This is a genomic window from Streptomyces sp. NBC_00076 (genome assembly GCF_045041235.1).
GTDB lineage: Bacteria > Actinomycetota > Actinomycetes > Streptomycetales > Streptomycetaceae > Streptomyces.
In genome coordinates, this window is sequence record NZ_CP108242.1 from 5141326 (window position 1) to 5595086 (window position 453761).

The 453761-nt window shown below is 69.8% G+C and carries 411 protein-coding genes, 8 tRNA genes and 10 pseudogenes (2 of these 429 only partly in view); 215 read left to right on the top strand and 214 right to left on the bottom strand.

Features of this window, described 5'->3' with window-relative positions; all coding sequences use genetic code 11:
* Positions 1–293: the 3' portion of an STAS domain-containing protein gene (locus OHA64_RS23345; protein ID WP_405616108.1), read on the top strand. The gene continues 82 nt to the left of window position 1, outside the view; the window shows 293 of its 375 coding nt (coding positions 83–375); its start codon lies beyond the left edge, outside the window; its stop codon occupies positions 291–293.
* 140 nt (positions 294–433) lie between these two features.
* Positions 434–910, top strand: coding sequence for a PPOX class F420-dependent oxidoreductase (locus OHA64_RS23350; protein WP_405616110.1), 477 nt, complete (start codon positions 434–436; stop codon positions 908–910).
* Positions 911–1050: 140 nt separating this feature from the next.
* Here the strand turns inward: OHA64_RS23350 and OHA64_RS23355 are convergent, their stop codons facing one another.
* The 8 genes from OHA64_RS23355 to OHA64_RS23390 form a co-directional block, all read right to left on the bottom strand.
* A complete protein-coding gene (locus OHA64_RS23355) occupies positions 1051–1809 on the bottom strand; it encodes a TetR/AcrR family transcriptional regulator (protein WP_405616112.1) in 759 nt (252 codons plus the stop codon).
* Positions 1810–1952: 143 nt separating this feature from the next.
* Positions 1953–3449, bottom strand: a complete 1497-nt coding sequence (locus tag OHA64_RS23360; RefSeq protein ID WP_405616114.1) for an MFS transporter — start codon at positions 3447–3449, stop codon at positions 1953–1955.
* A gap of 149 nt (positions 3450–3598) precedes the next feature.
* Positions 3599–5890 (bottom strand): glycosyltransferase family 39 protein, encoded by a 2292-nt coding sequence (locus OHA64_RS23365; RefSeq protein ID WP_405616117.1) that lies wholly within the window; start codon positions 5888–5890, stop codon positions 3599–3601.
* Positions 5890–7512 carry a glycosyltransferase gene (locus OHA64_RS23370; protein ID WP_405616119.1) on the bottom strand — a complete coding sequence of 541 codons (1623 nt, stop codon included), beginning with the start codon at positions 7510–7512 and terminating at the stop codon, positions 5890–5892. The genes OHA64_RS23365 and OHA64_RS23370 overlap by 1 nt, the downstream gene beginning before the upstream one ends.
* 14 nt (positions 7513–7526) lie before the next feature.
* Positions 7527–9164 (bottom strand): ATP-binding protein, encoded by a 1638-nt coding sequence (locus tag OHA64_RS23375; protein WP_405616121.1) that lies wholly within the window; start codon positions 9162–9164, stop codon positions 7527–7529.
* Positions 9161–9901 (bottom strand): response regulator transcription factor, encoded by a 741-nt coding sequence (locus tag OHA64_RS23380; RefSeq protein ID WP_405616123.1) that lies wholly within the window; start codon positions 9899–9901, stop codon positions 9161–9163. The genes OHA64_RS23375 and OHA64_RS23380 overlap by 4 nt, the downstream gene beginning before the upstream one ends.
* Positions 9902–10104: 203 nt before the next feature.
* Entirely contained in the window at positions 10105–10980 is an 876-nt protein-coding gene (locus OHA64_RS23385) for a DUF2797 domain-containing protein (protein WP_405616125.1), read from the bottom strand.
* A gap of 48 nt (positions 10981–11028) precedes the next feature.
* A complete protein-coding gene (locus tag OHA64_RS23390; RefSeq protein WP_405616127.1) occupies positions 11029–11448 on the bottom strand; it encodes an HGxxPAAW family protein in 420 nt (139 codons plus the stop codon).
* A gap of 89 nt (positions 11449–11537) precedes the next feature.
* Between OHA64_RS23390 and OHA64_RS23395 the strand changes: the two genes are divergently transcribed.
* The 3 genes from OHA64_RS23395 (at position 11538) to OHA64_RS23405 (ending at position 12969) form a co-directional block, all read left to right on the top strand.
* Entirely contained in the window at positions 11538–12026 is a 489-nt protein-coding gene (locus tag OHA64_RS23395; RefSeq protein WP_405616129.1) for a MarR family winged helix-turn-helix transcriptional regulator, read from the top strand.
* A 267-nt stretch (positions 12027–12293) separates the two neighbouring features.
* Positions 12294–12842, top strand: coding sequence for a GtrA family protein (locus OHA64_RS23400; RefSeq protein ID WP_405616131.1), 549 nt, complete (start codon positions 12294–12296; stop codon positions 12840–12842).
* Positions 12832–12969 carry a hypothetical protein gene (locus OHA64_RS23405; RefSeq protein WP_405616133.1) on the top strand — a complete coding sequence of 46 codons (138 nt, stop codon included), beginning with the start codon at positions 12832–12834 and terminating at the stop codon, positions 12967–12969. Before OHA64_RS23400 ends, OHA64_RS23405 begins: the two co-directional genes overlap by 11 nt.
* 203 nt (positions 12970–13172) lie before the next feature.
* On the opposite strand, the gene OHA64_RS23410 is transcribed toward OHA64_RS23405, so the two are convergent.
* Positions 13173–13775, bottom strand: a complete 603-nt coding sequence (locus OHA64_RS23410; protein WP_405616135.1) for a TetR family transcriptional regulator — start codon at positions 13773–13775, stop codon at positions 13173–13175.
* Positions 13776–13886: 111 nt separating this feature from the next.
* Here OHA64_RS23410 and OHA64_RS23415 point away from each other — a divergent pair, with 111 nt between their 5' ends.
* Positions 13887–14972: an NAD(P)-dependent alcohol dehydrogenase gene (locus OHA64_RS23415; RefSeq protein WP_405616137.1), complete on the top strand. Its 1086-nt coding sequence runs from the start codon at positions 13887–13889 to the stop codon at positions 14970–14972.
* A 353-nt stretch (positions 14973–15325) separates the two neighbouring features.
* Here OHA64_RS23415 and OHA64_RS23420 read toward each other — a convergent pair whose 3' ends face one another.
* From OHA64_RS23420 to OHA64_RS23430, 3 genes are all read right to left on the bottom strand, one after another.
* The gene (locus OHA64_RS23420) at positions 15326–15691 is read right to left on the bottom strand and encodes a DUF4440 domain-containing protein (protein WP_405616140.1); all 366 of its coding nucleotides are present in this window, start codon (positions 15689–15691) and stop codon (positions 15326–15328) included.
* Between the two features lie 192 nt (positions 15692–15883).
* Positions 15884–15956 (bottom strand) — tRNA-Arg (locus tag OHA64_RS23425).
* Between the two features lie 187 nt (positions 15957–16143).
* Positions 16144–16234, bottom strand: a tRNA-Ser gene (locus OHA64_RS23430).
* 166 nt (positions 16235–16400) lie between these two features.
* On the opposite strand from OHA64_RS23430, the gene OHA64_RS23435 reads away from it, so the two are divergent.
* Positions 16401–16985 carry an SSI family serine proteinase inhibitor gene (locus OHA64_RS23435; protein ID WP_405616142.1) on the top strand — a complete coding sequence of 195 codons (585 nt, stop codon included), beginning with the start codon at positions 16401–16403 and terminating at the stop codon, positions 16983–16985.
* 512 nt (positions 16986–17497) lie between these two features.
* A pseudogene (locus OHA64_RS23440) lies at positions 17498–18154 on the top strand (PAS domain-containing protein); the annotation flags it as partial.
* A 2451-nt stretch (positions 18155–20605) separates the two neighbouring features.
* Here the strand turns inward: OHA64_RS23440 and OHA64_RS23445 are convergent.
* Both OHA64_RS23445 and OHA64_RS23450 read right to left on the bottom strand, forming a co-directional pair.
* Positions 20606–21391: pseudogene (locus OHA64_RS23445) on the bottom strand (hypothetical protein); the annotation flags it as partial.
* A gap of 1065 nt (positions 21392–22456) precedes the next feature.
* Positions 22457–23035, bottom strand: coding sequence for a TetR family transcriptional regulator (locus tag OHA64_RS23450; protein WP_405616144.1), 579 nt, complete (start codon positions 23033–23035; stop codon positions 22457–22459).
* 136 nt (positions 23036–23171) lie between these two features.
* On the opposite strand from OHA64_RS23450, the gene OHA64_RS23455 reads away from it, so the two are divergent.
* On the top strand, positions 23172–24461 hold the full coding sequence (locus OHA64_RS23455; protein ID WP_405616146.1) for an MFS transporter: 1290 nt from the start codon (positions 23172–23174) through the stop codon (positions 24459–24461).
* A gap of 270 nt (positions 24462–24731) precedes the next feature.
* Here the strand turns inward: OHA64_RS23455 and OHA64_RS23460 are convergent, their stop codons facing one another.
* The 5 genes and pseudogenes from OHA64_RS23460 to OHA64_RS23480 form a co-directional block, all read right to left on the bottom strand.
* On the bottom strand, positions 24732–26375 hold the full coding sequence (locus OHA64_RS23460) for a long-chain fatty acid--CoA ligase (RefSeq protein ID WP_405624065.1): 1644 nt from the start codon (positions 26373–26375) through the stop codon (positions 24732–24734).
* A 432-nt stretch (positions 26376–26807) separates the two neighbouring features.
* On the bottom strand, positions 26808–27377 hold the full coding sequence (locus OHA64_RS23465; protein ID WP_405616148.1) for a SigE family RNA polymerase sigma factor: 570 nt from the start codon (positions 27375–27377) through the stop codon (positions 26808–26810).
* A 170-nt stretch (positions 27378–27547) separates the two neighbouring features.
* Positions 27548–28714 carry a lipid-transfer protein gene (locus OHA64_RS23470; protein ID WP_405616150.1) on the bottom strand — a complete coding sequence of 389 codons (1167 nt, stop codon included), beginning with the start codon at positions 28712–28714 and terminating at the stop codon, positions 27548–27550.
* Positions 28715–28935: 221 nt separating this feature from the next.
* Positions 28936–29325, bottom strand: a pseudogene (locus OHA64_RS23475) (acyl dehydratase); the annotation flags it as partial.
* Positions 29326–29342: 17 nt separating this feature from the next.
* Entirely contained in the window at positions 29343–30248 is a 906-nt protein-coding gene (locus OHA64_RS23480) for a bifunctional MaoC family dehydratase N-terminal/OB-fold nucleic acid binding domain-containing protein (protein ID WP_405624066.1), read from the bottom strand.
* A gap of 493 nt (positions 30249–30741) precedes the next feature.
* Between OHA64_RS23480 and OHA64_RS23485 the strand changes: the two genes are divergently transcribed.
* The 4 genes from OHA64_RS23485 (at position 30742) to OHA64_RS23500 (ending at position 33090) form a co-directional block, all read left to right on the top strand.
* Entirely contained in the window at positions 30742–31608 is an 867-nt protein-coding gene (locus OHA64_RS23485) for a bifunctional DNA primase/polymerase (RefSeq protein WP_405616152.1), read from the top strand.
* Between the two features lie 124 nt (positions 31609–31732).
* Positions 31733–32164: a hypothetical protein gene (locus OHA64_RS23490; protein WP_405616154.1), complete on the top strand. Its 432-nt coding sequence runs from the start codon at positions 31733–31735 to the stop codon at positions 32162–32164.
* Positions 32165–32233: 69 nt separating this feature from the next.
* Complete coding sequence (locus OHA64_RS23495; RefSeq protein WP_405616156.1) at positions 32234–32773, top strand: DinB family protein; 540 nt, start codon at positions 32234–32236, stop codon at positions 32771–32773.
* A 140-nt stretch (positions 32774–32913) separates the two neighbouring features.
* Positions 32914–33090 carry a hypothetical protein gene (locus OHA64_RS23500; protein WP_405624068.1) on the top strand — a complete coding sequence of 59 codons (177 nt, stop codon included), beginning with the start codon at positions 32914–32916 and terminating at the stop codon, positions 33088–33090.
* Positions 33091–33095: 5 nt separating this feature from the next.
* Here OHA64_RS23500 and OHA64_RS23505 read toward each other — a convergent pair.
* Positions 33096–33182 (bottom strand) — tRNA-Ser (locus OHA64_RS23505).
* 64 nt (positions 33183–33246) lie between these two features.
* Positions 33247–34800, bottom strand: a complete 1554-nt coding sequence (locus OHA64_RS23510) for a S1C family serine protease (protein ID WP_405616159.1) — start codon at positions 34798–34800, stop codon at positions 33247–33249.
* Between the two features lie 256 nt (positions 34801–35056).
* On the opposite strand from OHA64_RS23510, the gene OHA64_RS23515 reads away from it, so the two are divergent.
* From OHA64_RS23515 to OHA64_RS23525, 3 genes are all read left to right on the top strand, one after another.
* Positions 35057–35884, top strand: a complete 828-nt coding sequence (locus OHA64_RS23515) for a glycerophosphodiester phosphodiesterase (protein WP_405616161.1) — start codon at positions 35057–35059, stop codon at positions 35882–35884.
* Between the two features lie 140 nt (positions 35885–36024).
* A complete protein-coding gene (locus tag OHA64_RS23520) occupies positions 36025–36699 on the top strand; it encodes an ATP-binding protein (protein WP_405616163.1) in 675 nt (224 codons plus the stop codon).
* 355 nt (positions 36700–37054) lie between these two features.
* Positions 37055–38044, top strand: coding sequence for a DUF5926 family protein (locus OHA64_RS23525; RefSeq protein WP_405616165.1), 990 nt, complete (start codon positions 37055–37057; stop codon positions 38042–38044).
* A gap of 245 nt (positions 38045–38289) precedes the next feature.
* On the opposite strand, the gene OHA64_RS23530 is transcribed toward OHA64_RS23525, so the two are convergent.
* Both OHA64_RS23530 and OHA64_RS23535 read right to left on the bottom strand, forming a co-directional pair.
* Positions 38290–38913, bottom strand: a complete 624-nt coding sequence (locus OHA64_RS23530) for a hypothetical protein (RefSeq protein ID WP_405616167.1) — start codon at positions 38911–38913, stop codon at positions 38290–38292.
* A gap of 56 nt (positions 38914–38969) precedes the next feature.
* The gene (locus OHA64_RS23535; protein WP_405616169.1) at positions 38970–39635 is read right to left on the bottom strand and encodes a bifunctional DNA primase/polymerase; all 666 of its coding nucleotides are present in this window, start codon (positions 39633–39635) and stop codon (positions 38970–38972) included.
* A 492-nt stretch (positions 39636–40127) separates the two neighbouring features.
* Here OHA64_RS23535 and OHA64_RS23540 point away from each other — a divergent pair, with 492 nt between their 5' ends.
* From OHA64_RS23540 to OHA64_RS23555, 4 genes and pseudogenes are all read left to right on the top strand, one after another.
* On the top strand, positions 40128–41750 hold the full coding sequence (locus OHA64_RS23540) for a PP2C family protein-serine/threonine phosphatase (RefSeq protein ID WP_405616171.1): 1623 nt from the start codon (positions 40128–40130) through the stop codon (positions 41748–41750).
* A 119-nt stretch (positions 41751–41869) separates the two neighbouring features.
* Positions 41870–43375 carry an aminopeptidase P family protein gene (locus OHA64_RS23545; protein ID WP_405616173.1) on the top strand — a complete coding sequence of 502 codons (1506 nt, stop codon included), beginning with the start codon at positions 41870–41872 and terminating at the stop codon, positions 43373–43375.
* A 26-nt stretch (positions 43376–43401) separates the two neighbouring features.
* A pseudogene (locus tag OHA64_RS23550) lies at positions 43402–44783 on the top strand (PLP-dependent aminotransferase family protein).
* A 55-nt stretch (positions 44784–44838) separates the two neighbouring features.
* On the top strand, positions 44839–46272 hold the full coding sequence (locus OHA64_RS23555; RefSeq protein WP_405616175.1) for an MFS transporter: 1434 nt from the start codon (positions 44839–44841) through the stop codon (positions 46270–46272).
* A 78-nt stretch (positions 46273–46350) separates the two neighbouring features.
* Here OHA64_RS23555 and OHA64_RS23560 read toward each other — a convergent pair whose 3' ends face one another.
* The 3 genes from OHA64_RS23560 to OHA64_RS23570 form a co-directional block, all read right to left on the bottom strand.
* On the bottom strand, positions 46351–47199 hold the full coding sequence (locus OHA64_RS23560; protein WP_405616177.1) for a triphosphoribosyl-dephospho-CoA synthase: 849 nt from the start codon (positions 47197–47199) through the stop codon (positions 46351–46353).
* A gap of 3 nt (positions 47200–47202) precedes the next feature.
* Positions 47203–48147, bottom strand: coding sequence for an intradiol ring-cleavage dioxygenase (locus OHA64_RS23565; protein WP_405616179.1), 945 nt, complete (start codon positions 48145–48147; stop codon positions 47203–47205).
* A gap of 145 nt (positions 48148–48292) precedes the next feature.
* Positions 48293–48739: an ATP-binding protein gene (locus OHA64_RS23570; RefSeq protein ID WP_405616181.1), complete on the bottom strand. Its 447-nt coding sequence runs from the start codon at positions 48737–48739 to the stop codon at positions 48293–48295.
* Between the two features lie 231 nt (positions 48740–48970).
* Between OHA64_RS23570 and OHA64_RS23575 the strand changes: the two genes are divergently transcribed.
* From OHA64_RS23575 to OHA64_RS23615, 9 genes are all read left to right on the top strand, one after another.
* Entirely contained in the window at positions 48971–49858 is an 888-nt protein-coding gene (locus tag OHA64_RS23575) for a hypothetical protein (RefSeq protein WP_405616183.1), read from the top strand.
* A 153-nt stretch (positions 49859–50011) separates the two neighbouring features.
* Entirely contained in the window at positions 50012–50749 is a 738-nt protein-coding gene (locus OHA64_RS23580; RefSeq protein WP_405616185.1) for a YcnI family protein, read from the top strand.
* A gap of 128 nt (positions 50750–50877) precedes the next feature.
* The gene (locus OHA64_RS23585) at positions 50878–51531 is read left to right on the top strand and encodes an SCO family protein (RefSeq protein WP_405616187.1); all 654 of its coding nucleotides are present in this window, start codon (positions 50878–50880) and stop codon (positions 51529–51531) included.
* Positions 51528–51989 carry a copper chaperone PCu(A)C gene (locus tag OHA64_RS23590; RefSeq protein WP_405616190.1) on the top strand — a complete coding sequence of 154 codons (462 nt, stop codon included), beginning with the start codon at positions 51528–51530 and terminating at the stop codon, positions 51987–51989. The genes OHA64_RS23585 and OHA64_RS23590 overlap by 4 nt, the downstream gene beginning before the upstream one ends.
* Before the next feature lie 14 nt (positions 51990–52003).
* The gene (locus OHA64_RS23595; RefSeq protein WP_405616192.1) at positions 52004–53965 is read left to right on the top strand and encodes a copper resistance CopC/CopD family protein; all 1962 of its coding nucleotides are present in this window, start codon (positions 52004–52006) and stop codon (positions 53963–53965) included.
* 8 nt (positions 53966–53973) lie between these two features.
* Positions 53974–55323, top strand: a complete 1350-nt coding sequence (efeB, locus tag OHA64_RS23600) for an iron uptake transporter deferrochelatase/peroxidase subunit (protein WP_405616194.1) — start codon at positions 53974–53976, stop codon at positions 55321–55323.
* A gap of 69 nt (positions 55324–55392) precedes the next feature.
* A complete protein-coding gene (pheA, locus tag OHA64_RS23605) occupies positions 55393–56325 on the top strand; it encodes a prephenate dehydratase (protein ID WP_405616196.1) in 933 nt (310 codons plus the stop codon).
* 540 nt (positions 56326–56865) lie between these two features.
* Positions 56866–58143, top strand: a complete 1278-nt coding sequence (gene serS, locus OHA64_RS23610; protein ID WP_405616198.1) for a serine--tRNA ligase — start codon at positions 56866–56868, stop codon at positions 58141–58143.
* Complete coding sequence (locus OHA64_RS23615; protein WP_405616200.1) at positions 58140–58958, top strand: HAD family hydrolase; 819 nt, start codon at positions 58140–58142, stop codon at positions 58956–58958. Before serS ends, OHA64_RS23615 begins: the two co-directional genes overlap by 4 nt.
* 68 nt (positions 58959–59026) lie before the next feature.
* Here the strand turns inward: OHA64_RS23615 and OHA64_RS23620 are convergent.
* From OHA64_RS23620 to OHA64_RS23645, 6 genes are all read right to left on the bottom strand, one after another.
* Positions 59027–59132: transfer RNA gene (locus OHA64_RS23620), tRNA-OTHER, on the bottom strand.
* 269 nt (positions 59133–59401) lie between these two features.
* Positions 59402–59641 carry a hypothetical protein gene (locus OHA64_RS23625; RefSeq protein WP_405616202.1) on the bottom strand — a complete coding sequence of 80 codons (240 nt, stop codon included), beginning with the start codon at positions 59639–59641 and terminating at the stop codon, positions 59402–59404.
* 108 nt (positions 59642–59749) lie between these two features.
* A complete protein-coding gene (locus OHA64_RS23630) occupies positions 59750–60469 on the bottom strand; it encodes an ABC transporter permease subunit (protein ID WP_405616204.1) in 720 nt (239 codons plus the stop codon).
* 11 nt (positions 60470–60480) lie between these two features.
* Positions 60481–61392, bottom strand: coding sequence for an ABC transporter ATP-binding protein (locus OHA64_RS23635; RefSeq protein WP_405616206.1), 912 nt, complete (start codon positions 61390–61392; stop codon positions 60481–60483).
* Positions 61389–62297: an ABC transporter permease gene (locus OHA64_RS23640; protein WP_405616208.1), complete on the bottom strand. Its 909-nt coding sequence runs from the start codon at positions 62295–62297 to the stop codon at positions 61389–61391. Before OHA64_RS23640 ends, OHA64_RS23635 begins: the two co-directional genes overlap by 4 nt.
* Complete coding sequence (locus OHA64_RS23645; protein WP_405624069.1) at positions 62287–63264, bottom strand: ABC transporter ATP-binding protein; 978 nt, start codon at positions 63262–63264, stop codon at positions 62287–62289. Before OHA64_RS23645 ends, OHA64_RS23640 begins: the two co-directional genes overlap by 11 nt.
* Before the next feature lie 283 nt (positions 63265–63547).
* On the opposite strand from OHA64_RS23645, the gene OHA64_RS23650 reads away from it, so the two are divergent.
* The 7 genes from OHA64_RS23650 to OHA64_RS23680 all read left to right on the top strand — a co-directional run bounded on the left by OHA64_RS23650 (position 63548) and on the right by OHA64_RS23680 (position 69801).
* Positions 63548–65332, top strand: a complete 1785-nt coding sequence (locus tag OHA64_RS23650) for an SDR family oxidoreductase (protein ID WP_405616210.1) — start codon at positions 63548–63550, stop codon at positions 65330–65332.
* The gene (locus OHA64_RS23655) at positions 65329–65625 is read left to right on the top strand and encodes a hypothetical protein (protein WP_405616212.1); all 297 of its coding nucleotides are present in this window, start codon (positions 65329–65331) and stop codon (positions 65623–65625) included. The genes OHA64_RS23650 and OHA64_RS23655 overlap by 4 nt, the downstream gene beginning before the upstream one ends.
* A gap of 71 nt (positions 65626–65696) precedes the next feature.
* Positions 65697–66674, top strand: coding sequence for a MerR family transcriptional regulator (locus tag OHA64_RS23660; RefSeq protein WP_405624070.1), 978 nt, complete (start codon positions 65697–65699; stop codon positions 66672–66674).
* Between the two features lie 122 nt (positions 66675–66796).
* Positions 66797–67366 carry an RNA 2'-phosphotransferase gene (locus OHA64_RS23665; protein WP_405616214.1) on the top strand — a complete coding sequence of 190 codons (570 nt, stop codon included), beginning with the start codon at positions 66797–66799 and terminating at the stop codon, positions 67364–67366.
* Positions 67367–67444: 78 nt separating this feature from the next.
* On the top strand, positions 67445–67891 hold the full coding sequence (locus OHA64_RS23670) for a hypothetical protein (protein WP_405616216.1): 447 nt from the start codon (positions 67445–67447) through the stop codon (positions 67889–67891).
* A 50-nt stretch (positions 67892–67941) separates the two neighbouring features.
* Entirely contained in the window at positions 67942–68850 is a 909-nt protein-coding gene (locus OHA64_RS23675; protein WP_405616218.1) for an LLM class flavin-dependent oxidoreductase, read from the top strand.
* An 81-nt stretch (positions 68851–68931) separates the two neighbouring features.
* The gene (locus OHA64_RS23680) at positions 68932–69801 is read left to right on the top strand and encodes a Cof-type HAD-IIB family hydrolase (protein WP_405616221.1); all 870 of its coding nucleotides are present in this window, start codon (positions 68932–68934) and stop codon (positions 69799–69801) included.
* Between the two features lie 73 nt (positions 69802–69874).
* Here the strand turns inward: OHA64_RS23680 and OHA64_RS23685 are convergent, their stop codons facing one another.
* The 5 genes from OHA64_RS23685 to hisC all read right to left on the bottom strand — a co-directional run bounded on the left by OHA64_RS23685 (position 69875) and on the right by hisC (position 78498).
* Positions 69875–70945 carry a M23 family metallopeptidase gene (locus tag OHA64_RS23685; RefSeq protein ID WP_405616223.1) on the bottom strand — a complete coding sequence of 357 codons (1071 nt, stop codon included), beginning with the start codon at positions 70943–70945 and terminating at the stop codon, positions 69875–69877.
* Positions 70946–71119: 174 nt separating this feature from the next.
* Complete coding sequence (gene cydD, locus OHA64_RS23690) at positions 71120–74620, bottom strand: thiol reductant ABC exporter subunit CydD (protein WP_405616225.1); 3501 nt, start codon at positions 74618–74620, stop codon at positions 71120–71122.
* A gap of 78 nt (positions 74621–74698) precedes the next feature.
* Positions 74699–75706, bottom strand: a complete 1008-nt coding sequence (gene cydB, locus OHA64_RS23695) for a cytochrome d ubiquinol oxidase subunit II (protein ID WP_405616227.1) — start codon at positions 75704–75706, stop codon at positions 74699–74701.
* Positions 75707–75726: 20 nt separating this feature from the next.
* Positions 75727–77235 (bottom strand): cytochrome ubiquinol oxidase subunit I, encoded by a 1509-nt coding sequence (locus OHA64_RS23700; protein WP_405616229.1) that lies wholly within the window; start codon positions 77233–77235, stop codon positions 75727–75729.
* Positions 77236–77418: 183 nt separating this feature from the next.
* A complete protein-coding gene (gene hisC / locus OHA64_RS23705) occupies positions 77419–78498 on the bottom strand; it encodes a histidinol-phosphate transaminase (protein WP_405616231.1) in 1080 nt (359 codons plus the stop codon).
* Between the two features lie 452 nt (positions 78499–78950).
* Between hisC and OHA64_RS23710 the strand changes: the two genes are divergently transcribed.
* The 3 genes from OHA64_RS23710 to OHA64_RS23720 all read left to right on the top strand — a co-directional run bounded on the left by OHA64_RS23710 (position 78951) and on the right by OHA64_RS23720 (position 82469).
* Positions 78951–80063 (top strand): LacI family DNA-binding transcriptional regulator, encoded by a 1113-nt coding sequence (locus tag OHA64_RS23710; protein WP_405616233.1) that lies wholly within the window; start codon positions 78951–78953, stop codon positions 80061–80063.
* A gap of 266 nt (positions 80064–80329) precedes the next feature.
* A complete protein-coding gene (locus OHA64_RS23715) occupies positions 80330–81412 on the top strand; it encodes a metallophosphoesterase (RefSeq protein WP_405616235.1) in 1083 nt (360 codons plus the stop codon).
* Between the two features lie 193 nt (positions 81413–81605).
* The gene (locus OHA64_RS23720) at positions 81606–82469 is read left to right on the top strand and encodes a hypothetical protein (protein WP_405616237.1); all 864 of its coding nucleotides are present in this window, start codon (positions 81606–81608) and stop codon (positions 82467–82469) included.
* A gap of 380 nt (positions 82470–82849) precedes the next feature.
* Here OHA64_RS23720 and thiC read toward each other — a convergent pair whose 3' ends face one another.
* Positions 82850–84634, bottom strand: coding sequence for a phosphomethylpyrimidine synthase ThiC (gene thiC, locus OHA64_RS23725; protein ID WP_405616239.1), 1785 nt, complete (start codon positions 84632–84634; stop codon positions 82850–82852).
* Between the two features lie 253 nt (positions 84635–84887).
* On the opposite strand from thiC, the gene OHA64_RS23730 reads away from it, so the two are divergent.
* Positions 84888–86564, top strand: coding sequence for a YibE/F family protein (locus OHA64_RS23730; protein ID WP_405616241.1), 1677 nt, complete (start codon positions 84888–84890; stop codon positions 86562–86564).
* Positions 86565–86654: 90 nt separating this feature from the next.
* Here the strand turns inward: OHA64_RS23730 and OHA64_RS23735 are convergent, their stop codons facing one another.
* The 4 genes from OHA64_RS23735 to OHA64_RS23750 all read right to left on the bottom strand — a co-directional run bounded on the left by OHA64_RS23735 (position 86655) and on the right by OHA64_RS23750 (position 89122).
* Entirely contained in the window at positions 86655–87092 is a 438-nt protein-coding gene (locus tag OHA64_RS23735; RefSeq protein ID WP_405616243.1) for an SsgA family sporulation/cell division regulator, read from the bottom strand.
* A gap of 99 nt (positions 87093–87191) precedes the next feature.
* Positions 87192–88010, bottom strand: coding sequence for an IclR family transcriptional regulator (locus tag OHA64_RS23740; RefSeq protein ID WP_405616245.1), 819 nt, complete (start codon positions 88008–88010; stop codon positions 87192–87194).
* Positions 88011–88434: 424 nt separating this feature from the next.
* Positions 88435–88647 carry a DUF5326 family protein gene (locus tag OHA64_RS23745; protein ID WP_003991465.1) on the bottom strand — a complete coding sequence of 71 codons (213 nt, stop codon included), beginning with the start codon at positions 88645–88647 and terminating at the stop codon, positions 88435–88437.
* 157 nt (positions 88648–88804) lie between these two features.
* On the bottom strand, positions 88805–89122 hold the full coding sequence (locus tag OHA64_RS23750; protein WP_405624072.1) for a cupin domain-containing protein: 318 nt from the start codon (positions 89120–89122) through the stop codon (positions 88805–88807).
* 58 nt (positions 89123–89180) lie between these two features.
* On the opposite strand from OHA64_RS23750, the gene OHA64_RS23755 reads away from it, so the two are divergent.
* From OHA64_RS23755 to OHA64_RS23775, 5 genes are all read left to right on the top strand, one after another.
* Positions 89181–89558: a phage holin family protein gene (locus OHA64_RS23755; RefSeq protein WP_405616248.1), complete on the top strand. Its 378-nt coding sequence runs from the start codon at positions 89181–89183 to the stop codon at positions 89556–89558.
* Between the two features lie 7 nt (positions 89559–89565).
* Positions 89566–90057: a low molecular weight protein-tyrosine-phosphatase gene (locus tag OHA64_RS23760; RefSeq protein WP_405616250.1), complete on the top strand. Its 492-nt coding sequence runs from the start codon at positions 89566–89568 to the stop codon at positions 90055–90057.
* Positions 90054–91223: a cystathionine gamma-lyase gene (locus tag OHA64_RS23765; RefSeq protein ID WP_405616252.1), complete on the top strand. Its 1170-nt coding sequence runs from the start codon at positions 90054–90056 to the stop codon at positions 91221–91223. Before OHA64_RS23760 ends, OHA64_RS23765 begins: the two co-directional genes overlap by 4 nt.
* Before the next feature lie 226 nt (positions 91224–91449).
* Complete coding sequence (locus OHA64_RS23770; protein WP_405616254.1) at positions 91450–92391, top strand: LysR family transcriptional regulator; 942 nt, start codon at positions 91450–91452, stop codon at positions 92389–92391.
* Between the two features lie 87 nt (positions 92392–92478).
* Positions 92479–92961, top strand: a complete 483-nt coding sequence (locus OHA64_RS23775) for an NUDIX domain-containing protein (RefSeq protein ID WP_405616256.1) — start codon at positions 92479–92481, stop codon at positions 92959–92961.
* A 48-nt stretch (positions 92962–93009) separates the two neighbouring features.
* On the opposite strand, the gene OHA64_RS23780 is transcribed toward OHA64_RS23775, so the two are convergent.
* Both OHA64_RS23780 and OHA64_RS23785 read right to left on the bottom strand, forming a co-directional pair.
* Positions 93010–94647 (bottom strand): globin domain-containing protein, encoded by a 1638-nt coding sequence (locus OHA64_RS23780; RefSeq protein WP_405616258.1) that lies wholly within the window; start codon positions 94645–94647, stop codon positions 93010–93012.
* A gap of 399 nt (positions 94648–95046) precedes the next feature.
* Positions 95047–95679, bottom strand: coding sequence for an HAD family hydrolase (locus OHA64_RS23785; protein ID WP_405616260.1), 633 nt, complete (start codon positions 95677–95679; stop codon positions 95047–95049).
* A gap of 193 nt (positions 95680–95872) precedes the next feature.
* Here OHA64_RS23785 and OHA64_RS23790 point away from each other — a divergent pair, with 193 nt between their 5' ends.
* Both OHA64_RS23790 and OHA64_RS23795 read left to right on the top strand, forming a co-directional pair.
* Complete coding sequence (locus tag OHA64_RS23790; RefSeq protein ID WP_405616262.1) at positions 95873–96739, top strand: GNAT family N-acetyltransferase; 867 nt, start codon at positions 95873–95875, stop codon at positions 96737–96739.
* A gap of 174 nt (positions 96740–96913) precedes the next feature.
* Entirely contained in the window at positions 96914–97366 is a 453-nt protein-coding gene (locus OHA64_RS23795) for a GNAT family N-acetyltransferase (RefSeq protein ID WP_405616264.1), read from the top strand.
* A 67-nt stretch (positions 97367–97433) separates the two neighbouring features.
* Here OHA64_RS23795 and OHA64_RS23800 read toward each other — a convergent pair whose 3' ends face one another.
* The 3 genes from OHA64_RS23800 to OHA64_RS23810 all read right to left on the bottom strand — a co-directional run bounded on the left by OHA64_RS23800 (position 97434) and on the right by OHA64_RS23810 (position 100352).
* Positions 97434–98819 (bottom strand): serine hydrolase domain-containing protein, encoded by a 1386-nt coding sequence (locus OHA64_RS23800; protein WP_405616266.1) that lies wholly within the window; start codon positions 98817–98819, stop codon positions 97434–97436.
* A gap of 467 nt (positions 98820–99286) precedes the next feature.
* Positions 99287–99472 carry a hypothetical protein gene (locus tag OHA64_RS23805; RefSeq protein ID WP_405616268.1) on the bottom strand — a complete coding sequence of 62 codons (186 nt, stop codon included), beginning with the start codon at positions 99470–99472 and terminating at the stop codon, positions 99287–99289.
* Positions 99473–99770: 298 nt separating this feature from the next.
* Positions 99771–100352: a helix-turn-helix domain-containing protein gene (locus tag OHA64_RS23810; RefSeq protein ID WP_391161597.1), complete on the bottom strand. Its 582-nt coding sequence runs from the start codon at positions 100350–100352 to the stop codon at positions 99771–99773.
* A gap of 111 nt (positions 100353–100463) precedes the next feature.
* On the opposite strand from OHA64_RS23810, the gene def reads away from it, so the two are divergent.
* Entirely contained in the window at positions 100464–101126 is a 663-nt protein-coding gene (def, locus tag OHA64_RS23815) for a peptide deformylase (RefSeq protein WP_405616270.1), read from the top strand.
* Between the two features lie 20 nt (positions 101127–101146).
* On the opposite strand, the gene OHA64_RS23820 is transcribed toward def, so the two are convergent.
* From OHA64_RS23820 to dnaB, 5 genes are all read right to left on the bottom strand, one after another.
* Positions 101147–103804 (bottom strand): TniQ family protein, encoded by a 2658-nt coding sequence (locus OHA64_RS23820; protein ID WP_405616272.1) that lies wholly within the window; start codon positions 103802–103804, stop codon positions 101147–101149.
* On the bottom strand, positions 103801–104940 hold the full coding sequence (locus OHA64_RS23825) for an AAA family ATPase (RefSeq protein WP_405616274.1): 1140 nt from the start codon (positions 104938–104940) through the stop codon (positions 103801–103803). The genes OHA64_RS23820 and OHA64_RS23825 overlap by 4 nt, the downstream gene beginning before the upstream one ends.
* Positions 104933–107068, bottom strand: coding sequence for a helix-turn-helix domain-containing protein (locus tag OHA64_RS23830; RefSeq protein ID WP_405616276.1), 2136 nt, complete (start codon positions 107066–107068; stop codon positions 104933–104935). Before OHA64_RS23830 ends, OHA64_RS23825 begins: the two co-directional genes overlap by 8 nt.
* Positions 107065–107784 (bottom strand): TnsA-like heteromeric transposase endonuclease subunit, encoded by a 720-nt coding sequence (locus tag OHA64_RS23835; RefSeq protein ID WP_405616278.1) that lies wholly within the window; start codon positions 107782–107784, stop codon positions 107065–107067. Before OHA64_RS23835 ends, OHA64_RS23830 begins: the two co-directional genes overlap by 4 nt.
* A 200-nt stretch (positions 107785–107984) precedes the next feature.
* Positions 107985–109463, bottom strand: a complete 1479-nt coding sequence (gene dnaB / locus OHA64_RS23840; RefSeq protein ID WP_405616280.1) for a replicative DNA helicase — start codon at positions 109461–109463, stop codon at positions 107985–107987.
* Between the two features lie 452 nt (positions 109464–109915).
* Here dnaB and OHA64_RS23845 point away from each other — a divergent pair, with 452 nt between their 5' ends.
* On the top strand, positions 109916–111262 hold the full coding sequence (locus OHA64_RS23845; protein ID WP_405616282.1) for an MATE family efflux transporter: 1347 nt from the start codon (positions 109916–109918) through the stop codon (positions 111260–111262).
* A gap of 131 nt (positions 111263–111393) precedes the next feature.
* Here OHA64_RS23845 and rplI read toward each other — a convergent pair whose 3' ends face one another.
* The 4 genes from rplI to rpsF all read right to left on the bottom strand — a co-directional run bounded on the left by rplI (position 111394) and on the right by rpsF (position 113130).
* The gene (gene rplI, locus OHA64_RS23850) at positions 111394–111840 is read right to left on the bottom strand and encodes a 50S ribosomal protein L9 (protein WP_385010421.1); all 447 of its coding nucleotides are present in this window, start codon (positions 111838–111840) and stop codon (positions 111394–111396) included.
* Positions 111841–111858: 18 nt separating this feature from the next.
* Entirely contained in the window at positions 111859–112095 is a 237-nt protein-coding gene (gene rpsR, locus OHA64_RS23855) for a 30S ribosomal protein S18 (RefSeq protein ID WP_003949403.1), read from the bottom strand.
* A gap of 57 nt (positions 112096–112152) precedes the next feature.
* A complete protein-coding gene (locus OHA64_RS23860; protein WP_405616285.1) occupies positions 112153–112761 on the bottom strand; it encodes a single-stranded DNA-binding protein in 609 nt (202 codons plus the stop codon).
* 78 nt (positions 112762–112839) lie between these two features.
* On the bottom strand, positions 112840–113130 hold the full coding sequence (gene rpsF / locus OHA64_RS23865; RefSeq protein ID WP_005482942.1) for a 30S ribosomal protein S6: 291 nt from the start codon (positions 113128–113130) through the stop codon (positions 112840–112842).
* Between the two features lie 265 nt (positions 113131–113395).
* Here rpsF and OHA64_RS23870 point away from each other — a divergent pair, with 265 nt between their 5' ends.
* From OHA64_RS23870 to OHA64_RS23880, 3 genes are all read left to right on the top strand, one after another.
* On the top strand, positions 113396–113710 hold the full coding sequence (locus OHA64_RS23870) for a hypothetical protein (RefSeq protein ID WP_405616287.1): 315 nt from the start codon (positions 113396–113398) through the stop codon (positions 113708–113710).
* Positions 113711–113888: 178 nt separating this feature from the next.
* A complete protein-coding gene (femX, locus tag OHA64_RS23875) occupies positions 113889–115010 on the top strand; it encodes a peptidoglycan bridge formation glycyltransferase FemX (RefSeq protein ID WP_405616289.1) in 1122 nt (373 codons plus the stop codon).
* Between the two features lie 74 nt (positions 115011–115084).
* On the top strand, positions 115085–116116 hold the full coding sequence (locus OHA64_RS23880) for an alanine racemase (protein ID WP_405616291.1): 1032 nt from the start codon (positions 115085–115087) through the stop codon (positions 116114–116116).
* A gap of 88 nt (positions 116117–116204) precedes the next feature.
* Here the strand turns inward: OHA64_RS23880 and OHA64_RS23885 are convergent, their stop codons facing one another.
* Positions 116205–117725, bottom strand: a complete 1521-nt coding sequence (locus tag OHA64_RS23885) for a glycosyltransferase family 87 protein (RefSeq protein WP_405616293.1) — start codon at positions 117723–117725, stop codon at positions 116205–116207.
* Between the two features lie 361 nt (positions 117726–118086).
* A complete protein-coding gene (locus OHA64_RS23890) occupies positions 118087–120777 on the bottom strand; it encodes a transglycosylase domain-containing protein (protein ID WP_405616295.1) in 2691 nt (896 codons plus the stop codon).
* A gap of 375 nt (positions 120778–121152) precedes the next feature.
* Here OHA64_RS23890 and OHA64_RS23895 point away from each other — a divergent pair, with 375 nt between their 5' ends.
* The 3 genes from OHA64_RS23895 to OHA64_RS23905 all read left to right on the top strand — a co-directional run bounded on the left by OHA64_RS23895 (position 121153) and on the right by OHA64_RS23905 (position 124392).
* Positions 121153–121833 (top strand): PadR family transcriptional regulator, encoded by a 681-nt coding sequence (locus OHA64_RS23895; RefSeq protein WP_405616297.1) that lies wholly within the window; start codon positions 121153–121155, stop codon positions 121831–121833.
* A gap of 44 nt (positions 121834–121877) precedes the next feature.
* The gene (locus OHA64_RS23900) at positions 121878–122960 is read left to right on the top strand and encodes an inositol-3-phosphate synthase (RefSeq protein WP_405616299.1); all 1083 of its coding nucleotides are present in this window, start codon (positions 121878–121880) and stop codon (positions 122958–122960) included.
* Positions 122961–123108: 148 nt separating this feature from the next.
* Positions 123109–124392 (top strand): MFS transporter, encoded by a 1284-nt coding sequence (locus OHA64_RS23905; RefSeq protein ID WP_405616301.1) that lies wholly within the window; start codon positions 123109–123111, stop codon positions 124390–124392.
* Between the two features lie 65 nt (positions 124393–124457).
* Here OHA64_RS23905 and OHA64_RS23910 read toward each other — a convergent pair whose 3' ends face one another.
* On the bottom strand, positions 124458–125900 hold the full coding sequence (locus OHA64_RS23910) for a CCA tRNA nucleotidyltransferase (protein ID WP_405616303.1): 1443 nt from the start codon (positions 125898–125900) through the stop codon (positions 124458–124460).
* Between the two features lie 257 nt (positions 125901–126157).
* Between OHA64_RS23910 and OHA64_RS23915 the strand changes: the two genes are divergently transcribed.
* From OHA64_RS23915 to trxA, 7 genes are all read left to right on the top strand, one after another.
* On the top strand, positions 126158–128518 hold the full coding sequence (locus tag OHA64_RS23915) for a DUF6049 family protein (protein ID WP_405616305.1): 2361 nt from the start codon (positions 126158–126160) through the stop codon (positions 128516–128518).
* A 44-nt stretch (positions 128519–128562) separates the two neighbouring features.
* Complete coding sequence (gene murJ, locus OHA64_RS23920) at positions 128563–130830, top strand: murein biosynthesis integral membrane protein MurJ (RefSeq protein ID WP_405616307.1); 2268 nt, start codon at positions 128563–128565, stop codon at positions 130828–130830.
* Between the two features lie 118 nt (positions 130831–130948).
* A complete protein-coding gene (locus tag OHA64_RS23925) occupies positions 130949–132670 on the top strand; it encodes a protein kinase family protein (protein ID WP_405616309.1) in 1722 nt (573 codons plus the stop codon).
* A gap of 26 nt (positions 132671–132696) precedes the next feature.
* Positions 132697–133422, top strand: a complete 726-nt coding sequence (gene sigM / locus OHA64_RS23930) for an RNA polymerase sigma factor SigM (protein WP_405616312.1) — start codon at positions 132697–132699, stop codon at positions 133420–133422.
* Positions 133419–134351 (top strand): anti-sigma factor family protein, encoded by a 933-nt coding sequence (locus OHA64_RS23935; RefSeq protein ID WP_405616314.1) that lies wholly within the window; start codon positions 133419–133421, stop codon positions 134349–134351. Before sigM ends, OHA64_RS23935 begins: the two co-directional genes overlap by 4 nt.
* A gap of 191 nt (positions 134352–134542) precedes the next feature.
* Positions 134543–135511 (top strand): thioredoxin-disulfide reductase, encoded by a 969-nt coding sequence (gene trxB, locus OHA64_RS23940; protein ID WP_405616316.1) that lies wholly within the window; start codon positions 134543–134545, stop codon positions 135509–135511.
* 40 nt (positions 135512–135551) lie between these two features.
* Entirely contained in the window at positions 135552–135884 is a 333-nt protein-coding gene (gene trxA / locus OHA64_RS23945; RefSeq protein WP_119101956.1) for a thioredoxin, read from the top strand.
* A 52-nt stretch (positions 135885–135936) separates the two neighbouring features.
* Here the strand turns inward: trxA and OHA64_RS23950 are convergent, their stop codons facing one another.
* The 9 genes from OHA64_RS23950 to rpmH all read right to left on the bottom strand — a co-directional run bounded on the left by OHA64_RS23950 (position 135937) and on the right by rpmH (position 142856).
* On the bottom strand, positions 135937–136554 hold the full coding sequence (locus OHA64_RS23950; RefSeq protein WP_405616319.1) for a GNAT family N-acetyltransferase: 618 nt from the start codon (positions 136552–136554) through the stop codon (positions 135937–135939).
* Between the two features lie 322 nt (positions 136555–136876).
* A complete protein-coding gene (locus tag OHA64_RS23955; protein WP_405616321.1) occupies positions 136877–137977 on the bottom strand; it encodes a ParB/RepB/Spo0J family partition protein in 1101 nt (366 codons plus the stop codon).
* Positions 137974–139047: an AAA family ATPase gene (locus OHA64_RS23960; RefSeq protein ID WP_405624073.1), complete on the bottom strand. Its 1074-nt coding sequence runs from the start codon at positions 139045–139047 to the stop codon at positions 137974–137976. The genes OHA64_RS23955 and OHA64_RS23960 overlap by 4 nt, the downstream gene beginning before the upstream one ends.
* 287 nt (positions 139048–139334) lie before the next feature.
* Positions 139335–140054: a 16S rRNA (guanine(527)-N(7))-methyltransferase RsmG gene (gene rsmG, locus OHA64_RS23965; protein WP_405616323.1), complete on the bottom strand. Its 720-nt coding sequence runs from the start codon at positions 140052–140054 to the stop codon at positions 139335–139337.
* 124 nt (positions 140055–140178) lie between these two features.
* Positions 140179–140691: a protein jag gene (locus OHA64_RS23970; RefSeq protein WP_405616325.1), complete on the bottom strand. Its 513-nt coding sequence runs from the start codon at positions 140689–140691 to the stop codon at positions 140179–140181.
* A 15-nt stretch (positions 140692–140706) separates the two neighbouring features.
* Positions 140707–141972, bottom strand: a complete 1266-nt coding sequence (yidC, locus tag OHA64_RS23975; RefSeq protein WP_405616327.1) for a membrane protein insertase YidC — start codon at positions 141970–141972, stop codon at positions 140707–140709.
* Between the two features lie 3 nt (positions 141973–141975).
* A complete protein-coding gene (gene yidD, locus OHA64_RS23980) occupies positions 141976–142329 on the bottom strand; it encodes a membrane protein insertion efficiency factor YidD (RefSeq protein WP_362432689.1) in 354 nt (117 codons plus the stop codon).
* Positions 142326–142697, bottom strand: coding sequence for a ribonuclease P protein component (gene rnpA / locus OHA64_RS23985; RefSeq protein WP_362432691.1), 372 nt, complete (start codon positions 142695–142697; stop codon positions 142326–142328). The genes yidD and rnpA overlap by 4 nt, the downstream gene beginning before the upstream one ends.
* A 21-nt stretch (positions 142698–142718) precedes the next feature.
* Positions 142719–142856, bottom strand: coding sequence for a 50S ribosomal protein L34 (gene rpmH, locus OHA64_RS23990; RefSeq protein WP_005482975.1), 138 nt, complete (start codon positions 142854–142856; stop codon positions 142719–142721).
* 372 nt (positions 142857–143228) lie between these two features.
* Here rpmH and dnaA point away from each other — a divergent pair, with 372 nt between their 5' ends.
* The 9 genes from dnaA (at position 143229) to OHA64_RS24035 (ending at position 156158) form a co-directional block, all read left to right on the top strand.
* Positions 143229–145235 (top strand): chromosomal replication initiator protein DnaA, encoded by a 2007-nt coding sequence (gene dnaA / locus OHA64_RS23995; RefSeq protein ID WP_405616330.1) that lies wholly within the window; start codon positions 143229–143231, stop codon positions 145233–145235.
* A gap of 869 nt (positions 145236–146104) precedes the next feature.
* Positions 146105–147235: a DNA polymerase III subunit beta gene (gene dnaN, locus OHA64_RS24000; protein ID WP_356764796.1), complete on the top strand. Its 1131-nt coding sequence runs from the start codon at positions 146105–146107 to the stop codon at positions 147233–147235.
* 157 nt (positions 147236–147392) lie between these two features.
* Positions 147393–148268: a phosphogluconate dehydrogenase (NAD(+)-dependent, decarboxylating) gene (gene gnd / locus OHA64_RS24005; protein WP_405616332.1), complete on the top strand. Its 876-nt coding sequence runs from the start codon at positions 147393–147395 to the stop codon at positions 148266–148268.
* Positions 148269–148320: 52 nt separating this feature from the next.
* Positions 148321–149442: a DNA replication/repair protein RecF gene (gene recF / locus OHA64_RS24010; protein WP_405616334.1), complete on the top strand. Its 1122-nt coding sequence runs from the start codon at positions 148321–148323 to the stop codon at positions 149440–149442.
* Positions 149439–150017, top strand: coding sequence for a DUF721 domain-containing protein (locus OHA64_RS24015; protein WP_405616336.1), 579 nt, complete (start codon positions 149439–149441; stop codon positions 150015–150017). Before recF ends, OHA64_RS24015 begins: the two co-directional genes overlap by 4 nt.
* A 362-nt stretch (positions 150018–150379) precedes the next feature.
* Complete coding sequence (gyrB, locus tag OHA64_RS24020; protein WP_405616338.1) at positions 150380–152464, top strand: DNA topoisomerase (ATP-hydrolyzing) subunit B; 2085 nt, start codon at positions 150380–150382, stop codon at positions 152462–152464.
* Between the two features lie 42 nt (positions 152465–152506).
* On the top strand, positions 152507–155101 hold the full coding sequence (gyrA, locus tag OHA64_RS24025; protein ID WP_405616340.1) for a DNA gyrase subunit A: 2595 nt from the start codon (positions 152507–152509) through the stop codon (positions 155099–155101).
* Between the two features lie 18 nt (positions 155102–155119).
* Positions 155120–155971: a DUF3566 domain-containing protein gene (locus tag OHA64_RS24030; RefSeq protein WP_405616342.1), complete on the top strand. Its 852-nt coding sequence runs from the start codon at positions 155120–155122 to the stop codon at positions 155969–155971.
* 110 nt (positions 155972–156081) lie between these two features.
* Positions 156082–156158, top strand: a tRNA-Ile gene (locus OHA64_RS24035).
* A 65-nt stretch (positions 156159–156223) separates the two neighbouring features.
* Here the strand turns inward: OHA64_RS24035 and OHA64_RS24040 are convergent.
* Positions 156224–156556, bottom strand: a complete 333-nt coding sequence (locus tag OHA64_RS24040; protein ID WP_405616344.1) for a carboxymuconolactone decarboxylase family protein — start codon at positions 156554–156556, stop codon at positions 156224–156226.
* Between the two features lie 454 nt (positions 156557–157010).
* The gene (locus OHA64_RS24045; RefSeq protein WP_405616346.1) at positions 157011–157403 is read right to left on the bottom strand and encodes a DUF6344 domain-containing protein; all 393 of its coding nucleotides are present in this window, start codon (positions 157401–157403) and stop codon (positions 157011–157013) included.
* 338 nt (positions 157404–157741) lie between these two features.
* Between OHA64_RS24045 and OHA64_RS24050 the strand changes: the two genes are divergently transcribed.
* Both OHA64_RS24050 and OHA64_RS24055 read left to right on the top strand, forming a co-directional pair.
* Positions 157742–157870: a DLW-39 family protein gene (locus tag OHA64_RS24050; RefSeq protein ID WP_003999697.1), complete on the top strand. Its 129-nt coding sequence runs from the start codon at positions 157742–157744 to the stop codon at positions 157868–157870.
* Positions 157871–158141: 271 nt separating this feature from the next.
* A complete protein-coding gene (locus OHA64_RS24055) occupies positions 158142–159464 on the top strand; it encodes a hypothetical protein (protein WP_405616348.1) in 1323 nt (440 codons plus the stop codon).
* A gap of 139 nt (positions 159465–159603) precedes the next feature.
* Here the strand turns inward: OHA64_RS24055 and OHA64_RS24060 are convergent, their stop codons facing one another.
* Together OHA64_RS24060 and OHA64_RS24065 are read right to left on the bottom strand one after the other, a co-directional pair.
* On the bottom strand, positions 159604–161184 hold the full coding sequence (locus OHA64_RS24060) for a protein kinase domain-containing protein (RefSeq protein WP_405616350.1): 1581 nt from the start codon (positions 161182–161184) through the stop codon (positions 159604–159606).
* A gap of 195 nt (positions 161185–161379) precedes the next feature.
* Positions 161380–161928 carry a helix-turn-helix domain-containing protein gene (locus tag OHA64_RS24065; protein WP_405616352.1) on the bottom strand — a complete coding sequence of 183 codons (549 nt, stop codon included), beginning with the start codon at positions 161926–161928 and terminating at the stop codon, positions 161380–161382.
* Positions 161929–162107: 179 nt separating this feature from the next.
* Here OHA64_RS24065 and OHA64_RS24070 point away from each other — a divergent pair.
* Positions 162108–162180: transfer RNA gene (locus tag OHA64_RS24070), tRNA-Ala, on the top strand.
* Between the two features lie 187 nt (positions 162181–162367).
* On the opposite strand, the gene OHA64_RS24075 is transcribed toward OHA64_RS24070, so the two are convergent.
* Positions 162368–163081, bottom strand: coding sequence for a DUF5324 family protein (locus tag OHA64_RS24075; protein WP_405616354.1), 714 nt, complete (start codon positions 163079–163081; stop codon positions 162368–162370).
* 362 nt (positions 163082–163443) lie between these two features.
* On the opposite strand from OHA64_RS24075, the gene OHA64_RS24080 reads away from it, so the two are divergent.
* Together OHA64_RS24080 and OHA64_RS24085 are read left to right on the top strand one after the other, a co-directional pair.
* A complete protein-coding gene (locus tag OHA64_RS24080) occupies positions 163444–163977 on the top strand; it encodes a peptidylprolyl isomerase (protein ID WP_405616356.1) in 534 nt (177 codons plus the stop codon).
* Positions 163978–164101: 124 nt separating this feature from the next.
* A complete protein-coding gene (locus OHA64_RS24085; RefSeq protein WP_405616358.1) occupies positions 164102–164989 on the top strand; it encodes a rhomboid family intramembrane serine protease in 888 nt (295 codons plus the stop codon).
* A 279-nt stretch (positions 164990–165268) separates the two neighbouring features.
* Here the strand turns inward: OHA64_RS24085 and crgA are convergent, their stop codons facing one another.
* Positions 165269–165523 (bottom strand): cell division protein CrgA, encoded by a 255-nt coding sequence (crgA, locus tag OHA64_RS24090; RefSeq protein WP_405616360.1) that lies wholly within the window; start codon positions 165521–165523, stop codon positions 165269–165271.
* A gap of 141 nt (positions 165524–165664) precedes the next feature.
* Here crgA and OHA64_RS24095 point away from each other — a divergent pair, with 141 nt between their 5' ends.
* Genes OHA64_RS24095 through OHA64_RS24120 form a run of 6 tightly spaced genes read left to right on the top strand, consistent with a single transcriptional unit; the run spans position 165665 to position 169965 of the window.
* Positions 165665–166444, top strand: a complete 780-nt coding sequence (locus OHA64_RS24095) for a DUF881 domain-containing protein (protein ID WP_405616362.1) — start codon at positions 165665–165667, stop codon at positions 166442–166444.
* A gap of 21 nt (positions 166445–166465) precedes the next feature.
* The gene (locus OHA64_RS24100; protein ID WP_405616364.1) at positions 166466–167212 is read left to right on the top strand and encodes a class E sortase; all 747 of its coding nucleotides are present in this window, start codon (positions 166466–166468) and stop codon (positions 167210–167212) included.
* Between the two features lie 16 nt (positions 167213–167228).
* Entirely contained in the window at positions 167229–167426 is a 198-nt protein-coding gene (locus OHA64_RS24105) for a hypothetical protein (RefSeq protein ID WP_405624447.1), read from the top strand.
* Entirely contained in the window at positions 167423–168061 is a 639-nt protein-coding gene (locus OHA64_RS24110; RefSeq protein WP_405616366.1) for an aminodeoxychorismate/anthranilate synthase component II, read from the top strand. Before OHA64_RS24105 ends, OHA64_RS24110 begins: the two co-directional genes overlap by 4 nt.
* Positions 168058–169200, top strand: coding sequence for a class E sortase (locus tag OHA64_RS24115; RefSeq protein ID WP_405616368.1), 1143 nt, complete (start codon positions 168058–168060; stop codon positions 169198–169200). The genes OHA64_RS24110 and OHA64_RS24115 overlap by 4 nt, the downstream gene beginning before the upstream one ends.
* Positions 169201–169206: 6 nt before the next feature.
* Entirely contained in the window at positions 169207–169965 is a 759-nt protein-coding gene (locus OHA64_RS24120) for a class E sortase (protein ID WP_405616370.1), read from the top strand.
* A gap of 95 nt (positions 169966–170060) precedes the next feature.
* Here OHA64_RS24120 and OHA64_RS24125 read toward each other — a convergent pair whose 3' ends face one another.
* From OHA64_RS24125 to OHA64_RS24155, 7 genes are all read right to left on the bottom strand, one after another.
* The gene (locus OHA64_RS24125; RefSeq protein ID WP_405616372.1) at positions 170061–171083 is read right to left on the bottom strand and encodes a restriction endonuclease; all 1023 of its coding nucleotides are present in this window, start codon (positions 171081–171083) and stop codon (positions 170061–170063) included.
* A gap of 239 nt (positions 171084–171322) precedes the next feature.
* The gene (gene pknB / locus OHA64_RS24130; RefSeq protein ID WP_405616374.1) at positions 171323–173320 is read right to left on the bottom strand and encodes a Stk1 family PASTA domain-containing Ser/Thr kinase; all 1998 of its coding nucleotides are present in this window, start codon (positions 173318–173320) and stop codon (positions 171323–171325) included.
* 171 nt (positions 173321–173491) lie between these two features.
* Complete coding sequence (locus OHA64_RS24135) at positions 173492–174967, bottom strand: peptidoglycan D,D-transpeptidase FtsI family protein (protein WP_405616376.1); 1476 nt, start codon at positions 174965–174967, stop codon at positions 173492–173494.
* On the bottom strand, positions 174964–176415 hold the full coding sequence (locus OHA64_RS24140) for an FtsW/RodA/SpoVE family cell cycle protein (RefSeq protein WP_405616378.1): 1452 nt from the start codon (positions 176413–176415) through the stop codon (positions 174964–174966). Before OHA64_RS24140 ends, OHA64_RS24135 begins: the two co-directional genes overlap by 4 nt.
* 27 nt (positions 176416–176442) lie before the next feature.
* Complete coding sequence (locus tag OHA64_RS24145; protein WP_405624075.1) at positions 176443–178014, bottom strand: Stp1/IreP family PP2C-type Ser/Thr phosphatase; 1572 nt, start codon at positions 178012–178014, stop codon at positions 176443–176445.
* A 98-nt stretch (positions 178015–178112) separates the two neighbouring features.
* Positions 178113–178625: an FHA domain-containing protein gene (locus tag OHA64_RS24150; RefSeq protein ID WP_405616380.1), complete on the bottom strand. Its 513-nt coding sequence runs from the start codon at positions 178623–178625 to the stop codon at positions 178113–178115.
* 10 nt (positions 178626–178635) lie between these two features.
* Positions 178636–179508: an FhaA domain-containing protein gene (locus OHA64_RS24155; protein ID WP_405616382.1), complete on the bottom strand. Its 873-nt coding sequence runs from the start codon at positions 179506–179508 to the stop codon at positions 178636–178638.
* Between the two features lie 551 nt (positions 179509–180059).
* Here OHA64_RS24155 and OHA64_RS24160 point away from each other — a divergent pair.
* Positions 180060–180143: transfer RNA gene (locus tag OHA64_RS24160), tRNA-Leu, on the top strand.
* Between the two features lie 46 nt (positions 180144–180189).
* Here OHA64_RS24160 and OHA64_RS24165 read toward each other — a convergent pair.
* Positions 180190–180405, bottom strand: coding sequence for a hypothetical protein (locus OHA64_RS24165; protein ID WP_405616384.1), 216 nt, complete (start codon positions 180403–180405; stop codon positions 180190–180192).
* A 365-nt stretch (positions 180406–180770) separates the two neighbouring features.
* Between OHA64_RS24165 and OHA64_RS24170 the strand changes: the two genes are divergently transcribed.
* The 3 genes from OHA64_RS24170 to OHA64_RS24180 all read left to right on the top strand — a co-directional run bounded on the left by OHA64_RS24170 (position 180771) and on the right by OHA64_RS24180 (position 183644).
* Entirely contained in the window at positions 180771–182249 is a 1479-nt protein-coding gene (locus OHA64_RS24170; RefSeq protein WP_405616386.1) for a DUF2252 domain-containing protein, read from the top strand.
* Positions 182250–182382: 133 nt separating this feature from the next.
* Positions 182383–183240 carry a J domain-containing protein gene (locus OHA64_RS24175; protein ID WP_405616388.1) on the top strand — a complete coding sequence of 286 codons (858 nt, stop codon included), beginning with the start codon at positions 182383–182385 and terminating at the stop codon, positions 183238–183240.
* 74 nt (positions 183241–183314) lie between these two features.
* A complete protein-coding gene (locus OHA64_RS24180; protein ID WP_405624076.1) occupies positions 183315–183644 on the top strand; it encodes a rhodanese-like domain-containing protein in 330 nt (109 codons plus the stop codon).
* A gap of 44 nt (positions 183645–183688) precedes the next feature.
* On the opposite strand, the gene OHA64_RS24185 is transcribed toward OHA64_RS24180, so the two are convergent.
* The 6 genes from OHA64_RS24185 to paaA form a co-directional block, all read right to left on the bottom strand.
* On the bottom strand, positions 183689–184822 hold the full coding sequence (locus OHA64_RS24185; protein ID WP_405616390.1) for an acyl-CoA dehydrogenase family protein: 1134 nt from the start codon (positions 184820–184822) through the stop codon (positions 183689–183691).
* Between the two features lie 120 nt (positions 184823–184942).
* Complete coding sequence (locus OHA64_RS24190; protein WP_405616392.1) at positions 184943–186004, bottom strand: 2Fe-2S iron-sulfur cluster-binding protein; 1062 nt, start codon at positions 186002–186004, stop codon at positions 184943–184945.
* On the bottom strand, positions 186004–186603 hold the full coding sequence (paaD, locus tag OHA64_RS24195; protein WP_405616394.1) for a 1,2-phenylacetyl-CoA epoxidase subunit PaaD: 600 nt from the start codon (positions 186601–186603) through the stop codon (positions 186004–186006). The genes OHA64_RS24190 and paaD overlap by 1 nt, the downstream gene beginning before the upstream one ends.
* Positions 186597–187331 (bottom strand): 1,2-phenylacetyl-CoA epoxidase subunit PaaC, encoded by a 735-nt coding sequence (gene paaC, locus OHA64_RS24200; RefSeq protein WP_405616396.1) that lies wholly within the window; start codon positions 187329–187331, stop codon positions 186597–186599. The genes paaD and paaC overlap by 7 nt, the downstream gene beginning before the upstream one ends.
* A complete protein-coding gene (gene paaB / locus OHA64_RS24205) occupies positions 187328–187615 on the bottom strand; it encodes a 1,2-phenylacetyl-CoA epoxidase subunit PaaB (protein ID WP_362432773.1) in 288 nt (95 codons plus the stop codon). The genes paaC and paaB overlap by 4 nt, the downstream gene beginning before the upstream one ends.
* Positions 187612–188646: a 1,2-phenylacetyl-CoA epoxidase subunit PaaA gene (paaA, locus tag OHA64_RS24210; protein WP_405616399.1), complete on the bottom strand. Its 1035-nt coding sequence runs from the start codon at positions 188644–188646 to the stop codon at positions 187612–187614. Before paaA ends, paaB begins: the two co-directional genes overlap by 4 nt.
* Before the next feature lie 335 nt (positions 188647–188981).
* Between paaA and OHA64_RS24215 the strand changes: the two genes are divergently transcribed.
* From OHA64_RS24215 to OHA64_RS24225, 3 genes are all read left to right on the top strand, one after another.
* On the top strand, positions 188982–189755 hold the full coding sequence (locus OHA64_RS24215) for a DUF5819 family protein (RefSeq protein WP_405616401.1): 774 nt from the start codon (positions 188982–188984) through the stop codon (positions 189753–189755).
* Complete coding sequence (locus OHA64_RS24220) at positions 189752–191074, top strand: HTTM domain-containing protein (protein ID WP_405616403.1); 1323 nt, start codon at positions 189752–189754, stop codon at positions 191072–191074. The genes OHA64_RS24215 and OHA64_RS24220 overlap by 4 nt, the downstream gene beginning before the upstream one ends.
* A gap of 143 nt (positions 191075–191217) precedes the next feature.
* Positions 191218–191979, top strand: coding sequence for a TrmH family RNA methyltransferase (locus OHA64_RS24225; protein ID WP_405616405.1), 762 nt, complete (start codon positions 191218–191220; stop codon positions 191977–191979).
* Between the two features lie 44 nt (positions 191980–192023).
* Here the strand turns inward: OHA64_RS24225 and paaN are convergent, their stop codons facing one another.
* Positions 192024–193730, bottom strand: coding sequence for a phenylacetic acid degradation protein PaaN (paaN, locus tag OHA64_RS24230; protein ID WP_405616407.1), 1707 nt, complete (start codon positions 193728–193730; stop codon positions 192024–192026).
* A gap of 160 nt (positions 193731–193890) precedes the next feature.
* On the opposite strand from paaN, the gene OHA64_RS24235 reads away from it, so the two are divergent.
* Both OHA64_RS24235 and OHA64_RS24240 read left to right on the top strand, forming a co-directional pair.
* Positions 193891–195417: a 3-hydroxyacyl-CoA dehydrogenase gene (locus OHA64_RS24235; RefSeq protein ID WP_405616409.1), complete on the top strand. Its 1527-nt coding sequence runs from the start codon at positions 193891–193893 to the stop codon at positions 195415–195417.
* A complete protein-coding gene (locus OHA64_RS24240) occupies positions 195414–196004 on the top strand; it encodes a TetR/AcrR family transcriptional regulator (RefSeq protein ID WP_405616411.1) in 591 nt (196 codons plus the stop codon). The genes OHA64_RS24235 and OHA64_RS24240 overlap by 4 nt, the downstream gene beginning before the upstream one ends.
* A gap of 14 nt (positions 196005–196018) precedes the next feature.
* On the opposite strand, the gene OHA64_RS24245 is transcribed toward OHA64_RS24240, so the two are convergent.
* Positions 196019–196504, bottom strand: coding sequence for an Lrp/AsnC family transcriptional regulator (locus OHA64_RS24245; RefSeq protein ID WP_405624077.1), 486 nt, complete (start codon positions 196502–196504; stop codon positions 196019–196021).
* A 189-nt stretch (positions 196505–196693) separates the two neighbouring features.
* Here OHA64_RS24245 and pdhA (OHA64_RS24250) point away from each other — a divergent pair, with 189 nt between their 5' ends.
* From pdhA (OHA64_RS24250) to OHA64_RS24275, 6 genes are all read left to right on the top strand, one after another.
* The gene (pdhA, locus tag OHA64_RS24250; protein ID WP_405616413.1) at positions 196694–197830 is read left to right on the top strand and encodes a pyruvate dehydrogenase (acetyl-transferring) E1 component subunit alpha; all 1137 of its coding nucleotides are present in this window, start codon (positions 196694–196696) and stop codon (positions 197828–197830) included.
* Positions 197827–198831, top strand: coding sequence for an alpha-ketoacid dehydrogenase subunit beta (locus OHA64_RS24255; protein WP_405616415.1), 1005 nt, complete (start codon positions 197827–197829; stop codon positions 198829–198831). The genes pdhA (OHA64_RS24250) and OHA64_RS24255 overlap by 4 nt, the downstream gene beginning before the upstream one ends.
* Complete coding sequence (locus OHA64_RS24260) at positions 198831–200237, top strand: dihydrolipoamide acetyltransferase family protein (RefSeq protein ID WP_405616417.1); 1407 nt, start codon at positions 198831–198833, stop codon at positions 200235–200237. The genes OHA64_RS24255 and OHA64_RS24260 overlap by 1 nt, the downstream gene beginning before the upstream one ends.
* A 150-nt stretch (positions 200238–200387) precedes the next feature.
* A complete protein-coding gene (locus tag OHA64_RS24265) occupies positions 200388–201278 on the top strand; it encodes an NTP transferase domain-containing protein (RefSeq protein WP_405616419.1) in 891 nt (296 codons plus the stop codon).
* A complete protein-coding gene (locus OHA64_RS24270) occupies positions 201275–202672 on the top strand; it encodes a molybdopterin molybdotransferase MoeA (protein WP_405616421.1) in 1398 nt (465 codons plus the stop codon). The genes OHA64_RS24265 and OHA64_RS24270 overlap by 4 nt, the downstream gene beginning before the upstream one ends.
* The gene (locus tag OHA64_RS24275) at positions 202669–203766 is read left to right on the top strand and encodes a potassium channel family protein (protein WP_405616423.1); all 1098 of its coding nucleotides are present in this window, start codon (positions 202669–202671) and stop codon (positions 203764–203766) included. Before OHA64_RS24270 ends, OHA64_RS24275 begins: the two co-directional genes overlap by 4 nt.
* Positions 203767–203848: 82 nt before the next feature.
* On the opposite strand, the gene OHA64_RS24280 is transcribed toward OHA64_RS24275, so the two are convergent.
* Entirely contained in the window at positions 203849–204697 is an 849-nt protein-coding gene (locus OHA64_RS24280; protein ID WP_405616425.1) for an ABC transporter permease, read from the bottom strand.
* On the bottom strand, positions 204694–205749 hold the full coding sequence (locus OHA64_RS24285) for an ATP-binding cassette domain-containing protein (RefSeq protein WP_405616428.1): 1056 nt from the start codon (positions 205747–205749) through the stop codon (positions 204694–204696). The genes OHA64_RS24280 and OHA64_RS24285 overlap by 4 nt, the downstream gene beginning before the upstream one ends.
* A 308-nt stretch (positions 205750–206057) precedes the next feature.
* Here OHA64_RS24285 and OHA64_RS24290 point away from each other — a divergent pair, with 308 nt between their 5' ends.
* Positions 206058–207038, top strand: coding sequence for an NAD(P)H-quinone oxidoreductase (locus OHA64_RS24290; RefSeq protein WP_405616430.1), 981 nt, complete (start codon positions 206058–206060; stop codon positions 207036–207038).
* 59 nt (positions 207039–207097) lie between these two features.
* Here the strand turns inward: OHA64_RS24290 and OHA64_RS24295 are convergent, their stop codons facing one another.
* Positions 207098–207448 (bottom strand): hypothetical protein, encoded by a 351-nt coding sequence (locus OHA64_RS24295; RefSeq protein WP_405616432.1) that lies wholly within the window; start codon positions 207446–207448, stop codon positions 207098–207100.
* Between the two features lie 532 nt (positions 207449–207980).
* On the opposite strand from OHA64_RS24295, the gene OHA64_RS24300 reads away from it, so the two are divergent.
* Positions 207981–208523: a bacterial proteasome activator family protein gene (locus OHA64_RS24300; protein WP_405616434.1), complete on the top strand. Its 543-nt coding sequence runs from the start codon at positions 207981–207983 to the stop codon at positions 208521–208523.
* A 106-nt stretch (positions 208524–208629) separates the two neighbouring features.
* On the opposite strand, the gene OHA64_RS24305 is transcribed toward OHA64_RS24300, so the two are convergent.
* Positions 208630–210264 carry a protein kinase domain-containing protein gene (locus tag OHA64_RS24305; RefSeq protein ID WP_405616436.1) on the bottom strand — a complete coding sequence of 545 codons (1635 nt, stop codon included), beginning with the start codon at positions 210262–210264 and terminating at the stop codon, positions 208630–208632.
* A 335-nt stretch (positions 210265–210599) separates the two neighbouring features.
* Between OHA64_RS24305 and OHA64_RS24310 the strand changes: the two genes are divergently transcribed.
* Positions 210600–212198, top strand: a complete 1599-nt coding sequence (locus OHA64_RS24310) for a protein kinase domain-containing protein (RefSeq protein WP_405616438.1) — start codon at positions 210600–210602, stop codon at positions 212196–212198.
* Positions 212199–212322: 124 nt separating this feature from the next.
* On the opposite strand, the gene OHA64_RS24315 is transcribed toward OHA64_RS24310, so the two are convergent.
* On the bottom strand, positions 212323–213606 hold the full coding sequence (locus tag OHA64_RS24315; RefSeq protein ID WP_405616440.1) for a phosphotransferase: 1284 nt from the start codon (positions 213604–213606) through the stop codon (positions 212323–212325).
* Positions 213607–214399: 793 nt separating this feature from the next.
* Between OHA64_RS24315 and pdhA (OHA64_RS24320) the strand changes: the two genes are divergently transcribed.
* From pdhA (OHA64_RS24320) to OHA64_RS24330, 3 genes are read left to right on the top strand one after another with little or no spacing between them, the layout of a single operon-like run.
* Positions 214400–215629: a pyruvate dehydrogenase (acetyl-transferring) E1 component subunit alpha gene (gene pdhA / locus OHA64_RS24320; protein ID WP_405616442.1), complete on the top strand. Its 1230-nt coding sequence runs from the start codon at positions 214400–214402 to the stop codon at positions 215627–215629.
* A 43-nt stretch (positions 215630–215672) separates the two neighbouring features.
* Positions 215673–216638 carry an alpha-ketoacid dehydrogenase subunit beta gene (locus OHA64_RS24325; RefSeq protein ID WP_405616444.1) on the top strand — a complete coding sequence of 322 codons (966 nt, stop codon included), beginning with the start codon at positions 215673–215675 and terminating at the stop codon, positions 216636–216638.
* Positions 216639–216648: 10 nt separating this feature from the next.
* Entirely contained in the window at positions 216649–218139 is a 1491-nt protein-coding gene (locus OHA64_RS24330; RefSeq protein WP_405616447.1) for a dihydrolipoamide acetyltransferase family protein, read from the top strand.
* 103 nt (positions 218140–218242) lie between these two features.
* Here the strand turns inward: OHA64_RS24330 and OHA64_RS24335 are convergent, their stop codons facing one another.
* The 4 genes from OHA64_RS24335 to OHA64_RS24350 all read right to left on the bottom strand — a co-directional run bounded on the left by OHA64_RS24335 (position 218243) and on the right by OHA64_RS24350 (position 222643).
* Positions 218243–219202: a Bro-N domain-containing protein gene (locus OHA64_RS24335; protein WP_405616449.1), complete on the bottom strand. Its 960-nt coding sequence runs from the start codon at positions 219200–219202 to the stop codon at positions 218243–218245.
* A gap of 141 nt (positions 219203–219343) precedes the next feature.
* A complete protein-coding gene (locus tag OHA64_RS24340) occupies positions 219344–220906 on the bottom strand; it encodes a PQQ-binding-like beta-propeller repeat protein (RefSeq protein WP_405616451.1) in 1563 nt (520 codons plus the stop codon).
* 41 nt (positions 220907–220947) lie between these two features.
* Entirely contained in the window at positions 220948–221601 is a 654-nt protein-coding gene (locus OHA64_RS24345) for a class I SAM-dependent methyltransferase (protein WP_405616453.1), read from the bottom strand.
* Positions 221602–221731: 130 nt separating this feature from the next.
* Positions 221732–222643: a D-alanyl-D-alanine carboxypeptidase family protein gene (locus tag OHA64_RS24350; protein WP_405624078.1), complete on the bottom strand. Its 912-nt coding sequence runs from the start codon at positions 222641–222643 to the stop codon at positions 221732–221734.
* 236 nt (positions 222644–222879) lie between these two features.
* Between OHA64_RS24350 and OHA64_RS24355 the strand changes: the two genes are divergently transcribed.
* Both OHA64_RS24355 and OHA64_RS24360 read left to right on the top strand, forming a co-directional pair.
* Positions 222880–223530, top strand: coding sequence for a GntR family transcriptional regulator (locus OHA64_RS24355; RefSeq protein WP_405616455.1), 651 nt, complete (start codon positions 222880–222882; stop codon positions 223528–223530).
* Positions 223527–224837, top strand: a complete 1311-nt coding sequence (locus OHA64_RS24360) for a nitrate/nitrite transporter (RefSeq protein WP_405616457.1) — start codon at positions 223527–223529, stop codon at positions 224835–224837. The genes OHA64_RS24355 and OHA64_RS24360 overlap by 4 nt, the downstream gene beginning before the upstream one ends.
* Before the next feature lie 224 nt (positions 224838–225061).
* Here the strand turns inward: OHA64_RS24360 and OHA64_RS24365 are convergent, their stop codons facing one another.
* Complete coding sequence (locus tag OHA64_RS24365; RefSeq protein WP_405616459.1) at positions 225062–225886, bottom strand: maleylpyruvate isomerase family mycothiol-dependent enzyme; 825 nt, start codon at positions 225884–225886, stop codon at positions 225062–225064.
* A 181-nt stretch (positions 225887–226067) separates the two neighbouring features.
* Here OHA64_RS24365 and OHA64_RS24370 point away from each other — a divergent pair, with 181 nt between their 5' ends.
* On the top strand, positions 226068–226841 hold the full coding sequence (locus OHA64_RS24370; protein ID WP_405616461.1) for a carbon-nitrogen family hydrolase: 774 nt from the start codon (positions 226068–226070) through the stop codon (positions 226839–226841).
* Between the two features lie 138 nt (positions 226842–226979).
* Here OHA64_RS24370 and OHA64_RS24375 read toward each other — a convergent pair whose 3' ends face one another.
* Both OHA64_RS24375 and OHA64_RS24380 read right to left on the bottom strand, forming a co-directional pair.
* On the bottom strand, positions 226980–227477 hold the full coding sequence (locus tag OHA64_RS24375) for an LURP-one-related/scramblase family protein (RefSeq protein ID WP_405616463.1): 498 nt from the start codon (positions 227475–227477) through the stop codon (positions 226980–226982).
* Positions 227474–228478, bottom strand: a complete 1005-nt coding sequence (locus tag OHA64_RS24380) for a GlxA family transcriptional regulator (RefSeq protein ID WP_405616465.1) — start codon at positions 228476–228478, stop codon at positions 227474–227476. Before OHA64_RS24380 ends, OHA64_RS24375 begins: the two co-directional genes overlap by 4 nt.
* Before the next feature lie 51 nt (positions 228479–228529).
* Between OHA64_RS24380 and OHA64_RS24385 the strand changes: the two genes are divergently transcribed.
* Positions 228530–228916 carry a cupin domain-containing protein gene (locus OHA64_RS24385; protein ID WP_405616467.1) on the top strand — a complete coding sequence of 129 codons (387 nt, stop codon included), beginning with the start codon at positions 228530–228532 and terminating at the stop codon, positions 228914–228916.
* 104 nt (positions 228917–229020) lie between these two features.
* Here the strand turns inward: OHA64_RS24385 and OHA64_RS24390 are convergent, their stop codons facing one another.
* From OHA64_RS24390 to OHA64_RS24410, 5 genes are all read right to left on the bottom strand, one after another.
* Positions 229021–229185: a hypothetical protein gene (locus tag OHA64_RS24390; protein WP_362432862.1), complete on the bottom strand. Its 165-nt coding sequence runs from the start codon at positions 229183–229185 to the stop codon at positions 229021–229023.
* A gap of 102 nt (positions 229186–229287) precedes the next feature.
* A complete protein-coding gene (locus OHA64_RS24395) occupies positions 229288–230001 on the bottom strand; it encodes a glycosyltransferase (RefSeq protein WP_405624079.1) in 714 nt (237 codons plus the stop codon).
* Between the two features lie 414 nt (positions 230002–230415).
* Positions 230416–230661 carry a DUF6458 family protein gene (locus OHA64_RS24400; protein ID WP_405616469.1) on the bottom strand — a complete coding sequence of 82 codons (246 nt, stop codon included), beginning with the start codon at positions 230659–230661 and terminating at the stop codon, positions 230416–230418.
* A 99-nt stretch (positions 230662–230760) separates the two neighbouring features.
* Entirely contained in the window at positions 230761–232086 is a 1326-nt protein-coding gene (locus OHA64_RS24405) for a M18 family aminopeptidase (RefSeq protein WP_405616471.1), read from the bottom strand.
* A 139-nt stretch (positions 232087–232225) separates the two neighbouring features.
* Complete coding sequence (locus tag OHA64_RS24410; RefSeq protein WP_405616473.1) at positions 232226–234067, bottom strand: acyl-CoA dehydrogenase; 1842 nt, start codon at positions 234065–234067, stop codon at positions 232226–232228.
* Positions 234068–234221: 154 nt separating this feature from the next.
* Here OHA64_RS24410 and OHA64_RS24415 point away from each other — a divergent pair, with 154 nt between their 5' ends.
* A complete protein-coding gene (locus OHA64_RS24415; protein ID WP_362432871.1) occupies positions 234222–234692 on the top strand; it encodes an SseB family protein in 471 nt (156 codons plus the stop codon).
* Positions 234693–234738: 46 nt separating this feature from the next.
* Here the strand turns inward: OHA64_RS24415 and OHA64_RS24420 are convergent, their stop codons facing one another.
* Positions 234739–235491, bottom strand: coding sequence for a TetR/AcrR family transcriptional regulator (locus OHA64_RS24420; protein WP_405616476.1), 753 nt, complete (start codon positions 235489–235491; stop codon positions 234739–234741).
* 129 nt (positions 235492–235620) lie between these two features.
* On the opposite strand from OHA64_RS24420, the gene OHA64_RS24425 reads away from it, so the two are divergent.
* The gene (locus OHA64_RS24425; protein WP_405616478.1) at positions 235621–237195 is read left to right on the top strand and encodes an MFS transporter; all 1575 of its coding nucleotides are present in this window, start codon (positions 235621–235623) and stop codon (positions 237193–237195) included.
* Positions 237196–237373: 178 nt separating this feature from the next.
* Complete coding sequence (locus tag OHA64_RS24430) at positions 237374–238345, top strand: pirin family protein (RefSeq protein WP_405616480.1); 972 nt, start codon at positions 237374–237376, stop codon at positions 238343–238345.
* A gap of 92 nt (positions 238346–238437) precedes the next feature.
* Here OHA64_RS24430 and OHA64_RS24435 read toward each other — a convergent pair whose 3' ends face one another.
* Positions 238438–239373 carry a Bro-N domain-containing protein gene (locus OHA64_RS24435; protein ID WP_405616482.1) on the bottom strand — a complete coding sequence of 312 codons (936 nt, stop codon included), beginning with the start codon at positions 239371–239373 and terminating at the stop codon, positions 238438–238440.
* Between the two features lie 164 nt (positions 239374–239537).
* On the opposite strand from OHA64_RS24435, the gene OHA64_RS24440 reads away from it, so the two are divergent.
* A complete protein-coding gene (locus tag OHA64_RS24440; protein WP_405616484.1) occupies positions 239538–240623 on the top strand; it encodes an AI-2E family transporter in 1086 nt (361 codons plus the stop codon).
* Here OHA64_RS24440 and OHA64_RS24445 read toward each other — a convergent pair.
* A complete protein-coding gene (locus tag OHA64_RS24445) occupies positions 240566–242878 on the bottom strand; it encodes a SpoIIE family protein phosphatase (RefSeq protein WP_405616486.1) in 2313 nt (770 codons plus the stop codon). The genes OHA64_RS24440 and OHA64_RS24445 overlap by 58 nt on opposite strands.
* A gap of 170 nt (positions 242879–243048) precedes the next feature.
* On the opposite strand from OHA64_RS24445, the gene aspS reads away from it, so the two are divergent.
* The 5 genes from aspS (at position 243049) to OHA64_RS24470 (ending at position 249163) form a co-directional block, all read left to right on the top strand.
* Entirely contained in the window at positions 243049–244812 is a 1764-nt protein-coding gene (gene aspS / locus OHA64_RS24450; RefSeq protein WP_405616488.1) for an aspartate--tRNA ligase, read from the top strand.
* A gap of 134 nt (positions 244813–244946) precedes the next feature.
* Positions 244947–245876 (top strand): intradiol ring-cleavage dioxygenase, encoded by a 930-nt coding sequence (locus OHA64_RS24455; RefSeq protein ID WP_405616490.1) that lies wholly within the window; start codon positions 244947–244949, stop codon positions 245874–245876.
* A 157-nt stretch (positions 245877–246033) separates the two neighbouring features.
* Positions 246034–246969 (top strand): dioxygenase, encoded by a 936-nt coding sequence (locus OHA64_RS24460; protein WP_405616492.1) that lies wholly within the window; start codon positions 246034–246036, stop codon positions 246967–246969.
* Positions 246970–247134: 165 nt separating this feature from the next.
* Complete coding sequence (locus OHA64_RS24465; RefSeq protein WP_405616494.1) at positions 247135–248478, top strand: MFS transporter; 1344 nt, start codon at positions 247135–247137, stop codon at positions 248476–248478.
* A gap of 250 nt (positions 248479–248728) precedes the next feature.
* Positions 248729–249163 carry a hypothetical protein gene (locus tag OHA64_RS24470; protein ID WP_405616497.1) on the top strand — a complete coding sequence of 145 codons (435 nt, stop codon included), beginning with the start codon at positions 248729–248731 and terminating at the stop codon, positions 249161–249163.
* Positions 249164–249199: 36 nt separating this feature from the next.
* On the opposite strand, the gene OHA64_RS24475 is transcribed toward OHA64_RS24470, so the two are convergent.
* On the bottom strand, positions 249200–250651 hold the full coding sequence (locus OHA64_RS24475) for an ATP-binding protein (RefSeq protein WP_405616499.1): 1452 nt from the start codon (positions 250649–250651) through the stop codon (positions 249200–249202).
* A gap of 64 nt (positions 250652–250715) precedes the next feature.
* Positions 250716–251153: an ATP-binding protein gene (locus OHA64_RS24480; protein WP_405616501.1), complete on the bottom strand. Its 438-nt coding sequence runs from the start codon at positions 251151–251153 to the stop codon at positions 250716–250718.
* 241 nt (positions 251154–251394) lie between these two features.
* On the opposite strand from OHA64_RS24480, the gene OHA64_RS24485 reads away from it, so the two are divergent.
* From OHA64_RS24485 to OHA64_RS24495, 3 genes are read left to right on the top strand one after another with little or no spacing between them, the layout of a single operon-like run.
* A complete protein-coding gene (locus OHA64_RS24485; protein WP_405616503.1) occupies positions 251395–252246 on the top strand; it encodes a helix-turn-helix domain-containing protein in 852 nt (283 codons plus the stop codon).
* Between the two features lie 2 nt (positions 252247–252248).
* Positions 252249–252425, top strand: a complete 177-nt coding sequence (locus tag OHA64_RS24490) for a DUF397 domain-containing protein (RefSeq protein WP_405616505.1) — start codon at positions 252249–252251, stop codon at positions 252423–252425.
* Between the two features lie 25 nt (positions 252426–252450).
* The gene (locus tag OHA64_RS24495) at positions 252451–252633 is read left to right on the top strand and encodes a DUF397 domain-containing protein (RefSeq protein ID WP_405616507.1); all 183 of its coding nucleotides are present in this window, start codon (positions 252451–252453) and stop codon (positions 252631–252633) included.
* 46 nt (positions 252634–252679) lie between these two features.
* On the opposite strand, the gene OHA64_RS24500 is transcribed toward OHA64_RS24495, so the two are convergent.
* Positions 252680–253045: a PH domain-containing protein gene (locus OHA64_RS24500; protein ID WP_405624081.1), complete on the bottom strand. Its 366-nt coding sequence runs from the start codon at positions 253043–253045 to the stop codon at positions 252680–252682.
* 204 nt (positions 253046–253249) lie between these two features.
* Here OHA64_RS24500 and OHA64_RS24505 point away from each other — a divergent pair, with 204 nt between their 5' ends.
* Positions 253250–254593, top strand: coding sequence for a polysaccharide lyase family 1 protein (locus OHA64_RS24505; protein WP_405616509.1), 1344 nt, complete (start codon positions 253250–253252; stop codon positions 254591–254593).
* A gap of 105 nt (positions 254594–254698) precedes the next feature.
* Here the strand turns inward: OHA64_RS24505 and OHA64_RS24510 are convergent, their stop codons facing one another.
* From OHA64_RS24510 to OHA64_RS24525, 4 genes are all read right to left on the bottom strand, one after another.
* Entirely contained in the window at positions 254699–255310 is a 612-nt protein-coding gene (locus OHA64_RS24510) for a hypothetical protein (protein ID WP_405616511.1), read from the bottom strand.
* Positions 255311–255397: 87 nt separating this feature from the next.
* Positions 255398–255874, bottom strand: coding sequence for a hypothetical protein (locus tag OHA64_RS24515; RefSeq protein WP_405624082.1), 477 nt, complete (start codon positions 255872–255874; stop codon positions 255398–255400).
* Between the two features lie 113 nt (positions 255875–255987).
* On the bottom strand, positions 255988–257712 hold the full coding sequence (metG, locus tag OHA64_RS24520) for a methionine--tRNA ligase (RefSeq protein WP_405616513.1): 1725 nt from the start codon (positions 257710–257712) through the stop codon (positions 255988–255990).
* Positions 257713–257841: 129 nt separating this feature from the next.
* Complete coding sequence (locus OHA64_RS24525; RefSeq protein WP_405616515.1) at positions 257842–259557, bottom strand: VWA domain-containing protein; 1716 nt, start codon at positions 259555–259557, stop codon at positions 257842–257844.
* Positions 259558–259814: 257 nt separating this feature from the next.
* Between OHA64_RS24525 and OHA64_RS24530 the strand changes: the two genes are divergently transcribed.
* Entirely contained in the window at positions 259815–261911 is a 2097-nt protein-coding gene (locus tag OHA64_RS24530) for a PhoX family protein (protein WP_405616518.1), read from the top strand.
* Positions 261912–261958: 47 nt separating this feature from the next.
* Here OHA64_RS24530 and OHA64_RS24535 read toward each other — a convergent pair whose 3' ends face one another.
* Positions 261959–262915: an endonuclease/exonuclease/phosphatase family protein gene (locus tag OHA64_RS24535; protein WP_405616520.1), complete on the bottom strand. Its 957-nt coding sequence runs from the start codon at positions 262913–262915 to the stop codon at positions 261959–261961.
* 10 nt (positions 262916–262925) lie between these two features.
* On the bottom strand, positions 262926–263720 hold the full coding sequence (locus OHA64_RS24540; RefSeq protein ID WP_405616522.1) for an alpha/beta fold hydrolase: 795 nt from the start codon (positions 263718–263720) through the stop codon (positions 262926–262928).
* Positions 263721–263874: 154 nt separating this feature from the next.
* Here OHA64_RS24540 and OHA64_RS24545 point away from each other — a divergent pair, with 154 nt between their 5' ends.
* Positions 263875–265215, top strand: a complete 1341-nt coding sequence (locus OHA64_RS24545; protein WP_405616524.1) for a PLP-dependent aminotransferase family protein — start codon at positions 263875–263877, stop codon at positions 265213–265215.
* On the opposite strand, the gene OHA64_RS24550 is transcribed toward OHA64_RS24545, so the two are convergent.
* Complete coding sequence (locus OHA64_RS24550) at positions 265121–266014, bottom strand: hypothetical protein (protein WP_405616526.1); 894 nt, start codon at positions 266012–266014, stop codon at positions 265121–265123. The two genes, OHA64_RS24545 and OHA64_RS24550, sit on opposite strands and share 95 nt — an antisense overlap.
* Positions 266015–266366: 352 nt before the next feature.
* Entirely contained in the window at positions 266367–266852 is a 486-nt protein-coding gene (locus tag OHA64_RS24555) for a hypothetical protein (RefSeq protein ID WP_405616528.1), read from the bottom strand.
* Positions 266853–267082: 230 nt separating this feature from the next.
* Between OHA64_RS24555 and OHA64_RS24560 the strand changes: the two are divergent.
* Both OHA64_RS24560 and OHA64_RS24565 read left to right on the top strand, forming a co-directional pair.
* Positions 267083–267701, top strand: a pseudogene (locus OHA64_RS24560) (hypothetical protein); the annotation flags it as partial.
* A 1211-nt stretch (positions 267702–268912) separates the two neighbouring features.
* Positions 268913–269461: a tellurite resistance TerB family protein gene (locus OHA64_RS24565; protein ID WP_405616530.1), complete on the top strand. Its 549-nt coding sequence runs from the start codon at positions 268913–268915 to the stop codon at positions 269459–269461.
* Between the two features lie 37 nt (positions 269462–269498).
* Here the strand turns inward: OHA64_RS24565 and OHA64_RS24570 are convergent, their stop codons facing one another.
* Positions 269499–269729, bottom strand: a complete 231-nt coding sequence (locus tag OHA64_RS24570) for a hypothetical protein (protein ID WP_405616532.1) — start codon at positions 269727–269729, stop codon at positions 269499–269501.
* A gap of 150 nt (positions 269730–269879) precedes the next feature.
* On the opposite strand from OHA64_RS24570, the gene OHA64_RS24575 reads away from it, so the two are divergent.
* From OHA64_RS24575 to OHA64_RS24590, 4 genes are all read left to right on the top strand, one after another.
* On the top strand, positions 269880–271223 hold the full coding sequence (locus OHA64_RS24575; protein ID WP_405616534.1) for a tetratricopeptide repeat protein: 1344 nt from the start codon (positions 269880–269882) through the stop codon (positions 271221–271223).
* A 77-nt stretch (positions 271224–271300) separates the two neighbouring features.
* A complete protein-coding gene (locus tag OHA64_RS24580) occupies positions 271301–272311 on the top strand; it encodes a permease (protein ID WP_405616536.1) in 1011 nt (336 codons plus the stop codon).
* A complete protein-coding gene (locus tag OHA64_RS24585; RefSeq protein WP_405624083.1) occupies positions 272308–273069 on the top strand; it encodes a TIGR03943 family putative permease subunit in 762 nt (253 codons plus the stop codon). The genes OHA64_RS24580 and OHA64_RS24585 overlap by 4 nt, the downstream gene beginning before the upstream one ends.
* Before the next feature lie 489 nt (positions 273070–273558).
* Complete coding sequence (locus tag OHA64_RS24590) at positions 273559–274260, top strand: GAF and ANTAR domain-containing protein (RefSeq protein ID WP_405616538.1); 702 nt, start codon at positions 273559–273561, stop codon at positions 274258–274260.
* 75 nt (positions 274261–274335) lie between these two features.
* Here OHA64_RS24590 and OHA64_RS24595 read toward each other — a convergent pair whose 3' ends face one another.
* A complete protein-coding gene (locus OHA64_RS24595; protein ID WP_405616540.1) occupies positions 274336–275109 on the bottom strand; it encodes a hypothetical protein in 774 nt (257 codons plus the stop codon).
* A gap of 425 nt (positions 275110–275534) precedes the next feature.
* Between OHA64_RS24595 and thrS the strand changes: the two genes are divergently transcribed.
* Complete coding sequence (thrS, locus tag OHA64_RS24600) at positions 275535–276755, top strand: threonine--tRNA ligase (RefSeq protein ID WP_405616543.1); 1221 nt, start codon at positions 275535–275537, stop codon at positions 276753–276755.
* Between the two features lie 211 nt (positions 276756–276966).
* Positions 276967–277929, top strand: a complete 963-nt coding sequence (locus OHA64_RS24605; RefSeq protein ID WP_405616545.1) for a nucleoside hydrolase — start codon at positions 276967–276969, stop codon at positions 277927–277929.
* 16 nt (positions 277930–277945) lie between these two features.
* On the opposite strand, the gene OHA64_RS24610 is transcribed toward OHA64_RS24605, so the two are convergent.
* Positions 277946–278536, bottom strand: coding sequence for a TetR/AcrR family transcriptional regulator (locus tag OHA64_RS24610; RefSeq protein ID WP_405616547.1), 591 nt, complete (start codon positions 278534–278536; stop codon positions 277946–277948).
* Positions 278537–278606: 70 nt separating this feature from the next.
* On the opposite strand from OHA64_RS24610, the gene OHA64_RS24615 reads away from it, so the two are divergent.
* The gene (locus OHA64_RS24615; RefSeq protein ID WP_405616549.1) at positions 278607–279206 is read left to right on the top strand and encodes a dihydrofolate reductase family protein; all 600 of its coding nucleotides are present in this window, start codon (positions 278607–278609) and stop codon (positions 279204–279206) included.
* Between the two features lie 141 nt (positions 279207–279347).
* Here OHA64_RS24615 and OHA64_RS24620 read toward each other — a convergent pair whose 3' ends face one another.
* The 3 genes from OHA64_RS24620 to OHA64_RS24630 all read right to left on the bottom strand — a co-directional run bounded on the left by OHA64_RS24620 (position 279348) and on the right by OHA64_RS24630 (position 281660).
* Complete coding sequence (locus OHA64_RS24620; protein ID WP_405616551.1) at positions 279348–279920, bottom strand: hypothetical protein; 573 nt, start codon at positions 279918–279920, stop codon at positions 279348–279350.
* A gap of 396 nt (positions 279921–280316) precedes the next feature.
* Positions 280317–281072 (bottom strand): ATP-binding protein, encoded by a 756-nt coding sequence (locus OHA64_RS24625; RefSeq protein ID WP_405616553.1) that lies wholly within the window; start codon positions 281070–281072, stop codon positions 280317–280319.
* A 363-nt stretch (positions 281073–281435) separates the two neighbouring features.
* Positions 281436–281660, bottom strand: coding sequence for a hypothetical protein (locus OHA64_RS24630; RefSeq protein ID WP_405616555.1), 225 nt, complete (start codon positions 281658–281660; stop codon positions 281436–281438).
* A gap of 199 nt (positions 281661–281859) precedes the next feature.
* Between OHA64_RS24630 and OHA64_RS24635 the strand changes: the two genes are divergently transcribed.
* Positions 281860–282618, top strand: coding sequence for a GntR family transcriptional regulator (locus OHA64_RS24635; RefSeq protein WP_405616557.1), 759 nt, complete (start codon positions 281860–281862; stop codon positions 282616–282618).
* Positions 282619–282806: 188 nt separating this feature from the next.
* Here the strand turns inward: OHA64_RS24635 and OHA64_RS24640 are convergent, their stop codons facing one another.
* The 3 genes from OHA64_RS24640 to OHA64_RS24650 form a co-directional block, all read right to left on the bottom strand.
* Positions 282807–283268: a hypothetical protein gene (locus OHA64_RS24640; protein WP_405616559.1), complete on the bottom strand. Its 462-nt coding sequence runs from the start codon at positions 283266–283268 to the stop codon at positions 282807–282809.
* A gap of 379 nt (positions 283269–283647) precedes the next feature.
* A complete protein-coding gene (locus OHA64_RS24645; protein WP_405616561.1) occupies positions 283648–284304 on the bottom strand; it encodes a hypothetical protein in 657 nt (218 codons plus the stop codon).
* Positions 284297–285595, bottom strand: coding sequence for a hypothetical protein (locus tag OHA64_RS24650; protein ID WP_405616563.1), 1299 nt, complete (start codon positions 285593–285595; stop codon positions 284297–284299). Before OHA64_RS24650 ends, OHA64_RS24645 begins: the two co-directional genes overlap by 8 nt.
* A gap of 53 nt (positions 285596–285648) precedes the next feature.
* Between OHA64_RS24650 and OHA64_RS24655 the strand changes: the two genes are divergently transcribed.
* The gene (locus OHA64_RS24655) at positions 285649–287025 is read left to right on the top strand and encodes an IS1380 family transposase (protein WP_405609030.1); all 1377 of its coding nucleotides are present in this window, start codon (positions 285649–285651) and stop codon (positions 287023–287025) included.
* 99 nt (positions 287026–287124) lie between these two features.
* On the opposite strand, the gene OHA64_RS24660 is transcribed toward OHA64_RS24655, so the two are convergent.
* The 6 genes from OHA64_RS24660 to OHA64_RS24685 form a co-directional block, all read right to left on the bottom strand.
* On the bottom strand, positions 287125–288132 hold the full coding sequence (locus OHA64_RS24660) for a hypothetical protein (protein WP_405616565.1): 1008 nt from the start codon (positions 288130–288132) through the stop codon (positions 287125–287127).
* Between the two features lie 5 nt (positions 288133–288137).
* Positions 288138–288584 (bottom strand): hypothetical protein, encoded by a 447-nt coding sequence (locus tag OHA64_RS24665; protein ID WP_405616567.1) that lies wholly within the window; start codon positions 288582–288584, stop codon positions 288138–288140.
* 147 nt (positions 288585–288731) lie between these two features.
* Complete coding sequence (mycP, locus tag OHA64_RS24670; protein ID WP_405616569.1) at positions 288732–290081, bottom strand: type VII secretion-associated serine protease mycosin; 1350 nt, start codon at positions 290079–290081, stop codon at positions 288732–288734.
* A 29-nt stretch (positions 290082–290110) separates the two neighbouring features.
* Positions 290111–291679, bottom strand: a complete 1569-nt coding sequence (locus tag OHA64_RS24675; protein WP_405616571.1) for a WXG100 family type VII secretion target — start codon at positions 291677–291679, stop codon at positions 290111–290113.
* On the bottom strand, positions 291679–292197 hold the full coding sequence (locus tag OHA64_RS24680; protein ID WP_405616573.1) for a hypothetical protein: 519 nt from the start codon (positions 292195–292197) through the stop codon (positions 291679–291681). Before OHA64_RS24680 ends, OHA64_RS24675 begins: the two co-directional genes overlap by 1 nt.
* 243 nt (positions 292198–292440) lie before the next feature.
* Positions 292441–293376: an LAETG motif-containing sortase-dependent surface protein gene (locus OHA64_RS24685; RefSeq protein ID WP_405616576.1), complete on the bottom strand. Its 936-nt coding sequence runs from the start codon at positions 293374–293376 to the stop codon at positions 292441–292443.
* Positions 293377–293600: 224 nt separating this feature from the next.
* On the opposite strand from OHA64_RS24685, the gene OHA64_RS24690 reads away from it, so the two are divergent.
* Complete coding sequence (locus OHA64_RS24690; RefSeq protein WP_405616578.1) at positions 293601–295346, top strand: glycoside hydrolase family 13 protein; 1746 nt, start codon at positions 293601–293603, stop codon at positions 295344–295346.
* 18 nt (positions 295347–295364) lie between these two features.
* Here the strand turns inward: OHA64_RS24690 and OHA64_RS24695 are convergent, their stop codons facing one another.
* Positions 295365–296072 (bottom strand): DUF4142 domain-containing protein, encoded by a 708-nt coding sequence (locus OHA64_RS24695; protein WP_405616580.1) that lies wholly within the window; start codon positions 296070–296072, stop codon positions 295365–295367.
* Between the two features lie 375 nt (positions 296073–296447).
* Here OHA64_RS24695 and OHA64_RS24700 point away from each other — a divergent pair, with 375 nt between their 5' ends.
* The gene (locus tag OHA64_RS24700; protein ID WP_405616582.1) at positions 296448–297407 is read left to right on the top strand and encodes an alpha/beta hydrolase family protein; all 960 of its coding nucleotides are present in this window, start codon (positions 296448–296450) and stop codon (positions 297405–297407) included.
* 132 nt (positions 297408–297539) lie between these two features.
* Positions 297540–298235, top strand: coding sequence for a DUF6445 family protein (locus OHA64_RS24705; RefSeq protein WP_405616584.1), 696 nt, complete (start codon positions 297540–297542; stop codon positions 298233–298235).
* 69 nt (positions 298236–298304) lie between these two features.
* Here OHA64_RS24705 and OHA64_RS24710 read toward each other — a convergent pair whose 3' ends face one another.
* Complete coding sequence (locus tag OHA64_RS24710; protein ID WP_405624085.1) at positions 298305–299381, bottom strand: aminopeptidase P family protein; 1077 nt, start codon at positions 299379–299381, stop codon at positions 298305–298307.
* 267 nt (positions 299382–299648) lie between these two features.
* The gene (locus tag OHA64_RS24715; RefSeq protein ID WP_405616586.1) at positions 299649–300224 is read right to left on the bottom strand and encodes an FxLYD domain-containing protein; all 576 of its coding nucleotides are present in this window, start codon (positions 300222–300224) and stop codon (positions 299649–299651) included.
* Positions 300225–300421: 197 nt separating this feature from the next.
* Here OHA64_RS24715 and OHA64_RS24720 point away from each other — a divergent pair, with 197 nt between their 5' ends.
* Positions 300422–300958: a hypothetical protein gene (locus OHA64_RS24720; protein WP_405616588.1), complete on the top strand. Its 537-nt coding sequence runs from the start codon at positions 300422–300424 to the stop codon at positions 300956–300958.
* Between the two features lie 59 nt (positions 300959–301017).
* Here OHA64_RS24720 and OHA64_RS24725 read toward each other — a convergent pair whose 3' ends face one another.
* Positions 301018–301389, bottom strand: coding sequence for a DUF6479 family protein (locus tag OHA64_RS24725; RefSeq protein WP_405616590.1), 372 nt, complete (start codon positions 301387–301389; stop codon positions 301018–301020).
* A gap of 129 nt (positions 301390–301518) precedes the next feature.
* Positions 301519–302121, bottom strand: coding sequence for a TetR family transcriptional regulator (locus OHA64_RS24730; protein WP_405616592.1), 603 nt, complete (start codon positions 302119–302121; stop codon positions 301519–301521).
* Positions 302122–302241: 120 nt separating this feature from the next.
* Here OHA64_RS24730 and OHA64_RS24735 point away from each other — a divergent pair, with 120 nt between their 5' ends.
* Positions 302242–302997 (top strand): dienelactone hydrolase family protein, encoded by a 756-nt coding sequence (locus OHA64_RS24735; RefSeq protein WP_405616594.1) that lies wholly within the window; start codon positions 302242–302244, stop codon positions 302995–302997.
* A gap of 129 nt (positions 302998–303126) precedes the next feature.
* Positions 303127–303792, top strand: a complete 666-nt coding sequence (locus tag OHA64_RS24740; RefSeq protein ID WP_405616596.1) for a DUF4328 domain-containing protein — start codon at positions 303127–303129, stop codon at positions 303790–303792.
* A gap of 65 nt (positions 303793–303857) precedes the next feature.
* On the opposite strand, the gene OHA64_RS24745 is transcribed toward OHA64_RS24740, so the two are convergent.
* On the bottom strand, positions 303858–304229 hold the full coding sequence (locus OHA64_RS24745) for a hypothetical protein (protein WP_405616598.1): 372 nt from the start codon (positions 304227–304229) through the stop codon (positions 303858–303860).
* Positions 304230–304446: 217 nt separating this feature from the next.
* Here OHA64_RS24745 and OHA64_RS24750 point away from each other — a divergent pair, with 217 nt between their 5' ends.
* The 4 genes from OHA64_RS24750 to OHA64_RS24765 all read left to right on the top strand — a co-directional run bounded on the left by OHA64_RS24750 (position 304447) and on the right by OHA64_RS24765 (position 306727).
* Positions 304447–305094 (top strand): hypothetical protein, encoded by a 648-nt coding sequence (locus OHA64_RS24750; RefSeq protein WP_405616600.1) that lies wholly within the window; start codon positions 304447–304449, stop codon positions 305092–305094.
* A 141-nt stretch (positions 305095–305235) separates the two neighbouring features.
* Complete coding sequence (locus OHA64_RS24755) at positions 305236–305586, top strand: MerR family transcriptional regulator (RefSeq protein WP_405616602.1); 351 nt, start codon at positions 305236–305238, stop codon at positions 305584–305586.
* A 265-nt stretch (positions 305587–305851) separates the two neighbouring features.
* Entirely contained in the window at positions 305852–306055 is a 204-nt protein-coding gene (locus tag OHA64_RS24760) for a cold-shock protein (protein ID WP_010986199.1), read from the top strand.
* Between the two features lie 390 nt (positions 306056–306445).
* Positions 306446–306727 carry an SCO5918 family protein gene (locus OHA64_RS24765; protein ID WP_405616605.1) on the top strand — a complete coding sequence of 94 codons (282 nt, stop codon included), beginning with the start codon at positions 306446–306448 and terminating at the stop codon, positions 306725–306727.
* Positions 306728–306946: 219 nt separating this feature from the next.
* Here the strand turns inward: OHA64_RS24765 and OHA64_RS24770 are convergent, their stop codons facing one another.
* Positions 306947–307537, bottom strand: coding sequence for a CGNR zinc finger domain-containing protein (locus OHA64_RS24770; RefSeq protein WP_405616607.1), 591 nt, complete (start codon positions 307535–307537; stop codon positions 306947–306949).
* Between the two features lie 390 nt (positions 307538–307927).
* Here OHA64_RS24770 and OHA64_RS24775 point away from each other — a divergent pair, with 390 nt between their 5' ends.
* Positions 307928–308725, top strand: coding sequence for an MBL fold metallo-hydrolase (locus tag OHA64_RS24775; protein WP_405616610.1), 798 nt, complete (start codon positions 307928–307930; stop codon positions 308723–308725).
* A 97-nt stretch (positions 308726–308822) separates the two neighbouring features.
* Here OHA64_RS24775 and OHA64_RS24780 read toward each other — a convergent pair whose 3' ends face one another.
* From OHA64_RS24780 to OHA64_RS24815, 8 genes are all read right to left on the bottom strand, one after another.
* Positions 308823–310397: an NADase-type glycan-binding domain-containing protein gene (locus tag OHA64_RS24780; protein WP_405616612.1), complete on the bottom strand. Its 1575-nt coding sequence runs from the start codon at positions 310395–310397 to the stop codon at positions 308823–308825.
* The gene (locus OHA64_RS24785; RefSeq protein WP_405616614.1) at positions 310394–310951 is read right to left on the bottom strand and encodes a phage tail protein; all 558 of its coding nucleotides are present in this window, start codon (positions 310949–310951) and stop codon (positions 310394–310396) included. Before OHA64_RS24785 ends, OHA64_RS24780 begins: the two co-directional genes overlap by 4 nt.
* 58 nt (positions 310952–311009) lie before the next feature.
* Positions 311010–312968: a putative baseplate assembly protein gene (locus tag OHA64_RS24790; protein WP_405616617.1), complete on the bottom strand. Its 1959-nt coding sequence runs from the start codon at positions 312966–312968 to the stop codon at positions 311010–311012.
* On the bottom strand, positions 312968–313411 hold the full coding sequence (locus tag OHA64_RS24795) for a GPW/gp25 family protein (protein ID WP_405616619.1): 444 nt from the start codon (positions 313409–313411) through the stop codon (positions 312968–312970). The genes OHA64_RS24790 and OHA64_RS24795 overlap by 1 nt, the downstream gene beginning before the upstream one ends.
* Positions 313412–313502: 91 nt before the next feature.
* Positions 313503–315407: a VgrG-related protein gene (locus OHA64_RS24800; protein ID WP_405616621.1), complete on the bottom strand. Its 1905-nt coding sequence runs from the start codon at positions 315405–315407 to the stop codon at positions 313503–313505.
* Positions 315407–316132, bottom strand: a complete 726-nt coding sequence (locus tag OHA64_RS24805) for a peptidase M23 (RefSeq protein ID WP_405616624.1) — start codon at positions 316130–316132, stop codon at positions 315407–315409. The genes OHA64_RS24800 and OHA64_RS24805 overlap by 1 nt, the downstream gene beginning before the upstream one ends.
* 14 nt (positions 316133–316146) lie before the next feature.
* Positions 316147–316572, bottom strand: coding sequence for a phage tail protein (locus OHA64_RS24810; protein WP_389151892.1), 426 nt, complete (start codon positions 316570–316572; stop codon positions 316147–316149).
* 105 nt (positions 316573–316677) lie between these two features.
* The gene (locus tag OHA64_RS24815; RefSeq protein WP_405616626.1) at positions 316678–317694 is read right to left on the bottom strand and encodes a hypothetical protein; all 1017 of its coding nucleotides are present in this window, start codon (positions 317692–317694) and stop codon (positions 316678–316680) included.
* Between the two features lie 361 nt (positions 317695–318055).
* Here OHA64_RS24815 and OHA64_RS24820 point away from each other — a divergent pair, with 361 nt between their 5' ends.
* Entirely contained in the window at positions 318056–318262 is a 207-nt protein-coding gene (locus OHA64_RS24820) for a hypothetical protein (protein WP_405616628.1), read from the top strand.
* Positions 318263–320943: 2681 nt separating this feature from the next.
* On the opposite strand, the gene OHA64_RS24825 is transcribed toward OHA64_RS24820, so the two are convergent.
* The 4 genes from OHA64_RS24825 to OHA64_RS24840 are packed head-to-tail and all read right to left on the bottom strand — an operon-like array spanning position 320944 to position 323682.
* Positions 320944–321102, bottom strand: coding sequence for a DUF6760 family protein (locus tag OHA64_RS24825; protein WP_356773893.1), 159 nt, complete (start codon positions 321100–321102; stop codon positions 320944–320946).
* Positions 321099–321596, bottom strand: a complete 498-nt coding sequence (locus OHA64_RS24830; protein WP_405616630.1) for a hypothetical protein — start codon at positions 321594–321596, stop codon at positions 321099–321101. The genes OHA64_RS24825 and OHA64_RS24830 overlap by 4 nt, the downstream gene beginning before the upstream one ends.
* Positions 321596–322039 carry a phage tail protein gene (locus OHA64_RS24835; RefSeq protein WP_073499531.1) on the bottom strand — a complete coding sequence of 148 codons (444 nt, stop codon included), beginning with the start codon at positions 322037–322039 and terminating at the stop codon, positions 321596–321598. The genes OHA64_RS24830 and OHA64_RS24835 overlap by 1 nt, the downstream gene beginning before the upstream one ends.
* Before the next feature lie 53 nt (positions 322040–322092).
* Positions 322093–323682, bottom strand: a complete 1590-nt coding sequence (locus OHA64_RS24840; protein ID WP_405616633.1) for a phage tail sheath subtilisin-like domain-containing protein — start codon at positions 323680–323682, stop codon at positions 322093–322095.
* 242 nt (positions 323683–323924) lie between these two features.
* On the opposite strand from OHA64_RS24840, the gene OHA64_RS24845 reads away from it, so the two are divergent.
* The gene (locus tag OHA64_RS24845; protein ID WP_405616635.1) at positions 323925–325316 is read left to right on the top strand and encodes a DUF4157 domain-containing protein; all 1392 of its coding nucleotides are present in this window, start codon (positions 323925–323927) and stop codon (positions 325314–325316) included.
* Positions 325317–325467: 151 nt separating this feature from the next.
* Positions 325468–326889: a hydrolase gene (locus OHA64_RS24850; protein ID WP_405616637.1), complete on the top strand. Its 1422-nt coding sequence runs from the start codon at positions 325468–325470 to the stop codon at positions 326887–326889.
* 63 nt (positions 326890–326952) lie between these two features.
* On the opposite strand, the gene OHA64_RS24855 is transcribed toward OHA64_RS24850, so the two are convergent.
* The 3 genes from OHA64_RS24855 to OHA64_RS24865 form a co-directional block, all read right to left on the bottom strand.
* On the bottom strand, positions 326953–328995 hold the full coding sequence (locus OHA64_RS24855; protein ID WP_405616639.1) for an ATP-binding protein: 2043 nt from the start codon (positions 328993–328995) through the stop codon (positions 326953–326955).
* Positions 328992–329669, bottom strand: coding sequence for a DUF4255 domain-containing protein (locus OHA64_RS24860; protein ID WP_405616641.1), 678 nt, complete (start codon positions 329667–329669; stop codon positions 328992–328994). The genes OHA64_RS24855 and OHA64_RS24860 overlap by 4 nt, the downstream gene beginning before the upstream one ends.
* 150 nt (positions 329670–329819) lie before the next feature.
* Entirely contained in the window at positions 329820–330497 is a 678-nt protein-coding gene (locus tag OHA64_RS24865; RefSeq protein WP_405616643.1) for a LuxR C-terminal-related transcriptional regulator, read from the bottom strand.
* 411 nt (positions 330498–330908) lie between these two features.
* Between OHA64_RS24865 and OHA64_RS24870 the strand changes: the two genes are divergently transcribed.
* The 3 genes from OHA64_RS24870 to OHA64_RS24880 all read left to right on the top strand — a co-directional run bounded on the left by OHA64_RS24870 (position 330909) and on the right by OHA64_RS24880 (position 335923).
* Positions 330909–333782, top strand: a complete 2874-nt coding sequence (locus OHA64_RS24870; RefSeq protein ID WP_405624087.1) for an AAA family ATPase — start codon at positions 330909–330911, stop codon at positions 333780–333782.
* A 272-nt stretch (positions 333783–334054) separates the two neighbouring features.
* Complete coding sequence (locus tag OHA64_RS24875; RefSeq protein ID WP_405616645.1) at positions 334055–335191, top strand: sugar ABC transporter substrate-binding protein; 1137 nt, start codon at positions 334055–334057, stop codon at positions 335189–335191.
* A 120-nt stretch (positions 335192–335311) separates the two neighbouring features.
* A complete protein-coding gene (locus tag OHA64_RS24880) occupies positions 335312–335923 on the top strand; it encodes a phosphoribosylanthranilate isomerase (protein ID WP_405616647.1) in 612 nt (203 codons plus the stop codon).
* Between the two features lie 35 nt (positions 335924–335958).
* Here the strand turns inward: OHA64_RS24880 and OHA64_RS24885 are convergent, their stop codons facing one another.
* Positions 335959–336300 (bottom strand): MerR family transcriptional regulator, encoded by a 342-nt coding sequence (locus OHA64_RS24885; RefSeq protein WP_405616649.1) that lies wholly within the window; start codon positions 336298–336300, stop codon positions 335959–335961.
* A gap of 206 nt (positions 336301–336506) precedes the next feature.
* Between OHA64_RS24885 and OHA64_RS24890 the strand changes: the two genes are divergently transcribed.
* Complete coding sequence (locus OHA64_RS24890; RefSeq protein WP_405616651.1) at positions 336507–336881, top strand: hypothetical protein; 375 nt, start codon at positions 336507–336509, stop codon at positions 336879–336881.
* A gap of 126 nt (positions 336882–337007) precedes the next feature.
* Here the strand turns inward: OHA64_RS24890 and OHA64_RS24895 are convergent, their stop codons facing one another.
* The 6 genes from OHA64_RS24895 to OHA64_RS24920 all read right to left on the bottom strand — a co-directional run bounded on the left by OHA64_RS24895 (position 337008) and on the right by OHA64_RS24920 (position 343638).
* Positions 337008–337343, bottom strand: a complete 336-nt coding sequence (locus OHA64_RS24895; protein ID WP_405616653.1) for an SCO5918 family protein — start codon at positions 337341–337343, stop codon at positions 337008–337010.
* 63 nt (positions 337344–337406) lie between these two features.
* A complete protein-coding gene (locus OHA64_RS24900; RefSeq protein WP_405616655.1) occupies positions 337407–339047 on the bottom strand; it encodes a DEAD/DEAH box helicase in 1641 nt (546 codons plus the stop codon).
* Positions 339048–339303: 256 nt separating this feature from the next.
* Positions 339304–339507 carry a cold-shock protein gene (locus OHA64_RS24905; RefSeq protein WP_030680625.1) on the bottom strand — a complete coding sequence of 68 codons (204 nt, stop codon included), beginning with the start codon at positions 339505–339507 and terminating at the stop codon, positions 339304–339306.
* 345 nt (positions 339508–339852) lie between these two features.
* Positions 339853–340026 carry a hypothetical protein gene (locus OHA64_RS24910; protein ID WP_405624449.1) on the bottom strand — a complete coding sequence of 58 codons (174 nt, stop codon included), beginning with the start codon at positions 340024–340026 and terminating at the stop codon, positions 339853–339855.
* Between the two features lie 116 nt (positions 340027–340142).
* The gene (locus OHA64_RS24915; protein WP_405616658.1) at positions 340143–340499 is read right to left on the bottom strand and encodes a PRC-barrel domain-containing protein; all 357 of its coding nucleotides are present in this window, start codon (positions 340497–340499) and stop codon (positions 340143–340145) included.
* A 172-nt stretch (positions 340500–340671) separates the two neighbouring features.
* The gene (locus OHA64_RS24920) at positions 340672–343638 is read right to left on the bottom strand and encodes a hypothetical protein (protein ID WP_405616660.1); all 2967 of its coding nucleotides are present in this window, start codon (positions 343636–343638) and stop codon (positions 340672–340674) included.
* Positions 343639–343954: 316 nt separating this feature from the next.
* Between OHA64_RS24920 and OHA64_RS24925 the strand changes: the two genes are divergently transcribed.
* Complete coding sequence (locus tag OHA64_RS24925) at positions 343955–344467, top strand: signal peptide protein (protein WP_405616662.1); 513 nt, start codon at positions 343955–343957, stop codon at positions 344465–344467.
* A gap of 53 nt (positions 344468–344520) precedes the next feature.
* Here the strand turns inward: OHA64_RS24925 and OHA64_RS24930 are convergent, their stop codons facing one another.
* The 5 genes from OHA64_RS24930 to OHA64_RS24950 form a co-directional block, all read right to left on the bottom strand.
* On the bottom strand, positions 344521–345339 hold the full coding sequence (locus OHA64_RS24930; protein WP_405616665.1) for a cupin-like domain-containing protein: 819 nt from the start codon (positions 345337–345339) through the stop codon (positions 344521–344523).
* A gap of 13 nt (positions 345340–345352) precedes the next feature.
* Positions 345353–346012: a hypothetical protein gene (locus OHA64_RS24935; RefSeq protein WP_405616668.1), complete on the bottom strand. Its 660-nt coding sequence runs from the start codon at positions 346010–346012 to the stop codon at positions 345353–345355.
* Between the two features lie 270 nt (positions 346013–346282).
* A complete protein-coding gene (locus OHA64_RS24940; RefSeq protein ID WP_405616670.1) occupies positions 346283–346852 on the bottom strand; it encodes a hypothetical protein in 570 nt (189 codons plus the stop codon).
* Positions 346853–347025: 173 nt separating this feature from the next.
* A complete protein-coding gene (locus OHA64_RS24945) occupies positions 347026–348570 on the bottom strand; it encodes an alpha/beta hydrolase (RefSeq protein ID WP_405624089.1) in 1545 nt (514 codons plus the stop codon).
* 395 nt (positions 348571–348965) lie between these two features.
* Positions 348966–349346, bottom strand: coding sequence for an ArsR/SmtB family transcription factor (locus OHA64_RS24950; protein ID WP_405616672.1), 381 nt, complete (start codon positions 349344–349346; stop codon positions 348966–348968).
* Between the two features lie 154 nt (positions 349347–349500).
* On the opposite strand from OHA64_RS24950, the gene OHA64_RS24955 reads away from it, so the two are divergent.
* Positions 349501–350712 (top strand): MFS transporter, encoded by a 1212-nt coding sequence (locus tag OHA64_RS24955; protein WP_405616674.1) that lies wholly within the window; start codon positions 349501–349503, stop codon positions 350710–350712.
* A gap of 38 nt (positions 350713–350750) precedes the next feature.
* On the opposite strand, the gene OHA64_RS24960 is transcribed toward OHA64_RS24955, so the two are convergent.
* The 4 genes from OHA64_RS24960 to OHA64_RS24975 form a co-directional block, all read right to left on the bottom strand.
* Positions 350751–351224, bottom strand: coding sequence for a DUF5990 family protein (locus tag OHA64_RS24960; RefSeq protein WP_405616676.1), 474 nt, complete (start codon positions 351222–351224; stop codon positions 350751–350753).
* A 94-nt stretch (positions 351225–351318) separates the two neighbouring features.
* Positions 351319–352005 (bottom strand): polysaccharide deacetylase family protein, encoded by a 687-nt coding sequence (locus tag OHA64_RS24965; RefSeq protein WP_405616678.1) that lies wholly within the window; start codon positions 352003–352005, stop codon positions 351319–351321.
* 2 nt (positions 352006–352007) lie between these two features.
* Positions 352008–352694 (bottom strand): glycoside hydrolase family 11 protein, encoded by a 687-nt coding sequence (locus tag OHA64_RS24970; protein ID WP_405616680.1) that lies wholly within the window; start codon positions 352692–352694, stop codon positions 352008–352010.
* Between the two features lie 243 nt (positions 352695–352937).
* Complete coding sequence (locus OHA64_RS24975; RefSeq protein ID WP_405616682.1) at positions 352938–354293, bottom strand: helix-turn-helix domain-containing protein; 1356 nt, start codon at positions 354291–354293, stop codon at positions 352938–352940.
* A 214-nt stretch (positions 354294–354507) separates the two neighbouring features.
* Here OHA64_RS24975 and OHA64_RS24980 point away from each other — a divergent pair, with 214 nt between their 5' ends.
* Both OHA64_RS24980 and OHA64_RS24985 read left to right on the top strand, forming a co-directional pair.
* Entirely contained in the window at positions 354508–355224 is a 717-nt protein-coding gene (locus OHA64_RS24980) for a DUF4232 domain-containing protein (RefSeq protein ID WP_405616684.1), read from the top strand.
* A gap of 129 nt (positions 355225–355353) precedes the next feature.
* The gene (locus tag OHA64_RS24985) at positions 355354–355893 is read left to right on the top strand and encodes a hypothetical protein (RefSeq protein ID WP_405616686.1); all 540 of its coding nucleotides are present in this window, start codon (positions 355354–355356) and stop codon (positions 355891–355893) included.
* A gap of 47 nt (positions 355894–355940) precedes the next feature.
* On the opposite strand, the gene OHA64_RS24990 is transcribed toward OHA64_RS24985, so the two are convergent.
* Both OHA64_RS24990 and OHA64_RS24995 read right to left on the bottom strand, forming a co-directional pair.
* Positions 355941–356600 carry a response regulator transcription factor gene (locus OHA64_RS24990; RefSeq protein WP_405624091.1) on the bottom strand — a complete coding sequence of 220 codons (660 nt, stop codon included), beginning with the start codon at positions 356598–356600 and terminating at the stop codon, positions 355941–355943.
* A 10-nt stretch (positions 356601–356610) separates the two neighbouring features.
* Positions 356611–357894, bottom strand: a complete 1284-nt coding sequence (locus OHA64_RS24995) for a sensor histidine kinase (RefSeq protein WP_405616688.1) — start codon at positions 357892–357894, stop codon at positions 356611–356613.
* Positions 357895–358138: 244 nt separating this feature from the next.
* Between OHA64_RS24995 and OHA64_RS25000 the strand changes: the two genes are divergently transcribed.
* The 3 genes from OHA64_RS25000 to OHA64_RS25010 are packed head-to-tail and all read left to right on the top strand — an operon-like array spanning position 358139 to position 361622.
* Complete coding sequence (locus OHA64_RS25000; RefSeq protein ID WP_405616690.1) at positions 358139–358345, top strand: hypothetical protein; 207 nt, start codon at positions 358139–358141, stop codon at positions 358343–358345.
* The gene (locus OHA64_RS25005) at positions 358342–359058 is read left to right on the top strand and encodes an ABC transporter ATP-binding protein (protein WP_405616692.1); all 717 of its coding nucleotides are present in this window, start codon (positions 358342–358344) and stop codon (positions 359056–359058) included. The genes OHA64_RS25000 and OHA64_RS25005 overlap by 4 nt, the downstream gene beginning before the upstream one ends.
* Before the next feature lie 5 nt (positions 359059–359063).
* Entirely contained in the window at positions 359064–361622 is a 2559-nt protein-coding gene (locus tag OHA64_RS25010) for an FtsX-like permease family protein (protein WP_405616694.1), read from the top strand.
* Between the two features lie 131 nt (positions 361623–361753).
* On the opposite strand, the gene OHA64_RS25015 is transcribed toward OHA64_RS25010, so the two are convergent.
* Genes OHA64_RS25015 through OHA64_RS25025 form a run of 3 tightly spaced genes read right to left on the bottom strand, consistent with a single transcriptional unit; the run spans position 361754 to position 365091 of the window.
* Complete coding sequence (locus tag OHA64_RS25015) at positions 361754–363094, bottom strand: sugar ABC transporter permease (RefSeq protein ID WP_405616696.1); 1341 nt, start codon at positions 363092–363094, stop codon at positions 361754–361756.
* 26 nt (positions 363095–363120) lie between these two features.
* Positions 363121–363897 carry an ATP-binding cassette domain-containing protein gene (locus OHA64_RS25020; protein WP_405616698.1) on the bottom strand — a complete coding sequence of 259 codons (777 nt, stop codon included), beginning with the start codon at positions 363895–363897 and terminating at the stop codon, positions 363121–363123.
* A 30-nt stretch (positions 363898–363927) separates the two neighbouring features.
* Positions 363928–365091: a sugar ABC transporter substrate-binding protein gene (locus OHA64_RS25025; RefSeq protein ID WP_405616700.1), complete on the bottom strand. Its 1164-nt coding sequence runs from the start codon at positions 365089–365091 to the stop codon at positions 363928–363930.
* 200 nt (positions 365092–365291) lie between these two features.
* On the opposite strand from OHA64_RS25025, the gene OHA64_RS25030 reads away from it, so the two are divergent.
* The 3 genes from OHA64_RS25030 to OHA64_RS25040 all read left to right on the top strand — a co-directional run bounded on the left by OHA64_RS25030 (position 365292) and on the right by OHA64_RS25040 (position 367873).
* Positions 365292–365696, top strand: a complete 405-nt coding sequence (locus tag OHA64_RS25030) for a hypothetical protein (protein WP_405616702.1) — start codon at positions 365292–365294, stop codon at positions 365694–365696.
* 152 nt (positions 365697–365848) lie between these two features.
* A complete protein-coding gene (locus tag OHA64_RS25035) occupies positions 365849–366637 on the top strand; it encodes an Fpg/Nei family DNA glycosylase (protein WP_405616704.1) in 789 nt (262 codons plus the stop codon).
* Positions 366638–367105: 468 nt separating this feature from the next.
* Positions 367106–367873 (top strand): DUF2637 domain-containing protein, encoded by a 768-nt coding sequence (locus OHA64_RS25040; RefSeq protein ID WP_405616706.1) that lies wholly within the window; start codon positions 367106–367108, stop codon positions 367871–367873.
* Between the two features lie 257 nt (positions 367874–368130).
* On the opposite strand, the gene OHA64_RS25045 is transcribed toward OHA64_RS25040, so the two are convergent.
* Positions 368131–368622, bottom strand: a complete 492-nt coding sequence (locus OHA64_RS25045) for an Asp23/Gls24 family envelope stress response protein (protein ID WP_405616708.1) — start codon at positions 368620–368622, stop codon at positions 368131–368133.
* Positions 368623–368869: 247 nt separating this feature from the next.
* Complete coding sequence (locus tag OHA64_RS25050; RefSeq protein ID WP_405616710.1) at positions 368870–370111, bottom strand: PP2C family protein-serine/threonine phosphatase; 1242 nt, start codon at positions 370109–370111, stop codon at positions 368870–368872.
* Positions 370112–370838: 727 nt separating this feature from the next.
* Here OHA64_RS25050 and OHA64_RS25055 point away from each other — a divergent pair.
* From OHA64_RS25055 to OHA64_RS25075, 5 genes are all read left to right on the top strand, one after another.
* Positions 370839–371474, top strand: a complete 636-nt coding sequence (locus OHA64_RS25055) for a DUF5994 family protein (RefSeq protein WP_405616712.1) — start codon at positions 370839–370841, stop codon at positions 371472–371474.
* A gap of 5 nt (positions 371475–371479) precedes the next feature.
* Positions 371480–371644: a hypothetical protein gene (locus OHA64_RS25060; RefSeq protein WP_405616714.1), complete on the top strand. Its 165-nt coding sequence runs from the start codon at positions 371480–371482 to the stop codon at positions 371642–371644.
* Positions 371645–371650: 6 nt separating this feature from the next.
* Complete coding sequence (locus tag OHA64_RS25065) at positions 371651–372142, top strand: DUF5994 family protein (protein WP_405616716.1); 492 nt, start codon at positions 371651–371653, stop codon at positions 372140–372142.
* A 184-nt stretch (positions 372143–372326) separates the two neighbouring features.
* Complete coding sequence (locus OHA64_RS25070) at positions 372327–372698, top strand: STAS domain-containing protein (protein WP_405616718.1); 372 nt, start codon at positions 372327–372329, stop codon at positions 372696–372698.
* 56 nt (positions 372699–372754) lie between these two features.
* Positions 372755–373384 (top strand): hypothetical protein, encoded by a 630-nt coding sequence (locus OHA64_RS25075; protein WP_405616720.1) that lies wholly within the window; start codon positions 372755–372757, stop codon positions 373382–373384.
* 166 nt (positions 373385–373550) lie between these two features.
* On the opposite strand, the gene OHA64_RS25080 is transcribed toward OHA64_RS25075, so the two are convergent.
* Complete coding sequence (locus OHA64_RS25080) at positions 373551–374891, bottom strand: ice-binding family protein (protein ID WP_405616722.1); 1341 nt, start codon at positions 374889–374891, stop codon at positions 373551–373553.
* Positions 374892–375664: 773 nt separating this feature from the next.
* Here OHA64_RS25080 and OHA64_RS25085 point away from each other — a divergent pair.
* A complete protein-coding gene (locus OHA64_RS25085; RefSeq protein ID WP_405616725.1) occupies positions 375665–377368 on the top strand; it encodes an NAD-dependent malic enzyme in 1704 nt (567 codons plus the stop codon).
* A 227-nt stretch (positions 377369–377595) separates the two neighbouring features.
* Here OHA64_RS25085 and OHA64_RS25090 read toward each other — a convergent pair whose 3' ends face one another.
* Complete coding sequence (locus OHA64_RS25090) at positions 377596–378696, bottom strand: CPBP family intramembrane glutamic endopeptidase (RefSeq protein WP_405616727.1); 1101 nt, start codon at positions 378694–378696, stop codon at positions 377596–377598.
* Between the two features lie 137 nt (positions 378697–378833).
* Between OHA64_RS25090 and OHA64_RS25095 the strand changes: the two genes are divergently transcribed.
* Complete coding sequence (locus OHA64_RS25095; protein WP_405616729.1) at positions 378834–381206, top strand: histidine kinase; 2373 nt, start codon at positions 378834–378836, stop codon at positions 381204–381206.
* Positions 381206–381856: a response regulator gene (locus OHA64_RS25100; protein WP_405624093.1), complete on the top strand. Its 651-nt coding sequence runs from the start codon at positions 381206–381208 to the stop codon at positions 381854–381856. Before OHA64_RS25095 ends, OHA64_RS25100 begins: the two co-directional genes overlap by 1 nt.
* A gap of 414 nt (positions 381857–382270) precedes the next feature.
* Here OHA64_RS25100 and OHA64_RS25105 read toward each other — a convergent pair whose 3' ends face one another.
* Positions 382271–383089 (bottom strand): hypothetical protein, encoded by an 819-nt coding sequence (locus OHA64_RS25105; RefSeq protein ID WP_405616731.1) that lies wholly within the window; start codon positions 383087–383089, stop codon positions 382271–382273.
* A gap of 300 nt (positions 383090–383389) precedes the next feature.
* Positions 383390–384007: a TetR/AcrR family transcriptional regulator gene (locus OHA64_RS25110; protein ID WP_405616733.1), complete on the bottom strand. Its 618-nt coding sequence runs from the start codon at positions 384005–384007 to the stop codon at positions 383390–383392.
* A 114-nt stretch (positions 384008–384121) separates the two neighbouring features.
* Here OHA64_RS25110 and OHA64_RS25115 point away from each other — a divergent pair, with 114 nt between their 5' ends.
* The 5 genes and pseudogenes from OHA64_RS25115 to OHA64_RS25135 all read left to right on the top strand — a co-directional run.
* Positions 384122–385033 (top strand): alpha/beta fold hydrolase, encoded by a 912-nt coding sequence (locus tag OHA64_RS25115; RefSeq protein ID WP_405616735.1) that lies wholly within the window; start codon positions 384122–384124, stop codon positions 385031–385033.
* Between the two features lie 486 nt (positions 385034–385519).
* The gene (locus OHA64_RS25120) at positions 385520–385879 is read left to right on the top strand and encodes an FAD-dependent oxidoreductase (RefSeq protein ID WP_405616737.1); all 360 of its coding nucleotides are present in this window, start codon (positions 385520–385522) and stop codon (positions 385877–385879) included.
* A gap of 1152 nt (positions 385880–387031) precedes the next feature.
* Positions 387032–387364 (top strand): MerR family transcriptional regulator, encoded by a 333-nt coding sequence (locus OHA64_RS25125; RefSeq protein WP_405616739.1) that lies wholly within the window; start codon positions 387032–387034, stop codon positions 387362–387364.
* Positions 387365–387424: 60 nt separating this feature from the next.
* Positions 387425–388219: a hemolysin III family protein gene (locus OHA64_RS25130; protein WP_405616741.1), complete on the top strand. Its 795-nt coding sequence runs from the start codon at positions 387425–387427 to the stop codon at positions 388217–388219.
* 109 nt (positions 388220–388328) lie between these two features.
* Positions 388329–388598, top strand: a pseudogene (locus tag OHA64_RS25135) (site-specific integrase); the annotation flags it as partial.
* 580 nt (positions 388599–389178) lie between these two features.
* Here the strand turns inward: OHA64_RS25135 and OHA64_RS25140 are convergent.
* A pseudogene (locus tag OHA64_RS25140) lies at positions 389179–389388 on the bottom strand (FMN reductase); the annotation flags it as partial.
* Positions 389389–389451: 63 nt separating this feature from the next.
* A complete protein-coding gene (locus tag OHA64_RS25145; RefSeq protein ID WP_405616743.1) occupies positions 389452–390105 on the bottom strand; it encodes a TetR/AcrR family transcriptional regulator in 654 nt (217 codons plus the stop codon).
* 166 nt (positions 390106–390271) lie between these two features.
* Here OHA64_RS25145 and OHA64_RS25150 point away from each other — a divergent pair, with 166 nt between their 5' ends.
* Genes OHA64_RS25150 through OHA64_RS25165 form a run of 4 tightly spaced genes read left to right on the top strand, consistent with a single transcriptional unit; the run spans position 390272 to position 393670 of the window.
* The gene (locus OHA64_RS25150) at positions 390272–391477 is read left to right on the top strand and encodes a cytochrome P450 (protein ID WP_405616745.1); all 1206 of its coding nucleotides are present in this window, start codon (positions 390272–390274) and stop codon (positions 391475–391477) included.
* A gap of 44 nt (positions 391478–391521) precedes the next feature.
* Positions 391522–391719, top strand: a complete 198-nt coding sequence (locus tag OHA64_RS25155; RefSeq protein WP_405616747.1) for a ferredoxin — start codon at positions 391522–391524, stop codon at positions 391717–391719.
* A complete protein-coding gene (locus OHA64_RS25160) occupies positions 391716–392906 on the top strand; it encodes an NAD(P)/FAD-dependent oxidoreductase (protein WP_405616749.1) in 1191 nt (396 codons plus the stop codon). The genes OHA64_RS25155 and OHA64_RS25160 overlap by 4 nt, the downstream gene beginning before the upstream one ends.
* Entirely contained in the window at positions 392903–393670 is a 768-nt protein-coding gene (locus tag OHA64_RS25165) for an SDR family NAD(P)-dependent oxidoreductase (protein ID WP_405616752.1), read from the top strand. Before OHA64_RS25160 ends, OHA64_RS25165 begins: the two co-directional genes overlap by 4 nt.
* A gap of 289 nt (positions 393671–393959) precedes the next feature.
* Here OHA64_RS25165 and OHA64_RS25170 read toward each other — a convergent pair.
* Together OHA64_RS25170 and OHA64_RS25175 are read right to left on the bottom strand one after the other, a co-directional pair.
* Positions 393960–394178, bottom strand: a pseudogene (locus tag OHA64_RS25170) (TetR family transcriptional regulator); the annotation flags it as partial.
* A 163-nt stretch (positions 394179–394341) separates the two neighbouring features.
* On the bottom strand, positions 394342–394671 hold the full coding sequence (locus OHA64_RS25175) for a transposase family protein (RefSeq protein ID WP_405616754.1): 330 nt from the start codon (positions 394669–394671) through the stop codon (positions 394342–394344).
* Positions 394672–394757: 86 nt separating this feature from the next.
* On the opposite strand from OHA64_RS25175, the gene OHA64_RS25180 reads away from it, so the two are divergent.
* Complete coding sequence (locus OHA64_RS25180) at positions 394758–395207, top strand: hypothetical protein (RefSeq protein ID WP_405616756.1); 450 nt, start codon at positions 394758–394760, stop codon at positions 395205–395207.
* A 268-nt stretch (positions 395208–395475) separates the two neighbouring features.
* On the opposite strand, the gene OHA64_RS25185 is transcribed toward OHA64_RS25180, so the two are convergent.
* Positions 395476–396915 carry a non-reducing end alpha-L-arabinofuranosidase family hydrolase gene (locus OHA64_RS25185; protein ID WP_405616758.1) on the bottom strand — a complete coding sequence of 480 codons (1440 nt, stop codon included), beginning with the start codon at positions 396913–396915 and terminating at the stop codon, positions 395476–395478.
* A 449-nt stretch (positions 396916–397364) separates the two neighbouring features.
* On the opposite strand from OHA64_RS25185, the gene OHA64_RS25190 reads away from it, so the two are divergent.
* The 3 genes and pseudogenes from OHA64_RS25190 to OHA64_RS25200 form a co-directional block, all read left to right on the top strand.
* Complete coding sequence (locus tag OHA64_RS25190; protein WP_405616760.1) at positions 397365–397631, top strand: hypothetical protein; 267 nt, start codon at positions 397365–397367, stop codon at positions 397629–397631.
* A 57-nt stretch (positions 397632–397688) separates the two neighbouring features.
* A pseudogene (locus OHA64_RS25195) lies at positions 397689–398527 on the top strand (transposase family protein).
* A 115-nt stretch (positions 398528–398642) separates the two neighbouring features.
* A pseudogene (locus tag OHA64_RS25200) lies at positions 398643–398852 on the top strand (FMN reductase); the annotation flags it as partial.
* A gap of 96 nt (positions 398853–398948) precedes the next feature.
* Here OHA64_RS25200 and OHA64_RS25205 read toward each other — a convergent pair.
* The 3 genes from OHA64_RS25205 to OHA64_RS25215 form a co-directional block, all read right to left on the bottom strand.
* A complete protein-coding gene (locus tag OHA64_RS25205) occupies positions 398949–399119 on the bottom strand; it encodes a hypothetical protein (RefSeq protein ID WP_005483531.1) in 171 nt (56 codons plus the stop codon).
* Positions 399120–399563: 444 nt separating this feature from the next.
* Positions 399564–400055: a flavin reductase family protein gene (locus OHA64_RS25210; protein ID WP_405616762.1), complete on the bottom strand. Its 492-nt coding sequence runs from the start codon at positions 400053–400055 to the stop codon at positions 399564–399566.
* A gap of 55 nt (positions 400056–400110) precedes the next feature.
* Positions 400111–401292, bottom strand: a complete 1182-nt coding sequence (locus tag OHA64_RS25215; protein WP_405616764.1) for an acyl-CoA dehydrogenase family protein — start codon at positions 401290–401292, stop codon at positions 400111–400113.
* Positions 401293–401461: 169 nt separating this feature from the next.
* Between OHA64_RS25215 and OHA64_RS25220 the strand changes: the two genes are divergently transcribed.
* Entirely contained in the window at positions 401462–402382 is a 921-nt protein-coding gene (locus OHA64_RS25220; RefSeq protein WP_405616766.1) for a LysR family transcriptional regulator, read from the top strand.
* Between the two features lie 363 nt (positions 402383–402745).
* Here OHA64_RS25220 and OHA64_RS25225 read toward each other — a convergent pair whose 3' ends face one another.
* Positions 402746–403438 carry a TetR/AcrR family transcriptional regulator gene (locus OHA64_RS25225; RefSeq protein WP_405616768.1) on the bottom strand — a complete coding sequence of 231 codons (693 nt, stop codon included), beginning with the start codon at positions 403436–403438 and terminating at the stop codon, positions 402746–402748.
* Positions 403439–403587: 149 nt separating this feature from the next.
* On the opposite strand from OHA64_RS25225, the gene OHA64_RS25230 reads away from it, so the two are divergent.
* Together OHA64_RS25230 and OHA64_RS25235 are read left to right on the top strand one after the other, a co-directional pair.
* A complete protein-coding gene (locus OHA64_RS25230; protein ID WP_405616770.1) occupies positions 403588–404259 on the top strand; it encodes an SDR family NAD(P)-dependent oxidoreductase in 672 nt (223 codons plus the stop codon).
* A gap of 44 nt (positions 404260–404303) precedes the next feature.
* On the top strand, positions 404304–404759 hold the full coding sequence (locus tag OHA64_RS25235) for a hypothetical protein (protein WP_405616772.1): 456 nt from the start codon (positions 404304–404306) through the stop codon (positions 404757–404759).
* Positions 404760–404870: 111 nt separating this feature from the next.
* On the opposite strand, the gene OHA64_RS25240 is transcribed toward OHA64_RS25235, so the two are convergent.
* Positions 404871–405278, bottom strand: coding sequence for a hypothetical protein (locus tag OHA64_RS25240; RefSeq protein ID WP_005483543.1), 408 nt, complete (start codon positions 405276–405278; stop codon positions 404871–404873).
* A complete protein-coding gene (locus tag OHA64_RS25245; protein WP_266658412.1) occupies positions 405268–405597 on the bottom strand; it encodes a hypothetical protein in 330 nt (109 codons plus the stop codon). Before OHA64_RS25245 ends, OHA64_RS25240 begins: the two co-directional genes overlap by 11 nt.
* Before the next feature lie 232 nt (positions 405598–405829).
* Here OHA64_RS25245 and OHA64_RS25250 point away from each other — a divergent pair, with 232 nt between their 5' ends.
* From OHA64_RS25250 to OHA64_RS25290, 9 genes are all read left to right on the top strand, one after another.
* Entirely contained in the window at positions 405830–406417 is a 588-nt protein-coding gene (locus OHA64_RS25250) for a hypothetical protein (protein ID WP_405616776.1), read from the top strand.
* On the top strand, positions 406408–406659 hold the full coding sequence (locus OHA64_RS25255) for a hypothetical protein (protein WP_020665475.1): 252 nt from the start codon (positions 406408–406410) through the stop codon (positions 406657–406659). Before OHA64_RS25250 ends, OHA64_RS25255 begins: the two co-directional genes overlap by 10 nt.
* Before the next feature lie 321 nt (positions 406660–406980).
* Positions 406981–407958, top strand: coding sequence for an ABC transporter substrate-binding protein (locus tag OHA64_RS25260; RefSeq protein WP_405616778.1), 978 nt, complete (start codon positions 406981–406983; stop codon positions 407956–407958).
* Between the two features lie 140 nt (positions 407959–408098).
* Entirely contained in the window at positions 408099–408827 is a 729-nt protein-coding gene (locus OHA64_RS25265; RefSeq protein WP_405624094.1) for an ABC transporter permease, read from the top strand.
* Between the two features lie 4 nt (positions 408828–408831).
* Positions 408832–409623 (top strand): ABC transporter permease, encoded by a 792-nt coding sequence (locus OHA64_RS25270; RefSeq protein WP_405616780.1) that lies wholly within the window; start codon positions 408832–408834, stop codon positions 409621–409623.
* A gap of 13 nt (positions 409624–409636) precedes the next feature.
* On the top strand, positions 409637–410470 hold the full coding sequence (locus OHA64_RS25275) for an ABC transporter ATP-binding protein (protein WP_405616782.1): 834 nt from the start codon (positions 409637–409639) through the stop codon (positions 410468–410470).
* A gap of 145 nt (positions 410471–410615) precedes the next feature.
* Complete coding sequence (locus tag OHA64_RS25280) at positions 410616–411509, top strand: alpha/beta hydrolase (protein ID WP_405616784.1); 894 nt, start codon at positions 410616–410618, stop codon at positions 411507–411509.
* Positions 411510–411778: 269 nt separating this feature from the next.
* Positions 411779–413407 (top strand): IclR family transcriptional regulator C-terminal domain-containing protein, encoded by a 1629-nt coding sequence (locus OHA64_RS25285; RefSeq protein ID WP_405616786.1) that lies wholly within the window; start codon positions 411779–411781, stop codon positions 413405–413407.
* A gap of 437 nt (positions 413408–413844) precedes the next feature.
* Positions 413845–414825 (top strand): alpha/beta hydrolase, encoded by a 981-nt coding sequence (locus OHA64_RS25290; protein WP_234360665.1) that lies wholly within the window; start codon positions 413845–413847, stop codon positions 414823–414825.
* Positions 414826–414859: 34 nt separating this feature from the next.
* On the opposite strand, the gene OHA64_RS25295 is transcribed toward OHA64_RS25290, so the two are convergent.
* Entirely contained in the window at positions 414860–415066 is a 207-nt protein-coding gene (locus OHA64_RS25295; protein ID WP_405616788.1) for a hypothetical protein, read from the bottom strand.
* 368 nt (positions 415067–415434) lie between these two features.
* Between OHA64_RS25295 and OHA64_RS25300 the strand changes: the two genes are divergently transcribed.
* The 3 genes from OHA64_RS25300 (at position 415435) to OHA64_RS25310 (ending at position 416396) form a co-directional block, all read left to right on the top strand.
* Positions 415435–415725 (top strand): hypothetical protein, encoded by a 291-nt coding sequence (locus OHA64_RS25300; RefSeq protein WP_405616790.1) that lies wholly within the window; start codon positions 415435–415437, stop codon positions 415723–415725.
* 156 nt (positions 415726–415881) lie between these two features.
* On the top strand, positions 415882–416145 hold the full coding sequence (locus OHA64_RS25305; RefSeq protein ID WP_405616792.1) for a hypothetical protein: 264 nt from the start codon (positions 415882–415884) through the stop codon (positions 416143–416145).
* Positions 416133–416396 carry an acyltransferase gene (locus OHA64_RS25310; protein ID WP_405616794.1) on the top strand — a complete coding sequence of 88 codons (264 nt, stop codon included), beginning with the start codon at positions 416133–416135 and terminating at the stop codon, positions 416394–416396. Before OHA64_RS25305 ends, OHA64_RS25310 begins: the two co-directional genes overlap by 13 nt.
* 26 nt (positions 416397–416422) lie before the next feature.
* Here the strand turns inward: OHA64_RS25310 and OHA64_RS25315 are convergent, their stop codons facing one another.
* From OHA64_RS25315 to OHA64_RS25325, 3 genes are all read right to left on the bottom strand, one after another.
* Positions 416423–417157 (bottom strand): hypothetical protein, encoded by a 735-nt coding sequence (locus OHA64_RS25315; RefSeq protein WP_405616796.1) that lies wholly within the window; start codon positions 417155–417157, stop codon positions 416423–416425.
* Positions 417158–418012: 855 nt separating this feature from the next.
* A complete protein-coding gene (locus tag OHA64_RS25320) occupies positions 418013–418702 on the bottom strand; it encodes a hypothetical protein (protein WP_405616798.1) in 690 nt (229 codons plus the stop codon).
* Positions 418703–418709: 7 nt separating this feature from the next.
* Positions 418710–419555: a helix-turn-helix domain-containing protein gene (locus OHA64_RS25325; RefSeq protein WP_405616803.1), complete on the bottom strand. Its 846-nt coding sequence runs from the start codon at positions 419553–419555 to the stop codon at positions 418710–418712.
* A 479-nt stretch (positions 419556–420034) separates the two neighbouring features.
* Here OHA64_RS25325 and OHA64_RS25330 point away from each other — a divergent pair, with 479 nt between their 5' ends.
* The 6 genes from OHA64_RS25330 to OHA64_RS25355 all read left to right on the top strand — a co-directional run bounded on the left by OHA64_RS25330 (position 420035) and on the right by OHA64_RS25355 (position 424148).
* Entirely contained in the window at positions 420035–420292 is a 258-nt protein-coding gene (locus OHA64_RS25330) for a helix-turn-helix domain-containing protein (protein ID WP_005483584.1), read from the top strand.
* 150 nt (positions 420293–420442) lie between these two features.
* Complete coding sequence (locus OHA64_RS25335) at positions 420443–420655, top strand: helix-turn-helix domain-containing protein (protein WP_405616805.1); 213 nt, start codon at positions 420443–420445, stop codon at positions 420653–420655.
* A complete protein-coding gene (locus OHA64_RS25340; RefSeq protein ID WP_405616807.1) occupies positions 420655–421806 on the top strand; it encodes a tyrosine-type recombinase/integrase in 1152 nt (383 codons plus the stop codon). Before OHA64_RS25335 ends, OHA64_RS25340 begins: the two co-directional genes overlap by 1 nt.
* 148 nt (positions 421807–421954) lie before the next feature.
* A complete protein-coding gene (locus OHA64_RS25345) occupies positions 421955–422734 on the top strand; it encodes a heavy metal-responsive transcriptional regulator (protein ID WP_005483587.1) in 780 nt (259 codons plus the stop codon).
* A gap of 28 nt (positions 422735–422762) precedes the next feature.
* Positions 422763–423038, top strand: a complete 276-nt coding sequence (locus OHA64_RS25350) for a hypothetical protein (RefSeq protein ID WP_405616809.1) — start codon at positions 422763–422765, stop codon at positions 423036–423038.
* A 138-nt stretch (positions 423039–423176) separates the two neighbouring features.
* Positions 423177–424148 carry a bile acid:sodium symporter gene (locus tag OHA64_RS25355; RefSeq protein ID WP_405624096.1) on the top strand — a complete coding sequence of 324 codons (972 nt, stop codon included), beginning with the start codon at positions 423177–423179 and terminating at the stop codon, positions 424146–424148.
* A 279-nt stretch (positions 424149–424427) separates the two neighbouring features.
* Here the strand turns inward: OHA64_RS25355 and OHA64_RS25360 are convergent.
* Positions 424428–424501, bottom strand: a tRNA-Gly gene (locus OHA64_RS25360).
* Positions 424502–425131: 630 nt separating this feature from the next.
* Between OHA64_RS25360 and dcd the strand changes: the two genes are divergently transcribed.
* On the top strand, positions 425132–425707 hold the full coding sequence (dcd, locus tag OHA64_RS25365) for a dCTP deaminase (protein WP_405616811.1): 576 nt from the start codon (positions 425132–425134) through the stop codon (positions 425705–425707).
* An 85-nt stretch (positions 425708–425792) separates the two neighbouring features.
* A complete protein-coding gene (locus OHA64_RS25370; RefSeq protein ID WP_405624099.1) occupies positions 425793–426314 on the top strand; it encodes a phosphoribosyltransferase in 522 nt (173 codons plus the stop codon).
* A 286-nt stretch (positions 426315–426600) separates the two neighbouring features.
* On the opposite strand, the gene OHA64_RS25375 is transcribed toward OHA64_RS25370, so the two are convergent.
* Positions 426601–427143, bottom strand: coding sequence for a hypothetical protein (locus tag OHA64_RS25375; protein WP_405616813.1), 543 nt, complete (start codon positions 427141–427143; stop codon positions 426601–426603).
* A 187-nt stretch (positions 427144–427330) separates the two neighbouring features.
* Between OHA64_RS25375 and OHA64_RS25380 the strand changes: the two genes are divergently transcribed.
* Positions 427331–429736: a hypothetical protein gene (locus OHA64_RS25380; RefSeq protein ID WP_405616815.1), complete on the top strand. Its 2406-nt coding sequence runs from the start codon at positions 427331–427333 to the stop codon at positions 429734–429736.
* Between the two features lie 84 nt (positions 429737–429820).
* Here the strand turns inward: OHA64_RS25380 and OHA64_RS25385 are convergent, their stop codons facing one another.
* The 4 genes from OHA64_RS25385 to OHA64_RS25400 all read right to left on the bottom strand — a co-directional run bounded on the left by OHA64_RS25385 (position 429821) and on the right by OHA64_RS25400 (position 436609).
* A complete protein-coding gene (locus OHA64_RS25385; RefSeq protein WP_405616817.1) occupies positions 429821–430840 on the bottom strand; it encodes a Yip1 family protein in 1020 nt (339 codons plus the stop codon).
* A 102-nt stretch (positions 430841–430942) separates the two neighbouring features.
* The gene (locus OHA64_RS25390; protein ID WP_405616819.1) at positions 430943–432403 is read right to left on the bottom strand and encodes a hypothetical protein; all 1461 of its coding nucleotides are present in this window, start codon (positions 432401–432403) and stop codon (positions 430943–430945) included.
* Positions 432400–433851, bottom strand: a complete 1452-nt coding sequence (locus OHA64_RS25395) for an FG-GAP-like repeat-containing protein (protein ID WP_405616821.1) — start codon at positions 433849–433851, stop codon at positions 432400–432402. The genes OHA64_RS25390 and OHA64_RS25395 overlap by 4 nt, the downstream gene beginning before the upstream one ends.
* 460 nt (positions 433852–434311) lie before the next feature.
* Positions 434312–436609, bottom strand: coding sequence for a heterodisulfide reductase-related iron-sulfur binding cluster (locus tag OHA64_RS25400; RefSeq protein WP_405616823.1), 2298 nt, complete (start codon positions 436607–436609; stop codon positions 434312–434314).
* Between the two features lie 242 nt (positions 436610–436851).
* Here OHA64_RS25400 and OHA64_RS25405 point away from each other — a divergent pair, with 242 nt between their 5' ends.
* The 5 genes from OHA64_RS25405 to OHA64_RS25425 all read left to right on the top strand — a co-directional run bounded on the left by OHA64_RS25405 (position 436852) and on the right by OHA64_RS25425 (position 442167).
* On the top strand, positions 436852–437871 hold the full coding sequence (locus OHA64_RS25405) for an MraY family glycosyltransferase (protein WP_405616826.1): 1020 nt from the start codon (positions 436852–436854) through the stop codon (positions 437869–437871).
* Between the two features lie 95 nt (positions 437872–437966).
* A complete protein-coding gene (dnaK, locus tag OHA64_RS25410) occupies positions 437967–439832 on the top strand; it encodes a molecular chaperone DnaK (RefSeq protein WP_405616828.1) in 1866 nt (621 codons plus the stop codon).
* A complete protein-coding gene (gene grpE / locus OHA64_RS25415; RefSeq protein ID WP_405616830.1) occupies positions 439829–440488 on the top strand; it encodes a nucleotide exchange factor GrpE in 660 nt (219 codons plus the stop codon). The genes dnaK and grpE overlap by 4 nt, the downstream gene beginning before the upstream one ends.
* 42 nt (positions 440489–440530) lie before the next feature.
* Positions 440531–441709 (top strand): molecular chaperone DnaJ, encoded by a 1179-nt coding sequence (gene dnaJ / locus OHA64_RS25420; protein ID WP_405616832.1) that lies wholly within the window; start codon positions 440531–440533, stop codon positions 441707–441709.
* A gap of 5 nt (positions 441710–441714) precedes the next feature.
* On the top strand, positions 441715–442167 hold the full coding sequence (locus tag OHA64_RS25425) for a heat shock protein transcriptional repressor HspR (RefSeq protein WP_405616834.1): 453 nt from the start codon (positions 441715–441717) through the stop codon (positions 442165–442167).
* 54 nt (positions 442168–442221) lie between these two features.
* Here OHA64_RS25425 and OHA64_RS25430 read toward each other — a convergent pair whose 3' ends face one another.
* Positions 442222–442404 (bottom strand): DUF397 domain-containing protein, encoded by a 183-nt coding sequence (locus OHA64_RS25430; RefSeq protein ID WP_405616837.1) that lies wholly within the window; start codon positions 442402–442404, stop codon positions 442222–442224.
* Between the two features lie 10 nt (positions 442405–442414).
* Positions 442415–443296 carry a helix-turn-helix domain-containing protein gene (locus OHA64_RS25435; RefSeq protein ID WP_405616839.1) on the bottom strand — a complete coding sequence of 294 codons (882 nt, stop codon included), beginning with the start codon at positions 443294–443296 and terminating at the stop codon, positions 442415–442417.
* Between the two features lie 230 nt (positions 443297–443526).
* Between OHA64_RS25435 and OHA64_RS25440 the strand changes: the two genes are divergently transcribed.
* The 3 genes from OHA64_RS25440 to OHA64_RS25450 all read left to right on the top strand — a co-directional run bounded on the left by OHA64_RS25440 (position 443527) and on the right by OHA64_RS25450 (position 446196).
* Positions 443527–443985, top strand: coding sequence for an ATP-binding protein (locus OHA64_RS25440; RefSeq protein WP_405616841.1), 459 nt, complete (start codon positions 443527–443529; stop codon positions 443983–443985).
* Between the two features lie 282 nt (positions 443986–444267).
* Positions 444268–445488, top strand: a complete 1221-nt coding sequence (locus OHA64_RS25445) for an RNA-guided endonuclease InsQ/TnpB family protein (protein WP_405616843.1) — start codon at positions 444268–444270, stop codon at positions 445486–445488.
* A 117-nt stretch (positions 445489–445605) separates the two neighbouring features.
* On the top strand, positions 445606–446196 hold the full coding sequence (locus tag OHA64_RS25450; protein WP_405616845.1) for a Uma2 family endonuclease: 591 nt from the start codon (positions 445606–445608) through the stop codon (positions 446194–446196).
* Positions 446197–446226: 30 nt separating this feature from the next.
* On the opposite strand, the gene OHA64_RS25455 is transcribed toward OHA64_RS25450, so the two are convergent.
* Positions 446227–447924 (bottom strand): fibronectin type III domain-containing protein, encoded by a 1698-nt coding sequence (locus OHA64_RS25455; protein ID WP_405616846.1) that lies wholly within the window; start codon positions 447922–447924, stop codon positions 446227–446229.
* A gap of 294 nt (positions 447925–448218) precedes the next feature.
* Here OHA64_RS25455 and OHA64_RS25460 point away from each other — a divergent pair, with 294 nt between their 5' ends.
* Positions 448219–449337 (top strand): sugar ABC transporter substrate-binding protein, encoded by a 1119-nt coding sequence (locus tag OHA64_RS25460; protein ID WP_405616848.1) that lies wholly within the window; start codon positions 448219–448221, stop codon positions 449335–449337.
* Here the strand turns inward: OHA64_RS25460 and OHA64_RS25465 are convergent, their stop codons facing one another.
* The 5 genes from OHA64_RS25465 to OHA64_RS25485 all read right to left on the bottom strand — a co-directional run.
* Positions 449338–450522, bottom strand: coding sequence for a GDSL-type esterase/lipase family protein (locus OHA64_RS25465; protein ID WP_405616850.1), 1185 nt, complete (start codon positions 450520–450522; stop codon positions 449338–449340).
* Positions 450519–451088, bottom strand: coding sequence for a TetR/AcrR family transcriptional regulator (locus OHA64_RS25470; RefSeq protein WP_405616852.1), 570 nt, complete (start codon positions 451086–451088; stop codon positions 450519–450521). Before OHA64_RS25470 ends, OHA64_RS25465 begins: the two co-directional genes overlap by 4 nt.
* Positions 451089–451177: 89 nt before the next feature.
* The gene (locus OHA64_RS25475) at positions 451178–452020 is read right to left on the bottom strand and encodes a transglutaminase domain-containing protein (protein WP_405616854.1); all 843 of its coding nucleotides are present in this window, start codon (positions 452018–452020) and stop codon (positions 451178–451180) included.
* Between the two features lies 1 nt (position 452021).
* The gene (locus OHA64_RS25480; RefSeq protein ID WP_405616856.1) at positions 452022–452954 is read right to left on the bottom strand and encodes an alpha-E domain-containing protein; all 933 of its coding nucleotides are present in this window, start codon (positions 452952–452954) and stop codon (positions 452022–452024) included.
* Positions 452951–453761 carry the 3' portion of a circularly permuted type 2 ATP-grasp protein gene (locus OHA64_RS25485; protein WP_405616858.1) on the bottom strand. It continues 734 nt past the right edge of the window, so only the last 811 of its 1545 coding nucleotides appear in the window; its start codon lies off the right edge, out of view; its stop codon occupies positions 452951–452953. The genes OHA64_RS25480 and OHA64_RS25485 overlap by 4 nt, the downstream gene beginning before the upstream one ends.

A 453761-nucleotide genomic window follows, 5' to 3' on the forward strand; every position in this document is an offset into this window, starting at 1 on the left:
TCCCGCCCGAGATAGACCTCGGCAACGCCGCGGGCCTGCTGCGCAGGGTCATGTCCGCCGTGGACGCCCGTGCCGGCCGGCTGCGGGTCCTGGTGCTGGACCTCACCTCCACCCACTTCATGGACTCCCAGGGCGTCCGCCTCGTCGACGAGGTCCGCCTGCGGCTCCACCCCCGGGTGCGGGTGCGGGTGGTGGCGCTGCCCGACAGCGCCGCCAGCCGGGTCCTGGAGGTGACGGGGGCGCGGCGGGATGTCCCGGTGTACGACAACCTGCACGAGGCGCTGACGGAGTAGGGCGCGTCGGCCGGGGCGGGTGGACGGGGCCGGTGGACGGGGGTGTACCGGGCGGCGACGCCCCGGACGGGTGTACGGGACGGGTGTCGCGCCCGGGTGTCCCGAGCGGCTGTTTCCGGCCAGGGTCCTAGGCTGACGCCATGGCACCGAACATCGCGACCAACACCTCCGTATCGCTGGACGAGTTGCTGGACTTCGTACGGCCCCGGCACCACGCGATCCTGCTGACCCGCCGGTCCGACGGTGGCCCCCAGGGGTCACCGCTGACCTGCGGGGTCGACGACTCCGGGCGGATCGTCGTGTCCACCTACCCCGAGCGCGCCAAGACCCGCAACGCCCAGCGGGATCCGCGGGTCAGCCTGATCGTGCTGAGCGACGACTGGAACGGGCCGTGGGTGCAGGTCGACGGCACCGCCGAGGTCGTCGACTCGCCGGACTCCGTCGAGCCGCTCGTGGAGTACTACCGCAACATCGCCGGCGAGCACCCCGACTGGGACGAGTACCGGGCGGCCATGCTCAAGCAGGGCAAGTCGATCATCCGGATCACGCCGGAACGCTGGGGTCCGGTGGCCACCGGTGGTTTCCCGGCCCGGCTGGTCTCCGGCGACCAGGGGTGAACGACGCCCGGGGCACCGAGTCCGGCCGCATGCCCCACGAGGCGGGCAGCCGGACCGCGCCCGAGAGCTGATCCTCTGGGAGCGCACCCAGGGGGTGTCGTTCGGATCACCCGGGTCCGCGGTGGTCCGAACGACCCGCCCTAACCGCGCTCCACCATCGCCTCGATCCCGGCCAGCAGCAGTTCCAGCGCGAACTCGAAGTCCCGCTCCAGCATCTCCTCGACCGTGTCGCCGCCACGGGCCGCCATGAGCACCGTGGACTCCTGGATGACCTCGGCGGCGTCCGGGGCCCGCGTCACCGTGCTCATGGAGTGCTGGAAGTACTCGTCCGGCGACATGTCGGCGTCGGCGACACGGGAGAAGAAGTGACCCTCGATCGTGCCGTAGCCGTACACGAACTGGAAGACCGCCGAGATGGCCCCGGTGACGCCGTGCACGGGCAGGGCGGTCCTGCGGATGACGCGCTGCACGACCCGGGAGAAGGCCAGGTTGTTGGGGCCGATGTTGAGGTACCGGCCGACCAGCGGCGACAGCCAGGGATGCCGGACCAGCAGGGCCCGATACACCCTGGCCAGGGCGCGCAGCTGGTCGCGCCAGTCCTCGTCGGCGTCCGGGTCGGGCAGGTCCAGCTCGCCGAAGGCCGCGTCCAGGGCGAGTTCGAGAAGGTCGTCCTTGGTGTCGACGTACCAGTAGACGGACATCGCGGTGACGTTCAGCTCGGCGGCGAGCCGGCGCATGGAGAACCGGGCCAGCCCCTCGGCGTCCAGCAGCCGCACGGTGACCTCGGTGATCCGCTCCCGGTCCAGCCCGGACGGCTGCCCGCCACCCCGCCCGCCGCGACGCGCCTTGCCCTCCAGCCACACACTGGTCCGCGCCGCCCGCTCGGCCGCTTTCACCATGGCGCACCTTCCTCGATTTTCAACGCCGGCCAGCTTAGGCGCCGCGGCAGGGGCCCGGGCCGCACCCGCACGCGACACCGCCGCGTGGGCGGGATCGGACCCACCGGACCCGCAGCCGCCGGCCGGACCGGCCACCCGAACCACTATGCGGAGTCTGCCCGCTCAGCCCGACGCAACAACGCGGCGGCCACCAACCCCCCGAACAGCACAGCCACCGCCCCCACCAGCTGACTCGTCTCCAGCCCGGAGGCGAACGCGTCCGTGATCTGGCGCCGCTCCTCGGCCGAGCCCGCTTCGGCCAACGCCGCCGGCAGCGAAGCCGCCGCCACCGAGACCGCCGCCGCGAACCGCGAGTTCAGCACCGCGCCGAGCACCGCGACCCCCAGCCCCTGCCCGAACTCCGCCAGCGTCCCGTTGACGCCCGCGCCCACGCCCGCCTTCTCGGGCGGTATCGCGCTCATCACCGCGTTGGCCATGGCCGGCATCGCGAAGGCGACACCGACGCCCATGATGATCAGTCCGAGCAGCATTCCGCCGTAACCGTCCCCGCCGAACAGCGCGATCGACGCGAGCCCGGCCGCCAGGCACGTCATCCCGGACGCGATGGTCAGCGGCGTGCCCAGCCTCGGCAGCAGCAGCGCGCTCACCCCGGTGAGGTTGAGCGCGACGATGGTGAGCGCGAACGGCGCCGTGTGCAGACCGGCCTCCAACGGGCCGTATCCGAGCACGAACTGGAGGTGCTGGGTGAGCAGGAAGAGCGAGCCGGCCATCCCGAAGGCGACCAGGATCGCGCCCGCGACGGCGCCGGTGAACCTCTGGTTGCGGAAGAAGTGCATGTCCAGCATCGGGTACGGGATACGCAGCTCCCAGGCCACGAACCCGGCCATCACGACAACGCCGATCGCGGCGGAGGTGAGGGTGGGCGCCGAGGTCCAGCCGTCGTCGGGCCCGGAGATGATCGCGTAGACGATGCTCGTCATACCGATCGTGGACAGCAGCGCGCCGAGCAGGTCGGGCCGGTCGCCCCGCGGGTTCCTGGACTCGGGGACGAGGGCGAGCACGGCGATCAGGCCGATGGCCGCGACCGGGATGTTGATGAGGAAGATCGCGCCCCACCAGAAGTGGTCGAGCATCACCCCGCCGAGCAGCGGGCCGACGGCGAACCCGAGCGAGTTGACCGTGGACCACAGTCCGATCGCCTTCACCCGCTCGGTGTCGTCGAAGATCTGGACCACGACGGCGAGCGTGGTGGTCATCAGGAGCGCCCCGCCGACGCCCATCCCGGCGCGTGCGGCGATCAGTTGACCGCTGGTGGTCGCGAGACCCGCCACCAGCGAGCCGAGGCCGAACAGGGCCAGGCCCGCCACCAGCAGCTTCTTGCGGCCGTAGCGGTCCGCGGAGCTGCCCGCGGTGAGCAGCAGGCCCGACTGCACCAGCGAGTACGCGTTGATCATCCACTGGATGTCCGAGGTGGACGCGTCCAGCTCGCGGGTGAGCGAGGGGATCGCCACGTTCAGGACGGTGTTGTCGAGCAACACGGTGAGCTGTGCGAGACAGATGACACCGAGGATCAGCCAGCGCTGGGGGTGGCCGCCGACCAGTGGGGGAGCCGGGGCGTGTTCCTGGGAGGATGTCGACATGGCGTACACCGTAGAACAGTTCCCATACGGCGTACAACACACTTTCCCGCCGTGCCCCGTGCCGTACGGGAAAGGCGGTGGCCCGGGGTTCGTGCGAACCCCGGGCCACCGCCTGTGGTGCCACCGTCCTTGTTGTCCCGGCCGGATGCCTACGCCTTCTGCGTCAGGTCGTAGAAGGTGGCCGAACCGACCGTCACCTTCTTGAAGTTGGCCTCGACCCAGGTGGTGATCTGCGAGGACGTGCCGTCGCTGCCGCCGCCCATGCCGCCGCCGGTGCCGGAGGAGATGAAGTAGTGGATCCTGCCGTCCTCCACGTACTTCTTGAACTGGGCCAATGTCGGGGACGGGTCGGTGCCGTTGAAGCCGCCGATCGCCATCACCGCGTCACCCGTGGCGAGTTGGTAGCTCGCGGCGTTCTGGGCGCCGATGGCCGCGGCCGCCCAGGTGTAGGTGTCGGAGTCGGCCTCCAGCAGCTTCTTGGCCTCGGAGGTGACGGAGGCGCCGTTGAGCAGACCGCCGACCCCGCCACCACCGCCGCCCATGCGGCCGCCGTCGCCCATCGCCGGGCCGCCCTGCTGGTTCTGACCCTGGCTCTGGCCCTGGGTGGTGCCGTTGCCCTGGGGGGTGCCGTTCCCTTGGCTGTTCCCGCTGCCGTTCTGCTGGTTCTGGCTGTTTCCGTTCTGGCCCGGCATACCACCGCCGAAGCCACCGGCACCGCCACCCGGGAAGCCGTTGCCCTGCTGGTTCTGACCCGGCGTGGTGCCGTTGCCGTTCTGCCGGCCCGGCATACCGCCGCCCCCGAAGCCAGCCCGGCCGCCGCCGCCCGGACCGCCCATCATGCTCGCGCCCGCCGGACCGGCCGTGACGATGGAGCCGGTGTGGCCTTCCTCCAGGGTGCTGAGGGTGTACGCCGTCGGTCCGGCCAGCGAGGCCACGATGCCCAGGCCCACCGCGGCGAGCGCGAGCTGCCGGCCCAGCCTGGCCACGAAGATCAGGCCGAGTGCGGCGACCAACCCCCCGACGAGGACCAGCCACTTGAGCCAGGGCAGGTAGTCGGGAGTGCGGTCAAGGAGGACGTAGCCCCAGGCGGCGCTCGCCACCACCGCCGATGCCAGGGTGAGCGACGCCCAGATCTCGGAGCGCTTCTCCCACAGGATCCCCGCGCCCATGCCGACCACGGCGGCGACATAGGGGGCGAGGGCGATCGTGTAGTACTGGTGGAAGATCCCCGCCATGTAGCTGAAGACGACCATGGTGATCAGCAGCGAGCCGCCCCACACCAGGAACGCGCCCCGGGTCGCGGACGTCCGCTTGAGCTTCCAGGTCGCCACCAGGCCCGCGACCAGCAGGATCAGCGCGGTCGGCAGCAGCCAGGAGATCTGGCCGCCGATCTCGGAGTTGAACATCCGGTTCCAGCCGGTCTCGCCCCACATGCCGGTACCGCCACCACCGCCACCGCCACCACCGCCACCGACGCTGCCGGTCTCGTCGCCGCTCAGCCGGCCGAAGCCGTTGTAGCCGAAGGTCAGCTCCAGGAAGGAGTTGTTCTGCGAACCGCCGATGTAGGGGCGGGAGGAGGCGGGCCACAGCTCGACGATCGCGACCCACCAGCCGCCCGAGACGACCAGCGCGACCGTCGCGAGGGCCAGCTGTCCGAGCCGCTTCCTCAGCTGGACCGGCGCGCAGACCGCGTACACGATGGCCAGCGGCGGCAGGATCAGGAAGGCCTGGAGGGTCTTCGCGAGGAACGCGAAACCGATCGCGACACCGGCCCACACCAGCCACTTCGCCCGGCCGTCCTCCACGGACCGGGCGACGAAGTAGCAGGCCAGAGCCATCAGCAGGGCCAGCATGGCGTCCGGGTTGTTGAACCGGAACATCAGCGCCGCGACGGGGGTGAACGCGAGCACCGCGCCCGCGATCAGACCGGCCGCGGGGCTGAACCGGCGGCGCACGGAGGCGTACACGACGGCGACCGTGCCGACGCCCATCAGGGCCTCGGGGGCCAGGATCGCCCACGAGTTCAGACCGAAGATCCTGACCGACAGCTCCATCGGCCACAGCGAGGCCGGGGGCTTGTCGACGGTGATGGCGTTGCCCGCGTCCAGCGAGCCGAAGAACATCGCCTTCCAGCTCTGACTGCCTGCCTGGACGGCCGCGGAGTAGAAGGAGTTGGCGTATCCGGAGGCGCTCAGGTTGTACAGGTAGAGCACGGTGGTCACGAGGAGCAGGCCGAGGAACGCTGGACGCGCCCAGCGCGGGTCCTCGGGTCGGCCCCGCCACAGTCTCCGTACGAACGGCTGCCTGGGTTCACCGGATTCGGGACCGGTCGGCGGGGCCTCGGGAACCACCGGTTCCCGCACGGCCGTACTCGTCGTGGCTGTCGGCGGCCCCCAGGAACTGGGACCCGGTGGCGTCGTCCGGTCGGTGTGCGTGGTCATCAGGAGTTCCTCGGGTCGGTGTCGGTGGGGCGCACCGGCCGCAGGTGCGCGGTCGCGTCCCCCCGGGTGCGGTCCGCGGCTTCACCGGCGCGGAACTCGGTCGTGCGGTACGAGCTCTGGGGCCCGGTGGCGTAGGTCGGGGCCGTCGGCCGCTGTGGCAGCGGGGGCTGCTGGCCGTGCTGGTGCCGGCCGTGGGGCTGTTGGCCGTACTGCTGCTGGTCGGGCTGCTGCTGTCCGTAGGGCTGCCGCCCGTAGGCCTGTTGTACGTAGGGCTGTTGTGCGTACGGCTGCTGGACGGGCGGCTGCTGGACGGGCGGCATCGTGGCGTAGGTGGGCGCGGCCGGGTCGGGCGAGACGACGACGCCGGACGGGCTGTCGTCCTCACGCCGGTCCGAGAACACCCAGGCCCGGAAGAGCAGGAAGCGCAGCACGGTCGCGGCCAGGTTGGCGGCGATGAGGACCGCCAGCTCGGTGGAGTGCGCCGGCTCGGAGGTCGCCGCGTTCAGGGCGGCGAGGGAGCCGCTGGTCAGCGCGAGGCCGATACCGAAGACGACCAGACCCTGCGCCTGGTGTCGGACGGCGCCGCCCCGCCCGCGCACCCCGAAGGTCAGTCGTCGGTTGGCGGCCGTGTTCGCGACCGCCGAGACCAGCAGCGCGAGCGCGTTGGCCACCTGGGAGCCGCCGAACTGCCGGAAGAGGCTGTAGAGCAGCAGGTAGAAGAGAGTGGACAGCCCGCCGACCACACAGAACCCGACGAGCTGGCGGGCCAGCCCCTTCGGTACGTCCTGGATCTCGCGGTCGCGCGGGTCGTCGCCGAAGGGCCGGGTGATCCGGTCCAGCGACAGCGACCCGGTGGCCAGGGCCTTGCCGACCCGCCACACGCCCTTGAGGTCGTCGGTCGCCGTCTTCACGATGTGCACCGTGGAGTTCGGGTCGTCGACCCAGTCGACGGGGACCTCGTGGATGCGCAGTCCCGCGCGCTCGGCGATCACCAGCATCTCGGTGTCGAAGAACCAGCCGGTGTCCTCCACCAGCGGCAGCAGCACCTGCGCGACATCGCGGCGGATCGCCTTGAAGCCGCACTGGGCGTCCGAGAAGCGGGCCTGGAGCGAGCCCCGCAGGATCAGGTTGTAGGCGCGGCTGATGAACTCGCGCTTGGGCCCGCGCACCACCCGGGAGCTACGGGCTAGCCGGGAGCCGATCGCCAGGTCGGAGTGGCCCGAGATCAGCGGTGCCACCAGCGGCAGCAGGGCATTGAGGTCGGTGGACAGATCCACGTCCATGTAGGCGAGGACGGGGGCGTCCGAGGCGGACCAGACGGTCCGCAGCGCCCGGCCGCGGCCCTTCTGCTCCAGCCGGAACGCCCGCACCTCCGGGAGCTCCGCCGCCAGCCGCGCGGACACCTCGGGGGTGGTGTCCGTCGACGCGTTGTCCGCGATCGTGATGCGGAACGCGTACGGGAACGTGCGCTTGAGGTGCTCGTGCAGTCTCAGCACACACGGCTGGAGGTCCTTCTCCTCGTTGTAGACGGGGATCACTACGTCCAGGACAGGCGTTCCGGCGTCTGTGGCCGGGAGGTGCTCCCGCGCCGGCAGGGTGCCGGGAGAAGAGTCGGTTCGCATGCCAACGACTCTGGTCAGGCCCCCTGTTGCACCCATATGGCGGCGCTGTGCTGGGCCTGTGAGTGCGATTGCCAGTTCGTTTCGGGCGAAGGATGCGGGATCGCGGGGCCCAGCGCGGGCAGGTGCATGGTGAACACAGTGCGTCCGGGAGCGCTGTCCACGGTCACCGCACCGCCGTGCGCGGTCGCCACGGCCTGCACGATCGCCAGCCCCAGACCGGTCGAGCCGGTGGCCCGGGAACGCGCCGAGTCACCGCGCGCGAACCGTTCGAAGACGTGCGGGAGCAGGTCGGACGGGATGCCCTGACCGTTGTCCTCGACATCCACGCACATCCAGGGGCCGCGCCGCTGCACACGTGCGGTGACGGTCGTACCGGGCGGCGTGTGCTTGCGGGCGTTGCCCAACAGGTTGACCAGCACCTGCTGGATCCGCGCCGCGTCCGCGGAGACGAGGGCCGGTTCGTCGGGCAGGTCGAGCCGCCAGTTGTGGTCCATGCCGGCCGCGCGGGAGTCGCTGATGGTGTCCACGACGAGCGGTACGAGGTCCGTCTGCTCGAACTGGAGCGGCCGCCCGGCGTCGAGACGCGCGAGCAGCAGCAGGTCCTCGACGAGGAGGGTCATACGGCCGGCCTCGGACTCGATGCGCCCGAGGGCGTGCCGGGTGTCCGGACCGACCTCCTCTCTGCCGCGTCTGGTGAGCTCGGCGTACCCGCGGATGGAGGCGAGCGGGGTGCGCAGCTCGTGGCTGGCGTCCGCGACGAACTGCCGTACCCGCGTCTCGCTCTGCTGCCGGGAGTGCAGGGCCCCGTGGACGTGGTTCAGCATCCGGTTCAGCGCGGCGCCCACCTGCCCGACCTCGGTGTGCGGGTCGGTCTCGGACTCGGGCACCCGCTCGCTGAGGTTGACCTCGCCGGTGTGCAGGGGCAGTTCGGAAACCCGGGTGGCGGTGGCGGCGACCCTCCGGAGGGGGCGCGTGGCGACTCCGACGAGGACGTAGCCGGCGATGACGGCGGCGCCGAGACCGGCGGCGGTGACGCTGAGCTCTACGAGGATCAGGGTGTTGATGGTGCTGTTGACGTCGTCGGTGGGGAGGGCGACGTAGTAGCCGCCGTTGCCGTCCTTCGCCTGGACGTACGTCACCCGGTATTCGCCGAGGCCGGGGATGGTCACGGTGTGCCGACCGGTCGTGGAGACGTCGGCGAGCACGGAGCGCTGGGCCTCGGAGAGGTCGGTGGCGTTCATCTGCTGGCTGGTGTTGTCGGCCTGCTGATCGGCGACGACCGCTTTGGTGATGGCGCCCTTGACGCTGACCGCTGCTGCCACGGTCTTCTCCTGCGTCGGGCCGTGGCTGGCGAAGCCCTCCAGTTGCTCCTGCGCGGTGAGTTTTTTGAGCGGAGCCTTGCCGTTCAGCCGGGACTGGTTGTTCAGGTCGTCCGGCTTGCCGAACGGCGGTCCCGAAAGGCGCTTGCCGGCGTCGAGGACCTGGTCGTCCAGCTGCTCGTACAGATGCGACCGCAGCGCCAGAGTCGTCACCGTGCCGATCACCGCGCAGACCACCGCGATCAGCACCACGGACGCGACGACGAGCCGGCTCCGCAGTGTGCGCGGCTTGGGTGCTCGCTTCTGCGCACGCGGCCGTCGTCGTCCGCTCATGACACGGCGGGCTTGATCAGGTAGCCGGCGCCGCGCCGGGTATGGATCATCGGCTCACGACCGGCGTCGATCTTGCGGCGCAGGTAGGAGATGTAGAGCTCGACCACGTTGGCCTGGCCGCCGAAGTCGTACGACCACACACGGTCAAGGATCTGCGCCTTGCTGAGCACGCGCCGCGGATTGCGCATCAGGAAGCGCAGCAGCTCGAACTCGGTCGCGGTGAGGTGGATGCCCTCCCCGGCCCGCGACACCTCGTGGCTGTCCTCGTCCAGGGTGAGGTCCCCGACGACGAGGACGGAGTCGGAGCGCCGGTCGGCCGCGCCGGAGCGCCGGATGAGACCGCGCAGCCGGGCCACGACCTCTTCGAGGCTGAACGGCTTGGTGACGTAGTCGTCGCCGCCGGCGGTTAGCCCGGCTATCCGGTCCTCGACGGCGTCCTTCGCCGTCAGGAACAGCACCGGCACGTCCGGCAGCTCACGCCGCAGCCTGCCCAGCACGGCCAGCCCGTCCATGTCGGGCAGCATCATGTCCAGGACAACGGCGTCGGGACGGAACTCACGGGCGGTCTGAAGGGCGCCCGTGCCGTCACCGGCACTCCGGATCTGCCAGCCCTCGTAGCGGAGGGCCATGGACAGGAGTTCGGTGATCGACAGCTCGTCGTCCACCACAAGCACTCGGACGGGGCTCCCGTCCGGCCTCAGCAGTTCGGTGCGCCCCTGGGGCGAGGTCGTGGTCATGATGAAACCATGTCGGGGCCCCCTGAGAGCACCCTTTCGGCTGTCTGTGATTTTCCTGAGAAACGCACAGGTGACTCTCAGGGAAGCCCTGGGAGCCCTTCATCGACGCCTCATGGTTTTCGGCCGGACGTGCTCCAGCGTCGTACCGAACCTGCCGTCGCCGTCATCGTCGTGCGAGAGCGCGAAGCCCGGAGCTCGCTTGGTCAGAACAGGCCCGACTGCACACTCGGCGGTGCCTTGAACTGCCGTACCGGCACGGTGACTTCCTCACCTTCGACGGGTACGAGTTCCCACCCGGTGATCAGCCGCGTGTCGAGGACGACCACCACTGCGGGGCCCGTCGCCAGATGCAGGTCCGGCCCGGCGGCCGCCACCAGCCGACCGCTCACAACGCCCCCGGCCGCAAGCTCGGCCACCTCGCCCACGGCGGCCGGAAGGTCTCTGAGCCCGAACGCGCCGACATGATCAACGGGCTGGCAGGGCGCGGGCGCGAGCGACTCCGGCCAGCCGCCGAGGTCAAGCGCACGGCCGTGCAACTCAGTGACCTCAGCGGCCCGTTCGGCTGCCGACCTCGGCAACCGGGCCCGCACCGCCCGCTTCTCGGCGTACGGAATCCGGTCCGGCACCCCGAGCGCGGCGCGCAGCAGTTCCTCGGTACGCCGGGCGGCCATCAGCGGGCCCGTGCCCAGCCAGCTGAAGCAGACGGCGCCCTGCTCCAACAGCCGGGCCGAACCGCGCTCTTCGGCGGTGATCCCGACCTTGACCATCCCGGGCCCGAACCACGCCAGATACACCCGGTACGGCCGCGGGTCGTCGGCAAGAGTGTCCGCGGCGACGGAGTGGGCCCGGTCCAGCCGCGCGCACTCCTCGCACCGCGCCCCCGTACTCCGCCCCGAGACGGCCGCCCGCACCGGACAGGGGTGCCGTCGCGCACCCACACAGGTCCGACCGCCCCCTTCCGCGACCCCGAAGGCCACCCTCTTCCCCCAGGTCAGCGCACTGCGCCGCCCGCCGTCCCACACCAGCACGGGGCCATCCGCCGCCCACCGCAGCCCCGAGCACTTCCATGCCTGTGCCATCGCTTCCGAGAGTAGGGGGCACCACTGACAATGGCGGCTGCGCGGGGATCACCCACCGGAGGGGGCGGTGGCAGGCTCCGCCTCACCTGCGGAAACAGGCACGACACCGGACGCCGTCCCTGCCGCTGCCGTACTCGTGCTTGTAGCCGCAGCCGCAGCCGTACGACGCACCCCCCGCCCCGCCAGCCGGCACCCGACACACCCGGGATGCCCGGCCCGCGCTCCCGTGTCCCGCACCCGCATCCCCCACTGCTCCCTCGGCCGTTTCCCTGGCGCCTTGCCCCAGCCGGTGAGATGCAGGGCCCAGGCGACGAGGAGGCCCACGAGGTCGATGGCGGTTCCGGCCACCAGGAGCGGAGCGGACACCACGCAGACACCCAGCCCCAGTACCGCCGTCCCGACGGTCGCGATACCGAAACCGGTCCAGCCTGCGACCGTATGTCCCTCGTCATACTGATGTGCGCTCACGTGCCCGCCTTCCTCTCGTACGGGTATCTCACAGCGTAAGTAATTTACTGCATGAACCTCTCACGAGCTAAGGGAAACAGGAACCCGCAATGCCAGCCAAGTCGCGCCCCCCTGCCACTCCGGCCGAGGCGCTGTCGGCGATGGACTCCCTCGTCGCGGCCCATCTGCTCGGCCAACAGGAGATGGCCCAGCGACTGGGCCTGAACGTCTCCGATCTCCTGTGTTTCGCCTACGTCCTGCAAGCGGGCGAGGATCTCCTCACGGCCGGCGACATCGCCGAACGCGCGCACGTCACCACCGGCGGCGTGACCGGCATCCTCAACCGCCTCGAACGCGCCGGCTACGTCACCCGCGTACCCGACCCCGCGGACCGCCGCCGTGTCCGCGTGGCCGCCGTCCCGGACGCGGTCACCCGCGTGGTCGCCCTCTACGAGCCCCACTACGCCCGTCTGAACGGCCTCTTCGCCGACTACTCCGCCGACGAACTGGCCTCCATCACCGACTGGTTCACCCGCGCGACGGCCATGGCCCACAGCCACATCGAGGAACTCCGGGACCAGGACGCCGAGGGGAAGTGACGCAAGGGGCAGTCGGCGCGCCCCCCACACGTGGTGCAGCTGGCCATACCTCCAGTCCGGGTGGCCGCTCCATCGTTCCCGCTAGCGGACGACGGCATCGTTGAACCCAGCCGATCCCAGCGGATCCCGACCGCTCCCGGTCGATCCCAACTGGCCCCGGCTGAAGCCCGATCGAAACTCGACTGAAGGCGGACTGAAGGTCGCCTGAAGTCGGGCCGGTGTCAGGTGACGAAGCAACGAAGGCCGCCCCGTCCGGAAGGAAACGTCATGGAGTCGACGCTCCCGCCGAAGCCGCATCCGACGCGCGGCGAGCCGCGGTCCGCCCGCGACGCCTCCGCGACTCCGGGCCCCCTCGCCTCCTTCGTACGGTTCGTGATCTGCGGTGGCGGTGTCGGCCTCCTCGCCGGCCTCGCCGTACCGCTGCTCGCCGTGACGATGCCCTGGGCTGCCGCGAACGCGGTGATCACCGTCGCGTCCACCCTCCTGTGCACCGAGCTGCACGCCCTTTTCACCTTCGGCACGGGCCGCCGCCCCGGCTGGCGCCGCCACCTGCAGTCCGCGGGCTCGGCGACGGCGGCGTACGTGGTGACCTGCGCCGCGATGTTCGTCCTCCAGTCGGTGCAGTCGTCGCCGAGCCTGTTGTGTGAGCAGGCGGTCTACCTCTCCGCGTCCGGCCTCGCCGGAATCGGACGCTTCCTGGTCCTGCGCCTGTTCGTCTTCGTGGGCCCCGACCGGAAGCAGGCCGCGGCACCGAAGCCCCGCACGGCGGACGACTGGAACGTTCCGTTTGTAAGGACCGAGGCTTTTGCCGGATGACCGGCTGACCATCGCCCTGCTCGCCGCCACCGGCCTCGCCCTGCCCGGCCCCGGCGCCGCCCAGGCCACCACCACGGCCGACATCCCGGCACCCACCGCCGACGGCGTCTCGGCAACGGTTCCATGAACTTCCCGGCCGTCACCGTGAACTGCCCCACGGGCATGACCCCGGCCCCAGTACGGCCTCAAGGTCAGCAACGTCAAGGTCACCATCGCCGACGACAACGTCTTCGGCCACTCGACATGGAGCACCCCGGGCCCGTTCTACGGCTGAACCGTTTCGCAGACGGCCACTGGCCGCCCAAGGTCCTGGCCCGCCCAGGACCTGCCCTAGGACTGGTGGTCCTGGTCGACCGCCATCGCCCGGAGGACGCTCTCGTGGAGCAGGGCACGGCGCCGCTCGTGCAGTTCCGCGGGCTCCTGGGCGGTCGCCGCGTAGACGTTGCTGACCGGTGACCAGGCCATGGACATGGCGATCACCATGGCCATCACGTCGAACGGGTCCCCCCGGCGCACCAGGCCGGCGGCCTGCGCCTCGGCGATGGCGCGCAGTTTGTTGTCGTCGAGGCGGTCGGGGTCGTCGACCAGGTGCCCTGCCGGGCGTCGCTCCAGACGCGCCCAGGTGGCCAGGCGGATGAGATCGGGGCGGCGCAGGTACTCGTCGTAGAGGCGCACGGCCCAGTCCGCGAGGTCGGTGGCGTCGATCGGGACGACGTTCACGATCCGCTCCAGGGAGCTGAAGAAGATCGCGTCGAAGAGCCCTTCCTTGCTGCCGAAGTAGGCATAGAGCTGGGCCTTGTTGGTGCGTGCGGCGGCCACGATCCGGTCGACGCGAGCTCCGGCGATCCCGTGCTCGGCGAACTCCTGGGTCGCCACCTCGATGATGCGCCGGTGCGTCGCCGCGCCACGCGAGGTCAGGGGCTGGTCAACCATGCCCGTCACGCTACCAAACAGAACAGTTGGTTTGCCTGATGCCCCGTACCTCTGTAGCTTGAAGAGCCAAATAGACCGAACAGTCTGTCTATCTAGCTGGAGCGGAGTGCCATGAGGACCACAGTCGGCTGGCAGGCGACGAGCACGGGCACGACATCGGAGCGGCCGTCACTGGAGATGCTGCGCCGGACAACACTTGAACGGCGTGACCTACGCCCCGACGACCTCGCGATCCGCGTGGACTACTGCGGTGTCTGCCACACCGACCTGCACGCCGTCCGCGCCCATGCCGACCTGGACGTCCATGACGGCACGGGCGGCACGCCCCTGGTGCCAGGGCACGAGTTCACAGGCGTGGTGACCGAGACCGGGCCCGAGGTCACCGGCTTCGCCGTCGGCGACCAGGTGGCGGTGGGCAACATCGTCGACTCGTGCGGGACTTGTCCCATGTGCCGGGCCGGCCAGGAGAACTTCTGCCACGCCTTCCCGACCCTGACCTACGGCGGCCGCGACCGGCACGACGAGTCGACCACCCTGGGCGGCTACTCCCGCGAGTACGTCGTCCGCGACCGTTTCGCCTACGCCCTCCCCGCAGCCCTGGATCCGGCCGCGGCGGCTCCGCTGCTCTGCGCCGGAGTCACCGTCTGGGAGCCACTGCACGCCCTGGGCGTGGGTCCGGGTACGCGCGTCGCCGTGGCAGGACTGGGCGGTCTCGGCCATCTCGCGGTCAGGATCGCCGTGGCGCTCGGCGCCGACACCTCGGTCATCAGCCGCTCACCGGACAAGCTCGACGACGCCCGTCGTCTCGGCGCCGGCGACCTCATCGTCTCCACCGCCCCGGAGCAGATGGCCGACGCCCGTGCACGGTTCGACGTCGTCATCGACACCATCTCCGCCCCGCACGACCTCGCCCCCTACCTACGCCTGGTCGCCATGGACGGGACGCTCAGCCACCTCGGGCACCTCGGCCCCGTCACCGTGGAGACCACCGACCTGCTCGTGGGGCGCAAGAAGCTCAGCTCCGCAGGCAGCGGCGGCAGGCCGGCCACCGCCGCCATGCTGGAATTCTGCGCCGAGCACGGTGTCACCGCGGACATCGAACTGCTCCCCTCGGCACAGGTGAACGAGGCCCTCGACCGCCTCCGCCGCAACGACGTCCGCTACCGCTTCGTACTCGACATGTCCGATCTGGACTGAAGAAGCCGCCGCCGCGGGCAGGTCTGCTGGATCCGTACAAGCCGGTGATCGACGAAATCCTGCTGGCGGATCTCGACGCGCCGCGCAAGCAGCGGCACAGGGTCATCCGTTCCTTTCACCGGCCGGTCAAGGACACGGTGCGGACGTCGTCTCCTACGGCGTGGTGCGCTACTACGTCCCCAGCCGCAAGCCCGAGATCCTGGCCGAGTCGGGCAAGGCGCCGCCGGAGGCATTCGCCCCCAGACCCACCTGCCCGGCCATGAGGCCGACCGGCAGCGACTCGCACCGCCTGACCTCTGCCGCTACCTCCCTCGATGGTCCGCGGCCCTCACGGCCGGCGGACCATCCTTCGGTCAGCTCGCCAGAGTTGCCTGGTGAAAGTACATACGCCAGCCCGTTTCCGTCAGACGCCACAAGGAGCTTCGCCATGCTCGGCGCCCGCTGTCGTCGGTGAAGTACGTCAGGTGAACGATGCCCGGAGCGAGTACGACCCCGGACATCTCGCTGACCTCGACCGGAGACTCCGGGTCCACTGAACCGGCACTCGTCACGGTGAGAATCGACGTCGCGTCCCAACGCCTGCCAGACGCTCCGAACTCGGTGAACTCCGGGTCCAGAAGCTCCGAGACCAGGCCCGGGACAGCACGCACCGCAGGGTCGAGAAGCCGCATCTCCGCCGCGATGGCCGCCTGAACGGCCCGTTCACTCTCGTCTGCCATGCATGAACCCTACGGACGGACCCCATCCCGCCAAAGCGAATAGTTGACGGGCCGCTGACTGGCCAGCAGCCGCCCCTTCTGCTGGCGTTCTGACATTGCGACCGCGGCGGCCCATCACTGCCTCGAACGGCGGATGAGAGCACGGACGCAAACGCAAGAGGCCCCGGATCTCTCCGGGGCCTCTCACCTGTGTGCACTCGGCAGGATTCGAACCTGCAACCTTCTGATCCGTAGTCAGATGCTCTATCCGTTAAGCTACGAGTGCTTGCTTTTTGTGTGCCGTTCCTGGTCCTTCTGGCCCGCTCGCGGCGACAGGAAGAACATTACATGACTGCCGCCGCCATGTGAAATCCGTTAGCCATACCCCTTGCGGCCTGCGGAAATGCTCCAGAAGGGGGATGCTGGAAGACGACGAAGCCCCGGTCTGTGGACCGGGGCTTCGTGATCTGGTGCGGAGGCGGAGGGATTTGAACCCTCGATGGGATTGAAGTCCCAAACCGCATTAGCAGTGCGGCGCCATAGACCGGACTAGGCGACGCCTCCAGCACAACCTCCCGCGCGAGCGCGAGTGGTGCGTGCAGATGATGACACAGTCGAGCGCGGTGTCACCAATCGCCTCCCACGGTACTAGGCGGGCGGGCCGCAGGGCAAAGTCCTTACCGGTGGCGGGGCGGCGCAACGTCCCGCGGCCCACCGCGTTAGTCAGGTCATGACACACGTCGCCCGGTGCAGCCGGTTCGCAGGGTTCACCCGTCTCCTCGTCGCCGTCGGCTCCGCCTGCGGCGTCGCATCCGTACCTCTGGCCACCGCCCTGCCCGCGGCAGCCGCCACTCCCGCCGTGCCCTTCGCCCCTGCCACTCCTCCCGCTCCTTTCACTCCTTTCACTCCCGACACCCCCGCCGGCGCCTCGGGCCCCCTCGCGCCCCCGCCCGTCCGTGACGAGGGCCGGGTGGAGCCAGTCGGTGATCACCTCACTGTCACCGTGCGGATGGCGGGTGACCGTGCCGACGGGACGTACGAGGTGAACTGTCATCCCGGTCGGGGGAGTCATCCCGACGTCAGCGGCGCGTGTGCCGTCGTCGACCGGAACACCCGGTGGGGGCAGGACGTCTTCGGGCCGGTGCCCGGGAACAGCGTCTGCACCATGCAGTACGGCGGGCCCGCGACCGCTCATGTCACCGGGACCTGGGCCGGGCGTCCCGTCGACGCGACGTTCGACCGCAGCAACGGCTGTGAGATCGGGCGGTGGGACCGGTTCGTGCCGCTGTTGCCCAAATTGAGTGCCGGCTCCTGAGCAGCCGTCCACCCGCCAGGAAGACAGATGGACCGATGGGCAGATGGATGGATGGGCAGATGGATGGATGGGCAGATAGTTAGACAGGCACGCCCGCGGGCACGCGGGCCCTTGGGCGTCCGAGCCGTCCACACCTGCCGCACCTGCCGGGCCAGCGGGGCCGGACCGGCCACCCGCCCCTCGGCGTTTCATGGCGGACGCCCCGGCTCCGTAAAGGTCCCGAAAAGGTTCCGCCCTGGTCACATCGAGGCGAAACGGGAGCCCAGGCGTACGGGCGGGTATGCGGTCACATGTTCTACGTCACTTCGTCGTGCGACCTCCCTCTCATCCGGCGTCGCGAGCGCAACCGCTGCCCGTAGACTCCCTCGCGTGACACGTCGCGGGCCGGTTGGCAAGATGGCCCGAGCGGTCGGCAAGGTGCGGTAACAGGGAGGAAGCGTCTCGTGAGCAGCAGGCCATCCCGAGGCGCTGCTCGCCTCGCAGCCATACTGGATGCGCTTCCCGATGCGTTGGTGCTGGTCAACGCCAATGGGACCGTCGTCAACGCCAATACGATCGCGCTCGAGGCCTTCGAGACGCCGGGCACCGCTCTCGTCGGGCGCGGGCTGCTCGATCTGCTGCCGCAGTTCGACTCCAAGCTCATCCCCGGGTCCATGCGGCGGCCGGATCACATGGACCCGCGCGGGCGGACCAAGCCCGCCCGGATGATCGCCCGGCGGACCGACGGGACCGAGTTCCCCGTCGAGGTCACCAGCGCGAACCTCGAGAACGGCCAACAGGCCTACGACGGCTACGGCTACAGCGCCGACGAGCTGCTGATGCTCGTCGTTCGGGACCTGACCGGCACCGTGGACACCGAGGCCGAACTCGCCCGCTCGCAACGCCAGACCGAGATGATCCTGCGGGCCGCGTCCGAGGGCGTCGTGGGGACGGACACGGACGGGCGGATCGTCCTCGTCAATCCGGCCGCCGCTCAGATACTGGGCTATCGGGCCAGCGACCTCGGCGGCCGTGAGCTGCACGATCTCGTGCTGCACTCCCGTACCGACGGCACGCCCTTCCCGTACGAGGAGTCGGCGCTCGCCGACACGCTGCGCTCGGGGCGCAAGCATCGGGTGCGCGGGCAGGTGCTGTGGTCGAAGAAGGGCGACAGGGTTCCCGTCGACCTGACGACCGCGCCCGTCCGTGACGGCGACCAACTCGTCGGTGCCGTGATGACCTTCACCGACCGGCGTCCGTACGACGCGCTCGCCGACGAGAAGTCGACCGTCGAGAAGCGCCACGAGGACGAGCTGGAACGGCTCTCCGAGGATCACGCCTCCGAGCTCACCGCGCTGCGCCAGAAGCACGTGGCCGAGCTGGAGGAGATCCGGGAGCAGCACGAGGAGGAGCTCGCGGCGGGCGAGGAGCGGTACGCGGCGCTCGGCGAGCGGGAGAAGGACCGCTACGAGGCGCTCTCCGGGCGACACGAACAGCTGCTGACGCTGCTCGCGCAGTCGCTGCGCGGCCCCCTCGACGAACTTCGCCGTGATCTGTCGGCCCTGGCCGCCGACGACGCCGGGCAGCTGTGGCCCGAGGCGAACCAGGTGCTCCATCACCTGTCGGCGGGCTACTCGCGGATCACGACCCTCATCGACAACGTCCTCGGGTACCAGCGCCTCGACACCGGGGCGGCCGTCATCACCCGTACGAAGGCGATGCTCGACGCCGTGGTGGCGGCGGGCGTCGACGGGGCCGTGGAGCTGATCGGGCCCGGGCGGGTGCAGTTCGCAGTGCACGCGCCGCCCATCGAGGCCGAGGTCGACTCCCGGCTGCTCGCCACCGCGCTCGCCCACCTCGTCGCGGACGTCGCCGGCGTCGACGCGACCGGCAACGCGCCCGTCTCGACGGGCGGTTACATGGACAACACCGTCGTCGTGGCGGCGGCGCAGCGCGGCGAGGTCGTACGGATCGAGGTGCGCGGGCCGTACGCCGGGGGAGACCCGGTGCACGAGCCGATCGTGCGCGGGATCGTGCGGGCCCACGGTGGCGTGCTGCAGACGCACGAAGTACCGGGCATGAGCGGTAACGCCTACGTCCTCGAAGTGCCTCTCGGTGGTGGGGCCGGTGCCGTCACGGCTTCGGGTCCGGCCGCGCTGGAGGCCGGACCCGGCGAGGTCCCGCTGCCCGAACATGCCACCTCCGGCGGCGGACGGCGGCGGGCCCGGCGGGCCACCACGGACGCCTTCCTGGAGATCGAGGCGCCGGGCGCCGACGGCGAGGGAGCCGATCCGGAGGCCGTGGCGCCGACCGGGCGGCGCAGGCGGCGGGCCGCCGCCGCGCAGGAACCCGCGCCCGTCCCGGCTCAGGCCCCGGGCGAGACCGGTGAGGCGTCCGGCGGTACCGGGCGGCGCCGGGGACGGCCCGCCGAGATCGCCGGTGGTGACGGTGGTAACGCTGGGAGCGGTACGGGCGGTGCTGACGCCGGTGAAGCGGGCGGGGCCGATATCGCTGGTGGTGCTGGTGTTTCGGAAGGGGCGGTCGTCACCGCCGCCGAGTACGCGGCCGGGACCGCGGCAGCCGGGACCGGTCTGGGCGGGACGGTACCGCCGCAGGGCGTGCCCACGCCCGACGGACGTCGTGCTCGCCCCGACGCCGGCGAACAGCACGCGCTGCCGCCGGCGCTGCCGGCCGTGGCCTCCGCCGATCCGGGTCAGGGTGCCGGTCCGACGGCCGACTCCGCCGAGGGTCCGCAGCAGCCGACAGGACGCCGACGGCGGGCGCTTGCCGCCGCCACGGAGCGCGCCGCAGCCGCGCAGGAGGCGGGCCCCCGCACGGTGTTCGCCCTGCCGCCCGCCGCGGCGGACCGCACACCGGAGGGGACGGCGGAGGGTACGAACGGGCAGGCTGTGCCGCCTGCTCCGGCCGCCCCAGACGCCGCCACCGCCGCCACCGCCGCGGCGCCCGCGCCCGCTGCGGGCCCGGTTCCAGTCCCGGCCCCGGAGCAGGTGGAGGTTCCCGGCCAGAGGGTTCCCGGCCAGGGGGTTCCCGCTGGCTCCGGTGTGGACGACGGTCGGCACGACGCCGTGCCGCACAGCCAGGCCGAGGACCACACTCCGCCGCAGCCGCACCCCGCGAACGCGCCCACGGGGCGTCGTCGGCGGGCGTCCGGCCAGCGGGCGGAGTCGGAAACCGCCGGGGCGCCCGTTCAGGAGGTCCCGGCCCAGGGCGTCGCGGCGCAGGTGGCTCCGGTCCAAGCAGGTGCGCCCCAGCAGGGTGCGCCCCAGCAGGGTGTGCCTCAGCAGGGTGTGCCTCAGGCCCACGTGGGCCAGGAGGCTCCGGCCGCCGGTCAAGGTGGCGTGGTCGGCCAGGGCGGTACGGCGGGACACAGCGGTACGGCAGGACAGCCGGCTCTGCCCGGTCAGCCGGTGCCGGCCGGGCATGCGGGTCAGCCGAGTGCTCCGGCACCCGCGCCGAGCACGACCGTTCACGGGGTTCAGATGGCACCGGGCCACCCGATCGGGGTGCAGGCCGCGGTCGGCCCGGTCGCTCCGGCACCGTCGGGGCAGGGCCAGAATGTCGCTGCCCCCGCGCCCACAGCCGTTCCCGCGCAGAACGGCAGCGGTCAAAACGGCACTGGTCAGGTCGGCACCGGTCAGGTCGGCACCGGTCAGGTCGGCCTGCCCCCGAACCAAGCCGCACCGGACCAGCAGGTGCCCGGCCAGCCAGTGCCCGGACAACCAGTGCCTGGCGGTCCCATGCCTGGCGCCCCCGTACCTGGGCAGCCCGCGCCCGGACAGATCACGCCCGGTCAGACCGGCGTGCCCAACCCTGCCCTGCCCGCCCAGAACGTCCCGGCTCAGGGCGTCCCGGCTCAGGGCGTCCCGGCTCAGGCCGCCCCGGCTGCCAACGGCATGCCCAACGCCAACGGCCAGCCGCTCCCGGCCGAGGCCCCGCCCGGTCAGGCCGCACCCGCTCAGGCCGCCCCTGGCCAGGCCGTACCCGGCCAAGGCGTCCCTGGCGTCCCGCAGAACCCACAGTCCGTACCGCCTACGCAGCCCGCGCCGCCGACACCACCCACACCTACGGCCACCCCCGCCCCCGGCACCCCCCTCCCCCCGGCGGCCGCGACGCACCCCCACGTCGCCCAGCCCCTCCCCGCCGAGGCAACGGGCACGACGGGCGCTACGGGTACGGGTGCAGCAGGCGCGACGGCCGCGACCGGCACCGCCGGCACGCCCGCCGCCCCTCCCGTATCGGCACCCACCGCACCCCCCGATCCGGCGCTCGACCCGAACTCCACGCAGGGCAGGGCCATCAGCGTCCGGACGCTCGGGCAGGGTGTGCCGTTCACGCGGCAGACCCAGGCGCCCCATCCGGTGACCGCCCCCGCCTCCGCCCTGCCGACGGCCACGCCGCCCCCGCATCAGGCAAGCGGCTCGGGTCGGCGTCGCAAGCTCGGTACGCGCACCGATCCCGCCGCCGGGCACCCGGAGCAGACGGCCCGCCCGCACCCGCAGGCCGACCAGTCCCTCGTACCCTCGCAGGCTCAGCAACCGCAACCGCAGCAGCCGTCGCTCGCCGGGCAGTCCCGGCTCGCGCAGGCGACCGAGGGCTCGGGGCGGTCGTACGCCATAGGGGCACCGGACGAGAACGCGGCCGAGGGCCCCGAGCCGTTGGACGGTCCGGGCGGTGCCATCGAGGTGGCGGATCCGCCGCGGCAGCAGCCGATGGACGACGAGCTGCCACCGGAGCCGCTCGACAATCCGCGACGGCTGTTGGTGTGGCCGGCGCCGGACGTCACCACCCAGCAGGAGCTCAGCGACCGCGGCTACCGGCCGGTCATCGTGCACTCGCGCGAGGAGGTCGACGCGCAGATCGCGGCCTTCCCCGCCGCGCTGTTCGTGGACCCGCTGACCGGTCCGATCACCCGGACCGCGCTGCAGTCGCTGCGGCAGGCGGCGGTCGCGGCCGAGGTGCCGGTGCTGGTGACGGCCGGGCTCGGGCAGGCCTCACGGGAGGCGGCGTACGGCGCCGATCCCGCCGTACTGCTGAAGGCACTGGCGCCGCGTGACACCGAGCAGCACCCGCCACGCGTGCTGTTGATCGAGGAGCACGCGGAGATCGCGCTCGCGCTGACCGCGACGCTGGAGCGGCGCGGGATGCAGGTGGCGCGGGCCGCGAGTGACGCGGACGCGGTGACGCTTGCCGGGCAGTTCCGGCCGAATCTCGTCGTGATGGACCTGATGCAGGTGCATCGCCGAAGGGCCGGGATCCTCGACTGGCTGCGCGCGAACGGCCAGCTCAATCGCACCCCGCTGGTCGTCTACACCGCCGCGGTCGACCAGGCGGACCTGCCGCGGCTGGCGTCCGGCGAGACGGTGCTGTTCCTGGCGGAGCGGTCCACGAGCACCGAGGTGCAGTCGCGGATCGTCGACCTGCTGGCCCGCATCGGCACCAACTGACGTACGACGCGGCCCCGCCGCCCGACGTCAGGGCGCGATCAGTCTGCGCGCCGCCGCCTTGATCGACGCACGCAGACGCTCGTGGTCGGCGTCCTCGGGGCCCGTGAGGATGCGGCGCATCTGCGGGACCGCGGCGGCCCAGTTGGCGAGTGCCGTCAGCAGGAACAGCAGGTCGCGGGGCGGGAACGCGTCCGTGATGACGCCCCGGGCCTGGCCGTCCTCGATGGCGGCGACCTTGCGGGTGTAGTGGTCCTGGCGCTCCGTCTCGTCGGGCAGCTCGGTGCTGCCGTACTCGATGCCCTCCCAGAACAGCAGGCGCAGTAGTTCGGGGTGGGCGGCGTGGTAGTCGAGCAGTCGGTCGATCCAGCCCTCGATGTCGTCCTGGTCGACCGGGACGGCTGCGGCGAGGTCCACCATGCGCGCGCCGAGGACCTGGGTGAACAGCTCCGCCTTGTTGCCGAAGTAGGCATAGATCAGCTGTTTGTTCGCCTTGGCCGCGGCGGCGATGCGGTCGATGCGGGCGCCCGCGATGCCGTGCCGGGCGAACTCGGCGACCGCCGCCTCGAAGATCCGGGCCTTGGTGGCCTCGGGGTCTCTGACTGCCATGAGGGCAGGGTACCGGGGCTTGCAACCAACTATTTGGTTGCAAGGGAATGACGCAGGGGAGCAGACTGTTCCAACCAACCAGTTAGTTATCACCAGTCGGTCATCGCGATTCCGTTGCGAAGGAGCCTCACCCGTCATGCCGTCAGCCACGCACCAGGGACGGACAACCGCCCAGGAGACGGTCACCCCCGCCACCGCCACCGCCACGGCTTCCGCCCCCGCCTCCGCTCTCCTCCTCCCCCTCATCGCCCTCTGCACCGCCGTCACGGCCGCCAACATCTACCTCGCGGCCCCGCTGCTCCCGCTCATCGCCCAGGACTTCGGCTCGACCCCCTCGGCCGTGGCCTGGGTCGCCTCGGTCGCGCAGTTCGGCTACGCGGCCGGACTGCTCGTCTTCGCCCCGCTCGGCGACAGCGTCAACCGGCGCCGGCTGGTCGCCGTCCTGTCGCTCGTCACGGCGGCGGCATTGGTGGCCGGAGCGGCGTCCGCGGGCACCACCGCACTCGCCGCGGCCGTCCTCGTCGCCTCCGCCGCGACCGTCGTCCCGCAGCTGCTCGTCCCGCTGGTCGCCCAACGCGCCCCCGCCGACCGCCGGGCCCGCCATGTCGCGGCCGTCATCGCGGGCCTGTTCACCGGCATCGTGGCGGCCCGGGTACTCGGTGGCCTGATCGGCCAGGCCTTCGGCTGGCGGGTGGTGTTCGTGGGCGCGGCCGTCCTGACCGCCGTCCTCGGACTCGTGACCGCCCACGCCCTGCCCACCGAGCACCGTCCCCGCACCGGCTCCCTCCTCTCCGGCCTCACCGCCCTGCCGTCCGTCGTCCGCCGCTCACCGGATCTGTGGCGCGCGTGCGTACGCCAGGCCGGTATGTACGGTGCCTGGAGCGCCCTGTGGACCTCGCTCGCGCTGCTGCTGACGCAGGACGGCCCGATCGGCTACGGCCTGTCCACCGCGACCGCCGGCCTGTTCGGCCTCTTCGGACTGGCCGCGAGCGTCGTGGCCCCCTTGGCGGGCGGCCTCGTGGACCGCTTCGGCGCCGCGAAGGTCGTACGGTCCGCGTATCTCCTCGCGGCCGTGTCCGTACCGCTGTTCTGGCTTGGCGGGCACATCCTGTGGGCCCTGTTCGTAGCCGCGATCGCCATCCACGCGGCCCTGGTGGCGTCCCACGTGGCCAACCAGACCCTGGCCCTGACCACCACCTCCACCCCGGCCACCGCCAACACGGCGTACGTGGTGGCCGGCTTCGCGGGCGGCGCCCTCGCCTCCGCCCTGGCCGGCACGGCCTTCAGCCACTTCGGCTGGGGCGGGGTGTCCGCGGTGGCGGGCGCGTGGCTGACGCTGGGGTGGGTGAGCACGTCGGCACGGCGGTCGGTACGGCGGTCGGGCCACGCTCGTACGAGGGGGGCCGATTCCTCCGTACGGCAGTGACGTGCGTACGGCGATGGCGTAGGCCACGGCAGTGACGTGCGTACGGCAGTGACGTGTATGCCCGCTCGGCCTTCCTCCGTACGGCAGTGACGTGCGCGCCCGTGCCGAGCAGGGACCGTGAGGACCCGCTCGGCACGGGCGTTGACGCGTGGGGGTCGGCGCGGGCGTTGACGCGCGGGTCGTCCCTGCTCCGGATCGGGTCGACCGGTGAGGCGATGGGTTGGTCGACCCGGGGGGGGCTGCGCGTGGGTTCGTCAGAGCTTCACAGCTTCAGAGCTTCGTGATGTCCAGCTGCCCGTCGGCGTACTGCCTGCGCAGCACCTTCTTGTCGAACTTGCCGACGCTCGTCTTCGGTACCGCCTCCACGATCGTCCAGCGCTCCGGGAGCTGCCACTTGGCGATGTGACCCTCGTCGGCGAGGAAGGCACGCAGGGACTCGAAGTCGGCGGTGGCGCCCTCTTTGAGGACGACCGTGGCCAGCGGGCGCTCGCCCCACTTGTCGTCGGGAACGGCGACGACGGCCGCCTCGGCGACGGCCGGATGGGACATCAGCGCGTTCTCCAGCTCCACCGAGGAGATCCACTCGCCGCCGGACTTGATGACGTCCTTGGCGCGGTCGGTGAGGGTGAGAAAGCCGTCCGGGGAGATCGACCCCACGTCCCCCGTCTTCAGCCAACCGTCCTCGCTGAACTTGTCGGCTGGGCGGAGGGGTTCAGCGTCGGGGCCGTTGTAGTAGGAACCGGCGATCCAGGGGCCCCGGACCTCCAGCTCGCCCGCCGACTCCCCGTCCCAGGGGAGGCGTTCGCCGCCGGGGCCGGTGAGGCGGGCCTCGACACTCGTCGGGAACCGGCCCTGGGTGAGCCGGTACGCGAACTCCTCATCCGTACCCACCGCGTGGGCCGGGGGACGCGCCACCGTGCCGAGTGGCGAGGTCTCCGTCATGCCCCAGGCGTGACAGACCCGCATTCCCAGCTTGTCGAACGCCTCCATGAGCGAGGGCGGGCAGGCCGAGCCGCCGATGGTGACCTGGGTGAGGGAGGAGACGTCGCGCGGTTTGGCCGTGAGCTCGGCCAGCAGGCCCTGCCAGATGGTGGGGACCGCGGCCGCGTGCGTCGGCTTCTCGCGCTCGATCATCTCGGCGAGCGGGGCGGCCTGGAGGAAGCGGTCCGGCATCAGCATGTTCACGCCGGTCATGAAGGTCGCGTCCGGCAGGCCCCAGGCGTTCACGTGGAACTGGGGGACCACGACGAGCGTGGTGTCCTGGTCGGTCAGGCCCATCGACTGGGTCATGTTGACCTGCATGGAGTGCAGGTAGACCGAACGGTGGGAGTAGACCACCCCCTTGGGGTCGCCCGTCGTCCCGGACGTGTAGCACATGGCCGCCGCCCGCCGTTCGTCCAGCTCCGGCCAGTCGTACGTCGTCGGCTTCCCTGCGATCAGGTCCTCGTACTCGTGCACCTGGACGGCGGCGTCCGTGAGGAGACCGCGGTCCCCCGGGCCGGTCACCACCACGTGCTCGACCGTCTTGAGGTGCGGGAGCAGCGGGGCCAGCAGCGGGAGCAGCGAACCGTTGGCGATCACCACCTTGTCGGCCGCATGGTTGACGATCCACGCCAACTGCTCCGGCGGGAGGCGAAGGTTGAGAGTGTGCAGCACCGCGCCCATCGAGGGGATCGCGAAGTAACACTCGACGTGCTCGGCGTTGTTCCAGGCGAGCGTCGCCACCCGATCGTCGTCGGCGACTCCGAGATCCTCCCGCAGAGCATGTGCCAACTGGGCGGCACGGGCACCGATCTCGGCGAAGGAACGGCGGTGCGGTTCGTCGTCACCGGTCCATGTGATCACCTGCGATGTCCCGTGGATCGTAGACCCATGGGTCAGGATCCTGGAGATCAGCAGCGGTACGTCCTGCATGGTGCTCAGCACGGCGTCCTCCCGGGGGCGACATTGCCTACGCGGTAGTAAGGGATGCGCAGATTCTGCGCGCATACCGCTCGGTATGTCACTAGGGCAGGATGATCGATCACATCACGTTGCGCTCATCGAGTGATGACAGTACCGGGCCAGAGGGGCGGAGGGGCGGAGGGGCGTCCGCCCCTGGGTCGTCGGGACGGGCGCCGAGGGGCGGGCGTCGGGGGGCGGGCATCGGGGGGCGGGCATCGGGCCTGGATTGGGGTTGTCGGGCCGGAGTGGTCGTCGGGCGGGTTCGGTTCGTCGGGCGGGCTCGGCGTCGGGGTCGGCACAGGGTCTGCGGGGGCGCTGCCGGGCATGGGGGCACGGGAGCGCCTGGCGTGGGGCACCGGAGGCGTGTGGCGCGGAGGCCCGGAAGGGCTGTCGGGACCCGCGTTAACGGGCCAGCACCAGCTCGGGGTCCTCGCGGAGCTTGCCCAGCGCCCGGGACACCGCTGACTTCACCGTGCCGACGGACACCCCGAGCACCTCGGCCGTCTGCACCTCACTGAGGTCCTCGTAGTACCTGAGGACGACCATCGCCCGCTGCCGGGCGGGCAGCTTCATGATCGCCCGCCACATCGCGTCGTGCAGTGCCTGCTGCTCAGCCGGGTCGTCACCGGCGGGCACCGGCTCCGGCTCGGGCAACTCGTCGCACGCGAATTCGTCGACCTTGCGCTTGCGCCACTGTGAGGTGCGCGTATTGAGCAGCGCGCGGCGTACATAGCCGTCGAGCGCACGGTGGTCCTCGATACGCTCCCAGGCCACGTACGTCTTGGTGAGCGCGGTCTGCAGCAGGTCTTCCGCGTCGCTCGGGTTCGCGGTCAGCGACCGGGCGGTACGCAAGAGCACCGGCTGGCGGGCCTTCACGTACGACGCGAACGTGGGGTACGAAGTGGAGTACGAACGGGTCTGCGTCGCCGGTGCGGCGGCCTTCGAAGCGCTGGTGCAGACGGGTGTGGTCATGGCTCCACGCTATGAGCGAGGGCGGCTCCGGCTCATCGGCCGTAGGTCCCGAAGACGAGTCCCCCTCAGGTTGTAGGGGTGTAGCTGGCTGCACCTCCTGAAGGTGGACGAGCGGACCGGGGGTACTGCGGGATTACCCCTGGGGGTCATCCCTCCGTCATCCCGGCGGTTCACTCGTCCGAGCTCAGGACCAGGCCCGATGTCGGAACCCCCGTCCCCGCGGTCACCAGGACCCGGCTCGCCCCAGGTATGTGGTTCACAGCCGTGCCCCGAATCTGTCGTACACCTTCCGCGATGCCGTTCATGCCGTGCAGATACGCCTCCCCGAGCTGTCCCCCGTGGGTGTTCAACGGCAACTCGCCGCGTCGTACAAAGTCCGCCGCCTCCCCTTTTTCACAGAAGCCGAACTCCTCCAGCTGCATCAGCACGAACGGCGTGAAGTGGTCGTACAGGATCCCCACGTCGATGTCGGCGGGGGCGAGGCCCGAGGTCCGCCACAGTTGCCGGGCCACCACGCCCATCTCCGGCAGGCCGGTCAGGTCGTCACGGTAGAAGCTCGTCATCTGCTCCTGTCCCCGGCCCGCGCCCTGGGCGGCCGCCGAGACGACGGTGGGCGGGTGAGGCAGGTCGCGAGCCCGCTCCACAGAGGTGACGACGAGTGCCTGCCCCCCGTCGGTCTCCTGACAGCAGTCCAGCAGCCGCAGCGGCTCCACTATCCAGCGGGAGGCCGCGTGGTCGGCGAGGGTGATCGGGCGGCCGTGGAAGTAGGCCGCCGGATTGGTCGCCGCGTATCGGCGGTCCGTCACCGCCACCTGCCCGAAGGCCTCCGGGGTCAGGCCGTACGCGTGCAGATACCGCTGGGCCGCCATCGCCACCCAGGACGCCGGAGTGAGCAGCCCGAAGGGCAGGGACCATCCCAGCGCGACCCCTTCGGCCGACGGCTCCCGGTGCTGCACGCCCGAGCCGAACCTCCGCCCCGAGCGCTCGTTGAAGGCGCGATAGCAGACGACCACCTCGGCCACGCCCGTGGCCACGGCGAGCGCGGCCTGCTGGACCGTGGCACAGGCCGCCCCGCCGCCGTAGTGGACACGGGAGAAGAAGGACAGCTCCCCCATCCCGCAGGCCTGGGCGACGGTGATCTCCGGGCTGGTGTCCATCGTGAAGGTCACCATGCCGTCCACGTCGGCCGGCCGTAGTCCGGCGTCGTCCAGCGCGGCCCGCACCGCCTCCGCCGCCAGCCGCAGCTCGCTGCGCCCCGAGTCCTTGGAGAACTCCGTGGCCCCGATCCCGACGATCGCCGCCCGTCCACCGAGGGCGTCCCGCGCGCGGGCGCTCACAGCGGTCTCCTGGGTTCCCCTGGCTGGAACCTGGGTTCGCCCGGCGGTTGCCCGTCTTCCCGTAGTTCCTTGGCTTCCTCCGATAGTTCCTTGGCTTCCTCCGGTTCCCTCGGCCGCTGCCTGGCTCCCCCCGACACCTCGCCTTCCACCGGCTCCCCCGGCTTTCCCGGCCCTCCCCGCACCGCCGCGTTCGCCCCCTCGGGGTCCAGTGGCTCCTTTCCCGGCAGGGTGATCGTCACGGTGCCGGTCACGTGTCTGCCTATCGCGTTGGCTCCGACCACGCGGACGGTCACGGTGTATCCGTGCACTTCATCGATCACGTCCTCGATCGTGCCCGTCAACACCATCGAGTCGCCCGGGTAGTTGGGCGCGCCCAGCCTGATGGCCACCTTGCGCAGTACCGCCCGAGGGCCGAAGTGGTCGGTGATGTACCGGCCGACCAGGCCGTTCGTCGTCAGGATGTTCATGAAGACATCGGGGGAGCCCTTCTGCCGGGCCAGCTCGGCGTCGTGGTGCACGTCCTGGTAGTCGCGGGAGGCGATGGCTCCGGCGACGACGAGAGTGCGCGTGATCGGGATCTCCAGCGGCAGGAGTTGGTCACCGGCCTTCATGCGATGTCCGACGGCCCTCATCCGGCCTCCCCTCCGGTGCGGAAGACCGGCAGCACCAACTCGTCCTCGTACGTCTGGAACTCGAGTCGCACGGACTGTCCGATCCGCACCTTGTCGTACGGCACACCGACCACGTTGCTGATCATCCGGACGCCCTCCGCGAGTTCGATCAGGGCCACCGCGTAGGGCGGTTCGAAAGCCGGGAAGGGTGGATGGTGCAGGACGACGTACGAGAAGACCGCGCCCTCGCCGCACGCCTCGACCGTGTCCCAGTTCGGGGAGCCACACGCGTTGCAGCCCGGCAGCCAGGGGAGGCGGAGAGTCGCGCAGGCCGTACACCGCTGTATGAGCAGTCGATGCTGTCGTACGCCGTCCCAGAAGCCGGCGTTGTCGCGGTTGACGACAGGACGGGGACGTGCGGCGGCGCGGGGAGGTGGGGGCTTCTCCTTCTCCGCCGGTCTACGTGCCGGGGCGTACTTGAGAATGCGGAAGCGGTGGGTGCCCACCAGGTCATCGCCCGCCCGGACGTCCATGCGGGTCGTGACGAAGTACCCGGTGCCGAGCTTGGTCGTCTTTCGCTCTGACACCGACTCGATGACCGAATCGAAGGTGACCTCGTCGCCGGGACGCAGGGCTCTGCCGTACTCCTGCTCGCAGTCGGTGGCGACCACCGAGGTGCAGCCCGCCTCGTCGAGGAGGGTGAGCAGTTCGTCGTACGCCGTTGTCCGCCCGGTGTGACCGGAGAGGCCGCCCATGGTCCACACCTGGAGCATGGTGGGTGGGGCGATGGCCTCCGAGCCGGTGTACGCCGGATTGGAGTCGCCCATCGCCTCGCACCAGTGCCGGATCATGGGCGCGTTGACGGGGTCCTTGCCGATGCCTGCCACGGCTGCTTGCTGCCCCTCGAAGGCCTTCAACCGCATGTCCAAGGTGAGCGGGGAGTCACCTGCTGCCTGCTCGCCACCGACGCCCGGCTCATCACTTGCGCCCAGATCGTTGCTGACGCCCGGATCGTTGCTCGCGCCCGGATCGTCCGTGACACACGCTTCACCGCCGCCCGTCGGCTCATCGCTGCCTTCGGGCCGTCCGCGCACCTCCGACTTCTCGCCCATCTTCGCCCCCTCGCTGCCCTCGCCGACCTCCGCCGTTCCTTGCCGTCCCACGCGGTGCCTCCTGGACTCCTGGCACCTGCCGCATCGCGTAGACACTTCTGGTACACCGCAGCCGCCGGACCGGTTCCCACCATCCTCACGAAGATTTCTGACTGTCCGTCAGATAGCGGAAGCTGTCAAGGCGTCGGTCCGCAGGCCGGGTCACCCTGCCCCACTCGCCCGACCCGCACCCGAAAATGCCCGGCCCGGCGAGTCATGGTCGGCACCTCTTCCCTTTTTCGAACGCGTGTACGAAAATGGATTCATGGCCACCACCGACCGGCAGGCCACGACGCTGGCCCTCGCACACGCCCTGTCAGCCGCCGAACGCGGACTGGCCGTCATCCCCCTGTCCCGGACGAAGCTCCCGGCCCTGCGCTCCCCCCACCGCGGCGACCCTGCGGCCACGCCCTGCCACGGCGAGTGCGGGCGTTTCGGCCACGGGATCTACGACGCCGCCACCGACCCGACGCACATCCGCGAACTGTTCGCCGCCGCGCCCCGGGCCACGGGGTACGGCATCGCGTGCGGCCTCCCGCCACACCACCTGGTCGGCGTCGACCTCGACACGAAGTCCGGTACGAACTCCTCGGCCGCCCTGCGTGAACTCGCCCTGCGTCACCTGTTCACGATCCCCGACACAGTCGTCGTACTGACCCCGAGCGGCGGACGTCACCTCTGGCTGAGCGGTCCTCCGGACGTCGTCGTCCCCAACTCGGCCGGCCGGCTCGCCCCCGGCATCGACATCCGGGGAGCGGGTGGCTACCTCGTCGGCCCCGGCTCGCGCACGGACCACGGCGAGTACGCCACCGCCCCCGGCACCGCCCACCTCGCCCCCGCGGCCTGCCCACCCGCGCTTCTCCGGCTCCTGCTGCCCCCGCCCCGCGCCCACCACCCCACGCCCCAGTCGACCGGCGGCCACGGCCAAGGCCTGGTCCAGTTCGTCCTGGGCGCGCACGAGGGCCAGCGCAACACCCGCCTGTTCTGGGCCGCCTGCCGCGCCTACGAGGACGGCGTCGGTCCCGCCCTCGTCGCCCCGCTCGTCGACGCAGCCGTGAACACGGGGCTCAGCGAACGTGAGGCACGGGCGACGATCGCGTCGGCGGCACGGATGTCGGGGCACCGGGCGTGAGGGCCCATAAAGCGTTACGGGGCTGATGAACGCTCGGAATGTCTGAAGGCCGGTTGATCGTGGGGGACTTGAGCGTGAAGAACACAGGAGCACCATGCACCGCCGTCGCCCCAGAGCGCCGACCATGTCCCTCAGTCGTGTCGTCCTCACGTCCGGCCGTTCGCTCGATCTTGCCGAACTGCGGCTCTCCTCGACGTACGGCGTGATGCTGGAGAGCTACCCCTGCAAACCGGTGAACGACCTGAGGATCAAGGAGCTCGTGCGGTCGGCCGAGCGGGAGTTCCCCGCCGCGCCGACGCATCTGGTGCCGCCGCCGCGAGAGCATCCCGACCAGTACACCGGCGCGTTCGGCCCCGTGGAGGTGCTGCCGTCGGTGGCGTGCGTCGGAGTGTTCCACTCGACGGCGCTGGCCCCGGACCGCGACCCGATCCTGTTCCGCTCGGCCCTCACCGTCATCTGGTTCCAGCCCACCCCCCGGGTGCCGTACGACTGCGACGCCGAACCCACGCTGCTGGACCTCGCATGGGAGGAGCTGGCCGGGGACTACGAGGCCTAGCCCCCTCCCGGATCGCCGCCCTCAGAAATCCCTTTCCCGGGAAACGGACCGGTGTGCCAAGGTCGGTCGGTGACCGTTTCCCGATCCGATCTGCTGCGCCGACAGTTCGACCTCACATGGTCCCTGTTCGAATACCATCTGGACCGGCTGGAGCCCGAGGACTTCCTGTGGGAACCGGTGCCCTACTGCTGGACGGTCCACCGAACCGCCGAGGGCACTTGGGTACCGGACTGGGCGGAGACAGAGCCCGACCCCGTGCCCGTACCCACCGTCGGCTGGCTGAGCTGGCACATCGGCTGGTGGTGGAGCGTGACCCTCGACCACCTGGAGGGCCGGCCGCCCCGGGACCGCACCGACGTCACCTGGCCAGGACCCGGAAAGCCGACCGTGGACTGGCTGCGCGACCTGCGCACGGCCTGGCTGACATCCCTGGCCGGTCTCACCGACCCCGACCTGGACACCACAGCCCCCTTCCCCTGGCCGGACGACCCGGAACACAAACTCGCCGACATGCTCGCCTGGGCCAACGCCGAGCTGATGAAGAACGCGGCGGAGATCGGCCAACTGCGGCTGCTGCGGTCGGCGGCGTCGGCACCAACTACCGCGTGACCAGCCGTCGAGTGCCGGCCGCCGATGCGCCGCCCTCCGGGGGTGTCCGCGACTTCGCCGGCGCTCGGCGCTGCCACTGACGCCGTCGCTCTCCTGCCCTCGGGTTCTTCCTGTGGCTGGCCGAGAACGTCGCGACCTACCTGGGTGCCTGGAGATACCCGCACCAGCTCCACGGCTGGGAGCCGGTCGCCGGGTCCGGGCGGGCCTCCTGGGCCCTGCCGACCAGCTTCACCTTCGTCATCGGCCGTGGACGCCCAGTACACCCGGAAGGGGTGCCCCGTGACAGGAGCACCCCTTCTGACCTGCAAAGCGTCTGACTGCGCGGTGGGTGTGGGATTTGAACCCACGGTGACATCGCTGCCACGACGGTTTTCAAGACCGTTCCCTTAGGCCGCTCGGGCAACCCACCCCGCGTCGCCGACTGATCGGCGGCGCGGGGACAAGAGTAACGGGTTGGTGCGGCGCCGTGGGTGTCAGCTGTCGCCCTGGCGGGAGCCCAGGGTGAGTTCCACCCGGTGGTTCTTGCCGCCGCGCTCGTAGGTGACCGTGACCTTGTCGCCGGGCTTGTGGGTCCAGATCTCGCCGATCAGGGTGGGGCCGGAGTCGATCACGTGGTCGTCGAGCTTGGTGATGACGTCGCCGGGCTTGAGGCCGGCCTTGGCAGCGGGGCCGCCCGCCTCGACCGCGGCGGCACCGCCTGCGCCCTTCTCGGTGATCTGGGCGCCGCCCGTGCCGTCCTCCAGGGAGACCGAAGCGCCGATCTTCGCGTAGACCGGCTTGCCGGTCTGGATCAGCTGCTGGGCGACGTACTTGGCCTGGTTGATCGGGATGGCGAAGCCGAGGCCGATCGAGCCGGACTGGCTGGTGCCGCCGAGGCCGCCGCCGCTGCTGGACTGGATCGCGGAGTTGATGCCGATGACATTGCCCTGCGCATCGAGCAGCGGGCCGCCCGAGTTGCCCGGGTTGATCGAGGCGTCCGTCTGGAGGGCGCTCATGTAGGAGGCGTTGGAGCCGCTTCCGTCGCTCGAGGCCACGGGGCGGTTCTTGGCGCTGATGATGCCCGTCGTGACCGTGTTGGACAGTCCGAAGGGAGCGCCGATCGCGATCGTCGAGTCGCCGACCGCGACCCTGTCGGAGTTGCCGAGCGTCAGGGGCTTGAGGTCCGACGGGGCGTTCTTGAGCTTGATGACCGCCACGTCGTAGCCCTGGGCGTGGCCGACGACCTCCGCGTCGAACTTCTTGCCGGTCGGGAAGGTCGCCGTGACCTTCCCGCCGTCCACGGCGTCCGCCACCACGTGGTTGTTGGTGACGATGTGGCCCTCGGTGTCGAAGACGAAGCCGGTGCCGGTGCCCCCCTCGCCGCTGCTGCTCTCGGCCTCGATGGTGACGGTGCTGGGCAGTGCCCTGGCGGCCACGCCGGCGACCGTGCCGGGGTCTCGCTTGACGGAGCCGCCGCTGTCGGAGGCGGAGACGGTCGTCGAGGAACTGGTGTCGTTGTCCTTGGCCAGGGTGTAGCCGAGGCCGCCGCCCAGGCCGCCCGCGACCAGCGCGGCCACCAGGATCCCGGCGATCAGTCCGCCCCGGCCGCTGCGGGGCTTCGGGGCGGGCTGCTGGTAGGCGGCGCCCCAGCCGGATCCCGCGCCACCGGAGCCGCCGTCGGCGTACGACGGGACAGCCGGCGGCGCCGGCGGCGGCCAGTCACCCTCCGGGGCGGAACCTTGGGGATGCTGCCCCTGGGGCTGGCCGTACTGCGGTCCCTGCCCCTGATGCGGTCCTTGGGGAGCGCCGCCGGCACTCGCCGCGGCGTACGCGGGGGCGGGCGCGGGGGCGGGTGTCTGGCCGGTGTGCACCGGTTGCTGCTCCTGGCCGCCGGGGTTTCCCGAGGGCACGGGTGGGATCGGAGTCGTCGGGGCGCCTCCGGTAGGAGCGGGGTGCTCCTGGGGCGCCGACGCAGCGGGAGCAGCCACCGGCACGGGGGGTGCGGACGGGGCCTGGGGTACCGCGGTGCCCTCGTTCTCGGTGCTCACAGCTTGTCTCCTAGGTCCACGGCTGTTGTTGTCGGTCGCACTCGCTCACGCTCGTCACGTGGCTCAACGGTCCGGCGCGATGCAGCTGTGCATGTGTGTTTGTATGCCGTCAGCTTTTCCCACAGGCCGTCAGAGCACCATAAGCGGTGCCTGTGCGTCCGCGACCACTCTTTATATAGGCCATCTCGGACATATAGGACGCAATTCCGAGGCCTCCGTTCGCACGCGTACCCGCGCGCGGTGACACCATGACGCGGTGACCCACGTACGACAGCACCGCACTCAGGTGGTCGCCCACCGCGGAGCCTCCGAAGAGGCCCCTGAACACACCCTGGCCGCATACAGGAAGGCGATCGAGGACGGTGCCGACGCCCTCGAATGCGATGTACGCCTGACGGCGGACGGCCACCTCGTCTGCGTCCACGACCGTCGCGTCAACCGTACGTCCAACGGCCGCGGAGCGGTCTCCGCACTGGAGCTCGCCGACCTGGCCGCCCTGGACTTCGGCTCGCGCAGGACGCGGGACTTCTGGCGCACGCGCGACGAGGAGCCCGACTGGGAGTTCCGTCCCGAGGACCGCGAGGACACGTCCGTGCTGACCCTGGAACGGCTTCTGGAGCTGGTCGCGGACTCCGGGCGGCGGGTGGAGCTGGCCATCGAGACCAAACACCCCACACGGTGGGCGGGGCAGGTCGAGGACCGGCTGATGCTTCTGCTGAAGCGCTTCGGGCTCGACGCCCCGGACTCCGCAGGGGAATCGCCAGTCCGGGTCATGAGCTTCTCGGCACGCTCCCTGCACCGGGTGCGGGCCGCCTCGTCGACGCTGCCGACGGTCTATCTGATGCAGTTCGTCTCACCCCGGCTGCGCGACGGGCGGCTGCCCGCCGGTGTCCGGATCGCGGGCCCGTCGATCCGGATCGCGCGCAACCATCCCGCGTACATCGAGCGCCTGAAGCGGGTCGGCCACCAGGTGCACGTGTGGACCGTGAACGAGCCGGAGGACATCGACCTCTGCCTCGACCTGGGCGTCGACGCCATCATCACCAACCGTCCGGCAGCGGTCCTGCACCGCCTCGGTCGCTGACTGGTGAAGACCTGTGGAAGAACCTCTTGACCCGCCCGACCCCCTGACGCCATCCTCCAGCCTCGGCCATACCGATGAAAACCGGCCACACCACTACAGGGAGTGCTCCGGCGCGTTCGGTCCGTGTTCGATCGTTGCGAATGCGTCATCGGACCTGGATTGGCCGGTTTCCGGTTCAGGCCAATGGGGCATCCACACCGTGGCGTGGGGCAAAGGAGGTCTCGGGGGTGGCGTTGGTGGTGGCACATGAGGTGCCCACGTCGTCGAGCATGGCCGTACCCCATGGCCCTGCGGGCGTGGGCGAGGCAAGGCACCGCATGCGGGCTCAGCTACGCAGGGGCGGGGTGTCGGAATCGGTCATCGACGACGCCGTACTGATCCTCTCCGAACTGTTGAGCAACGCGTGCAGGCACGGCCGACCGCTCGGTGACGCACTTGCCGGGGACGGCGATGTCCGCGCCGCCTGGCAGGTGGACCCGGTCGGCAGACTCACGGTCGAGGTCACGGACGGTGGCGGCCCCACGCGCCCCGCTCCGGCCACGCCCTCGGTCACCGCGCACGGCGGCCGCGGGCTGAACATCATCACGGCGCTGGCCGACGACTGGGGCGTACGCGACGACACCCGGGGCGAGGTCACGGTGTGGGTCGTGGTCCACGTCGACGTTCACGATCCGGACGCCGGGCATCGCCGCGACGACTTCGCCACGCGCTCCCAGGCTCGCGACTTCGCCCGAGCGGGCGGCGCCTCCATGGGGTCCTCGGTGTCTTCCGTTTCCGGTCTGGACTTCGCGGACGCGTTCGACGACTTGGGCTGACCACGAGCCAGGACGACCTGGGCAGGCCTCCGAAATCCGGAACATCGACCACCTGGACCGACCCGGGCACCGGTACGACCCGGCACGTTGTCCACAGACCGGAACGGCAAAGGCTCGACTGGCCCCCGCCCTGGGATCGAGACGGTGGGGCCTCCACCGATCGGAACGGCGAAGGCTCGACCGATCGAGACGGTGGAGCCTCCACCGATCGAGACGGCCAAGGCTTGCCCCATCAACACGGCGGACCCGCGACGGAGGCACGTCGGTCCCGTTGTCCACAGGCTCCCGTCGGTCACGTCGTGAACGGCTAGGCTCGCGCCAGTACGAGACGAGCCGTAACCGGGAGACACCCACCATGGCCAAGAAGCGCCCCCCCACGAAGGCCAAGCGGCCACAACTCACGGACGGGGCCCGCGCCGCAGGCGCTGACGGGCCCGTTCCGGTCGTCGGTGCCCGCGAGCCCTGCCCCTGCGGCAGTGGCCGCCGCTACAAGGCCTGCCACGGCCGGGCGGCCGCGCATGCCGCGACCGAGTTGGTGCACCGGCCCTTCGAAGGACTGCCGGGCGAGTGCGACTGGGTGGCGCTGCGCGAGCTGGTGCCGGCCTCGACGGTCGGGCTGACGCTGAAGGACGGCCTCCCCGAGGGCGTCCCGTCGGTCACGCTGGCGACGGTCCTGCCGATGGCCTGGCCCGCCCTGCGCCGCGACGACGGCTCGGTGCTGCTCGGCCTGCAGAACGACACGGCGTCGGGCGACATCAGCCGCGACCTCGCCGACACCCTGCAGCGCGCCCTAACGGCGGACCCGGGCACTCCGGTGGAGGGCCGCCGCGCCCCGGCCGACGGCCCGCGGCTGCAGGATCTGCTCGACCCCGAAGGTGTGTTCGAGCCAGTTGTGCACCCGGGCTTCGAGTTCTGGGTCCCGGACGCGGAGAACGCCACGCCGGAGGTGACCGCCTCCCTGGAGCGGGCCAACGCCGCGGCCGTCCCGACCGTGCGGCTGACGGGCGTGGACGCTGCGTACTGGTGCGAGACCCCGGAGAAGAACCACCTGCGCTGGGTCATGCCGCACCCCGAGGAACAGCTTCTGGACGCTCTCGCACGGCTGCACGCCGCGGGCCGGTCGAGCCTCGGCGAGGGCACCCGTCTCGTGGGTTCCTTCCGTGCTCACGGGCTCATCGTGCCGGTCTGGGACCTTCCGAGCGACGTCACGGCGGAGGACATCGAGAAGCCGACCGCCGAGTTCGCCGAGCGCCTCTCCGGTGCCCTGGCCACGGACTCGCCGCTGACCCCCGACGAACGCCGCGCGCGCGGCGGGCTGACCAACCGGCAGGTCACGCTGAGTTGACGAAGTCCGTGCGGCTGACTGACCGGTCAGCCGCACGCGATCGCGCCCGATTCGGTGACTCGGCTCACAACTCCCGCTCAGGACAAGCCAGTCGGTGTCCGAATAGCCGAGGAAAAGACGAGATCGAATTTGCGAACTGCCGATCTCTTGTTACCGTTCGAGGAGTCCGGTTGCTGGTGCATCCCCCGTCGCCAGCAACCGGACCTTTCTTTGCGCGGACGTCCTTTACGGAATGGAATCGCCCGTCAACTGCCCGTAGACGTACCGGAGTTGCTCCCGGAACGCAGCAGTAGGGGTCCGTCCCCACCCTTGGCCGCGAACTCCGCGACAGCCGTGTAGCCGTCCAGGTCTCCCCGGGTGCGCGCTCGAGGCGTCTCGCACATTCCGGGGTCGTCCTCGGCGGCCACGGCGCAGCGCATCTGGACGGTCCGGCCGCCGGGCCCCATGACACTCAGCACGGCGTGCAGCGCCTCGCCGGTCACGTTGCGGTAGTAGGTGCGCGCCCAGTTCTCCTCACCCTGCGTCAGCACACAGGTCTGTGCCTCGACGCCGTCGGGAGAGGTGAGTTCGGGACCGCAGCGGGCCGCGGTGACCAGTCCCAGGCCGAGCAGCCGCGGGGAACCGGTGGGCTCGGCGGAGGGAATCGTGGCACCGGCGCGCCCGGAAGGGCGTGCGGGGCGTACGGGGCTCAGGGCATCGCGCGCATCAGCGGGTGCGGAAGGGTGTACGTCGGCGGGCACGGAAGGACGTACTGCACCGCGAGCGGGCCGGCGCCCCTCGTCGCCCACCTGTCCCGCGGACGCCACGGCCAACGGCAGCGCGACCGCGCACACCGCGACGCCCGCGAGGGCGAGCAGACGACTGTTCATGTACCGGACGATAACGAGCGGCGGCGGTCGGTCGGTTCCGTCCGCGCCCGACACCCTTACAAGTCGGGTGCGCTCACACCCGTACGAGTGAGGGCCTCGACCACGGCGTCGACCACGGCCTCCACGTCGGGCAACCAGGGGGAGGACGAGCCGGGCAGCGGGGCGCGTTCCCAGCGGATCTCGCCCTGGCCGGTCTCGGACGGGGGCAGGGCGAGGTAGCCGCCCTCACCGTGGAAGCGGAGGGAGCCGGGAACGTGGTCCTGGGCGTACAGCAGTTCGCCCAACTGCTCCAAGGAGTAAGGCTTCACGAGGATCGCCCAGCGGGTGGGCGCGGCGACGACCGGGCCCAGACGTATGCCCTTGCGGTCGAGCACGCCGAGCGCGAGGGCGGCCGGGAGCGCGGGCAGGCTGACCGCGCAGGGCGCCTTGTCGCCGGTGGCCATGACGATGGGGGCGGCGGGCCTGTTGGCCCACCACCAGCGCACCATGCGCTCGTCGGTGGTGGCCGCGAGGAGGCCGGGGTCGAAGGGGTGGGCACCGGGCACCGTGCACTCGGGGTCGGGGCAGCCGCAGCGGGCCCGACCCTGCGGGTCCGGCGCCACACCGGGGAGTACGGGCCACTGCCATTCCGTGGCGAAGGTCAGGGCCGCGCTGATCAACTCAGGCTTCCCGTCGCTCCGCTGGGACAGGAGCCTGCGTCGCTTTCCGAGGATCTCGCGCATGAGCGCTCGTTCCTTTCCGTTGCACCGCTGGCAACACTGTGGACCACATCACACCATGTGTCGATCACTTCACTGTGCGTACCTGTTGGCGCATCACACCCCTGTCGGAAACCAGGGGAACCCCTATGGGCCGAACGTCGGCTGCGTCCGCGGCAGCCTCGCCCATACTGCGGTCTACCAAAAGCATGGGCTGGCGTGGGGGTGGCGAAGTCTGGCGTTTGCCGTCACGCGTGTATCTCTTCGCCTCCGCCACGGGAGGATGGGGCTCGATCGTCGATGACTAAGACGCCCGGGTCCGTCGCCAGGTTCCGGGTGAATCCCAACCACCCCTGGCCTTCTCCGAGTACGTACCCAACACGACCGGTGTGACGCTCTGTGGAGCAAGCCCAGTCGACCGCAATAAGCCCTTACCTGGGTAAGTTTTAGGCCAACTTTGCCTTTTGGCAAGTGGTGCACTGGTGGCCCACGGACACCAGTAATCCCGGCAGGACAATGCTGGACATCCCCTCACGAGTGCGTGTACATGTGGAGAGACTGCTAGCGGCGCAGAATGACATGGGGGTTTGCGATGCTTTTGAGCAATACGCACCGGTCGAAAGGCCGGACGCCATGAACGCTCCGCACCCTTCGAAAGTGGCTGGAATCGATTCAACGGTTCCCTCGCCCGCACACACTGTCGCGCCCGCGCCTGCCGCCTCGGCCGCCTCGGGCGTCTCGGGCGTCTCTGCGGTGCTCTCGCCCCACGCGCTGGGCGCCCTGCTCCAGGACCGTCTCGCCGGCTGGGTCTCGGACCTCACCACGCTGCACGAACTCACCGAACGTCTGGCGCGCACGGACGTGCTCGCCGACGCGCTTGAGGAACTCCTGCGCGCCGGAGCCGCCTTGGTGGGCGCCCGCCGCGGACTGGTCGTCCTGGAGCCGGGCGACGGACTCGGCCCCGACACCACCATCGGCCTGGGCCTCGGTCGCGCCGACCTCGGTCACATCGAGACCGTGCCGCGCAGCTCCCTGTCGTACGGCCGCATCCTCGACGGACTGCCGGGCGGCGACGGCGAGATCGCCGAGCCGGACCTGCTCGCCGGGGACGGGCTCGACCCCCGGCACCGCGAAGTGGCCGCCCGCCTCGGATACGCGGCCAGCTACGCGCTTCCCCTGACCACCGAAGGCCCCATCGAAAGCACCGACCGCACCACCGAAGGCATCAACTTCGGCACCCTGGGCGGCAGCACCCGAGGCGCGCCCGGACACTCCACCCACGGTCCCGGACGTCTCGGCGCCGCCGTGTGGCTCTACGACGAGCCCGCGGAACCGACAGGGCGCCAGCGTCACCTCGTCGGGCTGTACGCCCGTTACGCGGGCGAACACCTGGCCCGGCTGGTCGAGGTCGAGCGCACCCGAGCGTGCCTGGCGACGATCGCCGAGGAACTGCTGCCGTCCCGGCTCCCCCGCGTCGCCGGGGTGCGGCTCGCCGTCCGGCACCGCAGCGGCCCGCGGGGCGGCGGCGACTGGTACGACGCGCTGCCGCTGCCGGACGCCGCGCTCGGGCTCGCCGTCGGGTCGGTGACGGGTTCCGGGCCCAGCGCGATCGCCGCGATGGGCAGGCTGCGGGCGTCCCTGCGGGCGTACGCCGTGATGGAGGGCGAGGACCCGGTCGCGGTGCTGTCCGATCTGGAGCTGCTGCTGCGGCTCACGGAGCCCGCCCGCTCCGCCACCGCCCTGTTCGCCTACTGCGAACCCGCGCTGCGCAAGATCACCCTTGCCGGTGCCGGGCACAGCCCGCCGCTGTTGATCGGCGAGCGGCGCACGGAGTTCGCGGAGACGTCGGTGTCGGCGCCTCTGGGCATGCTCGCCTGCTGGGAGGCGCCGAGCGTGGAGATCCAGGCGGAGGCTGGAGAGACGGTTCTGCTGTACACCGACGGCCTGCTGCACCGCACCGGCGACCCCACCGACCGCGCCTTCGCGCGGCTGCACGCGGCGGCGGCCGGAGTTCCCAAGGCGCTGCGGCACGACCCGGACAGCGTCGTCGACCACGTCCTGCGGGCCGTGCTGCCGGACGGGCTGGACGAGGCGGACAGCGAGGAGGACGTGGTTCTGCTCGCCGCTCACTTCGAGTAGTCGCCCGCCGCACAACCGGTGACGTGACCGAAGGCCGGTAACAGGCCCTTCGGCCCTGGGCCCCCTTCCGTACGACCGTACGATGGAGGGGGTCCAGTGCCGTATCTAGGAGGATGACCGTGGCCGACGAGCTCACCCCGGCAGCATCAGATGTCGCTGCTACCGCAGCGGGCCCGGAAGAGTCGGAAGAGGCGCAGGAGTCGGAAAAGCCGATCAAGCAGCGGAAGAACGGACTGTACCCGGGCGTGTCCGACGAGCTGGCCGAGAACATGCAGTCCGGCTGGGCCGACACGGAGCTGCGTGACCTGAAGCCGATCGCCCAGGCCGCGGAGACCGCCGCCCGCCGGGCCGCGCTCTCCGCGCGCTTCCCCGGCGAGCGCCTGGTCATCCCCGCGGGCAACCTGAAGACCCGCTCGAACGACACGGAGTACCCGTTCCGGGCCTCGGTCGAGTACGCGTACCTCACCGGCAATCAGACCGAGGACGGCGTCCTCGTCCTGGAGCCCACCGCCGACGGCCACAAGGCGACGATCTACCTCCTGCCGCGCTCCGACCGCGAGAACGGCGAGTTCTGGCTGTCGGGCCAGGGCGAGCTGTGGGTCGGCCGCCGCCACTCCCTCACCGAGGCCGGGAAGCTGTACGGCATCCCCGCCTCCGACGTCCGCGAACTGGCGGACCGGCTGCGCGAGGCGACCGGCCCGGTCCGGGTCGTGCGCGGCCCCGACGCCGGGATCGAGGCCGCGCTGACCGACAAAGTCACCGCCGAGCGCGACGAGGAACTGCGGGTCTTCCTGTCCGAGGCGCGGCTGGTCAAGGACGACTTCGAGATCCGTGAGCTGCAGAAGGCGGTCGACTCGACGGTCCGCGGCTTCGAGGACGTGGTGAAGGTCCTCGACAAGGCCGAGGCCACCTCCGAGCGGTACATCGAGGGCACGTTCTTCCTCCGCGCGCGCGTGGAGGGCAACGACGTCGGCTACGGCTCCATCTGCGCCGCCGGTCCGCACGCCTGCACACTGCACTGGGTGCGCAACGACGGGCCCGTGCGCTCCGGTGACCTGCTGCTGCTGGACGCGGGCGTCGAGACGCACACGTACTACACCGCGGACGTCACGCGGACGCTGCCGGTCAACGGCCGGTACAGCGAGATCCAGAAGAAGATCTACGACGCCGTGTACGAGGCCCAGGAGGCCGGAATCGCGGCCGTGCAGCCTGGTGGGAAGTACCGGGACTTCCATGACGCGGCCCAGCGGGTGCTGACCGAGCGGCTCGTGGAGTGGGGGCTCGTCGAAGGGCCGGTCGAGCGGGTGCTGGAGCTGGGGTTGCAGCGCCGGTGGACCCTGCACGGCACCGGGCACATGCTCGGCATGGACGTCCACGACTGCGCCGCCGCGCGCGTGGAGTCGTACGTGGACGGAACCCTGGAGCCCGGGATGGTGCTGACGGTCGAGCCCGGCCTGTACTTCCAGGCCGACGATCTGACCGTGCCCGAGGAGTACCGGGGGATCGGTGTGCGGATCGAGGACGACATTCTGGTGACGGAGGACGGGAACCGGAATCTGTCGGCCGGGTTGCCTCGCCGGTCCGACGAGGTCGAGGCGTGGATGGCGGCCCTGAAGAAGAGCTGACACAGCCCGCCTCCCGGGGTGCTGGTGTGGACCTGCATGTAGAGGCCGACCCCGGCGAAGGGCGTCGTGCCGGGCTTGAGCGTGTCCTGCGCGACGCCATTCGCGACGGGCGGCTGGCACCCGGGGCGCGCCTGCCGGCCACCCGGCGGCTCGCGGAGGAGCTGGGGGTCTCGCGGGGGACCGTCAAGCGGCCTACGACCAGCTCGTCGCCGAGGGGTATCTGACCGCTCGGCAGGGGGCCGGTACGGAGGTCGCGCCACTGCCCTCCGTAGGCGCCGAGCCCCTGGAGGCAGCCGCACACGCGCGTGTGCCCCGGTTCGATCTGCGGCCCGGTAGTCCGGATGTGGGGGCGTTCCCGGCGGCCGCCTGGTCACGGGCCCTGCGACGGGCCATCGCGACCGTGCCCTCGTCGGCGTACGACTACGGGGACCCGCGGGGCCGGATCGAGCTGCGGACGGCGTTGTCGGAGTACCTGGGGCGGGCACGCGGGGTGGTCGCGTCACCGGAGCGGATCGTGGTCACCTCCGGCGCTGTGCAGGGGCTCTCGCTGCTCACACGCCTGCTGGAGGGGGGCCGGATCGCCATGGAGGACCCGGGCCTGCCCTTCCACCGGGAGGTGGTGCGGCGGGGCGGGGGGCGCGTGGTGCCGGTCCGGGTGGACGAACGGGGCTGCGTGGTGGAGGACTTGGGGCGGGTGGCGGCCGTGGTCGTCACGCCCGCGCACCAGTACCCGACCGGCGTGACGCTGCACCCGGAACGCCGGCGGGCGCTCACCGACTGGGCACGCGCGCGGGAAGCGTTGATCGTCGAGGACGACTACGACGGGGAGTTCCGTTACGACCGGCAGCCCGTCGGCGCACTCCAGGGAATGGCGCCGGGGCACGTGGCCTACCTGGGTACCGCTTCCAAGACGCTGGGGCCCGCGCTGCGGCTCGGCTGGATGGTGCTGCCGCCGCACCTGGTGGACGCGGTGGCCGACGCCAAGCTGCACAGCGACCACCACACAGAGTCCATCGGCCAGTTGGCGCTGGCCGAGCTGATCGACAGCCATGCCTACGACCGGCATGTGCGAGCCTGCCGACTGCGGTACCGGCGGCGCCGGGACCAACTCATCGACCGACTTGGCGAGTTGGATCAGCCGGACCGACTGGCCTCCCCGGGGGCGCTTCGGCGCGTACGCGGGATCGCGGCCGGGCTGCACGCGCTTGTGGACGTCGACGACGAGGCGGCGGTGCTGGAGCGTGCGGAGGCGGCGGGGCTCCAGGTGGGGCACCTCGGGGAGCACTGGCACACGCCGGGCACCGAAGGACGGCCGCAGGGGCTGGTCGTGGGCTACGGGACGCCCCGGGAGCGGGTGTACCCGGAGGCACTGGAGGCGCTCGGGAAGGTCCTGGAATTGGACCAGTGAAAGGTGCTCAGATTGGGCCTGCCTAGGAGTCCACCGGGATCCTAGGGTCGCCGGTATGACGAACTCACTCGTCCCGCCTTCAGGCCCGCAACGCGTTCTGGCCCTCGCCCAGTTGACCAACTCCGTCGGTGACGGCGCCTTCTACGTGACGTCGGCGCTCTACTTCACCCACGTGGTCGGGCTCGCCCCCGCGCGCGTGGGGCTCGGTCTGACCCTCGCGTGGGCGGTCGGCTCGCTGGTGGGGGTGCCGCTGGGACGGCTCGCGGACCGGCGCGGGTCACGCGGTACGGCGGTGCTGCTGGCGCTGGCCACCGCACTCGCGGTGGCGTGCTTCCTCGTCGTACGCGGGTTCGTGCCCTTCGTCGCGGCCGCGTGCGGGTACGCCGCCGCCCAGTCGGGGCTGGCCGCCGCCCGGCAGGCGCTGCTGGCGGGACTGGTGTCCGCAGGGGAGCGGACCGGGCTGCTCGCCCACCTCCAGTCGACGCTCAACGCCGGGCTGGCGGTGGGCGCGGGACTGGGCGGGCTCGCGCTGCACGCCGGGACGAGGACGGCGTATCTCGGGGTGTTCGCGCTGGACGCGGTGAGTTTCGCGGTGTGCGCGGGGTTGCTGGCACGGCTGCCGGCGGTGGCGCCCACGGCGAGGCCTGCCGTGGCAACTGGCGCCGAGTCGGGCAGGGCACTTGCCTCGGAATCCGGCACGGCACCTCCCGCCGAGTCTGGCATGGCGCCTCCCACCGAATCCGGCATGGCACCTCCCGCCGAATCCAGCGCGGCACCTGCGGCAGAGTCCGGCACGGCTCCAGCTTCGACGCCTGTCGGGGCGGCCGCGTCCCGCGTCGGGCGCCGTGTCCCACACCTCAGGCGCCGTGACCTCGGTGTGCTGCGGGATCGCCCCTACGTTCTCGTCACGCTGCTGAACGCCGTGCTGCTGCTGCGCATGCCGCTGCTCAGCCTCGGGCTGCCGCTGTGGATCGCGGAGCGCACGGCCGCGCCCACCTGGCTGGTCTCCGCGCTGTTCGTGCTCAACACCGGGGCGGTGATGGCGTTCCAGGTGCGGATGGCGCGCGGGGTCGTCGGACTCGCGTCGGCCACCCGTGCGGTGCGCCGGTCAGGGTGGGTCATGCTGGCGGCGTGCGCGGTGTTCGCGCTGTCCGCGGGCGCCTCGCCGTGGGTGGCCGTCGGTGCGCTGGTCGCCGGTGCGGCGCTGCAGGTGGTCGCGGAGATGGGCCAGTCGGCGGGTTCCTGGCAGCTGTCCTTCGATCTGGCCCCGGCCGACCGGGTGGGCGAGTACCAGGGCTTCTTCGGCACCGGCGTGACCGTCGCCCGCACCCTCGGCCCGCTGGTCCTCACCTCGCTGCTGGTGGGTTGGGGGACGCCGGGGTGGCTGCTGCTGGGCGGGGCGACGCTGGCGGCGTCGTACGCGATGGGCCCGGCGACCCGCCGGGCCCACCACCGGGCGGAGCTCGGACGGCCCGTCCTGGCGAGCTGACGGCCGTCGGTCCTCGCGAGTCAACGGCCGACGGTCCTGGCGAACAGGACCGTGAGGACCGCTCGTTGGCGATCCCCCTCACGAACCCACGGCCACCCGCCCCCGCACACTGACCGCCACCGCAAGCGCGTCCACGAACAGCGCCCCCGCCAGCAGTCCCGCGCTGCCACGGGGGCTCCACGCGCGCGCGTGGAGGTCCGCGTCGAGGCCGTGCAGGGCGACGCGGCCCGGTTCGGTCGCCGTACCGCCCGCCTCCAGGACCGCACGGGCGCCCGCCTGGACGTGACGCAGGCCGAGGGGGCCCGTGGTGTGGAGGAGTTCGGTGTCCTGAAGTGTGGACATCACGGTCAGGAGGGCGTCCAGGCGGGCTTGGTCCTCGGTGGCGCCGGCGGTGCGCGCGGCCTCGAGGGCGTCCAACGCCCGCCGTACGTGCGGGAATCCGGCCCGTGCCTCACCACGCGCGCCGGCCGCCCCGTACTTCGCCGAGATCGACGAGCCGCGCGAGGGCCGCCGCGGTGCCCGTCGGTCGGGGTGCGCGGCGATCCGCTTGGCGGCCGCGGTCACCTCCCGCGCCCCGGCACCGGGGTCGAGGGCGGCCGCGGCGACCAGCAGCCCGAGCGTCCACAGGGCGCCCCGGTGGCCGCCGCCGGCGAGGCCCACCGTGTGCTCGGTGCACCTGCCGATCGCGCCCAGTTCGGTACGGAGCTGCGGCGTGGGTTCGCCGGTGCGGCGGGCGGCGGCGGCCATCGCCGCGAGGCCGGGCGCGAGCGCCTTGGCCGACCAGCGAAGGGAGTTGTGGTCCCGGTGTCCGGCCCGGGCGGCGAGGTCACGGGGATCGGGCAGGCCCGGCTTGGGAGCCAGGGCCAGCTGCACGGTCAGCGCGTCCACGGCGGCCTGGGCCAACGCGTCGTCCTCGCGGCTGCGCATGCGCTACGAGGACGCCGAGGCCGACGGGGAGGCGTCGCCGCTGGGCGGGGCGCCCGTGGGAGCGTCGCTCGGGGCCCCGCTCGGGGGAGTGCCGCCACCGCCGCCGCCCGCGCCGGTGTTCTCCGCGTCCGGGTCCACGCCCAGGGTCAAGGAACCCTTGTAGCCCTTGGAGGGGTCGCTCTTGTGCACGGCCTTGAGGGTCAGCAGACCGCTGGAGGCGCCGCCGCCGTCGTACACCATGTCGTTGTCGAGGGTGGTGTAGCTGCCGGAGTGCTTCGAGTACGGCTCCAACGTGAAGATCTCCTCGGCGATGTCGTCGGCGAAGAACAGCTGGCCCGTGTAGTTGACCTTGCCGCCCTCGTAGGTGCCGTCCTCCTTCTGCCCGCCGGTGTGCACCTTGAGGTGGATGTGGCAGGTACGGGGCGTGTACCAGCCGGGGAAGATCGTCTCGAACTTGACGACTCCGTTGGCGTTGGCGACCTGGTAACCACGCAGGTAGGTGGTGTCGTTCGCGGTGGAGCCGTCCTCGCTCTCCGCGGGCGCCGAGCCGCCGGGGTTGGCGGTGGTGTAGCCGGAGTAGTAGCCCCAGGCGTCGCAGTGCCAGATCTCGACGGCCGCGCCGGGGACCGGGGTGCAGCCGTCGGTGGCGTCCACGACGGTGAGGCGCAGGGTCAGCGGAACACCGCTCTTGCCCTCGGTGATGTTCTTGCGCACCAGGGCGCCGTCCAGGTAGTACGGCCCCTCGGTGACACTCGACATCAGCGTCATGCACTCACTGCCGGCGGAGGCCGCCGAGGCGGTGGCAGCCGACGCGGCGGTGGTCGTCACATCGTCGGCGAAGGCCGACTGGTAACCGGCCGCGGCAAGGCCACCGGCCGCGACCGTGCCGCCGGTCACCACGAGAGCGCGGCGCCTGGTGATCGAGGTGTCTTTGTGGTTTCCCGTCATGTCCATGAACGTAGGGACAGCGTCCGTCAAGAACCTGAGCCGTCCCTGTGCGCGGGCTGAGAATGGCACCGCGAACTTCAAGGAGCCGGCAGGGACGGCACGTTGGCGCTGAACGGCGCGGTTGTCGCCGGACGGCGCGTTGTCGCTAGACGGCCATCAGCGGCGCGTCCTTCCTCCACTTGAGGATCTTGTCGAAGCTGACGACCGTACCGCGCCGGCCGGGCTTGTTGCCGATGTGGACGTGGTCGGCGAGTTCCTGGATGAGGCACAGACCGCGGCCGTTCTCGGCCCCGCTGGGGGCGAGGCGGACGGGCTGGGTGCGGGTGAAGCCGGGGCCCGAGTCGGCGACCTCGATACGACACTTCTCGCCGTCGATGTAGGCGGTGACCCGGAACGCCTCCGAGGGGTCGCCGCAACCGGTGTTCCCGCCGTGCTCGACGGCGTTGGCACAGGCCTCGCTGAGGGCGACGGACAGGTCGTACGAGACGTCGGGATCGACGCCCGCGGTCTCCATGGTGCCGAGCAGCAGGCGACGGGCGAGCGGAACGCTCGCAGCCTCGCGCCGCAAATGGAGTGACCACCAGATGCTCATGCTCCAGCCTCCTGGCTGCGGCTCGACATACCGTTACGTATTGCCGCGAGTGCCCGGGTGTAAGCACATCGTTGACGTGATGCCGCCCATATGGGGGGTGTACCGGGAGTGGTAGGCGGTGTTATGTGGGGCAGCCTGCGACACAGGAGACCTTCCGGTCGTACCGCCCGTACGTCATCTTGTGGACCTGCCGTATGGCGTCCGTAAGGCCAGTGCGATGATGAGCCCGCCATGACTGCCCCCCACCCGCGCACGTCGCGCTCTGGAGGAGACCTCCGGGTCCTGCGGGCCGCGGTGTTCGCCGCGGTCTGCGTCCTGCTGGCCGCCGCGGGTCATGCTCTCGTGTCCTGCGCCACGGTTCCGCTGTGGACACTGGGCGCGGGATTCCTGGGGGTCTCCCTGGTCGTGGTGCCGCTCGCCGGACGTGAGCGGTCGCTGCCCGGGATCGCGACGCTGCTCGCCGTCGGACAGGCCGTGCTGCACGTGCTGTTCGGACTGGGCCAGCACGGCGCGGCCGCCGCTGCGTCGGCGGCGTCGCCGTCCGCCTCCTCCATGCGTTCGATGACGTCCATGGGATCGATGGCGTCGATGTCCGACGCCTCGCTGCTCGAGCGGGCCACTCGGCTTGTGTGCGGGAGCGCCGCCGCGGCGCTCAGCCCGGCCCAGGCCCATCGGATCCTCGCCGACGCGCGGATGCACCCGGGCACGGCGGCCGCCACCGGCACGGGCGCCGCGAGCCACCCCACGGACGCCATGCCCACGGGCGCAGGCTCCTCGATGTCGCTGCTGCCGTCCCTGCCGATGCTGCTGGGCCACGTCCTCACCGCGCTCGCCGCCGGGTGGCTGCTGCGGCGCGGGGACCTGGCGCTGCTGCGGCTCGCCGAACTGTCGACGGTGTCGGCGCACTCGGTCGCCGACGGGGCGCTCGTACGGTCCCTGCGCGGGGCGCTCGCGCTGGTGCGCGCCCTTCGTGCCGGACTGCCGGGCACCCCCGACGCCGGCCCGCGACCGCCGCACACCGCCCCGCACTCGCCGCCGGGGCCACGGACCGCCGCGCTACAGCACACGGTGATCAGACGGGGCCCGCCGGCCGCCGCAGCACTCTCCCTCGCCGCCTGACGCGACGCGACCCGCACGCCCCACACCGGTACTTCCGTACATCCGTGGGGAGGGTCGCCGTCGTGCGGCACGCGCGTGTGCCCGCGCTCTCCAGTGATCGCTCACGCACGCGCACCCCTCCTCATCACCGGAACCTCACCGAAGTGGAGTGCCATGAAGGCCTCTCGTCTCGCCGCCGCCGGCGCCCTCGCCGCCACCGCCGTCGTCGTCCTGTCCTCGCCCGCGTTCGCGCACGTCAGCGTGCAGCCCGAGGGGGTCGCCGCCAAGGGCGGTTACGCGGTCATCGACTTCAAGGTCCCCAACGAGCGCGACAACGCCTCCACCACCAAGCTGGAGGTCACCTTCCCGTCCGACCACCCGCTGGCCTCCGTCATGCCCGAGCCGATGCCGGGCTGGGACATCAAGGTCACCAAGTCGAAGCTCGACAAGCCCGTCGACGTACACGGCAAGCAGATCACCGAGGCCGTCAGCAAGGTCACCTGGACCGCCACCGGCGCGGGGGTCAAGGCCGGCTACTTCGAGAAGTTCCCCCTCTCCGTCGGCGCGCTGCCCGAGGACGCGGACGAACTGGTCTTCAAGGCCGTCCAGACGTACTCCAACAAGGAGGTCGTGCGCTGGATCGAGGAGCAGAAGGAGGGCGACGAGGAGCCCGAGACGCCGGCTCCCGTACTCACGCTTTCCGCCGCGTCTGAAGACGGCCACCACGGCTCGGCGGCGGCCGAGGATGCCTCCGACGACACCAAGTCCACCGACAACACCGCCGCCGAGACTGCCGCCCCGGCCGACAGCAGTGACACCACCGCCCGCGTCCTCGGCGTCGTCGGCATCGTCGTCGGCGCGCTGGGCGTGGCCTACGGCGTGCTCGCCGGACGTCGGCGCACCAACGCCTGAGGATCGCTCGCCGGCCGGCACACCGGGGTCGTACGCATGCCCGTAGGACCTAACTCGTGGAACTGCACGTAGAACCGCGTGTACGACCCCGGTGGACGTCGGCACCATCACATCTGGGACATTTTTCTATGCGCAAGAAGACGCTCGCCGTGGCCTCGCTGCTCGCCGCGGCCACCCTGACCCTCTCCGCCTGCGGCAGCGGTGACGACAGCGGCTCGCCCGTTTCCGTGGTCTCCGAGGAGGCCGGCTCGGACAAGGCGGTCACCGTTCTCGACCAGCCGTTCAAGAAGCCGGACCTGGTGCTCACCGACGCCCAGGGAAAGAAGTACGACCTCCGCAAGGAGACCGCGGGCAAGCCGACCCTGGTCTACTTCGGCTACACCCACTGCCCCGACGTCTGCCCGCTGACGATGAACAACATCGCCGTCGCCAAGAAGCAGCTGCCCAAGTCCGAACAGGACGAGCTGCGCGTGGTGTTCGTGACCACCGACCCCGCTCGTGACACCCCGGCCGAGCTCGGCAAGTGGCTCAAGGGCGTCGACTCCGAGTTCGTCGGCCTGACCGGCGACTTCGCCACCATCCAGGCGAGCGCCCGCACCCTCGGCATCTCCATCGAGCCGACGCACAAGGACAAGAACGGCAAGCTCGTCTCCGTGCACGGCACCCAGGTCGTCGCGTTCTCCCCGAAGACCGACGCGGGTTATCTGCTGTACGGCGAGGACGCCACCGTCGACGACTACACCAAGGACCTCCCCAAGATCGTCAAGGGTGAGAAGCCATGAGGCGTCCCTCCCTGAACGCCGCCGCGGGCGGGACCCTGGCCCTGTCGCTCGTCCTCGCCGGGTGCGGCACGGACTCCGACAGCGGGGCCGGCCTGTCCGTCTCCGACGCCTACATCCCGCAGCCGGTCTCCGACGACATGGCGGCCGGCTTCCTGACGATAGTCAACGACAGCGGTACGAAGGACGAGCTCACCTCGGTCACCAGCGACGAGGCCGGCGAAGTCACCGTGCACGAGACGGTCGGCGGCTCGATGCGGGAGGTCCAGGACCTCCCCGTCCCCGCACATGGTCAACTCGTGTTCAAAAGCGGTGGCAACCATCTGATGTTCGAGAAGCTGAAGCGCAAGCCGAAGCAGGGCCAGACCCTCTCGGTCGAACTGCACTTCACCAAGTCCGCCCCGGTCGTCGTCAAGATGCCGGTGAAGTCGGCGACCTACACCCCGACTACCGGACACTGAGGGAGGGACCCCCCTTGACGCTGACCATCGCCCCCCGCGTCCGGACCCTGGTGCTGCTGCTCCTGGCCGCCGCCGGACTGCTCCTCACCACGGCCGCTCCGGCCTCCGCGCACGCCGCGCTGACCGGCAGCGACCCCCAGCAGGGGGTGGTGGTCGACAAGGCACCCACCCAGGTCTCGCTGACCTTCTCCGAGCAGGTCTCGGTGTCCGCCGACTCGTTGCGCGTGCTGGACCCCAAGGGCAAGCCCGTGCAGAACGGCAAGCCGTCCAACGTGAGCGGCACGACCTACGCCGTGCAACTGCACGGCGGACTGCCCGACGGCACGTACACCGTCACCTACCAGGTCGTGTCCGCGGACAGCCATCCCGTCTCCGGCGCCTACACCTTCTCGGTCGGCGCGCCCTCCTCCACGTCGGTCGCGGTGTCCGGCGGCGCGGCGGGCGGCGGAGTGGTCGGCTGGCTGTACGGGTTCGGCCGGTACATGTCGTACGCCGGTTTCATCGTGCTGGCCGGCGGCGCCGCCTTCGTGCTCGGCTGCTGGCAGCGCGGCTCCGGCGTACGGGCCATGCAGCGGCTCGTCGTCTCCGGATGGCTCGCGCTCACCTCCGCCACCCTCTTCCTGCTGCTCCTGCGCGGCTCCTACACCGGCTCGGGGAAGATCGGCGACATCTTCGACCTCGACCTGCTCGGACAGGTGCTGCAGACCAAGACGGGCGCCGCGCTGGTGTCCCGGCTGCTGCTGCTCGCCGCGGCGGCACTGTTCATCGCGGTGCTCTTCGGGGCGTACGAGAAGCGGGAGAACGAGGAGAAGCGGGATCTGACCTTCGGGCTGGCGATCGGCGGGACCGTCGTGGCCGCCGGAATCGCCGCGAGCTGGGCGATGTCCGAGCACGCCTCCGTCGGGCTCCAGGCGGGCATCGCGATGCCCGTCGACATCGTCCACCTGCTGGCCGTGGCGTCCTGGCTCGGCGGGCTCACCGCGCTGCTCGTCGGGCTGTACTGGGCGCCCTCGGACCGGCCCGTGGACACGGTCGCCGTACGCCGGTTCTCGCAGGTCGCCTTCGGCAGCGTGGTCGCGCTCATCGTGACCGGCGTCTATCAGTCGTGGCGCCAGCTCGGCTCCTGGTCGGCGTTCACCGGCACCCGGTACGGGCAGCTGCTGCTCGTCAAGATCGGGCTCGTGGCGCTCCTCGTCGGCATCGCCTACCTCTCACGACGGTGGACGGCACAGCTGGCGGACACGGTGGTCCAGCGGACCAAGCCGCAGAAGCAGCGGGTCACGGCCAACGCCGCTGCCGGTGACACCAAGGCCGCCGGTGCCGGGGGTGCCTCCAAGGGGGACGGTTCGAAGGGCGGCGGTGCCTCGAAGGGCGGCGGTTCCAACGGCGGTGGCTCCAAGCGGGCCGCGCAGCTCGCCCGGCAGCGTGCCGCGGTGGACACGGCGCGGCAGAAGCGGGCGCGGGACGCCGACCCGAACCGGTTCGGGCTGCGCCGCTCGGTGCTCGCCGAGGCCGGGGTCGCCGTGATCCTGCTCGCCGTCACCACCGTGCTGACGCAGACCGAGCCCGGGCGCACGGAGGAGGATGCCAAGGCGTCCGCCACGTCCTCGTCCTCCTCCTCGGACTCGGCGTCCGGCGCGCTGACCCTCGACATGTCGTTCGACACCGGAGGCGAGGACGGCAAGGGCGTCGTGACGGTCGACCTCGACCCCGCGCGCGTGGGCGGCAACGAGATGCACGTCTATGTCCAGCGACCCAACGGACGGGCCTTCGACATCCCCGAGGTCAAGGTCGCCTTCACCCTGGAGTCCAAGGACATCGGGCCGCTGCCCGTCGTCCCCGACCACATCACCACCGGTCACTGGTCGGCGAACGGAGTGCAGATCCCCGTGGCCGGCGAGTGGAAGATCGCGGTGACCGTGCGGACCTCCGACATCGACCAGACGACCGTCTCCAAGAACGCGCAGATCGGCTGACCCGCGACATGCCTGACCAGTCCATTCCGGAGGCCCGCGACCGGGCCCGTATCAAGGCCGGTACTGAGGCCGGTGCCGAGGCCCGTACTCAGGCCGGTACGCCGGCGCCGGAGGAGGTGGCCTCCGACCAGGCCGGCCCGGCGGCGCAGGGCCTCACGCGGCGGAAGCTGCTCGGGACCGCCGGTGCCACCGGGCTCGTCCTCGGTGCGGCCGGCGGGGCCGTCGGGTACACCGCCAAGCCCGCCGGGACCACGCCGCTGACCTCCCTGGGCAGCGGTCAGGCGATGTTTCACGGGAAACATCAGCCCGGAATCACGCAGGGCCTGCAGGCCTGTGGTCACCTCGTCTCCTTCGACCTGGCGGCGGGTGCGGGCCGCAAGGAGGCCGCCGCGCTGCTGCGCCGCTGGTCACGGACGGCCGAGCGCCTGATGGAGGGCGAGCCGGCACTCCAGGACGACACGGACGTGGCCCGGGACGCCGGTCCGTCCTCCCTGACGATCACCTTCGGCTTCGGCCACAGTTTCTTCGGCCGGACGGGGCTGGAGAAGCAGCGCCCGGTCTCCCTGGACCCGCTGCCCGACTTCTCCTCGGACCACCTCGACAAGAAGCGCAGCGACGGCGACCTGTGGGTGCAGATCGGCGCCGACGACTCCCTGGTCGCGTTCCACGCCTTGCGCGCCCTCCAGAAGGACGCCGGCAGCGCTGCCCGGATCCGCTGGCAGATGAACGGCTTCAACCGCTCGCCCGGCGCCACCTCGCATCCCATGACGGCCCGCAACCTGATGGGTCAGATGGACGGCACCCGCAATCCGAAGCCGGCCGAGCCCGACTTCGACCAGCGGATCTTCGTACCCGAGTCCGGCACGCCCGCATGGATGGCGAACGGCTCCTACGCCGTCGTACGCCGGATCCGCATGCTCCTGGACGACTGGGAGAAGCTCTCGGTCAAGGCCCAGGAGCACGTGATCGGGCGCCGCAAGTCAGACGGGTCGGCGCTCTCCGGAGGCACCGAGACGACCGCGATGGACCTGGAGAAGACCGACGCCCAGGGCAACCTGGTCGTCCCGATCAACGCCCACGCACGCATCACGCGCCCCGACCAGAACGGGGGCGCGGCGATGCTGCGCCGCCCGTTCTCGTACCACGACGGCTTCGACGCGGACGGGGTCCCCGACGCGGGCCTCCTCTTCGTCTGCTGGCAGGCCGACCCGGTGCGCGGCTTCGTCCCGGTCCAACGCAAGCTCGACCGCGGCGACGCCCTGTCGCAGTACATCCGCCACGAGGCCAGCGGCCTGTTCGCGGTGCCGGGCGGGGCGGCGCGGGGCGAGTACGTGGGGCAGCGGCTGCTGGAGGGGTGAGGTCACCCCTGAGAGGGGCGGGGCCAGGAAGGTTACGCCGGGTTTCACAAGGCCCATTAGGGTGAGGTCATGCCAGCGAGTTATGCGTATCTCGGTCCCGAGGGCACCTTCACCGAAGTCGCCCTGCGCACCCTTCCGGAAGCGGCGACCCGGGAGCTGATTCCGTACGTGTCCGTGCAGTCGGCGCTCGACGCGGTCCGCGGCGGCGAGGCCGAGGCCGCCTTCGTGCCGATCGAGAACTCCGTCGAGGGCGGAATCACCACGACCCTCGACGAACTGGTCGCGGGCGCGCCGCTGATGATCTACCGCGAGGTACTGCTGTCGATCACCTTCGCGCTCCTGGTCCGGCCCGGCACCGAGCTGACGGACATCAAGACGGTCTCCGCCCACCCGGCCGCCCAGCCCCAGGTACGCAACTGGCTCAAGAAGAACCTCCCGGACGCCCACTGGGAGTCGGCCGCGTCGAACGCGGACGCCGCCCGCCTCGTCCAGGAGGGCCAGTACGACGCCGCCTTCGCGGGCGAGTTCGCGGCCGCCCGGTACGGCCTGACGGCCCTGGAGACCGGGATCCACGACGCGGAGAACGCCCAGACACGGTTCGTGCTGGTCGGCCGCCCGGCCCGGCCCGCCGCGCCGACCGGCGCCGACAAGACGTCCGTCGTCCTGTGGCAGCGCGACGACCACCCCGGCGGCCTGCGCGACCTGCTGGGCGAGTTCGCGACGCGAGGCATAAACCTGATGCTGCTGCAGTCCCGGCCCACCGGCGCCGGCATCGGCAACTACTGCTTCTGCGTCGACGCCGAGGGCCACATCTCCGACCGCCGGGTGGCCGAGGCCCTGACAGGACTCAAGCGGATCTGTCTCCAGGTGCGCTTCCTCGGTTCGTACCCGCGTGCGGACGCCGACGTGGCGGACGTACGGCAGCCGTACATCGGCACCTCCGACGAGGAGTTCGTCGCGGCGGCGGACTGGGTGGCACGCTGTCAGGACGGACGTTTCTAGGACGTTTCCAATCGCTCCTACCTGCATATTTTAGTTATCCACAGGAGTTATCCACAGGCTGGCTTCTCGACCTGGGGACAAGTCGACAACGAAGCGCCACCTAGTCGACAAATCGCCCTACAGCGCTCAAGTTCATCCACAGTCCCGTAGGTCACCCTTCGTCCACCCGTTTCCTTTACTCCATCCCTTGGAGCGACTCATTTCCACTCGAAAGTGGGCGGGAGGGTGGTTTGACTCGGGCCCCGTTCGCCCTGAGAGTCCGTTCCGGAATGATCACTTCCGACATCCACAGATCTTTCGCACACCCTGTGGATAACTTTTCGGGGCTGTGGATCCCTGTGGATGAACGAGCCTCCAAGTCCCGCTCCCCGCAAGGGAATCGAGTCAACCCCACACCTCTCACCTCCCCCGTCCCAGGGAGTGAGACGCCTTATATTGACACGTTCGGCAATTCGCTCATAACGGAACGTAAGCTGCGATTCGGTACGCCTCGGAATAGTGAGTCGTGAGCCGTCACCCCGCACCGGTAGCCTTGAGCGCGTGATTGACCTTCGCCTGCTCCGTGAGGACCCCGACCGTGTGCGCGCGTCCCAGCGCGCCCGTGGAGAGGACGTCGCGCTCGTCGACTCCCTTCTCTCCGCCGACGAACGGCGCAGGTCGTCCGGCGTCCGCTTCGACGAGCTGCGTGCCGAGCAGAAGGCCCTCGGCAAGCTCGTTCCCAAGGCCTCCGGAGACGAGAAGGCCGAGCTGTTGAAGAAGGCGAGCCAGCTCGCCGCCGACGTCAAGGCCGCCGACGCCGAGCGCGACACGGCCGACGCCGAGACCCAGGAGCTCCTCCTCCGGCTCAGCAACCTCGTGCACCCCGACGTGCCCGTGGGCGGCGAGGAGGACTTCGTCACGCTGGAGACGCACGGCACCATCCGCGACTTCGGCGCCGAGGGCTTCGAGCCCAAGGACCACCTGGAGCTCGGCACGACCCTCGGCGCGATCGACGTCGAGCGCGGCGCCAAGGTCTCCGGCTCGCGCTTCTACTTCCTCACCGGTGTCGGCGCGCTGCTGGAGCTCGCCCTCGTGAACGCGGCGATCGCCCAGGCCACGGCGGCCGGCTTCACGCCGATGCTGACGCCCGCGCTGGTCCGTCCGCAGTCCATGGCCGGCACCGGTTTCCTCGGCCAGGCGGCCCAGGACGTCTACCACCTCGACAAGGACGACCTCTACCTCGTCGGCACCTCCGAGGTCGCGCTCGCGGCGTACCACATGGACGAGATCATCGACGCCGACCGTCTCCCGCTGCGCTACGCGGGCTTCTCGCCCTGCTTCCGCCGCGAGGCCGGCTCGCACGGCAAGGACACCCGCGGCATCTTCCGCGTCCACCAGTTCGACAAGGTCGAGATGTTCTCGTACGTCGACCCGGCGGACTCGCAGGCCGAGCACCAGCGCCTGCTGGAGTGGGAGAAGCAGTGGCTGACGTCCCTGGAGCTGCCGTTCCGGGTCATCGACGTCGCCTCCGCCGACCTCGGTTCCTCGGCCGCCCGCAAGTTCGACTGCGAGGCGTGGATCCCGACGCAGGGCAAGTACCGCGAGCTGACCTCGACCTCGGACTGCACCGAGTACCAGTCCCGTCGGCTGTCGATCCGCGTCCGCGACGGCAAGCGGGTCAAGCCGCTGGCGACGCTGAACGGCACGCTGTGCGCCGTACCGCGCACGATCGTGGCGATCCTGGAGAACCACCAGCAGGCCGACGGCTCCGTCCGGGTCCCCGAGGTGCTCCGCCCGTACCTGGGCGGCCGGGAGATCCTGGAGCCGGTCGCCAAGTGAGCACGTCCGCCGTACCGGGTTTTCCCTACCGCCTGATCGCGACCGACCTCGACGGAACGCTCCTGCGTTCCGACGAGTCGGTCTCGCAGCGCACGCGTGAGGCGCTAGCCGCGGCTACCGCGGCGGGTGCCGCCCACATCGTCGTGACGGGCCGCTCGGCCCCGTGGACGCGGCACGTCCTCGACGACCTCGGCTACGACGGCCTCGCCGTCTGCGCCCAGGGTGCGCAGGTGTACCACGCCGGTGAGCACCGCCTGCTGACGTCGGTGACCCTCGACCGGCAGCTGGCCGGAGTGGCGCTGGCCAAGATCGAGGCGGAGGTCGGCCCGCTTCATCTCGCGGCGAGCCGGGACGGCCTGGAGGGCGAGGTGCTGGTCGGCCCCGGTTACGCGGTCACCGGCAAGCTCCCCGCGACCCCCTTCACGGACGCTTCCGACCTGTGGACCGCCCCGCTGAACAAGATCTACATACAGCATCCGTCGCTCACGGACGACCAGCTCGTGGAGGCCTCACGCCAGGCGGCGGGCGGCTTCGTCACGGTCGCGATGGCCGGTGAGGGCATCGTCGAGCTTCTCCCCCTCGGCCTCTCAAAGGCGACGGGACTGTCCCTGGCTGCCCGCCGCCTGGGCATGAAGGCGGCGGACACGATCGCCTTCGGCGACATGCCCAACGACCTCCCGATGTTCGCCTGGTCCTCGTACGGCGTGGCCATGGCCAATGCCCACGAGGAACTCAAGGCGGTCGCGAACGAGGTGACGTCGTCCAACGAGGAGGACGGGATCGCGGTGGTGCTGGAGCGGTTGCTGGGTCTGTGACCCGCAGGACTTCTCCGGGCACTGAACCGGGGGCTCCTTGCAGTCCCAGTCTCAGTGACAACGTCTCGCGGAGGATGCACGAATCGAACGTGCGCGGGCTTTTCAGGCCCGACCTTGACTCGCCACTGATGGAACACAGCGCAAGCCAGTGCCTTACCACTCGGCCAATCCTCCGGGTGGGCGGCCTCACGCGGAGTGGGATCCGCGTGCTCGAAGCGGCCGCCCCGGGCAGCTCCCCGTACGGGGCGGACTCGACGGAGGAGTAACTACTCCGGAGTCCGCCACGGGCTGCCCTGGTGGGAGCTGGACGTACTGTCGTGCGTGGACACCATCCAGCTCCTCCCCAGTGTGTGGCGCCGGCTCGATCCCGGCGACGTGGACATCACCACTGTGCCGGTACGTCGAGTTCGGCGCCACTGATTAACGGGTGGCCCCCAACTCCCTCACCGGCGGCGCCACCTGCGCCGACGTTTGCTGAAGAACCACCCCGCGGGCGGCTCGTCGGAACGCCAGGGCTGGGGCTCGGGCTTCTCGGTGCGCCAGCGCGCGGCGAGCATCCGCGCCCGCGCGGACGGTTCGGCCGTCTCGGCGGACCGTATGAAGTCCTCGTCCAGGACGAGGTCGTCCCAGACCTCGTCCTCGGCCCGCCCGCGGCCGTCGTGCTCCGGCGTCTCGCCTGCCATGCCCGACCTCCTAGCCGTACGCCGCGTTCCCCTGTTCGCCCCGCGTCGGGCCCCATTCGCCCAGTGTGCCCGGGCAGAGGTGAAGCCGATGTCAACGCATCGGGACGCCTACTCCTCGCCCGCGAGCGTCAGCGACCGGAGCTTCTGCCCCGCGTACCAGGTGGCGAGCGCGGTGACGGCGACCAGCAGGACCGTCGCCGTCGTCAGTCCCACGTCCGAGGTCACCAGGTCTCCGCCGGCGACCTTCTGGGCCACCGCGAGCGACCACTGCTGGACACTGAGCGTGCGCGCCCCGGGCACCAGGGACCCGAACAGGGCCTCCCAGACCAGCGCGTAGACGAGTCCGAACACCACCGCGTGCCGCGACACCGTGCCGAGCAGCAGGAAGAGCGCCGCGTAGGCGATGGAGGCGACCAGGGCGGCCACCGTGTAGGCCACGGCGACCTGTTGGCCGTTGCCGTTGAGGATGAAGCCCGCGATCAGGGTCGGCACCGCCGAGAACACCATCGTCACGGCGATGGCGACGGTGAGTTTGGTGAGGATGATCGTCGGCCGTTTGATCGGCTTCGACAGCAGGTAGACCACGGAGCCGTCGTCGATCTCGGGTCCGATCGCTCCGGTGCCCGCGATCACTCCGATGATCGGCACCATGGTGGCGAGCGCGAGCCCGCCGAGCAGGTCGGACGCCGTCTGGTCGTCGGCGCCGGCCAGGCCGCGCACCACGATCGCAAGGACGATGAGCAACAGCGGCAGGGCGCCCAGGATGAGGGCCCGGCGCCGGCCGAGCAGGGCCCGATAGGTGAGTCGGGCGACTGTGGGGTCGTACATCTTGGGGCCTCCTACGCCGCGACGAGATACGAGAAGACGGACTCGAGGGACTCGTCGGACGGCGAGACCGTGAGCAGCCTGATGCCGTGGTCCCTCGCGACCCTCGGCAGCAGGGCCGTGAAACGGCCGAAGTCGACGGCCTGGATACGCAAGGCGCCCTCGGCGAGGTCGACCTCGATGCCGGACGTGGACGGGTCCGAGATCAACGCGGCCGCGAGGGCGCGGTCGTCGCTGGAGCGGACCAGGTAGCGGTGCGGGCGGTCGGTCATCAGGCGGCGGATCTTGCGGAAGTCACCGCTGGCCGCGTGCCGGCCGGCGACCACGACCTCGATGTGCCAGGCGAGTTGCTCGACCTCTTCGAGGATGTGGGACGAGAACAGCACGGTGCGGCCCTCGTCGCCCATGCGCCGCAGCAGGTCCATGAGCTGCATGCGCTGGCGCGGGTCCATGCCGTTGAAGGGCTCGTCCAGCAGGAGCAGCGACGGGTCGTGGACGAGGGCGCTCGCCATCTTCACGCGCTGCCGCATGCCCTTGGAGTACGTCGAGATCTTGCGGTCCTGCGCGTACTCCATCTCGACCGTGGCCAGCGCCTTCTGGGCGGCCTTGGCGCCCAGGCCGTGCAACTCGGCGTTGGCGACGACGAACTCGCGCCCGGTGAGGAAGTCGTACATGGCCTCGCGCTCGGGGACGATGCCGATGTGCTTGTAGATCGCCTCGTTGCGCCACACCTGCTGTCCGTCGAGGGTGACGGTGCCGGTGGAAGGGGCCAGGAAGCCGCCCATCATGTTGATGAGGGTGGACTTTCCGGCGCCGTTGGGGCCGAGGAGGCCGGTGACGCCGGGGCCGACAGTCATGGTGATGTCGTTGACGGCGACCACGTTGCCGAACCAGCGCGAGACGTGGTCGATGGTGAGCGTGGTCACAGTCCGACCTTTCGGTAGCGGCGCATCAGGAGGCCGTAGCAGGCGGCGATCAGTCCGAGGGTGGCGAGGACGTAGACCACGCCCTCCCCGTTCGTCGGGCCGACTCCTCCGGGGAACGCCGAACTGGCGCCCAGGAACGCGGACTGCATTCCGTCGATGAGCGTGATGGGCGAGAAGAGGCCCATCCAGGCGATGGACCCGGAGCTGTTCTGTGCCTGGGCGATGGCCTGGAGGGTGGAGACGGCGCCGTAGGAGATGGTCAGGACGGCGATCACGGCAGCGATACCGAAGCCGCGGCGCGGGGTGACCGACGCGATGACCAGGCCGAGGCCGGCGAAGAGGAGCGAGAGCAGTGCCACGGAGACCAGTCCCTGCGCGAACCCCACGGTCTGGTCCGCGAAGTCGAGTTTGGCCAGCAGGGCGCCCACATAGAGCACCAGCAGCGGGGCGGCGGTGAGGACGAACAGCGCCGAGGCCAGCGCCGCGAACTTCGCACGCACGTAGTCGGCGGTCTCGATGGGCCGTGAGAAGTACAACGGCACGGTCTTGAAGCGCAGGTCCCGCGAGACGGACTGGGGTGCCTGCGAGGCGACGTACAGGCTGATGACGGCCTGCATGACGATCGCGTAGCGGGTGTAGTCGACGGGCAGGTCCTTGGCCTTCGTGGCGACCGCGACGGCCACCATGATGGCCGCGGGCACGCACATCACCACGAACATCAGCATCGGCAGCACCTTGGACTTGACCGAGCGGCCGAGGCCGTAGGCGCCGCGCAGGGACTGCGAGTAGAGGGAGCGGCGGGCGTAGGCGCGGCCGAGGCGCGGGCCGTCGTATGCGCGGTAGCCGATGTTGTGGATGCGGGTCTGGTCACCTGAGGGTGTTGCCACGGGGTGCTCAGTTGCCATGGCCGACCGCCTCCTTGCGCTCTGCGTCACGCTGTTCGTCGCTGTCCGTGAAGACTTCGGAGATGTGGTGCCGACGCTGTTCCATGCGCACCAGGCCGAGGCCGAGGTCGGCGACCACGTCGCGGACCAGGTCGTAGGTCTCCTCGCCCTGTGCGGTCAGCAGCAGCACATGGCCGGCGCCCGGCAGGCCGCCGCCGCTGTCGATCACGTCCACCCCTCGCGTGTGAAGCGCGTCGCGCACCGCGAGGGTGCCGTCCGGGTGCTCGTCGGTGTCGGTGACCTCGATCGCGAGGGTCGTGGTGGTCTGGGTGAAGTCGGTGGTGGAGCTGGATCGCAGAAGCTTGCCGCCGTCGACGACCACCACGTGGTCGCAGGTGCGCTCCAGCTCGCCCAGCAGGTGCGAGGTGACCAGGACCGAGATGCCGAAGTCGGTGTGGATGCGGCGGATCAGGCCGAGCATCTCGTCCCGGCCGACCGGGTCGAGGCCGTTGGTCGGCTCGTCGAGGAAGACCAGCTGCGGGTCGTGCACGAGGGCCTGCGCGAGTTTCACGCGCTGTTTCATGCCGGTGGAGTAGCCGCCGATGGGGCGGTAGCGCTCCTCGTACAGGCCGACGTGGCGCAGGGTGTCCGCGGTGCGCTCGCGGGCGGCGGTCGGCGGCAGGCCGGACATGCGCGCCATGTGGACGACGAACTCGGTGGCCGAGACGTCGGGTGGCAGGCAGTCGTGTTCCGGCATGTAGCCGACCCGCTCGCGGATGTCGGCGCCCTTGGTGGCGACATCGAGGCCGAGTACTTCGGCACGGCCCTCGGTGGCGGGGGACAGACCCAGCAGGATCTTGATCAGTGTGGACTTGCCGGCTCCGTTGGCTCCGACGAGTCCGGTCACACCGGGTCCGACGTCCACGGAGAGCCGGTCAAGCGCGGTCACCCGGGGGAACCGCTTGCTCAGGCTTTCGGTCGCGATCACAGTCACGTCTAAGACCGTAGTGACGCGGGCCACGCCGGTCGTCACTCCGCAGAGCTGTCTTCGTATCAACCTGGAGTCGTACGGGGCCCTAGGGGTCCCCCTGAGGTCGAACAACGCCGGGCTGGTTGTCCACATTCGCCCTGTTGTCCACAGCCCGAGGCGGGCCTATTGACGCAGCCTCCAACGACTGTCACATTCGCCGGAGTCAGGTTACGGGCACGTACCGCGACCGGTGTGCGGCGGGGTTCGAGCGTGCGGGACCACGGCGCTGGACGGAGGACAAGTGACGGGCCTTTCGCGGACGGGATCGACCGGGGCGCACGGCGCGCGGGAGCGCCGGGTGCGGACGGGCGGGGTCGAGTTGTGCGTCGCCGAGCTGGGGGACCGCTCGGCACCGACGGTCGTCCTGGTGCACGGCTACCCGGACAGCAAGGAGGTGTGGTCCGAGGTCGCGCCCCGGCTGGCCGAGCGCTTCCACGTCGTGCTCTACGACGTCCGCGGGCACGGCCGGTCCACGGCACCGAAGCCGCTGCGCGGCGGGTTCACGCTGGAGAAGCTGACGGACGACTTCCTGGCCGTCGCGGCCGCGGTCAGCCCGGACCGGCCGGTGCACCTGGTGGGGCACGACTGGGGCTCGGTGCAGTCCTGGGAGTTCGTCACGGTCAAACGCACCGAGGGCCGGATCGCCTCCTTCACCTCGATGTCCGGCCCGTCCCTCGACCACCTCGGCCACTGGATCAACGAGCGCCTCAAGCGCCCCACTCCGCGCCGGGTCGGCCAGCTGCTCGGCCAGGGCGCCAAGTCCTGGTACGTGTACCTGCTGCACACGCCCGTGCTGCCGGAGCTGGCGTGGCGCGGCCAGCTCGGCAAGCGCTGGCCCCGCATCCTGGAGCGCGTCGAGAAGGTTCCCGGCGGCGACTACCCGACCTCGTCGCTGGCCGTGGACGCGGCGCACGGGGCGTGGCTGTACCGCGACAACGTCCGCGCCCGGTTGCGCCGACCGCGCCCGGACGCCTACGCGCACGCACCCGTGCAGCTCATCACGCCCCTGGGGGACACGTTTCTCTCGGAGCGGCTCTGCGACGAACTGGAGCGGTGGGCTCCGCAGTTGACCCGGCGGGTGCTGCCGGCGAAGCACTGGATCCCGCGCACCCGGCCCGACCAACTGACGGCGTGGATCACGGAGTTCGTGATGTCCGTGGAAGGTGGGACGCGCGCTGCCGGGGCGGCGACCGGCAAGTACGCCGAGCGGTTCGGCGGGCAGCTCGTGCTGGTCACCGGCGCGGGCAGCGGCATCGGGCGGGCCACCGCGTTCGCGTTCGCCGAGGCAGGCGCGCGTGTGCTGGCCGTCGACCGGGACGCGGAGGCGGCGCTTCACACCGCCGAGTTGTCCGGGCTGCTCGGCGCGTCCGAGGCCTGGGCGGAGACGGCCGACGTCTCCGACGAGCGGGCCATGGAAAAACTCGCCGCGAAGGTCGCCGCCGAGTACGGCGTGGTGGACGTCCTGGTGAACAACGCCGGCATCGGCCTGTCCGGCTCCTTCCTCGACACCACCCCCGAAGACTGGAGGAAGGTCCTCGACGTCAACCTGTGGGGCGTGATCCACGGCTGCCGGCTCTTCGGCAGGCAGATGGCCGAGCGCGGGCAGGGCGGGCACATCGTCAACACCGCGTCGGCGGCGGCGTACCTGCCCTCCAAGTCTCTGCCCGCCTACAGCACCTCCAAGGCGGCCGTGCTGATGCTCAGCGAGTGCCTGCGCGCGGAGTTGGCCGGTCAGGGGATCGGGGTGACCGCGATATGCCCCGGCATCGTCAACACCAACATCACCTCCACCGCGCGGTTCGCGGGCGTGGACGCCGCCGAGGAGAAGCGGCGTCAGAAGCGCGCCGCCCGCCTGTACGGGCTGCGCAACTACCCCCCGGAGAAGGTCGCCGACGCGATCCTGCGGGCGGTGGTGCGCAATGAGGCCGTGGTCCCGGTGACGCCCGAGGCCCGGGGTGCCCGCCTTCTGTCCCGCCTCATGCCGGGGGCGTTGCGGGCCGTCGCACGGCTGGAGCCGCCGCTGTGAGCCACCGCATTGCTCCGCGCCGGGTCGCTTTCGACTTCTCGCGCGGTCCGCTGCACCGGATCCCCGGCGGACCGAACGCGCCCCATGTCATCAACTCCGCATTGCAGACCCAGGTCAAGCACCTCGCCGTGCACGACACGGCCGTGCAGAAGATCGTGTTGCCGTCCTGGCGGGAGTTGGGCGCCGCAGCGGCGCGGCATCTCTGGTGGTCGTACCACCCGTCGAGACAGGGGCCGTTGGGCCGGACGGTGGCGTATCCGGGGCAGTCCCCGGCGGCGAGGGCGGGCACGTGACCGGCCCGGCAGGCGACTCCGCCCATCGAGCCGGCGGCCCCGCGCACCGGACCGGCGGGCCTTCCCCTCGGATCGCGGACCCAGCACACCGGACCGGCGGGCCCTCCCGTCCGACCGAGGACCCCGTCCACCGGATCGAGGACCTCGCGCACCTCAGTGGGGCCACGGTCCGGACCATCCGCGCCTACCAGGACCGCGGCCTGCTCCCCCGTCCGGAGCGCCGCGGCCGGGCCAATGTCTACGCGGACGCCCATCTGGCGCGCCTGCGTCAGATCGCCGACCTCCTCGACCGCGGCTACACCCTGGCCGCCATCAAGGAGTTGCTGGAGGCGTGGGACGCGGGCCGGGGCCTGGACGGGGTGCTCGGGCTGGTCGCCGAGGCCGACGGTCCGTGGACCGACGAGAAGGCCGTACGGATCTCACGCGCCGAGTTGGACGAGCGGTTCGGCGGCACCTGGAACGACGAGTCGGTCGCCGAGGCCGTGGGGCTGGGTGTGCTGGAGCCGGTCCCCGGTGACGACGACGTCTACCTCGTACCGAGCCCTCAAGAGCTGGCCGTGGCCGTCGAGTTGCAGGCAGCGGGCGTTCCGCTGTCCGCGATCTCGGTCCACCTCCGGGAGTTGAGGGTCCAGGTCGAGCACATCGCCTCCCGTTTCCTGGAGTTCACCACCGAGCAGGTCTTCGCCCACTGTCTTGACGGACCACATCGTCCGACTGCCGCGGACACGGCCGTGGCGGCCTCACTCATACGTAAGGTGCGACCCCTCGCGCAGCAGACAGTGGATGCCGAACTCACCCGGGCCATGAGCCTGTTCGCGCTACGGCATCTGCGTTTGCACCTCGGAGCGGAAGAAGCCCCGCCGCCTGAGGACCGGACGCGGTGCGTGGCGATGCCTGCGGAGACAATGAGGGCTGTCGAGGGGCTGGTTGGCTCTGAGCGGGCGTCTGAGTTCATCGCGCTGGCCGCCGAACGAGAGGTGCGGGCCCGGGCCTTGGACCGACTCGCCCCAAGTCACGGCACGTCAGTTGATCTTGATGAAGCGCCTTGATTCAAAGGGTAGTTGTCCACAGAATCGCCAATTCCCCTGTGGATAACCACACTTGGCTGTGGATCAAACATCCGGAGCAAAATCATTCGCGTGATTCACATCTCTCCCGGCACGCTGGTGGGATGAACGAGAACGAGAAGGAGAGGACCGAGAGACGGACCGTGAAGGTGTCCAAATACCTCTCGAAGCACCTTCGGCACCAGCCGGAACGGATCGGGCTCATCCTCGACGAGGGCGGATGGGTCGAGATCGACGTACTGATCGCCGCGGCCGCGGCCCACGGTTTCCGGTTCAGCCGGGACGAGCTGGACCATGTGGTCGCCGCCAACGACAAGCAGCGCTTCGCGATCGACGGCACCCGGATCCGCGCCAGCCAGGGCCACACCATCGACATCGACCTCGGGCTGGCACCGGCGCCCCCTCCGCCGCATCTGTACCACGGGACCACGGACCGCTGCCTGGAGGCGATCCGCGTCGAGGGACTGCGGCCCATGAACCGGCACGACGTGCATCTCTCGCCCGACCGGGAGACGGCGACCCGCGTCGGCGCCCGCCGCGGCCGGCCCGTCGTGCTGTCGGTGGACTCGGGCGCAATGCACCGGGACGGCCTTGTCTTCCAGGTCAGCGCCAACGGAGTGTGGCTGACGAAGGCCGTACCCCCGCAGTACCTGCGATTTCCCGAGCCGCGCTGACGGCCGCCAGGTTTACCGACCCGGGCTGGACGGCCGCCAGGGTTTTCCGGTCCTCCCCACCTCGGCATGATCAGTGGTATGAACCACCTCCCGAGCACCGAAGCCGCCGTCACCGCCCTTCGCGCCCTTGCCGACGAATACGGGCGCGAGATCGAGGTGACACACGACATCGGCGCCGACCAGACCTCTCGCCGCAGCGCCGCAGGCATCGGCGTCACCACCGATCCGGACGGCTCCCTGCCTCACGAGGCCCATGTCGAGTTCGGTGGCATCCCCCGGGTGAGCGTGCGGCTCTACCTCGACGACGACGCGCTGATCGACATCGAAGGTGTCGAGTGCCCCGACATCCCACGCGACGACGTGTCCGCCTTTCTTCGCTCAGTCTTCGGCGACCTCACCCATGTCAGAGCACGCCGCTTCCCGCCCGGCTACTTCCTGATCGTGCCGCTGCCCGGCGACCGGACGCACAAGGAGTACGTGCCGTTGATCACGCTCACCCCATGGCTCAGCGGACGTTTGCGATGACGGTGCGTGACAGTTTCACGTGAAACCATTCATCCACATACGCTCGTTCCATGAGTTTGCGTCTGAGTACCGTGATCCTTCCGTACCGCCGTTGGCACGAGGGCGGCCGTTCGGCATGGCAGCGCGCTGAGCAACTCGGTTTCCACTCCGCCTACACCTACGACCACCTGTCCTGGCGCAGTTTCCGGGACGGTCCCTGGTTCGGTGCTCTCCCGACGCTGACCGCCGCCGCGGGTGTCACCGACACCCTGCGCCTGGGAACACTCGTGACCTCGCCGAACTTCCGGCACCCGGTGACCCTCGCCAAGGAGCTGATCTCCCTCGACGACATCTCCGGCGGGCGGGTCACGCTCGGTATCGGTGCGGGGGGCAACGGCTTCGACGCCACGGTGCTCGGACAGGAACCGTGGCCCCCGCGCGAGCGCGCCGACCGCTTTGCCGAGTTCGTGTCGCTCCTCGACAGGTTGCTGACCGAGGACGGCACCAAGGGAGTGTCGTACGAGGGCGACCACTACTCGGCGCACGACGCACGCAACATCCCCGGCTGCCTCCAGCGTCCCCGGCTGCCGTTCGCGGTGGCCGCGACCGGGCCGCGCGGGCTCGAGCTCGCCGCCCGGCACGGGCAGGCCTGGGTGACCACCGGCGACCCCAAGCTGTACGAGAACGGCACTCCCGAGCAGTCGGTTCACGCCATTCGCAGGCAGACGGAGAAGCTGGCCGACGCGTGTGCCACGCTCGGGCGGGACGTGCGCGAGCTGGACAAGATCCTGCTGACCGGCTTCACCCCGGACCGCGGCAGTCCGCTCCAGTCCCTCGACGCGTTCGTGGACTTCGCAGGCCGGCACCGCGATCTGGGCTTCACCGAGATCGTGGTCCACTGGCCCATCTCCGGATCGGACTTCGCCGCGGACGAGAAGATCTTCGAGCAGATCGCCATGGAGGCACCCGCCCAGCTGTGACGGTGCAGGTGAGAGGCGGTCACTCCACACCTGTGCGTACTCCCGCACGGACGTGCGGGTGATCTGCTGGAGAATGGCCGGGTGACCTCAGCGACTCGACAGCCCGAGACCCCGGCCGCCACCGTTCCGCCGCGACTGATCGCCACCGATCTGGACGGCACCCTGTTGCGCGACGACAAGTCGGTCTCGCCGCGCACCGTCGCGGCCCTCGCCGCCGCCGAGGAGGCGGGCATCGAGGTCTTCTTCGTCACCGGTCGCCCGGCCCGCTGGATGGATGTCGTCAGCGACCATGTCCACGGCCACGGCCTGGCAATCTGCGGCAACGGCGCGGCCGTGGTCGATCTGCACGGCGGTCCGGGGGCCCACCGGTTCGTGAAGGTGCGGGAACTGGCCCGGAAGAACGCGCTGGACGCCGTACGGATGCTGCGGGAGGCGGCGCCCGGCACGGTGTACGCGGTAGAGCAGACGTACGGCTTCTACCAGGAGCCCGACTATCCGAAGCTGCACATGGAGATTCCCGACTTTCTCGCACCGGCCGAGGAGCTGCTGGCGCCGGATGCCCCCGGTGCCGACGAGCCGGTCCTGAAGATCCTCGCGTATCACCCCACGGTCGACCCGGACGCCTTTCTCACCCTTGCCCGCCTCGCCATCGGTGAACGCGCGAACGTGACCCGCTCCAGCCCGAGCGCCCTGCTGGAGATCAGCGGCCCCGAGGTCTCCAAGGCCAGCACGCTCGCCCTGTGCTGTGCCGAGCGCGGCATCTCGCACGAGGAGGTCGTCGCCTTCGGGGACATGCCGAACGACGTCGAGATGCTCACGTGGGCGGGCCGGTCGTACGCGATGGGCAATGCGCACCCGGATGTGCTCGCCGCGGCCTCCGGCCGGACGGTCGCCAACAACGACGACGGGGTGGCGGTCGTGATCGAGCGGCTGCTGGCGGAGAGAAGGTAGAGCCGGAGGGAGCCGAGCGCTCCACCAGGCCCACCAGGCGTGTCCCGACTGGCTCCGGCGCCCCTTGCGGTCCTCATCCCACCGGCACCCCTCGCGCCGACAACCACGGCACCGGATCCACCGCCGACCCCATCTCCGGCGTGACCCGCACCTCGAAGTGCAGGTGGGGACCGCTGGAGTTGCCGGTCGTGCCCGACTGCCCGATCCACTGGCCGGGTCTCAACTGTTCGCCCTGGTCGACGGTGACGGCGGCGAGATGGGCGTACTGGGAGTAGTAGCCGCCCGCGTGCTCCACGACGACCTCGATGCCGAAGGCTCCCCCGCACGACACCTTCACCACCTGCCCCGCGCCGACCGCCCGGACCGGCGTACCGATGGGCACCGCGAAGTCCTGCCCGGTGTGCCGGTTGGCCCACCGGGTACCACCGCTGCCGAAACCGGCGGACAGCTGGTAGGACTCCACCGGGGCCACCCACGCGCTCGTGAAGGACGCCTTCGGCTGGTCCAGCCGGACAGCACCGCGGCAGGAACCTGCCGCGACGGAGGCATCCGCCTGTCCCTGCAACTGCCAACGAGCCTGCTCCAGCTTCTGCTCGATGTCCTCCTTCAGGTCGGCAAGCTCGGAGCTCCGCCGCTCGAGGGCCTGCCAGGCGGCCGCCGCCCTCGCCTCGTCCGCGGCCAGTCGGCTCTCCGCCCGCCGGCTCTTGTCGATCGCGTTGTTGACTGCGAGTTGCGACTGGGAGAAGACGTGCTGACCGCGCATCAACTCCTCGGTCGTGCTGGCCAGAAGGATCTGTGCGGTCAGCGGTGTCCCACCGCCACTGCGGTACTGGGCCCGTGCGATCCGCCCCAGCTCCTCGTGCAGCACGGCGGTCTCCCGCCGCTCACGGTCGAGAAGCGCCTCGGCCCGCAGCGCCTGCGCCCGCCGCTTCTCGGCCTCACGGCGCCCCGCCTCGTAGCTCTGGGTCGCCACGGCCGCGTCCTCGTAGAGCCGGGCCACCTGCGCGCTGAACCCCGACTCCGCCGCACCCTGCCCACCCGCGCTCCCCCCGCCGTCGGCGGCGTAGATGGGACGGGCCGCCAGCACCGCCAACGCACACAGCAGCGCCGGAACGAGCAGCGGGTGACGGCGAGGTGATCGCATATCAACGATCGTGACCCGGCGACAGGGGTGCGGTCCTGTTCAAGTCGTGCGGCTGGGGGACCGGTTGCGGCAGATGGGTCAGTACGGGGCCTGCCACACCACCGTCGTGCCCTCGCCGTCTGCCCCGGCGCCGGGCCCGTTCCGGCTGACACCGCCGAGGAACAGATCCGCTCCCTATCGCGTGCCCACCAACAGGTCCGCCGCCTCCTCCCGCTCCGCCATCCCCCGCAACGGACCCGTCGCCGCCACCAGCTCCGCGTACGCCCCCCGCTGCACCACGCGACCCTCGTCCAGCACGATCACCTCGTCGACGGCCGTCAGTCCGGCCAGGCGGTGGGTGATGAGCAGGGTCGTACGGCCCTCGGTGGCGGCCAGCAGGTCTGCGGTGAGCGCGTCGGCCGTCGGCAGGTCGAGATGCTCGGAAGGCTCGTCGAGCACCAGGACGGGGAAGTCGGCCAGCAGCGCCCGGGCCAGCGCCAGCCGCTGCCGCTGCCCACCGGACAGCCGCGCTCCGTGCTCGCCGACCAGCGTGTCCAGGCCGTCGGGCAGAGCCTCGGCCCAGTCGAGCAGCCGGGCCCGCCGCAGCGCGTCCCGCAGTTCGTCCTCGGTCGCGTCCTTCCGGGCAAGGAGGAGGTTCTCACGCACCGAGCTGTCGAAGAGGTGCGCGTCCTGCGCACACAGGCCGACGAGCCGCCGTACGTCGTCGCCGTCCAGCGCGTACGCGTCCACGCCGCCCAGCGTGTACGAGCCCGCCTCCGCGTCCAGGAATCGCAGCAGCACCTGTGCGAGCGTCGTCTTACCGGACCCGGACGGCCCGACCACGGCGATCCGGCGCCCCTCCTCCAGAGCCAGGTCGACTCCGGCAAGCGCGTCCCGGTCCTGCCCCGCGTGACGGGCCGTCAGTCCCTTCACCACGACGGGGAAGGGAGACGCGGGCGCCTGCCGGGGCCGCTCCGGCTCCCGTACCGGCTCCGGCGCGTCCAGCACCTCGTACACGCGCTCAGCGCTCTTGCGCACCCGCTGGCGGTACTGCACGGCGAGCGGCAGGCCGAGGACGGCCTCGAAGGCGGCCAGCGGAGTCAGGACGACGACCGCCATGGCCACGCCGCCCAGCCGCCCGTCGGAGACCGCCTGGGCGCCCACGAGAGCGCTCGCGACGACGGACAGGCCGGAGATCAGCGCGGTGAGTCCGTCACCGAGCGCGGTCGCGGTGGCGGTGCGCGAAGCGATCCGGGTGAGCGTCCCGTCGGCCCGTCGCGCCTCGGCGGTACGTCCGGGCAGCGCGCCGGCGACGGTCAGCTCGGCGGTCCCGGTGAGCAGGTCGGTCACCCGGGTCGCCAGTGTTCCCCTCGCGGGGGACAGCCTGCGCTCGGCCCGTCGGGCGACGGCACCGGTGATCAGCGGGACACCCACGCCGGCGGCCAGCAGTCCGACGGCGAGCGTGGCTCCGGCCTCCGGCAGAAGCCAGGCGGTGAAGCCGACGGACGCGGCGGAGACGACCACGGCGGCACCGGCGGGCAGCAGCCAGCGCAACCAGTAGTCCTGCAAGGCGTCCACGTCGGCGACGAGCCGGGACAGCAGGTCCCCTCGGCGGGTGCGCCGCAGTCCGGCGGGCGCCAGCCGCTCCAGACGGCGGTACACGGCGACCCGGGTGTCGGCCAGCATGCGCAGCACCGCGTCGTGCGACACGAGCCGCTCGGCGTACCGGAAGACGGCCCGCCCGATCCCGAAGGCCCGCGTCCCCGTCACGGCCACCATCAGATAGAGCACCGGGGGCTGTTGCGAGGCCCGCGAGATGAGCCACCCGGAGGTGGCCATGAGGCCGACGGCACTGCCGAGCGCGAGACTGCCCAGCAGCAGGGCGAGAGCGAGCTGTCCGCGCCGGGCACCGGACAGGGCGCGCACGCGGGCGAGGACGCCACGGGCCTGTGGCTCCGGCACGACCGTCTCGGGCGCTTCCGGAGCAGCACTGGCTCCCACCTCGCTGGGAAACGCCTCGGGCGTCCGGGCCACGCCTTCCACCTGAGCAGAGGAAAGGGGCTCCACCAGCCGTACCACCCGGTCCGCCACCCCGAGCAGCGCCGGCCGGTGCACCACCAGCAGGACCGTCCGTCCCTCGGACAGTCGCCGTACCGCCTCCACGACCTCGGCCTCCGTCGCCCCGTCGAGGGCCGCCGTCGGTTCGTCGAGCAGCAGCACCGGCCGGTCGGCGAGAAACGCCCGGGCGAGTGCGAGGCGTTGCCGCTGGCCGGCGGACAGCCCGGCCCCGTCCTCGCCCAGCACCGTGTCGGCGCCCAGGGGCAACGCGTCCACGAACGCCAGCGCATCGGCGTCGCCCAGAGCACGTCGTACGGCGGAGTCGTCGGCGTCCGGACGGGCGAGGCGTACGTTCTCGCCGATCGTCCCGGCGAACAGGTGCGGTCGCTGCGGCACCCACGCGATACGCGAGCGCCATTGCTCCAGATCGGCCTCGGCGAGATCCACTCCCCCGACCAGGACCCGGCCCTCGCTGGGCCGCACAAATCCCAGCAGCACGTTGAGCAGCGTCGACTTGCCCGCACCGCTCGGCCCGACGAGCGCGACCGTCTCCCCGGGCTCGACGGCGAAAGACACATCAGTCACCGCGTCCGCCGATCGTCCGGCATACCGGACGGTGACCCCTTCGAAGGCCAGGGTCCCGGACTGCACGGCACCGGAGCCCGAGGCCGGAACCGGCGTCTCGAGCACCGAGAAGATCTCCTCCGCGGCGGCCAGTCCCTCAGCCGCCGCGTGATACTGCGCTCCCACCTGCCGCAGCGGAAGATAGGCCTCGGGCGCGAGCACCAGGATGACCAGACCGATGTACAGGTCCATGTCCCCGTGCACGAGCCGCATTCCGATCGTCACGGCGACCAGCGCCACCGACAGCGTCGACAGCAACTCCAGAGCGAAGGACGAGATGAACGCGATCCGCAGCGTCCGCATGGTCGCCTGCCGGTACTCCCCGGTGATGCGCCGGATGGAATCCGCCTGCGCCTTGGCCCGCCCGAACACTTTCAGGGTCGGCAGGCCGGCCACCACGTCCAGGAAGTGCCCGGACAGCCGGGACAGGAGCCGCCACTGACGGTCCATCCGGGACTGAGTGGCCCAGCCGATCAGCACCATGAAGACCGGAATGAGCGGCAGGGTCCCGACGATGATGGCCGCGGAGACCCAGTCCTCGGTGACGATCCGCACCAGCACCGCCACCGGCACGACCACCGCGAGGCCCAACTGCGGCAGATAGCGGGAGAAGTAGCCGTCGAGAGCGTCGACCCCCCGGGTGGCGAGCGCGACCATCGATCCGGTCCGTTGTCCGCTCAGCCACTCGGGCCCCAGTGCGACGGCGCGCCCTAGCAACCGCCCTCGCAGCTCCGACTTCACTGCCGCGCTCGCACGGTGCGCGGCGAGTTCGGTGAGCCAGGAGACCAGCGCGCGGCCACCTGCGACGGCCAGCAACAGCAGCAGGGGAGTGCGAAGGTCGGCGACGGACATGCCGTGCTGGAAAGCTCCCACCACCACTTCGGCGATGAGCATCGCCTGCGCGATGACCAGGAGGGCCCCGACGGCGCCCAGGCCGACGACCGCCACCAGGAAGAGCCGCGTGGTGCGGGCGTACCGGATCAGACGCGGATCGATCGGTTTCACGTGAAACATGCCCTTCGGTCCAGGAGGCCTTTCACCGTGCTTCACGCGACCATCGCGAAAGCCCGGTGACCGAACTCCCTGTCGGACTCAGTGAGCGGTGTCGGCGGCGATGTGCTGTGTGCCGATCCGCTTGCGGAACACCCAGTAGGTCCAGCCCTGGTAGAGCATGACGACGGGCGTGGCGATCGCCGCGCACCACGTCATGATCTTCAGGGTGTACGGGCTGGATGAGGCGTTGGTGACGGTGAGGCTCCAGTCCTCATTGAGCGAGGACGGCATGACGTTCGGGAAGAGCGTCAGGAAGAGCATCGCCACGGCGGCCACGATGGTGACCCCGGACAGGGCGAACGACCAGCCCTCGCGTCCGGCCTGGTTGGCGACGAGGGCAGCGACCAGGGCGCCGACCGCCACGACGAGCGCGACCAGACTCTTGCCGTCACCGCCGTCGACCTGTGTCCACAGCAGGAAGACCAGCGCCAGTACCGCGGCGGCCAGACCGACGACCGACGCCAGCTTCCGTGCCCGCACCCGGATGTCCCCGACGGTCTTGAGTGCCGTGAACACCGTGCCGTGGAAGGTGAACAGCGTCAGGGTCACCAGACCGCCGAGGAGCGCGTACGGGTTGAGGAGGTCCCAGACGGTGCCGACGTAGTCGAAGTTCTGGTCGATCTTGACGCCCCGCACGATGTTGCCGAAGGCCACACCCCACAGGAACGCCGGGATCAGTGAGGTCCAGAAGATCGCGGTCTCCCAGTTGCGCTGCCAGTTCTCCTCGGGCCGCTTCACCCGGTACTCGAAGGCCACACCCCGGACGATCAGACAGACCAGGATGAGCAACAGGGGCAGGTAGAAGCCGGAGAAGAGCGTGGCGTACCACTCGGGGAAGGCGGCGAAGGTCGCACCGCCGGCCGTCAGGAGCCATACCTCGTTGCCGTCCCAGACAGGGCCGATGGTGTTGATCAGCACCCGCTTCTCGGTCCGGTCGCGGGCGAGCAGCTTGGTGAGGACGCCGACCCCGAAGTCGAAGCCCTCCAGGAAGAAGTAGCCGGTCCACAGGACGGCGATGAGTACGAACCAGACGTCGTGAAGTTCCATGACTGTGCAGCTCCCTCGGCCTAGTACGAGAAGGCCATCGGCTTGTCGGCGTCACGGGAGTCGCCGCCGATCTTCGTGGGCGGGTTGAGGTCGGCCTCGGTGAGCTCGGGCGGGCCGGCCTTCACGTACTTCGCGAGCAGCTTGACCTCGACGACGGCGAGGATGGCGTACAGGCTGGTGAAGACGATCATCGAGGTGAGGACCTCGCCCTGGGAGACACCGGGGGAGACCGCGTCCCTGGTCTGCAGGACGCCGTAGACGACCCACGGCTGGCGGCCCATCTCGGTGAAGATCCAGCCCCAGGAGTTGGCGATCAGCGGGAAGGCCAGGGTCAGGATCGCGATGCGCCAGTACCAGGTGGTGAGCGTCGGACCGAGGGCCTTCTTCCTGAAGAGGACGAGATGCGGCACCTCGTCGTCGCCGACCCTGAGGTGCTGTGGCAGCAGGAACTTCTTGCGGGTGAGCCAGAGCCCGGCCAGTCCGATGGCGAAGGACGTCATGCCGAAACCGATCATCCAGCGGAAGCCCCAGTAGGCGACCGGGATGTTGGGCCGGTAGTCACCGGGACCGAACTTCTCCTGCTCGGACTTGTTGACGTCGTTGATGCCCGGAACGTACGAGCTGAAGTCGTCGTTCGCGAGGAAGGACAGCAGGCCCGGGACCTCGATGGCGACCTTGTTGTGGCCGGCGTCGACGTCGCCGTAGGCGAAGACGGAGAAGGGCGCGGGCGCCTCGCCGTCCCACAGCGCCTCGGCGGCGGCCATCTTCATCGGCTGCTGCTCGAACATGATCTTGCCGAGGGTGTCGCCGCTCACCGCGGTGAGCAGGCCGCCGACGACGACGGTCACCAGGCCGAGGCGCAGCGAGGTCTTCATCTCACGGATGTGCTTCTTGCGCAGCAGATGGAAGGCGGAGATGCCGACCATGAAGGCACCGCCGGTGAGGAAGGCCGCGGAGAGGGTGTGGAAGGCCTGGGCGAGCGCGGTGTTCTGGGTCAGTACCAGCCAGAAGTCGGTGAGCTCGGCCCGTCCCTTCGCCTCGTTGATCCGGTAGCCGACCGGGTGCTGCATCCAGGAGTTGGCCGCCAGGATGAAGTACGCCGACAGGATCGTGCCGATCGAGACCATCCAGATGCACGCCAGGTGGATCCTCTTGGGCAGCTTGTCCCAGCCGAAGATCCACAGGCCGATGAAGGTGGACTCGAAGAAGAAGGCGATCAGTGCCTCGAAGGCGAGCGGGGCGCCGAAGACGTCCCCGACGAAGCGTGAGTAGTCGGACCAGTTCATGCCGAACTGGAACTCCTGCACGATGCCGGTGACCACACCCATCGCGATGTTGATCAGGAAGAGCTTGCCCCAGAACTTGGTGGCCCTGAGGTACTTCTCCTTCTCCGTGCGCACCCACGCGGTCTGCAGTCCGGCCGTGAGAGCGGCCAGCGAGATCGTCAGCGGGACGAACAGGAAGTGGTAGACGGTGGTGATTCCGAACTGCCAGCGCGCCAGGGTCTCCGGCGCCAGAGCCAGTTCCACGTCGTCACTCTCCTTACATCGCCGAGATACAGCGGCTCTTTGCCCCTTTTGTCACACACATCACTGGAGTAACCGGGACACGCTTGTGAACGCGTTCACATTCACAAGCAATTATGACGTACGGATTTTCGACATGGGAAGGGGGGTCCCCTTCTGCGGGACCCCCCTTGTCGTCAGGCCTGGCTAGAGCTCCTTGCGGAACCCCTCCGCCGCCTTGAGGAAGATGTCGTTCGCCTCGGTCTCTCCGACCGTGACCCGCACACCCTCGCCCGCGAACGGCCGGATCATCACCCCCGCCTGCTCGCACACCCGTGCGAACTCGACCGTGCGCTCCCCCAGCCGCAGCCACACGAAGTTGGCCTGGGTCTCCGGCACCGTCCAGCCCTGGGCGCGCAGCGCGTCGACCACGCGGGAGCGCTCGCACACCAGAGAGCCGACCCGGCCGAGCAGTTCGTCCTCGGCCCGCAGTGAGGCGACCGCCGCGTCCTGCGCGAGCCGGCTCACCCCGAAGGGCACCGCGGTCTTGCGCAGCGCCGCCGCCACCGGCTCATGGGCGATCGCGAAGCCGACGCGCAGCCCGGCGAGGCCGTACGCCTTGGAGAACGTGCGCAGAACGCAGACGTTCGGCCGCCGACGGTACAACTCCACGCCGTCCGGCACCTCGGCGTCGCGGATGAACTCGCGGTACGCCTCGTCCAGCACGACCAGCACATCTCCGGGCACCCGGTCGAGGAACCGTTCCAGCTCGGCCCGCCGTACGACCGTGCCCGTGGGGTTGTTGGGGTTGCAGACGAAGATCAGCCGGGTCCGCTCGGTGATCTCGTCCGCCATGGCGTCCAGGTCGTGCACATCACCCGACGTCAGCGGCACCTGCACCGGTGTGGCCCCACTGATCCGCGTGATGATCGGGTACGCCTCGAAGGACCGCCAGGCGTAGATCACCTCGTCGCCGGGTCCGGACGTCGCCTGGATCAGCTGCTGGGCGACCCCGACCGAGCCGGTGCCGGTGGCCAGGTCGGACAGGGGCACGGCGAAGCGTTCGGACAGTTCGTTCATCAGGTCCGTGCAGGCCATGTCCGGATAGCGGTTGAACGACGAGACGGCGGCCGTCACGGTCTCCAGCACGCCGGGCAGCGGCGGATACGGGTTCTCGTTGGAGGACAGCTTGTAGGCCACCGGGCCGTCGGCCGCGGCGGGCTTGCCGGGCACATAGGTGGGGATACCCTCCAGCTCGGCACGCAGCTTGGGGCTCGTCTCGCTCACCGCAGTCCTCCTCGTGACCACCGGCGGACGTCAGCACCACCGGCTTCCATTGGTCCTCACCTTATGAGGATTCGGCCCGGCTGCGTACAGGTGCGCGACGACCTCGTCCCACGACGCGGCCCGCACCTCGGACGTCGCGGCCGACGCCCCAACCGCATCAGGGGCATCACCGTACGAAGGCATACGAATCCAGGGGCGCGGCCACATATATCTACGCGCCGGTAGCTCGCGCCGTAGCGCGCATCCCTCGTAAAGGTGAGTTGAGACCGCTTCGAAACATCGGCGACTTGGCAGGCCGGTGCACGCCGACAAGTCACGTCCTATCCATGGATCACTCAACTACCTTAGTTTCCAAGGCAATTGACCCATGGCACCCTTGCAGAAACGTGCCTGTCAACGCGTGCATATGCGTCCGCCCTACCCCACCGCATGAGCCCTACTATCGGCTCGCCATGACAGCAGCAGGGAAGCACCAGGTGAGCCGCGCGGAAACCTCACGGCGAGGCAGCCGGCCGGGACGGGCGGGCATCAGAGACGTTGCCGCCGCCGCCGGAGTGTCCATCACGACCGTCTCCGACGCCCTCAACGGGAAGGGCAGGCTCCCGGACGCCACCCGACGCCATGTCCGCGAGGTCGCCGACCGGCTGGGATACCGGCCGTCGGCCGCCGCCCGCACACTCCGTACCGGCAAGTCCGGACTGATCGGTCTGACGGTGACGACGTACGGGGATGAACCTTTCACCTTCACCGAATTCGCGTACTTCGCGGAGATGGCGCGGGCCGCCACTTCGGCGGCGCTGGCCCGCGGCTACGCCCTGGTCATCCTCCCCGCGACCTCCCGCCACGACGTGTGGTCGAACGTCGCTCTCGACGGCACGGTCGTCATCGACCCCTCCGACCAGGACCCGGTCGTCAGCGAACTGGTCCGCCAAGGTCTGCCGGTCGTCTCCGACGGCCGCCCGGCCGGCGCGCTCCCGGTCACCGCCTGGGTCGACAACGACCACGAGGCCGCCGTACTCGGCATCCTCGACCACCTGGCCGACGCCGGCGCCCGGCGGATCGGCCTGCTGACCGGGACCACCACGGACACGTACACCCATCTGTCGACCACCGCCTACCTGCGCTGGTGCGAGCGTGTGGGCCAGGATCCGGTGTACGAGGCCTATCCCGCGCACGATCCGTGCGCGGGAGCTGTAGCCGCCGACCGGCTGCTGGCCCGCCCCGACCGTCCCGACGCCGTCTACGGACTCTTCGACCCGAACGGCACCGACCTGCTCGCCGCGGCCCGTCGCTACGGACTGCGCGTACCGGACGACCTGCTTCTGGTGTGTTGCAGTGAATCCGCCGTTTACTCCAATACCGAGCCGCCCGTCACCACGCTCTCCCTGAAACCGCGCCATATCGGCACGGCCGTCGTCCAGCTCCTCATCGACGCCATCGAGGGGGTCGAGTCGGACCAGCCGGTCGAGCAGGTGATACCGACGGAACTGATCGTGCGTACCTCGTCCCAGCGACGTCCGCCGCGGACGACGGTCAGCCCGCCGCGGTCGCCCGAGGAGAAGTAGCGCCGCAGCGGTCGGGGGATGGCAAGCGCGTTCCACGGGGCGGGGCAAGGGTCGTCGCGATGCGCAGCGACGTTGGTCACGCCGCGGTCGAAGACCTGCCCAATCGGGGCGAATGCCGCGGTGAACTGGACTCTTGCTCGGATTCACCACCCCTGGGTCATCACACGGCGCGATCCGCATTCCTATGATGGGCCCACGACACCGCGGGCCGCTGCGACCAGGCAGTCCGATGCGGTGCAGGTGCGGCGCGATGGTGGAGGGGTCTGATGACTCAGGGGGCCGGTCAGGGACCCGAGGTGGAGCGGACGGCGACGTTGCGCGACTTCCGGGTGCCCGCGTACGTCCACGAGACCGGTCCGTACCCGCAGGGCGTGCACACCGGTGACACGGTCAGCCCGGTCGAGGAACCGGTGGAGCACCCGGAGGGCTACACCCCGACGGAGCGCGATCTGCCGGTCATCAATCGGGGGGACACGCTTCAGACGGCCGTCGACCCCGAACCCCTACCGGCCCCGCAGCCGACGGCCGGTCCCGGTCCGCTGTTCGTCGTCGGAGACGTGCACGGCTATATCGACGAGCTGGTGGGCGCCCTCCAGGAGAAGGGGCTCCTGGACGCCGCGGGCAACTGGTGCGCGGGCACCGCACGGCTGTGGTTCCTCGGCGACTTCACCGACCGAGGTCCGGACGGCATCGGCGTCATCGACCTCGTGATGCGGCTGTCCGCCGAGGCCGCCGCGGCCGGCGGCTACTGCAAGGCGCTCATGGGCAACCACGAGCTGCTGCTGCTCGGCGCCAAGCGGTTCGGCGACACTCCCGTCAACTCCGGCGCGGGCACCGCCACCTTCCAGGCGGCCTGGCTGCTCAACGGCGGTCAGAAGACCGACATGGACCGCCTCCAGGACCACCATCTGCAGTGGATGGCCCGCCTCGACGCCATGGAGGAGGTCGACGGCCATCTGCTCGTCCACTCCGACACCACTGCCTACCTCGACTACGGCGACTCGATCGAAGCGGTCAACGACACCGTTCGCGAGACGATCACGCGCAATGACGCGGACGAGGTGTGGGACCTGTTCCGCAAGTTCACCAGGCGGTTCTCCTTCCGCGACGAGGGCGGACCCGACCATGTGCGTTCCTTGCTCGACATGTACGGCGGCACCCGGATCGTGCACGGCCACAGCCCCATCCCGTATCTCCTGGGCCAGGTCGGCTCCGAGGACGGCGAGGACACCTCCGGTCCCGTGGTCGAGGGAGCGCATCTCTACGCCGACGGGCTCGCCATCGCGATGGACGGCGGCGTGACCATGGCCGGAAAGCTGCTGGTCCAGCAACTGCCGTTGGATATCTGAACGTTCACAGGGCAGGCGCTCCCCCACGGAGGACCGACCGGCGACGGCACTGGCCACAGGGCATTTTCGGTAAACCCCCTGTCACGCCGTGCCGTCATCGCTCTACCATCGGCTTATCCGTAGCAGGCTCCCCTCCGTTTCTGCCCGACGGCTCGTCAGCGTGCGAGCCCCAAGCCCTACGGAGCATCGGGGGATGCACATGAACAGCGTTCCGCAGCACCTGCTGAACGAGGACCGCCAGGAATACGAGCGGATCCTCGATGAGGTGCTGCGCTCCGCACCACACCGTCCGGAATTGGCCGATGTCGGACAACGGCTCAATCCGGAACAGCTGCGCACCATGGCGCTCAACGCCACCGCACTCATCACGGCGGCCGCGGCGACCGAGTACCAGCACTACGTGAAGGTTCGCGAGGAACTGCGCCACCCGGCGCCGTCCACCCCGTCGTCCAACCGCGCAACCGGCTCCGCGGATCCGGGCACCGGCGCGATGGGGCTCGCCACCACCATGGGAGAGGTCGCCGAGACCACCGGCGCGGGCGCCGTCGCCGTCGTCGCTGTCCTGGCACCCGTCCTGTCCGGAACCGCCGCGGCGATCTTCCTGCTCGTGGGCTACATCCTGAAGATGCTCGACCCCGAGCCGGCGTTCGCCCAGACCATGCTCACCACCGGATGGGTGTTCGGCGCCATGACCGCGGCCGCGATCCTCGTCGCCGCTGTCGGGCTGCTCCTCACCGCCCTGCGCAACAGGCCCGCGCTCGCCGCCGGAACGTACGGCGAGATGAGCGCGGAGGTGACCCGGGCCAGGGAAGCCTGGCGCGAGGCACTCCTGGAGCGCGGCATCCTGCCGTTTCTGCGAGAGGCGCTCGCGGACCCCGGCACCGCCGCACTGCGCCGTACGGCACCACCGGCGCCGACCAGCCGCATGCCGCACCTCGGCTACGGCCGTCCCGGCTTCAGCAGCCCGGACGAAGGCGCCGGCGGCTCGCGCCCGAGCTTCACGAGCCCGGACTACACCAGCCCGGACTTCGGGGGGCCGGATCACAAGCCGGAGTAGCAACCGGCACAGCCTCTCGGCTTGCGCCCCCACCCAGGGGAGCGCAAGCCGACGACCCGGCGTCGGGCCCTCCGCCCGCCGAGCCGATGTCCGCCATCCGCCAAGGCAATCCACCGCGGCCACCCGCTGCGCCGTCCTCTACCGCTGCCGCCGGCGGGCGGCGGAGGCCGGCTCATGCGCCGCTGGAGATCTGTGCTCCTGAGGTCCTTCGGCCGGGCGTGGAAGTGGGTGCTCCACCCCCGCGTGCGCCGATGCGAGGGCACAGAGCCGGCCGTGGTCCGCTTCTCTCCGTCGGCTTCCCAGCCCCCGTCCGGCCCGCGTCCATGGCAGACGCGGGCCGGTCAGGAACGGGCCGCTGTGCCGGGCGGAAGGACTGCGGGTCAGTCCGCGATCGGCAGATACACGCGATTGCCCGCCGCCGCGAACTCCTTCGACTTCTGGACCATGCCCTCCTCGATCTCCTCCGGGCTTCCGCCGTGGCGGCGACGAATGTCCTGGGAGATCTTCATGGAGCAGAACTTGGGCCCGCACATGGAGCAGAAGTGAGCCGTCTTGGCAGGCTCCGCCGGCAGTGTCTCGTCGTGGAACTCCCGTGCCGTGTCCGGGTCCAGGGCGAGGTTGAACTGGTCCTCCCACCGGAACTCGAAGCGGGCGTCGGACAGGGCGTCGTCCCACTCCTGAGCACCTGGGTGCCCCTTGGCGAGGTCGGCTGCGTGGGCGGCGATCTTGTAGGTGATGACGCCGGTCTTCACGTCGTCACGGTTGGGCAGGCCCAAGTGCTCCTTGGGCGTGACATAGCAGAGCATGGCCGTGCCCCACCAGGCGATCATCGCGGCACCGATGCCGGAGGTGATGTGGTCGTACGCCGGCGCGACGTCCGTCGTCAGCGGGCCGAGCGTATAGAACGGAGCTTCATCACAGATCTCCTGCTGAAGGTCGATGTTCTCCTTGATCTTGTGCATCGGGACATGTCCCGGGCCTTCGATCATGGTCTGTACGTTGAAACGCTTGGCGATCCGGTTGAGTTCCCCGAGCGTGCGCAACTCCGCGAACTGTGCCTCGTCGTTGGCGTCCGCGATGGAACCGGGGCGCAGGCCGTCGCCGAGCGAGTACGTGACGTCGTAGGCCGCGAGGATCTCGCAGAGTTCCTCGAAGTGCTCGTACAGGAAACTCTCCTTGTGGTGCGCGAGGCACCACGCGGCCATGATCGACCCCCCGCGGGAGACGATGCCGGTCTTGCGGTTCGCCGTCAGTGGTACGTACGGCAGGCGCACGCCCGCGTGGACGGTCATGTAGTCCACGCCCTGCTCGGCCTGTTCGACGACCGTGTCCTTGTAGATCTCCCAGGTCAGCTCCTCGGCCCTGCCGTCGACCTTCTCCAGAGCCTGGTAGAGCGGCACCGTGCCGATGGGAACGGGGGAGTTGCGCAGCACCCACTCGCGGGTGGTGTGGATGTTGCGGCCGGTGGACAGGTCCATGACCGTATCGGCGCCCCAGCGGGTCGCCCAGGTCATCTTCTCGACCTCCTCCTCGATGGAGGACGTCACCGCCGAGTTGCCGATGTTGGCGTTGACCTTCACCAGGAACCGCTTGCCGATGATCATCGGCTCGATCTCCGGGTGGTTGACGTTGGCAGGGAGCACGGCCCTGCCCGCCGCGATCTCCTCCCGGACCACCTCGGGGGAAACGTTCTCTCGGACGCCCACGTACTCCATCTCGGGCGTGATCTCGCCCCGGCGGGCGTACGCGAGTTGAGTGACCGCGTTCCCGTCGCGACTACGGCGCGGCAGGCGGGGCCGTCCTGGGAAGACCGCGTCGAGGTTACGCAGGCCTCCTCGGGGCGAGGTGTGCTTGATCCCGTCGTCCTCGGGGCGGGCCGGGCGGCCCGCGTACTCCTCGGTGTCGCCACGGCCGACGATCCAGTTCTCCCGAACTGGCGACAGGCCCCTGCGGACATCGGTCTCGACGAGCGGATCGGTGTACGGGCCGGACGTGTCGTACAGCGTGACCGACTGGCCGTTGGTGAGGTGCACCTGACGGACCGGCACCCGCAGGTCGGGGCGCGAGCCCTCGACGTACGCCTTGTGCCAGCCGATGGACTTCCCGGCCTCCTGGGACTCTTCGTCCTGAATGGAGGCAGGCGTGCGTGCGTCCTTGTTGGTCATGTGACCTACTCCCTACGCCGGCATTACCCGGTAACAGGTTCGGCGGTCGACGCAGCGGCTTCCGTCTGCCGACGTTTCGTGTGCAACATCACTCACAAGTGGCGATGTTTCATGTGAAACATGGCTGGGACGGAGGTCAGCGCCCTCTCAGCCCGGTGCTCCGAGCTCCCGCGTGTTCAAAGGTGCCTCCACGCTAGCGTCAATTCGGGCGCGCTGAACAGAGGGCCCCTGTCGTTCTTGGGATGATCGGTCGGTGACCACGACAGATCAGCCTGCGTACCCACCGCCCGAGCCGCGCCGTGGGTCCGGTCGCGGAGACGGCGACCACGGCTCTGGTGGTGGGCAGAGGCCGGGTGGCGGGTACGGGCCCGGTGGCGCATACGGGCCAGGTGGCAGGCCGGAGCCCGGTGGCGGGCCGGCGTACGGGCACGGTCCCGGTGGCGGGCCGGGACACGGGCACGGCCACGGTTCCGATGGCGGTTTTGGGCCCCGGCCAGGCGAGGGCGATGGTGGCGGCGGCGGGCATGGCCAGGGGCCCGGTGACGGTGGCAGGCCAGGGCCGGATTCCGAGGGCGGCGGACACGGCCACTCACACGGTCACAGCCACAGTCATGGTCCGGCTGCCCCCGTCTCCCAGCACCTGCGCAAGGTCATCGCCGCCATCCTGATCCCGTTCGGGGCCGCGGTGCTGGTCGGGCTCGCGGTGCTGTGGCCCGGCGGCGCGCCGGCCCACGAGCGAACCGGCGTCGGCTTCGACCGGCAGACGCAGCAGGCGACGGTCACAAAGATCGAGAGCGTCAGCTGCAAGTCGGTGAACGCCTCCGGGGACGTCCCGACCGGCGACACTTCCACCGCCGAGGGCTCGTCCGCCCAGCAGCAGGCGAACGGCACCTGCAAGCGGGCCACGATCCGGGTCGACACCGGCAAGGACAAGAACCGTACGTTCACGGAGATCGTTCAGCCGGACCAGTCCCGGCAGTTGCACGCGGGCGAGAAGGTCGTGGTCGCGTACGAGCCCTCCGCGCCGAAGGACCTGCAGTACTCGGTCACCGACGTGAACCGCAGGCTGCCGATGGCGCTGCTCGCCGGGATCTTCGCCATTGCCGTCGTGGTGGTGGGCCGACTGCGTGGTGTCATGGCACTGGTCGCGCTGGCCATCAGCTTCATGATCCTGAACTTCTTCATCCTGCCCGCGATTTTGCAGGGATCGAACCCGCTGCTCGTGGCGGTGATCGGGGCGAGCGCCATCATGCTGATCGCCCTGTACCTGTGCCACGGGCTGTCGGCCAGAACCTCCGTGGCAGTGCTCGGCACACTGATCTCACTGTTCCTCATCGGCGTCCTGGGCTCGCAGTTCATCGGCTGGGCCGCACTCACCGGCAACACGGACGACAACACCGGACTGATCCACGGCCTGTACCCGTCGATCGACATGAGCGGGCTGCTGCTCGCCGGCGTCATCATCGGTTCGCTCGGTGTCCTGGACGACGTGACGGTCACACAGACGTCGGCGGTCTGGGAACTGCACGAGGCCAACCCGTCGATGGGCTGGCGCGGGCTGTACCGGGCGGGCATCCGCATCGGACGCGACCACATCGCGTCCGTCGTCAACACGCTCGTCCTCGCCTACGCGGGCGCCGCGCTGCCGCTGCTGCTGCTCTTCTCGATCGCCCAGAGCAGCGTGGGCGCGGTCGCCAACAGCGAGTTGGTCGCTGAGGAGATCGTGCGCACGCTGGTGGGCTCGATCGGCCTGGTCGCCTCGGTACCGGTCACCACGGCCCTCGCGGCCCTGGTGGTCTCGGCCGACCGGCCCGAAACGCGGACGTCCGCCGCTGCGGCAGGGGCAGGAGACACAGGGACGGGACCGGTGCCGGTGGTTGACCGCCCGGCTCCGGCACGCGGTGGGAAGGGACGTCGACGCAAGCACTGACGTGGAAGGTTCGGCCGGCCTCGGTCGCACCTTCTCCGCCCCACTCCCTGAGATCACCCGAACAGAAGCGTTACTGCGCGCCGTGGCGCTTCAGCCCGCGCTCTGCTCCTCCGCCAGGATGCGGTCCAGCGCCTCGTCGAGGTGGGCGTCGAAGTCAGCGAGCGCACCCTCCTGGCCCAGCGGCACCAGCTTGTCGGTGCGGTCGAGGAACGCGACCAGCGGTGCCGTGGACGAGCGGAACAGGGCCTGGTCGCTGCCGACCTGAAGCCGGATCAGTACGTCACCCAGCGTGTCGGTGTCGGCGGGAGCGACCCGTACGTCGCCCTCCCCGCACGGGCGCCCCACTCCGTCGATCAGCAGCTCACGACCGAAGGCCCAGGTCACCGGGGCATCGCCGGGCAAATGGAAGGTCAGCCGGACGGCATACGGATCGCAGGTCTCGTAGCGCAGTTCCACCGGGATGCGGAAGGACAACTCCTCGGACACGAGAAAGCTCATCATGACCTCTGCCTGTACGGACTCTCGCATCGCCTACCCCGTCGTGTGACGTCGTCTGGCCGGGAATGATCCCTCTGACACTGCTGGCATCTTGCTGAACGTGCGCGCTAGATCACAAGGAGTGAGTTTTCAGATACTGATAGAGAGCGCGAGCGACCCGAGGTGCCGCCCCACGGCGTTCTGTAACTGCCGCGTCGCCGCAGGCAGACGATCAGCCTGGTGCGCGGGGAGAGAGATGGCCATGGTCGCGGCTGTCGTGCCCACCGTGATCGGAATGGCCGCGCACACGGTGCCCAGCGCGTACTCCTGGCGCTCCGTCACCGCATCCATGCGCCGTATGCGTTCGAGCCGCCGTAGCAGCGTGTGGCTGTCACGCACGGTGTACGGGGTGATGGACTGCACGGGGTGCCGGTCGAGGTGGTCGCGGCGGGCGTCCTCGTCCAGTTGGGCCAGCAGGCACTGGCCGATGGCGTGCGCGTGCCCGGTCTCGCGGAAGTCGGCCCATTCCTCGACCGCCGGATTTCCCGGGGCGTCGGAGACGCACACGACCTCGATCTCCCCGTCGCGGTACATGGCGTAGTACACCGGGACACCGATGGCGTCGCGCCAGTCGGCGAGCGTGTCGACGACGGTGCTGCGACGTTTCTGCCGCGCGCCGCTGCTGCCCAGTCGCTCGGCTGCCTCGCCGAGGAAGAACAATCCCTTGTCCCGGGAGAGATAGCCCTCGTACACGAGAGTGCGCAGCAGGTGGTACGCCGTGGGGAGGGCCAGACCCGTCTCACGGGCCAGTTGCTTGGCGGGTGCTCCGTGTTCGTGCTCGGCGACGGCCTCCAGCAGGCGCATGGCGCGCTGCACCGACCCGATCAGGGTCGCGGAGTGCGGTGCCGTGGAGGATTCCGCCGCGTGCCGTTGCGTGGGAGGCGTCTGCCGCCGCGCGGGAGGGGGCATCGTCGAGCGTGGCTGCGTCGGCAGCGCGGGCCGCTCGACGGATGACGTCGTCGAGCGCGGCCGTCCTGTGGCCGGTGCGGGTTGTTCAGGCGGCCGGATCCGGGGCCCCGGAGCCGGGACGGCGGCCCGGACGTCGGCGGGGGGCCCGGGGGGTTCGGTGTGGGCGGTGTCAACCGTGACCAAGGGGCACTCCCGAAGCGCGAGGGGGCGGCCCGTGCTGGGGAACACGGGAGGGCTGGTACGCCGCTCACGGGGGTTCGTCCCCGCGACGACCCCGGACTCTAATGGCCCGTCGTCGCTCGCAGACGCCCTGCCCGGGAAACTTCCCTCGCGCGAGGGAACCGGTGATTCCTGTTACCGATCGCCGGTTGCCCTGCGTGAACCTCTCATTCGTCGTCCGGGACGGCCCCGTCGCACCTGGCGCTCACCAGTCGCTGCGCGACGAGGAGCTGGATGTGAACTTCCGTACGACGTAGATCAGTCCGCCGACGAGCGCGACGAAGACCAGCACCTTGAACAGCAGTCCGATGACGAAGCCGACGACGCTGGCGATCAGCCCGCCGAACACGACCAGGGCGATGACCGGCACCGCCACCCACTTAACCCACCACGGCAGTCCCGCGAAGATCTCTCGCATCGCCCTTACCTCTCCGATACCTGTCCACGCCCGGCGCCCTTGGTGCCGGATCTTCCTATGTCCTGCACTCGATGCTAGGGCGAGGAGGGGGCCGACGGGGGCCTCGCATCCCTTGTCCGCCCCTGACTGATCCCCTAGGGAACCCCGAGGTCGCGCGTCACCTCTCGGGTGGAGAGAACACCACCAGCACCCGGAGGTCCTCGCTGATGTGGTGGAACTTGTGCGCGACACCAGCCGGTACGTACACCACGCTGCCGCGCGCCACCTGGGTGGTCTCCATGCCGACGGTGATTGCCGCCCGGCCGCTGACGACGAAGTACACCTCGTCCTGGTTGTGCGGCTGTTGGGGGTCAGGCTCGCCCGCGTCGAGCGCGTACAGGCCGACCGACATGTTCCGCTCCCGCAGGAACTGCAGGTAGGCGCCGTCGTTGGCGGCGCGTTCCGCCTCCAGTTCATCCAACCGGAATGCCTTCATCGACTTAGTCCGCCCCTGCCCGTACTCGTAACCGATCTCGTCTGCCACGATCAGACACATGAAGAATTTCGTAGTCAAGACGATCGCCAACGCGGGCGCCCTGGCGGTCGCCGTCTGGCTGCTGGACAAGATCACCCTGACAGGTGACAGCACCGGCAAGAAGATCTGGACACTGATACTCGTCGCCCTGGTCTTCGGCCTGGTGAACTTCCTGGTCAAGCCCATCGTGAAGGTACTCACCTTCCCGCTGTTCATCCTGACCCTCGGCCTGATCACCCTGGTGGTCAACGCACTGATGCTGCTGCTCACCTCGTGGCTGGCCGACAAGATCGACCTGAGTTTCCACGTGGAGGGCTTCTGGACGGCCGTTCTGGGCGGTCTGATCATCTCGATCGTGTCGTGGGCGCTCCATGTCGTCCTGCCCGACGAGGACTGAGCACGCCATGACCTACCGCGTCTGCTTCGTCTGCACGGGCAACATCTGCCGTTCCCCGATGGCCGAGTCGGTCTTCCGCGCCCGCGTGCGGGAGGCCGGGCTGGACGGCCTGGTGGAGATCGACAGCGCCGGCACGGGCGGCTGGCACGAGGGCGACGGGGCCGACCCGCGCACAGTCACCGTCCTGGTGGACAACGGCTACGACAGCACGCACACCGCCCGGCAGTTCCAGCCCTCCTGGTTCGCCCGCCTCGACCTCGTCATCGCCCTCGACGGCGGCCACCTCAAAGCACTGCGCCGCCTCGCACCCACCGCGAAGGACGCGGACAAGGTACGGCTGCTGCGCGCCTATGATCCCGCCGCGGGCGCCGCCCTCGACGTGCCGGACCCCTATTACGGGGACATGGACGGCTTCGAGGAGTGCCTTGAGATGGTGGAGGCGGCGAGCGAGGGTCTACTCACCGCGGTACGAAATGACGTGGAGGGGCGGGCGGCATGAGCGACGCCGGCAAGGGCGACGAGATCGGCAGGGCGGGTTCTCCGGGCACCGGGGACGGCACGCGCGCGGTGCGGGCCGGGCTGCCGGAGCCGGTCAAGCACGAACCGGCCCTGCCCGGCCCGGTCTTCGCCGCGCACTTCCATCTGCCGGGCGAGGTGACGGGTCCGTACGGCTACGGCCGCGACGACAACCCCACCTGGACCCTGCTTGAGCGCGCGATCGGCGATCTGGAGGCGCCCGGGCAGGACGACGTCGAGACGCTCGTCTTCGCCTCGGGGATGGCCGCCGTCTCGTCGGTGCTCTTCTCACAGCTGCGCGCCGGGGAAACGGTCGTCCTGCCCGAGGACGGCTATCAGGCGCTGCCCCTGGTGCGTGCCCAGCTGGAGGCGTACGGCATCGAGGTGCGGACCGCGCCGACCGGCAACGACGCTCAGCTCGACGTCCTCGACGGCGCGAAACTGCTGTGGATCGAGAGCCCGTCGAATCCCGGGCTCGACGTGTGCGACATCCGACGGCTCGTCGAGGCGGCACACGCGCGTGGCGCCCTGGTGGCGGTCGACAACACGCTGGCGACACCGCTCGGTCAGCGCCCCCTGGAACTGGGCGCCGACTTCTCTGTGGCCAGCGGCACCAAACAGCTCACCGGCCACGGCGACGTCCTCCTGGGATACGTCGCCGGTCGCCGTGCCGAGGCCATGGCCGCCGTACGCCGCTGGCGGAAGATCGTCGGGGCGATCGCGGGCCCCATGGAGGCTTGGCTCGCGCACCGTTCGATCGCCACGCTGCACCTGCGGGCGGACCGGCAGAACGCGAACGCCCTGGTGCTCGCCGAGACGCTGCGCGAGCGGCCCGAGGTGACCGGGCTGCGCTATCCCGGGCTGCCCGACGATCCCTCGCACAAGGTCGCCTCGCGACAGATGCGCCGCTACGGCTGCGTGGTCTCCTTCACGCTGGCCACGCGGGCGCGTGCCGACCGTTTCCTCGACGCGCTCCGGCTGGTGGACGACGCGACCAGCTTCGGCGGGGTGCGGTCCACGGCCGAGCGGCGCGGGCGGTGGGGCGGCGACGCCGTGGCGGAGGGCTTCATCCGTTTCTCGGTCGGCGCCGAGGATCCCGAGGACCTGGTGGCGGATGTGCTGCGAGCCTTGGACGCGTCGGCACCCTGACCACGGCGCACCAACGCCGTTTGCGGCCTCCTCCACGTACAACGGACGGTCCGAGCCTCCCCCCTCGTGGCTCGGACCGTCCTCGGTTCCGCGCGCGAAGAACCGCGCGACCAAGGCTAGTTGACTCTGTGTCAGTGTCCAATCACAGTAGCGACAGAGGCCTATCGACATATTTATAGTTGGGCCCTGCCTCGGGCAGGGAGAAGGGAAGGGGGAGGGCGTCGCCATGGATCTGGCCTTGCTGCGCACCTTTGTGACGGTGCACCGGGCCGGTTCCTTCACCCGCGCCGCCGCTCTGCTCGGACTGTCCCAGCCGGCTGTCACCTCGCAGATCCGTACGCTGGAGCGACAGCTGGGGCGCCCGCTGTTCCTACGGCAGGCCCGTGGAGTGACCCCGACGACCATCGGGGACGAACTGGCCCACAAGGCGGCCCCGCACCTCGACGCCCTGGTGGAGATCACCGAGACCGGTCTCGACGACGAGTCATCTCTGCGCACCCTGCATCTGGTCGGCCCTCCCGAGTTCACCGCTGAGCGGGCGTTACCGGCGCTCACCGCGCTGACCGGCGAGGACGGCCAGGGCTTCGCGCTGCGCACCTCTTTCGGAAATGCCGAGGAAGCCTTGGAGGGGCTGGCCGCCGGACATCATGATCTGGCCATCAGTACGGCCCGTCCGCGCGGCGGCCTGCTCACGGCGACTCCGCTCTGCGACGAGGAACACGTCCTGGTCGCCGCTCCGCGGTGGGTCGAACTGCTCGGCTCCGGGAAACCCGGCCGCAGAGGAGCACGAGCGCTGGAGAACGTTCTGGCGGTCAAGGGAGCGCACGCGCTGGAGAGCGTCCCCGTGGTCGAGGTGCACGAGTCGTTGCCTTTCGTCTCCCGCTACTGGGCCTCCGTCTTCGACTCCCGCCCCGCTGCCCCGGGCAGCGTGATCGTCCCGGACCTGCGTGCGGCTCTGGCGTGCGCGGCCGCGGGCGCCGGGCTCGCCGTGCTTCCTCGTTATCTGTGCGCGGCCGCTCTGCGACGCGGTGACGTCGTCGCGCTGCACGATCCCCCGGTGCCACCTCTGCGCACGTATTTCCTGTCGGTGCGGACGGGAACGCTCGCCATGCCGCATATCGCACGGGCACACGAGTGGCTTCTGCGCGCGGCCGGCGACTGGTGCTGAGCCCCGATTTCCGCTGGTGACAGGCTGGGTTCACCCGGTGACGTCTCGCGATGTTTCACGTGGAACCAACGGGGCCACATTCCTCCCATGACCGTCCGACCCGTGGTCAAGCGCACCGCACGCGCCATCCTGCTGGATGGTGACGACCTGATCCTGATCAAGCGCACCAAGCCTGGCACGGATCCCTACTGGCTCACTCCCGGCGGCGGGGTCGAGCCGGACGACCCGACCGTGGTCGACGCCCTCCACCGCGAGGTGTATGAGGAACTCGGCGCCAAGGTCACCGACGTGGTGCCCTGCTTCGTCGACACCGTCGAGCACATCGGTGAGGATGGCGGCGCCACCGGCGTGAAGGTGCAGCATTTCTTCGTCTGCCACCTGGAATCGATGGATCCGGCTCTGCGCCACGGCCCCGAGGTGGACGAGCCCATCGGCGAGTACGAGATCGTGCGAGTGCCCTTCACCCGGATCGGCATCGCCTCCGTCCATCTCGTGCCGTTGTCCCTTCGGCACTATCTGGACGGCAACATCGAGGGTGTACGCGCCATGCATGCACCGGACCTGGGGTGACAGTCGCCAGATCTGACCGGACGGTTCGGACCCGACGGACGTCGGAACTCACTGAGCGGCTACGAGCTCTTCCAACGAGTCGTGGCGTATGCGCTCGAACGGGATACCGATGTCCTTGAGCGCGCTCACCCCATTGCGGATCATGCCGGGGGGGCCGGACAGGTAGACGTCGTACTCGTTCCACGGGCCGTATTCGCGTATGGCGTCGGGGAGCTGCAGGTGCGCCTGCTGGTCGACGACCGCACGGACCGAGAGCCAGTGGTGGGACTGCTGAAGTCTGAGCATCGTGTCGATGTCGTAGAGGTCGTGATTGGTACGAGCGCCGTAGAACACCTCGACCGGTCGCCGCTCCCCGTGCTCGGCGAGGTCCTCCACGAGTGCCTTGATGGGCGCTATGCCGGTGCCTCCGCCCAGGCAGAGCAGCCCGCTGTCGGAGGTGTGGTCCACGGTCATCGAACCTGCCGGCGGTCCGAGCCGGATGATGTCACCGGGACGGGCGCGGTGCACCAGGGCGTTGGAGACCCAGCCCGCCGGGACGGCCTTCACATGGAACGACAGCAGGCCGTCTGAGCGGGGTGCGGAGGCGAAGGAGTAGTGCCGCCAGATCCGGGGCCACCACGGTGTCTCCAGGCTCGTGTACTGCCCGGCGAGGAAGGGGTAGGGCTGGTCGGGACGGACGGTGACGACCGCGACGTCCGGTGTTCTGAGGTCGTGAGAGACGACCTCCGCGTGCCACCAAGGCGGGGATCGCAGTTCATCCGCGGCCGCAGCGTCGATCATGACCTGCGAGATCGTCGTGTACGCGCGGACCCAGGCGGCTTCCGTCTCCGTGTCCCACCCCGAGGCGTATTTGCTCAGCGCTCCGATCAGGCATTCGCCGACCGCCGGATAATGCTCGGCCTGAGTGCCGTACTTGCGGTGGCCGCGGCCGAGATTCTGCAGGTATTCGACGAGGACTTCGGTGTTGTCGATGTGCTCGGCCGCGGTGAGCAGGGCCTTCAGCAGGCGGTCCCGCTGGGTGTCCATCGCCGCCGGGAACAGCGGCCGCAGGTCGGGGTGGCGCACGAAGAGAAGCGCGTAGAAGTACGACGTGACCTTGTCGGCGACTGGGCCGATCTCGGCCATGGTCCCGCGGATGAGGACAGCGTCCGGAGAGGCGTTCCGGGTGGGGACGGGCCGCTGCTCGGGGACACGCTGTCCGGTGGACGGGGCTTCGGTGGGCGAGGCCACACCGAGCTCGGCTCTGGCGGAGGGCGCCGCGCTCGGGGCGGGGGCCGTGGCGGGGGCGAAAGCGGGGGACGATATCGAAGGGGCCTCGGGCGCGGCTTCCTGTAGCCGGACGGCCCCTGTCAAGGCCGGTTCGCCGACTGTCAGGGGCGGCGGTATGTCGTCCGCCGGCGAGGAAGGGGGTCCGTCCTCGGCGGCCGACGAGTCCGGCCACTGCGTGTCGTCGGCCGTGGTGGGCGGGGTGGATCCCTCCGGTGGAGGGGTCGTGCCGGTTCCTGCCGTGGTCCTGCCCACCGGGCGCATCGCCGCCAGGCGGCTGCCCTCGGCTGCCTCCCGTTCGCCGCCAGGAGGCGCCGTCGGCTGCTTGTGCGGCGTGAACCAGCCGCCTCCGCCGCCGGACGTGCCGTTGTCGGCCGACGTGGTGGTCGGAGCGTCCATGGTGTGCCTCGCCTCGAACATCTTTCGGTCGGTCTGCGCACTTCCTCGGTCGGAAGGTGCCTGCTTTCCCCCCGCAGACGGCTTGCTTTTCCCCGTTCGCTGTCGCAGCCGATGCGGCCACATTCAACCTGCGTTCCGGCTCCGTACGGACAAGTAAGGCGAGAGTGTGACATTGCCCGCAGGACTCTCACCGCTGCGTCCCACCGGTGGGGATACCCCGGCCGAACGACCGGAAATACGGATCCTCGATCTCTCCGTCCCGTTAGGCTGCAATGCCTTGCTCCGGGTCGGCACAGAGTGCACAGGATGCACACCTCGCTCCGACCCGAACCGGAGTCGACCATACCGGCCGACGCTCTGCACACAAGTCCCGCCTCGTCCACCATGAATTGAGTGCGGGCAAACCATCGATTACATCAATTACCGGGCGAGCCGTACCAATTCGTAGGCTTCCCACAGATCCCTCCCTACGTAGGAATGGGTCGCGCGACCGGACAGATGGCGGTCCGCATTGACCGCGACGGAGACGGGCACCACATCGAACAGGTCCCTGTCGGAGAGCGAGTCGCCGTACGCGACGCAGTCTGCCCGTGTGACTGCGAATTCCTCACACAGCCGGTCGGCGATCCGCACCTTGGCCGCTGCGCTGAGGACTCCTGCAGGGTCCACCGGCTCGGTGAAGGGCACTGCGGGAAAAAGCGAACCGTGCGCCGCGTGCGCACCCCAGTGAATGAGCCGCTCCACGAAGAAGGACGGGGAGAGCGAGACGACGGCACAGTAATCGCCCGCCTCTCTGATCTCCGCCCAGACCTCGCGGATCCGAGCCAGCCACGGTGCGCCGTCGAAGGCCGCCACCACATGTGCCTCAGTGAGCTCGGCCCAGAGCGCGTACACCTCTGCCGCGTACTCGGGCGGCCCTATCAGGCCCGCCCCGATGGCTTGGTCGAGCGCCACTGCCTCGGCTTCCAGACCGAGTTGCCGGGAGATCTCCACAGGCGCCGTGGTTCCGTGCAACAACGTGCCGTCGAGGTCGAAGAGATGAAGTCTCGCCATGCTCTGAGGCTAGCGGGCTGCATTGCCGCCCCTTGATCGACCGTCCGCGGACAGAATCCGTTCGTCGATGTTTCACGTGAAACACCTAGCGCCTGTTCGGACCCTCTGGAGTTGGCTATGCGATGGCCAAAAGCGCCTACGTCCCGCGGAAACAGGTAGACGTCGAGGTCACACGTCGGACAGCCTGACCTGCGTGCCGACTCCTTCCCTCAGCGCTCTGCCCATCCGCCGTCTGACGCTTCGCGATCACAGCGCCTGCGCCGACTTGTCCGAGGACCGGGGGTGGCCACGCGAAGAACACAAGTGGGGCTTCCTCCTCACCGCCGGGACGGGCTACGGCATCGACGACCCCGAAGGCGGGCTCGTCGCCGCATGTGTCGTCACCGAGTACGGCCTGCGGGACCGTCCCGACCTCGGGGCCATCGGAATGGTCCTGGTCGCCGAACGGCATGCCCGCCAAGGCGTCGGGCGCCGACTCATGCGACACATCGTCTCGGTCATGGGCACCACACCGCTGACCCTGCACGCGACACCGAACGGCCGCCCGCTCTACGAAGAAATCGGGTTCAAGATCACCGGCCGGGCCGAAATGCTGTGCGGACACTTCACACCGGGTGGGACGGATCCCGGTATCGCCACCCGTCCCGCCACCGCCGAGGACCTCACCGGCATCCTCCGACTCGACGAAGAGGTGTTCGGCGCCGATCGCACCCACATCATCACCAGGCTGCCCGCCTTTGCCCACCAGTTGCGCGTTGCCGAGGAGGACGGCCGGGTCATCGGGTACGCGGGCGCCTGGCCCAACATGGACACCCAGGTCGTCGGTCCGCTGATCGCCCGCGACACCCGGACTGCGAAGGCCTTGCTCGCCTCTCTCGCCGCCCACTCCGACCGCCCGCTACGCACCGACATCGACGTGCGGCACGAAGAACTGTTGGCATGGGCGAAGGAGCGGGGACTGATGTCCATGGCCTTCAACGTGGTCATGGCGTACGGCATCGCGGAACTGCCCGGTGACTGGAGCCGGAGGTTCGCCCCACTGACGGTGGCAGCAGGCTGAAGGCGCCGCCAGAACTGTGCCGACCCCGGAGGTTCTGGGGACCGGCACGTTGTGGCCGGCACAGATCAGTGGCGGACGTCGGTCGGCTGGTCCGTCGGCGCACCCTGTCTGCAAACGACCGACACCCTGGTGACGGACTGCCCCCTGGCGACACCCCCCAAATAGGGTGCCCTCATGGGAGATCTTGAGATACGGGCCGCCACGAGAGTGGACATCCCAGCGATCGTCGCGATGCTCGCTGACGACCCTCTGGGGGCCCAACGGGAGTCACCGGATGACCTGACCCCCTACCTGACAGCGCTGGATCGTCTGTCGTCCGACCCGCACCAGCACCTCGTCGTCGCCGTACGCGAGGGCCGCGTCGTCGGCACGCTTCAGCTCACGGTCATCCCCGGACTGTCCCGGCGCGGCTCCACCAGGTCGATCATCGAAGGCGTACGCATCCACGCCGATGAGCGTGGCAGTGGTCTGGGCACACTGCTCATCGAGTGGGCCATCGACGAATCCCGCCGCCAGGACTGCCAGCTGGTCCAACTGACCTCGGACAACACCCGCACGGACGCCCACCGCTTCTACGAACGGCTCGGCTTCACGGCCTCACACGTGGGATTCAAGCTCCAACTGTGACACACCAGCGCGCGACATCCCCATGGCGGCCTGTTTCACGTGAAACAGGCCGCCAGCGCGAGGACGCCTAGCCGATACCCCGCCACCCCTCGGGATCCACCCCGCCCGGCACAGAGGGCCCCTCCTCGTACGGCTGACGCGTGAACACGAACGACCCGAGGTCGAGGTGGCTCACGGATCCGTCCGGCCGCCGTACGGCCCTCAGGAGCTCTCCGGCGTAGTAGCCCTCCAGACCGGTCCAGGTGCCGTCGCCATTGGCCCGGAGCCGCGAACGGCGGCCGTTGCCCGACAGCGGCTCCAGCGAGACGAGTCCGTCGGCCGTCAGTCGCAGACCGAAGGCATGGGTCCCCCAGTACCACTGGCCGACCAACTCCATTACTGAGGCGTCCACTTCGGCCAGGGGTTGCCACGGCTCGGGAATCCGCGGCTCTGCCTCGGCGACGATCCGCACGAGATCGGCGCCCACAGTAGCCAGCAGCGGCCCAGAGGTGCAGTTGGCCAGGACCACCGCTGCGACGTCGTCCGCCACGCTGATGGTGAGGTTGGCCAGAAAGCCCGGCAATGAACCCGAGTGCCCCACGAGCAGTCGGCCGTCTCTGTGCTGGATCTGCAGGCCGAGCCCGTAGGTGGACCCGTCCCCGACATCCGCGGCCTCCGCCGGCGCTGCGGGAGTACGCATCTCCTGGACGCTCCGCGCACCGAGCACCCGGTCGTCCCCCTTGGTGAGGAAGACAGCGAAGCGCGCCAAATCACCGCTTGTGGACCAGAGTTGACCAGCCGGTGCCATCCGGCCCAGGTCCTCGGCCGGCTCCGGGAGCATCGCATCCGCCCAGGGATGCACCGCCCAGCCGCCGGCATGGGGCGCCCGTGGCTGCGCACTCGTGCGACGGAGGCCCAGAGGTTCGAGCACTTCGCGCCGCATCACTTCCTCCCACGGCGCCCCACGCAGCCTTTCGACGAGCGCTCCCAACAACGTGTAACCCGGATTGGAGTAGTGGAAGCGGCGCCCGACCGGATGCCGGAAGGGCTGCTCTCCCACTACGTCGGCGAGCTCGGGCCGCAGGGACCCAGGTGTGCGTTCCCACCACGGCGCTGGCGACTCGGCCGCCAACCCGCCCGTATGGGCCAGAAGATCGGCGATGGTGGCCTCCCCTGCCCCGGTGCCGGGCAGATGCTTCTCCAACCGATCATTGAGGTCAAGCGCGCGCTCGTCCCGCAGCCGCAGCACGAGAACGGCAGTGAAGGTCTTCGTGATCGAACCGATCCGGTACTGCACGTTCTCGTCGGAGCCGTGTCCGTCCACCGATGTCCGCGAGCCGTGCCACACGGCTCGCCCGTCCCGTACCACCGCGGCGACCAGTGAGGGAGCTCGCCCTTCGGCCTGAGCCACGGCAATCCGGTGCAGCAACGCACGGCGCGTGCCGGGCAGCAGCTCTTCCTGAGGTGTCGTCATGCCGCCAGTCCACCCCGCGGGGCCTGTGGGCGTCGACTTCATTTGGCCGGGGCCGGACCTGTAGGTCAGCGCCGACCTGGCGCTATGGGCGGGATCGGACCGGTCCGGTCCTTCGGCCGCGCGTCACCTTGAGGCTTCGATGCCGTCGAGCAGGAAGTCGGGACCGATGGGGAAGGTGGTCGGCGTCCCGGTGGGCGGCATCGCGCACCACCGTGGCCAGCGCGGGGAATCGGCCGGTGGCGAAGGTCCGCTCCAGACAGGGCCCGAGTGAGGCCTGCCAACGCTTCTCGTCCAGCCCGGTGGCCCGCTCGGCATTCCCGACATCGACCGCACGCACCCCGACCTCGCGGCGATGTTCAGGCGCGGCACCTACTGGGTGCTCGGCAACAGACTGTCCCTGGCGGCGCAGCGCAACGGCGACGGCCGCACTCGCATCGGCCTCAGCTTCTACAAAACACCGCCGAGGACTAGTTCGCTACGAGCGGGATCCCGTTCGACGACCCGGCCGCCGCCCGGGCGCGGGTGATCGACCTGCTCGCAGGTTGGGACTCACGGTTCACCACGCTGATCGTGGCCTGCGACGACACGGTCGTGCCGCGGTCGATCACCACTCTCCGGGTAGGCCTGACCTGGCCGTCGACGTCCGACGTCACGCTGCTCGACGCTTCTTGACCGGCGTGACGGGATGAATGCCGAGGGCCGGGGCACCGTCTTCAGTGTGGCGTAGGGCAGTGCGGCGACGAAGTACTGCAACCGCTCCAGGCATGAGGGATGGCCAGGGCGTCTTCCAGGAACCCTGGGACACGGGTGCCCCATGTAGGTTCTCAGCCGCTGTGTCATGCGGCGACGCGGTGACCTGGACGTTTTCAGGCTGTCTCACGTCGTGTCATCTGCCTGCTGTCTCAGCGTCGTGTCATTTCCTCAAGTGAGTGCAGAACGGCCGACCACTCCTCAGTCCTGGTCCGCGCCGTCTGCTGTGTGGGGAAGCAGGGGGAACAGTCGGGTGATGAGGGCCACCGGTCGAGCGCCGTCAGGCCGGGCCAGGGGGCGTTGTTCGCGGTCCTGGTAGGGCGCGAGGGCCCGTCGGATCACGTCCGCGACCCGGCTCATCTCTTCGGGTGTCAGGTAGGCAACTGCGCTGAAGGCTTCGTCATGGCGCCATTCGGACGGCGCTTCATCTCGCTGGGTCAGCCATCGCTGCCAGCTTTCGTCCTCCAGCCCACGAGCCAAGTCGCCGAACTGCTCCTCCGCCATGGGACCGTCGGCAGCGGGGGGGTGCTGCCTCAGACGCCATGGACGTGCGCGGCCCCCGCGGTGGGGGGCTTCTTCAATGTATCCGTGGCGTGCGAGCTGGCGTAGGTGGAATGAGCAGAGGCCAGAGCTGTAACCCAGCCGGGAGGCGGCTTCGGTCGCCGTGACGGTGCCGACTTCGGCGAGCAGGTCCAGCAGGGCTGTGCGGACTTCGTGCTCACGCAATTCTTCGCCGCTGCCGGCTGCCTGGTCGTCCGGGGTGTTGACGTCATCTTCAGTCACTTTGCAAAGTCTGCTACTTTGCAAAGAGCTTGGCAAGCAGTAGTCCTGCTGAAGGTGATCAGCTGCGGTGACCTCCGCGGCATCTGTGGCGTGCGCAAAAGGGAGACAGCCATGTCTGTTCGTCACGAGCGGTCCCGTTCCGTCGACCGACGAGTCCGTGTTCAAGGCCGCCCGGTGGACACCTATCCGGCTCTGCCGCCAGAAGCGGGACGGGGTTCGGTTCGCAGGGTCACGGTCGTGGGCGAGGAGGTGCTGAGCCGTCCGTGCCGGGAGGTGACCGAGTTCGGGACTCCGGAGTTGTCGGCATTAATCGACGACATGTTCCTGACCATGTATGTCGCCGACGGTGCCGGCCTGGCCGCCAACCAGGTTGGCGTTGACCTGTGCCTATTCGTGTACGACTGCCCGGACGACTATGGAATCCGGCATGTCGGTCACATCATCAACCCGGTTCTGGACCTGCCCGATCCAGGGAGTCGGCGACTCGTTGACGAATTCGAGGGCTGTCTGTCCGTGCCCGGTGCCGCCATGGCGGTTCCCCGCACCGATCGTGCTGTCGCTCGTGGGTTCGACAAGGACGGCAGCCCTCTCGTCATTGAGGGGTTGGGATACTTCGCCCGGTGCCTGCAGCATGAGACCGATCACCTCGTCGGCCACACGTATCTTGATCGGCTCTCCAGGCGGGACCGCAAGGACGCGTTGCGGCAGATGGAAGACCGCAGGGAGGACGTCTTCGCGCAACGCGCGATCAAGGCCGCCAGTTTGGGTCGGTGAGACGCCGCATTAGCGTGCGGTCAGCAGGGGTGCGGACCCTCTGGTCCCGTCGCTGAGTGGATCGCTGCGACAACAGCTTCGCCGAGTGGGGTCAGTCTCATTGGTGATGCCGTGGTTGCGCGGATGAAGAGCGGGTGCCCGATCTCCCGTTTCAGCCTTCCGATCCTGGTGATCAGTGCGGTGTGATGGGTCCCGAGCGCTTCGGCGGCTTCCTTGAGCGTTCGATAGTGCGACACTGCGGCGAACTCGCGAAGGCGGTCCCATGCGCCGGGTCCCGTGAAGGCAGGACGGAGGATTGCCGGTGCCTCTCTGGCCTGAGCTGCCAGCTGCGCGAGTTCGGGGCGGGTGTGCCCGTTCACCTTGGTCACGGGGATTCCATGCAGCTTGGCCCATCGGGTCATGGTCGTGGGGCTGAGGCCCTTCTCTCTGCCGAGCTCTGCCAGGGTCCGGCCGTGGACCAAGTACTGCTCGCGGAGCCATGCTCCGTCGACGTAGCCCTTGCGCGGGCCCGTTGCGTTGGGCTCGCGGATCTCGATGCCGTACTGCTCGGCGAGACGCCTCGTAACGTTGCGGCTGACGCCAGCGAGATCCGCGATCTGGCGGAGGCCGAGACGTTCTGCGTAGTAGAGCCGCCGGAACTCGTCCGGCGGGAAGGCATGCTTCGCGATCCGCATGGCTTCGCCGTCGTTCCGACGACGACTGCGTGGCCTCGGCTGGGCCGGTGCGGGAGACCTGTGCAGCAGAACTCGGACAGCTTCATGTGACGTCCCGAGTTCGCGGGCGGCTTGCTCCGTCGTCATGGACGGTGAACGGATCATTTGATGAAGAATGCGGATGTCGATCTTCTCCAGGTCATGACCCATCGTTTTCAGGCCGCTGGCAATCACCGTCGGGGGTTCCCAGACCAAAGACTCGCCCTCGACGCCGTTCTCTGCGAGGAAATCGGCTCCAGCGCGGTGCAGGCCGTCCCTGACTTCAGGTGTCAGGAACGCGGCGAAGTAGTTCACGTGCGGCCGGTCCATCGGCCGAGTGATCGCGAAGTGGCTGGGAGCGAGATGTGCCGGAAGCCCGCTCAGCTGCTCGAAGAGTGTGCTTCGCGCAACGATGAGACGACGTCCCTGGCCGGGTTGGACTCCGGCGTCCTCGCAGATCTGACGCCATCGAGCCTCGGAGAGTAGATCGGTGTAGTCCAACATGCGGCGGCGCTGGTAGTCGATGGGCACTTCGTGTGCGTCGAGGTAGTCCGCCAGCCGCACCAGTGCCGTGCTGACCACCGCCCAGTGTCCCTGCGCATGCAGGAGTTGCAGGACTTTCGAGGTCATCTGCCGGGTGGTCACGCTGCCGAGACGACGTGTGATCACTCTGAGGTCGTCGCGTGTACCCACCAATCCCAGGGAAGCGGACAGGCAAGGACGGAACGTTCGGCTGTATGCGCCTTGCGGCGGTGACAGCAGGACAGACCAGCCGGGCCAGAAGCACGAGGGAATCTTGTGAACGCGCTGGTCCGCCAGACCTCCGCGAGGGGACGGTCTGGAGGGGAGGAAGGCCGGAAGCCGGTAACGGAGCTGATCACTCGGTCGCAGCATCGGTTCCTGCGCTGTCAGCTGGACGGCGCTCAGCAGCGGACTGATGCCGTGCATCCTGTGGAAGCCCGTCAGACGCTTGAGTGTCTCTGACGGGTCTGCGGCGGCGACGAGGTGCCGAAGCTCGCGGCCGGCGGCATGGACGTGGGGCTGCCCGAGGACTTGAAGGGCGGCGGCGATTCCAATGGCTTGGACGGGTGCAGTCAGGCTGCGCCTGGCAGGAACGGCGCCCGTGATTTCGGGAAGAGCCCCTTTCACACCCTCATAGATCTCTCGCGTGTCGTGCGGCAAGACATTGGCCAGACCGCTGTCCGCGGCATCGGCCAGGAGCCGGGAGGAGAGGGCACGAAGATCAGCCAGTGCCTCCAATGCGGAGAAGCCCTGGTTGGCGCTGGCGTAGATGCCGAACCTTGCTGAATCATGCTCCGCGGTCTCCGTCAGCAGCTTCTGTGCTGCCAGAAGTGTGTGACAGGGCTCAAGTTCGCGGCTTGCCGTCTCGGACAGCGGGTGGCCGCAGCGTTGATGCCTTCTGCCGTGTTCTTCGCGTTGGTCGGGGACGGCACATTTTCCCGGCTCTGGGACATAGCGCTGTTGGTGCAGCCGTCTCCAGGGCACTTGACCGCACTGAGGGCATGCGTCGACGAGTAGGCGGTTGTGATCGAGGCAGGCGAACATCCAGCCCAGCCTCCAGCTCAGCTTCCACCGGCCCTTCGTCTCGGCCAGGCAGTCCGGGCAGAAGCGCGATCCGGCCTGGCGCCCCCAGTGGTGCCATCGACTGACCTGCCTCGTATCCCGTTTGATCTTGAGTGCTCGGCCGTCGAAGTGCGCGAGCGTCATCGCATGCAGGACCTCGACGTTCACGCCGGTGGCGTGAGAAATGCCGACGGCTTCGTGGTCACGAAGCAGAATCGCCCAGCGGGCTGGGATATCACGGCGGCAGTCGCCTGCTTCGACCCGTCGGGCCAGGCCAAGAGCTGGGAGCAGGTCAGCCATGGGTGTCCGCAAGCGATAGGCGATCGTCTCGAACCACGAGTCCAGGGCCTCCCCATCCAGCGGAGCGACACGGATTGGCAACGTCCGCAGGCCCTGGTTCATGCGGCCTTGCGCTTTTGCTTGGGTCGGCTGGTCAGCTTGCCAGTCTCGAAGGCCAGTTGAAGCTCCCTGCGGGCCTCCTCGGAAGCGGCGTCGTTCTTGACGGTGCTCAGCAGGTCCTCGTCCAGCCGCTCGGCGCCGGTGCGTACGGCTTTCTGGCAGCCGCGGTTGATCAGTGTCATCAGGGAGCCGATGTGGCCGGTGCTGCGGGCGAAGAGGTAGTCGGACAGATCATCCGCGATCATGCCTGGATGCTTGTCGGCAAGGACGACGCGCTGTTCGATGGCCAGCAGCATGTCCCGCCAGTGGCGGCGTCCTTTCTCCGTTTTGATGGTGAAGGGTTCCATGCCCAGCCGGGTCGTGCGGCGTCCGGTCTGGGCCAGGACGGCGTCCTCAAAGTCCTCGCCCTCGTTGAACAGGCCGCGCGTCTTCAACCCGACGCCGATCATCAGCAAGGTGACGGGGAACTCGTTCGCGATGTACTTGAAGTGGTTGCTGACCTCGATGCCGGACCGGTTCCTCCAGCGAAGGAAGTGGAGGTCATCGACGATCAGCAGTTTCGTCTCGCAGGACAGCACGCAGTCAAGGGCCCGGTAGCCGAAGTCGGATGCGGTGCCACGGAAGCGTCCCGGGTGGCCGTAGAACTCAAGGATCGCGCGATTGAAGTCGCGCATTCCGGTGTTCGCGGTCAGCCCGACTCGGCAGACCGGCCATCGCTCGAATCCTGCATCGGTGAACTCGTTCGCCTCGGTGATCTCCCTGCGATGGAACTTCTTGGCGAACGCCAGCACCGCCGTGGTTTTGCCCAACCCAGGGAAGGCGTCGAGCGCAATGCCGCCTTTGGCCTTGTCGCCGTCCTGCTCGTTGCTGTCGATGATGTCCCACAGGTCCTCGTGCAGTGCTGCCATCTGCGGGGTGTCCAGCGGGCCGAGGTTCGCGTGCCACTTGCGGCGATCGCGGTCGTACTCGATCCGGGCCGCCTCATCCAGGGCCTTGATCTGTCGACGTGACAACGGCTCGGGCCGCGGCCGGCGCGGAGCCTCGGCCAGCCGCTTGAACCCCTCTTTGCGGGAGAGGGTGAGGTGGTCCAGCTTCGCCCGCAGGTCGTCGGCTGGCGAAACGTCGCGGCGGTCAGTCATCGACGTCCTTCAGTGCAGTGGCGTAGAAATCGTCCTCGTCCACCAAGTCCTCGAAGTCGGCTGCGTCGTCGTCCCCGCCCTCTGCCTCGTCGGTCTCCTCTGGCTCGGCCTGTGGCGTCTCCTCCGCCTCGCCCAGAGCTCGGCGTACCGACGGAAGGGTCACGGCCGTCTCGACCTCGGCTTCAGGCAGTTCGATGGTCTGCTCGCGAGAGAGCCGCAGTGCCATGCGTCGCTCGGCGGGTGTGTTGCCCAGCCCCGCATTCCAGCGCTCCAGCAGATCCGCGACGGCAAGCCGATCGTCGACATGGGTGTACTTCTTGGCCGCGAGTTTCCGGGCGAAGGCCAGGGCCTCCTCACTCATCGGCATCTGCATCGCGGGCGCGTGCTCCCACTCCAGCGCGTGCCAGGCCCTGTTTTGGTCCCGGAAGTAGATCTTCGTGATGTCGTCGGGGTTGACCTGGAATGGCCAGTGATCGTGTTTGCCCCGGTAGGCGTAGGGGCTCTTCGTGCCCGGTGCCGGCAGGCCGGGGCCCCGGTAACGGCGGCCGTCGATCTCGACGCCGTAGTGCTGCATCGTGCGCCACTTCGTGGGCAGGAACTCGAAGGCGAGATCACTGTCCCGGGGGACCTCGATGTAGCCAGCGCGGGCCATGCCGTGTTCGAACATCTGGGCCGGGGACATCCGTAGCCCCGGCAATCCCGGGTCGACCAGGCTGGAGTGCGGCCGACAGTGGTAGACCGTCGCGGTCCACTCCCGGATGATCTCCTCCAACTCGTCCAGGAAGTAGAACGCCTCCCCTTCCGGATCCTCGCCGCGGGAGTGGATGTCCGGGCCCTTGTAACCGGGCAGGGCCTCCAGCTTTCCTTCGCGCAAGGTGCGGAAATAACGCTCCACCGGTCCCTTGTCCCGGCCCGTGCGCAAACGCGCCGGCTGGATCGATATGCCCATCCGGCGACAGACACTGGTCACGTGCTCCGACACGTAGACCTTGCCGTGATCGACCACGAGCGTCTCGGGAACCAGTGGCGGTGAGGCAAGCCCGGGCCCGGTCGATCCTTCGACGTCAACCAGGACCGTGCGCGGGATCCCGTGCTCGGGCCAGACCGCGTGCCGCGGCCAGTCCCGCACCGCTGGCCGCGGGCGGAAGCATTGGAACAGCACCGCGCTCACATCCACCGCCTTCGTGGACACAGGAGTGAGAAGGATCCCGGTGATGCAGCGCGTGTACCAGTCCATCGCAACCGTCAGTTCGGCCTGCACCCACCGCAACGTGAGCGGGTCGAAGGCGAACACGTCCAGCCGGGTGGTGTCCATCAGTACGTACTCGCCCGGCCGCGTCGGCCGCAGCTTCCCGTAAGGCCCCTCCGGGCGGCCGGCGATATCCCGGTTCCGCTTCGTGCTCAACCGAAACAGCGGGTGCCGACGCTCCAGGGACTCCAGGATCCGAAATGCCGTCGCCCGGCTCGGCTGTGGCACCACATCGGGACCAAACCGGGCGATCACCCGAGCCCGGGTCCGGTCGATCACCAGCGTCCGCGACGGCCTCGACGAGTCGGTGAACTCGACCATTACTTCCAGTGCAGTCTCCACCCAACGGTCATCAGCCGAAGGCTGCGACCTTCCCGACGAGTTCCTCTTGGGCGCAAGCCCGGCCTCGCCATGCCGACGGAAATCAGCGACCCACTGCTTCACAGTACGGACCGACACGCCCACTTCTTTAGCCTTGGCCGCGTACTTGGTCTCTGCTCGCATGCCAGGTGCGTACTCAGGACGCGGCTCGCCATCGCGGCCCAGCTCGGGGCTTCCAGAGCGGTATCCCGTCAGGACTTCGCGGACGTGCTCAGCCCGCTCCAGGACCTTCTGCCGTTCGCTCTGGCGCAGCTGGCCCAGCACGACCGAGGCAATCTCTTCGACATCGTCAGCCGCCGGACCGGATTGCTCGGGGATCACCTCCGCGCGGTCGGAGAACAGCAGTTCCTTCAGAGTCAGTCGGCGAACTCGTCCCCGACCGTCCTTCAGGACGACCTCATTGCCTGCCGTCGTCGAGGCCATCTCGACTACCTCGACGGTCTCCCCGTCGTAGCGGAAACGCGCACCGACTCCAACCCGGGCTCCCGCACCACTCATGCCGCCCTCCTCAACACCGCGGAGGGACGTAGGGGTTCGGTCAGATCCGCACGCAGCTCTTGGTTCCAAAGCAGGTGATGGATTCCGGCCCGCACTCTCTGCTCAGGACGGCCAGGCAGCCTCCGCGCCGCCTGCCCCAGCGGAACGCCGTCCAGGTCAGCACGCCGCAGATCCTCCAGGATCTCCGAGGCGAACAGCCACCCACGGCGATAGCCGGCCAGGAAACGGATGTTCTCCAGCTCCGCCTCCGGTGGCTCACTCCACACCTCGTAGCACCACCCGCGCGACTCAACCGCCCGGCGGGTCCACTTGAACGTGAAGGCCACCGCCGGCTTCAACAACCGTCGGCGCGGCTTGACATCCACGACCACCGGGCCATCCTCAGTCATCAGGAAGTAGTCCGGGATGTGCCTGCGGGTCTTGCCCTCCACCACTGCCTTCAGCAGGAACGGCTGGGCCACGATTCCGTGCACCGCAGGATCGAAGTCGGCGAACAGCAGCCGTGCGAGCTCAAGACGCGACTCGTAGATCACGTGATCCTGGGTCGTCGCCGACCAGTATGTGCCGGAATAATGCTTCTGCTCCCTGTACCAGCGAAACGTCCGCCACGGAGCAGCCGAACCCAGAAGACCCAACGACACTGTGTTCCATGCAAGGTCCTCGGCTACCCCACCGTCGCGGCGGCGAACACTGGCCGTGACAGCCGAATCGTCCATGACCTACCCCCAACCCCGGTGATGCCCGTACGCCAAGATGCCCACCTCCGGTTGGGAGGTGGGCAAGTCCTGGGGCGGTTAACCCGAAAGAGTGAGTGCGCTGAACAGTGAGTCTCAGAGCTGCTGCATAAGTGGTATCGACATGCAGTCAGCTCTGAGATTGTGAAGCGGAATCTGAGACCCTACACCCCAGTCACGGATCAGGTCTGCGCCATGTCCACGAACCGCGAGTAGTGGCCCTGGAAGGCAACCGTGATCGTGGCCGTCGGACCGTTACGGTGCTTGCCCACGATGATGTCCGCCTCGCCCGCGCGCGGCGACTCCTTCTCGTAGGCGTCCTCACGGTGCAGCAGGATCACCATGTCGGCGTCCTGCTCGATGGAGCCGGACTCACGCAGGTCGGACACCATCGGCTTCTTGTCCGTGCGCTGCTCGGGACCACGGTTGAGCTGCGAGAGCGCGATCACCGGGACCTCGAGCTCCTTGGCCAGGAGCTTGAGGTTACGGGACATGTCCGAGACCTCCTGCTGACGGCTCTCGGAACGCTTCGAGCCACCGGCCTGCATCAGCTGGAGATAGTCGATGATCACGAGCTTGATGTCGTTGCGCTGCTTGAGCCGACGGCACTTCGCGCGGATCTCCATCATCGAGAGGTTCGGGGAGTCGTCGATGTAGAGGGGAGCGGATGACACCTCGGGCATCCGGCGGGCCAGCCGCGTCCAGTCATCGTCCGTCATGGTGCCGGAACGCATGTGGTGCAGGGCGACTCTGGCCTCGGCGGACAGCAGACGCATGGCGATCTCGTTGCGGCCCATTTCGAGGGAGAAGATGACGCTGGGAAGGTTGTTCTTGATCGACGCGGCACGCGCGAAGTCGAGCGCGAGCGTGGACTTACCCATGGCGGGACGGGCCGCGATGACGATCATCTGGCCCGGGTGCAGGCCGTTGGTGAGCGAGTCGAGGTCGGTGAATCCGGTGGGCACGCCGGTCATCTCGCCACTGCGTGAACCGATCGCCTCGATCTCGTCGAGGGCACCTTCCATGATGTCGCCGAGCGGCAGATAGTCCTCGCTGGTGCGCTGCTCGGTGACCGCGTAGATCTCCGCCTGGGCGCGGTTGACGATCTCGTCGACGTCGTCCTCGGCCGCGTATCCCATCTGCGTGATGCGAGTGCCGGCCTCGACCAGGCGGCGCAGCACCGCCCGCTCATGGACGATCTCCGCGTAGTACTCGGCGTTGGCCGCCGTCGGCACGGTCTGGACGAGGGTGTGCAGATAGGATGCGCCGCCGACCTTGTTGATCTCGCCGCGCTTGGTGAGCTCGGCGGCGATCGTGATGGGGTCGGCCGGCTCGCCCTTGGCGTAGATGTCGAGGATCGCCTGGTAGACGGTCTCGTGCGCGGGTTTGTAGAAATCGTGGCCCTTGAGGATCTCCACGACGTCGGCGATGGCGTCCTTCGACAGGAGCATGCCGCCGAGGACGGACTGCTCGGCATCGAGGTCCTGCGGCGGTACGCGTTCGAAGGCCGAACCAGCACCGTCCCAGGTCGCGCTCTCACCGCCGCGGTCGTGTTGCTCGTCACGGCCCCGGGTTCCGTCACCGCGTCTGCGGGAAGAGGGAAGACGATCACTGGGACCGCTGTCGGCCCAAGGATCGTCCAAGGGCTCGGAAATACTCACCCGAGCCACCTCCTCCCGTCCGCGAAGCGGACCTCTGCCGTGCCCCTAATTTCTATGGCACGGCACTGACAAATGAGAGGCCCAACTCCGGTTCTGGCGCGTCGGTTCTGTGACGATTTCCGGGCCGACGGACGGAGTGGGCGCCGGACTACCGTAGGCCCGCGGGCACCGTCAGCCAATCTGGTTATCCACAGGCCATGTGGACGACGGCCCAGATGCTGTGGAGAACTCCCCAAAACCTGTGCACGACACGGTGGACAGGCCTGTGAACAAGCTTCACCCAACCCTGCGATGGCTGCGCTGACCTGCACATTTCCCATCCATAGGCTGTGCAGGAGAAAAACTTCCCCAGTCGGACCAAGATCACTTGAAGTCACATCGAAGAGCGGGCGCTCCAGACTCAAAAGTAAGGGTCATTGCCCCATTGCAGCTCTTACCTGTGGATGATTAGATTGGTGCTCATGACACAGGCTCCCGCGCCCGCCAGGGCCGCCCGTCGGCAGCATGATCGAGAGATCGTCGCTCTGGCCGTTCCGGCCTTCGGTGCACTCGTCGCCGAGCCCCTCTTCGTCCTTGCCGACAGTGCGATCGTCGGCCACCTGGGCACGGCACAACTCGCCGGCCTCGGCGTCGCCTCGGCTCTTCTCACGACAGCCGTCAGCATCTTCGTCTTCCTCGCCTACGCCACCACGGCCGCCGTCGCCCGGCGTGTTGGCGCGGGTGATCTCGCAGCCGCCATCCGTCAAGGCATGGACGGCATCTGGCTGGCACTGCTGCTCGGTGCCACCGTCATTGCGGTCGTCCTGCCCGCAGCACCGGCGATCGTGGACCTCTTCGGCACTTCCGACACCGCAGCCCCGTACGCGATCACCTACTTGCGGATCTCGTCCTTCGGCATTCCCGCCATGCTGGTTGTCCTTGCCGCGACCGGTGTCCTGCGCGGACTGCAGGACACGCGGACACCTCTATACGTCGCCATCGCGGGTTTCCTCGCGAACGCCGCCCTCAATGTGGGCCTCGTCTACGGCGCCGGCCTCGGCATCGCGGGCTCCGCATGGGGCACCGTCATCGCCCAGTGCGGCATGGCCGCCGCCTATCTGGTGGTCGTCGTCCGCGGTGCCCGGCAGCACGGAGCCTCCCTACGCCCAGACGCCGCCGGGATCCGTGCCTCCGCTCAAGCAGGCGTACCTTTGCTGGTTCGCACACTCTCCCTGCGAGCGATCCTGGTGATCGCCACAGCTGTCGCGGCCCGTCTCGGCGACGCGGATATCGCGGCACACCAGATCATCCTGTCCCTGTGGAATTTGATGGCCTTCGCCCTCGACGCGATCGCGATCGCTGGGCAGGCCATCATCGGGCGCTATCTGGGCGCCGACGACCCCCAAGGCGCCCGAGCCGTCTGCCGCCGCATGGTGGAGTGGGGCATCGCGGCCGGCGTTGCGCTCGGTCTGCTTGTGGTCATCGCCCGGCCACTCTTCCTGCCTCTGTTCACCAGTGATCCGATCGTCACGGACGCCGCGCTGCCGACCCTTCTCATGGTGGCGCTCTCCCAGCCGATCTGCGGGATCGTCTTCGTCCTGGACGGAGTTCTGATGGGAGCAGGCGACGGACCGTACCTCGCCTGGGCGATGGTGCTCACCCTGGTGGTCTTCACCCCCGTGGCCCTGCTCGTCCCTGCGGTCGGCGGCGGTCTCACAGCCATCTGGGGGGCGATGACGCTGATGATGACGATCCGGATGCTGACCCTCTGGCTCCGTGCCCGCTCGGGCCACTGGCTGGTGACGGGGGCTACGCGCTGAGCGTTTCACGTGAAACCGGCGTTTCACGTGAAACATGGCCTTCCCTGTTGGCCAGAATCCTTGGCATGCAGAAGGGGCCGCACCCTGGCTGGGTGCGGCCCCTTCTCAGCTGTTCAGCCGAAATACGGCGATCAGGCCGCGACGACCTCGATGTTGACCTTGGCGGCCACCTCGGGGTGCAGACGCACGGACGTCTCGTGGGCGCCCAGCGTCTTGATCGGCGCGCCCAGCTCAATGCGGCGCTTGTCGACCTCGGGGCCACCGGAAGCCTTGATCGCCGAAGCGACGTCGGCCGGAGTGACGGAACCGAAGAGACGACCGGCGTCGCCCGAGCGAACGGCCAGACGGACCTTGACGCCCTCGAGCTGGGCCTTCACAGAGTTGGCCTGCTCGATGGTCTGGATCTCGTGGATCTTGCGAGCGCGACGGATCTGCTCGACGTCCTTCTCGCCACCCTTGGTCCAGCGGATAGCGAACTTCCGCGGGATCAGGTAGTTGCGAGCGTAACCGTCCTTGACGTCGACGACGTCGCCCGCGGCACCGAGGCCGGAGACCTCGTGGGTGAGGATGATCTTCATCTGTCGGTCACCCTTCCCTTATCGCGCGGTGGAGGTGTAGGGCAGCAGCGCCATCTCACGGCTGTTCTTCACAGCCGTGGCGACGTCACGCTGGTGCTGCGTGCAGTTGCCGGTCACGCGGCGGGCACGGATCTTGCCGCGGTCGGAAATGAACTTCCGCAGCATGTTCGTGTCCTTGTAGTCCACGTACGTGACCTTGTCCTTGCAGAAAGCGCAGACCTTCTTCTTCGGCTTGCGCACAGGCGGCTTCGCCATGATGTATCTCCTGTGTGATCAAGAAGTGTGGGTACGGCCCACCCTCGGCCCGAGGGCCTAGAAGGGGGGCTCGTCCGAGTAGCCGCCGCCGCTGCCGCCGGAGTTACCACCCCAGCCGCCGCCACCGCCGCCGCCACCGCCCTGGTTGCCACCGGCAGGAGCGCCGGTCGCCCACGGGTCGTCGGCGGGAGCTGCGCCGCCGCCGCCCTGCTGGCCGCCGCCGGAGCTTCCGCCCCAGCTGCCGCCACCCTGGGCGCCACCGCCGCCACCGCCGTAACCGCCCTGGCCCTGCCCACCGCGGCCGGTGGTCTTGGTGACCTTGGCCGTGGCATTGCGCAGGCTGGCGCCGACTTCCTCGACGTCCAGTTCGTAGACCGTGCGCTTGACGCCCTCACGGTCCTCGTAGGACCGCTGCTTCAGCCGGCCCTGCACGATGACGCGCATGCCTCGCTGGAGCGATTCGGCGACGTTTTCCGCCGCCTGACGCCAGACCGAGCAGGTCAGGAACAGGCTCTCGCCGTCCTTCCACTCGTTGGTCTGACGGTCGAAGGTGCGGGGAGTGGACGCGACACGGAACTTCGCGACCGCCGCACCGGAAGGGGTGAAGCGCAGCTCGGGGTCGTCGACAAGATTGCCGACGACCGTGATGACGGTCTCGCCTGCCATTGGGGGAACCTCTCGGCGGGTTTGCTGCTGGCTGCTAGTGCTGCTACTCGAATCCCGAGATCAGCTGAGCGGGAGAGCTCAGTGGGTCTCGGGGCGGAGGACCTTGGTCCGGAGGACCGACTCGTTCAGGTTCATCTGGCGGTCGAGCTCCTTGACGACCGCAGGCTCGGCCTGCAGGTCGATGACCGAGTAGATGCCCTCAGGCTTCTTCTTGATCTCGTACGAGAGACGACGACGGCCCCAGGTGTCGACCTTCTCGACCTTTCCGTTGCCCTCACGGACGACGGAGAGGAAGTTCTCGATCAGCGGGGCGACAGCGCGCTCCTCCAGATCGGGGTCGAGGATGACCATCACCTCGTAGTGACGCATGTGGAACCCACCTCCTTTGGACTCAACGGCCACGGCGGTTCCGTGGCAGGAGGGTTGTGATGCGTACGCAACGGTATCGGCCGCCACTGACAATCGGATTTCCTCGAAGGAGTCCTCGGGCCGTGACGTGGGCAGACACCGGTGCAGAAGATACAGCCTACCCGCACATCGACTTCCGGTTGAAATCCGGCCGCCTGGACCGTCAATCTGTACACATCGGGTGTGTATGGCGCTACGATGCGCCGCCTTTCGCAGGAGGTGCCACATGGCACAAGCATTGCGACCCAACACCGTCGGAGGGCTGTTCGCCACGGACGGCAAGCCCCACCCGCTCCAGGACACGCTGCTCGCGGTGACCCTGGTGCTGGGCATCACGTCGTTCCTCACGGCGATGATCGACGACGACCTGCACCTGCTGAGCTCCTGGACCGGCCTGGTGGGGATCCTCACCGGCGCGTACGGCCAGTGGATCTCGGTGACGACCCGGGAACGCTTCGGGCTGATCCTCGGCCTGGGCGCATCCGGTGTCGGCTTCTTCCTCGGCATGGCGCACGGTGGTCTCTTCGGCGGGCTCTTCTGACGCCACGGACGGCACACCCACATCCCTCATACGGCACCGCGGTCCGCCCTGGTAGCTCATAGCCCCGGGCGAAGGTGCCCTATGCCCGGTCAGGGCGCTCTCAAGGCGCAGTAGGCTTCGCCGCGAGAGCCGGAGCCCCTGTACCCATGGGGACACACCAGCCCGAGGAGCGCCCCGAATGAGCCTGACCCTGAGGACGATCAGCCGCGAGCAGCATCTGGCATACATCCAGAGCCTGCCCTCGGCGAGCCACATGCAGGTTCCGGCCTGGGCAGATGTCAAGGCGGAGTGGCGCTCGGAGAGCCTCGGCTGGTTCGACGGCCGCACCGGCGACATGGTCGGCGCGGGGCTCGTCCTCTATCGGCAACTGCCCAAGATCAAGCGCTATCTCGCGTATCTGCCCGAGGGCCCGGTCATCAACTGGTTCGCGCCAAATCTCACCGAGTGGCTGGAACCGATGCTCGCGCACCTCAAGCAGCAGGGCGCCTTCTCGGTGAAGATGGGCCCGCCGGTCATCATCCGGCGCTGGGAGGCGGGCTCCATCAAGCAGGGCATCCAGAGCCCGGATGTGAAGCGGCTGCGGGACATCGAGGCCGACTTCATCGAACCGCGCGCCTTCGAGGTGGCGGACAAACTTCGGCGCATGGGCTGGCAGCAGGGCGAGGACGGGGGCGCCGGCTTCGGGGACGTACAGCCCCGCTACGTCTATCAGGTACCGCTGGCGAATCGCTCCCTGGAAGAGGTCCACAAGAACTTCAACCAACTGTGGCGCCGCAACATCAAGAAGGCCGAGAAGTCGGGCGTCGAGGTCGTCCAGGGCGGCTACCAGGACCTCGAGGAATGGCAGCGGCTGTACGAGATCACGGCCGTCCGGGACCACTTCCGGCCGCGCCCGCTGTCGTACTTCCAGCGTATGTGGACGGCCCTCAACACCGAGGACCCCAACCGCATGCGGCTGTACTTCGCCCGGCACAACGGCGTGAACCTGTCTGCGGCGACGATGCTGGTCGTCGGCGGTCACGTCTGGTACTCCTACGGCGCCTCCGACAACATCGGCCGGGAGGTCAGGCCCTCGAACGCGATGCAGTGGCGGATGCTCCGCGACGCCTACGCGCTCGGCGCGACCGTCTACGACCTGCGAGGCATCTCCGACTCGCTGGACGAGACCGACCACCTCTTCGGGCTGATCCAGTTCAAGGTGGGCACGGGCGGCCAGGCCGCCGAGTACCTCGGTGAGTGGGACTTCCCGCTGAACAAGCTGCTCCACAAGGCGCTCGACATCTACATGTCGCGCCGCTGACGCCGCGTTCCTCGCTTCGATAGCTTCCATACCTCTGATACACCGCAGCCCCGAGAAAGGTTCCAGGTCCGGCCATGGCGCTCACGCTCTACGTCGACACCGCGCGCTGGCGGGCGCACCACAAGCACGTGCAGGAGCAGTTCCCGGGGCTCGTCCCCGTCTGCAAGGGCAACGGCTACGGCTTCGGGCACGAGCGGCTGGCGGAGGAGGCCACGCGCCTGGGCTCGGACGTCCTCGCCGTGGGCACGACGTACGAGGCCGCCCGGATCAAGGACTGGTTCGGCGGTGACCTGCTGGTGCTGACGCCGTACCGGCGCGGCGAGGAGCCCGTGCCGCTGCCCGACCGGGTCATCCGCTCGGTGTCCTCGATCGACGGGGTCTACGGCCTGGTGGGTGCGCGCGTGGTCATCGAGGTGATGTCTTCGATGAAGCGCCATGGCATCAGCGAGCAGGACCTGCCCCAGCTGCACTCTGCCATAGAGAACGTCCGCCTTGAGGGCTTCGCCATCCACCTGCCGCTGGACCGCACCGACGGCTCGGATGCCGTCGAGGAGGTCATCGGCTGGATGGACCGGCTTCGCGCGGCCCGGCTGCCGCTGCACACGATGTTCGTCAGTCACCTCAAGGCCGAGGATCTCGCCCGGCTCCAACAGCAGTTCCCGCAGACCCGCTTCCGCGCCCGTATCGGTACGCGGCTGTGGCTGGGCGACCACGAGGCCACCGAGTACCGCGGTGCCGTCCTGGACGTCTCGCGTGTGGCCAAGGGCGACCGCTTCGGCTACCGGCAGCAGAAGGCCGCCTCCGACGGCTTCCTGGTGGTCGTGGCGGGCGGAACGTCGCACGGAGTGGGGCTGGAGGCCCCCAAGGCGCTGCACGGCGTCATGCCGCGGGCTAAGGGCGTCGCCCGCGCCGGCCTCGCCACCGTCAACCGGAACCTTTCTCCGTTCGTCTGGGGCGGCAAGCAGCGCTGGTTCGCCGAGCCGCCGCACATGCAGGTGTCGATCCTGTTCGTGCCTGCCGACGCCCAGGAGCCCACGGTCGGCGACGAGCTGGTGGCCCATCTGCGGCACACCACCACGCAGTTCGACCGGATCGTCGACCGCTGAGCGCTCACGGACAACCGAGAGGCCGTACACGGAGCATCGTGTACGGCCTTTCGTATGGGCCATTCGGCCCCGCCTTCCCGGCGTTCGCTCAGAGCGAACCGTCTATGGAGGGCGGAGCGGGAGACCCGGCTCCCCGGCTGCCCCACTCCACCTGAGGCCCGTCGAAGTGGGCCGCGTGCCGCGGCGGATGCGCGGAGGGACCGAGAACGAAGACGTCCTCTGCACCGTCGAGCACGCCCCCTGAGGGATCGTCGTCACCGTTCAGGCGCACCACGTCCCGCTCGGGCATGAGGATGTCGCGCACGACCACCGCACACAGGTACAGCGTGCCCAGCAGGTGCAGGGCGACGGACCAGTGGTAGCCGTCGGTCGGCAGGCCCTTGTGAGCGTCTCCGCTGGTGGTGTACGCGAGGTACATCCAGATCCCCAGGAAGTACGCCACCTCGCACGCCTGCCAGATCAGGAAGTCCCGCCACTTCGGCCGGGCCAACGCGGCGAGCGGCACCAGCCACAGGACGTACTGCGGCGAGTACACCTTGTTGGTGAGGATGAAGGCCGCGACGATCAGAAAGGCGAGCTGGGCGAAGCGCGGGCGGCGCGGAACGGTGAGGGCCAGGGCCGCGACACCGGCGCTGCACAGCAGCATCAGCAGCGTGGCCATGGTGTTGACGGAGTCGGTGCCGGGCGGGTCGTTCGAGTTCTGGACCCAGATCAGCCAGAAGGAACCGAAGTCGACACCCCGCTCCTGGCTGAACGTGTAGAACTTCGACCAGCCGTCGAAAGCGAAGAGCATCACCGGCAGGTTCACCACCAGCCAGGCGACGACCGCGCCCCCCAGAGCCGTGCCGAACTGCCGCCACTTGCCCGCGCGCCAGCACAGCAGGAGCAAGGGGCCGAGCAGGAGAAAGGGATAGAGCTTGGCGGCCGTGGCGAGCCCCAGCAGGACGCCGAAGGCGAGCGAGCGGCCCCGTGACCACATCAGCATCGCGGCGGCCGTCAGAGCGACTGCCAGAAGGTCCCAGTTGATGGTGGCGGTCAGGGCGAAGGCGGGCGCCAGCGCGACCAGCAGACCGTCCCAGGGGCGCCGGGCATGCGTCCGGGTCACGCACACGGCGATGACGGCGGCGCACGCCATCAGCATCCCGGCGTTGACCATCCAGTACCACTGCTCCTGGTCCTGGATGCTGCCGCTGCCGGGTGTGAGCCACGAGGCGACCTCCATGAACACGCCGGTGAGCACCGGGTATTCGAGGTACTGCATGTCGCCGGGCAGCTTGTCGAAGTACGGGACGAGCCCGTCGGCGAAACCACGCCCCTGGTACAGGTGCGGGATGTCGGAGTAGCAGGCGTGCGTGTACTGCGAACTGGCGCCGAAGAACCAGGCGCCGTTGTAGCAGGGCGCTTTCTGGACCAGGCCGAGGACGAACATGCCGATCGCCACCAGAACGATCACCCGGACGGGAGTCCACCAGGACGTGCCGAGCAGGGCGCGCCGCCCCAGGGGGCCGCCGATCAGTTCGCTGCCGGCCGCGGCGACCGCGTCCTCCTTCGTCGGCCGCACCGGCTCCGGCTCGTGCACGCTCGCTTGCGTAGATTCTGCGCTGGGCATGTCGCACATCCTGCCGTACGCGCCTGAGAACCGGTGCGGGGTCGGCGACGGACGTCCGGCTCGCCCCGTTCCACGCCGGTACGCGCGCGCGTGCGTGCGGCGGTCACGGCGGGCTGCCTGCCTCGACAGCTTGTGCGTCACATCCTGGACAGCGGGGCCGCGGGACTCGCAACCGGGCGGTGGCCGCTGCGGGCTCGCCCACCCCGGAGCCGGCGCAGCCTGCCGTTGCGGCGAGGCAGGCGGCGTACCGAGCCGGACGCCCCGGAAATAAATCAAGGGTGGCCGCCACGGCGTTCAGCGCGTGGCGGCCACCCTTGCCTTCACCTACCCGGGCAGAGGCCGGACTTCCGGGTCGGCCGGATCAACCCGACGGGCCTCCGAAGAGGCCTCCGTTGCCGTTGCCCCTGGTGTTGCCTTCCGACTCCGTGGGCGTGGGTGAGGACGTCACACCCCCGTCGGTGCCACCGGTGTCCGTGCCGGCGGTGTCGCCGGTGCACTGCCACTCGAACTGGCAGGACTCGCTCTCCGTGGGCGTCGGGGAGGCCTCCGACTCACTGGGCGTCGGACTCGGCGTCGGGCTGGCCGACGGCGTGTCGCTGACCGTGGGGGTCGGAGTGGGGCTCGGGACGTCGTTGACGACCACGCCGATGGGCGCCGGCGTCGGGAAGGGCAACGGCTGCGTGCCCTTCACCGCCTGCTCCATGTAGTCGTGCCAGATCTCGGACGGGAACGAGGCGCCGTGGATCTTCTCCTGCCCACCCGTTCCGTACATCTTCAGGAACGTGCGGTTCTTGCTCTTCTCGTTGTCGTCGTAGCGGAACATGCTGATCGACGTGGACAGCTGTCGGGTGTAGCCCACGAACCAGGCGGACTTGTTGCCGTCGGTGGTACCGGTCTTGCCCGCCACCTGACGGTCGCTGAGCTGAGCGTTGGTACCCGTGCCGTCCTTGACCACGGTCTTGAGCACGTCCGTCACGTTGTCGGCGACGTCCGGCTCGAACGCCTCCTGCGTCTCGTCCTCGTGGGTGTAGACCGTGCCGTCCTTGCCCGTGACCTTCAGGACGGAGAAGGGCTCGCGCTGCTTTCCACTGGCCGCGAAGGTGGCGTACGCGCCCGCCATACGGATCGCGCTCGGGTCGGAGATGCCGATGGAGAAGGACGGGTAGCCGGTGCCGGTCAGGCTGCCCTCCAGGAGACCCGCGTCCATCGCGGACTCCTTCACCTTGTCCAGCCCGACGTCCATGCCCAGCTGCACGAAGGCGGAGTTCACAGACTCCCTCATGGCCTCGCGGAGGTTGATCTTGTAGCCCGGAGGAGCGCCGTACGACTCCTTGCCGTCGTTCTCCTGGAGCCACTCCTTGCCGTCCTCGTTCTTCCAGATCGATCCGTCGTAGTTCTTGACCTTGAGATCGTTCTGGCCGCTGTACAGGCTCTGCGGGTTGACCTTGGTTCGCTCGTCCTGGGCCTGGTTCTCCGGGAGATCCTTGTCCCGGACACCCCACTTCATCGCCGCCGCGAGCACGAACGGCTTGAAGGTCGAGCCGACCTGGGCACCGGTGACATCGGCGTTGTTGGTGAAGTGCTTCGTCGCGTCCTCACCGCCGTAGATGGCCTTGATGGCCCCGGTCGTCGGGTCCACGGAAGCCCCGCCGAACTGGACGTATTTGTCCGTCTTGGGGCGCTCCTTGGGCTTGATGTTCTTCTTCTGAACGGTCTCGACCGCGGCCTTGAGCTCGTTGACCTTCTTCTTGTCGAAGGTCGTGTAGATCGACAGGCCGCCCTCGCGCAGCTTCCGCTCGGTGATTCCCGTCTTGTCGCTGTTCCTGACCAGAGAGGCGTTGGCGAGGTCGACGAGGTAACCGACCTGGCCACTCAGCTCGTTGTTCGAGCGCGGGTTCTTCCAGTCGGGGAGCGTCTTGTACTTGGCGCGCGTCGCGGCGTCCAGATGGCCGTACTCGACCATCTTGTCGAGGGTGTTCTGCATCTGCCGCAGGGCCCGCTTGCTGTTGGCCTCGTCGGTGGCGGCCGGGTCGAAGCTGGTCGCACCCGCGGGGTCGTAGTACGTGGCGCCCTTGAGCATCGCCGACAGGAAGGCGCACTCGCCCGGGTTCAGCTTGGCGGCGTCCTTGTCGAAGTACGCTCGCGCGGCCGCCTGGATGCCGTAGGCCCCGCGACCGTAGTACGCGGAGTTCAGGTAGCCCTCCATGATCTTGTCCTTGGACACGGTGGAGCCCACCTTGACCGAGACGAAGATCTCCTTGAACTTGCGCGAGATGGTCTGGGACTGGTCGTCCAGCATCGCGTTCTTCACGTACTGCTGGGTGATGGTGGAGCCGCCCTGCGTCTCACCGCCCCTGGCCATGTTGAACACGGCGCGGGCGATGCCCTTGGGGTCGATGCCGCTGTCGGTGTAGAAGGTCTTGTTCTCCTGCGAGATCACGGCGTTCTGCATCGCCTTGGGGATCTGCGAGAGGTTGACCTCCTGACGGTTCGTCTCACCGCCCGTGGCGACCATCTCGGACTTGTCGGACCAGTAGTAGACGTTGTTCTGGGCCTTCGCGGTGTCGGCGAGGGTCGGGACGGTGACCATGGCGTACGCGAGGCCCGCGACAGCCACCATGCTGCCGAAGAACGCGATGAACAGCCCGGTGACCAGCTTCCACGACGGCACCCAGCGCGCCACGCCGTACTTGCCGGCGCGCGGGTAGTCGATGATCCGCTTCTTGTCGGAAGCGGTCGCGCGGCCACGCCCGGGCCCGCCTGGGCCGCCGGGGCGTCGGCCGCGTCCGGCGGGTTCGGCCGCTCTGCGCCGGCCGCCGCTGCTTCTCTGTGTAGCCCGCCGGGCCTCGGCGCGGCCGCCGTACGGACGCTCCTCGCCTCCCGGACGATAGGAATCCGACTCGTGGGAACTGGTCCCATAGGAGTCGGACGCAGACCCGGTGGCGCCTCGCGGTGCCGCACGGCGGCCTGGGGACGAGCCGGACTGGCCGCGTCGGGCCGCGGCACGTCCGCCTCCCTGCGGCTGCGGCGGTTTGCGACGGTGCTCGCTCATCGAACGACTACTCCTCGGGCAGGCGCACCGTTGCGCGCCTGGAAACGGCAGCTGGTTTCCGGTCCCCCCGAAGTACGGATGCGGTCGGTTCCGCATTCACCCGTACTGCACCGAAGACAACGACGCCCCCCAGGCGTCACTCGGTTCCCGGTGGTGTGCATGGCGCACAGACTACGCACCGCCAAAACCCACTTAGCCCCGAGGTTCACCCCAAATCAGGCAACTCGCTCCACGTGAATCAGTCATGTGATCCCGTTCACCTTCCCCCCACTTGTCGCATCCGTAAGGCCGTTCTATCGTCGTGATGTATCGAGTCGATACATCAGCTCGGCATAAAGACCGTCACGGCCCGACCGCGGCAGAGAGGAGGCGACCATGAGCCGGCGTTCCGGGATCCTTGAGTTCGCCGTACTCGGCCTGCTCCGCGAGTCCCCGATGCACGGCTACGAGCTGCGCAAGCGACTCAACACGTCGCTGGGTGTGTTCCATGCGTTCAGCTACGGGACCCTGTACCCCTGCCTCAAGACGCTGGTCGCCAACGGCTGGTTGATCGAAGAGCCGGGGCACACCTCCGAGGACGCCCTCGCCGCGCCACTCGCAGGGCGTCGGGCGAAAATCGTCTACCGGTTGACGGCGGAAGGTAAGGAGCACTTCGAGGAGCTCCTCTCGCAGACCGGGCCCGACGCGTACGAGGACGAGCACTTCGCTGCTCGCTTCGCCTTCTTCGGGCAGACCTCTCGTGATGTGCGCATGCGCGTCCTTGAGGGCCGTCGCAGTCGGCTCGAGGAACGCCTGGAGAAGATGAGCGCCTCTCTGGCGCGCACCCGGGATCGCCTCGACGACTACACGCTTGAGCTCCAGCGCCACGGGATGGAGTCCGTGGAGCGCGAAGTGCGCTGGCTGAACGAGCTCATCGAGAGCGAGCGGGCGGGTCGGGACCTCAAGGGTCCCGACCACGGGGAACCCGCTCGCGACACCACAGAGGGAGCGCCGGGCGTTCTGCCCCGGACCGGGGACACTCCCGGTCCGGATACGCCCGGCGACACCACCACGTGAGGCCCCTGCCAGGGCCTCACTCGTACACACAGGGAGCAACCGGAATGGGTTCGGTGCGCGTAGCCATCGTCGGCGTGGGCAACTGTGCCGCGTCGCTGGTGCAGGGAGTCGAGTACTACAAGGACGCCGATCCGGCGTCGAAGGTCCCCGGCCTGATGCACGTCCAGTTCGGCGACTACCACGTCGGTGACGTCGAGTTCGTCGCCGCCTTCGACGTCGACGCCAAGAAGGTCGGACTCGACCTCTCGGACGCCATCGGTGCCAGCGAGAACAACACCATCAAGATCTGCGACGTCCCGAACAAGGGTGTCCCGGTCCAGCGTGGCCACACCCTCGACGGCCTCGGCAAGTACTACCGCGAGACCATCGAGGAGTCCGCCGAGGCCCCGGTCGACGTCGTCCAGATCCTGAAGGACAAGCAGGTCGACGTCCTCGTCTGCTATCTGCCCGTCGGCTCCGAGGACGCGGCGAAGTTCTACGCCCAGTGCGCCATCGACGCCAAGGTCGCCTTCGTCAACGCTCTTCCTGTCTTCATCGCGGGCACCAAGGAGTGGGCGGACAAGTTCACCGAGGCAGGCGTCCCGATCGTCGGCGACGACATCAAGTCGCAGGTCGGCGCCACGATCACGCACCGTGTGATGGCAAAGCTGTTCGAGGACCGCGGTGTCCGTCTTGAGCGCACCATGCAGCTCAACGTCGGCGGCAACATGGACTTCAAGAACATGCTGGAGCGCGACCGCCTCGAGTCCAAGAAGATCTCGAAGACGCAGGCCGTCACCTCGCAGATCCCCGACCGCGACCTGGGCGAGAAGAACGTCCACATCGGTCCCTCGGACTACGTGGCGTGGCTCGACGACCGCAAGTGGGCGTACGTCCGTCTCGAGGGCCGTGCCTTCGGTGACGTCCCGCTGAACCTGGAGTACAAGCTCGAGGTCTGGGACTCCCCGAACTCCGCCGGCGTCATCATCGACGCGCTGCGCGCCGCGAAGATCGCCAAGGACCGCGGCATCGGCGGCCCGATCCTTTCGGCGTCCTCGTACTTCATGAAGTCCCCGCCGGTCCAGTACTTCGACGACGAGGCCTACGACAACGTCGAGAAGTTCATCAAGGGCGAGGTCGAGCGCTAGCGAGACAAAGCTCTGCGTTCCACCGAGACAAAGCTTTGTGCGGCGGAGAGACACGACGCCGCGTGCTGAAACCGCTCCTGCCAGAGCTGATGAGGGTCCCCCGGGTGGTACAGCCCGGGGGACCCTCCCTTATGTGAGGCTGTGCCCCATGCCTGTCGTGCGTGATCTGCGCGTCCTGCTCCGTTTCCGGAACTTCCGACGTCTGCTCGTCGTGCGCCTGCTCTCCCAGGGCGCCGACGGTGTCTTCCAGATCGCGCTCGCCGCCTACGTCGTCTTCTCGCCCGAGAAGCAGACCTCCGCCACCGCCATCGCCTCTGCGATGGCGATCCTCTTACTCCCCTACTCCCTGGTGGGCCCTTTCGCCGGTGTCCTCCTGGACCGTTGGCGCCGCCGCCAGGTCTTTCTGTACGGCAACCTGGTGCGCGCCCTGATGGCATCGGCCACGGCCGCCCTGATCATCAGCGATGTTCCCGACTGGCTCTTCTACATCTCCGCGTTGTGCGTCACCGCTGTCAACCGCTTCATCCTGGCCGGCCTGTCCGCCGCGCTGCCCCGGGTCGTCGACGCCGAGCGACTGGTGATCGCCAACTCCCTCTCCCCGACCGCCGGGACACTCGCCGCGACGGTCTGCGGCGGCCTCGCCTTCGTCGTCCGGCTGGTCGCGGATTCCGATGCGGCCGTGGTGCTCCTGGGGGCCGGACTGTATCTGTGCGGAGCTCTCGCGTCGTTACGCATCGCACCGGAACTGCTGGGGCCCGACCGCGAGTTGGTACAGCCAAGCCTGTCGGCAGCACTCACCGGCACCGCCCGCGCCCTGGCGGCGGGGGTGCGCCATCTCTCCGCCCCCTCACGCAGGGAGGCCACGTGGGCGCTCGTCGCGATGTCGTTGATGCGGTTCTGCTACGGCGCCCTGTTGGTCATGGTGCTGATGCTCTGCCGCTACACCCTGACGTCCGGTCCCGACGACGGTCTCGCCCTACTGGGGCTGGCATTGGGTTTTTCCGGCGCCGGGTTCTTCGCGGCTGCGGTCGTGACACCATGGGCGGCGGACCGATACGGGCCCGGGCAATGGATCGTCATCTGTGCCGCTGCGGCCGCGGTCCTGGAGCCCGCACTCGGCCTCCCGTTCGCCGCAGCTCCCATGCTCGTCGCAGCATTCGTCCTGGGACTGATCACCCAAGGCGCGAAGATCGCAACGGACACGATCGTGCAGTCCTCGGTCGACGACGGCTTCCGGGGCCGGATCTTCTCCGTCTACGACGTGCTCTTCAACGTCGCCTTCGTGGGCGCCGCGGGCGTCGCTGCCCTGATGCTGCCGCCGGATGGCCGCTCGGTGCCACTGGTGATCACGGTCGCCGCCGTCTATGGACTGGTCGGGGCGTTGTTTCACGTGAAACAACGCCCCTCGGCGCAACCGAGCTCGTCTTCGTAGAACGACGTTGGCCTTGTCGAGAGCTGGCTCATGTTTCACGTGAAACGTGAGCCCGTTTCACGGCCTCAGCCCTGCTCGGCCCACCACTCCTTGAGCGCGGCCACCGCCTCATCGTGCTTCATGGGCCCATTCTCCAGCCGGAGCTCCAGCATGTGCTGGTACGCACGGCCGATTGCCGGGCCCGGGCTGATGCCCAGGATTTCCATGATCTGGTTGCCGTCGAGGTCCGGACGGATCGCGTCCAGCTCCTCCTGTTCCTGAAGCTGAGCGATCCGCTCCTCCAGGCCGTCATACGCCCGCGAGAGCGCAGCGGCCTTGCGCTTGTTCCGCGTCGTGCAGTCCGAGCGGGTCAGCTTGTGGAGGCGGTCGAGCAGGGGGCCTGCGTCACGGACATAGCGGCGGACCGCGGAGTCCGTCCAGTCACCTGTGCCGTAGCCATGGAAGCGCAGGTGGAGTTCGACAAGACGCGAGACCTCCTTCACCAGGTCGTTGGAGTACTTCAGCGCGGTCATGCGCTTCTTGGTCATCTTCGCCCCGACCACCTCGTGGTGGTGGAAGGAAACCCTGCCGTCCTTCTCGAAGCGACGAGTTCGCGGCTTGCCGATGTCGTGCAGCAGGGCGGCCAGACGCAGAGTCAGGTCCGCGCCGCTCTCCTCCAGAGCGATCGCCTGCTCCAGAACGATCAGCGTGTGCTCGTAGACGTCCTTGTGCCGGTGATGCTCGTCGCTCTCCAGGCGCAGCGCCGGAAGCTCGGGCAGTACGTGGTCGGCAAGCCCGGAATCCACCAGCAGCGTCAGGCCCTTGCGCGGGTGCGTGGACAGGATCAGCTTGTTCAGTTCGTCCCGGACCCGCTCGGCCGAGACGATCTCGATGCGTCCGGCCATCTCCTTCATGGCCGTGACGACCTCGGGGGCGACCTCGAAGTCGAGCTGGGCCGCGAAGCGTGCTGCCCGCATCATCCTCAGCGGGTCGTCCGAGAAGGACTCCTCGGGCGTGCCCGGAGTACGCAGCACACGCGCCGCGAGGTCGTCGCGCCCACCGTGCGGATCGATGAACTCCTTCTCCGGCAGCGCGACGGCCATCGCGTTCACAGTGAAGTCGCGACGGACCAGATCTTCCTCGATGGAGTCGCCGTACCTCACCTCGGGCTTGCGTGAGGTCCGGTCGTACGCCTCCGACCGGTACGTGGTCACCTCGATCTGGTAGCCGTCCTTCTGCGCCCCGACCGTGCCGAAGGCGATCCCGACCTCCCACACGGCGTCCGCCCACGGCCGGACGATCTTCAGTACGTCCTCGGGGCGGGCGTCGGTCGTGAAGTCCAGGTCGTTGCCGAGCCGGCCGAGCAACGCGTCCCGGACCGAGCCGCCGACCAGGGCGAGTGAGAACCCGGCCTCCTGGAAGCGGCGGGCGAGATCGTCGGCGACAGGGGCGACCCGCAGCAGTTCACTCACCGCGCGGTGCTGCACCTGGCTCAGGGCACTGGAGGTGTCTTCGTTGGCGTTCGGCACAAAGGAAAAGGGTACGTGGCCCGGGCGACCGCGAGCGCCTCCATTGAATGCGCACAGACCCTCCACTGGGCCCCGTGCGAGGCCTGCCCTCGAAAGGCACGCAGGCGACCCCCTTTATACGTGCACATTCGGGACAGCACGACGTCCTTCCCCGATCTTGCGGAGCGGTCCGCGGCACTTCCCCTCAGCGCGCATCGTTACCATGCGTGGACGCACATTCCGACGACCACTGACGACGACGAGGGACGGGCGAGCGCGTGGCCGAGGCGGCAGACTTCCAGGGGACCAGTGCCTCACCTGCCCGCCGCTGGCTGCGGCGCACTGGAGCCCTGCTCGCCGGGGCGCCCCTGCTGGCCGGACTGCTGCAGCTGCCCACCGCCACACCCGCGCTGGCCGCCGACTCGGGCACCGTCTCCGTGGCGCTCGACACACTCACTCCCAGCGCCCCCACGGACGGCGACACAGTCATCGTGTCGGGAACAGTGACCAACACCGGCAAGCAGGCAGTCACGGGCGCCCACGTGGGACTGCGGGTGGGCCCCGAGCTGACCACCCGCTCGGCCATCGACAATGCCACCAAGAACAGCAACGACATGCAGGCGGCCACCGGCCCGGAGGTCGGCGGCAAGTACATCGAGAAGTTCTCCCAGCTGACGCCGGGCGTCGCCGAGCCCTTCTCCATCTCGGTTCCGGTCGACGAACTGGACCTCGGCGACAGCGGCGTCTATCAACTCGCCGTCTCGCTCTCCGGGGAGACGTCCGCGCAGCCCTGGGAGCAGGTGCTCGGTATGGAGCGGACGTTCCTGCCGTGGCAGTCCGACGAGGCCGACACCCGGACGAGGACGACGTACCTGTGGCCCCTGATCTCCACCGCCCACATGACGGCGGAGACAGGGTCGAACGAGCAGCAGACGCCCGTCTTCCTCAACGACGACCTGGCCAAGGAGATCTCTCCGGGCGGCCGCCTCGATCAGCTCCTGTCACTGGGCAAGGACCTCGACGTCACCTGGGTGATCGACCCGGACCTGCTGGCATCCGTCGACGCGATGACCCGCACCTACCGGGTCAGGTCCGGTGACACGACCCGGGCAGGCACCTATCAGGCCGTCGCCAAGCAGTGGCTCGCCGGGCTGCAGGACGCGGTTGCGGCCAAGGAGGTCGTCGCCCTCCCCTTCGCCGACCCGGATCTCGCCTCCCTCGCGCACAACGGCACAAGCGTCACCGGCACCCTCAGCCATCTCAAGGAGGCCACCGACGTCGCCGCCACCACGGTGCGGACCGTGCTCCACGTGACACCGAGCACCGACTTCGCCTGGCCGGTCGAGGGCACGGTGGACCCGTCGATCGTGAAGGTCGCCACCTCCGCCGGCGCCGACAAGGTGATCGCGCGCAGCGACAGTCTGCAGGAGACGGGCAGCCTGTCGTACACGCCCTCGGCGGCCCGCCCCATCGGGGGCGGCACCACGGCGGTCGTCGCGGACGCGCGGCTGTCGACGGCGTTCCAGGGCGACCTGACGAAGGCCTCCGCCTCCACGCTCGCCGTGCAGAATTTCCTCGCCCAGAGCCTCGCCCTCGACCTTCAGACGCACAAGCAGCGCAGCGTCGTCGTCGCCCCGCAGCGCATGCCGTCGGCGCGCCAGGCCCAGGCGATGGCCGAGGCGCTGACCGCCCTGCAGAGCAGCAACTGGTCCGAGTCGCAGGAGCTCACCGCGGCGGCCGCCGCCAAGCCGGACCCGGCGGCCACCACGACCGTGCCGTCGACGTCCAGGTATCCCTCCTCGCTGCGCAAGCAGGAGCTGACTCGGTCGGCCTTCATGGAGATCGCGACCACGCAGGACAAGCTCGACAACTTCAAGGTGATCCTCAGCGATCAGTCCCGAGTGGTGACCCCGTTCGGGCGGGCCGTGAACCGCGAGATGTCCACGTCCTGGCGCGGCCGGGCCACCGAGGCGCGTTCCTTCCGGAGTGACGTCGAGGCGTACGTGGACGAGCTGACCGATCAGGTCAAGCTGATCGACAAGTCCGAGACCAAGCTCTCCGGGCGCAGCGCCACGATCCCGGTGACCGTGCAGAACAACCTGGTGCAGGGCGCGGACCACCTGGTGCTGCGGCTCACCTCACTGAGCCCCAAGCGCCTGGAGATCGGCGACGACGCCTACGACGAACAGCCTGTCGAGGTCTCCGGCGGTCACAGCCAGACGGTGAAGTTCACCACGACGGCGAAGGCCAACGGTCAGGCCAGGGTGATCGCCCAGCTGTACACGGAGGACGGGCAGGTGTACGGCGCCCCCGTCAGGTTCGACGTGAAGGTCACGGAATTCACGGCCACTGTGATGCTGGTCATCGGCGGCGGTTTCCTCCTGCTCGTTCTCGCCGGCTTCCGGATGTACACCCAGCGCAAGCGCGCAGCCGCCCGCGAGACCGAGGAGGACGGCCCCGACGAGACGGGCGAGGCCGTCGACGCCCCGGAGAACCCCGACGGCGGCGACGACCGTCTCAAGGGGGAGTCCGACACCAGGAGCCGGGCAGACGACCCGCAGCAGCCGAGTGACCCGGCACCGGACACCGCAGCGGAAAGCGCCGACCCTTCCGGCACGGGTGAGAGAGTGGACCGTTGAGGATGTCGTGGCCGGTGGGCCCGGGACGATGAGGTGGGGTAACCATGAACGCGCCGTACGACGGTGACCGCGGCGAGGCCGCGGGCGGCTCGGGCCACCCCGAGGGCCCGCCGCCTCAGGACGGCCAGGTCCCGCCGCAGTCCCCCGCCGACATGTACCTCCAGGACGCCTACGACCAGGACCCCTACCGCGCGCAGGACATCTACGCCCAGGATCCGGTCGCCGAGGCGCTCTACGACCGCGCCGCACACCCACCGCCGGCCCCGGGCACGTTCCAGCCGCAGCAGCCTCTGTACGCCCAGCCTCCCCAGTCGCCGTACGCCCCTGACCCACACCTGTGGGCACAGACCCCGGCGCCCGAGCCGGAGGGCCCGACCCAGTACCTGCCGTACGGCGACGACCCCCGCACCACCCAGTTCGTGGGTGTCGACGATCTGGTGACCCAGGCCGGCGAAGAGCGCCACGAGCCGGATGCCTTCGCGCATCTCTTCCGGGACCAGCAGCAGGGCGGCTACCCGGCCTCGGAACTCCCATCGGCGCCGGGTCCCGCGGCGGCCTCGAGTGTTCAGGTACCGGCACCGCAGTACCAGGCCCCCGCGGCCCCCGCGGCCCCCGCGCCCGATCAGACCATGGAACTCGGGACCGCGGCCGTCGTGGCTCCGGCACCGCCCGCGAAGAAGAGCGGGAAGGCCGCGGGTCTGCTGAAGTCGAGCGCCGTCATGGCTGCCGGCACGATGGTCTCCCGCCTCACGGGCTTCATCCGCTCGGCGCTGATCGTGTCGGCACTGGGCCTCGGCCTGCTCGGCGACTCCTTCCAGGTCGCGTACCAGCTGCCGACGATGATCTACATCCTGACCGTCGGCGGTGGCCTCAACTCCGTCTTCGTGCCGCAGCTCGTTCGGGCGATGAAAGAGGACGAGGACGGCGGCCAGGCCTTTGCGAACCGCCTGCTGACGCTGGTGATGGTGGTCCTGGCCGCACTCACCGGTCTCGCGATGTTCGCGGCGCCGCTGCTGGTTCGTATGCTGTCGAACCCGGTTGCCGGCAATCCGGCGGCCAACGAGGTCGCCATCACCTTCACCCGTTACTTCCTGCCCTCGATCTTCTTCATGGGCATTCACGTGGTGATGGGGCAGATCCTCAACGCCCGCGGGAAGTTCGGCGCGATGATGTGGACCCCGGTCCTGAACAACATCGTCATCATCGTGACACTCGGCACGTTCATCTGGGTGTACGGCACGTCGGCGAACTCCCAGATGAGCGTGACGAGCATTCCGCCGGAGGGCCAGCGGCTCCTCGGTATCGGCGTCTTCCTCGGCCTGGTCGTCCAAGCGCTCGCGATGATCCCGTACCTGCGTGAGACCGGCTTCAGGATGCGGCTGCGGTTCGACTGGAAGGGCCACGGTCTCGGCAAGGCCGCCATGCTCGCCAAGTGGACCATTCTTTTCGTCCTGGCCAACCAGGCGGGTGCGCTCGTCGTCACCCAGTTGTCCACAGCCTCCGGCATCGACTCGGGGGTCAAGGGCACCGGCTTCGCCGCCTACGCCAACGCCCAGCTGATCTGGGGCCTGCCGCAGGCCATCATCACCGTCTCCCTGATGGCCGCCCTGCTGCCGCGCATCTCCCGCTCCGCGGCGGAGGACGACCCCGGAGCCGTCCGCGACGACATCTCGCAGGGCCTGCGGACCACCGCTGTCGCCATCGTGCCGATCGCCTTCGGCTTCCTCGCGCTCGGCATCCCGATGTGCACGCTGATCTTCGGCTCCTCAGGCATCAGCGAGGCCACGAACATGGGGTACATGCTGATGGCCTTCGCCCTCGGCTTGATCCCGTACTCGGTGCAGTACGTCGTCCTGCGCGCCTTCTACGCCTACGAGGACACCCGCACCCCCTTCTACAACACGGTGATAGTGGCCGCGGTCAACGCGAGCGCCTCGGCGCTCTGCTACGTCGTACTGCCGCCCCGCTGGGCGGTGGTGGGCATGTCCGCCTCGTACGGTCTGGCCTACGCGATCGGTGTCGGTGTCGCCTGGAACCGACTGCGCAAGCGGCTGGGTGGCGACCTGGACGGCAATCGCGTGCTGCGTACGTACGCCAGACTGTGCATCGCCTCGGTGCCGGCTGCCCTGCTCAGCGGCGCTGCCTGCTACGGCATCGCCCACTCGCTCGGCCAGGGCGTCCTAGGCTCCTTCGCGGCCCTGATCGCAGGTGGCGCGGTGCTGCTCGGGGTCTTCTTCGTCGCTGCTCGCCGCATGCGCATCGAGGAACTGAACTCGCTGGTCGGCATGGTGCGAGGGCGCCTGGGACGCTGAGGCGCGGGTACGCGCACAACCATCGTCCGCCCCCGTGTGTCGTGCATGGCGGCGGACTGTGGGCACAATTGGTTTCGGCGTCGCACGACGCGCAATGGATGGGGAGGCAGGGACGACGGTGGCGGAACGGAGCACGGCTGCCGTCGACGTGGCAGACAACAGCGGCGACGAGCCGCTGACCGCCAAGGCGGACCAGTCCACGGCCGACGGGGTGGCCAAGAACCGGGAGCGGGACACGGAAGACGTCGAGGCACAGGGGAGTGGCGGGACCGAGAGTCCCGGGAAGGCGTCACCGCCGGAGCTGCACAGTGGCCACAAGCTCGCCAGACGCTACCGCCTTGAGGAGTGCGTCACCCGTCTGGACGGATTCAGCAGTTGGCGTGCCGTGGACGAGAAACTGCGGCGTGCCGTCGGCGTCCACCTCTTGCCCGCGGAGCACTCGCGGGCCCGTTCGGTGCTGGCCGCGGCCCGCTCCTCCGCGCTGCTGGGCGATCCGCGCTTCGTCCAAGTCCTCGACGCCGTCGAGGAGAACGACCTTGTCTACGTCGTCCACGAGTGGCTGCCGGACGCCACCGAGCTGTCCACACTGCTGGCCTCCGGCCCACTGGACGTGTACGACGCCTCCCAGATGGTCAGCCAGATCTCCTCCGCCATGGCCGCCGCCCACCGCGAGGGCTTGGCGCACCTTCGGCTGAACCCGAACGCCGTCCTGCGCACCTCGACCGGCCAGTGGCGCATCCGCGGCCTCGCCGTGAACGCGGCACTGCGCGGCATCAGTTCCGAGACCCCGCAGCGCACCGACACGGAGGCGATCGGTGCCCTGCTGTACGCGGCGCTCACTCAGCGCTGGCCGTACGAGAGCGACGCCTACGGTCTGTCCGGCCTGCCCAAGGACGTAGGTCTCATCGCCCCCGACCAGGTGCGCGCGGGGGTCCACCGCGGTCTGTCCGAGCTCTCCATGCGGGCACTCGCCAACGACGGCGCCACCGCATCGCGCCACGAGTCGCCGTGCACCACGCCGGAGGAACTGGTCAAGGCGATCGCCGAGATGCCTCGCATCCGTCCGCCGGAGCCCACGTTCACCGCCCCGCCGGACTACCAGCACACGACGTACCAGCAGGGCACGTACGGCCGCCCGTCCGCGCACCCGGGTGCCACGCAGCCGGTCGCCGCCCCGCCGCCCCCGCTGCAGACCCGTACCGGCAAGGCGTTGAAGTGGGCTGTCTCGGCCCTCCTCATCGCCGCGCTGGGACTGGGCAGTTGGCAGCTGGCGGACGCCCTGATGGACCAGGGCGAGAAGTCCGACGACACCGGCAATACGCAGACGACCGACGGGGACGACAAGAACAGCACCGCTCCCAAGCCGGTCAAGACGCTGAGCATCGAGCGCGCCAGCGAGTTCGTGGCGAAGGGCGACCCCCAGCACCCGGGCGACATCGCCAAGACGTACGACGGCAACCCGTCGACGTACTGGAAGACAAGCACCTTCCGGCAGGGACCGACCCTCGCGCCCTACAAGCCGGGCGTGGGCATCGTCTACGACCTCGGTTCGGCGCAGGAGATCTCCAGTGCCGGCATCGGGCTGCGCTATCCCGGCAATCACACGACGGCCAAGCTGTACGCTTCCGACTCTCTGACGCCGTCCTCGCTGGACTCGATGAAGGAGATCGGCAGCGTCACCACGAACGGCACCACGGCCACGGTGAAGGTCGCCAAGCCGGTGAAGACGCAGTACGTGCTCGTATGGCTCACCGCTGTGCCCTACTCGGAAGCGGATCCGAGTGCGTACAGCAATCCCGGCTACAAGCAGGCCATTACCGACGTGAAGTTCACCGGCTGAGCAGTCGCCAAGGGGAAGGGGGCCCGATGGCAGATGACACCGCGTACGGCGACACGAGCGATCAGGACCTCCTGGCTCTCCACGTAGAAGGCGATCCCGAGGCATTCGGTGAGATCGTGCGGCGACACCGCGACCGGCTCTGGGCAGTGGCCCTGCGGACGCTGGGGGACCGCGAGGAGGCCGCTGACGCCGTCCAGGACGCCCTCGTGTCGGCTTACCGGGCCGCCCACACCTTCCGAGGCCAGTCGGCCGTCACGACCTGGCTGCACCGGATCACGGTGAACGCCTGTCTTGACCGTGCGCGTAAGGCAGCCTCCCGCAAGACGTCGCCGGTCGACGACACCGAGCGCCTGGAGCAGCTGCTGGAGCCGCACGAGTCGGCCTCGGCACCCGCGGAGCGCAATGATCTCCACCGTCAGCTGTTGGAGGCGCTGGGCACCCTTCCGCCCGACCAGCGCGCCGCACTCGTCCTCGTGGACATGCAGGGCTACCCGGTCGCGGAAGCCGCCCGCGTGCTCGACGTGCCGACCGGGACGGTGAAGAGTCGCTGTGCCCGAGGCCGAGCCAGACTCCTGCCTCTCCTCACTCATCTACGGCCGCACAACACCGGGGGCGGCAGAGAAGAGGGCTCGGGGCGGAACCGGACGCAGGGGACATCCGTCCCACCCGCAGCGGGACCGCGTGAGACGGGTCCCCCGGATGCAGGGCCAGGCGATTCAGCTGCTGTGAAGGGCGGAGGTGGGCGAGCGTGACATCCACGACAGAGACGGCCGGGCACCCGGACGTCGCGGAGATCTCCGACCTCACCGAGGGCCTGCTCGAACCGTCGCGGACCGCGGACGTACGGCGACATCTGGACGACTGCGAACTCTGCGCCGACGTCTACGCCTCGCTGGAGGAGATCCGCGGGCTGCTCGGAACCCTGCCAGGTCCCCCGCGCATGCCCGCCGACGTCGCCAGTCGGATCGACGCCGCCCTCGCAGCGGAGGCCCTGTTGCACGCCACGGCACCCGAAGCCGTGGATCCGCAGCCGCCCGTTGCGGCGACGATCCAGTCGGACTCCGCGACGGCCTCGGACGACAGCGCGCGTGTTTCACGTGAAACACCGGCGACAGCGGACCGTCCCTCGGGCCACGCCCGCGTCTCGACCACAGGTCCGGGTCGTAAGCGTAAGAAGGGGGACCGACGCAGGGGTGTCGTTCTGGGTGCCGTGTTCACGGCCGCCGCCCTGGGATTCGGTTCCGTGCTGCTGTCGTCCATGAACGACGGCAAGCCGTCCGGTCCCGAGGCACATGGGCAGCAGTCCACCTCCGCGGACACCTTCGCGGAGAGCAACCTGCAGAAGCAGGTCTCCGATCTGTTGGCCACGAGTCGGAGCGGAAGCGGATCTCGCTCGCCGCACACCTTGGGCGCGGCGTCCGTGCCGGGCAGCGACGAGCCCAGGATCCTGCAAGACCCGATCCCGGTTCCCGCCTGCGTCCACAAGGGCATCGGCCGCAGCGACTCGGCACTCGCGAGTGAGCCCGGGATCTACAAGGGCACGGACGCCCTGCTCGTGCTCCTCCCCGACGCGTCCGACACCTCCCGTGTCATGGCCTACATCATGGATACGGCCTGTGTGGCCGACCCGTCCGTCGGCAAGGCCAACGTTCTACTGAAGCGGACCTACGCGCGGTCCTGAGCGAGTCCTGCACTCGTCTTGAGCGCACAGGCTTCGCCTTTCGTCTCACGTGGTAACCGGAGCGATGTCGCGTCTCCGTGTGCCCGGACACAGCGGGAATGCGCGACCCTTAGGATCCGTTGGGTGGGGTGAGAGTTCTGAGAGGAGCTCCCCCGGTTCTACGACGCTGTCCAGAGACGAGGAATCAAGCCGTGACCGACGTCCGTAACGTGATCATCATCGGCTCCGGGCCCGCCGGCTACACGGCGGCGCTCTACACCGCGCGCGCGTCGCTGAAGCCGCTGGTGTTCGAGGGCGCCGTCACCGCTGGTGGTGCGCTGATGAACACCACTGAGGTGGAGAACTTCCCGGGTTTCCAGGACGGCATCATGGGACCCGAGCTCATGGACAACATGCGCGCCCAGGCCGAGCGCTTCGGCGCCGAGCTCATCCCGGACGACATCGTCGCCGTCGACCTGAGCGGTGAGATCAAGACCGTCACCGACACCGCCGGCACCGTCCACAAGGCCAAGGCCATCATCGTCACCACTGGTTCGCAGCACCGCAAGCTCGGTCTGCCGAACGAGGACGCCCTTTCGGGCCGCGGTGTCTCGTGGTGCGCCACCTGTGACGGCTTCTTCTTCAAGGACCAGGACATCGCCGTCATCGGCGGCGGCGACACCGCGATGGAGGAAGCCACCTTCCTCTCACGCTTCGCCAAGTCCGTGACGATCGTCCACCGCCGCGACACCCTGCGTGCCTCCAAGGCGATGCAGGAACGCGCCTTCGCCGACCCGAAGATCAAGTTCGTGTGGGACAGCGAGGTCGCCGAGGTACAGGGCGAACAGAAGCTGGCAGGTCTGAAGCTGCGCAACCTCAAGTCCGGCGAGTTCTCGGACCTCCCGGTGACCGGCCTGTTCATCGCGATCGGCCACGACCCGCGCACCGAACTCTTCAAGGGACAGCTGGAACTGGACGAAGAGGGCTACCTGAAGGTAGAGGCGCCCTCCACTCGGACGAACCTGACCGGTGTCTTCGGCGCCGGTGACGTCGTCGACCACACCTACCGCCAGGCCATCACCGCCGCCGGCACCGGCTGCTCGGCCGCCCTCGACGCCGAGCGGTTCCTCGCCGCCCTCGCTGACGAGGAGAAGGCCGAGCCCGAGAAGACCTCCGTCTGACCCCGACCCACTCCACGCCCAACCAGTTAAGGAGCCCGCCGTGGCCGGCACCCTGAAGAATGTGACTGACGACTCCTTCGAGCAGGACGTCCTGAAGAGCGACAAGCCCGTTCTGGTGGACTTCTGGGCCGCCTGGTGCGGTCCATGCCGCCAGATCGCGCCCTCCCTTGAGGCGATCGCCACCGAGTACGGCGACAAGATCGAGGTCGTCAAGCTGAACATCGACGAGAACCCGGGTACGGCCGCCAAGTACGGCGTCATGTCCATTCCGACGCTGAACGTCTACCAGGGTGGCGAGGTCGCCAAGACCATCGTCGGCGCCAAGCCGAAGGCCGCGATCGTCCGCGACCTCGAGGACTTCATCGCCGAGTGATGTTTCACGTGAAACGCGATGGGGCCGGCCCGAAAGGGCCGGCCCCATCGCGTTAGAGCGGACGCAGTGCCGGTTCCTTCTGAACTGCCCCCAGCAACCGGTCCAGCGCCATCTCCACGTCCTCCTTCCAGGAGAGCGTGGTCCGCAACTCCAGTCGCAGACGCGGATACATGGGATGCGGCCGGACGGTCTTGAAGCCCACAGCCAGAAGATGGTCGGCAGGCAACAGGCAGGCAGGCTCCTTCCAGCGCGCGTCGCCGAACGCCTCGATGGCCTTGAATCCCCGCCGCAACAGATCCTTGGCAACCGTCTGCACCATCACACGCCCCAGCCCCTGCCCCTGGTAGCCCGGCATGATGAACGCCGTCATCAGCTGCACCGCGTCGGGCGAGACCGGGCTCGTGGGAAACGCCGTCGCGCGGGGGACATAGGCCGGAGGGGCGTAGAGCACGAAGCCCACCGGTACGTCGTCCACATACACGACTCTGCCGCAGGATCCCCAGTCCAGCAGGACGGCAGAGATCCAGGCCTCTTTCTCCAGGGCAGGCGTTCCCGCCTTTATAGCGGCCTCGCCGCTGACTGGGTCCAACTCCCAGAAGACACACGTGCGACAGCGCTTGGGAAGGTCCTGAACGTTGTCCAGCGTGAGCGGTACGAGCCGGCGCCCCATGAAGGCTGTTCCTCGCTTCCTTCGCCCGCCGCGTCGCGGGCGGCAGTCAGAGCGCTCCGTTCCCTGAGCAGGCTGCCGACGAAGCCGCCGACCGCGCCCAGCCCGAGGCCCGCGCTCACCAGTCCAGTGCGGCTCACCGTTCGCATGCCCCTGCCTCTCCCCTCAGAGGTGCCCCCGGGTGGATGCGCCATACCCGAACGCATCGTATCCACGATGCGATTCCACCGATACCGACTGAAAGTAAAGGGCGGGCTGTGTCCCGTACACATCGGACACAGCCCGCCCTGTCGACCGCTTGAGATGTCACTCCGCGGCCGGAGAATCAGTCCTCCGTCTCCTCGGAGTCACCGTCCAGAAGGCCCTTCTGAAGAACCGGCCCTTCCCCGGGAGCAAGGCTGCTGAGGATCCGCTCCAGGTCCTCCATGGAGGCGAATTCGACAGTGATCTTGCCCTTCTTCTGGCCGAGGTCGACCTTCACCCGCGTCTCGAAGCGATCCGAAAGGCGGGTCGCGAGGTCGGTGAGCGCCGGCGAGACCAGTGCACCGGCCCGAGGCCCCTTGGACCGCTGGGCCTTCTGCGGCCGCGAGCCCATCAGGGTCACGATCTCCTCGACGGCTCGCACCGAGAGCCCCTCGGCAACGATCCGATGGGCCAGCCGGTCCTGCTCCTCGGAGTCCTCGACGGAGAGCAGCGCTCGGGCATGTCCCGCCGACAGCACCCCGGCAGCCACCCGCTTCTGGACGGCCGACGAGAGCTTCAGCAGACGCAGGGTGTTGGAGACCTGCGGGCGGGAGCGACCGATACGGTCCGCCAACTGGTCGTGCGTGCAGTGGAAGTCCTTCAGCAGCTGGTCGTAGGCGGCCGCCTCTTCCAGCGGGTTCAGCTGCGCCCGGTGCAGGTTCTCCAGGAGGGCGTCCAGGAGAAGCTTCTCGTCGTCGGTGGCCCGTACGATCGCCGGGATCGCCTCCAGCCCCGCCTCACGGCAGGCCCGCCAGCGCCGCTCGCCCATGATGAGCTCGTAGCGCGCGGGGCCGGTCTGCCGTACGACGACAGGCTGGAGAAGACCGACCTCCTTGATGGAGGTGACCAGCTCCTGAAGCGCATCCTCGTCGAAGACCTCGCGCGGCTGTCGCGGGTTCGGCGTGATGAAGTCGAGGGGGAGCTCCGCGAAGTGAGCGCCCACGGGAGGCGCCGGCATTTCCGTAGGATCGCTCGCCGACGGCTCCTCGGTTTCATGTGAAACAGGCGGCAGGGTGGCCACCTTCGCCGCAGCCACCCCACGGTCCGTGGTCAGCACCGGCACCGCCGCTGGGGACGTCGAAGCAGCGCCCCCCACCGCAGCCGGAGCCACCTGCTTCTCCGTCGGGGCAGCAGGGATCAGGGCGCCGAGACCACGGCCCAAACCCCTCCGTCGCTCGCTCACTGGATCCCCTCCACCATGCTCGGGTCGCTCTGTGCGCCGATGTGTGCGTGTGTCGCGTCGTAGGAGACACCGACACCCTTCAGCGCGATTTCTCGTGCCGCCTCAAGATAGGACAGGGCACCGCTCGATCCTGGATCGTAGGTCAGAACCGTCTGTCCATAGCTCGGCGCCTCGGAGATACGGACCGAGCGGGGGATGCTCGTCCGCAGTACCTCGTCGCCGAAGTGGGTGCGCACCTCGTCCGCGACCTGGGACGCGAGGCGCGTCCGGCCGTCGTACATGGTGAGCAGGATGGTCGACACATGCAGGGCGGGGTTGAGGTGCCCCCGCACCAGGTCGACGTTGCGCAGCAGTTGGCCGAGGCCCTCCAGCGCGTAGTACTCGCACTGGATCGGGATGAGAACCTCCTGGCCGGCGACCAGCGCATTGACGGTCAGCAGGCCGAGCGAGGGCGGGCAGTCGATGAGGATGTAGTCCAACGGCTGCTCGTAAGCCTGGATCGCTCGCTGCAGTCGGCTCTCACGGGCCACCAGAGACACCAGCTCGATCTCCGCGCCGGCGAGATCGATGGTGGCGGGGGCGCAGAAAAGCCCCTCGACATCGGGGACAGGCTGGACGACGTCGGAGAGCGGCCTGCTGTCGACCAGCACGTCGTAGATGGAAGGGACTTCGGCATGGTGGTCGATACCCAGCGCCGTGGAGGCGTTGCCCTGCGGATCGAGATCGACCACGAGCACACGGCTACCGTGCAGAGCCAGCGAAGCGGCAAGATTGACGGTCGTCGTCGTCTTTCCCACCCCGCCCTTCTGGTTGGCGACCACCATGACTCTGGTCTGCTCAGGACGCGGCAGACCCTCGCCGGCACGACCCAGAGCCTCTACCGCCAATTGGGCAGCACGACCGATCGGAGTGTCGTCCATCGGAGGCGGTGTTTCACGTGAAACATCCTCCCCGATCGACTCGGTACGGGGACCGGGGACCGGATCGGTCATCGGTCCCGCGATGTTGGCGTTGGACCGCAAGGATTCACTCTCCTCGACTTCAGGCTCGCAGTGAACAGAGCCTCCCATGCCTTCGGGGTCGTGAACCAGTGAGGCCTGTTGTTCTGTGGAGAAATCCACCTCTGTGGACAACTCCACACCCGCTCGGAGTGAACCGAGTGGCTTTCGGTCGCGGGGTTCGGCCGCGGCCCGGCCCCGGCTGATGATGCCGTGCAACAGTGAGCGACGTTTCACGTGAAACACGATGCACAGCGAACAGGGACGAACTGCCGCGACACTCCGCATGCGTAGGTTGGGCAGCTTGTGTGGAGTACGCGTCGCCGTCAGGACGGATCAGCGCCCGGAGCCTCGAGCGGTCACCCCCGACGCCGACGTGCCCGTCCCGTGCGGGCTGCTTTGGCTCGCTTTGCCGCGAACCGCACACCCCCCGGACTCTCGCCGACCTCCACTCGCACCACCGTGGACAGTGGATCGACCGTGCCCTCCCCGACATGCAGGATGGACGTCTCCACGGCACCCAGCTTGCTCAGCGCCGTCGCCGCGCTCTTGAGCTCCTCCTCGGCGGTGTCGCCCTTGAGCGCGAGCATTTCCCCGTAAGGACGCAACAGGGGAATGCCCCAGGTTGCCAGTCGGTCCAACGGGGCCACCGCCCGTGCCGTCACCACATGGACGGGCGTGATGGTGCCCATGACCTCTTCGGCCCGCCCGCGGACGACAGTCACATGGTCCAGTCCCAGCAGCTCGACGACCTCCGTCAGGAAGGTGGTGCGCCGCAGCAGGGGCTCAAGCAGCGTGATCTTCAGGTCCTCCCGCACCAGTGCCAGGGGAATACCGGGCAGACCCGCGCCCGAGCCGACATCGCACACCGTTACGCCCTCGGGTACGACCTCCGAAAGCACTGCGCAGTTCAACAGATGCCGCTCCCACAGGCGGGGCACCTCACGCGGCCCGATCAGACCGCGCTGCACACCCGCCTCAGCGAGCAGCTCCGCGTAGCGGACCGCGTCTGCGAAACGATCACCGAAGACCTCGCACGCCTGCTCGGGCGCGGGGGGAAGCTCCGCTGCCTCCGTCACGGGGGACCGTCCTTCCGTACGGCACGGCGCACTGGCGCCGACTCCAGAACCACCAGAACTATCAGGCTGACAAAGTGCGGCCCCGCCTGCGCAACAGACGGGGCCGGAGGAACGTACGGACCGATCAGGCGGGAAGCACAACGACGAAGCGCTGTGGCTCCTCGCCCTCGGACTCGCTGCGCAGCCCGGCGGCCTTGACCGCGTCGTGCACGACCTTGCGCTCGAACGGCGTCATCGGCTGCATCTTCACGGGCTCGCCCGAGCTCCTGACCTCGGCGGCGGCCTTGGCGCCCAGCTCGGACAGCTCGGCGCGCTTCGTCGCGCGGTAGCCCGCGATGTCCAGCATCAGTCGGCTGCGGTCGCCGGTCTCCCGGTGCACGGCCAGGCGCGTGAGCTCCTGCAGGGCTTCCAGCACCTCGCCGTCACGACCCACCAGCTTCTGCAGGTCACGACCACTCGTGTCGCTGATGATCGAGACGGCGGCCCGGTCGGCCTCGACGTCCATGTCGATGTCGCCGTCGAGATCGGCGATGTCCAGCAGACCCTCGAGGTAGTCCGCCGCGATCTCGCCCTCCTGCTCCAGGCGGGTCAGGGTGTCTGCACCCTCGGCAGCGGCGGAGGTGGTGCCTTCCGTCACGGGATGGACTCCTTCTTACTTCTTGGACGGGGACTTGGGCCGCTGCGGGCCCTTGCGCTGTCCGGACTGGGCCTTGCTGCGGGTGCCGCCACCGGGCTTCTGCGGGGCGTTCTTGGCGGCGGGCTTGGTGTCCTCGGGCTCATCGGACTTGCTCAGCGACGTGGTCTCGCCGGCTGCCTTCGCGGCTCCGGACTGGCGCTGGGACTTGCTCTGGCGCTTGGGCTGCTGCCTCTTTGGAGCGGCGGCGCTCGTCGACGTGCCGTCCTCGGCCTGGTCCGTCTCGACCTGGGTCTCGCCCCTCACCACGGTGCCGTCCGCCTGGGCCGTGAAGCCCGCCTTGTTCAGGCCGTTGATGAACTTGCGCTCAAACTCGTTGCGGTCGCGCCCCTTGGCCACGATGGCCTTGACGATGGCCTTCTCACCACGGCTGCGCGTCTTGCCGTGGTGCGTGACGTGCTTGTACAGACGCTCCAGGTACGAAGCCTGGGCCTTGGAACCCGGGGTCGGGTTGTTGTGGATGACGTACATCTGCTGGCCCATGGTCCACACGTTGGTGGTCAGCCAGTAGACGAGGACACCGACCGGGAAGTTGATGCCGAAGACGGCGAACATGACCGGGAAGACGTACATCAGCATCTTCTGCTGCTGCATGAACGGCGTCTTCACCGTGGTGTCGACGTTCTTCGTCATCAGCTGACGCTGCGTGTAGAACTGCGAGGCCGACATCATGACGATCATGACCGCGGTCACGATGCGGACGGTGGTCAGCGACGCGTCGAGCGCGACGACGTCCGCTGAGCTGTCGGTGAACTTCGCGGCCAGCGGAGCACCGAAGATGTGCGCCTTCTGAGCGCTCTGCAGCAGGCTCGTGTTGATGACGCCGATGGTGTCGTTGTTCGCGATGCCGTTGAGCACGTGGTACAGGGCAAAGAAGAACGGAGACTGCGCCAGGATGGGAAGGCACGAGGAGAGCGGGTTGGTGCCCGTCTCCTTGTACAGCTTCATCATCTCTTCGGACTGACGCTGTTTGTCGTTCTTGTGGCGTTCCTGGATCTTCTTCATCTCGGGCTGCAGCGTCTGCATGGCCCGGGTCGCCTTGATCTGCTTCACGAAGAGCGGGATCAGGCAGATGCGGATCAGGATCACCAGCGACACGATGGACAGGCCCCAGGCCCACCCCGTGTCAGGGCCGAAAAGGGACCCGTACACCGTGTGGAACTGGACGATGACCCAGGAGACAGGTGTCGTGATGAAGCTGAAGAAGCTGGCAATCGTGTCCACTAATCATGCTCCTTGGGCATGGGACGGGGTCTCTGCGGCCGGGCTCGTAGGAGCCTGCCCCTCGGTGGCCGGTTCGGCGGAGGAGGGCCCGCCCTTGCGTGCACGCCAGGCGTTACGCAGCATTTCGTGCCACCGCGGACGCTTGCGCGGCGGAACATGGTCCACACCGCCCAGCGACCACGGATTGCATCGCAGGATGCGCCAGGCCGTGAGCGCCGTTCCCTTGACCGCACCATGGCGGTCGATGGCCTGGTAGCCGTAGTGGGAGCACGACGGGTAGTACTTGCACACCGGCCCGAGCAACGGACTGATGGTCCACTGGTACAGCTTGATCAGCGCCAGCAGCGGGTACTTCATCGCGCGCCCCCTCCCAGCAGCCGCTCGATGGCGGCGTCCAGGTCTCGGGCCAGTTGTGCGTGGTCGGCGTCACCCGCGCCGGGCAACGCTCGTACGACTACCAGGCTACCGGGGGGCAGCAGGGCGACTCGATCGCGCATCAGATGACGAAGCCTGCGCTTCACCTTGTTGCGCACCACCGCACCGCCCACGGCCTTGCTGACAACGAAACCCGCACGCGTTGGGGAAGCGCTCTCCCCAGGCGCGTGCGGGTCCGTGGCACCGCTACGAAAGTGGACGACGAGAGTCGGGCGTCCAGCCCGACGGCCCCGTCGTACCGCGGTCGCGAAGTCCTCGCGCCGCCTCAGCCGATGCTCGGTAGGCAGCACGACGTCATGACCTGATCGGGATCAGGCGGACAGGCTGGCGCGACCCTTGCTGCGGCGGTTCGCGAGAATCGCGCGGCCGGCACGGGTGCGCATCCGCAGGCGGAAGCCGTGGGTCTTGGCGCGACGACGGTTGTTCGGCTGGAAGGTGCGCTTGCTCACTCGGGGGCTCCAGAGATAAATCGGGGTTTTCGGGGTGCCGTCCTGGCTGTCACCGTGCGCCCACGAGTAGCTCGCGTTACGCCCGAGTGCACCGCTGACCGATCACCCAAATGATCTGTGCCCATCGGAGGCAGGCGGCAGCAGCCATCGACAACTCGACCTGGTTACGGTACGCGCGGCTACGCCATCCGGTCAAACCAGGGGTCACCGGGAGACACTATCCACAGCCTGGGGACAACAACTTGAACCGTACCCGCCGCCCTGACTACCGTGGCTGAACTTCGATTCGTTCCCTTGTAGCTGCCCCACCCCCTTTGAATCCCGACCCGTCCCGAACCACACGTTCGTGGGACCCATGAGAGAGCGTGCCCTGTGGCTGATGTACCTGCCGATCTTGCCGCAGTGTGGCCACGAGTACTGGAGCAACTTCTCGGCGAGGGCAGAGGGCAGGGTGTCGAGACCAAGGACGAGCACTGGATCCGGCGCTGCCAGCCCCTGGCCCTGGTGGCGGACACCGCCCTGCTCGCCGTACCGAACGAATTCGCGAAAGGCGTGCTCGAAGGGCGCCTCGCGCCGGTCGTCAGTGAGACGCTGAGCCGCGAGTGCGGCCGCCCGATCCGGATCGCGATCACGGTCGACGACTCGGCCGGCGAGCCCGCGCCCACTCCCGCGCCGCCCGCCCGGCCCCTGTCGCGCTACGAGGAGCCTGAGCTCCCTCCCGCCCAGTACGAGGGGGGATACGGCCGCCATCGCGCGGACGACCACATGCCCGGCCGCTCCGAGCAGCGCCCCGGGCCTCAGGGCGACCGCGACCACCCATCCCACGCGGCCCACCCTTCTCGGCCGGACCAGCTCCCGACCGCCCGCCCCGCTTACCCCTCCGAGTACCAGCGCCCGGAGCCCGGCTCCTGGCCGCGCCCGCCGCAGGACGAGTACAGCTGGCAGCAGCAGCGGCTCGGCTTCCCGGAGCGCGACCCGTACGCGTCGCCGTCACAGGACTCCTATGGCCCCCCGCCGCAGGACTCCTACCGACCGCCGTCCCAGGATTCCTACGGGCCCCCTCCGCAGGACTCGTACCCCTCCCAGGACTACCGCCAGCAGCCGGCGGAGCGCTCCGCGTACGACGGGCAGCGTCCGGACTACGACCAGCGCCCCGACTACGACAAGCGGTCGGAGTACGACCCGTCGCGCGGCGACTACGACCCACGCGACGGCCGCCGGGACCGGTCGGACGGCCCGTCCGGACGCGTCCACCGCGGCGGGCCGGTCGGTTCCTCGCTGCCCGCCACCGGCGCCCCCGGCCCGCTGGCCGCGCAGCCCGCGCCGGCGACCGGCCCCGGTGAGCCGACCGCGCGCCTGAATCCGAAGTACCTCTTCGACACGTTCGTCATCGGCGCCTCCAACCGCTTCGCGCACGCGGCGGCGGTGGCCGTCGCCGAGGCGCCGGCGAAGGCGTACAACCCGCTCTTCATCTACGGGGAGTCGGGCCTCGGCAAGACGCACCTGCTGCACGCCATCGGGCACTACGCGCGCAGCCTCTACCCGGGCACCCGCGTGCGCTATGTGAGCTCGGAGGAGTTCACCAACGAGTTCATCAACTCGATCCGCGACGGCAAGGGCGACAGCTTCCGCAAGCGCTACCGCGAAATGGACATCCTGCTCGTCGACGACATCCAGTTCCTGGCGGACAAGGAGTCGACGCAGGAGGAGTTCTTCCACACCTTCAACACGCTCCACAACGCCAACAAGCAGATCGTGCTCTCCAGTGACCGGCCGCCCAAGCAGCTGGTGACCCTGGAGGACAGGCTGCGGAACCGTTTCGAGTGGGGCCTGATCACCGACGTCCAGCCGCCAGAGCTGGAGACCCGCATCGCGATCCTGCGCAAGAAGGCGGTCCAGGAGCAGCTCAACGCCCCACCCGAGGTACTGGAGTTCATCGCGTCCCGGATCTCGCGCAACATCCGCGAACTGGAGGGCGCGCTGATCCGCGTGACGGCCTTCGCGTCGCTCAATCGGCAGCCCGTGGATCTGGGCCTCACGGAGATCGTCCTCAAGGACCTGATTCCCGGCGGCGAGGACTCGGCCCCCGAGATCACCTCCACCGCCATCATGAGCGCGACCGCCGACTACTTCGGGCTCACGGTCGAGGACCTGTGCGGCACCTCGCGCGGCCGCGCGCTCGTCACGGCCCGCCAGATCGCCATGTACCTGTGCCGAGAGCTCACGGATCTCTCCCTGCCGAAGATCGGCGCGCTGTTCGGCGGCCGCGACCACACGACCGTCATGCACGCGGACCGCAAGATCCGCAATCTGATGGCCGAGCGGCGCTCCATCTACAACCAGGTGACCGAGCTGACGAACCGCATCAAGAACGGCTGACCGACGCACAGACCGAAGCACAGGCCGACGCTGAGGGCGTCCCCGGAGGGAGTTCCGGGGACGCCCTTCTTCATGCCGCGCTCGCCCTCTGTTCGATTACCTGCCGGGTTACGGCCTCTCTCCACAGATCTGCTGACTTTTTCGCGTCCACACCCTGGGGACTGGGAAGTTGTCCAGAACGTGTCCACAGCCTCCTCCGTCCGAAGACCATCGGACCAGGTCAGGTACTTGTGGATTGGTGGACGAACGATCTCCACAGGCTGTGGACAGAGCGGTGATCCACAGCCTGTGCATCGAGTTGTCCACCGACAGCCCACAGGCTGAGGACGGTTGTCCCCAGCAATCCCGGGCTTCTCCACATGACTGTCCACTGTTCGGCAACGCGACGCGCCTGATCACCGAGTCGAGTGAAAGGCGTCACACGAAGGTGCCGGGTTGGGCTGTGGGAAAACCGGGAAAAGCTGGGGACGGCGCTGGGGAGAACTCCCCTCGGGCTGTGCATGGAGTGTGCAGAACTTTCCGTTCTCCACAGAGAGGCCCGGTTTTCCACCGCCTCCGCCCACAGGACCCGTGGACAAAATTTCCCGGCTGACCTGCGCAAACGGGGTTATCCACGGTATCCACAGCCCCTACTACTACTCCCAACTAGAGAGAGCTGGGAATCCGTTTCGAAGGGGGTCCTGTGCACAACTCGCTCTCCGGCTCCCGACTGCCCCTCGTCACGACTTGACCCCGAGAGGCACCTACTGTCAGTGCCGTGCGTCAGACTGTTCCCCGGTGTCCTTCCCGCCACAGGGACCGACGACACCGCGACAGACGACGAAGCCAGGCAGGCCGAGAAGCGCCGGCAACAGCAGGAGGCGGCAACAGTGAAGATCCGGGTGGAACGCGACGTACTCGCGGAGGCAGTGGCCTGGGCGGCTCGCAGCCTCCCGGCCCGTCCGCCGGCGCCTGTCCTCGCCGGCCTTCTGCTGAAGGCCGAGGAAGGCCAGCTGAGCCTGTCCAGCTTCGACTACGAGGTCTCCGCGCGGGTCTCCGTGGAGGCGGAGGTCGACGAGGAGGGCACGGTCCTCGTCTCGGGCCGGCTGCTCGCCGACATCTCCCGCGCCCTGCCCAACCGCCCGGTGGAGATTTCCACAGACGGTGTACGGGCGACGGTGGTCTGCGGCTCCTCGCGGTTCACACTCCACACCCTGCCTGTGGAGGAGTACCCGGCCCTGCCGCAGATGCCGAACGCCACGGGCACGGTCCCTGGTGAGGTCTTCGCCGCCGCAGCCGCCCAGGTCGCCATCGCCGCCGGACGCGACGACACGCTGCCCGTCCTCACCGGTGTGCGCATCGAGATCGAGGGCGACACCGTCACGCTGGCGTCCACCGACCGCTACCGCTTCGCCGTCCGCGAATTCCTGTGGAAGCCGGAGAACCCGGAGGCCTCCGCGGTGGCCCTGGTGCCCGCCAAGACCCTCCTGGACACCGCCAAGGCCCTCACGAGCGGCGACAGCGTCATCCTGGCGCTGTCCGGTTCGGGTGCGGGCGAGGGCCTGATCGGTTTCGAGGGTGCCGGCCGTCGTACGACGACCCGCCTCCTGGAGGGCGATCTCCCGAAGTACCGTTCGCTGTTCCCGACGGAGTTCAACTCCGTCGCCGTGATCGAGACGGCCCCCTTCGTGGAGGCCGTCAAGCGCGTCGCCCTGGTCGCCGAACGGAACACGCCGGTGCGGCTCAGCTTCGAGCAGGGCGTGCTGATCCTGGAGGCGGGCTCCAGCGACGACGCACAGGCTGTGGAGCGAGTCGACGCCCAGCTGGAGGGCGACGACGTCTCGATCGCCTTCAACCCGACCTTCCTGCTGGACGGTCTGAGCGCCATCGACTCCCCGGTGGCCCAGCTGTCCTTCACGACGTCCACGAAGCCCGCACTGCTGAGCGGCAAGCCCGCGCTGGACGCCGAGGCGGACGAGGCCTACAAGTACCTGATCATGCCGGTGCGCCTGAGCGGCTGATCACGCCCGTCGGAGAACCCGCAGGTCGGGGCGTACGTTTGAGCGCGTATGCCCACAGGTGTGAGCGAGCGTCCGGGTTTAGGCTCGGACGCAGGTACGAAAGTGCCGCGGCACGGATGTGCCGTCACGCCACCTCGCAAAACCTAAGGAACAACTGATGGAGCTCGGTCTCGTCGGCCTCGGCAAGATGGGCGGCAACATGCGCGAGCGGATACGCCGCGCAGGTCACACCGTCATCGGATACGACCGCAACCCGGACCTCGCCGATGTCCACAGCCTTTCCGAGCTTGTGGGCAAGCTCAAGGGCCCGCGTGTGATCTGGGTGATGGTCCCGGCCGGTGGCCCGACCCAGTCGACCGTCGACGAGCTCGCCGAGCTGCTGGAGCCGGGTGATGTCGTCGTGGACGGCGGGAACTCCCGCTGGACGGACGACGAGAAGCATGCCGAGGAGCTGGCGGCCAAGGGCATCGGCTTCGTCGACTGCGGCGTCTCCGGCGGCGTCTGGGGGCTGGAGAACGGCTACGCGCTGATGTTCGGCGGTGACGCGGAGAACGTCGCCAAGGTGCAGCCGATCTTCGACGCGCTGAAGCCCGAGGGCGACGTCGGCGCCGTGCACGCGGGCAAGGTCGGCGCGGGCCACTTCGCGAAGATGGTCCACAACGGCATCGAGTACGCGATGATGCAGGCCTACGCGGAGGGTTGGGAACTGCTGGAGAAGGTCGACTCCGTGACCGACGTCCGGGAGGTCTTCCGCTCCTGGCAGGAGGGCACGGTCATCCGTTCCTGGCTGCTGGACCTCGCGGTGAACGCCCTCGACGAGGACGAGCACCTGGACAGGCTGAAGGGTTTCGCACAGGACTCCGGCGAAGGACGCTGGACTGTGGAAGCCGCCATCGACAACGCCGTGCCGCTTCCCGCGATCACGGCCTCCCTCTTCGCGCGGTTCTCGTCGCGCCAGGAGGACTCTCCGCAGATGAAGATGATCGCCGCGCTGCGCAACCAGTTCGGCGGCCACGCGGTCGAGAAGAAGTAATCCACAGGGCTGCTCAGCGGTCCACAACCCTGGGGGAGGTCGGCGAACGACCATGCACGTCACGCATCTGTCGCTGGCCGACTTCCGCTCGTACGCCCGGGTCGAGGTTCCGCTCGACCCGGGCGTCACCGCCTTCGTCGGCCCGAACGGGCAGGGCAAGACGAACCTGGTCGAGGCGGTGGGCTACCTCGCCACCCTCGGCAGCCACCGCGTCTCCTCCGACGCCCCCCTGGTCCGCGTGGGCGCCGACCGTGCGGTCGTCCGCGCCCAGGTCAAGCAGGGCGAGCGGCAGCAGCTGGTCGAGCTGGAGCTCAACCCCGGCAAGGCCAACCGTGCCCGTATCAACAGGTCCTCGCAGGTCAGGCCGCGTGATGTGCTTGGCATCGTGCGGACCGTGCTGTTCGCGCCCGAGGACCTGGCCCTGGTCAAGGGCGACCCCGGTGAGCGCCGTCGCTTCCTCGACGAGTTGATCACCGCCCGCTCCCCGCGCATGGCCGGCGTCCGCTCCGACTACGAGCGGGTCCTCAAGCAGCGCAACACCCTGCTCAAGTCGGCCGCGCTCGCCCGACGGCACGGCGGTCGCTCCATGGACCTGTCCACGCTCGACGTCTGGGACCAGCACCTCGCGCGGGTGGGCGCCGAACTGCTCGCCCAGCGTCTCGACCTGATCGCCGCGATCCAGCCCCTCGCCGACAAGGCGTACGAACAGCTGGCCCCCGGCGGCGGCCCGGTGGCCCTCGACTACAAGCCGTCCGCGCCCGGCGAGGCACACACGCGGGAGGACCTCTACGAGCAGCTGATGGCCGCGCTCGCCGAGGCCCGTAAGCAGGAGATCGAGCGGGGTGTCACCCTCGTGGGGCCGCATCGGGACGATCTGCTTCTCAAACTCGGTCAGCTGCCGGCCAAGGGGTACGCCTCCCACGGCGAGTCGTGGTCCTACGCGTTGGCGCTGCGACTGGCGTCGTACGACCTCCTCAGGGCCGAGGGCAACGAGCCGGTGCTGGTCCTCGACGACGTCTTCGCCGAGTTGGACACCCGTCGTCGCGAACGCCTGGCCGAACTGGTCGCGCCGGGCGAGCAGGTCCTGGTGACGGCCGCGGTCGACGACGACGTGCCGCACGTACTGGCGGGGACGCGGTTCGCGGTGTCGGACGGGGCGGTGGAGCGCGTATGAGCACGGAAGAGCCCGTGCCCCGGCCCGCACCCCCCTCGGCCGAGGCGCCCGGCCAGAGCGAGGGCAAGGCGCCCGAACCTTCCGGTGTCGACCTCGCACGCGTGGCGCTCAGGGCGGCGAAGGAGCAGGCACGCGCGCGTGGCGACGCGGCGCAGCAGAAGAAGCAGGCGCGGCGGGGTGGTGGGCTGCGCTCCGGCGCGCGTGCCGACCGGCGCGACCCCATGGCGTTCGGTGCCGCCATCAACCGGCTGATCACCGAGCGCGGTTGGGAGGCGCCGGCCGCGGTGGGCGGCGTGATGGGCCGCTGGCCGCAGATCGTCGGCGAGGACGTCGCCAACCACTGTGTGCCGGAGAAGTACGACGAGGACGAGCGGATCCTCGTCGTGCGCTGTGACTCCACGGCCTGGGCGACGAACCTGCGCCTGCTCGCACCGACGCTGGTCGCCCGCCTCAACGAGGATCTCGGCCATGGCGCGGTGACGTTGATCAAGGTGAACGGCCCCGGTGGTCCCCCCCGCCGCTACGGCCCGCTGCGCGCCCCCGGCAGCACCGGTCCCGGCGACACCTACGGGTGACCTGTCTCACATTTGCGGCGATCGGCGGCGCCGGCGGAGAGCCCGTCACGCAACCGAACGCGGTTGCGAACCTCGACCTGACTCCCAAGTAGCAAAGGGTTGACGGCCGAAAGCGCTGAGTGCCGCTGTGAGCCTCTTGGAGCCCCGCTCCGTATATGGGGACCCGGAAGAGACCGGTTCAGGGCGCCACATGAGGACTCAGGTACCGGCAAACCCCCATCACTGTCGGCGCTACCGGTAGACTGGAAGCCAATCCCGCCCCAAACGTGGGGACCGTTCGGGACAAGCTGAGCAACGCTGATCAAGGCTTACCAACGCAACATGCCGCAGCCGCTCCGGCAACCCGCCGACGAGCCTGGCTCGTGCTGTGCCAGAAAGGGCGCTTCGTGGCCGATTCCGGCAACCCCAACGAGAACATCCCGTCCACCGACGCCGGCGTCAATGCCGAGGGCAACACCTCGAACCACGAGGTCACCGCCTCCTACGACGCCAGCGCCATCACCGTCCTCGAGGGTCTGGACGCGGTCCGCAAGCGACCCGGTATGTACATCGGCTCGACCGGTGAGCGCGGCCTGCACCACCTTGTGTACGAGGTCGTCGACAACTCGGTCGACGAGGCGCTGGCCGGCCACGCGGACACCATCGACATCACGATCCTCGCCGACGGCGGCGTCCGCGTCGTCGACAACGGCCGTGGCATCCCGGTGGGCATCGTGGCCTCCGAGGGCAAACCCGCCCTCGAGGTAGTGCTGACCGTGCTGCACGCGGGCGGCAAGTTCGGCGGCGGCGGCTACGCGGTCTCCGGCGGTCTGCACGGCGTGGGTGTCTCCGTCGTGAACGCGCTGTCCGCGAAGGTCGCCGTCGAGGTCAGGACCGACGGCCACCGCTGGACGCAGGACTACAAGATGGGCGTCCCCACGGCGCCGCTCGTCAAGCACGAGGCCATCGAGAAGACCGGCACGTCGGTCACCTTCTGGGCCGACGCGGACATCTTCGAGACCACGGAGTACTCCTTCGAGACGCTCTCGCGGCGTTTCCAGGAGATGGCGTTCCTCAACAAGGGTTTGACGATCAAACTCACTGACGAGCGCGATTCGGCGAAGGCCACCGCAGGGGCGGACGAGGCGGGTGCGGACGAGAAGGACGAGGTCAAGACCGTCACGTACCACTACGAGGGCGGCATCGTCGACTTCGTGAAGTACCTCAACTCCCGCAAGGGCGAAGCGGTGCACCCGACGGTGATCGACCTCGAGGCCGAGGACAAGGACAAGAGTCTCTCCCTCGAAGTCGCCATGCAGTGGAACAGCGGTTACAGCGAGGGCGTGTACTCCTTCGCCAACATCATCCACACGCATGAGGGCGGTACGCACGAAGAGGGCTTCCGCTCGGCGCTCACCAACCTGATCAACAAGTACGCACGCGAGAAGAAGCTGCTGCGTGAGAAGGACGACAACCTCACGGGTGACGACATCCGCGAGGGTCTCACCGCGATCATCTCGGTGAAGCTCAGCGAGCCGCAGTTCGAGGGCCAGACCAAGACCAAGCTGGGCAACACGGAGGCGAAGACCTTCGTACAGAAGGCGGTCTACGAGCACCTCAACGACTGGCTGGACCGAAACCCGGTCGAGGCCGCGGACATCGTCCGCAAGGGCATCCAGGCGGCCACCGCGCGCGTGGCGGCCCGCAAGGCCCGTGACCTCACCCGTCGCAAGGGCCTGCTGGAGTCGGCCTCGCTGCCGGGCAAGCTCTCCGACTGCCAGTCGAACGACCCCATCAAGTGCGAGATCTTCATCGTCGAGGGTGACTCCGCCGGCGGCTCGGCCAAGTCCGGCCGCAACCCGCAGTACCAGGCGATCCTCCCGATCCGCGGCAAGATCCTCAACGTGGAGAAGGCGCGGATCGACAAGATCCTGCAGAACCAGGAGATCCAGGCGCTGATCTCCGCCTTCGGTACCGGAGTCCACGAGGACTTCGACATCGAGAGGCTGCGCTATCACAAGATCATCCTGATGGCGGACGCCGACGTCGACGGCCAGCACATCAACACCCTGTTGCTGACCTTCCTGTTCCGCTTCATGCGCCCGCTGGTCGAGGCCGGGCACGTGTTCCTCTCCCGCCCCCCGCTCTACAAGATCAAGTGGGGCCGGGAGGACGCCGAGTACGCGTACTCCGACCGGGAGCGCGACGCGCTGATCGAGCTGGGCCGCCAGCGCGGCAAGCGCATCCGCGAGGACTCGATCCAGCGCTTCAAGGGTCTCGGTGAGATGAACGCCGAGGAACTGCGCATCACGACCATGGACCAGGAGCACCGCGTCCTCGGCCAGGTCACCCTCGACGACGCCGCCCAGGCCGACGATCTGTTCTCGGTCCTCATGGGCGAGGACGTCGAGGCGCGCCGCCAGTTCATCCAGCGCAACGCCAAGGACGTCCGCTTCCTCGACATCTGAGTCGGTCTCAGCTGACCGCACCAGGAAGGATCTTCACCAGCAATGGCCGACGAGAACACTCCCGTCACCTCTGAAGAGGGCGGCGTTATCGCCCAGCGTGTCGAGCCCGTCGGGCTCGAGACCGAGATGCAGCGCTCGTACCTCGACTACGCGATGTCCGTCATCGTCTCGCGTGCGCTGCCCGACGTCCGGGACGGACTCAAGCCCGTCCACCGTCGCGTCCTGTACGCCATGTACGACGGTGGCTACCGCCCCGAGCGCGGCTTCTACAAGTGCGCCCGTGTCGTCGGCGACGTCATGGGCAACTACCACCCGCACGGCGACTCCTCGATCTACGACGCGCTGGTCCGCCTCGCGCAGTCGTGGTCGATGCGGATGCCGCTGGTGGACTCCAACGGCAACTTCGGCTCTCCGGGCAACGACCCGGCGGCGGCCATGCGCTACACCGAGTGCAAGATGGCGCCGCTGTCGATGGAGATGGTCCGTGACATCGACGAGGAGACCGTCGACTTCACGGACAACTACGACGGCCGTTCCCAGGAGCCGACGGTCCTGCCGGCCCGTTTCCCGAACCTGCTGATCAATGGCTCCGCCGGTATCGCGGTCGGCATGGCGACCAACATCCCGCCGCACAACCTGCGCGAGGTGGCGTCCGGCGCCCAGTGGTACCTCGAGAACCCGGAGGCCTCTCACGAGGAGCTCCTGGACGCGCTGATCGAGCGCATCAAGGGCCCCGACTTCCCGACCGGCGCCCTGGTGGTGGGCCGCAAGGGCATCGAGGAGGCCTACCGCACCGGCCGCGGCTCGATCACCATGCGCGCGGTCGTCGAGGTCGAGGAGATCCAGAACCGCCAGTGCCTGGTGGTCACGGAACTGCCGTACCAGACCAACCCCGACAACCTCGCGCAGAAGATCGCCGACCTGGTGAAGGACGGCAAGATCGGTGGCATCGCGGACGTCCGGGACGAGACCAGCTCCCGTACGGGGCAGCGTCTCGTCATCGTGCTGAAGCGGGACGCGGTCGCCAAGGTCGTGCTGAACAACCTGTACAAGCACACCGACCTGCAGTCCAACTTCGGTGCCAACATGCTGGCGCTGGTCGACGGCGTTCCCCGCACGCTGTCCCTCGACGCGTTCATCCGCCACTGGGTGACGCACCAGATCGAGGTCATCGTCCGCCGTACGCGCTTCAGGCTGCGCAAGGCCGAGGAGCGGGCGCACATCCTGCGCGGTCTGCTGAAGGCCCTGGACGCCATCGACGACGTCATCGCGCTGATCCGGCGCAGCGACACCGTCGACATCGCGCGCACGGGCCTGATGGGCCTGCTGGAGATCGACGAGATCCAGGCCAACGCGATCCTGGAGATGCAGCTGCGTCGACTGGCCGCACTGGAGCGCCAGAAGATCGTCCAGGAGCACGACGAACTCCAGGCGAAGATCAACGAGTACAACCAGATCCTCGCCTCCCCGGTCCGCCAGCGCGGCATCGTCAGCGAGGAACTCGCCGCGATCGTCGAGAAGTACGGCGACGACCGCAAGACCATGCTGATGCCCTATGACGGCGACATGTCCATGGAGGACCTGATCGCCGAGGAGGACATCGTCGTCACCGTCACGCGCGGCGGCTACGTCAAGCGCACCAAGACGGACGACTACCGGGCCCAGAAGCGCGGCGGCAAGGGCGTACGAGGCGCGAAGCTCAAGGAAGACGACATCGTCGACCACTTCTTCGTGTCGACCACGCACCACTGGCTGCTGTTCTTCACCAACAAGGGCCGGGTGTACCGGGCCAAGGCGTACGAACTGCCGGACGCCGGGCGTGACGCGCGTGGACAGCATGTCGCCAACCTGCTGGCGTTCCAGCCGGACGAGGCGATCGCCGAGATCCTCGCCATCCGCACCTACGAGGTGGCGCCGTACCTGGTGCTGGCCACCAAGGGCGGTCTGGTGAAGAAGACGCCTCTGAAAGATTACGATTCGCCGCGCGCGGGTGGCGTCATCGCGATCAACCTCCGTGAGACGGAGGACGGTTCGGACGACGAACTGATCGGAGCCGAACTGGTCTCCGCCGAGGACGATCTGCTGCTGATCAGCAAGAAGGCACAGTCGATCCGCTTCACGGCAACGGACGAAGCGCTTCGCCCCATGGGCCGTGCCACCTCGGGTGTCAAGGGCATGAGTTTCCGCGAGGGCGATCAACTGCTCTCGATGAATGTTGTTCGACCCGGTACGTTCGTGTTCACTGCTACGGACGGCGGGTACGCGAAGCGGACCAACGTCGACGAGTACCGCGTCCAGGGTCGCGGCGGCCTCGGCATCAAGGCCGCCAAGATCGTCGAGGACCGTGGATCGCTCGTCGGTGCGCTGGTGGTCGAGGAGGCCGACGAGATCCTCGCCATCACGCTGTCCGGCGGTGTGATTCGTACGCGAGTCAGCGGAGTCAGGGAGACGGGCCGTGACACCATGGGCGTCCAACTGATCAACCTGGGCAAGCGCGATGCCGTAGTCGGCATCGCACGTAACGCCGAGGCGGGACGCGAGGCGGAGGAGGTCGACGGCGACATCGTCGTCGACGAGACCGCCGAAGATGCCGCGACCACAGGCACGGACGAGGGCGAGGTGCCCTCGACCGAGTAGCACGAGGAGAGAGTCATCGTGAGCGGAGCCACGGGCGCCGGGTCCTCCGGAACCTCGACCGGTCCTTCCACCGGTTCGGAGACGGACGGCGGCGGCCGTGGCTCCGCCGCGAACTCGACAGAATCGCGCACGGGGGATGCGCGCGCGGCGGACACCCGCACAGCGGACGCACGCGCGACCGACCCGCATACGACCAACCTGCAGGCGATCAAGTCTCCCTCGACCGAGTCGCGCTCGCCCGACACGCATGGATCCCAGGGGGGAACTGTGACGGACACCCGAGGTCAGCAGGCCCAGCGGCACACCGCCGCCGCGAGCCAGGCCCCGGCCGCTCCGGGCGCCCAGGCTCAGCCCACGCCACCCGCCGCGGCCTCTCCGCTGCCGGGGGAACGGCAGCCGCAGCAGCCCGCCGAGCCCTACCACCCACCGCAGGCCTACCCGACGCAGGCGCAGGCCGCCGGGGTACGACGCCCGCGCACCGGCGCGCGCACCACGCCCCGTACCCGCAAGGCACGTCTGCGCGTGGCCAAGGCCGACCCGTGGTCCGTGATGAAGGTCAGCTTCCTGCTCTCCATCGCGCTGGGCATCTGCACGATCGTGGCCGCCGCGGTGTTGTGGATGGTCATGGACGCCATGGGCGTGTTCTCGACGGTGGGCGGCACGATCTCGGAGGCCACAGGCTCGAACGAGTCGAACGGCTTCGACCTGCAGTCCTTCCTGTCGCTGCCCAACGTCCTGCTGTTCGCGGCGATCATCGCGGTCATCGACGTCGTCCTCGCGACGGCACTCGCGACGCTCGGCGCGTTCATCTACAACCTCTCCGCCGGCTTCGTCGGCGGCGTCGAGCTGACGCTGGCCGAGGACGAGTGACCACGCCCCCAAACCTTCGGTGACCGTCCCCCGAGAACCGATTTTGGGACTGCCCACGTCGTGCGCTAATCTTCAGGGGTCAGCGCGCGGGACACACCGCAGAGCGCGGCGGGGCTATAGCTCAGTTGGTTAGAGCGCATCCCTGATAAGGATGAGGCCACAGGTTCAAATCCTGTTAGCCCCACCAGCGAAAAGAGCACCACCTCACGTGAGGTGGTGCTCTTTTGCTACCAGCAGGACACCACGCCCTTCTCAGCCCTGGGTCTCGGCCTCGATCTCGGCGTCGGTGACCGCGATGGCGATGCCGAGCGCCTCGGCGATGTTGCCCGCCGCCGTCATCACGCGAGCCGTGCCCACGATGGGGGCGACGGCGACCAATACGTCCTGCACCTGGGCGGCGGTCAGATTGGCCCTGAGGGCGGGGCCGATGTGGGCGACGTAGGAGATCGGGGGCGCGTCCGAAGCCGCCAGCGCGGCGATGCGAGTGAGGATGAGTGTGTCCGGGGCCAGACCGCACCGCTCAAGAGAGTCGACGGTCATGGCGGCGAGGGTGTCAAGGACAGGGGTGTCGGAAGCTGTGGACATGCCGAATGGCCTCCTTGAGACGCTGAACGCGCCGAAATGGGGGCGGCGGAGGCGGACAGAACGGGTGTCCGCGAGCCCCACGGTCTCTTTCAACCGTAGAAGCGTTACCGGCAAGGCGCGCGGGGAGCCGACTACCCAGCAGGTGCACGATGCCAAGCTCGGGCTCGGCGTCTGACACCAGCGCCTGACACCACAGGCCCGTAGAGCGGCGGTCAGCGCTGAACGAGGCCGCAGGGACAGTCCTGTTGGCCCCGCCGGCGCGAAGACCCTCAACCGAACACGGTCGGGGGCCTTCGACGGGTACGGGCCCCCAGCCATATCCGGCTGGGGGCCTGCGGGGTCCTTCTCAAGGGCGTGTACGCAAGATCGCCGTTCCGTCAGGACGTGCGAGAGAAGGCGTGGAAGGCGCTGTGGGGTGGCCGCGGGGGACGTCGGTGCCGCGCGGACGGTGCTGTCAGCGCTGGAGGGGCGTGGCGTGTTCGTCCGGCAAGGCGGCGGGGTCGCAGGTCGTATCTGCTGCCGGATCGGCCGCCGAGGCGGCGTCGGCCGCTGCGATTGCCGCGTCGATGTCCGTGAGCGGCCGGTGGCGGCAACTGGGAGTCTTGCCGTGCGCCTCGGCGCGGATGCGCTGCTTCATCGTGGGGGGCAGATCCTTGGCGTAGGACCAGGGCGAGTACCCGGGAGACATCGCCGGCGGCGTCGCTGGCTCCGTCGTGCTGTTGCGGGTCGGCTCGGTCTGCGGTACCGCCGCGGCGGCGGTCGTCGTGATGAGTCCGAGCGCCGTGCACAGGGCGAGCAGGACGGTGACGAAGGCGGTCCACAGGTTCATGACCTTGTTCTGGGCCATGGCCCCTCACTTTCGGGTTGGGCGATTTGCGTACTTCCCTCATGATGTGTATGGGGGCGGGTAAGTGGTGGACTGACGCCCGTGGCGCGTCGATCTTCGGATGAACACCACTCGGATGGGTGCAAGAAGGGCGAGAAAGAGGCGATACGGGCAGAAACCGCCGATTAGTCACCGTTTGTGCAGGTGTGATCACCCTCTGATCGGAGCGTCGTGGTCCACTTGTACTGCGGTGTCCTGAACGGCAGTTGGGGCCCCACGTAGGTCACCGATCGGTCTCGGTCGGTGTGTATAGTCGGGCGCCAGAGGTCCCCTACGTCAAGGAAAGACGAGGTCGCGCGGTGAAGAAGCTTCTCCTGGTCGCACTGGCCGCCATCGGCGGGCTCCTCGTGTACCGCCAGATCCAGGCGGATCGCGCCGAGCAGGATCTGTGGACGGAGGCGACTGACTCCGTGCCCACGGGTTCGTGAGTACCGACCGATTCTGAACAGACCCCGGCCGCCTTCGCGGTCGGGGTTTTGTGTTGCGCGTGCTCGGATCCTGTGCTGTGCCCGTTGCTCCGCCGCACCCGCCGACGCCGGGTGTTTCGGACGCCCGTACGGATTACGCGGATGGTGTGCCGTCCGACGGGGCAGGATGGGCGACGGTCACACGGTCGAACGGTCCGGGCAACGACGAGTGGGGTGGCGCGTCATGGGGCGGCGTACGGGGTGGAGGCGGCACGGGGACGGTCGCCCGCCGGTGCCTCTGCACGCGGTGGCCGGGCGAGTGACCGTCGTCCTCGGGCGGGCTGCCGTCGTGGGCGCGGTGCTGTGTCTGACGGCGGCGATGTCCTCTCTTTCCGCGTCCTCTCTTTCCGCGCACGCTGCCGGGCCATGGGACTCCTACGGCTTCGACCCCGACGGCAGGTCCGTCGCCGGCTCGACGAACACGGGTGACGCCACCGTACTGGCGCCCGGTTCGACGTACCGGAGCTCCCTCCCCGTCGACGGCAAGGTCTACTACCGCCTCGACCTCGACGCCTCGTCGACCGTGTACGCGTCGGTCACCGCCGTCCCCGGCTCCGGTACGACGGTCTCCGCGACCGACGGCATCAAGGTCTCCGTCCAGGACGCCGACAGCCACTCCTGTTCGATCGACACCGCCAGCGTCGGTACCGACCGTCGGCCCCACCCCCTGACCGCCTTGGGCGTGCGGGACACCTCGCGCGCCAGGTCCCGGTGTCAGGACGCCGGGGCGTACTACCTGCTCGTCGAGCGGGTTCACCGACCGGGGTCCTCGTCGGACGACTGGGGACTGGAACTCGCCACGGCGTCGGAGCCTGCCCTGAATCAGGCCGGTGCGACGAGTGCGCCCGAGGCCTGGAACTCCGCCCCGCCCGCTCCTGTGACCGACGAGGCCACGTCGCGGCAGGGCGCCTCGGGCTTCGCCGGGGCGACGCCCGTGGGCCAGGGAGTCTGGCGCGACGACATCCTGCCCGGGGAGACGTTGTTCTACGCGGTGCCCGTGGACTGGGGGCAGCAGCTCTACACCACCGCCGAGCTGGGCAGTTCGGGTGACGACAACGGCCTCGTGGCCAGGGCGCTGGTCGTGTCCCTCTACAACCCCGTGCGCGGCTTCGTGGACGACGCGAGCGTGGTCTACGACGGCAGCCAGCGCGCGGCGGAGCTCGAACCGTTGCCACCGGTCGAGTACCCCAACCGGAACGACGTCTCCGACCGGGTGAGCGGGATGCGCTTCGCGGGCTCGTACTACCTCGCCGTGCACCTCTCGGAGCAGGTGGCCGACAGATTCGGCGAGGGGCCCTTCGACCTGACCCTGCGCGTGCGGGTCACGGGCACCTCGACGGCCGGCCCCGGATACGCGGGTCAGCCCGATCCGCAGGGCCTCTTCGACGTCACGTCACGAGGTCGGGAGAAGGCGGCCGCCGCGGGCCGGACCTCGACGGACGATGACACCGCGATGAGGCTGCTCGCGGCGGGCGGGATCGGCACGGGGACCGCGCTGCTGATGGGGCTCGGGGTGTGGACGGCGATGGGGCGGCGCAGGGCCGGATCCTCGTAGGGCTGGGTCTTGCGGGGCTGCGAATCTCGTAGGGCTGGGATCTCGTACGGCCGGAGCCTCCCAGGGGGCACGGGGGGCACGGGGGGCACGGGGGGCACGGGGGCACGGGGGGCAGGGGGGGGGGCAGGGGACACGAAGGTCAGATGCGGGTGAGGGCCCAGAAACCTACGGCGTAGCAGGCCAGTGCGAGCAGCAGGAGCGGGATCGCCACCTGGGCCGGTGGGCCGGAGCGACGGCGGGCGGCTCGATGACGCGGCTGCGTGGTGTGCGCGGCTTCCCGCGCAGCAGGTGGAACCTGTTGGGCCTGAGCGGTGTATGAAGCAGTAGAGGCGTCAACGCGCTGGTGCAGAACCGTTGTTGGGGAGTGGGCGGGGTATTGGGGAGCAGGCCGTCGGGGGGAGGAGAGCAGGTGTGTGGGGTCGTGGGGGGAGAGGTTGGCGGACGGATCCGGGGGGTCCTGGTGCGCCTGTGCCTGTGGATGGGCGTGGTTGTGGGACTGAGGGGGCGCGGGACGCGGCTGTGGAGTTGGAGGGCCGGTCCTTCGGGAGGAGGTCGTGGTGGGTTGAGGCGGGGGCAGGTGGAAGCTGCCGGTGTCCGACATGGTGATCGGCTGAGCGGGGGCCCCCGAGGCGGTGGTGGGCCCGGCGGGAGCGGGCATGGGCCGGGGCACCGCACCGTCCCGGCCCGGAAGTGGGCCGCCCTGCCGAGGGCCAGGAGACACGACGCCCGAGTCGGGCGACGAACCGGTGCTGGGGGCTGGGCCTTCAGCGTTGCCTGTGATGGCGCCGGGGTGGGCGGTCCTCGAGCCTGTGCTCCCCGTGTCCACGCCCGGTGCCCGTTTGAGGGGGCCCTCAGGGACGAACCCCGGGGGCAGAGGGCCGAGTTGATCGAAGATCTCGATCTGTTCGTCGTCGGGGCCTGGTTCCGGCAGGAGCTCCGCAGCCGACGCGAGCGCCTTGCGGGCCCCGGTGGCCGTGCGAAAGCGGGCCTGCGGATCCGGTTGCAGCATCGAGGCGACGACCTGCCAGAGCGGTTCAGGAATGCCTTTGGGCGCGCTCGGGGTGCCATGGGCCGCGAAGTACTCGACGAGGGCTTTGGCGTCCGGCTTGGCGCCCTCCAGGAGATACAGCGCGACCAGCCCGACCGCGAACAGGTCCGCGGGGAAGTCCGGGTCCGAGCCCAGCATCTGCTCGGGTGCGATGTAACCGGGCGTTCCCACCACGAGGTTGGTCTCCGTCAGGCGGGGTTCGCCCAGGCGCATCGCGATGCCGAAGTCGGACAGGCGCAGCCGGGGGCGACTCGTGCCGGTGGCTTCGAGCAGGATGTTCGCGGGCTTGATGTCGCGGTGGACCACGCCTTCCGCGTGCACCGCGGCAAGTCCGGCAAGAAGCTGGTCGAGCAGGGTGCAGACGAGGGAGGAGGGCAGCGGGCCGTAGTCACCGACGAGGTGGACCAGGGAGCCGCCGGCGACCAGATCCATGGTGAACAGGACCTTGTCGTCGTCAGCCGCCCAGCTGGCGGGCGCGAGCACATGGGGGTGGTCGATCCTGAGCGCCTGTTCACGGACGAAGCGCAACAGGGCGTGTGCGTCCCGCTGTTGGAGAACCTTGGCGGCCACATAACGTCGTCGGCGGTGGTCCCAGGCGCGCCAGACCGCGCCGACCCCTCCGCGTCCGATCGGATCGACCAGTTCGTATCGTCCGGCGAAGACCTCACCCATGGCCGTGCGTCGCCCCTCCCCCTTCGGTTCCCCCTTACCTCCCCTTGCTTCCCCCGCGATGAGCGATACGACCCCTCCGTGCCGTCATCGGTGAAGACACGCCCCCACGTGTCTCCCCGTCGAGGGCACGACCCCCCGTTCCTCCTCGGCCGTCGGCCCGGCCGCCGAACCCCCTTCGGTGACCGGGCCGTTGGCTCAGCTCTGGTGGGACTGGTAGTGAGTGACGGCGTCGGAGGTGCGGCCGGCGCCGTACACCCGGAGGAACTCTGCCAGTTCCGGGTGGGTCGAGGCGAGGGTGTCAGCCGCCTCGATGATGTCTCCGGCGGCGGCGACCGAGCGCAGCAGCGACTGGATCTCGCGGACGACCCGCTTGACCGTGGGCGCCCCCGAACTGCTCGTCGTCTGTGTGGTGTTGTTGAGCACCGAGCCCCCCTGCGACTTCTTGATCTCTTCCATGCGGTCGGTCGCCTCGGCCGCGCTGACGCTGCCGTCCGCGACCTGCCCCGCCAGGTCCTGCAGCAGCTGCACCCGCTGGACCACAGCGGGGTTGCCGATCTTCGCCCGCTGACCGCTCATCAGCTGAGACAGCATCGGCGCTGACAGTCCCAGTACCCCCGCGAGACGAGCCTGGTTGAGGCCAAGATCGTCGATGAGCTTACGGAAGAGCGCCCCCAGCGGCTCCCCGTACCAGTTCCGCTGCAGTTCCCGCGCTCTCGCGGTCGCTTCCTGCTGTGCGGCGTCCATTGCGTCTCCCCATCGCTTCCCCAAAAACCGTGCTTCGCGGTAGCGAACCACGCGGAGCATCTTACGGAGAGTGTTTGTTCACCGGGACCCCAATCCTTTTGCGGAATCACGGGGGTGACCCGGTACTCTGGTCTGCGGCACCCACCGGTACGTGGTTGTTCCGGTGGTTGTTCATCTTTGGGGCCTTAGCTCAGTTGGTAGAGCGCTGTCTTTGCATGGCAGATGTCAGGGGTTCGACTCCCCTAGGCTCCACTTACAGAACCCCTCCAACCTGCGCGAACGCGGTTGGAGGGGTCTTTTGTGCAGGGTGCCTGATGTGGGGATGGGTCGGCCGTCGGGCGGCGCGTGTTTCACGTGAAACCGTCCGCCCACCACAACAGAGCCGTGGGGCAGGAGACGACACGGTCTCCTGCCCCACGGCACGGGCCTCAGTGAATCGTCACTGCCCTTCGTCGCGGCGTGCGGCCTCCTCCTCGGCCTGCTTGGCCTGCACCTCGGGGTCGAGCACGGACTGCCCGCTACCGTCCACCGAGGTCAGCCGGTTCGCTTCGGGGACATCCGTCGCGGCGGGTGGCTCGACCAACCAGTCGGGGTTGGCCTGCTTGTCCCACCACTTCCAGGCGGCGAAGGCGCCGCCCGCGACGAGACCCGCAACAGCCAGCGCCTTGGCGAGCCGACCTGCCCGCGCACGCCGCTCCTGCTTGCGAACCAGCTTCTGAATCTGCTTGGGCGAGACCTGGCCGCGCAGGGCGGCCAGCGCCGCGGTGCTGCGCGCGGCCGCCTCGTCCCGAACGGGCCCGGCCGCGGCCACCGCCTGCCCGATCCTCGGCCGGGAGTAGTCGGCGGCCTGCTTGGCGGCCTTGCGGGTACGTGCGGCAGCCTCGTGGGCGGCCTGGTCGACCTTCGGCGGGACATGGGCGAGAGCCTGCGAGCGGGCCTGGTCCAGACGTGGCGCGAGATGGGCGCCGTATTGGACGCGTGCCTGTTCGGCGGCCTGCGTCACCTTAGGCGCGAGCCGTACGCGTGCCTCGTGTGCGTAGTGCGCGGTCCTGTCCTTGGCCGTGTCGGCGTAGGGCGCCACCACTTCCGCGGCGTGCAGCACGCTGTCCTTCGCCGAGCCGGTCGCGGCGCGCACGCTGTCGATGCGGGTCACGGGATCCTCCTCCTCGGTGGCGTACGGTATTTCGACTTTCCACCCTTTTACGGATCATGCATGTTCGGACGATCCTGGTCATGTGAGGGCGGGCATCCGGGTCATGACCCCTGACACCTGGCCATCTCCGATCAAGAACTCCTCAAGAGTCGATCACGTGTAATAGCGGATGAATACAGGGCAACACGAGCTTGTCGTCGACAATGCCACGGATCGCCGCCCTGCGCCCCCGGCCCGGAGCCACTCGACCGGATTTCTGTAAGCGAAACCGCAGAAGCCGGACGCACGGGCGGGTGCCAGGCGACGCACGACGCGAACCATGCAAGGATCGGTGGGCACAGGAAGACAACGGAAGGCAGATCGTGGCCGAGCAGCTCTACGCCACCCTGAAGACGAACCACGGCGACATCGAGGTCCGGCTTCTGCCGAACCACGCCCCGAAGACGGTCCGGAACTTCGTCGAGCTCGCCCAGGGCGAGCGCGAGTGGACTCACCCGGCCACCGGAGAGAAGTCCACCAAGAAGCTCTACGACGGCACGATCTTCCACCGCGTCATCAGCGGCTTCATGATCCAGGGCGGCGACCCGCTGGGTACCGGCATCGGCGGCCCGGGTTACGAGTTCGAGGACGAGTTCCACCCGGACCTCTCCTTCAACAAGCCCTACCTGCTGGCCATGGCCAACGCCGGCCCGGGCACCAACGGCTCGCAGTTCTTCATCACCGTCTCCCCGACGGCCTGGTTGAACCGCAAGCACACCATCTTCGGCGAGATCACCGACCCGGCCGGCCAGAAGGTCGTGGACGCCATCGCCGCCGTTGCGACGACGCGTCCGAACGACCGCCCGGTCCAGGATGTCGTCATCGAGTCGGTCGTCGTCGAGACCCGCGAGGGCTGAGACCACGGGAACCCGCGCCCAGGCCGCCTACCTCCCCGGCCTGCGCGAAGGGAACCAATCGCCCCGCTCATCCGTAAGGATGGGCGGGGCGGGTGCATGTGCGTACGACGACTTAGGGGATGTCATGGACCAGGCGGCAAGTAGTTCGCAGGGCGCGCAGAGCGTGCCCGGCTGCTACCGGCACCCGAACCGTGAGACCGGTATCCGCTGCACTCGCTGTGAGCGTCCGATCTGCCCGGAGTGCATGGTCAGCGCCTCCGTCGGCTTCCAGTGTCCCGACTGCGTCCGCAACGGCTCCGGCACAGGGCAACCTCCGACGGCAACCCAGCCCCGCACCCTGGCTGGTGGCACGATCGCCGCCGACCCCCGCCTGTTCACCAAGATTCTGGTCGGCATCAACCTCGCGGTGTTCATCGCCGTCCAGGTATCTCCGTCGCTGCTGAACGACCTGGTGCTCGTCGGCGCGTGGCCCCCAGCGCCGTTCGCCCCGACCATGGGTGTCGCCGACGGCGAGTGGTACCGACTGGTGACCTCGATGTTCACGCACCAGGAGTACTGGCACATCGGGTTCAACATGCTCAGCCTGTGGTGGCTCGGTGGTCCGCTGGAAGCGGCACTCGGCAGGGCCCGCTATCTCGCGGTCTACTTCATCTCGGGCCTCGCGGGCAGTGCCCTCGCCTATCTGCTCGCGTCCCCCAGCACGGCCACGCTCGGTGCCTCCGGTGCCATCTTCGGCCTCTTCGGCGCCACCGCCGTCCTCGTGCGGCGGCGCAACTACGACATGCGGCCGATTATCGCCCTGCTGGTGATCAACCTGATCTTCACCTTCAACCCTGGCTTCAACATCTCCTGGCAGGCCCACATCGGTGGCCTCGTCGCCGGCGTCATCACGGGCTACGCCATGATCAACACCCCGCGAGAACGCCGGGCTCTGGTCCAGTACGGCACCTGCGCCCTGGTCCTGGCCGTGATCGTGATCATGACCGTGCTGAGGTCGGCCCAGCTCACCTGAGCCGACAGTCCGGGCAGGTGAGCGGCCGGTTGTCCACAGTCAGTGGCGGATCTTGTGCATACCGTGCGGGAACGCGTGTGCCTGCTGTGGCGTACCTGCTTTTCCGCAGGTCAGGCATGTTTGAACGGGCTTTCGATTGCCAGTCAGTCAGTCACACCGGCGTCAACACCCGAGGAGTTATCCACAGATCGTCTTTTCTTTTCCCCACCGTGTGGACAGGGGCTGTGGATAACTCAGTGGATAGCCCTGGGCAGAGGTACGTTCACCTGCCCGTGGCCGCTACTTCCACTGCGTCGAGACGCCGAATCCCGCGGCGATGAACCCGAAGCCCACCACGATGTTCCAGTTGCCCAGCTGGTCGACGGGCAGCGACCCGTCGGTCACGTAGAAGACGACGATCCAGGCCAGGCCGATGAGGAACATGGCCAGCATCACCGGCGCCACCCAGGCCCGGTTGGTCAGCTTGATGGCGGTCGCCTGCTTCGCCGGCGGCGGCGTGTAGTCGGCCTTCTTGCGGATACGTGACTTCGGCACGAGGGTCTCTCCTGTCGATGCGCTGCGTGGCCGCGCAGGGTACGGGGCTGGCTCCGAGGCAGCGTACAAGGGGACACTGGGTGCTCCCCCGGGCGTCCGTTAGCGTAGTGCTTCCGCGGTGCCGAAGGAGATAAGGGTACGTTGAGCAATTCTGCCGACTTCCCCGGGACGGGATCCAGTCCTGACCGCCGACGAGGTTTCCGGCCGGTGAGAGTGCTCACGGCGGGCGTCTTCGCTCTCGCGGGGCTCATCTTCTTCACCAGTTTCAACACGGCCAAGGGCACCAATATCCGGACGGACACGTCCTTGCTGAAGCTGTCGGACCTCATCCATGAGCGCAGCGGCAAGAACGGCGAGCTCGACGAGTCGAACGCGGCCCTGCGTAACGACATCGAGTCCCTCGCCGAGCGGGACGACGGCAGCACCAAGGCCGAGGACGACAGGCTGTCCGCCCTGGAGAAGAACGCGGGCACGCAGAAAGTCACGGGCAAGGCGATCTCGGTCACCCTCAACGACGCCCCGCCGGACGCCACCGCCAAGCTTCCCGGCTATCCCGAGCCGCAGCCCGACTACCTGGTCATCCACCAGCAGGACCTCCAGGCGGTGGTCAACGCCTTGTGGCAGGGCGGCGCTCAGGGCATCAAGGTCATGGACCAACGGCTGATCTCCACCAGCGCGGTGCGCTGTGTGGGCAACACCCTGATCCTCCAGGGTCGCGTCTATTCGCCGCCGTACAAGATCACGGCGGTCGGTGACCCGGAGAAGCTGCAGAGGGCGCTCACGGCGTCAGCGGCGATCCAGAACTACATGGTGTACGTCAACGTGTACGGGCTCGGATGGAAAGTCGAGGAGGACGGGCGGGTGACTCTGCCCGGCTACTCGGGCACAGTGGATCTGCAGTACGCGAAGCCTGTGGAGTAGCCGCCGGGGGGCTCTGTGTCGGTGCGGGTGATCGTCAGGACTTTCAGCGAGCTCTGTATCACCCTGGGTGCACTGATCGTGCTGTTCGTCGGCTATGTGCTGTTCTGGACCGGCGTGAAGGCCGACCATGTCATGGACGACCAGATCGACGAGCTGCAGGAGCAGTGGGCGCGGGGCAGTGTGCGCCCCATATCGACGACCCCGCCTGACACGGCCACCCCGGACCCCACGACGGCCACCCCCGGCGCGCCCGATGGGTCCGGCGCTGCCGAGCCCCCGGCGGCGCCGACGTCGTACAAGGGCGGGAAGCCCTTCGCGATCATGTACATCCCGCGGCTTGGTTTCACGTGGAACAAGCCGGTCCTGGAGAACACCGCCACCAGCACCCTGAAGAAGGGACTCGGTCACTACGCGAACACGGCGCGGCTGGGGCAGAAGGGCAACTTCGCGGTCGCCGGCCATCGGCGTACGTACGGCGACCCCTTCAAGGACTTCCCCGAGCTGCGCCACGGGGACGCGGTGGTGCTGACGGACGGTTCGACCTGGTTCACGTATCGGATCGACAAAGGGCCTTACAAAACCGTGCCCTCGGACATCGAGGTGATCGACCCTGTGCCACGTAAGTCGGGGTATACGCGTTTGGGCCGCTACCTCACACTGACCACGTGTGATCCGGAGTGGGGGCACAGCCATCGGCTGATCGTCTGGGCGCATCTGGACTCCACACAGCCTGTGGAGGCCGGGAAACCTCAGGCTCTACGCCGTTAGTCTGGTGCGGTACGGCGTGAGTCTGGTGCCGTGGCGCGACGGAAGGGACGGCATGTACGGCTGGATCTGGCGGCATCTGCCGGGGAACGCATGGGTGAGGGCGTTGATCTCACTCGTGCTGGTCGTGGTCGTGGTCTACGTCCTGTTCCAGTACGTCTTTCCGTGGGCGGAACCGCTGCTTCCCTTCAACGATGTGACGGTGGACAACCAGTGACTGCGCGGATTCTCGTCGTCGACAACTACGACAGTTTCGTCTTCAACCTGGTCCAGTACCTGTACCAGCTCGGCGCCGAGTGCGAGGTGCTGCGCAACGACGAGGTGTCGACGGCGCACGCCCAGGACGGCTTCGACGGTGTTCTGCTGTCGCCGGGCCCCGGCACTCCTGAGGAGGCCGGCGTCTGCGTCGAGATGGTGCGGCACTGCGCCACCACCGGCGTCCCCGTCTTCGGCGTCTGCCTCGGCATGCAGTCGATGCAGGTGGCTTACGGCGGTGTGGTGGACCGCGCCCCGGAGCTGCTGCACGGCAAGACCTCGCTGGTCGAACATGAGGGCCGAGGCGTCTTCGCCGGCCTGCCCACGCCCTTCACGGCGACCCGCTACCACTCCCTCGCCGCCGAGCCCGCGACCGTCCCTGCGGAGCTTGAGATCACCGCTCGCACGCACGACGGCATCATCATGGGCCTGCGCCACCGGGAACTGGCCGTCGAGGGCGTGCAGTTCCACCCCGAGTCGGTGTTGACGGAGCACGGCCACCAGATGCTGGCCAACTGGCTGGTGGAGTGCGGCGACCAGGGTGCGGTGGCGAGGTCGGTGGGGCTCGCCCCGGTGGTGGGCAGGGCCACGGCGTGACCGCGCTGCGCCCCGAGCGCGAGGACTCGTACGGCGGCACGCCGTACGAGTCCTACGGCTCGGTGCCGTACGAGGCCCCGGTCGAGGAGGCGGCGGCCTACGAGCCTGTCGCCGACCCTGCGCCTTACGAGCCGCCCGTCGACCAGGCGCCTTACGACCCTGTCGCCGACCCGGGTCCGTATGTGCCGCCGCTCGACGACGAGACGGTGGCTCTGCGGATACCCGAGCCGCCGACGCGCCCGGTCGGCGGCGAGTCCATATCCGCCTCTGGCGTCTCATCCGCATCTCCTGCCACCGGAACCGCCCCGGGCGGTCGTGCGGCCCGCAGAAAGGCCGCCAAGCGCCGTCACGGGCGTCATGGCGCCTCATCGCCGGAGCTGGAGCCGGAGTCGGCGTCGGAGTCGGCATCGGTGGGGAGCAGGCCGCTCTCCCGGGTGGAGGCGCGCAAGCAGGCGCGGGCGCGCAAGGCCAGTCCCGGTGTCGTCGCCAGCAGGGCGATCGGCGAGGTGTTCATCACCACCGGTGTGCTGATGCTGCTGTTCGTCAGCTACCAGCTGTGGTGGACGAACGTCCGGGCGCACGCGCAGGCCGACAAGGAGACGAGCAGCCTCCAGGACGGTTGGGCGAGTGGCAAGCGCAACCCGGGCACCTTCGCACCGGGGCAGGGCTTCGCCATCCTGCACATCCCCAAGCTCGACGTCGTCGTGCCGATCGCCGAGGGCGTCAGCAACAAGAAGGTGCTCGACCGGGGCATGGTCGGCCACTACGGCGAGGGCGCGCTGAAGACGGCGATGCCCGACGCGAAGACCGGAAACTTCGCGCTCGCGGGTCACCGCAACACACACGGCGAGCCGTTCCGGTACATCAACCGGCTCACGGCCGGCGATCCGATCGTCGTGGAGACGCAGGACAAGTACTACGTCTACAAGATGGCGTCGATCCTGCCGGTGACGTCCCCGAGCAACACCAGCGTCATCGACCCCGTCCCCAACGGTTCCGGTTTCACCGGGCCCGGCCGGTACATCACGCTCACCACGTGCACGCCGGAGTTCACCAGTAAGTACCGGTTGATCGTCTGGGGCAAGATGGTCGAGGAACGGCCGCGCAGCAAGGGCAAGCCGGATGCGCTCGTCCAGTGAGGGCAGATGAACGTGGCAGCGACCACCGACGACACCGAGCACGAAGAACACACCGGAGCGTCCGCGCCGCCCGAGGCACGTCGACGCCCCGGCCGTATCGCCATGGCGGTCAGTGTCTTCGGCGAGCTCCTGATCACGGCCGGACTGGTCCTCGGCCTGTTCGTCGTCTACTCCCTGTGGTGGACCAACGTCGTCGCCGACCGCAAGGCGGACCGCCAGGGCGACAAGGTCCGTGACTACTGGGCGGCCCAGAAGGACACCGGGCCCGGTGCGCTGAACACCAAGGAGGGCATCGGCTTCCTGCACGTGCCCGCGATGAAGAACGGCGAGGTCCTGGTCGAGAAGGGCACCTCTGCGAAGGTCCTGAACGACGGTGTCGCCGGCTACTACACCGACCCGGTCAAGTCAGCGCTCCCGACCACCGGCAAGAACGGCAACTTCTCGCTCGCCGCCCACCGCGACGGCCACGGCGCGAAGTTCCACAACATCGACAAGCTGAAGAAGGGCGACCCGATCGTCTTCGAGACGAAGACCAAGTGGTACGTCTACAAGGTCTTCGCGGTCCTTCCCGAGACCTCGAAGTACAACGTCAAGGTCCTGTCGAAGATCCCCAAGGAGTCCGGCAAGAAGAAGGCGGGCCACTACATCACCCTGACGACGTGCACGCCGGTGTTCACGTCCCGGTACCGGTATGTGGTGTGGGGCGAGTTGGAGCGGGTGGACAGGGTGGACAGCGAGCGGACGCCGCCGAAGGAACTGGGCTGACTGAGCTCCTTGCGGGAGCTCAGTCGCCTAGCATGGCGAAGGCCCGAAGCCGCAACTAGATCTTGCGGCTTCGGGCCTTTCTTGTGACCAGATACTCAGCGCAGTGCCTTGAGCCGCATGCCGGCGCTCCAGGCCTCCAACTCGTCGCGGTTCACAGTGATGACTCCGCTCAGATCGGCGATCGCCTGGGCTTCGCTGCTGAAGTTGCAGGTGGTGACGAACAGGGCGACGTCCGCACGACCCACGGCTCGTGCCGCGCCGGCGAACTTCTGCATGTCGGCACTGGGGACGGACCAACGACCGGCGCGGTTCTTGCACTGCACGGCGAGGGTCCGGCCATCGGCTGTGTGTCCCGTGATGTCGATGCCCCTGTCGGTGCGGGCCTGTCGTACGACGACGTCCGTACAGCCGTCACGCTGCAGCAGGTCGGCCACATGGCGCTCGAACGCTTGCCAGGTCATGGCCTTGAGCTGTGCCCTCACGGCGTCTGTCGGGGCTTCTCCTTCCAGAGTCCGGAGGCGGCTGTGGTGCCAGCACAGCTTGCGTTCGACGTTCTCGATGTCCTGGCGGAGCTCGATGAGTTCGCGGCGGTGTTCGCCTGACGCTTCGATCAGGGCGTTGAACATGGGGACGACGGTCTTGCCGAGGATGTGGGTGAGTTGTTGATCGATGCGTTCGTCGAGGGAGGTGGTGTCTGCGGCGACGGAGTTTTCCACAGGCTGTGTGCGCGCCAGGTACTCCATGTCGAGCAGATACACACGCACCTGACGTGCGACTCCGCTGTCTCGGAGCAGCATGGCGATGTTGAGGACGGCGCGGCGTGAGAAGAGCGCCAGCGAGCGTGTGCGCGACTGGATTCCACTGAGTTGCTTGAAGTCACTCAGTTCTTTGCCTGCCAGAACCCGATACCCGTTCGATTCCAACTCCGGTCGGTGGTCGTGTACGAGGGCTCGGATGGCCTCCATCGTCACGCTGAAGTACGCCGCCACCATCGCCGTAGTCACATGCATCCCGTCCGGCAGCAGCGACAGCGCTTTGACCCTGTCGAGTACGTCTGTGCGCTCCAGCACGCTGCCGCGCAGGCTTTTGGATTCCAGCAGTGCCGATTCGTTGATCACGTTCTGCCCTTCCGTTCGTGGCGTGGCGCATGGCCGGGGCAGAGCGTCGCTTCCCCACCCCACCCGATCAACGAGTCATGACATATGAAGACACGATCGATGCCCGTACATCTATGCGGCGAGTGGGTGTGGTGTTCCGGCGGTACGAGCCGGTAGTGGACGCGTCAGAGCCCCGGCACTCTGATCCGAGTGACGGGGCTCTGACGTACGGGAGGGCTGTCAGTCCTCCCTGTGGGCCGCTATCCGGTGCCGCCGCCGAAGAATCCGCCGCCGTTCCCGTTGCCGTTTCCGTCGCCGCCGACGGTCGTCAGCGTGACCGCGGTGCCGGCCGGGTCGCCGTCGATCTCGGAGTTGCCCTGCGGATCCTGCTGGCTCACGAACGCGGTGTCGCTCTGGTTGCTTCCGTCGGCGAACTGGACGTTGGTGAAGCCGGCCGCCTGCAGGGTCTGTTTGGCCTGCCCGACCGTCTGGCCGACGACGCTCGGGACCTGTGTCTTCTTCGGGGCTGCCTTGCCGACCTTCATCTCCACCGTGGAGTTCTTGTCGGCCTGCGAGCCCGCCGACGGCGTGGTCTCGATGACCTTGCCGACCTGGTTCTGGTCCTGGGTCTCCACGTCGGTGCAGTTGCCGACCAGGTTGTTCGCGGTCATCTGAGCCTTGGCGGCGTCACAGGACTGGCCCAGGACGTCCGGGACCGTGGCCTTCTCCTCGGCCTTGGCGATGGTGAGGGTGACCGTGGTGCCCTTCTCCACCTCGTCACCGAGATCCGGGTCCTGGTCCGTGACCTTGCCCGGCTCCTCCGTGGACACCTCTTCCTTCGTCTTGACCACGAAGTCGTACTTGTCGTCCTCGAGGATCGATGTCGCCTCGTCGACGGTCTTGCCGAGGACACTCGGGACCGCGACCTTCGGCGCCCCGGTGGAGATCACCAGGTTGACGACTGTCTGCTTCTTGACCTCGGCCTTGAAGTCAGGATCTTGGTCGCAGACCGAACCCTTGGGCTGGTTCTCGCAGGGCTTCTGCGTGACCGTCCCGACCTTCAGGTCGCTGTTGGTCAATTGCGATCTCGCGTCGGCTTCCTTCAGGCTGACGAGGTTGGGCACAGTCACGGTGTCATTGGCCACCCCACCACTCGCGAAGATCCACTTCCCGATCAGGATCGCGCCGACGAGGACGAGAACCCCCGCCACCACCAGCAGAATCGTCGACGTGTTCGACTTGTTTTGGCGGCGCCGGTCGGGGCGGTCGTCGTAGCCGAAGCCGCCGTCGTCCGGGGACATCGGGGGGAGCATGGTCGTCGCCCCGCCGCCCGCGTCGGCGCGCAGGGCGGTCGTCGGCTGGTCGTCGGGGTACCCGCCGTAGCCCACGGAGCCCATGGCGGCGGTGGCCGCGACCGGCTGGCCGTCGAGGCAGGCCTCGATGTCGACGCGCATCTCGTCGGCCGACTGGTAGCGATAGTTCGGGTCCTTGACCAGCGCCTTCAGGACGATGGCGTCCATCTCGGGCGTGAGCTCGGGATCGAACACGGACGGGGCTTGGGGCTCTTCCCGGACGTGCTGGTACGCGACCGCCACCGGGGAGTCGCCCACGAAGGGCGGCCGGACCGTCAGGAGCTCGTAGAGCAGACAGCCCGTGGAGTAGAGGTCGGACCGCGCGTCGACCTGCTCGCCCTTGGCCTGCTCCGGGGAGAGGTACTGGGCGGTGCCGATGACCGCGGATGTCTGCGTCATCGTCATGCCGGAGTCGCCCATGGCGCGGGCGATGCCGAAGTCCATCACCTTGACCTGGCCGTTGCGCGTCAGCATGACGTTGGCCGGTTTGATGTCGCGGTGGACGATGCCGGCCCGGTGTGAGTACTCCAGGGCCTGGAGAATGCCGATGGTCATCTCCAGCGTGCGCTCCGGCAGCAGCTTGCGGCCGCTGTGGAGTAGCTCACGCAGGGTGGAGCCGTCGACGTACTCCATGACGATGTACGGGATCGAGACCCCGTCGATGTAGTCCTCGCCCGTGTCGTAGACCGCGACGATCGCGGGATGGTTGAGCGAGGCGGCCGACTGGGCCTCCCGGCGGAACCGGGCCTGGAAAGACGGGTCGCGTGCGAGGTCCGCACGCAGCGTCTTCACCGCCACGGTGCGGCCGAGGCGCGTGTCCATGGCGAGGTATACCTCCGCCATGCCACCACGACCGAGCACCTGGCCCAGCTCGTACCGGCCGCCGAGGCGACGCGGCTCTTCCATAGCTTCCTACCAGCCCTCTCCGTCGGTCCCGACCCGCACGGCTCGTGCGGGTCGGAGGCTGCCGTCCGGGCCTACCGTACCCGTCTGGCTCTGTGTGACCTGGCCAAGCCCGTCACCCGATACAGGACCGGTATCGCAACGTGCACCGATGTGAAGGGGACGTGAGCGGGGTCACTTCTTGCTGTTGATGACCGCCTCCATCACGCTCTTCGCGATGGGCGCCGCGAGGCCACCGCCGGAGATGTCGTCACGGACGGCGGCGTCGTCCTCGACCACGACGGCCACGGCGACCGGCGAGCTGTTGTCGGCGAGCTTGGCGTACGAGAGGAACCAGGCGTACGGGTTCTTGCTGTTGTTCTCGCCGTGCTGGGCGGTACCGGTCTTGCCGCCCACGGTGACGTCGCCGCCGATCTGCGCCCTCGTACCCGTTCCCTCCTTGACGACGGTCTCCATCATCGACTGGAGGATCTGGGCGTTCTTCGCCGACAGGGGCTCACTCAGCTTCTCCGGCTCGGTCTTCTCGACGGGGTCCACGCTGTGCGCCTGGAGCTCGTCGACCATGTACGGCTTCATGAGGGTGCCGTCGTTGGCGATGGCCGAGGCGACCATGGCCATCTGCAGCGGGGTCGCGGCGGTGTTGTACTGGCCGATCGAGGACAGTGCGGTCTGCGACTTGTTCATGCCGTCGGAGAAGACCGAGGCGCTGGAACGGACCGGCGTGAACTGCTCGGAGGTGAAGCCGAACTTCTTGGCCTCCTCCAGCATCTTGTCGTTGCCGAGGTCGGAGCCGATCTTGCCGAAGACGCTGTTGCAGGACACCCGCAGCGCCTCGCGCAGGGTGGCGTTCTCGCAGGGGATGTTCCCCTCGTTCTTCAGCGGGGTCGTGGTGCCCGGCATGATCCACGGCAACGGCGAGTTCGTCTTAGCGTCCGGGTCGGTGTACAGGCCGTCCTCGAGCGCCGCGGCTGCGGTGACGACCTTGAAGGTGGAGCCGGGCGGGTAGACCTCGCGCAGCGCCCGGTTGAGCATCGGGTCGTCGGGGTTGTTCTTCTTGTCCAGCTTCTTCCAGGCCTCGGCGTCCGACTCGCTGCCGCCGGCGATCGTGGAGGGGTCGTACGACGGGTAGGAGGCCAGTGCCAGGATCTTGCCGGTGGACGGTTCGATCGCGGCGACGGCGCCCTTGCCTCGCTCCTTGAGCCCGTTGTACGCGGCTTTCTGCGCGGCGGCGTTGAGGGTGGTGACGACGTTGCCGCCCTCCCTCTCCTTGCCGGTGATCATGTCCAGGGTGTTGCGGAAGAACAGCCGGTCGTCGTTGCCGGTGAGGATGCCGTCCTCGATGTTCTCGAGCTGGTTGGCGCCGTAGGCCTGCGAGACGAAGCCGGTGACCGGCGCCCACATCGCGCCGTTCTTGTACGTGCGCTTGTACTTGAAGTCGCCCGAGGAGGTCGTCGCGTGCCCGGTGATGGGGTCGCCGCCGACGATGATGTCGCCGCGGGGGGTGGCGTAGCGCGCGATGGCGACACGGCGGTTGTCCGGGTCCTCACGCAGGCCGTCGGCCTGGACGTACTGGATCCAGTTGTCGCGGATGAGCAGTGCCAGGACGAGGAGTCCGCAGAAGATCGCGATCCGGCGCAGGGGCTTGTTCATGACGGGCGGACCACCTGGGTCATCTCGGCGTCGGGGCTGGGGGCAGGGGCGGGCGCCGGGCGGCGTGCGGTGTCGCTGATGCGCAGCAGGATGCCGATGAGGGCCCAGTTGGCGATGACGGAGGAACCGCCGTACGCCACGAACGGAAGCGTCATACCGGTCAGCGGGATGAGGCCCATGACACCGCCGGCCACGACGAAGACCTGGAGGGCGAAGGCGCCGGACAGGCCGACGGCCAGCAGCTTGCCGAACGGGTCGCGGGCCGCGAGTGCGGTGCGTACACCGCGCTCGACGATCAGGCCGTAGAGCAGCATGATCGCCATGACGCCCGCGAGGCCCAGCTCCTCGCCGAAGGTGGCGAGGATGAAGTCGGAGTTGGCGGCGAAGCCGATGAGGTCGGAGTTGCCCTGTCCGAGCCCGGTACCGAGCGTGCCGCCGGAGCCGAAGGCCCACAGGGCCTGCATGGCCTGCTCGGAGTGGACGATGCCGTCCTGGACCCCGGAGCGGCTGAGATCGAACTCGTGCGCCGGGTCGAGCCAGGCCTGCACACGCGTCTGGATGTGCGGCTCGAAGCTCGCCACGCCGACGGCGCCGACTGCGGACATCAGCAGACCGAAGACGATCCAGCTGGTCCGCTCGGTGGCGACGTACAGCATGATGATGAACATCCCGAAGAACAGCAGGGATGTTCCGAGGTCGGTCTCAAACACCAGGACGAGGATCGAGATGACCCAGACGACGAGAATCGGACCGAGGTCGCGGCCGCGGGGCAGGTACAGGCCCATGAAGCGGCGGCTGGCCAGGGCCAGGGCGTCTCTCTTGACCATGAGGTAGCCGGCGAAGAACACCGCGAGGGCGATCTTCGCGAATTCGCCGGGCTGGAGTGTGCCGAGGCCGGGGATCCTGATCCAGATCTTGGCGCCGTAGACGTTTGCGCCGAGTCCGGGGACGAGCGGCAGAACCAGCAGGAACAGCGCGCCGGCCATGGAGATGTAGGTGTAGCGCTGCAGGACGCGGTGGTCCTTGAGGAAGATCAGGACGGCCACCAGCAGGGCGACGCCCATCGCGGAGTACAGCAGCTGGCGGGGGGCCGCCTCGACGAAGTCCTTGTTCGCCTGCAGCCGCTTCGACTGGTCCAGACGCCAGATGACGACCAGGCCGATCCCGTTCAGCAGGGTCGCCAGCGGCAGCATCAGCGGATCGGCGTACGGCGCGAACTTCCGGACGACGAGATGACCGACGCCTGCGAGCAGGCCGAGTCCGAGGCCGTAGCTCAGCAGCCCTGGCGGCACCTCGTCGTTGATCGCCAGTCCCACGTTGGCGTACGCGAACACCGGGATGAGGACGGCGAACACCAGTAGCGCGAGCTCGGTGTTGCGCCGGCTCGGCGTGCCGATCGAGCCGATCGTGGACGTGTGGTGCGTCGACGGGTTGGTTGTACTGCTCATCGTGTGACGGGGCCTCTCACGGCTTGCCTACTGCGTACCGCACTGCGAGACGACCTTCTGCTCTTCCTCCGAGAGAGTGGGGCCGGGGCTGGGAGTGGGTGCGGTCGTGGACGGGGACGGGGAGGTCGGCTGCGAGCCCGACGGGTTGGGTGTCGGTGTCGCCTTGGACGTGAGGGAGGTGCGGGTGGTTCCCGTGGTGCCTCCGGCCTCGCCCGCGCCGGTCTTGGAGTTCTTCTCGCTCTCGGCCGCCTGCCGCTCGGACTGCTTCTGGCACGCGGAGGCCTGAACGGACAATTCGGTGATCTTCTTCTGGGCGCTCTTCAGGTCGCCCTCGGCGATCGTGCTCTCCACCAGCTTCTGCTGGTACGGCGGCAGGTACTTGAGTTCGATCTCGGGGTGGTCCTTCGACACCTTCGAGAGCGACATCCAGGCCAGGTCCTGGCTGATGCCCTGGTAGAGCGCGACGTGCTCGCCGTTGGTTCCGACGTAGTACTGGGTCTGCGTCCAGCGCCAGCCGCCGTAGAGGCCTCCGCCGATGACGCCGAGCGCGACCACGAGGTAGAACGATCTCTTCAGCCACCTGCGGCCCTTGCGGGGCTTGACGAAGTCGTCGTCGCCGTAGTCGCCGAAGCTGCCCTCGGGGATGTAGCCGGTGGTGTCGGCGGAGCCGGGCGGGCCGAACTCGCCGCCTGAGCCGCCCTGTCCGGGTACCTGGCGGCCGAGTCCGGAGGCGCGGCCCGCCGGGGTCTGCATGATGCCGTTGTCGTGCAGGTGGTTCTGGTTCTCGGCGACCGCGCCGACCACGACCGGGGTGTCGGACAGCTGCCCGGCGAGGGTGTCCCCGGTGTCGAGGTCGAGGACGTCGGCGATGATGACCGTGATGTTGTCGGGGCCGCCGCCGCGCAGCGCGAGCTCGATCAGGTTCTGGACGGTCTCCTGGGGGCCCTGGTAGCTGGCGAGGGTGTCCTCGAGGGTCTGGTGGGACACCACCCCGGACAGGCCGTCGGAGCAGATCAGGTAGCGGTCGCCGGCGCGGACCTCGCGGATGGAGAGGTCGGGCTCGACATGGTCGCCGCTGCCCAGCGCGCGCATCAGCAGGGAGCGCTGCGGGTGGGTGGTGGCCTCTTCCTCGGTGATCCGGCCCTCGTCCACGAGACGCTGCACCCAGGTGTGGTCCTGCGTGATCTGGGTGAGGACACCGTCGCGGAGCAGGTACGCGCGCGAGTCGCCGACGTGTACGAGACCGAGCCGCTGACCGGTCCACAGGAGGGCGGTGAGCGTGGTGCCCATGCCCTCCAGTTGCGGGTCCTCCTCGACCATCGCGCGCAGTTGGTCGTTGGCGCGTTGGACGGCGGTGCCGAGCGAGGTGAGGACGTCGGAGCCGGGCACGTCGTCGTCGAGCGCGACGATGGTGGAGATGGCCTCGGAGGAGGCCACCTCGCCGGCCGCCGCGCCGCCCATGCCGTCGGCGATGGCGAGCAGGCGCGGACCGGCGTATCCGGAGTCCTCGTTGCCCTCCCGGATCATGCCTTTGTGCGATCCGGCGGCGAAGCGCAGTGACAGACTCATGCGCACCTCGCCCGTCGGCTCCGGGTACATCCGCACGGTGCCCACCCTCCGGTCGGGAGCGCGCCGGGGCCCGTGATGGGGGCCGCCACTGCGTGCTCGCTCCGCTCGCGCCTATCCATGATGTAGCACTACTTCCGCAGCTCGATGACGGTCTTGCCGATGCGGATCGGCGCGCCCGGTCCGATCGGTGTGGGGGTCGTCAGCCGCGTTCGGTCGAGGTACGTGCCGTTGGTGGAGCCCAGGTCCTCGACGATCCACTGGCCGTCGCGGTCGGGGTAGATCCTGGCATGACGGCTCGAGGCGTAGTCGTCGTCCAGCACGATGGTGCTGTCGTGGGCCCGGCCCAGGGTGATGGTCTGCCCCTGGAGTGCGACGGTGGTGCCGGTGAGTGTGCCTTCCGTCACCACCAGCTTGGTGGGGGCGTTACGACGCTGCCGGCCCCCGGCGGCCTGCTGGCGCTGCTGCGGGGGCGCGGCCTGGCGGGCGGCCTGCTGGGACCGTCCGCTCTCCCGGCGCGAACCGCGCTGGGTGACACGCGTACCGAACAGGTCGCTGCGGATGACCTGCACGGCCACGATCACGAACAGCCACAGTACGGCTAGGAAACCCAGCCGCATGACCGTGAGGGTCAGCTCTGACATTGCCCCCGCTTCACCCTTCGGCTTGCCGGTAAATGATGGTGCTGCTGCCCACGACGATCCGCGAGCCGTCGCGGAGCGTAGCGCGGGTGGTGTGCTGCCCGTCCACCACGATGCCGTTGGTGGAGCCGAGATCCTGGATCGTCGAGGGCGTTCCGGTCCGGATCTCGCAGTGCCGGCGGGAGACGCCGGGATCGTCGATCCGCACGTCGGCCTCGGTGCTGCGGCCCAGCACCAGCGTCGCGCGGGAGATCTGATGGCGGGTGCCGTTGATCTCGATCCAGTGGCGCATACGACCACCGGCCGCCGGAGCGGCCGGGGGCCGCTGTCCGCCCGCGGGCTGCGGGTAGCCGTAACCGCCGGGGCGGCCGCCGGGCGGCGGCGAGGCCGGCATCGGCGGGGCGCCCGCGGGTGACGCGGCCGGCGGGTAGCCGTAGCCGCCGGCCGCGCCGGGGCCAGGACGGCCCGGAGCCGGGGCCGCCGGGGCGCTGCCGGGAGCCTGCTGGTCGGTGGAGGAGGCGAGCGTACGGCTGCGCACCCGGTACAGGCCGGTGTCGAGGTCGTCCGCCTTCTCCAGATGGACCTTGATGGGGCCCATGAAGGTGTAGCGCTGCTGCTTGGCGTAGTCGCGCACCATGCCGGCGAGCTCGTCGCCGAGCTGTCCGGAGTAGGGGCTGAGCCGCTCGAAGTCCGGTGTGCTCAGTTCCACGATGAAGTCATTGGGGACGACCGTCCGGTCGCGGTTCCAGATGGTCGCGTTGTTGTCGCACTCGCGCTGGAGCGCTCCCGCGATCTCCACGGGCTGGACCTCGGACTTGAACACCTTGGCGAAGGTGCCGTTGACCAGACCTTCGAGACGCTGCTCGAACTTCTTCAGGACTCCCATGGGGCACCTCCTCCGTAGCTGCTGCCGTTCTGCATCCCGCTGAGCGGGTACTTCCCTGCTTGGTACCGCTGATACCGCGTTTGGTGCCGCTGATGCCGAGACCGTGCTTGGTACCGCTCGTACTGGTCGTGCTGCTCGTACTGCTTACTGATCGTATCCACGCGCCGGTGAATCGGCTGGTTCCCCCTGTCGGACCGGTCGACGGGTGTCGACGCCTGTCGAGGTTCCCTGTGGAACTCCCCTTCGAACTCTTCTCGGACGTAGTCCTGCGAAGGGATCGTAGAGGCGGCCGCAGACCAGTGTCCCGCACCGGGCTGTGGACCCGGACCGGCTCCTGGGGAGACGGGCGGGACCGGTACGAGGTTGATACGTGAATCGACACCCCTTGATACGTAGCCGGAGGCCCGTCCGGTTCGGTGGGTTCGCGAGACCGTGCTGGTGGGCGGCTGCCCGGCCATAAGGGATGTGAATCCACCCCACCCAGCGTGCTAATGTTCTGCGTGTCGGAAGGCGCCAACCCCAAGGGGGAACAGCCCGAGGACACACCCAATGCGCGGGTGGCGGAATAGGCAGACGCGCTGGATTCAGGTTCCAGTGCCCGCAAGGGCGTGGGGGTTCAACTCCCCCCTCGCGCACACCGTCGGAACGGGCGGCATCGTAGACACGATGCCGCCCGTTCTGCTATGTCCGCGCCGCAGGTGCTGTGAGGAACATCTCAGGTCGGCGGGGTGTCTTGGGGCGATCGTCGGGGTGTTCGCGGGCGCTGCTGGTCGCTCCCTTCAGCTTGTCCTGGAGCGCTACGTCGCGATGTGGATCACCGGCGGGGTCGGTGAAGCCGGAGGTGTGGGCGTCGGGGGTGTGCGGGACCGGGTTCGTGGTGGGGTCGCACTGGATCACCGGGCCTTCCGGTGCTGCTCTCCGAGCTTTCGGGATGCTCCCAGTGTTCGGGAGGGCCTCCGCTACGGGTGTTGTGTCGTAACGGCTGACGGTTGTGGGGCCGCGCTGGATTCCGCCGCGCTGGATTTCGCGCTCGGGCTGGACACGCCACGGGCGTAGGAGCAGACGCCGCAGGGCGAGTGTCCGACGGGGGGCTCAGTGGCTTTGGGGCGGGCCTGAGCGGCGCCGGGTTTTCCACAGCCGTGGAGTTGTCCACAGGGTGTGACGGGTTTCAGCCACCGGCTGTACGGTCGGCACGAGTTGATGTTCGTGCGGCTGCTGCTGTGGCCGCAGCCGCGGGTACGAGTTCGGGGGAGGCGGTCGGCATGACCGAGGTCGGTGCGGAGACGGCAGCGGATGCGGTGGCGGTGGAAGCGGACGCGGCGCCCGCTGATCAGGCGGCGGTGAGCGCGGAGCGAGCCCGTCGACTCCCTGGGGTACGTGGCTTCGCCGGATGGCCTGCCGAGGGATCACCCAAGGAGGAGGGCAAGGCGCTGCGGCGCCGGGTCCCGCGCGCCGTGCACGCGACCCTCGTCCTCGACGCCGCCCGGCCCGACGCGGTGAGCGCGGTCGAGGAATCCGGCCGCGGCCGGATTCCCGAGCTCACGCCGATACGGGTCGCGAGGATGGCGGCCACGCCCTTCGCCTTCCTGCGCGGAGCGGCGGGTCTCATGGCCCATGATCTGGCACGCACCCCCATGACCGGGATCCGCGCCCAGATCTGCGGCGACGCGCACGCGGCCAATTTCGGCCTGTACGGCGACGCGCGCGGCGGCCTGGTCATTGATCTGAACGATTTCGACGAGACGGTCCACGGCCCCTGGGAGTGGGATCTCAAGCGGCTCGCAACCTCGCTGGTACTGGCCGGCCGCGAGGCGGGTGCCGACGAGGACACCTGCCACCGGGCCGCGCACGGAGCGGCGGGCTCCTACCGTCGAACCATGCGGCTGCTCGCCAAGCTCCCGGTCCTGGACGCGTGGAACGCCATCGCGGACGAGGAACTCGTCTCCCACACCGACGCCCACGACCTGCTCGGCACCCTGGAGCGGGTCTCCGAGAAGGCGCGGGCCAACACCAGCGGACGCTTCGCCGCGAAGTCGACCGAGCCGACCGAGGACGGCGGCCGCCGTTTCGTCGACGCCCCGCCGGTCCTGCGGCGTGTCCCGGACGAGGAGGCCGCGGCGGTGACCGCGTCCCTGGAGGAGTACGTCACCACGCTCTCCGAGGACCGCCTCCCGCTGCTGGCCCGGCACGCGGTGCACGACGTCGCCTTCCGCGTCGTCGGCACGGGCAGCGTCGGAACGCGGTCGTACGTCGTGCTGCTCCTGGACCATCGAGGGGAGCCGTTGGTCCTCCAGGTCAAGGAGGCCCGTCCCTCGGTGCTGGTGCCGCACTTGGTGACGGCGGGCTTCGAGGCGCCGGCGGTCGACCACGAGGGGCGCCGGGTGGTCCTCGGGCAGAAGCGCATGCAGGTCGTCAGCGACAATCTGCTGGGCTGGACGACGGTCGACGGGCGGCCCTTCCAGGTACGGCAGTTCCGCAACCGCAAGGGCAGTGTGGATCCCGCGGCCCTGGCCGCCGACCAGATCGACGACTACGGCCGCATGACCGGCGCCCTTCTGGCCCGTGCCCACGCGCACAGCGCCGATCCCCGTCTGATCGCCGGCTACTGCGGCAAGAACGAGGAACTGGACGAGGCGTTCGCCACGTTCGCCGTCGCCTACGCCGACCGCACCGAGGCGGACCACGCGGATCTGGTGGCGGCGGTGCGGGCGGGGCGGATCGCGGCGGACGAGGGGGTGTGAGAGCGGGCGGAGGGGTGCGAGAGCGGAGGGAAGGGTGCCGGTGGACGAGAGTGTGACGGCGAGGTGCCGGCCGGGCGGCGGGTGAGGGTGGCGCGTTCCGAGGTCTCCTCCGGCCGTGGCCTAGGCTGGTCGGGTGACGACCCCGGAAGCTGAGCAAGATGGTGGGGCCGGCGAGGGCCGGCAGACGCCCGAAGGCGGTGCGCCCCGGCCCGAGGAGCGGCTGGAGCGGGCTGTGCGGGCCGCCGAGCAGGCGCTGATCGAGTACGAGATCGCGGTCGAGACCTTCCGGATCGAGGTCGAGAACTTCTCCCGGCTGCACCACCAGAAGCTCGGCCCGATGTACACCCGGCTCGACGAGCTGGACGCCGAGATCGCCGAGGCGCGGGCCGCCCGCACGGGCGATCCCGAGGACCGGCGCAAGGCGGACGAGGCGCGGGCCAGGGTCATGCCGATGCCCGGTGTCGAGGAGCTGTTCGGCGGCTGGATGGACGGCCAGGGGCTGTTCCCGGAAGCCTCGGCGATGCTCACCGATCAGCCGGTGCGGCCTCCGCAGCGGGTCCGCCCCAGCGACGAGGCCCGCAAGCTCTACCGCGACCTGGCCCGCAAGGCGCACCCCGACCTCGCGCAGGACGAGACCGAGCGGGGTCGGCGTGAGGAGTTCATCACCCGGGTCAACGGCGCCTACGCCATCGGGGACGAGGCGCTGCTGCGGGAGCTGGCAGAGGAGTGGGCCGCCGGGCCGAAGCCCCCGGAGCAGGGGCCGACGCCCGCCGACGAGTTGTACGCCCGCCTCGAATGGCTCGCCCAGCGCAAGGAACTGCTGGCCGTGGTCGCGCGGGACCTGGAGGAGAGCGCGATCGGCGCGATGCTCCGGATGGCTCCGGACGACCCCGACCGTCTCCTGGACGAGATCGCCGAGAAGCTCCTGGCCGACGTAGCCACGCGCGAGGCGGAGCTTGCGGAACTACTCGCCCAGCCGGAGAGCGGGTGATCCGGTCGACCCTTCCGGTGCCTTCTTCGCCGAGTGACGTCGGGTAGCGTCGGGGTATGCATTTCGGAGCTGGTGTGCCCACGGTCGAGGTCCAGGACCTCAAGGACGGCGACTTCCTGCTGGACGTCCGCGAGGACGACGAGTGGCAGGCGGGCCACGCCGACGGGGCGCTGCACATCCCCATCAGTGAGTTCGTCGCGCGGTACGGCGAGTTGACCGAGGCGGCACCGCAGGACGGGCGGGTGCATGTGATCTGCCGCTCTGGCGGGCGCTCGGCCCAGGTCGCGATGTACCTCGTCCAGCAGGGCGTGGACGCGGTGAACGTCGACGGCGGCATGCAGGTGTGGGCGGCCGCAGGCCGGCCCGTCGTGACGAACGAGGGCCGGCCCGGCTTCGTCCTCTGAGAGAGCCGGAGCTTTCAAGGGGCGGCCCCTGCCAGTGCCTTCGTTCAGCTCAGTGGGTGGGCTGCCAGCAGGTCGCCCAGGGATTCCTCGTGCGCCGATGCCGGGCCGAGCGACAGTTCGAGGTGCTTGGCCCAGGCGTGATAGCGGTGCAGGGGATAGTCGACGTCGGCGCCGAACCCTCCGTGCAGATGCTGCGCCGTCTGCACGACCCGCCGGACGCCGTCGGCCGCCCAGATCTTGGCGACGGCCACATCACCCGAGACGGGCAGCGCCCCCTGGGCCCCCGAGCCGTGCCGCCAGGCGGCCTGCCACAGCGTTGCCTCCATGGCCCGCAGGTCGATGTAACGGTCGGCGGCCTGGACGGCGACGGCCTGGAAGGTGGCGACCGGGAACCCGAACTGCTCGCGTTTGCTGGTGTAGTCACTGGTCATACGCAGGACCCGCTCGCCCAGACCGAGGGCCAGCGCGCACGTCCCGGTGGCCAGCAGATCGCGCAACCACTCCCAGGCGCCGTCGACATCGATGACGTCCCGGGCCGCGATCCGCGCCGATTCCAAGCGCAGTTCGGCCAGTCGCTCGCCGGTGGTGGAGATCTGCTCGGCGAGAACGACGCCCGGGTGGAGGCGGGGGACCAGCGCCAGAACGGTCCGGTCGGCGGCCGTGTGCGCCGGTACGACGACGAGGTCCGCGCCGTAGGCCCAGGGCACGGCCGTCTGCACCCCGTCGAGGATCCACTCCCGCCCCTCCTGACGTGCGGTCACGGCGCGTTCGGCCGGGTCGTGGCCGGTGCGGCCGCTCGCGGCGACGGTCAGCACGACCTCCCCCCGACCGGCCCGGGCCAGCAGGGCGGACCTCAACTCCTCGTCGCCGTGGGCCTGTACGGCCGCCGTGGCCGCGCTGTGCTCCAGCAGTGGCACCCGCGCCAGCACCTGCGCCGCCTCGCGCAGCACCAGGCACAGCGCGATGGCGTCCAGGCCGGCGCCGCAGTACTCCGGGGCCGCCGTCAGACTCAGTAGATCCGCCTCAGCGAGCCTGCTCCACAGTGCGCGGTCGAAGTCTTCGGCGACGGCGCCCGCAGTGAGGGACGGACTGGGCACCGTGTCCGGCGCGACCCCGGCGAACACCCCCCGCGCCGCCTCGGCCGCCGCCTGCTGCTCCTCGGTGAAGGTGAAGTCCACGGTCCCTGCCCCTCCCACGCGCGCACCGGCCCATCGGCCGGGTCGACGACCTGATGTCTGACGAGGCGTCAAGATAGAACAGGTTCTAGAAGAAGGGAACGGCCGGTCACCTCCGGCCTCTCACCGGTCGAAGTCCAGCTCCACCTTCTCCGTCACCGGATGCGACTGGCATGCCAAGACATATCCCTCCTGTGTCTCCTCCGGCTCCAGCGCGAAGTTGCGGTCCATCCGCACCTCGCCGGCCACCAGGAAGGCCCGGCACGTCCCGCACACCCCGCCCTTGCAGGCGTAGGGCGCGTCGGGCCGGTTGCGCAGAACCGTTTCCAGCAGTGACTCCCCGTCTTGGACGGGCCAGGTACCGCCTCGGCCGTCGAGCCGGGCGGTGACCATACTGTGCGCGGGAGCCGGGACGACGGCCGTGGGGGCGACCGGGTCCACGTGGAAGATCTCCTCGTGGATGCGGGTCCGGGCGACCCCGAGTTCCCGCAGCGCCCGTTCGGCCCCCTGCACCAGCCCGAACGGCCCGCACAGGAACCAGCCCGCCACCTGCTCCACCGGCAGCAGTGCCGGGAGCAGCCCGGTCAGCCGCTCGCGGTCGAGCCGCCCGGAGGGCAGCCCCGCCTGCTGTTCCTCCCGGGAGAGCACCGTCACCAGGTGGAGCCGCTCGGGGTAGCGGTCCTTCAGGTCGGCGACCTCCTCCAGGAACATCGTGGAGGAGGATGTCCGGTCGCCGCGTATCAGACAGAACCGGGCGGTGGGCTCCCGTGCCAGCAGTGTCGCCACGATCGACAGGACCGGGGTGATGCCGCTTCCGCCGACGATCGCGGCGTACAGGCCGGGCGCGGGGCCGAGCGTGAAGCGTCCCGCCGGGGTCATCACCTCCAGTTCGTCGCCGATGTCGATCTCCTTGAGCGCGAAGGTGGAGAACGCGCCGCCCTCGACCAGCCGCACTCCGACCCGCAGGGTGCGCGGACCCTCGTCGTCCGTCGCGGGAGCCGGGGAGCAGATCGAGTACGTACGCCGGATCTCGACGCCGTCGACCTTCCGGCGCAGGGCGAGGTGCTGGCCCGGTGTGTGCCGGTACTCCTCGCGCAGCTCCGGGGGCACGGCGAAGGTGACCGCCACGGAGTCGTCGGTGAGCCGGTCGACCGCCGCCACCGGGAGCGCGTGGAAGCGGGCCATCACAACTCCTTGAAGTGGTCGAACGGTTCACGGCAGGCAAGGCAGCGCCGCAGGGCCTTGCACGCCGTCGAGGAGAAGCGGCTGAGCAGTTCGGTGTCCGCGGAACCGCAGTGCGGGCAGTGGATCGGGTCAGCCGTCCCAGTGGCTTCGGTGGCTTCGGTGGCTTCGGTGGCGTCGGTCGTCGCGGGTTGCCGTTGCACCGCGGTATCGCCGGCGTGTGTGCGGGTCGGCCCGAGCGAGAGCGTGAGCGGTCCGGACTCCCGACGTACCCGAGGTGGGGCGATGCCGAACTCCCGCAGCTTGCGGCGTCCTTCGTCCGTGATGTCGTTCGTCGACCAGGCGGGCGCGAGCACCGTGCGCACGGTGACCTCCCGCACGCCGTGCTGGTGCAGGGCGCGCTCTATGTCCAGGGACATCGCCTCGATGGCCGGGCAGCCGGTGTACGTCGGGGTCAGCTCGACCTCGACCGCGTTGGCCCCGCGCATGTGCACCGCGCGCAGCACACCCAGCTCCTGGAGGGTGAGTACGGGCAGTTCGGGGTCGAGTACCGAGCCGGCCACCTCCAGGAGTTCCGCCTCCAGGGCGGTGACCGTCACCATGACGCCCCCGGGTGACTGCGGTGCAGATGCTGCATCTCGGCGAGCATCCGCCCGAAGGGCTCGGTGTGCAGACCCTGCCGGCCGGCGCCGGCCTGCCACGCCCCGGAACGCGGGCCCTCCGGGACCGTGAGGGTGGCCCGGCGCAGCACGTCCTCGACGGAGGCGAGCCAGGCTGCCTCCAGCCGCTCCCGGTCGACGTCGAGCCCCTCCACCGGCTGGAACATCTCACCGGTGAAACGCCACAGCGCCTCGCACGCCCGCCCCATCCGGTCGTGGCCCACGTCGGTGCCGTCGCCGAGCCGGAGCGTCCACTGCTCGGCGTGGTCGCGGTGGTAGGCGACCTCCTTGACGGCCTTCGCTGCCAGCGGGGCGAACGGGCCGTCTCCGCCTGAGAGTTCGGCGTAGAGCAGGTGTTGGTAGGTGGAGAAGTACAACTGGCGGGCGATGGTGTGGGCGAAGTCGCCGTTCGGCTGTTCCACCAGCTGGAGGTTGCGAAAGGCACGCTCTTCGCGCAGATACGCCAGGTCGTCCTCGTCGCCGACCAGCGACAGCAGCACCCGGGCCTGGCCGAGCAGGTCCAGCGCGATATTGGCGAGGGCCACCTCCTCTTCGAGGACGGGGGCATGACCCGCCCATTCGCCGAGACGGTGCGAGAGCACCAGGGCGTCGTCACCGAGGGCCAGGGCGGCAGCCGATCCGGGTGTGGTCGTGGACTCGGGTGCGGTCACAGGTGCTTCACCCCCTCCGGGATCTCGTAGAACGTCGGGTGGCGGTACGGCTTGTCGGCGGCCGGTTCGAAGAACGGATCCTTCTCGTCGGGCGAGGACGCGGTGATCACGGACGAGGGGACGACCCAGATCGAGACGCCCTCGCCGCGCCGGGTGTACAGATCGCGGGCGTTGCGCAGGGCGAGCTCCGCGTCCGGCGCGTGCAGGCTGCCGGCGTGCGTGTGCGAGAGACCGCGGCGGGAGCGCACGAAGACCTCCCACAGAGGCCAGTCGGTGTTCGTCATCCTCGGCTCACTCCCGTCCCGCCGTTGTGCTTGGCCGCGTACGCCGCGGCCGAGTCCCGTACCCAGGCGCCCTCGTCGTGCGCCCGCCTGCGCTGCGTTATCCGCTGTTCGTTGCACGGACCGTTGCCCTTGAGCACGTCCCAGAACTCCGTCCAGTCGATGGCGCCGAAGTCGTGGTGGCCCCGCTCCTCGTTCCACTTCAGGTCCGGATCGGGGAGGGCCAGGCCCAGGGACTCGGCCTGGGGGACACAGATGTCGACGAAGCGCTGGCGCAGCTCGTCGTTCGAGTGGCGCTTGATCTTCCAGGCCATCGACTGGGCGGAGTGCGCGGACTCGTCGTCGGGTGGGCCGAACATCATCAGGGACGGCCACCACCAGCGGTCCACCGCGTCCTGCGCCATCGCGTGCTGCTCCGGGGTCCCGCGGCTGAGGGCCAGCAGCAGTTCGTATCCCTGTCGCTGATGGAAGGACTCCTCCTTGCAGATGCGGACCATCGCGCGCGCGTACGGGCCGTAGGAGCAGCGGCACAGGGGGACCTGGTTGGTGATCGCGGCGCCGTCCACCAGCCAGCCGATCGCGCCGACGTCCGCCCAGGTCAGCGTGGGGTAGTTGAAGATCGAGGAGTACTTCTGGCGGCCGGTGTGCAGCTTGTCGAGCAGCTCGTCGCGGCCGGTGCCGAGGGTCTCGGCCGCGCTGTAGAGATAGAGCCCGTGTCCGGCCTCGTCCTGGACCTTCGCCATCAGGATGGCCTTGCGGCGCAGCGAGGGCGCGCGCGTGATCCAGTTCGCCTCCGGCTGCATGCCGATGATCTCGGAGTGGGCGTGCTGTGCGATCTGCCGGACCAGCGTCGCGCGGTAGGCGTCGGGCATCCAGTCGCGCGGCTCGACGCGCTCGTCGGCGGCCACGGCGGCGTCGAAGGCGCGCTCGTACGCGGCGGTGTCGACGACGTGGTCCTGACGAACGCCGCCCTGTCCGTCGTACGCCTGAGCTCCGGCCGTCCGGGCCGTGTGGTGCGCGGCTGCTGTCGCCATGAGGTCCCCCTCGACCTGGACTCTGCCGGTACTCCCGACCGATCGTTCGGTTCGTGCGATTCCATGGTGAGACGGGCGCCGTAAGGTGTCAACCGCTGTGGATAACTCGCGGGCGTCCCCCGGCGTGGCCTGTGGACAACCGGGGTGATTTCGGGGTGGGGCCGACGGGGGCTGTGCCGGGAGGACGGCTCTGAGTACCGTTCCGTGCGAGCGTCGTGCGAGCCGTGTGCCGGGCGGCACGGGCGAGAGGGCGCGGACGGACGCCCGCCGGGAACAGGGCGGAAGGCGCCGGGAACAGAACCGGAGCAGGGCCGGGATCGGGGAGACGGGGCGGAATGGACGCGTACGACGAGAGCGGGAGGCCCCCGCACGGGCCGGACGAGCCCAGCGCCCCCGACCCCGCCCCAGCCCCCGACGCCGAAGCCCGAATCGGACTCGTGGCCCTCTCCCTCCGGTACCAGATCGCTGTCGCCGTGGCCCTCGCCGTCGTCGCGGTCGCCGTCTGTGTGCACATCGGCATGGTGTTCCTGCATGTCGCGCCGTCGAACACGCTGACCAAGCAGCACGGCAAGGCGATCGACGACTGGATCTACCCGGAGTTCGAGCAGAACTGGAAGCTCTTCGCACCGAACCCGTTGCAGCAGAACATCGCCGTCCAGGTCCGCGCGCAGGTGCGGTCCGCGGACGGCGGGGTACGGACCACCGGCTGGTACGACCTGTCCGCACAGGACGGCCGGGCCATCGACGGCAATCTGCTGCCGAGCCACACACAGCAGAACGAACTGCGCCGGGCCTGGGACTTCTTCGTCTCCACGCACGACACCGACAACCGCTCCACGGGCCTGCGCGGCTCCCTGTCCGAGACCTACCTGCGCCGCATAGTGTCGCTGCGCCTGGAACGCGAGAACGCGGCCGGGAAGGGTGGTGCCGTCGACCTCGTCCAGATCCGCTCCCGCACCACGAACGTGCCCGCGCCGGAGTGGAGCGACGAGCAGGTCTCCGACAAACCGATGTACCGCGTGCTGCCCTGGTGGTCGGCAGCGCCGGATACGGCGCACACGGCGGGCAGTGAGGATACGGCGGGCACGACCGCAGGGGGCACGAAATGAACCGGTTCGCCCTCTCCGTCTCGACCGGTATAGCCCGCGTCACCGAATCCGCCCTCGGCCCGTACCAGACCGCCGTGATCCGTATCGGCTTCGGCGCGACCTGGCTGCTGTTCCTGCTGCGCGAGTTCCCTCACCGCCAGGAGATGTACGGTCCCGACGGCCCCTGGAGCTGGGACCTCGCCGAGCAGCTGATCTCGACGAACGGTTCCTTCACGGCCCTGATGTGGTCCGACGGCAGCCTCTGGTTCGAGGCCCTCTACGCCCTCGCGGTCCTGACGAGCGCTCTGCTCCTGCTGGGCTGGCGCACCCGCACGATGTCGGTGCTGTTCATGGTCGGCGTGCTCTCGCTGCAGAACCGCAGCATCTTCATGGGGGACGGCGGCGACAACGTCCTGCACCTGATGTGCATCTACCTCGTGTTCACGCGCTGCGGTCAGGTGTGGTCGCTGGACGCGCGCCGGGCACGGCTGTTGCGAGCGGCACGCGCGCGTGGGGAGCGCGTCACGGACCGGGTGGGTCCGGCCCTGTGGAGCGGGCTCGGGCTCGCGCTGGTCGCGGTGACCCTGGCGGGCCGGCTCGACGGCGACCCGACCGTGCCGGTGCTCCTGTGGGTGGTATGGCTGGCGATGGCCCTGTGGTGGGCGGTCGGGCGTTTCGCCAGGTCCGGCGAGCCGCGGATCCTGCTCGACGTGGTCGGCAACATCGTCCACAACGGTGCCCTGCTCGTGATCATGGCCGAGGCCTGTCTGATCTACGCGACGGCCGGTTGGTACAAGATCCAGGGTTCCCGCTGGCAGGACGGCACCGCCGCCTACTACCCCCTGCACCTCGACTACTTCTCGCCCTGGCCCGCCCTCGCCGACCTGCTGTCGGCCAGCGGCACGATGGTGATGCTGGTGACCTACGGCACGGTCGCCGTGCAGGTCGCCTTCCCGTTCACGCTGTTCAACCGACGGGTCAAGAACGTCCTGCTCACCGCCATGATCATGGAGCATGCCGCGATCGCGGTGATCCTGGGGCTGCCGTTCTTCTCGCTGGCGATGATCGCCGCCGACGCCGTGTTCCTGCCGACGTCGTTCCTGCGTCGGCTCGGCGGGCGGGCGACGCGCGCGCGTGAGCGGCTGCCGGCGGTGCCGGCCGTCACGGTGGGGGCGGCGGGCAGGGGCCGTCCGGGAGTTCCGAAGGGTGTGCCGGAGCAACGCACCCCGGTGGACCCGGTGACCTCGGAGGCTTCAAAGACCGCGGAGGTCCCGAGGCCCGAGGGCGCCCCGACTGCGCAGGAGGCGTCGGACAACCGGGAAGCCCAGGAGCACTCGTAGAACCCTGGCGGTCCCGAGGTTCCCGAGGACCAGGGCATCAGGGAACCCAGGCACCCCAGGCACCTCGTGCACCAAGCACCAAGCACCAAGCACCAAGCACCAAGCACCAAGCACCCCGAGCACACGCACGTAGGCTTCACGGCATGACCGCCCCCGATCCCGTGAGCCGGTGGCACCGGCTCACCGACGCCTCCGTCCTGCTCGACGGCTTCCACGCCCTCAAGCACGCGGTGCGTTTCGGCGCCGAGGTGCCGGTGGCCGTCGCCGTCGACCGGGCCGCCGCGCTCGCCCTCGCCGACGAGCTGGCCCCCGACGTACGGGACACGCTGGACGCGCTCCTGACGGAGGTCCCGGAGACGACGTACACCTCCCTGGTACCGCGCCCCCACCCCACCGCGGTGGCCGCCCTGGCCGTACGTCCCTCTCGCGCGTCCCATCTGAAAAGGCTGGCGCACACCCCGCGCACCGCGCCGGTCGTGGTGCTCGACAACCCGCGCAACCTGGGCAACGCGGGGGCCGTGATCCGACTGGCCGCCGGTTTCGGTGCGACCGGAGTGGTCACCACCGGCACGCTCGACCCCTGGCATCCCACGGTCGTACGCGGTGGAGCCGGGCTGCACTTCGCGACCGCGGTGGAGCGGCTGACCGTCGACGAACTGCCGGCCGGGCCGGTGTTCGCGCTCGACCCCGAGGGCGACGACCTTCGCGGTATCAAGCTCCCGGACGACGCCGTACTCGCCTTCGGCTCGGAACGCAGCGGCCTGTCGGCCGAACTGCGCGCCCGGGCCGACCACTTGCTGGCACTGCCGATGCGACCCCAGGTCTCCAGCTACAACCTCGCGACCAGTGTGGCCATGACGCTGTACCACTGGAGCGCGACCGGGGGCGCACTCGGCGTCTCCTAGGAGGTGCTCTACGAGGTGCTCTGCCAGGTGTACTGCGAGGTGCCCTACGCGTCGCGCCGGACCTCCACGACCCGGAAGCGGTTCGCCACGAACGCCCCGTCCGTGAGCGCCGCGTTGGCCGCCGGGTTGCCGCCGGAGCCGTGGAGGTCGGAGAAGGCGGCCGTCTGGTTGACGTACACCCCGCCCGTGAGGTTCAGCGACAGCTGGGCCGCCTCCTCCAGGCAGACCTCCTGGACGGCCTGCTCGACGTCCTCGTCGGTGGTGTACGCGCCGACCGTCATCGCGCCCTTCTCGCGGATGGTCCGGCGCAGCAGCTCCGTCGCGTCGGCCGCCGAGTCGACGGCGACGGCGAAGGACACGGGTCCGAAGCACTCGCGCAGGTAGGCGGGCTCTTCGTCCGCCCCGTCCCAGTACTTCCGCGCACCGTCCAGCTTGACGATGACCGGGGTGCGGACGACCGCTCCCGGGAACTCCGGGTTGCTGATCTCCCGCGAGCCGAGGGCCACCTCGCCGAGCCCGGAGGCCGCCTCCAGACGGGTCTTCACATCCGGGTTGACGATGGCGCCGAGCAGGGCGTTCGCGCGCGCGTCGTCGCCCAGGAGGCCGTCGACGGAACGGGCCAGGTCCGCGACCACCTCCTCGAAGGTCTTGGGGCCCTCGTCGGTGCGGATGCCGTCGCGCGGGACGAGCAGGTTCTGCGGGGTGGTGCACATCTGGCCGCTGTACAGGGACAGGGAGAAGGCCAGGTTGGCGAGCATCCCCTTGTAGTTGCCGGTCGACTCCACCAGCACGGAGTTGACGCCGGCCTTCTCGGTGTAGACCTGCGCCTGGCGGGCGTTGGCCTCCAGCCAGTCGCCGAACGCGGTCGAGCCCGTGTAGTCGATGATCCGGATCTCCGGGCGGGTGGCCAGCGTCTTCGCGATGCCCTCGCCGGGACGCTCCGCGGCGAGGGCCACCAGATTCGGGTCGAATCCGGCCTCGGCCAGCACCTGGCGGGCCACCTGCACGGTGAGCGCCAACGGCAGCACCGCGCGCGGATGCGGCTTGACCAGGACCGCGTTGCCCGTGGCGAGGGAGGCGAACAGGCCCGGGTAGCCGTTCCACGTCGGGAAGGTGTTGCAGCCGATGACGAGGCCGATGCCCCGCGGTACCGGGGTGAACTGCTTGGTGAGCGCCAGCGGGTCGCGCTTGCCCTGCGGCTTGGTCCACTCCGCGGTGTCGGGTGTGCGGACCTGCTCCACGTACGCGTAGGCCACCGCTTCCAGGCCGCGGTCCTGCGCGTGTGGGCCGCCCGCCTGGAGCGCCATCATGAAGGCTTGGCCGGAGGTGTGCATGACCGCGTGTGCGAACTCGTGCGTCCGGTCGCTGATCCGGTGGAGGATCTCCAGGCAGACCACCGCGCGGATCTCCGCGCCAGCGTCCCGCCAGGCCCGCTGCCCGGCCTTCATGGCGGGCAGCAGCGCGTCGACGTCCGCGTGCGGGTAGGTGACGCCCAGTTCGATGCCGTACGGGGAGACCTCGCCGCCCACCCAGTCGTCCGTGCCGGGCTGGCCGAGGTCGAGGCGGGTGCCCAGGAGGGCGTCGAAGGCGGCCTTGCCCGCCGCGGCGTCCAGGCTGCCGTTCTCGCCGTAGGCCTTGGGGTGCTCGGGGTGCGGCGACCAGTACGCGCGCGTGCGGATCACTTCCAGCGCCTGGTCGAGGGTGGGCCGGTGCTTGGCGATCAGATCGTGCGCGGTGAGTTCGGCGGCCATGCGGGACCAACTCCTCGTTTCCTGAACTCTTCGTCGAGCTCATGACCTGGGCAGAAACATGGGCGGGAACAGGCGGTCAGAGTTAGAGTAACCGAACGATCGGTCGGGACAAGGGGGTCCGCCGCATCTGTGGAAAACCCCGTGCGGGAGGATCGCGCACATGACAGGACTCGACCTCAGCAGCCCCGTGGCCGTCGTCGGCGCCGGCACCATGGGCCAGGGCATCGCCCAGGTCGCACTGGTCGCGGGCCATACCGTACGGCTGTACGACGCCATGCCCGGGCGGGCCCGGGAGGCCGCCGACGCGATCGGCGCGCGTCTGGACCGGCTCGTCGAGAAGGGCCGTCTCGACGCCGCCGACCGGGAGGCGGCACGCACCCGTCTGCTGCCCGCCGAGAGCATCGCCGACCTCGCCGACTGCGCCATGGTCATGGAGGCCGTTCTGGAGCGGCTGGACGTCAAGCAGGAGCTGTTCCGCGAGCTCGAGGGCGTCGTCGACGAGGACTGCCTGCTCGTCACCAACACCTCCTCCCTGTCGGTGACGGCCATCGGCGGTGCCCTGAGCAACCCCGGCCGCTTCGTCGGTCTGCACTTCTTCAACCCCGCTCCGCTGCTCCCGCTCGTCGAGGTCGTCTCCGGGTTCTCCACGGACGTCTCGTCGGCCACGCGCGCGTACGAGACGGCCCGCGCCTGGGGAAAGACCCCGGTCGCCTGTGCCGACACCCCGGGCTTCATCGTCAACCGCATCGCGCGGCCCTTCTACGCCGAGGCGTTCGCGGTCTACGAGGCCCAGGGCGCCGACCCCGCCACCATCGACGCGGTCCTGCGGGAGTGCGGCGGGTTCAGGATGGGCGCCTTCGAACTGACCGACCTGATCGGCCAGGACGTCAACGAGTCCGTCACGCGCTCCGTGTGGCAGTCCTTCTTCCAGGACGTGCGCTTCACGCCGTCACTCGCCCAGCAGCGCCTGGTCGAGTCGGGCCGGCTCGGCCGCAAGACCGGACAGGGCTGGTACGACTATCCCGCCGAAGGTGAGGCCGCCGAGCGACCCGAGCCGCACACCGCCGAGCCGGCGCGGCGACCGGTGTACGTGGTCGTCGAAGGCGACCTCGGACCCGCGGCGGAGCTGGTCCCGCTGATCCGCGAGGCGGGAATCCAGGTCCGCGAGGACGACGAGGACCACGGCACCCGGCTGGTGCTGCCCAGCGGCGGTCAGCTGGCCCTCGCCGACGGACAGACCTCGGTCGAGTTCCGGGACGTCGTGTACTTCGACCTCGCGCTCGACTACCGCAGAGCGTCCCGAATCGCCCTGTCCGCCTCCCAGGACACCTCCCCGCAGACGCTCGCCGAGGCCACCGGCCTCTTCCAGGCGCTCGGCAAGCAGGTCAGCGTGATCGGCGACGTACCCGGCATGATCGTCGCCCGTACGGTCGCCCGGATCGTCGACTTCGCGCACGACGCCGTCGCCAAGGGCGTGGCCACCGAGGAGGACATCGACACGGCGATGCGGCTCGGCGTCAACTATCCGCTGGGCCCCTTCGAATGGAGCCGCCGCCTGGGCCGCAACTGGGCCTACGCCCTCCTGGACGACCTGCATATGCGCGACCCCTCGGGGCGTTACGCGCCCTCCCTCGCCCTGTACCGCCACGCGTACGCCACCGACAAGCGGGAGGGCAGCACCTCATGACGACCGCCAAGCGCGACACGTACACGCCTCAGACGCTGCTGTCCGTCGCCGTCCAGGTCTTCAACGAGCGCGGTTACGACGGCACCTCCATGGAGCACCTCTCCAAGGCGGCCGGCATCTCCAAGTCGTCGATCTACCACCACGTCACCGGCAAGGAGGAGCTGCTGCGCCTGGCCGTGAGCCGGGCGCTGGACGGCCTCTTCGAGATCCTCGACGAGGAGCACGCGCGCGTGGGACGCGCGGCGGAGCGCCTGGAGTACGTCGTACGGCGCATGGTCGAGGTGCTCATAGCCGAGCTCCCGTACGTCACCCTGCTGCTGCGGGTACGCGGCAACACCGGCACCGAGCGGTGGGCCCTGGAGCGGCGCCGCGACTTCGACCACCGGGTCGCCGACCTGCTGAGGGCGGCTGCCGCGGAGGGCGACGTGCGCGGCGACGTGGAGGTCCGGCTCGCGACGCGGCTGGTCTTCGGGATGATCAACTCGATCGTCGAGTGGTACCGGCCGGACGGGCGGGGCATGAACGAGCGCGAGGTCGCCGAAGCGGTGGTGCGGTTGGTGTTCGGAGGGCTCGGCAGGCCCGTCTGAGGAGCCCGGGACGCTCAGCCCTGCGGCTCCAGGTCCTCCTCCTCGAACACCAGCAGGGTGCGGGTGCTGAGCACCTCCGGGATCGCCTGGAGCCGGGTCAGCACCAGCTCGCGCAGCGCCCGGTTGTCGGAGGTGTGCACCAGCAGCAGGACGTCGAAGTCACCGCCGACCAGAGCGATGTGGGAGGCGCCCGGCAGTTGTCTGAGCTGCTCGCGCACCGTGCGCCAGGAGTTCTGGACGATCTTCAAGGTGACGTACGCCGAGGTGCCCTGACCCGCGCGTTCGTGGTTGACGCGGGCCCCGAAGCCGCGGATGACGCCGTCCTCGATGAGGCGGTTGATGCGCGCGTAGGCGTTGGCGCGCGAGACATGGACCCGTTCGGCGACCGACCGTATCGACGCGCGGCCGTCCGCCTGCAGCATCTGCAGGATGTCCTCGTCGATGGCGTCGAGGGGGCGAGGGGACGGCCGAGGGCCGTTGCCGTCCGGGCTCTCGGCCATTTGTTCAGATGCCACGTCCCCCCACCTTCCTGTCGTGGACGTCCTGCGTCCATCTCAGGCTGTGGAGAACCGTTTGTCCACAGCCTGAGGGGGCCTGTAGCCAAAATGTGCCGACGACCGAACAATCGGTAGGTGAGGCGCATCACACCCGTGACGCGTCCGAAGCCGCTCCCACGAGGAGGTGCCGCTATGACGGTCATGCAGCAGCGGGGCGCGTACCGGCCATCGCCGCCGCCCGCCTGGCAGCCCCGCACCGACCCCGCGCCGCTGCTGCCCGACGCGGAGCCGTACCGCGTCCTCGGCACGGAGGCGGCCAAGGAGGTCGACCCCGGGCTGTTGCGCCGGCTCTACGCCGAACTGGTCCGTGGCCGCCGCTACAACGCGCAGGCCACCGCCCTCACCAAGCAGGGCCGACTGGCCGTCTACCCCTCCAGCACCGGCCAGGAGGCCTGCGAGGTCGCCGCCGCACTGGTCCTCCAGGAACGTGACTGGCTCTTTCCCAGCTATCGCGACACCCTGGCCGCGGTGGCACGCGGCGTGGACCCCGTCCAGGCCCTCACCCTGCTGCGCGGCGACTGGCACACCGGCTACGACCCGCGCGAACACCGCGTGGCCCCCCTGTGCACCCCGCTCGCCACCCAGCTTCCGCACGCCGTCGGTCTCGCGCACGCCGCCCGCCTCAAGGGCGACGACGTCGTCGCGCTGGCCATGGTCGGCGACGGCGGCACCAGCGAGGGCGACTTCCACGAGGCACTGAACTTCGCCGCCGTCTGGCAGGCCCCGGTCGTCTTCCTGGTGCAGAACAACGGCTTCGCGATCTCCGTACCGCTCGCCAAGCAGACCGCGGCCCCGTCGCTGGCCCACAAGGCCGTCGGCTACGGGATGCCCGGCCGCCTGGTCGACGGCAACGACGTCGCCGCCGTGCACGAGGTCCTCGCCGACGCCGTACGCCACGCGCGCGCGGGAGGCGGTCCCACGCTGGTCGAGGCGATCACGTACCGCGTCGACGCCCACACCAACGCCGACGACGCCACCCGCTACCGGCAGGACACCGAGGTCGAGACCTGGCGCGGACACGACCCGATCGCACTTCTGGAACACGAACTGACCGAACACGGTCTCCTCGACGACGACGGCGTCCGGGCCGCTCGCGACGCCGCCGAGACCATGGCCGCCGACCTGCGTACCCGCATGAACCAGGATCCGCCGCTCGACCCCATGGACCTGTTCGACCACGTCTACGCCGAGCCCACCCGGCAACTGCGTGAGCAGCGGGACCGGTTGCGGGCCGAGCTGGAGGCCGAGCAGGAAGGCCCGCACCGATGACCACCGTCGCCCTCAAACCGGCCACCATGGCGCAGGCCCTCACGCGCGCGATGCGCGACGCGATGGCCGCCGACCCGACCGTGCACGTCATGGGCGAGGACGTCGGCACCCTCGGCGGTGTCTTCCGGGTCACCGACGGCCTCGCCAAGGAGTTCGGCGAGACCCGCTGCACGGACACCCCGCTGGCCGAGGCGGGCATCCTCGGCACGGCCGTCGGCATGGCGATGTACGGGCTGCGCCCGGTCGTGGAGATGCAGTTCGACGCGTTCGCCTACCCCGCGTTCGAGCAGCTCATCAGCCATGTCTCCCGCATGCGCAACCGCACCCGGGGGGCGATGCCGCTCCCGCTCACCATCCGTGTCCCCTACGGCGGCGGCATCGGCGGCGTCGAACACCACAGCGACTCGTCCGAGGCGTACTACATGGCCACTCCGGGGCTCCATGTCGTCACGCCCGCGACCGTCGCCGACGCGTACGGCCTGCTGCGCGCCGCCATCGCCTCCGACGACCCCGTCGTCTTCCTGGAACCCAAGCGTCTGTACTGGTCGAAGGACTCCTGGAACCCGGAGGAGCCGCCGGCCGTTGAACCGATCGGCCGCGCGGTGGTGCGGCGCTCGGGCCGGAGCGCCACGCTGATCACGTACGGTCCGTCCGTGCCCGTCTGCCTCGAAGCCGCCGAGGCGGCCCGGGAGGAAGGCTGGGACCTCGAAGTCGTCGACCTGCGCTCCCTGGTGCCGTTCGACGACGAGACGGTCTGCGCCTCGGTACGGCGGACCGGGCGAGCGGTCGTCGTACACGAGTCGGGCGGCTTCGGCGGCCCGGGCGGGGAGATCGCGGCCCGTGTCACGGAAGGGTGCTTCCACCACCTGGACGCCCCGGTGCTGCGCGTGGCCGGGTTCGACATCCCCTACCCGCCGCCGATGCTGGAGCGTCATCACCTGCCCGGCGTGGACCGGATCCTGGACGCCGTGGGGCGCCTGCAATGGGAGGCCGAGAGCTGATGGCACAGGTCCTGGAGTTCAAGCTCCCCGACCTCGGGGAGGGACTCACCGAGGCGGAGATCGTGCGCTGGCTGGTCCAGGTCGGCGATGTCGTCGCCGTCGACCAGCCGGTCGTCGAGGTCGAGACGGCCAAGGCGATGGTCGAGGTGCCCTGCCCCTACGGCGGTGTGGTCACCGCCCGCTTCGGCGAGGAGGGCACGGAACTGCCCGTCGGGGCGCCGCTGATCACCGTGGCGGTGGGCGCGCCTGCCTCCGACGTCCAGACCGAGGGCTCCGGGAACGTGCTGGTGGGCTACGGCACCTCCGAGGCACCCGCGCGGCGACGCCGGGTACGCCCGGGACAGCCGGCGCAGGCCCCGGGAGCGCGGGCAGAAGCGCCGACCGGCACCTCCGGGACGGCGAACGGCCAAGTCGGTGCGCCCGACGTGGCGGACGGGCCCGTTCCCGTGATCTCCCCCCTGGTCCGCAGGCTGGCTCGTACGAACGGCTTGGACCTGCGGGACCTCACCGGCTCCGGGCCCGACGGGCTGATCCTGCGGGCGGACGTGGAGTACGCGCTGCGGGCCTCCGCCGCCCCGGCCCGCCCCGCCACCCCGCCGGCCGAGCCGCGCGCGCGCGTGACGCCCACCCCGACCGCCGAGCCGCCCGCGCGCGTGACGCCCAGGCAGACGGCCGCCCCCGCCACCGCGACCGCCGGCACGACCGCCCCCTCCCCCTCCGGCACCCGTATCCCCCTCAAGGGCATCCGCGGCGCCGTGGCCGACAAGCTGTCCCGCAGCCGACGGGAGATCCCGGACGCCACCTGCTGGGTGGACGCCGACGCGACGGAGCTCATGCGGGCGCGTACGGCGATGAACGCCTCCGGCGGCCCGAAGATCGCCCTCCTCGCCCTGCTCGCCCGGATCTGCACCTCGGCCCTGTCCCGTTGGCCCGAGCTCAACTCCACGGTCGACATGGACGCCAGGGAAGTCGTCCGGCTCGACCAGATCCACCTCGGGTTCGCCGCCCAGACCGAGCGAGGTCTGGTGGTCCCCGTGGTCCGGGACGCGCACACCCGGGACGCCGAGTCGCTCACCGCGGAGTTCGCCAGGCTCACCGAGGCGGCCCGCGCGGGCACCCTGACCCCCCGTGAACTCACCGGCGGCACCTTCACGTTGAACAACTACGGCGTCTTCGGCGTCGACGGCTCCACACCGATCATCAACCACCCCGAGGCAGCCATGCTCGGCGTCGGCCGGATCGTCCCCAAGCCGTGGGTGCATGAGGGTGAGCTGGCGGTGCGGCAGGTCGTCCAGCTCTCGCTCACCTTCGACCACCGGGTCTGCGACGGCGGCACCGCCGGCGGCTTCCTGCGGTACGTGGCGGACTGCGTGGAACAGCCGGCGGTCCTGCTGCGCACGCTGTGACGGCACCTTGATCGCGTCCAGCCACCGCCCGCAGCTCGCCCCGACCCACCTCGACTGAGCCTCGACCCACCTCGATCGAGCCTCGCCTGCGCCTTGATTGCGCCGTCTCCCCGCGTTCCCTGTGATCGCCGCGACACGCATACTCGGGGGGTGACCGCATACGACGCCGTCGTGCTCGCCGGAGGTGCCGCCCGGCGGCTCGGTGGTGCGGACAAACCCGGAGTGCGCGTGGGCGGGCGCGCACTGCTCGACCGCGTGCTCGCAGCCTGCGCCGACGCCCGCACCACCGTCGTCGTCGCCGACCCGCGGCCGACCGCCCGGCCCGTGACCTGGGCGCGTGAGCGGCCGCCCGGCGGCGGACCGGTGGCCGCGCTCTACGCCGGGCTGCGGCACACCACGGCCCAGGACGTCGTCGTCCTCTCCGCCGACCTGCCCTTCCTGACCGAGGAGACGGTACGGCGGCTGCTGACCGCCCTGGGGACCAGCGGCGCCGAGGGCGTGCTGCTCACCGACACCGACGGCCGCGACCAGCCGCTCGTGGCCGCCTACCGCACGTCCGCACTGCGCCGGGAGCTGACCGTACTCAACGGAATGCCGGCCAGGAGCGGCTCCGCCGAGAGCGGCGGCCTCACCGGTCTGCCCGTGCGCCGGCTGACCGCGGGGCTCGACCTCACCCGCGTCCCCGACCCCGTCGCGTCCTTCGACTGCGACACCTGGGACGACATCGCCACTGCCAGGGCACGCATCAGGGAGCATGGGCACGTGTTGGATGAATGGATTACCGCAGTCAAGGACGAACTCGGCATCGAGCTCGACGTCGACACGGGCGTGCTGCTCGACCTCGCCCGCGACGCCGCCCACGGTGTGGCGCGGCCCGCTGCCCCGCTGACCACCTTCCTCGTCGGCTATGCGGCCGCGCGGGCCGGTGGCGGACCGGAGGAGGTGGCCGAGGCGTCCCGCAAGGCGACCGCCCTCGCTCTCCGCTGGGCCGACGAGGACACCGCCGAGGCCAAGCCCGACGCGGCCCCGGACGCCGGATGACGGCCCGAGCCACCCGGGCAGGCGAGGACGCCGAGGACCTCGACGTCGAGGAGGTACTCGCCCTCGTGAACGAGAACCACGGACACAATGCCGGTGGTCAGGTACCCGCACCCGGCACGGAGGACGGCCGCCACAGCGACCCGCACGGTGCCGCTCACCGGCCGGAACACACGCAGGGGACCCGTCACCGGGCCACCCCCTGGCCCGAGGCCCGGGCGATCGCCGAACGGGCCACCCGCACCACCCGTGGCGCCCGCCGCGCCCCCGTCTCGGTCCCCCTCGACGACGCCCTCGGCCTCACCCTGGCCGCTCCGCTCGCCGCCCTCACCGACCTGCCCTCCTTCGACACCTCCGCGATGGACGGCTGGGCGGTCGCCGGCCCCGGCCCCTGGGACGTCCGGGACGACGGCGTCCTCGCCGGGCACACCGAGCCCGAGCCGCTCACCGACGGCGAGGCCGTCCGGATCGCCACCGGCGCCCGCATCCCCCCGGACACCACCGCGGTCCTCCGCAGCGAGCACGGCCGTACCGACGACAAGGGCCGGCTGCACTCCACCCGCGAGGCGGCGCACGGCCAGGACATCCGGCCGCGTGGCCAGGAGTGCCGCAGCGGCGACCAACTCCTCCCGGTCGGCGCCCTGGTGACCCCGGCGGTCCTGGGCCTCGCCGCGGCCGCCGGATACGACACCCTCACCGCCGTCCCCCGCCCCCGTGTCGAAGTCATCGTCCTGGGCGACGAGTTGCTCACCGAGGGCACTCCGCGCGACGGGCTGATCCGTGACGCCCTCGGCCCGATGCTCCCGCCCTGGCTGCGTGCGCTGGGCGCCGAGGTCATCGCCGTACGTCGACTCGGTGACCACGCCGACGCCCTGCACAAGGCGATCACCACCAGCGACGCCGACCTGATCGTCACCACCGGCGGCACCGCCGCCGGCCCCGTCGATCACGTCCATCCCACCCTGCGCCGCATCGGCGCCGAACTCCTGGTGCACGGCGTGAAGGTGCGTCCCGGCCACCCCATGCTGCTGGCCCGCACCAAGGAGAACCAGCACCTCGTCGGCCTGCCCGGCAACCCCCTGGCGGCCGTCTCCGGCCTGCTCACACTCGCCGAGCCGCTGCTGCGGACCCTCGCGGCACGGCCCGCCCCGGAGTCGTACACGCTGCCACTCCAGGACGAGGTGCACGGGCACCCGTACGACACCCGGCTCATCCCCGTCGTTCTGCGCGGTGACCGGGCCGTGCCGCTGCACTACAACGGCCCGGCGATGCTGCGGGGCATCGCGGCGGCCGACGCCCTGGCCGTCGTACCGCCCGGCGGCTCGCGGCCCGGTCAGGAGAGCGAACTCCTCGATCTGCCCTGGGCGAGCGCCGGAATCGGGGTGTGTTTCACGTGAAACTTCCGGGCCATGACGCGATCGCCCGGCAGGCGGACGAGCATCTCGTGACCCATCGGGTGAAGCTCCCGCGCACCGTGGTGGAGCACCCGTTCCGACAGGTGGCCAAGCGGCTGTCGATGGCCCTGCTGGTTCTCGTGGCGACCGCCCTGCTGGTCTACGTCGACCGCGACGGCTACAACGACAACTCCGACGGCTCGGTCGACTTCCTCGACGCCTGGTACTACGCGACGGTCACCTTGTCCACCACCGGCTACGGCGACATCACCCCCGTCAGCGATGCCGCCAGGCTCACCAACATCTTCGTCGTCACACCCTTGCGCGTGCTGTTCCTGATCATCCTGGTCGGCACCACGCTCGAAGTCCTCACGGAACGCACCCGGGAGGAATGGCGGCTCACCCGCTGGAGGTCCACCTTGCGCGACCACACCGTCGTCGTCGGCTTTGGAACCAAGGGGCGGTCGGCGATCCAGACCGTCTGTGCGACGGGCCTGAAGAAGGAGCAGGTCGTGGTGGTCGACCCCAGTGGCAAGGCGATCGACGCCGCGACCGCGGAGGGCTATGCCGGTGTCGTCGGGGACGCCACCCGCAGCGAGGTGCTGAAGCGGGCCGAGGTGCACAAGGCACGGAAGATCATCATCGCGACCCAGCGCGATGACACGGCGGTCCTGGTGACACTGACGGCCCGGCAGCTCAACAAGGGCGCGAAGATCGTGGCGGCCGTGCGCGAGGAGGAGAACGCGCCGCTGCTGAGGCAGTCCGGCGCCGACGCGGTGATCACCAGCGCCAGCGCGGCCGGACGGCTGCTCGGACTGTCCGTGCTCAGTCCCGCCGCCGGCATGGTGATGGAGGACCTGATCCAGCAGGGCAGCGGGCTCGACATCATCGAACGGCCGGTCATAAAGGCCGAGGTGGGCAAGCCGGCGCGGGAGACGGAAGACCTGGTGGTGAGCGTCGTACGAGGGCACCGGGTGCTCGGCTACGACGATCCGGCCGTCGGGGCACTGGAACTGACGGACCGGCTGATCACGATCGTGCGGGCGACGCCGAGCAGCCAGATCGCGCCCGACGCCCGACCGATTCCCCAGGACTGACCGTCCGACCGATCCCCCGGAACCGCCCGTTTCCCCAGGCTGACCGCCGGCGGTACCGGGCCGACGGCCGCCGAGGGGCTCGCTACTTGCGGTTGTACAGCCGCATCGTGATCGGCCCGAAGACCGCCAGGAACAGGCCCGCCCAGCCCAGCGACCAGGCGACCTCGTCGGCCGGCCAGTCACCCGCCATCAGACCCCGTACCGCCGACGCCACATGGGTCACCGGACTGTTGCTGACGAAGGCCTGCAACCAGCCCGGCATGGTCTTCGGGTCGACGAAGACGTTGGACAGGAACGTCAGCGGGAAGATCACCATCATGCTGACGCCCATCACCGACTTCTCGGTGCGCAGCATCAGCCCGAACATCGTCCAGATCCACGAGAACGCGAACGAGAACACGACCAGCAGCACGATCCCGGCGAGGACGCCGCCGACCTCGCCGTCCGGGCGGTAACCGAGGATCATGCCGACCGTGAGCATCACGACCGACGCGATCGTGTAGCGCAGGGCGTCGCCGAGGAGATAGCCGACCATCGTCGACGGCCGCCAGATGGGCAGCGACCGGAAGCGGTCGAAGACGCCCTTCTCGATGTCGGTGTTCACCGAGACGCCCGTGTACATCGTGATCATCACGACCGACATCACCAGGATGCCGGGCAGCAGGAACTGGATGTACTCCTTCGGGGACCCGGCCAGGGCGCCCCCGAAGAGGTACGTGTACATCAGCACCATCATGATCGGGAACGCCGTGACGTCGAAGAGCTGCTCCGGCACGTGCTTGATCTTGAGGATGGCCCGCCAGCCGAAGGTCAGCGAGGCCGACAGAGCGCTGGGCCGCGGCGGCCGCTCACCGGCGACGAGCAGCGCGGCGAGGGTTTCGGCTCTGACCGGGGCGAGGTCCTTGGTCTCCGTGGTCGTCGCGGTGCTCATGCCGCCACCTCGTCGTTCGAGTCGTCGGAGCGGTTCGAGTCGTTGGAGTCCTCAGAGACTTCCGAGTTTTTGGTCTCGTGGGTGTCATGTCCGGTGAGGGCGAGGAACACCTCGTCCAGGCTGGGCTGGCCCAAGGAGAAGTTGTCGACGACGATCCCGCCGCGAGCCAGCTCGGCGAGCGCCCGGGCCGCCTGCTCGGCCGCACCCTGCCCGTTCGCCGCACCCGCCCCGACACGGGCCGTCAGCGCCACCGGATCCGGCTCGAGCTTCACGTCCGCGTCCAGGGTCAGCCGCAGCACCTCCTCGGCCTGCGGCCGCTGCGCCGGATCACGCAGTCGCAGATGTACGGAGCCGGCGCCCACGGACGCCTTCAGCTCGCCCTTGGTCCCCTCGGCGATCACCTTGCCCTGGTCGATGACGGCGATCCGGGACGCCAGTTGGTCGGCCTCGTCGAGGTACTGCGTGGTCAGCAGCACGGTGGTGCCCTGGGCGACGACCGCGCGGATGATGTCCCACACCTGGTTGCGGCTGCGCGGGTCGAGGCCGGTCGTCGGCTCGTCGAGGAAGAGCAGGTCCGGGGTGTTGAGGATGGAGGCGGCGATGTCGATACGGCGCCGCATACCGCCGGAGTAGTGCTTGACCTGCTTCGCGCCCGCGTCCGTGAGGCCGAAGGCTTCCAGCAGCTGCCCGGAACGCTCCCGCGCGGCCTTCTTGCCGTGGCCGAGCAGCCGGCCCAGCAGGATCAGATTCTCCGTACCGGTGAGGTCCTCGTCCACCGACGCGTACTGGCCGGTGAGGCTGACCCGGCCGCGGACCTCGTCGGCCTCGCGCACGATGTCGTGGCCGAAGACGTGGGCCTGGCCCCCGTCGGGTCGCAGCAGGGTGGCGAGCATCTTCACGGTGGTCGTCTTGCCGGCGCCGTTCGGGCCGAGAACGCCGTAGACAGTGCCGGCCGGCACCGCGAGGTCGACTCCGTCGACGGCCCGTGTCTCGCCGAACGTCTTCACCAGGCCTGCGGTCTCGATGGCCAGGCCGGACGTGTGCTGGCTCATGGTGGGTGTCCTTCCGCGCTCTTGGGTGACGCATGGGGAGACCTTTACCGTCGCGCAAACTCATCGGTCGCGCACAGGGATTTTTCAGGAGACCGGCCGAAGGGCGGAGCACCGGCCAAACCAACGACGGAGCTGACACGGGCCCGGAGACCTAGGCGAGGTCGGATCGGGCCCGGAGACCGAGCGGGCCGGAGTCCCAGGCGAGGTCGGAGCGGGCCGGAGCCCCAGAAGAACTCGGATCGGGCCCCGAGACCCAGGAGAAGTCGGGGAGAGGCCTGGGCGTCGGTGGCCCGGGTAGCGTCCCCTTCATGCATGCGATCACGATTCCCGAACCTGGTGGGCCCGAGGCGCTGGTGTGGGACGAGGTCCCCGATCCTGTGCCCGGCGAGGGCGAGGTGCTGGTCGAGGTGGCGGCCAGTGCCGTCAACCGCGCCGACATCCTGCAACGCCAGGGCTTCTACGACCCGCCGCCCGGCTCGTCCCGCTACCCCGGCCTGGAGTGCTCCGGACGGATCGCCGAGCTCGGCCCCGGGGTCTCCGGCTGGTCCGTCGGCGACGAGGTGTGCGCGCTGCTCGCCGGCGGTGGCTACGCGGAGAAGGTCGCCGTCCCCGCCGGCCAGCTGCTGCCGCTGCCGAAGGGCATCGACCTCGGGCGGGCCGCGGCGCTGCCCGAGGTGGTCTGCACGGTCTGGTCGAACGTCTTCATGATCGCCCAGCTCCGCCCCGGTGAGACGCTGCTCGTGCACGGCGGCTCCAGCGGCATCGGCACGATGGCGATCCAGCTCGCCAAGGCCGTCGGTGCCAAGGTCGCCGTGACCGCGGGCAGCAGGGAGAAGCTGGACCGGTGTGCCGAGCTGGGCGCCGACGTACTGGTCAACTACCGGGACCAGGACTTCGTCGAAGAGGTCAGGAAGGCCACCGACGGCGCGGGCGCCGACGTCATCCTCGACAACATGGGAGCCAAGTACCTCGACCGCAACGTGCGGGCGCTGGCCGTCAACGGCCGGCTCGCGATCATCGGCATGCAGGGCGGCATCAAGGCCGAGCTGAACATCGCCACGCTCCTGACCAAGCGGGCCGCGATCAGCGCGACCTCGCTCAGGGCCCGCCCGCTCGGTGAGAAGACCTCGATCGTGGCGGCCGTACGCGAGCACGTGTGGCCGCTGCTCGATTCCGGTCAGGTACGTCCGATCGTCGACCGCGAGCTCCCGATGAGCGACGCGGCCGCCGCACACCGGGTGGTGGAGGAGAGCGGCCACATCGGCAAGGTCCTGCTGGTCACTCCGTAGCCACGCGTCAGCCTCGCATTGCTCCTTGGGGCCTCATGGGTTCCCGCCCCGCGCGGGCCTCAGGAGGTCCCTCGCCGCAACCGCAGCGCGACGAACGCGAGGCCCAGGCCGAGTCCGACGAGGATCAGCCCACCGCCCAGGGGGAGGATCGGCAGTCGGGGCTCGGCGGGACGCGCATCGGCCTGGCCCGCGCCCTGTGTCTGCGGCGCGGAGGGCACGAGGGACGTCTCCCGAGGAGCTTCCGGTACGGCGGTGACCTCGCCGTCCGCCCGACCGTCGACGTCGCCGTCCACGCCCTTCTCACCCACCTCGCCGACCAGGCCCACCTCGCCGACCAGGCCCTCCTCGGCGTCCTGGACGTCGTCGGCGTCCTGGACCTCCGTGGCGTCCGGTACCGGGTCCGTTTCCACCGGCTCCCGCCGCCCCGGCCGCTCCCGTCCCTCACCCGCCCGGCTCCCGGCCCGCGAGGGCACGGCGGCCGAGGGGGAGGGGACGACGGAGGCCGAAGCGGTGGCACGCGGCGGTGCGTGCGCGGGAACGGAGCCCGCCGGGCGCGCGGAGGCAGCAGCGAAGGACGAGGCGGCCGCGGGAGCGGAGGGCGACGCGACTGAGGAAGCGGAGGAGGAAGGGGCCGGGGAAGCGACCGCCCGAGCGCCGACGTCCCCCGACGACCTGTCCCCGAACGCCCGCGCACCCTGGTACGGCGATGACTCGCCCCCGTACGCTCGTGCGCCGCCGTAAGGAAACACCGACCCGCCCGCCCCCACCACGATGAGCAGTACCGTCGCCCGCACCCATGGAGTCACGGAACAATCCTGACTTTTGCCGACTACACCGGCATTTCGTGGTGGGCCAAGGGGGCGACAACGGCCGGAGAAGGTGGATCAGCCCTTATTGGGGGCACCACGCTGATGAGATGGAGCGGTGCGAGAGAATGGCGGCATGGAGATGCCGAGGAACGAACGGTCGCCGGAGAACCCTCAGATCCTGGTCTTGGGTCAGGACGGGATGGCTCTCGGCGGCGGAGGCGACGAGGACTCCCGCGAGGTTCCGGTGACGGAGATGGTGGAGCAGCCGGCGAAGGTCATGCGGATCGGAAGCATGATCAAGCAGTTGCTGGAAGAGGTCCGCGCGGCGCCTCTGGACGAGGCGAGCCGGGTGCGGCTCAAGGAGATCCACGCCAGCTCGGTGAAGGAACTGGAGGACGGTCTGGCTCCGGAGCTCGTCGAGGAGCTGGAGCGGCTCTCCCTGCCCTTCACGCACGAGTCGACCCCGAGCGACGCCGAACTGCGGATCGCGCAGGCCCAGTTGGTCGGCTGGCTGGAAGGGCTCTTCCACGGGATCCAGACCACGCTGTTCGCCCAGCAGATGGCCGCACGCGCCCAGCTGGAGCAGATGCGCCGGGCCCTCCCGCCGGGCGTCGGCGGCCACGAGGAAACCGACGACCCGCGCGCGGGCGGCCGCTCGGGCGGGCCGTACCTGTAATCGAGAAAAGGGCCCGGCAGCCAGTGTGCTGCCGGGCCCTTCCGCTTCTGCCTTCTTCTCTTTCGCCTCTCCCTGCTTCCGCCGGCAGCTGCCTGCTGCTCCGCGATCAGGAGGGGTTGCCGGTGGAGACGTCGAACTGCATCTTCGGCGGCTTCTTCGGATCGAAGTCGGTGCCCTTCTCGGGGAACTGCTTCATGACCGTGCCGTCACCGAAGGTGTTCTCGTCCACGTCGTTCGTGGTGTAGTGCCAGCCCGCGGCCTTCAGGCATTCCAGAACCGAGTCCCAGTTCTTGTACTGGAAGTCCGGCATCCGCACCTGGTCGGGGTCGTTGTACGACTCCTCCGGTTCGGAGCACTCGGTCGTCTCGATCGTCTTCGTCGTGTCCGGCCCGCGGTAGCCCGCCTCCTTGGTCGCCGAGACCGACGGGCTGGCACTGGGGTCCCCGCCCGCGTCGTCACTGCCGCCGCTGTTCATCATCAGCGCGGCGAGCAGCCCGCCGACGGCGACCAGCGAGACGACGATCGAGCCGATGATCACCGGCTTGTTGCCCTTGCCGCCGCCCCCGGGGGAGGCGACTGTCGTCTGGGGCGCGAGGTTGTAGGGCGGCGGCGTCGACGCGCCCTGCTGCGGGGCGTACGCGGCCGGGCCGGGCGCCTGGTAACCCTGCTGCTGCGGATAGCCGTACGCCGGGGAGTGCGCCGACGGGGTCGGGTTGCCGTACGGATGCGGTGTCGGCTGGTACGGCGTCTGGACGTTTCCCTGGGGCGGCGGTGTCTGGTCGATCGGCGGGAACACCGCGGAACCGACGCCCGCGCCGCTCTGCGTCGGCGAGCCCGGCACGATGCTCGGCGCGGCGGGCTGGACGGACGCGGCCACGCGCAGGCACTCGTCACGCATGGCCTCGGCGCTCGGGAAGCGTTCGTTCGGGTTCTTCTTCAGCGCGCGGGCGACCAGTGCGTCCACCGCCGGCGGCAGGGCGCGGTTGATCGACGAAGGAGCGACCGGCTCCTCCTGCACGTGCGCGTACGCGATCGCCAGCGGCGAGTCCGCGTCGAACGGCAGCCGGCCGGTGACCAACTGGAAGAGCATGATGCCGACGGAGTAGAGGTCGGAGCGGGCGTCCACGCCGCGTCCGAGCGCCTGCTCGGGAGAGAGGTACTGCGGGGTGCCGACGACCATGCCGGTCTGGGTCATGGAGGTGACGCCGGACTGCATGGCCCGCGCGATGCCGAAGTCCATCACCTTGACGACCCCGCGCTTGGTCATCATGACGTTGCCCGGCTTGATGTCCCGGTGGACCAGCCCCATCTCGTGGCTGATCTCCAGCGCCGCGAGCACGTCCGCGGTGATCTTCAGCGCCTTGTCGGCGGGCATCGCGCCGTGCTGCCCCACGTCCGTGTTCAGCACCGAACCGAGCGGCTGGCCCTCGACGTACTCCATGACGATGTACGGCATCGTCGTGCCGTCCAGATCGTCCTCGCCGGTGTCGAAGACGGAGACGATGTTGGTGTGAGTGAGCTTGGCCACGGCCTGGGCCTCGCGGCGGAAGCGCTCACGGAAGGCCTGTTCGCGGCCGAGCTCGGTGTGAAGTGTCTTGATCGCGACCTGCCGGTCGAGCACCGAGTCGTACGCGAGGTGCACGGAGGCCATGCCGCCCTCGCCCAGCAAGTCGCGCAGCTGATAACGGCCGCCGGCGATCGCCCGCCCCGCGTACCGGCCCTGAGCGCCGTCCTGGCTCATGTCTCTGCGTCCCCCGTAGGCCCTCATGCGCCGATGCGTGCCGTTGATCCAAAGTGCATTCCCGGCCAAGTCTGCCGGAGGGCACTGACACGTCAAGCGCGGTGCCCGTTCCGTGACCGTACGAGAGAGAAAGGTCGCGCAAGCGTTACAGCAGGCGTACGGCCGGTACACACAATTTGCACGTCGGCACGTAATAACGGTTTGATGGCCGGTCCGCGTCGGGCCGGTTCCCGGGGTCTTCCCGGATCGGCGGCTTGCGCGGAGGCTGTAGCGTGGCCGACGGAGACCCGTAACAACACCGCGCGCACCGCGGGCAGAAACGACGGCGAGGACTGATGGCACAGCAGCAGCGCGCTCAGGGCCCGTCCGACCCCGAGGCGACTGGCGGCGGGATGTCAGATGCGCCGGAAATGTGGGGGAACGGCGGACTGGTCGGGGACGGCCGATATCGGCTGACCCGCAGACTCGGCCGGGGCGGCATGGCCGAGGTGTTCGCGGCCGAGGACGTACGCCTCGGACGCACCGTGGCGGTCAAGCTGCTGCGCGCCGACCTTGCCGAGGACCCGACCTCCAAGGCCCGCTTCACGCGCGAGGCCCAGTCCGTCGCCGGCCTCAACCACCACGCGATCGTCGCCGTGTACGACTCCGGCGAGGACTTCGTCGGCGGCCAGTCCGTGCCGTACATCGTGATGGAGATCGTCGAGGGGCGCACGATCCGCGACCTGCTCCTGAACGCCGAGGCGCCCGGGCCCGAGCAGGCCCTGATCATCGTCTCGGGTGTCCTGGAGGCGCTCGCCTATTCGCACCAGCACGGCATCGTGCACCGCGACATCAAGCCGGCCAACGTCATCATCACCGAGAACGGCGCCGTGAAGGTGATGGACTTCGGCATCGCCCGCGCGCTGCACGGCGCGTCCACGACGATGACGCAGACCGGCATGGTCATGGGCACCCCGCAGTACCTCTCCCCGGAGCAGGCGCTCGGCAAGGCCGTCGACCACCGCTCCGACCTCTACGCGACGGGCTGCCTCCTCTACGAACTCCTCGCGCTGCGGCCCCCGTTCACCGGTGAGACCCCGCTGTCGGTCGTCTACCAGCACGTCCAGGACATTCCGACGCCCCCGTCCGAGGTCTCCCAAGCAGTCCCGCCGGAGCTCGACGGACTTGTCATGCGCTCCCTCGCCAAGGAGCCCGACGACCGGTTCCAGACGGCCGAGGAGATGCGCGGCCTGGTCCAGTACGGCCTGCAGATGCTGTACGAGCAGGGCGGCCACACCGGCACCTGGAACACCGGCCATGTCGCCGTGCACGACGGCCGGCACACCCCGGCGGCGGGCCTCGCCGGCACGTCCGTCATGCCGCACCCCGGTGACGGCTCCGGCACCACGCAGATCCCCCAGCAGATCCTGCCCAACCGCTACGGCGGCGGGGACGAGGGCGGCTTCGAGGGGCACGGCAACCGGGGCGGCGGCGGACGCGGCAAGCTGTGGATCCTCGCCGTCCTCGCGGTGATCGCCATCGCGGCGGGCGTGGCGCTGGCGCTCCAGAGCGGCAACAAGGACGACAAGAACCCCGACACCACCAAGTCGCCGACCACCTCGCAGACCACTCCCAAGGAGACGGCCGACGAGACACCGAGCGACGACACGAGCGACGAGCCCACCGACACGAACACGGACGACGGCACGGGCACAGGCACGGGCACGGGCTCCGACCCGGACTACTCGCCGTCGTACTCGCCGTCCTACACGCCCTCCCAGCCGCAGACGCAGGACCCGACCGACGATCCGACGGACGACCCGACGACCTCGGGCCCGCCGGACAATCCGACGACCTCGGCGCCGCCGGACGAACCGACGGACGACCCGACGGATCCGACCGGTGAAACCGTCTCGGGCGCCTTGGGCGGCAACGGGGGCGAGGGCGGGACCTGACCGCCTGGCTGACCGCCCGACCCGCTCACCGCGGCAGCCGTCACAAGCCTTCGTCACGCGCGCGTGCGACCCGGAAACGGGCTCCACGCGCGCGTGCTGTTGCGCAGGACCTCTGGAGGGTCGCTCAGTCCACGAACGCGTCGCACACCGCGTCGTACTCCCGGGTCCACCACACCGCGAGCGCCGAGGCCGCCGGGAACTGGGGGTCCGCGCGGGTGTCCCCGCGCTCGTAGTGCCAGCGCAGCATCCAGAAGTCGTTCAGGCGCTCCCACCACACGCGGTGCACGGCCGCCGCGAGCTGCGAGGGTGTGGCGCCGGCCGTACGCCGGTAGGCGCGCGCGTAGGCCCGTACCTTCGGCAGGTCGAGAGCGCCCATGGGCAGCACGAAGAAGATCGCGGCGGCACGTACGGCCTCCTCCGCGCGGGGCTTCACGCTCAGGCGGTCCCAGTCGACGATCGCCGCCGGGGCGTCCCCCTTGTAGAGCAGGTTGAACGGGTGGAAGTCCCCGTGCACCCAGCCCACCGAACCGCCGCGCGGAGGCCGCCGGTCGGCGTGCTGCTCCAGCAGTGCGCGCCGCTCCAGGAGCCGGTACCGGGCCAGTTCGTCGAAGGAGTCGGCGGGCCGGTGCCGGTGGACGCGGCCGAGCAGCTCGTCGATGAGGGTGAAGGTGTCGGCGGGGTCGGCGCTCGGCGGGCGCAGGTCGTCGGTGGTCGGCCCGGTGGTGAGTGGGTGAGGCGCGGGGGGCCCGGAGGCGTACGGGGGAGGCGTGGGCGCCTCGGTGGCCGGGGGGATCGGTGCGGGGGCGCTCTCGGCCCGCGGGGGTGGCGGTGAGAGTCGCGTGTCGCCGCGGTGCCCGGTCACACGGGAGGCGTGTCTGTCGGTGCTGTGGGTGGGGGGTGCGGTGGACGGACGGGGGCGCGGGATGTGTGGGTGGCCGTGCGCACGTGTGCCGGGGCTCTCGAGTGGCGTCCATCCCTTCGCGCGCGTCCGTGCCTGTGTCGGCATCACGCGCTCGAGGCTCGCGTGCACCATCCCGAGCAGTGACCCGAGTCGCGCGCACTGCGCGGTGGTGAGCTGACCGCCGTGTCGGTGGCGGCCGTCGATCCAGGGGTGCAGGGCATAGGCGTGGCCGCCGACGACCGCGACCGTGCGCCCGTCGCGACCGGTGAGCGGGGGCGCCACCGGGACGCCCAGGGCGGCGAGGCGTTGGGTGGCCCGGTGCTGGCGGGCGATCGCGTCCGGGTCGGCGGTCTCGGGGTCGAAGTGGTGCTTGAGGAAGTAGCGGCCGCGGGTCGTGCGCAGGCGGTAGCCGCCATTGAGCAGCCCCTGGTCGACGGGCTCGCAGGTGAGGGCGGACCCGGCGGCGTACTGGCGGAGGAGGGTGCCCAACGGGGGCGCGTGGGGCATGAGGGGTGGTACACAAGAGCGCGGCACGCTGCCCGATGCTAGGGCACCGATGAGGCCTCTGAGCTGGGAGTTGTCACAGACAGTCGCTTTCGATCACAGGTTGCGCTCGAAGTGGCTTTCCTCTGAAGTGAGGGCCTTGGGTGTCGGGCCTTGGGTATCGAAAGGTGACCTCGACTCCCGTCCGCCCTCCCGACGGGGCGTTCCGGGCGGCTGCGGTGGTTCGTTCCCCCGGATGGCCGTCAGGACGTGTCCCGTCGAGCGTGGCGACGTCGGGGCGGATGGCCGGAATCGGCGCAGGCGTGCCGGCCGCGGTCCGGCCTTGTCGGCGCCCTCGGTGCCGTCCTCGATGTCGTCCTCGATGGACAGGAGTTCGTGGACGACCCGGCGGATCACCTCTCGGTCGTCCGTCGGCCGGCGGAAATGCCCCGATTTTCCGGCTTCGCGCCCGCGGTCGGTTTCGCACCCGACTTGTGGACCCGCCCTCGGCGACTCTTCCCGTGAGCTGGGTCACCGGGATAACGTGCCGTTGTTCCGGCCCCCTGCAAGGCTGTGACCAGGAACTGTTCCCGATTTTGCGATTTTACTTGGAAATCCAAGCAAAAACGCAGGTCAGGAGGGGTTTCACAGAATTGTGGAGCACTGGGTAACGTGCCTAGGTGCAGGGCGCTCGCCGGGGCAACCTGTCACGCCTGGTTCCGAACGAGCCGCACCCACCCCGTGCGTCCGTGAGGCAACAGGTGAGCCGCACTGGCGCCCGGCGAACCCGGGTAGCCGGACCGACGGAGGAGCACACGTGACCGTGGAGAGCACTGCCGCGCGCACACCGCGACGCAGCGCGGGTACGACCGGTACGACCGGTACGACCGGTACGAAGAGCACGGCCGGCAAGCGAACGACCGCCAAGAAGCCCTCGGCGACCGCAAAGAATCCGCCAAGTGGCGAGCCCGGACTCGTCCAGCTGCTGACGCCCGAGGGCAAGCGCGTCAAGAACGCCGAGTACGACAAGTACGTCGCCGACATCACCCCCGAAGACCTCCGCGGCCTGTACCGCGACATGGTGCTCACCCGCCGCTTCGACGCCGAGGCCACCTCCCTGCAGCGCCAGGGCGAGCTCGGCCTGTGGGCCTCCCTGCTCGGCCAGGAGGCCGCCCAGATCGGCTCCGGCCGCGCCACCCGGGAGGACGACTACGTCTTCCCGACCTACCGCGAGCACGGCGTGGCCTGGTGCCGAGGCGTCGACCCGACCAACCTCCTCGGCATGTTCCGCGGCGTGAACAACGGCGGCTGGGACCCCAACAGCAACAACTTCCACCTCTACACCATCGTCATCGGCTCCCAGACCCTGCACGCCACGGGCTACGCGATGGGCGTCGCCAAGGACGGAGCGGACTCGGCGGTCATCGCCTACTTCGGCGACGGCGCGTCGAGCCAGGGCGACGTCGCCGAGTCCTTCACCTTCTCCTCGGTCTACAACGCCCCCGTGGTGTTCTTCTGCCAGAACAACCAGTGGGCGATCTCCGAGCCCACCGAGAGGCAGACCCGCGTCCCGCTCTACCAGCGCGCGCAGGGCTACGGCTTCCCGGGCGTCCGCGTCGACGGCAACGACGTGCTCGCATGTCTCGCGGTCACCAAGTGGGCGCTGGAGCGCGCCCGCAGCGGCGAGGGCCCGACCCTGGTCGAGGCGTACACGTACCGCATGGGCGCCCACACCACCTCCGACGACCCGACCAAGTACCGGGCCGACGAGGAGCGTGAGGCCTGGGAGGCGAAGGACCCGATCCTGCGCCTTCGCCGGCATCTGGAGGCCTCAAACCACACGGACGAGGGGTTCTTCGCGGAACTGGAGGCGGAGAGCGAGGCGTTGGGCAGGCGAGTGCGCGAAGCGGTCCGCGCCATGCCGGACCCGGACCACTTCGCCATCTTCGAGAACGTGTACGCCGACGGGCACGCGCTCGTCGACGAGGAGCGAGCCCAGTTCGCCGCCTACCAGGCGTCGTTCGCGGACGTAGAAGGGGGAATCTGAGATGGCCGGGACGGTGACATCCACAGCGGCGCCGGCGAAGAGCATGGCTGTCGCGAAGGCGATCAACGAGTCGCTGCGCGCGGCCCTGGAGGCCGACCCCAAGGTCCTCGTCATGGGCGAGGACGTCGGCAAGCTCGGCGGCGTCTTCCGGGTGACGGACGGCCTGCAGAAGGACTTCGGCGAGAGCCGCGTCATCGACACCCCCCTCGCCGAGTCCGGCATCGTCGGCACGGCCATCGGCCTCGCCCTGCGCGGCTACCGTCCGGTCGTGGAGATCCAGTTCGACGGCTTCGTCTTTCCGGCGTACGACCAGATCGTCACGCAGCTCGCGAAGATGCACGCCCGCTCCCTCGGCAAGGTCAAGCTCCCGGTCGTCGTCCGTATCCCGTACGGCGGCGGTATCGGCGCGGTGGAGCACCACTCGGAGTCCCCCGAGGCGCTCTTCGCCCATGTGTCGGGCCTGAAGGTGGTCTCCCCCTCGAACGCGTCCGACGCGTACTGGATGATGCAGCAGGCCATCCAGAGCGACGACCCGGTGATCTTCTTCGAGCCGAAGCGGCGCTACTGGGACAAGGGCGAGGTCAACGCCGAGGCGATCCCCGGCCCCCTGCACAAGGCGCGGGTCGTCCGCCAGGGCACGGACCTCACCCTCGTCGCCTACGGCCCGATGGTGAAGCTCTGCCACGAGGTGGCGGACGCCGCCGCCGAGGAGGGCAAGTCCCTGGAGGTCCTGGACCTGCGCTCGGTGTCGCCGCTGGACTTCGACTCGATCCAGGCGTCGGTGGAGAAGACCCGCCGCCTGGTGGTGGTCCATGAAGCCCCGGTGTTCTTCGGCTCCGGCGCGGAGATCGCCGCCCGGATCACGGAGCGCTGCTTCTACCACCTGGAGGCCCCGGTGCTGAGGGTCGGCGGCTACCACGCCCCGTATCCGCCGGCGCGCCTGGAGGAGGAGTACCTGCCGGGCCTGGACCGGGTGCTCGACGCCGTCGATCGTGCCCTGGCGTACTGAGGAGAGGGTCGTGACGACGATGACGGATGCGTCCGTACGCGAGTTCAAGATGCCGGACGTGGGCGAAGGGCTCACCGAGGCCGAGATCCTCAAGTGGTACGTCCAGCCCGGCGACACGGTGACGGACGGTCAGGTGGTCTGCGAGGTCGAGACCGCGAAGGCTGCCGTGGAACTGCCGATCCCCTACGACGGGGTCGTGCGGGAACTCCGCTTCGCCGAGGGAGCCACGGTGGACGTGGGGACGGCGATCATCGCGGTGGACGTGGCGGGCGGTGCGGCGCCGGCCGAGGCGCCGGCCCCGACGGAGGCTTCCGCCCTCGTGGAGGCTCCGGACTCCGCGCAGAAGCCCACGGCACAGAAGCCCACGGCACAGAAGCCCACGGCACAGAAGCCCGCCGGGCAGAAGCCCGGGGAGCGGAAGGCCGAGGAGAAGAGCCCGGCGGGCTCCGGTCGCCAGCCGGTCCTCGTCGGCTACGGCGTGGCGACGTCCTCCACCAAGCGCCGCCCCCGCAAGGGCCCGGAGATCAGGGTCCAGGAGGTGCCGACGGTGACCCAGGCGGAGCTGAACGGCCACGGCACCGCCGCCGCCGTGAAGCCCCGTCCGCTGGCCAAGCCGCCGGTGCGCAAGCTGGCCAAGGACCTGGGCGTCGACCTGGCGACGGTCGTCCCGTCCGGCCCGGACGGCATCATCACGCGGGAGGACGTGCACGCGGCGGTGGCACCGGCGCCGGCGCCCGAGCCGGTGGTGGAGACGCCCGCCCGCGTCCAGGCACCGGCTCCGGCGCCGACATACGACACCGCCCGTGAGACCCGCGTCCCGGTCAAGGGCGTCCGCAAGGCGACCGCCGCGGCGATGGTCGGCTCGGCCTTCACGGCGCCGCATGTCACGGAGTTCGTGACGGTCGACGTGACCCGCACGATGAAGCTGGTCGAGGAGCTCAAGCAGGACAAGGAGCTCCAGGGCCTGCGGGTCAACCCGCTGCTGCTGGTCGCCAGGGCCCTGCTGGTCGCGATCAAACGCAACCCGGACGTCAACGCGTCCTGGGACGAGGCGAACCAGGAGATCGTGGTCAAGCACTACGTGAACCTCGGTATCGCGGCGGCCACCCCGCGTGGCCTGATCGTGCCGAACATCAAGGACGCGCAGGCCAAGACGCTCCCGCAACTGGCGGAAGCCCTCGGCGAGCTGGTCTCGACGGCACGTGAGGGCAGGACATCGCCCGCCGCGATGCAGGGCGGCACGGTGACGATCACCAACGTCGGCGTCTTCGGCGTCGACACGGGCACGCCGATTCTCAACCCCGGCGAGTCCGCGATCCTCGCGGTCGGCGCGATCAGGCTCCAGCCGTGGGTCCACAAGGGCAAGGTGAAGCCCCGCCAGGTCACGACCCTGGCCCTCTCCTTCGACCACCGTCTGGTGGACGGGGAGTTGGGCTCCAAGGTGCTGGCGGATGTGGCGGCGATTCTGGAGCAGCCGAAGAGGTTGATCAGCTGGGCGTGACGAGCCGGGACGGGATTCGTTGACCTGTCGAAAGGGCGGCCGCAAGTTTCCGTTGCGACCGCCCTTTTGCCATTCAGTCCGTCAGGATCGTCGAGTACGTCCGTCAGGATCGGTTGAGTACGTAGACCGGCGCCCCGTCGTCCGTTCCGCCCCGGGAGTGGATGCAGGCGTGCTTGCGCAGCAGACGGAGGCATTCGTTGACACGGTGCACCGACAGCCCCGTACGGGCCGCGATCGAGTCGAGCGGCTGACACAACTCGCCCTGCTCGACCAGAACCGGGGCGATCACCACCGCGACGGCCCAGACGTCCGACGTCACGGACAACCGTTGCCGCCACTCGGCCAGCACCGACTCGGTGGTCGGATGCGCGGAGAAGTCGGCGGTGGGCGCCGGACGGTCGAGCGTCATGACGTCGAGCCGGTTCGCGATGCGTTCCATGGCCTGGGCGATGGCCTGCTGCGTGGCGAGCGTCGCGCGCTGCATCTCCAGCATTTCCTTTTGCACAGTGAGCGCTTCGCGCTGAGCGCCCGCAAGCTCCTCGTCGACCTGAAGGTTGTGCGCCTCGAGCCGGACGATGGCCTCCGCGACCTGCTCCGGCATCGCGTACGCGATCGGAGCCCCCGGATCGGCGGACTGCACCTCGGCCTTCTCAAGGGTGTAGGAGCCCTCCCGCTGGACCGTCTCGATCACCTCGGCGACCCATTGCTTGAAGGGGGCGCAGGTGGGCTTGGTACAGGCGTTGACGAGAAGGATCAGGCCCTGGAGATCGATGAGATTCAGGTCTCGGCGCGACTCCCTACCTGCGGGAATGCTGAGACCGTAAGCTCCAGTTACGGTCTCGAGAATGTCTCGGTGCCCCTCGGGGACATGGTCGGAGAGTGCCTGCCTCGAGTTGCTGTGCCCCAACTCCTTGCAGACATCCACCGCCGGAAACCAGTGGGTCCCGCCCGGCATCGTCAGCCTCCGGACGCGGGCTCCCGTGGCCGCGTAGACGAAGTCGCTGACGTCGATCGCGTCGCGCTGTACCCGAGGGTCGGGCTGGTGCTTGCTGGGTTCGATCATCTGAACCACCTCCGCCGCGGAACGTAAAGCGGAGCAAATCGAATATGCCAGCCGATACAGGGATGTTCACGATTGCGAGGGAAAGGATCACCGAATCCGGTGCGAGACGCGACCGGCGCGTGTACGACGACCGGGACGGTTTCACCGGTTCGAGAAGGCCAGCGACATCGGGTTGACGGCCGCTTGGTAGCCGCCGGCGTCATGCAGAAAGAGTTGGCCGCCCTCGTACAGCGCCGGGTCCTCGCCGTCCTTGCTGATCATCGAGTGCAGCATGCTGTTGACGGCCAGCTCATTGGGCATCTCCAGCAGCTTGGTGGCCTGGCCGGTGCCGGGGTCCAGGCGCAGGACGCGGGCGGGCGTCCTGGGCTCGGCCATCTGGAGGGCGATGAGGGCCTTGCCGTCGGCGCGCAGCGGGACCCAGGTCGACTTGTCGGTGGCGTCGAAGGACCGCCGGGGCTTGCCGGTGCGCAGGTCGAAGGCGGTGATCTTGTTGCCCGTGGTGTAGCTGTGCGGGTCGGTGCCGATGTAGGCGGTGTTGCCCGCGACGACGGTGGCGGCGCAGGCGCCGGTCTCACCGCAGCCGGCGACGTAGTCGTCCCCGAGTTCGACGGTGGACTCCACCTTTCCCTGGTCGGAGACGGTCACGAGTTGCTCGGCGTCGAGGCCGTCCTCGCTCTGCACCAGGCCGAGCACGAGCGGTTCGCTGGAGACGAGCCAGGCGCCCCTGGCCTTCGGCACCTGGTAGGTCCAGGTCGCCTTTCCGGTCCGCGGGTCGTGTTCGCCGACGCGGAAACGCATACCCGCGGAGGTCTGGCAGTACGCGAGAGTGAGCAGCTTCCGCCCGCCGAGGTGTTCCTCCTGGGCGCATCCCTGAGCCGGGGCGACCCAGAGCGGGGCGCCGCTGGATGTCGTGAACCCGGCCGATCCGCTGGGCCAGCCCGCCGTCGCGACCGAGTCGCTGATCGCGACGTTCAGGCCGAGACCGAGGCTGATGCTCCTGTCCACGATCGGCTTCTCCCACACCGTGGCGCCCTTGTTCACGTCGATCACCGCGAACCGGGAGCACAGGCTGTTGTGCGTGTCCTTCGTCGCGTGGAAGACGACGGCGACCAGCCCGCTGCCGGTGATGTCGCGGGAGGCTCCGCACAGGCCGCCGGACAGGGGGATGGTCCACGCGCGTCTGCCGGTCGCCAGGTCGTATCCCGTGACGGCGTTCTTCTCGCCGGACGCGAAGTAGCGGGAGGTGACCCAGGCGCCGGGTGTCTGCACGTACTCGTCCTTGCCCTCCTTGGGCGCGGCCACCTGGAACAGTTCCGTGCCCTTGGTGCCGGTGGGCTTCGGGGAAGCCGAACGGGGCGTGCCCTTCGTCTTGCCGTCGGCCTGCTCGGAACCCTGGTCACCGCTCAGCAGGGCGACCGCGCCGACGCCGATCACGAGGAGGGCGGCGACCACGGACCCGAGCACGACAACGAGACGTCGTCGCTTGACGCCGGGGCCGCCCGGGCCACCGGGGCCAGTCTGTACCGGGGCCTGAAGGGGAGGTTGCGGGTAGGGCTGCGCGTACGGATTCTGCGCGCCGTACCCCGCACCCTGCGGTATCTGCTGCCCGTACGGCCCGGGTTGTTGCGGGTACGGCTGCCCGTACGGCCCGGACTGCTGCTGCGGCTGGCCGTACGGCTCGGGAGGCACGGGCGGTTGCGACATGGAGGCTTCTCCTTCAGGTGCGGGCGTCGGTCGGAAAGGCGTCAGACGGGCTTGTGGGCCAGCAGAGTGGCGATGTGCCTCTTCACCCCGTGGGCAGGTTCCTGCACCATCCGCGCGGTGACCACCAGTCCCGAGCAGCCGAGGAGTTCGGCGAGGTGGTCCATCGGCACGAGGTGGGACTCGTACGACACCGGATGGCCGCCGTAGGCCTGCGTCGGGCGCAGCCGATCGCCGTCTCCCACATGGCCGGCCAGCATCAGATGGCCGCCGGGGGCGAGGGTGCGGTGGAACTCGGCGTAGACGCGGGGCAGGAGCTCGGGTGGGGTGTGGTGGGTGGAGTAGTAGGCCAGGATACCGCCGAGGGTGCCGTCCCCGATGTCCAGAGCGGTGAGTGATCCGACGCTGAACGTCAGGGTGGGGTGGGCGCGTTGGGCCAGTTCCACCATTCTGGGTGACAGGTCGACGCCGAACGCCGGCACGCCCAGTTCGGTCAGGTGCGCGGTCACGAGACCGGGACCGCAGCCGAGGTCCGCGACCGGCCCGAGCCCCGCCGACCGCACGGTCTCCGCGAACGCGGCCAGCAGCGCACGGGACAACGGGTCCAGGTCCGCGGGTCGCTTGACCAGTTCCGTGTAGGCGTCGGCGACGGTGTCGTAGGACTTCCGCACCGCCGCGAGATACGGGGCCTCGGTCATCGCCCGCTCCAATCGCCATGCCCACATGGATCACGCCCACATGGATCACGCCCACATGGATCACGCCCACATGGTGAAGGCCCCCCGCCGTCGGCGAGGGGCCTTCGTTCCGGTGATACCTGAGCCGGTGTCAGCCGAGCTTGGCGAAGCCGTAGTTGAGGAGCTTCTTCGCGTCCGTCTCCCGCTGGGGCCCGCTGGTGGAGGACAGGACGGTGCCGTAGACCGTCTTGCCGTTGCGGGTGGCGGCGAAGACGAGGCAGTACCCGGCCTCGTCACCGGAGCCGGTCTTCACCCCGATCGTGCCGCTGTAGTTGCTGAGCAGTGTGTTCGTGTTCTTCCACGTGGCCATCGTGCGGGTGCTGCCCGTCTTGGTGATGGTCTTCGCGGTGTACGCCTTCGTCTTCACGACCGTACGGAACGTGGAGTTCTTCATCGCGCTGCTGGCGAGCTTCGTCAGGTCCTTCGGCGTCGAGTAGTTCGCGCCGTTGCCGATGCCGTCGAACGAATCGAAGTGCGTGTTCGTCAGGCCGAGGCTCTTGGCGCTGGCGTTCATCTTGCCGATGAACGACTTCACGCGCGCCGCGCGCGTCGAGCCCGAGCCGAACTTGTCGGCCAGCGCGTACGCGGCGTCGCAGCCGGACGGCAGCATCAGCCCGTACAGCAGCTGACGAACGGTGACCTTGTCACCGACGATCAGACGCGCCGACGAGGCGCCCTTCGACACGATGTAGTCGCTGTACGCCTTCTGGATGGTGACCTTGGCGTCCAGGTTCAGGTTCGACTGCGCGAGCACGACCTTGGCGGTCATGATCTTCGTCGTGGAGCCGGTGGAGCGCTTGGTGGTCGCGGCTTTGCTGTACAGCCCCGCGCCGTTCGCGTTGTTCATCACGTAGCCGCCCTTGGCGACGATCGTGGGCGCGGTGACGGCCTGCGCGGGCGCCGCGGTGAGGGCTCCGGTCGCCAGGACGGCGCCGGCGGTCACGGTGACGGCCGCGGCTCGGCGGAAGCGGGCAACCTTGAAGCCGTCCTTGATGCCGATTATCAACTGAGATACCCCGATTGTCTCGAATGCCCCTGAGATGCGGCCGGTTGATGTGGTGCCAAGAAAATGGGGCCGCAGGTGTGTGACACGTAACTAGCACAGAAGGTTGTGCGGTTGCTGGACCGGGGTGGGGTTCTTTGCCGGAAGATCCCCCTTCCGTGTGCGTGGCATAGCTACCGTCCCGTATGCCGGACCGGGTCTCCATCATGGGTACCTGTTGTATCTATGATGTCGGCATGAGCCTGGCCGTGAAGCAACCTCCCGCCGCCGATCGCGTCTACGCCCACGTCAAGCAGGGCGTCCTGGACCGCCGTTACGAAGGCGGCGTTCTCCTCACCGAGGGCGAGCTCGCGGAGGCCGTCGGCGTCTCCCGAACGCCGGTGCGTGAGGCGCTGCTTCGGCTCGAGGTCGAGGGACTCATCAAGCTCTACCCGAAAAAGGGAGCGCTCGTCCTGCCCGTCTCCGCCCAGGAGATCGCGGACGTGGTCGAGACTCGGCTCCTGGTCGAGGAGCACGCGGCGCGCAAGGCCGTACCGGCCCCCGCCGGGCTCATCGAGCGGCTGGAGGCACTGCTGGCGCAGCAGAAGGAGCAGGCCGCCGCCGGCGATCTGGCCGCGGCCGCCGTCACCGACCGCTGCTTCCACGCCGAGATCGTCCGCAGCGGCGGCAACGAGATCCTCTCCCGGCTCTACGACCAGCTCCGCGACCGTCAGTTGCGGATGGGTGTCGCTCTCATGCACTCCAACCCCGACCGGATCGCCAAGAGCCTCGTCGAGCACGAGGAGATCCTCGAAGCGCTGCGTTCCGGCGACGCGGAGGCCGCGGTCGGCATCGTCCACCGGCACGTCGGCTGGTTCTCGCACCTCGCGCGGGGTGAGGTCCGATGAGCGCCTCCTCGGCCTCCTCGGTCTCGCTGCCGGGAGATCCGCCGGGCGGGCGGCGCGCGATGGCGGTGTGGGGCGTCGGCGTCTCCGTCTACTTCGTCGCCGTCATCTTCCGTACGTCCCTGGGGGTGGCCGGCCTCGACGCGGCCGACCGCTTCCACGTGGGTGCCTCCGCGCTGTCGACCTTCTCCATCCTCCAACTCCTCGTCTACGCGGGCATGCAGATACCCGTAGGCCTGCTGGTCGACCGGCTCGGCACGAAGAAGGTGCTGAGTCTGGGGGCGGTTCTCTTCACGGCCGGACAGCTCGGGTTCGCCTTCTCACCGTCGTACGGGATGGCCCTCGCCTCACGTGGGCTGCTGGGCTGCGGGGACGCGATGACCTTCATCGCCGTACTGCGTCTCGGCAGCCGCTGGTTCCCGGCCCGGCGCGGACCGATGGTCGCGCAGTTCGCCGGGCTGATCGGCATGGCGGGCAACTTGGTCTCCACCCTCGTCCTGGCCCGGCTGCTGCACGGCATCGGCTGGACGGCGGCCTTCGCGGGCAGCGCGCTCGCGGGTGCCGTCGTGCTGGTGCTGGTGCTGCTGTTCCTCAAGGACCACCCTCAGGGGCACGAACCGGAGCCGTTCCCGCACCATGGCGCGGCGTACGTCCGGCGGCAGATCGCCGCGTCCTGGCGGGAGCCGGGGACCCGGCTCGGGCTGTGGGTGCACTTCACGACCCAGTTCCCGGCCATGGTGTTCCTGCTGCTGTGGGGACTGCCGTTCCTGGTCGAGGCGCAGGGGCTGTCCCGGGCCACGGCCGGCGAGCTGCTGACGCTGGTCGTCCTGTCGAACATGGTGATCGGGCTGGTGTACGGGCAGGTCGTCGCCCGGCATCACGAGGCGCGGCTGCCCCTGGCGCTGGGCACCGTGGGGGCGACGGCGTTGATGTGGGCGGTCACGCTGACGTATCCCGGTGAGCGGGCGCCGATGTGGCTGCTGGTGGTGCTGTGCACGGTGCTGGGGGCGTGCGGGCCCGCGTCGATGCTCGGGTTCGACTTCGCGCGGCCGGCGAATCCGCCGGAGCGGCAGGGCACCGCGTCCGGGATCACGAACATGGGCGGCTTCGTCGCCTCGATGACGACGCTGTTCGCGATCGGGGTCCTCTTGGACGCGACCGGGGACGACTACCGCGTCGCGTTCTCCGTGGTGTTCGTCCTGCAGGCGGTCGGCGTCAGCCAGATCCTGCGGTTGCGCAAGCGGGCGGCACGCAGGGAGCGTGAACGGCTGGTCGCGAGCCGGGTGGAGACGGTGCACGTCCCCGCCTGAGACACCCCGTGCCGGGCACACGTGGGTCTCGCGGCCCGGCACCGCGGGGGCGCCATCCCCGCCATCCGCCCCGCCCACCCGTGCCCGCGCCGCCCACCCGTGCCTACGGCGCCCATCAGTGCCCCCGCGCCCCTGAGCGCCGGCCGCGCTCACCGGGCCCACCCGTGCGGCCCCGGCGGTCCGACCTTCCGAAACCATGCGGAACTACGCGGAACTACGCGGAACTACGGAGTCACCGCGAAGTTCCGCAGGATCGCCCCGGTGAGCGTGGGATCCCCCTCCGTCTTCAGGCGGTCCTTCACCTGTTCCGGGGTCACGCGTCCGCAGGCCAGGCGTACGTAAGTCTCCCAGTCGAGGGTGAGGGTGGCGGCGGGGCCGAGGGCGGGGGTGGATTCGAGGGTGCCGCGGCCCTGGATGTCGACGCGGATCGTGCGCAGGAACTCGATGGGGCCGTGCACGTCGAAGACGATCGCCGAGCTGCGCGGGGCGTCGGCCTTGACCGCGACGACCTCGGGAAGCGCGTCGAGCAGCACGTCACGGGCGACGTGCGCACCGGGGGAGTCGAGGTTGCCGGGGCGGCCGAGGGCGGTGCGCAGATCCTGTTCGTGCACCCACACGGCGAACGCGTGTGCCTGCATGGATGCTTCGAGCGTGTGTTCCGTGCTGAGGGGGCCGCGCACCTTGGTGCCGGGATCGCGTGACTCGTTGCGCAGCTGGCGGTTGCGGCGGATGATCACGTACTCCAGCTCGGAGGTCATCTCGGGCGCCGTGTGGTGGCGGCGGACGTCGACCTGCATCTCCATGTAGCGCTGGTGGTCGTTGGTGACGTGGAACAGGTCGCGCGGCAGCGTGTGGATGGGGCGCGGGTCGCCGAGCATCTCGCAGTCCAGGCCGATGACATGTGAGACCACGTCACGGACCGACCATCCGGGGCACGGTGTGCGCCGGTTCCACTCTCCCTCCACGAGGGGCTGCACCAGCTCGGATATCGCATCGATGGAGTGGGTCCAGGCGTCGGCGTAGGGCTGGAGAGTGGGATGCAGACTCACGGAACGGGACCCCTCGGCGGTCGGTACTCGGGTGGTTGTGGCGGCGGCGTTGCCTGCGGGAGGTGGCTGTCGGCGGGCGTCTTGGAACGCTAAGTTACGCTGCTAAGAGGCACCCCGGCAGTGCTTTCGTGTGACGATCGTAGGCCCGTATGGACAGCTCGAATGCCAGGACGGTGGTAGTGTGCGCGCCTCTCTGATCCAGATCGCCGTGGACGAGGGCGAATCGGTGGAATCCCGTCGACGGCGTGTGGCCGCGTCGGTCCGGGACCAGGCCGGTGCGGACCTCGTCGTACTGCCGGAGCTGTGGACCACCGGAGCCTTCGCATACGAGGAGTTCGGGCGCGAGGCCGAGTCCCTCGAGGGGCCGACGTACGAGGCGATGGCCAAGGCGGCGAGCGACGCGGGTGTGTGGCTGCACGCGGGATCGATTCCCGAACGGGACCCTGACGGCTCCCTCTACAACACCTCCCTCGTCTTCTCACCCTCCGGCGACCTGGCCGCCGCCTACCGCAAGATCCACCGCTTCGGCTTCGACAAGGGCGAGGCCGTGCTGATGGGCGCGGGCCGGGAACTGGTGACGGTCCGGCTGCCCGAGACGGTCGTCGGTGTGGCCACCTGCTACGACCTCCGTTTCCCCGAACTCTTCCGCGGTCTCGTCGACGCCGGCGCCGAGACCCTGGTCGTTCCGGCGGGCTGGCCGGAGCGCCGCCGGGGGCACTGGACGCTGCTGGCCCAGGCGCGGGCGGTGGAGAACCAGGCGTTCGTGCTCGCGTGTGGAACGGCCGGGACGCATGCGGGAGTTCCGCAGGCAGGTCACTCGATCGTGGTCGATCCCTGGGGCGAGGTCCTGGCGGAGGCGGGCGCGGACGAGGAGATCCTCACCGTCGATTTCGACCCCGGGAAGGTCGCGACGACCCGAGAGCAGTTCCCCGCCCTGAAGGACCGGGTTCTCTAGCTCTTCCCCGGCCCCCGTCGGACCGCCCGGATCCCCTCGGCTCCTCCCGGCCCACCCCGGACTGACCCGGACTGCTCCTGACTGACTCAGCCCACCCCGGACTGACCCGGACCGCCCCGGATCTCCTGCCCTCCCGGTTCAGTCCTCCTCCCGCTCCTTCTCCGCCAGGTGGATCACGCACACCGCCACCGCGATCAGCAGTGCCGGGTCCGCGTCCTCCCGTACGACGTCCACGCCGTACGTCTCCCGCACGTGCAGCCACCGCCGGGAGACCACGGCGAGCAGCTCACCGTCGTACTCGACGGCGAACTCGCGGTCCAGGATCTTGCCGCTGACGTCGAGTTCCGTGCTGCCGTCCGCCAGGGCCACCCGGTAGTGGTTGCGCAGCAGCGACAGCCGCTTGCGTTTGATGCGGGCGAGCGGTTCGCCGTCCCGTTCGATCACCATCGTGTCCCTGAGGGCGAACACCTTCTTATGGATGTCGATGAGGACCCGCCCCTGGGTGTCCTTCAGCTCGAAGGTGTCCCTGAGGCGCATGGCCTTGCCGTCGACGAGGAACACCTTGTTGCCGTGGTCGTCCTCGATCCAGTAGTCGTCACCGATGCCGAGGAGCCGGTCGCGTACGAGGAATCTCATACCGTCACCGCTTCCCCGGCGGCAGGTCCGAAACGCCGCCGGTAGGCCGATGGGCTGAGCCCGGTCTCGCTCCGCACGCGTGCCCGGAGGTTCGCGGCCGTCCCCAGCCCGCTCCTCGTGGCCACCACGTCGAGCCGCTCCTCCCCGCGCTCGATCAGCCGGCACGCCAGCGCCACCCTCTCCCCCGTCAGCCACGCCAGCGGGGTCGTCCCGAGCTGGGCGCGGAAACGCCGGTGCAGTGTCGCCGGAGACACCGCCGCTCGTGCCGCGAGGCCGGCCACCGTCAGCGGCTCCCCCAGCCGCTCCTGGGCCCACGCCAGCAGCGGACCGAGCGACTCGTCGGGCACGTCCGGCACCGGACGCTCCACGAACTGCCGCTGTCCGCCGTCCCGGTGGGCGGCGAAGACGAGCCGCCGGGACACGGCGTTGGCGATCTCGGCGCCGTGGTCGCGGCGCCAGATGTACAGCCCCAGATCCAGCGCCGCCGCGCTGCCCGCCGCCGTCAGCAGGTCACCCTCGTCGACGAACAGCACGTCCGGTTCCAGCAGGACCTTCGGATGCAGACGCCGGAAGGTCTCCGCCCACCGCCAGTGGGTGGTCGCCCGGCGTCCGTCCAGGACCCCGGCCTCGGCGAGCGCGAAAGTGCCGGTGCAGAAGCTCAGGACGCGGGCTCCGCGGGCGTGTGTGCGGCGGATGGCATCGAGCACGGCGGCCCCGCGCGGGACGACGTTGTCCGGACGGCCGGGCACCACGAGGGTGTCGGCGTCGTCCGCCGCGTCCAGCCCGGGCACTCCGGTGAGGGTGAAGAACCCGTGGTTCATCCGCACCTCGGGCGTCGGCGTGCAGAGCGTCACCTCGTACGGCGGCCGTGGCAGGCCGAGTTCCGGCCTCGGCAGCCCGAACAGCTCGGTGGCCACGCCCACCTCGAACGGGTTCGTGCCCTCGTCGACGATCACGGCGACCCGGTGCGGACGCACGGGCTGCGAGAATCCTTGCGGCATATGCGATTTCTAGCACTCGTACGGCACCCCGGGCACCCGCACGATGGGCCCATGGAACCCATCTCGCTCTCCGACGCCCTGGCCTCCTTCACCGAGCGGTGGAGCCCCCGCATCGTCACCACCGTCAACGACTACGACGTACGCGTCGCGAAGGTCGAGGGCGAGCACGTGTGGCACGTCCACGACCACACCGACGAGTTCTTCCTGGTCCTGGACGGCGAACTGCACATCGCGCTGCGGGAGACGACGGGCGAACGCACCGTCGTCCTGCCCAAGGGCTCGGTCTTCACCGTCCCCCGCGGCACCGAACACAAGCCGTACGCCCCCGGACCGACCGCGATTCTCCTCCTCGAACCCACCGGCACCCTCACGGTCGGCGACCGTCACGACGAGGTACCGGAGCACGTGGACGCGACGACGGGCCACGCGCTGGTCTGACCGTCACCCAGACACGCCACGGAGCCCGACGCGTTACGGAGCCCGACGCGTCACGGAGCCCGGCTCCTCCCCGCGGAAGGGCCGGGCGCCTCCTGGCCTCGCGGTCAGCGCCGGCGCGGGCGCGGCGCCAGCTTGTACAGGGCCACGCCCGCGGCCACGAGTGTGGTGGCGGTGACCATCAGCGCCATGCTGTTGAGCCACATGCCCGTGGCGGCCAGGGTGGCGCCGCCCGCGCCGGTGGTTCCGGCGCCGATCACTCTTCCGTACATGGTCGTTCTCCTCGGAGGGTTGTGCGGTGAGGCGTGGGGGGTGGTTCAGGTGGCCACCCACTTCTCCTCGCTGCGGCGCAGCAGGCCCCACAGCGAGGAGAATTAGACGGCGTGTTGGAACAGGTCGTAGAGCATCTCCGGGACCATCAGCGCCGCGACCAGGATGGCCCGGGGGCCGGCGCGGCGTACGGAGACGATCTTCTCGACCATGAAGATCAGGCCGATCGCGGTCCAGAACGGCGAGAAGCCGGGCCAGCCGTACAGGGTCGTGTACGTGGCCACGAAGGTCAGGTAGACGAGGAAGGACAGCGCGCCGAAGCCCATCAGGAACTGCTGGGCGAAGTAGCGGGCGGTGACCCGGGTCCAGCCGTAGTCGCGCAGGTTCTCCAGGGCGCCGCGCTGCCAGCGCAGGCGCTGGTGCCACAGCTTGCCCAGGGTGGGCATGACCTCGGGGGTGACCGCGCAGCCGGCCGGCGACATGGTGCGGAAGCCGAGGGTCTTGACCGCCTTGGTCATCTCGTCGTCCTCGGTGAGCGAGGCGAGGCTGTAGTAGCTCGAGCCGCCGCTGATCACGCCGTCGCGGCGGGCGGTGCGCACCTCGCGCAGCACCCGCGCGCGGAACATGGTGCCGGTGCCGGTGAGGACCTGTGCCTGCGTGCCGTACGCCTCGGCGATCACGGCGGTGTCGTCGGTGCAGTTGTCGGCGACGACCACGATGAGGTCCGGGCTCCGGGTCTGCTCCCACAGGCCCTGGATGGCGGCGGCGATGCGGTCCTGCTCGTTGTGGGCCGGGATCAGCGCCGCGAGCCGCGGCACGGGGCCGGGTGCGTCGGGGGCGGCATGGGCCCGGCGGGCGGCGTGCCGACCGTGGTTGCGTCGGTACGGATCGCGGGCCGGGGTGGTCGCCGCAGGGGAAGCGAGGTCGAGCACGTGGCCCCCCCCCAGGTGCAGCGGTAGGGCCCGGTGCCGCGTACACCTCCGGGCTTCAGGACCCAGAGTCTTCACGACAATCACACAACCACACAAGACACCCCAGGTCACGGAATGCTCAAGGTTGTCAGTGCTTGCCCTGTGTATACCGTGCCGGGGGTCCTGTGCCGCTCCAGTGCTTGTGCCCGAAATGCACGCGCCTGCAAGGCTCGTGCCGGTAACTGCTTGTGCCTGTAACGCTCGTGCCCGGAACTGCTTGTGCCCGGAATCCGGTGTTCCGGCCGTCCGTCTGCCGCTCTGTCAGACGCCGTAGCCGTCGCTGTATCCGTCGCGGGTGTGGTGCCGCTCCTCGACGACCGTGGTCGTGGGCGGGGGAACGCCCCGCCTGCGCCGGGCGATGCTGCTGAACGTCGAGACGCCGATCAGACCCACGATCATGAGGATGATGCCGACCAGGTCGAGGTTTACCCCCTGCATGTCCCAGTCGGTCGCGAACGTGAGGATGGCTCCCACGGCGATGAGGATGATGCATCCGCCGAGGCCCATGGCTGTTGCCTCCCTGTCCGGTCCGGTCGTTCCGGTCCGTGGCTGCGGGTACCCCGGTTGTCAACCCCCATGCAGCGCCGAGCCTTTCCGCAACGGGCCCTATCCCTCCAGGAACGCCACCAGCGCGTTCGCCAGCAGATACGGGTCGTCCGCACCGCACAACTCGCGGGCGCTGTGCATGGACAGGATGGCGACACCGATGTCGACGGTGTGGATGCCGTGCCGGGCCGCGGTGATCGGGCCGATCGTGGTGCCGCAGGGCATGGAGTTGTTGGACACGAAGGACTGGAAGGGCACGCCGGCCTTCTCGCAGGCGGCGGCGAAGACCGCACGGCCCGAACCGTCCGTGGCGTAGCGGTTGTTGACGTTGACCTTGAGGATCGGGCCGCGGTTGACGCGCGGGTGGTGCGTCGGGTCGTGGCGTTCCGCGTAGTTGGGGTGCACCGCGTGGCCGGTGTCCGAGGACAGGCAGACGGTGCCCGCGAAGGCTCTCGCCCGGTCCTCGTACGACCCTCCGCGCGCGAACACCGACCGCTCCAGCACACCGCCGAGCAGCGGCCCGTCCGCGCCCGTGTCCGACTGCGAGCCGGTCTCCTCGTGGTCGAAGGCGGCCAGCACCGGGATGTACGGGCCGTCGCCCTGCCGCGCGGATGCCGGTTCGCTGCCGGAGCCCCCGGCCAGCGCGGCCAGCGCGGTCACCCCGGCGTGCACCGACAGGAGGTTGTCCATGCGCGGTCCGGCGACCAGTTCGTTGTCGCGGCCCAGGTAGGCCGGCGGCTCCACGGAGTGGACCATCAGGTCCCAGCCGGTCACCTCGCCCGCGCCGATCCCGCTCTCCTCCTCCAGGAAGGCGATCAGGTCACCGTCGCGCACGTCGCCGCCCAGCCCCCAGATGGGCTGCAGATGCCGCTGCTTGTCCAGCTTGAGGCCCTCGGCCGACACGGAACGGTCCAGGTGGATGGCGAGTTGGGGCACCCGCAGCAGCGGCCGGTCGACGTTCACCAGGCGCGTCGAACCGTCCCGCAGGGTCAGCCGTCCCGCCAGCCCCAGGTCGCGGTCGAGCCATGTGTTCAGCAGCGGCCCGCCGTAGATCTCCACGGCCACCTGCCGCCAGCCCTGCGCCCCGAAGTCAGGACGCGGCTTGACCCGCAGGTTGGGGGAGTCGGTGTGCGCGCCGACGATCCGGAACGGTGTGTGCGCGGCGGCGTCCTCGGGGACGTACCAGGCCACGATCGCCCCGCCGCGCAGTACGTACTTGCCGCCGCTGGTCCCGTCCCAGGCGTCCGTCTCCGAGACCTGCCGGAAGCCGGCCTTCTCCAGCCGCGCGGCGGCGTTGGTCACCGCGTGGTAGGGCGACGGGCTCGCCGCGAGGAAGGACATCAGGTCATCGGTGAGTCCGCGGTCGAAGCGGGAGGGTTCGCTCATGGGTTCACCTTAACGACGGGCGAAGGCCCGCTCCCCGGGTCTGGGGAGCGGGCCTTCGCGGGGGCTGATCGAAGGAATCGGAGGGATCAGAAGGACCGGAAGGGCGGAAGGGACCTGCGGGGCCGGAAGGCCACGGAGCTCAGAACGCGGCCTCGTCCAGCTCCATCAGGTCCAGCTCGACACCCTCGGCGATCTTGCGGGCCAGGGTCACGCCCGGCAGGACGTTGGCCGCGAAGAACTTCGCCGCCGCGATCTTGCCGGTGTAGAAGGCCACGTCCTTGGCGGAGACGGCCTTCGTGGAGGCCGTCTCCAGCTTCTCGGCGGCGATCGCGGCGCCCTTGAGGAGCAGGTAGCCGACGACCACGTCACCGGAGGCCAGCAGCAGGCGGGTGCTGTTCAGGCCCACCTTGTAGATGTTCTTGACGTCCTGCTCGGTGGCCGCGAGGTCGGTCAGCATCAGACCGACGATGGCCTCCAGCTCCACGGCGGCCTTGGCGAGGTGCTCGCGGGCCGCGGAGAGCTCCTCGCCACCGGTGCCCAGCGCCAGGAACTTCTTGATGTCCTCGGCGAGGGAGTTCAGGGCCGCGCCCTGGTTGCGGACGATCTTCCGGAAGAAGAAGTCCTGGCCCTGGATCGCGGTGGTGCCCTCGTACAGGGTGTCGATCTTGGCGTCCCGGATGTACTGCTCGATCGGGTACTCCTGCAGGAAGCCGGAGCCGCCGAAGGTCTGCAGGGACTGGGCGAGCAGCTCGTAGGCCTTCTCGGAGCCGTAGCCCTTCACGATCGGCAGGAGCAGGTCGTTGAGGGCGTGTTCGGTGGAGGCGTCCTCGCCGTTCGTCTCCTTGACCTGGATCTCGTCCTGGACGGCCGCGGTGTACATCACCAGGGCGCGCATGCCCTCCGCGTACGCCTTCTGCGTCATCAGCGAGCGGCGCACGTCCGGGTGGTGCGTGATGGTGACCTTGGGCGCGGCCTTGTCCATGAAGTTCGCCAGGTCGGGGCCCTGGACGCGCTCCTTGGCGTACTCCAGCGCGTTCAGGTAGCCCGTCGACAGCGTGGAGATCGCCTTCGTGCCGACCATCATCCGGGCGAACTCGATGATCCGGAACATCTGGCGGATGCCGTCGTGCTTGTCGCCGATCAGCCAGCCCTTGGCGGGGTGCCGGTCGCCGAAGGTCATCTCGCAGGTGTTGGAGGCCTTCAGGCCCATCTTGTGCTCGACATTGGTGGCGTAGGCGCCGTTGCGCTCGCCCAGCTCGCCGGTCTCGAAGTCGAAGAGGTACTTGGGCACGAGGAAGAGGGAGAGCCCCTTGGTACCGGGCCCGGCACCCTCCGGCCTGGCCAGCACGTAGTGGAGGATGTTCTCCGACATGTCGTGCTCACCGGACGTGATGAACCGCTTCACGCCCTCGATGTGCCAGGAGCCGTCCTCCTGCTGGACCGCCTTGGTGCGGCCGGCCCCCACGTCGGAGCCCGCGTCGGGCTCGGTGAGGACCATCGTCGAACCCCACTGCCTGTCGACGGCGATCTGCGCGATCTTCTTCTGTACGTCGTTGCCCTCCTCGAAGAGGACGCCCGCGAAGGCGGGGCCGGAGGAGTACATCCACACGGCCGGGTTGGCGCCGAGGACCAGCTCCGCGTAGGCCCAGATCAGGGAGCGGGGCGCGGTCGTGCCGCCGATCTCCTCGGGCAGGCCGAGGCGCCAGTACTCGGAGTCCATGAAGGCCTGGTAGCTCTTCTTGAAGGACGCCGGTACGGGCGCGGTGTTGGTCTCCGGGTCGAACACCGGCGGGTTGCGGTCGGCGTCGGTGAAGGACTCCGCCAGCTCGTTCTCCGAGAGGCGGGTCAGCTCCTCGAGGATGCTCTTCGCGGTGTCCGTGTCCATCTCCGCGAACGGACCGGTCCCGTACAGCTTGTCGCGCCCGAGCACCTCGAAGAGGTTGAACTCGATGTCGCGGAGATTCGACTTGTAGTGCCCCATGGCGACGGCTCCGTAAGGGATCGGCGAGGCGCATACTCCTCGCAACCTAGTTCACGTACCAATCAGTAGCTCCCGATGATGCTACCCGTCGGTAATAAGAAGCAACCCCTACGCGGACAAGTGTGAGAAGGGTCTAGTCGGTACGCTTGCGCGCATGTACGGCTACGACCAGAACGTCGGCGCTCAGCAGCAGTACGCCCCGCCGCAGCAGCCCATGTCCGGCGCGGGCGGCTACGGGCAGCAGTCGCCGCTGTACCCGGAGCCGTCCCCGCCCTCGCTCGCCGACGCGGTGCGTGCGTTCACCACCGGCCAGGTGACCGCGGAGGACTTCCAGCAGGTCTTCGCGACCTCGAAGGTCTACTGCCCGCGCGGCGACAACCCCGGCTTCCTCGCCCTGCACAACACCCAGCAGCCGGTGATCCCGATGTTCACCTCGCTCAAGGAGCTGCGCCGGTACGCGGGCAAGGAGTCCAAGTACTTCGTGATCACCGGCTCCGAGGTGATCGACCTGCTCCCGACCGGGTACGGCTTCGTCCTCGACATGGAGGGCGAGCACCGGATGGTGTTCGACGCGAAGGCCGTGGAGCAGATGGTCGAGTTCGCCATGCGCCGGATGTACGGCTAGGTCGGCGTACGGCCGGCCCGGCTGAACGCCCAGCCCGGCTGAACGCCTAGCCCGACTTCCCCGGCCGGCGCGGCAGTCGTAGCGCCAGCCCGTCCAGTACGACCTCCAGGCCGTAGGCGAACTTCCCCTCCCGCAGCGCCGCCGGGTCGGTGGCCGCGGTGGCGAGGTCCTCCTGGGGGCCGGCGGGGTGTGCGGGGCCGGCGGTGGCCTCCTGGGTGGCGGGCAGCAGCCGGGCCACGAAGTCCGCCTCGGTCTCGCCGGAGCGGGCCACCGTGCTCAGCCAGGCCGCCTCGGTGGTGCTCATGCCGATGACGTACGACAGAACCGTGTCCATCGCCCCGGACGGCTCGGGCAGCCCGGCCTCCGTGAACAGGCCTGCCAGCCGCTCGGCGAACGACGTCATGTGGGGGCCCAGATAGACGAGGCCCACCTGGCCGAGGACCGGGGGCAGCCAGGGGTGCCGTAGCGCCGCCCTGCGGAACGACCGGGCGGCCTCGGTGACGGCGGCCCGCCAGTCGTCCCGGTCGTCGGCGGACGGTACGTGGAGCTCGGCGGCGACCTCGTCCACGGCGAGTTCCAGCAGCTCGTCCTTGGTGGCCACGTGCCGGTAGAGCGAGGCCGCGCCGGCGTTCAGGCGGGCGCCCAGCTTGCGCATGCTCAGCGCCTCGATGCCCTCGGCGTCCAGCATGGCGATCGCCTCGCGGACGATCGTCGTTCGGCTGAGAGCCGGCTGGTCGGACCTGGGCTGGGGGCGGACCCACACGGACGGGATCGGGTTCTGCGTCGCCTTGGCTGTCACGGCACTCCTCGGTGCGTACGTCGTTCGCGTCAAGCGTACAGCGATGGATGCTTGCGAACGCTGTTCTGCTATGCGTACAGTGTTCGCATCGAAGGAACGGTGTCCGCAAGAGGTTGGAAGGAAACCGCTATGGAAGCCCGCAACCCACGTCGTTGGTGGATCCTCGTCGTGCTCTGCATGAGCTCGCTGGTCCTGGTGATCGACAGCATGGCGCTGACCGTCGCGGTGCCCGCGATGACCGAGGACCTCGGGGCGAGTGCCCAGGACACCCAGTGGATCCTCGACTCCTACATCCTGGTCTTCGCGGGCCTCCTGCTCACCTCCGGCAGCCTGGGCGACCGCTTCGGCCGGCGGAAGGTGATGCTGATCGGCCTGCTGCTGTTCGGGGCGGCCTCCTTGGCGGCGTCCTTCTGCGGCAGCCCCGGCGAGGTGATCGCCGTACGCGTCGCGATGGGGGTCGGCGGCGCGCTGATCATGCCCTCCACGCTGTCCATCCTCATCACCGTCTTCGACGAGGACGAGCGCGGCAGGGCGATGGCGGCCTGGGGTTCGGTGTCGATGCTGGGGCTGGTGGGCAGTCCGGTCCTGGGCGGCGTCCTGATCGAGCACTTCTCCTGGCAGGCGATCTTCCTCATCAACGTGCCCGTCGTCGCCCTGGCCCTGCTCGCCGGTGTGACGCTCATGCCGGAGTCGAAGGCGCCCTGGCAGAAGGCGGACCCGCTGGGCGCGCTCCTGTCCGCCGCCGGGATGACCGCGCTGGTGTGGTGGATCATCGAACTCCCGGAGCACGGCGTCCTCGGCGGCCGCTCGGGCCTCACGCCGGCGGTGGCGGTCGTGTCCCTGGTCGGATTCGTGATCTGGGAGAACGTCAGCAAGGCCCCGATGGTCCCGCTGGTCCTCTTCAAACACCGCAACTTCAGCGGCGGTTCGCTGTCCCTGGCCCTCGTCCAGATCGGCAACGGCGGTCTGCTGCTCGTCCTCACCCAGTACCTGCAGTTCGTGCTCGGCTACTCGGCGATCGAGGCCGGTCTGGCCTTCCTGCCCCTGGCGGTCGCGGCGCTGGTCGGCAACGGGGTGGGCGTCAAGCTGGCCGCCAAGTACGGCAACCGGTACGTGATCCTCGCCGGGATGCTGGCCATGGTCGTCTGCTTCGTCCTGATGACCACGGTGGACGCCGACTCCGGCTTCACGGTCCCGGCCCTCGCCCTCGGGCTGCTCGGCCTCGGCGCCGGTCTGGCGATGCCGGCCGCGGTGGGGGCGCTGATGAGCACCATCCCCGAGGACAAGGCGGGTGTCGGCTCGGCCTTGAACGACACCATCCAGCAGGCCGGCACGGCCCTCGGTATCGCGATCCTCGGATCGCTGCTGTCGAGCGGCTTCACGTCCCGGATGCCGGCGGACGCGCCGGACGAGGCGAAGCACTCGATCGCCGGGGCGCTGACGGTCGCGAACGGCGACACCGGCCTGGTCCGGGCGGCCCGGGAGGCGTTCACCGCCTCGATGTCGACGACCTTCATGGTCAGCGCGATCGGCGTCCTGGTCGCTGCCGTGGTCGCGACGCTGGTGATGCGCGACGACAGGACCGGCGGGGGCGACGAGCTCGATGGGGACGACGAGACTGGCGACGAGAAGGCCGGCGCGAGCAAGGCGGAACCGGCCGGGGCCGGGGCGGAGTCGGCCAAGGGGGCGGAGTTGGTCGCCTGAGCCTGGTTGAGTGGTCGTAGGAGGCCGGTGCCCCGCGCGGGGCACCGGCCTCCTGGCGTTGTTCGCGTCCGCCACCCCCTCCTGTAGCCCCCAGCGGGAATGCCTGCCGCGCTGTGTCGGTTAGGGGTGGCAGAAAGTTCAATGCTCAACTAAACTCGGAGCACAAGGAGGTACCGACATGCCTGCAGTGACCGTCGAGAACCCGCTGGCGCTGCCGCGAGTCGCCGCACCCGCGGACGCCGTGGCCCGTCCCGTACTCACCGTGACGACCGCGCCCAGCGGATTTGAGGGCGAGGGCTTCCCGGTGCGCCGAGCGTTCGCCGGGATCAATTACCGTCACCTGGACCCGTTCATCATGATGGACCAGATGGGCGAGGTCGACTACGCGCCCGGGGAGCCGAAGGGCACCCCGTGGCATCCGCACCGCGGCTTCGAGACCGTCACCTACATCATCGACGGCATCTTCGACCACCAGGACAGCCAGGGTGGCGGCGGCACCATCACCAACGGCGACACCCAGTGGATGACGGCCGGCTCGGGCCTGCTGCACATCGAGGCCCCGCCGGAGTCCCTGGTCATGTCCGGCGGTCTCTTCCACGGGCTCCAGCTGTGGGTGAACCTGCCGGCCAAGGACAAGATGATGGCGCCGCGCTACCAGGACATCCGCGGCGGCAACGTCCAGTTGCTCACCACTGCCGACGGCGGCGCGCTCCTGCGCGTCATCGCGGGCGAGCTGGACGGTCACGACGGCCCCGGCATCACCCACACCCCGATCACGATGGTCCACGCGACGCTGGCGCCGGGTGCGGAGCTGACCCTGCCGTGGCGCGAGGACTTCAACGGTCTGGCGTACGTGCTCGCGGGCAAGGGCGCGGTGGGCGCGGAGCGGCGTCCGATCCACCTGGGGCAGACCGCGGTCTTCGGCGCGGGCTCCTCGCTGACCGTCCGCGCGGACGAGCAGCAGGACTCCCACACGCCGGACCTCGAGGTCGTCCTCCTGGGCGGCCGGCCGATCCGTGAGCCGATGGCCCACTACGGCCCGTTCGTCATGAACACCAAGGACGAGCTCCAGCAGGCGTTCGACGACTTCCAGAAGGGCCGCCTGGGGACGATCCCGGCGGTGCACGGGATGTCGGAAGGCGGCCTGTAGGACTCGCGTAGTTCAGTAGGCTACGAACAGGCCCGAAGCCGCAACTTTGGTTTGCGGCTTCGGGCCTGTCTCAGTTCGTTGGCGTTACGCGATTACGGGAGCACGTAGATCGGCGCTCCCTTCGGGCTGCATCCCACCTGTCGCATGCACCCCCGCTTCAGCAGCATCCGCAGGCAGTCGTGGACGCGGTCATGGGGCAGGCCCGTACGGTTGGCGATCTCCTCGATGCGAGGACTGGTCTCGCCCTGCACCAGCGCCGGGGCGAGGCAGGCCGCGACCGAGTGGACGTCGTCGGTGATGACGAGGTTCTTCGCCTTCCAGGCGGCGAGGAGTTGTTGGGCGGTCAACCTCGGTTCCGGGGGGCCGGTGCGTTCGGTTGGCCGGTGCAGAGACTGAGCGAGGTTCTGCAGCGCCTCGGCGATTCTGTCCTGGTTGCGGCTGATCTGCCTGAGCAGTTCATTGCGCTCCCCGGCGGCGGCCGCCAACATCTCGTCCGCCGCCAGGTTGCGCTCTTCGAGTCGCATGATGGCGTCGGCGACCTGCTGGGGCATCAGGTAGGCGGTGCCACCGCTGGCGGGGGGCGGTGCGGGGGCCGGTTCCAGAGAGTAGGAGCCTTCGCGCTGGACGGTGGTGATGACGTGGGAGACCCACGCCTTGAAGGGCTGCGACTCCGGCTTCGTGCAGCCGTTGACAAGCTGGATGAGTCCGCGAAGGTTGACCAACTTCATGTGTTTCTTGAGCCCGTGACCTGCAATCTTGCTCGAACCGTCGATCCTGTCGACGGTTCGTGCAAGATCGTCCAGGGATGCTGTGTGTTCTTGCGCGACGCCGTGACGCAGTGCGTCCCGGGTGTTCGCGTAGCCGAGTTCAGTGGCCACGTCCACCGCCGGGAACCAGTGCGTCCCATCCGGCAACGTCATCCTCCGCACCCGCGCCCCCGTGGCCGCGAACACGAAGTCGTTGATGTCGATCGCGTCCCGCTGCTGTTCCGCCGACCAGTCCGGCGGCGTGTTGTTCTGCTCGTTCATCGAGCATCACCTCCGCTCCGGAACGTAGGCATCGGTCTGTGCAACTCGGGTTTACAGCAGGGATGTTCACTCGAAAGTGGATCAAGGTATCGAACACATGCACCTGAGTCCCATTCGGCGGGCCGCAGCGCGACACCGAACCTGACGTATGGCCAGATAGGAGCGTGGACGCACCGCAACCGCTCCTTCCCGACCCCGTTCGCCGTCTCGGAGCCTGGTGTGGCGTCGCCCTGCTCGTCTCCGGAGTCGTCTACGTCGCGGTCCGCCTCTGCGTGGAGTTCCGTACGGCCGTCGTGCCCGTGCTGCTCGCGTTGCTCGGGACCGCGTTGCTCGGGCCTCTGCATCGGCGGCTGGTGAAGGCGAAGGTCAACCGGTCCGTCGCCGCCGGGATCACCTGTGTCGCGGTGGTCGCCGTAGTCGGTGGAGCCGTGTACATCGTGGTGGCCGCGCTCATCGACACCGGGGACGAGATCCTCACCTCGCTGAAGAGTGCGGCGCAGGGGCTCGCGGAGCATTTCGGGGCCGCCGGGACCTCGCTGGACGACGTCGCCTCCAACGCGCGGGAACTCCTCGGCAAGTTCGGGGGGACGGCGGCCTCCGGTGTCCTCAGTGGGGTCAGTGTCGTCGGCGAGTCCATCGCCATGGCCGTACTCGCGCTGCTGCTCGTCTTCTTCTTCCTGCGGGATTCCCACAAGGCCATCGGCAGCCTGCGGTCCGTCGCCCCGCGGCAGAGCGGTGACCTCATGGAAGCCATGGCCCGGCGGGCCTTCGAGGCCGTCGAGGGGTTCATGCGGGGGACCACGCTGATCGCTTTCATCGACGCTCTCTGCATCACCGTCGGGCTGCTCGTCCTTGATGTACCGGGCGCCGTCGGACTGGGGGCGCTCGTCTTCGTGGGGGCCTACATCCCCTATCTCGGCGCGTTCATCTCCGGCGCCGTCGCCGTGCTCGTCGCGCTCGCCGACCGGGGGTTCGTGATCGCCCTGTGGGCGCTCGGGGTGGTGCTCGCGGTGCAGGTGCTGGAGGGACACGTGCTGCAGCCGATGATCCAGAGCCGGACCGTCCAGATGCATCCGGCCCTGGTGATGCTCGCCATCACGGCGGGGGCCTCGATGGCGGGGATCCTGGGGATGCTGCTCGCCGTACCGCTGACCGCCGCCGCCTTCGGCGTCGTACACGAGCTGCGGACGCGCTACGGAGTTCCGGCGGAGTCGACTGCGGAGTCACCGAACGACTCCGCAGCGGACTGACTGGACGGCTTCTCGGCCGAGTGACTGGACAGCTCCTCGGCGGAAAGACTGGACAACTCCCCGGCAGGGTCAGCGAAAAGCCCCCCGGCGGGCTCACCGGACGTGTCCGCCTCGGGCCCGTCCGACGCCTCGTGGAGCTCGAACCAGATGCTCTTCCCCTCGCCCCTCGGATCCACTCCCCACGCGTCCGCTAGCAGTTCGATCAGCATCAGACCGCGCCCCGAGGAGGCCAGCTCGCCGGGCCTGCGCTTGTGCGGGAGGTCGTCGCTCGTGTCGGTGACCTCCACCCGCATCCGGCGCCGAACCGCCCCGTCCGATCCGCCCGCCCCGCTCCGGCCGCCCCGCACCTCGGCCAGCAGCAGCGCGTCGGCGTCGGTGTGGACCAGGACGTTGGTCAGCACCTCGGACAACAGCAACACCGCCGAGTCGACCTGGTCCGCCGACCTCCAGTCGTGCAGCAGCTCCCGCAGCTGATGGCGGGCCACCGCCACCCGTTCCGGTTCCGCCTGGGCCACCGACAGCATCGTGCGCCGGACCGTGGGGCGTATGACCACCGTGTCGTCGCATCCGCAGCCGTCCCCCTGCCGGCACAGCAGGAGTACGGCGATGTCGTCCTCGCGGCGGTCGGCCAGCGCGCCGGTGGTGTGGTGGGAGGACGGTCCGTGGACGGCCTGGACCAGGGCGTCGGCCAGCTCCTCCAGGTCGCCCTCGTGTTCCTCGAGGATCGCGCGGATGCGTTTCCAGCCGGTCTCCATGTCGTGGCCGCCGGTCTCGATCAGGCCGTCGGTGCAGAGCAGGAGCGTCTCGCCGGGCTCCAGAGTGATCCGGGTGGTGGGGTAGTCGGCGTCCGGGTCGATGCCCAGCGGAAGGCCGCCGGCCGTCGGGCGGGCCAGGACCGTGCCGTCCGCCATACGGATCGCCGGATCGGGATGACCGGCCCGGGCGACGTCCAGGATGCCGGTCGTCGGGTCGGCCTCCACGTAGAGACAGGTCGCGAAGCGCAGGTCGGCGGCGTCCGGGTCGCCGTAGGTGATCCCGTGCAGGAAGCGGGACGCGCGGGAGAGGACCGCGTCGGGGCGGTGGCCCTCCGAGGCGTACGCGCGCAGGGCGATGCGGAGCTGGCCCATCACGCCGGCCGCCCGGACGTCGTGGCCCTGCACGTCACCGATGACCAGGGCGAAGCGGCCGTTGGGCAGCGGGATCATGTCGTACCAGTCGCCGCCGACCTGGAGGCCGCCGCCGGTGGGCACATAGCGGGCCGCGACGCTCATGCCCGGAATCCCGGGACCGAGGGTGGGGAGCATCGAGCGCTGGAGGCCGTCCGTCAGCTCCCGTTCCGACTCCGCCAGGCCCGCCCGGGACAGCGCCTGCGCGAGCATTCTCGCCACGGTCGTCAGGACCGAGCGCTCGTCCGGCGTGAACGCCACCGGATAGGCGAAGGCCGCCATCCACGCGCCCATCGTGCGGCCGGCCACCGTCAGCGGCAGGAACGCCCAGGAGTGACGGCCGAAATGCCGGGCGAGCGGCCAGGCGGCCGGGTAGCGGGACTTGTAGGCCTTGGGCGTGGAGAGATAGACGGCACGGCCGGTGCGGACCACCTCTGCGGCGGGGTAGTCCGTCGCGAGGGCCATGTGGGAGAAGGCGCTCTCGTCGCCGGGCTGCTGGCCGTGCTGGCCGATGATCGTGAGGCGGTCGCCCTCCATACCGAAGACGGCCAGGCCGTCCGGGGAGAAGCCCGGCATGGACAGGCCGGCCGCGACCCGCAGGACCTCCGCCGTGGAACGGGCCTCGGCCAGCGCACGGCCCGCGTCCAGCAGGAACGCCTCGCGGGAGCGGCGCCAGTCGCCGGTGATCGGGGTGCGCGCGGCGGTGCCCGGCGGCGGCTCGGCGACCTCCTGGAGGGTGCCGATCAGCTCGTACTCGCCGGTGGCGGGGTCGACGATCGGTTTGGAGCGGCTGCGCACGGTACGGATGACACGGCCGTGTTCGTCCATGATCCGCAGCCGGGCCTCCGCGAGGGTGCCCTCGGCGACGGCGAGCCGGACTATGCCGTCGATCTCGTTCCAGTCGACGGGGTGGAAGCGGGAGCGCATCGCCCCCTCGGTGAGAGTGGTCGGCCGGGCGGGCAACCCGACCAGCCGCGCGGCCTCGGCGTCCAGGATGACGAGGCCCGCGTCGTTGTCCCAGCGCCACAGGCCGGTCGCGAGAGCGACGAGGGCCTCCCCCACGGCGGGCAGGGGGTCACCAGTACGCATTGACCTACTTTATGGAGAGGCGACCGAGCAGTGCCACTGATCCGCGGACCTAAATGGTGGGGAGTCGATCTCGGGGTGCCCGGTACGCTTGGCGGAGTTTCACGTGAAACAGACGCGCGAAACAGACTCGTGCAACAGACCCCGATCCGCGAAGACTGGATGAAACGACGATGCACCGGTACAGGTCCCACACCTGCGGCGAGCTCCGCGCCTCTGACGTCGGCACCGACGTCCGGCTGAGTGGCTGGCTGCACAATCGGCGCGACCTGGGCGGCATCCTCTTCATCGATCTGCGCGACCACTACGGCATCACGCAGCTCGTCGCCCGTCCCGGCACGCCCGCCTACGCCGCTCTCGACTCGCTGACCAAGGAGTCCACGGTCCGCGTCGACGGCCAGGTCGTCTCCCGTGGCACGGAGAACGTGAACCCCGACCTGCCGACCGGTGAGGTCGAGGTCGAGGTGAGCGAGGTCGAGCTGCTCGGTGCCGCCCAGCCGCTCCCCTTCACCATCAACACCGAGGACGGGGTCAACGAGGAGCGGCGCCTGGAGTACCGCTTCCTGGACCTGCGCCGCGAGCGCATGCACCGCAACATCATGCTGCGGACGTCGGTCATCTCCGCGATCCGGCACAAGATGGTCACCCTCGGCTTCAACGAGATGGCGACGCCGATCCTGACGGCGACCTCCCCCGAGGGCGCCCGTGACTTCGTCGTCCCCTCCCGTCTGCACGCGGGCAGGTTCTACGCCCTGCCGCAGGCGCCGCAGCAGTTCAAGCAGCTGCTGATGATCTCCGGCTTCGACCGCTACTTCCAGATCGCGCCCTGCTTCCGGGACGAGGACGCGCGCGCGGACCGTTCGCCGGGCGAGTTCTACCAGCTCGACGTCGAGATGAGCTTCGTCGAGCAGGAGGACGTCTTCCAGCCGATCGAGCGGCTGATGACCGAGCTGTTCACGGAGTTCGGCGGCGGCCGTGAGGTCACCTCGCCGTTCCCGCGGATCCCGTTCCGCGAGGCGATGCTGAAGTACGGCTCCGACAAGCCGGACCTGCGCGCCAAGCTGGAGCTCGTCGACATCACCGACATCTTCGAGGGCTCGGAGTTCAAGGCGTTCGCCGGCAAGCACGTGCGCGCGCTGCCGGTGCCGGACGTCTCGGCGCAGCCCCGCAAGTTCTTCGACCAGCTCGGTGACTACGCCGTCTCGCAGGGTGCGAAGGGCCTGGCCTGGGTGCGCGTCACCGAGGACGGCTCCCTCACCGGCCCGATCGCGAAGTTCCTGACCGAGGAGAACGTCGCGGAGCTCACCAAGCGGCTGTCCCTGGCCGCCGGTCACGCCGTGTTCTTCGGCGCGGGCGAGTTCGACGAGGTCTCGAAGATCATGGGCGCGGTGCGGGTCGAGGCCGCCCGGCGGGCCGGGCACTTCGAGGAGAACGTCTTCCGGTTCTGCTGGATCGTCGACTTCCCGATGTTCGAGAAGGACGAGGAGACCGGGAAGATCGACTTCTCGCACAACCCGTTCTCGATGCCCCAGGGCGGCATGGACGCCCTGGAGAACCAGGACCCGCTGGACATCCTGGCCTGGCAGTACGACATCGTCTGCAACGGCGTCGAGCTGTCCTCCGGCGCGATCCGGAACCACGAGCCCGACATCATGCTCAAGGCCTTCAACATCGCGGGCTACGACAGCGAGACGGTGGAGCGTGAGTTCGCCGGCATGCTGCGCGCGCTCCGCTTCGGCGCCCCGCCGCACGGTGGCATCGCGCCCGGCGTCGACCGCATCGTGATGCTGCTGGCGGACGAGCCCAACATCCGCGAGACGATCGCCTTCCCGCTCAACGGCAACGCCCAGGATCTGATGATGGGCGCGCCGACGGAGCTGGACGAGTCGCGGCTCAGGGAGCTGCACCTGTCGGTGCGCAAGCCGCAGCCGAAGTAAGGCAAGCCTTTCGAGGCGGCTGATCGCAAAGGGACCGGAAATCGCCCGTCGATTTCCGGTCCCTTTTGCGTGCGTGCGGAAAACGGGCCCTTTTCTCAGCTCGTTGACAGGGTTCTTACCTAACTTCCCGGCGCATGACAGTGAATCAACAGCCTCAACAGCCGCAGGACTCCCAGGATCTGACGCGCCGCAAGGTCGTTGCCGTGGGCGCCGGAGCGATCGCGGCGGTGGGCCTCGGCGGCACCGCCTTCGCGACGAACGCGACCGACGGCCACAAGGACGGCACCGACGCCGCGAGTTCGACCGAGGACTGCTACAAGCTGACTACCGAGACCACCGAAGGCCCCTACTACATCGACGCGGACAAGCTCCGCCGGGACGTCACCGAGGACCGGGAGGGCATCCCGCTGCTCCTCGCGCTCAAGGTGATCGACTCCGAGACCTGCAAGCCGATCAGGAACGCCGCCGTCGACATCTGGCACTGCGACGCGGTGGGCGTCTACTCCGGGTACGAGGACGTGGGCAACGGGGGCGGGGGCGGACCGGCTCCCACCGGAGCGCCCACGGGCACCCCCACCGGTACGCCCACCGGGCCTCCCCCGGGCGGCGGCCACCAGGAGCCGACCGACGACTCCCGCTACCTGCGCGGCACTTGGCGGACGGACCGGCACGGCCAGGTCACCTTCAAGACGATCTTCCCCGGCTGGTACCAGGGCCGTTGTGTCCACATCCACACCAAGGTGCATGTGGACGGTGAGTGGACGGACGCCGGCTACGAGGGCGGGCACACCTGCCACACCGGCCAGTTCTTCTTCGACGAGAAGTCGGTCCTCGCCTCGGCGGAGCTGGAGCCGTACGCGTCCAACACCGCCGAGCGCACCACGCTCGACGAGGACTCGATCTACGACGGCAGCGGCACCCAGGGCGGCCTGCTCCGGCTGAGGTACGACAGGCGGGATCTCGCCAAGGGCGTCCACGCCTCGCTCACGGTCGGTGTCGACCCCGAGTCCACGAACGACGGTCAGGGAATGCCGCCGCGGCCGAGCGCCTCAGCCTCCGCATAAGGGAAGCCTTTCCTGAATCCATAAAGGACGGGAAGCTTCGGAGGGGCTTGAATCGCCCGTTGCTTTCAAGCCCCTTCTGCCGGTGCGTGGGAATGCCATGGGAAACCACAGCCCCTTCCCACCGCGTTGACAGCCTTCTTACCTAAATTCCCGACCCATGACGGGAAACCACACGGCTCAAGGGCCGAAACACAAGCAGGATCTGACGCGTCGCAAGGTCGTCGTGGCGGGCAGTGCCGCCGTGGCCGCGGTGGGCGTGGGCGGCGGCCTCGCCATGACGGCCTCCGCGGACGAGACGACGGCGGCCGCCTCGTCGGGCACGGCTTCGAGTACGTCGAGTGCCGCGGAGGCCTGCTACCAGCTGACCTCGGAGACCACCGAGGGTCCCTACTACATCGACGCCGACAAGCTCCGCCGGGACATCACCGAGGACAAGGAGGGCATCCCGCTGACCCTCACCCTCAAGGTGATCGACTCCGAGACCTGCAAGCCGATCAGGAACGCCGCCGTCGACATCTGGCACTGTGACGCGCTGGGCATCTACTCCGGCTACGAGAGCGTGTCGACCGGCGGCGGCAGCGTCCCGACCGGCGCTCCCTCGGGCGCGCCCACCGGAACGCCGACGGGTGAGCCGCCGTCGGGCAGGCCGTCCGGCGGTACCGGCGGTGGCGGGGGTCACCAGGAGCCCACCGACGACGAGCGGTATCTGCGCGGCACCTGGAGGACCGACAAGCAGGGCCAGGTCACCTTCAAGACGATCTTCCCTGGCTGGTACCAGGGCCGCTGTGTCCACATCCACACCAAGGTGCATGTGGACGGTGAGTGGACGGACGCCGGCTACGAGGGCGGGCACGCCTGCCACACCGGCCAGTTCTTCTTCGACGAGGAGTCCGTGCTCGCCTCCGCCGAGGTCGAGCCGTACTCCACCAGCACCACCGAGCGCACCACGCTCACCGAGGACCACATCTACGACCAGAGCGGCACCCAGGGTGGTCTGCTCAAGCTGAAGTACAACAAGAAGAACATCGCCCGGGGCGTTCTCGGCACCATCACGATGGGCGTCGTGCCTGACGAGACGAACGACGGCACCTGATCATCGCCCGGGTCAATGGGTATCGCACGGTTTACCCGGTTCCTCTTGTTCTCATACGTGAACCTGAAACCAACCCATTGACCCGGAAGATCAGCCTCCGTAACGTCCCCCAGTGCCCGCGTACGTGATTGCAGTTCACGTATGTGCACCACGAGGGAGACAACGATGTCAGAAGCCGTGACACCACCCGACGCCGAACGCCGAGCCGTGGGCAAGTTCCTGCGCCGCATGCTGCCGATCCTGGTCCTGATGCTGCTGGTCAACCAGATGGACCGGACGAACGTCGGCTTCGTCCAGGACGAACTGCGGGCCGATGTCGGGGTGAGCGCCACCGCGTACGGTCTCGGCGCCGGCCTCTTCTTCATCGGGTACGCGCTGTTCGAGGTGCCGAGCAACATGCTCCTGGAGCGCTTCGGCGCCCGGGTCTGGCTGACCCGCATCATGATCACCTGGGGTCTGGTGATCGTGGCGATGTGCTTCATCCACAACGTCACGCTGTTCTACGCCCTGCGTTTCCTCCTCGGTGTCGCGGAGGCGGGCTTCTTCCCCGGGGTGCTCCTCTACTTCACCCAGTGGCTGCCCGACTCAAGCCGGGGCCGGGCGAGCGCGATCTTCCTCGGCGGCTCGGCGACGGCGTACATCGTGACGGGACCCATCACGGGCGCGCTGCTCGAACTGCACGGAGCGGGCGGATTCGCCGGCTGGCGCTGGATGTTCGCGCTGGAGGGCGCCTTCTCGATCCTCGTCGGTGTGATCGCCGGATTCTTCCTCGTCTCCCGGATCGAGGACGCCGGCTGGCTCACCCGGGAGGAGAAGGACGCGCTCAGCGCGGCGGTCGCCCGTGACGAGGAGGCCCGCGCACGGGCCCCGAAGGTGTCCCGCCTCAGGCTCATCCTCCATCCGCAGGTCGCCCTGCTGACCGGCGTCTTCTTCGCGATGGCACTCACCGGGTACGCGATCACCTTCTGGCTGCCGAGCCTGGTCGACGACATCGGCGGTCTCTCCCCGTTCCAGGTCGGGCTGCTCACGGCCATCCCGTGGATCTGCGCCGTGATCGCGATGTACACGGTGAGCCACTACACCGACAAGGCGCCCGACCGCCGCCCGTATCTGGCGATCGCCCTGGTCCTGTCGGCCGTGGGCACCTTCCTCGCCACCCTGGGCTCCCCGTGGTTCGGACTCGCAGCGCTCACGCTCGCCGCGGTCGGCGGGAAGTGCGCGGCCACCCTGTACTGGCCGATGGCCCAGTCCGGACTCGACCTCAAGATCGCCGCGCCGGGACTGGCCGTGGTCAACTCCATAGGAAACCTGGGCGGTTTCGTCTCCCCCACGCTCTTCGGCTACCTCAAGGACACCACCGGCAGCACGAACGGCGGCCTGTACACCCTCTCCGCCGCGTCACTGCTCGCGGTGATCGGGGTGTTCTACGTCAGGAACACCCGCGGCACGCCGGACGCTCCCGCGCGGACCGCGGCCCCGGAGACGGGCGCGCGACCGGTCGTCTCCTGACGACCAGCAACACCAGCAACACCAGAAGGCGCCCGGGGTGACCACGCCCCGGGCGTCGGCGTACGCACCGCCCGCCACACCTGTGGCCCGGAAGGTCGGGCACTGACGGGCGCCGACGCCGATGCGTGACGGGCACCTCATGGGCGCCGCACAGATTTCTCGTGGGGGAGGCACAGAGGCAAGCGGTCTCATGGGGAACACGACAGCCGTACGACTCGCGTACGACCCTGAGTCGCCGGAGGTGGAAACCGTGGCATGCGCAGCCCTGCTCTCCCTGCTGCTGATCGCCGGTGCGGTGGGCGCGGTCGTCGCGCGGCGCCGCGCCCACCGGCCGGACGCCCTGTCCGACCTGGACGAGGAGGCCGAGGCCAACCGCTGGGTGGTACGGCTCGGCGGCAGCCTGTCCGCCCTCGACGTACGGACCCTGGCACGCGCCGACCGGACCGCGGTCCAGGCCCTGACGGACGCCACCGAACGCCTCGGCACCGCCCGCGCCCAACTCGCCACCGCCAACTCCGGCGCGGAGTACGCCCAGGTGAAGCGCACCGCCGCGGAAGGACTCCAGCACGTCCGCGAGGCTCGGACCGCCCTCGGGCTCGACAGCGACCAGCCGGCACCGGGCGGGGGCGGTGGCGGTGTGACGAGCGGCGTCTTGTCGGGCGGGCTCTCGTCGGGCCGGGGGTGAGCGCCCCTCGCTGCCCGGCGGTTGCCGTCCCGCACCTCAGGCCCGCCAGGCGGAGACCACGTCCCGCGCACTCCACACCAGCTCGACGCCGGCGTCGGCCAGGGGCCCCGTCGTACCCGAGAGGGACACCACGGCGAGACCTGTGGAGCCGGGGGCGAAGCCGGGTACTTGGGCGGCGCCCGTCTGCAGGGCGGCCAGGTCGTGATGGTCGAACGGGGAGGAGAGCCACTTCACGGAGCCGGCGAAGTGGAGGGTGTTCGCGACGGGGGCGCGGTCGGCGCCGATCAGGTCGATCTCCGGGGAGAACTTACGGTTCCACCAGCCGCCCACCTCGGCGGTGTCGGGCCAGGGGAAGTCCCCGGACACCGCGGCCAGTTCCAGCGCTTCCCGGATCAAGGGCTCCACGGCCCTGCCCCGCCAGGCGGCCCAGCGGCGTACGACGAGCCGGTACGCGGCCTCGGGGCGGCCGCGTCGCGACAATGCCTGCGCGGAACGCATGGCGGCCAGGTAGAGGCGGAGATTGCTGTCCGCCACGCGGTAGAGGGCGGGCTTGCCCGGGCTGGTGGACAGCGGGGTGTCGGCGGCGAGGACCCGTTTCTCCTCGGTGAGCCGTCGCAACAGGGGGGACAGTATCCCCGACGGCAGCGCACCACTCTGACTCCCCGCCGTCGCCGCGATGTTGGCGTGCGTACGGTCTCCGCTGCCCACCGCCTCCAGTACCCGGCGGGACTGGTCGGGCGCGGGGAACTCGGCCATGAGCGTCGCCTCCGGGACACCGAAGAGCGGTGAGGCCGGGTCCGCGCACTCCGCCTCGATGAAATCGAGTGCCGGGGTCGCCTGCGGCCACGCACGCAGAATCCCCGGCAGGCCTCCGGAGACGAGATGCGCGTCGATGGCATCCGACGCGTCCAGCCCCAGCGCGTCCCCGGTCTCGGCCGGGTTGAGCGGCCCGAGGACCAGGCTGTCGGCCCGCCCGTAGAAGGGCCGGTCGTACGCGGTGAACCGCTCCATCATGTGCAGGTCGCTGCCGAGCAGCAGCAGGAGCACGGGTCTACCGGCGAGCAGTCTGTCCCAGGCCGTCTGCATCGCCCCGTCGAACACGGGGTCCTGCTCGGCGAGCCAGGGCAGCTCGTCGAGGACCACGACGCTGGGCGAGTCGGGCAGGACGGCGGCGAGTGCGCGCAAGGCGTCGGGCCAGTTGGTCGGGGCGCTCTTCGGTACGAGTTCCGGGTCGGCCGGGAGGGAGGACTCTCTCAGTTCGGCCATGAAGTCGGCGATGCCCTCCCGGGGGGAGGCGCCCTTGGTCGCGGTGAAGAAGACGTACGGTCGCCGGGCCCGATCACAGAACTCCTGCACCAGCCGCGACTTCCCGACCTGCCGCCGCCCCCTCATCGCGACGGCCACCCCGGCACCGTCGGCTGTGACACGGTCGAGGCGCTTGTGGAGGAGGGCCAGCTCAGTCTGGCGGCCTACGAAAGGGGTGGGCATGAGGTCTCCCCGAGCCGGGTTTCTGGATGCAGTGCTATGTAGATTCATTCTACGTAGAATCAATCTACATAGCACTCGGAACAGTCGGAGCGGGGTTCGGTGACCCCAGTTCGCACCACACGTACTTGCCCCGGTTGCCGTGCCTCGACAGCGGCTGCCAGCCCCAGACATCGGCGCAGGCGCGGACGAGGGCGAGGCCGCGACCTTCTTCGGCGTCGGTCAGGCTCGTCAGCTCACCCGGTGGTTCGGGTGGTTCCGGGTCCGCGTCCCACGCGCCGATCCGCAGAACCCCGGCCGACCGGCGGACGCGGAGGGCGGCGGGGCCCTTGGTGTGGCGTACGGCGTTGCCGACCAGCTCCGTCGCAAGGAGTTCGGCGACGTCGGCGAGGCCGATGAGGCCGTGCATCGTGAGGATCAGGCGGAGGGTGCGGCGGCTGACGGTGACGGCTCTGGGGTCCTGGGGGACGTACAGCGTGTACTCCCAGGGTTCGGTTTCGGGCATGGGTGACTCCGTTCGGTGGGGGTGAGGGTGGGGGCTGCGGCGCGCGGGCGGTGGCATTGCCACGTCCGCCATGGCAGGGCGGAGCGGTGCGCTTCCGGGGTCCCGGTTTCGCAGGGTGTGCGTCGCGTCACTGACGGTAGGGGGTAATCTTTCTCCCGTGCAAGCCGCTTGCATAACCTTGCACTCGATCGGGGTGTCCAGCCCGGCGCAGGGTCAGCGCTGTTGTGGAAGTGGGAGTCAAATGCCGGTGAGGATCCAGCCGACCGCCCGCCAGGTTCGCCTTGGTGTTGAGCTGCGCAAACTACGCGAGGCGGCCGGTCTGTCGTCCCGTGACGCGGCTGGGCTGCTGGGAGTGAGTCCGGCGAAGATGAGCCAGTTCGAAGCGGGCAATGCCGGGATCAGCGAGGAGAGGGTGCGCAGGTTGGCGGGCCACTACGCCTGTCCGGACGCAGAGTTGATCGAAGCGTTGGTGGAGATCGCGACGGACCGCACCCGGGGTTGGTGGGAGGAGTTCCGGGGCGTACTGCCACCCTTGTTCCTGGATCTGGCGGAGTTGGAGTTCCACGCGACCTTGGTCCAGGAGATCGGCACCACTCATGTCACCGGGCCGCTGCAGACCGAGGAGTACGCACGCGCGGTCTTCGAGTATTGGCGTCCGGAACTTCCGGTGAGTGAGTTGGATGCAAGGGTCGCCCACCGTATGCACCGCAAAGCGGTCCTCGCCAAGGGCGGCGAGACTCCTTACACGGCAGTACTGCATGAGTCGGTCTTGCGTACGCGGGTAGCCGATCGGCGCGTGGCCCAAGCTCAACTGCTCGAAGTCCTACGGCAGTCCGAGCAGCCTGGCGTCACTGTGCGCGTGATCCCGTTCGATGTCGACGGTTTCGCCGGGGCGAGCGCAGCGCTGCTGTACGCGACCGGACGGGTGCCAGCGCTGGACACAGTGCAGAAGGACACACCATCGGGCGCAGCGTTCGTGGACGCAGTGGCACAGCTCCAGGCGATGCGAACACTCTTCCGTAAAGTGGAGTCGGCATCGCTGGACCCCGCCCAATCGCGGGACTTTGTCCATCGCCTCGCGAAGGAGCTGTAGACATGACCCAGTGGCAGAAGTCGTCCTTCTCGAGCGGTTCGGATGGTTCGTCCTGCGTTGAACTCGCCCACGGGGATCCCGCGTTCCGCCTCCGTGAAAGCGACGACCCTGCGCGAATACTCTCCGTCACCCGCGACAGTCTGGCCGCGCTGCTGGCGCACCTGCGCGCTGACCGATAGCGCACTCGCGAAGGAGCTGTGAGCCGTGATCCAGTGGCAGAAGTCCACCTTCTCCAGTGGGAGCGACGGGGCCAACTGCGTCGAACTCGCCCACACCAAAGCCTTGTTGCTCCTCCGTGAGAGCGACGTCCCCGCCCGAATACTCCCCATGGCCCCCACCACCCTCGCCGCCCTCCTGGACCACCTCCGCGACGCTCCCACCCGTTGACCCCCGTATCGAACCGCCCGGGCGCCACCACCCGGGCGGTGTCGAACTACCGCGCCACGAACTCCGTCAGGATCGCCTGCACCTCGTAGATGTCGACCCCCTTGGTGAAGGTCTTCTCGATCGGTACGGAGTTGCCCGACACCCAGATCTTCAGCTCGGCGTCGAGGTCGAAGGTGCCGGCGGTCTCCACGGCGAAGTGGGTGATGCTGCGGTACGGGATGGAGTGGTACTCCACCTTCTTGCCGGTGATGCCCTGCTTGTCGACCAGGATCAGTCGGCGGTCGGTGAACAGGATGACGTCGCGCACCAGTTGGTAGGCGGCCTGTACCTGCTCACCGCCGCCCAGCAGGCGCGCGTAGTCCTGCTGCGCCTGGCTCGGGTCGACGGTGTGCGCGTTGCCGAACATGCCCATGTGGATCCCCCACTCGGTTGGCATATGTGGCCGGAAGCGTTCCGTTTCGCCCCGGCTTCACATGATCTTCGTGTTGTATACCGTTCGGGTGGTAACTGTGTACAGGGGCTGCGGGAGATGTGATCACGAGCGGCAACCCTTCTCGGATCCGCGGCCACTGACGGGGTGACAGTACGTTCCACCCTCCCGTAAGGACCCCCCTTCGTGGCAACCCCCTCCCACCGCCGGTCCCTCCGCAAGCGGCGCACCCTCGTCGTCTCCGCCGCCGTCGCGGCCGCCGGCCTCGGCACCTCCTTACTCGTGATGAACGCGAACGCGGAAGCCGTCGACCTGTTCCACCAGACGCTCGCCGCGAAGGACGGCTGGGCGTCCTCCGGCACCGGAACCACTGGCGGTGCGAAGGCCGACGCCGCGCACACCTTCACCGTCAGCACGCGCGCGCAGCTGGTGAAGGCGCTGGGGTCGGCCTCCGACACCACCCCGCGGATCATCAAGGTCAAGGGCACGATCGACGCCAACACCGACGACGCCGGCAAGAAGCTGACCTGCGCGGACTACGCGTCCGGCACCGGCTACTCGCTCTCCGCCTACCTGAAGGCGTTCGACCCCGCGAGCTACGGCACCTCGAAGCTGCCGTCCGGCACGCAGGAGACCGCGCGGGCTGCCGCGCAGGGCAAGCAGGCCAAGAACATCGTCTTCAAGGTGCCGGCCAACACGTCCGTCGTCGGCGTCCCCGGCACCAAGGCGGGCATCACCGGCGGCATGCTCCAGATCCAGAACGTGGACAACGTCGTCGTCCGCAACCTCACCTTCGCCGCCACCGAGGACTGCTTTCCGCAGTGGGACCCGACCGACGGCGACGACGGCAACTGGAACTCCAACTACGACTCCGTCACCCTGCGCGGCGCGAGTCACGTCTGGGCGGACCACAACACGTTCACCGACGCGCCGCACCTCGACAGTGCCAACCCGAAGTACTACGGCCGCGAGTACCAGATCCACGACGGAGCCCTCGACATCACCAAGGGCTCGGACCTGGTGACCGTCTCGCGCAACCAGTTCACCAACCACGACAAGACGATGCTGATCGGCAGCAGCGACACCGACAGCGTCGGCAAGCTGCGCGTCTCCATCCACCACAACGTGTGGAAGGGCATCGTCCAGCGCGCACCGCTGGCCCGCATCGGCCAGATCCACATCTACAACAACCACTACGACGTCACGACCCTCAACGGCTACGCGACGCAGTACAGCATCAACTCCCGCGCCAAGGCCCAGGTCGTCGCGCAGAACAACTACTGGACGGTCCCGTCGGGCGGAAAGGTCGCCAAGCTGCTGAGCGGTGACGGGACGGGGTCCGTGGCGGGCAGCGGCAACCTCGTGAACGGGACGGCGACGGATGTCGTCGCGGCGTACAACGCGGCGTCCTCGAAGGACCTGAAGACGACGGTCAACTGGACCCCCACGCTGACGGCGGAACTGGAGTCCTCGGCGAAGAACCTGCCGACCTCGCTGGGGTCGACGACGGGTGCGGGCGTTCTGAAGTAGCGGATGCCGAGGGGCCCGGGACGTGCTCCCGGGTCTCTCCTGGAGTCTGCCGGGCAGGCCGCCGACCGGGCGGTTCACGCGGGGCGCATGACCTTTGGCGGTCGCTCAGGCCTGGGAATCGGCCCAGAAGGTGAAGATCCTCGAGAAGCCTGCCCGTACGGCGCCGCTCCGCGTGAGCACGGACCGGTCGACGCCGGAGAAGACAGCTGCGAGGGAGACGTCGGCGGGCAGGACCCGGCCCGCGGCCTGCACGCTTACCTTCCTGCCGCTTCCGAGACCCGACTGCCGCACCGTGATGACGACACCGGGGTCTTCGGCGTCGGGCTGCCGGGACAGCTCGTACGCACGGCGGTTGATCGCCGTGAGCCTGTACGCGTCGCCCAGATACGTCATGTTCAGGGAGCGCCCCCGGTGCGTAAGCCCCCAACGGTTCCGGCTCATCCGCACGAGCCCGTCGCCCACTCGGAGCGTCGCACGGTTGAGGGTCGGCATCGACAGGACGTCCGTGTGCGCGCCACGCGCCTCGAACGTGGACGCGGGGATCAGAGCACCCCGCACATCCGTGACGATCACGTTCGGCACGTCCCGGCCTGCCGGGTACACCACCCGGACATCGCCGAGCTCCGGAGAAGTGCCCTCCCAGCCGAACTTCGTTCGCCCGGCGGGCTGTTTCTCCTTCCAGTACGTGAGAGTGAAAGGGCTGATGGTCGTGTGCATGCCGTCCTTCGCGCGGAGTAGCGACCCTGTCCTCGTCGTGAACGTCCGTCGCCTGGTCCAGCTTCCCGTTGGCGCGCGACGGCCCGATCAGGTCACGTACCGGCCGTCCCACGGTTCGGCGAATTCGAGGCGGTCGGGGTAGAGCTCGGCCCAGGACTCGCCCTCCGCCTCGCGGATCACCAGGCCGAAACGGACGCCGTCGAGGGTGACCTGGAAGGGGCGGACGGCGATGTGGGTGTAGGAGCGGCGGGGGAGGCTGCGCAGGAGTTTCGCCAGGTGGATCCGGGCGCGGCCGAGGACCGAGTCGTCGCCGGACGGGGCGGCCTGCTGCTCGGCCCAGGTGCCCGCGCACAAGAACTCCGAGTCTCGGTAGTGGCCCTCGGCGTCGAAGGTGTGGAGCACGGTGTAGAGGCGCTTCTGCTCTTCCCAGCCCTCGTCCGGACGGAACCCCTCGGGGAAGGCATACGTGATCGACGCCAGGAACTGACCGTCCGCGTAACGGCCGATGCTCTCGGTGTGACTTCTGGGTACGTAGGCGATCGGAATGACCTCGGGAACTGCCATTGCCATGGCGGAAACCATACGGTCTGGCGCGGACGTTCCGGCAGGGGGTACGGCCGGGGCCCGGGAAGTGGAGTGCTTCCCGGGCCCTTCGTTCTTCCTGCTGTTCCGGCCGGTTACGCCGGCTCACCGCCGAAACGCTCCTTGTACGCCGCCAGGTCCTCGTCCGTGAGCTTGGCGAAGAGGACCGGCGGAACGGTGAAGGGGGTGCCGACGGGGACGGCGGTCAGGGACTTCGCGTCCGCCTCGGAGACCCAGGTGGCCGTGTCGTCGGGGAGGGCGAAGGCCGCGCGCATCGCCGCCGAGGCCGTCGGGATGAGGGGCCCCGAGACCACCGCGTACAGGTGGATGAGGTTCATCGCCGTACGGAGGGTGAGCGCGGCGGCGTCCTTGTCGGTCTTGATCTCCAGCCAGGGGGCCTTCTCCTCCAGGTAGGAGTTGCCGGCCGACCACAGCGCGCGCAGGGCGGCCGCCGCCTTGCGGAACTGGAGGGCCTCCATGTGCTCCTCGTACTCGGCGAGAAGCCGTGCGATCTCCTCGCCCAGCTTCGTCTCCGCCTCGCCCGCCGTGCCGCCCGCCGGGACCTCCTCGCCGAAGCGCTTCTTCGAGAAGGACAGGACGCGGTTGACGAAGTTGCCGAGCGTGTCCGCGAGGTCCTTGTTGACCGTCGCCGTGAAGTGCTCCCAGGTGAAGGACGAGTCGTCCGACTCGGGGGCGTTGGCGATCAGGAAGTAGCGCCAGTAGTCGGCGGGGAGGATGTCCAGGGCCTGGTCGGTGAAGACACCGCGCTTCTGGGACGTGGAGAACTTTCCGCCGTAGTACGTCAGCCAGTTGAAGGCCTTGACGTAGTCGACCTTCTTCCACGGCTCGCGCACGCCGAGCTCCGTGGCCGGGAACATCACCGTGTGGAACGGGACGTTGTCCTTCGCCATGAACTCCGTGTAGCGGACCGGGTTCTCACCGGAGTCGGCCTCGTACCACCAGGACTTCCAGTCGCGGTTCTCCGGGTCCTGGTCCGCCCACTCCTTCGTCGCGCCGATGTACTCGATCGGGGCGTCGAACCAGACGTAGAAGACCTTGCCCTCCGCCGCCAGCTCCGGCCAGGTGTCCGCCGGTACCGGGACGCCCCAGTCCAGGTCACGGGTGATCGCCCGGTCGTGCAGCCCCTCGTTCAGCCACTTGCGGGCGATGGAGGAGGCCAGCTGCGGCCACTCCTCCTCATGGGCCGCCACCCACTCCTCCACCTCGTGCTGGAGCTTCGACTGGAGGAGGAAGAGATGCTTGGTCTCGCGGACCTCCAGCTCCGTGGAGCCGGAGATGGCGCTGCGCGGGTTGATCAGGTCCGTCGGGTCCAGGACCCGGGTGCAGTTCTCGCACTGGTCGCCGCGGGCCTTGTCGTAGCCGCAGTGGGGGCAGGTGCCCTCGACATAGCGGTCCGGGAGGAAACGGCCGTCGGCCGGGCTGTACACCTGGCGGATGGCGCGCTCTTCGATGAAGCCGTTCTCGTTCAGCCTGCGGGCGAAGTGCTGGGTGATCTCGACGTTCTGCGGGCTGGAACTCCGGCCGAAGTAGTCGAAGGCGAGCGCGAAGCCGTCGTAGACCGCCTTCTGCGCGTCGTGCGCCTGCGCGCAGAACTCCGCCACGGGGAGGCCCTGCTCCTTCGCCGCCAGCTCGGCGGGGGTGCCGTGCTCGTCGGTCGCGCAGATGTACAGGACGTCGTGGCCGCGCCGGCGGAGGTACCGGGAGTACACGTCCGCAGGGAGCATGGACCCCACCATGTTGCCCAGGTGCTTGATTCCGTTGATGTACGGAAGGGCGCTGGTGATGAGGTGTCGAGCCATCGGAGGCTGCTCCCAGGTCGGTCGTCTTACGAACCTTGAAATCGTAGCCGACATGGGTGGGCCGCCCGCCTCCCGTTTTACGGGGTGGGAAGGGGGCGGCCGCTCGTCGTGCGACGGGGTGGTGCCGGGTTACGGGCGCCAGGTCGCCAGTACGCCCTCGTAGAGCTCGGCGTCCGTGAGCTCGCGGGGGGTCGGGCCGGCGTGGAAGAAGGACGTGTTGTCGGTCTTCAGTTTCCGGAGGTAGTCGAACGCCTTGTTGTCGTGCTCACCGAACGCGACGAAGGAGAAGAAGACGGAGGGGTGGTTCGCCGCCGCGTCCGTGAGGGACTGGGTGGCGGGGGTCTTCGCGTCCGGGGCGCCGTCCGTCTGGAAGACGACCAGGGCGGGGGTGCCGGGGGCTTCCTTGTCGTGGTGGGCGAGGACGTCCGCGACGGCCACGTGGTAGCTGGTACGGCCCATGCGGCCGAGGCCCGCGTGCAGCTCGTCGATCTTGTTGTCGTGGTCGGTGAGGGTCAGCTCGCCGGTGCCGTCCACCTCCGTGGAGAAGAACGTGACGTGGACCTTGGCGTCCGGGGCCGCGGGGTCGAGGTGGGCGGCGAGGGCGAGGGTCTGCTCGGCGAGGGCCTGGGCGGAGCCGTCCTTGTAGTACGCGCGCATGGACGCGGAGCGGTCGAGGACGAGGTAGACCTTCGCGGTGGTGCCGGTGAGGTTCTTGGCGCCGAGGGTGGTGGCGGCGGCGGTGTAGGCGGTGCGGAGGGTCACGGGGACCGGGGGTGCGGCCTGGGGGGCGTCCTTGCCGTCCTTGCCGTTCCCGGCCTTGCCCTTGCTGTTCCCGGCGTCGGCGGCCGCGGGCTCGGGGGTCGGCGCCGATGCCGGTTCAGGGGTCGGCTCCGGGGCGGGTTCCGGGGTGGCCTCGGCCGTCGGTTCCGGCGTCGGTTCGATCACCGGGTCGGGCTCGGGGGTGACCTCGGCGGTGGCCTTCGGCTTGGCGGCCGGCTTCGACTCAGCCTTCGGCTTGGCGGCCGGCTTCGGTTCCGGGGCGGCCTCCGCGCTCGAGTCCTGCTTCGGCTTCGTCTTCGGCTTCGTCTTCGGCTTTTCGGTGGCCGACGGCTCGACGGCAGTCTTCGCCACTGCCTTCGGCTCGGGCTGGGGCTCCGGCTCGTTCTCGGGCTCGGGAGTGGCTTCGGCGGTGGCCTTCGGCTTGGCGGTCGGCTTCGACTCAGCCTCAGGTTCGGCCTTCGGCTGAGCCTGGGTGACCGGCTCGGCCTTGGCGACCGGTTCGGCCTTCGGCTCAGCCTTGGCGACCGGTTCAGCCGCCGGTGCTTCCTTGACGGGCTCCGGCTCCGTCTCGGCAGCAGGCTTGACCGCCGGCTCTTCCGCGCCCGGCTTCTCGACCACCGGCTTCTCGACGACGGCCTCCTCGACCGGCGCCTTCTCGACCGCCGACCCCTCCGCCGGGTCCGCCGGGTCCGTCGAAGAGTTCCGCTTCGGGACCGCGACCTTGTCGAAGGCGGCGGAGACCAGGTCGTGCTCTTCCTGCGCGGTGAGCGGGGACGTGCGGGGCTCCGGCACCTGCGCCGGCTTCTGTGCCGGTGCTGGTTCCGGTGCCGCCGCCGGTGTGGTCGTGGCCGCAGTCGGCCGCGGCTCGGCGGTCGGCTCCGGGGTCGGCTCGGTCGCCGGGGACGGTACCTTCGGTGCCGTCTCCTCCGAAGGAGTCCGGTCCGCTTCCTGTGCGGAAATCTGCTCGGCTTCCTGCGAAGGAGTCCGTTCCGCACCCTCTGCATCGGCGGTACGCCCCTTGCGTGACCTGCCCAACGCATTCCGCAGGAGAGTGAGAATGCCCATGTGCGCAACCCTTCGCGTGAGTTGAAGCCGTCAATCCCTGGCCAGGACGGACACGTAAGGTTAGCGGCCCCTGCGGGCATCTTAGGCAGGGGCCGCCCACACGGTGACCCCGGCGTCAAGGCTCACATTCAGTCACCGTCAACCGCCCTACAGCCACCCCGGGTTCACCCGTAGTTCATCGGCACGCCCCGCTCCCGCACGGACGCCCCCCTACTTTTCGTAACGCCGGATTCAAGGGGAAGCAAGGGGAGAGCAAAGTGCGTACGCAGTTGCCGTTGATCACGAACTCCACGTCGTCCGATGCGCATCCTGGCGGGCGGTCCGCCCTGACGTGCCGTTTCCGGTGTGGTGACGCCTGTTTCCACCCGGCGCCGAACACCTCCGCCAATCCGTACGTGGGCGACGTCATCGCCGGGGCGCTGAGCCGTCGCTCGATGATGCGGGCCGCCGCCGTCGTCACCGTGGCCGGTGCCGCGGGGGCCGCTCTCGCCTCGCCGGTCGCCGCGGCCGAAGGCGGCAGCGGCGCCGGCGACAGCGGCAGCGGTCGTACTGGCTCCAGGCCAGGCACCTCCAAGGGCGCGCGTGGGCTGCGGTTCACCGCCGTCGCGCCGAACACCGCCGATGTCGTGACCATCCCGGACGGCTACCGGCAGAACGTGGTCATCCGCTGGGGCGAGCCCATCCTGCGCGGTGCGCCCGCCTTCGACCCCCAGAAGCAGACCGCCGCCGCCCAGGCCGGTCAGTTCGGGTACAACAACGACTTTCTCGCGCTGCTGCCGCTGCCCGGTGAGCGTGGCCGGCAGGTGCTCGTCGCCAACCATGAGTACACCGACGAGGTGCTCATGTTCCGTGGGTACAACGCCGCCGCCCCGACCCGAGAGCAGGTCGAGATCGCCTGGGCGGCTCATGGCCTGTCCGCCGTCGTCGTCGAGGCGGACCGCAAGAGCGGGCGGCTCACCCCCGTGCCCCGGCACCACCTCAACCGTCGCGTCACCGCGACCACCGAGTTCCGGCTCACCGGGCCCGCCGCCGGGTCGGCGCTGCTCAGGACGTCCGCCGACCCGACCGGCCGCAAGGTCCTCGGCACCCTCAACAACTGCTCCGGCGGGACCACCCCGTGGGGTACGACCCTGCACGGCGAGGAGAACTTCAACCAGTACTTCGCCAACGCGAGCCGGGACACGGACAAGCGCTACGGCATCGGCACGGGTGCGAGTGAGCGCAAGTGGGAGCGGTTCGACAAGCGCTTCGACGTCGCCCAGGAGCCGAACGAGGCGCACCGCTTCGGGTACGTCGTCGAGCTCGACCCGTACGACCCGCACTCCACGCCCCGCAAGCACACCGCGCTCGGCCGGTTCAAGCACGAGGGCGCGACCGTGCGGCTCACGAAGGACGGACGTCCGGTCGTCTACACCGGTGACGACGAGCGGTTCGACTACTTCTACAAGTTCGTCGGCGGCAAGCGGATGAAGCACGGGACCTCCCGTGCCGTGCGCGAGCACAATCTGTCACTGCTCGACGAGGGCACGCTGTATGTCGCCCGGCTCACCGGCGACTCCCCCGCCATCGAGATCGACGGGAGCGGCAAGCTGCCCGCCGACGGGGAGTTCGACGGCGGCGGTGAGTGGATCCCGCTGGCCACCGCGACCGCCAAGGGTGCCGTGTCGCACGTCGAGGGCATGACCGCGGACGAGGTCTTCGTCTTCACCCGGCTCGCCGGTGACAAGGTCGGCGCGACCAAGATGGACCGACCCGAGGACATCGAGCCGAACCCGCACACCGGCAAGGTGTACGTCGCCCTCACCAACAACACCAACCGCGGTGTCGGTACGAACGCCCCGGCCGACGAGGCGAACCCGCGCAACGCCAACAAGCACGGGCACGTCCTGGAGCTCACCGAGCGCTGGAACCGGGCCGACAGCACCCGGTTCGCATGGACGCTGTTCCTGGTGGCGGGCGACCCGAAGGACCCGGCGACCTACTTCGCCGGATTCCCGAAGGACAAGGTCAGTCCGATCTCCTGCCCGGACAACGTGGCCTTCGACCCGCACGGCAACCTGTGGATCTCCACGGACGGCGCCCAGCTCGGCTCCCACGACGGCCTCTTCGGTGTCGCCACGAAGGGAGAGCGGCGCGGTGAGCTCAAGCAGTTCCTGACCATGCCGATCGGCGCCGAGACCTGCGGTCCGATCGTCCAGGACCGGCGGGTGCTCGTGTCCGTGCAGCACCCGGGCGAGATCAGCGGCGCCACCGTGGAGAAGCCGGCCAGCGCGTGGCCCGACGGTCCCGGCAAGATCGTCCGCCCGGCGGTGGTGGCCGTGTGGCGTGCGGACGGTGACGACATCGGCGTGTAGTGGGACGAGGGGGGCGGTGCCCGTTCTGGGGGCCGCTCCCCGCCGTCTCATGGCCGCCCGTGCAGCGTGACCTCGACGATCAGGGCCCGGTGGTCCGTGTCGGCCAGGGCGAGGAAGCGGGCGTCGCGTGCGGAGAAGTCCTCGGACACGAGGACGTGGTCGATCTGCGCGCCGAGCCTGGGCGCGGTGCGGGCCGGCCAGGTGGGGGTGCGGTCGGCTCCGGCGAGGCGGGCGGTGTCACGCAGGCCGGTGTCGAGGAGGCGTCGGAAGGCCGCGTGGTCCTGGGAGGCGTTGAAGTCGCCGGCCAGGACGGTCGGGGTGTCCGCCCGGTCGGCGGCGAACTCGCGCAGGGCGCCCAGCTCCCGCCGCCAGACGTCGAGCTGGCCGGGCAGCGGGGGCATGGGGTGCGCGAGTTGCAGCCGTACGGGGTGCCCGTCCACGTCGGCGAGGGCCCCCGGCATGCCCATGGTGCCGGGCACGCCGTCGGTGCCCTTCAGGGGGAAGCGGCTGAGGATGACGGAGCCCTCCGACCCGCCCGCCGCCACGGCCCGCCGGTACGGGTAGGCGGTGCCGAGATCCCGCTTCAGCGTGGCGTCGCAGGTGTACTCGCACTCCTCCACGAACACGACGTCGGGTCGCTCGCGGCGGACGGCGGTGACGAGGGCGGTGGCGGCCCGCCCGAACTCGACGTTCGAGGTGAGCACGCGGAGCGTGGCGAGCGGCGGCCCGCCGGGTTCGGCGGTCTTGCCGTACGGCTCGATGAACCAGGCCAGCGCTCCGAGGACCACGAGCGCCCACACCACTCCGGTCCACCACCGGGCGAGCAGCGCGAGGGCCAGACCCAGTCCGGCGGGCGCGAGCAGCCAGGGGAGGAAGGCGAGGAGCTGGGGGACGGGGGTGATGCCGTCGGTGTCGGCGGCCCGGCATCCGACGACCACGCTGACCCCGGCGAACAGCAGGGCCGCGGTCCAGCTGCCGCCTCGCCGTCCCCGCTGGTTGTCCATCGCCCTGAGGCTACGAGGTGGCGTCCACCCGCGCCAGGAACTCCCCCAGCGCCTCGTTGAACTCCGCGGGCCGCTCCAGGTTCGGCAGGTGGGCGGCGCCCTCGATGATCCGGAGCGTGGAGTGGGGGAGGGCCGCGTGCATGTCCTGGGCGTCGGAGACCGGGGTGTAGAGGTCGTCGGCGCCCACGACGACCAGCGCGGGGACGGTGACCCGGGTCAGCAGGTCGCGGTGGTCGGCGCGTTCGGCGCGGGCGCGTAGGGCAGCGGCGGCGCCCTGTGGGGGCGCGGACGTCATCATGCGGTGGACGTGGGCCTTGACCTCGGCGTCGGCGTACGGGGCGACCATCTTGTCCAGGACCTCGTCGGCGTACCCCCGCATGCCCTCCTCGAGGAGGCGGTCCGCCATCGCGTCGCGGGCCCGTTTGCCGTCCGGGTTCTCCGCCGCCGGGAAGGTGTCCGCGAGGACCAGGCCGCGGACCCGGTCGCCGAACCGGCGGTAGCCGTCCATGGCGATCTGGCCGCCCATGGAGAGCCCGGCGAGGACGAAGGTCTCCACCTTGAGGTCGTCCAGCAGTTCCTCGATGTCCTGGGCGAACCGCGTGAAGCGGGTGACGGCGGGGGTGTGCGGGGAGGCGCCGTAGCCGCGCAGGTCGGGGGCGATCACCCGGCGGGTGGCGGAGAACTCCGCGATCTGCGGGGCCCACATCGTGTGGTCGAAGGGATGACCGTGGGCCAGAACCAGGGGTACCCGGGAGGTGTCGGTGCCTTTGTCGGTGTATGCGAGGAACTCCTGGAAAGGCGTCATGTGAGCGACCTTAGAGCGCGCCAACTCCTCGGTGCAATAAGATCTTTGCTCTCGGTGCAATCCAACGGGGCGGCTCAAGCAGGCAGTTCAACCAGGCGGCTCAACCGGACTGCTCAACCGGGCAGCTCAACGGGACGGCTCTACGGGGGACTTCGTGAACGACTACCGGCGTATCGCCGACCGGCTCGCCGACGACATCGCCGCCGGACGGCTCGCGCCCGGTGAACGGCTGCCCCCGCAGCGGGTGTTCGCGCGTCGGCGTGGGATCGCCGGGTCCACGGCCGGACGGGTCTACGGCGAACTCGTGCGCCGGGGACTGGTCGTCGGCGAGGTGGGGCGCGGGACGTTCGTGCGGGCGGCTGCGGCCGTGCCCACGGGCCGGGCGCTGACCGAGCCGGTCGCCTCCGCTCCCGTCAATCTTGAGCTCAACTACCCGTCCGCGCCGGGCCAGTCGGAGCTCCTGGCTCCCGCGCTCGCGCCCCTGCTGCGGCCCGACGTCCTGACCGAGGCACTCCGCCCGGCCGCCGCCACCGGCACCCTCGCCGCCCGGGAGGCGGCCGCCGATGTCCTGGCCGGCCCCGGCTGGCGCCCCGCTCCCGAACAGTTCCTGTTCGCCGGCAACGCCCGCCAGGCGATCGCCGCCGCCCTCGCCTCCCTCGTCCGGCCGGGCGGCCGGGTCGGTGTCGAGGCGCTGACGTATCCCGTGGTCAAGGAGATCGCGGCCCGGCTCGGCATCGTGCTGGTGCCGTTGGTCTCGGACGAGGAGGGTGTCCGCCCGGAGTCCGTCGCCGCCGCCCACCGCGCCACCCCCCTGTCCGCGCTCTACCTCCAGCCGACCCTGCACAACCCGACGTCCCTGACCACGAGCGACGAGCGCAAGCGCCAACTCGCGGACGTGATAACCGGGTTGGACATCCCGGTCGTCGAGGACCGCATCTGGTCCTTCCTTGCCGATCCGGGCACCCCGCTGGCCGTGCACGCGCCCGCCCTCACCCATGTAGTCGACGGTCTGTCCAAGCGGGTCGCGCCCGGGCTCACCGTCGGCTTCCTCGTCGTACCGCCGCACCGGGTGGACGCCGTGGCCGCCGCCGTGCGGTCCGGCGGCTGGAGCGCGGGGCGGTTCGCGCTGGAGGCGGCGGTGCGCTGGGCCGGGGACGGGACGGTGGCCCGGCTGGTCGCCGCGAAACGGGCGGACGCGGCGCGCCGGCAGCGGATCCTCGCACGGGAGCTGCACGGTCTCGGCTTCCGCGTACGGTCCGATCCGGGCGCGTACTACGCCTGGTGGGAGCTGCCCGCCTCGTGGCGCGCGGACACCTTCACGGCCGCCGCGGCGGCGCACGGGATCGCCGTCACTCCGGGGCCCGCCTTCGCGGTGGATCCCAGCCGCACCCCGGACGCGGTCAGGCTCGGACTCGCGTCGGTCGCCGAGCCGGATCTGGAGCGGTCGCTGCGGACGCTCGCCGACGTCGCGCGACGGGGCCGTGGCGGCCGGTGAGCCAGCAGGTCAGGGCCACCGTGAGACCGAGTGCGACCAGCAGCCAGGAGACCGTGCGCAACGTGGCCGTCAGGGCGTCGTAGATCGCGCCGGCGGCCGGCCGGTGGGCCGGGTCGGGCAGGTCGGCGAGGGTGAGCCGGCGGCCGATCGCGACCGCGAGGCCGAGGAACGCGCCGCCGAGCGCGGTGCCGAGCGCGGTCGCGGTGACCGCGCGGCGGCGGCAGGCCGCGACGGCTATCCCGGTGACGGCGAGGACGGCCGCCGTGACGGGCAGCCAGAAACCGGCGACGTCGAGCACGTCGTACCCCTTTCGGAGCCGGGCCAGGTCCGCGGCCGGGAGCACCGCGACCTCGGTGTGCCGGACGGGTATGCGCTGGGCCAACGGCATGTGGTCGCGGGCCAGTTGCTCCTTCACCTGCGTGGTGACGGGAGCGAGGTCGACGGTCACCGCGTGCTGGTCGCCGTCGCGCACCGCCCGCAGCACCGCGCCGTGGACGGCCCGGTTGCCCGAGTCCCAGACCGTGCGGAAGGCCTCGGTGCGGGTGAACGAGCGGACCGCGTCCCGCACGAAGGGGCGCATCGACCGCATGCGTATCTCCTGGGCGATTCCGGCGCCGACCTCGTCCGCGACGGCGTCCCGTACGGCCGGGTCGGTGGCCAGGGGCGCCATCGTGCTGACGTACCGGCTCGTGTCGGCCAGCCCGTACGCCGCCCAGGCCGCCAGCGCGCCGAAGGGGACGAGGAGGCAGGCCACGGCGATCAGCGTGGCCGACAGGGCGTTCCGGAGACGTATGAGCACCCTTCCAGGCAAGACCCGGGGAACGGGGGCCGCGAGCCGGGTGACTGCATCCGGGCGCCCGGAGCGAGCCGAACGGGGCGCCGGCCTGCCGAGGGCCTTGGCGGAACTGGGGCCTCCGCTCTCCGGTGGAGGGTTCGCCCGAACGGGTGTTTCCTGGTTGTGACGGGTGTTTTCCGGTTCTGGTTCTGGGTCTCAGTCTCAGTCTCGGTCTCCGTGGAGCTGGAGCGTCGCCGGATCCTCGTCGGGTGGCTGGGACTTGTTCCCGGTCGACCGGTGAGTGGAGGGATGAGGGAAACACGTGGGCCCCGGCGATGTCGCCGGGGCCCACGTGGTGTTGCCGCGTCAGCGCATGTCAGCGGATGCGGTTGCCCTCCGCGTCCTCGCGTGTGTAGTAGCGGTAGAAGAAGACGACGAAGATGGCCGCGGCGACCACCAGGCCCAGTACCCCGCAGCGCAGGACGCTGTCGCCGCTCTGGCTGTAGAGGAAGCCGATGGACGCGCCTGCGAAGGCGGACTTCACGCCCGAGTGCAGTTCGCGCTTCAGCAGGGGGGCCAGGGTCGCCACCGCGATGCACAGCACGATGAACGCGAGTGCGGTGAGGAAGCCGAACAGGAGGTTCCAGCCGGTGATGGGACCGCCGCCGCGTCGGTTGGCCGCGGCCCAGTAGCCGTAGACGAGTCCGAGGGCGACCGGGATCGCGAACCTCGCGATCCGGTGGAACCGCTCGTCGAAGACGTCGGGCGTGTGGATCGGCCTTGCCATCCGGTTCGTTGCGCGTGTTCTGCGGGTACTGGGTGGTTCGCGCGTACCGCCGGACGCGGGCGCCGCATGAGCCATGAGAGGTCTCCTCTCGTTCCTCGCCCCCGCCTTCCAGGGCACACCTGGAGACAGACGCTGGCAAGTCGGCGAGGCGGATTCATTCAGGGATTCCGGTCGACTTCTTTTGGGATCCGGTCGCCCGGGAGGGAGGCCCCCGAAAGGGACGTTTGCAGTCCTGAGGTCCTCCTTTGCAGCCGCAGCGGTTACGGTGCTGAGGTACGTGATCGACGGGGGATGGGGAGGGACCGATGCCGGGGACCGTTCTGCTGCTCGCCGCCGCACCGGTGGGCAAGGGCTGTCTGGTGGACGCGGCGTCCGTGCTTCCCGTCCTCGCGGCGGTGTCGCCCGCGGTGCTGTCGGGGACCGACACGGCGAACGTCGTCGAGCTCGCCGACCCGCTGGAACCGCAGGCCGTCCTCACCCGGTTGCGGGCCGCCGCGACCGCGCCCGGACCGCTGACCGTGTTCGTCACCGGCCAGCTGCTGCTCGACCGCCGTCAGCACCTGCCCCACCTGGCGCTGGCCCGCACCACCACGTCCACCGCCCGCTACACCGCCTTCCCCTGGCACTGGATCCGCGAGGAACTGCGGCTGCGCACGCCCGGATCGACGGCCCTGTTCCTCGATCTGCACGCGGACGCGGAGACCTGGGCGTGGCTGCGGACCCATCCGCTGGACTGCGGCAGGGGCGTCGGGGTGTACGGACGGATCGCGCCGCCGCCGTCACGGCGGACGGTGGCGGCGCCGGCGTACATGAAGGCGATCGCGACGATCCTGCGCAGCGGGCACCGGCCTGACCTCATGGAGCTGCATCAGCAGGCGTTGGCCCGGCTGGGGAGCGAGGCGTACGGGGACATCGTGGTGACGGTGACCGGAGTCGGAGTGGCTGTCCCGCCCACGGTGCCGGGGGCGGGCGTGGGTGCCCGTCCGACGATGGCCGGGGCCGAGGTGGCCTTTGCTCCCCCCATGTCCACGGCCGGTGTGGCTGCCGCTCCCCCCGTGTCCGGGGCCGGTGTGGCTGTCCCGCCCACGGTGCCGGGGGCCGGTGTGGCCGCCCAATCCACGGTGTACGGCGCCGGCGTGGGTGCCCGTCCCACGGTGGCCGGGGCCGACGTGGCTGTCGTTCCCCCCGTGGCCGGGGCCGACGTGGCTGTACCGGACACTGTGCCCGGGGCAAGCGGCGCGGCCGTCCCTCCGACGGTGCCCGGGGCCGGTGTCGCCGTCCGTCCCAAGGGCCCGGGGGCCGAGGTGGCTGCCCCACCCACGGAGCCCGGGGCAAGCGGCGCGGCCGCCTCTCCGACGGTGCCTGGGGCCAGGGTGGCCGTCCCTTCCACGGTGCCTGGGACCGACGTGTCCGTTCCTCCCACGGTGCCCGGCGCGGACGTGGCCGTCCCTCCCATGCCCCCTGTCGTCGCGGTGTCCGTACCTGAGGGCTCGGCTCCCAGGCCCCCGCACCGGTCCGAACGGCTTCGTTCCCAGACGCCGGGCGTGCCGAGAGCAGCCGACCGGCGCCCGGAAAGTGACGACGACCCGCACGCCTACATCACCGCCGCCGTCCAGAGCGGCCGGCACGGCGACGCCGACGCTCTCGCCGCCGAGCACGAGAAGGCCGCCGTACGGGCGCATGGGCCCGGCTCCGAACAGGCCCTGCACTGGGCCGAGGTGCGGGCGGACCTGGCGATGTTCGCCGGGGATCCGGTGCGCAGCTGCCGTACCTGGCTGGGGGTGGCCGGGGCTCGGCTGACCGCCGGTCAGACGTCGGACTCGGCTGCCGTGGAGTCGGCCGTCGACCGGGCCCACCACCAGTGGAGCCAGATCCGTGACCTGGAGTCCGCCCGTGAACTCGGCTCCTTGCTCGCGGAGTTGCGGGGCCGGGTGCCGGGGCGTCGGCAGGGCGCGCTGGAGAACATCAACCGCCAGCTGCGGCAGCTGCAGACACAGAGCTAGCCTCCTGCGTCGGCGGGCCGGTGCGCCGGCCCACACGGGTGAGGAAAGGGCCCCTGTGGGACTTGGCGGAACCTTTACCTTGGGGTGGCCGTTGGTCGGGTGATGGCTCCGACTACTACCGAGGTGACGGCAATGCCGCTGTGGGACAAGCTCAAGGACCAGGCCAAGACACTGCAGCAGTCTCAGGGTGGGCGCGGCGCCCCGACCGGCGGGCGCGGCGGCACGGGGTCCGGCGGTGGTTCGCGCGCCCAGCTGGTCGGTGTGCTGAAGACGCAGCTCGGCACGCTCAAGACCGAGCTGAAGAGCGGTGCCTACCGGGACGCGAGCATGGCCATGTGCGCACTGGTCGCGGCGGCCGACGGGCACGTGGACGCGGCCGAGCAGCAGCAGGTGGAGTCGCTGATCCTCAGCAACGACGTGCTGCAGAACTTCCCGCCGGAGCAGCTGCGGCAGCGCTTCCACAAGCACGTCAGCCTGCTCACCCGGGACTTCCAGCAGGGCAGGGCCGAGGCGATGCAGGAGATCGCCAAGGCCTCCAAGAAGCCGACCGAGGCACGGGCGGTGATCCAGACCGGCATCGTCATCGCCGGCGCGGACGGCCACCTCTCCCAGGCCGAGCAGACGGTCCTCAGGGAGGCCTGCACGGCACTGGGGGTGTCTCCGGCGGAGTTCCAGCTCTGATCCGTACCGCGGCGGTCGAGGCCCGCAAGGGCAGGGCCTACGACCGCTGTCTCCCCGAACCGGCGGCGGGGTCCGTGGCATGGACGGCATGCTGTACCTGGACGTGCGTCGGCACCACCTGGACGTGCGTCGGCTCCACCCGGACGCGGGTCGGCTCCGCGGCTCGCGCCGGGACCGCGTTCGCCGCCAGGACCAGGGCGGCGACCGCGATCACGGCCGCGGCCAGACCTCGGGTGTAACGCTCGGTGGTGCTGGGGTGTTCGCGCACGGCGACCTCGCAGCGACGTCGGCTCGGAACAGCTCGGACCTGTTCAGAACAGCTCGAAACAGCTCAGCGACAACTTAAACACGCTTAATACGCCGTTTAACCTAGGGCCTGTCAGAGTCGAACGGCAAGAGGCACAGGGGGAGTTGGCCGATGTCGGAGCGCGACGACCCGGTGACGATCGGGCGCAGGGTGCAGCTCCTGCGCGTGGAACGCGGGCTGACCCAGAAGCAGTTGGCCGAGCCCGCCTACACCCCGGCGTACATCTCCACCCTGGAGGCCGGCCGGGTCCGCCCCTCCGACGACGCGCTCCGGCATCTCTCCGACCGGCTCGACGTCGGTTTCGAGGAACTGGCGACCGGGCGGCCGGCCCGGCTCGTCATCGAGCTGCGGCTCAGGCTCACCGAGGCCCAGCGCACCCTCGCCACCGGAGAGGCCGAGGCGGCCGCCGAGCAGTACGCCCGCCTGCTCGCCGAGGCCGAGTCGCTCGACCTCGGGGAGGTGTCCGCGGCGGCCCTGCTCGGGCTCGGCGAATGCGCCCTGGAGACCGGCGAGCTGGAGGAGGGGCGCCGCTACTTCGAGCGGGCCGGGGAAGCGTTCGGGGACGTCCCGTTGCCGGTCCGCGTCCCGGCCCTGCGCGGACGGGCCGTGTCGCACTATCTGGCGGGTGAACTCCGGTACTCCGTCTACCTGCTGGAGTCCACGATCGACGAGCTCAACCGCGCCGGCCTGCACGACCCGGACGCCCTGCTCCTCCTCTACGCCAGCGTCATCGGCCCCTACATGGACATGGGCGCGCACGCCCGGGCCGCCCAGGCCGCCGAGTTCGCCCTCGCCCTCGCCCCGCAGTCCGGCGACCCCGCCCTGGTCGCCCGGATGCACCGAGCCGTCGCCCGCACCCTCATCGCCGAGGGCCGGGTCGCCGAGGCCGACGCCTCACTGGCCAAGGCCGCCGAGCTGTACCGGCAGCTGCACCTGCGCACCGAGCTGGCCAACTGCCACTGGATGCGCGGCTACGTGTACGCGCAGAACGGCCAACTGGAGCTCGCCGAGGACGAGTTGAGGCAGGCGCTCACCATGCTCTCGGCCCGCCGCGCCGCCCTCTACTCCAGCCAGGCCGCCGTCGAGCTCGCCGACGTACTGCACCGGCGCGGCAAGTCCGAGGAGGCCGCCGCCCTGCTGCACAACGTGCTCAGCGACCTCAGTCCCGAACGCGGCGCCCTGCACTCCGCGGCCGCCCACCGCCTCCTCGGCATCATCGCCGAGGACGCCCGGGACACCGACGCCGCCGAGGAGCACTACGTCCGCGCGCTCAGCCTGCTGGAACGCGCGGGTGCCGCCGGTGACCTGGCCGACCTGTGCCGGCTGCTGGGGGACCTGCTGCGCCGTACCGGACGCGTGGAGGCGGCGCTGGACGCCTACCGGACGGGACTGGGGCACCGTACGGCCCCCGGGACGACCACCCTGGGGCCCGCACCCGCACAGCCTTCTCTTTGACGACGTGACGCCACCGGGCCCGTCACACAGTTCGCCCGGCTAGCCTGCGCCAGACGGCGAGCGGTGGGGCGAGGCGCATGGAGAACCAGAGAACGGTGGGCGACGGGCTGTGGCTCGCCGTGCGCGCCCTCGTGCACGCCGTACTCGGCGGCGCCGCGCTGATCGCCATCGCGACCGTCGTCTCCGTGCTCGGGCCGATGCTCGCGCTCGACCTGTACACCCCGCCCGTCGCGGCCTGGTGGACCGTCTTCACGGCGGTCGCGGTCCAGGGCGTACCGTTCCTGCTCCTCGGGACGGTCGTCTCCGCGGCGATCGGCGCCTTCGTACCGGAGCAGGTCTTCCGTCGGCTGCTCCCCCGCAACCAGGCCCTCGCCGTGCCGGTCGCGGGCGCCGCGGGGGTCGTCCTGCCGGGCTGCGAGTGCGCGTCCGTGCCGGTGGCCGGGAGCCTGATGAGGCGCGGGGTCGCTCCCGCCGCCGCCCTCGCCTTCCTCCTCTCCGCGCCCGCGATCAACCCGGTGGTCCTGGTCGCGACCTCCATCGCCTTCCCCGGCCGGCCGATGATGGTGCTCGGCCGGCTGGTCGCCTCGCTCACCACGGCCGTGGTGATGGGCTGGCTGTGGGCCCGCTTCGGGCGCGAGAAGTGGCTGCGGCCGCCCGAGCGCCGTACGTCCTCGGAAGCGGACGGCGGCGGTCTGCGCGCCTTCGGTGCCGGACTCCAGCACGACTTCCTGCACGCGGGCGGTTTCCTGGTGCTCGGCGCGGCGGCCGCGGCGACCTTCAACATCGTCGTTCCCCGCTCCGTGCTGGACCTCTTCACCGGCTCGGCGTGGCTGTCGGTGCTGCTGCTGGCCGTCCTCGCCGTCGTGCTGTGCGTGTGCAGCGAGGCCGACGCGTTCGTCGCCGCCTCGCTCAGCGGCTTCTCGCCGACCGCCCGGCTGACGTTCATGGTGGTGGGGCCGATGGTCGACCTGAAACTGATCGCGTTGCAGGCGGGGACCTTCGGCCGCGCCTTCGCCGTGCGCTTCTCCTCCGTGACCTGGGTGGTGGCCGTGGCGACCAGCACACTGGTGGGGTGGTGGCTGCTGTGAGGCGCTACGGCTCCCCCCTGCTCCTGGTCCTGGTCGGCGCGGCGGTCCTGCGGATCTCGCTCTTCAGCGAGCTGTACCTGCGGTACGTGCAGGCGGCGCTGCGGCCGTACCTGGTGGTGTCCGGAGTGGCGCTGACGCTGCTGGGTCTGGCCATGGCCGCCGTACGACGACCGGCGCACGACGACCAGGAAACGGCGCGCGAGGAGGGGGCGGACGAGGGGCACGGCGAGGGGCGCGAGGGTGAGGATGGTCATCACCACGGGCACGGCCCCCGTGTCGCCTGGCTCCTCACCCTCCCCGCCGTCGCCCTGCTGCTCTTCCCGCCGCCCGCCCTCGGCTCCTACAGCGCGGAGCGCGAGGCCGCCCAGCGGGCCGCGCAGGGCGTCGGCACCTTCCCGGCGCTGCCGGCCGGGGACCCCGTCGAGCTGACCGTCGGCCAGTTCGACTCCCGGGCGATCTACGACAGCGGGCGGTCCCTGAAGGCCCGTTCCGTCCGGATGACCGGGTTCGTCACCCATGGCGACGACGGCACCTGGTACGTCACCCGGCTCATGGTCACCTGCTGTGCCGCCGACGCCACGACCAGCAAGGTCGAGGTACGCGGCGGCGACGCACCGCCGGTCGACAGCTGGGTCACCGTCACCGGCGTCTGGCACCCCAAGGGCGAGCTGGGCGCGGACTCGGCCTGGCCGCCCGTTCTGGACGCGACGTCGGTGAAGCGGGTGAAGCAGCCGGCGGATCCGTACGAGCAGCGGTGACAGGGCGGCGCGGACGGCGTCCCGCCGCCGGCGTTCGTGGCGCTGTTCCTGGTGCCCTCGTGGTGCGTTCGCGGTGCGCCCGCGGTGCGTTTCGCCCCTCGGACGACGGGTAGTCGGGCTGCGCCCCGCGCGGGCGCCACGAATCGTGACCCTGCTTCGGACGCTCCCGCCGCGGGAGGCCATGGACGACGATGGCCGCGCTGGTCGAAGGAGGCGGTGGGCGTGCGGCCCAGGGAACCCGGTGGCGACGACTCCGGTCCGCATGGCGCGTCGAGCGGCGGCGATTCCCGGCTGACCGGCCGCGGCGCGCCTCGTGAGCGGGAAACGGCACAGGAACGGGATCAGGCACGCGAGCACGAGCGGAATCAGACACGCGAGCACGAACCGGATCAGACACATCAGGCACATCAGGCACATCAGACACATCAGACACACGAGCGCGAACAAGATCAGACTTACGAGCAGGCACAGGCGGGGGAACGCGAGCACGTGCGGGCGGCCGATGTGATCGCGGAGGGCCTGCGGGGCGCGGCACCCGGGGAGATTCCCGGACGCCTTTGCACGGTGGCGGTGGAGCTGTTGCCGGTGACCGGCGCGAGCGTGTCGCTGCGCAGTGACGGCATGCCCGTCCAGCTGAGCGCGAGCAGCGACCAGGCCGCCCACCTGTCGGAGATCCAGGCCACCCTGGGCGAGGGACCCTGCACGTACGCGGCCCAGACCGGCGCCCCGGTACTCGCCTCCGACCTCACGAACGGGCGGGACGCTCACCGCTGGCCGATCCTCGCGCAGCAGGCGGCGGCCGCCGGAGTGCAGGCCGTGTACTCGCTGCCCCTGGGAAGCGACGCCGTGTGCGTGGGCACGCTCGACCTCTACCGCCGCACCCCCGGCGGGCTCACCGCCGAGGAACTGCGTACCGCGCAGCTCGTGGCCAGTGTCATGACGGCGGCCCTGATGGCGCTGCCCCGGGGGGAGGAGAACGGCCATGGGGGAGAAGAACCCTGGTTGAGCGGTCTGGCCACCGATCATGACGAGGTCTACCAGGCCATCGGCATGATCATGGTGCAGCTCGGTGTCGCCTCGGAGGAGGCGCTGGCCCGGTTGCGCGCCCACGCCTTCTCGCACGACCGCACCGCCCTGGAGGTGGCGCGCGATGTGGTCTCGCACCGGGAGAGGTTCGACCGCGACTCGTGACCTTCGGCGGTCGTCAGACGCGTGACCTCGCTCGTGACCTTCGCCGGTGGTAGGACGCGTGGCCTCCGGCGGTGGTCAGATCTGTGCCCGGCCGGTCTTACGGACGTCCGCGAGGCGCTGCGCCCCCAGCTGCAGGGTCGCCTGCGCGATGTCGGGCGAGACGTCGCCGAGGCCGCCGTGGGTGAGCCCGATCGCGTCGTCGCCGACCCGGACGACGGCGACGTCCAGGGTGAGCAGGACCGGTTCGTCGTTCAGCGTCGCACCCGACATGGTGACCCGCAGCCCCTGCCGCGCGTCCCCCACCTCCGGCAGACCCGCGTCGGCGACCTGGACCTTCTGCACGTTGCCGTGGGCCGTGGTCACCGTGAACTCGGCGCACTTGGCCGGGAGGGTCTTCAGCCAGGCCACTCTGCGGTCCACGTCGGCCGGGCTCTGGGTGACGACCTGGTAGCGCAGCTGGGACCCGTTCCAGACGTCGTCGAGGCCGATCACGGCACGGGCGCGGGTGGTGGCGCCGAACAGTTCGTCGGCGTACAGGGTGTCGAGCAGGCGCCGGCAGTCGGGCCGTTCCGTCGTCGCCTTCAGCAGCCCGTCGTGCCAGGTCGCCGCGCCCTGCGTGGGCGCCCACGGCTCACCCAGGTCGGCCGCCGTGAGGAGGGCGGCCTGCGCCTGCGCCGGGGTCAGCGCGGGGACTCCTCCCGGCGACGTCGGGGGCGCGGTGGTCGTAGCGGCGTAGTCGGGCTTCTCGGCGGTGGGCGGGGTGCTCAGGGCGGAGCAGGAGGCGGTACCGAGGAGGGCGCCCAGGGCGAGAGCGGAGGCGGCGAGGGCGCGCGCCGGGGGTGGGGTCATCGGTGCCTCCTTGGGGCGTCCACGACCGAGTACGCCCTCTTACGGCACCACCGCCGCCGACGCTCCACCAGCGAGCCGGGCCGTCCGGGTGAGGGGACGTACGCCGACACATACGTCTGACGCCGGCAGGTGGCAGGTGGCAGGTGGCAGGTGGCTGGCAGGTGGCACGTGGCTGGGCGGGCGGGCGGAGGCTGAGACGTGCGCCCGGGGGGCCGAGGGGGAGCGAAATCCCGTCGCCCGCCCGTCGTCCCGCTGCTAGCGTCCCCCCATGCAGCGCGCCCAAGCAGTACGCCCGTCTTCCACGACGACGCCGGAGAACGTCCCGGCGCGCTGATCATCGAGTCAGTTTCCGAGCCCCGGGGCGAGTGCCCCGGGGCTTTGTCGTGCGGGGTGCTCGGGCCGGGCGACCGTGAGGAGAGCCCACCGTGTACGACCACCGACGACTCGGCCGTGATCTCGACCTGTTCGACACCGACCCGCTGATGGGCGCGGGGCTGCCGTACTGGCTGCCCGACGGGGCCGTCGTACGGCACGCCCTGGAGGAGTACGTCCGGGAGGCGGAGCGCGCCGCCGGGTACCGGCACGTGTACTCGCCCGTCCTCGGCAAGCGGGAGCTGTACGAGATCTCGGGCCACTGGTCCCACTACAGCGACGACATGTTCCCGCCGATGGCACTGGGCGCGGAGGAGGTCGTGCTGCGGCCCAGCCTCTGTCCCCACCACGCGCTCATCTACCGCTCCCGCTCCCACAGCTACCGCGAACTACCCCTGAGAATGGCCGAGTTGGGCGGCATGTACCGCTCCGAGCCGTCCGGTGTGCTCGGCGGTCTGACCCGCGTGCGGTCGATCCAGCTCAACGACGCCCACATCTTCTGCACCCTGGACCAGGCCGCGGCGGAGGCCGAAGCCGCCCTGGAGCTGATCGGCCGTGCCTACGCCGACCTCGGTATCCGCGCCGCCCGCCACCGGCTGTCCCTCCCGGGCGAGGGCGGCAAGTACGTCGCCGACCCGCACCTGTGGCAGCGGGCCACCGCGTTGCTGAGGGAGGTGCTCGACGCCTCCGGCGTGGAGTACGACGCCGTCGAGGGCGAGGCCGCGTTCTACGGCCCGAAGATCGACGTGCAGATCACCGACCCCGCCGGCCGCGAGTCCACCCTCTCCACCGTCCAGATCGACTTCCACCAGCCCGAACGCTTCGACCTGCACTACATCGGCGCCGACGGGGCGAAACACCGGCCCGTCATGGTGCACCGCAGCATCATCGGCAGCGTGGAACGGGCGGTCGCCCACCTCATCGAGGAACACGGCGGAGCATTCCCGGCCTGGCTCGCCCCCGTGCAGTTGGCGGTGCTGCCGGTGGCGGAGGCACAGGAGGAACAGGCCCACGAGGTCGTACGGGAGGCCCTGGCCCGGGGTCTGCGGGCGGAACTCCACGGCCCCGGCGAGGGCACTCTCGGCGCCAGGATCCGCGCGGCGCGGCTCGTGCCGTACCAGGCGGTGGTCGGGCAACGGGAGGCCGACGGCGGGCTGGCGGCCGTGCGCCTGAGGGACGGCAGGCGCCCCGGCGCGGTACCCGTCGGGGAACTGCTGGCCCGGATCGCCGCCCGCGTCGGCGATCGCGACACCGAACTGTGGGCGGCTGCGTAGACCGGCCTGCGTAGACCGGCCTGCGTGGACCGGCCTGCGTGGACCGGCCTGCGTGGACCGGTCTGGGGATGTCGGCTCCGGATGTCGGCTACGTGAGGTCGGCCGCGGATGTCGGCCCCGGAGCGCCTACGGGGGTCGGCGGCGTAAGTTCGGCTGCGTAAGGTCGGTTCCCCAGCCCGCCTCGGGCCCCGTCGGCGAGAGGACCCCAGCCGTGACCGGTCAGCGTATCCCGGTGATCATCGACTGCGACACCGGTGTCGACGACGCCCTGGCCCTGCTGTTCGCCGTACGGCACCCCGCGCTCGACCTGCGCGCGGTGACCTGCGTGGCCGGGAACACCGACGTGGACGGGGTCGTCCGCAACACCCTGACCGTTCTGGAACAGGCGGGTGCCCCCGGGATACCGGTCGCCCGGGGCGCCGAACGCCCGCTGATCGAGCCCGTCCGCACGGCCCGGCATGTGCACGGCGAGGACGGGATGGGCGACCTGGGGCTGCCCGCGCCGACCCGGGTCCCGGTGGACGTGGACGCCGTGACCCTGCTGCGCCGCGAGATCCTCGCCTCCCCGCGCCCGGTCACGCTCATACCCATGGCGCCCCTGACGAACATCGCCCTCCTGCTGCGCACCCACCCCGAGGTGGTGCGCAACATCGAGCGGATCGTGTTCATGGGCGGCGCGGTGGCCACCGGGAACGCCACACCGGTCGCGGAGTTCAACGTGTGGCACGACCCGGAGGCGGCGGCGGTCCTGCTCACCGCCGGGGTACCGATCACCATGTACGGCCTCGACGTGTTCAAGGAGGTCCTGGTCCCGGCCGCCGACGTCGAGCGGCTGCGCGCCAGTTCGGAACCCCGGCTCCGGCTGGCCGGCCAACTCCTCGCCCACCGTGACCCGGCCACCTCCGGCGACCCCACCCCCACGGGCGGCCTCGGCGACGCGGGCGCGGTCTGCGCGGTCGTCGACCCGGCGGGCATCACCACCGAAACACTGCCGGTCGAGGTGAACCTGACCCCCGGCCCCGCCCGCGGCCAGACCATCGTCGACCGCCGCCCCCGCCCCGGCGAGTCCGAGATCCACGAAGGCTTCCGCGAACAATCCCTGGTGGACGTGGCGTTGGGCGTCGACGTGGAGCGCTACGTGAAGCTGTGGCTGACGACCGTGGAGACGCCGTAGGCGCTCCGCCCAGAACTCAGCCTGCGTGGGGAGGGCTCGTCGTCATCCGTTCGACCGCGGCCGTCACGAGTCGTTCGCGCTCGGCCTCCGAGAGTACGTCTGGGAGAGTGAGCTGCTCGACGATCAGCCAGTTGAGCGTCAGGTACAGCAACTGGACGGCGGTGGCGTCGCCAGGCAGGCCCGATTCCTCGTGGTAGGCCACATTGGCTTCGAGGTCGGCACGTACCTGTTCGGTCAGCACCGCGCGGAGCTGTGGCCGTCGGGTGGCCTCCAGGCGCAGTTCGAGGAGTGCGAGGTAGCCGGTGCGGAAGTCGCTGATCCGGCCGACGAGTTCGCGCATCAGGACCGCGTAGGTCTCCCGGTCCCCAGTGCTCGCCCGCTGCCGCGCGATGGTTGCCTCGTCGGGCTGGAGCCGCTCGTAGACACGGGCGCCGGCCTGGGTGAGCAGGTGGTCGCGGTTGGCGAAGTAGTTGGAGGCCGTACCCGCGGGCACACCGGCCTCGGTGTCCACCGCCCGAAACGTCAGACCGCGTGCGCCTTCCCTGGCCAGGACCTCAATGGCGCCGTCCACGAGGGCCGCCCTTCGCTCTTCGTTCCTGCGCACCATTGACACCACTCCAGTTGTAGTACTACGGTCACACCACTACGAACAGAGTACTACGAATGGAGTTACTTCAATGCGAGAGCTCGTCTACTACGTCGCCGTCTCCCTCGACGGCCGGATCGCCGGCCCCGGCGGAGAGTTCGACTTCTACCCGGCAGGCGACGAGGAGCAGGCAGCCGCCTACACCGCCTCGATGAATGAGAGCTATCCCGACACCGTTCCCACCGCGATGCGCGCCGCGCACGGCTTAGCCGATACGCCCAACCTCCACTTCGACACCGTGCTGATGGGGCTGGGCGCCTACCGCCCCGCGCTGAACGTGGGCATCACCAGTCCCTACGCACACCTACGTCAGTACGTGGTGTCGAGCACGCTCGGGGCCAGCCCCGACCCGGACGTGACCGTGATCAAGGACAACCCGCTCGACCTGGTCCGCAAGCTCAAGGAAGAAGAAGGCAAGGACATCTGGCTGTGCGGAGGCGGCCGGCTCGCGGGTGCTCTGTTGCCTGAGATCGACAGACTGATCATCAAGAGTTATCCGGTGGTGGCCGGTGCCGGTATCCCGCTTTTCGATGGGGAGTTCAACCCCACACTCTTCAACGTGACGGAACGCCTGTCGTTCGCCAATGACGTCACGGTCACCTGGTTCACGCGGCGGGAGCCCGCGCAGTAGCCCCGTCACCCGGCACAGATGAAGCCGGGTGGGCGCAGAGCGCCAGATCGTTCCCGAGCTGCGTGCGCGAACGGCGGGGGTGGTGACACCCCAGGTTGGAAAGGGCCCATTGAGGCCTGGAACTCACTGCTCGTGTACGGATCAGTAGTCGGAGAAGTTCCAGAACATGCCCACTTCGGTGTCGGAGACGACGATCAGGCCGCAGTCCTCCGAGTAGTCCTTGGTCAACGCCAGCGGGCTGTACGCCCAGCTCGACGACGTGAAGTCGAGCGTGCCGCGCACATGGCCGGGCATGTTGACGTTGGTGTGGTAGGTGGCCTCGTCTCCGTATCGCGCGAGGACCGTGCGTGCCATCGTCCGCAATTCCTCCTCGCTCTCCGTGAAGCGCTTCAGGTTGGACAGGGCGCAGCAGTCGTCCGTGAGGGCCAGCAGCAGGTTCTCGGCGCTGGCCCGGTCGATTTCATTCAGACGCGGCGCGATGTACTCCGGCGGGTGGACGGCGAACGGGTACGTGGGGAACGCCTCGCGCTCCGGGGTCTGCGCCGTGTCGTCGAGACCGGTCCAGCCCCGGGGATCCGGGACGGACCGGGCCATCAGCGCGAGGACATCGAGGACCCAGTCCTCGTGGCGACGCGGACCTGTGGCGTCGTACGGGAACGCGTCCTCGAACAAGTGGCGTACCGCGGCTTCCCAGGAGGTCTGGTCGACGGACATGTGGTGGTGGCCTTTCTCGGCGGCCGCTAGGACTTGGAGGGCATCGACGTCATGACGGTGAAGGGAGGGGTGCGGCTGCTGTCGTACCGGAGCCTTGTGTCGATCCCGGTGACGTCGTACGCCTTGGCATTCAATGCCACCCTCCTTGTACCCGGACAGCGGGTCGTTCGGGTCCACCGGATGCTCAAGCACGCTGCGGCCGCTGGTCTCGCCGTTCGGCGCGGTCGAAAAGAACTTCTCCTCCTTGCCCTCCGCCGGTGGCGGCGGGCCCGGCGCGGGGCGACCATGCCGCCTTGTCCGAACGCTCTCTATTGCGCCCCTGAAGAAGGCGACGGCGGTGGACAGGCCGGTGACGGTGAGGTTGTAGAAGACCTGGCCCAGGGCCCCGGGCGGGGATCATTCGAGGGACTCAAGGCTGACCTCGGCCCAGACCGTCAGCTCGCCGCCCGCCCTTCGCGTTCCCCATCGGTCGGCCAGCGCGTCGGTGATCAGCAGACCGCGTCCGTGCTCTTGGTCCGGCGGCGGTGGCACGGCCGGAGCCATCGGCATCCGTGTTCCGCCCCCTTCGTCCGTCACGCTGATCGTGGCCGACCCGGCGGAGAGGGCGCAGGTGACCGTGATGGTGTGACTCCCGCTGTGCTCCACGGCGTTGGCGACGAGCTCTCCGGCGATCGTCTCCAGGTCGTCTGTCGCACGCGAAGGCAGCCCCCACGACCGGGTGGTGTCGCGCACGTGGCGCCGTGCGGCGCGGGCGGAGGCGCGGTCGTGACCTGGGAGTGTGAGCGGGATGACGGCCTCCACCGGGGCGGGATGGGGCCCCGGTGTCCCGTCAACTCCGTCCACCCCGCGCACTCCTGACTGCTCCGTCCTCGCGAGACGAGCACTCCGGCACCCGGCGATGAGAAGCGCATCGTGCAGGGCGTCGACCAACTGGGCTGCCAGCTCGCTCAGTTCACCACCCGAAGGCTCTGGCGTCGCGACCACCATCTCCCGCGCCCGCACCAGCAGCCGTTCCGCCAGCCCGAACTGCACGTCCTCGATCCGGTCGGCGAGCCGGGAGACGGCCCCGTCCCCGTCGGTGACGAGCAGGCAGGGCTGCCCCTGTGCGCCGGTCCAGGGCAGCAGCCGTACGTGACTCGTCTCGCCGTTCATGACGCAGCCCCCAGACACGCGTGGATGTCGCGGGTATCGAGGTCGACGCCGTACGTGGCACACCAGAGGGTGTCACGGCGCAGCCGCTGGAGACGGACCTTCTCCTCGCGCTCATGGGCGGTGAGGTAGGGGCGGACGAGGGGGGTTGAGGCACCGTCGATGGGGGTGTACCAGAGGCGGACGGTGGGGGCGATCTTCGCCTGCGAATGATCAGAGAGAGGCGTCGCAGGCTCGATACCTTCCGTGGCCCATCTCCATCGGTCGGGACGCGGGGGCAGCGCCGCTTTGACGCGATGTTTCCCCCGTGGATGGAAGAGAGTTCGGACGCGGTCCAGTGTGCGGGCGATCGTATGGGCCATGTGGTCAACTCCGATCTGGGCGAGCCGTTGTCGGGTCCTGCGCCACTCCGCCGTCACCGTCGTCGTTGACCTCCACCCAGATGACCGAGCGGTCCGCTGTTACGTCGTGGCCGTATCGGTCGGCGTCGGCGAGCGCGGTGAGGAGCGCGCGGCGCCGGCCATCAGGGAGGTGCGGGGGAAGCGTGATCCGGACGCGGATCCGGTCGGGGAACTCCTCGGTGTGCGCCACGCTCCCTGCCAGAGCAGTGAGTTGGGCGGCCAATGCGACCGCTCGTGACTTCGCAGAACACACGGAGGAGCCTCCTGTGACGTCGTGAGCACGGAGAGTATTTCTACTTCAGTAGCTTCTACCTGATGCAGTAGCTTGTCAATGTCGTTGGGATGACTGGGATGACCCACCGCATCGCGGAGGAATCGGAGAGCCGTTCATGCCCCGAGAGGCGCCGTACCTCGAAGTAGCCGACTCACTGCGTGCCCGGATCCTCAGGGGAGAGTGGGAGGTCGGCTTCCGTCTCCCCTCACGGGCACAGCTCGCCGAGGAGTACGGCGTCGGCCGCAACGTCACGCAGCGAGCCATGGACCGCCTGATCATCGAGGGCCTCCTCGAGGGGCGTGCGGGATCTGGCACGTACGTCCGCAAGCCGCGTGAACGGATGCGCATGGTCCGCTCACGACACCGCGAACGCCGGGGAGGCTCCCCTTTCCGCGCCGACATGAAGGAGCGGGGGCAGGCCGGGACCTGGGACGCGCACAGTCAGGCCCGATTCCCCGCCCCGGATTCCATCGCGGAGCGGCTCGCCATCAACCCGGGGGATCCCTGCGTGACCACCCGGTACGAATTCCTGGCAGACGGGCGCCCGGTCCAACTGTCCGAGTCCTGGGAGCCGATGGCCATCACGGACGGAACGCCGATCGTGCTCCCAGAAATGGGACCCCTGGCCGGCACGGGAGTGGTCGACCGCATGCACTCCATCGGCGTGGAGGTTGAGACGGCGGTGGAGGTGCCGCGCCCCGCCAGGGCAACCCAGGCCCAGGCAAACCTGCTGGGCATCAGCGTCGGGGACTTGGTGCTTGAGATCGAGCGGACGTACTACGACTGCGACGGGCGGCCTGTGGAGACCGCGGACATCGTCGTTCCGGACGTTCGCTGGGAAGTTGCCTATGAGTTCGGGGTGGACCGGGCGTAGCTGCCATCAGCCGCGCGGGCAGCAGCGGCACGACTCGGGGCGAGGCCAGCCAGCACCTCGACGGCCTCGGTCATATACCGGTACGCGGTGGCGGTCTCGATCCGAATCGGCGGCGAGTTGGGCGTAGCCGTGTGGGCGCAAAGCGCCAGATCGTCTCCGAGGCGCTCAGTTTGGGGCTCGTCTGTCGATCAGAGCTTGAACACGCCCCGCCAGGTCCATCCGGCACCAAGGACCACGTTCCGCAGGGGGTCTGTCATCTCCCGCGTGTCGAAGCGGAATGCCTCGACCTTGTGCTTCCGGCCGTCGGAGTTCTGCTTGGTCTCCATCTGTCGGAATACTGTGGGGGCGTGCCCGCGTCCGTACTGCGCATTGGCCTGGCCAGACGAACGATTCTCCCATCGCTCGTCGAGGAAACGCACTTCGCCCTTCTCCGGGATCAGGCGCATGCTGGTCTTCAGTCTCACTCCCACCCGCGGAATCCGGCACTCCGCCACCAGATCGGCCTTCTCGTTAGGCGCGGCGTCGCGCACGCGGTACGGCACGTCTGGCCCGTTGAGCGCGAACAACGCGGCTCGCACCTCGGCGGAAGAGCGAGGCGCAACACCGCTGTCAGGGCGCTTGGTGCCGGTCAGTTTGTCAAAAATACCCATTGTTATGCCCCCATCCCAGTGTCCGGCCGAATCGTGCGCAGGAAGTTCTGAAAGCCTCCCAAGACGGCGTCGTGCTGGGCCGCACTTGCGGTCAGAGCCAGCCGGATTGCTGCGCGCTTGTGTGGATCCACGAGATCCGACAGGGACAAGTACACCTGTGACTGGACGAGGTCGCAGCGCGCACCGTCGATGACGGTGGAGAAGGCCAGACGCTGAGCAGGGCGGGCACGTCTGCGGAGCCGACCTTGCGGCGATGCGTCACCACTACCGACTCGGCACCTCGCGCAGGCGCTCCACCGACTCGTCCGCGAGGTCGGCTGGCGTCACCGCGTCCGGGGGCGCTTCGCCTTCGATGGTGAGGTCGATGACTCCCCGCTCCTCATCGATTGTTCTGATAGCGGGGTAGTTTCTCAGGAAAGTCGCGAGGGGTTTTACAGTCCGCCAGTTTGTAGGCGTGCTTGGTGAGTTGATAAGCGAAGTCGGTCAGGGCCTGTCGTAGCTCTGCTTCGGTGGCCCTGCTCTTCCCTGTCACGCTGGCGTCCGCTACCAAAGCATAGGGCTTGGATTCATCTCCCTCTTCGATTCCTGTGGGTACACAGGGGAGATATACGGAAGCAGAGACGCTGTCACCATCCAGTTGTGCCAGTGCTCCAAGGTCGCCTTCCGAGATTCTTATGACCTGGCGGGATGCGGCATCTCCATAGAAATCTACCCAGGAAGCTTTGGAAGAATTCCGAAGATCCACCTGTCCAGACAGAATCGAGTTCCCGCTTGTGGAAATCCGGCAAGCGAATGAGAAATTGCGTCCCGTGCCTCTCTGATCTGACCATTCATCTGCTGCCCGCGCACGTGGCAGAGTCTGGATCGCAAGGTCCCGCTGCGCGGCACCGGCGCACACCTTTTCCGGGAGCAGGTACAGTCCTTTTATGAAAAACAGGAAGGCTGCGCCACCTGCGAGCCCAACTGCCGTCAGGAAGATAATAAAATTCCTCACGGTGCGATACGTTTCAGGTCTCCCTGTTGTTGGTTTATTCATATTGATCCTTGGAGCGATTCAAGAAGTAATCGCTGTCCTTCCAGCCATCGTTAACGGCCTGCCCGACGGTATCCATGATTCCATCCTTCGGTAGGTCGATATGATGTCGGGTCACCGCGTCTCCTACCGACCACTGCGTCTGCTGGCTGACCGAATCTCGCATACTAAACAGGTCCTGGCTGGAGTAGTACAACGCCTCGTCTCTGGCGCCCTCAAGTTTCTGACCTTCCAGCAGGCGATCAACGGCTGCTCCGGCAACGGCCCCGACTGCTCCTCCACCCACGGCCCCCATTGTCGCTCCTCCAAGCCTTTCCGGGACCTCGATGAACGTCAAGCCGACTGCAATCCAGGTTTTGGCGAAATCTCCCTTTGCTGTCAAGGCGTCGTTATAGTCGCTCTCACCCTTGACGGCGCCGCTGATTTCGGAATTTGCGGCAGAATGTCCCACAATTCCTTCGATGGTTCCTGCGTTCCTGCCGATATCGGCAAGGACCTGTTCGTGGTCTCCATCGAACAGGGAAGGATTGGAAAGATGAGCCTCAAGGAGATTGCTGGTGTAGATGCTTTCTCCGTAGATAATTCCGGCTCTTCCTGCGGGATCTGCTGAAGTTGCCGAAAGGAAGCGTGTGACATCAGGCAGGTTAAGTCCTGCAGGGGCATCGCTATTGGTAATGAATACGGCCCCAGAGCCAGGTCCTGAAAACGCCTGACTGATCTCCGGCATATAAGCAGCCGCCATGTCGCCGAAGCTCTCGCCAAGCCCTTTGGTGACCAGGTCCGCGCCCCCGCCGGGCTGAGCCACTGCATGCATGATGTTGTTCATGATCTTGACTTGGGTCGTGCTGTGCGGCGGGGCCATGGAATTGGTGTCACCGGCGGCGATTCCAGTGACGGCACTTTCCAGGGCACGTCCGAGCGACTCTCCTCGGTCCGCGTACACCGTGGTACCGAGCATGTGGTCCAGGTCTGACTTGGACTCGAAGGCGTGTACTGCCGCCTCGGGGTTATGGGAGAGGCCATCGAACAGTCCTTCCAGCGGGTCTCGGCCATTGCCGTCGCCGAAGACAAGGTCCAAGGCGTCGTAGCCCTTGACCCACAGGTTGTCTGTTCCTGAGTCCCCTGCCCCCTTGTCCGCCTTGAACAACTTCTCGCGGTAGGCGTCGAGGAACTCGGTGTCGAACTGCCCCTGGCGCAGGAGGCTGCTGATGACCTGGGAGCCTAGCCTCGCGCTTTCACGAGGTGGGGTGTCCGAGGCTTGATCAAATAAGCGGAGAGTGCTCCTGAACTGCAACGATGGGACTTGTCTAGGGTCCTGTTGGCTGCACGGAAAGAAGCACTCTCCAGGTGAAGAAGCGTATCGGGTCGTACCCGCGTGTCCGCATCGAGGGCGGCGGCCGGACGGTGGTCTCGCAGGCCGGGGGCGTGCTGCTGGTCGAGACCGTCCGCAAGGCCGGCTTGGACACCGCGATATCAGCGGCGCTGACGCCGTGGCGGAAAACTCGGGCGGTGCATGATCCGGGCAAGATCCTGCTGGACGTGGCCCTGGCGGTCGCGCTGGGCGGAGACTGCCTCGCGGATGTCGCCATGCTGCGGGCCGAGCCGGCCGTGTTCGGGCCGGTGGCCTCCGACCCGACGGTCTCCCGCCTCATCGACACCCTCGCCGCCTCCGGAGAGAAAGCCCTGCGGGCCATCCGTGCCGCGCGGACCGAAGTCCGCCAGCATGTCTGGCGGTTGGCCGGCCGGGAAGCGCCTGATGCGGGCGGGACAGTGACCGTGGACCTCGACGGGGTGCTGGTGATCGCGCACTCGGACAAGGAGGACGCCGCACCCACATGGAAGCGAACCTACGGCCACCACCCGCTGATGGGGTTCGTCGACCACGGACCGGGCGGCACGGGTGAACCGGTCGCGGCCCTGCTCAGACCAGGCAACGCGGGATCGAACACGGCCACCGACCACATCACCGCCGCCCAACTGGCCTTGGCCCAGCTGCCGAAGAAGTACCGGCGCGGACGCCGGACCCTGATCCGCACCGACTCCGCGGGCGGCACCCACGACTTCGTCGCCTGGCTCGCTCAGCGAGGCCGGTGGCTGTCCTACTCGGTCGGCATGGTGATCACCGACGCGATCCACCAGCAGGTGCTGAAGGTTCCGGCATCGGCCTGGACGGCGGCCGTCGAGGCCGATGGCGAGATCCGCGACGGCGCCTGGGTCGCTGAACTCACCGGCGACGTTCTGGACGGCTGGCCCAAGGGCATGCGGCTGATCGTCAGGAAGGAACGACCGCACCCCGGGGCCCAGTTGCGGCTCACGGATGCGGACGGCATGCGGCTGACCTGTTTCGCCACCAACACCTCGGGCCGGCCGATCACCGAGCTCGAACTCCGTCACCGGCTGCGGGCCCGGGCCGAGGACCGCATCCGCGCCGCCCGGGCCACCGGCCTGCGCAACCTGCCCCTGCACCGCACTGCCCAGAACCGGATCTGGCTGGAGATCGTGCAGATCGCTCTCGACCTGCTGGCCTGGATGCCGATGCTCGCCCTGACCGGCAAGGCCAGGCTCTGGGAACCCCGCCGCCTACGGCTCCGCCTGTTCACCGCGGCCGGACAGCTCGTCACCACCGGCCGCCGCCGGATCCTCCGCCTGGCCCGGCACTGGCCCTGGACCGGTCACATCACCGCAGCCCTCGACCGGCTCGCGCGCCTGCCGAACCCCGGATGACCAGGGGCTTTCCCGTCCCTGCGACAGCACCTCAACAGCCGGGCAAGTGGAACCCGGCGCCACCCCGAGGCGACACTCGGGTCTTCGTTCCGCCCAGCCTCAGCCCACGGCACGAAAACGGTCCACCGACTCCGTCGGCGGACCGTCACGAAACTTCGAGGCTAGGGCGCCGATCGGATGGAACGAGCTCGCGGCGCGGAAGTTGGTGTTGCGCTCGGAGACAAGGTCTTTCTTCCAATCCTGCATCGCGTCCGAGTCTGAGAAGGATGCCGTGGCAAGTGTCAGGCCGAGGTTGGTCTGCAGGTCCTTCATCGTTTCGAGTTCTGAGCCCCTGGCGCCTGCGTGGGCGTAGGTCATTTCGGTCCAGAACTGGAGTGTTCCCTTGGCTCCCAGCCGCTTCGTGAACTGCTCCGCGAACAGGGAGTCGTCGTGGTACTTCTCCATCGTGCGGTTGAAGTCGGCGATGTCGTCGAGACTCATGTCAGCCGGGTTCTCTGCCATCTTCGCCAGCTTCTCCGCAGTAGCGACGGCCTTGGCCGCTGCGTCCCGGTCCGGGTAGCCGGCGTCGGTGAAGCCGTACTTGGCCTGGTCGACGAGGAGTTTGAGGACCTTCGCCGCACTGCTGTCACTCTCGGTGGCCTTGCTGAGGATGCGCTGGATGTCGTTGCGGAGTGCCTCGGCAGCCTTCTGATCTCCGGCCATGGCGTTTCCACTGGGATCGGACGACCAATCGGGGCGGTGGCTCGTGCTGACCATGAACGTGCCGCAGTTGGTGTCCACCACCGTCAGGTGCTGTTTCGCGCCTCGCTCGATCACAGCGTTCAGCTGTGTGCGGTAGTCGATGAGTTCGCTTCGGGTGTCCTTGAGGATCTTGGCGATGGAATCAGCCTGAGTATGAGCGTCAGCGAACTCTGCTGCAGTCTTGTCGATGAACTCGCGGGTGACTGTGGCGTTTACCCCTGCCCACTTGGCTCTGACCGCCTTGTTCTTAAGGTTGTTCTCCGCATCCCTCTTGAGGTCGGCGAGTTTCCTCGTCATCTGCTCCCAGTCTGTGATCGCCTCACCGAGTTTGGAGAAGTTGCCGAACCGGAGCGCGTCGAGGTCCATCGGAGTCAGTGGTCCTTCCGGTCGTCGAAGCCGGAGTCCAGCAGGGAGATCTTGCTGACCGCGCCGGCGATGTACGTCTCGTCGGCCGCATGCTGGTTCTTGGTGAACCGCAGGTGGTTCGAGATGTGTGCGCAGGCGTCCAACAGTGTCTTTGACTGCTCGCTCCAGCGTTCAGCGACGTGCTCAAGAGCGGCTCCCAGCGCGAACCCCTCGTCTTTCAGCCCGCCGGCAGCCGCCACCGAGGCGACACGCGCATAACCGCTGTGGTGTTGGAAGTCGTCGAACAGGTCATGGGCTGCATTGCCGACCGCCTCAAGGTCCGCGTGGTCAGCCTTGAGATCGCCTTGAGTGCCGCTTCCCCCCTGATCGGCCGGGAGCTGGTTGAGCTGCATTCGCGTGGAATTCTGCTCTGCCGCCGAAGCCTTGAGCTGGTCCCACTCCTCCCACGCCATGCGTGGCCCCTCCCCGTATGTCATTTTGCGCGCCACAAAGCAGTTGTCAAGCGTTTGGCAGTAACGCAGCGATGATCAAGACGCGCCTTTCCGGCCTCTGTCAAGGATCCTGCCATCATGTGGCGCTGAAAAGCCGTGTATTCGCAATCACCCGGCACCTGGTCCTTGACCGGGCGGGTATCCGCCGCCCGGAGCGCCGGGCGGCGACGTGAATCCTGTTTCGGGATAGCTGAATTGTCCTGAAGTAACTGGCGGCAGAGGGACGCCTGCGGGCTTCCGGCGCCTGCGCATGACCAGTGCGATTGCTCCTCCTGTCAGGACGACACCGCCGGAGCCCAATGCGATCCAGAGAACGCCGCTGTTGTCCTTGGATGCGGAGACCGAGGTTTTCTGTTCTGCAGGAGCTCCCGTGTCGTTGGAGCCCTCGTTCACTGTGGTTCCTGAGGACGGTGACTGCGAGGCGGCAGCCTTCAGGTCCGGGAGGGGATAGACGTCGGCCTTGCCAGGGTCGCCCGGGTTCTGCAAGGCGATCCGGGGCCGGACGATGCCGTAGCCGATGGCGTCGTTGCGCTTCTTGCCGTCCGTGGGGGCGCCGATGGTGTTGAGCATGACGCGGAGGACCTGGTTGTTGGTCCAGGTGGGGTGCTTGGACCAGATCAGGGCGGCGCTGGCGGAGGCCAGGGCGGTGGCGTCGCTGGTGCCGTGCGTGCGGCACAGGCCGCTTTCGCTCCCACAGGCCGCGACCATGTCCTCGCCGGGTGCGGCCATGTCGACCTGCGGGCCGTACTCGGACTCGGCGGTTCTGCGTAGGTTTTTGCCCACCGCCGCTACACCGACTACTCCCGGCGTGGCAGCCGGGTACTCGACCCGATTGGTGGTGGCTCCGCTGTTTCCGACAGACGAGAAGATCAGTGATCCCTTGTTCAGGGCGTATTTCACTGCTTCTGTCAGTTGCGGGGAACCCGTCGTGTGCCCCAGGGAGATGTTGATGACCTGTGCGCCAGCGTCTGCCGCATAGCGGATCGCCTCCGAGCCAACCTTGTTGAACTGCTTACCCGCTTCCGCCTGGTTGGCCGCCGTTTCGGACTTGGGCATGCGGATCGGGAGGATCTTCGCGCCGGGAGCGAGGCCGAAGGCTCCCTGACCGCCACCGTACGCACCGGTGCCGGCGATCAGCCCCGCCATTCCCGTGCCGTGGCCCTCGTAATCGGTGTGCTCGTCGCCCGGCTGCTCTGGTGCGAGATCTTTGCCGGACAGGACACGCCCCTTCAGGTCGAGATTGTCCGGGTCGATGCCACTGTCGATGACGGCGACCGTGATGCCCTTCCCGGTGCTGGTCTGCCACATCTGCTCGGCCTTCATGGCGTCGAGGAACCACTGCTTCTCGCGGATCGACTCCGCGTTGGCCGGTGTCCCCGCGGCGCCCACCAGTAGCAGGCCGAGGACCGCCGTTGTCGCCGCTCGGCGGCCCCTGTGACGAGTGCTACTGGTACGCATGAACTTCGCTCTCTTCGTTCCCGGATACGTCAGTCGATGACCGGCGGCACGGCGGGGCGGATGCCCTGTCGCCAGGTCTCCTCATCCTCGACCACGCCATATGGTCGCCCGTTGCCGTTGCCGTTGCCGTTGCCGTTGCGCGTTCTGTTCGCCGGAGTCTGGTGAGAAGCAGAAGCGCCAGATCCGCCGCCCCCGTGCCGCTCGCTCTGGCGCCCCGCGTTGGACGTGCCGCCTACGACACCGCGACCCGCTGTGCCGGGACTCGCTGGGGTGCCTGGGGTGCCCGGTCTGGCCACCGTTGCTCCCGTACGTCCCGGCTGCTGCGGACGGGGGCTCCCCGCACCGTCGTTCGGGAGCTGACGGCCGCCGATGACGCCGCCGTTCGAGGCCGAGGGACGACGACCAGGTGTCAGGTTCTGCTGGCCCGCCGCACGGCCGACTGGATTCGTCGAACCAGCGGCCTGGCCCATTGGTCCACGCGGGGCCGTCCCCTCGCCGCCTACGACGGTTCCGCGCGGGATGCCCATCGACTTGCTTGGGGACTGGGGCAGGGGGCGACCTCCGACGACACCGTTGCCGTTTCCGCCGCCGCTTCCTGGCATCCGTACGGGATTCGCCGTTGCCCCTTGCCCAGACTGGAAGGGCATCCGGCCCACGCCAGAAGCCCGCCCTTGCCCTGCCGGGGTGTTGACCGGGGTGCCGAATGCCGGAGGAGTCGTGCCGGTCTGAGGCGTCGGACCACCACCCTTCAGCTGGTCCGGGCTGGGCAGGGTTTCCGGCACACCATGCGGGGACTGTGTACGCGGAGGCAGCGTGTCTACGGAGTCGATGCCCATCCGTGTGGGCTGTTCCACGTCCAGCTGTGGACGGCGTTCAGGCGATGCCACGCTTGAGGACTGCCGCGGATCGGGAGCAGCAGACCGTGTGTGCGAGATCTCAGCGTTTCCCGGCGGGGATGTCTCCTGCCCTGAGATGCCTGGGCGCGCCAGGGCTTCCATCGTGTGGCGACTGCCGCCCTCCGGCGGCACAAACGCCTCCGGCGGCGGCGGAAACTTAGGCCTCTCCAGCGTCGCCATCTCCGCCGCCGACGCCTGATACGACTGCCCCAGCTTCCGCATCTGATCGGCCGCCTCGAGGCGGACCTTCTCCCGGTTCGCCGTCAGCGCGTCCAGTTCGCTTCGGGACTTGGCGCTCACCGCCGCCGCGTCAGGATCGTTGTGCGCGGACTGCGCCGCCGCGAGGTTCGCCTTCGCGCCCGGCATGTCGCGGGGGATGGACGTCTGTGCCCTGGCGATCGCCCCCGACGCATGCCCCAGCCACTGCGCCGCGCTCTCGCTGAAGTCGCCCAGCCGCAGTGTGGAGTTGGCGAGATCGCCGGCCCAGGTGCGGAACGACTGGGCGCCCTCGCCCTTCCACTCCACGTACTGGGGGCGGATCTTGAGGTCCTCGGCGATGCTGCGGATCTCCTTGGCCGCCTTGACGAGACGGTCGGCGGCGGCCTGCACCGTCCCGGAGTTGGCCTGATCCAGCCACGCCAGCATCTGCTCGTGGCTCATGTCCTCGAAGGGCGTGCCGCCCGCGGTTCCCTTGCCCGGCATCAGATCGAACCTCCGGCGTCGTTGCCGGACGGGCGCTTGGCGACGTCGTGCCGGCCCGTTCGCGCCTGCTCGGGGTCGTAGCTCCCGCCGTAGTGCTTCGTTGTTTCCGCGCTGATCGCCGCCATACGGTCACGGACGTCCAGGTCGATGTTCTGGTAGCCCTTGTGTGATGCCAGCACGGCGATGGCCATGCCCTCCATGGAGTCGGACAGGAGCTTGGACAGGGTCTCCAGTTCGCCTATCACCGTCTCGTACGCGGCGTGCAGTCCGGCTGCCTCGGCCCATGCCCCGTCCCCGCCACCGAGCTGGTTGCGTACCAGCCGCTCCTGGCCGAGCTTGTCCGGGCCCGCGGCCGAACTCTTCAGATCACGGATCAGCTCGTCGACGCGGGTCCGGAACGTCGTGAACGACGACAGTTCGGCGGCCACTTCGCTCGCGGCACCTGCAGCGGCCTGTGCCATGTTGAACACGTCGAACACCCATGACGGCCCCGCCGTCGCGCCACCGTCGCTCGGCAACTTGTCCTCCCCCGTACGCCATCAGCAGTCAACGACTCATAAGTAACTCTAACTATCGGCAGTGACAGCGGACAGCCAGGGCGTGGCCAGAGCGGGGAGATTCCAGCCAACCGCCGTGAAGAGAACACCGAGAAGAGAACACCGAGAAGGGAACGCCGAAGAGGCCGCCCGCACCATGACGGCGGGCGGCCTCTTCAGGTTCAGAACTGCTCATGCAGTCCAGGACTGCTCAGTCCGCGTCGGTCAGGAGCGAGTCGCCTTGCGACGCCGCGTCATGACCACGAGGCCCGCCCCGCCCGCCAGCAGCACCGCCGCGCCGATCGCGATCGGGCCGGTGTTGCTGTTGGCGCCGGTCTCCGCGAGGTCGTCGCCGCCGCCCTTCGGCGTGGTGGCCGGGGCGGTGGTGGACTCGGAGGCCGAGGGGGTGGGGGTGTCTGTACCGGGGGACTCGGTGCCCGGGGTCTCGTCGGCCGGAGGCGTGGTCTCCTCGGCCGGCGTCGAGGGCTCGGGCTGCTCCGGGGTCGTCGCGGGCGGGGAGGTCGGGGTGGCCGGCGGCTCGGACGGGACCGTCGTGCAGTCCTTCGTGCCGCCGTTCCAGCTCGCGATCAGGTTGTCCTTGATGACCGGGCGGTCCGGACCCTTGGGCAGCTCGCCGTGGACGAAGCCGTCCTTGGCGTCGAGCTCGCCGTCGAACTTGACCGCGCCCCGGTACAGGTCGACCTGCGCGAAGCAGCCCGCGTCCGGCACCGCGATGTCGAGGGACTCCGTCTGCCCGGGCTTCACGGTCACCGAGTCGAAGTCGACGAAGACCTGCTCGCCGGAGGTGTTGAAGGTGGCGCCGTGGGCGAGGTACGAGGCCAGCGAGGCGGTGCAGGAGGTGGCGTCACCGGCGGTGCGGACCTTGACGTGGACCTTGCCGTCGTCGGTGGGCTTGAGGTTCTGGTCGTCGACCTTGACCGAGTCGAAGAACTTCGATCCGTCCAGGGAGAACTGGCAGCGGTCGGTCCCGGTCTCCGTGCCCGCGCCCGTGCCGGGCTTGTAGGTGCCGCCGGACTTCCATCCGTCGCCGCCGGGAGTGCCGTGGGCCCAGGAGGTCGGGGCTGAGACGGCGCAGAGGACGAGCGCCGCGGCACCCGTCCCCAGCAGGCGGCGCGCGGTGACACGTCTGGCTATGGACATGCGGATCCCTTGGGGGTGAGGGGGTGGCAGGTGCTCCACAGAGCACCGGTCTCAAGAAACACCGGTCTCACTGGTCACATGAATCACGGTGTTCGCACATCGTGGATCGCCCTGCGGAAGCTGTCAACCTGCGGCAATACAGGGATGGTTCAAAGATCCATCACGATTTCGTCACAGGAGGAATGAACTGCTCCGGACGGCGTCGAGTTCGCTTTACGGGCAATATGGACAGGTACGTGAGTGTCGCAGTGCCCGCGTCTGACCACCGCTCCGAGGGAGACCGCGTGACCGCCCCCCGCGCCGACCGTTCCGCCCGCCCCGGCCCGCCTGTCGACCTGTCCTCCCGCGACCCCGACTGGTGGCGGCAGGCCGTCGTCTACCAGGTCTATCCCCGCAGCTTCGCCGACGCCGACGGAGACGGCCTCGGGGACCTGAAGGGCGTCACCCTGCGGCTGAACCACCTCGCGGCCCTCGGTGTCGACGCCCTCTGGCTCAGCCCCTTCTACCCCTCCGAACTCGCCGACGGTGGCTACGACGTCGCCGACTACCGTGACGTCGACCCGCGCCTGGGCAGCCTCGACGACTTCGACGAACTGGCCGCCGAGGCCCACCGCCTCGGCCTCAAGGTGATCGTCGACCTCGTCCCCAACCACACCTCCCACCAGCACGTCTGGTTCCAGGAGGCCCTTGCCGCCGGCCCCGGCTCCGCCGCCCGCGACCGCTACGTCTTCCGCGACGGACGCGGCACGCACGGCGAACACCCGCCCACCGACTGGCAGTCCGTCTTCGGTGGCAGCGCCTGGCAGCGGGTGCCGGACGGACAGTGGTACCTGCACCTGTTCGCGCCCCAACAGCCCGACCTGAACTGGGCGAACGACGAGATCCGCGCCGACTTCCGCACCACCCTGCGCTTCTGGGCCGACCGCGGCGTCGACGGCTTCCGTGTCGATGTCGCCCATGCCCTCGCCAAGGACCTCGACGAGCCGCTGCGTGACCTCGGCGCCCACGCACTCGGCGGCGAGGGGGCCCTGGCCGAGTTCCCGCCCGGCGCCCACCCCTACTACGACCGCGACGACGTCCACGACATCTACCGCGACTGGCGCAGGGTCTTCGACTCCTACTCCCCGCCCCGGATGGCCATCGCCGAGGCCTGGGTCCTGGGCGACCGACGCGCGCTGTACGCCCACCCGGACGGACTCGGCCAGGCCTTCAACTTCGAGTACCTCCAGACCGGCTGGGACGCGGAGGAGCTGCGCCAGGTCATCGCCCACTCGCTGGCCACGGCGCGGGAGGTCGGCGCCTCCGCCACCTGGGTGCTCTCCAACCACGACGTCGTCCGGCACACCTCCCGCCTGATGCTCCCGCCCGGCACCGACGACAACGCCTGGCTGCTGACCGGCGGCCACGCCCCGGCGGTGGACGAGGCGGCGGGCCTACGACGAGCCCGGGCGGCCACGCTGCTGATGCTGGCGCTGCCCGGGTCGTCGTACGTCTACCAGGGCGAGGAACTCGGCCTGCCCGAGGTCGCCGACCTGCCCGTCGAGGTGCTCCAGGACCCGATCTGGGAACAGACGGGACGCGTCCGCAAGGGGCGCGACGGATGCCGGGTGCCGCTGCCGTGGGCGACGACGGGGCCGTCGTACGGCTTCGGGGCGGGTGGTGCCTGGCTGCCGCAGCCGGAGAGCTTCGCTCGTTACGCCGTCGAGGCGCAGGACGGGACCGACGGCTCGACCCTGGAGTTCTACCGCACGGCCCTGAGGGTGCGCCGCAAACTCCAGGAGGGCGAGTCGCTGACCTGGGCGGACGACAGCCCGACCGGGGTGCTGGACTTCGCCCGCCACGGCGGCTGGCGCTGTGTCACCAACCTGTCCGGGACGGCCGTTCCGCTGCCGCCCGGAGAGGTGCTGCTGAGCAGCGCTCCCCTGGCGGACGGGCGGCTCGGCCCGGACACCACGGTGTGGGTCGCGTAGGACCACTCGGCCGGCCGACTACTGCCTGATGGTCGGCGGGGTCGTCGTGGCGGTCGGCGGCGGGCTGAGGACGATCATCGGTTCGCCGGGCTGCGCCGCGGGCGGGGTGAGCTGGTCCGAGGGCAGCTTCGGCGGGGTGGTCTGGGTGAAGAGGGCCTGGTCGAAGTTGACCAACCCGGTGTCCTCCATGACCGTGATGTGGTCCAGGACGGTGTCGTTGGCCTGGTCGGCCAGCTGCCGCACCAGGCTGTTCTTCGTGGTGGACCGGATCTTCGCGATCGTGTTGAAGATCGAACCGTGCGTCACCCGAAGGATGTTGGCGAAGTCGGAGTCGAACTGGTTGCCCTTGGGGTCCGCAGACAGCTGGTTGACGAAGCCCACCTGTTGCGGACTGGCCACGTTGGGCAGGGTGATGTTGAGCATGGGGGCGATCTTGCGGCAGGTCGTGTCCAGCGCGGCGTGACCGTCGATCAGGTGGTTGGAGGCCGTCACGACCTCCTTCGCCGTCCCCTTGCCCACCCCGATCTGCCCCACGGGGTATTCCCACAGCCCGGCCGCCCGGACCTTGACCACGAAGTCCCGGTCTCCCTCCGTCAACGGCCCCCACTGGGTCTGGGAGATGACCCGGTCCTGGGAGCTGGAGACGGTGTCGAGACCGAGCATCGAGGGATAGGCGAGCGCCGCCAGGGTCAACGTGAGAGCACCACCCACGAAGAGAGTTCCCATTGCGTTCCGCGAAATGCCCACGGTGCCTCCTGCCCGGCCGGGTGCCCACCGGTCGGCGGGCCTGACGGACAGGAGTACGGATGCGGGGGCCCCCGAAGTTCATTGGATTGGTAAAAAATTTGCTCGAGGTGGCAGTGGGGCGCAGGGGGAAGTCGCGGTCGACGTGGGGGACTTCCCGTTTCCCGCGCCCGCGTACGGCCGCCGCGACCAGGTGCTTCTGATGGCCGTTGACAAAGCGGAACGATGTTCCGTATTCTAAGTGGAACAACGCTCCGTTTCGGCCTGCCTGAAGCCGGGCGCTCCTGACCGCCTCGCCCGCGGCCGGCCCGACGATCCGGTCGCACATGGCAGAGGCCATTCAACGGAAGTCGCATCATGAGTGAATCGACGTACGCGGCCGACACGTTCGGCTCGCCCACTCCCGTCCTCTCGGTCTCTCCGGTGGTGCTGCCGGCTCCCGGCCGAGCCGTGGACCTGGAGGTGCGGGTCTCCGCGCCCGTGACGGGGAGCGACCTGCCGGTCATCCTCCTCTCGCACGGTCAGGGCTACTCCAACCACCTCTCCTCGCTGAACGGTTACGCCCCTCTCGTCAACTACTGGGCGGCGCACGGCTTCGTCGTGATCCAGCCCACGCATCTGAGTTCGAGAACGCTGAGCCTGGATCCCGGCACCCCCGGGGCACCGATGTACTGGCGGTCCCGGGCCGAGGACATGACGCGCGTCCTCGACCAGCTCGATGTGATCGAGGCCGCCGTCCCGCAGCTCCTCGGGCGCCTGGACCGAAGGAGGGTCGCCGTAGCAGGGCATTCGATGGGCGGCCACACCGCGAGCCTGCTGCTGGGCGCACGGCTCACCGATCCGGATGACGGAACGGAGGTGAACCTGGTCGAGCCCCGGATCAAGGCGGGTGTCCTGCTTGCCGCGCCCGGCAGGGGCGGCGACGCCCTCACCGAGTCCGTGGCGGAGGCTCTCTCCTTCTTCCTGACCACGGACTTCTCCGAGATGGCGACGCCCACGCTGGTGGTCGCCGGTGACAAGGACGTCTCCGGCCACCTGACGGTGCGGGGCCCGGACTGGCATGCCGACCCGTACCACCTGGCCCCGGGCCCCAAGTCCCTGCTCACCCTGTTCGACGCGGAACACGGGCTCGGCGGGATCTCCGGATACGACGTCGCCGAGACCACGGACGAGAACCTCGAGCGGGTGTCCGCGGTCCAGCGCCTCACCTGGGCCTACCTCCGGAGCGTGCTCTACCCCGGGGACTCCGCCTGGCAGGCGGCGTGTGACGCGCTGACGGCCGGCCCCGACCCGCTCGGACGGGTCGAATCCAAGTAGGCCCGCGACACCCCCGCCCTCACCCCGGCCCCCGCCCCTCCCTCCCGGTTGACCGAACATTGACCACTTCGCGGGAGACTCTGGAGGGAAACGCGGGAGAGTCCTGACGGGCCTCGGACCTAGATTCGCCGCATGTCCATGCCACAGCGGTCCTCGCGGCCCGGGAGGGCCGCGTCCCTCCCCGTCCTTCCCTACCGCAAGCCCACCAAGGGCCGCGACTACTGGGTGATCGACGACGTGCTGCCGGACGTCGACGCCGTGCGGGAAGGCTGTCTCGGCAAGGACGACTGGGTCGAGGGATATCCGCACAAGCCGGAGGCGTGGCCGGGGCTGCGGGCGATGCCGGGGCTTGATCCGGCACAACTCGCGCGGGTGGAGCGGGCGGTGAGGAAGGCGACCGGGGCCAGGGAACTGTGGGTGCAGAAGGCGCCCGGCGGGGGCACCCTCAACCACAACTGCGTGCAGGTGGTGGGGGAAGGGGAGAGTACGCCCCGGCCGCACACGGACTCGCGGTCACTGTGCCGGTACGCGGCCGTGCTGTATCTCAACTCCGGTGTGCCCAAGGACTGCGGGACCAGTTTCTACCGGCAGTCCCTGCCCGGCGGGCGGCTCGGCGGCAATGTCGTGCAGGCCCCGCACAACAACCTCGTCGACGCGCTCGGTACGCGGTTCGTCGCGCCCGACGCCTTCGAGGAGGACGTACGCGTGCCTCACCGGTACAACCGCCTGCTCCTCTACAACGCCAACCTCGTGCACAGCGCGACCGGTTACCACGGCCGCACGTTGGCGGAGAAGCGGATGACCGCCGTCTTCTTCTGGATGGCCTGACTCCGCGGTGCCTGATTCCGTGGTGCCTGACTCCGCGGTGCCTGATTCTTGATGGCCTGAGCGGCGGCGTCAGTTCACGATGGCCATCTCGTGCGGTGTCGCGTTCAGGCGGCGCCCGCCCGTCCGCGTGCACGTCACGACGTCCTCGATGCGGACGCCGAAGCGGCCCGGGAGATACACGCCCGGTTCGATGGAGAAGCACATGCCGGGGACGAGGGGCTGGTCCTCTCCCTCGACCAGGTACGGCGGTTCGTGGGTCGTGACGCCGATGCCGTGGCCGGTGCGGTGGACGAAGTGCTCGCCGTATCCGGCGTCCTCGATCACGGCACGGGCCGTCCGGTCGACCTCCTGGCAGGGCACATACGGCCGCACGGCCTCGAAGGCGGCCTGCTGGGCGGCGCGGACGACCTCATGGACCGCGCGCTCCTCGTCCGTCGGCTCGCCCACATGCACCGTACGGGTGGTGTCGGAGCCGTAGCCGTCCTTGAGGCCGCCGAAGTCCAGGACCACCATGTCGCCGTCGGCGATCACCCGCCCGCCTGCCCCGTGGTGCGGGTTCGCGCCGTTGGGCCCGGCGCCCACCACCGTGAAGTCGACCTGGCTGTGGCCGTGTTGGCGCAGCAGGCGGGCCAGGTCGGCGGCCACGTCGGTCTCGCGGCGCCCCGCGAACCGTACGGAGAGGATCTCCTCGTACGTCGCGTCCGCGGCGGCGCCCGCCGCCGCGAGCCGGGCCACCTCGTGCTCGTCCTTGACCGCTCGCAGCATCGGCAGCGCGACGGCCAGCGGGCGGTACGTGGTCAGCGGCAGCGCCTCCTGGAGACCCAGCAGATGCAGCGACCAGGTCGCGTCGGAGACGCCGTAACGGCCGTGCGGACGCAGCAGCCCGGCCGCCGCCGCGTACGGGTCCTGGCCGTCCCGCCACGCGGAGATCCGCAGGGCACCGGCCCCCGGCGACGCCTCCGCGTCCGGGCGCTCCGACGCCGGGACCAGCAGCCGGGGGTCGGAGTCGGGGGTGAGGACGAGGAGGGTGAGGCGTTCGGTGCTGGAGATCGGGCGGTGGCCGCAGAGCCACAGCATGTCGGGGCCGGGGGACACGAGGAGTCCGGACAGGCCTACGAGCGCGGCGTGCCGGGCGGCTCGTTCCATCCGGGCCGCGTAGTCCTGCTCGGTGAAGGCCACCGGGGGAGCGGCCTTCGGTGTCCCGTGCTCAGGTGCCCCGTGCTCTGGTGTCCCGCCCTCTGGCGCCACCTCCTCAGGTGTCCCGCGCTCAGGTGTCGCCCCCCTCGGTGTCCCGCCCTTCGGTGTCTCAGTCATCGTCCTGCCTCGCCGTCCTGCCGCAGGGGTCCGCGTCGTCGTCGCCGGGGCGTCGCGGTCGCGGTGTTCGGTAGGTCGTACCTTTCGGTTGGCCGCCGGTCAGTACCGCACCGCCCGCGCCGCCTTCGCCCTCACCGTGCCGGTCAACTGACGGTTGCTGCGGGCCGTCGCCTTGCCGGAGTCACCGGCCGGGACGTCGGAGACGGTCACCACGACCGTGTCGAGCAGACTGCCGGCCTCATCGGTGAAGTCGACCTGGACCGCGAAGGACTTCGTGGAGTCGGTGGAGTTCTTGGCGGTGACCTCCACCTTCGTACGGTCGCCGTCGGCCGCCGGCTCGCCCAGTGCGACGGAGCCCTTCGCGTCCACGCCGCCCTTGATGTCGTCGAGCCTGCGGCCCGCCTCCGCAGTCGCCGACTCCAACGCCTCGGTGGCCAGGGAGGCGAGGGAGGACGCGGCGGCGGTCGCCTCCCTGCCGGCCGACCGGGCAGCCGACTCGGCCTTGCTGACCGTGCTCGACGGGCTGTCGTCGCCGGAGCAGCCGGTCAGGCCGGTCAGCGCGACCAGGGCCAGACCGGCCAGGGCCAGACGGGGCAGGGCCAGACGGGGCAGGGCGGCGGCCGTGACCGTCGTTGTCGCCGCGTGCGTCGCCCTGCGTGCACGGGTACCGGCCATGTCGCCTCCCGGGGTGCGATGTGTCCCGTCCAGTGAAGGTCCGAGCGCGGAGGGGTGCATGCCGGACGTCACCCGTACGGCCCAGTCCCCATGGCGGGTGCCCCTGCCCCGCCCGATGGTCGAAGCGCAGGACACACCACTCGGCACCGGCGGACGGCGTACCGCGCCTGCCGCCCCGGAAGAAGCGGGGTCCGGCCATGACCCATCAGCCGCACGCCACACAACCGCCCACCGGTGGCGGACAGCAGTCGACCGGCGGGGAGCAGTCGCCGCCGGTCCGGGACGACACCCAGCGGTCGGCGGGCGGGCCCTCCGCGCGGGGCGACTACGGCGGCGCTCCCACGTCGGCCGAGGCCGGCCGGGCCGCCGGCGGGGTCGTCTTCGCCGGTGTCCTGATGCTGGTCAACGGCATCCTGGCGATCTTCCAGGGCATCTCCGCGCTCGCCAAGGACGACGTCTGGGCCAACCTCGGCGACTACGTCTACAAGATCAACCTCACCGGCTGGGGCGTGATCCTGATCGTCCTGGGCGGGCTCGCCGTGCTCACCGGCGGAGGGATCCTGAGCGGCGCCGCGTGGGCCCGGATGACCGGTATCTTCCTGGCGTCGCTGAGCATGATCGCCCAGTTCCTGTTCCTGCCGTACCAGCCGGTCTGGTCGATCGTCATGATCGCCGTGGACGTCTTCGTGATCTGGGCACTCGCGGTGTACCGGCCGACGCGCGAGCAGACCTGACCGAGACCGGTTCAGCTCCGCCGCCCCGGGGCACCGATGCCCCGGGCGCCCGGCGGTGCTCACGTGTGACCGATGCCGCCGCTGCCGAAGGAGCCGCTGGAACCCGGCAGCCAGCGCTTTCGCACCTGGTCCTTTCCGCGTCGGGTTCCGGAGGCGTGGAGCTGGTACGGCATGAGCCGTTCCCGCTTGTCCGCGGGCACCGGCACTTCGTCCGGCTCCCGCATCTCCCGGATCTCATGGATCGGGCCGGTCAGGGGAAGGTGCGGCTGATCCTCGGGGCGGGGCCGCGGCAGTTCCCGGTCCCGGACCCGCATGCCGAACACCACGGCGAACACCAGGGCGCCGGCGATGAACAGCCCACCTGCGAAGGCGGCGATCACGTTGAGTACCTCGCTCGACGTGGCCGCTAGTACGAACGTCGCTGTACTCATAGTTCGATTATGGCCGAAAACGCCCAGAGTGCGTGATCTGGGTCATTCAAGGCTTTGTCGCTTCTGTTGCGAGGTGCTGTCGCGAAGCCCTGTCCCTGGCCCTGTCGCGACGTCCTGCCCCTGGTGCTGTCACACGGCTCTGAAAGTGGCGAACGCCTCGTCCAGGAGGGCCACCAGATCCAGGTGGCCGTCGGAGGCCGTCCAGTGGTCGATGGCCACGTTCAGGCAGTCCAGTGCGGCGGCGGCGCGGACCGTGTGCCCGAGGGTCGCGGCCCCCGGCGTGCCCGCCCGCTCGGCGAGAGCCTCGGCCAGGGCGGGGCGCCAGCTGTGCTGTTTCTCCAGGTGCCGGGCGCACAGGGCCGGGGTGTCCCGGACCAGTCGGGTCGTCGCCAGGGCGCCGGCCGGGTCCTGGTGATAGCGCTCGATGAGGCTGTCCAGAGCCCTGCGCAGCGCCGTCCAGTCGTCCTCGCCGGCCGGGCGGGCACGCAGGGCGTCGGCGGTACGGCGGTCCTGGCCGTCGAACGCGGCGAGGACCGCGTCCTCCTTGGTGCCGAAGTAGCGCAGGAACGTACTTCGGGACACTCCGGCCGCCGCGGCCAGATCGTCCAGGGTGACCTTGTCGAAGCCGTCGCGGTGGAACAACTCGAAGGCGACCTGGGCCAGTTCGGCCCGTACGGCGGCCTTGGCGATGTCCCTCGTGCGCGAACGGGCGCTGTGTGGTGCTCCGGTCATCCCAGGATCGTAGCGGCCCTCCGGCTCTCGCTTGCAGCGTCGATACCCGCTGGCTAGCCTGACACTCAGTTTCATCTACGAAGTCAAGGTGCACGAAGTTCCGCCGCGCGAGAGGCCCTCATGACCGCTGTGCTCGGATCGTCCGTGGAGATCTCAACCCCGGACGGCATCGCCGACGCCTACCTGTCCCACCCCGACGACGGGTCCCCGCACCCCGCCGTGCTGTTCTTCATGGACGGCTTCGGGCTGCGGCCGCATCTCCGGTCGATGGCCGACCGGCTCGCCTCGGCCGGATACACGGTCCTGGTGCCGAACGTCTTCTACCGGTACGGGCCCGCGCCCGTGGTGGAGTTGCCCGAGTTCATCGACCCCGCCGAGCGGCCGGAGATCATCCAGCGACTGGGCCCGGCCGCACGGACGCTCACTCCCGAGGGCGCGATGCGGGACGCCGCCGCGTATCTGGACTGGCTGGCCGCGTCCCCGCTGACCGGCGAGGGCCCGGCGGGGATCACCGGCTACTGCATGGGAGCGGGCCTCGCCCTGCGGACCGCGGGCACGTATCCGGACCGGGTCGCCGCCGCGGCCGGCTTCCACGGGGCGTATCTCGCGACCGAGGCGCCGGACAGTCCGCATCTGCTGGCCGACCGGATCACCGCGGAGTTGTACTTCGGGCACGCCGACCAGGACGCCGCCAACCCCGCCGAACAGATCGACCGGCTGGCGAAGGCGCTCGGCGCGGCGGGCGTCCGCCACCGGAGCGAGGTGTACCCGGGTGCGCGCCACGGCTTCACCCAGGCGGACACCGCGATGTACGGCGCCCAGGTGACGGAGCGTCACTGGAAGGCCCTGCTCGACCTGTTGGACAGGGCCCTGTGACGGGGCGGGGGTCGCAGAACTGGCGGGGCAGCAGAACTAGGGGGCGGCGGGGGCGTATGGCGTGGCTGTGACCATCGCGGAGCGCTTTCGTGATGACCCACGTGTCCCGCCACCCTCAGAATTGACCGGGTGAATGATCAAAAGGTGCAGCCCTCCAACTCGCCCTCCTTCCAAGCCTCGGCGCGCTGTGCGGTCGCGGCCCTCGCCCTCACCGGGGTCGCGTGGCTGGCCCGGGCGGCGTGGGAGACACGCCTCGCGGTGGCGGGGCAGCCGGCATCCGGGCCGCCGGACCAGGGCGGCGGCGAGCACCGGAAGCTGACCTCGCTGGAGGACGGGTACCACATCGTCAACACCCTGGGCAGCGCCACCGCCGTGCTCTGCGCGCTCGTGTTCCTGTCCTGGCTGTGGCGCGCCCGCGACAACGCCCGCGCCCTGTCGGGCGAACGGCCCCGCTACTCCGCGATCTGGGTGTACCTGGGCTGGATCCTGCCCTTGGCCAACCTCTGGGTCCCGCGGGGTCTCGTCGTCGACATCCACCGCGCGAGCGCGCCCGGCAGGCGGCTGCCGCGTTCGGTGAACTGGTGGTGGGGCCTGTGGCTGATAGGCCTGGCCGGCGGCGTCGGCCTCATGTACACGGACGACACGGACGAGATCATCGCCCGCGCCTACACCGACGTCTGGATGCTCCTGGCCGCCGACGCGGCGATCGTGGGCGCGGCCGTGGCGGCCGTCTTCGTGGTCCGCGCGGTCACGGCGGTGCAGCTCGAGCGGCTGACGGGGGCGGGCAGGGCCTGAGGTTTGTTTCGAACTCACCCGTCCCGGGGACTAGTTCGACCCCTCGCAGTAGTTCGAACCCCAGGTCAGCCGGGTTCGTCCGTGTGGGTGCGGGAGGCCTGGGAGCGGCTGCTGATCAGCCAGGGGGAGGCGGCGGGGGGCTCGTCCGGGGGCTGGCCGGTGTCGACCGTCAGGTGGAGCAGGGTGCCGTGGCCGTCGGGGCCCGCCGGATAGCTGCGCGGTTCGTCGCAGTGGAAGCCGTGGCGGAGCAGCAGCGCGACCCGTTGGGCGACGTCGGGGTCCGCCGCGATGATGCGGACCTCGGCGAGCCCCTCGCCCTCGGGCGGCGACATGTCCGCGGCCAGGTGCGCGTCCGCTTCGGTGCGTACGGGGGTGGAGACGGCCGGAGCTGTCGGCGCGCTCTGCGTGCTGGGGGAGCTGTCGGGCCTCGTGTGCATCACGGTCACCTGTCTCCGGTTCTGCCGCATGCCCCGGTATGTCCACCGTACGCCCGGGCGCTTCTGGCCGGTCGGACAGTACAGGCCCGGCAGGGGGTGTGCGGGCGGGAGTACGGTGAAAGGGCCGAGGGCTCCTCGTGCGCCCCTCCCGCGGTGCCGTTCTCGGCGGACCACGACGCCGGGCCGGCCCGTCCGCGCCCGGGGCAGGGCTCGGGCGATGACCTTGAACGTGCCCCCTCCCACCTCGCCGCAGCGCCGGCGCCGGTACCCCTCGCCCCTCGAAGGGGAACGCCTGCGCCCACTGAGCCGAGGTCAGGTCGAGGACCGCTGGTGGGAACTCGGTGATCTGTACGCGGAGACCTCGGGCGTCGTGCCGGAGCAGTGGGCCAGGTCCCGCACCACCTTCCTGCGGCGGCTGGCGGTCGAGGTACGGCAGCCCGGGTTCGCGCTGCTGGTCGCGGAGACCGTCGTCCGCGACGAGACGTCCGTGCTGACGGGGTGCGCGTACGGCTTTCCGGTCCGCGTCGAGGGCCCCTGGTGGCGGGGCCTGGACGGATGCCTCCCCCAGCACCTGCTCCGCCTCGCCGCCTCCGGCGGGCTCTTCGCGGTCTCCGGGATCCTGGTGCCGGACCGGGTGCGGGCCCAGGACCAGGACCGCGACTGGAACCTCGCCCGGCGACTGCAGAAGCGGCTGCTCACCGACCACGACGGCGCGCTCGGTGTCTTCCTGGTCGACCGGGGTGACGTCAGAACCCTGGAGGCGTTGCGTTCCTGGGGGTGGCGGTCCGTCGCCGCCGAGCCCCGGGACGACGGCCTGCTCGGTACGTCGTCCGGCCCGTGCCGGGCCCTGGTCGTCGAGGCCTGAGCGGGACGGGTACGGCAGTGGAACATCCAAGTGAATATCTGTGCCCGCCGCAGCAGGAATTCCACCCGGACGACTAGAGTTCTCGGGCAGGAACCAGCCCCTGTGGCGGGCCGCGCCCCGGCGACCCGCGGGAAGGCGCACATGCCCTCACAAGAGCAGCCGCCCGTCGGCGACCCGCTCGACGACGACCACTACCCGGCGTACACCATGGGCCGGGCGGCCGAACTCATCGGTGCCACGCCCGGCTTCCTGCGGGCTCTCGGCGAGACCGGGCTGATCGCTCCGACCAGGTCGGACGGCGGTCACCGCCGCTACTCCCGGCACCAGCTGCGGCTGGCCGTCAGGGCCCGGGAGCTGGTCGACCAGGGCACGCCCGTCGAAGCCGCCTGCCGCATCATCGGCCTGGAGGACCGGCTGGAGGACGCCCTGCGGGACAATGAGGAGCTGCGCCGCCCGGCGGGGGTCTCCGGAGCAGGGGCGCACGGCGAGTGAAAACCTGACATCGCCGGAGCAGGATTGCGGGCCGCGGTGGAAAAGAATTCCTCGGTGAATCCCGGCAGGGTTTTAGCGGATATCACTCGCCCGCATTACTTCGCTCTCGCCTCCGATTTGTTTCAGGACCTCCCGTGCTAGGCTCGGTCTCAGTTGCAAGTGTGGTTGCCATTTTGCTGCCGGTTTTTCCGGGCAGGTGATCATCGCAGCGATGAGGAGGCTCGCGCAGTGCGGGTCCCCAAGCACTGCCTTCAGGAGATATGACATGGCCACCGGTACCGTGAAGTGGTTCAACGCGGAAAAGGGCTTCGGCTTCATCGAGCAGGACGGCGGCGGCGCCGACGTTTTCGCTCACTACTCGAACATCGCCACCCAGGGCTTCCGTGAGCTGCAGGAAGGTCAGAAGGTGACGTTCGACGTCACGCAGGGCCAGAAGGGCCCGCAGGCCGAGAACATCGTTCCTGCCTGATTTATCCGCGATCGCTCGCGCGCTACGGCGAAACGGGGCCCGCACCTTGGGTGCGGGCCCCGTTTGTTTCCCCGTTTCCCCGCCGGGAAACCGAGCCGGATCCAGGCTCCCGAATTGGCGCCGCCCGCGCTGTGTTGCCGGGCGTGTCCCCCGTGATCGACCCTCGCGAATACGCGTCCGGGCGTCCTGGACAGCCGTGCTGACCACGGCCCCCGCCGACTTGCCTACCTCGCGGACCCAGCTCTCGCTGCTTCCGGTCCGCGACCCACAGCCCCGCTGACCATCGTCCGCGGACCACGGTCACGGCCGGGCACCGTTCCGGCCGACGCTGACCGACACCGGCCCCGAAGGCATCCCCCTGCCGTTCCCTCGACCCTTGGTGAGGCACCCATGCGCTGCGTGATCGCCCGTTACCCCTTCGACCTGATCAAGTCCGAGGTGGAGACACAGATGGAGGGCATCCGACCGGAGGCCGCCACCGGGGCCTGCGTGGTCATCGGGCGCAAGGTGTTCCCGGTCAAGCAGGTGGGCGAGATCATCACCCGTCAGGACCGCCGCGACTTCACCGCCTTCGAGGTCACCAGGGCGCTCACCCGCCTGGGCTTCACCTGTCACACAGCGCCCCCGGAGACCCCCGCGGCCCGCTCGGAGTCCTACCCGACGCTCGGCTGACCCGGCCCGCACCTCCACGCAGCGTTCCGACGCCGATCCACCGGCCCTCAGGCCGGCGGGTCGGCGTCGTTGCGTTGGCGTCGTCGCGGCGGTGTTGATGGGTCGGCGGTGCCGAAGCCTCGTCCAGCGTGAACGGCGAGTGTGAGTGCGAGGGCTGTCCGGTGGGCTGATGGGACTGCTGGGTGCTGGGACTGCTGGGCCCGATGTGAACGGTCGCGGTCAGTTCGTCCTGGTGCTGCCGGTCCGGCGGGCGTAGGCGCGGGCGGCGCGGGCGCGGTCGCCGCATCGGGTGGAACACCAGTGGCGGCGGCCGTGCCGAAGCAGGAAGCGGGTGCACGGGGGCGAGCCGCAGGCCGTGAGGCGCTCGGCGTCCGAGCCGGTCAGCAGATCGGCGGCGTCCGCGGCGAGGATCGCCAGGGCGTGGTCGACGATCTGTGTCGTGGGGTGGGAGGAGGCGCGGTACAGGCCCCGGTCGGAGTCCCAGTGCAGTAGGGATGCCGTGGGGGCCTTGGTCAGCGCGTCGTTGACGGCGGCGAGGGCGTCGACGGGAGCGGGCATGCCGTCGACCCGGGAGGCGAACAGGGCCCGGATCTGCTCCCGCAGGGCCCTCAGCCGGGTCGCGCACATCTCCTGGATGCCGGCGTCCACCGGGGCGAGGCCGCGCTCGACGAGCCACTGGTTCGCCGCGGCGGGCGTGCCGAGAAAGTCCAGGAACTGACCGCCGGGCAGGGCGACCGTACTGTTCGCGAAGTCGAGGGCGGCGTACTGCTCCGCCCCGGGCGCGGGAGGGAGGACCGACTCCGGCGCCACGGCCGACGCCTGTGCCGGGGCGGGTGACGAGTCAGCCTGGGCGGGCGACGATTCCGCCCGGGGTGCCCGGAACGACTCCGTCCGCGAGGTCGGTGACCCTGTCCGCAGCTTCGGCGACCCTGTCCGCAGGTTCGACGACTCCGCCTGCTCGGCAGACGAACTCGCCTGCTCGGCCGACGACTCCGCCTGCTCGGCCGACGAGGCTGCCGGTGGGGTCGGTGGTGACGTGGCGGTCGATTGCTCCTTCGGTGCCACGGTCCGCCCCGACGATCCAGTCACGGTCTCTCTCATGGTTCCCACGGTTCTCATGTTACGGCTTGCATCCATCCGTGAGAAGCCGCTACCGTCTCTCACGGATAAACCGCTTCTCATCCGTGAGGTGTTGCTCTCGTGTCCTTCCCGACCGCTGCCGCCGCCCGCCCGTCCGCCGAGCAGGTCCCCGTCCGTGTCCTCGGCGGGCCGACCGCCCTCATCGAGTACGGCGGGCTGCGTATCCTCACCGACCCCACCTTCGACGCCCCGGGCGACTACTCGAGGCCGGGCAGGCCGACCCTGACCAAGACCGCGCCCTCCTCCGTCGCCCCCGCCGACCTCGGCCCCGTGGACGCGGTGCTGCTCTCGCACGACGAGCACGCCGACAACCTGGACGAGTCCGGCCGGGCCTTCCTCACCGACGTACCCGTCACCCTCACCACCCCCAGTGGCGCGCCCCGCGTCGGCGGCACCGCGCAAGGGCTCGCGCCCTGGGAGTCGGTGGAACTGCGCCGTCCCGACGGGGGCACCGTGACCGTGACCGGTGCGCCCGCCCTGCACGGGCCGGACGGTGTCGAGGACGTGGAGGAGAGCACCGGTGAGGTGATCGGTTTCGTGCTGACCTCCGCCGACCTGCCCACGGTCTACGTCAGCGGCGACAACGCCTCACTCATCCTGGTCGAGCGGATCGCCGAGCGCTTCGGCCCCGTGGACACCGCCGTCCTCTTCGCCGGGGCGCCCCGTTTCCCGGCCCTCTTCGACGGTGCGCCGATCGTCCTCGACAGCACCGGGGCCGCCGAGGCCGCCCGGATCCTGGGCGCCCGCCGGGTCGTTCCGGCGCACTGCGACAGCTGGGCCCACTTCACCGAGGGCCGCGACGACCTGGTGGCCGCGTTCACCGCCGCCGGACTGGCCGACCGACTGGACCTGGGCTGAACGGCGCGGAGCCACCGGCCTCGGACGTTCGGCGGTTCACGTTTCTCCCCGGGCCGCGGAGTCGCTCCCGCGGCCCGGCACTCCTGCGGGCGTGCGGTCAGGACGAGTTCGCGCTCGACCGGCCGAAGAACTCGATCTCGGCGATGGACACCTGCTTGCTTCCGGAGGTCTGGTAGGCCGACTCGATCGTGAAGCGGACCTTGGTGACCTCACCGACGCGGAACGCGCGACGCTGGCCGCCCGAGGACTGGTCCAGGGTGAGCTGACGAGTCGTCTCCTTGCCGTCCTTCGTGGTGATCGTCGCCTTGAGGCGGTGGGGCAGCGCCGACTTGGTGCGGTCTTCGGTGCGGGCGGAGATGCCCGACGTGATGATCACGTCCAGCAGCCGGGTCGGCTCGTCGAAGCGGGCCTCGATCCACTCGCCCTCCGCCGACTCCGAGACACCCGGGCCCCACCAGGTGTTGTTGAGCATGTCGAAGGCCAACTCGGGCTTGTGCTGCGGGTAGGAGCGCGATGCCACGACCCGGTCCGGGGGGACGGGGGCGCGCTTGGCGAAGTGGTCCCGGGTGGCCTGGATGGCGTCCGGTGTGTAGATCGCGACGGTGATCAGGAGGGCGACGACCACAGCGGCCGTGACCCAGGTGACCACGCGGTCGAAGGTCCGCCGCAGCCGGGGGCGGTCTCCGGCCCACGGGATCTCGCCGTTGCCGAAGCCGAACAGGCGGCGCCACCACGGGCGGTGGGGCTCCGGTGCGTGGTCGTCCCCGGCCATCGGCATCGCGCAGCGTGAACAGTAGTGCCGGTCGGGCCGGTTGGGAGTGGCGCACCACGGGCAGGGCGGACCGTACCCGGCGCCCTGCTCGGGCCCCGGCGCCCGCACCTGCGGCCGGTCCGCCACCGGTCGGCCCGGCAGCACCGGCGCGACGGCCTCAGGCGCGGGAGGCTGGGCCTCCGGGTCGGCGACGGGGACGAGAAGGGAACGGGCGCGGGCGGCCATGGTGTCCCCGAGCGCGGGAGGCGCGGGGGGCGGGGTGGAGGTGGCCGCGGGGACGGGTTCGGTGGGCGCCGTCTCGTCGGGTGCGGGGTGGTGGGCGTACGGGGCGGGGGGCGTCGGCTGCCGGGTCGGCTCGGGGTACGGGGTGCTTGCGGGGTGGGCGGCGTGGGGCTGCTGCCCGGTCGCGGGGTGGGCCGGGGAACCGCCGGCGTCGGCCGCCGGGCCTGCGGCGGGAGCGGGCCCCGGGTGCATGGGATCAGCGCTCGTGCGTTCTGTGTCCGTGCGCTCTGTGTCCGTGCGTTCCGTGTCCCCGGGTGCCGTCGACGCGCCGTGGACGGTGGGCGAGTAGGCGGAAGCGGAGGTGGGGGGCGTGGCGGTCTGGTGTGGGATCGGCTCCCCACTGTCGGCGGCGGCCGAACGGCCCCCGCTCGCCGGGCGGTCACCGGCCGCGCCGCTCCCGCTCGCCGTGGCCGTTCCGACCGCACCGGCGCCTGTACCGGCGCCCGCACCGGCATTGGTACCGGTGATCGAGGCGGCTCCGCCCGTCCGCTCGCCGGTCCGTTCCGCCGTACGTGTCCGTCCCCGGTCCGTCCAGCTCAGTACGGCGCCGCACGCGTCGCAGAACGACTGGCCCGGTTCTGCCCGGGTGCCGCACTCGGCGCAGTTCTGGGTGGTCATCTCTCCGGAATCCTTTCGGCCGCGGTCACCTTGACCGTGTACGGCATATGGGCGGGGCGGGCGGCCGCCACGAGGGCGTCCAGGCGGTGTTCGTCGGCCGGGCCCGGGTCGGGCAGCCGGACGGTGACGTGCAGGTGGGGGCGGGGTTCGCCGGGGACCGGGCCGAGCGGTCGGGCGCTCCAGGCGGCACCGCCGCTCTCGGAGATCTCCGGCTCCACGCCGAACGCGAGCCGCACCGCCTCGGCGAGACCCCGTCGGGTGCCCCTCACCCGGTGCAGGTACGCGGCGGCGGCGACGGCGGCCCGCAGCCTCGGCTCCGGTTCGGTGCCGTCGGTCTCGGCGCCGACCCAGCCGGACAGCCAGCGGGTGAAGTCGACCGGCGCCAGGGCCGGGTCGAAGTAGGCGGGCAGACAGTCGAGGACGTTCAGGATCGGCGCGATCACCTCGTCGAGCCCGGCCACGAAGCGCTGCGCGAGGTCGTCGTCGGCGAACACCGCGGGCAGCATCATCCCGATCGGCGCGGACGAGCCGAGCCCGTCGACGGAGCCCCTCATCGGCCGGCCTCCCGGATGGGCGTGCCCACGAGCCGCCCCCCGTCCCCGATACGCCCGCTCACGACCCGTCCCCGATCACCCGGACGCGGTGGTCGTACGAGAACACCAGCGCCGGCGCGTCCAGGTCGATGCGGTCGGTCGCGTCGCCGCGTTTGCCCGTGAGGGGGTCCGCGGGGTGCAGGGTGACCTGGTCGACCAGCTCCACTCCCGGCACCCGTTGCAGTACCGCGAAGACCTCCCCGGACTGCACCGGCCGCCCGAACGGCCAGCCGCGCCCGTCCGCGCCGCCGGTCAGCGGGTCGAGGTGGCGGTAGAGGGCGTCGTGGGCCTGGCGGCGCACCCGGTCGGTGTCGACCCCGCGGAACGCGTGCACGGTGGCCACGACGGTGACGCCCTGGTAGTAGGGCGGTCCGACCGCCAACCTCGTCCCGATCAGGCGGCGTTCGTCCAGGTGCCGGGTGATGCGCTCCAACAGGGCGTCACCGGGCACGAGTTGCTCGAAGCGCAGTCGGCCGCCCGGGTCGGGAACGGCCTGCGGCACCACCAACACCCGTACCGCGTAGGCCCCGTGCTCACCCTCCTGGCCTTCCAGGCAGGTGATCCGCGCGTTCTCCGGCGCGGCGCGGCGGGCCAGCTCCTCGTAGTCGCGCAGGGTCACCGCCCGCTCCTGGGCGCGCAGCGTGATGGGCGCGCGGACCTTCGCCTCGTCCACGGTCTCGCCGTCGACCCCGCCGCGCGCGGCCTCCCGGTTGACGACCTCCGAGACGTACGGCACGGAGGTGCGCAGCACCTGCACGGCGCCCCGGGCCACGTTGCCCGCGCGGCCGCCGCCGGTGCGGTAGCGGCGGGCGCGGATCACCGCGCCCTTGGGGGCGACGGCGCCGTACTGGCGCAGGGTGCCGTCGGGCTCGCGTACGGACGGGCCGAAGGCGATCTCGCCGGTGGTGGCGTCGAGGGTGAGGTGACGGTCGTACGGGCCGGAGGCGGCGAAGTGCGGGACGACCTGCCAGTCCGTCCAGCCCTCGTGTTCGGCGGTCTGCAGGAGCAGCGGCGGGTCGTCGCCCACGACCGGCGCGTGGGCCAGCCGCAGGCGCTGACCGGGCAGGCCCGTCGACTCGCCGAGGGCCTCGTCGTACACCGTCTCGGCGTGCAGGGCCGGGGCCGTGCCCCCGATTGTGAAGGCCTCCGCCGAGCGGACCGTCGGGGAGGTGGTGTAGAAGGGCTGGGCCGGGAGCGGTTCGGTGACGCGGCAGCGCAGCCAGCCCGCCTCCTGACCGCCGGAGCGGGACAGGACGTGGCCGCCGGGGACGTGCAGGATCACCTCGCCGGGGCGGTTGAGGCCGCCGGTGCCGTCGCGGTCCACCTCGCAGTCCTGCCAGCCGTCCTCCGTCCACGCCTCCCACACCAGGGGCGGCTGGCGCGGGTCGACGCCGACGCCGTCCACCCGGCTGTCCAGCTCCAGGGCGACCGCGCAGTGCGGGACGGCGGAGCTCAGCCCGAGCAGCATGCAGTCGCCGGGCCGGGGCGACTCCGCGAAGCACAGCAGGTCCTTGCCCTCGACGAGGTCCGTGGTGCGGTCGACGACCGGCTCGCCCCGGTGCTGGACCACCAGATGCGTCAACGAGCAGGGCGCGACGGCCAGTTCGCGTTCCGTGGCGAAGACGACCGCCTCCTCGCTCTCCGTGCGGACCGTCGCCACCTCCGTCCCCACCGGCAGCAGCACCGGCTCCTCCTGCGGCGCGGACAGCCAGAAGGTGACGTCCGTACGGGCGGCGGAGGGCGGGAAGAGACGGATGCCCACCAGGTCCAGGAACGCCAGGTGGTTCTTGTCCGGGACGCGGTTGAGGCGGTAGACGACCTGGTCGGCCATGTGGGCCACCGTCTCGACCAGGGTCACGCCCGGGTCGGAGACGTTGTGGTCGGTCCACTCCGGGGCGCGCTGCTGGATGTAGCGCTTGGCGTCGTCGACGAACTGCTGGAAGCGGCGGTCGTCGAGGTTGGGGGAGGGCAGGGCCATCAGCGGTCGCTTTCAGGGGAGTTGCCGGGGCCGTCGGACGTGCCCGGCTCCTCGTGGGAGGGAATGACATAGAAGGGGAAGACGAGACTGCGCGGGTTGTTGGTGCCGCGGATCGAGTAGCGGACGTCGATGAACAGCACGCCCTGCTCGGCGCCGGCGGTGACCTCGACGTCATTGACCTCGATACGCGGCTCCCAGCGGTCGAGACTGCTGTACACCTCGTGCTGGATACGGCCCGCGGTGGCCTCGTTGACCGGCGCGAACACCAGGTCGTGGATGGCGCAGCCGAACTCCGGGCGCATCGGCCGCTCGCCCGGCGCGGTGGCCAGCACCAGCCGGATCGCCTCCTCGATCTCCCGCTCCCCGCTGACCAGGGCGATGCCTCCGGTGGGCCCGATGCGCAACGGGAACGCCCACCCGGACCCGACGAACTGCTCGGCCATCAGAGGGCCACCCGCCTTCTCCTTTTCTCGACCGGATTCCTGACCGGATTCCTGACCGGATTCCTGACCGGACCGGCCGACCGCGTCGCCGTCACGGCAGCGGATACGGCTTGTTGTTGACCAGCACCACGCCCTGCAGCAGCAGGGTGGCGGCGCGGATGCCCACGTTCGCTATGGAGTTGACCTGGAGGGTGCCGCCCGAGGTGATCATCGTGGCGCCCACCGCCTTGAGGTTCAGGGCGCCCATCGCGTCCACCGTCACCGCACCGCCGAGCGACTTGAGGTTGACCAGGCCACGGCCCTGCATGGTGAGCATCCCGCCGCTCTTGATGGTCAGGTTCCGCCGTGCGCTCAGCGAGAGGTCCGTGCCGGCCTCGATGGACACCGAGCGGCTGCCCGTGATGCTGACCGAGCCCTTGCTGTCGACGGTGATCTCGGTCTGCGCCCGGTCCAGATTGATGACGAGTTTGTCGTCGCCGCTGGTCAGCCGCACGCCTTGCTTGCCGCCGGTGCGCTGGCTGAGCAGGTCCACGCGGTTGCCGTCACGGTCGGACAGGGTGTGCCGGGAGGCGCGCTGCCGGGCGCCGTCGTGCAGGGGCACGTCCTTGACGGGCGTCGGCTTGTCCTTGCCGTTGTAGAGGCCGCCGATGACGTACGGGTGGTCCAGGGCGCCCCGGTCGAAGCCGACCAGCACCTCGTCGCCGACGTCGAGGGGGAAGATCGAGCCGCCGCGCTTGCCGCCCCACTGCACCACACGCGTCCAGTCGCTGACGTAGGCGTCGTCGAGCCAGGGGAACTGGAGCTTGACCCGCCCCTGCTTGAGCGGGTCCCGGACGTCGGTGACCAGGGCGTTGGCGGTGCCGGGCAGCCGCAGGCCGTTGCCCGTGCCGCCGCCACCGGAGGACAGCCCGTACAGCGAACGCCACTGCCGTCCGCTGACGGTGACCCAGGCCTCGTAGTGCTTGCCGTCGCCGAAGACGTGCCGTACGGAGGTCGCCGTGTACTTGCCCTCGAAGGGCGCGCCGACGTCGGCGAGGGTGACCGGCAGGCCGGGCCGCAGCTTGGGTGTGCCGCGTGCGATGACCTCCAGCTCGGCGAACGAGCCGGTGACGTCGTCGGCCAGGGCCTCGGCGGCGAACTTCACCTCCGACTGCCGGTCGTACGGTGTCTGCGGGTCGACCAGCTTGGCCGGCTTGAACTTCGCCGCCGCCTCGCCGGGCGTGGTGCCGATGCTGATGCCCGGGTTGGACTTGGCGGGCGCGGTCGCGGTGAGCTTCTTCTTCGTCGTCACGTCCCAGCCGCGGGTCTCGACGCTGCCGACCTGTTCGGCGGCGGTCACCGAGGCCCGCAGCCGCAGGATGTCGGTGCCCGCCTCCAGGACGAACGGGCTCTTGTCGCCGGGGGTGCTGACCGCCGGGGCGCCGGAGGCCGGGTCCGGCTTCACGAACTGGAACTTCCCCTTCGCGTCGACCGACATCACCATCTCGTTCTCGTCGGCGAGCCGGGCCAGGAAGTCCCAGTCGGTCACGTTGGCCTGGCTGATGAACTCGTACACCGTCTTCGTCGACTGGATCCGCCCGATCGGGACGCCGTCCTGGGCGGCCAGCTTGCGGGCGATGTCGGAGGCGCTCTGGTTGCGGTAGGCGGCCACCCGGCGTTGGCGTATCAGCCGGTGACCGTGGTCGTAGCCGCGGATGACGGTGAAGGATCCGGTGCCGTCGTAGTCGGCCTCCAGGCCGCTCACCTCGCCCGTCAACAGCGGGTCTGAGCCGCCCTTGCCGTCGGCGATGGGCGTGATCACCACCGGCGTGCCGAACTTCACGCCGAGTTTGCCGAGGACCAGCCGGTAGGGGTCGCGGAAGGTGAGCCGGAACGCGGCCGGCACCCCGAGCCCCTGGTCGACCCAGCCGTCCACCAGCAGCGGGGCGAAGTCCGGGGGGAGCGGACTGCCGCCGAGCTTGACCTGGATGACGCTGGAGTAGGCGGACTGCACCATCAGAACCGCACCTCCTCGGCGGCGGGCAGGACGAGTTCGATGCCGGTGGGCAGCCTGCTCGGGTCGTCGATGCCGTTGGCCTCGGCGATCGACCGCCAGGCGGACGCCTCGCCGTACTCGCGCCACGCGAGGGACTGGAGGGAGTCGCCGGCCACCACCCGGTGCACCCGCTGGGCGGTCAGCGCGCCGGAGGTCGGGTTCTGGCCCTTGGTCTTGCTGGGGATCTCGTTCAGGTGCACCTGACAGGTGGCGCGGATCGGCACACCGGTCGTCCCGAAGAGGGAGTACGTCGCCTCGACGCTGCTGACATAGGCGGTGAACCGGGCCGTGGAGAAGGAGCCCCACTGGAAGACCACCCAGGGCGGGGAGGGCTGCTTGGCCGCGATGCTCTTGGTGGTCACCTCGCAGCACTCCAGCAGCGACTCCACCTTCTTGAGCACGCTGTTGCTGCTCGGCTCGTCCGAGGAGTCCAGGAAGATCTCCACCGTCATCTCGCGCGGCTCAGGCCCCATGAACTCCGGTGTGGCACCGTCCCGTACGGCCGGTGTCGGCGTCGCCTTCCACTGGGAGCGGCGCGACAGCGACAGCTGTGACGGGTTGAAGTCCAACGCGAACGACTTGATCAGGCCGCCCGGCGTGGTGCTCGTCCCCACCGGCGGTTCGTGGATCGCGAGGGTCGCGCGGACCAGGCTCTTGCCGGCACCGCCCCTGTTTCCCTTGGCCATGGTCGTTCCTCCCGTCAGTCCGTGAATCCGTGGTGGGCGATCTCCAGGACCTCGGTCGCGACCCCCGGACTGGCCGGATCCAGGGACGGCCCCTTCCAGCTGACCGGCAGCACGTCGATCAGGCCCCACCGGGCGACCTCCGAACCGTCCGCCCGCAGCGCGGCGATCTGCGCGGTGGGCCGGGTGACACCGGTGGTCACCGAGGAGATCCACTTGGCGACCTTGGTGGTGTCCGGGGTGAGCGGGCGGGTCAGCCGGATGGTGGAGAAGGTGACACGGGAGGGGAGTTGCCAGACGAAGCCGTTGTTGCCGCCCTCCTGCCGGTGCTCGACCTCCACCTGGGACGACAGCCCCTCGCACCCGTTGAAGTAACCGAGGCTCTCGCCGTCGATGGTCAGGGTGAAGAAGATGGTGGAGCCCGGGTCGAGATCGCGGGACATCGCGGGGGCCTTTCTGGGGGCGGGCGGGTTCTGCGGGTGGTGCGCTGCGCTGGGAAACGGCCTGTTGTGCAGCCGGTGGTGCTGTGGGTGCTGTGGGTGGTGCGGTCAGTTGCGGGGGTCGCGGAGTCTGCCGATGCGCTCCCGGTCGAGGCGTAGTTCGGTGCGCAGGAGCCGGGTGATGCGGCCGGTCAGGCGGTGCGTGAGTTCGTCGAGCTGGAAGTCGGTCAGGGCACGGGGGTCGAAGGCGTCTTTGGGGACCGCCGAGTACGCGGGCGGCGCCGCCGGCCCTGGGCTGTAGGCCGGCGGGGGCGCGCCGTCGGAGAAGGGGGGCGGGCTGCCGGGCGGTGAGTACGGGGGCGGGCTTCCGGAGGGCGGGTTTCCGGGGGGCGAGTACGGGGGCGGCGGGGTGGTGGGTGGGGATGCTGTGGGGGTGGGGATCGGGGCGGTGGCGGCCCTCCCCGGGGTGCGCTGGACGGCGGGGGCCCGCAGGGCGGGGGCTGCGGGCGGCGGGCCCGCCGACGGGGCGGCGGCCGGTGCCGGTGCGTGCCGGGGGTGGACGACGGGCCGGGCTTCGGCGCCGGGTGCGGTACGACGCAGGGGTACGGCCGTGAGGGTCGGGCGGCGCTGGATGGTGGGTGCGGTGGGTGCGGTGGGTGCGCCTGGGGGGCGGGGCGGTGTCTGCGGTGTGGGCTGCATGGGCGTCGGGGTGGTGCTGGTCGAGGCGGTGGGAATGGTGGGGGCCGTCGGTGTGGTGAGGGGGAAGGGCACGGCGGCGGGTGTGGGTGCGGGCACGGTGTTGCCTTCGGCTGCGGACGGCGGCTTGGCGTGCGAGGGCAGTGGGGCGGCCGCACGAGGGGTGGTGAGCGCGGCGGGGAGTGCTGGGGCCGCGGTGCCCGAACGCTGCGCGTCCGCCGGGCGGTTGGGTGCGGTGCGCTGTACGGCGGGTACGGCTCCCGCCCCGCCGAGCGGCGTCGCGTCGACGGGGCGGGAAGAAAGGGGGGCGCCGAGCGGGGTGCGGGCGGGTGCCGTGGGGGTGCGGTGGGCGGCCGGCGCCGGGCGGGTTCGCGGCGGGGCGGTGGTGGGGTGCGGCAGGGGGGCGCCCAGGGCGGAGGTGCGCTGCACCGGGGGCAGCGGCCGTGCATCCCGTGGACTTGGGAGACCGCGTGGACGCCGTGTCGTGGCGCCGGGTTCGGTGTGTCCGGGGCCGGCCGCCGGGCCGGATGCCGCAGAGGACGACGGGGCCTGAACGGGCGTGCCCTTCGTGGTGCCGACGTGGGTGGGCGGTGCGGGCACAGGGGCTGCGGTGGGCCGTCGGACGGACGACGTCCCTTGCGACGCGGGTGCGATGGCCTGCTGGGCGGGCGCGGTCGCCTGCTCGGCGGACGGCTTGGGCGGCGGGGACGATGGTGTGGCCCGCTGTACGTGCGGTGTGGTCTGCGGAGTGGATGAAGTCCCGTTCGGGGCGGGCGGGGTGGCCTGTTGGGTGACCGGTGCCTCGTGCGGAACGGATCCGGTGGCCTGCCCGGCGGCCGACTTGGGCTGCGGAATCGACGACGTGGCCCGCTGTACGGACGACGTGGCCCGCTGGGCATGGGGCGCGGGCGGTGGGACGGCAGGCGTGCCGTGGGAGGCGGACGACGTTCCCTGCGGGGCGGGCGCGCTGGAACGCTGGACGGCGGGCGTGGGCTGAGGGGTGGCATGCACCTCGGGGGCGCGGGCGGGCCAAGTCCCCTGCGGAGCAGGCGTGGTGGCCCGCTCGGCGGAGGGGGAGGCTTGTGAGGTCGACGGGGTGGCCCGCTGGGCCGAGGGCGTGGCCTGTGCGGTCGGACGCGTGTCGTGTGCGGCGGCTGAGGTGTCCTGCGGGGTGGACGGGGTGCCGTGTGGGCCGACGGAGGTGACCTGCGAGGTGGACGGGGCGCCTTGGGGTGCGGTTGCGGGCCGTCGTGGGGTGGGTGAAGTCCCGTGTGGAGCAGGTGCGGTGGATCGCTGGGCGGAGGGAGTGGTCCGTGGGGCCGTCGGCGCAGCCCGCTGCACGGATGGCGAGGCCTGCTGCGCGGCGGGGGCGGTCTGTGCGGCCCGAGGCGTGTCGCGCGAGGTGGAGGGCGCCTCGCGCGGGGTGGCTGCGGTGGCTCGCGGGGTTTGCGGGGTGCCTTGCGGGGCGGGTGAGGTTCCGTGCGGGGTAGAGGGGGCGCCTTGTGGAGCGGGTGAAGTCCCGTGTGAGGCAGGCGCGGTGGATCGCTGGGCGGAGGGCGCGGGCGGTGCGGCCGTTGATGTGCTGTGCGAGGCGGGGGCGTGGCCCTGCTCTTCGGGCGGAGTGCCCTGGGCGGCGGGCACGGCTTCTCGTGGCGTGGGTGGAGTCCGGTTCGGGGCAGGTGCGGTGGATCGCTGCGCGGAAGGTGTGGTGTCGGGGGCGGGTGCGGTTCCCGGCGGGGTGGTCGGCGTGCCTCGGCGGGCGGACGCGGCTTCCTGCGGCGCGGAGGAAGCCTGGTGTGGGGCAGGTGCCGGGGATCGTTGCGCGGAGAGCGCGCCCTGTGAGGCGGCGGGTGCGGTCCCCTGCGGGACGGTCGGCGTGCCTTGGTCGACGGACGCCGCTTCATGCGGCGTGGGCTCGGTGGAGCGGGACGTCTGCGGGGACGGCGGTGTGACCCGTTGCGCGGAGGGTGTGGTCGTAGGCGTGCTGTGTGAGGCGGGTACGTGGCCGTGCGCGTCGGTCGGCGTGCCTCGGGAGGCGGACGCGGCCTCGTGCGCGGAAAGTGAAGTCCCTTGTGGCGTCGGCCCGGTGGAGGTGGCGGGATGCGGAGTCGATGGTGTGGCCCGCTGGATGGAGGGCCGGGCCTGTGGGGCGGCGGGCGAGGCCGAAGGCGTGTCTTGTGCGGTGTACGGCGTGCGCGGCCGGGCGGACCCGGTGACTGCTCTCTCGGGGGACGGCGAGGTCTGCGGGACCGATGACTGGACGGCCGATGGGGGCGAGGGGCGTTGTTTCACGTGAAACGTCGGTTCGTCCACCCCGTCAGACCCGGGCACGGCCGACCGCGGGGTCGGCGCGCCCAAGCCCGCGCGACGCGGCGTCGGGGTGGACGCGCTCCGCTGGACGTCCGGGACCGAACCGGCCGCCGGAGACGGTGACTTGGATGCGGTGGGCGTAGCCGTGGAGGTGTCCCCCGGGTTCACCGACCGCTGCACGCCGGTCGAGGCGGCGGACGCGGAGGACGCGGCGGACGCAGATGTCGCCTCCGACTGGACCGCGTACGTCGACCCTGTGTCGAAGTGCGGGATGTTCGAGCCGGAAGTCGGTGCCGTACGGGCGGAGTCGGCTGCGTCCGTCGCGTCGGACGAAACACCCGTCGCGCCGGGCCGCACGGGCTGTGCCCGTTGGACGGTCGGTGCCTCGCTGTCGTACTCCCGCGCTGAACCGTCCGGCGTGGGCAGGCCGCCGGCATCCGGCAGAGGGCCGCTGCCCGGAGCGGGCTCCTTGCCGGTGGCCGCCCCGCCGCCACCGGTGTCCCCGCCGCCGCCCGTTTCCGAGCCCCCGCCGTCGCCCCCGCCGTCGCCCCCGGCGGACGACGCCGTGCCCGGGATCCGGGTGGGCAGCGTGCGCCGCTGTACGGGAGACGTGGTCGACCTGGTCAGCGGGGCCGGTGCCGTGGTCGGGCGGGGCGCTGTCGGGACTACGCGGATACCCCGCCCCTGGACGGAAGGAGCCGGGGCGGCCGGTGCCGGCGGTGCGGCCACCGGCTGGACGGGGACGGGCTGTTGCCCCCGGCCAGAACCACCAACAGGGCTTGCGGAACCGGCAGAACTCGCAGCACCAACAGGGCCTGCTGAACCGGCAGCACCCGCCGAACCCTCCGTGCCCGCAGCGCCCCCCGCACCCGCAGCACCCGCCGAACTTTGCGTGCCCGCCGAACCCGCACGTTCCGCAGGCCGTGCCGGTGCGGACAGGCGATTGCCCGTCAGGCCGTCCGGTGCCGTGTCCAGGACGACGTGTGGGCGTGTGCCTCCGAAGGACGGGTTGCGCCAGGTGGCCAGGCGGTTGCCGAAGTCGGCGTCGGCCACCCCCGACGTGCCCCGGGCCGACCGTTGGATGGGCGGCAGCGTGGGCCAGTCGGCCGGGCGTGGAGGCACCGCGTCGACAGCCGCGGAACCAGTCGGCGCCGACCCGCCCTCAGCCCCACTCGCAGTCCCACTCCCAGCCCCACCCCGAGACTCAGGACCCGCCGCCGAACCGGTACTCGAACCGCCCGTCCCAGCCCCCTCCGTCCCAGCCCTCTCCGTGCCAGCACCCGCACCGACACCCGCACCGACACCCGCACCGGCGCCCGAACGGACACCCGCCCCCCGCCCCCGGAATCGGTCCAGAAGCCCCATGCCTCAGCCCTCCGCCCCGCCCCGCGTCACGAGAGACGCGATGCGGTCGGCGTAGCGGCGCCGGTCGTGGTGTTCGAGGTCCAGGATCTCGTCCTGGCTCCAGTGGAAGTGGAAGGCGACGTACGCGATCTCCTCGTGCAGCCGGTCGGTCGCGTACGTCACGATTCCCCCAGGCGGCTCCCGCCGAGTTCCACCTCGAAGGGCTCCGCGCAGTGCGGGCACTCCACCGAGGCTCGGGTGTGGCCCTCGGCGTTGATCTGGCGGTAGAAGTCCTGGAGGAACGCCAGGTCGGAGGCGAACATGTTCTCCACGATCCCGTCGTGCACCATCGGCAGCCCGCCCAGGCGGGTGATGACCCGGCCCAGCAGCACCACCGACAGATACGCGGGGTTCTCCTGGACGCGGATGTCCCGCAACGGCACGAGTTCGTCCCTCGCCGTCGCCAGCCGCATCACGCCGTCCCTGTGGACCGTGCCCGCCTCGTCGACGTAGCCGCGCGGCAGCTCGAAGGGGAACTCCGTCTGCAGGCGGTACGCCGGTGCCGTCGGCACGGGAGCGGACGCGGGCGTCGGGGCGGGCGCGGCGTCGGGCACGGCGGCGGGCGAGGGAGCTGCCTGCTCCCCGCCCGCCGCCGCCCGGACAGCAGTACGCCGCATTACTCGATGACCAGTTCTTCGAACGTGATCGTCACGGTCTCGGTCAGCGCCGCGGCCTCGCCGGCCTTCACCGTGCTGGTGTCGATCTTGCTGCACCAGGCGTTGCGCATGTTGTACCGCTTGACCGGGTTGTTCTGGTAGTCCATCACCATGATCGTGGCGTTCTTGCGGGCGCTGCCCATCACGCCGTTGATCGACTCGGTGATCCACGTGTTGAACGCGGCGGACTGCGTCATACCGCGGACGACCGTGCAGGTACCGGCCTTCTTCACGCCCGGCAGCTTCTTGGTGACCGGCTTGCCCTGCGCGGAGACCTGCTGGTACTCGATGACGTCCTGTTCCAGGCTGAGGCCACTGACCTCGGCGAGATACTCGACCATCACGCCGTCGATCTGGAGCCCGAAATTGTGCGAAGTAAGGGCGTCACCCGGCTGGAGACTCATCTGTTCGTCCTTCTAGGGGAGTTGACTCGGTGTACGGAAGTGGCGGGCGCCGCCTACTCCTCCAGCTCCCCGTTGCCGCTGGAGAACTGGGCCAGCCGGAAGATCACGAACTCGGCGGGCTTGACCGGCGCGATCCCGATCTCGCACACCACCCGGCCGACGTCGACCGACTCCGGCGGGTTGCTCTCCTCGTCGCACTTGACGTAGAAGGCGTCCTCGGGCTTGGCGCCGAACAGGGCGCCGGCGCGCCACTCGTTGACCAGGAACGCCGAGACGTTGCGCCGGATCCGGGCCCACAGGGCGTGGTCGTTCGGCTCGAACACCACCCACTGGGTGCCGATCAGGATCGACTCCTCCAGGTAGTTGAAGTACCGGCGGACGTTCAGGTAGCGCCAGGCCGGGTCCGAGGACAGGGTGCGGGCACCCCAGATCCGGATGCCGCGGCCGGGGAAGGCACGGATGCAGTTGACGCCGATCGGGTTGAGCAGGTCCTGCTCGCCCCGGGTGATCTGGATCTCCAGGTCCACCGCGCCGCGTACGACCTCGTTCGCCGGGGCCTTGTGCACACCGCGCTCGGAGTCGTTGCGGGCCCACACGCCGGCCACGTGGCCGCTCGGCGGGACCAGCCGGGCCTGGCCGGTGGCCGGGTCGAAGGACTTGATCCAGGGGTAGTACAGGGCCGCGTACTTGGAGTCGTAGCCGGCCGTCTCCTGGCGCCAGACCCGGATCTGGCGGGCGTTGAGGCTCGGCGGGGGGTCGATGATGGCGACCCGGTCGCCCATCAGCTCGCAGTGCGCGATCAGACCGAGCTGGACGGCCTTGACGGCCTCCAGGTCGATCGCGCCGCGCTGGTAGGCGGCCATCAGGTCGGGCACCGCGACCATGGAGATCTCGTCGACCGCCTCCAGGCCGCCGAAGCCGGTGCGGTCGGCGCTGTCGCCGAGGTACTGCGCCGGGCCCACGGACTGCGCGGGCGGCTCCTCGACACCGGCCGGGGCGGCGGGCGGCGCGGCCAGCGCCACCGTCTGGTTGTCCGGGCGGGCCAGCTGCGCGGACGGCGCGGCCTCGGCCACGGTGATGAGCTTGGAGCGCTCCTTGACCTGCGTGACGACGTAGTTGCGGTTGCCCTTCTTGGCCGTCACGTCGAACGTCTCGACTGGCTTGTCGCCGTCCTTGACGATCAGCTTGAACCGCTCGGCCGGACCCTCGCCCTCCGGGTCGGCGACCTCCACGCTCAGCGGGTTGCCGCTCTGGCCGGTCGCGTTGGCGGTCACGGCGAACGTGCCGAGCTGCTTGGGCTCACCGGCGGGCAGCGCGGCCGGGGCGGCCGAGCCGGACACCGCGGCGGGGGAGGCGGAGTCGCCGGAGGCGCCCGCCGCGGAACCGCCCACCCGCACGACGTACGCCGCGGAGCCGCCGTTGTTGAAGAAGCCGTAGACGGAGTGGGCGAGGTAGTACCCGTCGGTGAAGTCACCGAAGGCCGCCACGTACTGCGTCCAGTTGGTCACCAGGGTCGGCTCGTTCAGCGGGCCGGTCGGGGCGAGCCCGACGAAGGCCGCCACCGAGGTGCCCACCCCCTCGATCGGGCGGGAGCCGCTGGCCACCTCCTCGACGTATACGCCGGGCGACAGGTAGGACGGCATAGCTGTGCACTCCTCGGGGTACGAGTCAGGTCGCTCTCACCGTCACGCGCGAAGCGCGTCAGCCGAAACGTCCTGGGGTGCCGGATCGGGGGCAACCCTCCTGCCCTCAAGGGCACTTCTTCGCGACCGTCGGCCCGTAGGGGTGGTGTCGTTGCCCTCGGTGCTGCCCCGGAGGACGTGTCGGCCTGCCGGGCGGTCCGGTAGAGCTGGATGGCCAGTCGTCCGGTGTCGAAGGGAGCGTCGTGCGCGCACACGGAACACGGGCCCAGCAGGCCGGTGACCAGGGTCAGGCCCGCCGGGTGAGTGCGCCGAGCGGGCCCGCCCACCGGTTGCTGACCCTGCAGCGCATGGCCGGGAACGCGGCCGTGGCCCGCGCCATCGAGGAGGAGCGGCACGAGAACGCTCCCGGATGCGGACACACGCAGTCGGCCGTCGAGCAGTCGACCGCCTCGCAGTCGGGCGCCGTCCAGCAGTCGGCGGCCCCGCAGTCGGCCGTCGGGGAGCCGGTCGTGCAGCGGCGGTCGTCGGTGGACGAGGCCGTCGCGTCTCCCTGGCAGCCGCTGGATGCCCGCATCCGGGCGACGGCGGAGCAGGCCTACGGCATGGACCTGGGCCATGTACGGGTGCACACCGGCCCGGTCGCGCAGCGCTCGGCGACGGAGCTGGGCGCCCTCGCCTACACCACCGGCGCGCACATCGTCTCCGCGTCCCCGAAGTTGGACGACGAGACGATCTACCACGAGATCGACCACGTCCGGCAGCAGAGCCTGGGTCCCGTGGCCGGCACCGACAACGGCGCGGGCGCGAAGGTCTCCTCCCCCAATGACGCCTTCGAGGTCCAGTCCGCGGCGAACGGCAGGCGGCTGGCCCAGGGGGCGGCGCCCGAACTGGGGGTTCCCGGGTCCGTGCAGCGGGCGACCGGGCCGGGCGCCGCGCCCGTGCAGCGGGTGCGCTCGTCCGTCACCGCCGGCACGTCGACCCGGCGTGGTCGCGTACGAGTCGAGTCCCTGCCGCTCTTCATTTCGGCCCCGGAGTACACCCGCGCGAGCCCACGGGCCGCGGGCGGTGCGATGTCGAAGGCGATCCTCGGACCGAGGAGCCTGTTCGGCATGGGCACCGACGCCGACAGCAGGCTTCCCGCCGCGATCGACGACGCCCGGGACAAGTACAACATCCCCTTCATCGCGGGCCATCTGCTCAACGCGGACTTCGGCGGCGACGGCACGGCGGCGGCGAACCTCACGATTCTCACGCCCCGGGCCAACTCGGCCCACAAACGCTTCGACAACCCCGTCAAGGTCGCCGTCGGCTACCTCAAGGACGTCTACGAGCACCTGTCCCGCCTCTATGTCCCCATCGACCGGCTCGGTTACGGGATCGCGGTGAAGGTCGGCGTCAGCGGACCGTCGTACGTCTGGAGCAGCAAGTACCCGGGCAACTGCATCTCGCAGTACCTCAGCTGTGAGGCCCGCGTGATGCGGGAGAGCCAGGTGTACGACTACTACGACCGCCGTGACCCCGGGGACCGGGACGCGGAGCGGAAGTGGGACGCGGTGCTCGCCCTGATGGACAGGATCACGGCTCTGGTGGAGCAGGCGAACGACAACGACCTCGTCGACAACGAGGCGCGCTAGAAGGGGACTTCCGCCAGCAGAAGGGAAGGCCCGGCACCAGAAGGGAAGTCCCGGAGAAGGGACTTCCGGGCAGTGGGTACGGAACTTTCCGCACCCACGTCTGCCCCTCGGTCCGCTGCCGCGGGCCTGGTACCGGCCGTAGCGTCCTCGCGTGAGCCTGTGGACCTCCCTCGAACCCGCCTCCGCCACCGTCGACCCCGGCAGCAGCACGCGCGTACGTCTGCGTCTGCGCAACACGGGTGATGTCGTCGACGAGTACCGCTTCGAACCGGTGGGGGCGGTGGCGCCCTGGACGACGGTGGAACCGCCGACGCTGCGGCTCTATCCGGGGACGACGGGCACGGTGGAGCTGACGTTCGCGCCGCCGCGCACTCCGGACGCGACGGCGGGACCGAACCCGTTCGCGGTGCGGATCACGCCGACCGAGCACCCGGACGCGGTGACCGTCCCGGAGGGCAACCTCACCATCACGCCGTTCAGCGAGGTGCGGGCCGAACTGGTGCCGCACACGGTGAAGGGGCGGTTCCGGGGACGGCCGCGGCTCGCCATCGACAACCTGGGCAACACCAAGGTCACCGCCTCGCTCAGCGGCAGCGACACCGGAGACCGGCTGTCGTACGAGATCCAGCCGGCCAACGTGCAGATCGAGCCCGGCCGGGCCGCGTTCGTGAACACCACGCTGCGGCCCCGGCAGATCATCTGGTTCGGGTCGAAGGAGGAGCAGCCGTACCGGCTGGCGGTGCGCCGCTCGGGCGTCCAGCCGACGGAGGTGGACGGCACCTATGTGCAGCGGGGCTTCCTGCCGCGCTGGCTGGCGACCGCGCTGAGCATCATGCTGGCCCTGGCGATCGCGTTCGTCATGATCTGGATCTCGTACAAGCCGCGGGTGGCCAGCCTGGCGGAGGCGAAGTCCCAGGAGGTCGGCTCCACCCTCGCGCCGCCGAGCCCCACCGCGACACCGACCCCACCGCCGCAGCCCACCGCGACACCCGCGACACCGCCCGCCGAGGTCGATCAGGGCGCGGCGGCCGGTGCGGGCGGCGGCGGAGGCGGCGGCGCCCCGGCCACCGTGACCGCGCGGCCCCCGCAGGACACCGCCGCCACCGCCGTGAACCGCCTGGCCAAGGACGACCCGACCGGACGGCACATCTGCTACCGCGCCTTCGTGACCGGCGACGGCTGGCAGAAGCCGGTGTGCGACGGCACGTTCGCCGGCACGACGGGCCAGAACAAGCCGATCAAGGCCCTCAACATCGCGGTGTACGGCGCCGGCGGCTCGGCGGCCAACGCCTTCATCCACAACCCCGAGTCGACCGACGGCAAGGGCAAGTGGTCGCCGTCGTGGACGGCCATCGCCGACGGCCGGAACATCTACATCGGCAGCAGCAAGAAGGGCGCGCCGGACATGCTGGGCTTCGGCATCAACATCGGCAGCGGCAAGGTCTGCCAGACCGCCCGTGTCCACGGCTACGACTGGGGCGCCCAGGGGTGCACCGATCCGCGCCCCGAGCTCATCTTCGGCGGAGCCCTGGAGAACGACCGCTGGCTCGAAGCCGTCAAGCTGACGGTCTGACGGGGGCTCGGTTGTGGGGCCGGTTGCACAGAAGGGGCGGGCCGGGTAAGTCCGGTACGGGAGCTACCAGTTGGCTTCTCCGGGCACCAGCCGACCCGCCTTGCGGTACTCGCGGCGGGCCCCCTCCAGCAGGTCGTCCGCGCCGACCGGTTCGTCCCGGCCGGCGGCGAGATAGGCGGCGGTGACGACCGCGCTGCGGATCGAGCCGCCGGCCAGTTCGAAGTCCTTGGCCAGCGGGGCCGTGTCGATGCCGGCGGCACACGGGACGTGCGCGAGTCCGTGCCGCCACAGGGCCAGGCGCTGCTCGGGGTCCGGGAACGGGAAGTCGACCACCAGGTCCAGACGGCGGGTGAACGCCTCGTCGATGTTGGCGCGCAGGTTGGTGGTGAGCAGCGCGATGCCGTCGAAGGACTCCAGGCGCTGCAGCAGGTAGGCGCTCTCCATGTTGGCGTACTTGTCGTGCGCGTCCTTCACCTCCGACCGCTTCCCGAACACGGCGTCGGCCTCGTCGAAGAGGAGCACGGCGTCGGTGCGGTCGGCCTCGGTGAAGATGCGTTCCAGGTTCTTCTCGGTCTCGCCGACGTACTTGTCGACGACGGAGGAGAGCTGCACCACGTAGAGGTCGAGCCCGAGTTCGGCGGCGACGACCTCGGCGGACAGGGTCTTGCCGGTGCCGGACTCGCCCGCGAACAACCCGAGCACACCCCGGCCCCGGCCGCCGCCCGCGCTCAGCCGCCAGTCGCCGAGCACACGGTCGCGGTGGCGGGCGCGCAGGGCGAGTTCACGCAGCTGGGTCAGCGGCCGGTCGGGCAGCACCAGGTCCTCCCAGCCGACCTCGGGCCGGATCCGGCGGGCGTGCCGCTCCAGTCCGGACGCCGACTGCTGACGGGCGGCCAGCCGTACGTGGGCGGCGGTGAGCGGGGTGCCCTCGAAGGTGGCGAGGGCTTGGGCGGACCGCGCGGCCCGGGCCACCCGGTCGCCGCCCAGGCGGTACGGGGCGACGGTGGCGGCCAGGTCGAATCCCGGGGCGTCCGGCCCGAGCGCCGCCGACCAGGCGGCCGTACCGCCGGCACCGCGCCGGGGTGCCTCGAGGACCAGCGGGTCGCGCCCGCTCCACTGCGGGTCGTAGGGGTGCGGGTCGGTCAGCAGCACGGTGACGTCCGTCGCCGCCGCCAACGCCCGCACCAGCGGGCCCGGCCGGTCCGGCAGGCCGGACAGTACGACGGCGCCGCCGCCGAGCCGGGCCTCGCGCAGCAGGTCGGGGACCAGGTCCTCGGGCCCCGAGAAGTGCAGGGCGTCCAGACCGGCGGCGCGCAGGGCAGCGCCGATCGCGGCGAGTCCGTCGCCCTCGCGGTGTTCACGGAGGTAGGCGGTCAGCGGACCGACGCGCAGGCGGGCGGCCAGCCGGTGCACGAAGTCGTCGTCGACGGGCAGGGGTTCGGCCATCGGGCTCAGGTGGGCGTGCAGCGCGGGGGCCGGGGTGTCGTCGCCGAGCAGATGGGCGATCAGCCGGTCGGGCACCCGCAAGGAGCGGGACAGGAAGGGGCGTTCCGGCTCCTCCACGTCCAGCAGGCCGAGCGCTCGCAGGGGCGCCGAAGGGTGGAAGCGGGCGCGGGCCGTGGCCAGGTGTACGGGCGTCGCGCACAGGTCGAGGGCGAGTCCGGTGGTGGCGCGGCGCCGGCTGACGTCGTCGTTGAGGTAGCCGTAGAGCGGTTCGAAGGTGCGGTCGAGGTCCGGGGCGAGGGCGACCAGCAGGATGGCGGTGTCCAGCTCGGTCAGATCCGCCCGGGCGGCCAGCGCGGCGAGGCGGTCACCTGGTCCGAGCGCGACTATCGCGCCGTCAGCCGAGTCAGCCGAGTCAGCCGAGTCAGCCGAGTCGGCGGCGGGTGCGGCCGAAGCGGCGTGCAGCAGATGCCGTACGGCCCCCTCGGACAGGTACAGGCCGCGCAGCGGATCACCGGCGGTGGGGTCGTCGGCACTCCGCTGCTCCACCAGCGCGCCGACCCGCTCCCGCAGACCGGCGAGCCGTACGAGCAGCGGGTGGGCGGGGTCGGTGCCCTCCCTGGACCTGGTGGTGTCCGGGGTGTCGGCGTACGGAGTGGTCATCGGGGGTCCGGTCGGCGGGCGGCGGCCTCGGCTCGGGCTGCTCGGGCCGCTGCCACCTGGTGGGGGCGGTGGGCGCGTTCGGCGGACTCGGGCGGGTCGTCGTCCAGGCCGCGCACCCGTACCGCCGCTCCCTCGGTGACCGGCGGCCCGGCGTCGTACTCGGGGAACGCCGGGAAGGGCGCGGTCACCACCACGTCCAGGGAGGGCTTGAGTTCGCCGCCCAGGGCGGACCAGATCTCGGCGAGAGAGCGGGACTCGGTCTGGCTGCCGGCCACCGTCACCGGCACGGCGAGCCCCAACGCGCCCAGGGATCCGGGGAGTTCGTCGGCGGCCAACAGCTCGCGCGGCAGCATCGTGGCCAACACCGCCGACAAGAGCCGGTGTTCGTCCTGCGGCGTCTTGGTCCAGGCGGTCACCAGGTACGACAGCCGGAACCAGCGCGGCGGTTGGCGCCGCCGGACCACCACGTCCCGCTCGTCGCGCACGGACATCTGGCCGCGCTGGCGCCGGGCCACGTCCTCACGGATGTCGTACAAGTAGGCGTTGACGACAGGCGCGTTGCGCCGGGCCGCCCAGTCCCGGGTCGGGGCCTCGAAGGAGACCTCGATGCCGGAACCCGTGAGCGCACCGCCGCCGAGCAGGCTCTTGAGGACCTCGTCCACCTCGTGGATCACTGTCTCGCTCCTGCCCTGCCGTGCTGTCGGACCCGCTCGATGCGGTCCGTTCCCGATCATCCCCCTGCGCCGGCCGGGCCGCAGGCACGCCGGGGTCGGCGGCCGGGCACCCCGTGCTGCCCGCGGGGGCGACAGAATCTGCCCCTTCGGTCAGAGGTAGCCTTCACGCAGGGCATAGGCCACGGCGTGCGCCCGGTTACGCAGATGCAGTCGGGTGGTGAGCCCGTGCATGACGTTCTTGACGGTGCGTTCGGAGTAGGACAGCTTGCTGGCGATCTCTCCGGTGTCGAGGCCCTCGGCGACCAGTCGCAGGACGTCCACCTCGCGGGGCGCGAGGCCCAGGGACGGGGTGCCGGGTCCGCCCGCCGCGCCCCGGTGCAGGGTCCCCACCTGGTTGATGAGCCTGCCGAGCAGGTCGGAGGGCAGGTCGCCGTCCCCGCGGGCAGCGGCGAGGACCGCCTGGACCAGCCGGTACGAGGTGGCCTCGCGGCGCCAGACGATGGCTCCGACTCCGCACTCGATGACGTCCAGCAGTTCGTTCTCCCGGATCGTGCCCACGACGAGCACGGCACGGGCGCCCTCGCTGCGCACGGTCCGGCGCAGCCGGGTGAGCGCCGCCTCGTCGAGGGTGTCCTCGATCAGCAGCGCCACGGTGTCGGGGCCGGTCTCCTCGCGGAGTTCGATCTCCGGGTGCCGGCGCAGCTGGCTGACGGCGCCCTCGCGGGACAGCGGGTCGGAAGCCGCTACCGCCACGGGTGTGCGGCGCCCGGGGTCGGCGGCACCGGTGCCCGTGGCGCCGCTGTGTGTGGTCCGGGGTGAGCTGAGCAACCGTTTCCCCCAAGTTCGCGAGCCCGCCGTCCGGTGCGGACCGGTGACGGGTGGGTTTGCTCCACACTTCTGTGACCGCTGTGGCATGCGCAATCGTGGAGCACCACGAGGCGGACCACGAGACCAGCGGCACGATCACCACTCGTGGCGCCTCGCGCTGGCATCGTCGCAGGTCAGAGTGGGTGTACGGAACGGCGGCCGGTCCGGTGCGGTTACTCCGGGCATCGCCGTGAGCCTCGCCACAGCAAATGGAGGGAACCCGTCCGCCGTTCTGCCGGACAGGACACGGCGCCTGGAACCGGTCCGATCCGTGGCGCACGTCACAGCACCGGACCCGGTGCCTCCGCGTCCTGCTCACCGAGGGCGACGCATCCACCAGGGGAGGCAGGGATGACCGGACCGCTGCAGGGGATGACCGGAACGCTGCGCGAACGCGGGGACGCACACGAGCTGTTGGCGGCCGAGGCCGGGCGCGCCCGCGCCGGGAACGGACGCCTCGTCCTGCTGCGCGGCGCCACGGGTACCGGCCGCACGGCCGTCCTGGAGGCCGCCTCGGTGGCCGCGGCGGCCCGCGGGATGCGCGTACTGCGGGCGCGCTGCTCCCCCGAGGACTCCACCGTGCCGTTGTCCGTGGTGCTCCAGCTGCTGGGCTCGGTACCGGAGTTCGCGGACCTGACCGCGGGCGACGACGAGCGTGGCAGCGCGGCCCGGCTGTGGCGGCTGCTGCGTTCGTACGCGGACCAGGCCCCGCTGCTGCTGGCCGTCGACGACGTCCACCTCGCCGACGGCGCCTCGCGTCGCTGGCTCGTCGACGTGGCCCGCCGTATCGACCGATTACCTGTGCTGCTGGTGGCCACCGAGCGCAGTCAGTACGACATCGACCCGCCGGCCGCCGGACTCGCCCACGCGCTGTCCCCCTCCCTCGTCCGCTCGCACACCCTCGCCCCGCTCACCGACACCGCGGCGGCGGAACTCGTCCGCGCCGCCTTCCCCTCGGCCTCGGCGCGGTGGACCGCCGACTGCCTGTCCGCCGGCGCGGGCAGCCCGCTCCTGCTGCGGGCCCTGCTCGACGACCTGGGCGCCCTGCCGCAGGAGACCCTCTCATCGACCTTGCCGGACACCTGCGCCGCCCTGTATCCGGGCGCGTACCCGGCCGTCGTCCAGTGGTGGCTGGACAGCGCCGGACCGGCGACGGCGGAGGTCGCCCGAGCCCTCGCGGCCCTCGAACTGACGGGGCCTTCGGCCGCGGGCGAGGAGGCGACGGGTGCTCCGGCGGGAGGCGCGGCAGGTCGTCCGGCCGAGGTGCTCGACGTGGTCGACGCGGCCGGAGCGGCCGGCGGGGAAACGCTCGGTGCGGCCGCACTCCCCGCGCCCGACTCCGTCGGTCTCCTTGCCGAGACGGTGGGAGCCGACCCGGCTCGGGTCGCTGGATGGCTCACCGCGATGGTGTGGCTCGGGGTGCTGCGCACCGATGCCGGCGGGCGCCCGCGGTACGCGCATCCGTTGCTGCGGGACGCGGTGCTGGCCGGGTGGCCGGTCGGGCGGCGGCAGGAGGTGTACCTGGCGGCCGCGGAGGCCATGGTGCGGCGCGGTGACCCTGCGGAGGCGGTGGCCCGGCCGTTGCTGCGGGCCCGGGCCGTCGGCCTGCCGTGGGCGTCGCGCGTGCTGCGGGACGCGGTGCGGGCGGCCCTGCTGGACTCCCGCCCCGAAGACGCCGTCGGCTATCTGCGCCGGGCCCTGGAGGAGCCGCTGGACGACGACCTCAGGCAGCGGCTGCTGACCGAGCTCGGCTCCCTGGAGTACGCCGCCACCGACGCCCCCGGCATCCCCCGCCTGACCGAGGCGCTCCAGCTGCCGGCCCGCCCCGACGACCGGGTGCGCACGGCGATCGCCCTCGGCACCGCGCTGGCCCGCCGCGGCGAGGTGCGGGCGGCCGTGGACGTGCTGCGCACCCTCGAGGACCGGCTGACCGGCCACCCCGAGCTGGCCCACACCGTGCAGACGGCGTCCGCGCTGCTGTCCGACCACGACCACACGGTCCGGCAGGAGGCCTACCGGTGGCTGGGTGACGTCGCCGCACGTTCCCCGGAGGCGGCCGGCCCCTCCGGCCAGGCCCTGCTCGTGCGGTACGCGGCCACCGCCGGCGCCTGCTCGGCCCAGGAGGCGATGGCCCGGCTGGGAACGCTGCTGGCGCAACCCGCCGAAGCACTGGCCGAGCCCTTCCTGCTGGGCACGGCCGCCGCCGTCGCCCAGTGGGCCGACGAACTCGACCACGCCGAACGACTGGTGGAGCGCGGCCTGGCCGTGCGGCACACCCCGCTGCTGCACCCGATGGAGGGGGCCCTGCTGGACGTACGCGCCGACATCGCCGCCGCCCGCGGGCAGTACGACCGGGTCCTCGCCGCGCACGCCGAGCGGACCGTGCCGGAGCACCGTACGGGCCCGACCAACGCCGACGCGCACGCCGTGGTCGCGCTCGTGGAGACGGGGCGTACCGACGCGGCACGGCGGCTCGCGGACCGCTTCGATCCGGGCCGGGCGCCGGACTCCTGGGAGATGAACCGCTTCCTGTACGCGCGCGGAGTGCTGCGTCTGGCCGAGGAGGACTTGACGGGCGCCCTGCACGACTTCCTGGAGTGCGGCCGGCGCCAGACGTCCCGGGCCGTGATCAGTCCCGTCGTCACGCCGTGGCGGACGGCCGCCGCGATGTGCCGGCTCGCGATGGGCCTGCCCCGGGAGGCACGGGTGTTGGCGGAGGAGGAACTGCGGCTGGCCCGGGTGTGGAACACCCCGCGCACGCTGGGGCGGGCCCTGCGGGTGCTGGGTCTGACGACCGGCGGCCGCCGCGGCCTGGAGCTGGTCGAGGAGGCCGTCGCCGTGCTGCGCCCCGCACCCGCCGAGCGCGAACTGGTCGCGGCGTTGCTGGCGCAGGGACGGCTGTTGACCGCCACCGGCGACCGGACGCGGGGCCGTGACTGTCTGCGCGAGGCGGCCGAGCGTGCCGAACGACTCGGCGCGCCACGGTTGCGGGCCCGTGTCGAGGAGGCCCTGCGCGCGGGCGGTGCCCGCCGTTCCGCGGCGGCGTTCACCGGCTCCGGGTCGCTCACCGGCAGCGAGCGCCGTATCGCGGAACTCGCCGCGGGCGGCTGTACGAACACCGAGATAGCGGATCTCCTGCACGTCGCCCGACGCACCGTGGAGACGCACCTGACCAGTACGTACCGCAAGCTCGGCATCCGGCGCAGGGGGGAGTTGAGTGCCGCGTTGGAGGCGGCGGACGGATAGCGGCGCGGGACCTGCCGACGGGCAAGTCCGGCGCCCCGGCGGCGCGGTGTTCAACTTCCCTACGTCTGTGGTTTTCCCGGCGGCCGGGAGATCCGCCGCAGTACGCTCACATCACCGAACCCCCACGCGAATCCCTGGTTGTGGAACTCGTCAGTAGTTGCTGTTGCGATCTCGTTAACCGGAACCCTTGACGGTGTGTACCGAAACCGCGTTGGCTTTCAGCCACCCCTGGTCGCCAGGCTGCTCTCTCGCCCCCGGAAGGCATCCCCGTTGTGAACGCTTCCCCCACCCGTAGTCCCACGGTCCGTCGGATCGCCGTCACCGTCACCGCCGCCACCTCGGCCCTTGTGCTCTCCGCCTGCGGTGTGATCGACGGCGTCGGCGGGAGCAGCAGCTCCGCGGCCCCCAAGAAGGGCAACGACATCACGGTGGGTCTCCTCCTGCCCGACAAGGAGACGGCACGCTTCGAGAAGTTCGACTACCCCCTCATCAAGAAGCGGGTCGCCGAGCTGACCAACAACAAGGGCAAGGTCCTCTACGCCAACGCCGAGGCGAGCCAGTCCAAGCAGAGCGGACAGATGGACACGATGGTCGCCGACAAGGTGGACGTGATCCTGGTGGACGCGGTGGACGCGAAGGCCATCGTGCCGGCCATCAAGAGGGCCAAGGACGCCGCCATCCCCGTGATCGCGTACGACCGGCTCGCGCAGGGCCCGATCGACGCGTACGTCTCGCACGACAACGAGCTCGTGGGCGAGGTACAGGGCCGCGCGATCGTCGGTGCCCTCGGGGACAAGGCGGCGAACAGCAAGATCGTCATGATGAACGGCTCGGTCGCCGACCCCAACACCGCCCGCTTCAAGCAGGGCGCGCTCAGCGAGCTCGAGGGCCACGTGATCATAGCCAAGCAGTACGACACCAGGGAGTGGCTGCCCGAGGTCGCCAAGGCCAACATGAAGAAGGCGATCCAGTCCATCGGGCTCAGCAACATCGCGGCCGTCTACTCGGCCAACGACGGCATGGCGGGCGCCGTGATCGACGCGCTGAAGGAGGCCGGCGAGACCAAGATCCCGCCGGTGACCGGTCAGGACGCGAACCTGGACGCGGTGCAGCGGATCGTCTCCGGCGAACAGTTCATGACCGTGTACAAGTCGTTCCTGCTGGAGGCGGACAACGCCGCGGAGATGGCGGTCGCCAAGGTCCAGGGCCGCTCGATCGAGTTCGAGGCGCTGACCCCCGACTCGGTCGACAGCCCGACGCAGAAGAGGATCCCGTCGCAGCTGGTGAAGGTCGTGGCGCTCACGAAGGACAACATCAAGGACACGGTGATCCAGGACGGCGTCTACACCGTCAAGGACATCTGCACCCCGAAGTACGCGTCGGACTGCGCCGCGATCGGCCTGGAGTAGACCTCGTCACGGCCGGCCGCCGCCGTCCCGGTGGGCTGATCGGCCGGTCCGGGAGACGGCCGGGGTCCCAGTAGCGTTGTCTCGGTCCGACGACGTACGCCGAACGCGATGGAGCAGCACGTGAGCGACCCCCTGTTCGTCAAGATCTGTGGCCTGAGGACCGAGCGGGACGTCGACACGGCCGTCGAGGCGGGCGCCGACGCCATCGGGTTCGTCTTCTCGGACAGCCCGCGCCGCGTGGACGCCGCCGCGGCCGCACGGCTGTGCCGTCGGGTACCGGAGCACGTGCTGACGGTGGGCGTCTTCCGGGCCGAGCCGCTGTCCGAGGTGCGGTCCCTGGCCACCGAGGCGGGCATTCGCGCCGTCCAGCTGCACGGGCCGGAGGACCGCGGCTACTACGACGACCTCGCGGCGGGCGGGTGGACCCTGATCCGTGCGACGGCGTTCGGCGATCGGGTGCCGCGGTGCGGGGAGATGGGCGAGGACATGCTCCTCCTCGACGCTCCCGTCCCGGGCTCCGGGCTCGCCTGGGACTGGTCCGGCAAGCCCTCGGCCGCCCCGGGGGAGAAGTGGCTGCTGGCCGGCGGCCTCAGCCCGGAGAACGTCCGGGACGCCGTCGACACCACCCGTCCGTGGGGTGTCGACGTGTCCAGCGGCGTGGAGCAGACCCGGGGTGTGAAGGACCCCGTCCTGATCAGGGCGTTCGTGAAGGCTGCCAGGGCGCGGTCCTGAGCGCGGTGCGCGCGGAGGCCCGTCGGCCTGTCGGGTCAGCCGGTACCGGAGCCGGACGCGTTGTGCGCGGCCCGGCGGTACTCGGTGTTGATGCGCTGGGCTTCCTCCAGCTGGTCCTCGAGAATGACGATGCGGCAGGCGGCCTCGATCGGGGTGCCGTTGTCGACCAGTTCACGGGCGCGCGCGGCGATCCGGAGCTGGTAGCGGGAGTAGCGGCGGTGTCCGCCCTCCGAACGAAGCGGAGTGATCAGACGGGCCTCACCGATGGCCCGGAGGAAACCGGGGGTGGTGCCGAGCATCTCGGCGGCCCGGCCCATCGTGTAAGCGGGGTAGTCGTCGTCGTCCAGACGATCCGTGAGCGGAGTATCCGCTGGCATGTCACCTCGTTGAGCAACGCGTGGAAGGGCCCTGACGCCGTACGGCACCAGGGCCCCGAGAAAACTGAACACAGAAACCATACCCATGCAAATCAGCAATGTCTATGTTGACCAACGTAGATTTCAGCTCTCCGGAGGGGAAGGAATCTTCGTCTTCTGGTCGAGGGCGGGGTCGACGGGGCCGGTCCGGCATAGAATCGGCTCTCATGTCGAACCCCGACGAACTGCTCGTCGCCATTTCCGCCATGGTGGAGCGGGAGCAGAGCAACCAGATGTCGCTGACCGTCGTCGTCGCAGGTGCCGTCATCACCGGACGACTGGCTCCCGAATCCTTGTGGAGGGAGCGAGTGTCGGAGGTCCTCAAGGACTCGGACCGTCTGGGTCCGTTCTCCGACGTCTTCACCACCGACCGGACGGAGCCCCGGCCCGACCCTGGCGGAGTGCCCACACATCTGCACTTCCATCTCGCCAGGATCCTGCAAGGGACCACCGGCATCCCCGAGACGGGCGGCATGTACCGGGTCGCGATCGAGGATGTCAGCGCCTGGACCGTGGGCGACTTCAGCTACTCCGACCAGTGACCTGAGCCGCGGGGCGAGGCGGTGACCTGAGCCGCAGACCTGAGCCGCGGGACGAGAACGAGAACGAGGGCCCTGCCGACGCGCGTCGGCAGGGCCCTCGTGGCTGTGGTGCTGTACGGGTGTCCGCTACACGGCCTGGCTGCCCGCCTCGGCGGCGGTCCCGCCACCGAGCATCGCCGACGCCGCCTGGAGCGGACTGAGCGAGGGCTCGGGGGCCGGCGCGGCCGCGACGTCCTCGTGGCAGGTGAAGCCGAGACGGGCCATGGCCCGGACGACCTCACCGCTGGTGAAGTCGCGCCGGTCCTGCCGGGTGATGATCTGACCCACCTGCTTGACGGGGTAGCGGCGGCGTCCGATGGTCACGGACTCACCGACGACGAGCTCGGGCTTGACGCCCTTCATCGATTCCAGCACTCCGTCCTTGGTGAGATCGAACGGGTACCGGGCGATGACACAGCGCATGATGCCTCACAGGGGGCGGAAGGGTGGACTGGGGGAGGGAGCGCGACCGGCGGGTGCCGGCGCTCAGGCGGCCGAGTCGAAGCTGGACCGTCGCCGCGGCGTCGTGGCGCGCCGCCCGGCCTCGCCGGTGGAGCCGCCTCGGCGGCCGCCCTCACCGGTGGAACCGCCACGGTACCCGTTCTCGCCGGTGGAGCCGCCACGACGTCCGCCGTCGCCGGTGGAGCCGCCACGACGCCCGGCCTCGCCGGTGGAGCCGCTGCCCGGAGCGCGTCGGCGGCCCCGGGACGAGGAGCGCGTGCTGCGGCGCGAGCGTTCGGTCGCCTGCGCGGGCACCGAGATGACGACCGGGACACCGGACGGGGCCTGAGCGCCCGTGATGCGGGTCAGCTCCTCCTCGCCCGAACGGACCTGGGTGATCATCGGGGTGACGCCCGCGGACGCCATCAGCCGGCTCATGTCGCGGCGCTGCTCGGGGGTCACCAGCGTGACGACGGTGCCGGACTCGCCGGCCCGGGCGGTACGGCCGCCGCGGTGCAGGTAGTCCTTGGGGTCCGTGGGCGGATCCACGTTGACGACCAGGTCGAGGTTGTCGACGTGGATGCCGCGGGCCGCGACATTGGTCGCCACCAGCACGCTCACATGCCCGTCCTTGAACTGCGTCAGGGTCCGGGTGCGCTGCGGCTGCGACTTGCCCCCGTGCAGGCCCGCGGCGCGGACACCGTTGCTCAGGAGGTGCTTGGTCAGCTTGTCCACCGCGTGCTTGGTGTCCAGGAACATGATCACCCGGCCGTCGCGCGCGGCGATCTCGGTGGTCGTGCGCTGCTTGTCCGTGCCGTGCACATGGAGCACGTGGTGCTCCATCGTGGTGACCGCGCCCTTGGACGGGTCGACGGAGTGCACCACCGGGTCGGTCAGGTAGCGGCGGACCAGCAGGTCCACGTTGCGGTCGAGGGTGGCCGAGAACAGCATCCGCTGGCCCCCCTCGCGCACCTGGTCGAGCAGCGCGGTGACCTGGGGCATGAAGCCCATGTCGGCCATCTGGTCGGCCTCGTCGAGAACCGTGATGGTGACGTCGTCCAGGCGGCAGTCGCCGCGGTCGATGAGGTCCTTCAGCCGTCCCGGCGTCGCCACGACGACCTCGGCACCGCCCCGCAGCGCCCCGGCCTGCCTGCCGATCGACATCCCGCCGACCACGGTGGCCAGTCGCAGGCCCACGGCGCGGGCGTACGGAGTGAGCGCGTCGGTGACCTGCTGGGCCAGCTCGCGGGTGGGGACCAGGACCAGGGCGAGCGGCTGTCGCGGCTCGGCCCGTCGGCCCGCCGTACGGGCGAGCATCGCCAGGCCGAAGGCGAGGGTCTTGCCCGAGCCGGTGCGGCCACGGCCGAGCACGTCACGTCCGGCGAGGGAGTTCGGCAGGGTCGCCGCCTGGATCGGGAACGGCACGCTCACACCCTCGTGGGTGAGCGCGGTCAACAGCCGGGCCGGCATGTCGAGTTCGGCGAACGCCTCGACGGCGGGCAGGGCGGGCGTGATCGTCTTCGGCGGGGCGAACTCACCCTGGAGGGCCGCCGGTCGGCCGCCCTGGCCCTTGGAGCGGCGCGGACCGCCGGAGCGGTTGCCGCCGCCGTAGCCGGAGTTCCCGGAGCTCGAAGGCGCCCCGGTGCGCTTGCGGGCGTATCGGTCATTCGTTCGTACGCGGTTCATGCGGAACCTTCCTTGATATGGCACGTATCAAGGAATTCCCGCGGTGAATGAGCGGCGCAGGGAATCGCAAGAACGAGCCGGGGCTCTGGCGTTTCAAACGCCGAGAGCGATGAATACGGGGTAAAGAATCCCCGGAATTCCTCTGGGGATTCACGGAGACGCGCGAAGGGTCTCCGAGGTTTTCTGAAATGCAGCGAGCTGGGGCCCGCACCCCAAGGTGCGGGCCCCAGCTGCGACTCAAGCGTCAGTGGCCGAATCAGGCGGGAACGATGTTCTCGGCCGTCGGGCCCTTCTGACCCTGAGCGATGTCGAAGCTCACCTTCTGGCCTTCCAGCAGCTCGCGGAAGCCAGAGGCGGAGATGTTCGAGTAGTGGGCGAAGACGTCGGCGCCGCCGCCGTCCTGCTCGATGAAGCCGAAGCCCTTTTCTGCGTTGAACCACTTCACGGTGCCGGTAGCCATGTCAATCTCCTTCGGTACGGTGTTCGGAGTTCGCGGTGTGCGCACTCCGGTCGCCGCGATGATCAGCCCGTCGGAAAAAACCTTCTGGCCACCACAACTGCAACTGGGAACGACAGTAGCATGGCGTGATCGGCTGCGATGAGTCGGCAATTCGCATCCGGTGGGGATCAGGTCGCGGGTCCGGGAATACTCATCGCGCGTGGCGTCGAATTCTCACTTCATGGCCACAGATATTGCTCCGCCCGGACCGCAACGTCGCTGCCGGGGCCGTCCGGCAGCCGTGCCCGGCCCCCCTCCCACCAGCAAATGTGCCGGGTTTCGGGGGCCGATGTGCCGCCGCCCTCGTCAGCGGACGGGCCGCCGTCGCACCCGCCGCGCCCCTCGTACCGTGATGAAGGCCACAGCGCCGATGAAGACCACGATTCCGATGGCCAGCAGATAGCCCAGACCGTCCGCCGCCACGCCGATGATGCCCAGGGCGACGGCCACGAGGACGAGCAGCAGGAAGGCCACCATCATTGCGAACACCTCCTGGTCGAGCGGCCGAGCGGTCGAGCGGGTCGAGCGGTCGAGCGGGTCGAGCGGTCGAGCGGGTCGAGCGGCCGAGCGGGTCGAGCCGCCGAACCGTCGCGAGGTCAGCGGCGGGCGAGCCGGCGTTCGCCGTTGACGCCCGGCTGATACGCCATGCCGTAGTGCTGGAAGATCGATTCCTCCCGTTCGGCGGGCAGAACGTCGTCCGTCCCGATCGAAGGAGCCTTCCGTACCTCTGCCTTGGGGTGGGAGACCCGCACGTAATCGGGTCCGAGGACGGCCTCGTCGAGCGGGACGAAGGTCAGTCGGTGGCGGGTGGGCAGCCCGGTGCGGACCGTGGCCACGGCGGGTTGGTCCGTCGCCGTGTCCACATAGACCGCTTCCAGCATGCCGATCTTGTGGCCCTTGGGATCGACCACGTCGTGATTGCGCCACTCGCGGATGTCGGCTGAACGGATCATGCCTGCTCCCTGTCTGCCGGCCCACTTGTCATCGTAGAACCGCGGGACCCTTCCGGCATGGGGGGATTATGAGTAATTCGGACGAAAAGCGGCCGGCCCCACCACGCGGACGCGCGTGGTGGGGCCGGCTTTCCGATGCGGGGACGCGGGGCCAGGGAGTTGGTCCGACGTCCTACGGCTGCGGGGCGGGGGACGGGGACGGGGACGGACTCGCCGACGGCGACGGCGTGACGGCGTCCGAGGGCGTGCCGGACAGCGGCTCGAAGGCCAGGGCGTCCCAGGCGATCGAGTCGTCGCCGGTGCCGTCCGCGGTGTCCGAGCTCAGCGAGACGCTCGGAGCGCCCTGGAACTGGTACGACCCCAGGGAGACCCAGCTGTTCTTGCCCCCGGTGTCCTGGGAGATCGTCTTCTCCAGGACGGTGCCGTCACCGAGGTCGACCCGGTAGGTGGCCTGGCCGGTGTCGGCCTCGTGGTCGGGCAGATGCACCATGACCCGCGCCCAGCCCTTGACCGACCGGTCCGGCGTCCAGGTCCCGGTGACGACCGAGTCGGTGAGACTCGGCACCCGGGTGTGGGTGAACCAGAAGTGACCGCCGAAGCCCGAGCCGAGCTGATGGAAGTCGATCTTCGAGGGATAAACGGTCGTACCGTTCTGCGCCGCCGAGCCGAAGGTGAACGACAGCGTGCCCCGGCTGGTCCAGTTCTCCTTGCCGGCACAGGGGTTGGCGCCGCCCACCCGGAACTTCACCGTGTTCGGCACGTCGTCCACGATCAGCGCGTTCGACGGCAGGGAGGACGAGCAGGACGCCGGGTGCGGCGCGGTGACCTTCGGCTCCGGATCGGTCGCCTTGTACGTCAGTACCTCCGTGCCGCATGTGGTGGCGCAGTCCGTCCACGTCGACGGCTGGTTCCACCAGCACTTGAAGTCGTCCCGCTGGCACGGCCCTTCGGGCTGGCTCGACCCCTCGACCTGGTGCGGCTTGGAGGTGTCGCACTCGTTGACGCCGGGGGAGCAGAACGCGTCGTGCGGCGGCTGGGCGTTCGGCGCCCCGCCGGCCGGCCAACTGCCGACGGCGAAGGCCGCGGAGGCGGCGCCGGTCGCCGGGTCCGTCTTCAGCTGGGAGTACGCCGCCCAGCCCAGGACCCGCTCCGGGTACGTCCACAGGTTGGGGCTGCGAGCGTCGTCGGCGCCGGACGACAGGAACATCTTGCGGTCGGGCGGGTAGAGCCCGTTGGCCGGGTTGTTGAACCAGCCCAGGCCCCAGGGGGCGGTGGCGTCCGAAGCGGTCGGCTCGTTGAAGCCGCTGTTGTACGCCCACAGCGCGAACCACCAGTTCTCCAGGTACCGGGGGTCACCGCCGTTGGCGAGAATGCCCCGTTCGTACAGCTGGTTCCACTTGTCCTGGAGGATCTGCACGCTCGCCGCGATGTTGGCCGCGTAGTCCACGGTGATCGCCCGCTGCTGCTCGGCGGTGTACGTGGTGTCGGTGCGGGCCATGCCGCTGGTCACCTGGCCGATGCCGTAACCGCAGTCGGCGGCGGACCAGTCGACGGTGTGGACGCTGCCGGCGTTGCCGTAGTAGCCGCCCTGGATGAAGTTGCCGCTCTCGCCGGCGGACGCCCTGGAGGTGGACTGCAGCAGGTTGGACTCCTGGCTGAGCACGCCGAGCAGGACCTGCGCGGGCACCCGGCCGCCGCCCTTGAGCCGGCCCGGCGGGAACAGCCCCTGCGGGGTGTACGACGCGAGGTCGGTGCCGTTCCATCCGCTACGGCGGCGGACGTCGAGCCGACCCTGTACGGCGAGGTCGGTCGCCCACTCGACCATCGCGGGGGACGGCTGGAGTGCCTGGAGCCCGGGGTCGTTGCGGGAGACGGCGCAGGCACGGTCCGGGTCGGTGGTGGTGTGCGCGGGGTCGTCGTCGACGCTGTCCAGCCGCATGCCGGCCGACGGGCTCCCGCCGTCGCCGCCCCGGGCGCGCACGGACAGGGCCGGGGACTGCTCGGCGCCCTGTTCCCGCTGGGGTGCTCTGGGCTTCACCCGGAAGTCGAAGGCCGCGTCGGTGCCCGTCGCCACGGCGTGGATGCCGACCGGCTGTGCCGTGGCGGTGGCGGTGCCGGGGGCGGGGAGGACGTCGACGGTCTTGTGGCCGGCCGCCTCGGTGCCGGTGCCGACACCGGTCAGGGCGAGGGCGCCGGTGGTGGAGACCTCGGACGAGGCCGGGACGTCGAGGGTCCGCCAGCTCTTGGGGAGGGCGGAGCCCGGGATGTCCTTCCCCGCGTCCGGCCCGGTGACGAAGACCCGGCCGCCGGTGCCGCGCACCGCCAGGGCGCCCAGTGCGCCGGAGCCGAGCAGCCGGTCGGGGCCGTCCTCCGTGACCCGGCGGACCTGCACCTTCTTCCCGTCGTCCGGGACCTGGTAGGCGAGACCGTCGTGCGCGTCCGGCACCAGGCGGAACGGCGTCCCCGCGGTACGGGCCAGCGTGCGCAGGTGCCCCCCGCCGTCCACCGAGACGACGGAGCTCGCGGTGGCCGCCGCGATGCCGTCGCCGAAGGGCACGGCGGAGCTCAGCTGACCGGGGACGGTCTGCTCACGGGTGAGTTTTCCCTGCCGTGCGTCGACGGTCAGCAGTTCCGTGCCGTCGCCCTGCGGCCGGGACAGCACCGCCTGTTCGCCGTCGCCGCAGCCGGGGTTGAAGTAGGCGAGGGACACCAGCCGCGGCAGTTTGGTCACCGTGCCGTCCGCCAGGTCGACCACGGCCGCGAAGCCGCCCTGCTGGAAGCCCTGTTGGTCGTTGACCGCCTGCCGGGGCGCGTAGACCACCACGGCGTGGTCGCCCGAGGCCGTGACGCAACTCTGGCCGATCCACTGGTCGGTGTCGACGCCCGGTTCGGAGAGGGTGGCCGCGGTGTGCCAGGCGTAGGCGTGCGAGGCGTCGGCGACCAGGACGTGCAGGCCGGTGGCGTCTCCGTCGTAGGTGACCATCCGGTCGTCGGACTGCCGCCAGCCGGACGGCAGTTGGGAGGTGTCGGTGACCCGGTCGGCCAAGGCCGGGGCGGTGGGGCCGGGCGGGTCGGTCAGTGCCGCCGAGGCGAGTGGCGCGACGATCGCCAGCGCCAGCACGGAGGTCGCGCCTGCCATGAGTATGCGACCGCGTCGGTTCCTCGGCACCCGCCAACGGTGTCTTCCCAGTGGGTCTTTACGAGAGGTACGCAAGGCGTTCCGTCCAGATTCACTTGTGGGGGTCTGGTACCGGCTTCGATGGTCCCCCCGAGCCGGAGAAGCGGAAGTTACCAGTCCGAATTGACCGTGGAGGGTCCCCGAGGGGCCTTACTGAGAGGTATCCACGAAATATCCACGTGGGCTGAAATGGAACTCTGAGACGGTGTCACCGCACGGTCGGCAGCCCATGGGGCGAGCCGGTCCCCACCCGAGCGAATCCGAAGGATCAGCGAACGTGTCGTTCAAGAACAGTCGTCTCAGGGTCGCTTTGGTGGCTCTCGTCGTGGCGCTGGCCGGCCTGGCCACGGCCGGGCCCGCCGCGGCGGCCACCCAGCGGACCACCCCGGCGGTGTCCACCAGCCGGCCCGCCCAGGAGCCCGTCCTCGTCACCGGCTTCGTGGACCTGCCCACCAGCGCCCTGCCGGCCGACAGCAAGAAGCACGTGGTCACGGTCACCTACCGCAACGACTCGGCGGCCGACCGGACGGTGGCCCCGCAGCTCCTGGTGGCGTCCCCGGACGCTGGGCCGTTCCTGACGCCCTCGGACGTCACGGTTGAGCGGCGCACCGCGGACGGATGCTGGGAAGCCGTCCAACTCGCCAGCCAGACCGGCACGTTGTTCACCGACCTGCCGACCGCGCAGCGCACCCTGCACGCGGGTGAGACACTCACCGAGCACTACCGCCTCACCGTCGTGAACCTGGACGCCCAGGGCACGGTGGAGCCGCGGGTCGCCCTCTACGGCTGAGCCGCACGACCGGCCCGGGGGCGACCCCGACAGCTCCCCGAGGCTCGAGGCCGTCAGCGCCCTGGGTCTCGGGGACCGGGCAGGTCGGCGTGGCAGGTGCAGTTGCCGCGACCGAGAAGCCCCGCCCGGTGCAGGCCCTCGCGCGCCTGGACCCACGCCCAACGTGACAGGACGCGGGTTCTGGGGCCGAAGAAGCCGCTGAGGAGCACGCCCGGGGTCAGGTTGACGACCTCGTGCCACCAGTACGCGGGTACGTAGAGCACATCGCCCGGTTCGAGATCCGCCACGAAGAAGTCGCCGTCTTCCTGGCCGGCTGCCAGCTTCTCGGCACCGATCAGGGACAGGCGGGCCCATGCGTCGTACTTCGGGGATTCCAGGCCGGCCCGTTTCACCGCCCCGGGGTGGGCGAGATGGAAGCGCTTCGTCCCCATGATCTGGACGGCGAGATTGTCCAGGAGATCGCAGTGCAGGCCGGTACGAGCGTGCGCGGGGCCGATCCAGGTGGCGCTCGAGCTTATGGTCCCCGACGGGAACAATTCCTGGCTTCTGAGATCCGCGCGCAACTGCGGAAACTTCTTGAGCAGATCGAACTCTTTGAGATAGACCGGTGTGTCGTCCGGGGGCGCTTCGCGCGTCAGACGGCTGACATAGGAACCCAGGGTCGACGTGGTGAATCGGGTTCTCTCGGTCTCCCTGTTTCCCGCGACCAGTCGCACGGGGAGTTCGGGGTCGAGTGAGGCGAGGTGCGGGAAACTCCACTTCTTGACGGCGGGCCAGTCGGCGGCCGCCGCCCGGAACACCGTGGGAGTACGAGTACGGACATGGGTTGCGGGCGCTTCCTCGGAGGCGGGCAGCGGTCGGAACGCGGGCATGGCCTCTCTCCCGTCAGGAACGAGCAGGATCCGCTGCCCCGGGCAGGGCCTGAATCAAATCAGGTAGGGCGCCTCGTATGACGGCAGCATGGTTCAGTGACCGTTCGTGCGGAAAGTAGTCGGGCTTGCAGGCGGCGATGCTCTGGAACCCCTTGCTGTGGTAATAGCGAAGTTGGGGGTCGAGCGGAAGGCCGTTGCGCTTGGCGTACACGTACTCTCCGACCGGTACCTCGGGGTTGGCGCTCTTCCAGGCGGACAGACCGGGCAGGGGGGACCCGAGATATACCTCGCGGTATCCGAGTGCGGATATGTGGGGAAGGAAGAAGGTGAAGACGGCTGTCACCGCGTCCCCGTCAATGCTGCTGAGGCTGATACCGAAGAGGGAACGGCTCGCGTGCGGATCCGGAGATTCGGCGTTGACGCATTCTTCCCAGGAAAGTGCTGTGCGTGCCTTTTCGGCCGTGATCGGCTTGGTGAACAGCGAGGTGAGCACTTCGCCGGTGGTGAGGGAGAAAGCGCCGACGCAGAGGTGCGGATTCTCCTCGATGCGTTGGACGAGATCTTCGCGGCCGGCCGACTGTTCTTCCGTCCACTTGGCCTCCTCCAGCGCCATGAGTCCTTCGGCGTCATCCGGCCGAAGGAAACGCACCTCGACGTCGTCCGAGACATTCATGAAACTCCCCTTTGGCTGCGGGTGGGGTGAATCTTCGCCCTGGGGGATATTTGCATGCCGAGTGGGGGTTTGCGGAGAAGGCCACTTTTTGTTGCGGATGCCTTCACCCGGAGTTGGGATTACCCGAGGTGATTTCGGGTCGTGGAACTCTTGAAGACGAGCGCATGGTGATCGTGAAGAGCTTGAAGCGTGAACGGAAAAGGGCCTCCGGGAACCGCTCGGAATGGCATCGCACCATCCGAACTGCCAGGAGGCCCAGCCTTCATGCGGTCATGCGGTCCAGCTGTGGGCCACGTCGACCACCAGCCGGTCGGGCAGTTGGATCACCCGGAACGGCAGCCGGGCGCGGACGCCGAGGCCGATCTGGGTCTCGCCCTCGAAGCTGCCGGCGAAGCGGGTGTCCCTGAAGGTGCGGTATCCGCTGATGTCCACACCGGGCAGCGGGCGGGAGACCCGACCCGGGTAGGTGGGCGCGCCGCTTTCCAGGGCGTAGCTGGGTGCGGCGACCCGGACTTCGAGGATGGCCCCGCCGCCCACCGGGATGTAGGCCCCGGAAGCGTCCTGGTAGAGCCGGTCGACGTAGTGGACGTAGTAGCCGACGGTGCCGCCGCCGGGGACGTCGAACACCATCCGGTCGTAGCAGTCGTGCTGTCCGGTCCTGATGTTCGTCAGCGGCACGGCGCCGGCGGTGACGCCGCCCTTGACTCCGCTGCCCCAGCCCGTCGGGCAGGCCGAGGCGCTCGTGGCGGTAGACGGCGAAGCGCCCGCGGTGACAGCTCCCGCCGCCAGCAGGCCGCCCGCGAGGGCGAGCGCCGCGGCTGCGGCTCCTATTCTTCGCATGTTGTCCCCCTTGGTATTGCTTGGAGAGGTAAAGCTGTTATGGGGTGAGACGACCGGGTATCCCGGAAGGTTGCACGCCGGGGCGAAGGGCTTTGCGGCATGCGTGAGGCGCCGGGCCCGGGAAGGGCCCGGCGCCTCGGCTGCCGGGGTGGACGGTGTCGGGTGACGCGAGGTCAGCGGCGCGCTACGCCGATGCGGTCGAGGCGGTCGCTGACTCCGTTGCGGAGTTCGCCGAGCGTGGTGCCGGGCGGGGCCACCGTGGGCGTGGAGGACGGCGGCTGGGTCTCGTCCGCGCAGGTCGTGCCCCGGGCCGGGACCTTCAGGTCCACCAGGTAGCTCGTGACGGCGTCCGTCGCGCAGGCGCTGCGGCCGAAGGCGGTGTGTCCCTCGGCCTTGAAGGTGAGCAGACGGCCGTTGTCGAGCTCCCGGGACAGGGCCACCGCGTCCTGGTACGGGGTGTCCGGGTCGCCGGTGTTGCCGACGACGAGGATCGGTGCCGAGCCCTTCGCGCGGTAGGAGCCGTCGTAGCGGCTGACGTGCTCGCCCTTCCACTGGACGCAGGCCGTGGCGTGCTGGTGGTCGTAGGTCGGCGGGCCGTAGGCCATGGCGGGACCGAGCAGCGGCGCCAGTCTGGCGTTGGTGGTGACCTGCCGCTTCAGCAGGGCAGGGTCACTCGGGTAGTCCTTGTCGACGCACTCGACGGCCACGTTCGGGTTCAGGAAGTCGAAGCTGGCCGGGGACGGCGGCCGTAGCAGGAAGGACGTGTTGTCGCGCTGCTGGGCCTTGCGCAGGGCCTCGCCGAAGGAGGGCCAGATGACCTTGCCCTCGTTGATGTTGAACATCAGGCGGTAGACGAGGGTGTAGCCGTTCGCCTGGCCGCCGTTCGCGGTCGGCACCGGGTTGGCGTCCAGGTCGGCCTTCAGCTTCTCGAACGCCGCCCGGGGGTCGCCGTCGCCGAACCCGCAGGTGGCCTGGTCGGCCTCGCACCAGTCGAGGAAGCGGCTCATCGCGCCGTCCAGGGCCAGGTACTGGGGTCGGTCGTACTTGTACGGCTGGTAGGAGTAGTGCACCGGGTCGTACGCGCCGTCGAGCGCCAGGGCGCGCACCCGCTTCGGGAACAGCGCCGCGTACACGGTGCCGATGTAGCTGCCGAACGACCGCCCGTAGTACGTAAGTTGGTCCTCGCCGAGGGCCTGGCGCAGCAGGTCGATGTCGCGGGCGACGTACTCGGTGCCCACGTACGGCAGCAGGTCGCCCGCGTTGTCCTGGCAGGCCTTGGCGAACTCGGCGGCCTTGCTGACGGCCGGCTCGTAGGCGTCCGGGCCGGGGACGCCCTTGGCGGCGGTGACGGCCTGGGTGTACGTCGGGTCGTCCCAGCACTGGACCTGCGAGCTGCGTCCGACGCCGCGTACGTCGTATCCGAAGACGTCGAACGAGTCGCGCAGGGCGGCCGGCAGGCCGGCGTAGTTGCCGCGGACGAAGTCCACGCCGGAGTTGCCCGGCCCGCCGGGTTGCAGGAACAGGGTGCCCTTGCGCTTCGCCTGGTCCGTGGCCTTCCGGCGGATCACCGCCAGGGTGAGGGTGCGGCCCTCCGGTTCGCGGTAGTCCAGCGGCACCTGGGCGTTCGCGCACTCGAAGCCGCCCTGGCAGTCCGACCAGGCGAGGGTCGGCACGGGCGGCGCCGCGGGCGAGGCCGCCGGGGACGCCTGGGCGGCCATCACCTGGGCCCCCGTCCCGACGACGATCAGCGCGGTCACCGCCGCCAGGGAGATCCTCAGGCGGGTGAACCCCTTCCGCGCCCGTGAGCCGGACCCGCGTCCGAACCGGCGCGCCGAGCGTCTGTCACCGTCGACGGGGACATGATCTGGCGTAGTCACTACGTGTTTCTCCTCGGGCCGATGTGCCGCCAAGAACCCACCGGTGACGGTGGGTTCGGTGACTGTCTAGCCCAATCCCGGCGTGTTCGCAGGGGAAACGGCCTCCGGTGAACGTTCACGCCCGGGTTTCCACGCGATCTCTGCACTACCCGGCGGTAGTTGGGCGTCCGTCATGTCGCCGGTTCGGCATCAGAGGTCTTCTTCTCGTCCGCGCCGGAGGCAGGCATCGCGTTGGGTCAGTGCGCGCTGGGCGTCCATGCCGCCACCAGATCCAGGAGACCGGGGAAGCGGGCGTTGAGGTCGGCGATGCGTACGTGGCTGCGGCGCTCCAGGCCGTATTGCCGCTGCCGGGTGACACCCGCCTCGCGCAGGGCCTTGAAGTGGTGGGTGAGGGAGGACTTGGGGCGGTCCAGGCCGAACCAGCCGCAGGGGTGGTCGAACTCCTCCGACTCCAGGAGGAGTTTTCGCACGATCCGCAGGCGCAGTGGGTCGCTCAGCGCACCCAGCACCGTCTCCAGCCGCAGGTCCTCGACTGCCGGCTCAGGCAGCGGCTCGGGTAGCCCCGCAGGCTTCGGCAGCACCTTGATCGCCGTCACCGGACTCACCGTCGAAGGCATGGACAACTCCTCATCACCCGCATCACTTGTACGAGTTCAATCGTACTGCCTGCTATGTTCGACTTAACTCGTACTGTGCTTGCTGGAGGGATCGGTTGTGTCGGAGAGTCGAACGGTGCCTGTGAGGGCGGCAGGAGGGCAGCAGCGCCCAGGCATGGGCGAGAGCTCGGGGGCGAGCGACTCGGCGGCTCCCACCTGGTGGGTGTGGCTGGCGGCATGGCCGGTGACCGCGGTCTTCGTCCTGTCCAACGCGGCGACCCCGCTGTACGTGCTGTGGCAGCGCGACATCGGGTTCTCCAAGGGCACCCTGACTGTGATCTTCGCCTTCTACATCGTCGGACTGCTCGGCTCCCTGCTCGTCTGCGGCGTCGTGTCCGACCGGCTTGGGCGTAAGCCCGTGCTGCTGCCCGCCCTCACCCTCGCCGTCGCGGCCTGTCTGATCTTCGCTACGGCGTCCACAGTGCCCGCGCTGATCGTGGCCCGGCTGTTCACCGGCATCGCCGTCGGAGCCGTCGTCTCCGCGGGCATGGCCGCCGTGACCGACGTGGCGGGCCCGGACCGCAAACGGCTCGCTGCCCTGCTTGCCTCCTGCGCCATGGTCTTCGGGGCCGGCCTGGGGCCGCTCCTCGCGGGCATCCTCTCCGAGACACTTCCCGCGCCGACCGTCACCGTCTTCGTCGTGGAGATGGCGATGCTGGTCACCGCAATCCTCGCCGTGCTCCGCATGCCCGTAGGGCGTCCCTCGGCACCCGCAAAGGGCGCATGGGTGCGCGTGCCCGGCGTCCCGCGCGGCAACGGTCTGCAACTCACCCTGGGCATCGCGGTGTTCGCGCCCGGCATCACCGCGACGTCCTTCGTGCTCTCGCTCGGCCCCTCGCTGCTGGCCGGCCTGCTCGGCACCACCAGCCCGATCATCGCTGGAGCCATGGCGTTCGTCATGTTCCTGGCCGCCACCGGTGTGCAGTTCGCTGTCCAGAAGCTGCGCAGGCCCGCGATCCTGACCGCCGGTGCGGTCAGCACCACCCTCAGCATGATGACGCTCGTCATCGCCGTGCACACGTCGTCGGTCGGGGTCCTCATCGCTTCCGCCTTGCTGGCCGGCGCCGGTCAGGGCATGGGGCAGCTCGGGGGCCTCTCCCTGCTCAACTCCACCGTGCCACCGCATCGGCTGGCCGAGGCCAACGCGGCACTCAACATCGGCGGATATGTCCCGGCCGGCCTCCTGCCGGTATCGGCGGGCTACCTCAGCGACGCCGTGGGGCTGACCGACGGAGCGACTCTCTTCGGCACCGTCCTGACGGCCCTCGCCGTCGTCGGTGGCCTCGTGGTGGTCACCAGCCGCCGACGGGTGCCGACACCTGCGTGACCGGACGGCACCCGTGCCAGAGGTGGCCCTGCGCGTCGCTAGCGGGCGGGTTCGGCGGTCCAGGTGATCTGCGGGGGTTCGACCCGTGCGCACAGGGGGTTGCCCAAGGGGTCGGTCAGGCCGAGGCGTCCGACCAGCAGGCCGTCACGGGCGGCGGCGGCGAGTACGTCGGCGGGGATGACGTCGAGCATGAGCTTGGCGCGGCGGAACATGGTGAAGACGCCGGCGTCGTCGACGGTGCCCCACGAGAGGTAGACGAACCGGCGGCCCAGCCGGTCCTGCACATAGGGGCCCTTGACGTCCGTGCCCGTCGGCGAGGAGTCCGCGGTGCATTGCAGGGTCCAGGTCGCGGACGCCGCGTCGCCGGGCTGCGGTTCGAGCAACTCGGCCGGACGGTCCCGGCGTTGCACGGCGACGTGGACGTTGCCGTACGCCGGGGCGTCGGTGTCGGCGGCGGCGGGGGGCCGGCAGGTGCGGCCGGGCAGGTCGACTGCGTCGATACGGATGCGCATACCCGCCATCATCCCGCCGGCCTCCCCGCCCGTGGCGCCACGGACCTGGCGCCACGAGCGGGGAGGCCCGGTTCTCAGAGGTGCGCGGCAGCCGTCAGGGTGCCACGGCGCGGCCGGTCTGCGGAGAGATCTGGCCGGCGCACAGGCCGCGGCCGGCCAGGCCCTGCGCGATGCGCGGAATCGCGGCGAGCGTGTTGGCGGACCAGTCGTGCATGAGGATGACCTGGCCGTTGGTGAGCCGGGCGGCGGCCTGCACGATGGCGTCGGTGCTCGCGCCGTTCCAGTCCTGCGAGTCGACGTTCCAGATGATCTCGGTCAGACCGTACCGGGCCGCGACGGACTTCACTGTCGCGTTGGTCTCGCCGTACGGAGGGCGGAACAGTTTCGGCGTGCCGCCTCCCGCGTTCGCGATGGCCTGCTGGGTGCGGGAGATCTCGGAGTCGATCTGTGCCTGGCTCAGCTGGGCCAGATGCGGGTGGGTGTAGCTGTGGTTGGCGACCCACATACCGGCCGCCACCTGGGCCCGGACCAGGGACGGGTTGACGGCCGCGTACTGGCCCTGGTTGAACATGGTGGCCCGCAGACCGTTCTGCCTGAGGGCGTCGAGCAGCCTTGTGGTGGAGCCGGACGGGCCGTCGTCGAAGGTGAGTCCGACGTATCCGTTGCAGGCAGCGGCCTGTGCCGGCGCGGCGCCGGCCGCGAGGGTGGCGGTTGCGGCCGTCGCGAGGACGGTCAGAGCCGTGACCAGGGCGCGGAGCGGGGAGCGCGAGTCGGGCCGCATCCTCACGGCCCCGTGTGCACGGTGATGTTGGAGCTGCCGCTGCTCTGGTAGCCCTCGGTCGCCATGATCATGTAGTACTTGAAGTTGCCCATGGGCATCCCGGCCCGGGCCCACGCGTCGAAGTGGTTGCCGGCCGTGATGGTGCCGCCCGTCCGCTTCGACTGCCGCACGCTCCAGTACTGGTCGAAGGTGCGCGTGCCCTCGACGGACGGGGCGTTGTACCGCGTCGTCTTGTAGATGTCGTACGTGCCGCCGTCGCTGGTGACGGTGCCCTTGTACGTGCCCGTGGGCCGGTAGGTGCCCCAGTTGTCGACGATGTAGTACTCGACGAGCGGGTTGGCCGTCCAGCCGTAGAGCGTCAAGTAGGCGTTGCCGGAGGGGTTGAACGTGCCCGAGTACGTCACCGTGCGGCGGGCGCCGGTGCTCCAGCCCTTGCCGGCGACGAAGTTCCCGGTGTTGCGCCAAGAGGTGCTGTAACTGCCGCCGGAGGCCAGGTTCATGGAGACCGTGCCCGGCGCGTCGGTCCAGAACGAGTAGTAGTAGCCGTTGTTGGTACCGGTCTGGTTCCTGGTGATGACCGTGTCGGCCTGCGCGGTACCGGGCAGAGCCAGCGCGGCCACGGCGACCAGTAACAGTGTGCAGAAACCACTGAAGAGCAGCCTGAGCCGGGGTGCGGGTGCGTGGTTCATGTGCGTGTCCCTTCTCGTCCTCCTGAGGCCGGTGGGGCCTTGTCGACGCAGTGTTGGCCGGGTCACGTCAACTGTCAATGGTTTCGGTTTCTGTTACGAAACATTCGAAATGCTTTTGATCTTCCTGGCGGAAAGAATTCCCAGTTCCCGGCCCTGCTGGGCCAATTTGCTTGGTCCTGAAAAGAAATTCCCGAGAACGCTTGATCAAAAATCTTGGCGCACTATCTCGAATGTTTCGAAGCCTCAGCCGGGAATATCGGGGTCGACCTGGTCCCGCCCCCACTCGGAGTCACCGAGCGGATAGGTGTACGCGGGCCGCCCCACGTTCCCGCTGGTCCGGAAGGGCTTGCCGTGGTCGTCGACGCGTACGGTGCCCTGTTTGTCGCCGCTGGACCAGTCGAGTTCCAGGTACCAGCTGACGTTGTGCGCCCGCGCGTCCGCGAAGACGTAGAAGACCTCGGGGTCGGACTCGCTCACGCTGTACGGGAAGTCGCGCTGCCCGGCCTTGGGGGAGGTGGCGGGCCGTCCGGCATCGAGGTTCACGCCGAAGGACGTGGTCTCCACGCCGCCACCGCAGCCGACTCCCATCGCGAAGTCGTTCCAGGCCGGCGGGGCGCTCTTCTCCACCACCCGCACATGCAGGGCCTCCAGGACGACGGTCGCCTTCCCCGTGCCCTGCACGGTCAGCGCCAGCATCTGCTGTCCGGCGGCGACCCCGCCGAGCGCGGTGACCCACCCGCGCGCGTCCGGCTCGCTCGGCGGCGGGGGCACCTGCTCGGCATTTTGGTCGATCAGGTAGTGCTGGCTGCACGGGCTGTCCCACTTGTACGGATTGACGGCGACCGCGGGCGCGGTGGCCCCGTCCTCGGTTCCGCCGCCCTGCGCCGCCCTGGCCCCGCCGCTCCCGGAAGCGGAGACAGAGGCGGACGCGGAGACGGAGGCGGAGCTGGAGGTGGAGGCGGAGGCAGAATCCGTCGGACCGGCGCTGCGTGAGGCGGACGGCGAGGCCGAGTGGCCCTGCGCGTCGGTGGGTTCGGCGGCGGCCCCCACGGACTGTCTCCCGCTCCGGTCGTCATCGCCCTTGCCGGGCACGAGGTTCACCACGAGCGCGGCCGAGACGACGGCGGCGACCACGGCGGCACTCGCCAAGACGACGGCACGTCGGCGCCGGGCCACGGTCGTCACCGCCGGGAGAGCCCGGTCGTCGTGGGCCTCGTCGATGTCGCGTCCGTCGTTGTCGCGCTCGGTGGTACCGCGTGCGTCGGTATCGCGTGCGGCGGCCCCGTGTTCGTCGCCCCCGCGCTCGACCTCGGGGACGCCTTCAGCCGCCGCTTCCGCGGGGGCCCCGCCCGCCTTCTGCCCCCGCCGGGCATCCGCGAGAATCCACCGCCGATGCAGCTCCACCAGTTCCTCGGGCGTCGCCTTGCACACGCGCGCGAACCTCTCCACGGGCGCGTAGTCCGTCGGTACGGCGTCCCCGTTGACGTACCGGTGAAGCGTGGACGCACTCGTGTGCAGCCGCTTCCCGAGCACCCCGTAACTGAGCCCGGACCGTTCCTTCAACCGGCCCAACAGCTCCGAGAACTCGTCCCCGGCCATGGTTCCTCCCTCTCCCCGCGTCCCGGACCCTCGTTCCAGGAGGTGGTCATTCCCCCAGGTCAGAGCTGTTGCAGGCGTTCCAGCGTTCCGGATGTCCCGTCAGTTGTGGCGGCTGGGACGGATCACCGCACAAGCTCTGGTCATCCAAGCACGCCGCTCCCGGCACACCGCCGGGCGGCCCGCACCAACACCCGTACCGCACCAGGGGGATCACATGTCCGCACGTACCCATCGCAACCGCATGCTCGCCGCCGCCGCACTCACGGCCGTCACTCTGACGCTGACGGCGTGCAGCGACGGGCAGGGCGCCCGCGACGAGGGCGCTTCGACGGTGTCCACGTCCACCTCGTCGCCCGCGGCATCCGCCACGACCCCGCCCCAGAAGAGCGGGGGAACGTCCACGGGGGCGGGACAGGCCGCCCTCGCCGGCTCGACCGGGACGACGGGTTCGAAGGGCTCCTCGGGTTCGAAGGGCTCCTCGGGCTCCGCAGCCTCAAGCGGCTCGAGCGGCTCGAAGTCCCTCTCCTCCCCCTGCACCGGCACCTCCACCAGGACGACCGCCACGCCGGTCTCCCGCCCGCTGAACCACCTGCTCCTCACCGTCACCAACACCGGCTCGAAGAACTGTGACCTCGTCGGCTACCCGGCCGTCCGGTTCGGCGAGGCCCAGTCCGTCCCACCGGCGTTCGAGGACTCCAAGCCGCAGGCCGTGGTCACGCTGGCTCCCGGTGAGTCGGGGTACGCGAGCGTCCTTCTCGCGGCGGCGGACGGCAGCGGCTCCAACGGCTACACGGCGAAGACCCTCGAGGTCTACTTCAACGACAACGCGGGCTCCGCCAACCCCTCCCTCCCCGCGAAGGGCGTGTACGTCGACGACTCGATCGGCGTCTCCTACTGGCAGTCGACCATGGCCGACGCGCTGACCTGGTGACGCACGATCAGATCGGTCGGGCCGCGGAGGAGCCGGGCTCGGAAGAACTCTGCCCCTCGTAGTCCGGACTCGGCGGGGTACCCGCGAAGTGACAGCGGGTAATCCGTCGATTCCGAGGAGGTACGTACCGTGCGCGCCTTCAAGCGCTGGCTCGACCGCAGTCTGACCGCGCAAGCCGCCCTGGCCTTCCTGCTGGGCGTGGGGGTCAACGCCCTGCTCCGCCGGGATGACCATCCGGTCCTGTGGGTGATCCACGCAGTGATCTACACCGGCGTCATCATCGCGTTCCTCGCCGTGCGGCGCCGTAGGGCCAGCCGCGCGGTCGGCACCGACGCGGCCGGAATCGCCGAACTCAACCGCAAGATCCGGCACCGCGAGGTGCCGAGGGACGCCGAGGAGCGGGCGACCATGCGACGGCTGGTCGCCGAGCAACTGGGTCAGATGGAGCGGGGAGGCCGGTGGCTGCCGTACTGGCTCGGCTTCATGGGCCTGGTGGCGATCGGCATGGTCGTCCTCGGGGCCTTCACCGGTTCCCTGGTCTTCCCGCTGGCCTTCGCGGTCGGCGTGGCCGGGTTCTGTTACGGGATCCTCTGGATGCGCCGTCGCGCCATGGGCCTCCACCGCGACATGCGCTCGGCCCTGCGGAACCAGAACGAACAGGTCGCGTGAGTTCCCAGCCCGGGACGGCTTTCCCCCACGATGCGCCACCGCCGTACTCACCCCAGGCGGCGAACATCCTCCAGATACCGCAGCACCGCGGCCACCCGGCGGTCCACCTGGTCGGTGGGGGACAGGTCGAGCTTGGCGAAGATGCTGCGGATGTGCTTGTGGACCGCCCCGTCGGTGACGACGAGCCGTTCGGCGATGGCCGAGTTGCCCAACCCCTCGGCCATCAGGCCCAGTACGTCTCGCTCACGCGGGCTGAGCCGTTCCAGCCGATGGTCCTGGCGGGAGCGGGTGAACAGCTGCGCGACGACCTCGGGGTCGATGGCGGTGCCGCCGTCCGCCACCCGGCGCAGGGCGTCCAGGAACTCCTCCACCCGCCCGACGCGCTCCTTGAGCAGATAGCCGAGGCCGGTGACACCGCCGCCGAGCAGCTCGGTGGCGAAGCTCTGCTCGACGTACGCGGACAGCACGAGGACCGCCAGGTCGGGCCGTCGGCGCCGGGCCTCGACCGCCGCGACGATCCCCTCGTCGGTGTGCGTCGGCGGCATCCGTACGTCGAGGATGGCGACGTCCGGTTTATGTACGTCGATGGCGTCCAGGACGCCGTCCGGGGTGCCGGCGGTTGCCACCACGTCGAGGCCCTCGGCCCGCAGCAGCAGGGCGAGTCCCTCGCGCAGCAACGCGTCGTCCTCGGCTATCACGATGCGCAGGGCACGATCGTCACGATCCACAGGGAAGGTCCACTTCAAGGGTTGTCGGGCCGCCCGGCGGGCTGGCCAGGGTGAGGCTACCGTCGAGCGCCGCGATCCGGCGGCGGATGCCGGTGAGCCCGGAGCCGCCGTCCGCGTCGGCGCCGCCCCGGCCGTCGTCCTCGACGCGCAGGCGCAGTCGGCCGCCGTTGCTGCGGGCGGTGACGGTGGCGTGGGTGGCGCCGCTGTGCTTGGCGATGTTGGTCAGGGCCTCGGCCACCACGAAGTAGGCGGTCGCCTCGACCGAGGCGGCACATCGCGCGGGTACGTCCACGTCGACCCGGCACGGCACGGCGCAGTTGACGGCCAGCCCGGAGAGCGCGCCCGCCAGTCCGCGGTCGGCGAGCACGGGGGGCAGGATGCTCCGGGAGACCGTGCGCAGTTCCGCGAGGGCCTGTTCCGCGGCGGACTGGGCCCGTTCGAGGAGTTCGTCGGCGCCGGCCGGGTCGCGGGCCACCATGCGTCGGGCCGCGCCCAGCAGGACGGTGACGCTGACGATGCGGTTCTGCGTGCCGTCGTGCAACGAGCGCTCGATACGGCGCAGTTCGGTGGCGTGGGCGTCGAGCGCGGCGGCGCGGGTGGCCGTCAACTCCGCGACGCGCAGGGAGAGATCGACGTCGGGACCGGCCGCGAGGAGCTGCCTGCCGGGCCGTGCCTGGAGACGGGCCATGCCGGGCGCGAGCCCGAGAATGATGAGGGTCCAGCTCAGCCCCAGCAGCGCCACGGCGAGGGCGTCGGGCCAGGAGTGTGCGGAGCCGATCCCCAGGGACGTGGCGGTTGTCTCCCTGGGCGCGAGCTTCCAGTACAGCGGAAACGCGGTGTCCCGCACGGCCAGGAGCGGCAGGAGGACACCGAGCAGCCCCAGGAGGAACCCCACCGTCGCGTGCCGGGCCAGCCAGCGCAGTTCCCGTCGGGTGGTGGGGTCGACCAGGGCGGGCCTCAGACGGGTCGGCGGGGGCTCCGGGGCGTGGACCTCCGGGCCCCAGCGGGCGAGCCGCACGCGTTCCCGGCCGGCGACGGCGTGCAGCGCGCGCAGTACGGCGGGTGCCATGAGAAGCCCCACCCCGACCGGGCTCGTCACGGCGGCGACGGCCGTCCAGAGCAGCACCAGCACGGCGAGCAGGGCCGTGTTGAGCCCGGACGCGAGCTGTCCGATCGCCGTGCCGGCGGCGCTCAGGGTGCGTACGGCGATGTCCTTGACGTCCGCGCCCCGGTCGGCGGCAGCGGTGACGGCGCTGTCCTCGTGAGTGGCCATGCACCCTCCCTCGGTCGCGAACGACCTTATGCCGCAGGCCGGTTGGCGGGTGGCTCCGAGGCCGGGAAGTACAGCCTGCTGTACCTGAACCGGGTCGGCTGCGGGATCGGCCGTCAGGGGTGCTGATCCATAGCGTCGGTGACGACAGCACGGACCGCACACGGACCGCACACGGACCGAACTCGGACCGAACTCGGACCGCACTCGGATTGCCAAGACCGCCGCAGAGCACGGGAGTTGCCCCATGACGAACACACCTGTCGAGTCCGACCGCCTCACCCGGGGAGACATCGCCCGCACGCTCCTGTGGATCGTGGTCGTGGTCAGCGCGGTCGCCAACATGACGGCCTCGTTCGGCGGTGCGAACACCTGGGTGCACCTGGCCTGCGGTGCCGTCACCGTGCTCTGCGGCGGGGCCCTCGTCGTGCGCAGCCTGCGGGGCCGTCGATGAGCGCCATCGCCCTCACGGACGTCAGCAAGGAGTACGCGGGAGGCGTACGCGCCCTCGACAACGTGTCGTTGACCGTGGACCGCGGCACGTTTCTCGCCGTGATGGGGCCCTCCGGCTCCGGCAAGAGCACGCTGATGCACTGCGCCGCCGGCCTTGACTCCCCGACGTCGGGGAGCATCCGCATCGACGGCCGGGAGATCGGCGGCCTGAACGAGACCCGCCGTACCGAACTGCGCCGGGAACGCGTCGGGTTCGTGTTCCAGGCGTACAACCTGATCCCGTCGCTCAGCGTCGAGGACAACATCACGCTGCCGCTGCGGCTGGCGGGACGCGCCCCCGACCAGGACTGGATGCGGACGCTGGTGCGGCGCGTCGGTCTCGCCGACCGGCTGGCCCACCGGCCGGCCGAGCTCTCCGGCGGCCAGCAGCAACGCGCCGCGGTCGTACGGGCGTTGGTGGCCAAGCCGGCCGTCGTGTTCGCCGACGAGCCGACCGGCGCGCTGGATCTGCGCAGCGCCCACGAGGTCCTCGACCTGCTGCGGGACCTGGTCGACGACCTGAACCAGACGGTGGTGATGGTCACCCACGATCCGGCCGCCGCGGCCCGCGCCCACCAGGTGCTGGTGATGGCCGACGGCCGGGTGGTCGAGGCCCTCGACAAGCCGACCGCCCCCGAACTCGCCCACCGTCTCGTCGAGTTGGGAGAGGTGTGAGAGCCGTGTTCCCTCTCGCGATACGCATGGCCGGGCACCGGATCACCGCGCTGATCGCGGTGGCCTGCGCGGTCCTCGGCGGCGCCGCGCTGATCACCGGCACCGGGGTGCTGGCCGAGTCCGGTCTGCGCTCCCACCTGCCGGCCGGCCGTCTGGCCGGCGCGGACGTCGTGGTCGCCGCCGACCAGGTGTTCCACCCGAGCGGCGACCTGCCGATCGCGCTCCCGGAGCGCCGTACGGTGCCTGCCCGCCTCGTCACCGAACTGTCCGGGCTGCCGGGGGTCGAGGCCGCGGTCGGTGACATCGGCTTCCCCGCCGCCCTCGTCGACGCCCGCGGCCGGGTCGTACCGACCGAGGACCCCGCGTCCGCCGGGCACGGCTGGTCCTCGACCGGCCTGCTGAAGGCCCCGAAGGTCGACGGCGGCGAGCCCACCGGTTCCGGCGAGGTCGCCGTGGACCGCGCGACCGCCGCCGCGGCGGGGGTCCGGGTCGGCGACCGGGTCGAGGTCGTCGCGGCCGCCCGTCCCGCCGCCGGCTACCGCGTCTCGGCGGTGGTCGACGCCCCGGACGCCGGGATCCTCTTCGCCGACACGACGGCCGTACGACTGTCCGGTCGCGCGAGCGGCGACCCCGGGCCGCGTGCCGGAACCGTCGACCTGATCGGCCTGCGCACCGCGCCGGGCGCGGAGGAACGGGTCGCCGCGGAGGTACGGACGAAGCTCACGAAGCTGAAGGGCGCCGGGCTGGTGGCGGTGACCGGCGCGGGCCGCGGTGACCTGGTCGCACCCGGCGCGGGCGCGTCCCGCTCGCTGCTGATCCTCCTCGCCTCCTCCCTCGCCGGCATCGTCCTGCTGATCACCGGGTTCGTGATGGCGAGCGCGTTGGCCGTGTCGGTGGGCGGGCAGCGCCGCGATCTGGCGCTGATGCGGGCCGTCGGGGCAACTCCGCGGCAGATCCGCCGACTTGCCGCCGCGCAGGCCACGGTCATCGCGGCCGTGGCGCTGGTGCCCGGGGTGGCGCTGGGCTATCCGCTGGCCGGGCAGTTCCGTGACCTGCTGGCGGACCGGGGTGTCGTACCGTCCGAACTGCCCCTCACCTACAGCCCGTTGCCCGCCCTCGCGACGATCTTCCTGACCGCCCTGGCCGTGCAGCTGTCGGCCCGGGGCGCGGCCTGGCGCACCTCCCGCAGGCCGGCCACCGAGGCGGTCGCGGAATCCCGCAGCGAACCCCGCGACCCGTCGAAGGCCCGTACCCGCGCCGGACTGCTGGTCATCCTCGCCGCGCTCACCATGTCGGCCCTGCCGCTCTTCTCCCGCACGGTCATCGGCGCCACCGGCACCTCCATGGCGGGCATCGTCGGTGCGATCGGCCTGGCCCTGGCCGGCCCGGCCCTCGTCCGGGGCGTCGGAGCCACCGCGTCCCGTCGTACCCGCTCCCACGCCTCCGCCCCGACCTGGCTGGCGATGTCCAACGTCCGCGCCTACGCGCTGCGCAACGCCGGGATCGTCAGCGCGCTGGCCATGGCGGTCATGTTCGTCCTGACCTACACCTTCGCCCAGACCACCGTGATGGCCGCCACCGCGAACGACACCCGCGCCGGCACCCTCGCCCAGCAGCGCCTCAGCGCGCCGGGACTGGGCGGCCTGCCCGACGGCACCCTGGCCGCCGTACGGAAGACCCCCGGCGTACGGGCGGCGGCCCCCGTCGGCGACACCTCCGTCGTGTGGACGTACGACCAGTTCGGCGAGCCGACGACCGAGTCCGGCTCCGCGATGATCCTCACCCCGGACGCGGCGGACGTCCTGGACCTCGACGTACGGGACGGCAGCCTCAGCGGCCTCACCGGCGCCACCGTCGCCGTCAGCAGCGACGTCGCCCGCTCACGCGGAGCCGAACCGGGCAGCAGGGTGAATCTGGTCCTGGGTGACGGCGCACGGGTCGACGCCAAGGTCGTCGCCGTGTACGCCCGCGGCCTCGGCTTCGGCACGGTCGCCCTCTCCCACGACCTGGCGGCCGGACACACCACGACCGGCCTCGACCAGTCCGTCCTCGTCCGCACCGACGGCACGGACACCGCCCGGCAGCACCTCGCCGCCCTGGCCGCGTCCCGCCCCGGCCTCACCCTCGAGGACACGAACCCCGACTCCGTCGGCGGCCTGGAGGGCGCTCCGCCCGAGGTGTGGATCAACCTGGCCACCATCGTGGTCCTGCTCGTCTACCTCCTGCTCAGCATCGCCAACAAGCTCGTCGCCGCCACCGCGCAGCGTGGTGTCGAGATGGGCGCCCTCCGCCTCAACGGCACCACACCACGCCAGATCCGCGCCATGATGCGCCGCGAGGCCGCGGTCACCGCCGCCACCGCCCTCGTCGCGGCCCTGCTCCTGTCCGCCCTCCCCCTCGCCCTTCTGGGCCAGGGCTTCCTAGGCCGTCCCTGGCCCGCCGGCCCGGCCTGGCTCCTGCCCGCGCTCGCCGTCACGGTCACCGTCACGGCCTTCCTCACCATCGAACTCCCCACCCGCCAGGCCCTGCGCACCCCGCCCGCCGACGCCATCCGCGCCCAGTGAGCCGGCTACGGGCAACGGGCCGAGCCCTCCCGAGGGGGAGCTCCGTCGACCGGGACCACGGCGCCGCGCACACGGCCGGCGCCGACCAGGAACGCCACCGCACCGCCACCGGGTGGTGGGTCCGCCATCCGTCAGGCCCGCCCGCGCGAGGCCGCCGCGCGTCGCGCCAACGAGTCGAAGACCACCGCGGTGAGCAGCACCCCACCGGTGATCATGAACTGGACCGCGGGCTCGACGCCCAGCAGCGCCATGCCCGAGGCGATCGACTGGATGATGAGTACCCCCAGCAGCGCGGACCAGGTCGAGCCCCGTCCGCCGAACAGGCTGGTACCACCGATGACGGCGGCGGCGATGGCGTTGATCAGCAGCGAGCCGGAGCCGGGGACCGTGGTCGCCGAGGAGAGTCGCGACGCGACGAACAGGCCGCCGACCGCGGCCAGGGTTCCCGACACCAGGAACACCCAGATCCGCACGTGCGCCACATGGACGCCGGACCGCCGGGCCGCCTCCACGCCGCCGCCCAGCGCGAGGACCTGGCGGCCGTAGGGCGTGCGGCGCAGAAAGAGGTCGGAGGCGACGATGGCGCCGATGAAGATCAGGAGCGCGAGCGGCAGGCCCTCGAACCGGCCCAGCACGTAGACGGCGGCGAACGCGACCACCGCGAGGAGAGCCGTCCGCGCCAAGATCTCGCCCACCGGCCGGCACGGCATCCCGGCGGCGCCGCGCCGCCTGCGGTCGCCGTAGGAGACGAGGAAGTACGCCCCCGTGCCGAGAGCCGCCAGGCCGTAGGTGAAGACGACGGCGTCGAAGTAGCGGCTGGTCAGCATGGAGACCAGCCCGTCCTCGCTGAAACCGATGGAGCTCTCCGGCCCCAGCAGGTAGAGCATCAGGCCGTTCCAGGCCAGCAGGCCCGCGAGGGTGACGACGAACGCGGGTACGCGGATCTTGGTGAAGACGAACCCCTGGAATCCCCCGGCCACCGCACCGCCCATCACCGCGATGATCACGGCGAGCCATTCCGCCATGCCGAGGTTCACGTTCAGCGCCGCGAACATGGCACCCGACAGTCCGGCGAGCGAGCCCACCGACAGGTCGAGTTCGCCGATCAGCAGCACGAAGACGACACCGATGGCGACCATGCCGGTTCCGACGATGTCCACGCTGAGGACGGACAGGTTGCGTGGTGAGAGGAAGTTGTCGTTGAGGCTCTGGAAGACGATCCAGGTCACGGCGAGAGCGAGCAGGGGCGGGGCCGGGCCGAGTTCGCCGTCGTGCACTCTGCGGCGTACGGCGCTCGCGGTCGCCCTGAGATGGTCGGTGTACCGCCGGTGTTCGTCGCGGCGCCGGTCGGCGGGTGCCGTATCGGCGGCGGGCGGGGTGTCGGCGTCCGGTGTGGAGCCGGCGGCCGGTGTGGAGTCGGTGGGCGCGGCGTCGGTGGAGCGCGCCCGGGCCCCCCTCCACCTCCCGCTCACCCTCCCCGTCCACCCTCCCCTCCATCTCACGGCCATACCTCCTCCGGGTTCGGCGGGCGGCGGGGTGCGGAATTGTCCACCGCGCCGGTGACGGAGGAGATGATCTGTTCCTGAGATGTGGTGTTCACGTCGAAGAGGCCGTTGTTGCGGCCGAGGCGCAGGACGGCGACCCGGTCGGCGACGGCCTTGATGTCACCCATGTTGTGGCTGATGAGAAGCACCCCGGCGCCGTGGTCGCGCAGTTCCTCGATGAGGTCGAGCAGCTGGTTGGTCTGTTCGAGGCCCAGGGAGGCGGTGGGCTCGTCGAGCAGGAGCAGCCTGGGCGCGCTGAGGAACGAGCGGGTGATCGCCACGACCTGCCGCTGACCGCCGGACAGGGTGGAGAGCGGCGCCCGCACATCGGGGATGCGGATGGACAGGGTCTTCAGCAGATCGCGGGTCCGGCGCTCCATCTCCACCTCGTCGAGGATGCCGAAGCGGTGGATCTCCCGGCCGAGGTAGAGATTGCCGACGACATCGAGATTGCCGCACATCGCGAGGTCCTGGTAGACGGTCGCGATCCCGAGGAGCTGAGCGTCCTGGGGGCGCTTGATCTGAACGGCCCTGCCCTCCCACTCGATGACGCCCTTGTCGGCGGGAACGACCCCCGAGATCACCTTGACCAGGGTGGACTTGCCGGCGGCGTTGTCGCCCAGCAGGGCGACCACCTCTCCGGCCCTGACCTCCAGCTCGATGTCCACCAGGGCCTCGACGGCGGCGAAGCGCTTGGAGACGCCGCGCAACGCCAGCAGGGGCTGAACCACAGGGCCACCTCCTTCCGCCGTCGGGGAAGCTCATCCGGTGAGTCCTGCCTGGGCGCAGGCGGACCGAAGCTTGGGGGTGCAGATCTGGTCGATGGTGTACATACCGTCCTTTACCAAAGTCTCCTTGATGTTGCCGACCGTCACCGGAATCGACGGCAGCAGGACCGCCGGGATGTCCTTGGTGGTGACGCTGTCGACGGTGCCGGTGGCGATGGAGCCGACCGAATCGCCTCGGCCCAGGGCGACGGCCATCTCGACGGCGGCGTCGGCGGCGGGCTTGTACGGCTTGTACACGGTCATGTACTGGTCGCCCTTGACGATGCGCCGCACGGCCGCAAGGTCGGCGTCCTGGCCGGTGACCGGGGGCAGCGGCCTGACCGCGCTGGCGTTGAGGGCGGAGATGACGGCTCCGGCGAGGCTGTCGTTCGCGGCCAGCACGCCGTCGATGTTGCCCGCGCCCAGGGCGGCGATGGCGCCGGTCATGTTGACGTAGGCGTTCTCCGGCCGCCATCCGACGGTGTCGTACGACTTGCCGATCTTCACCTTGCCCTGGAGGACGGAGAGCGCTCCCCGCTTGAACCAGCCGGCGTTGGGATCGATCGTGGCGCCGTTCATCATGACGATCTGGCTGCTGCGCGCCTTCGCGCCCATGGCCTTCAGGAGCGCCTCGCCCTGGAGCCTGCCGACCGTCGCGCCGTCGAAGGTGACGTAACCGGAGATGGGGCCCTGTGCGAGCCGGTCGTAGGCGACGACCGGGATTCCGGCCTGGTTCGCGGACTCGACCGACGACCGCAGCGCCTCGGGGTCGACGGCGGAGACGATCAGGACGTCCACCCCCCTGGTGATCATGGCTTCGAGCTGCTGCCGCTGCACCGCCGGCTCACCCGTGGCGGCGACGGCCGCCGCCGGGCAGTCCGGGCACACCCGCTTCAGGTGCTTCTCCATCAGGGGCCTGTCGAACTGCCCGAAGCGAGAGGCTCCGCCGCCCGGGAGCAGTACCCCGACGGTGACGCTGTCGCCTCCGCCACCACCTCCGTCGCTCCCGCCGCAGGCCCCGGTCATGGCCAGGCCGACCGCTGTCACGACCGCCACGGACACACGGGAGGCACGGGACGTGCGGGACGTGCGGGACGTGCGGGAGGCACGGGTGACGGACCTACGCTTCAAGGTCGGAAGGCTGACACCGAGACCCATCTTCGGTTCCTTAGGGAAGTTTGTCCTAACTTGCCAGATAAAAGCACTTCGCACCAAGCGTAGCCAAGTAGTCGGTTTCTTCCCGTTCACGTCCGGCCACCTGCCTGCACCGGGCGGAGAAGCGCAGCCGGTGATGTACTCGGGTGGAACTGAGTACGTGCGCTCTGGTCGTCGACGGGGCGAGGCGGAACGCTTGGACCATGCGGACAGGACTACCGAAACCCGTTCTCCAACTGGTGCAGATCCTCGTGTCGGCCGGTGTGTCACTGGCGGCGTGGGCCGCCTGGCTGGGCTGGGACCAGCATCGTGACGTGCAGCCGGATGGATCGACGACCGGCCCCTACGAGGCGTGGCAGGTGATCGGTCTGGTGCTGACCCTGCTGCTGCCGGTGTACTGGGCGGCGTCCCGGCGCTACTTCGCCGGAGCCGTGCTGGGGACCACGGTCGGTCTGACCGTCGCCGCCGGGTACGACTGGTCGGACGATTCCAGCGGCCTCTTCGCCGTCGGTGTGGGGATGGTCATGATCGGGACCCTCGCCGTGACCGCCGCCGCTTCCGCCGTGATCGCCTCCGTGAAGGGGACGGGACGACGGAACACGGCTTGACGGTGCGCCCCGCCGGGCGGTCCTCCGGCGCGTGTGGCGGTGCGCGGCGGCTGCCCAGGAGTCACCATGTCCTGGGGGAGGCCATGGTGTCCCGGGGGAGGCCATGCCCGCACGCCGAGCGTGCGGATCCTCGCTGGAGAGGACGTAACCCCATGCCTGAGCTGCCAGACGTCGAGGGATTCCGGAAGGTGCTCAGGTCCTGCGCGAAGGGCCGGGTCATCCGGCACGTCGACGTGCGGGACGCGGGCGTCCTGCACGGGGTGAGCGTGAGGCGGCTGCGTGAAGCTCTGGAAGGCCGGCGTTTCACCGAGCCGGAGCGGCACGGGAAGTGGCTGCTCGCCCGCACCGGCGGCCCGACCCTCGTCCTGCACTTCGGCATGACCGGGCAACTGGTCTGCGCCCGTCCGGACGACGCGTACGAGGCGCACGACCGCGTCCTGTTCACGGTGGGCGCCGACCGTCAGCTCCGCTACCGTGACCAGCGCAAGCTCCAGGGCATCTGGCTGGCCGACGACGCCTCCGATGCCGAACGGCTGCTGGACCGCCAGGGTCCCGACGCGATGGCCGTCGACCGCGAGGAGTTCGAGTCCGCGCTCTCCGCCCGGCACGGCAGTGTCAAGACCGTCCTCACCGACCAGTCGGCCCTGGCCGGACTCGGCAATCTGCTGGCCGACGAGATCCTGTGGCGCGCCGGGCTGCGCCCCACGACGCGGGCGAGCGATCTCACCGAGGCCGACCGCCGCCGCCTGTACACCCAGATGCGTCACACACTGCGTTCCGCGGTCTCCGCCGGCCGCGTCCCGCCGCGCGACTCCTGGCTCACCGGTCACCGCGACCACCCCGATCCGACCTGCCCGCGCTGCGGCAGCCCGCTGCGCCGGTCCCGTGTGGCGGGCCGCGGCACGGTGTGGTGCCCGCGGTGCCAGGGGAACGGATCCTGAGTCCACGGCCAGTTCCGCCACGATTTTGCAGACAACCCGCTCAACTCATCACGTGCTGAATCAGCCGTAGATTACACAAATTAAAAACTGTTCCCATCAACGTTTCACCGACTTTACGGTCACTCATTTGCCGCGCAACTGGAGGACTGGATGCGGCGTTAGCGGGACATGACGAAACCAATGCCCTTTGGCTTGCCTCGCCGCGGAGCGAGAGCGGGGAATATGTCCGTGGACAGCGATGTGGCCGTAGGGAAATATACTTACACGCCCGGTACGGCATACTCGGCGCTCGATGCGCGTGGCACCCTGCGCAGGGACGGTGCGCGGGTCGAAACCCGAGTTACCGAGTCGCTGCTCAGCGAGTTCCTCACGCTGTTGGATGCGGCCCAGGAGGAACTCAATCAGCGGTGGAGCGGCCAGAGGAACTCTGGCTGCCACACGGACCGCAGGTGACGTGGGCGAATCACCGTGAATCACGACTATGCCGATATCTCGTTTACGCAGCGTGAATGGTACCCCGAGGCTTATCCTTTCGGGGCGGGTACCGCCTGGCACGGCAGTTCTGTCGACGCCCTGCACTCGGGGGCCCCCTTGGAACCCCCCGATACGGCGTGGGACCCGGTCGAGGAACTTGCCCATCTCCTGCAGGACGCCGTACCGGCCGAGCGGGCGACCGTCGTACCGCCGCCGCGCACCGAAACGTCGCCCGGCGTCGACTTCACCGACCCGTTGGAAAATCTGACACAGATCACGGCACAGCTGCCGCCCATTCGGCGTTCTTCCGGACATCGGAAGACTCGAGACCGCAAAGTTCGCTTCAAGTGGTTGCAGACCGGCAGCTTCGTGATCGTCGCGTTCGTGGCCGTCATCGTGGCGATGGTCAGCGTCTTCGGTGGCGTGGTGGCCTACGCGCCTCTGCAGCACGTCACGTCCGGCGCGAAGGGTGGCAAGGTTTCCTGGTGGCCCCTCCTCGTGTACGGCCCCTGGATCGTCGCCTCGCTCTCCATCCTGCGCGCCGCCTTGCACCAACGCCGAGCCATGCACTCATGGTTCGTCGTTCTGCTGTTTTCCTCCGTGGCCATAGCGCTGTGCGTGACGCAGGCGGAGAGGACGTTCCCCGGTATCGCCGGCGCCGCCCTGCCGGCCCTCGCATCCCTGGCCTGCTTCCAGCAACTCGTCCGACAGATCACCTTGACCCTGCCGCCGCGACAGAGCACGTCCCGCCACCGGCACTAGCCGGCCCACCCAGGCGACCATCGCCCCGCTTCCGGCCCGCATCACCGTGGGCCCCCGCGGCATCGCCCTGTCACGAGCCCGGCGGCAAGTCCGGCTTTCCGGGCCACGACAGGGTCGGCTCGGCTATGACCCGCGCGGACATCGCTGCCTTCCTGGTCTCCAGGCTCACCGACCTCCGCTGCCGCCGGGCCATGCCCGCCATCAGCGACCGAGGGCCGGCCACCCGCTGCCCGCAGCCACCGGAGGGGATCGGCGGTTCACCTCACACGGCCCTCCTCTTCGGACTCCTCTCCCTCCGCCTCGTCGGGAAGGTGGACGTCGTCGACGGCGATGTTGACCTCGACGACCTCCAGGCCCGTCATCCGCTCCACTTCGCCGATGACGTTGGAGCGCACGTCACCGGCCACGTCGACGATGGAGACGCCGTACTCGACGACGACGTTCAGGTCGACGGCGGCCTGGCGCTCGCCGACCTCGACCTTCACGCCTCGCGTGACGCCTCCGCCTCCGCCTCCACCGGGGACTCGTTCCCGCATGGCGCCGAAGGCGCGGGCCACGCCTCCGCCGAGATTGTGGATGCCCGGCACCTCACGGGCGGCCATGCCTGCGATCTTGGCCACCACGCCGTCCGCGATGGTGGTCCTGCCCCGGGTCTCCGCCGGAGCCTGGGCCCCGGTACGGCCCTTCCTTGTGCTCACGCCCGCGTCGGGCCGACCGCCCGAGCCGACGCTGGTGGTGTTGTTCGTCATGACGATCACCTCGGCGCCTGTCCGATGTGCTGTGCGGACTCCGAGTACCCCCTTGGCCAGAGCCGCGAACGGGATGGGCGTGACCAAAAGGGCCGATTTGTTCGCCTTCGGCCCGCATGATCGTGCCCGCTGGGTCACCAGCGCGTGCCGCGTGGCCTCGCTCCCGCGCCCTCCCTCGCGAGCTGCTGCTCCCGGCGCGGGGGAGGGCCGGAGCGCTCTCCCGAGCCGGAGGGATGCCTTTGCGGGCTCAGTCGAAGGTGGCGAGGCGATCGGCGTCGCCGCCTCGCCACTCGACGAGGAAGATGGTCGCGTCGTCGGTCGTCGCGCCGCCGCGTTCCTGTTTCAGGGCGTGGGAGAGAGCTCGTGCCACCGCCCGTACCTCGGTGTGGTCGCGGAGGACCCGATTGGTCCACTCGATGAGCTGCTCCTCACCGAAAGGTTCCCCGCCCACTTGGTGCTCCTCGATCAGACCGTCGGTGAAGCACAGCAACCGGTCCCCGGGCCGCAGCATCCGCTCGCTGACCACCGGCTCCTCACCGCCGAAGCCGACCGGCAACGTGGTCGGGCTCTCCAGCCGGTCCACCACTGCGCGGTCACGGATCAGGAGCGGGGCCGGATGGCCGGCGTTGACCCACTGCAGCCGGCCCGTGGTGATGTCCAGGATCATCATCTGCGCGGTGACGAAGTGGTCGGGGCCGAACTGATCGTTGATGGCCCGGTCCATGAACGCGTACACCTGGGACAGATCCGTATGGGCCCGTCGGGTGTGGCGATAGGCGCCGACGGCCACCGTCGCCATGGTCGCCGCGTCCAGCCCGTGACCCATCGCGTCGAGCATGGCCATGTGCAGGATGTCGCCGTTGAGGGCGTAGTCGAAGCTGTCGCCGGCCACGTCGTAGGCGGGCTCCAGGATTCCGGCCACCTCGACCTGCGGAACGGTCATCGACAGCGGGGGCAGCAACGACCACTGGATCTCCGCGGCCACACTCATCGGGGCGCTGCGACGGGCCTGGAAGAACTGGTCGGTGTAGGCGTCCTTGGTGACGATCATGTCCGCGACCAGACCGGCGAGTCTGCGGAGCAACCGCCGGTCGTCGTCGTCGACAGTGTCCAGGGTGACGGCCATCACCCCGATCTGGTCGCTGCCGTCCAGCAGCGGCAGGTACATCCGCACGCTGTCGCCCTGCGGCACCTCCACCGTTCTGCGGCTCAGGAACGCCTCGCCGGCGGGGGAGCCCTCGACCGGCTCGGGCCCGCCGACCTTCAGCCCGCGACCCGGCAGTGGTACCAGCAGCACCTGTTCGTAGTCCTGGAGGAGGATGGAGACGTCCCGGCCCCCGACCCTGGCGACCTCTTCCGCGACGAGCGGGGCGATCAACTGCGGTGGCATCTCGTGGGCCCGGTCCAGCAGCACCCCCAGCAGTCGTTCGCCAAACCCCTCCGACCGGTCCACCCCGGTCCGGTCCGGCCTTCGCCCACCGTCCGTCATCGCTGTCTGCTTCCCTTCGTCCCGGGGCCTGGGGAACTCATCGGGGTGGCTGCGACCACACGGTGTTCACCAGGCGGCCCGGTGCCCCGGCCTCGTCGAACCGCAGCCGAGCCGGTACGGGCGGTGCCGACCGGAACGGTGCCGACGCCTCCAGCACCCCGGACCACGTATCCGGACGCGGTGCCCCGGCGCAACGCACGCCCCGCTCCTGTCGGATCCACCCGGCAGGCAACGGCGGTCAGCGTGGCACGACGCTGTCGACCGGCACAGGCTCGCATCGCCGACCGGTCCAATGAGCTGATTACGCCATGGGCGGCATGTCGCTCCCAAACGCCGGTCATCACAAGGGGCTTGGGTCGACGGGACCCAACGACCCCGGCGTATACACACCGGGGTCGCCCTTCCGGGCCGGTCGCACGTGAGAGTGTGCCGACCCGCTTTCATGCTATGCCTGGTGCACATTTCGGGCATCAGGTGTTTCGCGGCTCTCGTGTCCATGCGGTCCCGTGCGGTCGGGGAAGGGTATGCGCCCTGCGGCAGCCGCGTCCCCTCCGCGCTCTCCACGAGCCGGATGCCCTGGTGTGTCAGCGTGACATCCGTTCGGCTCGGCCGAGGAGTACGCTCAAAGTACCGAGGATATTTCGCGCACCGGCTGCCACGCTCGTGTCGTTTTCGGCGATCGAATAGGCCGGGTCGCCCGCGGTCGGCCCGGGGCAGGGTTCGCGTCATGACTGCGACCATTTCCCTCTCGCCGACACTCGAAGACCGGCTCTCGTCGTCCTCCCCCACGTCTTCCTCGCTCCGCCTGTCGCTGGCTCCCGCCGGCGCCGCGCCGGCTCTCCTGGACGGCGCGTGGTGGCCCCGCTCTCGCGATCTCGTGGCGGAACTCCCGACCCTGATGGCGGTACTGGATCCACTGTGGGGGCGGATCACCCGGGTCACGGTGAATCCCACGCACTGGCCGGTCGTTCCGCGCAAGGTGCCCGTCGCCGGGCATGTGGTGAACGTGGGCTGGTTCCGGTCCGAGCAGGATCCGCATGAACTGCTGCTGCTCTCGTATCACGTGGGCCGCTGGAACCTGCTGGTGGTCCCGCCGTGGACGGACCCCGTCTCGGCCGCCTGGCTGATGTCCGCCGCGAGCGACCCCCTGGGCACGTCGACCGCGAGCCGGTTGATGGAGCAGGCCGCGCGCCGCCGGACGGTGACGGAGACCGACCGGGCCGTGGAGGCGGTCTGGGACTCCGAGGGAGGGCATGGGGCCCGCGAACCCGTCGCGCGGCCACGGATCCTGGCAGCCATGCCCGAGGAGGTAGCTCAAGCCGTTGCACCAACCACGACCCTGAATCGTCCGATGGGGATGTGAGAACCATGGAGACCTTCGTGACCGTGCTCGTCATCTTGGCGATGATCGCTCTGGGCGTGCTCCTCATCCACCTGGCCAACCGGCAGCGCGGCGACCGCATCGCCGCCTTCCACCGCGGCCGCTCCTGGGCGACGGCGTGGGCACGCGGCACCCGGAAAGAAGTGGGGTGAGTCCTCGTGATTCCCATCAGGCTTCTGGCGGACAGCAGCAGGGAGCCGATACTTCCCGGCACCGCGGTCCTGCGGATGGAGACGACGCCCAAGCGCACGGGGACGTTCGACGGCGCGTGGTGGCCGCGGTCACGCGACCTCGAGAGTCAACTGTCCGGACTGCTCGCGGCGCTGACCGCCCGGTTGGGTCCTCTCGCCCGTGTCGGCCTCGACGCGGGCGCCTGGGACGAGAGGCCGGGCCATCTGGTCGTCGACGGTCGTACCGTCCGCATCGACTGGTCGGCCGTCGGCGACGACACCATGATCGTCACTCGGGGAGTTCAGGACCACTTCCTGTTCCTGGTGATCCCTCCACAGACAGCTCCTTCGCTCGCTCGCGCCGCGATGGACATGGCCGTACGGGACGACAACCACGTCTCGGCCGAACGGATTCTCGCCGCCACCGGCGTCACTCCCGCCGACCGCACGCGCGTACCGCCCGGTGCTCCCGGCTGGTAGCCCATCTGATCGCACAGCACGCAGTCCGGTCCTGGAGACGGCGTTCAGGAACCGCGTTCAGGAACCGCGTTCAGGAACCGCGTTCAGGAACCGGGGGCAGGAACTCGGTTCGCGGGACCGGAAGTTGACCCGTCCGTCTTCGTGCAGGCACTCGCACACCCTCATGTGTCCGAACAGGGGAGCCATGGCCCTTCCACAGCTGAACGTCTACCGGCACGACCGCGACGACCGCGCTCTGATCACTCTCGCGGGAGAGATAGACCTGGCCACCGCACCGCTGGTGCGCGAATCCCTGGCCGAGTGCCTACGCGACGGCATCCTCAGTATCGATGTCGATCTCACGGCGGTCACCTTCTGCGACGTCGGCGGACTCGACGCCTTCCTCTTGGCCTCCCGGCTCGCCACGGACACCGGCAGGACCTTGCGACTGCACCACCCGTCGCGGAGCATGGCCCGCGTCATCGAGATCACCGGCTCCGGATTCCTGATGCACTCGGTACCTGACGTCGGCGCGCGATCGTGCCGGGCGCCCGTTGTCATGGGCGATGCGCCGTGACGCCCCCGCTCGGGCGGCAGCAGCCGCCGCACGGTGACGGAAGCACACCGTCCACCATGGGCGCGTTACGTCTGCGTCGGCTGAACCGCTGGCAGGCCGAGACCTTGAAGGAGGACCTGGCCGATCTGTACGTGGAGTCCTCCCAGGCACGGGCCGGCGAGGGGTACCGGGGCCGGGAGGCGTTTCTGCGGCGGCTGACCGGCGCGATCCGGCGGCCCGGCTTCGCCCTGCTGATCGCGGAGAGCACCGCTTTCGCCGGGTGCGTCTACGGATTCCCGGTACGGCGGGAGGGGACGTGGTGGCGGGGGTTCGAGGGGCCCCTTCCGCGGAGCGTCGAACAGCTCACGGCGTCCGGTCACGTCTTCGCGATCACTGAGACCGTGGTTCACCCGCACACGGACGACCAGGGCCTCGCCCGCCGCCTTCAGCAGTGCCTGCTCGCCGACCATCACGCCTCGCTCGGGGCGACGTTGGTGGAACAAGCCGACTCGGCGGTCCGCAACGCCTTCCTGTCGTGGGGCTGGCAGGACATTGGGCTGGTTCGTCGGCCGTCGGACCAGCAAGTTCTCCGGCCGTCGGACCCCGCGGTGCTACGAGCGCTGGTCCTTCCGCTCGGGCTCGGGCCGCGTACGGCCGCCCACCCGGACGGGCTCGCCCACGAGAACCGCACCCAGCGGCCCGGCTGACGAACACCGTTGTGCGGTGCCTGGCGGGGGGCATCGCGTTGTCGGCGGCTCCACCCGTTCGAGGGGAAGGGGCACCTCGTTGAGAGGTGCCCCTTACTCATCTTGGGTTTCTCCTCACTGAGATACAGGCGAGGTTTCGCTCAGTCCCCGCATGCCGCCCAGGGCTTCAGTGACACGCCGCGTACCCAGGGGGACGGCCGTATTGGTCGTGGCAGTCGGGCTTGTGACCGCCGTGGTCCCCGTGGTCCCCGTGTCCCCCGTGGTTACCTCCACCGCCAGGTCCCTTGGGTCCGGTGTCGCCCTTGGGGCCTTTAGGCCCGGTGTCGCCCTTGGGGCCTTTAGGCCCGGTGTCACCCTTGGGGCCCTTAGGTCCGGTGTCGCCCTTGGGGCCCTTGGGTCCGGTGTCGCCCTTGGGCCCCTGAGGTCCGGCGGTTCCGGCAGGTCCGGCGTCGCCCTTGGGTCCGGCGGTTCCGGCAGGCCCGGCGGTTCCGGCAACTCCGGCAGGTCCGGCGTCGCCCTTGGGTCCGGCAGGTCCGGCGGTTCCGGCAGGTCCGGCGTCGCCCTTGGGTCCGGCGGGTCCGGCGGTTCCGGCAGGTCCGGCGTCGCCCTTGGGTCCGGCGGGTCCGGCAGGCCCGGCAGTTCCGGCAGGCCCGGCGGGCCCGACAGCTCCGGCGGGTCCGGCAACTCCGGCAGGCCCAGCAGGCCCGGCAACTCCGGCAGGCCCGGCGGGGCCAGTCGCGCAGAACGGCGTCGTGATGACGTTGCTGTCCAGTGTCACCGCGCCGATCCTCGCAAGGGCACGGCCTTGGATCGTGGTGCCCGTCGTCACCGTGATGGACTGGTCGGCCATGATGGTGCCGACGAACTTGGAATTGGTCCCGAGAGTGGCGGAACTGCCCACCTGCCAGAACACGTTGCAGGGCTGTGCACCGTTGACGAGGATGACGCTGCTGGCCGATGCGGTGGTCAGCGTCGTTCCGGCCTGGAAGATCCAGACGGCGTTGGGGTCACCCTTGGCGTTGAGGGTGAGGGCTCCGGTGAGTCCCATCGACGACGAGGCCGTGTAGACGCCGGGCACCAGTACCTGCCCGCCGAGATCGGCAGTGACGGCGGCTCCGGGTCCCCGGCCGGCCGCATCGTTGTAGGCGGTGGTCAGATCCGTCTTCGCCGTACCGGCCTCGGCGTCGGCCACATGCAGGTCGCCGAAGATCTGCCCGGGGCCGGAGGGCGTCGACGTTGTGAAGCCCACCACCGAAGGGCCCGGACTGAGTCCCAGGTCGCCGTTGATGACGGTGGGGCCGGTGTTGGTGACCGTTGAACCGGCCAGGACCGCGTAAGTCTTGGCGGTCCCCAGACCAACGGGGGCTTCTGCGGCGTGCGCGACGCTCGAAGCCAGCGTGACCGTGGCCAGCAGCACTACTCCGGGCAGGAGTGCGAGACGCGCCTTGAGCCGATGGTGAATACCTCTGCTGCCTGGTGAACGGGGCGAGTGGGCAACCACTGCCATGCGAGTGACCTTTCTTGTCGCCGTTGAGCTCAGGCGCCCCGGCAAGGGGGACTCCGAACTTCCGTCGTGAGTTCCGGTCGGGCCGGAAGCCGCGCCTTTGCGGAATCAGCCGCGAACAGAGGTCCGCAGGACGAGCACCTGCGGATGAGCTGATGAACCGTCACCCACCGGACATAAGCTAGCAATAGCCTTATAAAGTACATACGGATAAAATGCCGAAGGGGGCAAAGGGGCGCGTAATTCACCCTGCTGGTCTTGTTGGTGCTTGATTCCGAGCCATCAGCTTGTTCGCGGGAGGCCGGCCACCGGCCGGATCATGGCGCGCTGACCGGCTCGGACGGGGGCGAGTGATCACAGCGGACGACAAAAAGGCCCGGGTCCATGACCTGGGCCGGCTTCGCCGTGGAGCGGGTGACGAGACGCGAACTCGCGCTCTCCCACTGGGATGTGACGGCGCTGGAACGGCCATGTGGCGCTGACCGCGCGCCGAGCCGAGGACAGCCGTGGGGAAGGTGTGGTGCCCGCGTCGAGGAATCGACCCGAGCCCACCTCGGCGTTGATCGCCTGCAGCAGATTGAGGTGGATCCTGCCGGGCGGGCACGGCCTGGAGCATGGTGGTGCCCAGCGCGGAAAGCCTGTCCATCAAAAGAGCGGCAAAGGGATGGGCGCCGGTGCGCCTGTCGTGCCGACCGGGGTACTCGGGGCGACTGGCAGGAAACGAGCCACTACGCCAAACGAGCCACGACGCCAATCGTGCGACGCGAGGAGACCCGATGGCACCGCCCCGAAACCGTGCACAAGCTGACCAGCAGAGGAGGGGAAAGGGCCACACCGGCCACACAGGCCGCGGGGAACCGGGCGGACGCGCGCTGCTCGCGGACCCGCTGAGCAACAAGGGCGTCGCCTTCACCCAGGAGGAGCGGGAGCGGCACGGCCTGGTCGGGATGCTGCCGCCCGCGGTGCTGTCCCTGGAACTGCAGGCGCGCCGCGCCTGGGAGCAGTTGCGGGCGCAGCCGGACGACCTGGCGAAGAACGTGTACCTGGAGCAGCTCCACGACCGCAACGAGGTCCTCTACTTCCGGCTGCTCACCGACCACCTCACCGAGCTGCTGCCCATCGTGTACGACCCGACCGTGGGCGAGGCGATCAAGCGGTACAGCCACGAATACCGGCGACCGCGCGGGGTCTACCTCTCCATCGACCGACCCGAGGACATCCGCCCCGCCTTCCAGACGCTCGGCCTCGGCCCCGACGACGTCGACCTGGTGGTGGCGACCGACGCGGAGCAGCTCCTCGGCATCGGTGACTGGGGCGTCGGCGGCATGCAGATCTCGGTCGGCAAGCTGGCCGTCTACACCGCCGCCGCGGGCATCCACCCGGGGCGGGCCGTTCCGGTGATGCTCGACGTCGGCACCGGAAACCAGGCGCTGCTCAACGACCCGCTGTACGTCGGCAACCGGCACAACAGGGTGCGCGGCGAGAGGTACGACTCCTTCGTCGCCGCCTTCGTGGACGCGGTCACCGAGCTGTTCCCGCGCGCACTGCTGCACTGGGAGGACTTCGGCCCCGGCAACGGCCGCCGCATCCTTGAGCGGTACGGCGAGAAGAGCCGCACCTTCAACGACGACATGCAGGGCACCGGCGCGATCACGCTGGCCTGCGTCATGAACGCGGTACGGGTCACCGGCACGCCCATGCGCGACCAGCGGGTCGTGGTCTTCGGCGCCGGGACGGCGGGCGTGGGCATCGCCGACCAGCTGCGCGACGCCATGATCCGCGACGGACTGGACCGGGAGGAGGCCACCAGGCGTATCTGGTGCGTGGACCGCCAGGGCCTGCTGCGGCAGTCCACCGGGCAACTGCGCGACTACCAGCGGCCGTACGGGCGCCCCGACGACGAGTGGCCCGACGACCGGCCGGCCGACCTGCACAGCGTGGTGGACCAGGTGCAGCCGACCGTGCTGGTGGGCACCTCCACCCAGCACGGGGCCTTCACCGAGGACGTGGTGCGTTCCATGGCCCGCACCGTGGACCGGCCGGTCGTCCTGCCGCTGTCCAACCCGACGGAGAAGATCGAGGCCATGCCGGAGGACGTCCTGCGGTGGACCGGCGGCAAGGCCCTGGTCGCCGTCGGCATCCCGGTTCCTCCCGTCGAGCTGGACGGCACCACCTACGTCATCGGCCAGGCCAACAACGCCCTCCTCTACCCCGGGTTGGGGCTGGGCGCCGTGGTGGCCGACGCCGAGCGGATCACCGACGGCATGCTCCAGGCCGCCGCGGAAGCCGTCGCCGGCCTCGCCGACCTGTCGGAGCCCGGCGCCGCCCTGCTGCCGGAGGTGGAGAACCTGCGCACCGCGTCGGCCGTGGTCGCCGCGGCCGTCGCCCGCCGCGCCGCCGAGGAGGGAGTCGCCCGGGCCCGACTCGAGGACGTCATCCAGCAGATCCAGGACGCCATGTGGCAGCCGGAGTACGGCTGACGGGGCGAGGGGGGGAGCGAAGCGAAAACACAGAAGAGGCCGTCGATGAAGCGTTGGGGGAGGCGGTCCTTCTGGCGGTTGGGGTGAGCAGCAGCCGCGTCACGGTGCGGATGCAGGTGCTGGTCGGCCAGGCGCGCGATCGGGACGGAGACGGTCGGGTCTCGAACGGCGTCGCTGTTGCTCACGCCACCAGCCGTTGCGGGGAGGTGCCTGAGCTACCGCGGACATCAGCGCGGGATCCGGCCGGCGTCACCGGGCGGAGGAGCGAAGGGAACCGCCCTCTGAGGCAGACCTGGCGCGTCCGTGCGGTCGGCGTACGGGACCGGGAAGCCAGGGACAGGAACGTGGGCCGCGGGAACCTGGGGATACGCGCCGGGAATGGACAACGGCGGCGGGACCGGTGCCGGCGCGGGGACGGTGCGGAGCGGCGCGCGGCGACGCGCCAGCCAAAGGACGGCCGCCGTGTACAGGGCGATGCCGGCCAGGTCGAGGGCCACGAGCTGCCAGGGAGCGTCCGCGGCCGTGTCGTCGCTTTTGAGGCCGTCGACGACGGCGGCCGAGACGCCGAAGGCCAGGAGGTTGTTCACGGCGTGCAGTCCGATGGCCGCCTCCAGACCGCCGGTGCGTACGGTGAGCCAGCCCGCGACCACTGCGAACACGGCCAGGTCGGCGAAGCCCCACGCAGTGCCCCAGCCGTGGGCGGCGGCGAACAGGAGGGCCTGGGGCACGAGCGCCCACCACGGAGAGCGCAGGAAGGCGCCGACCGCCTGCGTGAGCCAGCCGCGGAAGACGTACTCCTCGGCGGCCGCTTGCAGCGGCACCAGGACGACCAGCATGGCGAGGGCCGGGCCGAAGACCTCCCAGCCCGCCCACCGCGACGGCGGGGCACCGTCCGTAGGCAGCAGCAGCATGGCCCCGGTGGTCACGGCGAGGACCGGGAGGGCCGCGAGCACGCACAGCCCCAGCCAGTGCCACCGCAGTCCGCCCGTCACGGACGAGACCGTGCCCGCCGGGCGGCGGCCGGCCCAGCGCGCCGCGAGCAGGACCACGGGGATGGCGGAGGCGATCGCCAGCAGGTCGAGGGCGGTACCAGAGACGGGGCCGAACTCGACGGTTCCGTCGTCGGCTTCGGGGTAACCCTTGGCCGCTCCCAGGGCGGAGCCGAGGCCGTAGAGCAGTCCGGCCACGAGCAGGCACGCCACGGCCACGAACCCGGTGCCCAACACGGGCCGCCACCATCGGTGACGTGCCGAGACGCGGGCCATGCGGTGGTAGGGGAGCCGTTCGGGGAGGAGCGCGGGCATCGGGGCAGCGAGCGCATTCGTCATGGCGACAAGCCTCCCGGCGGGCCCGTGTCCCCACATCGGCCGCGGGCACGAACGGTGTCTCTGCCGGAGGGTGGAGAGCGACCTCCTACCTGGGGCCGGTGCCGCGCCGGCGCACGCCGCCCTAGGCTCGTGCCGAGATGGAGACGACACGCAACTGGCTGCTCCCCGCGCTGCTCGCGACCGGACAGATCGCCTGGCTGTGGCCCGGAGCCGGCTTGGTCGGCGCGGACGTGCCCGGGGCGGCGGCACTCATCGCCGTGCTGGGCGCGGTGGTCGTGGAGACGGCCGCGCTGGGCCGTCGACGGCAGGCGCCGGTCCGGGCCCTGGTCTGGTCCCTCGGCGCTCTCCTGCTGGGCCAGGTGGCCTGGCAGGACGGCCACTTCGGGGTGGGTACGCCGGTCGCGCTGTATTCGGTCGCGGTCCGCTGCCCCGTGTCCGTGACCGTACGCGCGGTCGCCGCGGCCGTGGCTGTCGAGTGGCTCCTGTCCCTCATCCACGTCGGGGCCCGACCCGCGCTCGCCTCGGAGTGGGCGCTCGGCGCGCTCCTGTACGTCGTCTGCGCGGGGCTCGGTGAGGCCCGACGGCAGTGGCTCAAGGGGCGCTCGCTCGCGGCCCGCCGGCTGGTCGGCGCGGAGCAGGCCCGGCGGCGGGCGGGCGACACCGAACGGCAGCGTCTGGCTCGCGAACTCCACGACGTGAGCGCCCATCACCTGACGTCTGTCGTCATCACGGCCGACGCCGCACGACGACTCGCCGCCCGCAGGCCCGAGTTGACGGCCGAGGCGCTGTCGTTCGCCGAACGCACCGGCAACGAGACCCTGACGGCGTTGCAACGGCTCGTCGGACTGCTGCGCGACGTCGACCATCCGGATCCCCGTCCGATGACCGCGCGCATTGAGGAACTCATCGCCGGATTCGGCCGGTTGGGGCGTCCGATCGATGCCGTGCTCCCCGGCGACCTGGCCGGTCCGGCGGCCGAGGCGGTCCACGGGATCGTCCGTGAGGCCCTGACGAACGCCCTGCGGCACGCCCCGGGTTCCGCCGCGCACGTCAACGTCCTGCGCGGTGAGGGTGTCCTGGAACTGAACGTCGACAACGCTCCCCCGCGCGGCGCGGCACCGGACGGCGTCGACGGCGTCGACGGACTGGGGTCGGGACGCGGCGTCGTGGGGATGAAGGAGCGGGCCGCGGCCGTCGGTGGGGAGCTGACGGCCGGCCCCGCCCCCGACGGTGGCTGGCGGGTCCGGGCCACGCTGCCGGACGTCACGGGACCGTGGGGTCCGTCCGAGGGCGTGGGCCGGCGCGGCGTCCTGCGGGAACAGCGGCTGGCCGACCCCGCGCTGGTGTTCGTGGCCACGCTCCTTCCCCTGGTGTTCGCCCTGGTCACCGTGGAGGAGTGGACAGGCGCGAGCCTGCGCGCCGCGATGCCCGGCCTGCTCGTCGTGGCCGCGCTGCTGACCGCTCACGCGGTGCCGCTGCTGTGGCGGCGGCGTGCCCCGTGGGCGGCGCTCCTCGGCGTGCTGGCCACGTCGTGGCTGTGGCCGGCGGCGGTCGCCGCGGCCGCGCTGCCGTCGCGGGTTTCCGAGTTCTTCGCCGGCGGAGCGCTCGTTGAACCGCTGGCGGTCTACGCGGTGGCGGTCTACGGCCGGGGAGCCGCCCGTACCTGGCCCGCGTGGTGCGCTGCGGCGGTCTCGCTCTCCGGGACCCTCGTCGCGACGGCGGGCGCGGACGGGGATTTGTCGGGCGGGGGCTCGATGGGGCCCACCGCCGTGGTGATGTTCGTGGTGTTGGCCGTGGTGCTGGCTGTCGTGTTCGCCGGCCTGTGGGGCGCCGGGCTCGCTGTGCGGCGCCGACGGCTGCGGATCCTGGCCTGGGACGACTTCGCGCTGGCCGGCGCGTTGTGGCACGCGGAACGGGCCGCGGACGCCGAACGGGGCCGGTTGGCGGCGAAGGTGCGTGACGCCGTCCTGCACCCCACGGCGGCACTGGTCGAACAGGCCCGGCAGGGGCGGTTGGACGAGGTGGCCGCCGGGGCCCGGTCCGCCCTCGCGGCCATGCGCGAAGTCCTGCACAGCCTGGGCGAGTCGGAGGATGACGGGCAGGGGCTCGCTCCGGCGCCCACCCTCGCGGACCTCGCCACGCTGTGCCGGACCGTGCACGCGGCCGGGCGCGACGTGAAGCTGCGGGGCCTGCCGGAGGCAGCGCGGGAACTGCCGCCCGCCGTGGCGCTGTCGACGTACCGCATCGTCGAGGCGGCGCTCGGCGCGGGTGATCGAGGGCCGGTGCGGGTCACACTGAGGCGACGGCGGGACGCCCTGCGCGTCACGGTGTCGGGCGTACCGCTGGCCGTGACCGGACCGGTGGCCGAACGCCTGAAGGTGCAGGTGGGGACCAGGACGACAGGGATCGGCCGTATCACTCTCGAACAGGCCGGTATCGTACGGGCGTTGCTGTCGATCCGGCCGAGTCCGGCGCCCGTCCAGGAGGTGTCCCCGTCGTCACACGCGTGATGGTCGTCGACGATCAGGCGGTGGTCCGCGCCGGATTCGTGGCCATCGTGGACGCCGAACCCGATCTGACGGTGGTCGCCGAGGCTGGTGACGGGGCGTCGGCGGTGTCGCTCGCCGCCACCGAGGCGCCCGACCTCGTCCTGATGGACATCCGCATGCCCGGCATGGACGGGCTCACCGCGACCCGTCTCATCACCGCGCAGGATCGCCGGCCGCGAGTCCTCGTCCTGACCACGTTCGACCTTGACGCCCACGTGTACGAGGCGTTGCGCGCCGGGGCCTCGGGGTTCCTGCTCAAGGACGCCCTTCCCGAGGACCTGCTGTCCGCGATCCGCGTGGTCGCCACAGGGGAGGCCATCCTGGCCCCTACCGTGACCCGCCGGCTCATCGACACCTTCGCGCAGGGCGCCCCGCGGCCGCCGTCCGTGACGGGTGCGCTGTCCTCCCTGACGCCGCGCGAGAGGGAGGTGCTGCTGCACATCGCCTCGGGTCTGACGAACGCCGAGATCGGGTCCGCGCTCGGAGTGACCACGGGCACCGTGAAGACCCATGTGAACGCCCTGCTGTCCAAGCTGGGCCTGCGGGACCGGGTGCAGGCCACGATCCTGGCGTACGAGAGCGGGCTGGTCAGGCCGATCGGAACGGCCTGAGCGCGGGAGTCACGACCGCCTCTGCCCTGACCCTTCACGGGATTGCGGCAGTGTGTCTTCGATTCCTGCTGAACCCGCGAAAAACCGGGCCGCGTTCTGAGGGCCGTCTTTACGTGGGGGCCTTGGCGGCACCGCAACGTGAGGCCAGTGATAGTTCGGCGATCCCGATCCAGCGATGGCGAGCAGGACGAACAGAAGAGGGAGCGATATGGCAAGCAGGAGACCGAGCAGAGACCAAATGTCACTCATGAGCACCCCTATAAAGCGATAAGCAAGGGCATTGGGTCTCTGAGGGTTGCATCACCGTGAGAGCCACACCAGGGCGCCCATGGCTCACTTACCTGGCGCTCCGTTTGGGATATGCGCCCCCTGACTCCGCAAGGACAGCGGCTGGCGTTCCGGCCCGCCCGCGGCTCAGTGGTCGTCGGTGATGGTGGTCGCGATGCCGTTGCTGATCTCGACCTCGGCGGAGAAGCCCTTCTTGGCGGCCGCCTCCAGTTGGGCCTCGGTGCACTCGACGCCGCCCTCGCCGCCCGGCCCGGTGTTCACGGCATCGCAGATGTCGTCGTAGCCCATGATCTTGGTGTCATCGGCGACGAGGAACTGCTGCTCGGTGCCCTTCATGTCGGAGACGGTGTACTTGCCCGGCGCCAGGTAGGAGACGTTGCCGAACCAGGTTCCGTCGACGCCCTTGCCCTTGTTGATGCCCTCGACGACGGTCTCGCGGGAGTCGGAACCACTGCCGGAGCCGGACGCGGAGTCCTGCTGGGTGCCGCGCCGCTCGGTCACCAGGGTCGCGACGCCGTTCTTCATCTCCACGTCGGCGTTGACGGCACCCTTCTTGACGGCCGACTCCAGCTGGTCCACCGTGCACGGCGCGTCCACCTTGGACCCCGCCTCGCCGCATATCGTGCCGACGCCGTAGACCTCGGTGTCGTCGGCGACCCAGAACTGCTGGTCGTCCCTGCCCGGTACGGACACGATGTACTTGCCCGGGGCGAGGTAGGTGACCTTGCCGTTCTTGAACGAGCTGCTGACGCCCTTGGAGTTCTTGGAGTCCTTGGCGTTCTTGGAGCTGGACGCCTTCTCCGCGGCCGCCACCGGGCTCGCCTGGTCCGCCGAGCTCTTGCCGGACGAGCTGTCGGCGGTGCCGTTCTGGCAGGCCGTCAGCAGCAGTCCGGCGGTGATCGCGGCGGTGGCGAGGACGGCCTTGCGCAGGTGGCGGTTCTTCACGGGAGGTTCCTTCCGAGGTGGGGAGTAGCAAGGAGCCGGCGGCGTTTCCGCCGTTTCCCGTTCTGTGATCACTATGAGGCCCCCCAGAGCCCGCAGGTCACGCCCGTCGTCCCTTCAGGACACCGCCGTGGCACAGCCGTGACACAGCAACACCTCGGCTGTGGAGGCCAGTTACTCGACAGCACGGTCCGTCACGCCAAGGCGAAGGTCGCCTGCGCCCGCTTCGCCGGCCAACCGCAGGGCATCGGCGGCCAGTTGGTTGCTCGCCTGCCCGCTCGCCCCGTGGTGAGGCGCCAACCGTCAACTGGCCGCATCGACGGTGCGAAAGATGCGGTTGAGATGGTCGTCCAGGATCGCGGCGGCGGACTCGGGACTGCGCTGGCCGACGAGGATGCTGGTGCCGAGCCCCGCGGACATCGCAAGCAGGCCGGCCGCCGCCAACTGTGTGTCCACGCCGGACTGCAGCAGACCCGCCGCCTGTGCCTGCCGGAGGATGTCGGTGAGGGCGCCTTCGGCGGCGTCGGGGTTCTTGATGAAGGGCTGGGCGGCGAGCGTCTGGTCGGTCACGGCCAGAACGGCGTACGAGGTGTAGAGGTGATGGAAGGTACGGCTCTCCTCGCCGGTCGGCAACGCCGTCATCAGCAGCGCCTCGACCGTGGTGCGCGGCCCCGGGCTGTCCCCTGCGGCTCGGATGCGGGCGGAGAGCCGCTCCCCGAATTTCTCGGACAGGTGCTCCAGCCCGAAGAGCAGCAGCTTCTCCTTGGTCTCGAAGTAGTACTGCACCAGCCGCAGTGACACGCCTGCCTCGGCTGCCACATCGCGCATCCCCACGGCATGCAGCCCGCGTCGCCCAGCGACCCGCACGAGCGCCTCCGCGATCTCGGTGCGCCGTTCCGCATGGTCCACACGCTTGGGCATCGGCTGTTCTCCGCTCATCGTCCGCTGGGCCTTCGCCTGCCATCTTTGATGGTACAGCCGTATCAATATCGTGATACGTTCGTACCACGAAGCCGAATCCCTCCGGAGGTGGCCGTGCCCGAGACAACTGCCCGCACCCAGGCCGACGTCGGCCGCTACGTGAGCGACGCCCGGCGCGGCCGCTATTTCGCCGCCTGCGACGCCGTCTACGCACTGGGAGCACCTGCCCTCGCGGAACAGGATGTGGAGACCTCGTTCGGCATCACCCACGTGTACCGCTACGGGCCCGCCGACCCCGCGGCCCAGTCCCGTACTCCCATCGTCCTGGTGCACGGAGCGGGCTCCTGTTCCGCCATGTGGTACCCGAACACCTCCGCCCTCAGCGCCGACCGCCCCGTCTACGCCATCGACACCCCGGGCGATCCCGGACGCAGCGTGCAGCGCGAGCCGATCCACCAGCCCGAACGTGCCGCGCAGTGGCTGGACGAGACGCTCGCCGGGCTCGGGCTCGAACGCGTCCACCTCGTCGGCACCTCGTACGGAGGCTGGCTCGCCCTGAACCAGGCGCACCGCAGGCCCAAGCGCCTCGCCTCGGTCACCCTGCTCGACCCCGGCGGCCTCGAGAAAGTGGGGTTGCGCTTCTTCGTCTGGATCTTCGCCGGCCTCTTCGCGACCTTCGCGCCCAAGGCGCTGCGCCCGCGGCTGGCGGCCTGGCTGGAACAGCCGGTCCTCGTCATGCCCGAGCTGCGCACGATGATCAGGGCGGCAGTCCGTGCCTACCGCATCCGCCGCCCGGCACCGCTTCCCCTGTCCGAGGCCGAACTGTCCACCGTCCGTACGCCCCTCTACCTGGTGCTCGGCAAGCGAAGCCTCCTGCTGCACCCCAAGCGGCAAATGGAGCGCGTTCCGCGCCTGATATCAGGTGCCCGGGCCGAGATCATCACCGGCACCGGGCACGGACCTCAGATCGACCACGCGGAGGAAATGAACCGCAGGATGCTGAACTTCATGGCCTCCGTCGACTGACAACCGCCGAGCGGACGGGCAATCCAGTCAGCCGGGGTGGGCGTCGGGAAACCATCCAGAAGGCCGGCCCCGCTTCCCCTGTATCGGTGGTAGAGGGTGGATCAGCGGCAGGAGCAGGGCGACGTCCTCGCGTCCCGCCGCCCCCCCCGGTCGGCATCCTCGACACACGGGGCGTCGGCAGCGCCGACCAATGTCGCGGCGGCAATGGCTGGACGGAGATGCGCCGTCCTCGCATCCTCCCCGCCCCGGTCGGCTGGCGAGACCGCCACCATCAAGGCTGCAGGATTTCCGAATTCCGGGGGCGGAATCACTGGTTCGGCTCCATTCCCCTTTCCCTTCCGTCCCTGGCCCAACTACGGCCCTACGGTCCTCGTAAGGAAAAGTAGAGCAAGTCGAAATTCCGTCAAGAAGTGCGATCGGTTATTTTAGGACTTTACCTTCCGGAGAAACCGCGTAATCGTTTCTCCGTATCTACGATCTCCTGCTATGACCGACATTTCATGGGACAACTCCGCCACCCGTGCGCGCTGGCAGACGTGTCTCAGGCTCGCCCGCGAACTCCTCCTCGTCGGGCGGGACAACAAAGACCTCAAGCTCAGCTATCTCCTCACTCTGATAGACACGGGCCGCCTCGGCCCCACTCACCATCCGCGCAAAAAGATCCTCATCATCGGCGCCGGCATCACGGGCCTCGTCACCGGCCGATTACTCAAGGACGCCGGCCGCGACGTCACCATCCTGGAGGCCAACGCCAGCCGCGTCGGAGGACGTATCAAAACCTTCCGCGCCACCAAGCACCATCAGCCCTTCGACGACCCCGCGCAGTACGCGGTCCTCCGGCGGTAGCGCAGGCGAGGCGGTTGACCACAGGCCGGCCCGAAACCTCCGGTGCCGCCGTTCAGGTCAGAGGTGCGCATGCGTGGCGCCTTCGGGCTGCAGCCGTGCACGGCCACCTCGATGCTGTCCGGGTGCGCGGTCAGGTCCAGAGCGCAGGTGCGCTGCCACCGTGATGCGGGGCGTTGGCGACGAGCTCCGAACGACCAGGACCCCACGGTGTCGGCAGCCTCGGCTGCAATCGCCGGTACGAAAACTTGGAGGAAGTGCCGGGCGCTGTCGCGCGCCCGCGACGGATGTAGCGGAGCGGGCGGTTGCGACGTTGCCGCTCACCGTGTCCATCAGGTCACCCTGGTCTCTCATCGTCTGCGCCCAGTCTTCCGCCGCCGTTCGGGGCGGGTTGTCTCACCGTCGAACGCGCGAAAATCTATGGTGACTGGAGTAGACATTGGGTGGCGTCATGGTTATGGTTTCTCTCGTAGCCCAGAGAGACGGCAGGGCCTGGCAGACACGAACTGCCGGGCAGCAGTACCGCAGTTGAAGTTCGCAGGACGGTGCGGTGGTGGAGTTCCGAAGCCAGGGTTGTTGCAGGGCGGCGACGGGACTGACGACCGGACCGGGTGGCCCGCAGTGATCAGGGGCCGCCGTGAGCAGTACCGCAGTGGCAGTACCCGTAAGTGAAGTTCGCAGTTCCCAGCAGTGATGTCAGTGAGCAGTACCTCGGTGAAGGCGTCGGCTGCGGGCGCGCGCACCGGGAGGTTCGGCAGTGGGGTTCCAAGCCAGAGCAGACGCAGGACGGGCGACGGGGCTGGCTGCCGAAGAGTGGCGCTTCGTGAGGCCACCAGTAGTTCGCAGTATCAGCAGTGCGAGCAGTACGCAGTACCCGTTTGGCAAGTAATGGGTTCAGAGGGAAGAACGGAGGAGCCGAGCGCCATCAGGATCGCCCGGGCGGAAATCTTGAGCCCGGGTACCGCAGGACATCGATAGTGAGGTGGTCTCCGGTCGAGCAACCGCGATCCCCGCGCCCCCGACAGCGTCTCGATCGGGTCGGCGGACACAGAAGGTCGGCGCAGCACTAGGGCCGGCAGATGGTGTAGCAGTTCCTTCGGGGCCCTGGTGCCGTACGGCACCAGGGCCCCTCCACGCGTTCCACAGAGAGGTGAGATGACAGCAGGCGATTCCTTCGGCCGTCTCGACGACGACGATTACCCCGCCTACACCATGGGTCGAGCTGCCGAGTTGCTCGGCACCACCCCCAACTTCCTCCGCGCCCTCGGCGAAGCCCGCCTCATCACCCCGCTCCGCTCCGAGGGCGGACACCGCCGCTACTCCCGCTACCAGCTGCGGATCGCCGCCCGCGCCCGGCAACTCGTCGACCAGGGGACTCCCATCGAGGCCGCCTGCCGCATCGTCATCCTCGAAGACCAGCTCGAAGAAGCCCAGCGCATCAACGCCGAGTACCGCCGCGCCGCATCCCGGCACACGGCCGGTATCTGACCCGCGGTCCGCAGCGCCGGGCCAGGCCGCACTGTTCCGCCGATTTCAGAATACGAGCGCATGACCGCCGAAGACACTCAGCCGCCGGCACACGGGCGCGATCCCCAGCCCTGCCCCGGCACCACTCCCGACGCCATGCGCACTCCCGCGGTCGATGCGCCTGCCGGCCCAACCGGTCGGCCGGCTGCCGCCGCCAGCCTGGAAGGTGGGGTGGAGCGCGCGGCGACTGCGCTGAAGCCGAGGATGCGCGGCTGGCTGCATGCCGGCGTGTTCCCCCTCGCGCTGGTCGGCGGCATCGTCCTGATCACCGTTTCACGCTCGGCTGCGGCCGTGGCGGCCTGCTCGGTGTACGCGCTGTCTGCCTGCCTGCTGTTCGGTACCAGCGCGGTCTACCACCGCGGAACGTGGGGTCCGCGTGGGGAGGCGGTCCTGCGGCGGCTGGACCACGCGAACATCTTCCTGATCATCGCCGGCACCTACACCCCGCTGGCGGTACTGCTGCTGCCCACGGACCGGCAACGGGTGCTGCTGGCCGTGGTGTGGGCGGGTGCCCTGGCCGGCATCGCCTTCCGCATCCTGTGGATCGGGGCTCCCCGGTGGCTGTACACCCCGTGCTACATCGCGCTGGGCTGGGTGGCCGTCTTCAACCTGCCCGACTTCGCGCGCACCGGCGGCACCGCGGTCGTCGTACTCGTCATCGCCGGCGGTCTGCTCTACACCGCGGGCGCCGTCGTCTACGGACTCAAGCGCCCCGACCCCTCACCGGCCTGGTTCGGCTTCCACGAGATCTTCCACGCCCTGACCATCGCCGCCTTCACCGCGCACTACACGGCCATCCTCCTGGCAGCCACGTGACCGCGTTCAAAGGCAGGCCCAAGCGCATGACTCCGGGTGTCCCGCCCGCACATGGTCAGAGAGACTGGTGGGCGAGGGGGAGCTGGTGGAGTCCTGAGCGTCATCGAGAGGTTTCCGGTTCTACGATCTCCGGTACACCGGACACACGCTGTCGACGCGCTCAGGTGCCACCCTCAAGGACACGATGGTCCGCGCAGGGCATCCTCGGAGAAAGCCGCTGATCTATCAGCACTCTGGCGACGAGCGACAGCAGGAAGTTGCCGCCGGGCTCGACGCGACCGTACGCAAGGCACGCCAGGAAGCTGCTGCCGTGCCAGAAAAAGGTGCCGATGATCCAGACGATCAGCGTTCTGGCACGAATCTGGCACGCGGCGAGTGATCGCAGAGCGCAGCAAAAAGGCCCGGGTCGATGACCTGGGCCTTCTTCGTGGAGCGGGTGACGAGAATCGAACTCGCACTCTCAGCTTGGGAAGCGACGGCGCTTGGGTGGGTTCTATGGCTCTGACCAGCGCAGTTACCTGATTCTTGGGGTGGTCGTGTGGGTTGGATCGCACCGCTGTTGACCGTGATTTTCCGTCCTTACGGGCACGCTGTGGGCACGACTCCCGAGAGAGTGGTCTCGGGTTGGGGCCACGGGCCTCGGGAGGATTCCGCGTTCCGGTGTCTCGAACCCAGGACCGCCGTGGTTGCGGATGCGTATGTGTGCCGGACTCCGGTTCTCTCGCCTATTGCGAGCTGTTGCTTCCAATGTCCCGCCGAGTACCGGTCTCAGCCGTGCCCGCAGCCGGTGCACCGGTAGCGGCCCTGTTCGGCGGACGGGACAGGTTCGAACAGCAGCACGTTCTCGCACACAGCTCAGTCACGGGAAAGAGCGAGCCGGGCTGAGGCCGGGAACCGGAAGAAGGGCCGGAGCCCATGGGCGGTTTCTAGGGATCGGCCCTCCATCATGCGCACATCGATCAGGCGGCGACGGACGCGGCCTCGCCGTGGATCAGACCGATGACCTCGACCAGCTGCGCGACGACCTCGGCATCGTCGGAGGGGTGCGTCTCGGCGAAACGGACCACGGAACCGGCGATGGACGGCTTGGCGTCCTCCAGCACCCTGGCGCCGACGATGCCCGCGGCCTTGCGGGTCGCGTTCTGCGCCCAGACGCCGCCGAACTGGCCGCGCTCAACGAGTGATCGGGCGCTCCCGCGTGTCTTCCGGGAGCAGGGAGTGTTCCTGGCCTGTCACTCAGTAGGGCTCGGAGTCTCCGGTGCCGGGAGCAGGCGTCGCAGCAGGGACTCCTCCAGCTCGATCAGGACGTCTTCGCTGCCGGCGACGGGGCTCGGCAGGGTACGCCACAGGACGAGCTGGCCGTGCAGGGCGGTCCACAGGTGGATGCCCAAGTCCTGCGCCTCCGCCCGACGGTCGGGGGCTGCTTCGGTGAGGTAGGCGTCGGCCGTATCGGTCCACGCCTGGAGCACGGTGCCGATGGGGTGGTCGGCGGAGGGATGGTGCTGGGGCTCGTATTCCAGGCTGAACATCAGTCGGTAGCGGCGGGGCTTGTCGATGGCGAACCTGCGGTAGGCCGTGACGGTGGCCCGCGCGCGCGCCCACGGGTCCGCGCCTGCGGCGGCGGCCGACTCGCCGGCCTCCCTCATCGCGACGGCCAGTGCGCGGTAGGTGGCGTCGAGGACGGTGGAGACCAGGTCGGCCTTGTCCTTGAAGTGCCGGTAGACGCTGGGCGCGGAGATGCCGACCTCGCGGGCGACTCCGCGCAGGGAGAGCGCGTCCTCGCGGCCCGTCTCCTCCAGGATGCGGGTCGCCGCGTCGAGGATCTCCTGCCGCAGCCGCTCGCCCTCGCCCCGCACATTGGGTACCCGCTTGACCTGCGACTTCATGGCCCCCTCCTCGCTGCCGGCAGCAGCCTACCGACCCTCGGTGCACTCCGCCTCCGGCAGTCGGCGCTTCGTCAGGTCCGATACCGGCTTCCGACCCCTCGGTTAACGGTGTTAGTCTAACAATGCTTCGACTAACGGCGTTAACCGATGGTGGAAAGGCACAGTCATGGCCTCGTCTCCGAATGTCCCCGCGTTCACGCTCACCCGCCCGCAGGACGCTCCCCTGGACCCCCCGCCGCTGTATGAGCGGCTGCGTGAGGAACAGCCCGTCACGCGTGTCTCCCTGTGGGAGGGGCGCCTCACTCCGTGGCTGGTGACCCGCTGGGAGGACGCCCGGGCGGTACTGGGCAGCCCGGCGTTCAGCTCCGACCCGACGCGCCCCGGCGCACCCAACTTCAAGGAAGATGAGCAGCCGGCCCCGCGCGGCTTCTTCCAGAACTTCGACGACCCCATCCACGCGACGATGCGGCGCACCCTGACCCGCGAGTTCATGATCAAGCGCATCGACGCGCTGCGCCCGGCCATCGCCCGCCTGACCGACGAACTCCTCACCGACCTGACCGAGCTGAGCGGCCCCGCCGACTTCGTGGAGCACTTCGCGCTGCCGCTTCCCTCCCTGGTCATCTGCGAACTGCTCGGCGTCCCCTACGAGGAACACCCGTTCTTCCAGGAGCAGTCGAAGACCCTCGTAGACCTGAACGCCACGGGAGAGGAGGCCGCCCGGGCGTTCGCCAACCTCGGCGAGTATCTGCTGCGCCTCGTGCAGACCAAGCGCGCCACCCCCGGCGACGACGTGGTCACCCGGCTCGCCGCACAGGTGGACGAGGGCGTCATCACCGACCAGGACGCCGCCGACCTGAGCGCCTTCCTGCTGTTCGCCGGGCATGAGACGACGGCGAACATGATCGCGCTGAGCACCATCACCCTCCTCAACCACCCCGACCAGATCCCGCACCTCCTCGGCGGACCGGACCAGGTCGCGAGCGCGGTGGAGGAACTCCTGCGCTACCTGTCCATCGTGCACGGCGGACTGCGCCGCACCGCCATCGACGACGTCACCATCGGCGGCGTGACCATCCACGCGGGCGAGGGCGTGATCATTCCCGTCCACGTCGCCAACCGCGACCCGGAGTTCTTCACGAACCCCGACGACCTCGACCTGGAGCGTGCAGGCGTCCGCCGGCACCTGGCCTTCGGCTACGGCATCCACCAGTGCCTGGGCCAGCCGCTGGCCCGCGCCGAACTTCAGATCGTCCTGCCCGAGGTCTTCCGCCGGCTTCCCGACCTGAAGATCGCCGTACCGATGGAGGAGATCGCCTTCAAGGAGGCCACCGCCGTCTACGGAGTCCGCGAACTGCCCGTCACCTGGTGACCGCAACCCCCCGATCCCCCCACCGAGAGCAGGGAAGAAACGTCATGCGTGTAGAAGTCGACGTCCCCAAGTGCGTCGCGTCGGGCCAGTGCGTACTGCTCGCCCCCGACGTCTTCGACCAGCGCGAGGAGGACGGCATGGTCGTCCTCCTCGACGACAACCCGCCGGCCGAACTCCACGACGCCGTCCGCGAATCCGCCACCGTCTGCCCCGCGGCCGCCATCCGCCTGGAGGAGTCGTGAGCGCGACCACGACCGGCCGCGTGGTCATCGTCGGCGCCTCCGCGGCCGGCCTCGCCGCCGCCGAAACCCTCCGCCGGGAGGGCCACACCGGCACGATCACCCTCATCGGCGACGAACCCGCCGCCCCCTATGACCGCCCGCCCCTGTCGAAGGAGATCCTCTCCGGCGTCTGGAGCCCCGACCGACTGCCCCTGCGCACCCAGGCCGACCTCGACGCCCTTGACCTGGACGCCCGCTACGGCCGCGAGGCCATCGGCGCGAATGTCGCAGAGGGCACCGTGCTGCTCGCCGACGGTACGGAGGTGCCGTACGACGGACTGATCGTGGCCACCGGAGTCCGCCCCCGGCGCCTGCCCGGCACACCGGCCCACGTCCTGCGCACCCTGGACGACGCCCTCGCCCTGAAGGACCGCCTCGGCCCCGGCCGCACCCTGGCCGTGGTCGGCGCCGGATTCCTCGGCGCCGAGGCCGCGTCGGTGGCGGTCGGCCTGGGCACCCAGGTGACCCTCCTGGAACCCGCGCCCGTCCCGCTGGCCCACGCGGTCGGCGAGGACGTCGGCCGCATGCTCGCCCAGGTCCACCTCGACCACGGCGTGGACCTGCGCACCGGGACTGGGGTCAGCGAGGTCGTCCCCGGCGGCGTACGACTGGGCGACGGCAGCGTGGTCGAGGCCGACACGGTGTTGGTGGCCGTCGGTTCCCGGCCCAACACCGAGTGGCTGACCGGCAGCGGCCTCACCCTCGACGACGGGCTGGTCTGCGACGAGTTCTGCGCCGCCGCGCCCGGGGTGTACGGCGCGGGTGACGTGGCCCGCTGGCACAACCCGCTCTTCGGCACGTCGATGCGCATCGAGCACCGTACGAACGCCGCCGAGCAGGGCATGGCCGCCGCCCGCAACCTCCTGGGCGCCCGGCGGCCGTTCGCGCCCGTCCCCTACTTCTGGTCCGACCAGTACGACATGAAGATCCGCGCCTACGGCTACCTGCGCGGCCACGAGGAGATGCGGATCGCCGAAGGCAGCCTGGAAGAACGCAAGTTCACCGCCGTCTACCGCACCGGCGACCGTCTCACCGGCGTCCTGGCAGTCGGCATGCCGCCCAAGACCATCCGCCCATGGCAGCAGGCCATCGCCGCTAGCACCCCCTGGCGCCAGGCGACATCCCTCCTGGAAGGAGCGGCAGCATGAGTGACACCACCGACTTCGAGGGACGGGGCGTCGTCGTCACCGGCGCCGGGTCCGGCATCGGACGCGCCACCGCGCTGCGGTTCGCGAGCCTGGGGGCCAGGATTCTTGTCGCGGACATCAATCAGGTCGGCGCCGAGGCCGTCGCCAAGGAGATCGAGGCGAACGGCGGCACCGCCCGCACGGTCGTCGGCGACCTCAGCGACCAGGGCACGGTCGACGAGGTGATCACCACCGCGGTCGAGTCCTTCGGCAACCTCGGCGTGCTCGTCAACAACGCCGGAATCATGGACACCATGACCGCCACCGCCGACGTGAGCGACGCGGAATGGGAGCGAGTCATGCGGATCAACCTCACCGCTCCGTTCCTGCTCACCCGCGCCGCCCTGCCCCACATGCTGGCCCGCGGCAACGGCGCCATCGTCAACACGGCCTCGGAGGCGGCTCTGCGCGGCAGCGCCGCCGGCACCGCGTACACCGTCTCCAAGCACGGGATCATCGGCCTGACGAAGTCGACCGCGGTCATGTACCGGGACCGCGGCATCCGCGTCAACGCCATCGCCCCCGGCGGCACCCGGACCCACATCACCGACACCGTCACGTTCGATGGCGACGGCGCCTCGATCGTGGGCCGCTACCGGGAGAACGTGGGCCGCTTGGCCGCGGCGGAGGAAGTCGCCGCGGCCATCGTGTTCCTCGCCTCGGACGCGGCGGGCAACATCAGCGGCGCCGTGCTCCCCGTCGACAACGGCTGGTCGGCCGTCTGACCCCGCCACCCATGCGGTGCCCGGCCCGCGCATCGGGGACCGGACACCGCATGCCCATGCCCTGTGAGACCGCTTCCCAAGGGGCGAGCGGATCCTCGTGCGGGCGCGGACGCGGCACAGGACGGAGTGCACGTCCCGCTGCGGGCACGGTCCGGCCGTGTGCGCGGCCCTCACGAGCCGACGGGGCCGATGTCCCGGCGGAGCGTCTGCACGTCAGAGTTGCGGGTGCAGCCGCTGGAGGCGCTCGGCCTCGACAGCGGGACCGACGCCTGCCCGGCCGCAGGCAGGTTCAGCTCGGGTCCGTGCTCAGGTCGAGCGCCGGGGTGATCATCGCGAAAGCCTGGTCGACCAGCTCGTCCATGGCCTTGGTGCCGTCGCTGTCCACCCAGCGGCGCAGGGCGGTCTGGAACGCGGTGAGGGCGACACCGGCGGCAAGTGCGGGGCGCAGGTCGGCGTCGGGCTCCACTCCGGCGCGTCGGGCGAGGATGCCGGCCATCTCGGCCTGCCACTGCGACTGCCGGCGCTGTCACCTTGTTGGGTGGGTAGGGCCTGACGGTGTGTCGAGGCATGAGCACTGTGCATCGTGAAGTTGCTGGTCACGGGTCTGGTGTGTGCGGGGTTCGGGATGCTCGTGCTGGTCGTGGGTGGATGACTTCGGTGAAGATCGTCGGTCACCGGGAAGCTTCGCGGTTTGTGAGGACGAGCAGGGACTTGACCAGGGCGGTCGTCGACGTCGGGTCGGTGCGGACCTTGCCGAGCACGCGCCAGTTCTTGAGGTGGGCCAAGCCGTGCTCCACCGGTGCCCGGACCGCTGCCAGTGCGGTGTTCGACAGCTTCTGGCCGCGGGTCAGGGGCCGGTTCCGGGCGGCCTTGTAGCCGGTGATCACCGCCGGGTCGGCGTCGGGACGATGATCGACACCGCGATCGAGACAGCCGTGGCGGAGCTCACGCCCCTGCCCGGGGGCGCGTACCGGGCCACCGGCCGGGCCCAGGCTGGCCACTACCGCCAGTCCCCGCCGCCGTCGGCCAAGCCGCGCCCGCCGCACGACCGCAGCCACGCGCCCTGTCGACCCAAGAGCGGGTCACCGTGCGGTCGCCGCTCAACACCGGCGACTTCGCCGACACGGCCCCGGCATCGGTATACCACCAGCTGCTCGACCAAGGCGTGTACGTGGCCAGCGTGTCCACCATGTACCGCATCATGCGCGAGCACGACGAGGTCCGTGAGTGTCGCCGCCACGCCGTCCACCCAGCGCACGCCCAACCGGAACTGCCGGCCACCCGCCCGGACGAGATCCGATCCCGGGACGTAACGCGGCTGCGCGGACCGGGCAAACGGGTCTTCTGCCACCTGTACTCGATCATCGACATCTACAGCCGCTACACCGTCGTCTGTATGGTCGCCGTCCGCGCCGACGTCCTGACCGCCGTCTACCAGCGCACCCCTGAGCGGTTCGTCAACAAGCCACCCACCCCGCCGATCGTCCCCACCAACGTGTGGATCAACCAGCCGGACGACCGCGCCGCCGCCCAGTGATCACCTCGGACGCCGGCGACCCCGGCTCACTCGACGAACCCTGAAACCGACCGACTCACCAGGCTTGAGACGTTCCGCGTCTCGTGGTCGACCAGGACGAGGCGGCCACCATCCGGGTTCTCCGCGTGCACGGGCGGGCTCGGCCTTGCACCGAGCCCGCCGCTCCAACTCCACCCGTTCCTGATCGCTCGCTGTGACGCTCACCCGGTTCGGCGTACGTCGTTGCCCGCGAACGTCAGGAACACCAGGACCTGCGTCACGCCACCGGCTAGCGCTGCAGTGTCAGTACCCCCGGTCGGTACGGCAGGAGGCCGTAGTCCATGCTGCCGGTGTTGGGGTCGAGCCCCTGGTGGAGGAACTGGAGGTTGCAAAGGTCGATGGTCTTGGTCTGGTCGGGGTTGGTGCGAACCAGGTCGCCGTGGCTGATGTCGTTGGTCCAGGTCGCGCCGCTGTTGGCCTTGCCGGCGAAGGGGCTGGTCACGGTGTCGGCCTGCGGCTGCGGTGTCCACGTGCCGCCGAGACTGGTGGCCGTGAACGAGCGGAAGTAGCGACCATACCCTGTGTAATTCTGGGCCTCGACGATCATGAGGTACTGGTTCTGGCCCTGAACCTTGTAGACCTCGACCGCCTCGAACAGGTTGAGCGCCGAGTCGCTCATGATCTTCGTGAACGAACCGAAGGTGCCCGGGAAGTTGCCGATGGGCATGCTGGCGCGGTAGATGCCGCCCTCATCGTCAGCGAAGAACATGTACATGTTCGTGTCGTCGCCGATGAGGGTCACGTCGAGGGGGCCACCCTTCGGGAGGGTGCCCGTGAACAGCTCCTGCTGCTCGGACCAGCCGTTGGGGTTGGTGGGGTCGCTCGAGGTGCGGTAGCCGAAGCTGTACGGCCAAGCCCCGTTGTAGGCGAGCACCCAGAGGTTCTTCGGGGCGAAGTAGAACAGCGTCGGCGCGATGCCGCCGAAAGGAATCGTGTTCTGGGTGGCGGTGGCCATGTCGGACCAGTTCGTGAAGGGGCTGAAGGTCATCAATCCCCAGCGCCCGTCGTCACCGGCGGAGGTGTTGTGCGTCGTGGCATAGACGACGTGCTTGCCGTTGTGGACGACGCTGGTGAAGTCCTTGAGCGAGGCCCACCCCGCCTTCGGCTGCGCCAGCGGGCCGGTCGATGTCCAGCGGTAGGTCGACGGAAGAGCACACGCGTTGCCCGTCCCGGACAGGCCGGTCCACTTCTGGTTGGCGCCGCCGGTGCACGACCAGATCTGCACCCCCGTGCCGTTGGCCTTGCCCCAGGCCGAGACGTCCAGGCACAGCCCGGACCGCACGCCGACGATCGTGCCGTCGGAGTTCACCCGCCACTGCTGGTTGTCACTGCCGGTGCACGTCCAGATCTGCACCGGGGTCCCGGCCGTGGTGGCGCCGCCCCGGACATCCAGACACTTGTTGCCGTACACGGTCAGCTGGTTGCTGTCCGTCAACGTCCACTGCTGGTTGGTTCCGCCGTGGCAGTCCCAGATGTGCACGTTCGCGCCGTCGGTCTGGCTGACGCCAGCCACATCGAGACAGCGGCCGGAATCAACACTGCGCACGTCGCTGGTGGTGGCCGCTTGGGCCGGGCTGGCGACGATCAGGGCCGCCAATGAGATCATGACCGCGACCGCCGCGGCGAGCACCGCAGACAGATGTCTGCGGCGGGAACTACGTCTGCGCATGGGACCTCGTCGTCCTGCTTGAGTGAGCGGGTTTCCGGTTGGCCCGTCGGGGACTGTGCGGACCTCGATCGACACGCACCCCTGAGGTGTTCGCTATGTCGAACAAAGGTCGGAGTGTCGATCAACTGGATGATATGGAACCGGTGAACAACGTCAATACCTCTCACATAACTCGCAAGCCGGAACATTCACAGGCTGAACCAGGCGGCCTCAAGTCCCTTGGTTGTACGGGCCTTTGGCGTGAGGGGCAGGTGGCAGTGCGTGCGCGGGCTTGGTGATCATTGCGGACCCCGCCCAGGTCGCTCACCCGAGCCTCTGGTTCGGCTCGGTGCCCGACCCGTGCTCGCGGCGGGGCCGGTGGCACTCACTGACGCCGGTCCGGTCGACGTGCGCCCGCGGCGGTCGTCTGCGGTGCGGGGAGCGTCGAGAACTCGCCGAGCGGGGTGCGAGTGGCCGGGCGAGCAGTCCTGCTCATCCCGCACCGCAGCGACGCGGCCGATGAGGGCGCGCTGCCCGGCGACTACCGCAAGATCCTGGCGATCGTGCGGGAGGCCGACGGCCCGGTGCAGGTCAGGGCGGTCGGCGAGCGGCTGGGCCTGGACGCCTCGGTGCGCGGCAAGCTGGAGCCGCTGCGGGCGAAGATGACCAAGCTCGCCGACCGCGACTGGCCGCACAAGCGTCCCGACGGCAGGTTCACCGCATGCGCGCAGGCGTAGGGAGGCGGGCGCCGACGGGGCGTAACTCGCGGGCCCCCGGCGGCAGTTGAGTTTGGTGTGAAGAAAAACAACCATCCCGTCGAGGGCCCTGACGGCCTTGTCTACACTGCCCGCCTGCCGCTGTCGAGTGCCACCCTGAACTGGCTCGCCGATCTATACGCGGCCGCTGCAAGAAGATCAGATCACGGTGGCGGGCCCTGCCCTCGGGGAAGGTCGCCGCCATCGTGCTCGCGGTACTGCGCTGTGACCAGCGGCCGGGCGACCTGGCCGGCGGCAACGGGATACACCGCACCACCGTGACCCGGTGGGTTCGGGAAGTCGTCGGCCTGCTGGCCGCCCGCGCCCCGCGCCTGGACCGCGCCCTCAAAAAGATCGCCCACAAGGGTGGCGGGGTGGTGCTGTTGGACGGCACGCTGATCCGCACCCGGCGGCGCACCGGCAAAGAGAACCGGAAGAACTACTCCGGCAAGAGCAAATGCCATGGTCTGCTCGTCATCGCGCTCACCGACGACCGCGGCCGACTGCTCTGGGTCTCGGCGGCCCGGCCCGGACGCACCTCGGAGATCACCGCCTGCCGACACGACCAGCTCACCGCCAAGCTGCGGGCGGCCGGCCTCGGCGCCATCGCCGACCTGGGCTTCGTCGGGCTCGATGACAGCGGTCCCGACGCCGACCCGGCGGTGATCACCGGCTACAAGGCCGCCCGGAACCGGCCCCTGACCCGCGGCCAGAAGCTGTCGAACACCGCACTGGCAGCGGTCCGGGCACCGGTGGAGCACGGCTTCGCCCACCTCAAGAACTGGCGCGTGCTCGGCAAGGTCCGCACCGACCCGACGTGGGCGACCGCCCTGGTCAGGTCCCTGCTCGTCCTCACAAACCGCGAACTTTCCCGATGACCGACGATCTTCACCGAAGTCATCCACCCACGACCAGCACGAGCATCCCGAACCCCGCACACACCAGAACCGTGACCAGCAACTTCACGATGCACAGTGCCCACTCGTTGAGCGCGGCCAGTTCGGCGGCCTCTGGGCGCAGGGCGCGGCCCACAAGGCGGCGGGCATCGCCGGCGCCAGGGTGCTGCAGGACGCCAAGCCGTCCATCGCCGGTTCCGTGGTCCGTTTCGCCGAGACGCACCCCTCCGACGATGCCGAGGTCGCCACGCAGCTGGTCGAGGTCATCGGTCGGATCCACGGCGAGGCCGCGTCCACCGCCGCCTGATCGATGTACGCATGATCGAGGGCCGAAGCCGCATAGGCTCCGGCCCTTCTTCCGGTTCCCGGCCTCAGCTCGCTCGCTCTTTCCGGTTCCCCGGTCTCAGCCCAGCTCGGCCGCGCGCCGCACCGCCGTGGCCACGAACTGCTCGATCCAGGCCGCCTGCTCACCCGTGCGCGGACCCAGCATCACCGTCTCGATGCCGAACTTGGCGTAGCCCTCGATGTCCCGGACGAACGCCTCGACGACGTTCTCGACCGGAGCGTCGCCCATGCAGATCGGAGTCGAACATCTCCGGCACGTGCTCGGCCGCGGTCGTCCATGGACAGGAAGGAACTCGCCACAAGACCAGGCTCGGCGGATTCCTGCGCGACGCGAGTAGTACGCCTTCGATTCCCGCGCCGGCCGGATCACCGAAGTCCGCGACTGCTACACCTTCACGCCGCTCCGCGCGGATGGCCGGTCCCAGGTCGAGCTCGAGAACTTCGACTGCGGCGCCTGCTGGGGCTACCGCCCGTCCTGCCCGGTGCATCGCCCGCATGCGGACGCCGAGTACGCCAGGAGCGGTGGTGCACAGGCCACCGGCTGCACAGTGACTCGCCGACAAAGCAGGCCGCTGCAGGAGCCGGCACCCGCGGTCGGCCGTTCTCGGGCCGAGGCCGCACACCTGGTGTCAGTGTGCGGCCCCTGGATGGTTGGCTCGCCGGAAGGACGGACTCAGCCGGCCAGTGCGTGGAAGCCGCGTTGGAAGTAGACGGTCGCCGGGTCCTGTCCGAGTCGGACGTCGTGCACGCGTCCCACCAGGATGGTGTGGTCGCCGGAGATGTGACGGTCGTATGCGGAGACGTGCAGGCGCGCCGACGCGTCGGGTAGGTAGGGCACGCCCTCGGGGTCGAGGTGGAACTCGTCGCCGGCGAACTTGTCCGCGCCGCGGGTCGCGAACCGGCGGGCGAGCGGTTGGTGGCCGTCGTTGAGGATGTTGATGGTCCAGTGCGTGGAGCGCTCGAACACCTGGTGGCACTCGGCGGTCCGGGACAGGCACACCAGGACGAGCGGCGGTTCGGCCGAGACCGAGGAGAAGGCGCTCGCGGTGAACCCCCAGGGGCGTCCGTCCTCATCCACCGTGGTCACGATGGTGACGCCGCTGGGAAATGAGGCCATGGCCTCCCGGAAGCGTCCGGCGAGTTCGAGGTCGTCGGGTGCGGTCACGGGAGTTTCTCTTCTTGTACCGCGCTGGGCGAGGCGGTCATTGCCGGCGAGCCTGTCAGACACGGACGTAGACCTCCATGCCGGGGACTTCTCCGGCCAGGTGGTAGCCGCCGACGAAGTACTGTGCCGCATCGACCTTGGGGTCGTGCTGGGAGAAGGTGCGGATGTTGCGCCAGAAACGGTCGATGTTGTACTTGGCGGCGGCGCTGCGGGTCCCGGTGAGGTCGACGATCCCGGACGCGACCTCGACGGCGATGCTGGTCGCGGCGGTCTTGGCGGAGAGCGCGTCGATCATGAGCTGGGCGATTTCGGTTTTGTCGTCGGCGTTCTCCACGGCACGGACGAGTTCCATCAGCAGGGCTCGGGCCGCGTCCAGCTTGATGCGGAACTCGCCTATGCGCCGCCGGACGAACGGGTCGGTCTGGATCGAGTCGTAGATCTTCACGGTGGGAGTGGTGGAGGCCCTGACGTAGTCGATCGCGGCGTCCAGTGCCCCGTAGGCAGGGCCGAGAACGATGATCGCCTGGCCGGCCTGTGCCATGGGGAACAGCAGGGGGTCGCGCGTGGCCTGGACGGTGTACCAGCCGTCGGGGACGAAGACGTCGTCGTAGGTGATGCGCTGGCTCTGGGTGCCGCGCATGCCCATGACGTCCCAGTCGCCGTGGAGGCGAACGGCCAGGGCATCGAGCGGGATCAGGGCGGTGACCAGGGACGTCGAGCCCTCTAGTTGGGCGGAGACGCTTGCGTAGCCCTCGGCCGCGCTGCCGCTGTTGCTGTTGAAGGACTTGGTGCCCTTGACCAGCACGCCGCCGTCGACCTTGCGCGCGGTGGTCGGGCCGGTGGCGACACCGGTCTCGGAGGCGGACGCGACGAAGCGGAACCTCCGGCCGGTGGCGATGTCATCTGCCACCTGACGCTTGGTCGCTTCGGGAAGATCGCTGCTGAAGAGCTCGGCCAGGACAACGGAGCCGACGACGGTGTTGAGCAGGACGGCGGCGTCTCCTCGACCGATAGACAGATAGATCTTGTACAGGGCCTCCAGGCCGAACGCGACGCTGCCGTCGCTGTACCCGCCGTATGCAGCCGGGACCTGCAGACGCCAGAAGCCGGCTTCATTGAGCAGCTTCATCGCCTCCGTCGGGTCCTCACTCAGGCTGTCCGAGCGGTTGCCGATTTCAGCCAGCCGGGGAACGAGTTCCGCAGCTTTGTCAACAAGCTCCTGAATTTCACTGTCCATGATTTTCGACTTCTGTCCCATGGCTTTCTCCTCAGAACGGCGGCACCGGGAAATTCCTCGTGTTGACCGCGCCATGAGCATCACGGTATGAGTGACTATCCATAGAAGCAAATAGTTCATTTGCTTACGTGCCATAGAATGCTTCTATGGGTCACGTGAGGAGAAACCGATGAACCTGCGCCAGTACGAATATGCCTTGGCCATGGCCGAAGAGGGCTCTGTCACTGCGGCCGCCGCCCGGCTCGGTGTCGCCCAGCCCACGGTCTCCCATCAGGTCGCGGCGCTGGAGAAGGATCTCGGCGTCCGCATCTTCACCCGGATCCCGCGCGGAGTCGCGGTGACCGTCGCCGGGCGGGCCTTCCTCAAAGAGGCCGAGATCGCCGTGGGCGCCGCCCGCCGAGCCCGCGCCGCGGCACGTGCCAGCGGAGGCGATCTGACGGGCGAACTCCTCATGGTCGCCTCAACCGGCCTGGCGACCAACCAGCTTGCCGCCGCCCTGGGAGAGTTGCGGCGCATCCATCCGCGCCTTCATGTGACTCTCGTGGAAGAACCCACGCCGGTGGAGATGGAACGCCTCGACCACCTGGGCACGGTCGATCTGGTGCTGTACCACCACCTCGCACCCGAGTGCGGCTACGACGTCCACGAACTGGGCGAGGAGCCGTATGCCGTGATCCTTCCTCCCCAACACCCCCTGCACCGGGCAGACTCCGTACGACTGGAGGACCTGGCCGGCGAGGGCTGGGTGCGGTTCACCCGTGGCGGCCTCCTGGACGAACAGATCGGCCAGGTTCTCAGGCGCGTCGGGCTCACTCCCTCGACCGTGGCACGCGCCTCTCAGATCGCCACGGCGGTACAACTGGTCGCGCATGGCCTGGGTGTGACCATGGTCCCCGCCTCCACCGTCCCGCCCCCCTATACCCAGCTGGCCAGGCCGCTGGCCCCCGCCCTCTCCGAACGGGTCCTGGTCGGCGTGCGTCACGACCCGGGGCCGGCCGAAACCGCCCTGCTGGACCTCCTTCGCCAACAGGACTGGTCAACGCCCGCTGCCTTCAGCAGCGCGCGGACCCTTGCCGCCTCCTCGGCGTGACGCCGACCGGGCTTCCGTGCGCCGCTGAGGAATATCGAGTGTCTTGTCGTCGCGGGTGGCCAGCCCCCGCCATTCCTTGAACTTGTTGATGGCACGCTCGACTGTGTTGCAGTCTTTGTAGAGCGTGGCGTCGTGGCTGCTCTACCTGATGCATGTCAGCAGCGAGGACCCGGACGTGGTCTGGATGTGCGAATGCTTCGCCGACGAGGCGGCCTTCGAGCGCGCCGTGTCGCTGGTGCACGCGGAGGTCACCGAACGCCTCCGCGAACTCTGCGGCGCGGGGACGGAACACGTACCGGCTCGGCCTGGTCGCCGGGAAGGGGCACCCCCGCGGCGCCTTGGGACAACGACGCGTGCCGACGGTCAGGCGCCGCAGGCCCCGTTTCCGCCGAGGCTGATCATGGCGCGGTACAGCTGCTCCTCGGTGAGCGGCGGCGCCGGCAGCGGGTGGGCGCGGTCGGCTCGGAAGCCGTCGAGCAGAAGGTAGAGGTGGCGGCGCCAGGCGTCCGGGGCGATGGCGTGGGTGGCCTCGGTGACGCGGCTGTGCGACCAGATGACGAAGGCAAGGTCCTCGGGGGTGAGGTCGGGGCGCAGGCTGCCCTGCTCCTGCGCACGCTCGACGATGTGTACACCGAGTTCACGGATGCGGGTCTGGGCGCCCGCCAGACAGGCGCTCTCCGGCAACCGTATGGAGGCCAGATCGTTGAACCCCCGGTCCTGTGACTGGAGTTCACACATGGTCTCCAGGAAGTGGCACAGCCCCGCCCAGGCGTCGTCCATGGTGACGGCCTTCTCGGCGGCCTCCCGCCAGGCGGCCAGCTTCTCGGCGAAGGTTGCCTGCACCAGGTCCAGCCGGGTGGGGAAGTGCCGGTACAGCGTGCCGATGGCCAGCCCGGCCCGCTTGGCCACCTGCTCCAGGGGTGCCTCCAGGCCCTGCTCGGCGAAGCAGGAGCGGGCCGCGGTGAGCAGGGCCTCGCGGTTGCGCTGCGCGTCGCGCCGCAGGGGGCGGACAGGGGCCGGGTTTTCGGCGGAGGCGGACGGACGGTCGATGGCCATGTCACTCAGGCTACCAACCGGAGGGTTGCCTCATGTTCTCTGCTACGCTCCAAGAACATGAGGCTGCCCTCGACTTTCAGTCCTGACCGCTGTCATGGCGGGAGGTGCGCCTCATCCATTCAGTCCGTCCGACCACAGGAGCACCAGCCATGCCCGTCATCGCCGTCATCGGGGCAGGCCCCGGCCTGGGCCTGTCCATCGCCCGCCGCTTCGGAAGGGAGGGGTTCCAGGTCGCCCTGGTCTCCCGGACCCAGGACAAGCTCGACGCGCTCGCCGCACAGCTCGCCGAGGAGGGCATCGAGGCCGCGGGCTTCGCCGCGGACGTGACGCGCCCCGACTCGCTGCAGTCGGCGCTCGCCGCGGTCGCCGACCGGTTCGGGGCCGTCGACGTACTGGAGTACTCACCCGCCGACCCCACGTTCGCCGGCGCCGCCGCCGTCGACGCCACGGCGCAGGACCTCCACAAGCAGCTCGACTACTACCTGTACGGAGCGGTCGCCGCGGTCCGTCAGGTGCTGCCCGCCATGCTCCAACGCGGCAGTGGCACCCTGCTGTTCTCCACGGGCGCCTCCTCCATCCGGCCGAGCGGCGGCGCGTTCGGCAGCGTCGGCGTCGCGGCGGCGGCCCTGCGCAACTACGCCATGGCCCTGGGCATCGACCTCGCCGAGCGCGGGGTGCACGCCGCGCACGTGGCGATCGGGGTGTTCATCGGCAGCGGTCCCGGCACCGAGCCCGAGACCATCGCCGAGCACTACTGGGACGCGTACACCAAGCGCGACCAGGCCGAGATCGTCCACACCGTCCCCGGCGGCATCAGGTGAGCACCTCCGGCACACCCGCGGCGAACGCGACCAGGCCACCCTTGGTGAAGATCTTCCGAGCCGCCAACAAGGTCGTACGGCCGCTGCTCGCCTCCCGCTTCCACAAGCCGCTGAGCGGGCGCCTGATGCTGCTCACGTACAACGGGCACAGGACGGGCCGCGAATTCACGGTCCCCATCGGCTACTTCGACTGGGATCCCGGCACGGTGCTCGCCATGTCCTCCCGGCTCAGCTGGATCCCCAGCATGCGCCAAGGGTCCCCCGTCCGGCTGCGCATCCGGGGCCAGGACCACACCGCCGTCCCCACGGTCGTCGAGGACCCTGAGGAAGTCACCGCCCTGCTGGCTGAGTTCGGCCGACGCAAAGGCCCCAAGGCCACCAAGGGCCTGATGCTCGGCCTCCCAGGCGACCGGCAACCCACCGGCGACGAGCTGCGCACGGCCGCCGCGAAGACCCGCTTGGTCTGCTTCCGGATGGAGCCCGAGCGGCCGGGCCGGTAGCACTCGACCGGCTGATGCGGTCGACGGAGTTCCCCATCCCAGACACGCATCGCAGTTCTTGTGACACGTACCAGGCTTGGGAAAGGGTCAGCGCCGCGACCGCCTCGCGCGTCAGGTGATGCTGGTGGGGAGGCTCCGGACGGGGCTGGGCTGGGTGCTGTTGTCGGTGCGCCGGTCCAGCTCGGTGCGGAGTTCGTGGATGACCTGGGCATAGACGGCGACGCGCTCGCGGAGCCGGCCGTTGTCCTCCCGCAGTGCGCGGGCGACGGCTTCGGCGTCTGCTGGGCGGGCGTGCAGATGCTGGAACGCGGGCGGGATGCCGTTCGCCTCGGACTTTCGGCGGGTGAACTCTTCTTTCAAGTCGACGTGCTTATGCGTGAGGACCCAGCGCTTGACGCCTGCCTCTGCGGCGAGTTGCAGCGTGGTGAGCGCCCCCGTGGACCGGATTGGACGGCCGTCGAACAGCCGCTGGATCGCTGCGGTGATGGCGTCGCGTTCGGCGTCGCGGTCAGTGGCCATCGTGGGGTTCTCCAGTGTGGTCGTGGGCGGTGACGATGCGTTCCAGGCGGTCGAGCTCGTGCTGTTCGCGGGCGTGTCGGAAGGCGGGAGCCAGCGGGTCGTCGACGAGCGGCCGTAGCCGCTCGATCTGGACGTGGACGTGTTCGATGTCGCGATCGGTCCGCGCGATGTTGACGCAGTTCGGGCGGCAGTCGTCGAGGTCGGGGGTGCGGCGGGTGCCGTCCTCCTCGCTCCGCAGGCGGCAGGCTGCTCGCTTCGGGTCCAGGACGCAGGTCATGCCCTTGCCGGGGAAGATCTGCAAGTCGGGGTTGGTGAGCATGGCGTTGGCGTGCCGCTTGGGTGCGCAGGACTCTCCCGGCGAAGCGCGTGGCGGCCTGGACGCGGTGCTGGTAGGTCTCGGCTGCCGGGCCGCTGACCTGCTCGCCTTCACGTAGGCGCTGGTGTGCGTCGGCGAGAGTGTCCAACCGGGCCAACCAGTCCTCAAACGCGAGGTCGTCGGGGAAGCCCGAGGCGTAGCTTCCGGCGTAGCCGAGGGTCATCTGGACGCGGAGATGTCCGTATTGGATCGCGGCGGCGACCAGGCCCCGCGGCCGGCGGACGATGAACCAGGCCAGAGTGCGGCGCAGGCGAGCGGAGTAGATGACCGGGTGGACCGGGTCGGGCGGGATGCGGTCACTGCGGCCGTGCTCGGTGCAGTAGGTCTCGACCCAGGCCAGGAACTCGGCGATGTCGTGGTTGATCCGGGTCTCCGACCGGGAGCCGCCGACGCGGCTGCGCAGGATGGTCGCGCCGTCGCGGCCGTCGGTGAACAACGTCGCCGGGAACAGCCAGGTGCTCGTGTGCAGCCGTTCCAGGACGGCGACGGCGGTAGCGACGACCTCGGTGACGACCCACGGATCGGCCCGGATCTCACCCTCAGGCATCTTGTCGCCGACAGCGTCGCGGACACCTTTCCAGTGTCTGCCGCGCAGGAGGACCAGGCCGTGGGCTTGGTCTCGTTCGACGCAGCCGCGTTCCAGGCTGAGGACTTCGCCTGCCCGCATCCCCGACAGGTAGCTGATCACGATGAAGCAGGCCGTGCCCAGGTGCCGGGGAAGGAAGCCGGCCTCGGTGTAGTAGATGTGATGGTGTGGCCCTGACTCCTCCAATCCAGCCGAGGCTCGCCGAAGCGCGGAGGCAATGGGTCGCGGAAGAAAAGACGCAGGCCACTGCCCCCGCGGCGGCGACCCTTCGTGCCGCCCGTGCCCTCTTCCCCTCAGCGATCGACGACTCCTGGCATGCGGCGGCCGGCCCCAGCGATGCGGTCCCGCTCGATCTCCGCACGGACCTGCGCCTGGCCGCCACTCGCACTGCTCACACCTCCGTAGAAGTCGAAAGGTGAACGGTGCCGCTCGGTGGCACCTCGCGGCTGGACGAGACGTCCGGCACGGTCGCCCACCGCTCGGGTCAGGCCGCTGACGGAACGGCCAACGGCACAGCCTTGCTACGGACCGAGCGATGATCTCGGCACACCAGCAACGCCCCGACAGAGGAGTGCATTTCGGCCGGTGGCGGGGCTCCGGCTCGCCGCGCGCCTGCCTGACCGGGCACTACCGGTGTCACGCCACCTATTGACGCACCGCAAACCCGGCCATAGCCTCCCGCTACCGTTCGGGACACGGACAATATTTCGCACAGCGCACACAATCGTCAGGAGAGGCCCATGCGAAGAGGCATCATCGGGCTTGCCATAGCAGCGGTCACGTTCACGGCCGCGACCGGATGTGGATCCTCGTCTTCTGCGACAGGCGGTTCCTCGCCCTCGGACGGAGGCAAGACGACGCAGGTCAAGGTAGGGGTCATTCCCATCGTCGATGTGGCGCCGCTGTATCTGGGGGAGAAGAAGGGATTCTTCAGCAGTCGCGGCATCAAGCTGGAGTTGGTGACCGCCCAGGGTGGTGCCGCGATCATCCCCGGTGTCGTGAGCGGCGAGTTCCAGTTCGGGTTCAGCAATGTCACCTCGCTGATGATCGCGCAGTCCAGGGGTGTGCCGGTCAAGTCCGTGGTCAACGGTGACGCCTCCACCGGCGTCACCGGGAAGGACGTCACGGGAGTCGCGGTCAAGAAGGACAGCAAGGTCAAGTCCGCGAAGGATCTCGCCGGGAAGACAGTGGCTGTCAACACCCTCAAGAACATCGGGGACACCACCGTCCGCGAGTCGGTGCGCAAGGACGGAGGAGACCCCTCGAAGGTCAAGTTCGTCGAGTTGCCGTTCGACCAGATGCCCGCCGCGCTGGCCGGCGGACGGGTCGACGCCGCCTGGATGGCCGAGCCGGCGCTGACCATCGGCAAGGGACAGGGCGCCCGCGTCGTGGCGTCCCCGTTCGCCGACACCGACCCGAAGCTCACCGTCGCGACGTACTTCGCCTCCACCAAGCTGGCGCAGGAGGACCCTGAGCTGGTGAAGAAGTTCACCGAGGCGATGACCGAGTCCCTGGAGTACGCCGCCGGGCACCCCGACGAAGCGCGCCAGATCCTCACCACCTACACCAAGATCAGCGGTGACGTGCTGAAGAACCTGACGCTGCCGAGCTGGACTGCGGAGTACGACATGAAGTCCCTGGAGAAGCTCGCCTCCCTCGGCGAGAAGGACGGCATCCTCGGCGGCAAGAAGCCCGACCTCGACGCCCTGTTCTCATGAGCGGTTCCCAGAGCACCTCTGCGCTGACGAAGAGCGGCGGCGCCGTCGGGACCGTCACCGGTCCCGACGGGCAGGACACGCGACGTGTCCGGCGCTCTCCGGGGAAGGCCGCCACGTTGTTGCGTGGGGCAGCGGGCCTGATGGGCCTGGTGGTCCTGCTTCAAGTGCTGCCCCACACCGGTGCGGTCTCCGCCGACTACCTCCCGCCCGCGTCGGAGATGGGCCGGGCCCTGTGGCAGGTGCTCGCCGAGGGCGCGTTCTGGACCGCGCTCGGCGACACCTTGACCGGGTGGGGTATCGGACTGGCCATCGCCGTCGTGGCAGGCGTGACGGCGGGCATCGTGATCGGATCGGTGCCCCTGCTGCGGGCGGCCACCGCCTCGACCATCGAGTTCCTGCGGCCAATCCCGTCGGTGGCTCTGATCCCGGTGGCCGTACTGCTCTACGGCACGGACCTGAGATCGAAACTGCTGCTGGTGGTGTACGCCTCCTTCTGGCAGGTCCTCGTCCAGGTGCTGGCCGGGATGCAGGACGTCGACCCGGTCGCTGACGACACCGCCCGCAGCTACCAGCTGGGCACGTGGGGACGGGTGCGCCACGTCATGTGGCCCACCGCGCTGCCGTATGTGATGACGGGCGTACGGCTGGCCGCCACCGTGGCGCTGGTCCTGGCGATCACCGCCGAACTCGTCATCGGCTCGCCGGGGCTGGGCAACCAGATCGCCGTCGCCCAGACCTCCGGCGCGGTACCCGACGTCTACGCCCTGGTCCTGGTCACCGGGCTGCTGGGCATCGCGATCAACCTGGTGGCCCGGGCCGTCGAGCGGCGGGCGCTGCACTGGCATCAGTCCATCCGCAGGGAAGGGTAGCCGGATGATTCGGACGACTGTCCTCAACGTGGCCCGTCGGGCCTCGCTGGTCCTGGGCCTGCCCCTGGTCCTGTTCGGAGTGTGGTGGTTCCTCACCGCCGGCAGCACCGACTTCTACAGCCCTCCGCTCTCCACCATCCTGGGGAAGTTCGCAGACGTCTGGACGGGCGAGCGGCTGACATCCGACGTGGTGCCCAGCGTGATTCGGCTGACCGCCGGCTATCTGCTGGCCGTCATCGCCGGAGTCGGGCTGGGGCTGGTGATCGGCATGAGCCGCCTCGTGCGCGACTTCCTGGAGCCGGTCATGGAACTCTTCAGGGCCATACCGCCCCCGGTGCTGGTACCGATCATCATGCTCTTCGCGGGCATCGGCGACACCATGAAGGTGCTCGTCATCGTCAGCGGGTGCATGTGGCCGATTCTGCTCAACACGGTCGAGGGTGTCCGTGCCGTCGACGAGGTACTCAGCGACACCTGCCGCTCGTACGGCATCACCGGCACTCGACGCCTGTGGCACCTGGTACTGCGCTCGGCGAGCCCGCAGATCGTCACCGGCATGCGTCAGTCCCTGTCGATCGGCATCATCCTCATGGTCATCAGCGAGATGTTCGCCGCCAGCAACGGACTCGGCTTCGCCGTCGTGCAGTTCCAGCGGTCCTTCGCCATCCCCGAGATGTGGAGCGGCGTCCTGCTGCTCGGCCTGCTCGGTTTCGTCCTGTCGCTGCTCTTCCGGTTCACGGAGAACCGGGTCCTGGCCTGGTACCACGGCTTGCGCCGGGCTCAGCGCAATCCCTGACAAGGAGACGTCGATGCTCGACGTACGCAATCTGCAGAAGATCTACACCGGACGCAACCGCAGCGTCGAAGCTCTGCGGAACCTGACCTTTCATATCGCTGCCGGAGAACTGGTGTGTCTGGTCGGACCGTCGGGGTGCGGCAAGACGACTCTGCTGAAATGCATGGCGGGGCTGCTCGACCCCACCAGCGGCGAGGTCCGTCTGGAAGGCCGTCCCATCGCGGGACCGCCACCCGCCATGGCCGTCGTGTTCCAGGAGTACGGCCGGTCCCTGTTCGCCTGGATGAACGTGCGCGACAACGTGGCCCTGCCGCTTCGCCGCAAGAAGCTGGGCAAGGCCAGGGAGAAGGAACTGGTCGACCACGCGCTGGAGGTGGTCGGTCTCGCCGATGCCCACCATGCCTACCCCTGGCAACTCTCGGGAGGAATGCAGCAGCGCGTCGCGATCGCCCGCGCCGTCGCGTTCGAACCGAAGGTGCTGCTGATGGACGAGCCGTTCGCGGCCGTCGACGCACAGACGCGCGCCGAGCTGGAGGACCTCATCAGGCACCTGTGGCACGAGCTGGGCGTCACCGTCCTGTTCGTCACCCATGACATCGATGAAGCGGTCTACCTCGGCCAGCGGACCATCATCCTGTCCAAGTCGCCGACCGTCGTGCAGGAGGATCTGACCATCGATCTTCCCGACGAGCGCGACCAGTTGCACACCCGCTCCAGCACGCGATTCGCCGAACTGCGCGCGCACGTCTACGAACAGATCCAACGCGCGAAACACCTCAGCGGCGACACGGACACGGAGGCGCCCGACCGCAGCAAGGACTTCGCCTCACAGGAGGCCGGGGCCTGACACACCGCACGGCACGGGGCCGGCCCGTGACACTGCACGCACCCCTGGTGATGCGCCATGAGGTACGGCGGCGCGCGCGGTGGTCGGCTCGGTGCTCTCCGCCCCTCCAACCTGTCATTCGAACCGTGAAGAAGTGGGCAACGCCATGGCGTTCAGTTCAAGAGTCCAGGCCAGAGGCATCCAACTGCTGCTCGGCCGCATGATGTCCCGCGTGCACAAGGACCTGCGCTTCACCGACCTCCCGAAGCGCACCGAAACCCTCCGGGTGGAGACCGGTGCCGGACCGGTGACCTGCACCGTCTACCGCCCGCCGGCCACGACCGGATCCCTCGCTCCCGTGTACGTCAACTTCCACGGCGGTGGTTTCGTGGTCGGCCGCCCGGAGCAGGACGACCACATCTGCTGCTCCATCGCCGCCACGGCCGGCTGTGTGGTGATCAACGTGGACTACGCCGTCGCCCCGCAGCGGCAGTTCCCCGTTCCCGTGACCCAGGCGTACGACGTCACCGCTTGGGTCGCCGAGCACGGTCCCGAGGGCGGCTGGGACGGTTCGCGCCTCGCGGTGGGCGGGCACAGTGCCGGAGCCAACCTGACCGCCGCGGTCTGCCGCCTGGCCCGGGACCGCGGCACCTTCTCGCCCCGCCTCCAGATCATCGACTCCGCACCGCTCGACCAGCTCGCCGACCCGGCCACCAAGCAGTCCCTCATAGCCAAACCGCTGCTCAGCCCTCAGCTCATGCGGATCTTCACCGCCGCCTACGTCCCGAATCCCGCCGACCGCGCGCATCCCCTCGTCTCTCCCGCACTCTCCGACGACCTCGCCGGACTTCCTCCCGCCCTGGTCATCACCGCGGAGAACGACCGCCTGCGCGACGAAGGCGACGCCTATGCCAAGGCTCTGGAGGCCGCAGGCGTCCCGGTCACCCACCGTGTCTTCGAGGGGGTCGACCACTACTTCACCCACACCGGCCCGGTGCCGGCGGCGAAACAGGCCATCGATCTGATGGCCACCACGTTGCGCAGCGCACTCAACGACTGACACCGGCGCTCCGGTCGGCGACGCATTCAGGGACGAGCGGGCGGGGACGGCCTCCCGCCCGTCGACGGTCCAGGCAGGCCGGCTCAATCTCGTCGAGCCGGTGGATCGCCTCCCGGAACACACACTCGTACCAGGGATTTCTGCGTCGCCGGTTTCCGACCGATACAACCGCGCTCCGTCGCCCGTCCTTGGCGGAGCGACCCGGACTCCCAGGCCCTCTGGAGGACTGATCGGCTACTGTTGCCTGCACCGAAGCAAGGAGTGACGGCATGACGGCCGAGGTCGCGGCCAGTGAGGTGGACGGCGCCGCAACGGAGCAGGTGCCCACCGAGGCGGTCGGCCCTCTGATACGTGGGATCGCCGTCCTCAAGGCTCTTGGGGACGCCGGCGGGCAGGAGGACCTGCAAGAGCTCGCGAACCGCACAAGCCTCGCACGGGCCACCCTCGACCGCATCACCGTCACCCTCGGCGCCATGGGCTACGTCCACATCGAGGGGCGTAGAGCCGTGCTGGCCCCGCCACTGATGGAGCTGGGCAACGCTTACCTGACTGCTGCCAGGATTCCCGAACTCCTGGGACCACGGGCCGACGCGCTGGCCGAGGAACTTGACGAGGGGGTCACCCTGACCGTGCCGGACCGGCACGGCGCCCATTTCGTCCACTCGGCGGAGCGCGACCGGCGGATGGGAATCGTCTGCAGCATCGGCGACAGGCTGCCACTCGACGCCTCGGCGCCGGGCGCGCTGCTGGCCGCCACCTGGAGCCCCGCCGAATGGGAACACCACCGGGCGCACCACCCCTGCGTGCGCGGCGGGAACCTCATCGAGGCGTGTACGGACGATCTCCGCGAACGCGCCACCGCCGCGAAGGCCAACGGCTGGTCTCTCGACGACCAGTGGCTGGAGCCCGGCCTGATCGCCCTCGGCCACCCCGTCCATGCCCCGGACGGGGACCTGGTGTGCGTGGTGAACGTGGTCAGCCTCATCGGACGCTACCCGAGCGCGGAAGCGCTGGCACGGGCCGCGCTGCCCGCTGTGCGGAGCGCCGTGGCAGACATGGAACAACAACTGCGCACACCGCCGCCGGAACCACCGGCCGCGGCGGTCAGACCACCGCTCGATACCGAAGTCTCCAAGTCCGGGCGCGGAATCATCGAGTCCCTCGCCCGCGGTCTGAGCGTGCTGACCGCCTTCGGCCCGGGCCGCGAAGCCCTCAGAAATGCCGAGATAGCCCGTCTCACCGGCCTGCCACGGGCAACCGTACGGCGCGCGCTGATCACGCTGGACCACCTCGGGTATGTCACCGGTCAGGACGGGCTGTACCGGCCCAACGCCGCGATCCTCTCGCTGGGCTACGCTCCGTTGTCGCGTCTGTCACCGGCGCAATTGGCCCAACCTCATCTCACGGCCCTGTCCCACCGGCTCTCCGACTCCGCGTCCATGACAGTGCTCTCCGGTTCGGAGATCCTTTACGTCGCCCGCGCTGCCCCCGCCCGCCTGATGACGGTCCACGCCACAGTGGGCACACGACTGCCCGCGTACGCCACCGCGATGGGCCGCGTACTGCTCGCCGGCCTGCCCAGGAACGAATACGCCGCGATCCTCGCCTCCTCAGCTCCGACGTCTCTCACCGCGCAGACGGTGACGGATGTCAATGAACTGATCCGGCTTGTAGCACAGGCCGACGACGACGGATACGCCCTGGTCGACGGGGAACTCGAAGTCGGTCTGCGCTCGATGGCCGTGCCGGTCCGCAGCCGGGACGGCAAGGTGCGCGCCGCGATCAACGTCGCCATGCACTCCAGTCGGCGTTCGGTCACCGAATGCCTCGAGGAGGTCCTGCCCGCGCTCCACGCCGCGGCGGCAGGTATCGAACGTGACCTGGGGCCGGTTTCCTAGACCAAGACCTGACGGCGCCACCGCCGCGCGACGGCCGGGGTGTTCGGCGCAGGATCGCGTGAGCGCCGGAGCGCGCCTCCGCCCGTGACATGCGCCCGTCACTAGCCGGGTGAGGGCAGCCGAAGTCCTCGCAGTGGCGCTGTCGCCGACCCGCTGCCGGTGGGTCGTGAGCCCGTGCATCTTCACCACCATTGACACCCGCTTGGTGCCAGACCCAAACTCATGCCAGCCGTCCAACGAATTAAATTTCGTCAGGCGAACGCAGTTCATTTGCTTCAAGTAATCCGGCCATCCCGGCTGTTCGGCATCCGAGCCGCCGGCCGCTTCCCACGCGAAGAGGAGTGAGCATGAGGATCCGGCATCGACGACCTACGCGGTTGCGTATTGGTCGCGCTCTCATGGCGCTGGCGGCATCTGCCATCGCCTTGGGGGTCACCATGGCCCCCGGTCATGCGGCCCCCGCCCCCGGACCCGACGAGGTGAGAGTGGCCAGGGACATCGCCTACGCGCCGGCCCAGCCGGCCGACAGTCAGGGCCACCTGCTGGACCTGTACATCCCCCGGTCGCAGCGGCCGGTTCCGTTGGTGATCTTCACGGGAGGCTCGGCGTGGATGGCCGACAACGGCCGACAGGGCGCTGACCAGGTCGCCGCCCAGCTCAACCCGCATGGGTTCGCGGTGGCGGGTGTGTCGGTCCGTTCCAGCTCACAGGCCGAGTTCCCGGCCCAGCTCCACGACATCAAGGGCGCCATACGCTGGCTGCGGGCGCACGCCCAGGTTTACCACCTCGACCCTCGACGCTTCGCGATCATGGGTGATTCCTCGGGGGGCTGGACCTCGGCGATGGCCGCGGTCACCGGAGACCTCCCGCGACTGGAGGGAGACGTGGGTGTGCGCGGTCCGTCCAGCGCGGTACAGGCAGCCGTGCCGTTCTACCCGCCGACTGATTTTTCCCAGATGGATGCGCACATGCTGGACGACTGCAAGGTGTTCAACCAGCTCCTGGGGACGACCGACTGCCACTCGGACGCACGCTCGCCCGAGTCGCGGCTGCTCGGCTGTCCCATCAAGGACTGCCCGGACAAGGTCGCGGCCGCGAACCCTCTCACCTACGTCACCGACCGGCCCCTGCCCCCGACGCTGATCTTCCACGGCGAGCAGGACCCCTTGGTGCCTTACCACCAGGGCCGACTGCTGCGCGACGCCCTGGCCTCCGCCAAAGCCAATGTGCGTATGATCTCCCTCCCGCACGCCGGTCACGGTCCGATTTCCAGCATGCTGGGCGACCCCGACACCCGCCGGGACGCCTACGAGGAATACGCACGGCACGGTCACACCACGCCGCCTGTTCCCGTGACACCGTCGTGGCAGACCATCGTCTCCTTCCTGACGTCCGAGTTGCGTCCCGCGGCGAGGTAGGCCCACCGCAAGGCGACCTCACGCTGCACACCGCTCATGCGGTGCGGGTACCGGCGGCGGCGCCCAGTGCCGTGGATACCCGGTACTCGGCCAGGACACCGTGCACGGTGTTGCCGGCCAGGTGGGAGCATGCCCCGCTCCAGAACTCGTCGAGTCTGCCTGCAGCTTCGCCGTTGGCCCGTATCGGCTCGTTGCCGCTCCGGCGCGTGATGAGCAGAGGACCAAGAGCGGCTTTGCTCATGATCTCCTCCTGGCAACGGCCTGCGGCGAATGGCGCTCAGCCTGCCGGCAGCCACTGACAGAGGAGGTGGGCCCACCCCGACCCGGGAGCCGCAGTCACCGGAAGCTGTTGAGCGACGACAGATGACGGGCCCGACCATGGCATGATCGGGCCCGTCAGCCGTTCGCCGGCCTGGAACCGGTTCCTTCGATCGACGTGTCAGAGTCTCCGGCAACCAGCGCTGGAGACCCTGCGTGTCTGGCCGGGTGATCACCGTGACCGGTGCGGAAGGAAGGCCAGCGGCGTGACCGCGGTAGGGGTGAGTTCAGCGGCCTTCGGGGCGGATCGGGCGCGGGCAGTGTTGCTGCGGGCTTGTTCGGCCCGGGTGCGTGGCGTTCGCCGAGGCGCTGGATGCGCCAGGTGAGGACTTCCGTTGGCGAGCGCGCATCGTCCAGCGGGCGTTGCCCGGCCGCTTGTTGGAGCAGGATGGCGGGGCCGTGGCCCGCGCGCTCGGCGTCCGCGAGCACGGCCGCGAATGCGTCCCGGGCGGTCTCGTCGAGGACTTGTTCGGCGTGGGCAGGCACGGCCGTGCGCAGGTGCTCGGGGTATCGGTGCGTGACGTCGGCGGCGGCTTTCGTACGACGAGCCGCGCCAGCGGGGCCGGTGCGGCCTGCCCGTAGGCGGCCTGGAGGTGGTGCAGGGTCTGCTGGGCGGCGGCGACCTGCTGGGCGTGGTGGTGCTGAGCGCTCCTGCGGCGCACGGCGAGGACAGCGAGGACGGCCGCGGTCGCCGCCGCCACATTCGCGATCCGCCTGCGCTACCCGCTCGACACCTGGGTGCCGGTCCTGGACTTCGTCCAGGTCGAGCCCGCCCGGCTGCCGCAGCACACCACGTTCTTCACCCTCGGTGTCCTCGCCCACCGCCACGGATGGCTCGACCGGCTCGATGCCCGCACCGGCTGGCTCTGGCTGACCGGCGGCCTGCTCGCCATGGCCCTCCTGTTCGCCGTCGGCGCGGACGCGGACTGCTTCGGCCCCGGCGCACTCAACGCCCCCACCGCCCTGTGGTCAGCGTACGAGAGCGCCCTGTGCTGGCCCTGAGCGTCGGCCTGCTCACCCTGTTGCGCGAGACCGCCAGCGGCGACAACCGCCTGACACGCGAACTGGCGGCAGACGCGTACGCCGTCTATATCGTCCATCTTCCGATCGTGGTGACCTTGCAGTACTACCTGGCGGACCGTGGCCTGTCCGCGACCGCCGCGTGGAGCATCGTCTCCGTCACCGCCGTGCCGACGTCCTTCCTGCTCGCTGCCGGACTGCGCAGGCTGCCGGGATTCCGGCGGGTGCTGTGAGTGAGTACGCATTGCCCTGCGGCGCTTCAGCACGTCGGAGGTGATGGACGAGGCACCCTCAGGATCGGGTTCCAGGCGAACCAGCCGAGAGCCTCGGCGCCCAGTTCCCAGGGGGCGTTCAGCAGCGCCTTCTCTGTCCTCTCCAGGTCTGTGGTGACCGAGTCCGGCGCCGGCCCGATGCGCTTCATCAGATCGCCGCGCTTGCGGAAGAACTCCTCGTCCTCGCCGCGCAAGCGACGGATCGCCGCCTTCACGCAAGCAGGCCATCTCGGCATACCGAAGTGGTCGTCGTGGGTCCCGAGCTGTGGGGCGGCCATGAAGATCAGGAAGTCGTCGTGCGGCAGCTGTTCCTCGAAGTGCATGAGGGTGTCGATGCGTCTCTTGACGTGCTTCTTGATCTCCCCCAGGAACCCCCAGCCGAAGTCCGTCAACGTCCCGTCGCACCCCGGCCAGACCGCCTCGCGGTCCAAGATCACGTCCTCCAGTTCCAGCAGACGGAAGGGCTCGCTGCTCCCCAAGGCGTCGAAGGCTTGTCGGGTCAGCCACGTGTTGCGGGCGAACATCGCGCCATCGTGCAGGTTCTTGCGTCGCTTGCTGGGTGGTGAAGCGTGCGCGTCCTCGATGGGGCCGTTGCGCCACACGAACAGCACGTTCCCGTGGGCGGCTGCCCACCGAAGTCCCTCCGGGGACCGGAATACGCCCATCTCTTCGAGCCTCTGCCGCCCCCACGCCAGTCTTTCCCGCAGCTCTTCGTCCGTCACGACGCCATGCCCTCCACCCTCCGCGGCAGCCGCGCTTACCGGCTGACGACGTCCGTCCCGACGGTATGCGGTGCGACGCACCTGTGACAGGTACTTCGGTGGGCTCACGTGAAGTGGCCGTGGAGCGCCGGTCAACTGCTCGGCGACGACGTCTTCGCCCACCCCCTCCTGCTCCGGCACGCCCTCGTGCCGGAGCTCCCCCTCCGCCACCCCCGGGGCGGAGGTGCTCGCGATGGACCGGCCCATGGACGGTCCATCGCCATTGCTTGCTGCGCGGTTGTCCGGGGCGTTGGCCGTCTCCTGCCGGTTGGTGTCTTCGTGGTGTCGGTCGTGCACGTGTGGTTCTCCGAGGGTGTGGTCGGCAGGGGAGCTGAGCCGCCGAAGCGCCGAGCTATGGCAGATGAGGCCAGTGGCCGGAGCGATGCGACGGTTGTGAGAGCTGCGGTAGGTGCTGTCAGGGGCAGGGCTGTGGTTGCGAGGGGCGCTTTGGGGACCGGTCCCCAAAGCGCTGCGGTGCACGGTCCCCAGACAATTGGGGACGGGACGCGACGCTCATCGGGGACGGTCCCCCTGACACGTCGTCACGGGGACCGTCCCCCTTTCACCCCACGGTCCCGGTCCCCGCAGGGACCGAAGGGGGCTGTTCCGGGGACGGTCCCGGTTGCTGGGGACGCTCCGGGGACCGCAATAAAAGTCCCTCTGAGCTGCGGTTTCAGAGGGGACCGGTCCCCGGCAGCCGTCGGCACGGTCCCCGGGACGCGGTCCCCGAAGTGCTCGTCGGGGACCGCGTACGACCGGTTCGGGACCGACGTTCGTAGCCCCACGAAGCTGCGCGAGGAGCGAAGTCGGACCGCGTCAGGCAGCTCGGTGTCGGTCCATCCGGGCAGCGGCGAGGTCGACGCGCGACGGGTGGGGAGTCGTACGTACGGCATTGCCCCGGGCGGCTCCGTCAGGGCTCGCCCTGCGTTGACGGCGCGGGGAGCCCACGGGGGCGTGGCACCAGTCGCACCGGACACCGAGCGCATCGGGGACGCCCTCGGCGACGGCGGCCTCGCGCGCGGCGCGGGTCGGACGGTAGCGGGCCAACTCGGCACGAACGGTCGGCGGGATGCACGAACCGATCTCGTGCAGGCGCTCCTCGACGTCCCGAGGCCGGCCATCGCTGGTGATCTGCCGGTGCGTCGACGGGGCGGCCGTGCCGGCGGCGACAGCGTTCCGGGCACGGAGCAGCTCGGCACGCCAGGCGGCCGGATCGTCGGGGTCGGCAGTGGGAGTGGGGTCGGTGTGCCGGTCGAGGCGGTCGCGTCGGTGGGTACGCCATCTGCGGGCGATGTCCACGGGCAGGATCGGGTACGGCGAGTCGAGGATGTGGGACCGTATCGCTTCGCGGACGTCCCAGCCGTGGTCGGTGGCGAAGGGCACGTCGTCGAGCAGCTCCTGCCACTGGGCGATCTGGTCACGGGCCTCGTCCGTGCCGGTGCGGATGGTGCGGGGGTCGAGACGCCCGATGTAGGCGAGGACGGCGGCGACTTCGCGTCGGTTCAAAGGCGGGTTACTCCGTTCCTGTCGGTTCGTCGAGGGCGGCGAGCAGGGCGGCCATATGCGCCTCGGAGCGCGTCATGCCAGTGGCTGCGGTGGGGGTGCCGCCGGGTAGGGCGTAGAGGTTGGGGCGGCCAGGGGTGGGGGTGTGTTCCCGGGCGATCCACGCGCGCCAGTCGGCGGCCCACGCGGCGGCGGTGCGGGGCGCCCATGGAGCCCGGTAGGTGCGCCACTTCTCGTCGGCGGCGTGCAGGGCGTGCTCGCCGAGTCGGTCGAGGTGGCCGTGGTGCTGCAGCCAGGCACGGGCATCGTCGTCGATGTGCCACTCGATGGCGGAGATGAGCGGGGCAGAGCTGCTGCTGCTCTTACCGTTCACCTTCGGTTCTCTTCTGTTCTGGGGGCCGGAATCTGCACCCCCATCGGGTCGGAATCCGTACCCCCCGGGGGCTGGATTCCGTTCCCCGGGGTCGGATTCTGATCCCCTCTCGAAGTGCTCGGCAGGGTCGGATTCCGGTCCCCCGAGGGTCGGATTCCGCTCCCCTTGGGGGACCGGATTCCGGTCCCGTTCCCGGGGCTGGTCCGCGAGGAACCGGGCGGCAACCGGGAGGAGGTAGTACGTCTCTCCCCGTGGCCCCTTGCGGTCAGGGAGCTGCACCAGCTCGCCGCTGGCGATCAGCTTGGTCAGCGCGTCGCGCACGGCGGTGCGGGAGGCGTTGGCGCGTTTCATGAGGGTGGGCACGGACGCGTACGCGACGCAGTGCCGGTCGCGGCACCGGTCGGCGATCAGGGCGAGGACCATGCGGGCGGTGCCCTTGCTGCGGCTGTGGTCCCACACCCATTCGCGGGCGTCGTAGCTCATCGGGCGGCGGCTCCTAGGTCAGGACGGGGAGGTGCGATCGACCCTCGTCGGGCGATGCACAGGGAGGGGTTGCACACAGCCCCGGTCCGAAGGCGCGGGGGAGGGCTGGTGGCGTCGTATAGCCAAGACAGCCACACCCATGCCGCACAAGTCCAGCATTCCGCCGGGAAATCAGACAGCTGACGGCGAACGTGTGCTGCGAGGCAGGAACAAAACCATAAACCCGGATCGCCGGTTGCCGAAATAATGCACCGTCAGGTGAAGCCAGAAGCATCACATCGGGAACCCGTTGACTCCCGCTGAGAGTGCAAGCTACAACACAACACCCCACGTCAGAGCATGCAGTCGGGCTGGCGAAGACACCGCCAACCGGATACTCGGAACCCAGCCCAGAGGTAAGCCCCGCCCGTTCGCCGGGCGCAACATAGCCGACGATCGCCGGTTAACCAAACCGGCGAATGGAAGCTACAAATGGAGCCATGGCAGCACGATCCCTGGAAATCGGACCGGCCGGAATACGGACCGCTCGCACCATCGAAATTCTCCGCACCGAACGCGGCCTCGCCCAGCGCGAGCTCGCCGCCCGCGTCACCGCCCTCGGCCGTCCGATGACCAACACGATGCTGTCCCGCATCGAACGCGCCCAACGCCGCTGCGACATCGACGACCTCGTCGCCCTCGCCCAGGCTCTCCGGGTCTCGCCCCTGGCTCTCCTCCACGGGACCCGCACCGCGTAGTTCCAGGCGACGCCGCCGAACGGCCTGCCACGCCCAACCACATCCGAGTAAAGGACCCAACGCCCTTGCGCCGACCCGCAATACCCCCTGCCTTTCCCCGCTCCCAGCGCACCGCCTGCACCGCCTGCACCGCGCAGGAGGTGACCGCGCATGGGTGACCGCCTCCTGAACGTGGCCGAGGCCGGCGACATGCTCGGCACGGGCGAGCGCTTCGTCCGCCGCCTGATCGCCGAGCGCCGCATCCGCTACGTGAAGCTCGGCCGCCCGGTACGCATCCCCGAGAGCGCGATCACCGAGTACGTCGAGGCGCGCACCGTCGAGCCGGTCCGCCGCATCCGTGCCCGCTACGGGAAGGCGGCCTGATGGCGGCACGCAAGCCGCAGCGGCGGCGCGAGTTCGGCACGGTACGCAAGCTCGCCTCCGGCCGATGGCAGGCCCGCTACCTCGGACCGGACGGCCAGCGACACAAAGCACCGGAGACGTTCGAGACCAGGTCTGACGCCCAGGACTGGCTCAACCTCGTCCGCGCGGACATCGAGCGCAGCGCATGGAGCGACCCGGACGCCGGCGCGGTCAACTTCGAGAAGTACGCCCTGCGTTGGATGGAGGAACGCGGCCTGGCCCCGACCACGGTCGACCGCTACAACGCGCTGCTGAGCCTGCACATCCTGCCCACCTTCGGTGGCAAGGACCTGGACGAGATCGCCCCGCCCTCCATCCGTACCTGGAGGGCCGAGCGACTGAACGCCACCGGCGCCACCACCGTCGCCAAGTCCTACCGCCTGCTGAAGGCCATCCTCCAGACGGCGGTCGACGACGACCTCCTGCGCAGTAACCCGTGCCGTATCAAGGGCGCAGGAAAGGAGGAGGCCGACGAGCGCCCGACCGCGACCGTCGACCAGGTATTCGACCTCGCCGACGCCATGGGCCCGCGCTGGCGCCTCATGGTCCTGCTCGGCGCCTTCGCCTCCCTCCGCCCCGAGGAACTCGCCGAACTGCGCCGTCACAGTGTCGATATCGACGAATGCTCCCTGCGCGTCACGCATGCCTCACCGGAGCTGACCAACGGAAGGAGGGTGACAGGCGACCCCAAGTCCCGTGCGGGGAAGCGCACCGTGTACCTGCCCGACTTCATGCAGCCCGAGCTGCGCCGACATCTTCGGTGGTTCGCCGAGAAGGAGCCCGATGGCCTCCTGTTCGTGGGTGAGAAGGGTGCACCCTTCCGCCGCTCGACCTTCGGCCGCAAGTGGCGCAGGGCGCGTACCAAGGTCGGCGTGCCGGAGAACTTCCGCTTCTACGACCTGCGCCACACCGGTAACAACCTCGCCGCCGACACCGGCGCCAAGATGAAGGACCTCATGGTCCGCGCCGGTCAGTCCTCGGAACGGGCCCAGCTGATCTACCAGCACTCCACGGCGAAGCACCAGCGCAAGCTCGCCCAGGACATCGACGCCGAGGTGCGACAGCAGCTGAAAGAAGCCGACGGCGGGCGTCAGCAGGCCCTTGAGGCATGATCCACGGCAGCTCCACGTGGCTTCGGCCGAGTTCCGGCCGGGGCCACGTGAGCGGCAGGACCCCAGCGGCTCTGTACAGCGGGGGAGGGGGACCAAGGCGAAGTCGGGCTTGACCTTCGAGCCGGGTTGAAGGTTTACCGTCGGTGGTGTGACGAGCTACCGCATCTCGCAGCTGGCCGAGCGCTCAGGTGTTCCGGCCACGACGCTGCGTTTCTACGAGACCGCCGGGCTGCTGCCCGCCGAGCGGACCCCGTCCGGGTACCGCGTCTACGGCGAGGACGCGGTGGAACGGCTGGCGTTCATCTCCTCGGCCAAGCTGCTGGGTCTGGCGCTGGAAGAGATCCGCGAGCTGCTGGATGTCCGCGAGGAAGGTGTGTGCGCCTCGGTCCGGGCCCGGATGCTGCCGCTGGTGGCCGACCGGATCAAGGACACCGACGGTCGGATCGCCGAGCTGCGCGCGTTCTCGGCCCACCTGGCCGGAGTTCATACCGTGCTGTCGGGCCCGGCACCGGCGGGTGCGTGCGGCTCGGACTGCGGCTGCACGACCACCAGTGTCCCGGCGGCCGGACCGGTTCCGGTGACGCTTTCGCCGACCCGCCCCACCTCCGGATCGGAGCGGGAGACGTGGCGGGACGCCCCGGTCGCCTGCACGCTCGGCGGCGCCGAACTGGGCGAGCGCGTCGAGCAGTGGCGCACGCTCGCCGGGAAGGCCGAGCAGCGCGAGGAGATCGGCGACGGGCTGCGGCTGTCCTTCCCGCCGGAGGCCGAACTCGCCGGACAACTCGCGGCGCTCGCCGCGGCCGAGCAGAGCTGCTGTGCGTTCTTCGACTTCACCCTGCACCTGACTCCCGATGCCCTTCAGCTGAGCGTGCGCGCGCCAGAGAGCGCCGCCGGAATGCTGGCCGAACTGTTCGGAGCGACCGCATGACGCCTCCCTCATCCCGTCCACCTCGCCCGTGGGCACACTCGGCGCGGGCACGGCTGCCATCGCAGCCTGTGCCGTGTGCTGCGCCGGCCCGCTGCTGGCGCTGCTCGGCAGTATCGGTATCACCTCCGCGATCGGCGCCCTGTGGATGCCCGTCCTCGCGGTACTGGCCGTAGCCGCCGCAGCAGAAATCCTCGTCGTGCGTCGGCGACGACGGGCAGCGGCCTGCCGCACCACCCCGGCCCCCGCCGATCTCGGCATGCCCACCGTCCGGCCGGCGCCGAAGGACAGCGCGCCGTCGCGCTGAGAGGCCGAGCATCGCCGGTGTCCGAGCCGGTCGTGTGACCTGTGAGGATGGGCGAGAGGTCTGCCGCGGGGCGGCCGGTACGAACACGAGGGAGCAGGCAGGGTGTCGCAGAAGGGACCGCAGGGCCTGGTCGAGCGGATGGAACACCACCAGGTCGCGATCTATCTCGCGGCGATGGCCGTCGGCGGGCTGCTGGGCTGGCTGGCCCCGGTCGTCGGTCCGGGGCTGGAGCACGCCATCAACCCCGTTCTCGGCGCCCTCCTCTTCGTCACCTTCCTCCAGGTCCCGGCCGCCGAACTGGTCCGCTCGCTGCGCGACGGCCGGTTCCTCGCCGCGGCCCTGGCCGTGAACTTCGTGATCGTGCCGCTCATCGTCGCGGCGATGTTCACGTTCCTGCCCGAAGACCAGGCCGTGCGGGTCGGTGTGCTGCTGGTACTGCTCTGCCCGTGCGTGGACTACGTGATCGTCTTCTCCGGGCTGGCCGGCGGCTCCAGCCGCCGCCTCCTGGCCGCGACCCCACTGCTTCTCGTGGCCCAGATGCTCTTGCTGCCGCTGTTCCTGTACCTGTTCATTGGCTCCGAGCTGGCCGAAGTCGTTGAGGCGGGCCCGTTCCTCGAAGCCTTCGCCTTCCTGATCCTCATCCCGCTCGCCCTCGCCTGGGCCCTGCAGGCGTGGGCCGCGCGTCGGCCGGCCGGACAGAGGGTCTCCGACGCGGCGACCACCACGATGGTGCCGCTGATGGCCGCGACCCTGCTGACCGTGGTCGCCTCCCAGATCCCCAAGCTCGGCGACAGCCTCACCGACGTCGCCGTCGTCGTCCCCTTCTATGTCCTGTTCCTGCTGGTGATGGCCTTCGCCGGGAAGGCGATAGCCCGGCTGTTCCGGCTCGGCACTGGCGCCGGACGGGCCATCGTCTTCACCGGCGCGACCCGCAACTCCCTGGTCGTCCTGCCCTTGGCCCTGGCACTGCCCGACGCCCTCGCGGTCGCAGCGGTCGTCGTGGTCACCCAGACGCTGGTCGAGGTTCTGGGGATGGTCGCCTACGTCCGGCTCATCCCAAGCCTGCTCCCCCTCGACAAGCGCGAGGACGACGTACCCCCCGCATCGTGAGCGATGGCCGGCAGTCAGCAGCACGACACCGCAGCCGACGGCAGCGCGAACTGTCGCTTTGCGTATGCGACTTCACCACCCCGACGCCTGCAAGTGGTGCAGGTCACAGAAAATGCGTCTCACTATTCGAGACAAACGGCTGACGTGTTGTCAGAAGCTACCCTCTAGCGGTCCTCTGGTGGGCACATTCGTGCGACTTAGGGCACGCGAAGGGCGCGGAGCCCCAAAAATGGTCTAGACAACAAACAAACCCCAGGCCGCTGACCTGGGGTTTCATCATGGAGCGGGTGACGAGAATCGAACTCGCACTCTCAGCTTGGGAAGCTGATGTTCTACCACTAAACTACACCCGCGAAAGACGCCGGTCAGGGCCGGTGTCGGAACGCGCTGTCACTTTACCTCATGTCCGGCCCCCGGTGCTGAAGCAGTGGGGGCCCGCCGCGTTTTCAGGGGTGGGACCGGGCTGCGGGGGACGGGAGTTGGGGCGTACGGTGGGGGCGGGGGAGAGGGTCCGGGCGAGGCCGGAGTGCCGCCTGTAGAGACGCCCTTTTCATCCCGTAACGTGGCATTGTCGTCGGGCGAGCAGTAGCCCGACGAGGCTCTTGGGGAAGGGACTCTAGGACTTGATGGAGCGCACCGTCGTCCGATGTGCCGATGGGCACGTCTTCAGTACCGCTTCGTTCCCGATGCAGCAGGCCGAGCGGCTCGGCCCCGGTCGGCTCCTCCGGTGTCCACGGTGTGCCCGGCTCCGCAGTGTGGTGCCGGTGGCCTTGGACAACCAGCGGCAGCGGTCGCAGGCAGCATCCGGAAGCAGTGGCCGCAGGCACTGAGGAGAAGCGCCGAGAGAAGCCGCCGAAGGGGAGCGCTGACGAGAAGCGGTAGTCCATCGCAGTAGACATGTAGCAGTAGACATGTACAGGGAGTAGCGCAGGCGCGCGGCGTCCGATTGTGGTCGGTCCGCGCGCCTTGCGTATCCTCGGGGCGTGCTTCTCTCAGACAAGGACATCCGGGCCGAGATCGACGCCGGACGGGTACGGATCGATCCCTACGACGAATCCATGGTGCAGCCGTCCAGCATCGATGTACGGCTTGATCGGTATTTTCGGGTGTTTGAGAATCACCGGTACCCCCACATCGACCCGTCCGTCGAACAGGTGGATCTGACGCGGCTCGTGGAGCCGGAGGGGGACGAGCCGTTCATCCTCCACCCTGGCGAGTTCGTTCTCGCCTCGACGTACGAGGTCATCTCTCTGCCCGACGATCTCGCCTCGCGGCTGGAGGGAAAGAGTTCCCTCGGGCGGCTCGGGCTCGTCACCCACTCCACCGCCGGGTTCATCGACCCCGGTTTCTCCGGACACGTCACGCTCGAGCTGTCCAACCTCGCCACGCTTCCCATCAAGCTCTGGCCCGGGATGAAGATCGGCCAGCTGTGCATGTTCCGGCTCAGCTCGCCCGCCGAGTTCCCCTACGGGAGCGACCGGTACGGATCGCGGTACCAGGGGCAGCGGGGGCCCACCGCCTCCCGGTCCTTCCTCAACTTCCATCGGACCCAGGTGTGACGACAGGTGTGACGAACGGGGCGGCAGTGGCATGAGTGACGGCATGAGCGGTGACGTGAGTGGTGGCATAGGCAGCGGCAACGGTATGAGCGGCGGCGTGAGTGACGTGCGCGAGAATCTGACCTACGAGCGCTTCGGTGTCGCCGTGCGCGAGCTCGCGCAGGCCATCGCGGACGACGGGTACGAGCCCGACGTCGTGCTCAGCATCGCCCGCGGAGGCGTCTTCGTCGCCGGCGGGCTCGCCTACGCCCTCGACTGCAAGAACATCTCACTTGTGAACGTCGAGTTCTACACGGGCGTGGGGACCACCCTCGAGATGCCCGTCATGCTCGCTCCGGTGCCCGACGTCATCGACTTCTCCGACAAGAAGGTCCTGATCACCGACGACGTCGCCGACACCGGCAGGACGCTCAAGCTGGTGCGTGACTTCTGCCTCGACGCCGTCGCGGAGGTCCGCAGCGCCGTGATCTACGAGAAGTCGCAGTCGCTCGTGAAGTGCGAGTACGTGTGGAAGCGGACCGATGAGTGGATCAACTTCCCGTGGAGTGTCCTGCCTCCAGTACATAGGTCGGGAGAAGCAGCCAAGGAGAACAAGGAAGCGGTCTGACCTGCGCGTTTTCCGGAGATCGCGGAGAGCCCCTCGAGAGCTCGGTGAGGGGCTCTCCTGCTGCCTGGAGATCGGTCGTTGAAGCTCGTACAGGCTCCGGGAGTGGCACGACGACCGATGGTGGGCGCCGACGGCGCCTGGAGTTGCTGTGTAGCAGCGTCCTTGCCGGGAGTATCGAGACCTCCGGCCTGGCGCGGGCCGTGCAACGCCTGGACCTCTACGGCCGCCGGGTTCGACTGGGCCGGATCAGAACCGCAGACGGATCGTGGGTCTTCATGCTGTCCCCTCATCCCCACCCGGCCGACGGGTCCATCTCCTCGTCGTCCTCGTCGTCTTCCCCGAAGGGGTCGGCGAAGATCGAGGGGAGGCCGGCATCGACCTTGTTGCCGACTTCATCCTCCGTGAGGAGGATCCTGCGGATTGCGTTCAGCGGGTACACGTAGCTGTCCGGGTCGTCGGGGGCGCCGACGCAGGGGTGATCGAGGGCGGAGGTCTCCGCGCCCGCGTTGAAGAACGGCTCAAGCTGTCCGCTGACGAGGTCCGGGATGTACTTCCACACCATGCCCTTGTGGCGGCAGAACACTTCCCCGACGTACCAGATCGCGCCCTGAACGAAGGGAGTCATGCGCCGGTCCGTGATCTCCTCCATGCTGTTCGCGGTTTCCCGGATCAGGTCGTCCAGGATCGCCAGGGAGGCCGGTGAGAAGTCGAGGACGCCGGCGAAGGAGGTCTGTGCGGCCCACGCGGCGTGAGTGCCCTCGCGTTCGGCGAGCCACGCGAGCAGGTCGGGGTGCCGGGTCGGGTCGTACGTCTCGTCAGCTTCGGTCATGCAGGCGACGGTAACAGCCACAACAGGCCCTCGCCTTTACACAGTTCACACACAGCGAGCCAACAGACTGCTGTATCTGATGGGGCGTCAGTGGCTAGGCTTGCCGGCGGACGGGCGGCGCAAAACGGGGGCCCTGCCTCGCCCGCGTCCCTTTCATGTCCCATGGCCCCCACCAAGGGACACAGCTTTGAGTACACCGATACGAATCCGCCTGCGGCGGCGTCTGGGCTCGTGCCTGGCGGTCGTCGCCTCGGCGGGGATGATGCTCGTCGGGCTTCCCGCGAGCCCGGCCGTGGCGGCGCCGGGCGACTACGCGAAGGTGACCAGCGGCGGCCGGTGCGACAAGATGCACCTCGGCAGAACGTTCCCCCGCACCCCGGCGAACTCCGGAGCGCCGACCGGACAGCACCACTGGACGAGGTCCGGCCCGGATGAAGAGTATTACTTCAACCTGGAGTTCAAGGGCTTCGAGAACGTCCCCGCCCCCACCCGCGCTGACCTGAACGGTGTCGGAAACACCGACGCGGACATCCGCAAGTGGGACAACGCTTACCGGGCGTCGAAGAGCCCCGAGGACATGAAGCGGGCCATCTGGGCTCGCTACGCCCGTTACATCCAGGGCAAGCCGTCCCCGAAGCCTTTCGCCAAGTGGGTGCCGCAGAACCTGATCGGCGCCCAGCACTCCCGGGCGAAGGGAGGCGTCTTCGAGCGGAAGACCGTCCAGGACTACCGTCTCATCGGCCCGGACTGGCTGTGTGAGGTGACCGTCGAGATCTTCGACAAGGACGGCAACAAGATCGCCTCCCGCCGGTATGACTCCTACAACCAGCGCACCGGTGACCTCGGTGAGTTCAAGGCCGACGGCAAGCGTAAGCCGGGCCAGTTCAAGAACGACAAGATCATCCTGCGGCACAAGGACGCGAAGTACGACTTCACGAAGTCGCGGTTCACCATGTACGCCGGGGAGAAGCCCAATGGGGCCACCACCCGCGAGTACAAATCGGAGAACGCCAAGCTCCGGGGCGAGCGCGGCACCGGCAACAACCCGATCCGGATCGCTGAGCGTCGCGCCACGGCGAAGGGGGTATGGCCGCAGACCAAGTACACGAAGTCCTACCCGGTGTTCAACCCCAGGCCGAACACCGGCACGCAGGGGCCGATCAACTCCATCGCCTACGAGTCGGGGAAGAACCCGGCGCAGGCGAAGCAGATCCAGCAGCAGCACAACCAGGCCAACACCCGCGGCGTCCTCGGCCGCGGCCCGGGTGGCGTCGACTTCTCCACCCTTGAGCTTCAGTACGTCGGCAACCCCGTCAAGGGCAAGGGACTCGACTACAGCATGAAGGCCGACTTCATGCCCGACGAGGACACCGAACCCGGCTGGGGCGGTCAGGCGAAGCTGGAACTCGCCTCCGACGCCCTGTTCACGTGGCTGGCGCTCACCCCGGACCGCATGTGGGTGAACCTGAACCCGGACCAGCCCGACACGATCATGGACAAGAACTTCGGGGAGACCGACACCGGCCGCGTCCTCCTCGAAGCCGACATGGAGATGAAGCGGGACTTCTCCCGCGCCATGAACCCCGAAGTCTCGCCCGGCAAGGAGTTCATGAACGCCGCGCCGAAGGTCGACGGGGTGCCCTGCTGGGGATCCGGCCGCAACTGGATCGTGCCCGACCGGGCGAAGGTCCGCGAGCAGAACGGCGGCATCTACATCCTGGACGCGCCGCTGAAGGTCAACCACGCGGCGATGGACTTCGACACCCCCGTCCAGGGTGAGGACTGCTCCAAGAAGCTGACCAAGGAGGAGAAGGAGTACAGCCACCAGCTGATCGACCGCTATCTCGTCCCCCACGTCCAGAAGCAGATCAACACCGAGAAGAAGTACGCCGACCTGCGCCGCGTCTACAAGTCCCGCGTCGCGGCCGAGTGGATCCGCCTCCAGGACGCGAAGAAGGCAACCGACTTCCGGCCCGTCATCAACAGCAACAACCTGAAGCGGTGGCCGCTGCGCGGCGAGAACGCCGACTGGGACAAGCTGACCGTGTGGAAGGAGATGCGGAAGTCGTTCACCGAGGGCGACTTCACGTATGAGTGGCCTCTCGCCGACGGCCGCATCTACACCTTCTTTGTCGGTGGGGTCGACTTCGCGAAGGCGCCGAAGCGGAACGTCTCCGGTGTGGAGTTCCAGCTCCAGCACCGCGAGCTGCCTCGTACGACGAAGGACTCTGTGCGCGCGGAGACCTCGGCCCGCGACAGCGATACCGCGTTCCTCGGCGGAAACGGGGCCGCCAACACCAGCGACGGCAAGCCGGATCCCACGCCGACGCCCACGCCGACGCCCACGCCGACCGGTTCCGGGAAGCCGGACCCCACCCCGACACCGACGCCGACCGGCCCGGACCCGGATCCGACGCCGACCGGGACCGTTCCGAGTAAGCCCGACGGCAACACCCCGGACCCTGACGGCGACCTCGCCGACACCGGATCAGACACCCCCGTGGGGCTGATCTCCGCCCTCGCCGCGGCTGCGGTGGCGGCCGGTGCCGCACTCGTCTGGTGGCGCCGGCGCAGCGCTCGCGCCGGTAGCTGACGCACACGACGGCGCCCCACCCCCAAGCGTGCGGGGGTGGGGCGCCGTCGCGTTTGAGTCGCTCGGTGGGCGGCGGCGGAACGTCTAGAACGTCCCCAGCTTCACGATCGACAGCAGGGCGATCAGCTGGATCGCCGACGCGCCAAGCGCCTTGGGCCACGGCAGGTCGTGGGAGCGGCGGACCATCAGGGTGAGCAGGGCGCCGGCCGCGATCCAGGTGGCCCAGCCCAGGATCTGCACGAAGGGCGCGTCGCCGCCGAGGAACATCGCGAAGACCAGGCGGGGGGCGTCCGTGAGGGACATGATCAGCATCGAGAGGCCGACCGTCGGCTGCCAGGCGCCGTCGCCGCCGAGCTGGCGGGCCAGGGTGTGGGTGACCACGCCCAGGACGAAGGCCGAGAGGACCATCGCCACGGAGGTGACCAGGACGATGGGAACGGCGTTCGCGAGTGTCGCGCCTATCGCGTCCTTGCGGGCGCCGTCGAAGCCGAAGACCGCGAGCAGGCCGTAGAGGAAGGTCACGATGAGGGCGGGGCCCCACATCGTGTAGTCGCGCATCTGGAGGAAGGTCTGGTCGGGGGACAGGAAAATCCCCCTCAGCAGTTCCTTCCAGTGCAGACGCGGCCCGATCGGTCCGGCCGGAGCCGAGCCCGCGCGGTAGGTCCCGCCCTGGTTGTAGGGGTCGTCGTCGACCGAGAACGCCTGAGTGTTCCCAGGGTTGTTGGCGGCGTACGGGTCCGGTCCGGGCTGCGGCGGGTAGGTGCCGCCGTCGCCGAAGTACTCCGGTTCGTCATAGCCACCGGCCTGGGTGCCGCCGCCCCCGTACTGCTGCTGCCCGGGGTGGGGCTGCGGCGCCGGAGGGTAGCCGTACGACGGACGCCCCTGGGGCGAGCCGTACGTCTGACCCTGGGGCGCCTGCTGCCCCTGCCCGCGGGGCGACTGCTGCTGCCCGTAAGGAGGTTGTTGCGGTCGCGCTTGAGGAGCGCCGTTGTTCCGGCCGCGTCCGATCCTGAATCCAGCCACGTCTTCGAACGTACCTGTTCTCGGAGAGTGAGGTGCCGGGCCCGGCGTTTCGGGCCCGGCTTTGCGGCCGAGCTGTGACATCCCCTAGGGGGAGATTCACGTGTCGCTCAGGGATCGCTCAGGGGTTCGTCAGGGGGTTCGTCAGGTGCGGACCGGGGTTCCTCAGGTGCGGCCCGGCGTCCGTCAGGAGTGCCCCAGCGCCGATCCGTAGCCGGGGCTGCCCGCCGTGGACACGCCCGTCATCGAGGGGCCGAAGCTGGTCGCGCCGCTGGTGGTGGGGCCGGTCGGCGTGGAGCGCAGGGCCCAGACCGCGCCGTCGCCGACGTTCTCGCCCGGTGCGGCGACGGAGAGGTCGGCTCGGCGGTCGCCGGTGTGGTCCAGCAGGCTGGTCCGGCCGCCGAAGCGGTCGGACTCCTCGGCGGCGCCGGGGACACCCGCCGTGCTCTGGGTGTACGACGTGGCGCCCTCGGTGGTCAGGCCGGCCGCCGAGCCGTACAGGACGGTGACCGAGCCGGTGGTGGCCACCGTGCCGATGGACTCGCCGGAGGCACCGATCGCCAGGTCGGCGTACCTGTCGCCGTTGATGTCGCCGAGGGAGACAGCGGAGCCGAAGGCGTCGCCGGTCTCCGCGGCGCCGGGCACGCCCGCCGTGTCCTGGGTGATGACGAGCGGGGCGCGGTTGGAGTCGTGGCCGCCCGGGCCGCCGTACCAGATGGTGACGCTGCCGCCTGTCGCACCCGCCGGGTCGGCGGACGTCTCGCGGTGGTTGCCGACGGCGACGTCCGCGTAGCCGTCGTGGTCGATGTCGCCGACGGCGGAGACGTAACCGGCGGGCAGGTCCACCAGCCAGTCGTTGAAGTTGCCGATGCTGCCGTCCACCAGGGTCGTGACGGCCTCGTCGGTGCCGTCGAGGCGGCCGTGCACGATCAGCTGCGGGTACCCCCTCCTCATGACGTCTCCGGAGGAGAGGTACTCGATGCCGTACGACGTCGAGAACGGACGGGAGCCGCCGGACAGGGACCCGCCGTTGCCGCCGCCGAAGGAGCCGGTCTTGCGGAACGGGCCGGACACGAAGTTGAGCTCGAACATGCCGGTCGAGCCGGTCGCGACCTCGAGCAGTCCGTCGCCGGTGAAGTCGCCCGCGGCCACGGCCTCGCCGTAGCGGTCGTTCTCGCGGTGGTTGTCGTTGCGCAGCTCACGGCCGCCGGACAGACCGGCCTTCGAGCCCCAGACGATGGCCACCATGCCGTCGTTGGTGTCGGTGCCGACGTCCTCGCCGGGGGTGCCGACCAGCAGGTCGGCATAGCCGTCGCGGTTCAGGTCGGCGGAGGCGAGCGCGGAGCCGAAGGCGTCGTCGGTCTCGGCGGTGCCGGGGATGCCCGCCGTGTTCTGGTTGATCAGCTGGTACGTGGAGCTCTTGAGGCCGGTCGAGCTGCCGTAGACGACGGAGACGGCGCCGGCCTTCGCCTTGCCGCCGACGGTGGCGCCGGGGGCACCGACCGCGAGGTCGGCCCGGCCGTCGCCGTTGAAGTCGAACGGGGCGGCGGGCGCCGCCGCCTGTGCGGCGGGGACGGACAGCGCGAGCGGGGTGAGGGAGGCCGCGAGCAGGACGGCGAGTCGGCGGTACGTCACGCGGTACGTCACTGGGAGATCACCCAGCCGAAGTCCGCTCCGCCCTTGAGGGAGACGCCACGGGCGGTGAAGGACGTGGCGCCGGTGGTGGTGAGGCCGGAGGCGGCGCCGCGCAGGACGGTGACCGCGCCGTAGCTGTTCTCGTATCCGGAGCCCGTGACCAGGTCGGCCTTGCCGTTCTTGTCGAGGTCGACCAGGCGGACCGACACGCCGAAGGCGTCGCCGGTCTCGTTGCCGCCGGGCACGCCCGCGGTGTTCTGCGTGTACGACTTCGCGCCCGAGCCCTTCAGCCCGGTGGCCGAGCCGAACAGGATCGTGACGGAACCCGAGTCCTTGGCCGTGCCGTTGTCCTCGCCCGAGGCACCTACCGCGACGTCGGCGAACTTGTCGCCGTTGACGTCGCCGACGCTCACCGCCGAGCCGAAGCGGTCCTCCACCTCTCCCGCGCCGGGCACACCGGCCGTGTCCTGGTGGATGACGGTCGGCTTCTGCGCCGGGTCGGGGCCGTTCGGGCCGCCGTACCAGACGCTGATCTGGCCGCCCTTGTGGCCGCCGGGCTTGTCGCCGCGCGGGTCCTCGTAGTCACCGAGGACGAGGTCGCCGTAGCCGTCGCCGTTGATGTCGCCGACCGAGCCCAGGGAGCCGTCGGCCTTCGGCAGCATGGTCTGGGCGTAGTCCGACTCGGGGTGGGTCTCCCCACCCGCGGGGTCGTAGCCGAGGTAGCCGATGACGCCGCCGTGGTCGCTGCTGACGCTGTACGGGTAGATGCGCTCTGCCGCCTTGTCGCCGTTGAGGTCGCCGGCGATCACGTCGTACGTCGAGCCGACCTCGTAGACGGAGGTCTGGCTCGTGGGCGTGCCCGTACGGGCGAAGGGGCCCTTGTACAGGCCGGTGTAGCTCTGGCCGGTGACGGTGACGTCCGTCTTGCCGTCGCCGTCGAAGTCACCGGTCGCGAGGCCGGAGCCGTAGCCGCCCCACTCGGCGAGCCGGGACGACGGCGCGGGCAGGGAGGAGCCGCCGGAGAGGCCGGACTTGCCGCCCCAGATGACGGTGGCCGAGCCGACGCCGTCCCGGTCGCCGATGCTCTCGTACTGGGAGCCGACGACCAGGTCGGCGTAGCCGTCGGCGTTCAGGTCGCCGGCGGCGATGCTGCTGCCGAAACGGTCGCCGTACTCGGCCGTGCCCGGGACGCCGGTGGAGTTCTGGGTGATCACGGTCTTCCTGGCGGCGGAGACCCCGGACGACGAGCCGTACAGCACGACGACGGCACCCGCGCCCTGAACCGAGCCGACGTCGGCGCTCATGGCGCCGATGGCGACGTCCCGGTAGCCGTCACCGTTGAAGTCCCCGGCGAGACCGGAGGGTGCGGCGGTGGCCGTGGTGGCGGGCAGGGCGGTCAGCAGGCCGGTGGCGAGGGTGGTGGCGAGGGTGGTGGCGAGGAGGAGTGTGCGCTTGCGCAAGGCAGTGTCTCCGGAAGAGGGGTGAAGGCGGGCCCGTGACGGCGGGCCCGGCCGGTGCTTAATGCTGCATGGGTGTACGGGTCGGTCGGCGAGGCCGGTCGACCGGGACAGGTACGAGGTCAGTCGGCGAAGTGCGCGGAGAGCGGACCGCACGTCAACGCGGCGGCGGTGGCCGTCGCGAAGGTCGGCCTGAAATGCGTGTGCATGCGAGGTCTCCTGCGGCATGCGGGGGATGCCTGGTGGGCATCCGCAGTCGATGGTGAGCGTCCGTCGGCCGTGTGCGGTTCCGGGAGTCGGCCAGAATGTCACGGGGCGGTCGGCGATCAGGAGACCTTCGCTGGTGCGTAAGGGTTGTATGTGAGTTCGGTACATCATTGAGGCGCCGTCAGCGCAGCTCTGTCAGCTCACAACGAAGACGCCCCGCGCCACAAAGGCACGGGGCGTCTGACGACCGCAGGGGCTACTTCACCGGCTGCGGTTCCGGCTCGTTCTCCGACTCGGAGGTGCCCGCCGGGGGCTCGTCCGAGTCGGAGACAGGGGTCTTGACGGACTGCAGGAGCAGCTGGGCGACGTCGACGACCTGGATGGACTCCTTGGCCTTGCCGTCGTTCTTCTTGCCGTTCACGGAGTCCGTGAGCATGACGAGGCAGAACGGGCAGGCGGTGGAGACGATGTCGGGGTTCAGCGACAGCGCCTCATCAACACGCTCGTTGTTGATGCGCTTGCCGATCCGCTCCTCCATCCACATCCGCGCGCCACCGGCGCCACAGCAGAAGCCGCGCTCCTTGTGGCGGTGCATCTCCTCGTTGCGCAGGCCCGGGACGCCCGCGATGATCTCGCGCGGCGGCGTGTAGATCTTGTTGTGGCGGCCCAGGTAGCAGGGGTCGTGGTACGTGATGATGCCCTCGACCGGGGTGACCGGGATCAGCTTGCCCTCGTCCACCAGGTGCTGGAGCAGCTGGGTGTGGTGGATGACCTCGTAGTCGCCGCCGAGCTGCGGGTACTCGTTGCCGATCGTGTTGAGGCAGTGCGGGCAGGTGGCGACGATCTTCTTCGCGGACTTCGGCTTCCTCGACTCCGCGGTGACGTTGCCCTCGTCGTCCATCTCCTCGCCGAAGGCCATGTTCAGCGCGGCGACGTTCTCCATGCCGAGCTCCTGGAAGAGGGGCTCGTTGCCCAGCCTCCGCGCCGAGTCACCCGTGCACTTCTCGTCGCCGCCCATGATCGCGAACTTGACGCCCGCCATGTGGAGGAGCTCCGCGAAGGCCTTGGTGGTCTTCTTGGCGCGGTCCTCCAGGGCGCCGGCGCAGCCGACCCAGTACAGGTACTCGACCTCGGACAGGTCCTCGATGTCCTTGCCGACGACCGGCACCTCGAAGTCGACTTCCTTGAGCCACTCCAGGCGCTGCTTCTTGGCGAGGCCCCAGGGGTTGCCCTTCTTCTCCAGGTTCTTGAGCATGGTGCCCGCCTCGGACGGGAACGCGCTCTCGATCATCACCTGGTAGCGGCGCATGTCGACGATGTGGTCGACGTGCTCGATGTCGACCGGGCACTGCTCGACGCAGGCGCCGCAGGTGGTGCAGGACCACAGGACGTCGGGGTCGATGACGCCGTTCTCCTCGGCGGTGCCGATGAGGGGCCGCTCGGCCTCCGCAAGCGCGGCGGCGGGGACATCCTTGAGCTGCTCCTCGGACGCCTTCTCCTCGCCCTCCATGGTCTTGCCGCCACCCGCGAGCAGGTAGGGCGCCTTGGCGTGCGCGTGGTCCCGCAGGGACATGATCAGCAGCTTGGGGGAGAGCGGCTTGCCGGTGTTCCAGGCGGGGCACTGCGACTGGCAGCGCCCGCACTCGGTGCAGGTGGAGAAGTCGAGCAGGCCCTTCCAGGAGTACTGCTCGACCTGGGAGACGCCGAAGACGTCGTCGTCGCCCGGGTCGGTGAAGTCGATCGGCTCGCCGCCGGAGGTCATCGGCTGGAGCGCGCCGAGGGCGGTTCCGCCCTTCGCCTCGCGCTTGAACCAGATGTTCGGGAAGGCGAGGAAGCGGTGCCAGGCCACGCCCATGTTGGTGTTGAGCGAGACCGTGATCATCCAGATCATGGTCGTGCCCAGCTTGATCATCGCGGCGAGGTAGACCAGGTTCTGCAGGGTGGCCACGCTCAGGCCCTTGAAGGCCAGGATCAGCGGGTACGAGGCGAAGTACGCGGCCTCGTAGTGGTCCACGTGGTGCAGCGCGCCCTCGAGGCCGCGCAGCACGTAGATGGCGAGGCCGATGGTGAGGATGACGTACTCGACGAAGTAGGCCTGGCCCATCTTCGAACCGGCGAACCGAGACTTGCGGCCGGGCCGCGAGGGCAGGTTCAGCAGGCGGATGACCATCAGTGTGGCGATGCCGAGGGTCGTCATCGCGGCGATGAACTCGATGTAGAGCTCGTACGGCAGGAAGCCGCCGATCACCGGGAGCGTCCAGTCGGCCTCGAAGAGCTGGCCGTAGGCGGTGATGATGGTCGGCGGCAGCGTCAGGAAGCCGATGGCCACGAACCAGTGGGCGAAGCCCACGATGCCCCAGCGGTTCATCCGCGTGTGGCCGAGGAACTCCCGCACCAGCGTCACACTGCGCGAGTAGGGGTCGTCGGTCCGGCTGCCGGCGGGCACGGGCTGGCCCAGTTTGAAGTACCGGACGAACTGGCCGATGGCGCGTGCGAGCAGCGCAACGCCGACCACGGTCAGCACCAGCGACACGATGATCGCGGCGAGTTGCATTTGGGGGCTCCTCGGGCCTGCGAGGGGATTTTTCGAGGGATCTTCACGACGGGTGTTCCGAGGGAGTCCCTCGACATTACTAAGCGGTAACTTACCCAGTCGGTTTGAGACTACCCCCATCTTCCGTCGCACTGTAGTCAGCCACTCGGTGATCTGCGTCGCTGAGGGTTGCCTTAAAGAACCAGGGCGATCCGATCGTGTTATTCATACCAAATTGGTACATTCACCCCTAACTTAGATCCGTGCTCTATGGGATCGCCGCCGCCACCGCCGCCCTGCTCCTCGCCGCCCTGCTCACCGCGCTGCTCCGGGCCCCGGCCCGGCGGCTCGGGATCGTCGACCGGCGGCGGCAGCGGGCCGTTCCGTTGTGCGGCGGGATCGCCGTCGCGCTCGCCACCTGTCTGGTCGCGGCGGCAGGCGGGTGGACCGGGTTCGCACCGCTGGACGGCGGGATGCGCGCGCTGCTCGTGGCCGGGGCCGCGGTCGCCGTGCTCGGTCTGGTCGCCGACGTGCGGCGGGTCAAGGCCCGGCTCCTCGTGGGCGGTACGGCCCTGGCGGCGGTCTGGGTGGTGCCGTACGCCGAACTCGGGCTCGGTGGCGGGGCGTTGGCGGTCGGCTGGATCGTGTTCGTCGCCGTCGGCTTCAAGGCGCTCGATCACGCGGACGCGCTGGCCGGGACCGTGGCCGTGGTGACCGCCTTCGGGGTGGGGGCCATGGCGGCGGCCGAGATGATGGACGGGCCGGCCGCGCTGCTGAGCGTGCTGGCCGCCGCGCTGACCGGGTTCCTGATGCACAACCGTCCTCCCGCGCGCGCGGGACTCGGTTCCTGCGGGGCGCTGTTCGCGGGGTTCGTGCTCGCGTCGGCGGCCGTGATCACCCGCGCCGGGCGCGAGCCGGCGTCCAGCGCGGGGGTGTTGTTCGCGCTGACGGCGGTCGCGTGCGCCGATGTGGCCCTCGTGCTGCTCTCGCGCCGACTGGCCGGGCGGCCCCTGCTGCGCAGCGGTCCGGACCACCTCGCGCACCGGCTGCGACGGCTCGGGCTCACCTCCGGCGGGGCCGCGGTGGTGCTCGGTGTGGGGTCGTGTTCCGGGGTACTCGTCGCGGTTCTCGCGCATCTGGGGTGGATCGCCGGGTCGGGGGTGTACTGGGTGGCTGGGGGCGCCCTGGTCGTCGTGCTGGGACTCCTTCGAGTACGTCCTTACGGGCCGCGCCGCGCGGAGAATACGCAGGTCAGAGCCCAGTTGCGTGTAAGGAACGGATAAGAGTTGAGTCTGCCCGACTCAGGTCTGTTGACCGCAGGCTGGACGTCGTGCACACTTGAGCCCGTTCCACTCAAGTCAGCTGGAGGAAGATCACCATGGCACGTGCGGTCGGCATCGACCTGGGCACGACTAACTCCGTCGTCAGCGTTCTGGAGGGCGGCGAGCCCACCGTCATCACCAACGCCGAGGGTGCCAGGACCACGCCGTCCGTCGTCGCCTTCGCGAAGAACGGTGAGGTGCTCGTCGGCGAGGTCGCCAAGCGCCAGGCGGTCACGAACGTGGACCGGACCATCCGTTCCGTGAAGCGACACATGGGCACGGACTGGAACATCGAGCTCGACGGGAAGCCTTTCAACCCGCAGCAGATCTCGGCGTTCATCCTGCAGAAGCTGAAGCGGGACGCCGAGTCCTACCTCGGTGAGAAGGTCACGGACGCGGTCATCACCGTCCCGGCGTACTTCAACGACTCCGAGCGTCAGGCGACGAAGGAAGCCGGCGAGATCGCCGGTCTCAACGTCCTGCGTATCGTCAACGAGCCCACCGCGGCCGCGCTGGCGTACGGCCTGGACAAGGAAGAGCAGACGATCCTCGTCTTCGACCTCGGTGGTGGCACCTTCGACGTGTCGCTGCTCGACATCGACGAGGGCCTCGTCGAGGTGAAGGCCACCAACGGTGACAACCACCTCGGCGGCGACGACTGGGACCAGCGGGTCGTCGACTACCTGGTCCAGCAGTTCAAGTCCGGCCACGGCGTGGACCTGGCCAAGGACAAGATGGCCCTCCAGCGTCTGCGTGAGGCGGCGGAGAAGGCCAAGATCGAGCTGTCCTCGTCCACCGAGACCTCGATCAACCTGCCCTACATCACCGCGTCCGCCGAGGGCCCGCTGCACCTGGACGAGAAGCTCACCCGGGCTCAGTTCCAGCAGCTGACGGCCGACCTGCTGGAGCGCTGCAAGACGCCGTTCCACAACGTCATCAAGGACGCCGGCATCTCCATCAACGAGATCGACCACGTCGTCCTCGTCGGTGGCTCCACCCGTATGCCCGCCGTCGCGGAGCTCGTCAAGGAGCTGACCGCCGGCAAGGAGGCCAACAAGGGCGTCAACCCGGACGAGGTCGTCGCCATCGGCGCCGCCCTCCAGGCCGGTGTCCTCAAGGGTGAGGTCAAGGACGTCCTGCTCCTCGACGTGACCCCGCTGTCCCTGGGTATCGAGACCAAGGGCGGCATCATGACCAAGCTCATCGACCGGAACACCACGATTCCGACCGAGCGCTCCGAGATCTTCACGACGGCCGAGGACAACCAGCCGTCCGTGCAGATCCAGGTCTACCAGGGCGAGCGCGAGATCGCGGCGTACAACAAGAAGCTCGGGATGTTCGAGCTCACCGGTCTGCCGCCGGCGCCGCGTGGCGTCCCGCAGATCCAGGTGGCCTTCGACATCGACGCCAACGGCATCATGCACGTGACCGCGAAGGACCTCGGCACGGGCAAGGAGCAGAAGATGACCGTCACCGGCGGCTCCTCGCTGCCGAAGGACGAGGTCGACCGGATGCGCCAGGAGGCCGAGCAGTACGCGGAGGAGGACCACCGCCGTCGCGAGGCCGCCGAGACCCGCAACCAGGGCGAGCAGCTCGTCTACCAGACCGAGAAGTTCCTCAAGGACAACGAGGACAAGGTCCCGGGCGAGATCAAGACCGAGGTCGAGGAAGCGGTCGGCGAGCTGAAGGAAGCGCTCAAGAACGAGTCCGCCGAAGGCGACAACACCGCCGAGATCCGTACCGCCACCGAGAAGGTCGCGGCCGTCTCGCAGAAGCTCGGCCAGGCCATGTACGCCGACGCCCAGGCCGGTCAGGCCGCGGGCGGTGCCTCCGAGGGTGCCGCCGACGGTGACGCGAAGGCCGACGACGACGTCGTGGACGCCGAGATCGTGGACGACGAGCGCAAGGACGGTGCCGCGTGACGGAGGAGACCCCGGGCTTCGACGAGAAGCCTGACGTCCCTTCCGGCGCCACCCCCGACGACGCCGAGCCGCAGGCCGCCGCCCCCTCCTCGGGGGAGGCGGCGGCCCCGGCCGGGGACGCATCAGCACAGATCGCAGGCCTGACGGCCCAGCTGGACCAGGTACGCACGGCGCTCGACGAGCGCACCGGCGACCTCCAGCGGCTCCAGGCCGAGTTCCAGAACTACCGCCGCCGGGTCGAGCGGGACCGGATCACGGTCAAGGAGATCGCCATCGCGAACCTCCTGACCGAGCTTCTGCCCGTGCTCGACGACATCGGCCGCGCGCGGGACCACGGGGAGCTCCTCGGCGGATTCAAGTCCGTCGCCGAGTCGCTGGAGTCCGTCGCGGCCAAGATGGGCCTTCAGCAGTTCGGCAAGGAGGGCGAGCCCTTCGACCCGACGATCCACGAGGCCCTGATGCACAGCTACGCGCCGGACGTCACCGAGACGACGTGCGTGGCGATTCTCCAGCCCGGGTACCGATTCGGCGAACGCACCATCCGTCCCGCGCGGGTGGCCGTGGCCGAACCTCAGCCGGGAGCGCAGACCGTCAAGGCGGAGGACTCCGCGGAGACGGCCGACGACAAGGAGAGCGGTGGCCCGGACGAGGGCTGAGCTTGAACCGAGAAGGACAAGAAGGAAGGAGGGACGTCGAGGATGAGCACCAAGGACTTCATCGAGAAGGACTACTACAAGGTTCTCGGCGTCCCCAAGGACGCCACCGAGGCCGAGATCAAGAAGGCCTACCGGAAGCTCGCCCGCGAGTACCACCCGGACGCCAACAAGGGGAACCTCAAGGCCGAGGAGCGCTTCAAGGAGATCTCCGAGGCGAATGACATCCTCGGCGACCCGAAGAAGCGCAAGGAGTACGACGAGGCGCGGGCCCTGTTCGGAAGCGGCGGCTTCCGGCCGGGTCCGGCCGGCGGCGGCTCGTTCAACTTCGACCTGGGTGACCTCTTCGGAGGCGGACCCCAGGGCGGGGGAAACGCCGGCGGTTTCGGCGGCGGGATCGGTGACGTCTTCGGGGGCCTGTTCAACCGGGGCGGCGCGGGCACGGGGACGCGTACGCAGCCCCGGCGCGGCCAGGACATCGACACCGAGGTCAGCCTCAGCTTCACCGAGGCGATCGAGGGTGCGACCGTCCCGCTGCGGATGTCCTCGCAGCAGCCCTGCAAGGCGTGCTCCGGCACCGGCGACAAGAACGGCAACCCGCGGGTGTGCCCGACCTGCGTCGGGACCGGGCAGGTCGCGAGGGGTTCGGGCGGCGGTTTCTCACTGACGGACCCCTGCCCGGACTGCAAGGGCCGCGGACTGATCTCCGAGGACCCCTGCGAGATCTGCCACGGCAGCGGACGGGCCAAGTCGTCGCGGACCATGCAGGTCCGCATCCCCGCCGGGGTCTCCGACGGCCAGCGCATCCGCCTGCGCGCCAAGGGAGCACCCGGCGAACGGGGCGGCCCGTCGGGCGACCTGTACGTCACCGTGCATGTCGACGTCCACCCGGTCTTCGGCCGCAAAGGCGACAACCTCACCGTGACCGTCCCGGTCACGTTCGCGGAGGCGGCCCTCGGCGGCGAGGTCAGGGTGCCCACCCTGGGCGGCCCGCCGGTGACGCTGAAGCTGCCGCCGGGCACGCCCAACGGCCGCACCATGCGCGCCCGCGGCAAGGGCGCGGTCCGTAAGGACGGCACCCGCGGCGATCTGTTGGTCACCGTCGAGGTGAGTGTCCCGAGGGACGTGACGGGGAAGGCTCGTGACGCGCTGGAGGCGTATCGCGAGGCGACCGCGGGTGAGGACCCGCGGGCGGAGCTGTTCCAGGCCGCGAAGGGAGCATGAGTGGGATGGACGGTCGTCGACGCAACCCGTATGAACTGACCGAGGAAACCCCGGTCTACGTCATCTCGGTGGCGGCCCAGCTCTCCGGCCTGCACCCGCAGACCCTTCGCCAGTACGACCGTCTCGGCCTGGTCTCCCCGGACCGCACCCCCGGCCGGGGCCGGCGCTACTCGGCCCGCGACATCGAACTGCTGCGTACCGTCCAGCAGTTGTCGCAGGACGAGGGCATCAACCTGGCCGGCATCAAGCGCATCATCGAGCTGGAGAACCAGGTCGTCGCCCTCCAGTCCCGCCTCGCGGAAATGCAGGCGGCCCTGGACGGCGCGGCGGCCGCGATGCAGCAGCGCGAGGCGGCGGTGCACGCGTCGTACCGCCGCGACCTGGTCCCGTACCAGGAGGTGCAGCAGACCAGCGCGCTGGTGGTGTGGCGGCCGAAGCGACAGCAGACGTCCGACTGACGTCGCGTCAACTGACCTGAGGGGTCCGGAGGTTCACCTGAACCTCCGGACCCCTCAGTCGTCGCCCTTGAGGCTGCGCAGGAGAGCGGCGAGGCTGCCGGGGGCGGCGGTCAGGATGACGTGGGGGGTGTCGCTCTCACGGAGGCGGATCGTTCCGTCGGGGGTGGGGGCGAGGTAGAGGCAGTTGCCTTCGGGGCCGCCGCTGTACGACGACTTCTGCCAGTGCAACTCAGGCATTCGCGCCTCCTCAGGCGGTGTAGAGCACATGCTGGACAAGGGTCAGCGAGTCCTTCACCGAGTGTGCTTCGGGGGCCAACGATACGTCGATGGGTGCGAGGGCGTTTTCGGCGATGCGGTCGAACAAGGAGTCGTACTCCGCAAGCTGGCGCTGCCCCACCAAGTAGTGGGAGCCCAGGAGTTGTTCGACCACGACCGTGCCCAACCTCGGGTTGGCGGGGATGACGTGCGTGAAATTGCCGGTGAGTGCGGCGTGTGCCTGGGCCGTGAACGGATAGATCTGGATGGTCACGTTCGGCAGTCGCGCCAACTCGATCAGACGCAGCAACTGCTCCCGAACGACCTTGGTGTCGCCGAACCGCATGTGCAACGCGGACTCGTGGATGATGGCGTGCACGGACGGCGCGTTGTCGCGCGTCAGGATGTGCTGACGCTCCATGCGGAACCTCAACCCCTCCTCGATGTTCGCGAAGCCCAGGTCGGGGCTCGTGAAGATGGAGCGCGTGTAGTCCTCGGTCTGGAAAAGCCCCGGGATGAACAGTGGCTCGTGCGTCCTGATGGCCACGGCCTCTGATTCGAGCTCGGCCAGATTCAGCGAGTCGGGCCCCATGTGTTTCCTGTACGCACTCCACCAGCCCTTGCCACTGGACTCGGACATGGTGACCAGCGCCTCGACGTAGGGCTCCTCTGAGCAACCGTAGACGCGGCAGAGGTCGAGCAGTCGTTCAGTGAGGACTGAGGTCCGGCCGGCCTCGATGTGCCCCAGCTGTCCGCGCGTCATGCCGATCCGCTCGGCGGCTTCACTGGTGGTCAACCCAGCCTGTTCGCGCAGATGTTTGAGCTCGAAGCCGAGTCGCCGCTGCCGTTCGCTGATAGTGGTGCGCAGTCCCACGGGTTCTCCTTGGTGGTCGACTCAAAGTCTGCCCCTTTGGTGGATGTTGGTCCACCGGATCCCGCGAATAGGTTGCTCGCGAGAACCCTTAATCGCTACCTTCAGTGCTGGGTCAGTCACACACTGAAACCAGTCAACCTCCCCTGCCCGTAAGCCGACAGAGCACCCGCACGCGGGCGACGTCATCGCCGGGCAACGGGAACCACGCCACTCACCTGGAGCCGACACCCATGAACCCGTCCCGCCGCGCAGCCCACCGCCCCGCTCAACTCACCCACGAATACAGCCTGTTCGCACCCGGCGACGCCACCTCACCGCGCGTCTGCCGGGATTTCGTACGCGCCGTCCTCTTCACCCACGACCGGGAGCACCTCGTCATGCCCGCCGCACTGTGCACCTCGGAACTCGTCACCCACGTCCACCTGCACACCAAGGGCACCGCCATGCTCCGCATCCGGCTCACCGCGGGCAGACTCCGAGTCAGCGTGTTCGACGAGAGTCCGGACCCGCCCGTGGTCACGTATCCCGCCGCCTGGGCTGTCGCCTGCTGGGGGAGGGGGCTCGCGCTGGTCGAGGAGATGGCGGACGGGTGGGGCGTCGCCGACGAGAGAACGGGGCGGTATGCGAAGGGAGTCTGGTTCGAGTTGGGCGGGAACAGCGGATCGTTCCGGCTTCGCTCGAACGGGTGAACCAGGGATATCTCCTGGTTCTTGCGAGGAGGCCCCGGCGTTCACGCCGGGGAGGAATCGCATCCGGGTGTCGCGACGCGCGGCGTCGCCGCATCCGGTTGAGGGCGCGGGGCGCCGGTACCGCTCTCGGTATCGACGAGGTGATGCGAACGCGTGTACCAGTGATCGCTGGTCGGGGTGGTGGCCGTGGGATCGGGGGACATGTGTGCGGCTGTCGTACGTATGGTCCTTCAGGGGTATCGGGTCGGTATGTCGTCCCGGCCGGGGATGTGAGGGGGCGGGATGGCAGGCGTGGGGGTGGTGGCGGAGGGTGGGCATGCCCGGTACACCTTCCGGCTGCGGGTGTCGTCCACCGCTCGCACTGCCCTGGTGGCGGAGTGGGACCGGTGTCGGTGGGTGTGGAACGAATGTGTCGCCAAGTCCAAAGCCGTGCACCGGCACAACAAGGCGACCGGACAGAAGGCGACGTGTGGTCCGGCGCAGTTGGACAGGATGCTGACCGAGGCCCGGAAGGCGACGCCGTGGCTGTGTGAGGGCTCGTCGGTTGTCCAGCAGCAGGTCATCCGTGACTTCGGCCGCTCCCGTGGCAAGGCGCACAAGGACATCCGCGAGCGGTTGCCCATGGCGCGCCGGGCGGGGATGCCGAAGTGGAAGACCAAGCGCGAGGCACTGCCGACCCTCAACTACACGCAGCGCGGGTTCCGGCTGCGGGGCGGACGGCTGCACCTGGCCGGGGGCGTCGTGGTGAGGGTGGTGTGGTCGCGGGACCTGCCGTCCGAGCCGTCCTCGGTGCGCCTGTACCAGGACAGCCTCGGGCACTGGTACGCCTCGTTCGTCGTGCCCGCGCAGGTCCAGCCGCTGCCTGAGACCGGTCGGGTGCTCGGTGTCGACTGGGGTGTGAGGGAGACCGCGACCACCACGTCCGACGCGTACGACCTGCCGCACGCCGAGCACGGCAAAAAGGCCCAGGCCAAGCTGACCCGGTACGACCGGATGATGGCCCGCCGAAAGCCGAAGAAGGGACAACCGGCATCCAAGGGCTACCGCGAGGCGAAGAAGCTGCGGGCGAAGGCGTACAAGAAGGTTGCCAGGCAGCGTGCGGACACCGGCCGGAAGTGGGCCAAAAAGGTCGTCCGCGACCACGACGCCATCGCGGTCGAGAACTTCCGCCCGAAGTTCCTGGCCAGGACCACCATGGCCCGCAAGGCCGCTGACGCCGCCATCGGCGCCACCAAGGCCGCTTTGCTGGAGATGGGCCGCAAGCACGGGCGGGACATCCGCCTGGTCCACCCCGCGCACACCACGATGGACTGCGCGCACTGCGATGCGAGAGCCAAGCATCGCCTGCCGCTGGGTGAGCGCACCTACACCTGCACTGTGTGCGGAACGGTGTCCCCACGGGACAAGAACTCCGCACGCGTGATGCTCGTCCGGGCTGGTCTCAACCCGGCTGGTGCTGATGGCGGAAGACCTCCTGGAGCGCTGCTCCAGGAGGCTGCCTGAGCCAGGAATCCCCTTCCTCCAGGGAGGGGAGGATTCAACTGGTCAGCCGTAATGCCGTACCTACCGTGATCTCGCACATGAGAGGACGAGACCATGTCCCAGGCGCAGGCTGCGTTCTTGAACCGACCCGACCTGGACGAGGTCCTGTGGCAGGCATGGAAGGCCATGGACGTCCCCGAGGGCTACCGCGCCGAGATCGTCGAGGGGGCCATCGAGGTGTGGCCCACCGGCTGTTTTCGACATGCCCAGGTGGCCAACCGCTTTTGGGGCGCCCTGGGGACCTTCCTGGAGGACAGTGAGTTCGGCGTCTGGAGCGTCACCAACGTGATCCACAAGCGCCAGGCATGGATCCCGGACGCCTTCCTGACCCTGAAGGACGCGGAACCATGCAGCGACGAGGAAGACATGGGGGTCAGGGCCGGCTCCGTGCACCTCGTTCTCGAAGTCGTCTCCCCCGGCACGGCCAACCAAGACCGCGACCGCATCCGCAAGCGCCGCGAATACGCCCGCGCAGGGATCCCCGTGTACGTCCTCATCGACGACCACGACGGCCAAGGCGCCGTCACCCTCTTCACTGAGCCCCGCCCCGAGAAGGCCGACTGGGACGACATCCACCGCGTCCCCTACGGCACCGACGTCACCATCTCCGAAGGCCCCGCCAAGGGCTTCGTGATCGGCGAGGCGATCACGGGTCCGAAGCGGGGCTGACGGTCGGGCGGATGGTCCTGGTGGGTCGGGTCAGTTCGTCGGCGCGGTGACTGCCCAGTCACCCGCGGGGAGGGACTCGGTGCCGTCGGCGGTCAGCGCGGTCACCCAGTAGTAGGACGTGGTGCCGAGGCGGGCGCCGATGTCGACGTACTCGGAGTCACCGGCACCGAGGTCGGCGATCTTCGCGTACGAGGATGTGGCGGGGTTCCACCGGTAGACGCGATAGCCGCCCGCGGCCTGCGGAGAGTCGTCCCCGAGCCCGGACCACGTGAGGCGGTTGCCCTCGTCGCGCTCGGCTCCGGTCGCCGTGAGGCGGAGCGGCGAGCCCTCGGGCGTCGGCACGCTCGGCGTCATGTCGAGCTCGGTGACGGACACGGCCTCGGTCGGACCGTTCCACTTGATGGCGGAGTTTCCCTCGTCGTCCACGGCGTCGACGAAGAAGCAGACCTGGTCGCCGTCCGGGAGCGTGGTGTACGCGTAGGACGTGTCGTCGGGAGAGACGTATTCCACCAGGCTGCTGTAGCAGACCTGTTCGCCCTCGTCGCCCGCCAACTCGCCCCAGTGGACCGTGTAGTGCCGCAGATCCCGGGCCGGGTTCTTGTCCCAGTTCAGCTGGAAGCCGTACTCGGTCGGGGTGACGCTCAGCCCGGTGACGAGCGGCGGCGGATCGTTGTCCCGGATCTTGCCCATCAGGGGCTCGGACCGGGCGGACTCGTTGCCCGCCGCGTCGACGGCTGTGACGCGGTAGTAGTAGACGGTCCCCGCGACGGCCGAGGCGTCCAGGTACGAAAGCTGGTCCGTGCTGCCGAGCACGGTGTACGTGCCACCCTTGCTCGCCGCCCGGTGGACGCGGTACGACACCGCGTCCTCGACCTTCTTCCAGTCCACCTCCAGCCCACCCGTACCGCCTGTCGGGGTCACCTCACCCGTCGCGTGCACGATGGTGGGAGTGGCGGGCGCGACCAGGTCGGCGGTGGTCACACCCTGGTCGGCCGTGCCCGACGACTCGTTGCCGGCCTTGTCGTAGGCGCGGACCTCGTAGTAGTAGGTCGCGCCCGACTTGGGGAGGGTGGTGTCCGTGTACGACGTGGAGGTGGTCGTCGTCGCGAGCGGAGTTGCGCCGAACGGGGTGCCCTTCAGACGCCGGTAGAGGCGGTACCCGGCGAGGTCCATCTCCTTGTTCTTGGACCAGGTGAGCTTCGCTTTGCCTGTGGCCTTTTCATACGTCGCCGAGGTGCCGGTCGGGGCGAGCGGGGCGACCTTGTCGACGGTGGCGGAGGTGCGGGGCGTGTAGGCGAACTTGACGTTGGCGGATCCGGTCCAGTTGACGTAGTCGACGCGCAGCGTGTGCTTGCCGGAGGGGATGGTGACGTTGACCGTCTTCTTCACGGTCGTCGACACGTTCTTCCACAGGTCGACCTTGCGGGCACCGTCGAGGTAGACGCGGATACCGTCCTGAGCCGCGGCCGAGAAGGCGAACGGTCCTCCGGAGCCGAAGTCGCGGGTCACGCTCCAGCGGACGCCGAAGTTGTTCGAGGGAAGGCCGGAGGCGGGGGCGCCGGTGCCCCAGTTCTGGTCGACTGCGCTGTCGCAGTCCGTCTTCCTCGGTGTGCCGGAGAAGCTGGTGTTCGCGAAGAACTGCCGTTTGAAGACCGGCGAGGCGCAGGTCGTGGCGGCGGTGGCGGGCGTGGCGACGGCGGTGAGCAGGCCGCCCGCGGTGGCGAGCACGACGGCCGCCGACGTCGCGGGGGTCGCGCGTCTGACTAAGTTGATCCGGTCCTTCAGTCCTGATCAGCAACGGCAGGCAGAGCCGTCGATGATCAGGACCGACCAGGCCGGGGATTGGTTGTACGCGACTTTTGGGCCCTGGCGGTCACCCCGGACGCCCCATGCCTTCACAAAAGCCGCACGTATTAACGTTGCCATCTCGATAAGTGATTGCTTCTTGACCGTTTGGTGAAGACAGCGTTGGCTTCCTTCACCTGGGTCGCGACAGCACCCTCGTTCGGAAGGCAAGCGCACGTGAACACCCGTACCCGTCGTAGCGGCATAGCAGTGGCCGCAGGTTCTCTCGCCCTTTCCCTGTCCGCCTGTGGGGCGCTGGGAGTGGCTGGGAGCAGCACCGAGGCCAGCCCTACCAAGGGGAACGACATCACCGTGGGCCTGCTGCTGCCGGAGAAGGCGAACACCCGTTACGACAAGTTCGACCAGCCGATCATCGAGGCCAAGGTCGCCGAGCTCACCAAGAAGCAGGGCAAGGTCGACTACGCCAACGCCGACGCGAGCGCGAGCCGGCAGGCCGAGCAGTTGCAGCAGATGATCGACGACCAGGTCGACGTGATCCTGCTGGACGCCGTCGACGCGCACGCCATCGCCGACGGTGTGAAGAAGGCCAAGGACGCGGGCATTCCCGTCATCGCCTACGACCGGCTCGCCGAGGGCCCGATCGACGCGTACGTCTCCTTCGACAACGAGCTGGTCGGCGAGGTCCAGGGCCGCTCCGTGGTGGAGGCCCTGGGCTCAGGCATCGACACGTCCGACAAGATCGTCATGATGAACGGCTCGTCCACCGACCCGAACGCCAAGCAGTTCAAGGCGGGCGCGCTCTCCCAGCTGCAGGGCAAGGTGACCATCGCCGAGACGTACGACACCGTCGACTGGAAGCCGGAGAACGCCGAGGCCAACATGAAGAAGGCGATCGGGGCGATCGGCGCGGGCAACATCGCCGCCGTCTACTCCGCCAACGACGGTATGGCCGGCGGGGTCATCGACGCCCTGAAGGAGGCGGGTGTGACCAACCTGCCGCCGGTCACCGGTCAGGACGCCGAACTGGCCGCCGTGCAGCGGATCCTGACCGGCGACCAGTACATGAGCGTGTACAAGTCGTACCCGCGGGAGGCCGAGGCCGCCGCCGAGATGGCGGTGGCGAAGATCCAGGGCAAGGACATCCAGTTCGACGCCCTCGCCTCGGACCGGGTCGACAGCCCCACGGACAAGAACATCCCCGCGCAGCTGGTCCCCGTGGTCGCCCTGACGAAGAGCAACATCGAGGCCACGGTGATCCAGGACGGCATCTACAAGGTGTCCGACATCTGCACCGGCAAGTTCAAGAGCGCCTGCGAGGCCGCCAAGCTGAAGTAGCTACGACGGCGCGGCCGTGTGGCGGGCGGCGGCGAAAGGGCCCTTGGCGAAGGTCAGTTCGGCGAAGCGTTCACCGATGCGGCGGTGGGTGGCGGCGTCCGGGTGGAGGTCGTCGGGCAGGGGCAGCTCGGCGTGGTCGCGCTCGCCGTAGAGGTCGCGGCCGTCGAGGTAGTGCAGGTTCGGGTCGTCGGCGGCCCGCTGGGCGACGATCCGGGCCAGTTCGTCCCGGATGACACCGAGGGTGAGCTTTCCGCTCGCGCGTTCCGCGGGGTCGCCCATGGCCCGGAACCGCAGCTGCCCCTTGGCGAGGGAGCTGAGGTCGGGGGCGCTGGGGCCGGGGGTGTCCTCGTGGATGGGGCACAGGATCGGCGAGACGACCAGTAGCGGGGCGGTGGGGTGCCCGTCGCGGATGGTGTCGAGGAAACCGTGGACGGCGGGGCCGAAGGCGCGCAGGCGCAGCAGGTCCGCGTTGACCACGTTGATGCCGATCTTGACGCTGATCAGGTCGGCCGGGGTGTCCCGCAGGGCGCGGGCGGTGAACGGGTCGAGCAGGGCGCTGCCGGCCAGGCCCAGGTTGATCAGCTCCGCCCCGCCGAGGGACGCGGCGAGCGCGGGCCAGATGGTGGTGGGCCCGGCGGCGTCCGAGCCGTGACTGATGGAGCTGCCGTGGTGCAGCCAGACCGGGCGGTCCGGGCGTGGGGCGGGTTCGACGGGGGCGTCGGTGCGCAGGGCGACCAGCTCGGTGGTCTCGTTGTGCGGCAGCCAGATCTCGACGTTCTTGTCGGTGCCGGGCAGGCCGGTGAAGCGGACGGTGCCGTGCGGGCCGGACCGGTGCTCGGTGGTCCCGGTGGTCATGTCGATGGTGAGGGTGGCACCGCCGCTCACGCTGCCCCGGCCGGCCACGCGACCGTCGACGAGCAGTTCGTACACACCGTCCGGGCGGGGCGGTGCTCCGACGTAGACCCGTTTGGTGGGGCGGGTGTCCAGCTCGACCGTGGTGGCCCGGGTGCGGAAGGCCAGTCGTACGCCGGAGGGTTGGGACTCGGCCATGGCCAACTGGGGGTCGGCGCACTGGGCGCGGGCGCGGGCGGGCAGCCGGTGGGGGAGCAGGCCGTGCTCGGTGCGTTCGACATCGAGGGCGCCGCGCAGCAGGTCCTCGGTGAGGGGCGTGGTGAATAACGTCATGGTGTGGGCCAGTTCCGTAGCAGGGAATCGAGGGCGTCCAGGATCCGCGTCCAGCTCTCCTGACTGTCCGGGGCGCTGTGGCTGAAACCACCCGACAGTTCAAGGCTGACGTAGCCGTGGAAGACGCTGCCGAGCAGCCGGACCGCGTGGGTCTGGTCGGGCTCGGTCAGGTCGTAGCCGCGCAGGATGGCCCGCGTCATCGCGCTGTGCCGTCCGCCGGCGCTTGCGGCGGCCGCCTCCGGGCCGAGCCGGTACCGGGCCGCCGCGTAGCGGCCGGGGTGCTCGCGGGCGTAGTCGCGGTAGACGTCGGCCAGGGCGGTCAGCGCGTCCTTGCCGGCCCGGCCGGCCAGTGCGGTGGCGCCCCGGTCGGCGAGCTCCTCCAGGGCGAGCAGGGCGATCCGGGTCTTCAGGTCCTCGGAGTTGCGGACATGCGAGTACAGGCTCGCGACCTTGACGTCGAACCGTCGCGCCAGCTCCGAGACGGTCACCTGCTCGAACCCGACCTCGTCGGCCAGCTCGGCCCCCGCCCGTGTCAGCCGCTCGGGGGTCAGCCCCACACGCACCATAAGGTTCCTCCTGTTTGCCGGAAACGATTATGCAGTTTCCTAAGAGCTTTAGGCAGAGGGAAGAGCCGAGGAGGAGACGGCGAACGACCTCAGGCCACCCGCGTGAACTCCACCGTCACCTGCGGAAGCCCGCCCGCCACGCCTCGGTAGATGCCCTTGTGCGGGGTGACGTCGTCGTAGTCGCGGCCCCGGCCCACGACCACGTGGGACTCGTCGGGGCGGGTGCGGTTGGTCGGGTCGTAGCCGCACCAGTCGCCCGCCCAGTACTCCACCCAGGCGTGACTCTGCCCGGCGACCGGCCGGTGCAGTTCCGCCTCCCGCTCGGGGTGGAGGTAACCGGAGACGTATCGCGTCGGCAAGCCCAGGCCCCGCAGCAGGGCGAGGGTGACATGGGCGATGTCCTGGCAGACGCCCGCGCCCTGCTCCCACGCCTCGGCGGCGGAGGTGGTCACGCCGGTGGAGCCGGGAAGATACGAGACCCGGTCGGCGACCAGGGACGACACGACGGCCGCGGTCTCGTGCGGGTCGAGGCCGGCCGCCGCGCTCCTCGCCTGCTCCACCAACTCGGCGGAGACCTTCGTGCGGGGAGTGTCGCCCGCGAACTCCAGCAGGCGGGAACGGGAGGTGTGTTCGGCGATTTCCGGCCAGTCCGGTGCCTGCGGGAGCGGGTCCGGCGCACTGGTCTCCACCAGGCTGGAGGCGGTGATCGTGAGGTCGGCGTGGGGGTCCATCAGGTCGAAGCCGGTGACCTGGGTGCCCCAGTAGTCCCAGTACGACCAGGTGGTGGCCGTCGGGCTGATGGCGACCCGGGAGTCCAGCGTGGTCTGCCCCGGCAGGGTCAGCGGGGTCATGCGGACCTCGTTGTGGGAGGAGACCGCGGCCTGGGCGTAGGAGACCCGGGTGACATGCCGGATGCGGAGACGACGAGCCATCTCAGGCTCCTTCCTGGGCCCACTCGACGGGCCCCCGGTAGGGGAAGAACCGCTCGGCCACTCCGTCGGCGGAGGCCATGCAGGACTGCTGCAGATCCCGCAGGAGGCTCGGCAGCTGCTCCTCCAGGGCCTGCGAGTCGAGATACTCCAGGCGGGTGCGCATCCGGCCGATCGGGCGGCGCGCCGGGTCCTGGCGGGGGCGGCCGAGGGCGGACAGGCACTCCTCGGCGGTGGTCAGCGCGTGCAGGGCCGAGCGCGGGAAGTCGCGGTCCAGCAGCAGGAATTCGGCCACCCGCGGGGTGTCGCCGAAACCGCTGTACACGCGCGCGTACGCCTCGTCGGCGCCGGACGCGCTCAGCAGGGTCGGCCAGTCGGGGGCGTGGGCGGCGTCCAGCACCCGTACCGACAGCAGCCGTACGGTCATGTCCACCCGCTCCAGGCTGCGGCCCAGGACGACGAAACGCCAGCTGTCGTCCCGGCTCATGGTGGAGTCCGCGAGCCCGAAGAAGAGGGCGGCCCGGCGGCGTACGAGTTCGAGATAGCCGTAGGGGCCGGTACGGCGGGCCGCGAGGCGCTGGTCGGCGAGGGCGTGCCAGGTGGAGTTGAGGCACTCCCACATCTCCGAGGAGACCGCCTCGCGGGCGCTGCGGGCGTTGAGCCGGGCGGCGCCCAGCGCGCCCTCGATGGAGCAGGTGGACAGGGCGTCGAAGGCCAGCTGGTCCAGGACCTGCTGCATGTCGACGCGTTCGTCGCCGGCGTCGACACCGAGGATCGCGTACAACGACCGGCAGGCCACGTCCTCGTCGCGCCAGGGGTCCTCCAGCATGCGGTGCAGATAGGCGTCGAGGATGCGGCCGGTGTTGTCCGCCCGCTCGACATACCGGCCGGTCCAGGTCAGTGCCTCGGCTATCCGGGAGAGGATCACGTCGCTCACTGCTGCTGCGCCCCTTCCTGTACGACGGTGGGGGTGCCGTCGGGTCCTAGCTGGCGGGGGGCCACGGCGGGCAGCGAGCCGGCGCTGACCGGCACAGGCTGTGCGGCGGGCCCCTCGGCGAGCACCCAGGTGTCCTTGGAGCCGCCGCCCTGGCTGGAGTTGACGATCAGGTTGCCCTCCTGGAGGGCGACCCGGGTGAGTCCGCCGGGCAGGACCCAGACGTCGTTGCCGTCGTTGATGGCGAAGGGCCGCAGGTCTATGTGGCGCGGCGCCATGTGTTCACCCGCGAGGGTGGGCGAGGTGGACAGGGCGACGGGGCGCTGGGCGATGAAGCCGCGCGGGTCGGCGACGACGGCCTCGCGGGTGCGCTCCAGTGTCTCGCGGTCGGCCTTCGGACCGATGACGATGCCCTGGCCGCCGGCCCCGTCGACGGGCTTGATGACGAGCTGGTCGATCTGGTCGAGGACCGCTTCCAACTGGCCGGGTTCGTCCGGGCGGAAGGACTCCACGTTGGGGAGAACCGGTTCTTCGGAGAGGTAGTAGCGGATCAGGTCCGGGACGTACGTGTACAGCAGCTTGTCGTCGGCGATGCCGTTGCCGACCGCGTTGGCGAGGGTGACGTTGCCCGCCAGGGCCGCGCCCATGATGCCGGGGCAGCCGATCACCGAGTCCGGGCGGCAGTGCAGCGGGTCGAGGAAGTCGTCGTCGAGACGCCGGTATACGACATGGACGGGAACCTCGCCCCGGGTGGTCCGCATCCACACCCGGTTGCCCCGGCAGACCAGGTCGTGTCCCTCGACCAGCTGC

Excerpts from the sequence above, each read along its gene's own strand:
- OHA64_RS24810 (WP_389151892.1), bottom strand. The coding sequence starts at position 316,572 with ATGTCCCGCGATCTCGACCCGGGCTCCACCATCTTCTTCACCCTGACC.
- OHA64_RS23795 (WP_405616264.1), top strand. The coding sequence starts at position 96,914 with ATGGGAGATCTTGAGATACGGGCCGCCACGAGAGTGGACATCCCAGCG.
- paaB (WP_362432773.1), bottom strand. The coding sequence starts at position 187,615 with ATGACGAACACCGACTGGCCTCTGTGGGAGGTCTTCGTGCGCTCCCGC.
- OHA64_RS24970 (WP_405616680.1), bottom strand. The coding sequence starts at position 352,694 with ATGAACCACGCACCCGCACCCCGGCTCAGGCTGCTCTTCAGTGGTTTC.
- OHA64_RS24310 (WP_405616438.1), top strand. The coding sequence starts at position 210,600 with ATGGCACAGCAGCAGCGCGCTCAGGGCCCGTCCGACCCCGAGGCGACT.
- OHA64_RS23640 (WP_405616208.1), bottom strand. The coding sequence starts at position 62,297 with ATGGCAACTGAGCACCCCGTGGCAACACCCTCAGGTGACCAGACCCGC.
- OHA64_RS24170 (WP_405616386.1), top strand. The coding sequence starts at position 180,771 with ATGACCGAGGTCGGTGCGGAGACGGCAGCGGATGCGGTGGCGGTGGAA.
- OHA64_RS24645 (WP_405616561.1), bottom strand. The coding sequence starts at position 284,304 with ATGAATAAACCAACAACAGGGAGACCTGAAACGTATCGCACCGTGAGG.
- OHA64_RS24635 (WP_405616557.1), top strand. The coding sequence starts at position 281,860 with ATGCCCCGAGAGGCGCCGTACCTCGAAGTAGCCGACTCACTGCGTGCC.
- OHA64_RS25130 (WP_405616741.1), top strand. The coding sequence starts at position 387,425 with ATGACCGCCGAAGACACTCAGCCGCCGGCACACGGGCGCGATCCCCAG.
- OHA64_RS25110 (WP_405616733.1), bottom strand. The coding sequence starts at position 384,007 with ATGCCCAAGCGTGTGGACCATGCGGAACGGCGCACCGAGATCGCGGAG.
- OHA64_RS25035 (WP_405616704.1), top strand. The coding sequence starts at position 365,849 with ATGCCTGAGCTGCCAGACGTCGAGGGATTCCGGAAGGTGCTCAGGTCC.
- gnd (WP_405616332.1), top strand. The coding sequence starts at position 147,393 with ATGGAGCTCGGTCTCGTCGGCCTCGGCAAGATGGGCGGCAACATGCGC.
- OHA64_RS25275 (WP_405616782.1), top strand. The coding sequence starts at position 409,637 with ATGCTCGACGTACGCAATCTGCAGAAGATCTACACCGGACGCAACCGC.
- OHA64_RS24325 (WP_405616444.1), top strand. The coding sequence starts at position 215,673 with ATGGCTGTCGCGAAGGCGATCAACGAGTCGCTGCGCGCGGCCCTGGAG.
- OHA64_RS25355 (WP_405624096.1), top strand. The coding sequence starts at position 423,177 with ATGGAACACCACCAGGTCGCGATCTATCTCGCGGCGATGGCCGTCGGC.
- OHA64_RS24870 (WP_405624087.1), top strand. The coding sequence starts at position 330,909 with ATGACCGGAACGCTGCGCGAACGCGGGGACGCACACGAGCTGTTGGCG.
- OHA64_RS24280 (WP_405616425.1), bottom strand. The coding sequence starts at position 204,697 with ATGAGCACCGCGACGACCACGGAGACCAAGGACCTCGCCCCGGTCAGA.
- OHA64_RS24730 (WP_405616592.1), bottom strand. The coding sequence starts at position 302,121 with ATGACCGGAGCACCACACAGCGCCCGTTCGCGCACGAGGGACATCGCC.
- OHA64_RS24150 (WP_405616380.1), bottom strand. The coding sequence starts at position 178,625 with ATGTCAGAGCTGACCCTCACGGTCATGCGGCTGGGTTTCCTAGCCGTA.
- OHA64_RS23385 (WP_405616125.1), bottom strand. The coding sequence starts at position 10,980 with ATGGCACAGGCATGGAAGTGCTCGGGGCTGCGGTGGGCGGCGGATGGC.
- OHA64_RS25245 (WP_266658412.1), bottom strand. The coding sequence starts at position 405,597 with ATGCTCACCAACCCCGACTTGCAGATCTTCCCCGGCAAGGGCATGACC.
- OHA64_RS24835 (WP_073499531.1), bottom strand. The coding sequence starts at position 322,039 with ATGAGTCTCCAGCCGGGTGACGCCCTTACTTCGCACAATTTCGGGCTC.
- OHA64_RS25285 (WP_405616786.1), top strand. The coding sequence starts at position 411,779 with ATGACGGCCGAGGTCGCGGCCAGTGAGGTGGACGGCGCCGCAACGGAG.
- OHA64_RS23560 (WP_405616177.1), bottom strand. The coding sequence starts at position 47,199 with ATGCGCAGCCGCGAGGACGACGCGTTGGCCCAGGCCGCCGTGGACGCG.
- OHA64_RS24675 (WP_405616571.1), bottom strand. The coding sequence starts at position 291,679 with ATGCCGGGCAAGGGAACCGCGGGCGGCACGCCCTTCGAGGACATGAGC.
- OHA64_RS25430 (WP_405616837.1), bottom strand. The coding sequence starts at position 442,404 with ATGCCTGAGTTGCACTGGCAGAAGTCGTCGTACAGCGGCGGCCCCGAA.
- OHA64_RS23735 (WP_405616243.1), bottom strand. The coding sequence starts at position 87,092 with ATGCGAGAGTCCGTACAGGCAGAGGTCATGATGAGCTTTCTCGTGTCC.
- OHA64_RS25030 (WP_405616702.1), top strand. The coding sequence starts at position 365,292 with ATGCGGACAGGACTACCGAAACCCGTTCTCCAACTGGTGCAGATCCTC.
- OHA64_RS24045 (WP_405616346.1), bottom strand. The coding sequence starts at position 157,403 with ATGGCCCAGAACAAGGTCATGAACCTGTGGACCGCCTTCGTCACCGTC.
- OHA64_RS24755 (WP_405616602.1), top strand. The coding sequence starts at position 305,236 with ATGCCCTCACAAGAGCAGCCGCCCGTCGGCGACCCGCTCGACGACGAC.
- OHA64_RS25090 (WP_405616727.1), bottom strand. The coding sequence starts at position 378,696 with ATGACGAATGCGCTCGCTGCCCCGATGCCCGCGCTCCTCCCCGAACGG.
- OHA64_RS24235 (WP_405616409.1), top strand. The coding sequence starts at position 193,891 with ATGACAGGACTCGACCTCAGCAGCCCCGTGGCCGTCGTCGGCGCCGGC.
- OHA64_RS24215 (WP_405616401.1), top strand. The coding sequence starts at position 188,982 with ATGGACGCGTACGACGAGAGCGGGAGGCCCCCGCACGGGCCGGACGAG.
- OHA64_RS24760 (WP_010986199.1), top strand. The coding sequence starts at position 305,852 with ATGGCCACCGGTACCGTGAAGTGGTTCAACGCGGAAAAGGGCTTCGGC.
- OHA64_RS24300 (WP_405616434.1), top strand. The coding sequence starts at position 207,981 with ATGGAGATGCCGAGGAACGAACGGTCGCCGGAGAACCCTCAGATCCTG.
- OHA64_RS24135 (WP_405616376.1), bottom strand. The coding sequence starts at position 174,967 with ATGAACAAGCCCCTGCGCCGGATCGCGATCTTCTGCGGACTCCTCGTC.
- OHA64_RS25220 (WP_405616766.1), top strand. The coding sequence starts at position 401,462 with ATGAACCTGCGCCAGTACGAATATGCCTTGGCCATGGCCGAAGAGGGC.
- OHA64_RS24525 (WP_405616515.1), bottom strand. The coding sequence starts at position 259,557 with ATGGGCATTCTCACTCTCCTGCGGAATGCGTTGGGCAGGTCACGCAAG.
- OHA64_RS24120 (WP_405616370.1), top strand. The coding sequence starts at position 169,207 with ATGAACGTGGCAGCGACCACCGACGACACCGAGCACGAAGAACACACC.
- OHA64_RS25280 (WP_405616784.1), top strand. The coding sequence starts at position 410,616 with ATGGCGTTCAGTTCAAGAGTCCAGGCCAGAGGCATCCAACTGCTGCTC.
- cydD (WP_405616225.1), bottom strand. The coding sequence starts at position 74,620 with ATGTTTCACGTGAAACCGATCGATCCGCGTCTGATCCGGTACGCCCGC.
- OHA64_RS24905 (WP_030680625.1), bottom strand. The coding sequence starts at position 339,507 with ATGGCTACCGGCACCGTGAAGTGGTTCAACGCAGAAAAGGGCTTCGGC.
- OHA64_RS23870 (WP_405616287.1), top strand. The coding sequence starts at position 113,396 with ATGGCACAAGCATTGCGACCCAACACCGTCGGAGGGCTGTTCGCCACG.
- OHA64_RS23490 (WP_405616154.1), top strand. The coding sequence starts at position 31,733 with ATGTCCCTCAGTCGTGTCGTCCTCACGTCCGGCCGTTCGCTCGATCTT.
- OHA64_RS23540 (WP_405616171.1), top strand. The coding sequence starts at position 40,128 with ATGCTGGACATCCCCTCACGAGTGCGTGTACATGTGGAGAGACTGCTA.
- OHA64_RS24855 (WP_405616639.1), bottom strand. The coding sequence starts at position 328,995 with ATGACCACTCCGTACGCCGACACCCCGGACACCACCAGGTCCAGGGAG.
- OHA64_RS24620 (WP_405616551.1), bottom strand. The coding sequence starts at position 279,920 with ATGTCCGTCGACCAGACCTCCTGGGAAGCCGCGGTACGCCACTTGTTC.
- OHA64_RS24480 (WP_405616501.1), bottom strand. The coding sequence starts at position 251,153 with ATGCCCGAAACCGAACCCTGGGAGTACACGCTGTACGTCCCCCAGGAC.
- OHA64_RS23900 (WP_405616299.1), top strand. The coding sequence starts at position 121,878 with ATGGGTTCGGTGCGCGTAGCCATCGTCGGCGTGGGCAACTGTGCCGCG.
- OHA64_RS24240 (WP_405616411.1), top strand. The coding sequence starts at position 195,414 with ATGACGACCGCCAAGCGCGACACGTACACGCCTCAGACGCTGCTGTCC.
- OHA64_RS25205 (WP_005483531.1), bottom strand. The coding sequence starts at position 399,119 with ATGGGCGACGCTCCGGTCGAGAACGTCGTCGAGGCGTTCGTCCGGGAC.
- OHA64_RS24685 (WP_405616576.1), bottom strand. The coding sequence starts at position 293,376 with ATGTCCATAGCCAGACGTGTCACCGCGCGCCGCCTGCTGGGGACGGGT.
- OHA64_RS24610 (WP_405616547.1), bottom strand. The coding sequence starts at position 278,536 with ATGGTGCGCAGGAACGAAGAGCGAAGGGCGGCCCTCGTGGACGGCGCC.
- OHA64_RS23905 (WP_405616301.1), top strand. The coding sequence starts at position 123,109 with ATGCCTGTCGTGCGTGATCTGCGCGTCCTGCTCCGTTTCCGGAACTTC.
- paaA (WP_405616399.1), bottom strand. The coding sequence starts at position 188,646 with ATGGCGACAGCAGCCGCGCACCACACGGCCCGGACGGCCGGAGCTCAG.
- thiC (WP_405616239.1), bottom strand. The coding sequence starts at position 84,634 with ATGACCAACAAGGACGCACGCACGCCTGCCTCCATTCAGGACGAAGAG.
- OHA64_RS25185 (WP_405616758.1), bottom strand. The coding sequence starts at position 396,915 with ATGCGCAGACGTAGTTCCCGCCGCAGACATCTGTCTGCGGTGCTCGCC.
- OHA64_RS24515 (WP_405624082.1), bottom strand. The coding sequence starts at position 255,874 with ATGGCAGTTCCCGAGGTCATTCCGATCGCCTACGTACCCAGAAGTCAC.
- OHA64_RS25445 (WP_405616843.1), top strand. The coding sequence starts at position 444,268 with ATGGCAGGCGTGGGGGTGGTGGCGGAGGGTGGGCATGCCCGGTACACC.
- OHA64_RS24960 (WP_405616676.1), bottom strand. The coding sequence starts at position 351,224 with ATGCGCATCCGTATCGACGCAGTCGACCTGCCCGGCCGCACCTGCCGG.
- OHA64_RS24260 (WP_405616417.1), top strand. The coding sequence starts at position 198,831 with ATGGCACAGGTCCTGGAGTTCAAGCTCCCCGACCTCGGGGAGGGACTC.
- OHA64_RS24840 (WP_405616633.1), bottom strand. The coding sequence starts at position 323,682 with ATGCCGTCCTACCTGTCGCCCGGCGTATACGTCGAGGAGGTGGCCAGC.
- OHA64_RS25475 (WP_405616854.1), bottom strand. The coding sequence starts at position 452,020 with ATGGCTCGTCGTCTCCGCATCCGGCATGTCACCCGGGTCTCCTACGCC.
- OHA64_RS23740 (WP_405616245.1), bottom strand. The coding sequence starts at position 88,010 with ATGCCCCCTCCCGCGCGGCGGCAGACGCCTCCCACGCAACGGCACGCG.
- OHA64_RS24485 (WP_405616503.1), top strand. The coding sequence starts at position 251,395 with ATGCCGGTGAGGATCCAGCCGACCGCCCGCCAGGTTCGCCTTGGTGTT.
- OHA64_RS24500 (WP_405624081.1), bottom strand. The coding sequence starts at position 253,045 with ATGGGCATGTTCGGCAACGCGCACACCGTCGACCCGAGCCAGGCGCAG.
- OHA64_RS24800 (WP_405616621.1), bottom strand. The coding sequence starts at position 315,407 with ATGGTGCAGTCCGCCTACTCCAGCGTCATCCAGGTCAAGCTCGGCGGC.
- OHA64_RS24535 (WP_405616520.1), bottom strand. The coding sequence starts at position 262,915 with ATGGACAACCAGCGGGGACGGCGAGGCGGCAGCTGGACCGCGGCCCTG.
- OHA64_RS24910 (WP_405624449.1), bottom strand. The coding sequence starts at position 340,026 with ATGATGGTGGCCTTCCTGCTGCTCGTCCTCGTGGCCGTCGCCCTGGGC.
- OHA64_RS24430 (WP_405616480.1), top strand. The coding sequence starts at position 237,374 with ATGCCTGCAGTGACCGTCGAGAACCCGCTGGCGCTGCCGCGAGTCGCC.
- OHA64_RS24975 (WP_405616682.1), bottom strand. The coding sequence starts at position 354,293 with ATGGCCGGGGACGAGTTCTCGGAGCTGTTGGGCCGGTTGAAGGAACGG.
- OHA64_RS23520 (WP_405616163.1), top strand. The coding sequence starts at position 36,025 with ATGCGTCATCGGACCTGGATTGGCCGGTTTCCGGTTCAGGCCAATGGG.
- OHA64_RS24790 (WP_405616617.1), bottom strand. The coding sequence starts at position 312,968 with ATGGCCCTGCCCTCCCCCAACCTCGACGACCGCCGCTTCCAGCAGTTC.
- OHA64_RS24830 (WP_405616630.1), bottom strand. The coding sequence starts at position 321,596 with ATGCGGCGTACTGCTGTCCGGGCGGCGGCGGGCGGGGAGCAGGCAGCT.
- OHA64_RS24475 (WP_405616499.1), bottom strand. The coding sequence starts at position 250,651 with ATGCCCACCCCTTTCGTAGGCCGCCAGACTGAGCTGGCCCTCCTCCAC.
- OHA64_RS24245 (WP_405624077.1), bottom strand. The coding sequence starts at position 196,504 with ATGGCCGAGAGCCCGGACGGCAACGGCCCTCGGCCGTCCCCTCGCCCC.
- OHA64_RS23750 (WP_405624072.1), bottom strand. The coding sequence starts at position 89,122 with ATGAAGGCATTCCGGTTGGATGAACTGGAGGCGGAACGCGCCGCCAAC.
- OHA64_RS23355 (WP_405616112.1), bottom strand. The coding sequence starts at position 1,809 with ATGGTGAAAGCGGCCGAGCGGGCGGCGCGGACCAGTGTGTGGCTGGAG.
- OHA64_RS24425 (WP_405616478.1), top strand. The coding sequence starts at position 235,621 with ATGGAAGCCCGCAACCCACGTCGTTGGTGGATCCTCGTCGTGCTCTGC.
- OHA64_RS24155 (WP_405616382.1), bottom strand. The coding sequence starts at position 179,508 with ATGGGAGTCCTGAAGAAGTTCGAGCAGCGTCTCGAAGGTCTGGTCAAC.
- OHA64_RS24270 (WP_405616421.1), top strand. The coding sequence starts at position 201,275 with ATGACGGCCCGAGCCACCCGGGCAGGCGAGGACGCCGAGGACCTCGAC.
- OHA64_RS24795 (WP_405616619.1), bottom strand. The coding sequence starts at position 313,411 with ATGGCCGAGCAGTTCGTCGGGTCCGGGTGGGCGTTCCCGTTGCGCATC.
- murJ (WP_405616307.1), top strand. The coding sequence starts at position 128,563 with ATGAACGCGCCGTACGACGGTGACCGCGGCGAGGCCGCGGGCGGCTCG.
- OHA64_RS23485 (WP_405616152.1), top strand. The coding sequence starts at position 30,742 with ATGGCCACCACCGACCGGCAGGCCACGACGCTGGCCCTCGCACACGCC.
- pknB (WP_405616374.1), bottom strand. The coding sequence starts at position 173,320 with ATGGAAGAGCCGCGTCGCCTCGGCGGCCGGTACGAGCTGGGCCAGGTG.
- OHA64_RS25070 (WP_405616718.1), top strand. The coding sequence starts at position 372,327 with ATGGCCCTTCCACAGCTGAACGTCTACCGGCACGACCGCGACGACCGC.
- dnaJ (WP_405616832.1), top strand. The coding sequence starts at position 440,531 with ATGAGCACCAAGGACTTCATCGAGAAGGACTACTACAAGGTTCTCGGC.
- OHA64_RS25295 (WP_405616788.1), bottom strand. The coding sequence starts at position 415,066 with ATGAGCAAAGCCGCTCTTGGTCCTCTGCTCATCACGCGCCGGAGCGGC.
- OHA64_RS24415 (WP_362432871.1), top strand. The coding sequence starts at position 234,222 with ATGTACGGCTACGACCAGAACGTCGGCGCTCAGCAGCAGTACGCCCCG.
- OHA64_RS24900 (WP_405616655.1), bottom strand. The coding sequence starts at position 339,047 with ATGAACCGCGTACGAACGAATGACCGATACGCCCGCAAGCGCACCGGG.
- OHA64_RS24015 (WP_405616336.1), top strand. The coding sequence starts at position 149,439 with ATGAGCACGGAAGAGCCCGTGCCCCGGCCCGCACCCCCCTCGGCCGAG.
- OHA64_RS24595 (WP_405616540.1), bottom strand. The coding sequence starts at position 275,109 with ATGACCCCACCCCCGGCGCGCGCCCTCGCCGCCTCCGCTCTCGCCCTG.
- OHA64_RS25075 (WP_405616720.1), top strand. The coding sequence starts at position 372,755 with ATGGGCGCGTTACGTCTGCGTCGGCTGAACCGCTGGCAGGCCGAGACC.
- OHA64_RS25100 (WP_405624093.1), top strand. The coding sequence starts at position 381,206 with ATGGTCGTCGACGATCAGGCGGTGGTCCGCGCCGGATTCGTGGCCATC.
- OHA64_RS25400 (WP_405616823.1), bottom strand. The coding sequence starts at position 436,609 with ATGCAACTCGCCGCGATCATCGTGTCGCTGGTGCTGACCGTGGTCGGC.
- OHA64_RS25055 (WP_405616712.1), top strand. The coding sequence starts at position 370,839 with ATGACTGCGACCATTTCCCTCTCGCCGACACTCGAAGACCGGCTCTCG.
- OHA64_RS23890 (WP_405616295.1), bottom strand. The coding sequence starts at position 120,777 with ATGAGCGAGCACCGTCGCAAACCGCCGCAGCCGCAGGGAGGCGGACGT.
- OHA64_RS25165 (WP_405616752.1), top strand. The coding sequence starts at position 392,903 with ATGAGTGACACCACCGACTTCGAGGGACGGGGCGTCGTCGTCACCGGC.
- OHA64_RS24085 (WP_405616358.1), top strand. The coding sequence starts at position 164,102 with ATGGACCAGGCGGCAAGTAGTTCGCAGGGCGCGCAGAGCGTGCCCGGC.
- OHA64_RS24785 (WP_405616614.1), bottom strand. The coding sequence starts at position 310,951 with ATGAGGGGCTCCGTCGACGGGCTCGGCTCGTCCGCGCCGATCGGGATG.
- OHA64_RS24145 (WP_405624075.1), bottom strand. The coding sequence starts at position 178,014 with ATGTACCCGGAGCCGACGGGCGAGGTGCGCATGAGTCTGTCACTGCGC.
- OHA64_RS23785 (WP_405616260.1), bottom strand. The coding sequence starts at position 95,679 with ATGGCGAGACTTCATCTCTTCGACCTCGACGGCACGTTGTTGCACGGA.
- OHA64_RS23350 (WP_405616110.1), top strand. The coding sequence starts at position 434 with ATGGCACCGAACATCGCGACCAACACCTCCGTATCGCTGGACGAGTTG.
- OHA64_RS23530 (WP_405616167.1), bottom strand. The coding sequence starts at position 38,913 with ATGAACAGTCGTCTGCTCGCCCTCGCGGGCGTCGCGGTGTGCGCGGTC.
- OHA64_RS23825 (WP_405616274.1), bottom strand. The coding sequence starts at position 104,940 with ATGACTGACCGCCGCGACGTTTCGCCAGCCGACGACCTGCGGGCGAAG.
- OHA64_RS24380 (WP_405616465.1), bottom strand. The coding sequence starts at position 228,478 with ATGCCGCAAGGATTCTCGCAGCCCGTGCGTCCGCACCGGGTCGCCGTG.
- OHA64_RS24575 (WP_405616534.1), top strand. The coding sequence starts at position 269,880 with ATGTCGGAGCGCGACGACCCGGTGACGATCGGGCGCAGGGTGCAGCTC.
- OHA64_RS24390 (WP_362432862.1), bottom strand. The coding sequence starts at position 229,185 with ATGTACGGAAGAGTGATCGGCGCCGGAACCACCGGCGCGGGCGGCGCC.
- OHA64_RS24895 (WP_405616653.1), bottom strand. The coding sequence starts at position 337,343 with ATGCGCTGTGTCATCGCCCGGTACCCGTTCGATCTCACCAAGGACGGA.
- OHA64_RS24455 (WP_405616490.1), top strand. The coding sequence starts at position 244,947 with ATGACAGTGAATCAACAGCCTCAACAGCCGCAGGACTCCCAGGATCTG.
- OHA64_RS25375 (WP_405616813.1), bottom strand. The coding sequence starts at position 427,143 with ATGACCGAAGCTGACGAGACGTACGACCCGACCCGGCACCCCGACCTG.
- OHA64_RS23460 (WP_405624065.1), bottom strand. The coding sequence starts at position 26,375 with ATGCAGGACGTACCGCTGCTGATCTCCAGGATCCTGACCCATGGGTCT.
- OHA64_RS24750 (WP_405616600.1), top strand. The coding sequence starts at position 304,447 with ATGACCTTGAACGTGCCCCCTCCCACCTCGCCGCAGCGCCGGCGCCGG.
- OHA64_RS23395 (WP_405616129.1), top strand. The coding sequence starts at position 11,538 with ATGCCAGCCAAGTCGCGCCCCCCTGCCACTCCGGCCGAGGCGCTGTCG.
- OHA64_RS23450 (WP_405616144.1), bottom strand. The coding sequence starts at position 23,035 with ATGGCAGTCAGAGACCCCGAGGCCACCAAGGCCCGGATCTTCGAGGCG.
- def (WP_405616270.1), top strand. The coding sequence starts at position 100,464 with ATGTCTGTTCGTCACGAGCGGTCCCGTTCCGTCGACCGACGAGTCCGT.
- OHA64_RS25095 (WP_405616729.1), top strand. The coding sequence starts at position 378,834 with ATGGAGACGACACGCAACTGGCTGCTCCCCGCGCTGCTCGCGACCGGA.
- OHA64_RS24565 (WP_405616530.1), top strand. The coding sequence starts at position 268,913 with ATGCCGCTGTGGGACAAGCTCAAGGACCAGGCCAAGACACTGCAGCAG.
- OHA64_RS23420 (WP_405616140.1), bottom strand. The coding sequence starts at position 15,691 with ATGGCAGACGAGAGTGAACGGGCCGTTCAGGCGGCCATCGCGGCGGAG.
- OHA64_RS24950 (WP_405616672.1), bottom strand. The coding sequence starts at position 349,346 with ATGCCTTCGACGGTGAGTCCGGTGACGGCGATCAAGGTGCTGCCGAAG.
- OHA64_RS25335 (WP_405616805.1), top strand. The coding sequence starts at position 420,443 with ATGGGTGACCGCCTCCTGAACGTGGCCGAGGCCGGCGACATGCTCGGC.
- OHA64_RS24355 (WP_405616455.1), top strand. The coding sequence starts at position 222,880 with ATGAGCCTGGCCGTGAAGCAACCTCCCGCCGCCGATCGCGTCTACGCC.
- OHA64_RS24715 (WP_405616586.1), bottom strand. The coding sequence starts at position 300,224 with ATGGCCGGTACCCGTGCACGCAGGGCGACGCACGCGGCGACAACGACG.
- OHA64_RS24660 (WP_405616565.1), bottom strand. The coding sequence starts at position 288,132 with ATGGACCTCGACGCGCTCCGGTTCGGCAACTTCTCCAAACTCGGTGAG.
- OHA64_RS25330 (WP_005483584.1), top strand. The coding sequence starts at position 420,035 with ATGGCAGCACGATCCCTGGAAATCGGACCGGCCGGAATACGGACCGCT.
- OHA64_RS24930 (WP_405616665.1), bottom strand. The coding sequence starts at position 345,339 with ATGCCCGCGTTCCGACCGCTGCCCGCCTCCGAGGAAGCGCCCGCAACC.
- mycP (WP_405616569.1), bottom strand. The coding sequence starts at position 290,081 with ATGCGTACCAGTAGCACTCGTCACAGGGGCCGCCGAGCGGCGACAACG.
- OHA64_RS24360 (WP_405616457.1), top strand. The coding sequence starts at position 223,527 with ATGAGCGCCTCCTCGGCCTCCTCGGTCTCGCTGCCGGGAGATCCGCCG.
- OHA64_RS24710 (WP_405624085.1), bottom strand. The coding sequence starts at position 299,381 with ATGGAACGAGCCGCCCGGCACGCCGCGCTCGTAGGCCTGTCCGGACTC.
- OHA64_RS24140 (WP_405616378.1), bottom strand. The coding sequence starts at position 176,415 with ATGAGCAGTACAACCAACCCGTCGACGCACCACACGTCCACGATCGGC.
- OHA64_RS25085 (WP_405616725.1), top strand. The coding sequence starts at position 375,665 with ATGGCACCGCCCCGAAACCGTGCACAAGCTGACCAGCAGAGGAGGGGA.
- OHA64_RS23370 (WP_405616119.1), bottom strand. The coding sequence starts at position 7,512 with ATGCGAACCGACTCTTCTCCCGGCACCCTGCCGGCGCGGGAGCACCTC.
- OHA64_RS23675 (WP_405616218.1), top strand. The coding sequence starts at position 67,942 with ATGAGTTTGCGTCTGAGTACCGTGATCCTTCCGTACCGCCGTTGGCAC.
- OHA64_RS24225 (WP_405616405.1), top strand. The coding sequence starts at position 191,218 with ATGACCGCCCCCGATCCCGTGAGCCGGTGGCACCGGCTCACCGACGCC.
- OHA64_RS24965 (WP_405616678.1), bottom strand. The coding sequence starts at position 352,005 with ATGCGGCCCGACTCGCGCTCCCCGCTCCGCGCCCTGGTCACGGCTCTG.
- cydB (WP_405616227.1), bottom strand. The coding sequence starts at position 75,706 with ATGGAACTTCACGACGTCTGGTTCGTACTCATCGCCGTCCTGTGGACC.
- OHA64_RS24375 (WP_405616463.1), bottom strand. The coding sequence starts at position 227,477 with ATGAGATTCCTCGTACGCGACCGGCTCCTCGGCATCGGTGACGACTAC.
- OHA64_RS24060 (WP_405616350.1), bottom strand. The coding sequence starts at position 161,184 with ATGGGTGAGGTCTTCGCCGGACGATACGAACTGGTCGATCCGATCGGA.
- OHA64_RS24995 (WP_405616688.1), bottom strand. The coding sequence starts at position 357,894 with ATGGCCACTCACGAGGACAGCGCCGTCACCGCTGCCGCCGACCGGGGC.
- OHA64_RS23415 (WP_405616137.1), top strand. The coding sequence starts at position 13,887 with ATGAGGACCACAGTCGGCTGGCAGGCGACGAGCACGGGCACGACATCG.
- OHA64_RS23960 (WP_405624073.1), bottom strand. The coding sequence starts at position 139,047 with ATGGGAGGCTCTGTTCACTGCGAGCCTGAAGTCGAGGAGAGTGAATCC.
- OHA64_RS25325 (WP_405616803.1), bottom strand. The coding sequence starts at position 419,555 with ATGAGCTACGACGCCCGCGAATGGGTGTGGGACCACAGCCGCAGCAAG.
- OHA64_RS25215 (WP_405616764.1), bottom strand. The coding sequence starts at position 401,292 with ATGGACAGTGAAATTCAGGAGCTTGTTGACAAAGCTGCGGAACTCGTT.
- OHA64_RS23580 (WP_405616185.1), top strand. The coding sequence starts at position 50,012 with ATGAAGGCCTCTCGTCTCGCCGCCGCCGGCGCCCTCGCCGCCACCGCC.
- OHA64_RS23555 (WP_405616175.1), top strand. The coding sequence starts at position 44,839 with ATGACGAACTCACTCGTCCCGCCTTCAGGCCCGCAACGCGTTCTGGCC.
- OHA64_RS23435 (WP_405616142.1), top strand. The coding sequence starts at position 16,401 with ATGACACACGTCGCCCGGTGCAGCCGGTTCGCAGGGTTCACCCGTCTC.
- paaN (WP_405616407.1), bottom strand. The coding sequence starts at position 193,730 with ATGGCCGCCGAACTCACCGCGCACGATCTGATCGCCAAGCACCGGCCC.
- OHA64_RS24510 (WP_405616511.1), bottom strand. The coding sequence starts at position 255,310 with ATGCACACGACCATCAGCCCTTTCACTCTCACGTACTGGAAGGAGAAA.
- pdhA (WP_405616413.1), top strand. The coding sequence starts at position 196,694 with ATGACGGTCATGCAGCAGCGGGGCGCGTACCGGCCATCGCCGCCGCCC.
- OHA64_RS24465 (WP_405616494.1), top strand. The coding sequence starts at position 247,135 with ATGTCAGAAGCCGTGACACCACCCGACGCCGAACGCCGAGCCGTGGGC.
- OHA64_RS23360 (WP_405616114.1), bottom strand. The coding sequence starts at position 3,449 with ATGTCGACATCCTCCCAGGAACACGCCCCGGCTCCCCCACTGGTCGGC.
- OHA64_RS25250 (WP_405616776.1), top strand. The coding sequence starts at position 405,830 with ATGTCCGTATTGGATCGCGGCGGCGACCAGGCCCCGCGGCCGGCGGAC.
- OHA64_RS24385 (WP_405616467.1), top strand. The coding sequence starts at position 228,530 with ATGGAACCCATCTCGCTCTCCGACGCCCTGGCCTCCTTCACCGAGCGG.
- OHA64_RS24915 (WP_405616658.1), bottom strand. The coding sequence starts at position 340,499 with ATGATCCGTTCAGCCGACATCCGCGAGTGGCGCAATCACGACGTGGTC.
- OHA64_RS24940 (WP_405616670.1), bottom strand. The coding sequence starts at position 346,852 with ATGCGAAGAATAGGAGCCGCAGCCGCGGCGCTCGCCCTCGCGGGCGGC.
- OHA64_RS24695 (WP_405616580.1), bottom strand. The coding sequence starts at position 296,072 with ATGGGAACTCTCTTCGTGGGTGGTGCTCTCACGTTGACCCTGGCGGCG.
- OHA64_RS24400 (WP_405616469.1), bottom strand. The coding sequence starts at position 230,661 with ATGGGCCTCGGCGGATGCATCATCCTCATCGCCGTGGGAGCCATCCTC.
- OHA64_RS24885 (WP_405616649.1), bottom strand. The coding sequence starts at position 336,300 with ATGCCAGCGGATACTCCGCTCACGGATCGTCTGGACGACGACGACTAC.
- OHA64_RS24615 (WP_405616549.1), top strand. The coding sequence starts at position 278,607 with ATGCGAGAGCTCGTCTACTACGTCGCCGTCTCCCTCGACGGCCGGATC.
- OHA64_RS23720 (WP_405616237.1), top strand. The coding sequence starts at position 81,606 with ATGCACATGAACAGCGTTCCGCAGCACCTGCTGAACGAGGACCGCCAG.
- OHA64_RS23775 (WP_405616256.1), top strand. The coding sequence starts at position 92,479 with ATGACCGTCCGACCCGTGGTCAAGCGCACCGCACGCGCCATCCTGCTG.
- OHA64_RS24460 (WP_405616492.1), top strand. The coding sequence starts at position 246,034 with ATGACGGGAAACCACACGGCTCAAGGGCCGAAACACAAGCAGGATCTG.
- OHA64_RS23860 (WP_405616285.1), bottom strand. The coding sequence starts at position 112,761 with ATGGCAGGCGAGACCGTCATCACGGTCGTCGGCAATCTTGTCGACGAC.
- OHA64_RS25470 (WP_405616852.1), bottom strand. The coding sequence starts at position 451,088 with ATGGTGCGTGTGGGGCTGACCCCCGAGCGGCTGACACGGGCGGGGGCC.
- OHA64_RS23670 (WP_405616216.1), top strand. The coding sequence starts at position 67,445 with ATGAACCACCTCCCGAGCACCGAAGCCGCCGTCACCGCCCTTCGCGCC.
- OHA64_RS23380 (WP_405616123.1), bottom strand. The coding sequence starts at position 9,901 with ATGACCACGACCTCGCCCCAGGGGCGCACCGAACTGCTGAGGCCGGAC.
- OHA64_RS24625 (WP_405616553.1), bottom strand. The coding sequence starts at position 281,072 with ATGAACGGCGAGACGAGTCACGTACGGCTGCTGCCCTGGACCGGCGCA.
- OHA64_RS25155 (WP_405616747.1), top strand. The coding sequence starts at position 391,522 with ATGCGTGTAGAAGTCGACGTCCCCAAGTGCGTCGCGTCGGGCCAGTGC.
- OHA64_RS24335 (WP_405616449.1), bottom strand. The coding sequence starts at position 219,202 with ATGATCGAACCCAGCAAGCACCAGCCCGACCCTCGGGTACAGCGCGAC.
- aspS (WP_405616488.1), top strand. The coding sequence starts at position 243,049 with ATGCACCGGTACAGGTCCCACACCTGCGGCGAGCTCCGCGCCTCTGAC.
- OHA64_RS25060 (WP_405616714.1), top strand. The coding sequence starts at position 371,480 with ATGGAGACCTTCGTGACCGTGCTCGTCATCTTGGCGATGATCGCTCTG.
- OHA64_RS23570 (WP_405616181.1), bottom strand. The coding sequence starts at position 48,739 with ATGAGCATCTGGTGGTCACTCCATTTGCGGCGCGAGGCTGCGAGCGTT.
- OHA64_RS24220 (WP_405616403.1), top strand. The coding sequence starts at position 189,752 with ATGAACCGGTTCGCCCTCTCCGTCTCGACCGGTATAGCCCGCGTCACC.
- OHA64_RS24340 (WP_405616451.1), bottom strand. The coding sequence starts at position 220,906 with ATGTCGCAACCGCCCGTGCCTCCCGAGCCGTACGGCCAGCCGCAGCAG.
- OHA64_RS23575 (WP_405616183.1), top strand. The coding sequence starts at position 48,971 with ATGACTGCCCCCCACCCGCGCACGTCGCGCTCTGGAGGAGACCTCCGG.
- OHA64_RS23630 (WP_405616204.1), bottom strand. The coding sequence starts at position 60,469 with ATGTACGACCCCACAGTCGCCCGACTCACCTATCGGGCCCTGCTCGGC.
- OHA64_RS25440 (WP_405616841.1), top strand. The coding sequence starts at position 443,527 with ATGAACCCGTCCCGCCGCGCAGCCCACCGCCCCGCTCAACTCACCCAC.
- OHA64_RS25425 (WP_405616834.1), top strand. The coding sequence starts at position 441,715 with ATGGACGGTCGTCGACGCAACCCGTATGAACTGACCGAGGAAACCCCG.
- OHA64_RS25340 (WP_405616807.1), top strand. The coding sequence starts at position 420,655 with ATGGCGGCACGCAAGCCGCAGCGGCGGCGCGAGTTCGGCACGGTACGC.
- OHA64_RS25240 (WP_005483543.1), bottom strand. The coding sequence starts at position 405,278 with ATGGCCACTGACCGCGACGCCGAACGCGACGCCATCACCGCAGCGATC.
- OHA64_RS24920 (WP_405616660.1), bottom strand. The coding sequence starts at position 343,638 with ATGGCAGGCGCGACCTCCGTGCTGGCGCTGGCGATCGTCGCGCCACTC.
- OHA64_RS23820 (WP_405616272.1), bottom strand. The coding sequence starts at position 103,804 with ATGAACCAGGGCCTGCGGACGTTGCCAATCCGTGTCGCTCCGCTGGAT.
- yidD (WP_362432689.1), bottom strand. The coding sequence starts at position 142,329 with ATGAAGTACCCGCTGCTGGCGCTGATCAAGCTGTACCAGTGGACCATC.
- OHA64_RS25045 (WP_405616708.1), bottom strand. The coding sequence starts at position 368,622 with ATGACGAACAACACCACCAGCGTCGGCTCGGGCGGTCGGCCCGACGCG.
- rplI (WP_385010421.1), bottom strand. The coding sequence starts at position 111,840 with ATGAAGATCATCCTCACCCACGAGGTCTCCGGCCTCGGTGCCGCGGGC.
- OHA64_RS23745 (WP_003991465.1), bottom strand. The coding sequence starts at position 88,647 with ATGCGAGAGATCTTCGCGGGACTGCCGTGGTGGGTTAAGTGGGTGGCG.
- OHA64_RS23465 (WP_405616148.1), bottom strand. The coding sequence starts at position 27,377 with ATGACCACACCCGTCTGCACCAGCGCTTCGAAGGCCGCCGCACCGGCG.
- OHA64_RS24255 (WP_405616415.1), top strand. The coding sequence starts at position 197,827 with ATGACCACCGTCGCCCTCAAACCGGCCACCATGGCGCAGGCCCTCACG.
- OHA64_RS24315 (WP_405616440.1), bottom strand. The coding sequence starts at position 213,606 with ATGCCCCACGCGCCCCCGTTGGGCACCCTCCTCCGCCAGTACGCCGCC.
- OHA64_RS24735 (WP_405616594.1), top strand. The coding sequence starts at position 302,242 with ATGACCGCTGTGCTCGGATCGTCCGTGGAGATCTCAACCCCGGACGGC.
- OHA64_RS24285 (WP_405616428.1), bottom strand. The coding sequence starts at position 205,749 with ATGAGCCAGCACACGTCCGGCCTGGCCATCGAGACCGCAGGCCTGGTG.
- OHA64_RS23710 (WP_405616233.1), top strand. The coding sequence starts at position 78,951 with ATGACAGCAGCAGGGAAGCACCAGGTGAGCCGCGCGGAAACCTCACGG.
- OHA64_RS24435 (WP_405616482.1), bottom strand. The coding sequence starts at position 239,373 with ATGAACGAGCAGAACAACACGCCGCCGGACTGGTCGGCGGAACAGCAG.
- OHA64_RS23770 (WP_405616254.1), top strand. The coding sequence starts at position 91,450 with ATGGATCTGGCCTTGCTGCGCACCTTTGTGACGGTGCACCGGGCCGGT.
- OHA64_RS24720 (WP_405616588.1), top strand. The coding sequence starts at position 300,422 with ATGACCCATCAGCCGCACGCCACACAACCGCCCACCGGTGGCGGACAG.
- OHA64_RS23525 (WP_405616165.1), top strand. The coding sequence starts at position 37,055 with ATGGCCAAGAAGCGCCCCCCCACGAAGGCCAAGCGGCCACAACTCACG.
- OHA64_RS24405 (WP_405616471.1), bottom strand. The coding sequence starts at position 232,086 with ATGAGCGAACCCTCCCGCTTCGACCGCGGACTCACCGATGACCTGATG.
- OHA64_RS23590 (WP_405616190.1), top strand. The coding sequence starts at position 51,528 with ATGAGGCGTCCCTCCCTGAACGCCGCCGCGGGCGGGACCCTGGCCCTG.
- OHA64_RS25225 (WP_405616768.1), bottom strand. The coding sequence starts at position 403,438 with ATGGCCATCGACCGTCCGTCCGCCTCCGCCGAAAACCCGGCCCCTGTC.
- OHA64_RS24540 (WP_405616522.1), bottom strand. The coding sequence starts at position 263,720 with ATGACGCCTTTCCAGGAGTTCCTCGCATACACCGACAAAGGCACCGAC.
- OHA64_RS23760 (WP_405616250.1), top strand. The coding sequence starts at position 89,566 with ATGACCTACCGCGTCTGCTTCGTCTGCACGGGCAACATCTGCCGTTCC.
- OHA64_RS25150 (WP_405616745.1), top strand. The coding sequence starts at position 390,272 with ATGGCCTCGTCTCCGAATGTCCCCGCGTTCACGCTCACCCGCCCGCAG.
- OHA64_RS24700 (WP_405616582.1), top strand. The coding sequence starts at position 296,448 with ATGAGTGAATCGACGTACGCGGCCGACACGTTCGGCTCGCCCACTCCC.
- OHA64_RS24935 (WP_405616668.1), bottom strand. The coding sequence starts at position 346,012 with ATGAATGTCTCGGACGACGTCGAGGTGCGTTTCCTTCGGCCGGATGAC.
- OHA64_RS24805 (WP_405616624.1), bottom strand. The coding sequence starts at position 316,132 with ATGGCCAAGGGAAACAGGGGCGGTGCCGGCAAGAGCCTGGTCCGCGCG.
- OHA64_RS25265 (WP_405624094.1), top strand. The coding sequence starts at position 408,099 with ATGGGCCTGGTGGTCCTGCTTCAAGTGCTGCCCCACACCGGTGCGGTC.
- OHA64_RS23780 (WP_405616258.1), bottom strand. The coding sequence starts at position 94,647 with ATGTTCGAGGCGAGGCACACCATGGACGCTCCGACCACCACGTCGGCC.
- dnaK (WP_405616828.1), top strand. The coding sequence starts at position 437,967 with ATGGCACGTGCGGTCGGCATCGACCTGGGCACGACTAACTCCGTCGTC.
- OHA64_RS25260 (WP_405616778.1), top strand. The coding sequence starts at position 406,981 with ATGCGAAGAGGCATCATCGGGCTTGCCATAGCAGCGGTCACGTTCACG.
- OHA64_RS23400 (WP_405616131.1), top strand. The coding sequence starts at position 12,294 with ATGGAGTCGACGCTCCCGCCGAAGCCGCATCCGACGCGCGGCGAGCCG.
- OHA64_RS25290 (WP_234360665.1), top strand. The coding sequence starts at position 413,845 with ATGGCCCCCGGTCATGCGGCCCCCGCCCCCGGACCCGACGAGGTGAGA.
- metG (WP_405616513.1), bottom strand. The coding sequence starts at position 257,712 with ATGGCTCGACACCTCATCACCAGCGCCCTTCCGTACATCAACGGAATC.
- OHA64_RS24410 (WP_405616473.1), bottom strand. The coding sequence starts at position 234,067 with ATGGGGCACTACAAGTCGAATCTCCGCGACATCGAGTTCAACCTCTTC.
- OHA64_RS24890 (WP_405616651.1), top strand. The coding sequence starts at position 336,507 with ATGTCGAACCCCGACGAACTGCTCGTCGCCATTTCCGCCATGGTGGAG.
- OHA64_RS24065 (WP_405616352.1), bottom strand. The coding sequence starts at position 161,928 with ATGGACGCCGCACAGCAGGAAGCGACCGCGAGAGCGCGGGAACTGCAG.
- OHA64_RS23665 (WP_405616214.1), top strand. The coding sequence starts at position 66,797 with ATGAACGAGAACGAGAAGGAGAGGACCGAGAGACGGACCGTGAAGGTG.
- OHA64_RS23950 (WP_405616319.1), bottom strand. The coding sequence starts at position 136,554 with ATGGGGCGCCGGCTCGTACCGCTCACGCTGGACAACGTTCAGGACCTT.
- OHA64_RS24640 (WP_405616559.1), bottom strand. The coding sequence starts at position 283,268 with ATGGGTATTTTTGACAAACTGACCGGCACCAAGCGCCCTGACAGCGGT.
- OHA64_RS23375 (WP_405616121.1), bottom strand. The coding sequence starts at position 9,164 with ATGAGCGGACGACGACGGCCGCGTGCGCAGAAGCGAGCACCCAAGCCG.
- OHA64_RS23480 (WP_405624066.1), bottom strand. The coding sequence starts at position 30,248 with ATGCGGTTGAAGGCCTTCGAGGGGCAGCAAGCAGCCGTGGCAGGCATC.
- OHA64_RS24040 (WP_405616344.1), bottom strand. The coding sequence starts at position 156,556 with ATGTCCACAGCTTCCGACACCCCTGTCCTTGACACCCTCGCCGCCATG.
- OHA64_RS24290 (WP_405616430.1), top strand. The coding sequence starts at position 206,058 with ATGCATGCGATCACGATTCCCGAACCTGGTGGGCCCGAGGCGCTGGTG.
- OHA64_RS24580 (WP_405616536.1), top strand. The coding sequence starts at position 271,301 with ATGGAGAACCAGAGAACGGTGGGCGACGGGCTGTGGCTCGCCGTGCGC.
- OHA64_RS25080 (WP_405616722.1), bottom strand. The coding sequence starts at position 374,891 with ATGGCAGTGGTTGCCCACTCGCCCCGTTCACCAGGCAGCAGAGGTATT.
- gyrA (WP_405616340.1), top strand. The coding sequence starts at position 152,507 with ATGGCCGACGAGAACACTCCCGTCACCTCTGAAGAGGGCGGCGTTATC.
- OHA64_RS23715 (WP_405616235.1), top strand. The coding sequence starts at position 80,330 with ATGACTCAGGGGGCCGGTCAGGGACCCGAGGTGGAGCGGACGGCGACG.
- OHA64_RS23835 (WP_405616278.1), bottom strand. The coding sequence starts at position 107,784 with ATGGACGATTCGGCTGTCACGGCCAGTGTTCGCCGCCGCGACGGTGGG.
- sigM (WP_405616312.1), top strand. The coding sequence starts at position 132,697 with ATGGCAGATGACACCGCGTACGGCGACACGAGCGATCAGGACCTCCTG.
- OHA64_RS25370 (WP_405624099.1), top strand. The coding sequence starts at position 425,793 with ATGAGCGGCGGCGTGAGTGACGTGCGCGAGAATCTGACCTACGAGCGC.
- OHA64_RS23765 (WP_405616252.1), top strand. The coding sequence starts at position 90,054 with ATGAGCGACGCCGGCAAGGGCGACGAGATCGGCAGGGCGGGTTCTCCG.
- OHA64_RS24945 (WP_405624089.1), bottom strand. The coding sequence starts at position 348,570 with ATGGCCGCCCAGGCGTCCCCGGCGGCCTCGCCCGCGGCGCCGCCCGTG.
- OHA64_RS23880 (WP_405616291.1), top strand. The coding sequence starts at position 115,085 with ATGGCGCTCACGCTCTACGTCGACACCGCGCGCTGGCGGGCGCACCAC.
- OHA64_RS24445 (WP_405616486.1), bottom strand. The coding sequence starts at position 242,878 with ATGCGTACTGGTGACCCCCTGCCCGCCGTGGGGGAGGCCCTCGTCGCT.
- OHA64_RS25385 (WP_405616817.1), bottom strand. The coding sequence starts at position 430,840 with ATGTCACAGCTCGGCCGCAAAGCCGGGCCCGAAACGCCGGGCCCGGCA.
- OHA64_RS23535 (WP_405616169.1), bottom strand. The coding sequence starts at position 39,635 with ATGCGCGAGATCCTCGGAAAGCGACGCAGGCTCCTGTCCCAGCGGAGC.
- OHA64_RS23455 (WP_405616146.1), top strand. The coding sequence starts at position 23,172 with ATGCCGTCAGCCACGCACCAGGGACGGACAACCGCCCAGGAGACGGTC.
- OHA64_RS24955 (WP_405616674.1), top strand. The coding sequence starts at position 349,501 with ATGGGCGAGAGCTCGGGGGCGAGCGACTCGGCGGCTCCCACCTGGTGG.
- OHA64_RS25005 (WP_405616692.1), top strand. The coding sequence starts at position 358,342 with ATGAGCGCCATCGCCCTCACGGACGTCAGCAAGGAGTACGCGGGAGGC.
- OHA64_RS24745 (WP_405616598.1), bottom strand. The coding sequence starts at position 304,229 with ATGCACACGAGGCCCGACAGCTCCCCCAGCACGCAGAGCGCGCCGACA.
- OHA64_RS23830 (WP_405616276.1), bottom strand. The coding sequence starts at position 107,068 with ATGAGTGGTGCGGGAGCCCGGGTTGGAGTCGGTGCGCGTTTCCGCTAC.
- OHA64_RS23365 (WP_405616117.1), bottom strand. The coding sequence starts at position 5,890 with ATGACCACGCACACCGACCGGACGACGCCACCGGGTCCCAGTTCCTGG.
- OHA64_RS24305 (WP_405616436.1), bottom strand. The coding sequence starts at position 210,264 with ATGAGCCAGGACGGCGCTCAGGGCCGGTACGCGGGGCGGGCGATCGCC.
- OHA64_RS25025 (WP_405616700.1), bottom strand. The coding sequence starts at position 365,091 with ATGGGTCTCGGTGTCAGCCTTCCGACCTTGAAGCGTAGGTCCGTCACC.
- OHA64_RS23585 (WP_405616187.1), top strand. The coding sequence starts at position 50,878 with ATGCGCAAGAAGACGCTCGCCGTGGCCTCGCTGCTCGCCGCGGCCACC.
- recF (WP_405616334.1), top strand. The coding sequence starts at position 148,321 with ATGCACGTCACGCATCTGTCGCTGGCCGACTTCCGCTCGTACGCCCGG.
- femX (WP_405616289.1), top strand. The coding sequence starts at position 113,889 with ATGAGCCTGACCCTGAGGACGATCAGCCGCGAGCAGCATCTGGCATAC.
- OHA64_RS23410 (WP_405616135.1), bottom strand. The coding sequence starts at position 13,775 with ATGGTTGACCAGCCCCTGACCTCGCGTGGCGCGGCGACGCACCGGCGC.
- OHA64_RS25270 (WP_405616780.1), top strand. The coding sequence starts at position 408,832 with ATGATTCGGACGACTGTCCTCAACGTGGCCCGTCGGGCCTCGCTGGTC.
- OHA64_RS25125 (WP_405616739.1), top strand. The coding sequence starts at position 387,032 with ATGACAGCAGGCGATTCCTTCGGCCGTCTCGACGACGACGATTACCCC.
- OHA64_RS25145 (WP_405616743.1), bottom strand. The coding sequence starts at position 390,105 with ATGAAGTCGCAGGTCAAGCGGGTACCCAATGTGCGGGGCGAGGGCGAG.
- OHA64_RS25230 (WP_405616770.1), top strand. The coding sequence starts at position 403,588 with ATGCCCGTCATCGCCGTCATCGGGGCAGGCCCCGGCCTGGGCCTGTCC.
- OHA64_RS23800 (WP_405616266.1), bottom strand. The coding sequence starts at position 98,819 with ATGACGACACCTCAGGAAGAGCTGCTGCCCGGCACGCGCCGTGCGTTG.
- paaD (WP_405616394.1), bottom strand. The coding sequence starts at position 186,603 with ATGGTGACGGTCACCGCCCTGGAGGCGGAACTCCTGGAGGTGGCCGGC.
- OHA64_RS25050 (WP_405616710.1), bottom strand. The coding sequence starts at position 370,111 with ATGACGGACGGTGGGCGAAGGCCGGACCGGACCGGGGTGGACCGGTCG.
- OHA64_RS23755 (WP_405616248.1), top strand. The coding sequence starts at position 89,181 with ATGAAGAATTTCGTAGTCAAGACGATCGCCAACGCGGGCGCCCTGGCG.
- OHA64_RS23885 (WP_405616293.1), bottom strand. The coding sequence starts at position 117,725 with ATGCCCAGCGCAGAATCTACGCAAGCGAGCGTGCACGAGCCGGAGCCG.
- OHA64_RS23625 (WP_405616202.1), bottom strand. The coding sequence starts at position 59,641 with ATGGCAGGCGAGACGCCGGAGCACGACGGCCGCGGGCGGGCCGAGGAC.
- OHA64_RS24705 (WP_405616584.1), top strand. The coding sequence starts at position 297,540 with ATGTCCATGCCACAGCGGTCCTCGCGGCCCGGGAGGGCCGCGTCCCTC.
- OHA64_RS24555 (WP_405616528.1), bottom strand. The coding sequence starts at position 266,852 with ATGGCTCATGCGGCGCCCGCGTCCGGCGGTACGCGCGAACCACCCAGT.
- efeB (WP_405616194.1), top strand. The coding sequence starts at position 53,974 with ATGCCTGACCAGTCCATTCCGGAGGCCCGCGACCGGGCCCGTATCAAG.
- OHA64_RS25120 (WP_405616737.1), top strand. The coding sequence starts at position 385,520 with ATGACCGACATTTCATGGGACAACTCCGCCACCCGTGCGCGCTGGCAG.
- OHA64_RS24665 (WP_405616567.1), bottom strand. The coding sequence starts at position 288,584 with ATGGCGTGGGAGGAGTGGGACCAGCTCAAGGCTTCGGCGGCAGAGCAG.
- OHA64_RS24190 (WP_405616392.1), bottom strand. The coding sequence starts at position 186,004 with ATGGCCCGCTTCCACGCGCTCCCGGTGGCGGCGGTCGACCGGCTCACC.
- OHA64_RS24725 (WP_405616590.1), bottom strand. The coding sequence starts at position 301,389 with ATGAGTACAGCGACGTTCGTACTAGCGGCCACGTCGAGCGAGGTACTC.
- rpsF (WP_005482942.1), bottom strand. The coding sequence starts at position 113,130 with ATGCGTCACTACGAGGTGATGGTCATCCTCGACCCCGATCTGGAGGAG.
- rpsR (WP_003949403.1), bottom strand. The coding sequence starts at position 112,095 with ATGGCGAAGCCGCCTGTGCGCAAGCCGAAGAAGAAGGTCTGCGCTTTC.
- OHA64_RS23685 (WP_405616223.1), bottom strand. The coding sequence starts at position 70,945 with ATGCGATCACCTCGCCGTCACCCGCTGCTCGTTCCGGCGCTGCTGTGT.
- OHA64_RS24765 (WP_405616605.1), top strand. The coding sequence starts at position 306,446 with ATGCGCTGCGTGATCGCCCGTTACCCCTTCGACCTGATCAAGTCCGAG.
- pheA (WP_405616196.1), top strand. The coding sequence starts at position 55,393 with ATGCCAGCGAGTTATGCGTATCTCGGTCCCGAGGGCACCTTCACCGAA.
- OHA64_RS24780 (WP_405616612.1), bottom strand. The coding sequence starts at position 310,397 with ATGACCACCCAGAACTGCGCCGAGTGCGGCACCCGGGCAGAACCGGGC.
- OHA64_RS23565 (WP_405616179.1), bottom strand. The coding sequence starts at position 48,147 with ATGACGGGAAACCACAAAGACACCTCGATCACCAGGCGCCGCGCTCTC.
- OHA64_RS23895 (WP_405616297.1), top strand. The coding sequence starts at position 121,153 with ATGAGCCGGCGTTCCGGGATCCTTGAGTTCGCCGTACTCGGCCTGCTC.
- OHA64_RS25465 (WP_405616850.1), bottom strand. The coding sequence starts at position 450,522 with ATGACGTTATTCACCACGCCCCTCACCGAGGACCTGCTGCGCGGCGCC.
- OHA64_RS24490 (WP_405616505.1), top strand. The coding sequence starts at position 252,249 with ATGACCCAGTGGCAGAAGTCGTCCTTCTCGAGCGGTTCGGATGGTTCG.
- OHA64_RS25000 (WP_405616690.1), top strand. The coding sequence starts at position 358,139 with ATGACGAACACACCTGTCGAGTCCGACCGCCTCACCCGGGGAGACATC.
- OHA64_RS24345 (WP_405616453.1), bottom strand. The coding sequence starts at position 221,601 with ATGACCGAGGCCCCGTATCTCGCGGCGGTGCGGAAGTCCTACGACACC.
- OHA64_RS24690 (WP_405616578.1), top strand. The coding sequence starts at position 293,601 with ATGGACAGGTACGTGAGTGTCGCAGTGCCCGCGTCTGACCACCGCTCC.
- OHA64_RS24980 (WP_405616684.1), top strand. The coding sequence starts at position 354,508 with ATGTCCGCACGTACCCATCGCAACCGCATGCTCGCCGCCGCCGCACTC.